Below are 461373 nucleotides of genomic sequence, written 5' to 3'. Positions count from 1 at the left end.
ACAGATTCTTTTGGAGAAAAGGAGAGTCGGAGACAATGGATATGAAGGATCTGTGTGCAATCGCCCGTCGTGAACGCCAGCAGCATATTCGAACGGTTCTTGCTACGGTGGTGCATGTGGAAGGTCATGCCTATCGCAAGGAAGGAGTCTCCATGATCCTGACAGAAGATGGACGTCATTATGGAACGATCAGTCCCGGCTGTCTGGAAGAGGATTTGTGTGGACGGGTAGTATCTGCATGGAACAGTAGCACTGTGCAGATTATAGATTATGATATGCGTCCGGCAGATGATTTGTCATGGGGAGAAAATATCGGCTGCGGCGGCTGGCTGCAGATCTTGCTGGAGCCGGTACGCGGTGAGCTTGAGAATATTCTCGACATACTTGATCGGCGGCTTGAACAGGGACAAGCGGTCAGGCTGACACGTTCTTTTTCCGCCAACGGGCCACAGGTAGATTATATATTGTCATCGCCTGGCGCAGCAGGGACGGAGATTCAGTTAACCGGTTCGATGGAGGAAATGCCTTCTCCCTCTGCCGATTCCCAGCCGCTGATCCTCGCTCACGATTATGCTGCCGAATATGTACATGCAAATTTTCATCAGCAGGCAAATCATCAGTTTACGTTTATCCGTACTTATCGTCCCAAGCCTCGTCTTGTTCTGATTGGCGCTGGAGATGATAGTCAGCTGGTTAGTTCACTTGCCCAGGCAGCCGGCTTTCACGTAGTTATAGGAGATTGGCGCGGAGCACTCTGCACAACAGAACGTTTTCCGGGCGCCGTCTGTGTAACCGGATTTCCCGGAGAACTCTATACGGCGATATCTCCACAGACCGGCGATTATATTCTGTTGATGAGTCATAATTTCCCCAGAGAACGAGAATGGATTGAGCATATACAGGATTGTCCCTACACTTACCTGGGCATTATGGGCTCTTCTGAACGGACCCGCAGATTATTCGAGGGGCTGCCTCATTACCCTCATGTACATTCGCCTGTAGGGTTATCGATTGGAGCAGATGGACCGGATGAGATTGCAATCAGTATCGCTGCAGAACTGATTGCTGTCAAAAAGGACCGTAAACTATCGGTAAAGGAGGAATTATCTCATGTCTATCGCCGCACTGGTACTGGCAGCCGGTAAAAGCAGCAGAATGGGGAGAGACAAGCTCTCCCTGCCGCTTGCTGCTGTAGCCAAAGGATATACAGCGTCAGACCAAACAGCAGCTTATGGTCGGATGGAAATGCTTCAGGCTCAGCAGCCGTATTCTTATGCGGATATTGAAGACAAGAGGCCGGATAGTCATGGGAAAAGGAAAGCCGTTGTACTTAATTCTGTAACGAGTATAGGTGGACATGTACTGCAAGCTGTATATGCCGAAAAAAGACTGTCCCCTGTCGTGATTGTTCATGCGCCTCATTCTTCATTAGCCTGGCGGCAGGAAGTGCTGCAATGGTGTCAGATGAAGGCGTGGCAGCAAACAGAATGTGTTGATGCAGAGCATGGTATGGCTTATTCTATTCGCTGCGGAATGGAACAGATCAAGCCTTCTTCTGCCGAAGGGGTTATGATTCTGCTGGCCGATCAGCCTTTGATAGATGCGGCGCTGCTGGCGGATCTGATAGATAACTGGCAGCAAAGCGATTTGGCACTGGATTATATGGCGGCTTCGGATGGTCGGAATGTACAGCCGCCGGTTATTTTGGCACGACATATATGGGATAGATTGGACCAATTAACCGGCGATCAGGGAGCGAGGAAGCTAATCCGTCAACCTGATTTGCAAGGACAGATTATATCTTACGTCGAACATTATTTCTGGGATGCAGATACCCCCGATGATCTGGAGCGTATACGCGCTCATATCACACACGCCTTGGAGCTCCAATAAGCCAGGGTGTTTTTTCATTCTCTGTTGAATGTATCGGAAAGTTAGGTATATCAGGGCACTGAATATACCAGCATATAGTGTATAAATCGCTCATACATTTAAAATATATAAAGGATGTTTAGCAAATGATCACATTATGTATAGTTTTCAAAAATCGCTTTATATAAATAATAACTTCATCAAAAATAAATGTTAACTTATATTACATAAAGGTATAAACTGGGATCAGAATTGATGTATTTTCACTAGAAGATAGCTTTTTTTTGGTTTATAAACAAAATAAGGTTAGATTAATTGACGTTATATACTGGATTTATTAATATAACTGAAATTATAATCTGAACGCGGAGGTGACTTTATGAATATGTACCAACATAATTCTTCCTTGTCTACTCCGTTGGTTCCTACGGTCTGGGAGCCGTCCAGTGCAGAAGAAGCTGTTTTCCTGAAACGTCAATATGGCGCTGATGCAGCCTATATAGCTGGCAGTACGCTGCTGCGTACCCAGTGGGAAAATGGGCTACTAAGTATGCCTGAGCATATGATTCGTCTGGATACGATACCTGGATTGAGAGGCATTACAGAGCATAAGCAGCGTATTCAAATCGGAGCATTAACCTCACTGCGCGAATGCGGAAAAAATCAACTGATGCGAATTCATGGCAACACTTGTTATACAGCCTGTTGTCATATTGCTGCTCCTTCAATCCGCAATCAAGGGACGATCGGCGGCAATATTTCTTCAGCTGTAGGAGATATGATCCCTGCACTGCTCGTGCATGATGCCCGCCTGGTCTGGCTGGATCAGGCAAATCATCTAGCTCCTTATGAACAGGAGCTCATAGATTGGCTGGAGCAGGTACGATTGGGAAGACGCAGTCCGGATGCTATTCTACTCGGTATTGTACTGGATAAAGGTGAACCGGATTTCGTATCGATGCATCATGATCAGGAGGAATCTACTTTTGCTTGTAACTCCTTTTCCGAATCATCCTCATGGCGCGAAGTCAGCTTTTACCGCAAGGTCGGACGGCGTGAAGCATTTACTCCTTCACTCGTCACAGTAGCCTTTCGGGCGCTGATGAATCGGGAAGGGACACTGGTCGATGTAAAGATGGCAGCAGGTGGAGGTGCCGGTCTGGCGATGCGTCTGAGCAGATGTGAACATCTGCTGGAAGGCCAAGTCTATGATCCGCAGCAGACAGCGACACTGGCAGCGCAAGTGGAAGAAGAATGGGCAAGCTACAGTGATCCTTTTGCTTCGGAAGCTTATCGTCGGCAAACAGCAGGAAATCTGCTCGCAGCAGGATTGTGGGAGATATTATACCAGGAGATGGAGAGAGGATGACTCTATATGCTGCTGAATCGGGAAAGTAGTGGAGAACGCTGGCGCAAACGACGGGACGGTAAGGAAAAAGTAACCGGCGAACTTCGTTATCTGACAGATATGACGGCGGAAGGCATGCTGTACGGACGGGTTCTGCGCAGCAGTCATCCCCATGCGCATATCCTGTCGCTGGATACGTCGGCAGCCGAAAATTATGAAGGAGTAGTAGCTGTAATTACTCACCGGGATGTACCGGGATTGAATCGATTCGGAATTGCTGTACCGGATCAGCCAGCCTTATGTGAAGATACCGTTCGTTATATCGGCGATGCCATAGCAGCTGTAGCAGCGATTACTCCGGAAATTGCAGCCTATGCCTTATCCCTGATCCATGTGGAATACGAAGTGCTGGAGACTATTACGGATCCGCTGCGGGCCTTGGAAGATAATGCGCCACGTCTGCATCCTCAGGGCAATATACTTCACCGCACCCAGGTCAAGCATGGAGACGCAGGACATGCTCTTCAGAACTGTGCTTATGTTGTCAAAGAAGTCTACAGTACGCCTCGTCAGATGCATGCCTATATGGAGACAGAGGGCGGACTGTTTATTCCTGAACCGGATGGACGCCTCACAGTGTATGCTCCGACCCAGCATGGTTACAAGGATCGGATGCAGATTGCCCGCATTCTGGATTGGGAGGAAGAGCGAATTCGGGTTATTTCCAGTCCGATCGGGGGTTCTTTTGGCGGTAAGGACGAGTTGAATGTACAGCCCTATGGATCGCTGTTGGCTCTGAAAAGCGGTCGCCCGGTCAAAATGCATAATTCGCGCATGGAATCGGTACGTGCAGGACTTAAGCGACATCCGATGAAGATCGAGATGGAGACGGGGATGGACGAGTATGGTCGGCTACAAGCTCATCGGGTACGCATTGTCGCAGATACTGGTGCCTATGCAACGCTGGGTGCACCGGTTCTGAATTTTGCTACAGAGCATTGTATGGGACCTTATCGCTGGGAGCATATCGATATAGAAGGGGTATCCGTCTATACGAATAACGGTGTATCGGGAGAGTTCCGGGGCTTTGGCGGGAATCAGGCAATTTTTGCCATGGAAGGTCAGATGGATCGTTTGGCAGAGCAGATAGGTATGGATCCCTGGGAATTCCGTATGCTCAACCGCCGGTACCCGGATGACCCCGGTCCATTGCAACAGGAGATCTGGAGAACGAATGGACTGGAGCAGGTTATGCAGGCGCTGGCTCAATCCTCGCTCTGGCAGCGCAGGGAAGCGATATCTGTTTTATCTGTTCATGATTCCTTATCAGATGCTTCTTCTTCACCTCCTTGGATCAAGCGGGGAATCGGTGCAGCGCTGGCGATGCATGGAGCAGGACTAGGTTATGGGATCGATGATCCGGCTGGAGGACGATTATCGCTGAATGCATCCGGGCAGATTGAAGCAGCTTTCAGTTATGAGGAATTCGGCCAGGGACTAATCACGACATTGGAGATTATGCTGATCGATCTGTTTCATTGTACCGGTGAAGATATCAGCATCGTGATTGGCGATACGGACCGGGTACCTCATAGCGGTTCAAGTACCGCTTCACGTTCGACGACAATGGCATGGATGGGACTGCAGCGGCTAAAGAGTCCTTTTCTGCAGGCGATTCTTCAAAAGGCGCATGATATAACCGGTATTCCCGTTGATCAGCTGACAACGGGTGAGCAAGGAATCTGGCAGATCACTTGGGAAGATGACGCAGAAATAAGACAGAAGCGTGTAGTATCCTACAGGGAAATCGCTGCAGCAGCGCAGGGAAACGAGTTTGTGTTCGATACCAAATTCTCGTATCCGACGACTCCGGATGAGGTGGTTGGCGGACATTTTCTGTATACCTATGCAGCTGTAGCGGCGGAGGTGGAAGTTAATACGCTGAGCGGTCATGTAAGATTGCTTGATACGTATCATACGGTAGCAGCGGGACCGGTCATCAACCCTATGGGATTTATCGGACAGATCGAAGGCGGCAGTGTGATGGCACTTGGATTTACGTTGACCGAGGATGCAGTAATGGAAGAAGGACATTATATAACCCGCAATATGGATACGTATATGATTCCGGGCATTCAGGATATGCATACCTCTCTGGAAGTCGATGCGATCGAAGAGTTGCCGGATAATGATCCTTTTGGTCCCAGAGGCATTGGAGAAATCGGCTCGGTAGCCCTGGCACCAGCGATTACGGCGGCAATTCGTCAGGCAACCGGCACATGGGTGACACATCTGCCGGTATCCAGGGATCAGCTAATCCGGCGGGCAGGAGTATGGCAGCAGGAAGGAGTGAGTCCGCGATGAAGACGACAAGCATACAGTGGCAGGCAGTAATCAATGGTACAGTCCGGGAGATCGAGATCCCCCCTTCCCGGCGGCTACTGGATATTTTGCGGGAAGATCTGGATCTGACCGGAACCAAAATTTCCTGCGAGATTGGGAGATGTGGTGCCTGTATGGTATTGATTGACGGAGAACCGATGAATTCCTGTCTAATGATGGCTTATCAATGCGAAGGTACCGAGATTACGACTATCGAAGGATTACATGGTGAGACGGAAGACGCTCTTCATCCGATTCAGGAAGCATTTCTAGAGGAAGGCGGATTCCAGTGCGGATACTGTACACCAGGCATGATCATCTCGACCAAAGCGCTGCTGGACCGGCTCCCTCAGCCTGAAGAGCAGGAGATCAAAGAAGGACTGTGCGGTAATCTATGCCGATGTACCGGCTACGGGGGGATTATGCGTGCTGTCGAGAGCGCAGCAGACAAATGTGCTCAGCGCAGCTCACTTATTCCAGCGGTAGATTCCTGAGTGGAATCCGACTATTGCAGAATCAGGATATAGTCGAATAAAATAGCTATTCACAAGCGCAGCCAATCCGGAATTCCAGGTGGCTGCTGTTTGGGTTGCGCAAAATGAAATCAAAAATATAAACCGTACAGCAAAATTCACCGATAATATACAGAAGTGCTAGTCTTGATAGCAGTGACTCCTAGTGGCAAAAAATAGAACTGTAGGTTGAATTGTAATAAGCTGTCTGCACTTGAAAATAGCGTAGCGGCAGAGAATGAAATATTCCTCTCCAATCGGTCTCCGGACGAAATAGTGTTCACTGGCCCCGGTTCGTGTTATCATATAGCTTTGGCGAATAGTGACGGGATGGGATTTGCCGTAAAGGCAGGAAGCAGACATGCTGCTGTCGAATAGTACAGAACAGACTGGGTCTGCTGGATCAAATGACAGCTGCAGCCCATTTTCGGTAAGTAAACGGAAGTCTTCAACCAGACAATAGAACAGACTTGAAGACTCAAGTCTGCTTATAATAGAATGATCGCAGTTCCTGAATACGGTATAGTCAGCGGTGTCCAACCTCGATAAGGTTGGATCATCTGCTGATCAACCCGTCGGACTGCAAATACAGATTATTAGGGGTACAGCAGGATTACATGAACGGATGATTATTAGTCTGCTGCATTAGCGTTGCCTGCATGGGAACCGGCAGCCGAAAGCCGTCATTGGCGTTCTCCCTTACCCGCACAGGATAAAAGGCAACAAGGAGGGGAATCATTGGAACGCGAATATATAGATTCTATGGAACAACTGGCAGATCATTATTTCCCGTCAGGGAATTGGCATATGGTAGAAGGCAAGGGTGGAATGAACAATACAACCATGTTTATTGACCATGCTTCCCGGCGTTATGTATTGCGTCGTTATGAGACACACCGCGAACCGGATAAGGTACGTTATGAACATGAAGTATTATCGGTACTTCCAGAAGTGTTGACAGGACTGGAGATTCCTCAGCCGGTCAAAGATGCCGAAGGCAAGACCATATGCATGTCCAGCAGTGAAGTGCCGGCAGGCGAGCAGGGCAGCGGCAGACTCGCGGCTTTATTTCACTATGTGGACGGCAGCAATCCCGTTCTCGCAACCGAGGATCAGATCTATCGTTTTGGGCAGGCAGCCGGCAAGCTGTCGGCGGCTCTGGCGAAGGTACAGATTGATCTTCACCCGGTATATCCACCCTATTATCGACTGGGACAATCCTATCCGCTCTGCAGTCCGGGACGAATGGAAGCTTTTTGTGCCAATCCACCTGAGGATTTCGCCGAGATCGCCGATACATTGAACCGAATCGGAGAAGGTCTGGGTGAACAGCTCGTACGTATTACCCGGCTCGCTTCACTGCCGCATCAGCTGATTCATGGTGATCTCAATGCCTCGAATATGCTGCAATCGGAAGAGGGAGAGATTACCGCTATTCTGGATTTTGAATTTGTGACCCGTGATCTGCGAGCGATGGAGCCGGCAGTATGCTTGTCGGATATGCTGAGCAGCATGGAATGGACAGAACAGGATGAATTGCGCTGTACGGCTTTTCTCAAAGGGTATGCTTCGGTAATTACATTGACAGAAGCAGAATCGGTTAGATTGCCGCTGCTTATTTTACTGCGTCGTATTGATGTGTTTATGCATTTTTTGAGCCGTTATTTCGAAGGTGTTGATCAGGTAGATGTCGTGATCATGCAGGCGAAGCGTCTGGATGAAGGACTGAACTGGTACAAAAAAAGCGGCCCTCTGCTCAAAGCAGTCAGCCGCCGCATTTTTGGATATGATGTCTGATCCAACCCGGAGTTATTGTAGTACACAAGTGAATTCATCAAGTTGAGAATATTCGACGCAGCCAGCTACGGAATGCCCATCCGCGCTCGCTGCGTTTTTTGTATTTGGGCAGAGAACGATAGACAGCTATCCCCTCGTCAAAAGCACTGCGTGCGGCTTCGGTGCGGCCCAGAGAGCGATCCAGCATTCCCAGCATATAATAGGCACGGCAGGAAGAAGACTGGATGCTGCGGAACTGCTCCAGATAATGCAGTGCTTTTTCCTGATCGGTACCAATAGATTCGGAAGCAAGACGCAGATACGGTTCTCCATATTTAACACGGGAATTCATGGTTAATGCCTTTAAAATATGCTGTTCGCCAATGGCTTGCTGCCCGGTGTACAGCTGACAGGTCCCCAGATCATCCCAATATTCGGCGGAATCTTCATACGCATGACCGATCTGTTCCAGCCATTCGAGCGCTTCGCGATAACGCTTGCGTTCAATCAGAAGCCGAGCCAGCTCGTACCGGGAAGACATATCACTCGGACTGCCGGCAACCTGGCGTCGGAGTTGACGAATACGACTCATGCGCCGCAGCGGACGTACCAGGCTGGGCGAAATACCGACAAATCGGCGATCCAGCAGATAAACAATAAAAAGAATCACGAGCAGAGCCAAAAAAGGATTCCCCAGCAGCCACCATAAAATAGAGAATAGGAAAATTTTGCTCATAACTGGACAACCTCCTATCGGCATTAATTCAGGCTGCTGGCATGCCAGTAGCTGAAAATCAAGATATCAAATACAGAAATTTTTATTGAAAAAATAATCTAATTCCTTCCAAATATTCACTATTCCAGTCTAAATGATGATACAATGATGTTCAAGAAACGCTTTTTATCATAAAATGTTAACGTGAACATTTATCGATATGGAGGAATATTATGACAATCAGCAGACTACAGCCTGGGTTACGACTGGGATTGGCCGGCGAAGATGAACGCCGCAGACAGGTACAGATTCAGCAGCTGCCTATCAAGGTACTACAGATCGGCGAAGGCAACTTTTTGCGCGGATTTGCTGACTGGATGATTCAGGAAAGTATTGCTTCCGGCAAATACCATGGCAGTGTAGTACTGACTCCGCCTACACCAAGAGGTGCAGCCAAACTGGAAAAGATAGCACAGCAGGATGGATTGTATACTCTGGTCGTACGAGGTCTGCAGGATGGACAAAAAGTAGAAAAACGGCAGCTGATCTCCGTATTCAGGGATTATGTAGATCCGTATAGCGAGTGGGAACGCTTTTTGCAGCTGGGTGAACTGGAATCTCTGGATGTAGTCATTTCCAATACAACTGAAGCGGGACTTACCTATACGCCGATGGATTATATTCCCGGAGAGCCGATTGTGAATTTTCCGGCTCGGCTGACCGTGCTGCTGCAGCGAAGGTTTACACATTTTAATGGCGATCCAAAGCGTGGTCTTATGATTCTGCCGTGTGAGCTGATCGAGAATAATGGAGATCTGCTGCAGGAGTACGTACTGCGTTATGGACGTGAGTTTGGTTTCGGAGAAGAGTTCTGCAGCTGGGTAGAGCAGTCACAGCTGTTTTTGAATAATCTGGTAGATCGCATTGTAACCGGTATGCCGGGGGATGAAGAATACGCGAGATTGACGGGCAGCTGGGGATATGAAGATTCATTTCTGACGACAGCAGAGCCGTATCACCTCTGGGCGATTCAGGGAGATCCATCGTTGGATCGTCGTCTGCCGCTGGTACGTGCCGGACTTAATGTACAATGGGTACCTGATCTCAAGCCATTTCGTCAACGCAAAGTGCATATTCTGAATGGTGCACATACACTGATGATGCCGGCGGGACTATTACAGGGCAAGACAACGGTTCGTGAAGTAATGGAGGATGCCGAGCTCGGTGAATGGGTGCGACAGACCGTGGAGCAGGAGATTATCCCGGCGCTGCCTATGCTGCCCGAAGAATTAAAGCGTTATGCTGCCGAGACATTCGAGCGCTTCAATAACCCCTATTTGGAGCATCGTCTGCAGGATATCGCCATGAATAGTATTAGCAAATTCAAGTCTCGTCTGCTGCCTGTATTGAAAGCGTATACAGAAAAAGAAAATCAACTGCCCCAGCAGCTGGTATACGGTCTGGCTGCACTGCTGCGATTATATCAGGTCACAGCAATCGAACAGCCGGATCGTACGCTTACTTTTACTACTCAGCTACCAAACGGAAGCAGAATAGACATTCGTGATAATGCCGAGCAGCTTGAACGACTGGCTAACCACTGGGCAGAGCTGCAGCAGAATGAGTCATCATATCGCCAAGTTGTACAGGCGATACTGGCGGATACCGGTATCTGGACGGAAGATCTGACCGCGATAGAAGAATTGGCAGAAGCAGTAGCATCCCAAATGATACAGATGGAGGCTGATCAGGCATGAATACAATGATGAGAGATCATATTGCCATTCAGCAGCAGGACGATGTAGTCATTGCCCTGCATGATATGGCACCAGGAGATACACTGGTACTCGATAATGGAGATATATTGACCATCATAAATGATATTCCTCGTGGACATAAAGTTGCTGTCCATCCGATTCAACCTGGACAGGATGTAATCAAATATGGCTTTTCTATCGGCAAAGCCACTGTACCGATTACACCTGGCGAATGGATTCACAGTCATAATCTGCATACTGGCTTATCGGGCACCCTAGATTATGAATATCAGCCGGAACTGAACTGGCAGCCGCGGGTTATTCCGGCACATTTGCAGACCTTTGATGGTTATGTACGACCTAATGGAGAAGTAGGGATTCGCAATGAAATATGGATTGTCAATACCGTAGGCTGTATCAACAAGACCTGTGAATTGCTCGCTCGTACCGCTCATTCGGAGATGGCAGGACGTGTAGATGGCGTATATCATTTTCCACATCCATTCGGATGTTCCCAGCTTGGAGACGATCTGGAATATACACGTCAGCTGCTGAGCTCGCTCGTACTGCATCCCAATGCGGCTGGTGTGTTGGTGGTTGGTCTGGGTTGTGAGAATAATCAGATTGAGCAGTTCTCCGCCGGTATACCGGAAGAATATGCTTACAAAATCCGTTATCTTAAAGCCCAGGAAGAAGAGGATGAGCTGGAAGCAGGTATGCAGCATCTGGAAGAGCTGGTAGCACTGGCTGAACAGGAACAGCGTCAACCTCTGCCATTATCCAGACTCAAAATCGGGCTTAAATGCGGTGGTTCTGATGGTCTATCAGGTATTACAGCCAATCCACTCGTTGGTGAGATTGCGGACTGGATCGTCTCGGCAGGTGGTACAGCCATTCTGACTGAAGTACCCGAAATGTTCGGTGCCGAGACTATTCTGATGAATCGTTCGGCGAGTCCCGAGGTATTTGGTCAACTGGTAGAATTGATTAATGGATTCAAGCAATATTTCGTCAATCATGGTCAGAATATTTACGAGAATCCATCACCCGGCAATAAGGCCGGAGGGATTACTACCCTGGAAGAAAAATCACTGGGCTGTACTCAAAAAGGCGGACACTCCCAGGTCGTGGATGTACTGCGTTATGGACAGCGAGTACATCAGCCGGGACTGAATATTGTAGAAGCGCCAGGGAATGACCTAGTATCCGTGACCGCACTCTCGGCTGCCGGTGCCCATATCGTGTTGTTCACAACTGGACGAGGAACTCCATTTGGTGGTCCGGTACCCACAGTCAAGATTGCCACCCAGTCCGAACTGGCGAATCGTAAAAAGCACTGGATCGACTATAATGCCGGTCAGCTGCTGGAAGGACAGTCCATGGAGCAGGTTTCTCTGGATCTGTTAGCCCGTATCGTGGATATTGCTTCCGGACGCTGCCAGACCAATAATGAACAGCGAGGATTCCGCGAAATAGCAATTTTCAAAGATGGTGTCATCCTGTAAACTGGGTATAGCCTATTATTGGATCGTATCTGGATAACCGGATACGGGAAGGAGAAGTGCGATGCCGGTGAAAGCGATGATGAACAGACGTAAGCTGGGAAATACAGGTCTTGAGGTATCTCCGCTAAGTCTGGGAGCAGCTCCTTTGGGTCATGTATTTGGTAATATTGATGAAGATCAGGGCGTCCGAGCTGTTCTGGAAGCTTTTGATCAAGGGATTAATCTGGTGGACACTTCACCCTATTATGGCATAACCCGCTCGGAACAAGTACTGGGACGGGCACTACGTCAAATGCCGAGAGACCGTTATATTCTGTCCACCAAAGCCGGACGCTACAATGACAGGGAATTTGATTTTTCCCGTCAGCGGATTCTGGATAGTGTAGATGAAAGCCTGCAGCGTCTGGGAACGGATTATGCGGATATTCTACTGCTGCACGATATCGAATTTGGTGATTTGAATACGGTTCTGAATGAAGCTATTCCAGCTCTGCAGCAGTTGAAGCAGGAAGGCAAGATACGCTTTTATGGAGTGTCCTGTCTGCCACTGGAAGGATACCGGCGTGTGCTGGAACATACCGATCTGGATGTGATTTTGTCTTATTGTCATTATACGCTGAATGATTCGACATTGACCGATCTGCTGCCTTTGCTGGAAGCAAAAGGAATCGGCATCATCAATGCAGCTCCGGTTGCGATGGGTCTGCTCTCGGACAAAGGACCTGCCGATTGGCATCCTGCTTCTCCAGAGATCAAGCAGCGCTGCCGCGAAGCAGCCGAATTCTGCCGGCAGCAGGGGAGCAGTCTGACACAGCTGGCGATCCAGTATGCAGTCTCCAATGAACATCTGGCAACTACAATTGTAGGAACAGCAAGCACGACAGAGATTGCAGACAATATTCGCTGGGCAGATAAGCCGATCGATTCGGAACTGCTGCAGCAGGTGCTGCGTATTCTGGGACCTGTCCAGGGACAGACATGGCCGAGCGGACACTGGACCCGGGAAGTGCTGGACGGAAGCAGTCCACTGAAGTGGCAAGGGAGTCCTTTTTAATACAGATAGATGGGCTATAGACAGATGGGATGGAATGATCCATTATAGCTATAGAGTCATAAGATCATAGAGTACAGTAACAGAAAATAACGAACGATCCCAAAAAGAACTTTGCCCATTTAAAAAGAGGAAATACGCCATGAATGTAAATAAATGGAGCAGATTCGACAAAAATAGCGATACGCAAATGTTGTAATAAACATTTTACGTATCGCTATTTTCGTGTTACAATAAATTAGGTATCCGATGTAATTATTTTACAGATAAGAGAATGGAACCACGCGCTGGAACCTCAATAGAGGAAGTAACCTGATTATTACTCAGCATGTCCTCTACGTCAAGGTTACCAAGGTCTACAGTCGACGCTTCGGCATTATGATTGAGGAGGAACAGGAACTTATGACCGTCTTTGACGCGGCATCCTGCTTCTACACCTGCAGGCGTATCCAGAACCGGCTGAATTCCTTTTTGGTCACAGAGATGCTTCATAAGTCCAGCGATGAATGTCTCTTCACCATCCGAAGCGATATACCATGCTTCACCTTTGCCGAAGGCATTACGGGTAAGTACGGGCATTCCCTGGTAAAAGTCTTCGCCGTAATGAGCGAGCACTTCGGCGCCTTCGGTATGCAGCAGATCGCACAGCATGCCGCATTGGTAGTCACCGCTCAGCTCACCGAGTGCGCTGTTCATTACGATCCGGTTATTCATCGAAGGCAGCAGGGCATCGATTTCTTCGACCCAGATGCCAAGCAGCTTGCGCAGTTCTCCCGGATATCCACCAAGCGAGACCAGATCGGACTCGCCTACGATTCCGCTGAAGAAAGTGGTAACGAAAGTGCCACCGCTGCTGGTGAATTGTTCCAACTTCTCGGCTAACCCCGGTTTGACCATATACAGGACAGGGGCGAGGATAATATCGTAATGACTGAATTCCGAGTCGACACTAATAATATCGACCTGTACATTACGATCGTAAAAGGCTTTGTAATACTTATGAATCTGTTCGACATACTTTAGGGCAATCGTCGGTCCGCTGGATTTCTCCACCGCCCACCAGTTGTCCCAGTCGAACAAAATAGCTACGCGGGCTTCGACCCGTGAATCCAGCAATTGGTCACCAAGCTGCTGCAGCTCATGCCCGAGTTCGCTGACTTCGCGGAACACACGGGTATCTGTATGACCGACGTGTTCAATGACTGCGCCATGGAATTTCTCACAGGCGCCTGCCGAACGACGAAGCTGGAAAAACATAACTGTATCTGCACCATGAGCGACCGCCTGGTAACTCCAAAGACGCATTACACCCGGTCGTTTCAATGAATTATACGCTTGCCAGTTTTGCTGGCTTGGTGTCTGTTCCATCAGCATGAATGGTTCGCCATTTTTGATTCCGCGCATCAGATCATGTGCCAGCGCCGTGAAGCTCACCGGCGTATCCAGACCCGGATAATTGTCCCAGGAGACAATATCCATATATTTGGCCCATTTAAAATAATCCAGCGGCTTGTAAAAGCCCATCAGGTTGGTGGTGATCAGAGCGTCCGGAATGACAGAGCGTACCGCATCGTATTCCAGACGATAGCATTCCAGCATACTGTCTGAATTGAAACGGGAGTAGTCGAGCGAGATTCCCTGGAAGCTGGAGCTGTTTTCTCCCCATTCTTCACTGCGGTTATCCGGGAGTACAATTTCATCCCAATCGTAGAAAGTATGACCCCAGAATCCCGTATTCCAGGCTGTATTGACAGCATTCAGTGTACCGTAACGCTGCTTCAGCCAGACGCGGAAAGCTTTCTCGCAGTTGTCGCAGTAGCAATCACCGCCGTATTCGTTGGAGATATGCCAGACCAGAATCGCAGGATGATCCTTGTAGCGTTCTGCCAGACGACGGGCAATCTCAACCGAATATTTGCGGTACGTCGGACTGTTGGGACAGGAGTTATGACGTCCGCCGAATTTGCGTTTGCGTCCGTCCTTATCTGTTCGCAGAATATCGGGATAACGCGTCGCCATCCAGGCCGGATGGGCAGCTGTGCTTGTTGCGAGACAGGTATAGATACCGTTTTCATAAAGGCTGTCGATTAATTCATCCAGCCATTCGAACTGATATGTAACTTCGTCCGGCTGATTGCGTGCCCAGGAGAAAACATTCAGGGTTGTAATATCAATGCCGGCCTGCTTGAACATGCCGAGGTCTTCCTGATGTGTCTGCTTATCCCACTGCTCAGGGTTATAATCTCCACCGTAGAAGATTTTTGGAAGTTTGCTGCTAATCAATGCTGTCACTCCTTATATAAGAATAACTCTATACTAAATCATAATAACTCCTTGTAAAATATAAGATAAAACATGTATAGTATAAAAATATGGATATAGGATGTGAAAGTATCATGTACGTAACCAACCCGCACCGCCGCTTTTTTACAGAGCTCAAAGACCTTCAGCTTCCTATTCATATGGAGAGTATCGGAGAGAATCCGGATCAGGAATATATCGAACGTCCGGACGGCTATCCATGTTATCACTGGCTTCAGACGGTACATGGAGAAGGCGAATTTACATTTGGCGGTGCCCGTTATTTGCTTAAACCCGGATCGGGCGTACTGCTGGCTCCACGGGATGCCCATAGCTATCGTCCGGTAAGCAGTGTGTGGGAGACTCTTTATCTTACATTTGGTGGACCGCAATCGCTGGGACTGCTGTCTACGTTTGGGTTGTCGCATTCGGCGTATTATGAATGGGATCGGGATTGTGATCTGGAGACATTTTCCGGCAATATGCTGGGCAGTATCCGTAGTAACCGTGATTTGTCAGGGCTGGATACCAGTGCAGATCTGTACCGTTTTCTGACTCTGCTCAAAAAGCATGGACGTATTAACAACCTGCCGTCCTTGTCTCATACTGTAGAGCGACTGGCGCCATTGATGAGCTTTATGGAAGCACATTATGACGATCCGAATATCGGGCTGGAAGATATGGCGATTCAGGTAGGGGTAAGTGCCCGCCACCTGAATACATTATTCCGACAGACATTCGGGATGACAGCTTATGCTTATTTTATTCTGCTTCGTCTGCGCAAAGCCAAGGAATTGATGACCTTGTATCCGCGTATGACAATCAAGGAAGTATCCGGTCAAGTCGGATTCCGCGATTCCAGTCATTTTGTGGCTACATTCCGCCGTCTGGAAGGAGTAACTCCTGAACAATTTCGTAATCTTTATTAAAATGTGCGTTTGCTGATCATTAGTCATGCACATTTTGATTGAAACTATTTTGTTAAGCGCTTACAATATTAACGCTTGAAAAGGAGAACAGAATGATGGATGATGCCTGCATTATCCATCATTCTCGTTGTCAGGATTATGTTGTTCAAGCATACATATACCGGAGTGGAGGAAAAATAAATGGATAAAATATGGATTGCTGATCCTGCTATAGTGGATGACCAGGGAGAACGGCCTTATATGGTACCGTATCTGTTGCCGGATGCACGCAGTGCAGTGATTGTGCTACCGGGTGGAGGTTATGAATTCCGGGCAGATCATGAAGGTGCTCCTGTCGCAGAATGGTTGAATGAAAATGGTATTTCTGCATTTGTGCTGCATTATCGTCTTTCCCCGCGCCAACGCCGGACTCCGCTGGAAGATGGACAGAGCGCTATTCGCCATGTCCGGGCCAATGCTGCAGAATATGGAATTGATCCTTCGCGTATCGGGATTCTGGGTTTCTCTGCAGGCGGACATCTGGCTGCGATGACGGGAACTGTATTTGAAGAGAAGGAGACCGAGCTGTTAAATGGCCTCAAACGTGACATCAGCTCACGACCCGATCTGATGGTACTCTGTTATCCGGTTATTACGATGGACAGCTTTGGACATGAAGGGTCCCGTTTATCTCTGCTGGGTGATCAGGCAACAATCGAGCTGGTAACCGGCAGCAGCGCAGAGAAGCAGGTGTCCGCTATGACACCGCCCGCCTTTATCTGGCATACCGCTGATGATGATGCCGTTCCGGTACAGAACAGCCTACGTATGGCGCTGGCTCTTGAAGAACATCGAGTTCCTTTTGAACTGCGTGTATATGAGAGCGGCGGCCATGGACAAGGGCTTGCGCTGGACCATCCGGTTATGGGAAACTGGACCAGAGATTGTATATCCTGGCTTCACCGTCAGGGCTGGTAATCATTCGCTTCATAGATAGAGATTATAGATAAAGAGGAGATGGCAGAGATGAAAATGGATAAAAACAGCACCCTGTTGATGATTGGCGATTCGGTAACCGATTGCGGCCGGGGACGTCCTGTAGGTCAGAATGGTACGCTTGGAGACGGTTATGTGTCGCTTGTGGATGCACTTTTGCAAGCGGTTTATCCGGACTATGCACTCCGGGTACTGAATACGGGTATTAGCGGTAATACGGTTCTGGATCTGGAATCACGCTGGGAGCAGGATGTGTTTGCCCATACACCTGACTGGGTATCTATTATGATCGGAATCAACGATGTTTGGCGTCAGTTTGACAATCCGACCGAGCCTCATATTCATGTCTATCTGGAAGAGTATGAGCAGACACTCCGCAAGTTGGTTGAACAGACACTGCCAAAAGTAAAAGGCATCGTTCTGATGACGCCTTATTATATGTGCACGACACCCGAAGATCCGATGAGAGCAACGATGGATGTATACGGTGCAGTCGTAAAACGCATTGCTGAAGAACACGGGACCTCATTTGTGGATACACAGGCAGCGTTTGATCATATCAGTCAGTACATATATCCAGCCAGTCTGTCTCATGGCTGGGATCATGTTCATCCAAATACAAAGGGACATATGGTGCTGGCACGCGCATTCCTGCAGGGAATCGGATATGATTGGAGCCGTTCTCCGATACAGTCCTAAAAATATACCACATGGAGGAACAATCATGGAGCAGTACAAGGCAGAACTAATCATTGATGCCAGAGCCAAATTGGGCGAAGGCCCAAGCTGGGATGCAGAGCAGCAGCACTTGCTATGGGTAGATATCGAAGGCTATCAGCTGCATATCTATAATCCGGTTACCGGAGAAGATCGTACGGTGAATGTAGAAGAACATATCGGTGCTGTTGTACCGCATACCGATACTGAGGTACTTGGTGCACTGTTCAGTGGCTTTTACCGGATTCAGCTGTCTGATGGCAGTAAGACATTGATTCATGATCCGGAGGAAGGGCGTCCTGGCAACCGTTTTAATGATGGCAAATGTGATCCGTCCGGTCGTTTTCTAGCAGGCACAATGAGCCTGAACGGAGAGGAGAAACAGGGAGCCTTGTACAGCATGGATACAGAAGGTCATGTACGTCTGCTGCTCGGTGAAGTGTCTACCTCCAACGGGTTAGCATGGAGCAGTGATCATCGTACGCTATATTATATTGATACGCCAACCTGCCAGATTACTGCTTTTGACTATGATCTGGAAGAAGGATCGATAGAGAATGGACGTGTAGTAGCGGAACTGGATGATAGCGATGGTTATCCGGATGGAATGACAATTGATGTAGAGGGAATGCTATGGGTCGCCCGCTGGGGTGGCAGCCGTGTAACGCGCATTGATCCATCTACAGGACAGGTCATTGGTGAAGTACATGTGCCGGCCAAATGTGTCACTGCCTGCACGTTTGGCGGAGCCGAACTGGATGAGTTATACATTACAACAGCGCGCGAAGATGATGAAGCAGCTGATTCTCCAGCAGGAGGCGTATTCATGGTTCGTCCGGGAGTGAAGGGCATAGCAGCCTACGCCTTCAATCAGGGGAAAGCTGTGAATTGGCCGACTACGTGATATAATTTGAACGAAGCGCCTATCTGCATCCGAGTTTTGCAGATACGAGTAATAATTGTATAACAGCGCCGCAGATTCCGTATACCGGGATGCTGCGGTTTCTGTTTATGTATCTGTCTATATTATGCTGTGTAGCATAATATAGATCATAACATCGAAATCATGTGGAGGACCAAATCATGAAACTGGTATTGGAAGATTGCGAACAGTCTTTGACGACACAAGATCTGCAGGATCTGGAAGAACAGCTGGGCCGTCCGCTGCCTGACTCATTTAAACAGTATTATTTACAATATAATGGTGGGTTTCTGCCTGAAGATGGGGAAGGAAATGCATTAATTGTAGGCGGGTTTGATTCGATTCGATATGGTGAGTTGCCGGCTGAGAAGCTTTATGCAGATTTGCTGGAGTCCTTTGCCGAGCTGGAACTTTTATTTCCATTTGCCTATGACCAGGGTGGAAACTGTTTTTTATTATCACTCAAACCGTCGACGGATTATGGGCGGATCTATATATGGTTAATGGATCTACAGGAACTGGCTTTTGTTATTGATTCCTTTGATGATTTTCTGATTTATTTGCAGTCTTGATTAGGAGATACAATAATGGATAAAAGAAGACTGTAATATGACAATATTCTGTTACTTTTTATCCGACTAATCCCATCTATTTTATTATAAAATTAGATAGGATTGAAGAAAAGAACGGTATATGATGAGCATAGATAACAGTCTGAAGTGGGATAGGAAGGATGAAAAAGATGACCAATAAACGAATCGATCTATTTATCCGTAATGAAAAAGAAGCACAATTGGCAGCTTGGGCGGATCGTCTGGCTGTACAATTTGCTAAGCGTGCAGCCAAACATGATGAGGAAGGTTCATTTCCTTTTGAGAATTTCCAGGAATTAAAAGATGCTGGTTATGCCAAATTGACAGTCGCCAAGAAATATGGCGGAGAAGAGTTGGGACTGTATGAGTGGCTGCTTGTACAGGAGCGGATTGCCAGAGGAGACGGATCTACTGCACTTAGTGCTGGCTGGCATGGCGGTATGATGCTTCATTTCCGTGAGTCGGACGGTTGGCCGGAGCCGACCTTTTCCGAATTTTGCCGGGATGTGGTTGCTCACGGCAATATGATTAATAAATTTGCCAGTGAACGGGGTACGGGGAGTCCGACACGGGGCGGTCGTCCGCAGACAACAGCTGTACGTGCAGAGGGAGGCTGGCTGCTAAGCGGACGGAAAACCTACAGTACTTTGAGCCCTATGCTGACTGATTTTATTGTCAGCGCAGGTATTGAAAATCAGCCGGAAATCGGCGATTTCCTGGTACGTTCACGTGAGGGAGTTACCATTGAGGAGACATGGAATACAATGGGAATGAGAGCAACCGGCAGTCATGATGTGATTCTGGATCAGGTATTTGTACCGGATCGTCAGGTGCTGTCAATCCATCTTCCTGGGACCTCCAAATCGGAACGGGATGATGGGGATGGATGGCTGCTGCATATTCCGGCCTGCTATCTTGGTATTGCTTATGCAGCTCGTGATTTTGCACTGGAATTTGCGGCCCATTACACCCCTAATAGTCTGAATGAGCCCATTGCTACACTGCCGCATATTCGTCAATGGATCGGACAAATGGAGAGCGAACTGCGACTCGCGCGAACACTAATGTACGATGTGGCAGACCGCTGGGATCGTGAACCCGAGCAGCGCAAGCACATGCGGCCCGATTTTGGGATGGTCAAGTACAATGCTGTGCATCTGGCAAATGAAGTAGTGGACAAAGCGATGAAAATTGTGGGCGGAGCAGCTTTGTCAAAAAATCTGCCGCTGGAGCGATTGTACCGTGATGTACGCGCTGGTCTTCATAATCCGCCGATGGAGGATGCGGTGCTGCAGACATTGGCACGTACAGCACTGGATGAGCTATCATAATGTCAGTAGTTTTGATGAGTACACTTTGTTAATGGAGGTCCCATGCTGAGCATAACCGAAATCAAGCAAAAACTGGACGACAAGTTTATTCCTCTACAGGATATCGTTGATGGTCTGCGGCTCATTGAACGCAAACAAGATATCACTGCGCAAGTTCGGCGCCTGGAACAACAACTTGGTATGAATCTGCCTGCCGATTTTGCAGATTTTATCTGTAGGTATGATCTGGATCATTTTGGGTTGTGTAATGTTACTTTTGGTACAGAGAACGATTATGTAGAATGGATTCTGCATATTAACACAACGACCGGATTTGATCGTTGGTGGAGTGGTTTAGCGCGTCCGGCAGCACTGATCTGCATTGCTCAATCTGATCCGTATACATTGCTACTGGATCTACAGACGAGCGAAGTGTATGCGATGACCAGCGAGACAGCCGATGGAGAATGGCAGCGTGCTGCCAATCATTTTGTGCTGTTGATTCAGGGTTTGGGAACCGCTTATCTGGAATCGGTATCTCCTGAACAATTAGTACAGGCAACCGGATCAGAGACACTGGAGTTCTGGGAGTGGGCTGTTTATTAAGACACTGAATTTGTGAATGCTTCAGTACGGGTGCAGAATTGTCTGACATAAAGGGTTTATACGGATATTTTTAAAATAGTATAATGCAATGCAGCGTATATAGTCATTCATATACAGCAAGTTAGAGGCAGCACAAAATCCCCCAGTATGTATTTCTTGGGGCATTTTGTGCTGTTCCCAAATTCGGATTCATACATGTACTGCATGCAGAACACAGGCATCTGTAACGCTATCCGCAGACAGGTTATTATGCACGTATGTCCAGACTTTTACCCAGATTCGGATGCGGAGCTTGCTGGAGCATTTGAGCCATTTGTTGACCTTGCTGTTCCATCATATCTTTTGACAAAGACATAACCTGGATTCCGGCAGCCTGAGCGACAGAAGCCTGACTCATTGCCATTGACAAAGCAGGGATATCCATGGATGCTTCCTCCTTTCCTGCCTAGGACAGGGCATAGGATGTTTATCGGCACATGACTATACAATAATTAATACTATTACTAAATCAGATCTTGTTTTGGATAATCATCAATTTTAATTGATCCTTTAGGTGAATATAAGGTTATTTTCAGGTGTGCTGGTTAAGATATATACATACCCCTTTTGAAAAATAGATTTTACGTAGACCCTGTCTTCCGAGATAGGGTTATTTTTTTATGATCTTATTTACATAAATAACGGAATGAATTTACATATAATGGTTTAAAATTGAAATGAAATATTTTAAACTAATCTCGATTTTATTTTTACCAATAAAATGGAAGCGAGATGATGGGATGAAAAAACTATGGATAACAGTCACAATGCTGGTAATGATGATGACATTGCCAGTACTGCTTCAGAGCGAAGCAAAAGTACATAAGGTGTATGCAGCAGCAGCTTACGATTATACGCTGAATTTTCCTTCTGATCGTTATCCTGAAACGGCAGACCATATCCGCGATGCAATTGCAGAAGGTCATTCGGCTGTGTGTACAATTGATCGTGCAGGTGCAAAAGATCGTCGTGAAGATTCATTGCGAGGCGTACCTACCAAATCCGGCTATGATCGTGATGAATGGCCAATGGCAATGTGTCTGGAAGGTGGTACGGGTGCAGATATTCGTTATATCAGCCCTTCGGATAACCGCGGAGCAGGCTCGTGGGTAGGGAACAGGCTCGAAGATTATCCTAATGGAACCAGAGTGCAATTCATCGTTAATTAAAAACTATCCAAAGTAAAATAAAAACACCTCCATTGAAGTAAGCTTCTTTATGAGAAGAGTACTTTTCCGGAGGTGTTTTATTTGAATTTAACTGCTGGATAAATGCACACTGCTTGAGGATAAATATCCATCAGCAGCTCTATATATTTCAGCTCCAGTGTATCGCGTATTTCTGAACATTAGGACTGTGTGCTGTCTGTCTGCTGATTCCATCTAGGTGGTTTGACCCGCAGAGCGAGCAGGAAGCAGACACACAATACAACGGCAGCCAGGACATAAGGATAGTTAATATCCAGATCGAACAGTGCGCCTGCTACAACAGGACCAGCAATATTCCCGAGGCTTGTATAGGCCGAGTTCAGTCCCGCAATATAGCCCTGTTCATCCCCTGCATTCTGCGACAGCTGTGTACCGATAGCCGGACGCAGAATATCCATGGCCAGAAATACCGCAAATGTAACAACAAAAATCAGGAAATACGTGTGTACGAGCAGCGTAAGCGAGATAAATATTGCTGAAGCGATCAGACAAATTACGATCAGACGCTGTCCACCGAACCGGTTGATCATCCAGCCAAATATGGTCGCCTGTACGACAGCACCGGCGATAGAACCAAATGTAATAATAATCGCAATATCACGCGCGGTGAAGCCGAATTTGTGATCCACAAACAGTGAGAAGACCGTCTCGTAATTCGCCAGTCCGAATGAAGCGACGAATACGATAACCAGACTCAGAAAATAGGGTTTGCGATATGATTCCATCAATTGACGAATCAGGCTGGTCTGAGGGCCCGCATTTTGCGCGCTGGTCAGTTGAGCACGGCGCTCCGGACTCAATGATTCCGGCAGCAAAATGAGTGTTGCTACAGCAGCGATCAATCCGGCAATAGCGGCTGCATAAAAAGGTACACGTATACCATATTCAGCTAGCAGTCCGCCAATTCCCGGTCCAATAATAAAGCCGGTTGTAATCGCGGCATTGATAAATCCCATCCCCGCACCACGTTCTTCATTGGACGTAATATCAGCAGCGTATGCCATAACGGATGGCATAATGAGTGCCGCCCCTAGCCCGCCGATCATCCGTGATACAAACAGCAGACCTGGCGCATTCGCAATAGCAAACAGCCATTCCGAGATAGCGAATATCACCATCCCGGCAATAATCAGCTTCTTGCGGCCGACCCGGTCAGAGAGACGACCGGTAAAAGGAGAGAAGATCAGCTGGCTAATTGAGAATGCCGCAACCATCAAGCCCAGTATACTGCCTCCGATATGCAGTTCGTTCATGTAGGTGGGCATGATCGGAATAACCAGCCCAATCCCGGTAAACACAAGAAAAATATTAAACATGAGCAGCAGAAGAGCTGCCCGGTTACGAAATAAGAGTGCCATTATATCCTCCACAATACCATGTATTAATTTTCATATACTGAACATTCGGTCTGTATTTATAGATAACGATTAAACTCACGAAATCAGGTGTTGAATATCTGTTATACCTTTTGGGCAATACCATGCAAAAATGTCCGGATAGCAAATTGATAGCTGGTCAGCATGGTTTCGATCGAAGCATTGCGGGACATCTGACTGAGACCTACCAGAATACTTTCGAGCACCATTGCTTTTTCTTTTACATCGCCTGCAGCGAATTCGCCGGTATCAATGCCTTCCTGAATCAGCCGCTGGTTAAACTGCAGATGCTCTGTCATCATACTGCTCATTCTTTCTTCCACTTCACTTTTTTGCTCATCATTACTGAAGAACTCGTCGGCTGCACGGGTGAGCGGATGATTCAATTCTTCCTGTATAATCTGCTCGGCCAACCCGAATAGTTTATCGGTAACCGTAGCATAGGAAGATTGTTTTTCCTGCCATTTATCGAGCCAGTCACGATCCCATTCATTTAATAGGTAGAGAAAAAGCCCTTCCTTGCTTTTGAAATGATAATAAATGTTGCCTTTACTGCTGCCTGTAGCGGCAACAATATCTTCAATGGAAGTTGCCTTGTATCCCTTTTGCACGAACAGGCCTCGGGCCGCTTCACTTATTTTTTTGCGGGTCAATTCACTCTGGGCCTGCTTTTTATTCATCATACCACCTCGATACTGAACGTTTGTTCAGTATTGTAGCAAATCTCGCTATAACAAAGCAAGAGGATTGATCGATGATTTTGAAAAAGGGTTATGATATGATACGATAGCGTCGTAATTTACTGGACAAAACGCTTGCGGATAAGGAATTCCTGCTGCTTGCTGTTGGGTCCGATGCTAAATCAGAGAACGGGTGAATAAATAGATGAGAGTAATATCAGGCAGTGCCAAAGGCAGACCGCTCAAAGCAGTTCCCGGCAACGGAACACGTCCTACAACGGATAAAGTCAAAGAATCCATGTTCAGTATTATCGGTCCTTATTTTGACGGAGGGATGGTTCTGGATCTGTTCGCCGGTACAGGCGGACTTGGTATCGAAGCGCTCAGTCGCGGTATGGAACATGGCATATTTATTGATATGGAATACAAGAGCATCGAAGTTATCAAAGGTAATCTGCAAGCGGCTGGATTCAGTGATCAGGCAGAGGTGTACCGTAACGATGCCGGACGTGCACTCAAAGTACTGGCCAAAAAAGAATCGGCTTTTGATCTGGTCTTCCTGGATCCACCGTACCGGATGAAAAATGGGATAGAGCTGATGACCGAAATGCATGAACGGCAGCTGCTGAATCATGGAGCAACCATCGTGCTGGAGTTTGAATCCAAACATCGTTATCCACAGGAATTTGATCATTTCAAGGGACTTCGTCAGGCTGTATATGGCGAGACGACTATACAGGTATACCAGTACGAACCAGAAGAGGAACAGGGAGGTCCAGAGCATGAATAATGAAACGTACAAAAAACGTGTAGCAGTGTATCCCGGAAGCTTTGACCCGGTGACTATGGGACATCTGGACATTATTCAGCGTGCTGCCCGGCAGTTTGATACATTGATCGTATCCGTGCTGAATAATCTAAGTAAAAAGCCGCTGTTCAGCGTAGAAGAGCGTGTAGCCCAGCTGAAGGAAGTTACAGCTGATCTGCCCAATGTAGAGATTGACAGCTTCCGTGATCTGCTGGCTAATTATATCCGTGAACGTGAAGCTCAGGTCATCGTACGGGGGATTCGTTCGGTGACAGACTTTGAATACGAGCTGCAAATGGCTTCCATTAATCGCGAACTCAATCCGGATGCAGAGACCATCTTCATGATGACCAATCCGCGCTACTCTTACCTGAGTTCAAGTATGGTCAAAGAGATTGCCCGTTTTAACGGCAATGTGTCGGACTTTGTACCACCGGTAATTGAACAGCAGCTTCAGCGCAAGTTCCTGTCGGCTGATCTTCACTAAAGCAGTCATCTGGAGTGGAATTGCATGGATGGACATGGGATAATATAAGGAAACAGATCGAATGCTCATACGCCTACTGGGCATCAGTGTATCAGATATCAAAGGAGAGAAACCCATGTCCGGCCCAAATCTTCGCCAGCCGCTGTCTTCAAAACGGTCTTGGCTTTATTTAGTATGTTTTATTATTTTCGTATACGTGCTTGTCTATATGCCTACGCCTTATGTGATTAATGCACCCGGCAGTGCAGACGAGCTGAAGCCGATGGTAACGGTGAGTGGTGGGGACCCTACGGAAAAAGGGACCTTTATGATGACTACCGTAGCTGTGAGTTATGCCAATATGGCTATGCTGATTGGAAGCGTATTTGATGATAACGAAGAGATCGGTCCCAAGCCGGCCCAGTCGGACCGCAAGGAATACGAGGCAGAGCAGCTTTATTATATGAACAGTTCCCAATCCAGTGCAGTAGCTGCTGCCTATCACCAGGCAGGGATTGCTTATTCGATTGAGCCACAATATGTATTTGTGATCAATGTACCGGAAGGCAACACACAGATCCACGGTGGAGATCGCTTTGTTACACTGGATGGTCAACCGATCGATTCTTTTGAACAATTGGAGAAATTACTGAACAGGAAAAAAGCCGGCGATACAGTCAATGTTGCTTTCGATCGTGCCGGGACGACGGTGAAGCAGCAGATTACACTACGGAGCTTCAAAGATGCCAGTGGCAAATCACGTGTCGGTTTTGGTGTATCGATTGGCGAAGTACAAAAAGTCGCACCGACTAATCCGGCGCATGAAGTTCATTTTGCCAGTACAAGTATTGGCGGGCCTTCGGCAGGTCTCATGTTCACACTGGAGATCTATAATCAGTTGACCAAGGGGGATTTGACCAAAGGATACCGGATTGCAGGTACAGGCACTATTGATGTCAAAGGAAATGTAGGGATTATTGGAGGCGTACAGCATAAAGTGGTAGCCGCCCAGGCCAAAGGAGCCGAGATGTTTTTTGTTCCTCAGGGCAATTACGCAGAAGCACAGAAGCAACTGCAAAAGATGCACTCCACCATAAAGCTGATTCCGGTCAGTACACTGGATGATGCACTGCAGGAATTGAACAAGCTACCAGTCAAAAGCTGAGTCAGGCCCAATAAATGTTACTGCGTTATGCGTAATTAGCATAACTTGATGCATCATTGCAGCAACCTGATATATGAAGACAGCCAGTCGGTTCTCACTAAATATACTGTATGATCATAGCAAAAAGCACCGTCACAAGAGGATGGTGCTTTTTGCTATACTTTTGCATTGTTTTTACTATATCGATGTATCTTTTAATATTGTTGGTGTCCGTTTTGCGGTACTTCTATATCTATGGCCAACATGAATGCGTGCAGACAGATTACATTCTGATTGGTGCACGATAATAATCGGAATAAAGCTGCTTTATATCCTGCGCAGCGAAAGCCGAAGCCTGTATCACTGTTGCACGGATATCAGCTTCCATATGGGGATGATCGGTATCGGCAGGGCGTGTGATAACAGGAAGCGTGGAGGTTTTCTTCATTAATTTGAGCAGCTGCCTGCCATTCTCGGTAAATCCCAGTACACGCAAATAACCAGGACCCTGCTGCAGCGACTCCTCTGTAAGCTCTGTACGTCTGTGACCAAGCAGCAGATGGGCGATGAGCCGCTGCAATCGTGCATAGGTATAGCGTCTCGTTTTCAGACTGGCGAGCAGCCCGGTCACCGAACACTCTTCCAAAGAGGTCAATTTGGACAACAGCCTGTGTTCCAGTCCTTCATTCATATCATAATACTCGGCCAGTTGATCAGGCGTAGAGGTAGAGAGAATCTGTAGCAGCGGCTGCCAGAGTGCATTGACATGAACCGGACCGCGTCCGGATTCGATTTCACTGGCAATAATATGCATGACCTGTTCCGACATATAGGCAGCAGCCTGCTCGGGTTCTTCCATCAGGAGCCTGCGTATCGCTGTCGCACTGGCAATCTGTTCATGAACAGGATGCAGATCGTGGTAATGGGACTTCTCCCGCTGGATAGTGCCCGCTATAATGGAACTTTTCAGCCGCCGTAGCGCAATTAGATACTGGAGTCCCAGCGTATTATTAGGCTCCTGCAGCAGAGCAGCAGTCCGAGGTGCGATATATCCTGTACTGCCTGCAGCCTGACTGAGCGCTGCAGGATAGCTTAGCCCTTGTTTGAGATGCTCCTGCAGTTGCAGTCTGAATTCGGGTGTCTCATCGGTTAGAAGGTCAGCCAGCGTACTCAGATCAGACAGTGAACCGACTTCGCTGCCAAAAACCAGCTGATCGACGATTCCGGTTGCGTTCAGCAGGGAGACGGCTCCATAGGCGAACCATTCTGCCGGCTGCACTACATAGACCGACGGCAGCTCTATTACCAGATCGCATCCCGAACGCAGCGCCATTTCAGCCCTGGCCCATTTGCTAAAAGCTGCCGGTTCCCCGCGCTGGGTAAATCCGCCGCTCATAACAGCGATGACCGCGTCACAGCCTGTTTGCTCACGCGTTTTATGTATATGCAGTAGATGTCCGTTATGCAGCGGATTATATTCTACAATAATGCCTGCAACTTTCATAAATACTCTCCTCATTTCGGTAAAAATATGGTAAAATAAACGGTATGCGCAATTTATAATTGTAAGTATAAACGATAAGTTTACGATATCATTATACTGAATTAATAAATCATACGTTGACAAAAAGAGTCATTAATCGGTATAATAATTTTTGTTTGTTTGGAGTGATAATGATGCAATTCCAATTTAGAAAAATGGCGCAGAGCGATCAGCCTATAGAGTTTCATCAGACACTTGATTCCGGCTTTGTAAAAAGCGGACGTAACGATATCCTGTCAGCTTCACCTTTACATGTGGATGTAAAAGCGAAGTACAGAGTAGATCAGGCTGTTGATGTGAACGGAACGTTGAAGCTTGACTTACAGATGGCGTGTGCACGCTGTTTGAGACCTGTAGATCTGCATCTTGATGTAGCGATACAGGAAGAAATCAGACACGGCGCAGAACCGGAGAACGTAGCCGAGGAAGATGATTCAGTATACGTGAATAGCGATACTGTTGAACTTCAACCTTATCTGGAAGAAGCTGCTTTAATGGATTTGCCGGCGTCAGTTCTATGCAAGGATGATTGCAAAGGACTGTGCCCGACATGTGGAGTCAACCTGAACGAACAGGATTGTGATTGCGATAACCGGCCGATTGATCCTAGGCTGGCAGGACTTAAGGATTTTTTCAAATGATTTGATAACTCTGTTTTCAGAGTGTTAAATGGCATTCAACTAGATTAAGGAGGTGGGAACGATGGCAGTACCTCAACGGAGAACTTCCAAAACACGTCGTGACAAACGTCGTACACACTTTAAATTGGCAGTACCAGGTATGGTAAAATGCGAAAACTGCGGAGAAATGAAATTATCTCACCGCGTGTGCAAAGTGTGCGGAACTTACAAGCAAAGAGAGATTGTACAACAATAGTCTTTCACAAAAGTAGTGCTTCATCACTTGATGAAGTGCTACTTTTTTGTTTGCTTAGGGAATTCCTGGCAGGAATATCGGGGACATAATAGCAGAGAGTATGCTGCAAATCAGCTGTCAGTCCTTGCTATACAAGGGTTTGACGAAGAAGATAGGACTGCCTCTTTCTTTTTGCGGAAATATGCTTTATACTACATTCTTAGTACCAGGTTCTAAAACAAAACCAACAGGTTTACATATAGCTTTATAAGAGAAGGATGACATTATTCGAATGTCATTATGGATTGAAGCAACAGCGAACAAGGGAGGTGTGTGGCCATCGAACGTTTGCCCAAAAGGCAGCGGCAGCAGCGGCTTGTCAAAATGATTGATGATAACCCATTTGTTACGGATCAGGAACTGACCCGGCAGCTCAAAGTCAGTATTCAGACGATTCGTCTGGATCGGATGGAGCTGGGGATTCCCGAACTGCGCGAGCGGATGAAGCTGATGGCTGAGCGTTCCTACGATCAGGTCAAATCACTGCCGCTGGATGAAGTCATTGGGGAAGTTGTTGATTTGCAGCTGGACAAGAGTGGTATTTCGATTTTTGAGATTCGTGAGGAGCATGTATTCTCGCGTAACCATATTGCCCGGGGCCACCACATTTTTGCCCAGGCCAACTCGCTGGCTGTCGCTGTAATCAATGATGCGATAGCTCTTACAGCTTCAGCGGATTTGCGTTTTGTACGTCCGGTGAATCTGGGAGAGAAATGTATTGCCAAAGCCTATGTACAGTCCGGTGCAGCCCGCAAAGGCAAAGCCAGAGTGGAAGTGCTGACCTATGTAGGCGAGGAAATGGTATTCCAGGGGAACTTTGTGATTTACCGGTCAGACGGGGAAGAACACGATGAAGGAGGACTTGATCATGCGAATCGCGATTGATGCGATGGGGGGAGATCATGCTCCAGACAGCAATGTCTTAGGCGGATTACAGGCAGCAAAAGAGTGGAAGGATACAGAAATCATCCTGGTGGGTGATGAACAGCGGATGCGACCGCTGCTGTCCGAGATCCCTTCCAATCTACGTATTGTACATGCATCCGAAGTGATTGAACCGGATGATGAGCCGGTCAAATCCGTACGGCGCAAAAAGGATGCTTCGATGGTAGTCGCAGGCCGGATGGTCAAGAATAACGAAGCTGATGCGATGATTTCTGCTGGAAATACCGGAGCACTCATGACAACAGGATTGCTCGTGGTTGGACGGATGCCGGGTATCGAGCGACCGGCACTTGCACCGATGATTCCAACAATCGATGGTCATGGTGTACTGGCTCTGGATCTGGGAGCGAATATGGATGCCAAGCCCGAGCATCTGGCGCAGTATGCGCTGATGGGCAGCATCTATCGCGAAAAGGTTCAGGGAGTAGCCAATCCTCGTATTGGTCTGCTGAATGTCGGCACCGAAGCCCAAAAAGGCAACGAGCTGACCAAAGAGGCGTTTCCCCTGCTGGAAGCACTGCCGATCAACTTTGTAGGTAATGTAGAAGCGCGGGATATTCTAAATGGTGTATGCGACGTCCTCGTATGTGATGGATTTGCAGGCAATATACTGCTCAAGTCCATGGAAGGAACCGCGTCGGCGATTTTTTCCCTGCTAAAGGATAGCTTTACCAGATCACTCAAGAACAAGCTTGCAGCAGCCGTGCTCATGCCCGAGCTGCGCGGCCTTAAGGATACGCTGGATTACAAGGAACACGGTGGTGCACCGCTGCTCGGACTCAACGGCCTGGTTGTGAAAAGCCATGGTTCATCCGATGCGGGAGCGATCAAGAACGCGGTACGTCAGGCAAGAGTAGCTGTTAGCAGCGGCCTGGTTGCCAACATTTCCAAAGAAGTTATACAATAGGTTTTTGTTGAATTGTCATTTGCACGGTTTTGCAGATTCTATCCATCATGGAAATTAGCGAGAAAAGAGTGACATATATGAGCGTTGTGCCTATCGGAATTATCGGAACAGGAAAATATGTTCCTGAAAAAATATTAACCAATGCAGATCTTGAGAAAATGGTCGAGACCAATGACGAATGGATCGTCAGCCGTACAGGTATCCGTGAGCGTCATATCGCTGCTCCGGATCAAGCGACTTCAGATCTGGCTTACGAAGCTGCTATCAAAGCGATTGCTTCTGCAGGTATCACCGCTGAAGATCTGGATCTGATCGTTATTGCAACGATTACACCGGATATGTCTTTCCCATCCACTGCCTGCATTTTGCAGGAGAAGCTGGGCGCCAAGAAAGCGGCAGCTTTTGACCTGTCTGCTGCTTGTTCCGGATTCGTATATTCTCTGGCAGCTGCGACAAGTATGCTGCAGATGGGCATGTACAAAAATGCACTGATTATCGGTGCAGATACATTGTCCCGTATTACAGACTATACCGATCGTAATACATGTGTACTGTTCGGAGATGGAGCCGGCGCAGTAGTGATCGGTGAAGTTGGCGAAGGACGCGGCTTCAAATCCTTTGATCTCGGTGCTGAAGGTGCCGGCGGCGAACTGCTCAAACTGCCAGCTGGTGGTTCCAGAACACCGGCATCTGCAGATACCCTGGAAGCCAAACAGCACTTTATCCAGATGAGTGGCCGCGAAGTATTCAAATTCGCAGTGCGTGTTATGGGAACAGCGACTGAGGAAGTACTGCGCAAAGCAGAAATCTCCAAAGATGATATCGATCTGTTTATTCCCCATCAGGCGAATATCCGTATTATCCAGTCTGCGATGGAACGTCTGAATCTGAGCGAAGACCGTGTTATGGTCAACGTACAGAACTATGCCAACACCTCTGCAGCCTCTATTCCGCTGGCATTGGTAGAAGCTGTAGAACAGGGACGAATCAAAGAAGGCGACCGCGTTGTAATGGTCGGTTTTGGCGGTGGATTGACATGGGGAGCATCCGTACTGGTATGGTAACGGGTGATCATGTTAGTATTAGAACTGCATGAGCATGACAGCAAATGAATGATCAAATATAATTGACGGATTTCAGGAGGTTATTTCGAATGGGTAAAATCGCATTTGTGTTTCCCGGACAGGGAGCACAAAAAGCAGGCATGGCCAAAGATGTATATGATGCAATGCCGGAAGCGGCAGTGTATTTCAACAAGGCTGATGAAGTGCTTGGTTTTCCTATCAGTACACTCGCTTTTGAAGGTCCGGAAGAAGAACTCAAACAGACTGCCAATACGCAGCCTGCACTGCTGACAGCCAGCATTACGCTATTGGAAGCACTCAAGGCTCGCAATATCCAGGCAGACTATGTCGCAGGACACAGCCTGGGTGAGTACAGTGCGCTTGTGGCAGCTGGAGCATTATCCTTTGAGGATGCGGTAGCGATTGTCCGCGCCCGCGGACAATTTATGGAACAGGCTGTACCGGCAGGTCAGGGGGCAATGGCAGCTGTACTGGGTGCAGAACGCGAAGCGCTGACAACACTGTGTGCGGAGATTACAGCAGCTGGTCATGCGGTAGAGCTGGCCAACGTCAACTGTCCGGGACAGATCGTGGTATCGGGTTCCCGGGAAGGCGTCGATGCTGTTGCCAGCCGGGTCAAGGAAATTGGCGGCAAGCGTGCGATTGCACTGGAAGTGAGTGGACCTTTCCATTCTTCCATGATGAAGCCTGCGGCCGAACGTCTCGGCGAGCGCCTGCAGGAGGTACAAATTCAGGATGCAAAAGTTCCGGTTGTAGCTAATGTGACGGCCAGCCAGGTCACTGCGGGAGATGATATCCGTACCCTGCTGGTAGAACAGGTATACTCTCCTGTATTATGGGAAGATAGTGTACGTTACCTTATTAACGAAGGTGTAGATACATTTATCGAGATTGGACCAGGCAATGTACTGACCGGCCTGATCAAAAAGATCGATAAAAATGTACGACTCATCAATGTCAACAGCCTGGAAAGTCTGGAAGCTATTGAAGTTGACGCCTGATACAGGCTTAACTTGATAACCACTCAGCATCTATTATGAATGGTACCTGAAGAGGGAGGAATGGTTGGAAATGAGTAAACCGCTTCAAGGGCAAGTTGCACTGGTTACAGGAGCATCCCGTGGTATTGGACGCAGTATTGCGCTTGCGCTGGCTGCTGCCGGTGCCGATGTAGCTGTCAACTATGCAGGCAGTGAGTCTGCTGCCCAGGAGACTGTAAGCCAGATCGAAGCCATGGGTGTGAAAGCTATTGCTATTCAGGCCAATGTCGGTAAGACCGATGAGGCAGAAGCCATGGTCAAGCAGGTCAATGATTCTTTTGGCAGACTGGATATTCTGATCAACAATGCAGGGATTACGCGTGATAATCTGATCATGCGTATGAAAGAAGAAGAATTTGATCAGGTCATCGAAACCAATCTCAAAGGCGTATTCAACTGTCTCAAAGCAGTAACACGTCCAATGATGAAGCAGCGTTATGGCCGGATCGTCAATATTTCTTCTGTAGTGGGTGTACAGGGTAATCCTGGACAAGCTAACTATGTGGCAGCCAAAGCAGGAGTGATTGGTCTGACCAAATCTGCGGCCCGTGAGCTCGCTTCGCGCGGAATCACTGTTAACTGTGTAGCACCAGGCTTCATCGCTACGGATATGACAGATGAACTAAACGAAGATCAGCGTGCCGGCATTCTGAACACCATTCCTCTGGGACGGCTCGGTCAACCGGAAGAGATTGCTCAAGTAGTATCTTTCCTGGTCTCGCCTGCTGCTTCCTATATGACGGGTCAGACCCTTCATGTAGACGGCGGAATGTACATGTAATATATAGGGCATTCTTACAGATGCTTATATAGATTTTTATCTACAATTTTCGTATAATACTTGGAAGAGGAGGTGAACCGGATGTCTGATGTTTTGGAGCGTGTAAAACGCATCGTTATCGACCGTTTAGGCGCTGACGAGGCTGATATTAAACTTGAATCTTCTTTCAAAGATGACCTTGGCGCAGATTCCCTCGATGTGGTGGAACTCGTTATGGAATTGGAAGATGAATTTGACCTGGAAATTTCTGATGAAGACGCGGAGAAAATTACGACCGTAGGTGAAGTTGTGAACTACATACAATCTCATACCTAAGGATCATAAGTCCCGTTACCTGCGATATACTGCAGGTCGGGACTTCTCCACATTTTTGGCGTCTATCGGAGTGAATACAAAATATACACATGCAGTCGATATGAGGTGAATGTGTTTGAAGCATAGAGTGGTAATTACAGGCCTTGGAGTCATGACAGCTCTGGGCAAAGACAAAGATACATTTTGGAATAATTTGATGGCCGGCAAGTCCGGTATTACACCGATTCAAGGATTTGATGTGAGTGACTATCCTACGAAAATCGCCGCACAGGTTCATGATTTTAACCCGGAAGAATATATGGAACGCAAAGATGCGCGCAAGCTCGATCGTTTCGTACAATTTGCAGTAGCTGCTACAGCCGAAGCGCTCAAAGACAGCAAGCTGAATGTGCGTGAAGATGCAGATCCTGAACGTGTCGGCGTTATTATTGGTTCCGGTATTGGTGGTCTGGGGACGTTTGAAGATCAGCACAGCATTTTGCTGGAAAAAGGTCCAAAACGCATCAGTCCATTTTTCATCCCGATGATGATTGCGAATATGGCTTCCGGCCATGTGTCCATCATTCATGGAGCGAAAGGACCCAACGTAGCACCTGTCACCGCTTGTGCGAGCGGCAGTCACGCTATCGGGGATGCTTTCAAATTTATTCAAAGTGGCGAAGCAGACGTTATGATTACCGGCGGAGCGGAAGCGACGATTCGTCCTACCGGACTCGCAGGATTCTGTTCGATGCGCGCCATGTCTACACGCAATGATGATCCGACTGCAGCCAGCCGCCCGTTCGATACCGGACGTGACGGATTTGTAATGGGCGAAGGTTCGGGCATACTGATTCTGGAATCTCTGGAACATGCGCAAAAACGCGGTGCTCACATTTATGCAGAGGTTATTGGTTATGGCCTGAGTGCAGATGCTTTCCACATGACAGAACCCGATCCGGATGGACCGGCACGCTGCATGAAGATGGCGATCCGTACCGCAGGTATCCAACCGGAAGATATTGATTATATCAATGCTCATGGTACATCTACACCTGTAGGCGACAAGTCCGAGACTCGTGCGATCAAAATGGCACTGGGCGAGCATGCAGCGAATATTGCTGTCAGCTCCACCAAATCCATGACGGGTCATCTGCTTGGAGCAGCGGGCGGCGTGGAAGCGCTGATCTGTGCATTGTCCCTGCAAAACCAAATTATTGCGCCAACGATCAATCTGCATGATCAAGATCCGGAATGTGATCTGGATTATGTACCGAATGAACCACGTCAGGCCAATTTGAATGTAGTAATGTCCAACTCTTTTGGATTCGGGGGACATAATGCCTCGATCATCCTGAAGAAATTTGAAGCGTAAGGAGTCAGTTTCTTGAACGGAGATGTGAAACAGCTACAGCAACAAATTCAAATTCAGTTTCATAACCGCCAGCTGCTCAAACAGGCGTTCACACATGCGTCTTATGTGAACGAACATCGCTTCAGTCAGCATCAGGATAATGAACGTCTGGAGTTTTTGGGTGACGCGGTTTTGGAGTTGACGGTGTCGGAGTATCTGTACAATGAATATCCCGAACGTCCGGAAGGTGAACTCACCAAGCTGCGTGCAGCTATAGTCTGTGAGCCTTCACTCGTGAAGTTTGCGGAATCGCTTGATTTTGGACGTTATGTTCTGCTCGGCAAAGGAGAAGAACTGACAGGCGGACGTCAGCGTCCGGCATTGCTCGCAGATGTATTTGAATCTTTTATAGGAGCGTTGTACCTGGATCAAGGCCTGGATGCCGTAAAATCTTTCCTGGATAAGTATGTATTCTCAAGCATATCGCCCGGTGGCCAGTTCCAGATGATGGACTTCAAAACGGAACTGCAGGAACTTACCCAGCATCATAATATGGGCGTTTTGGAGTACCGTATCGTCGAGGAAAAAGGTCCTGCCCATGAGCGGGAGTTTGTCTCGGAAGTATATATGGGAGAAGAGAGCCTTGGCCAGGGATCAGGCCGCTCCAAAAAAGAAGCGGAACAACGCGCGGCATCTGCTGCACTGAACCGGTTGAAGCTGAAATAACATTCTCTTTTCTGACAATTACAGGACAAACAAAGAGCAAAGAGCAGTCATAGCCCCCTTGAGGAGTACAAGAGGCACGACCGCTTTTTGCTCTTTTTCCATTGATGAAGTAGCAGGTAATTATGCTACAATAGCAGTAGAGGTGAACACGAACTATGTTCCTGAAAAGAATTGAATTATCCGGTTTTAAATCATTTGCCGACAAGACGGAAATGGAGTTTGTTAAAGGCATTACAGCCGTCGTTGGACCTAATGGCAGCGGCAAAAGCAATATCTCTGACGGGATTCGCTGGGTACTGGGTGAACAGAGTGCCAAATCTCTGCGCGGTGGCAAAATGGAAGACATTATCTTCGCGGGCAGTGACTCGCGCAAGGCAGTCAGCTATTCTGAAGTATCACTCACACTAGATAATGAAGACCAGGCACTGCCGCTTGATTTTAATGAAGTGACAGTGACTCGCCGCGTTCATCGCAGTGGAGACAGCGAATATCTGATCAACAAGCAGACCTGTCGTCTTAAGGATATTACCGAGCTATTTATGGATACCGGTATCGGTAAGGAAGCCTATTCGATTATTGGACAAGGGCGAATCGAGGAGATACTCAGTACCCGTTCGGAAGACCGTCGGGGTATTTTTGAGGAAGCTTCCGGTATTGTCAAATACAAGTCCCGCAAAAAGGATGCTGTCCGCAAGCTGGATGATACGGAGCAGAATCTGCTGCGTATTTTTGACCTGGTGCACGAACTGGAAGATCAGATCGGACCACTCAAAGAGCAATCAGCCAAAGCGCTGCATTACAAAGAACTCAAGGAAGCACTGAAACATAAAGAGATATCGCTCTATGTACACGAGATCGAACGCATTCATACGGCATGGAGTCTGGCAGGAGACAAGCTTAAGGAACTGGAAAAGGTTCAAGAAGCACTGGCAGCCGTAGTCGCTGGTCATGATGCCAAGCTGGAAAATGAACGCGGTGCCCTCCGTGAAGCAGAGCAGGCTGTCGAGCGGTTGCAAGAGCTGCTGCTGCAGTACAGCGAACAGGCAGAGAAAGCAGAGGGAATGGGCGAACTGCTCAAGGAGCGTCGCCAGAATCTGGAGAACAATCGCAGACAGCTGGGAGCGGCACTGGAGCGTAGTGAAGAGCGTACCAGTCAGCGTACCGGCGAGACCGAACAGCTTCAGACACGGCTAACTGAGCTGAATGAACAGCTGTCCAGTCTACAGCAGACACTCACTCGTGAAGAAGAACGGCTAACCGGTATTAATGGAGGTATTCAACAGAACCAGGAAGAGAGCCTCAAAGGTGATCTGCTCGAGCTCATGAATACAATGGCACAGACACGTAACGAAATCCGTTATGCTGATCAACAGACCGAAGCTACGCAGCGTCGTATGGTACGGGCAGAGAGCGAATCCGGCAAATGGCGTGACGAGAAAAAACGTCTGGAAGAAAGTAAAAGTACATTGACTTCAGTCATGGATAAGCTAGCCAAGGAAATTGCCAAAGTCAGAACGGATTATATCCAGCAGAGTGAGCAGCTGCATGCCCTGCAGAAGTCCGGTGAAGAAATGCAGACGTCTATCCGCAAATGGGAGCAGCGCCGCGAAGCACTTATTTCCCGGCGTGATACGATGCAGGAAATGCAGGAAGACTTTGAAGGCTTTATGTTAGGTGTCAAAGAAGTGCTTAAAGCCTCCCGCAATAATCAGCTGCCCGGTGTACATGGTGCAGTTGCAGAGTTGATTCGGGTGCCTGAGCATCTGGAGCAGGCAATGGAAACTGCACTGGGCGCCTCTGTTCAGCATGTGGTTATGGAGAATGAAGAAACGTCCCGCCGTGCGATTGCTTTCTTGAAGCAGCGTCAGCTGGGACGTGCAACGTTCCTGCCGCTTAATGTTATCCGTCCTCGTCGTATTCAGGACAGTGACAAGCGTCTGGCCGAGAGTGCCGAAGGCTTCGTAGGTATCGGGGCTGAACTGGTTGGCTATGATGAACAGTATGCCTCTATTGTCGGCAGTCTGATCGGTAGTGTCGTTATTGCCGAGACGCTGGAACAGGCGAACCTTATAGCCGCGAAGCTAAGTTACCGCTACCGTGTGGTTACACTCGAAGGTGATGTAGTCAATGCCGGTGGTTCCATGACAGGCGGAAGCCAGCATAAGAAAAACACTAATTTGCTGGGACGCAAGCGCCAGCTGGATCAGCTGGGTGAACAGATTATCGAGAGTGAAGCACAGATCAAGCGCCTGCAACAGGAGATTCAGCAGATGCGTCAGCAGCTGCAGGATACGGAGACCAGACTGGATCAGCTACGTTCTGCAGGCGATCGCAAACGTACGGAAGAACAGCAGGCCGCCGGCGAACTAAAACAGCTGGAGCATGAATTCCGTCATGTGAATGAGCAATATGAACTGTATGGTCAAGAGAAGACGACGTATAACGAAGAACTTGCTGCTATCGCCAAATCGCGCAAAGAATCCGAACAGAAACTTGCTGAACTACAGAAGCAGGAGCAGAAAATCCAGGCGGATATTCAAGCGGCCGAGCAGGCACGCAAATCGAATGAGTCGGTAAAAGAAGAGCTTCAGGAGAAAGTGACTGATCTCAAAATTCGTGAAGGTAAACTCAGCCAGGAAATTTTCTCGCTGGAAGAGCAAATGTCTCGTACCCAGGAAGAATCTCAGGATTACGGACGTGAGCTGGAAAGCAATCGTGAGCAGTTGTCTTCTATTGATAAGGATCTGGAGAAAAATAGCCGCGAACAGCAGCGCCAGCAGGAAGATCTTGTTCGTCTGCGTCGCAAGCGTACCGAGACGAGCGAAGAGCTGGAACTCAAACGTGCGGAACGAACCAGACTGCAGCAGAAGTTGGATCAGGAAGAAAACAAAACCCGTGAACAGCGTAATGAGCTCAAGACCATAGAGGATGAGCTGCGCAAAACAGAGATCCAGGTCAATCGTCTTGACGTAGAGCTGGAGAATATTCTGTCCAAGCTGCAAACCGATTACGAATTGACTTATGAAATGGCCAAGCAACGTTATGAACTGCCTGAAGATGTGCAGAATACGGAGCAGGAAGTACGCGGTCTGAAATCGCAGATTACTGCATTGGGCGATGTGAATCTGGGTGCCATTGAGGAATATCAGCGTGTAAACGAGCGCTACGAATTCCTGTCCGAGCAGCAAAATGATCTGATCGAAGCCAAAACAGCCTTGTATCAAGTCATCAAGGAAATGGATGATGAAATGTCCAAGCGTTTCAAGCATACGTTCGAAGCGATTCGTGGTCAATTCGGCACTGTATTTGCCAAGCTGTTTGGTGGAGGCCGTGCAGATCTGGTACTGGCTGATCCGGAGCGGATGCTGGAGACAGGGATTGATATTGTAGCCCAGCCCCCGGGCAAAAAGCTGCAAAACCTGCAGCTATTATCCGGCGGAGAGCGTGCATTGACAGCTATGGCCCTGCTGTTTGCCATTTTGCAGGTCAAGCCGGTTCCATTCTGTGTACTGGATGAGGTAGAAGCAGCGCTGGATGAAGCCAATGTAGTGCGTTTCGCCCAGTATCTGCGCGAATTTTCCGGTCAGACCCAGTTTATCGTGGTTACTCACCGTAAAGGTACCATGGAAGAAGCCGATGTATTGTACGGTGTCACTATGGAAGAAGGCGGAGTATCCAAGCTCGTCTCTGTTCGTCTTGATGATGTAGACGAAGCGGATATTGCTTGACAACAGGCTTGCCAGTATTCAGCGGGCGATATAGGCACATATAAGGTGAAAGTAAAATAAAACGATACAGAGACAGATATCGTGAAAGTGGCAACATTACATGGAATCCAGTCTTTTCATCATACTCACTCCTATTTATCAATCATAATTTGAACAAAGCATATACCAATGGAGGCATTCTATGAGCTTTTTTAAGAAACTAAAAGAGAGTATTTCCCAAAAAACAGAAACAGTCACCAAGCAATTCCGTGACGGTCTGGAAAAAACACGTAAAGGGTTCGTCGAGAAAGTATCTGATCTGGTCATCCGTCGCAAAAAAATCGATGAAGAGTTCTACGAAGAGCTGGAAGAGATTCTGATTGGTGCGGATGTTGGTGTCAATACAGTTATGACACTTATTGATGATTTGCGCGCTGAAGTCAAGAAAAGACGAATCGAAGATGCAGCTGACCTGCAACCGGTATTGTCCGAGAAATTGACTGAGCTGCTGCGTGGAGATGAGAATCCGGGACTTAATATGAGCACCGATGATATTACAGTCATCCTGTTTGTCGGCGTAAATGGTGTAGGTAAAACAACTACAATCGGCAAAATGGCACATCGCTTTAAGCAGGAAGGCAAAAAAGTCATGCTTGCTGCCGGTGATACATTCCGTGCGGGTGCTATTGAGCAGCTGGAAGTATGGGGACAGCGTGCAGGTGTTGAAGTAATCAAACAGCAGTCCGGTTCAGATCCGGCAGCGGTTATGTATGATGCAGTTCGTGCAGCCAAGCAGCGCGGAGTAGACGTACTGCTGTGTGATACAGCTGGACGTCTGCAGAACAAAACCAATCTGATGGAAGAATTGAACAAAATTTTCCGTGTAATTCAGCGCGAGATTCCTGATGCTCCTCATGAAGTACTGATGGTACTGGATGCAACAACAGGTCAGAATGCCCTGAGTCAGGCAAAACTGTTCGGCGAGAAGAGTGGAGTGACAGGACTGGTACTGACCAAGCTGGATGGTACAGCCAAAGGCGGTATTGTCGTTGCGATCCGTCAGGAACTGAATCTGCCGGTTAAATTTATCGGTCTTGGCGAGAAAATTGACGATCTGCAGCCGTTTGACAGTGAGCAGTTCGTTCATGCTCTGTTCGCTGGCTTGATTCAGGCGGAAGAAGAGGCCGAGCAGGCTGAAGCAGACCAACAATAACACTGCAGGTATTAAGGATATGCCGTCTTGGTAAGGCGCCCGGGTGGAATGTCAGGGCAAATAGGTTTACAATGAAGAGAGTATCTACAATTCGGATCAACATTATAGAGTAGCTCTGGCTTGGATTAGGATATGGCTGGAAAACAGACAACACAGAATTCCCATAGAGACAGATAAAGAGGATTGGATACGGAAACGAAGAGAGGAAGTGAATTATGGCGGATACGTACACTTACACACGCAGGGAAGAAGTGGCCAATGCGGTCACTCATGGAATCGGTGCGGTTCTCAGCATCGCTGCGCTCGCCATACTGATTACATTTGCCAGCCTGAAAGGAACGCCATGGCATATCGTGAGCTTCACGATCTATGGAATTACCATGCTGCTGCTGTATATCAGTTCAACACTCGTGCACGGTTTCAAAGACGGAAAAGCCAAAGATTTATTCGAAATCTTCGACCATTCAGCCATTTATCTGTTTATAGCGGGAACATATACTCCATTTATGCTGCTCGCTGTCAAAGGGACACTCGGATGGAGCATTTTCGGAGTAGTATGGGCAATAGCCCTGTTCGGCTGTGCGTTCAAAGCTTACTTTGTCAAACGATTCCTGTTCATGTCGACTATTTTTTATCTATTAATGGGGTGGCTCATTGTCATCGCCTGGGGACCACTTACGGCATCACTTGCGTCGGGAGGCATGGCACTGCTTATTACTGGAGGACTTATGTACACGCTGGGCACCGTATTTTATGTATGGCGCGGATTTCCTTTTCATCATGCTGTATGGCATCTATTTGTACTGGCAGGCAGCATTCTTCATTTCTTTGCAGTATTGTTCTACCTGCTGCCGCTTCGTTAAAAGTAGTATTTATGAAAGTAGGAATTGGATTTTTTTAACCCTTCTTACTCTGCTTACAGCACCCAAAATACAATGAATGATATGATCCAAAATCCCGCTCATTTCAGCGGGATTTTTTTATGAATAAATGTTAAGGTAAAATGCTTGACATCTCATTTCATTTTCGATATGATATAAAACGTTGATGTGCTGTAAAGTGTTTTTCCTTGACGGAGGGAGTGTCCCGGATGAGTCAGGAGAATCGGCTCGAAAAAACGAACCGGATTAATTTACTTTTTGATTTTTATGAACTGCTGCTGACCGAAAAACAGCAAATGTTTCTCAAATATTATTTCCATGATGACTATTCTCTTGGTGAGATTGCAGCCGAGTTCAATATTAGCCGTCAGGCCGTATACGAGCACATTAAGCGTGCGGAACAGGTTCTGGAAATGTACGAACAAAAGCTTGGACTAATGGACAAGCATTATCAGCGGGCTAAAGAACTGGAGAAGCTCAAAACTGCGCTTCATCAGAGTGGACTGGATGAGCATCATCAAGCAGAAGCGCTTGAGATCATGGATCATCTGGAAAGCATCGACCGACTGTAAACCGGATTAGCAACGATACATTCGCAGGACCGGATTAGTACTACATAACCGGATGCGGTATACTATATAAATGTACGAATGTAACAAAATACAGCAGACGACATGGATTCTGCTGTCGATACAGCTTATCGAAGAATGAAATGAAAGCGAGGTGAGGACACATGGCATTTGAAGGATTGACGACACGGCTGCAAAATGTATTCAGCAAACTTCGTGGTAAAGGTAAAGTATCCGATGAAGATGTAGCTGAAGCAATGCGTGAAGTACGACTGGCTCTTCTGGAGGCAGACGTTAACTTCAAAGTCGTTAAGGAATTCATTTCCAAAGTCAAAGAAAAAGCAGTCGGCAAAGAAGTTATGGAAAGCTTCACGCCGGGCATGGTCATCATCGATATCGTAAACAGAGAACTGACTGAACTGATGGGTGGTACGCAGTCCAAGCTGGCCAAGGCAACCAAGCCACCAACCGTAATTATGATGGTGGGTCTCCAGGGTGCTGGTAAAACAACCACTTCCGGGAAGCTGGCACGGATGCTGCAAAAGCAAAATCATCGTCCACTCCTGGTAGCCGGTGATATTTATCGCCCGGCTGCGATCAAGCAGTTGCAGGTTCTTGGTGAACAGATCAATGTTCCCGTCTTCTCGATGGGTGATCAGACAAGTCCTGTAGAGATTGCACGTCAAGCGATGCAGGAAGCGAAGACCAACAACAATGATTATGTAATTATTGATACCGCAGGTCGTCTTCATATTGATGAGACGCTGATGGACGAGCTTCGCCAGATTCATGAATTAACCAATCCCGATGAAGTACTGCTGGTTGTTGATGCAATGACTGGTCAGGATGCTGTCAACGTGGCTGAGAACTTCAATAATCAGCTCCAGCTAACAGGTGTAGTACTAACCAAGCTGGATGGCGACACTCGCGGTGGTGCTGCATTGTCTGTCAAAGCAGTAACCGGATGTCCGATCAAATTTGCTACACTGGGTGAAAAGCTGGATGCATTGGAAGTGTTCCATCCGGAACGTATGGCATCCCGTATCCTCGGTATGGGCGACATGCTCTCCCTGATCGAGAAAGCCCAGCTGAATATCGACGAGGACAAGGCGAAAGAAATGGAGCGCAAAATGCGCAATGCCGAGTTCACGTTCGAAGATTTCTTGGAGCAGATGGATCAGGTCAAAAAACTCGGTCCGCTGGATCAGATTATGGATATGCTGCCTGGCATGGGCAAAATGAAACAAACACAGAACCTGCAGGTCGATGACAAACAGGTAGGCCGGATCGAAGCGATTGTTCATTCGATGACGGTGCAGGAGAAACAGCATCCGGAAGTAATTAATCACAGCCGGCGCAAGCGGATTGCAGCAGGTAGCGGAACATCCGTAGCCGAAGTAAATCGTCTGATCAAGCAATTTGATGAGATGCGTCGCATGATGAAGCAGTTCTCGGATATGATGGACCCGAAAAGCGCCAAAGGCGGCAAGAACAAAATGATGAAACAAATGCAAAAGCTGAGCAAGGGTGGCGGAGGCATGAAGTTCCCATTCCGTTAAAACGGATGGAACTGTATTCATCATAAAGAAACAGTATATTATTGATTTTAGCAGCCTGGCTGTTGAATAGAAGTGTGAATTATTTGAAGGAGGTGAATTCTCTTGGCAGTACGCATTCGTCTGAAACGTATCGGTGCTCACAAAGCGCCTTTCTACCGTATCGTTGTTTCCGATTCCCGTTCTCCTCGTGATGGACGTTTTATCGAAGAAATCGGTACTTACAACCCAGTTGCAGAGCCATCTGTAACTAAAATTGATGAAGAAAAAGCTTTGAAATGGCTTCAAAACGGAGCGCAAGCTTCTGACACTGTTCGCAACTTGCTTAGCAAAGCGGGCGTGATGAAAAAATTTCACGAGCTTAAACACCAAAAATAATAGCTGACAGCGGCTGGTTTAACCAGCAGGGCACATGGAGGGTCAACGATGGAACAATTAGTAATGGTTATTGCTAAGGCTCTGGTAGATCATCCGGAAGATGTGTCGGTAAACGTGGTGGAGAAGGATAACTTGATCGTATATGAACTTAGCGTCCATCCGGACGATGCCGGTAAAGTTATCGGCAAGCAGGGACGTATCGCCAAGGCCCTTCGCACCGTTGTTACCTCTGCAGCAGTTAAGACACATAAACGGGTTACCGTTGATATAATGTCTTAAAAATATACGAAAAAGGGTTAGGAGGAATCCTAGCCTTTTTTCGTACATTTTTTGCAATAATGAAGACATAGAGACACGAATAAGCTGTAGTTCTATCTGCATCAGGCAGGTTATAATAACAACAATATCTTGGTAAGCGCAAAGGAGAACGAAATGTCAGAACAATGGTTAATGGTAGGCAAAATTGTAAACACACACGGAATTCGCGGAGAACTCAAAATATATCCGAATACGGATTTCCCAGAAGTACGTTTTGCAGTGGGTAACAAACTGCAAATGATCAATGAAGAAACAGGTGCCAGTCAGCAGGTCGAAGTACAAACCTCCCGTCTGCAAAAAAATATGTATGTCATCCGCTTCAAAGGATTTGGAAATATTAATGAAGTGGAAAAATATAAAGGCTGGGTACTCAAAGTATCCAAAAACGATACGGTAGATCTGGAAGAAGACGAGTACTATTTCCATGAGATTATCGGATGTGAAGTTATCACTGACGAAGGGCAGTCACTGGGCGTAATTATCGAAATTCTGACTCCTGGGGCGAATGATGTATGGGTAGTGAAGCCGGCGAAAGGCAAAGATATTTTGATTCCTTATATTCATGATGTCGTGCTGGATATTAATGTAGAAGACAAGAAGATCACTATTCATGTGATGGAAGGTTTGCTGGAATGATGAAGATCGACGTACTGACTTTATTCCCTGAAATGTTCACCGGGGTATTCGGTTCCAGTATCCTTGGTAAAGCGGCAGACAAAGGCATAGTGGAGCTGAATGCAGTTAATTTTCGCAAATATTCCACGAGCAAGCATGGCACAGTTGACGACACCCCCTATGGTGGCGGAGGCGGCATGGTATTGAAGCCCGATCCAATCTTTGCGGCGGTAGAAGATCTGCTGTCCTCCTCGCAGCTATATTCCGAAGAGTCTCTGGAGCATCAGACAGAGGTACCCGTGGCCATTGATAGCCAGGTCTCTTCGTCTGTACAACCACGAATTATCCTGATGTGTCCACAGGGGGAGACATTCAACCAGCAAAAAGCAGAAGAATTGTCACGTGAGCAGCATCTGATCTTTATTTGTGGACATTATGAAGGCTACGATGAGCGCATACGGGAGCATCTCGTTACCGATGAACTCTCTATTGGTGATTATGTACTGACAGGTGGCGAAATACCGGCTATGACTGTTGTAGACAGTGTAGTGCGTCTGCTACCGGGCGTACTGGGCAACGAGAACAGTGCCGTAACCGATTCGTTCAGTACGGGGCTGCTCGAATATCCCCATTACACGCGCCCGGCCGAATTTCGCGGGATGAAGGTGCCTGATGTTTTGTTATCGGGTCATCATGCCAATGTAGAGAAATGGCGGCGTGAACAGTCTCTGCTGCGTACCCTGGAGCGCCGTCCCGATCTATTGGAACAAGCAGAGTTGACACAGGCAGAGCGCCGCTGGCTTGCATTGCAAGAAAGTCAGTCCAAAACAGCAGAATAACGAATTGCATTTAATCCTATGATTGGTAGCAAGGCTGGTGCAGTCATGAACATACTTCAAAAGGTCGATTTTTCATGGGAAATGGAAAGCTGTAGTGATCCGCTTTTTTGTTACGATGAACATGGATTGAAAATATCGTTTATGGTCTTTTTGGGAGAAGACATAAGAAAGTCGGATATTGCTAAATGGCTTTCTGCATATAATCTGCAGGATGAGTTACAAATCCCTGATAAGCAATATAATGATTCGGGTTATCGTATAGCGGAGTTTAAATTTTTGAGTTTTGACTCCATGTATTGTACCGACAAAAAATCTGGGCTCGCTGCCCATAAGGATATTGCCGATGATCCTCCTGCTGTCTATCTGGAAGTAAATAAGGAGAATAAGAAACTGGGATATGTCTTTGTGGGACATGATCTACTTGTGTCGGTTCAAGCCCAGACATACTACATCGATATTTATTCTTTACAATAAACAAAATGCTTTTATAATATATTGTCTTCCGGTAGCAGCTATTGCCGAAGTTAATGCGGTAATCCCACTGGCAAGGTTATAAGGATAGGAGTCTGGAAAATGTCGAGTTCGAATGAGGTAACCGGTAATCCAACTGGATGGGTACAGCAGCTAGGCAGTGATCTACGCAGTCAAGGGTATGCGTCTGTACTGCGTCTGGATTTCAGTGATCAGGATGCTGACAAAATTATCGGTCAATTACTACCCGAGTTCAAATATTTGCTTTACATTAACGCCGATGAACGCAAAAAGTATTTTATTGCCGATTACGCAGGTCGTAATACCGTTATCAAGCTGCTGGAGCGAATGGTGGATAACAAAAAGAGTGCCCGCCTGAATGTACAGGAGCATGATCGGATCGGTTATAATCGTTACAGTGACGAGATTCAGCGTCTGGATGAGCTGAAAAAGATGCTGCTGCAGGAACGTTTTGGCTGAGTGTAAAATAAAGCTGACGATCCTTTAAAAAAGTATTGTCAGCAGTCATGAAAATATGGTATGATTCGAATGTTGTGTGAATCTGGTGGTCCTCTGCAGACAATGATGAGAAGACAAAAGGTCTTCCTGAGTCGCAAGAACATCTGTGTGGAAGGAGGGAGTCATAGATGAATATCATTCAGGCGATTACTCAAGATCAACTGCGCAAGGATATTCCTAATTTCCGTGCTGGTGATACTTTGAAAGTACACGTTAAGGTAATTGAGGGAACCCGCGAACGCGTTCAGTTGTTCGAAGGTGTAGTAATTAAACGTCAAGGTGGAGGCATCAGTGAGACTTTTACAGTTCGTAAAATCTCTTACGGTGTAGGTGTGGAAAGAACTTTCCCAGTAAACTCTCCTAAAATTGATAAACTCGAAGTGGCTCGCCGTGGTAAAGTGCGTCGTGCGAAGCTGTACTATCTTCGTGAACTGCGCGGTAAAGCAGCGAGAATTAAAGAATTGCGCCGTTAATCCTTACAGAGAATACGGTAGAGAAGGGCTTGGTCATACAAGCCCTTTTCTTTGTTTTTACAGTATATTTACAGCTTGATTATAAGGAAGTTACCATTCCGCCAGACCGTCTTGAACAAGCGATTTTGCAGAAATGCAGACCTCTTCCATGTTCCAACGATATTGCTTGCGCATTAGGATATTCGTTATTGCATTGGTAGTTGTACTGTGTTTGTTGTGCAAATTGCAAAAAGACGGCAGACGGGATTTTTTGTATCATTTTCAAAGGCTGCCTGGCTAACATGCAAAAACAGGAGTAATGCTTGACAAATAGCTTATTTCAAAATTTGGTTTTTGCAAAATTGTGTGTAAAATAGATAGAGGATATCGTATAGGTACTTGGTAACAACATCCGGGAATTTCCCTGTATGTTACCGGATGGTACATATACAAAGCGCCAATTCAACCAGGAAAGAAGGCATATCTATGGAGCAAGACTCAAAACAAAACAACAATCAAGCGGAAGCAGCATCGTCTGCTGACGTTCAGGAACCAACAATTGGAGGCAGTACTTCCGAGACAGCGGCCGTTCCTCCCAAAAAGAAGAGCGAAGCCAAAGAATGGATCAAGGCGATCGTTGTAGCCCTGCTGCTGGTGATCGTGATCCGCTGGTTCCTGTTTGAGCCTTTTATTGTGGATGGGCCTTCGATGCAGCCTAATTTCCATACCGGCGAACGGGTTATTGTCAATAAGATTCTGTATGACATTCGCGATCCAAAGCCGGGTGAAGTTGTCGTACTCAAAGTTCCGTCCCAGCACCGTGACTTTATCAAACGGGTAATCGCTGTTGGCGGTGATACTGTCAAGGTTGAAGGAGATACATTGACAGTGAACGGAAAAGTGATGAGCGAGCCCTATATTCAGGCTGCCATCGATAATGCACATGCCCAGGGAAGCGATTATAACATCAATAACTTCCCGACCGAACAGCTACCTGACGGCAAAGTGCCGGCTGGTTATGTATTCGTAATGGGTGACAACCGCTCTAACAGTCAGGACAGCCGCATGATCGGTTATGTACCGCTGGGAGACATTATTGGACGTGCTGACGTGATCTTCTGGCCGCTGAGTAACGCGGAATGGATCGATCAAGATGCACCAACTGCACAAAATTAATTTACGAAGTTAGGGGGAAAACCTGTGACCATTCAATGGTTTCCCGGACATATGACAAGAGCAAGACGCCAGATCGAGGACAAGCTTAAGCTGATCGATATGGTTATTGAGCTGGTGGATGCGCGTCTGCCGCTATCCAGCCGCAACCCGATGATTGACGAGATTTTGCAGGGCAAGCCGAGAATGATTATTTTGAATAAGGCAGATTTGGCCGATCCGGCAATAACCTCGTTATGGGTAGAGTATTTTAAAAAGCAGGGTCACGAGGTATTGCCTCTTGATGCAGCCAGTGGATATGGAATCAAGGAAATTCCTGAACGTTCCAAGATGCTACTCAAAGAAAAACGTGATAAACGTGCCGCCAAAGGGATGAATCAGCGTCCTATGCGCGGCTTGATCGTTGGTATTCCAAACGTAGGGAAATCAACGCTGATCAACCGGCTTGCTGGTAAAAGTATTGCTGCTACCGGTGATCGTCCAGGTGTAACCAAAGGTCAGCAGTGGATCAAAATCGGTACGGAGATGGAACTTCTCGATACACCAGGGATTTTGTGGCCCAAGTTCGAAGATCAGACAGTTGGTTATCGTCTCGCAGTAACAGGGGCAATCCGTGAAGAGATCCTTAATGTGGAGGATGTAGCTTATTACGGCATGAAGTATATTTGCGAATATTACTGGAAAAATATCGCAGAACGCTTTGAACTGTCAGAGCCGCCACAGGATCTGGATAATCCGAATGATATCGTGGAAATTATGGAAGAAATTGGCCGTAAGCGTGGCTGTTTGATGAGTGGCGGACGTGTTGATCTGGAGAAAGCATCCAAAGTCATCTTGCGGGAATTCCGTGCCGGAAAATTGGGCCGTATCTCCATGGAGACTCCATAAATGAATGGAGGACAAAGCCATGTCTGAACTGTTAAACTATGAGCACGAATGCTGGTCAGCGGGCTATGAACATATTGCCGGTGTCGATGAAGTAGGCCGGGGATGTCTGTTTGGTGATGTGGTAGCTGCAGCTGTTATTATGCCCAAGGAACTGATCATCGAGGGCGTAAATGATTCCAAAAAGCTTACCGACAAGAAGAGAGAGCAGCTCTATACACAGATTATGGAGCAGGCGCTTGCTGTAGGGGTAGGTCATGTCAGTGCAGCTATTATTGATGAGATTAATATCAGGCAGGCAGCAAGACTCGCTATGAAAATGGCATTGGAGCAGCTCGCATTGAGTCCCGATTATATTCTGGTGGATGCAGAAACGGTAGATATGCCGATTCCCCAGCAGAGTATTATCAAAGGGGATGCGAATAGCCACAGTATTGCAGCAGCTTCCATCATTGCAAAGGTGACACGCGATCGCTTGTGTGCCGGGGAATGGGAAGAGCAGTATCCGGGTTATGGAATTGCAGGCCACAAAGGATATGCGACCAAGCTGCATCGGGAACGTATTCTTGAACTCGGGGTTACGCCGCTGCATCGTCGCAGTTTTTTGGGTAACTTACTGTTGGAACAGCCAACTCTTTTTTAATGATTTGAACTTCACATCAGGAAACAGTTGATTTACTGCTGTGAATCGGTTACGATGTTGCATATATTATTGCAGACACGGCTAGGGAAGAACCCGAATCTTTTATAGAGATCGGGTTCTTTTTGTATATATCTTTATATAGGATAATGACTTATCAGAATACCGAATTAAGCCGATAAATATAATACAGAAGAGCGGTCCGGAGCGTATATACATAACACCAGCGGATGATCTTCAATGTTATATTAAAAATATTGACAGGAGGCCAGATAATGAATATCGGATCACTATTCCGTGGAATGATGGGTGATGTTAAGCCCGGGGAAGCCAAGCAAATGGAATTAAAGGAAGGTCAGGTGGTCCGTGGAGTAGTTAGCAGTGTATCGGATGACGGACAGGAAGCCGTGATTCAGATTCAAGGTGTCAAAGTACGTGCCAAACTGGAGACACCGCTGCAGCAGGGAGAAACGACTATGTTGCAGGTTCAGCCTCCAGGTAAAGATGGGATGCCTGTTCTCAAGCCTGTAGCAGGAACGCAGACTGCACCATTACCTGCCGCATCCATGGGTGAATTGCTGGAATCATTCAGCCTTCCGGATACCAAGGATAATCGGGCGATGATTAACCAGATGCGCACTTCAGGTATTCCTTTAACCGCTGATAACGTAAAAAATATACAGACATCACTCGCTCAAAAACCTGCTTCTGTGCCGGTAGGCGAGTGGGTACAGGCTGCCGCTGTAGCCGTACAAAAAGGACTGCCGGTTACCGGTCAAAGCATCGCAGGTCTGCATCAGGCTCTTTTTGGTCCGCCTCTGCATGAAATGCTGGGCAATATGGAGCAGCTGCTTCAATCTGCCGAAAGTCAGCTCAAAGGTGGAACTCTTCCACAGGCTTTAACAGGCAATGGACCAGCAGCTAATCCAGCTTCGACTCCAAGCGGAGCAGCGCCTTCGTCTGTTTCCCAGTCGACTGCATCCAATAATGCAGGTACAAACAGTGCACCAACGGGATTGGGTACTCAGACAGCAGCCCAGGCTTCAAATGCAGGTAATCCAACGGCTGTGCTACTGAATAAACTTCAAAATGTATTGCAGCAGATCAATAGTCTGGTACCTCAGACTGTAGAGCAAGATATGCCTTTACAGAATGCGGCTGCAAGTACACAGACAGCACTATCAGAGGGAAAAGCAGAGATAGTTCCTCAGACATCTGCTGTTACTCAGAATAAAGCAGAGCCAGAAGTGCCCGGCACCCATACCGGTACTATGCCAACCCAAGCGACTTCGACACAGCCCAAACTCCAGACTGCTCCATGGGTAGGTCAGATTCTGAAATTGCTTGGAGCAGAATATGAACAACAAACTGTACGGGCAGCACTCACATTAACTGCCGGAGCTACAGCAGCTTCTACAGAATCCCAGGGAGGAGCATCACTCTCTTCCAATATGCCTGCGAATGCTGCGCAGCTGGGACGTTCACCCTTGCCAGTAAATACGGGCTCACCTATTCCAGGTACTATGGGGAATGCAGCAGCTCCTTTGCCAACCGGTACTACATCTGCCAATGTTCAATCGCCGATCCCAACAGCTCCAACTATTCCGGAGTTGCCGGATGCTCCGACAGCACCCCAATCGCCAACTGTGAATAGTCCGTCTGTACCAGCAGCTCCAACATCTGCCCAGCATTCCCATACTATGCATGTACAAGATCGTACGTTGTTAGCGAGCGATATTACACAGCCGGATGCTTCGCAAATTGCACAGCCTGCTATCCAGTCTGCTGAAGATACACTTGCCAAGGCGCAGGATACACTCAAAGGTCTATTGCTGCAGCTGGCAGCAGCGGATGATGTGCCACCAGTACTCAAGGATGCTGCCCAGCAGTTGGTTCAGCAGCTCACCGGTCAGCAGTTGCTGCTTAATACGGATCGTACGGCTCCTTTTGCCCAGGTGACTATGTTTGTACCTTTCAATGGACCTGATGGGCAGGAGACGGCTTCCGTACAGATTCAATCGCGCAGAGGAGCCAAAGGAGAGCTTGATGCCTCAAATTGTCGTCTTTGGTTTGATCTGGATATGAAAATGCTGGGTCCCACCTTACTGGATGTACATGTTGTCGACAAAATTGTTACGCTTAAAGTGCATAATGATCTGGAGCAACTTGCCCCATTAATAGAAAGTAAGAAGCAGGAAGTAGCCGATGCTATTGGCTCACTGGGATATCAACTGTTATCTCTACAGTTTGCAGGTCTGCCTGTACGATCGGCTGGAGAAGCTAATGGTATGACAGCTCCAGGTTCGGGTCTGCTGGATCAGTATGCGCCGCCTGAATACAAAGGGGTGGATATGAAAATATGAATAATCCCAAAGACAATTCGTTTGTAGGCAAGCGTGCTGTTGCCCTGAAATATGATCCATCTCAAGGCGAAGCTCCTATTGTCGTTGCCAAAGGACGGGGACGAGTAGCCGAGACTATTCTGGAAAAAGCTCAGGAAGCCGGCGTAGCGATTCAGGAAGATGCTGCACTGGTTGAAGTATTATCCAAGCTTGATCTCGATCAGCAAATTCCGGGAGAACTGTACGATCTGGTTGCCGAAATACTGACTTTTATTTACCGGGCCGACAAGAATTTAATGTCCGGTCTCGATATCTGGTGATTGCAATGAATAAATCGGATTTACCGGTTAACGATACAAAATCTATGATGCCACATATTGCCCATAACAAATCTATGGATGAACCACAGGATGACAGGAAGTTCAAAGGCAGAATTGCAGAAGATACAGCTGCTTATTATCTGGATCAGCAAGGTTACGAGATCCTTACCAGAAACTGGCGCTGTCGCAGTGGAGAACTGGATATTATTGCTGCCATAGATGGTATGATTATAATTGTGGAAGTACGTAGCCGCAGCGGAGTAACACATGGCACTGCGGCGGAGTCGGTGGATTGGCGCAAGCAGCGGCAAATACGCGAAACTGCTGAAGTATATGCACACTGTACACATCAGTACCACCAACGATTTCGTTATGATGTTATTAGTATCCAGATGAATTCGGCTTACCAGGTAACCGAGCTGGAACACATTATCCAGGCTTTTTGAAGAATCGGTATAAATTAGGTTTGTTGGGGTAACCTACAATATCCGCTCACAATAGAATGAAGATAGAGTATCAAGTGGTATCATATAGAGGTAATCAATCATAAAATCAAGTACAAAATGAGGAAGCACCCATTTGTAATACATTTCTGCAAATTGACAGAGAAACGTATACAGAAAGGGTGTTTTTTGTTATGTATGGCAAATTATTCAGTGCCTGTCTTCAGGGTATTCATGGCGTGATGGTAGAAGTAGAGACAGACCTTTCCAATGGTTTGCCGATGGTATCGATTATTGGCTTGCCGGATTCTGCAATCAGAGAGTCGGTCGAACGGGTAAGGTCAGCGATCAAGAATTGTGGATTCACTTTTCCGTCTCAGCGGGTCACTATCAATCTGGCACCAGCTGACCTGAGAAAGGAAGGTTCGGCTTTTGATCTGGCGATTGCGATGGGAATACTTGCTACGAGTGATCAGATTATTTTTCCGGGACAGGATAAAATGCTGCTTATCGGTGAGCTTGCCCTGGATGGTGCACTTCGTCCTGTACCTGGTGTTCTGTCTATGGTAGACGCTGCACGGCAGCATGGATTGACCTCCGTCATTCTGCCTGCAGATAATGCCTTGGAAGCATCACTTGTAGAGGGTATACGTGTATACGGGATCAAACATATGAATGAGCTCTTTAGTGAGCTGCACCATCAGCATTCAGACAAGCCTGATATGCGGACAGGAGTGGAGACATTTAAAATGGGTGTCCCTGGACAACCACCGATACAGGTCAGAAAAGTAACACAACAGGTTTCAAGCCAGAATACTGTAATGGATTATGAAATATCTTCCAATTCTCCATCCATGATGGATATGAAATCAGAAGATACAAAAACTGGACATGCTGATATTTCTGTAACTGCCGGGAGAGCAGAGACAATTGAAGATACTACAGAATCTGCTTCCATAGATTCTTCCATAATGCAGAATTCAGAATTAACCTTACCGCGAAAAGAATCAAAAAAGCACTCTACAGAGAAGTATTCTGCAGAATTACCGATACCGATCAAGAAATCCGATCCACGTAAACTGGTCGATCTGGAACCTCTATTGCTGAGTCGTTCTCATATGGAACAGCTTCGTCAGTCTACAGCGCTTACTCATGAAGATTATGCTGATGTATTCGGCCAGCAGCATGTCAAACGTGCGCTTATGATTGCGGCTTCGGGAATGCATAATATTCTGCTGCTTGGTCCTCCCGGGACAGGTAAAACGATGTTAATCAAGCGTCTGCCTACCATTTTGCCTGCATTAACCGAAGAGGAAGCTCTGGAAGTTACCAAAATATTAAGTGTCGCTGGCAGGTTCAAGGACAGTACCACAGGTTTGGTGACTACCCGTCCTTTTCGTTCTCCTCATCACAGTATTACTGTTCCCGGTCTGATAGGTGGAAGCAGTATCCCCAAACCGGGTGAAGTAAGTCTGGCTCATCAGGGGATATTGTTCCTTGATGAACTGCCTGAGTTCCCGAGAGCCGTACTTGAAGTGCTGCGGCAGCCACTGGAAGATCATGAAGTGCAGATTAGCCGTGCCAGAGCGGTATTTACTTTTCCGGCGAATTTTCTGCTTGCAGGTTCTATGAATCCATGTCCATGCGGTTATCTGGGAAGTCAGCACCCCGTACACCAATGTACATGTAGCGATGCTCAGATTGCCCGCTACCGTGCCAAAATATCCGGGCCACTGCTGGACCGGATTGATCTGCAGATCGAAGTGCCGCGTCCTAGCGAGCGCGACTGGCAGCAGTCTGAAGGTTTTCAGCCAGATGGTTATGATTCGGCCAGTATGAGAGCCATTGTACATCGGACTCATGAACGCCAGCTGAAACGATATGCTGGCCTCGGGATTCAGTGGAACAGTCAGTTATCCGGACGCTGGCTGCGAGAACATACTCATCTGGCTGCTGATGCAAATTTGTTGCTGGAAGCTGCTTTTGAACAGCTGGGAATGAGTATGCGTGCAAGAGACCGGGTGCTCAAGCTTGCCCGCACGATTGCAGATTTGGAAGAAAAAGAACAAATTGAAGCGGTACATATTGCAGAAGCGATACAATATCGGCAATTGGATCGAAAAGTCTAGTATCTTTGATAGAGTATATTAAATAAAGCTGGATGAATGCAGTTGGCGGAATTCACTGCATATCCGTTATCCAGTAATTCTGAAGGAGATACTGCTACTACTCTACAATATTTTGCTGCAAAAATTCCAGGAAATCTGCCTGCATCGAACCCAATGGTAAAATAACTTTATTGATTAGAAAGCGCCAGTGCTGTCCTCCAGCATCAAATGACCATGTCGAAGAAAGTCCGAGGCTCGGGTTATACTTCTGATTGAGTACATCTGCTGTGGCGAATTCAAATACAGCGGCTGTTTTGGATGTAAATAGAGTAAGAAAAATAATAACAAGTTTGTTGGTATTAAGTAGCAATACCGCCTGATTGGTTACAGAGGCGAGACTTTGCGATTTGGCATAACAAATAACCATATCAGGCTGCCAATATGGTTCAGCCGGAGTATTCACTAACTTTTTGTTAATAAAGAGCATTATCAAAACCCTTTCTATTTGGTTGTCGAATGTTTAATATAAAACATACTAGAAAGAAGGAGGTAATTCAATGCAGTCTAATAAAGCAGAACGTCTGAAAAATGCACGTATTCCCAATAAACCCTTACTGGATGAGGAGCTGCAGCGCCGTCTGCCACCAGGTCAGACACTTACCGACAGTTTTCCGATTCTGCATGAAGGCAAGGTGCCTGAATATGATCTGAGTCAATGGAATCTGCGAATTTTCGGAGAGGTGGAAGAGGAACATACTTTTTCATTTGAACAGCTTCAGGCGATGCCAATTACCCGTACCGTAAGCGATATTCACTGTGTAACGCGCTGGTCCAAATTTGATACGCCATGGGAAGGGGTGCGATTCTCTGATCTGGTTCAACAGTTGAAGATCAAGCCGGAAGCACAGTATGTCATGATTCATGCTGATCCGGATTACGAGACCAATGTAGCGCTGGAAGAACTTATGAAAGATGATGTATTGCTTGCCTGGAATTATGATGGCAAACCTCTTACTGCCAAGCATGGATGGCCACTGCGTCTGATTGTGCCGCAATTTTATTTCTGGAAAAGTGCAAAATGGATTCGCGGGATTGAATTTATGAAAGAGGATCGGAGAGGATTCTGGGAGAATCACGGATTCCATAATATAGCTGATCCTTTCAAAGAGGAACGTTTTTCTTCGGATGAATATGAGATGCCGGAAGACGAATGGAAGTATTGCGAAGCAGACTGAATTTCCATTTTTATGAAACTGATCTTTGTTTGTTCCGTATACGGTCATATATCCTTTTATTATAATTCTTATGATTATCGAGAAAGGAATGAGTGATATGGAATTATTTTGGCTTATTGTTTTTATGATAGCAGTCTGTGCTCCTCTCATATGGAATAAAATTGCGATTGGCAAACGGATTCATCATGAAGAGCAAAAAGCAGGGCGTGACCTTACCCATGAAATCAATCCTTTTACCGGCGGACGAGATTGACAATTGATTTTTGCATGGTCGTCGGGTTAATAAAATGCAGCAAGGTTTTCAGAACTACAGTATGAGGAGGAGAGCAACGTGGAAATTGTTGTGCATATCCTGTCTGGCTTGGCCAAAGCTGCAAATGCTCTGTATATTATGGCGATCGGTAGACGCATTCATGCAGAGGAAAAAGAGACCGGGCGTGATTTGACCTATGAGATCAATCCTTTTACGGGCAGTCGAAAATCGTGAACTCGGTAGATCAGCACATTACTAAAGAGGAAAAGCATAAAGAGGCATATTCCAACATAAAGTATATAGGACAGGCAGTACGCATTTTGCATGTATACAACAAAAAGACTGACGCGATTGTGCGCCAGTCTTTTTGATGTATACATATACAGTTGTCCTAATTTTGTTACAAGCTTTTAACAGCTTTGGATAGCTTGTCATCCAGAGTTCCTTTGTCCACATTACCATCATTCAGGTCCGGGTTAAACCAGTAGATTACCAGTACGTTTCCATTGGTATACTCGGTCTTTTTGAAAGGAATACCATTTTGCTGTGTTTTCAGATCGTCCAGGCCTTTTTGCAGATCAGCTTCGGATTTGAAAACATAGATCGATACAGGTTCGGTTTTTTTCGGATCTTTGGTGGTTACATAACGATCAGGTTTTACATCATTTAATACCCATTTACCAGCGGCATCTGGTTCGGCTACCAGATCAATACCCTGTTTTTTGATAGCAGCAGCTACTTCTTTTGTAGTCATGTCAGCAGCAGGCGTTTTACTGGCAGAATCAGTAGAACTATCAGATTCTGTCGTTTTGTTATCCATTGTTGCGTTGTCCTTTGTATCCGTAGCAGCTGTTCCCTGCTCGTCAGTTGCTTTGTTATCGGTAGCAGTGGTGTCTGTAGTACCTTGTTCGGTCGTAGTAGTCGATCCCGTAGTAGGTGCTGGTGCAGATTCATTTGCTTTGGAACAGCCGGTCGCTGCAACGACAGTAATTGCGAGTAAGAGTGTAGTGACTTTCAGTTTCATAATTGACCTCCTGTTGTAGTGATGATGTGTTAGGATTATTCATTCTCTGCAAGTGCAAATAAGATAATCACAAATAATGAAAGGTGCAAAGCAATTATCATTATAACCATACATACACCGAGAGACAACTTTTGACACGTAGCTTACATGGAGATCACTTTTGGTACAGTTCTTTTTAATAGCGCAAAATGCGGATGCAACAGTAATGTATTCGGTATCATAAACATCGGAAATTAATCTAAAGAAATATCATTTATATGGATTAATTTGATTTCACTTTAGATAATCTCAAAAAAAAGAAGCAGCCGGGGAAGCTGCTTCTTACATCATTATATTTATATAAGCCATTCAAATTAGAAGTCTTTCCTTAGGGGAAAAGAAAGCTCCAAAAAGGAAAAATCTATTACAGAACGTTAATTTCCACAGCAATATTACCGCGTGTTGCACGGGAATAAGGGCATACATTGTGTGCTTCTTCAGCCAGTTTGGAAGCTGTATCGCGGTCGATACCTTTGACCAGAACATCCAGACGTACTGCCAGTGCGAATCCGCCATCTTCTGCTTTACCAAAGCTTACTGTACCAGTAACCTGGGTTCCTTCATGTTTTACTTTTTGCATACGGGCTACCATATTCAGTGCGCTATCAAAGCAAGCAGAATATCCGGCTGCAAACAGCTGCTCGGGATTAGTACCGGCACCACCAGCGCCGCCCATTTCTTTTGGAGTGGCAATGTCAAGACGCAGTTCAGGACTGGAGGACTCAACATAACCTTGTCTTCCACCGATTGCTGTTACAGAAGTCTCATACATTTTTTGTTGGATATTTAACATATCAATTACCACCTTTTTCGTTATTTTATTTTACAAAATTAAATTTACCACAATTAATATAAAAAGTAAAATGTTTTTCGTAATAATAATGTCAGGCAATTAAATTTGTGATAGAATAGTGTTTAAGCATTAAATAAAATCCAGTATTCATAGTGCGTCTGACGGGTTATTAGTATATAAAAATCCGGAACACATGCAAGAATACTCATTATATAAAAGCAGGTGATTATAGAATGGACACTCAATCTCAGGAATATCCGCATCCCCAGCTTAAGCTGGACAATCAGCTTTGCTTTGCGATTTATGCTTCTTCCCGTGAGATGACCAAAATGTACCAGCCGCTGCTGGACCATCTTGGTCTTACGTATTCACAGTATCTTGTTATGCTCGTTCTGTGGGAACAGCAGGAATGCACAGTGAAAGAATTGGGTAATGCACTTTATCTCGATTCCGGTACGCTTACCCCACTGCTCAAACGTCTTGAAGCAGCTGGTCTTATTATTCGCAAGCGTTCTACAGAAGATGAACGTAAAGTTCATATTACATTGACCGAAGCGGGTTGGAGCTTGCAGCAACAAGCAGTATCGATTCCCGATGATATCAAAGAAAGAACGTGTATTAACACGGATAAACTGGATGAACTGCTGCTGGAGTTCAAACAGCTGCTACAAAATATTCACCAAGCCAATGTAAATGGTGCAGCGAACAAAAAATAATCCTTTTTCTTTATATGTAAATAAAGGATGGCAAGTATATGTAATGTACGGTTCTAAAATCCCTTTTAGCAGAAATTGCTAAAAGGGATTTTTATTTTTTTACTTTGTTAACGCATACATGATATATTAAGCATAGGCAATTACTTCCTTATGAGTTTCTCCATATCGTGGATTAAAATGGTAAAATTTTTAAGGAAAGCGTTTTAAAAACATGTTACAATAGCAAAGGTTATTGATTTGCCGGGCAATATGACCGGAATGCATTCATGTCGATAGGAGGATTTACCAGATGAATATCCATGAATATCAGGGAAAACAATTACTTAAACAGTATGGAGTGGCAGTGCCCGAGGGCAAAGTAGCCTTTACGGTGGAAGAAGCCGTAGAAGCAGCACAATCTCTAGGTAGCACAGTATGTGTAGTCAAAGCACAGATCCACGCTGGCGGTAGAGGTAAAGCCGGAGGCGTTAAAGTAGCCAAAAGCGTAGATGAAGTTCGTACGTATGCGCAGGAACTACTGGGTAAAGTACTGGTTACCCACCAGACAGGTCCGGAAGGCAAAGAAATCAAACGTCTCTTGATCGAAGAAGGCTGTGATATTCAAAAAGAATATTACATAGGGGTAGTTATCGACCGTGCTACAGGTAAAGTGGTCATAATGGCTTCTGAAGAAGGCGGAACAGAGATCGAAGAAGTAGCAGAGAAAACACCGGAAAAAATCTTCCGTGAAGCGGTTGATCCTGCTGTAGGTCTGCAAGCTTTCCAGGCCCGCAAACTTGCTTATGCTATTAACATTCCTACTAAGCTGGTGAACAAAGCAGCTCAATTTATGTTGTCCTTGTACAAAGCATTTGTTGAGAAAGACTGCTCGATTGCTGAGATCAACCCATTGGTTGTGACAGGCGATGGACAGGTTATGGCTTTGGATGCCAAGCTGAACTTTGATTCCAACGCATTGTTCCGTCATCCGGAAATTCTAGAACTGCGTGATCTGGAAGAAGAAGATGAAAAAGAGATTGAAGCTTCCAAATACGACCTGAGTTATATCGCTCTGGACGGCAATATCGGCTGTATGGTCAATGGTGCCGGTCTGGCGATGGCAACGATGGATATTATTAAATACTACGGCGGCGAACCCGCCAACTTCCTGGACGTAGGGGGCGGTGCAACAACCGAGAAGGTTACTGAAGCCTTCAAAATCATCCTGTCCGATCCAAACGTAAAAGGAATCTTCATTAATATATTCGGCGGAATTATGCGCTGTGATGTTATTGCCAACGGTGTGGTTGAAGCTGCCAAGCAAATTGGGCTGGACCGTCCACTCGTGGTGAGACTCGAAGGTACGAACGTTGATCTCGGCAAGCAGATTCTGGCTGAATCGGGATTGAACATCGTAGCTGCTGACTCCATGGCAGATGGAGCGCAAAAGATCGTAGCGCTGGTATAAAACAACACCAGTACCTAAATTAAGTGATAGGAGCTGTGACTGGACAATGAGTATTCTTGTAGATAAGCACACAAAAGTGATCACTCAAGGTATCACCGGTTCAACGGGATTATTTCACACCAAAGGTGCCCTGGATTATGGCACTCAAATGGTTGGCGGAGTAACACCAGGCAAGGGTGGAACCAATGTGGATATTACACTGGAAGACGGTTCCACAGTGAGTTTGCCGGTATTTAACACGGTTGTTGAAGCCAAGGAGAAAACAGGCGCTACAGCGAGTGTTATCTACGTTCCACCGGCATTTGCGGCCGATTCCATCATGGAAGCAGTCGATGCGGATCTTGATCTCGTTATCTGTATTACAGAAGGTATTCCTGTACTCGATATGGTCAAAGTTGCCCGTTATATGGAAGGTAAAAAGACCGTATTGATCGGACCTAACTGCCCGGGTGTTATTACACCAGGCGAATGTAAAATTGGTATTATGCCAGGTTACATTCACAAGCCGGGTTATGTAGGGGTTGTATCACGCAGTGGTACACTGACGTATGAAGCCGTACATCAGTTGTCTACACGCGGTATTGGTCAGTCTTCCGCTGTAGGTATTGGTGGTGACCCTGTCAAAGGTTCCGAATTCATCGACATTCTCAAAATGTTCAATGAAGATCCGGATACCCGCGCGGTGATCATGATCGGAGAAATCGGCGGTACGGCAGAAGAAGAAGCGGCAGAGTGGATTCAGGCAAATATGACTAAACCTGTCGTTGGCTTTATAGGTGGTGCTACTGCGCCTCCAGGGAAACGTATGGGTCATGCGGGTGCTATCATTTCCGGTGGTAAAGGTACAGCTGCCGAGAAAATTGCCAAGCTGGAATCCTGCGGTGTCAAAGTTGCTCCAACGCCATCCGAAATGGGCTCTACACTGGTAGAAGTACTGGAAGAGCGCGGTTTGTTGAGCGAATGCACAACTCACTAATCCAATGAATACTGTCCATTACAACGGCTATTGAACAGGGATAGACTTCTGTCTTTCTTTTCATTATAATAGCAGTAATTGGATATCGTTCGTGACAGGGTAAGCAACCTCTGAATCTCTATATAGAGACAGGGGTTGCTTCTTTGCGTTATCCGGGAGATATGAGAGTAAACGCTTGCAATATTAAATAACATACGATTAAATGGAGTAGATGGTCACGTCTGTCTCCTGACAGAGGAGAATGGGAACAAATGTTGGATGAACGTTCTGTACTGATAGGATTACACGAGGCAGCCGGTATTGGCTGGAAAAGAATCTATGATATACTACAGCAACATGCGGATCTGCGCGAACTGCCGGATTGGGATGCCGGACGCTGGCGGAGATTGGGCATGCCGGATAAGGTTGCACAGTCGCTTCCTGCCCAATTGCAGGAGGAATATGTGCGTGAGCGATTATCACTTTACCATGAGAAGGGAATAACGATTATAACTATTATGGATGAGGCGTATCCCATATTAATGAAGGAAATCGCTCAACCACCCTGGGTACTATATACGATAGGCAGACAAGAATTACTTTCTTCGTTTTGTATAGGTATGGTAGGTACCCGAGTGCCAACTGCCTACGGTCGCAAAGTTGCAGAGCTGCTGGCTGGAGATATGGCAGAACGCGGAATAACCGTAGTAAGTGGTATGGCCAGAGGAATTGATAGTGTATGTCATGAAGCAGTGCTCCAAAAGCACGGTCATACAATTGCAGTACTCGGCACAGGCATTAATGTTATTTATCCGCCAGAGAATCGTTCGCTGTATCATACCATTGCCGAACGTGGATTGATTATATCCGAATATCCGATTGGGACGCGATCGTCTCCCGGCTTGTTTCCGCAGCGTAATCGTATTATTGCCGGTCTGTCCCACGGCTCTGTAGTCGTTGAAGCAGATGTACGCAGCGGATCGTTAATTACTGCAGATTATGCGATGGACAGCAATAGGGATGTTTTCGCAGTACCGGGACCCGTGACTTCTCCTAAGAGTCAAGGTACACTGGCCTTGCTCAAACAAGGAGCTATTCTGGTAACCGAAGCCAATGATATTACAAAAGAATATGATTCAATTCTTTTGAATTGGTGTGATAAACCATACAAAAAGGAAGAAAATGGACATCCTGACACAGTTCCTGAACCCTCTTCAACAGCATTGTCAGATATTTCTTATTTGACAGAAGATGAAAAAACGATATACCTTATATTGGAGCAGGGAGATGCAAACATCGATGAACTTCAAGTACAATCGAAGTTTGATTTTGGACTTTTGCATACGGTTCTGTTATCTTTAATCATAAAAAAACAGATCGGTCAACGCTCTGGTGCAATATACACCTTAATATAAAACGAATTATAGATAGAATAACAGAAAGGGGGACGAACCTGATGGCAGATTCACTAGTGATTGTAGAATCACCAGCAAAAGCGAAGACAATCGGTAAATACCTGGGCAGCAAATTTATTGTCAAAGCGTCAATGGGTCACGTCCGCGACCTGCCGAAAAGTCAGATCGGTGTAGATGTGGAGAACGATTTTGATCCCAAGTATATTACGATTCGTGGTAAAGGTTCCGTTCTAAAAGAATTAAAAGATGCACGAAAAAAAGTGAAAAAAGTCTATCTGGCGGCTGACCCGGATCGCGAAGGAGAAGCAATCGCCTGGCATTTGGCTCACGCACTGGATGTGCAAGAAGGCGAAATGTGCCGCGTTGTATTTAATGAGATTACCAAGCAGGCGGTCAAGGATGCTTTCAAAACACCACGTCAGATTAATATGGACCTTGTAAATGCTCAACAGGCGAGACGTATATTGGATCGTCTGGTAGGATACAAAATCAGTCCTCTATTATGGAAGAAAGTTAAAAAGGGACTGTCTGCCGGACGTGTACAATCGGTAGCTGTAAAAATTATTATTGACCGTGAGAACGAGATTTCGGAGTTTACACCGGAAGAATACTGGAGCATTACCGCTCAGCTTACGATCAACGGTACTACTTTTGAAGCGAAATTCAACCAGTTAAATGGTGAGAAAAAAGAGCTTCATAGTGAAGATGACGTGAATGAAGTGCTGGCAGCAATTGCTGATGCGGCATTTGAAGTAACTGAGATCAAAGAACGCGAACGTTTGCGCCATCCGGCAGCTCCATTTACAACCTCATCCCTGCAGCAGGAAGCTGCACGCAAATTGAACTTCCGCGCAGCCAAGACGATGTCTGTGGCTCAGCAGTTATATGAAGGAATTGATCTTGGCAAAGAAGGTACAGTTGGTTTGATCACCTATATGCGTACAGATTCCACACGTATTGCTGTTTCTGCTCAGGAAGAGATTCGTGAATATATCACTGGCCGCTACGGTGCCGATTTTATTCCCGAAGAACCCCGTCAATATACCAAAAAGAATGCCAATGCTCAGGATGCCCACGAAGCGATCCGTCCTACCTCTGCGGTACGCGATCCCGAATCGGTGAAAGAATATATGAGCCGTGATCAGTTCCGTCTGTACAAGCTGGTGTGGGAACGCTTTGCGGCGAGTCAGATGGCTTCGGCAGTACTGGATACTTTATCGGTTGATGTGACAGCGGGGCCGGCGAATTTCCGTGCAGCGGGTTCCAAGGTACGCTTCCCCGGCTTTATGAAGGTATATGTGGAAGGTAATGACGATGGCAAAGAAGAAGGCGAAAAGTTCTTGCCACCACTGGCCAAAGGCGACAAGCTGCAAAAGGAAGCTGTTGAACCCAAGCAGCATTTCACCCAGCCACCGCCTCGTTATACAGAAGCTCGTCTCGTAAAAACACTGGAAGAACTGGGTATTGGACGTCCGAGTACCTATGCTCCTACACTGGAGACAATTCAGAAGCGCGGATATGTAGCGATTGAAGAGAAAAAGTTCATGCCGACTGAGCTGGGCGAACTTATTATTGAACAAATGGAAGAATTTTTCCCTGAAATTCTGGATCCCGAATTTACGGCACATATGGAGCAGGATCTTGACCATGTGGGAGAAGGACAGGAAGATTGGGTGCAGGTACTTCATGATTTCTACCAGTCCTTTGAGAAGCGTCTTGAAGTAGCGGAAGAAGAAATGAAGGAAATTGAGATTGAAGACGAAGTATCAGATGAGATTTGTGACAAATGTGGTCGGCATATGGTATACAAACTGGGCCGATTTGGCAAGTTTCTGGCTTGTTCAGGATTCCCGGATTGTCGGAATACCAAACCGATTATCAAAGATATCGGCGTACCTTGTCCAACCTGTCATGAAGGTCATGTCGTAGAACGCCGCAGTAAAAAAGGTCGTGTGTTCTATGGTTGTGATCGTTATCCGGAGTGCGATTTTGTATCCTGGGATCGTCCTTCTCTCAAACCATGTCCTGTATGCAACTCGATGATGGTAGAGAAACGGAACAAACAGGGCGTCAAATTGCAATGTACAAAATGTGACCATACCGAAATGGTTGAAGAAAATGATAACGAAGCAGTCGAACTCGATTAATAAGCTTGATTGCTGCGTAACAGAAATATCGTATGCTGCTGCTAATCATACTGTCTGCTCTGCAGGCATTAGAATTTGGCGGCAGTTTAGCGTATACTAATAGATAGTAAGCTTTAAATAAATGATGAAGAATCATATCTTTGTTTCTGTTATTTTCCGAATAGGAATTATACTTTTCGTTTATTTACAGCAGTAATATGCAGGAGGTTTTGAATAGTGTCAGAATTTCAAAAGGTAACCGTGATCGGTGCAGGACTAGCAGGTAGCGAGGCTGCATGGCAGATTGCCAGTCAGGGTATACCGGTAACATTATATGAAATGCGTCCAGTCGTAAAAACACCGGCGCACCATACTAACCAGTTTGCAGAATTGGTGTGCAGTAACTCACTGCGATCCAACACACTTGCAAATGCGGTTGGTGTTATGAAAGAAGAAATGCGTATGCTGAACTCTCTTGTTATCGGTTCGGCAGATCGTAATGCTGTGCCGGCTGGCGGTGCATTGGCAGTAGACCGTGATGGATTCTCAGGAGAGATTACATCTACTTTGCATAATCATCCACTGGTAACCGTATTGAATGAAGAAGTACAGGAGATTCCAACAGATGGTATTGTCGTAATTGCGACAGGCCCTTTAACATCTCCTGCACTTTCCCAGCAGATTCAGTCTCTTCTGGGCGAAGAATACTTCTACTTCTATGATGCAGCAGCACCCATTATCGAAAAAGATTCGATTGACATGAGCAAAGTATATCTGGCTTCCCGTTACGATAAAGGAGAAGCAGCTTATCTAAACTGTCCAATGAATGAAGAAGAATTTAATGCATTCTACGAAGCATTGGTAGGCGCAGAGACAGCTCAGCTCAAAGAGTTTGAAAAAGAGATTTATTTTGAAGGCTGTATGCCTATAGAGATTATGATGAGACGTGGTAAGCAGACGGCTTTGTTCGGCCCTATGAAGCCTGTAGGACTGGTTAATCCGCATACAGGAGAACTTCCTTACGCTGTTGTACAACTGCGTCAGGATAATGCAGCAGGTACGCTCTACAACATGGTAGGATTCCAGACGCATTTGAAATGGGGAGAGCAGCGCCGGGTATTTTCCATGATTCCAGGTTTGGAAAATGCAGAATTTGTTCGTTATGGTGTAATGCATCGTAATACCTTTATTAACTCTCCGCGTCTGCTGGAGCCAACCTACCAACTGAAAAGTCAGCCGCGTATCTTCTTTGCGGGTCAAATGACTGGAGTAGAAGGCTATGTCGAATCTGCAGCATCCGGTATGATTGCGGGAATGAATGCAGCCCGTCTGGCCAAAGGTGAAGAATTGATTCAACTGCCGCAAGAAAGCACATTGGGCAGTATGGCATATTATATTACGCATGCTGATCCCGATCACTTCCAGCCTATGAATGCCAATTTTGGTCTTCTGCCAAAGCCGGAAAAGAAAATCCGTAACAAAAAAGAGAAAAATGAAATGCTTGCCCAGCAGGCGCTGGATAGTATCAGACAATTTTTCCAGCTGGAAGAAACAGTGCAAGAACAAGAACCGACTCCAGCAGAATAAATGAATAGCTGAAGATCCTGTTAAGAGCATGATGGATGCTTTTAACATGAATACAGTCTGTTGTATTCATGTGCTACAGACCAAGTCAGCCTTACAGTCAGAAAATATGGACAAACAATGAACAGGAGGGGAAACGATGGATCTCTCATTTCACGCAACGACCATATGTGCTGTACGTCACAATGGGAAAGCTGCAATTGCCGGTGATGGACAGGTGACTTTTGGACAAAATGTAATTATGAAACAGCATGCCAAGAAAATTCGCCGCCTTTATCGTGGTCAGGTACTTGCTGGATTCGCAGGTTCGGTTGCGGATGCAATTACACTATTTGAGAAGTTTGAAGCCAAGCTGGAGGAGCATCATGGCAATCTTCAGCGTGCGGCAGTCGAGCTTGCCAAGGAGTGGCGTTCCGATCGTGTGCTTCGCAAACTGGAAGCGCTGCTGATCGTTATGGATAAAAGCGGTATTCTGCTTATTTCTGGTGGCGGCGAAATTATCGAGCCGGACGATGATGTGATTGCGATTGGTTCCGGCGGCAATTTTGCTTTGTCGGCAGCACGCGCGCTCAAGCGTCATGCCAAGGATCTTGAAGCCAAGGATATCGTTGAAGCTTCCCTGAACATTGCTGCCGAGATCTGTGTATATACCAACAATAATATCATCGTAGAAGAATTGTGAGCCTGGCCGGTGCGGTCCGTACTCTACTTGCAGGGGCGGTACGCGCCGGTTTTTGTTTCTGAATTTATGGATACGGAGGGAACAAGATGAATAATGATCATAATGCATTGACACCGAGACAGATTGTGGCTGAATTGGATAAGTATATTGTCGGACAGAAAAAGGCTAAAAAGTCTGTAGCTGTCGCACTTCGTAATCGTTATCGCCGCAGCCTGTTGGAGGAAGACGTACAGGATGAGATTGTACCCAAAAATATTCTGATGATTGGTCCTACTGGTGTAGGTAAAACAGAAATTGCCCGCAGACTTGCCAAGCTGGTACATGCACCATTTATCAAAGTGGAGGCTACCAAGTTTACGGAGGTCGGTTATGTAGGGCGTGACGTGGAATCCATGGTACGTGATCTGGTAGAGACAGCGATCCGTATGGTGAAGCTCGAACGCACCGAACAAGTGAAAGACAAAGCCGAAGAAGCAGCCAATGAACGTATTGTACGTATATTGGTTCCATCGGCCAGCAAATCCAAAATGCAGCGCAATCCTTTTGAAATGCTGTTTGGAGGCAATAATAATCAGCCGGAAGAGCCAGTGGAACATCATACCGATGATTCCTCTATTCAGGAGAAGCGTCGTCAGGTACGGTTTGAACTTTTGTCGGGTAAGCTTGAAGAGCAAATTATTGAGGTGGAAGTGGAAGACAGCACACCTAATATGATGGATATGTTCATGGGTCAAGGTAATGATCAAATGGGCATGAATATGCAGGAGATGCTAGGAAGCTTTTTACCAAAGCGGATGAAAAAGCGCAAACTGCCGATCAAGGAAGCACGTAAAGTACTGACGCAACAGGAAGCTAATAAGCTGCTGGATATGGATGATGTTACCCAGGAATCGCTGCGCCGTGCAGAGCAGACCGGAATCATTTTTATTGACGAGATTGATAAAGTCGCTAGTGCCGGCCGTGGATCGGGTCCTGATGTATCCAGAGAAGGCGTACAGCGCGATATCCTGCCAATTGTAGAGGGTTCCACTGTAATGACCAAATATGGGGCTGTCAAAACCGATTATATCCTGTTTATGGCTGCCGGAGCTTTCCATACGGCCAAACCTTCTGATCTGATTCCTGAGCTCCAAGGACGTTTCCCGATCCGGGTAGAACTGGAGAGTCTAACGCTTGAAGACTTTGTCAGCATTTTAAAAGAACCCAAAAATGCTCTGACCCAGCAGTATACTCATCTGCTGCGTTCCGAGAACATTGAATTGGAGTTTGCCGAAGGGGCTATCGAGGAGATTGCCGGTATTGCAGCTACAGTCAATCAGAATACCGAGAATATTGGAGCACGTCGTTTGCATACCATTATGGAGAAACTGCTTGAAGATCTTTCATTTGAGGCTCCTGAATTGACGCTGGAACAGTTTGTTATCACACCGCAGTATGTACAGGAGAAACTGAAGGATATTGCTCAGGATCGGGATTTAAGCCAGTATATTCTCTGATTTGTCTATTATCCTTATTAAAATCAGCCAATAGATGGACGTCTAGGAATAGGCTGGAATAATAATACCGTTTTTTAGGAAAAAGGTGGGGGGCTTGTTTTACAAGTTCAACGCCTTTTTCCTATGTTTTCATAAGTGCGAAAATTGTATGATGAATATAACAAAAACAACTACACGATTACAAAAGGTAATCCGATATAACAATGAGTGCGTATCAAATGGTAATAAGGAAATAGGGATAGCATTTTTACAAAGTTTACGTTATGATAATTGCATTTGCGTAAATGCGCAAATGGCCTCATAAAAACCAGAACTGAGAACGTTCAGATTAGCAAAAGTCGAACTTTTTCCAGAAAATAGAAGTGTTCGCTACTTTGATCGCCATAAATCAGCTACTAGTAAGTAATCCGCACTAGGCTATAGGGTACATGAATTATGACTGATAATGGAAAAATCAAGATTTAAAGCCATTTTTTCAGGACGAAACTACTGTCCTGGGTATCATCCTTCCTCCAATACTATAGTCAAAATCATTGATTAAAATTACCATTAAAATGCATTAAACCCAACTAATTGATACTAATATCTGCTATAATTGTCATAATACTTATATTAATTGGCAAAAATTATTTAAAAATTGACAAAATACGAGCACATACGCTAAAAGATAGTCCTTTATTCTCATTGTGTTATAATCGGTTCTCTAGGAAACTTATGGTATTAAATCATTAGGAAATATGACGCAGAAATGTAGTAAACCAAACGATAAAATGCAACGTTTGTCGAATGAAGGTACGAAATGAAAAAATATGAGATTGAATTTCATATTTCAGAATATAATTACAGACTGAAAGAGGTGACGTGAGTGAATTTGCTGAATGATGTGGGATTTCGCAGATTGGAAGGTGCTATTAATGCTTCTAACCTGAGACAACAAGTAATCACCAACAACATTGCCAATGCAGATACACCTTACTTCAAACGTTCCGACGTTTCTTTTGAAAACATGCTCCAAGCACAGATGGATGGAACAGACGGATCTATCCATGGTACAACTACCAATCCCCGTCATTTCCAAATCGGCTCTACCGGCGATGTTCCTCAGGCCATGATTACCTCGGATAACAGCACAGTGATGAATAACAATCTTAACAACGTAGATATGGATTCCGAAATGACCAGCCTGGCTGAAAATCAGCTTCGCTATAGTGCTTACCTCGAACAAGTTAATCACCAGATCAAAATGATGCGTACTGCAATACAGGGCGGAGGAGCGTAATCATGAAAATTAGCAACAGTTTTGATATCAGTGCTTCAGCACTAACAGCTCAGCGGCTGCGGATGGACGTCGTATCCTCCAATATCGCGAATGCCGAGACGACAAGAGCCAAGATCGAGAATGGCGAAGCGGTTCCTTACCGTCGTAAAGAAGTCGTACTTTCCACAAACAAGCCAGGTTTTGCGGATGCATTGAATTCGGCAATGAACGGCAATAATGGTGTGAATGGTGTAAAAGCGGTAGCGATTCAGGAAGATAAAGAACCATTTAAACTTGTATTCAACCCAACACATCCGGATGCTGACAAAAACGGATATGTGAAAATGCCAAATGTCGATACTCTAAAAGAAATGGTGGACATGATATCAGCTTCGCGTTCATATGAAGCTAACGTAACCGCATTAAATGCCTCAAAGGCAATGATTACCAAGGCTTTACAAATTGGTAAATAATGAGTGAAAAATTGGAAGGAGGGGTAATTAATGATAGAAAACACAATGTTTAATGGAATGTCCGCTGCTTCACCGCTGCAAATGACCTCGGGAGCTGCACAGGTACAGGAAACGCCGGGACAGGCTATGGAACAGTTTGGTTCTTACCTGCAGGATGCAATTAGCCAGGTGGGAGCACAAGAACAACAAGTACACAAAATGAATGACCAGTTTCTGGTAGGTAAAATCGATGTCGATCAAATGATGATCGCTTCAGAGAAGTCAATGCTCAGTCTGCAGTTGACGGCTCAGGTTCGAAATAAAGCGATTGAAGCTTACCAAGAAATCATGCGTACACAGTTATAAGATGGTTGATATGTTTCATAGCAAAGTTTCGAATGGGGTGACGTTGTGAATGAGAGAGTTGCCCAGTATAGAGATAAAATTGTCCAATACTGGAGAAAATTCAACAAAAACCAGAAAATACTACTGTTATCAACCTTGGCCTTTATCATCATTGCGATTGTAGTACTAACGATACAGTTTTCCAAAACAGAGTACGAGGTAGCTTTTCAGGACCTGGATGCTGCGGATTCCGCGGCAGTTATGGAATACTTGACTGGACAAGGGATACCGTATCAGTTAAGCCAGGACGGCAAAAGTATTTCCGTACCAACTGAAAGTGCAGCCCAGGCAAAAGTTGCCGTAGGGTCTCAGGGACTGATCGAGAACGGTTCGATCGGTTTCAGTGAATTTAACACAAGTTCTTCCGCTATCGGTATGACGGATAATGAATTCAACGTAAAATACAACAATGCTTTAAACGGTGAAGTATCTCAACTGCTTCGCAATATGAACGGTGTTGAAAATGCCAAAGTGTTGATTAATCTTCCTGAAGAAAGCCTCTTTGCTGCTACAGAAGATCAGGATACAGCTACAGCATCTGTAGTGATGCAGTTTAAACCGGGAGTCCGCCTTACACAGGAAGCGATTGACGGTTATTTTAACCTTGTAAGTACAGCAGTACCCCGTCTTCCAATTGAAAATATTACAATTACCAATGGTACAGATGGTAGTGAACTGGTCTCCACAGTCAAAGGTGGCAGAGTAGGTAATCTGATCGGTGCAGTGCAGGACAATATGGCTTTACAAAAGAAATACGAGTCTGACGTAGAGAATAACGTAAGACAATTCTTGGCCAGACTGGTAGGACCTGAACGGGTCAATGTTCTTGTAAATTCCACATTGAACTTCGATCAGAAAACATCCAAAGAAGACCTTGTAGAACCTGTAGATGAAGAAAACATGAAGGGCATCGAGATCAGCGCCCAAGAAATCCAGGAATCCTACACAGGTACAAGCACTCCTGACAGCGGCGTAGCCGGAACAGGCAGTACTGATACTCCAACTTATCCAGGTGGATCTTCCGCCGGTAATAACGAATCCGAAAAATCTCAAAGTACCACTAATTATGAAGTTAACCGGATTCATAATGAAATTGCAGACAGCCCTTATCATGTACAAGATCTTGCGATTACTGTAGCAATTGAGCCTAATCCTAATTTGGATGTTACTGCACAAGAGGATTTGAATAAACGAATTCAAACTATGTTGGAAAGTATAGTAAGAGCTTCACTTGCAGAGAATGGAGTCAACTATCCAGCTAACGATGCCATTCTTACAGCCAAAGTAAATGTTATTTCACAAGCATTTGCTACTAATGAAACAACAGATGAAGGATTCTTCGCTTCCAACATGAACTGGATCATCGGTGCAGCAGCAGCTCTGGTACTGGGTATTATCGGATTTATCATTTATCGTCGTCGTAAACAGCAGCAGCTGGCTGAAGAAATGGGAGAAGATATTATGCTTCCTCCAGTTACAGAACTTCCTTCTATTAGTTTGGATAACTTGACCAATGATAGTCAGGTACGCAAACAGCTCGAATCACTGGCGAAAAAGAAACCGGACGAATTCGTAAACCTGCTGCGTACATGGCTCGCTGACGAATAAGAGGTGAACGGGATTGGCAAAGGGGACAGCTCCACTGAGCGGACGGCAAAAGGCAGCCATTTTATTGGTTGCCCTGGGTCCCGAAGTATCTGCTCAAATATTTAAACACCTACGTGATGAAGAGATTGAACAGCTTACATTGGAAATCGCCAATGTGCGTAAAGTAGACAGTAGCGATAAAGACACCATTATTTCCGAGTTCCACCAGATTTGTCTGGCACAGGAATACATTTCCCAGGGCGGTATTAATTACGCCAAGGAAATCCTGGAAAAAGCACTCGGTGAAAATAAAGCACTCGAAGTTATTAATCGTCTGACAGCTACTCTTCAGGTTCGACCTTTCGACTTTGCTCGCAAGGCAGATCCAAGTCAGATTCTAAACTTTATCCAGAATGAGAATCCACAGACGATTGCACTTGTATTATCTTATTTGCAATTTGAGCAGGCAGCTTCGATTCTGTCTTCGCTTCCACAGGAAAAACAAGCTGAAGTTGCACGCAGAGTCGCCGTTATGGATAGTACTTCACCAGAAATCATCGCCCAGATCGAACGTGTATTGGAGCAGAAACTTTCTTCTACAGTGACGCAGGATTATACAAATGCAGGTGGTATCGAATCGATCGTACAGATTCTGAATGGTGTCGATCGTGGTACAGAAAGAACCATTCTCGATTCCCTGGAAATTCAAGATCCGGAATTGGCAGAAGAAATCAAAAAGCGGATGTTCGTTTTCGAAGATATTGTCAATGTGGACAACCGTTCGATTCAACGTATTATTCGCGATCTGGAAAACGCAGATCTACAACTGGCGCTCAAAGTGGCCAGCGAAGAAGTACGCGAAGCTGTATTTGGAAATATGTCCAAACGTATGGCTGATACATTCAAGGAAGAAATGGAATTTATGGGTCCTGTACGTTTGAAAGATGTAGAGGAAGCACAAAGTCGTATCGTAGGAATTATCCGTAGACTAGAAGAATCCGGAGAAATCATCATAGCTCGTGGCGGAGGAGATGATATCATTGTCTAATTTGATAAAATCATCCCAGTATATTCCGGTTGAAATTCTCAAAAAACTGGATCTGAACAAAGAACATTTCAGACCTATGGATCTGGCGGCTGGTTCTCATCAGCAGGTTCCGCATATTGTATATGACCAGCCGCGGATCGATGAACAAACCGTTTTACTAAAAGAACAAATGCTTGCAGATGCTCGTGAATTTGCAGAACGTCAGGTACGGGAAGCTGCCGAAGAGGCAGAGCGTATCCTTCAGAATGCTCAGGAAATGATTGCCTCCTGGTGGGATGAACGGCGTGAGCAGGACGAGCATCTTATAGAAGCAGTAAAGGCTCAAGCGTTCCAGGAAGGCTATGAGGAAGGACAGCAACGTGCAGAGACTGAGATGCAACAGCGCGTTAATGAAATGATGCAAGAAGCTCAGATCGTGTTGTCTCAAGCATACGAAGCCAAAGAACAAATTATTCAGGAAGCAGAACCATTCCTTGTAAATCTTAGCTGTGGAATTGCTGAAAAAGTAATTGATCGAGAACTGGCTGATCAGCAGGAACTGGTCCTTTCGCTCATTAAAAAGACACTTGCCCGCAAGCGGGAACAAGGACTTATCACACTTTGTGTGAACCCGTCCCAATTCGACTTTATTCATACGGCAAGAGAAGAACTGGTCCTGGCTATCGATTCACAGGCTGAACTTCAGATTCTTCCGGATGCTACTGTTCGTGACCGTGGCTGTGTAATCCGCTCTGCATTTGGTAGTGTGGATGCTCGCGTAGATACCCAGCTGGCAGAGCTGAAAAAAGAACTTCTTCGTTTGGCACTTCACGATGAAGAGCGGGGGAATACAAATGTCTGATCTGAATGCTGGTCGTTATCTGGAATATATAAAACAGCTTGATCCGGTCCGGATCAATGGCAAAGTAACACAGGTTATCGGACTGATGGTAGAATCCGAAGGACCTGATGCCAGCATCGGAGAGTTATGTTACATCTATCCTACCAAGGGAGCCGATCCTCTTCGGGCTGAAGTAGTCGGTTTCCGGGATAACAAAGTTTTACTAATGCCTTTGGGAGAGCTTCAGTCTATCGGACCAGGGTGTGATGTGGTCGGTACCGGCAAGCCGCTGACCGTACAGGTAGGCTCTGAATTGCTTGGAAAAGTACTGGACGGTCTTGGACAACCTTTGGATGGCTCACTCCTTCCGGCACGCATGACTCACTATTCTACCTTTAATACGCCGCCTAACCCGATGACTCGGCCAAGAGTCCAGGATCCAATGAGCGTGGGTGTACGCGCCATTGATGGACTGCTAACGATTGGCAAGGGACAACGGGTAGGTATCTTCGCTGGTTCGGGTGTTGGTAAAAGTACGCTGATGGGCATGATTGCCCGGAATACCGAAGCTGACGTCAACGTTATTGCTCTTATTGGAGAGCGCGGACGTGAGGTACGTGACTTTATTGAGCGGGATCTGGGTCCCGAAGGATTGCAGCGTTCTGTTGTTATTGTAGCGACCTCCGATCAACCGGCACTTATCCGGCTCAAGGGAGCCCTGATTGCTACTACTATAGCCGAATATTTCAGGGATCGTGGTATGAATGTGATGTTTATGATGGATTCGGTTACCCGGTATGCGATGGCTCAGCGTGAGATTGGTCTTGCTGTAGGCGAACCGCCTGCAATGCGCGGTTATACGCCTTCCGTATTTGCCGGATTGCCCAAGCTGCTGGAGCGTGCAGGTACAGGCCCTAATGGTTCTATTACAGCATTTTATACTGTACTGGTAGACGGGGATGATATGAATGAGCCTATAGCGGATGCCGTACGTGGTATTCTGGATGGTCATATCGTACTGAATCGTGCAATTGCCAACAAGGGACAATTTCCAGCCATCGATGTACTTGCCAGTATTAGCCGGGTAATGAAAGATATCGTAACTGAAGATCAGACAGATGCAGCCAATAATATGAAGCGTCTGATGTCTATATATAAAGAATCCGAAGATTTAATTAATATTGGTGCCTACCAGAGGGGCTCCAGTCCGGATATTGATGAAGCCATCGAACGGATCAAGGATGTCTGGAATTTTACGAAACAAAAGGTGCATGAGAAAACGACACTGAGTGATGCGCAAGAGCAGATGATTTCCGAATTTGTGAGGAGCTGATGAGTAATGAATTTCCAGTATAACTTTCAAAAGGTTGTAGATATCAAATCAAGTGCTAAAAACCAGGCAGAATGGCTTTTGTCGACAGCATTGGGTGAGTTGCAGGCACAGGAACAATCACTGGATCAGTTACTGGAAGATCAGAACCGTACACTGGAAGCGATCAATCAAGCGATTGAACAGTGTGCTCCTATATCGGATTTACAGGATATGCAGCGTTATATTGCATATCTGGATCAATGCGTTGCCAAAAAAATAGCGGATGTTCATCGTGCACAAGTTGATGTTGAACACAAAAAGCTTCATTTAACCGAGAAAATGGTCGATGAAAAAGTATGGCTTCAAGCCAAAGACAAAGCAAAAGCAAAATTCATGCAGGAACATATGCTGCGTGAGCAAAATGCACTGGATGAGATGGCGACTGTACGATTTGCAATGCAATCGAGATAGAACGCCCTCTGAGCCATCAAGGCAGCACCCGAACACTGAGAATGTAAACGGTTTACTTTATCAGTAAAAGGGAATAATGAAGGATGTTTTTGCTCAAGGAGGATTACCGTGGCGAAGAAAAATCTGGATTTGGATACCGATATGGAAAAGGAGTCCGGTGGACTTGGAAGGTTGCTTTTTATCGCTACTCCAATTCTGTTTACCCTCGTATTAGTAGGCGCAATCGTAATGCTGTTCAATACAAATTTGCGGGCTAGCATGTTTCAGACACTGGACAAAATTCCTATAGTGAAAAATTGGGTCCCATCTGCCGATAAAGGTAATAGCACAGATGTGGCATCCAATCAAAATGAAAGTAATGCAGCAACTGTCGACCAATTAAAGCAGCAGCTGGATGAATCCAAAAAAGCACAAGCTACACAGGCAGCAGAGCTTAAGAAGCTGCAAGATCAAATGAAAACCCAGACTCCGGGAACTGCCGGAGCGACAACAGGCACGGCAACAAATGGTACAGCAACTACACCTGCAGCTGGTACAGCACCAACGGGTACGACCAACACCGTGACTACACCAACAGAGCAGGATAAGCAGTTGAAAAATCTGGCGAATGTCTATTCCGATATGAGTGCTTCCAAAGCAGCAGCAATTATGCAGAATATGACTACAGATGAACAGGTACTAATCTTCAGTAAAATGAATTCACAGGATCAGGCTAGCATTTTGCAGAAAATGGATCCCAAAGTTGCAGCAGATACGTCGCTTGCTTTGAAAAATGCAACTTCAGCAAGTTTGGCTGCTCTGCAGACCAAAACCGGTAGTGCACAAAATGCGAAAGCACCAGCCGGTTCCAAGCTGGATAATGAAGCACTTGCACAAACATTTACAACAATGCCGGCCAATAGCGCTGCATCCTTGCTTCTCCAAACAGCTAAAGTAAGTCAGAGTAAAGTACTACAGGTTCTGAATACAATGGACGATTCAACAAGAGCCAGTGTGCTATCGGCAATGTCTACCGAAGATCCAACAGGAACTGCACAGATTCTCAATCGGTTAATGGCGAATTAACCTCACTAGGAGGTATCGGAATCATTTCCTATTCTATCGAAAACAGTCATAAGCAGGAAGTCCTTCTTATTAAAATTTGCTCTCCTGGAGGTGATAATATATGAGTATGATACTTCAAAACACAACAACAACCACAACAGCAGCAACAGCTAAGACACCGGGAGCAGCTTCGGCTGCAGGAACAACGGGTGCGACAGGGGCAGGATTCAATCAGGCACTGACGTACGTTATGGGTTCCGCGGGTACAGCAGGTACAGCTGCAAATGTCACTACTGCCGGTCAGGTTTCTGCAGGAATTATTGGTTCTGCTGCTTCGCTACTGGAGATGCTTCAACAAGTCATTTCCGGTGAGCAAGACAACACAGGAGGGACGCAGGGAGAGCAAGTTGAGAAAGTCGGCAAATTAATGGAAGATCTGCTTGGGAAGCTGGAAGATATGGATGCTTCTATTGTTAATGATCCTGCTCTAATGCAATCACTACAGGCATGGCTGGTTCAGGTTCAACAGGTATTATCCGGAGACGGTGAATCACAGCAGCAAGGAACAGAAGGTGGGGAACCGGTAGTCACTGGCCAACAGACAGCTCAGCAGCCATTGACAGCTGCACTGCCAGCCATTGCACAGCAGCCCGAGACACTGCGTTTTGCAGTAGCAGATGCGGTATCACAGGTCGTTGACAAACTGCAGACGGTTCAGAGTGGAAGTCAGCAGGCAGATCCGAAGCTGGAACAACTGCTAAATAATCTTCAGAACGTATTGCAGCAATCCGGTGAATCGACAATGGGTCAATCGGGTAGCGGGCAAGGTGGTAATCAGCAACAGCAGTCCAATAATCCGTTTCAGACTATAGCTGTACAGGATACAACAGCAGCAGCCAGTACGACTATAGCACAGACCGAAAATACAGCTGAGAGTGTAGAGCCGGTTACCAGTCAGACACAGCATCAGGAACCCATTATCGTAACAGCTGGACAGCTGGCTATGAAAGCAGATGCCGCTCCACTGACAACGACTGCACCACCACCTACAATGAATGCTCAGAACTTTTCTCAGGAAATGGGCAAATTCATCGTAAGCAAATTTGATGTTCAGCAATTAAACGGTGTATCCGAAGCCAAAATCATCTTGAATCCTGAACATCTGGGACAGGTTGATGTGAAGATCACCATTCAGGATGGACAGCTGATGGCTCAATTCATTACTGAAAAACATGGAGCCAAAGATATGTTGGAGCAGCAAATGGCACAGCTTCGTTCAGCGCTTCAGGCACAGGGACTTCAAGTCGAAAAACTCGAAGTTACTCAAAGTTCTTCGATGCAATCCGATATGTATAATGGAGGGCAAGGATTCCAGTCAGGTTCGGATCAACAACAATCGGGTCGTCGTTCCAAATCCAAAGAAGAACAAAATGGTGATGCTGTTCTTGCAGCAGAACTTGGTAATGAACTAAACGAATGGCGTGAAGAGCGAGTGAACATGCGAGGTGCCAACAGAACGCCTTACGGCAGCACTTACGTAGCAAAAGCATAATTAGGAAATAGAGGTGAATGTTTTGCCGAATTTGATTTCCACATCGAACACATGGCCCAATTATTCTGCAAGTAATGTAAAAACGGCCGCAGCTACACAAAAGTCCGAATTGGGACAAGATCAGTTTATGGCTCTGCTGGTTGCTCAATTAAAAAACCAGGATCCTATGTCACCAATGGACAATTCACAGTTTATCGCTCAGATGGCTCAATTCTCCTCACTGACACAATTAACAAAAATCGGAGAAAAGCTTGATAATTTGAAGGGATCTGTCGATACATCATTAGGGGCTTCTTCAGAACTGATTGGCAAGAAGGTCACCTGGTTGAATGAAAAAACAGACAGCAAGACAGGCGAGAAGACATCCACTTACGAAACAGGCGTTGTAGAAGGTATCGTAATGAAAGGTGGAGTACAGTACGCACAGGTAGGCGCAGACGCAGTTCCACTCACTTTGATTGCCAAAGTAGAGCCAGCGACCGCCAAAGCAGCTGAAACAAAACCTGCAGCAAGTACCGCAGCAGATACGGCTGCAGCTACACCGGACTCTACGACACCAGCCAGTACAACAGCACCTACGGCAACTGAAAGCCCAATTACAGTACCTGCTAGCGAGAGCAACACAGATACTACATCTTCAAATGATACACCTGCACAACCGGCAGCCGCTGCGGAAGAAACAACCAGCACTGCACAGCCAGCTGCAGAACAAGCACCGTCAGTACCTGCTTCATCTACAACGGATGCGGAAAGTAGTGCCACTGAAGAAAGTACTACAGCAGCAGATTCAGAGGCTGCAGTGTCATGAGCGGCCCGATCCAGGTAGGCCAGCTGTATCCGTCCAATATCAATTCCGGATTGCTAGGACGCAGCAAGAATACCACATCAGGTTCCAAACCCAATGAATTTCAAAACATTCTTGATCAGAACCTGCTAAAGTTCAGCAATCACGCCTCCAAACGTCTGGAACAAAGAGGAATTGAATTCAGCAAGGAACAAATGAACAGCTTGAATCAGGCTATTGATAAAGCTGCTGCTAAAGGCTCCAAAGATTCCCTGATCTTGATGCAAAACAATGTCGCTCTTATCGTCAATGTGCCTAATAGGACCGTTGTTACCGCCATGGATGGCAACTCAATGAAAGATAATGTATTTACTCAAATTGATAGTGCTGTAATTATCTAATTCTCTGGCCGGACCAGTAATGGAGAGCCAGGAGACTGCCGACCGACTGACGCAGTCTCAACCATCACATTATGTATTCATTAGGAGGAAATATTAATGTTAAGATCCATGTATTCCGGCGTGTCAGGTATGAAAGGTTTTCAAACTAAACTGGACGTCATCGGTAACAACATCGCAAACGTAAATACAACAGGTTTTAAAAGCTCCCGTGTTATGTTCCAGGATATCCTTAGCCAGACAACCAAAGGCGTAACGGCTCCAACAGAAGGCGAGAGCGGCGGTGTGAATGCTCAACAGGTAGGTCTGGGTGTGAAAACTTCCTCCATTGATACTCTTCATCTGGCTGGTAGTGCACAGACTACGAATAACCCGACAGACCTGCGTATCGATGGCGATGGATTCTTCGCAATCAAGCTTTCTGCAGATCAAGAAGTTCCTTACCTCACACGTGCCGGTGACTTCCATGTGGATGCTTCCCGTCAGTTGGTTACTTCGGATGGTGCATTTGTAGTCGATAATGGTGGAGCTCCAATTCAGATCGATGAAGGTGCGGTATCATTCAGTATCCAGAACAATGGTACTTTGCTGTATACGATGGCTGATGGAACAACTGCTGCTGGTCCTCAGCTGGGAGTTGCAAAAGTAATAAACCCGGGTGGTCTAGAGAAAATTGGTGGAAGTTTGTACCGTGTAACTCCTAACGCCAATCCAGATGGCACGATTGAACTGGTAAATGCTGCAGATCCAGCGAATGGTACAGGCGCGATCGTAGCAGGTCAGCTGGAAATGTCCAACGTCGATCTGACAGGTGAATTTACCGAGATGATCGTTGCACAGCGTGGTTTCCAGGCGAACTCCCGTATCATTACAACTTCTGATGAAATTCTGCAGGAAGTTGTAAACCTGAAACGATAATCTAGACAGCTAGAGGGAGGAATAATATCTTCTCCCTCTTCTTAAATAGCAAGTAACATTCAAGGAGGGGTAATATGATCCCTGTCACGCGGCTTAACGGTTCCCCCATGTGGGTTAATGCCCTGCTAATTGAAATGGTGGAAGAAACGCCTGATACCTACATCACATTAATTACAGGTAAGCGTATGATTGTATTGGAAAAGGCGGCAAAAGTGACGAGTCTGGTTCAAGAATACAACAAAAGTATAGGCACACTTACTGGAACAATTAAGGTGCAGCATATGGAGGAATTGGAATGAAAAAGTTACTACCCTGGATAATCAGCGGGGTATTGGCACTGGGTTTGATTGGTGTTGTCGCATTTTTCCTGATGGGAAATGTTTTTGGGGACAAAAAACCAACGACTGCTGCCGAAGCCGCGGCGGCCGAGAAAGCCAAGTTGGAGAGTATGACAGCAACCGAGATTGCCGCTGTATCATCAGACATCACAGATATGACTACCAACCTGGCAGATCCTTCTTATGTAGTAAAAATCAGCTTCTCGTTTCAACTGGCTGATGAAGAAGCCAAAGCAGGGTTTGATCTGATCAAAGATCTCAAAATCAAGCCGATTATTGTCAGAACACTGGCAGATACCAATCCGGATGAGCTCAACAGTGCCAAAGGCATTGACCAGTTGGATGCCAAACTGCTTAAATTGATCAACAGTGCATTGCCTGCCGAAGGTGGCAAGCTGATCGACGTACAAGTATCCGACCGCATCGTAAGTTCCATTTAATAGAGAAAGCTGGAATCAACCTAATCTTAACAATAAATCAATTTACAATCGTAAGGGGGTGAGATTATGGTAGATGTATTATCCCAAGGAGAGATAGATGCCCTTTTAGCGGCACTTTCTTCCGGGGAAATGGATGCGGAGGAACTTAAAAAGGAAGATACTCAGAAAAAGGTCAGAGTATACGATTTTAAACGGGCTGTCCGTTTTTCAAAAGATCATATCCGGAGCTTGACCCGGATTCATGAGAATTTTGCGCGTTACCTGACTACTTATTTCTCGGCACAGCTTCGTACTTTTGTACAGATTAGCGTCGTTCAGGTTGAGCAGCTTCCTTATGATGAATTTATACGTTCTATTCCCAAAATGACGATTTTGAATATTTTTGAAGCGGAGCCCTTGGAAGGCCGGATGGTACTGGAAGTTCATCCGAATATTGCTTTTGCCATGCTGGATCGCCTGCTTGGTGGCACAGGGGCAGCACCTTCCAAAATCAACGCACTGACTGAGATTGAGACAACGATCATCGAGCGTGTGTTCAGTCGAACGTTCGAGAGCCTGCAGGAAGCGTGGAAGACTGTTATTGATCTGTCACCACGTATGGAAGCGCTGGAGACTAACCCGCAATTTATGTCACTGGTATCTCCCAATGAGACAATTGCCCTGATCTCGCTAAGTACTAAAATTGGCGATACGACAGGGATGATTAACCTCTGTATTCCGCACGTAGTTATTGAACCTGTAATGCCGAAGCTGTCGGCACATCACTGGTTCGTTTCTCAGAAAAAAGAACCGGCACCTGAAGAAGTAGCAGCGCTGGAGCACCGTGTGAACCGTGCGCAACTGCCAATCATTGCCGAACTGGGCGATTCCCGATTATCGATTCAAGAGTTTTTGAGTTTGTCGGTAGGAGATGTTATCTCGCTCAATAAGCCAGTACATGATTCACTATCCATAAAAGTAGGCAATCAGCTCAAATTTATAGGAAGCCCGGGTATGGTAAGAGACCGGGTAGCCGTTCAGATTGACGAGATCGTCAGTGAAGGAGTGGAAGAAGTTGACGAGTAAAGATTATTTGTCACAGGAAGAGATTGACGCTTTGCTCAAGCAGTCGTCCGGTGATGATGACAGCGCAGCATCCGGAACGGCGGGTAAGAGTGTAGATGATTTTCTGACTCCGCTGGAACAGGATGCCCTTGGAGAAATCGGGAATATTACATTTGGTAGTGCAGCGACTGCGTTATCTACCCTGCTGGGACAAAAAGTTGATATTACGACTCCTCAGGTAGGTATTATAACCCGTACTGAATTTGAAAATGAATTTCCTAAGCCGCATGTAGCGGTTCACGTAGAGTATGTGGATGGATTCCAGGGAATCAATTCCCTTGTTATCCAGACACGGGATGCTCAGGTGATCGCGGACTTGATGCTCGGAGGTGAAGGCCATCCAAAGGACGAAGAGTTGAATGAAATTCATGTCAGCGCCGTACAGGAAGCCATGAACCAGATGATGGGTTCATCTGCAACTTCGATGTCCACCATCTTCAACCGTTTTGTTAATATCTCACCACCAGGAATTGATATCCTGGACGTAAGCAATGATCAAGGTGTCAGCATGCTGCCAGCCGAAGAGACACTCATCAAAATCTCTTTCCGCTTACTGATAGGGGATTTGATTGATTCCACTATTATGCAGCTGATCACTGTAGAATTTGCTAAGTATATGGTAGATATTCTGATCAATGGTGGAGAAGAAGCAGCACCTGAGCAACCTGCTGCAAGTGCACCAGCGGCTCCCGTAGCGCCTCCACAGGCAGCAGCACCGCAGGCAGCAATGCCTCCGCAACAAGCTCCTGAACAGCCTGCAGCGCCTCCTATGATGCCGCCGCAGGGAATGCCAGCTTACGGTCAACAACCACCGTATGGCATGCCAGATCAGCCGTATCCGCAGTATCCTCCATATCCGTATCCTCCGGGTTACGGTATGCCGCCTCAGCCATATCCGCAGGCACCACAGCATTATGGCGCACCGGCAGGCAGAGAGGTTAATGTCCAACCTGTTCAATTTGCTAACTTCGGCGCAGGAGCAGCTCCTAACCTGGATGAAAATAATTTGAACTTATTGATGGACATTCCACTCAAAGTCACCGTAGAATTAGGAAGGACCCAACGGCAAATTAAGGATATACTCGAATTGTCCCAGGGAGCCATTATCGAACTGGACAAATTGGCAGGGGAACCAGTAGACATTCTGGTTAACAACAAATTGATCGCCAAAGGCGAAGTTGTTGTTATTGATGAAAACTTTGGTGTCCGTGTCACAGATATCGTAAGCCAGTGGGACCGAATTCAAAAAATACAATAATGATCACTCAGGGAGGATTTTAAATCAATGGCAAACCGAATTCTTATCGTGGATGATGCAGCTTTTATGAGAATGATGATCCGGGATATTTTAACTAAAAATGGTTACGAAGTTGTAGGAGAAGCGCAAGACGGAGCACAGGCAGTAGAGAAATTCAAAGAACTTCGTCCAGACCTCGTTACTATGGACATCACAATGCCTGAAATGGATGGCATTGCTGCACTGAAAGAAATCAAAAAAATGGATGGCGGAGCTAAAGTAATCATGTGCTCGGCGATGGGTCAGCAGGCTATGGTTATTGATGCTATTCAAGCAGGAGCCAAAGATTTCATCGTAAAACCTTTCCAGGCTGATCGTGTTATTGAAGCGATTAGCAAAACGCTCGGAGTATAGGAGAATATTCCCATGTCAGGTTCAGCAGCCACAATGGGAGGAACAGGCGATTATATCCTAAACCTAGTTTGGGTTATAATCGTCTTGGCTGTAATAATAGGCCTAATCATTTTACTGCTCCGGTTCCTGGGCAGGAAAAATCAAACCTGGTTGTCCCGCCGTGCCATCCGCACTATAGGCGGGGTAGCTATGGGCCCAAACAAGTCGTTACAGGTGATTGAAATTGGCAACAGCGTCTATCTAATTGGTGTAGGAGAAGATATCACTCTTGTAGATAAAATCTCTGATCCTGAAGAGGCAGAACTGATTATAAGCTCTTTTCAATCCGAATCGGTGGATCAGAACAATATTCTGACTCCGCTAATCTCCAAACTCAGCAACCGTTTCCGTCCTAAGTCTTCCGTGCAGGAAGAAGAAATTGGTGATACGGATGCTTTCCAGAAAGTGTTTGAAAGCAAACTGCGCCAGATTCCGAATCGCCGGCAGAAGATGGAAGAACTGCTGAAAGAGGAAGATTCTACAGATCGGTCGAGGGATTCATGAAAAAAAAGCTGATATTAACCTTTATGATGCTTTTTCTAGTTAGCTTCTTATCGGTTCACCCCATATTTGCTGCAACAGCTGATCCGATACCGAATATTGATATTCAGATCGGAAATAATGATAACGCAGCAGATGGCCCGGCGACCAGCTCGCTGTCTATTTTGCTTTTGATTACACTCATCAGCATCGCGCCATCTTTTCTGGTATTAATGACCAGTTTTACACGTATTGTGATTGTGCTCAGCTTTGTCCGGACTTCATTAGGGACTAACCAGATGCCTCCCAATCAGGTACTGGTAGGGCTGGCTTTATTTTTAACTATCTTTATTATGTCGCCTACTTTATCTCAGATGAACCAGACGGCATTGCAACCTTATCTAAAAGGCGATATTAGTCAGACACAGGCTTTAAGTGCAGCAGAAAAGCCAATCAAAGAGTTCATGTTCAAGCATACGAGAGAAAAGGATTTACTGCTTTTCCTAGAATACACCGGTACAGCCAAACCCAAAAATGTAGAGGATATTCCGCTTACGGTTATGGTTCCTTCTTATGCAATCAGTGAATTGAAAACTGCTTTCCAGATGGGCTTTATGGTCTTTATACCGTTTCTTGTCATCGACATCGTAGTTGCGAGTGTTCTGATGGCCATGGGTATGATGATGCTACCACCTGTAATGATTTCACTTCCTTTCAAAATTTTACTATTCGTACTGGTCGATGGCTGGTATCTCATCGTCAAATCGCTATTGATTAGTTTTAATTAGTGCAGCACCCAAACACCTGATTAAGGGAGGTAAATCATGAGTTCGGAGTTTATCATCGGTATGGCAGGACAAGCGGTATACACCGTTTTAAAAATCAGTGCACCGATGCTTATTCTGGGACTTGTAGTGGGTCTGATCGTCAGTATTTTTCAGGCCACTACCCAGATCCAGGAGCAAACTCTTGCCTTTGTACCTAAAATCGTAGCTGTAATGCTCGCACTGCTGTTATTTGGTCCATGGATATTAACAGTTATGGTTGATTACACTGGCGATATCCTGGGCAATCTATACAAATACATTGGTTAGGCTGATTGCTTATGGAGACACTGCTACAAAGTTTTCCTGTTTTTTTGCTTGTTTTTTGTCGAATGACCGCTTTTTTTGTAATATCACCTATTTTTTCATCCAGAAGCGTACCTAACACCTTTAAGATAGGCATCGCTTTTTTTATCTCACTTTTGATTTATCTGATCAAAGGAACATCGGTAACTATACCGGAAGAAGCCGGATTATATGTACTGCTGGTGCTTCGTGAAGTTATGATCGGTTTGTTGCTCGGCTATGTCGCTTATCTGATGTTTACGGTTATCCAGATGGCCGGTTCATTTATCGATATTCAGACAGGGTTTGGTATTGCCAGCGTATTTGATCCTTTGACTGGAGCTTCTGCTCCGATGATCGGTAACTTCAAATACATGTTTGCCATCCTGCTATTTCTGAGTATGAATGGTCATCATTATCTGATTCAATCCGTATTGTACAGCTATGACTGGATACCGCTGGATGCAGAGATCATGAGCAAAATGACGAATGGATCGATCAGTGAGTTTTTGATTCGTACATTCAGTAACTCGTTTATGATTGCTTTTCAGATGGCCGCACCTATCGTAGTAGCCATGTTCCTGACAGATGTGGGACTTGGATTTCTGGCACGAAGTGCTCCACAGTTCAATATTTTTGTCATTGGCGTACCTGTCAAAATCATTATTGGTTTGATCATGCTGATGCTGCTGACGCCAAGTTTTGCTTTTATATTTGAACACTTGTTTGGACAGTTGTTTCAGGCGATGCAATCTTTACTAAAAGTAATGGGTACAGCACCACCATCCAAGTAGACTTCGAAGAAAGGAGGCTGTCCATTGGCATTCAGGTTACGTATGAATCTGCAGTTGTTCTCCGGTGAGAAAACAGAGGAGGCAACGCCCCAGAAACGCAGGGAGACCCGTAAAAAAGGGCAGGTTGCAAAAAGTATGGATATACCAGGATCAGCAATCATGCTGGGTGGGATATTCTGCTTGCTTATGTTTAATGACTTTTATATGAAACGTATTACCTGGCTGTTTACGGATGCCTTCATTCATCGGCTGTCTACCGATGTAACGATTGCCAACATTATGCAGATGTTGGGCCAATATGCCATACAGATTTTACTACTGTTGGCTCCGGTCTTCGGCATTGTGGTGGTATTAGCATTAGCGACGAGTTATGCGCAGGTAGGCTTTCTGCTTACAGGAGAGCCGATCATGCCCAAGTTTAGCAAGCTGGATCCTATTAAAGGTTTTAAAAATATTGTTTCTATCCGCTCATTAGTGGAATTTGTTAAATCAGTACTAAAAATGAGTGTGATTGGATATCTGGTGTATACCACTCTGAATGGAGCGCTCCATGAGATTTCCAAAACAGCGTATATGTCTGTTGAAGCGATTCTTCATTTTGCAGGCGGGCTGACAGTCAATCTTGGAATCAAAGTAGGCGTGGCTCTATTTATACTCGCTATCTTTGATTACATGTATCAGCGATACGAGCATAACAAAGGAATTCGGATGTCCAAGCAGGATATCAAGGATGAATACAAAAAGTCGGAAGGGGATCCGTTAATAAAAGGTAAAATCCGTGAAAGGCAGCGCCGTATGGCGATGCAACGGATGATGCAAGAAGTTCCTAATGCCGATGTTATCATTACCAACCCTACTCACTTTGCAGTAGCCCTGAAATATGACAATTCACAAATGGCTGCACCACAAGTAATCGCAAAAGGGCAGGATCATATGGCATTACGAATTAGAGAAGTCGCCAAACAAAATCGTGTAGTGATTATGGAAAATAAACCACTGGCACGAGCATTGTTTGCAAGAACTGAAATTGGTGAGTCCATACCCGCAGATTTGTTCCAGGCTGTAGCGGAAGTTCTCGCTTATGTATACAAAGTCAGAGGTAAAACAAAGTAAGGGATCGGAGGGCTGAATAACATTGAAGAAAAAAGACCTGGTTGTCCTTGTAGGCGTTATTGGAATTATTATGATGATGATTCTTCCGATCCCGGCATGGCTGCTCGACGTATTACTCATCGTAAATATCTCACTGGCAATGATTATTTTGCTGATTGCGATGAATACCAAGGAAGCGCTGGAATTTTCCATATTCCCTGCAATGCTGTTGATTACAACATTATTCCGCCTGGCGCTTAATATATCTACAACCAAATTGATCCTCGGACAAGGTGAAGCAGGGTCGGTTGTTGCCACATTCGGCAGCTGGGTAGCTGGTGGACAGATAGCAGTAGGTTTCATTGTCTTCCTGATTCTGGTTATTGTTCAATTTATCGTTATTACTAAAGGTTCGGAACGGGTAGCAGAGGTAGGAGCTCGTTTTACACTCGATGCAATGCCCGGTAAGCAGATGAGTATCGATGCGGATTTGAACGCAGGTCTGATCAACGAACAACAAGCCAGAGAACGACGCAGCAAAATTGAACGTGAAGCCGATTTCTATGGTGCAATGGATGGTGCGAGTAAGTTCGTTAAAGGGGATGCTATTGCAGGTATTATTATCCTCCTGATCAACTTGATTGGTGGATTTATTATTGGGATAGCGATTCATGGAATGGCATTCGCTGATGCTCTTTCGACGTATTCCATATTGACGATCGGTGATGGTCTGGTAAGTCAGATTCCGGCGCTTCTTATTTCTACAGCAGCAGGTCTGATCGTTACCCGTGCATCTTCCGAAGGCAATCTGGCTGATGATATTACCAAGCAGCTGTTTTCCTATCCAACTTTGCTCTATATTGTAGCGGGCGTTATTACGCTGCTGGGTTTATTTACACCTATTCACTTCCTCACGACTTTCCCGCTGGCGATTCTGCTGTTTATTGCAGCGCGCCGTATGCAGGCAAATCTCACTCAGAAGATGGTGGAAGCCGAACAACACGAAGAAGAACAGCAGATCGAAGAAGTGCGCAGTCCGGAAAGTGTAATCAATCTGCTGCAGATCGATCCAATCGAATTCGAATTTGGTTATGGATTGATTCCGCTGGCAGATACACAGCAGGGCGGAGATTTGCTGGATCGGATTATTATGATTCGTCGTCAATGCGCACTGGAACTGGGTCTTGTGGTCCCTGTTATTCGTATTCGCGATAATATCCAGTTGAAACCAAATGAATATGTAATCAAAATTAAAGGGAATATTGTAGGCGGTGGTGAATTATTACTAAACCACTACCTGGCCATGAGTCCTGGTTTTGATGATGATTCCATTACGGGTATAGAGACTTTAGAACCAGCATTCGGTCTGCCTGCTCTATGGATTGATGAATTGACCAAAGACCGTGCCGAATTATCGGGCTATACGGTAGTCGATCCACCTTCGGTGGTAGCTACGCATCTGACCGAGCTGATTAAAAAGCATTCCCACGAATTGCTGGGACGTCAGGAGACACGCTCTCTGGTCGACAATCTGCGTGAGAATTACCCTGTATTGGTAGATGAACTTATTCCTTCTGTACTATCTGTAGGTGATGTACAGAAAGTATTGGTTAAATTATTAAAAGAGAAAATATCCATTCGCGACATGGTAACCATTTTTGAGACATTAGCAGATTATGGAGCTTACACCAAAGATCCGGATGTATTGACCGAATATGTACGCCAATCTCTGTCACGTCAGATTACACAGCAGTTTACAAGCCAAGGCGAGACACTGCGCGTGATTACGGTCGGTCCTAACCTGGAAAAGAAAATTGCAGAAAGTGTGCAGCAATCCGAGCAAGGTACCTATCTTGCACTGGACCCTGTATCTACGCAATCGATGTATCAGAAGATTAACGAGCAGGTTAACCGTCTGCTCCAAATGGGACAACAGCCTGTTGTGCTGACTTCACCGGCAATACGTATGTATCTGCGACAGTTGATTGAACGTACCATGCAGGATATACCCGTTTTATCCTATAGCGAACTGGAACCGAATGTTGAAATTCAGAGTGTCGGGGTGGTGAACTTATGAGAGTAAAACGCTATATCGTTGATACGATGCCGGACGCCATGCTGAAAATACGCACAGATCTGGGCAGTGACGCCGTTATACTGAGCACCAAGGAACTGAAAACCGGCGGATTTCTGGGCATGTTCCAAAAAAAGAAAATCGAAGTTATCGCAGCAGTAGAAAAAGAACAGGTCCAGGAAGCACCCAAAGCGCAGCCTGAACCTGTTGTCACAGCGGCTACTCCTGTTCCCAAAAAAGCCGTTCCGGATGCTTATCGTAAGTCTAGCCAGGCTTTTGCAGAATCTATGCGTCAGGCACTTGCAGCGGATCAACCGGCGGCTGTATCTTCTGCACCGGCAGCGGTATCTCCACTGCCGGAAGAAGAACCTTTTGTACCTGAAGTGGATCGTGCAAGATTGCAGCACGTCCAGGCACCAGCAGCTACGGTAGCAAGTCCCCTATCCGATCCGGCAGATCAGATGTCCGAGCAGCGTCTCTTTGAAGAACTGCGACAGATGAAGCAGATGATGGCCGATCTGACACGGGACAAGGAAAGAGCTGAACTGCCGGAGTCACTTCATAATCTTATGAACCAGCTTAAATCCCAGGGCATTGAACAACCATTGCTGGATCAATGGATGGACCGCATTGTAGAGCAGTCTGCCAATCTGGAGTCTATGACAGCCAGTGAAGCCAAATTGGCAGCAAAAGCACAAATTGAGCAATTTACCGACTCACGAATTGGTGGCGGTATTGCTGCAGAGACCCGTATCGTGTATATTGCTGGTCCAACCGGGGTAGGAAAGACGACTACCATCGCCAAGCTTGCTGCCGAGCAGTTATTCAAATACAAACGCAAAGTAGGATTTATCACGTCCGATACGTATCGTATATCGGCTGTAGAACAGCTAAGAACCTATGCTTCCATCCTTGGTGTACCGCTTGAGGTAGCTCAATCACCAGGAGACTTGCAGCGTGCTTTGCAGCGTCTATCCGAATGTGATCTGATTCTGATGGATACGGCTGGGCGCAATTACAGAAATGAGCTGCTGGTATCTGAACTGCAAAGCCTTCTGGCTCCGCTGGAACAAAGTGAGACGTATCTGGTGCTGGCACTGACATCCAAAACGGAAGATATGCGCACAATTACTGATCATTTCAGCAAGTACCCACTGGATAAAGTGATTTTTACCAAGGCTGATGAGACAGGAAGTTATGGTGCGCTGTTTAACTTGTTGCAAGATCATCCGCTGCGTCTGTCCTATATGACCAATGGACAGAATGTGCCGGATGATCTGCTTATGCCAAGTCCTGATTTTCTGGCAAATCTGTTATTGGGAGAAATCTTGCCATGATGGACCAGGCCCAATCGTTAAGAAACCTGATGTCTGCCAAAGCCAAAGCTCTTGAAGCTCCTGAACGCGGTGCGAAAAACGCTAAGTTTGTTGCCGTGACGAGTGGGAAGGGCGGTGTGGGAAAGTCGAATTTCACATTGAATTTCGCACTTGCCCTGCAGCGCCTTGGACGTAAAGTTCTTGTATTCGATGCAGATATAGGAATGGCAAATATCGATGTTTTGATGGGCGTGCGTTCGCAATACAATCTCTCGCATCTTTTAAGCGGGGAAAAACAGATTGATGAAATTATTGAAAAAGGTGCAGGTTCACTGCCTTATATTGCTGGTGGATCGGGCTTAAATTCATTATTTTCGCTCTCTGAGAAAGATTTAGTTTACTTTACTACTCAAATTCAAAAAATTGCTGCCGATATGGATTATATCCTGTTTGATACAGGAGCGGGACTTTCGAAGGAAACTTTGCAGTTTATTATGTCGGCTGATGAATGTATTGTAGTCACGACTCCGGAGCCAACAGCGATCACCGATGCTTATGCGCTGATCAAAGTAGTCTACGGTATGGAAGAGAGTACAAACTTCAAATTGGTAGTCAATCGGGCAGAGAGTCAAAAGGAAGCGGTGCAAACCTCCGACAAAATCAGGCTGGTTACCAGCCGCTTTCTGAATCTCGAAATTCCAATGCTGGGATTTGTAAGTGATGATGCTCATGTCAGCCAGTCGGTCAAAAAGCAGGTTCCCTTTTCAATCCATGCTCCTGGATGTCACGCTTCGAGGGACATTCAAAACCTGGCGATGCAATATGTGGTTTCACCGGATGCACATCAGGAAGGAAGCTTAACAGGAATCAAAGGATTTATACAGAAGTGGATGCGGCGTACTAAATGATTCTGTAGGGACAGAGGTGCTATCACTATGGCAACTTATAAAGTACTGGTTGTAGACGACTCCCCGTTCATGCGAAAAATTATTTCTGACTTGATTGAGGCTGACGCTACTTTCCAGGTAATTGACACAGCAAATAACGGATTAGAAGCTACCCAGAAAGTTATGGAGCTTAAACCCGATGTAGTTACAATGGATGTTGAAATGCCCGAAATGAATGGTTTGGAAGCGCTGAAAGTGATTATGGCTCAGCGTCCGGTTCCGGTCATTATGCTGTCGGGCATTAATGAGCAAGGAATGCGAGAGACAATCATGGCGCTGGAGAATGGTGCCTTTGACTTTATCCGTAAACCTTCAGTCAGTAATTCCCAGGATATCGAAGAAGTGGGACAACAGCTGCTCAGACAGCTCAATACAGCTGTACATGTATTGGAAAGACGCCGCAAACGGGCGGAACAGAAAACCATGGCGGCTGACGCTGCTCCGTCGCCATCCCTGCCGGAAGTTGAGAAGAAACGTGAAGAGAGCATTACTCCTTCTTCTTCTTCTCAGGCAGCGCCTCATCCTAATAAATCGTCTATCGAGGATTCTTCCCGGCGTCCTCAACCTGGGATTCTTAATCCACCGCCTGCCGGCAAATCTGCACCACCGCTTAATAACCGGTTAGCTCGGCCTGGACGTAATGAAGATCTTGGTCCAACCAGACCAGCTGTGCCTCCAAAATCAACGGAGTCACGGTCTACCGCAGCGAGCCCACTTAAGCCTGCTGAACCGAAAGTACCAAAAACGCCAGGGGCACCAATAAATCCGTTGTCGCGTAAAGAGCCTGAGAAGCCTTCCGTTCCATCTTCGCCTGCTTCTGCTCCTTCGGGTCCTGTTGCAGGTAAAACTTCCCACACAGACGCTCCTGCGGCTTCTATTGGCAAACTGGTGGCTGTAGGCTGCTCAACTGGTGGACCTAGAGCATTAAAAAGCTTTCTTGAGAAGATTCCAGCAAATTTCCCGGCTCCTATCGTGATCGTGCAGCATATGCCGCCGAACTTCACACGTTCTCTTGCTCAGCGACTAAACAGCCTGAGCCAGATTACTGTAGTAGAAGCCGAACATGGAATGCCGCTTCAACCAGGAACAGCTTATATTGCGCCAGGAGGTTATCATATGACAGTATCCCGTAGTCAGGGCGGCTATCGTATCCAACTTTCGCAGGAACCTCCGCGCAATGGGCATCGTCCTTCTGTGGATACTCTTTTTGCCTCAATCCGTCCATTCTCCGATCTTCAGCGTTACGCTGTCATTATGACGGGAATGGGAAGCGATGGCGCAAAGGAAATGAAAAATTTATACGACAGTGGAGTAATCCCTACCTTCGCAGAAAACGAAGATACCTGTGTCGTGTACGGAATGCCGAGATCGGCTGTAGAGCTTGGATGTGTAAACCACCTCCTGCCATTACCTGAAATTGCGCCTAAACTTGTACAAATCGTTAAATAGCTTATAACAAGCATTATGTTACTTTATGGAGGAGGTGTCTCACGATGGACATGAATCAATATTTATCCATGTTTATTGATGAGTCGAACGATCATCTGCAGTCATTGAATGAAAAAATGCTGGAACTAGAAAGCAACCCTACAGACCTGGGTATTGTACAGGTTATTTTCCGCTCAGCGCATACGCTGAAGGGGATGGCTGCTACAATGGGATTTGAAGATCTGGCGGCGTTGACGCACCAGATGGAAAACGTACTGGATCTGGTACGTAACGAAAAGCTCGCTATGCAGGAATTTATCTTTGATACCCTGTTCAAAGGACTGGATGCCCTCGAATCGATGGTACAGGACATTACACAGGGCGGAGAAGGTAAAGCAGACGTTACTGCCATTGTGGAATCACTACAGGCAATCGTACGCGGAGATATTCCTGCAGCCGGCGCACCGGCAGCGGCCGCAACGGCTCCTGCTGCAGCACCAGCTGCTTCAGCGAATATTGCTGTTAAAGACAGCAAAGGCATTCAGCTGGATGAATTCCAGCAATCGGTTATTGAACAATCCATGGCAGAAGGCCATCAGGCATTGTATATGGAAGTAGCCATTCGTGAAGATTGTCAGCTCAAAGCAGTTCGTGCCTATATGGTGTTCGATCTGTTGGAACGTTACGGTGACGTTATCAAATCCGAACCTTCCACTCAGGATATTGAGCAGGATAAATTCGAACGCAGTTTCTCTCTGTATTATGTTACGCAAAAAGACCCAGCTGAGCTGGAACCGATGGTAACGAGCATTTCCGAAATAGAAAGTGTGAATGTAACACGCCTGGATGCACAATCCCTCAAAGAGATGTCTGCTGCACCGGCAGTAGAGCCTGAAGCAACTGAAGCTGCGGCTCCTGTAGCACAAACGCCAGCAGCAGCTCCAACGCCTGCTCCAGCTGCGCCAAAAGCGGCTCCCGCAGCGGCTCCAAAGGCAGCTAAAGCACCGGCACCAGCACCATCACGTACGATTCGTGTCGATATCGACCGTCTGGATGTACTGATGAATCTGTTCAGCGAACTGTTGATTGACCGTGTTCGGTTGGAACAGCTGGCAAGTGAAGTGAAAGTTCCGGCACTCACCGATACTGTAGAGCATATGGGACGTGTAAGCACGGATCTGCAAAATATCGTCCTCAAACTACGGATGGTACCGGTAGATACAGTATTCAACCGCTTCCCTCGTATGGTACGCGACCTTGCTAAATCGCTTGATAAGAAGCTGGATCTGATCATCATCGGCTCCGAAACCGAGCTGGATCGTACGGTTATTGACGAGATTGGCGACCCGCTCGTTCACTTGCTTCGCAACTCGGTAGACCATGGTGTAGAACCGGTAGCCGATCGTATAGCAGCTGGCAAGGAAGAGACAGGTACAGTCAAACTGAGTGCATTCCATAGCGGTAACCATGTATTCATCGAGATCGAGGATGATGGCCGTGGTATCAATCGTGAGAATGTTCTCAACAAAGCAATCAAAAATGGCATTGTATCACAGGATGTAGCTAACACCATGAAGGACGAGGAAGTGTATCAACTTCTGTTTGCTCCAGGTTTCAGTACGGCTGAGGTTATCTCTGACGTATCGGGACGCGGTGTTGGTCTGGATGTAGTTAAATCCAAAATCACCTCTCTGGGTGGCCATGTTATGGTTACTTCCGAACTTGGAAAAGGGACGAAGTTCTCTGTACAGCTGCCACTGACACTGTCCATCATTTCGGCAATGCTGATCCGTGTCGGATCGGAAAAATATGCGATTCCACTGACTTCAATTGTGGAAACCGGCATCATCAAAGCGAAGCAGGTACGTGATCTGCATGGCAGTCAGCTGATTCCTTATCGCGATACGCATATCCCGCTTCTGTCCCTCAGCCGTGTATTTGAAGTTCCTGACTTCGATGAGCGTGAAGAGGAAGAAACCGAGATTGTGGTTATCCGAAAAGGTGACAAACTGGCAGCTATTGCAGTAGAGAACTTCATCGGCCAGAACGAAATCGTTCTGAAAAGTCTGGGAAGTTACCTGCCGGAAACACGCGGCATCTCCGGTGCAACTATCTTGGGAGACGGCCAGGTTGCTTTGATTATTGATCCGAATGCATTTATCAAATAATGCAGCCCATTATTGAGGAGGATTTACCCATGGATGAATTAAAAGTTATCGTTTTCAAACTAGCAACAGAAGAATACGGCATTGAAGTGGATAAAGTACAGACCATTGAGCGTATGATGCCGATTACCCGCGTTCCAAAAACACTTGGTTTTGTCAAAGGGGTAATCAACCTGCGCGGTGTGGTAATTCCGGTTATTGATCTGCGTGGTCGTTTTAACCTGCCAGGTCAAGAATATAATGATCAGACACGTATCATCATTGTTGAAGTAGAGAAAATGCAAGTCGGCTTTATCGTCGATTCCGCAAATGATGTAGTAGATATCAAACGCAGCAGCATTGAAAAACCGCCTGAAGTAGTAGGCGGCGTCAAAGCCAGATATCTGGATGGTGTAGCAAAGCTTGATGAAGAACGGCTGCTGGTTATGCTCAATCTTGCGGAAGTGCTGGACAAGACCGAAGTTGTTCAGCTAGAAAGCATCGAGGACTAATATGGACCTGTTCAAAAAGCTTGAGGGGTTCAAGATGGATGTGCTCAAAGAAGTTGGGAATATCGGGGCAGGGAATGCAGCCACTGCCCTCTCCCAACTTCTGGACAAGCCTATCGATATGGCTGTACCCAAAGTGCAGATTCTTCCTTTCGAACAGATCGCCGAGAAGGTGGGTGGTCCCGAACAAATCGTTCTGGCTATCTTTTTCCGGGTCGAAGGAGAAGCACCGGGTAACCTGTTTTTCGTTCTTACTCCGGAAGCAGGCAAAGGTCTATTGAAGCGTTTGGCGGGCATTGAAGCCAGCGATGAAGAATTTTTTACGGAAATGGAGCAGTCAGCACTCGCAGAAATTGGTAATATATTAGCAGGATCTTATTTATCTTCCCTCGCTGATTTTACCGGTCTGTCCATGAGCCCTACCGTTCCGGGACTGTCAATGGATATGGCAGGTGCTATTCTGAATTACGGACTTCTCCAGTTCGGTCAAATGGGCGATGATGCTCTGCTGATCGATACCACATTCCTGGAAGGGAATGAAGAAGTAGAGGGACAGTTTTTCCTGATTCCGGATCCCGAATCATTTGATAAAATATTTAAATCGTTAGGAGTTCCGCTCCAAGATGATTGAAGAACAAAATGTCGTCAAAGTAGGTATGGCCGATTTGAACGTCGTGAAGACATCCGGAGTTATTCGAACGACGGGATTAGGGTCGTGTGTTGGCCTTACGCTGTATGACAAAAATGTTCAACTGGCTGGTATGGCCCACGTCATGCTGCCTTCTTCTGATATCGCACGCGAAGGGCAGCTTAATATTGCGAAGTATGCAGATACGGCATTGCCGGAACTGCTGAAAAGAATGACGGATATGGGGGCTATACGCTCACGTCTGGTCGCCAAAATGGCTGGCGGAGCACAGATGTTTACTTTTTCAAGTGGTGGTGATCACATGCGTATTGGTCCTCGCAATGTGGAAGCCTGTAAATTATTTTTAAAAGAATATAATATTCCCTTACTTGCCGAGGATACAGGCGCGAACTACGGACGTACCATCGAAATGAATTGTATTACGGGTATGTTGTCGATTCGCAGTGTACAAATGGGTAAGAAGGAAATATAGGGTATGGCAGGGAATATTAAACTTAACCTCTGGTTTGGGATAATAGGGTTTGTTATTACCTTCCTTGTCTCTTTTGGAAATAATTTATGGACCACAAGTCTCTTTAGAGGAATATTAGGATTTATAGTGTGGTTCCTGCTGGCATTCGTACTGCGCTTTATTCTGGGGATTCTAGCGAATCCCGCAGGCGCAGTACCGAAAATGCCGAACGGGGACGAAGTACCAACTCAACAGGAGCTTTCTCAGGACGATCAGGACAGAGGAAGCCATTTTGATGTTGTGACACCTGATCAGGACAACGAGTTGCATGATTTGCTGACACCGAAGCCAGCAGATTCAGGGCAGAAGGACGAATTTGCTCCTCTCAACCCTCCCAAACTGGTTTCAACCAAGCAACAAGATCCAGAGGAACTGGCGAAGGCTGTACGCCATCTGACACAAAAGTAAGGAGGGTGAAAGCAATTGAGCGAGCAAAAAGGAAGTCATCTTAACCACATCGAATTATGGATCCAATGGAAAGAACATGGCGATGTAGAAGCCAAAAAAAGATTGATCGAAAACCACCTTGGTACTGTTGAATATGTCTCAAGCCGCCTTGCTATCGGTCTCCCCAAAAATGTATCCAAAGATGACCTGATGAGTAACGGGGTTATGGGATTAATTGATGCCATCGAGAAATTTGATTATAAACGCGGTCTGCAATTCGAGACGTATGCGTCCTGGCGGGTAAGAGGCGCTATTTTGGACGGATTAAGACAAGGGGACTGGGTTCCTCGTTCTGTACGTGAAAAAGCCCGCAAAATTGAAGATGCCTATCAACAACTGGAACAAAAGTATATGCGCTCTGTCTCTGATGCAGAAATCAGCGATTATCTTGATGTAAGTGAACGTGAATTCCAGACCATGCTGCAGGATGTCGCGGTTATGACCATCACTTCACTGGAAGATCCTATCCGGGAAGAAGAATCAGAAACACGGATGTCTCTGATTGTGGATGAAAAAGCCAAAAATCCGGATCGTTCTGTCAATGATTTTGTACTGAAAGATCTGCTGATGAAAGGGATCGAGAAGCTTACAGAAAAAGAAAGAACGGTTGTGTCACTACTTTATTATGAAGACCTGTCACTTAGTGAAATCGCAGAAGTTATGTCACTGTCTCCATCACGGATCTCGCAATTGCATTCCAAGGCAATTCTTCGTCTCCGCGGAGCTCTTGACAAACAAAGAGGTCTGTTAATGCAAGATATGTGAACGCCGCTATAAGCAGGAAAGGGGAATATGGCGTGACCTCTCAACTATTGCTGGACGAATACATGAAGCTTAGCTTTTCAAATGACAAGTCTATAGCTTATCTGGAACTTACGAAACACGATGAACAGTTTGAATGTACTGCTGAACAACTGGAGGGATTTTTGCGTACACAGGGAGTGACCTACGGTATACGTATGGAGGAACTGCAAAAGATTGCCCTTCAGCCGGAACAATATGAATCAGAAGCTATCGCAGTAGCCTTTGGAATAAAACCGGTTAACGGGATCGACGGCAAAATTCAATACAATGTATCACTGGACTCCAATCCAAGAAGACCACTTGAAACAGAAGATGGAAAAGTGGACTACAAAGAAATTATACGACTTAATAATGCAATGAAGGGGCAACTGATCGCCGAGAAGGTCGATCCACAGCCCGGTGAGCCTGGCGTAGATGTCAACGGCGAGCCCATTCCGTACAAGCCCGGCAAAGAAGCGCGCTTCAAGATCGGCAAAAATATTGTACTGAATCCCGAACAGACTGCCATGTATGCGGCGATTGACGGAATGATTTCACGCACAGATAACGGCAAAATCAATGTATTTCCCGTTTACGAAGTCAATGGGGATATTGATTACCATACAGGCAATATTGATTTTGTGGGAACCGTTGTAATTCGCGGTAATGTACTTTCCAATTTCCGGGTAAAAGCATCTGGAGATATCCGTGTAATAGGCGGAGTGGAAGGTGCTGAACTGGAAGCCGGCGGTTCTATCGAAATTACAGGCGGCATTATCGGTTACCATAAAGGACTCATCAAAGCTGCAGTCGATGTGAAAACCGGTTTTATCCAGGACGGCCACGTACAGGCTGGAGAATCGGTTATTGTTTCCCAGAGTATTATGCACTCCCAGGTACAAGCGGGGAACAGCATATTCTGTAACGGCCCCAAAGGTCTTGTAGTAGGTGGACATCTGCAGGCAGGCGAAATTATTGTGGCTCGCACGATCGGTAATACTGCCTACACCGTAACTGAACTGGAAGTAGGTGTACTGCCCGAACTGCGCAACCAACTTGTTACTTTGAGAAATGAGCTCAAAACGCATATGGAGAACCTTGATAAAACCGAGAAAGCACTGAATTTGCTGGATCAATTGGCAGCAGTGGGACAGCTTGGTGCGGATAAAATGGCACTACGTATCAAATTGTCGGCAACCAAAAAAAGTCAGCTGCGTGAGCGTGATGAGAACAAGGACAACATTCTCAATATTGAGAGAACACTGGAGCAGTCTGCTAATGCAAAAATTGAGGTTGTTCATACGATTTATGGAGGATCCAAGCTGGTCATTGGCCGTTATACCAAGTATATTAAAGATACGGCACAGCGCGTTCACTTCATTTTCGAAAATGGAGACATCGCAATGCTGTCCAATCACTAATTAAATTGTGAGGGCAGGTGTACGTCATGGGAATGAGAGCTGTAGAATTACAAATTGCTGTACCTCGTACAAGTGATGCAGGAAAGATTCAACAGGAGCATCTTATACGTCCGGCTCTGGAGCAGTCGATGCTTTCGGATCAGATGAAAGAGCAGGCAGACCGTGCACGTACACGAAGCGATGGAGTCAAGGAGTCTTCCTCCGCCTCTATTCATGATGGTCATTCCGATGAGCATCATGCTTCTGGCAGACATCATGAGCAGGAAGAGGCAGCCATTCAGGAACCTGCTCCTGCAGAACATCCATACAAGGGTAAACATATCGACCTGTCCTTTTAAAGACAGGTTTTGTTTGCCATTCCAAGACATAATTATTAGGGTGAGTAAATATGGGCGAGTTTCCGCCGTGGGTATACATTGTTATCATAGGGGCTATTGCCGTTGTATACGGTATTATGATTCCCAAAAAAGGTAATGCTAAAACAACAGACACAGCCGTATCCGCCACCGTGGAGAAAGTCGAAGATACGCTGGAACACTATATGACCGAGATCGAAAAAGAAAACGAAGAAATTATTGACCTGGTCTCCCAGATCAAACAGGAATCTACAGCCAAGCAGCTTGCTCTTCAGGAGCAGGTAAGCGAGATGAGACAGCGTCTAATGGAATTGGAGCAGAAGACGTCTATCGTCCCTGTACAGCCGGTTTATCAGCCTGTCCCTTTAATTCCTGCCGGTATAGAGATGGCAGCCGCACCTGCGGAAATGAAAGGGTTTAATCAGCAGGGAGAGGCGCTGCGCCAATCGGCTGCCCGTATGATGCAGGAACAGGTAGCAGCCTCTCCTGTAGAAGCGGAAGAACCACCTACCGAAAAAATTCAGGATCGTTATCCCGAACTGTTCAAGCTGCATGAGAGCGGGAAGTCTGTTGACACCATTGCCAAAGCGGTTGGTTTACAGCGTGGAGAGATACTGCTGATTCTACAGCTGGCCAAACAGGAGGAACAATCGTGATCAAAAACCGCTCTTTTATTATTGGAATAGGAATAGGCATTATTGTAGGAGCAATCCTGCTTCAGTTAATGAATATCGGCAAAGGCCAGACGATGATGAATGGAGCACAGCTCACCCCTGAGCAGCTTCAGGAGGCCGCACAGGCACAGAATATGCAGGTATTCAGCTCCGATCAAAAAGTATACACGAGTGAGCAGTGGAAGCAGCTGCAGGCTGAGGAAGCGGCCAAAAAAGAAGCTCAAAAAGGAAACAAAGCATCGTCCACCAAAGAGCCTACAGCACCAACCAGTCCGCAGCAGCCAAAGGCGGCGACCAATGAATCGACGAGTCAACCCAAGCAGCCTGCCAGCACCAGCAGTGATAAAACACAGTCATCTAAATCACCCTCATCTCCTGAATCTCCCAATGTAAGTTTTACAATTAATCCTGGCGAGAATCTCAATGATGTAGCTTTCTCTCTCAAAAAAGAAGGGTTAATCAACAGTCAAAGTGAGTTTATTAACAAAGCTTCGGAACGCAAAGCCAATACCAAGCTGCAGGTAGGTACCTTCGAGATCGGAACCAAGCAGGATTATAACGATATCATTAGTATTATTACAGGACAGCCATCTTCATGAGACGTTGCGAAAAGCAGCAGGAAGATGGCTGTTTTTCTATTTGTAAAATATAGTATCAATATTAAGTGTTGCACATTAGCTGAGCGTTATGATATATTAATTGGTGGTGTTAAAACACACGCTTTTTGATTTCAGGCAAAGGTGCTTTTCAATGAAAAGTCTTGCCGAAAGTGGACGAAAGCGGAGGCACACAAAAAAACCAAATCTTAGGAGGAAACACAAATGGCAGTTATTTCCATGAAACAGCTTTTGGAAGCTGGCGTACATTTCGGACACCAGACTCGTCGCTGGAACCCAAAAATGGATCGTTACATCTTTACAGAAAGAAACGGAATTTACATCATCGACCTGCAAAAAACAGTTAAAAAGGTTGATGAAGCTTACAACTTCGTAAAATCCGTAGCAGCTGACGGCGGTACTGTACTGTTCGTTGGTACTAAAAAACAAGCTCAAGATTCCGTTAAGGAAGAAGCTGAGCGCGCAGGTCAATTCTACATCAACCAACGTTGGTTGGGTGGTACACTGACTAACTTCGAAACGATCCAAAAACGTATCAACCGTCTGAAAGAACTGGAAAAATGGGAAGAAGACGGTACTTTCGAAGTACTGCCTAAAAAAGAAGTAATCTTGCTTCGCAAAGAGAAAGATCGTCTGGAGAAATTCCTGGGCGGTATCAAAAACATGAGAGGCCTGCCTAGTGCCCTGTTCATCATCGATCCTCGTAAAGAGCGTATTGCTGTTGCAGAAGCTCGCAAACTGGGTATACCAATCGTAGGTATCGTTGATACTAACTGTGATCCGGACGAAATCGACTATGTAATTCCAGGTAACGATGACGCGATTCGCGCGGTTAAATTGCTGACTGGAAAAATGGCTGATGCGGTTATCGAAGCTAACCAAGGCGAGCAAACTACTGCATAATTAGCTGATCACGCATTAACATTGCAATGAAGATTGCGTAAAAATAAAAGGGTGGTTGGTAGGTGTATAGCCTTTCACTGCCCTTTTTTTAAGATATCAGAGGAATTGCAAATTCAATTTCCTGATGAAATATGGTAAGCTTCTACTGGGTGTATCCCGGTAAAGGATACCAGGGTGAAAAACGATTAGCACCTATATGGTACTGATCGGATGGATGTTACTTAAATACTCAATTATATGGAGGTCACAATAATGGCAGTTAGTGCAAGCGCAGTAAAAGAGCTTCGTGAAAAAACAGGCGCAGGTATGCTGGATTGTAAGAAAGCACTGGAAGAAACAGGCGGCGACATCGCAAAAGCGGTAGACGTACTTCGTGAAAAAGGTCTGTCTGCAGCAGCAAACAAAGCTGGCCGTGCAGCAACTGAAGGTACTGTTGAATCCTACATCCACGCTGGCGGACGTATCGGCGTACTGGTAGAAATCAACTGCGAAACTGACTTCGTAGGTAAAACAGATCAATTCAAATCTTTCGCTCGCGACATCGCTATGCAAATCGCAGCAGCTAACCCGCTGTATGTTCGTCGTGAAGAAGTTCCTGCTGAAGCGATCGAAAAAGAAAAAGAAATCCTGAAAGCACAAGCTCTGAACGAAGGCAAGCCTGAGAAAATCGTTGAAAAAATGGTTGAAGGCCGCATCAACAAGTACTATGAAGAGTACTGCCTGCTGGAGCAATCTTTCGTTAAAGATCCAGACAAAACAATCAACCAACTGCTGAACGAAAAAATCAGCACAATTGGTGAAAATATCTCTATCCGTCGTTTTGCCCGTTTCGAACTGGGTGAAGGCCTGGAGAAAAAAGAAGACAACTTTGTTGAAGAAGTTATGGCACAGGTTAACCGCTAATCCGAATTCATCTCGGGTTGCATCACCGGAAAACGATTCAGTAATAACAAACAAGGAGGGGACACAGACTGTGTTCCTTCTTTTGTAAGATCGTTTAATTACGGCAGCCTAGAAGTGGAACCGGAACAGATCAAAAGACATCCTATAGCCGGTTATACCGCTATCAGAACTAAATTCGCAAAGTGGAGGGTATGAATTTGAATAAGCCTGTATTTAAAAGAGTGGTCTTGAAGGTCAGTGGTGAGTCGCTGTCAGGTATGACGGGTTACGGCATTGAAGCAGAGATGATTTCTTCGATCGCAGATCAGATCAAGGAAGTTGTTGAATTGGGCGTGGAGGTAGCAGTAGTATGCGGCGGTGGTAATATCTGGCGCGGTATTGCAGGCAGTGCAAATGGAATCGACCGTGCAACGGCAGATTACATGGGTATGCTGGCTACTGTAATGAACTCGCTGGCTCTGCAGGATGCACTGGAGCAAATCAATGTTCCGACACGTGTACAGACATCGATCGCAATGCAGCAGATCGCTGAGCCATATATCCGCAGAAGAGCAATCCGTCATCTGGAAAAAGGACGTGTCGTTATCTTCGCAGCCGGAACAGGTAATCCATTCTTCTCCACAGATACAACAGCAGCACTGCGTGCAGCTGAGATCGAAGCAGAAGTTATTTTGATGGCTAAAAATAAAGTCGATGGTGTGTACTCGGCAGATCCATTCAAGGACCCGACCGCTGTCAAATTCGAACAGCTTACATACATGGAAGTGCTGAATCAGAATCTGGGTGTTATGGATTCGACAGCGTCTTCTCTGTGTATGGATAATAATATCCCGCTAATTGTATTCGCTATTACAGAACAGGGAAATATCAAACGAGTCGTACTCGGTGAGAAGATCGGTACGGTTGTTAAAGGGAGTGTAGATTAATGCCTCAATCGGTTAAAAAAAGCGCAGAAGATCGTATGCAAAAAGCGATTCAAGCTCTGAGCCGTGACCTCGCTACACTGCGCGCCGGACGCGCAACACCATCCATTCTGGATCGTGTACAGGTAGAATATTATGGTTCCATGACGCCTCTGAATCAATTGGCCAATATCAGTACACCGGATTCCCGTACACTGCTGATTCAGCCGTGGGACAAATCCTCTTTGTCCGATATTGAACGTGCTATCATGAAATCGGATCTCGGATTGACTCCAGCCAACGATGGTAACATCATTCGTCTGTCTATTCCGGCACTCACTGAAGAGCGTCGTGCAGAACTGGTGAAGCTGACCAAAAAGTTCGGTGAAGAGTCCAAAGTGGCTATCCGCAATATTCGCCGCGATGCGAATGATGATATCAAAAAGCTGGAAAAAACGGATATTTCCGAAGATGAATCCCATGGTCATCAGGAAGATGTACAAAAACTGACAGACCGCTTCATCAAAGAAGTTGACAATGTACTGGCTGCGAAAGAAAAAGAGATTATGGAAGTGTAAGAGACTGGCGACCCCTCCGAACTGGTGGGGTTTGTCTCTTTTCACTACTGGCATGGAGGAAAAGTGATGTTCAAGCGTGTTCGCTCGTGGTGGGAAAAAGAAGAGCAACAAAGTTCCGGCGAACTTTCGCAGGAGAATATTCCACAGCATATTGCCATTATTATGGATGGAAATGGACGCTGGGCGAAAAGTTTAGGTATGCCGCGTGTCATCGGGCATCAAAACGGAATGAAAGCTGTAAAGCGGGCCACCATTGCTGCAGATGAACTTGGAGTCAAATATTTGACCATGTATGCTTTCTCAACAGAAAACTGGAAAAGACCCAGGGAAGAAGTGGATTTTCTGATGAAACTTCCTGGGGAATTTGTAGCTACAGAGCTTGAAGAACTGGTTGAGAAAAATGTACAGGTCCGATTAATGGGTGATAAAAGCGTACTGCCTTCCTTTACACTGGAACCGTTGGAAAAAGCAATCCGCGATACTGCACACAATACAGGGCTAGTATTGACCTTTGCCATGAATTATGGCAGCCGGATTGAAATTACAGAAGGTGTAAAAAAGATGGTAGAAGCTGTCCAAAACGGTACGATGTCCATGGAAGACATCAATCCCGATACATTTGGCACCGTACTACAATCGTCAAGTCTGCCCGATCCTGATCTGTTGATCCGTACCAGTGGAGAACTTCGGCTGAGCAATTTTATGCTCTGGCAGCTGGCTTACAGTGAATTATGGTTTACACCGATTTACTGGCCGGAATTTGGCAAAGAACATATGATTGAAGCAGTAGCAGAATATCAGCGCAGAATACGGAGGTATGGCGGTCTCTAGAAGTACCGGCGAACGTTCTGTATGTTGTTCGGATGGAGGATGGATTGTGAAAGAGCGGATAATCACTGGTATCATAGCTGCAGCCGTATATGTCAGCTTTTGCCTGCTTGGAGGCTATGCTTACCAGGGCTTGATACTGGCAATGGCTCTAATTGGATATTATGAATTTGTAACCATGACAAAGGCGGCTCCATTCGGAGCACCGGCGGTGATCGGCTACATTAGTGTCGCGTATATGCTCTTTCCCTGGACACTAATGAATCTGACACCGCCATTGTCCGTTGATCACAGTATTTGGATTGCAATGCTATTATTGCTGTCTATCACTGTGATATCCAAGAATAATCTGGATATTAAACAAATGGCACTTCTGTTCATTGGAGCCTTTTATATAGGTACAGGGTTTGCTTATATTGCATACACACGTCAGGCACCGGATGGTCATGGCTTATACTGGACATTTGTACTGCTGGCCTCCATCTGGGCGAGTGATATTGGCGCATATTTTACAGGGAAAGCGCTGGGCAAACGCAAGCTATGGCCTTCAATCAGCCCCAACAAAACTATAGAAGGTGCTATTGGCGGAATATGCTGGGCGATTATAGTTGCTATTGTCTTTTCATTAATGTCGCCAACATTATTCCCGCTATGGATTGCTGTTTTGATTGGTGTAGCAGCATCTATTGTAGGGCAGATGGGGGATCTGATTCAGTCTGCATACAAACGCATTTATGGAATCAAGGATTCAGGCAAAATATTACCTGGACACGGTGGTATTCTGGATCGTTGTGACAGCTGGCTGATGGTGTTTCCATTTGTGCACATTTTGATGCTATTACCTTATTAATAGACAAGGAGAACGATTAATGCAGTTCTCCTTCTTTTGCTTGGAGATTTCCATTCGTATGCGTATGTACTTGGAAATCGCTAAGCTTCCTTATAAAAATATTTAATTATAATAAATCAGGATAGTTAAGCCTGCACTGAACATGCTGGCACTCAAGCAAATGAAGAGCAGACGGAGGACACAATGAAAAAGATAGCAATTCTCGGATCAACCGGTTCTATTGGTACCCAGACGCTGGATGTAGTACGTGCCCATCCGGAAGCCTTTCAGGTAGAAGGGATAGCAGCAGGTACGAATGTGGATTTGGTTGTGCAGCAGGCAAATGAATTTCAGCCACGAATCGTCTCTGTAGCAAACAAAGAGCTGGCAGAACAGATTCGTCATCAGCTGCCTGTAGGAACGCAGGTACATTATGGAGAGCAAGGTCTGATCGAAGTGGCTGCAGGTACGGAAGCACATACAGTTGTTACTGCGGTAATGGGCAGTATGGGGCTGCCTTCTACGCTGGCAGCGATCGAGGCAGGCAAAACGATTGGTCTGGCTAACAAAGAAACCCTCGTTACAGCAGGGCATCTTGTGACGGAACGTGCGCGTCAAAAAGGTGTGCAGCTGCTGCCTATTGATAGTGAGCATTCGGCTCTTTTTCAGTCTTTAAATGGAGAGCCTCGTGAACGGATCGCCCAGCTGACACTAACCGCATCAGGCGGTTCGTTTCGTGATCGTACCCGCGCAGAGCTGCATGGAGTAACCGTTGCCGATGCACTCAAACATCCCAACTGGTCGATGGGAGCCAAAATCACTATCGATTCTGCCAGTATGGCCAACAAAGGGCTGGAGGTCATAGAAGCCCACTGGTTATTTGATATGCCTTATGATCAGATTTCGGTAGTGCTGCATCCCGAGAGCATTATTCATTCGTTTGTGGAATTTGTGGATACGAGTATTATTGCGCAGCTCGGTAACCCGGATATGAGGGTACCGATTCAGTACGCTTTAACTTACCCGGATCGTCAGAATTCGCCATCGTCTCGTCTATCTCTTGCCCAGGTAGGGCAGTTAAACTTTAGAGAAATGGATTATGAGCGGTTTCCTTGTCTGCGAATGGCGTTTGAAGCAGGACGTCTTGGCGGAACAGCGCCAACTGTATTCAATGCCGCAAATGAAGTAGCTGTCGCACGTTTCCTTAAAGGAGAGATCGCATTCCTGACTATAGAGGATATTATTGCAGATGCACTGGAACATCATCAGACAACAGCGAATCCAGAGCTCGAAGTTATACAAAGTGTAGATCAAGAAACACGCGCACAGGCGATGGCTTTTTCCGAAAGAAAGTAATCTTCAGTCAAGTCGCTGAGTCTTATTCAGCAGCGGGGTAGGAACACGAATGAAGCCTCGTTGCAGCTGCTGGCGTTTTTTACTGCAGATAGGCTCTATGCATAAAGCTGAGTATTCCGGGTAGATGGAATAACTCGGGTTGCAATTACCAATTAAAGTAATTTGTCACATTGTCTTCGCCAGCTATGCTTGTATATAGCCTTACAGAAATGATAATCTAATAGTAAGACCTTCGGTCGCAAGCATAAAAGGAGGATTTGGCAATTTGGAGACACTTCAACGAATTATTATGATTGTACTCATGTTTTTTACGATCGTGACTGTGCATGAGTGGGGACACTATTTCTTTGCCAAACGTGCCGGTGTACTGGTACGGGAATTTGCGATAGGATTTGGCCCCAAGCTTTTTTCATATAAAAGAAATGAAACGGTATTTACGCTTCGTCTGCTGCCATTTGGTGGGTATGCCCGTATGGCGGGTGAAGATCCCGAGCTGGCAGAGATTCAGCCGGGTCAGACCATCGCGGTACGTACATCGGATAACGTGGTCAAGATTATTTTTGTAGATCAGCTGGACAACCGCAAAAATGTCATCCGCGGAGAAGTGCAGTCAATTGATCTGGTTGATGATCTGAAGATCGTAATGGATGTGGATGGCGAAGTCCAGACTTTTGCAGTTCATCCGCAGGCGATGATGATGGCAAGAGGGCAGGAGATTCAGATTGCACCACGCAATCGTCACTTTAACAGTGCTTCGGTTGGACAGCGTGCATTGTCTATTTTTGCAGGTCCTGCCATGAACTTTATTCTGGCTATCGTACTCTGTCTGATCTATGTGCGTATGGTTGGTGTACCGGTAGAAAATCCAAAGGGTATAGAACTTACTCAGGTCATGAGTGATGGAGCAGCTGCTGAGGCAGGTTTGCAAAAAGGTGATCTGGTAGAAAAGATCAATGGTGCTTCCGTGGGCGCAGATCCACAGACGCTGGTCAAATTGGTGCAAGATTCTCCAAATAAGCCGATGCAGTGGATTATTGATCGTGATGGTCAGGAACAGACTATCACTGTGACTCCAAGACCCGATGCAAGCAATGTAGGTAAAATTGGTGTTCGCCCTAATGTAGAGACGCGTAGTGCGACGATTGGGGAAACATTCAAGTATGCCGGACAATCTTTTGTAGACATGAGTAAAATTATATTGGAGAGTCTCAAGAAGTTGATCTTCGGACAGTTTCATCTGGATCAGCTTGCAGGCCCGGTGGGTACAATTCAAGCTACCAATGAAGTGGCCAAGCTGGGACTGGAAGAGATGATCCGCTGGACAGCTATTATTAGTATCAACTTGGGAATTTTCAATCTGCTTCCGATTCCTGCACTGGATGGCAGTCGTCTGATTTTCATTTTTGTAGAATGGATTCGCCGCAAACCGCTGGAACCTAGCAAGGAAGGTCTTGTACATGTCGTTGGATTCGCTATGCTGTTCCTGCTAATGATTGCAGTAACCTACAACGATATTGTGAGACTGATCCGTGGTTAATGGCAAAGAGGCAGCAAGCAGAACAATTTGTGAAATGACTTGTTAATTTAACAGGTTCAGGATACTATTTGTTTGATGGTTTATGGATCAGGCAAATGCAGCATCCATATAAGCAGCAGAGAGAAGCAGAAGAGTCGAACAGAAATGCAGCTGTACGCTTTGAAGCCCTTCAGGCGGATTGCATTTCATCACTCTTGTGCTTCTTTGTCTGAAAGGGTTCAACAAGTTCTGCCAATCGTGCTACAATAGATGAAAATACGTTGGTGAACACTGCCCAAACATAGTCGATACAGACTGTGTTTGGACAGCCGAACAGCCTGCTCATTTAAATACTGGTTACTTACAGGAGGATATCCATTTTTATGTCGAACGAAAAGCAGGATAAACAATTTGTAACAGAAATCACTCCACAGAATGAAGATTTCTCGCGTTGGTATATCGACGTGATCAAAAAAGCCGATCTGATGGATTATTCTCCGGTTCGCGGATGTATCGTATTCCGTCCGGACGGTTATGAAATCTGGGAACATATTCAGCAGGATCTGGATCGCCGTTTCAAAGAAACCGGTCATCGTAACGCATACTTCCCGCTCTTTATTCCAGAGAGCTTTTTTGAAAAAGAAAAAGAACACGTTGAAGGATTTAACCCGGAGCTGCCTTGGGTAACCGAAGCGGGTGGCGATCCACTCGAAGAACGTCTGGCGATTCGTCCAACTTCCGAGACGATGTTCGGTCACATGTATTCCAAATGGATTCAGTCCTATCGCGATCTGCCTGTACTGATCAACCAGTGGGCAAACGTAGTACGCTGGGAAAAACGTACACTGCCATTCCTGCGTACAAGTGAATTCCTGTGGCAGGAAGGTCATACTGCTCACGAAACTCAGGAAGAAGCCATGGAAGAAACAATGCGTATGCTGGATGTATACACCGAGTTTGTTCAGGATTTCCTGGCAATCCCGGTAATCAAAGGACAAAAGAGCCCGTCCGAGAAGTTTGCAGGTGCCAAAGCTACATACTCCATCGAAGCGATGATGAAGGATGGACGTGCGGTACAAGCGGGAACTTCCCACTACATGGGTACCAATTTTGCCGAAGCATTTGATATTCAGTTCCTGAGCCGTGAAAATACACAGGAATATGCACATACCACTTCGTGGGGTGTAAGTACCCGTCTGATCGGTGCACTGATCATGGTGCACGGAGATGATCGTGGTCTGGCACTGCCGCCAAAAGTAGCGCCAAAACAGGTAATGATTATTCCGATCGGACCTCCTAAAACGCGCGAGCTGGTTGTTGGTCGTGCCGATGAGTTGTTTGCTGAACTGAAAAAAGCAGGAGTACGCGTAGGCATTGATGATCGTGCCGATGTACGTCCAGGCTGGAAGTTCAACGAATATGAAATGCGCGGTATTCCGGTACGTCTGGAAGTAGGTCCTCGCGATATCGAAAATGGTGTATGTGTACTCGTATCCCGTATTACCGGCGAGAAGAAACAAGTGCCTCTGGAAAACATCGTTGCAGAAGTACAAGCGATGCTGGAGCAGGTTCAGCAGGAAATGTATACTCGTGCCCTGGCATTCCGTGAAGAGAACATGCATGTGATCGACACGCTGGACGAGATGAAAGCAATTATGGAAGAAAAACGCGGATTCTTTATCGCAGGTTGGGATGGTACGGAAGAAACAGAGCGTAAAGTCAAAGAAGAGACAGGCGCAACGATCCGTAATATTCCTTTCCAACTGGATGTACAAAAAGAAAAATGTCTGGTAACCGGACAACCTGCCAAACATACTGTTGTGTTTGCACGCGCTTATTAATTACTGGCTTTTTTTTGAGAGATGCAAGTTGTCTCTATATACAAATTGACAAGATCGTCAGTAATAGCGACAGAACGTCAGCAGTTCTGCATTTAATCAATAGTGCAGCAAATTATTATTCAATTTAATCCGAAATATATCGTATGCCTGGTGGTTATATGCAAACCAGTTATACAGAAGCATTAGATCAAGCAGGCAAGCTTCCGGAGAGCGGAGTAGACGTCAGTCTGGCACCGACTTTAACGGGAGCTTGCCACTTTTTTGAAGGGGGACCTCATGAGCGTGAGCGCTAGCGGAGAGAAAAGACAACGTTTCGAGCTGTTGATGAAGCAGGCGCAGGTGCCTGCTGGATTGATGGAGCCCTATTTTGCAGATGGAGCAATTGAGCAGGTGGAGATTAGCCGCAGCAACAAGGAATGGAAGCTCATCATTACCAAAGAGACGCTTATTCCTTCACCAACCTATCGTACGTTCTGCAAACATATTCAGGACAAAATGAGCCATATTGCCAAAATCCGTTTCCTGTTCCGATATAATGATCATATTGATCATGTACAGATTGTGGAAGAATACTGGAGCTTGTTCCTGGAGTGGGTACAGCGACAGATTCCATCGGTTAATGGCTGGATGACCCGTGCCAAATTTTCATTGGATGGGGATGTACTGACACTGACCATGACTGATCAAATGGCACTCGAACTGGCCAAGAAAAAGCAGATTGATCAGGCAATTGCAAGATTTTATGAAGATTACTTCGGTCTGCAGCTGCGTATCAAAGTGGAAGTAGGCGAGAATACTACCGAAGCGGTACAGGCTTTCCATGAACAGCGTCGTCAGGAAGAGCTGCAGGAGATTGAAAGACTGATGACCAGCATGGAGTCCGAGCTGGAAGAAGAAGTCGATGAAGATGGAGAACCGGTACGTCTCCAGGTTGGTTATGAGATCAAAGACCCGGCGGTTCCGCTGCAGGATCTTCAGGATGAGGAGAAAAAGGTTACGGTTCAAGGAACCATTTTTGGACTGGAAAGCAAGGAACTGCGTAATGGCAGCACCCTGTTTACATTCTTCCTGACCGACTTCACCGATTCCCTGCAGATGAAGATGTTTGCCAAAAATAAAGAAGATCTTAAAATCATGAGCCTGCTGGCGAATGGTAAATGGGTTAAGGCACGTGGGCGTGTGGAATATGACCGGTTTATGCAAATTCCCGAACTCGCAATGATTCCTTCCGATCTGAATGAGATCAAAGCTCCTCCGGGACGCAAAGATGATGCAGAAGAAAAGCGGGTAGAGTTTCATTTGCATACGACGATGAGTACGATGGATGCCGTAACACCAATTGACCAGTATGTAAAAACCGCTGCTGCCTGGGGACACTCGGCAATTGCAGTTACCGATCATGGTGGTGTACAGTGCTATCCGGAAGCCTACAAAGCATCCAAAAAACACGGTATCAAAGTGCTATATGGACTGGAAGCCAATGTAATCAATGACTCGGTTGCTATTGTACTGGAGCCGCAGCCTATTGAACTCAAGGATGCTACGTATATTGTATTCGATATTGAGACCACCGGTTTGTCGATTACACAGAACAAGATTATCGAGATCGCTGCAGTTAAAATGCAGGATGGCAAGGAACTGGATCGTTATGCGACATTTGTAGATCCACATGAACGTATTCCTTACAATATCCAGCAGCTGACCAATATTACCGATGAGATGGTTCGGGGTGCTCCCGAGATTGATCAGGTAATTCGCGACTTTGTTGCTTTTGCCGGAGATCATATTCTGGTTGCGCACAACGCACGATTCGATATTGGCTTTATTCAGGCTACACTCAAAAATCATGATCTGCCGGAAATGAAAAACCCGGTACTTGATACACTGGAACTCGCAAGATTGATTCATCCGAAATTGAAAAACCACCGTCTGAATACGTTGGCGGATAAATATAAAGTTTCTCTGGAAAGTCATCACCGTGCGATAGATGATACGATTGCCCTGGGCGGTGTGCTGTTTGGCCTCCTCAAAGATGCAGAACAGGAACGGCGTCTGACCCGCCTCGATCGTCTGAATGAGTTTGTCGGTCAGGATCTGTCCAATGCGCGACCGTTCCACTGTACGATCTATGCTCTTAATGAAAAAGGTAAAAAGAATCTGTTCAAGCTGATTTCGCTGTCGCATACTGAATATTTCAAACGTGTACCGCGTATTCCCAAGTCTGTACTGACCGAATACCGGGAAGGCATACTCGTCATGTCCGGCTGCGAAAAAGGCGAATTTTTCGAAGCTGTACTGAACAAAACAGTAGAAGAAGCCGAAGAAGTTGCGCAATTCTACGATGTACTGGAAATTCAGCCGATGACCATGTATATGCATCTGGTAGATAAAGGACTGGTAGGAAGTCCAAAAGAGATTGAAACGGCACTGACCAAAGTATGTGAAATGGGTGAACGTCTGAACAAACCGGTTGTCGCTACAGGTAATGTACATTATCTGGAACCACGGCAGAAGCTGTTCCGCGATATTACCATTAACGGTATTACCGGCTTTAGCCCGCTCAAGGATCAACGCAAGCCAGATGCTCATTTGCGTACAACCAGCGAGATGCTGGAAGAGTTTACTTTCCTTGGTGAAGACAAAGCTTACGAAGTGGTCGTAACCAATACTCAGGCGTTGGCCGAGCGCTTCGAAGATTTCCCGTTATTCCCTGACAAGCTGTTTACACCACTGCTTGATGGTGCAGATGAAGAAATACGTAATACCTGCTATGAGACAGCCAAATCGATATACGGCGAAGATCTGCCGGAAGTCGTAATTGCCCGTCTGGAAAAGGAACTGGAGCCGATTATCAAATACGGATTCTCTGCCAACTATCTGATTTCCGAGAAGCTGGTTAAGAAGTCCAACCAGGATGGTTATCTGGTAGGTTCACGGGGATCGGTAGGTTCATCGGTAGTCGCTACATTCCTCGGGATTTCTGAAGTTAATCCACTGCCTGCACACTATATTTGCATCAATTCGGAATGTCGGCATAGCGAGTGGTTCCTCGATGGTAGTGTACCGAGTGGATTCGACCTTCCCGAGAAAGATTGCCCACAGTGTGGAGGCAAACTCAAAGGAGAAGGACAGGATATCCCGTTCGAGACATTTCTGGGTTTTAAAGGGGACAAGGTTCCCGATATTGACTTGAACTTCTCCGGTGATTATCAGCCCAAAGCGCATAATTACACGAAAGTACTATTTGGAGAAGAAAATGTATTCCGCGCCGGAACGATTGGTACGGTCGCTGAGAAAACAGCTTACGGATTTGCCAAAAAGTATGAAGAATTGCATCAGAAAAAGTGGCGCGGAGCAGAGTTGAACCGACTGGCTTCCGGCTGTACCGGCGTTAAGCGCAGTACGGGTCAGCATCCCGGCGGTATTGTTGTTGTACCGGACTATATTGATGTAGAAGATGTTACACCGGTGCAATACCCGGCAGATGATGTAAATGCCGAGTGGAAAACAACACATTTTGACTATCATGCGTTTGAGGCGAATTTGCTCAAACTGGATATTCTGGGACATGATGATCCGACGATGATGAGGATGCTGCAGGATCTGACCGGGGTAGACCCGACAACGATCCCAATGAATGATCCCAAGGTTATGAGCATGTTCAACTCTACAGAAGCGCTGGGAGTATCTCCGCAGCAGCTGCGCAGCCCGGTAGCGACATATGGCGTGCCGGAGATGGGTACCAAGTTCGTACGTCAGATGCTTGTTGAATCACAGCCATCTTCTTTTGCCGATTTGCTGCAGATTTCCGGTCTGTCTCACGGAACGGGTGTCTGGCTCGGCAATGCACAGGAACTGATCAAGAATAATACATGTACAATCAAGACCGTTATCGGTTGTCGTGATGATATTATGCTCTTCCTGATTTATAAAGCGGGCATGGATGCCGGTCTGGCCTTCAAAATTACGGAGAGTGTACGTAAAGGTAAAGGTCTGTCCCCGGAATGGATCGATGAAATGAAGAAATGCAAAGTACCACAGTGGTATATTGATTCTTGTCTGAAAATCCAGTACATGTTCCCGAAAGCCCACGCCTCTGCCTATGTTATCTCCGCAGTGCGTACGGCTTACTTCAAACTGTATTATCCGATTGAATACTATGCGACCTACTTTACGGTACGTGTAGAAGATTTTGATGTTGATCTTTGTTGTAAAGGATACGAAGCCATCTATCGCAAGATTGAAGAGATTGAGCAAATGGGCTTCCAGGCACCGCCAAAAGAAAAAAACATGCTGCCGGCACTGGAAATGGCACTTGAAATGACAGCACGGGGATTCTCGTTCAAACCGATCGACTTGTATCGTTCGGATGCGACTTCCTTTATCGTGGATGACAAAAGTCTGCTTCCACCATTCTCTGCTGTGCAGGGCATTGGTGATAACGCAGCACGTAATATTGCGGCATCCCGTGAGCATGGCGAATTCCTGTCGATTGAGGATTTCCAGCAGAAATCCAAAGCAACCAAGACGATTGTCGAGCTGATGACTCAGATGGGCTGCTTCCGTGGTCTGCCTGAAAGCAACCAGCTGTCCCTTTTTTAGTAGACGTAAGGGTGCCAAATGTGGTCAAGGCGTTTCACTTGTCACTAATGCAGGATTATGATATAATTTTAGGGAGCTAAGAAAGAAATAACCGTCCTGTAAAGAGTGGGGAAACCCACTCTTTACTGTTTGGTATGAGGTTGTTGAATTCAGGTATACGGTATAGCCTATGGAAAAGATCGAACCGAAAGATTTTTATTTGGTTCGATTTTCTTTAAGATGCAGCAGTTATACGCCATTCGGCAGCGCTCATTTGAATAAAGGATTCTAAAGGCGATGGAGGGTTGGATTGTTTGAGTACACCAAAGATTAAAACGACCGTCGAGGAAATGGTACAGCCATTTTTGGAGGAACATGGGTTTGAGCTGGTCGATGTGGAATATGTAAAAGAAGGTAAGAACTTTTTTCTGCGCGTATTTGTAGACAAAGAAGGCGGCATCGATATCGATGATTGCGGCCGGGTTAGTGAGTATTTGAGTGAGAAGCTGGATGCCAATGATCCGATCAAAGATCCTTACTTTCTGGAAGTTTCCTCACCGGGAGCTGAACGTCCTCTCAAAAAAGAGTCGGATGTTCTCAAAGCAGTAGGAAAAGATGTATTTGTAACAACATATGAACCAGTAGATGGATCAAAGGAATTTGAAGGACGGTTGCTCTCATTCGATAATGATGACATGCTCATTGAAGCGGGCAAGAAACGTTACACTATTCCATATGAAAAAGTAGCCAGCGCCAGACTGGCAATCATTTTTTAAAACGGTAGTTTTTTGAAAGGGGGATCTTGAAAGCCATGAGTATGGATTTTATTGAAGCAATGAATGAGCTGGAACGCGAAAAGGGGATCAGCAAGGATATTCTATTCGAAGCGATCGAAGCAGCGCTTATTTCCAGTTACAAGCGCAATTTCAACACTGCGCAAAACGTGCGGGTCGATATGAACCGCAACACCGGGGCGATCAAAGTCTTTGCCCGTAAAATGGTCGTAGAAGAAGTACTGGATGAGCGTACAGAGATTTCGGTTGCTTCCGCTCGTGAGATTAACCCGCACTTCCAACTGGAAGATGTAGCCGAGATCGAAGTCACTCCACGTGATTTCGGGCGTATTGCTGCGCAAACGGCGAAACAGGTTGTTACACAGCGTATCCGTGAAGCTGAACGCGGGCTCATTTATAACGCTTTTATTGATAAAGAAGAAGATATCGTTACCGGTATTGTACAGCGTCAGGATGCACGCAACATCTACGTGGATCTGGGTAAAGTAGAAGCTGTACTGCCTTTAACCGAATTGATGCCGAATGAGAAGTTCAACATGAACGAGCGCATCAAAGCCTACATCACCAAAGTGGAAAACACAACCAAAGGACCTCAGATCATACTTTCACGTACACATCCGGGTCTGCTCAAGCGTCTGTTTGAGCTGGAAGTGCCGGAAATTTTTGATGGCGTAGTAGAGATCCGCTCGGTGGCTCGTGAAGCCGGCTTCCGTTCCAAAATTGCGGTTTACTCTCGCAATGCAGAAGTTGATCCGGTCGGTTCATGCGTAGGACCTCGCGGAATACGTGTACAGACTATCGTCGGTGAACTGCGCGGTGAGAAAATCGATATCGTTCGTTATTCGGAGAGCGTGGAAGAATATGTGGCCAATGCACTCAGTCCTTCCAAAGTACTCGAGGTTCAAGTGTTCGAGGAAGAGAAAATGGCTCGTGTGATTGTGCCGGATTACCAGCTGTCCCTGGCGATCGGTATCAAAGGTCAGAATGCGCGTCTTGCTGCCAAACTGACTGGCTGGAAAATCGACATCAAGAGCGAGACTCAGGCAGAAGAGGAATTCGGCCGTCCGAGAGAAATGGGCGAAGAAATGCATCAGGATTCCGTATCGGTGGACTAACCTTTCCCATTACTTGCAGAATTGGACTCTTACAGGCCGCTGTTTGCCAGGGCCGTTCTGATGTGTGTGCACGATGGCAATCGGGAGAGTTCATAAGTTTGAAGGGGGATGGTATAATTGAAAACCAAAAAGATACCGCTGCGCAAATGTGTGGCTTGCCAGCAAATGATGCCCAAGAAAACACTGGTGCGCATTGTTCGTACACCGGAAGAAACGGTAGAGATTGATTTGACCGGTAAAAAATCAGGTCGTGGCGCGTATGTATGCGGCAATATGGCCTGCTTTCAGCTGGCACAGAAGAGTCGTGCGTTTGATCGCGCACTCAAAGTGCCGGTAAGTCCGGAAATATATGAACGGCTTGCCAGCGAATTTAGCAGCGTAGAAAGCAATTTTAGTTCAGTGCAGGAGAGAGACGCTAATGAATAACGAATTATCCCTACTCGGTCTTGCAATGCGGGCTGGTAAAGTATTATCCGGGGACGAACTCGTTCTCAAAGCGATTCGTTCCGGCGACGCTTCACTTGTTGTACTGGCGGGTGATGCCTCAGCCAACACGCAAAAGAAATTCCGTGATAAGTGCAGTAGTTACCATATCCCGCTGTTGATCGGCTATGATCGTGATCAGTTGGGAACAAGCATCGGAAAGGATGGCCGTGTCGTGCTGGCATTAACCGACAACGGGTTCGCCAAGCTTCTCCGCAAACGAATAGGGGATTCGTCGGAGGTGGAATATATTGAGCACACAGGAGCAGAAGGATAAACTGAGAGTTTATGAATATGCGAAATCTCTCAATATGAGCAGCAAAGAAATCATTACGATCTTGAAAAAGCTGAATGTACCGGTCAACAATCATATGAGCGTTATGGAAAATGACGCTGTTACCAAAGTCGAAGGTTTTTTTAAAAATATCAAGTCCAATGCAGAGCAACAAGGCAATGGACAGTCAACCATAGCGGACGCTTCTTCGACGTCACGCGAAAAAAATAGACAGGAAAAGCAGGTAGGTATGGATATAAAAAATCAGAACAACTCAACCAACGGGAATACTAGGTCCCAAAGCGGTACAAGCAGTAACCGCTCTAACTCGTCGTCCAGTCAACAAGGTAATCGTAGTGCACAAGGCGGATCTTCATCCGGCCAACAGGGCAACCGCAGCTCCCAGGGTGGATCCTCCACGGGTCAACAGGGTAACCGCAGTAACAGCAATAGCCAGGGTGGCAATCGTCAGCCTAGCAGTGCAGCTTCCCGCCCTCAATCGAGTTCCCAGAATCGTCAGCCTTCCGGTCAAGTAAGAACTGCACAGAGCAGTGATGCTTCCGGCAACCGTAACAGCGGTGGCACAGGTTCAGCTTCCAACTCTGGTGGTAATCGTGGCGGCAACAGCGGCGGTAACCGTAACAACAATAACCGTGGTGGTAGCGGTGGCGGTGGTGGCCGTTTCGATAACAATCGTGGTGGCGGTGGTAACCGTAATGGTCGTGGGGGCAAAGGCCGTGGCGGACGTAACCAAAACTACAATCAGCCTCCACGCGAGAAAATCGATAACACGCCTAAGAAAATCATCGTTCGCGGTGAGATGACAGTAGGCGAGACAGCCAAACTGCTGCACAAAGATGCTTCCGAAGTTATCAAAAAGCTGATTAGCAGCGGCGTTATGGCTACAATCAACCAGGAGCTTGATCTGGATACTATCCAGCTGCTTGCTGATGATTATGGCGTAGAAGTAGAAGTGAAGATCGCAGTGGAAGATGATCGCTTCGAGACAGTGGAAGAAGTCGATGATGAAGCAGATCTGAAAGCACGTCCACCGGTCGTAACCATCATGGGTCACGTCGATCATGGTAAAACCACATTGCTGGATGCTATTCGTTCCACGAACGTAACAGGCGGCGAAGCAGGTGGTATTACTCAACATATCGGCGCATACCAGGTAGAAATTAACAAGAAAAAAATTACGTTCCTGGATACACCTGGTCACGAAGCATTTACTGCTATGCGTGCTCGTGGTGCACAGGTAACTGACATTACAATCATCGTGGTTGCAGCAGATGACGGCGTTATGCCACAGACGGTAGAAGCAATCAACCATGCCAAAGCGGCAGGTCTGCCAATTATCGTTGCTGTCAACAAAATCGATAAGCCGGGTGCGAATCCGGATAAAGTAAAACAGGAGCTCACCGAGTATGAACTCGTACCGGAAGAGTGGGGTGGAGACACCATCTTCGTTAACTTGTCTGCGAAGCAGCGTACAGGTCTCGAAGAACTGCTGGAAATGATTCTGCTGATCGCTGAAGTGAACGACTACAAAGCGAACCCGGACAAACGTGCCCGTGGTGCAGTTATCGAAGCCGAGCTGGATAAAGGACGCGGTCCGGTAGCTCGTATTCTGGTACAGAATGGTACTCTCAAAGTCGGAGACGCTTTTGTTGCAGGTAACTGTTTCGGACGTATCCGTGCGATGGTAAATGATAAAGGACGCCGCCTCAAAGAAGCTGGTCCTTCTACACCCGTAGAAATTACCGGTCTGACAGAAGTACCGCAAGCGGGCGATCCATTTATGGTATTCGAAGACGAGCGCAAAGCACGTTCGATTGCCGACAAGCGTGCAATTACACATCGTCAATCCGAGCTGGGCGCGAATACGCGTGTAACGCTGGATGATCTGTTCCAACATATCAAAGACGGTGAAATCAAAGATCTGAATGTCATCATCAAAGGTGACGTACAGGGTTCCGTGGAAGCTCTCAAAGGCTCTCTGGAAAAAATCGAGGTGGAAGGCGTTCGCGTCAAGATTATCCACCGCGGCGTAGGTGCAATTAACGAATCCGATATTATCCTGGCCGCAGCTTCGAATGCGATCGTTATCGGCTTTAACGTACGTCCTGATGTACAAGCGAAACAAACCGCTGATCAGGAACAGGTAGATATCCGTCTGCATCGCGTTATCTACAATGCTATTGAAGAAATTGAGCAGGCTATGAAAGGTATGCTCGATCCGGAATACAAAGAAGTTGTTATTGGACATGCAGAAGTCCGCAGCACATTCAAAATCAGCAGAGTTGGTACGATTGCAGGTTGTATGGTTACTTCCGGCAAAATCACTCGATCTGCCGAAACCCGCCTGATCCGCGACGGTATCGTTATCTTCGAGGGCAAGATCGATTCCCTCAAACGTTACAAAGATGACGCCAAAGAAGTGGCACAAGGTTACGAATGTGGTATTACGCTGGACGGCTACAATGATCTCAAAGAAGGCGACGTAATTGAAGCCTTTATCATGGAAGCTGTAGAGCGCTAATCGCGAGGTGAAAAGAAATGGCTAAGATTAGAACAGGACGTGTAGGCGAGCAGATCAAAAAAGAGCTGAGCCTGCTGATCCAAAATGAACTCAAAGATCCGCGTATCGGTTTTGTGACCGTTACAGGTGTAGATGTTACCAATGATCTCTCCCAGGCTGAGGTATACCTCAGCGTACTGGGTGATGATGAACAAAAACAAGGTTCTCTGAAAGGAATCGAAAAAGCATCCGGGTTCCTGCGCTCCGAAATCGGCAAGCGTATCCGGTTGCGTCATACACCGGAACTGATTTTCAAGTTTGATGAGTCCATTGCCTATGGCAACCGGATTGACCAGCTAATTAATCAGATCCACCGTGATGAAGATTCTTCCAAAGAGTAACTTCAAAGGAGACGGCAATGCAAACCTATGAACAAGCGCTTCTGGATGCGAAAGCATTCGTTGAGAAGCACGATGATTTTCTGGTGGTTTCGCATGTTCAGCCGGACGGAGACGCAGTCAGTTCCACTGTAGCAGTGGGCTGGCTTCTGTCTTGTCTGGGCAAAAAATTCACACTGGTAAATGAAGGTCCGATCCCGAAGCGTATGAGCTATCTTACACTGTCGGATCAGATTATCAACCAGCTGTCTGATGGCGGACAACGTGAATATCAGAACATAATCTGCGTCGACTGTGCAGACTTTAAGCGAGTAGGCATGGTAAAGGAATGGATGGCAGAATCCGCCGCTATTCTGAACATAGATCATCATCCGACCAATGACGGATATGGCACAGTTAATGTGATCAAGCCCGATGCTGCGGCTACAGCTGAAGTACTTTATGACTGGATTAACTGCTTTGATGTAGAATGGACCACTGCGGCAGCAGAGGCCATTTATACAGGCCTGCTGACAGATACGGGCGGATTCCGCTATTCTAGTACTTCTCCCAAAGTAATGGAGATTTCTTCCCGATTGCTGGAATTGGGAGTGAACGGTCCAGAACTGGCAGAGACGCTGCTGGAAGAAGTGACATTGGCTCAGGTCAAAGTACTTGCACTTGCTTTGTCTACCCTGGAACTGACTGCAGACGGCAAAATTGCCTATGTGCATGTTACGCCAGAGCATATGGTTATGTCAGGGGCAGAGAACGAGGATCTGGAAGGAATCGTTAACTTCATGCGCAACATACAGGGTGTAGAAGTCGGTATCTTTTTCAAAGTGATCAACGATAATGCGGTAAAAGCAAGTATGCGTTCTGCCGGCAAAGTGGATGTAGCCGCGATTGCCCAACATTTTGACGGTGGTGGACATATCAAGGCAGCAGGATGCCGGCTTGAAGGCAGTCTGGATGAAGTTATAGAAAAAGTAGTGCAGCGGGTGAAGGAGTCCTTATGAATCAGTTTGACGGAGTACTGGCGGTACACAAGCCGGCAGGATTTACCTCCCATGATGTAGTTGCCAAAGTCCGCCGTCTGGTGAGTATGAAGCGTATCGGTCATACCGGTACACTTGATCCAGCTGTTACCGGTGTGCTGCCGCTATGTCTGGGACGTTCTACACGTATTGTGGAATATTTGCAGGGAATGCCCAAAGAGTATGAGGCGACTCTGCGCTTTGGTATTGCTACCGATACGGAGGATCTCACAGGTGAGATTACCGAGCAGGTGGACGAAGTACAATTGACAGAGCAACAGGTGCACGAGGCGCTGCAGAGCATGATCGGGACTATATCTCAAGTGCCACCTATGTATTCTGCTGTCAAAGTGGACGGCAAGCGTCTGTATGAGCTAGCGCGTGAAGGAAAGACGATTGAACGCAAGGCACGTGAAGTGACCATTTACAGTTTGGAAATGACAGGCTGGAAGCCGGGTATCCATCCGGAAGTATCGTTCCGTGTACTGTGTTCCAAAGGTACCTATATCCGCACACTTTGTGTGGACGTGGGGCGTGCACTGCATGTTCCTTCCACGATGGTACAGCTGGTGCGTACACAGTCGGCAGGAATTCGTCTGGAGCAGTGTTTGACTTTTGAACAGATCGAAGAGCTTGTGCAGAACGGTGAATTGGAGCAGCATCTTATCCCCGCGGATCAGGCCATGTCCGAGCTGCCTTCATTTACAGTTGATGAAGAAGTATACCGTTCAACACTGCAGGGCAAAAAGATCGATAAGCGTCATATTCATCCTGTAGAAGATTCTTCGGTATCTGGCACTCCTCCAGCTAACCTGCCTGAACAGAATGATATGAGCTTGTTCAAGCTATATGGCCCGGAGCAGATTTTTATCGGAATTTTCCGTGAAGATGAACAGACAGGACAAATTGTGCCTGTAAAGGTATTTTTGCCTGCCTAGTGTGAAGCTATCTTCATGAGTTACAATACAGGCAGCAGAGCTGAAATGAACTAATTGCGGAAATGCAGGTGATATCATAGTGAATATCGTAAGGTTATCCTATCCCTGGGCAGAGGGCAGCAGACCTCATGCAGACCACAGCCAGATCATGGCGATCGGTCAGTTTGATGGATTGCATCTTGGACATACGAGTGTGATTGAACACGGAATCCGTCTGGCCAGAAGCCTTGGCATAGCAGCCTCGGTCATGACTTTCAATCCCAATCCCAAAGAAATTCTGGGCAAAGGAGATTATGAAGGTTATCTGACGCCTCTGTCCATCAAGGAAGAGATTTTACGTAACATGGGTGTGGATACACTGTATGTTGCTCAATTCAATCATGCTTTCTCGACGGTAACACCGGAGCAATTCTACTATGAAATGCTGCGTCCTCTCAAAGTGCATACGGCAGTAGTCGGTTTTGATTTCCATTTTGGTCACAAAGGTGCAGGTACTCCCGAGCTTCTGCGGGAGCTGGGACAGGAATCCATGCAAGTGGATACGGTGCCTGCTTTTCAGCTGGAAGGAACCAAAGTCAGCAGTACAGCGATTCGCCGTGCGCTTCGTGAAGGGGATGCTGCCTTGGCAGCCCGTCTGCTGGGCCGTCCCTACCAGATCCGTGGAACCGTTATTGATGGCGACAAGCGCGGGCGGACGATCGGATTCCCTACCGCCAATCTGGATTTAAGCGAAAAGTATGTTGTACCCAAATCAGGTGTGTATGCCGTAAGGGTAATGGCAGAAGGCGCATGGCGTGCTGGTGTCATGAATATTGGCTACAAGCCTACATTCCAGACCGGAGAGACACGTCCTAGCTTTGAAGCACATATTTTCGATTATCAGGGAGACCTGTATGGTCAGCAGCTGGCTGCAGAACTGATTGACTATATCCGTCCGGAGCAAAAGTTTGGTTCGATTGACGAACTGGTTACCCAGATCAGACTGGATGCCGAAGAAGCCAGAAGACGATTGATCTGATTTCTTTGCACTTATCCGTAATAAATTTAGAGTACAACATTGATATTCCCGATCAGGTTGTGCTATACTGATTAACGTTGCTGTTTCAAGTAAACATCCAACGCAACCTTAGCTTGGTTATTCGAGTCTCACCGCCGATAACGAGGCTAGTGGTTATTATTATGAAAATTCTAAGGAGGTGAATAGGATGGCATTAACTCAAGAACGTAAACAACAGCTGATCGAAGAGTACAGAACTCACGAGTCCGATACAGGATCTCCAGAGGTACAAGTCGCTATCCTGACTGAAAACATCGTTAACCTGCAGGATCATTTCCGCAGCCACAAAAAGGATCATCATTCCCGTCGTGGTCTTCTGAAAATGGTAGGTCAACGTCGTAAGCTTCTGGCTTACCTCAAGAAAACCGATGTTAGACGTTACAGCGCGCTGATCGAAAGACTCGGCCTTCGTCGCTAAAACTAAAGCAATTCCAAAGCAGCCTGGTTGTTCAGCCGTATGGTCTTTTCGGAGCCAACGGCAACGACCGGGTTGCTTTTTGTAAGTACACATATTTTTGAAGTTATGGATTATCATTTCCGGCAGGGAATTTGGATTTGATTATAGAATAGTGATGATGACCTAAAAAGGAGGAATTTCATGGAACAGCGAGTTGAAATGCAGCTCGGAGGCAGAACTCTGATACTGGAAACCGGCCGTTTGGCCAAACAGGCTAACGCAGCCGTAATGGTACGCTACGGTGACACATCGGTACTGTGTACAGTAACAGCCTCCTCTGAACCCAAAGATCTGGACTTTTTCCCGTTAACAGTCAACTACGAGGAAAAATTGTACGCTGTAGGTAAGATTCCAGGTGGATTTATCAAGCGTGAAGGCAGACCGAGCGAGAAAGCTATTCTGGCAAGCCGTCTGACAGACCGTCCGATTCGTCCATTGTTCCCGGAAGGCTTCCGTAATGATGTACAGGTAGCCAACTACGTAATGAGCGTAGAACAGGATTGTGAGCCTCAGATCGCTGCAATGATCGGTACTTCCGCAGCACTCAGCATTTCGGATGTTCCGTTTGACGGACCGATTGGTGGCGTGGCTGTAGGTCGTGTAGATGGCGAATTCGTCGTTAACCCTACACTGGCACAACAGGAAGTAAGCGAAATGTATCTGGTAGTAGCCGGTACCAAAGACGCAATCATGATGGTAGAAGCCGAAGCTAATGAGCTGCCGGAAGATATCATGCTGGAAGCGATCATGTTTGGTCACAGCGAAATCCAGAATATTATTGCAACTATCGAAGAGCTGGTTAAAGTTGCCGGTAAACCGAAAATGGCAGTAAAACTGCATACGGTAGACAGTGATGCCAATACTGCTGTTCGTGAATATGCATCTGCACGTCTGGTTGATGCGCTGAAAATTGCCGAAAAACAGGCACGTCAGGAAGCGATCGACAAAGTAAACGACGAAGCTGTAGCTCATTTTGAAGAGCTGTATGCCGAGACTCCTGATCTGATGGATGATGTGAAGGAAATCCTTCATGATATCGTCAAAGAAGAAGTACGTCGTTTGATTACCCATGACAAAGTACGTCCGGATGGACGTCGTCTGGAAGAAATTCGTCCAATCGAATGTGATGTAAAAATGCTGCCTAGAACGCACGGTTCCGGTCTGTTCACACGTGGACAAACACAGGTACTGAGCATTTGTACACTGGGTGCACTGGGCGATGTACAGATTCTGGATGGTATTGCACCGGAAGAATCCAAACGCTTTATGCATCATTACAATTTCCCGCCGTTCAGCGTAGGGGAAGCACGTCCACTTCGTCCGCCGGGCCGCCGCGAAATCGGTCATGGTGCACTGGGTGAACGCGCATTGTCCAAAGTGATTCCTTCCGAAAAAGAATTCCCTTATACGATTCGCGTAGTATCCGAAGTTCTGGAATCCAACGGTTCTACTTCTCAGGCAAGCATCTGTGCCAGCACACTGGCTATGATGGATGCAGGTGTACCGATCAAAGCTCCAGTAGCGGGTATTGCAATGGGTCTGATCAAAGATCAGGATCATGTATCTATTCTGAGCGATATTCAAGGTATGGAAGATCACCTCGGCGATATGGACTTCAAAGTAGCCGGTACAGCTGAAGGCGTAACTGCTATTCAGATGGATATCAAAATCAACGGTATCGATCGTGCGATCCTGTCCGAAGCATTGTCACAGGCACGTGAAGGACGACTGCATATCCTTGGCAAAATGAATGAGATCATGGACAAGCCAAGAACAAGCCTGTCTGCGTATGCTCCAAAAATCGTTATTATCAATATCAATCCGGATAAAATCCGTGACGTTATTGGACCCGGTGGTAAAGTTATCAACAAAATCATCGATGAAACTGGCGTGAAAATTGATATCGAGCAGGATGGTCGCGTCTTTATCGGTTCGTCCGATGAAGAAATGATCCAGAAAGCACAAACCATGATCGAAAATCTGGTTCGTGAAGTGAAAGTAGGCGAGACGTACCTGGGTAAAGTAAAACGAATCGAGAAGTTTGGCGCATTCGTAGAGATTCTTCCGGGTAAAGATGGTCTGGTACACATTTCACAGCTCTCTACAGAGCGTGTAGCCAAAGTGGAAGACGTTATTGCCATTGGAGATATGATTACCGTTAAAGTTACGGAAATCGATAACCAGGGCCGTGTGAACCTGTCTCGCAAAGTATTGCTGACAGCAGAAACATCCGAAAAAACGAATTCCTAATCCATTCCTTTATACAACGCATCTTCATAGCATTAACCAAAAGAGCCAGAAATTCTTCTGTCTCTTTTTTTCATTCCATCATGTTGAGTCAATACTCATATTCTGTTAGGATAGGAATGCATTTATGAAACGGGAGGTCCGCCTATGGAACGGGTACAACTGAATAATGGTCTTCGAATAGTTATGGAAAAAATGCCTACTTTCCGTTCTGTCACATTTGGGATCTGGATCAAAACCGGATCACGCAATGAAAGTCTGGTGACAAATGGAATTTCGCATTTTATTGAACATATGTTGTTCAAAGGCACCAAGCGTTACGACGCCAAACGGATTGCCGAGATTTTCGATGGTATCGGCGGTAATGTAAATGCCTTTACCAGTAAGGAATATACTTGTTTTTATGCCAAAGTGCTTGATGAACATCTGGAGATTGCACTGGATATTTTATCCGATATGTTTTTCGATTCCCTACTGGACCCTGATGAACTGGCCAAAGAGAAAAACGTCATCTTGGAGGAAATCTCCATGTATGAGGATGATCCCGACGATCTGGTGCATGACCTGGTCACGATGGCTTCCTATGGCAATCATCCACTGGCCTATCCGATCCTCGGCACAGAAGAACGTCTGAAACCAATGGGGCCGGAACAGCTGCGTTTGTTTATGAAAGATCGCTATACGGTCGAAAATACGGTGATCAGCATTGCCGGTAATATCGATGATAGTGTTGTTCCACTGCTGGAAAAGTATTTTGGTGATTTTGATGTACATGGACCGGAGCCGATTGTAACAGCACCTGTTTTTAAAGGAGAAGTTATTTTCCGCAAGAAAAAAACGGAGCAAAATCATATCTGTATGAACTTCCCTGGTGGTAAAATAGATGATCCGAGATATTATGCCATGGTACTGCTCAACAATGCACTCGGTGGAGGTATGAGCTCCAGACTGTTCCAGGAAATCCGGGAAAAGCGTGGACTGGCCTACTCGGTATATTCTTATTATACGGCTCATGCTGATAGTGGCTTGTTTACCATCTATGCAGGTACAGCACCGAAGCAGACCGGAGATGTGTTTGAACTGACTCATGCGCTGTTACAGGATCTCAAGCAAAATGGTCTTACAGCAGAAGAACTGGAGCAGGGCAAACAGCAGCTCAAAGGCAGTCTGATTCTCAGTCTAGAGAGCACCAGCAGTATTATGAACCGTCTCGGCAAAAACGAGATTATGCTGCAAAAGCATAATACCGTAGACGAGACAATCCGCTATATCGAAGAAGTGACGATGGAAGATATTCGTTCAGTCATTGACGATATGTTCGCTGAACCGTATGCTCTGGCAATGGTTGGCGGATCGGATAAAAGCATTGCACATGTAAGGAGAGATGAACTTGTCCATTAAAGTAGAAATCAAAACCCTTCCTGGAAGCGAAGGATTGGAACTTCCACGGAGAATGTCGGAACTTGCTTCCGGTTATGATCTGTATGCATCGGTTACCGAACCGATGACATTGGAACCCGGCACACGTGCCCTGGTACCTACCGGAATCGCGCTGGCAATGCCAGCCGGATTGGAAGCACAAATCCGCCCTCGAAGCGGACTCGCCTTCAAACATGGCATTACCTGCCTGAATACACCCGGAACCATCGATGCAGATTATCGCGGAGAGATCAAGGTATTGCTGATTAATCTGGGGCAGGAACCGTTTGTGATCAATCGCGGCGAGCGAATTGCACAGATGGTATTCCAGACCGTACCTGATACCGACCTGATTCAGGTAGAAGAATTATCGGAGACTGTACGTGGAGCAGGCGGTTTCGGACATACAGGAACGAAGTAATACTTTATTGTGTTAAATTCATTTTTGCGAAACAGTTGAAAGATATAACAGGGAATGATATCATTTCTACAATTATTGCAGGATACTGAAATCATATTCCGGTGCAAGCCGGCCAGGGTCTGCGGTGGTCTGTAAAAGACCGCCGTTTGTGTATTTGATCAGGTCTTGTTGTACATAGACTCTGGAATACCAAAGGGGAGAGAGATGCTAGATGTCTAATCAATTCTTTAATGTAGCTGTCGTTGGTGCGACAGGAGCAGTAGGACAACAAATCGTAAGATTGCTTGAAGAGCGGGATTTCCCGGTGAAGACACTGAAGCTGCTGTCTTCCGCACGTTCTGCCGGTAAAAAGGTTACTTTTAAAGGCCAGGAAGTGACTGTGGAAGAAGCTACCCCTGACAGTTTTGTGGGTGTGGATATCGCTTTGTTCAGTGCGGGCGGTGATATCAGCAAGGCACTGGCTCCACATGCTGTTCGTCATGGCGCAGTATGTATCGATAATACGAATGCCTATCGTATGGACCCGGATACGCCTCTGATCGTGCCGGAAGTCAATGCCGATCGTATCGCTGATCACAAGGGAATTATCGCTAATCCGAACTGTTCTACTATTCAGATGGTGGCTGCACTGAAGCCGCTCTATGATCGTTATGGTATCGAACGCATTATTGCGTCTACCTACCAGGCGGTATCCGGAGCAGGCAACCAGGCTATTGAAGAATTGAAACGTCAAAGCAAATCGGTACTGGATAACGAAACCGTAGAACCGGATATTCTGCCAGTTGGTTCGTTGCCGGTTAAACACCAGATTGCATTTAATGCGATCCCGCAGATTGATAAATTTCAGGATAACGGCTATACACTGGAAGAAATGAAAATGGTACGGGAAACCAAGAAGATCATGGAGGACGAATCGATCAAAGTAACAACGACATGTGTACGCATTCCTGTCGTATATGGTCATTCCGAATCCGTCTTTGTAGAACTCAAACAAGACTTTGATCTGGACGAAGTAAAGCAGCTGCTCCAGAATGCGCCGGGTGTTACTCTTGTGGATGATCCATCCAATCAGGCGTATCCGCTGGCTACCGAAGCCGCAGGCAAAAACGATGTGTTTGTCGGTCGTCTGCGCCGCGATCTGGGAGATGAACGCGGTCTGAATATGTGGATTGTATCCGATAACCTTCTCAAAGGCGCAGCATGGAATGCTGTACAAATCGCCGAGATCATTGCAGCAAAAACAGCAGCAGTTAGCAGCTAACGGAGGCATATTGTCATTATGGCAACTTTAATGCAAAAACAAAATATACTGGTACAAAAGTTTGGCGGTACATCGCTCTCCACTCCTGAAGCGAGAGAGCATGTGCTGCGTCATATCAGACGAGAGCTTGCCAAGCAGGTCAAGCTTGTCGTTGTCGTATCCGCGATGGGACGCAGCGGCGATCCTTATGCAACAGATACGTTATTGGATAGTACAGCGTTAAACGGCAGTATTCCATCAGCCAGAGAACGTGATCTGTTGATGGGCTGTGGAGAGATTATATCTGCGGTTACCCTGAGCGGCATGCTGTCCAGCGAAGGCATACCTGCTGTAGCTCTTACAGGAGCGCAGGCCGGCTTTATTACAGATGATAATTTTGGCAATGCCCGCATTCTGGCAGTGCGTCCGGATCGGGTACTGCGCGAGCTGGAAGCCGGCAAAGTAGTTATTGTGACCGGTTTTCAGGGGCAAAGTGAATTGGGAGATATGACTACTCTCGGACGCGGAGGCAGCGATACATCCGCTACAGCGCTTGGTGCTGCACTGCATGCCGATATGGTAGATATTTATACAGATGTAAACGGCATTTTGACCGCTGATCCACGTATTGTGGAAGACGCCAAGCCGCTTACTTATGTGAGTTATACAGAAATCTGCAATATGGCTCATCAGGGTGCCAAGGTTATTCATCCGCGTGCTGTGGAAATTGCAATGCAGGCACAGGTACCTGTACGTGTCCGTTCCACATTTGCAGAAGGAGAAGGCACGCTGGTTACCCAACCGGAACAGTTTGTAGATTCACCTGGTGGTGTCGTAGACCGTTTCGTAACCGGGATTACCTATGTAAATAATGTGACCCAGATTACCGTAGGACAGCAGGAAGGCATTGATCAGCTGCAGCTCAAAGTATTTCAGTCCATGGCTGAAAACCGGATTAGCGTAGACTTTATTAATGTTACCCCTTATGGTGCGGTATATACCGTGTTCGACAATGAAGCGCAGCGTGCGCAGGCTGTACTGGAAGAGATGAATCTTCGTCCTTCGATCTTGTCCGGCTGTGCCAAAGTATCTGTTGTCGGAGGCGGGATTAACGGAGTGCCAGGCATTATGGCCCGGATTGTTGCAGCACTTAGTGAACAGAATATATCTATTCTGCAATCAGCAGATTCCAATACTACCATATGGGTGCTGGTAAAAAAGGAAGATATGGTGCAGGCCGTAAGAGCGCTGCATAATCAGTTCCAGCTGCATGTCTGATGGGCGCAGGCCCTCTATCGAAGGAGGAAGTTTAGTGGTGGATTTTGGAAGATTAATGACGGCAATGATTACTCCTTTTAATGATCAGGATGAGATCGACTGGGAAGCGACAGGCCGGCTAATAGATTATTTGATCAATGAACAAAAGTCGGAATCGCTCGTCGTATGTGGAACAACCGGTGAATCACCAACACTCAGCGACGAAGAGAAGCTGGAGATGTTTGATTTTGCTGTCAAGCATGCAGCGGGTCGCTGCAAGATCATTGCAGGAACCGGTAGTAACAATACCAAACACTCTATTCATCTGACACAGGAAGCAGCCAAGCTGGGTGTAGATGGTGTACTGCTTGTGGTACCTTATTACAACAAGCCTAGCCAGGCAGGTCTGTATGCCCATTTCAAAGCAATTGCCGAAGCGACAGAGCTGCCGGTTATTCTTTACAATGTACCGGGACGCAGCGTAGTCAGTCTGTCAGCAGCAACGACACTGAAACTGGCAGAAATCCATAATATCGTTGGAACCAAGGAATGTGCCACGATCGAGCAGGTTACACATATTACAGGACATGCTCCTGAAGGATTCCGGGTATATTCCGGTGATGATGCAACATGCTTTGCTGCGATTGCAGTAGGTGCTTATGGTGTTATCAGTGTAGCCAGCCATGTAGCTGGTGACGAGATGGCCGAGATGATTCAGGCACATCTGCAGGGAGACTATCAAAAGGCAGCTCATATCAATCAAAAACTGCTGCCTTTGTTCCAGGGATTATTTGCTTGCCCGGATCCATTGCCTAACCCGGCTGCAGTGAAATATGCGATGTTCCAAAGAGGATATGGCAATGGTAATGTACGTCTGCCTTTGCTGGCACCATCTGCTGCTGAACGTGAATTTATCGATGCGTTGCTGTAATTTAGTAGGCAAGGGGTGAGATGACCCTTCCAATAGATTCAGCAGCAGTATTGAATACAGTAATTATGGCCGTCTGGAAACAGGCGGCTATTTTTATGCAAATAAACGGATAGAATCCGTACAGAACTTCCTTGATAAGAAAAGGAACCCTGTCTTGGAGAACGGAAATTCCTTGCTACAAAAGGATTTTACATACGCTGTAATAACATCCAATAAACTTGACTTGTGTTTTTGTTTTTTAATCATGTATAATATTCTCAAGTGACTGGGTGCGGTATAAAGTAATAGAGTTTGCTGATAGAATTCTTTGTCAGGCAGAGCGTTCGGTAAAATCGGCAAACCATGCAAGAAAATGAAACTTTCGGATGATGGTTTCTTGCATATTCAATTGGCGGAACAGCCAGTTTATATTGTCATAGCCAACATTTTCGGTTAGTTTTGCCAAATAACGTATGTATAAGTGTATCATTTTTTGTTTATAAATATTAAAACGACGTCCAACATTCATAGGAGGTATAGATTACATTGTCCAAAAAAACAAACAACGAAAAACTGACGATCTTTGCGCTGGGCGGCGTCGGTGAAATTGGTAAAAACATGTATGTTGTCCAGTATGGAAATGATATTGTCGTAATAGACTCCGGTCTCAAATTCCCGGAAGAAGATATGTTGGGTATTGATATCGTTATACCAGACATTTCTTATCTGACAGAGAACCGTGACAAAGTTCGCGGTATCCTTTTAACACACGGTCACGAAGATCATATTGGCGGATTGCCGTATGTACTGAAACATCTGAATGTGCCTGTATACGGTACCAAATTAACTATCGGTCTGGTAGAGAACAAATTGAAAGAAGCTAACCTTCTTGGCGAAACCAAACGGATTCTGATTAATGAAGATTCGGAAGTGAAGCTGGGCAGCACCCTGACAGCTACGTTCTTCCGTACCAATCACAGTATTCCGGATTCTGTCGGTATCTGCCTGGCTACCCCGGAAGGAAACGTTGTACACACAGGTGACTTCAAATTCGATCATACTCCGGTCAATGATGAGTTTGCCAATCTGCAGCGCATGGCTGAAATCGGAAGCAAAGGCGTTCTGGCGCTTCTGTCCGACAGTACCAATGCTGACAGACCAGGATACACGCCTTCCGAGAAAAACGTAGGGATTGTAATGGAAGATATCTTCCGCAAAGCTTCACAGCGTGTAGTTGTAGCTACATTTGCATCCAACGTACACCGTATTCAACAGGTTATCAATGCAGCAGCAGCTACAGGCCGTAAAGTTACCGTTATCGGACGCAGTATGGTTAACGTAGTAGGCATTGCCGAAGATCTGGGTTATCTGGAGATTCCGGATGGAATGCTGATTGAGCCTGAAGAAGTAAATAAAATGGCAGCGGACCGTGTTGTTATCCTGTCCACTGGCAGCCAGGGCGAGCCGATGTCAGCGCTGACACGCATGGCCCGTTCCACACATCGCAAAGTAGATATCCTGCCTGGAGATACCGTTATTATTGCGGCTACACCAGTACCGGGTAATGAAAAATATATCGGCCGTACGATCGATGAGCTGTTCCGTCTTGGTGCTAACGTATTTTACAGCGGTGCTAACCCGGGCGTTCACGTATCCGGTCACGGTTCCCAGGAAGAGCTCAAACTGATGCTTAACCTGATGAAACCAAAATTCTTCCTGCCGATTCACGGTGAATACCGTATGCAGCGCAGACATGCTCTGCTGGGCGAATCCGTTGGTGTAGATCCTAATAACATCTTTATCGTAGATATTGGTGATGTAGTAGAGATCCATGGTGGCTCTGCACGCAAAGCCGGTAAAGTTACTTCCGGTAACGTACTGATCGATGGTCTGGGTGTAGGTGATGTAGGTAATATCGTACTGCGTGACCGCAAACTGCTGTCTCAGGATGGCATCCTGGTCGTTGTAGTTACACTGAGCAAGCAGAACGGCCAGATCGTATCCGGTCCGGATATCATCTCCCGCGGATTTGTATATGTACGTGAATCCGAAGGACTACTGGATGAAGCGAACCGCATCGTAACCAGCACACTGCAGCGTCTGATGAGTGAAAATGTAAATGAGTGGGCTTCCCTGAAGACTAGCGTAAAAGACGCACTGGGCCGCTTCCTGTATGAGCAAACACGCCGTAGACCTATGATTCTGCCAATCATCATGGAAGTTTAATCACATGTTAAATAAGCATAACGAGTAAGAGGCAACCAGTCGCCCCTGCTCCTCGCATGGTATATTGGACGGTCCCATGCGAGGACAGGGGTTTTGTCATGTCCAAAATCAAAAATCTAAAGTTTTATTGCAATTTGGATGAACGAAAAATGAATGAAACCAGATCATAATGTTATGAGAATCCGGTAGTAAATATACCGGTACAAAGGAGCCCTATACCGGGTAGAGTATGATATAATAATGCATTGGAGGTGGTGACAGGTGGCTAAGACCAAAACGGCCGATAAACCTAAAACAACACAAAAATCAACCCGCAAATTGCCGCCATCCACTGCGCGCAAAACAACCAAAACTACGCAGACGACAAGGCGCAAAACAACAAGCCGTAAACGTAAACCCAAGGCTCCCGCACTGAGCCTGTTAAAATATGAAATTTACGGAATCATTCTCATTACGATATCGGTCATTGCTTTATCCCGTCAGGCAGCTGTCGGACATTTTCTATATTACATAACGTCATTTATTCTGGGGAAAATGTATTTTGTACTTCCTCTGGCGGGAGCCTATATCGGATTAATGACCATGCTGCGGCAGCGCTGGGCACAGGGATGGAACAGTCGATGGAGCGGGCTGGTTATGCTTGTATGTACATTGACGCTATGGAGTGTACTCCTTTATGTACCAGAGGATCAGCTACTCTCACTACCAGCCCGGCAGGCGGCGGGAGGTTATGTTGGTGCTGTGCAGATGTGGCTGTTCATGATGCTGTTTGGTGTGATCGGCACCAAATTAATCGCCGGAGTTATGCTGGTGATCAGCTTGATGCTAATTACTCAGCTGTCTGTGGTCGATTTACTGGAACGTATTCGTATGTATGGAGCCAAAGCAGGAACAGCTGTACAGTCGCAATGGAACGCTTCTCGTGAAGCTCTCGCCGAACAGCGTCGTGAACGCGAACTAGCAGAAGCAGCAGAGCTGGAATCCTATGATGAATCGGAAGAAGAGTATGCTGACGAGGAAGATCATCCTCCTAAGAAAAAAGGATTATTCGCATGGGGACGCAAATCGGTTTCTGAGCCTGATCCAATCGAAGAGGAAGAAACTGTAGTTGGAAATGTACCTGATCATCTAAAAGAAACTATAAAAGCATATACAGCTGCCGAGCATGTTGGCAAGACAGCAGCAACTTCTTCGGTAAAAGACACACAGCAGGTCTCTGCAGTACAGGATGAAGAGGATCTGTGGGATAATGCTCAGATGGAGCCCGACCTACAGTCTGATTCTGCAACACGTGAGAAGCCTCTGATTATCAGGGACTTTTTTGAGCAAATTCGTTCTGAACGCTCCGGAGATAAGCCGGAAGATGATGGAGCAGAACCTCTGTCTTCATCAAGTGAATCCAATCCAGATTACAGTCTCGATCATTCTGCATCCTCACCCGATTCGGCTGTACTGTCAGCAGATATGGGAGCAGCCAGTTTTCCGAACAGCAGGATGGCTTCAGGGACAGATTTGAATGATAAGAGTATCGCTGAAGGGCTTACGGCTGAAGCGAAGGAACAAACAGAAAGTGGTACCGTGGAAAACAAGGATTTTGAAGCACAAGAAGTAATACCTGTTCCTGCACCGCCACCACCGAAACCTTATAAGCTGCCGCCTTTCCAGCTGCTTGCTATGCCCAAAAATATTGCCAGTGCCAGCGATCAGAATGATTACATGGTAATCGCCCGCAAGTTGGAGACTACACTGGAGAGCTTTGGCGTAAGAGCAAAAGTATTGGAAGTGGTCCGTGGACCTGCGGTTACACGTTATGAGATTCAGCCGGATGTAGGCGTCAAGGTAAGCCGGATTGTAGGTCTGACAGATGATATTGCACTGGCTCTGGCAGCCAAGGATATCCGTATGGAAGCGCCAATTCCGGGCAAATCCGCTATTGGTATTGAAGTGCCAAATAATGAAGTCTCTATGGTCACAATGCGTGAAGTTATGGAGACCCAGATTTTCAAAGAATCTGAAGCTAAATTGTCAATTGCATTTGGACGCGATATTGCTGGACAGACCATTGTCGGTAATCTGGCCAAAATGCCCCATCTGCTGGTAGCTGGTGCTACAGGGTCAGGAAAATCAGTATGTATTAACGGGATTATCACGAGTATTCTATACAAAGCCAAGCCGGATGAAGTGAAATTCCTGATGGTCGATCCCAAAATGGTCGAACTTAATATCTATAATGGTATTCCGCATCTGCTTGCACCGGTCGTTACCGATCCGCGCCGCGCTTCACTCGCGTTGAAGAAAATAGTAGTGGAAATGGAAAAACGGTATGATCTTTTTTCCAAATCGGGCACGCGCAATATGGAAGGTTATAACAATCTGATGAAAGATAATCCCGATGCGATTCTGCCGTATATTGTTGTTATTGTCGATGAACTTGCAGACTTGATGATGGTTGCAGCAGGAGATGTGGAGGATGCGATTGCCCGTCTGGCCCAGATGGCACGGGCAGCCGGAATTCATCTGATTATTGCTACCCAGCGTCCTTCGGTAGATGTTATTACAGGGGTAATCAAAGCCAATATTCCGTCCCGGATTGCTTTTGGAGTTTCTTCCCAGATTGACTCCCGGACGATTCTGGATATGGGTGGAGCTGAGAAATTGCTGGGCAGAGGCGATATGTTATTCATGCCTGTTGGTTCTTCCAAGCCGGTACGTGTACAGGGAGCCTTTATGTCGGATCAGGAAGTTGAGACGATTGTAGAATACTGCCGCAGTCAGGGTGAAGCCCAGTATAATGATGATATCGTTCCGGAAATTGACGATACTGCTGCTGCAATGGATGAACAGAAGGATGAACTTTATGATCAAGCGATGCAGATTGTAATCGAAGCCAAGCAGGCCTCGGTGTCGCTTCTGCAGCGCCGGATGCGTGTCGGTTATACACGTGCTGCACGTCTGATCGATTCATTGGAAGCCCATGGTGTAGTTGGTCCATACGAGGGAAGCAAACCGCGTGAAGTGCTTATTTCGCCGGAACAGTATCATCAGATCAATACCGGTAGCTAATACACCAATGAAATATAGCAGAAGTAACTAAAGCTAATAAAAAGCCGCTTGTCCACCATTATTTATGGACATGCGGCTTTTTTATTAAGTGTCTCTTATATTGTACTAAATAGATAATGCATCAAACTAATCTAATGCAGTTAGGTAGCCTGCTTATAAGAGTTATATAACATAAAAAGCCCCTCTTCCAATACGATAGAAGAGGGGCTTGTAGTAGATCGATCAATCGTTCAATAACTATACAGCTTCTTATTCATTGTAAATCTTATTCGTATCTTTGAATAACCGAACTGCGGTTGGAGCTGTCATACACAAAACCGTAGATGTCAAAGCCCAGATTACCATAAGCTTTGTCGATATCGCTGGCAATGCTATTCAGCACATTACGCGTCTGGTAGGAAGAAAGCGAATTCCAATCCGATTTGTTCACATAAACGCGGAATACTACAGATTCATCATCCGAATTGGAAACTTCAAGACTCAGCTTGATGCCTTGATAAGTGCCAAAGCTATCATTTAGCTGTTTTTGCAGATCAGTAAGATTAACAGTAGAACCCAATACTACTGTACCGCTGCTGTTCGTTTTGAAAGTAATCAGCGTTTTGGAGTTTTTGTTGACTACATTTCCCGTAATATTCGCACTATCATAAGATCTGTTGTCTCTAATATCATCAGCAATACCCTGTAGAAGCTTATTGCGATTAGAAGTGGACGTATCGTTCCAGGAATTTTCATTCACTGTAATAGTAACTTTGACTTTGCTGGAACTACCGCTCAGATCGATATCGGCACCTGTACCTTTGTAATCACCATATTCGCTATTAAGGTCTTTTTCCAGTCGGGTCATCGTTGTACTGCTGGAACCACCCTTATCATCGATTTCATCGTTCAGTTTTTCATTTTCTTTTTTGAGCGTAGCAATTTGATTATTCAGATCGGTAATAGACGCATCTTTGGCAGTGATTTGAGAATTGGCAGTAGTCAGCTGGGTCTGCAGACTCTGAATTTGTGCATTCAGTGAATCTACAGTCGTTTGTGGGATAGCTGGAGTATTATCCGCTACACTTACAATTTTGTTTGTATTATCCCAGGTTACTTTTTTGTCAAAGGCGTCTCCCATCATCCGCAGAGGGATGTATGTAGTTCCGTTGACCATAAATGGTTCATACGCTGGGTCAATTGCTACTTCCTTGCTGTTGTACATAACCTTGATATTGTTATAGGCAGCCTTCAGCTGTTGTGTAGCCTGCGAAGCATAGGTGCTATTGGCAAAAATGCTTCCGGAAATAGCAAGAGCAGACACAGTGGCAATAATCACGGGTTTTTTTTTGAGTTTCATGTTTGTTCATCTAACTCCTTCTGTTGTGAATTTGGATAGGCCTTCCCTCGTCTGGTTATCCTATGTATATAGACGCGGTGATTTCATAAATAGTTTCGTGCGATTTCCCCAGAGCACTAATTTTGTAATAATGAAGGCCTATGTATACCAGAGTCTCGATTTTAACATAAAAAGCCCGGGTAACAAAATGAGCTTGCAAGTATAGGTTCAAATTCAGACCGGGGTCATAGATTATTCAAATCTTTTCCGGTACAGAAGACTTAGAGGAACAAGAGGCAGGAAAGGATACGGTTTGCTTCTTGCAATTGGGGTAGTATAAAATAGTAAGTACGACAGTTTCATCAATTTTGCTCGATAAAGGGGTTTTGACGTTGAATACTACAGGATTTGAACGCGGTGAAATCAATGGAATCCGTGTGCATGTCATGCCGACAACACGCTTTAAAACATTTGCGGTATCCCTCTATATGGGTGTACCACTTGCAGAAGATACAGTAACACCTACAGCGCTGATTCCGTTTATATTGCGCAGAGGAACAGAGACCTATCCAGAGACAACCAGTTTCCGTGAAGCACTGGAGAATATGTATGGAGCAGGTTTTGGATTTGATGTATATAAAAAAGGCGATTACCAGATGGTACAGCTGCGTATGGATACAATCAATGATTCATTTGTAGCTTCGGACGAACCACTGCTGTCACGTTCACTGGCTTTTCTGGGAGAGACTGTTACGCGTCCTGTACTGGAAAATAATCGTTTCCGTGATAAATATGTTCAAGCTGAACGTGAAAATGTACGCAAGCGCATGGAAGCGGTCATTGATGACAAAATACGATATGCAGCAGAGCGCTGTATTCAGGAAATGTGCAAAGACGAACCATATCGTTTAAGTGCACTTGGCAAAATGGATGTACTTGATCAGCTGGATGGTGCCAGCATCTATGAACAGTATCAGCAATGGCTCTCTAACAGCAGCATGGATCTGTATATCGTAGGAGATACTACATTGGATGAAGTCATGCAGCTGGTCAGCCGGCATTTCCAGGTGAACCGTTCTGCTCCAGTCATGTATACACCGGCAGTACCGCGTCCGGCTGCTCCCGAAGTACGACAGGTCGTAGAGGAAATGGCAGTTAGTCAGGGGAAACTGAATATGGGTCTGCGCACGCCGATTACGTATAGCGATGAGCGTTATGCCGCTGCGCTTGTAGCCAATGGAGTTCTGGGCGGATTCCCGCATTCCAAGCTGTTTATGAATGTACGTGAAAAAGAAAGCCTCGCTTATTATGTAGGTTCACGCTTTGATCCGTACAAAGGCATTACAACTATCCAATCCGGTATTGAATTACAGAATTTTGATAAAGCGCTGGAAATTATTCGTCAGCAGCTTGACAATCTGCAGGCTGGTGATATTAGTGAATCCGAGATTTCACAAACCAAGGCACTGATCCGCAATGATCTGCTGGAATCGAGAGACTCGGCGTACCAGATGATCGCTTATGACTTTAACGGATTGTTCTCTGATAAGGAACGCAGTGTGGATGAATTGCTTACAGCGATCGAGCACATTACTGCAGACGAGATTCAGGCAGCTTCCAGTGTACTCCAACTGGATACCATTTACTTTTTGACAGGGCAGAAGGAGGCGTAACTATAATGGAAAGTATTCGTTATGACCGTTTACAGGAAACACTGTACCATGAGAAGTTGGATAATGGACTTGAAATATATGTGCTTCCCAAAGAAGGATTCCAGAAAACCTATGCTACTTTTGCAACGCGTTATGGTTCTGTCGATAACCATTTCCAGGTAGAAGGACAAGAAGAAATACAGGTACCGGATGGTATAGCTCACTTTTTGGAACATAAAATGTTCGAAGAGCCGGATGGTGTGGATGTATTCTCCAAGTTCTCCGCCAAGGGAGCATCGGCCAATGCGTTTACCAGCTTCGATCAAACGGTATATTTGTTTTCCGCTACGGAACAAATCGAAGACAATCTCAATACTCTGCTAGATTACGTGCAGAATCCATACTTTACCAAAGAGAATGTGGATAAAGAAAAAGGAATTATCGGTCAGGAAATCCAGATGTATAATGATAATCCTGACTGGCGTGTCTATTACGGACTGATTGAAGCGATGTACCAGAAACATCCGGTTCGTATTGATATTGCCGGTACCATTGAATCGATCAGCGAGATTACCAAAGATACGCTATACAGCTGCTACAATACCTTTTACCATCCATCTAATATGATGCTGTTTGTAGTAGGAGGTGTGAATCCGGAGCAGGTGATTGAACAGGTACGTCGTAACCAGGCCGCCAAAAATTATGAGCCTCAAGGTCAGATTAACCGCTACTTCGAACAAGAGCCAGCAGCAGTCGGGGAGAAATGGAAAGAAATCAAGCTTCCCGTATCCCAGCCCAAATTCCTCATGGGTTTCAAGGAAACAGCAGACGGTCTTACCGGAGAAGCATTACAGCGCAAAAATTTGGTGACCAAGCTAATGCTGGATCTGCTGCTCGGTAACAGCACGGCTTTGTATCAACAGCTATATGATGAAGATTTGATCTCGGACGACTTTGGCTATGATTATACCGGTACATCGGAATATGCCTACTCCATGATTGGCGGCGATACACGTGATCCCAAACTGCTTGTACAGCGCCTGCAGGAAGAGATCGGTAAAATAGTCGAAACCGGCTTTAGCCAAGAAGCGTTTGATCGCTCTTTGCGCAAGCGTATCGGTAATTATCTGCGTCTGCTAAACTCGCCGGAAAGTATTGCTCATGAATTTACCCGTAATCGGTTTAAAGATAGTGATTTCTTTGCTATACTTCTGATTTATGAATCTCTTACTCTGGAAGATGTCAACCAGCGTCTGCGCGATCATATGAATTGGGATCAACTGGCAGTATCAGTAGTTGTTAGTCCATGAGTGAAGAGCGTATAGGAGACCGCAAATTATTTTCCGAAATGACAGTACTTGTCACTGGAGCCAGTCGGGGAATAGGGGCAGCCATAGCGAAAAGATTTGCGATGGCTGGTATGAATGTGGTGGTTCATTACCGCCACTCCCATGAACAGGCCAATGAAGTAGCCCGGAGCTGCCTGGAATACGGCGTCCGGGTGCTTACCATATCTGCTGATCTGCGCAGCCGCGAGAATATCCGCCGTATGCAGGAGAAGCTGGAATTGCATAATATGCAGCCGGATATTCTGGTTAATAACGCAGGGATATCCCACTATGGTATGCTGGCTGATATGAGTGACGAAGAATTTGACGAAGTAATTTCTACTAACCTCAAGGCTGTGTTCCTGTGCTCACAAACCTTTATGCCGTATATGATTCGTCAGCAGTATGGACGTATTATTAATGTATCAAGTATATGGGGAATGACAGGAGCTTCGTGTGAAGTACTGTATTCAGCGAGCAAAGGCGGCGTGAACGCCTTCACCAAAGCGCTTGCGAAGGAGCTGGCTCCATCCGGTGTTACAGTTAATGCTATTGCACCTGGAGCAGTGAGGACTGAAATGATTGCTCATTTGCAGCAGGATGAATTGCAAATGCTGGAGGAAGATATCCCGGCTGGACGTATTGCAGAGCCGGACGAGATTGCCTCCATGGTGTACTTTTTGTCATTACCCGAGTCCGGTTATATGACCGGGCAGATCGTCAGTCCCAATGGAGGCTGGCTGACCTGAACAATTGTGCTGCTGAGTAACCTATTTATACAGAGAAGCTTCTAGCTTATTGCATAGAGGCTTCTATGCGTTATTAACAGTAATCTACAGGTTGAGAACAGGCATTCGCATTCCAAAGTTGTTACCTTTCGCGGCTTGCCTTTCTATATCATTTTATATATCATTAACGTGTTAAGGACTTGAAACTGACAGCAGTATGCGATTCGATGGAAGCGACTGCTTTTCATGTATAAATGAACAAATGTATTGTACTGGCACGGATTTATTAATCTGATATACATCGCCCGCAGATAATGAAGAGATTCATTACAGGAACGGGAAGAAAGGTTCGAGGTGAACGTGGAATTAAAACAATGGTATTTGGAATACAGGATACATAAAAACCGTCCTGGGTTGCTTGGGGATGTGGCGTCTTTGCTCGGCATGCTCAATGTGAATATTCGCACGATTAATGGTGTGGAGGGCAAAACCAGAGGGATGCTGCTGGAATCGGATGATGATGAGAAAATTGTATTGCTTGGCGATATGCTGGCCAAAGTAACCAATATTACAATTACTGCTTTGCGTCAACCCAAATTGGTCGATATTCTGGCGGTTCGTCATGGCCGTTATATCGAACGTGACTCCGATGACAAGAAAACATTCCGATTTACAAGAGAAGAGCTTGGTTTACTTGTGGACTTTTTGGGTGAAATATTCAAGCGTGAAGGTAACCAGATTATCGGTCTGCGCGGAATGCCGCGTGTAGGTAAAACAGAGTCCATTATTGCAGGTAGCGTATGCGCCATGAAACGCTGGACATTCGTATCCTCGACGCTGCTGAGACAGACAGTGCGTAGCCAGCTGTCCGAGGAAGAAATGAATGATGCCAATGTATTTATTATTGATGGCATCGTCAGTACTATTCGTTCCAATGAGCGCCATCATGAACTGCTGCAAAATATTATGCAGATGCAGAGTACCAAGGTTATTGAGCATCCGGATATTTTTGTCAGAGAGTCGGATTACGACTACAGCGATTTTGATATTATTATTGAACTGCGTAACAATCCGGATGAAGAGATCGTCTATGATAAATTCACCGAAAGTTATACGGACGATATTTAATAGCTACAAAACAATCTAATCAGGAGGTAATAGTATGTCAGATCTGGGTCGCCAATTAAGAGACGCCCGCCTTGCTAGAGGTTTATCGCTCGATGATGTACAGGAAATGACAAAAATACGCAAGCGCTATTTGGAAGCCATCGAAGCGGGTGATTTCAAGGTGCTCCCGGGCAGTTTCTATGTACGGGCTTTTATCAAGACCTATGCAGAGGCTGTAGGGTTAAATGCAGATGAATTATTACAAGAACATCAGGATGCAGTACCGGAGGCAGAACCGGAACCGGTCATGGAGCCTGTAGTGCAGCAGCGCCGATCGGCTAGACGTACTGCTTCAACAGGCCGCAGCGGTAAATGGCTGTCGACTGTATTGATGTGGGCTTTTCCGATTCTGATTATCGTACTGGTATGGATCTTTGTTATCAAGCAAAACGGTGCACCCGATATTGCCGATAATACGACTCCGCCAAAGCAGGAACAACCAACCGCAACGACGCCTAACACAACAACACCGCCGTCGCAAAATACAGGCCAGCAGCAACCAAGTGACACTACGGGTACTGAACAGCAGCCATCTGGCACAGGAACCGAGCAGACACCTGGAGGTACTGAATCGACAGATGGTACAACGGAGACAGGCACGGAGACGGCAGAGGGTACAACTACCGATACTTCTGCCAACCCGGTAATTACCGAAGCTGGCAAAGAAGGCCGTAATACCATTTTCAATGTCAATTATACGGGTACAACGCCATTGAAAGTAAATATCGAAGCAACAGGTCAAAGCTGGCTGGAAGTCTACAAATCAGCAGATACCAGTGGAGAGCGCCTGTTCTATGATAATACTCAGAGTGGGCAGAGCCTGTCTTATGATCTGACAGACAGCAGTTTGTTTATCAAATCCGGTAATTCTCCGGCAACCAAGATTACGATCAATGGCCAGACAATTACAGATGGCAAAGCGACGTCTCGTATTGTATTGAAATGGGTTAAGGAAGATGCAGCTGCAGGTACTTCTACTGAAGGAACAGACAGTACTGGCACAACAGATACTACCGAGGGAACAGATAGTACGGATGCGACCTCAACGACTGATACGACAGATTCTTCAACAGACGGCAACTGATTTTGTCATCAAAGGATATCCGCTGTTCTGTTATGTGAACAGTGGATATCCTTTTCCCATGGGATAGCCCAAATCGGTATGAAAATAGCAGAAATGGTTTAATATGAATCAGGTCTTCTTTTGAACAGGATGACTCTGACAAGGATTAGACTTGCCGCAGAATTTCACCTATAATTTAATGAATAAAGAGGGGGAGACAACATGGCTTCAGAAAGTTCATTTGATATTGTATCCAAACTAGATATGCAGGAGATGACTAATGCCATTAATCAAACGGAAAAGGAATTGGCAAGCCGTTATGATTTTAAGGGCAGTAAAAGTAAATTGACCCTGGAAAAAGATACCCTTGTACTGATCTCTGATGACGAGTACAAACTGGGAGCACTAATTGAAATTTTACAGGCTAAAATGATAAAGCGGGGATTACCTGTTAAAAATATTGAATATGGCTCCATTGAATCTGCCTCACTGGGAACCGTACGTCAGCGTCTCAAACTAAAACAGGGACTAGATCAGGACAATGCCAGAAAAATAAACATTCTGATCCGTGATTCCAAACTTAAAGTGAAAAGCCAGATTCAGGGAGAACAGCTGCGTGTAACCGGCAAGAGCAGAGATGATCTGCAAGCTGTTATTCAGCTGCTGCGCAAAGCGGATTTATCATTGGATTTGCAATTTACCAATATGAAATAAAGTGGCATGTAACTTAGCGTTACAGAGCTGATGGAGGCTGCAAGTTATATGAAAAACAAGACGGGATCAGATGCAGTTACATATCAGCCACTGAATAATCAGGCTGTAATCAGTATAGGAGGTGCGCTGTGAATCTGCCGAATCGCATAACACTTGCCCGAATCTGTCTGGTACCGGTCATGATGCTGTTTTTGCTTATTGATTTTCCTTTCGGTGAACAGGTAATCCGCATTGGAAGCACATTTCAACTGAGTTATAATGACCTGATTGCCGCATTGATCTTTATTATCGCTGCGAGTACGGATGGCATTGACGGACATATTGCGCGTAGTCGCAATCTGGTAACCAATCTAGGCAAGTTGCTCGACCCTCTGGCGGATAAACTTCTTGTATCTGCTGCGCTTATATCGCTGGTCTCTTTGGATAAATGTGCAGCCTGGATGGCAATTATTATTATTTTCCGTGAATTTGCAATTACCGGTCTGCGTCAGATTGCTCTGCTCGAAGGTGCGGTAGTGGCAGCCAGTAACTGGGGGAAAGCCAAGACGATTACCCAGATTGTTGCAATCGTAGCACTGATGATTAATAATTTCCCGTTTGCACTTTTGGGAATTCCTTTTGATCAGATTGCGATCTGGGCAGCTACACTGATTACATTGTATTCAGGTGTGGATTATTTCATCAAAAACAAACATCTGATTCATCTGTCCAATTCATAAAGAATGTTTCTATATGTAAAAAATGGGTGATATATAAAGAGCGGCAATAGGGGATTCTCTATTGCCGTTTTCTGTGGATACAGCCATTTGGCAGAGCCTATTAATTAGTAAAATCAAGCTATTTTATCAGACATATCTATTACACTGTATAGGATAACAAGGGGGAGACAAAACGATGAAATCAGTAAAAGCGGAAATTATAGCAGTAGGTACGGAGCTGCTGCTCGGACAGATTACCAATACCAATGCACGCTATTTATCACAGCAATTGTCTTACCTCGGCATAGATGTATATTATCAGACCGTTGTTGGCGATAACCTGAATCGCTTGAAACAGGCGATCGAATTGGCTAGCAGTCGGGCTGATGTGATTTTGTTCTCGGGTGGCATCGGGCCCACACAAGATGATCTTACCAAGGACGCATTGGGAGAAGTGCTTGGCCGATCCCAGCATATCTATCCGGAAGCAATGAAGAAAGTCGAATCATTTTTTGAAGGTCGCGATAAGCCCATGACAGAAAACAATCGTCGTCAGGCGATTATTCTGGAAGGTAGTGATCCGCTTGATAATGAAGTTGGACTTGCTGTTGGTATTGCTGTATCTCAGGAAGACAAGCATTATATTGTGCTGCCAGGTCCACCGAAAGAACTGCAGCCGATGTTTGAGAACCAGGCCAGACCATGGCTTGCAAAAAATGTGTTGTCGGATGAGCAGCCGATTTATTCCAAAATGCTCAAGTTTGCAGGAATCGGAGAATCGGCACTGGAAGATGGATTGCTGGATCTGATCACTGCTCAGACCGATCCGACTATTGCTCCTTATGCCAAAGAAGGCGAAGTCACTATTCGTCTTACTACCAAGGCCGATTCGGAAAAAGAAGCCAGTATAAAGCTTAAAAATATGGAAGCAGAAATCCGTAAACGTCTTCCAGACCATATGTATGCTGATCAGGATATTACGATTGAAGAACAGATCCTGCTTATGATGACAGGTATGGGATTGAGCCTGGCAGCTGCTGAGAGCTGTACAGGCGGTCTGATTATGGAGAACCTTACCCGTATTCCGGGCAGTGCACTGGTATTTATGGGGGGCGTAGTCAGTTACTCCAACGAGATGAAGGAGAAGCTGCTGAATGTCCCTCATGAACTCTTGGAAGGCGAGAATGCTCCAGGAGCGGTTAGTGAAGAAGTGGCAGAAGTAATGGCTGACGAAGCCCGTAAATTGCTGGATACGGATTTTGCCGTGTCTGTGACAGGGGTAGCCGGACCCGGTGCTTCAGAGCGTAAACCGGTAGGTCTGGTCTATGTAGGATTGGCCGAACGTAATCGTCCAACACAAGTATTCCAATTGAATCTAAAAGGAAATCGCGAAGCGATCCGCATTCGCTCGGCGAAGAGCATTATGTACCGCCTCTGGCTACGTCTGAAGGAGCTTCAAGAAGAGCAGATCGCTCAAAATCAGTAAGAGTCAGAATAATTATGGACCTCTGTGAACATCAGCAAAATGGATGGGTCCATTAGTTGCAGACCTATAATCGAATGTGTTATGATCAGCTCAGACGGAAGAACCGCAGCAATCAGATTGCTGCGGTTTTTTTCATTTTGAAGCAGGAAGAACCGCCAAAACAGGTAAATTTGTAGTGTTAAATTAATTTACAAAAATTGGTAATGTTCGATTGGAGGCGTATAAAAAGACGAATATATGTTCGAAAAAAGCTTGGCAAATGTTGAAAAATGGAGTATAATTAGACTATAAACATTAGAAGGATGTGAGCTGATTGTCAGATCGTCGTGCTGCGCTGGATATGGCGCTTCGTCAAATAGAGAAACAATTCGGTAAGGGTTCTGTTATGAAACTTGGAGAATCCACGCATATGCAAGTTGAAGTTATACCTAGTGGATCGATTGCTTTGGATATTGCTCTGGGAACAGGCGGTATGCCAAGAGGTCGTATCGTTGAAATATATGGACCTGAATCTTCAGGTAAAACTACTGTAGCACTACACGCGATTGCGGAAGTTCAAAAAGCAGGCGGACAAGCAGCATTTATTGATGCTGAGCATGCTTTGGATCCTCAATATGCGAAAAATCTGGGCGTTAACATTGATGAACTGTTATTGTCGCAACCAGATACAGGTGAACAAGGCCTTGAGATCGCTGAAGCTCTGGTACGCAGTGGCGCTGTTGATATTATCGTTATCGACTCCGTAGCCGCACTGGTACCAAAAGCAGAGATCGAAGGGGAGATGGGTGATTCCCACGTAGGTCTGCAAGCACGTCTGATGTCTCAGGCGCTGCGCAAACTTTCTGGTGCGATCAGCAAATCCAAAACAATCACGATCTTCATTAACCAGCTTCGTGAAAAAGTAGGCGTTATGTTCGGTAACCCGGAAACAACTCCTGGTGGACGCGCACTTAAATTCTATTCTACAGTACGTCTGGATGTGCGTCGTATTGAAGCCATCAAAAACGGTAACGATGTAGTCGGTAACCGTACGCGTATCAAAGTAGTTAAAAATAAAGTAGCTCCTCCTTTCAAACAAGCTGAGATTGATATCATGTACGGTGAAGGTATCTCCAGAGAAGGTAGCTTGATTGATATCGCTACTGAAAAAGATATCATTAACAAAAGTGGTGCATGGTATTCTTACGAAGGCGAACGTATGGGTCAAGGTAGAGAGAATGCAAAACAATTCCTCAAAGAAAATAAACAGATTGCGTTGGTTATTGAAAACAAAATCCGTGAGCTGAGCAACTTGACTACAGTAGTTGAAGAGCCAAGTTCAGAAGATAAAAAGAAAGAAGAACTGGAAGAGCAAGAGTTGTTCACAGAAGCAACTGAATAATCCAGTCTAATACAGACCTTTAAAAAGCGCCTGGAACGTGAGAATACGTGCAGGCGCTTTTCTCTATGATCAGGCATTAAATAAGTACCCAAAAGATAAACAACATTGAAGTAAAAAGGAGAACTTATGAATCGATTTCGATCCTATCGCAAGCCGAATAACAAAACTGCCTCCTCTCATGAGGAAGATTTTGAGTTAGAAGAAGAATTTGAGGAGAAAGCTGGGCAGCTTGATGATTTTCCTTCCGGCGAATCATTGGAAATCAGTGAAGTAGAGCAGCTTACGCGTCCACGTTATCATTATCGTTTATTTTTTGGTGATCTAAAGTTGAGAGTACATGAAGACGTAATGATCAAATATCGGATGTTAAAAGGTTCTTCCTTTACCAAAGAAGAACTGGAAGAAATTATGGAGGCTAACGAACGTCAATCTGCCTATGCTTCTTCTATTAATCTGCTGAGTTTTCGTTCACGTACCCGTACCGAGATCATGCGTAAGCTGCGCGAAAAAGAATTCCATCCACATGTTATTGAAGTAACCCTGGAGCGGCTGGAGCAGGAGAAGCTAATTGATGATGGCGTCTACGCACAGCAGTGGGCTAATCAGCGCGTGCGAAGTCAGAAGAAAGGGAAAGTATGGATTCGTCAGGAACTTCGTCAGAAAGGCGTAGAACCTCAGCATATTGAAGAAGCGCTGGGCAATATTGATGAAGATGAGGAGCTGTCAGGAGCTACCCAATTAGCTGAGAAAAAATGGAGAAGCACCTCCGGTGGGATGCTGGACAAAAAAAGAAAAACGATGGCTTTTCTGATGAGACGTGGATATTCGTCGGATGTGGTACGTAAAGCGCTGGCTGCTGTACAAAATGAAGAACACGAAGAAGAAGATATATAATAAAATGGTCTTTAACTTCATAAGCAAGCAACAAGGCAAAAAAGTCAGTCGCTAAAAGGGATAACAGCTTCATGTTGTTATCCTATTGTTACTTTTACGGGCCCATATATGTGTGTATTCGATTGCTTCTGTATCAAGCTCTCAAAGAGAGAGCTGTCAATTGCTTGACAATGTCTTTTGGCAAATAATAAAATGGATGTATGCAGTTTGTCATTTTTACGTCATTTTTGGAATCGTTAGACGATGAATGAGGTAAAGAATGCTTACTGTGATCATGATTGTATGAATAATTAAGATGTTTTATCTCCCTTGAAGAGGGAATTGGCACATGTACCCGCATGAGCAATGGACGTATTTAAAGGGATGAAGCATTGCATTACCCATCAAAATGGTAATTCCCAAGGAATACCTTGGAGGAATCAGCGAGGAGGTGAACAGAATGGGTTATCTCTGGGTCATAATTCTCGTTGTTGCCGCATTATTCTTTGGGTTCGGGATCGGATATTTTATTCGCAAATCTCTTGCAGAAGCTAAAATTTCCAGTGCTGAGACTGCTGCTGCGCAGATCGTAGAGAATGCGAAGAAAGAAGCAGAAGCACTGAAAAAAGAAACAGTTCTGGAAGCAAAAGATGAAATACACAAATTCAGAGCTGAAGCTGAAAAAGACATTCGTGAGCGTCGGAATGAAAATCAACGCCTGGAAAGACGATTGTTGCAAAAAGAAGAGTCGCTGGATAAAAAGCTGGAATCACTGGAACGCAAAGAAGAACAAGTGGCCAACAAAGAGAAACGTATCGAAGAGACACAGCAGCAAATCGAACAACTCTACACCAGTCAGGTATCGGAACTGGAACGTATCTCCAATCTGACTATGGAAGATGCACGCAGCATCATCCTGAGCAATGTAGAACAGGAAGTGCGCCATGAAACCGCGCAAATGATCAAAGATATCGAACAACAGGCTAAAAATGAAGCGGATAAACGCTCTCGTGAAATCATCACACTCGCTATTCAGCGTTGTGCAGCTGATCATGTAGCGGAGACTACCGTTTCTGTAGTCACCTTGCCTAATGAAGAAATGAAGGGTAGAATCATCGGACGTGAAGGACGTAATATCCGTGCGCTGGAGACGTTAACAGGTATCGACCTGATTATCGACGACACGCCGGAAGCTGTTATCCTGTCTGGTTTTGACCCGATTCGCCGTGAGATTGCTCGTACTGCCCTGGAGAAACTGGTGGCTGACGGACGTATTCACCCGGCACGTATCGAGGAAATGGTAGATAAAGCACGCCGTGAGGTAGACGAGCGTATCCGTGAATACGGAGAGCAGTCCACCTTTGAAGTAGGTGTACACGGATTGCATCCGGATCTGATCAAAATTCTGGGACGCCTCAAGTTCCGTACAAGTTATGGTCAGAATGTACTCAAACACTCCATGGAGGTCGCTTATCTTACCGGCCTGATGGCTGCCGAGCTTGGACAGGATATCACACTGGCCAAGCGTGCGGGTCTGCTGCATGATATCGGTAAAGCACTGGATCATGAAGTAGAAGGTTCACACGTTGAAATCGGCGTGGAACTGGCTAAAAAATACAAAGAGCATCCTGTTGTTATCAACAGTATTGCTTCTCACCATGGTGATACGGAAGCTACTTCCATTATTGCGATGCTCGTTGGTGCAGCAGATGCATTGTCCGCCGCAAGACCAGGGGCGCGTCGTGAGACACTGGAAACGTATATCCGTCGTCTGGAAAAACTCGAAGAAATCTCCGAGTCTTTCGATGGAGTCGAAAAATCCTATGCGATTCAGGCCGGACGCGAAATTCGCGTTATGGTACAACCGGATAAGATTGACGATGCGGAAAGCTTCCGCTTGGCACGTGACATTACCAAAACGATTGAAAATGAACTGGATTATCCAGGGCATATCAAAGTCACTGTAATCCGTGAGACACGGGCGGTTGACTACGCAAAATAAAGAGTGATGCGAAAAGTGACCTGTCTGCAGGTCACTTTTTGCTTTAATGGACGGAGGAATTATCATTAAAGTTATTTTTATTGGAGATATTGTTGGCAGTACGGGACGTAAAGCGATTAAAGAGAGTCTTCCACGGTTAAAATCAAAGTATACCCCGGATATCATTATTGCGAATGCGGAGAACTCTGCGTCAGGACGCGGTCTGACCCGCAAGATTGCAAATGAATTATTTGCATTGGGAATTCATGGTATTACGATGGGGAATCATACATGGGATAATAGGGAAATCTTCGAGTTCATCGATGATGAAGCTCGTATGGTTCGCCCGGCTAACTTTCCACCGGATACGCCTGGACGTGGATACACTATCATTAAAGTTGGCAGCAAACAGCTGGCTATTGTGAATCTGCAAGGACGTACATTCCTTCCGGCAATCGATTGCCCTTTCCGCAAGGCTGACGAGATTATGGATGAGTTAAAAGGAAAAACCAATGCGATTCTGGTCGATTTTCACGCGGAAGCTACGTCCGAGAAAATTGCTATGGGCTGGCATCTGGAAGGCAGAGCTTCCATGGTAGTTGGAACCCATACGCATGTGCAGAGTAATGATGATACTATTCTGCCCGGCGGTACCGCCTATCAGACAGACGTAGGTATGGTAGGGTCCTATGAGGGTGTACTCGGTATGGAAAAAGAGGCTGTACTGTACAAGTTCCAGACACAGCTGCCAGCACGATTCCAGGTGTGTGAAGGAAAGTGGCATTTCCATGCGGTGTTCGTCGAAATTGACGATCAGACGGGCCGAGCCAAGCGTATTGAAAAGATCCGTATGTATGAAGATCAGTGGTATATGGATTAACCGCTTGAGTTGTTGAGAACTTTCTTTCTTTTCGGAAACGAAAGTTTGGAAAAGAAGGAATTTGAAGCATATCCTCGAATACTAACTAGACGCAATCTCGATCATTTTTGAAGCTAAGCCATCATTCATTCCTAGGGGAGGTACTTATCATGGAAGTATTAAAAGTGTCAGCAAAATCCAACCCCAACTCAGTCGCAGGAGCCCTGGCAGGAGTGTTGCGTGAACGCGGCGCTGCAGAGCTTCAAGCGATCGGAGCGGGTGCACTGAATCAAGCGATCAAAGCTGTAGCTATTGCCCGAGGATTTGTAGCACCAAGCGGAGTGGATCTGATTTGTATTCCAGCCTTTACCGATATTGTGATTGATGGAGAAGACAGAACAGCCATGAAATTGATTGTAGAGCCTAGATAATCGGAATGATTCATATGACTTCTGGATATGAGCCTTATGAAATGGATTAATATTCAGTATGCTGTAGACCTGGTTGCTTTTCATGAAAGCACCGGGTCTTTTTGCTGAGTTGGTTTTCATTTTCATAGTAAAAGATGTATAATGTATTCGTGTGCATTTTACAAATGCCAATGTACGTGTAATTTGTTACAAAGCACAAATGTAAATCAATATAAGGAGTGAATTGTAAATGAGTAAAATCGTAAATGTTGGTGTATCTGCGCGTCATATTCACCTGTCCCAAGAGCATGTAGAAATTCTGTTCGGTGCTGGTTACCAGCTGACTGAATTCAAACCGCTGTCCCAGCCAGGCCAGTTTGCTTCCAACGAAACTGTTGAAGTAGTAGGTTCCAAAGGTTCTTTCCCTAAAGTGCGTATTCTTGGACCAGCACGTTCGGCAACACAGCTAGAGATTTCCCTGACTGATTCTTTTGCTATTGGTGTTAAAGCACCTGTGCGCGAATCCGGCAATATCGAAGGTACACCAGGCATCCTGATCAAAGGACCAGCTGGTGAAGTTGAAATTCAGGAAGGTGTTATCGTGGCAGCACGTCACATTCATTTCCATACATCCGATGCTGAAAAATGGGGCATCAAAGATCAGCAAAAACTGAGTGTTCGTCTGTCTGGCGAGCGCGGTATGGTACTGGAAAACGTAATTGCACGTGTATCCGATTCTTTTGCCCTGGATATGCATATCGATACAGATGAAGCTAATGCTGCAGGTGCACGCACTGGCGACACTGCCGAAATCCTCGACTAAAATGATTTTAGCTAACTATACATGTAGAATGTGTAGTTGTACTATAGCAATCTCCAAAAGCAGCAGTTCGATTTATGAACTGCTGTTTTTTTACAATTTGGATTAGAAAAGCAAAGTGCTGGTTCTGAATTCTATCAGCTGAAGAAAAATCGCTGATTTATTTCCAGACTAGTAATATAACTCGGCTTTTTGTAAGATGAAATCAAATACGGCTGTTATAATACATATAAATTATCGTTACACCATATAGAAGAGTCAGGAGGTTGGGTAGATGAATTATCGTATCAAAGTTACCTTGCTGCTATCCATTCTGATGAGTTATATACCGGTTCAAGGGCAGGCAGACGCCGCAGCCCCTCTAAATGAGAGTCGATTATTTCAAAAGCTGGATCAGCTGCATAGCGAACAGATGATTATCGTCACCGCGAGCCGTCAAAGCTCTACGGCAGGCAGACTGTATCTATATGAGAAGCAGACCGATGGCTGGCATCATCAAATCGGACCGATCCCGGTCGTATTGGGTCAAAATGGACTTGGTAAAACGAAAGAAGGCGATGGGAAAACTCCTATTGGTACGTATACACTCGGTACGGCTTTTGGCAGCAGCTCTCTACCACCTGACGGGCTGAAGACCGATTACCGGACAGCAGGTGCAGATGACTACTGGATTGATGCATCGAAGTCTCCAGATTATAACAGCTGGGTTGCTTATGAAGGGAATCCTGATGATCGTTGGTCTTCTTTTGAACGATTGAATAATCCACTATACAAACATGCCATGGTGATCAACTATAATACCGATCCGGTCGTACCTGGTAAAGGCAGTGCCATTTTCATGCATATCTGGCGTGCAGCAGATAAACCGACAGAAGGATGTATTGCCATGTCGGAGTCAAACCTGCTGCGGGTGCTTACTGCTATAGATCCCGATAAGTTACCGAAAATCCGTATAGCAGTAGGAAACCAGATCTACTGAGGGCACTCATTGCCAAGCTGCCCCCGGGTTCATTATAGACGGACAACTTGCTCCGATCATACGAATGATTCCTTGCTTTTTATAATGATACGGCCATGCTATAATTACAGTTAGTGCTTTTTTGTTTATGTCTGCAACAATCGATTAACATCCTTGATATTAGTCAGGCTGTGTTGAATGAGCGATAACATTTCATTTAGCATACTGCCTGTACACTCAGGAAATGTTCATGGTGGGGGAGTGACAGCATAGCATGTCAAAGCAAACAAAAGATTATTCCCAATATTTCGACTTCTCGGATGCCAAAGTCATCTCCGAAGATGAACATGGCAAAAAAATCCGCATTCGCGGACGCGAGATTCATATTATTTCCGAGCCCAATCAGCGCGAAGAGAAAAAGCGTGGCAAGCAGGAGACTCAGGTCATGTATGAAAATGCGGTTCCTGAGGAGCTTCGACAAATTGGTCTGGGCAAACACTATCTGGTCTATACATTTGGCTGTCAGATGAACGAGCATGATTCGGAGACCATCAAAGGTATGCTGGAACAAATGGGCTATCAGGCGACCGAGAGTCGTGAAGAAGCGGATATCATTCTGCTGAACACCTGTGCCATTCGCGAAAATGCGGAAGATCGTGTATTTGGCGAACTGGGTCACCTCAAAACCCTTAAGCTGGAGCGTCCGGGCTTGCTGCTGGGGGTATGCGGATGCATGGCGCAGGAAGAAGGTGTAGTCAACCGGATTATGCAAAAGCATAATTTTGTTGATATGATCTTCGGTACCCATAATATTCATCGTCTGCCGCAGCTGGTCCAAGGCGCACTGTTTAGCAAAGAAATGGTCGTTGAAGTATGGTCCAAAGAAGGCGACATCGTCGAGAATCTGCCGAAAAAACGTCAGGGTATGCGCGGCTGGGTAAATATTATGTATGGCTGCGACAAATTTTGTACGTACTGTATTGTTCCATATACCCGGGGCAAAGAGCGCAGCCGTCTGCCGCAGGATGTTATTGCGGAAGTACGCGAGCTGGCCCGTCAGGGATTCAAGGAAATTACACTGCTTGGCCAGAACGTTAATGCCTATGGCAAGGATCTGGAAGGCATGAATTATACGTTTGGCGATCTAATGGAGGATATCTCCAAAATCGATATTCCGCGTGTGAGATTCACTACGTCACACCCGCGCGATTTTGATGATCGTCTGATTGAAGTGCTGGCTCAGGGTGGTAATCTGGTAGAGCATATTCATCTGCCGGTTCAATCAGGCAGTACTGAAGTGCTCAAACGAATGAGCCGCAAATATACGCGTGAGCGTTATCTGGAGCTGGCACACAAAATCTATACCTCTATTCCGAATGCGGTGCTGACAACCGATATTATTGTTGGATTCCCGGGAGAGACCGATGAGCAGTTTGAAGAAACGTTGTCTCTGGTACGTGAAGTAGGCTTTGATTCTGCCTATACATTTATCTATTCTCCTCGTGAAGGCACACCAGCGGCCGGAATGGAAGACAATGTACCGATGGAAGTGAAAAAGGAACGTCTGCAGCGTCTCAACAGCACGATCAAGGAATACAGCCGTATCGGCAGTGAAAAGTTCCTCGGTCAGGTTGTAGAAGTGCTTGTAGAGGGTGCCAGCAAAAATAACGATCAGGTGCTGGCAGGACGTACCCGTACGAACAAGCTTGTTCACTTTGAAGGTTCAGAGGACCTGATTGGCGAATTTGTGCATGTACAGATTACCGATTCCAAATCGTTTTATATTAAAGGCGAGCTAGTCGCCGAGCCTGCAGCTATCGGCTGATCGACAGGCAGGAAAGGAGACTTGAACCGATGGAACACGAACATCATCATGAACAGGATTCAGCGGTCTCAAATATACCGGGTATGGACACCTCCGGGCTCTATATTCGTGAAGATATTATCGCCAAAACCCGTGAATTGTCAGATCTGATTGGCGGAAGTGAAGAGGTAGTTCATTTTCGAAAAGCAGAACAAATGATTCAGTCCCATGAACGGGTGCAGAATCTGATCAAGACGATCAAGAAGAAACAAAAAGAGATTGTAGCTTTTGAATCGCTCCGCAACGAAAAGATGGTTGCCAAGATCGAAGCGGAAATAACTGCTCTGCAGCAGGAGATGGATGATATACCACTGGTATCCGATTTTCAGGAAAGCCAGGTGGAAATTAACGATCTGCTGCAAATGGTAGTCTCCGCGATCTATGATACGGTATCCGAGAAAATCAATGTCGAGAGCGGCAAAGATTCACCTCCTTCGTCATGCGGCGATTAATACACTACCTGAGACGCGGAGCTTATGCCGCGTCTTTTTTATTCGTTCAGCTCAGCCCTACTAGACATTCTGCGCCATTGTATTGATAAAAGGTATATCCATTACACAGAAAGAAGTGACCTGATTATGGAATCCTCCAATTATTCTAGCGGTGCTTTATCCATTCGTCTCAGGCAAGCGGACGAGCCATTGCCGCTTCCTCTTCTTTTGATAGGTAATCGGGCTTATGGATCTGTAGAACGGTATGCCGAGTACTGCCGTTGGTGGCTGGCAGAGTATGAGAACCGGATAATAGGTATATGTGGTATCCTCCAGCGAAGTACAGAAGAGTGGGAGATTGTGAACATGGCGGTCTCTCCGGAGTATTCACATCAAGAAATCGGCGGTCAGCTGCTGATAGAAGTACTGGATGCCCTGAGAGCTGCGGACGCCGGCAAAGTGACAGCAGGTGTTCGCAGTTCCTGTGTAGATATGCTGGCTTTTTATCAAGAACATGGATTCCGGATGGTGGCCGTGGAACAGGATTATTTTGCCGGATTGGATCAGCAGCATGTGGGGAATAAGGTCTGCAGCTGTGATCGAATCATGATGGAGCGTGTGTGGCCGGATGCTGTGAAGCAGCGGAGACCTGTAGTCATGTCTCATTTTCATGCGAGTGTATCGATACGTATTGCCCAGATTCGCGACGCTGGTCCATTGCTGCGCATGAAGAAGCGGCTGGATCAACAGACTACCTATATGCTGCTGGAACCAGGCGAGCGAATGATGAATGAAGCAGAGCAGAGGGATATGATTCGTTATGCTCTTCGAAGCGCTAATTCCAATATTTTTCTGGCAGAACGGGATGGACAGATTATTGGCTATCTGGAAGCGATGGGCGGCAAAGTGTCCCGCAATCGACATAGCGCTTACGTTGTAATAGGCGTACTACAGGAATATGCCAACCGTGGAATTGGAAGACGATTATTCCAGACCATGTTGCAATGGGCACAGGATCGGGAGCTGCACCGTATTGAACTAACCGTACAATCTGCCAACGAGCGTGGCATTCATCTATATCGTTCTCTTGGTTTTCGTATGGAAGGAATTCAAAAAAATGCATTACTGGTAGACGATCAATATGTGGATCTCATTCAGATGGGGCTACTATTGTAGAATATTATTTTATGTAAAACATGTACCAAGACTGCTATGTAGCAGTGAAATCCATTTATATCAGCTTCAATAATGGGGCGTTGATAAAATCACTATGGAACTAACAGGAGGAACGCCCGATGACACAGTGGGATGAAGTATTGAAAGCAAGTGAACAGATGTACTGGGGGCTGCTTGGCTGCCGATTGATCAAAAGTGAATTGGATCATATTACGATAGGACTGACAGCAACGTCACGTCACCTGAACCATATGCATATTGTTCATGGTGGTGTGCTGATGTCCATGATGGATCAGGCGATGGGAATGATGTCAATGGCACTGCAGGATGGACAACCTTGTGTAACTACCAATATGAATACACATTTTGTACAGGCCATGACCGAAGGTGAACTGCTGGCTGAAGCTCGCGTTATTCACCATGCCGGACGCACAGTTACGCTACAGGCTGAAGTGAAGGATGGCAATGGCGTGACTGGTGCTATTTCTACAGCTACTTTTATTGCAACTCGTCAGAAGTAAAATGGATCAGCAAATAAACGTTGACCTGCTTTCTACAATGAGTCATAATGATATTATCAAAAAGATAAAATGAACAGTGGTGATGAAAATGACCGATAACAGCAAGCAGCATATGTACGATGTCAAAAAGTACCGTACGCCCGATGGAGCGCCTGCCGATATTGTTATGTTTACACTGACCAAAAAAGAACGGAAAACATTTACCAAGACGCTTCCACTGCGGGAACTTAAGGTCATGCTAATCCGCCGCCGTTCCTGGCCATTTGCCGGAAAATGGGCATTGCCTGGCGGATTCTCAAGAGATACCGAATCCTTGTTTGAGACCGCCCAGCGCGAACTCAAGGAAGAGACCGGTGTTGATGCAGATGCGCGTCATCTGGAATATCTGGGTGTGTATAGCAAGCCTGGACGAGATCCACGCGGCTGGATTATCTCTCATGCCTTTTTTGCATTAGTGGAAGAAGAAATTCTCGAAAAACGGCAGGCTGCCGACGATGCAGAAGAAGTGGGATTGTTTACCATTGAAGAAGCATTGGAGCAGCTGGAACTGGGTTTTGACCATCGCGATATTATCCAGGATGCCTATCACCGGATTCAGGAGCAGATGCTTAGTACAGTAATAGCCAAGAAGTTTCTGCCACCAGAATTTACGCTGAGCGAATTGTATCAGGTAATCAAAGCAGTCGTGCCTGATTTTGAAGAACCGAACTTTATTCGCAAGATTACTTCGACACGAAGCCGTAAGGGTATTATTGAAGAGGTTCGTGATGAGCAGGGAAATCCGCTCAGCTCCAACCAGTATTCCCAGCGTCCGGCTCAGCTGTACCGGTTCACGGGGCTGATGCCGCGTTTGTCCATTTATTCCTGATCACTCACCGTGCTGTATATAAGCCGGTTGAATCCCAAAGGAGGCCTATCTGATGAAAGCCTTGATTGTAATTGATTACACAAATGATTTTGTGGATGGCAAGCTGCCTGTAGGACAGCCGGGTATTGATATAGAGCCAAAGATCGTAGAGCTGACGGAACAGTTCGTGAGAGAGGGCGAATGGGTAGTCATGGCAGTAGATCTGCATGACGAGAATGATTCATACCATCCCGAATCTTCTCTGTTCCCACCGCACAATATTCGGGGAACAACAGGACGCGATTTGTACGGACGCCTCAAGCAGGTGTATGAGCAGCATCAACAGCAGATCTATTGGATGGACAAAACGCGGTACAGCGCTTTTGCAGGGACGGATCTGGAAATGCAGCTGCGTCAGCGAAAGATTACCGAATTGCATCTGATTGGTGTCTGCACGGATATTTGCGTCCTGCATACGGCAGTGGATGCTTATAACCGCGGTTTTCAGATTACTGTGCATGAAGATGCAGTAGCAAGCTTCAATGCAGCCGGTCATGAATGGGCACTTGGACATTTTAAAGGTACGCTTGGAGCAAATGTGGTTAAAAGTTAATCATGCCGGTTATTGCCCAATATGTGCAAGTATTCACATATTGGGCAATAGGGCAGGTATAACAAAAATGAGGTGAATGAACTGATGAAACAGCTGGGACTTGCTTTACATACGGATAAATATCAGATCAATATGATGTATGCGCACTGGATTAACGGAACTCATACGAAAAAGGCAGTATTTGAAGCCTATTTCCGCAAGCTTCCGTTTGGCAATGGATATGCCGTTTTTGCCGGTCTGGAGCGGATCGTTAACTATATCAATAATCTGACTTTCCATGAAGATGAAATTGCGTTTCTGGCAGAACAGGAAGAAGAGTATGACACCCGTTTCCTGGATGAACTGCGTCAGTTCCGTTTTCACGGCAGCATATCTGCAATGAAAGAAGGAGCCATTGTTTTCGCAGATGAGCCTTTGATTCGGGTGGAAGGAACTATTCTGGAAGCACAGCTTGTTGAGACGGCGTTGCTGAACTTTATGAACTATCAGACGCTGATCGCAACCAAAGCTTCCCGCATCAAGCAGGTGGCCGGAGATGATATTCTGCTGGAATTCGGTACACGGCGAGCGCAGGAGGCTGACGCGGCAATCTGGGGCGCGAGAGCAGCATATATTGCCGGCTTCCATGGTACATCCAATGTATTGGCTGGTGCCAAATTTGGTATTCCTGCCAAAGGAACGCATGCGCACTCCTGGGTACAAAGTTTCGGCAATGAACAGGAAGCTTTTGACCGTTATGCGGCTGCACTGCCGGATGGCGTAACATTGCTGGTGGATACATTTGATACACTGGGCAGTGGAGTACCTCATGCGATCAAAACAGCCAAGGAGCTGGAAGCTCGTGGCAAAAAAATGAGTGCGATACGTCTCGACAGTGGTGACTTATCCTATCTGTCGATCCAGGCGCGTAAAATGCTGGATGATGCCGGACTCTCCTATGTCAAAATTGTCGCTTCTAATGATCTGGATGAGAATACAATTCTGGATCTCAAAGCACAGGGCGCACAAATTGATACCTGGGGTGTAGGGACACAGCTGATTACAGCTTCGGATCAGCCGTCACTTGGCGGCGTATACAAGTTGGTAGAGTGTGATATTGACGGTAAAATGCAGCCGGTGATCAAAATCTCGGCCAATCCCGAGAAAGTAACAACACCAGGCAGCAAAGATGTATACCGGATTATCAGTACAGGCAGCGGCAAGGCTATCGCCGATTACATCTGCTTCCCGGATGAGGATGAGCCGCGTGAAGGCAAACGCCTCAAGCTATTTAACCCACTGCATCCTTATATTCGTAAATATGTATCGGATTATCAAGCGATCCCGATGCTGGAACCGGTATTCGTTGAGGGCAAGCAAGTCTATGAGCTGCCATCTCTGGATGAAATCAGAGACTATCACCGTTCCCAACTGGAACAGTTCTGGCCGGAATATCTGCGCAAGCTGAATCCGGAGATCTATCGTGTAAATATCAGTCCCAAAGCCTGGGAAATGAAACAGAAACTGATTGCCGAGCATCTACCACCGGAAGAAGCCTGAGCAGAAGCAGACAAGTAGGTATCATGCCTATTACTGGATAACTCGGTATGCAAACGGATGATAGTGTAAAAAAAGATCTGGCATATGCATCACTCCGTAGTACATTGTCTATTTCTTGCTGTTACCTTAATCACGTATCCAGATTATTGACAAAACCTGTTTCTCGAAAGAGGAGCAGGTTTTTCTATTTGAAGTATGATGATAATCGTTCACTTGCATCCTCTAATTAAAAGATCTGACTGGGCAGAAAAAGCAGCATTCAATGGCAAAGCTATGTCTGTATAAAGAAATTTTCCCAATTGAAGCTCTATTGAAGTACTGTGCGAAACAAATTGTATTTTGTATTAGAGAGACCTATTTTGGTTAAAGTACTCAAAGAGCGTACGTATGCATCATACTCATATAATCAGCTACTTGCTGCTCGATAAGCATTTCTGCGAATCCCGAATTTCGGTATGTTAACAGATTATATTGCAATAACAGTAGATTCTGTAGCAAGATAATTGACGTCTGGATCAAGCAACTATATTGGTATATGAGAAAGATTATAGGCACAGAGCAGAACATGAGCTACACTGCTTGGTAGATGTAAGTACAACAGAGAGGATGGATCAGGATGGAACAGACATTTCGCGCATATGTATTGGAGAAACAAGGAGAAGAAGTAACAGGCTCGGTTCAGCAGCTGACTGCTGATCAGCTCCCAGAAGGTACCGTTACAGTCAAAGTAGCCTATTCCGATGTTAACTATAAAGATGGACTTGCCAGTCGGGCAGATGGCAAAGTCGTGAATCAATATCCATTTGTACCGGGCATTGATCTGTCGGGAGAAGTCGTGGAGTCTTCGGACAGCACATTTCAACCTGGAGACCAAGTGCTGTGTACCGGCTATAAGCTGGGTGTAAGCCACTATGGCGGTTACAGTGAATATGCCAGAGTCCCTGCAGAGTGGCTGGTTAAGCTTCCAGCAGGCCTAAGTGCAGAAGAAGCGATGATGATCGGTACAGCAGGGTTTACCGCTGCCATGTCTGTGGATGCGCTCGTGCAAGGAGGCGTACAGCCGCAAGATGGTCCTATCCTCGTAACCGGTGCGACCGGTGGAGTAGGGACGATGGCTGTATCCATTCTAAGCCGGTTAGGTTATGAAGTGCATGCTTCCAGTGGCAAGGCCGAGCAGAGCGATTGGCTGCAGAAGCTGGGAGCCAGTCAGGTAATAGCAAGACAGGATACCGAACAGCCTGTCAAAGGAGCGCTTGGTAAAACAGCCTGGGCAGGAATTATTGATCCTACCGGCGGAGCTGCACTTGGTGAACGGCTCAAGATAGTTAAATATCGCGGGGTTGTTGCTGTATCCGGTAATACGGCAGGCGTGAAATTTGAGAGTAGTGTATTTCCATTTATCCTGCGGGGTGTGCAATTAATCGGAATTGATTCGGTATTTTGTCCAGTAGATATTCGTCAGCGTATCTGGAATCATCTGGCAGGAGACTGGAAGCCCGATACGGCACTGCAGCAGGGAGTCACTGTATACGATATGGAAGAGATTCCCCAGGCGCTCGCAACCGTACTGGCAGGTCAGGCAGTAGGCAGACAATTGATTCGTATTCATGATCAACCGGAAGCGTAATACTATTTGTATACAAGGATAGCAGGACTTAATAATATGATTTTACACTGAATATCCATATCGTTAGTGCATTTTGTTTGGACAATGTACAGGTGTTCATAATGATCAATTCGTATCAAAATACCAAAGCTATTGATGTATAACAAAACAGATAGGTGGATGTACAGCTACCCGATCATCGGTATAAACACTAATCATTCCGATGACCGGGTAGTGAATACATGCTTTCCTATCTGTTTTTGTGATTCAATCCTTTATTTGCTTGATAATTCTGATTATATTGCTTGAAATGTGCAATTTACTTTTTGTAAATCTCCCGCATCACATGACCCAGTTCCGGCAAAATGATTCGCTCCATAGCGAGTTTGACCGCACCGCGTGAACCTGGCATGGAGAAGACGGCAGTACGTCCTATAGTTCCGGCAATGGCTCGGCTTAGAATAGCGGCGGAACCGATATCCTCAGCAAAACTCAAATAGCGGAAAATCTCGCCGAATCCCGGCAGCTCTTTGGTTAGCAGGCTTTGTACTGCTTCATAGGTTACATCGCGCGGAGCAATACCAGTACCGCCTGTCAGTAGAATCGCTTCAACCTCTTCACGTTCGGCATGATTATGCAGCAGCTCACGAATCTCCTGATAATCATCCTGGACAATCCGGTAATCCACCACCTGATAGCCGTGTTCTGTCAGCAGATGTTGAAGCAGCTGACCGCCTGTATCCGTCTCGGGAGTACGTGTATCGGAGACGGTAATTACCATACATTTAACAGTATCCGGGGCTTCTGCCCGGTGTTCATCTACAGATCGCATAAGTGGATCAGCTCCTTTATTTGGATCATATAACATTCTCCTATGAAATGGATATATGGATAGATAAGTACGGAAAAACTGGCTGCCAAACAGCTCTTTTATTTTATCATATCCAACCTGTTTACCGCATGGTTGTACAATTGTCGAGAATTTGTATAGGTTTTGCCAATATCCATAAGAGAAGCAATCTTTCAGCTAGCCCATTCTAGATACCAAATAAGCAGATGTATTCAATTGCAGGTTATTTGCTTTATAATATTTATCAGCTGTTTATTTCAAGACTGCATCTTATGATTAATTAGGGCAGCTGATATATAGCAGAACAAGAATAATGTATCCCATGATGACTATAAGTTACCTTGATAAGGATATAACAGAGTATAAGGATAAGCTTATTATCCAATTAATGGAGGTTGACGATGACAACACCTGTATATATTTTATCCGGATTTTTGGGTAGCGGTAAGACGACATTATTGCAGCAAATGCTGCAAACCTGGCGTGATGAAGGCAAGACGCCAGCGGTAATCATGAATGAGATTGGTGATGTGAATCTGGATGGTATGATGCTAGACCAGGATATAGCAATGGCTGAACTGCTGAGCGGATGTATCTGCTGTTCGAACCGGGTGGATCTGGGACTGGAACTGTATAATCTAATGCAGAATGAACAGCCGGATATGATCGTGATCGAAGCTTCCGGTGTTGCGAACCCTATTGAGATTCTCGATGCGGTTACCGAGATTGCTCTCTATAATCCATTAGAGCTGCGCAATCTGATTACAGTAGTGGATACTGCCCATCTATGGCAGCTATACCAAGATCAACAGGGCAAGACGTATCGACTCATGCAGGAACAGATTCGGTCGGCATCCCTGCTTATTCTTAACAAAAGTGATCTGGTTAGTCCCGAGCAGCTGGAGCAGGTACAGCATATTGTACGTGGCTGGAATGTGTATGCTCCTGTTCATGTCGCTGTACGCTGTGAGGTGGATCGTTCGTATTACGGGCAGGAAGGCGCTTCGCTTAGCAGTGAACAGCGTGCAGACACTGTTACTGAACATGATGTACAAAACTGCGCAGTATGCAATTCTTCAGAATCGGCAGATTCAACAGATCATGACACAATAAAAGGGGAAAAGGGGCATATGCATCATTCCCATGAACATGTAATGGTCTATACGCATTATTTCCAGAATCCGATCAATAGTGAAGAATTTGAAAAGATCATCGCGCAGCTGCCAACCGAAGTATATCGTGCCAAAGGGATCCTGACGTTCAGTGATACTTCAAGCCGTTTCTTGTTCCAATATGCCTATCGCCAGATGGATTTTATGAAAACCATACCACAAAAACCCATCCCGGATGTTGCCGTATTTATTGGAGAATACTTTGATAAGCAACAAATACAGGAACAATTGCTGACACTGGAGCGTCAAGCTGCGGAATCCTGATTATACCTTCGTTTCAATTTTGCCTGTCCCGGGGTAATAGTTCAATAACCAAACGCTGAGGCCGGACAACGGCGCCTAAATAAGCTGGCTTACACCACGTTTACCAAAATAGAACTACTCGGGAGGCTATTATTATGTCAACACCACAACAATATCATTCGTATATCGAGGCATGTGTAGAAGCAATGAATGCCTGCAATATTTCCTATATTTCCAACCTCAAGGAATATGATCTGGAGAAGCTGTGTGATTGCATTCGTATCAATCGGGATTGTGCAGAGATCTGCTCCTTTACAGCGCAGGCATTGAGTCAGGGAAGTATCTTCGCTGCCGAAATCGCCGAAGTATGTGCCAAAGCTTGTGAAGCATGCATCGACGAATGTCAGAAGCATCCACAGACACATTGTCAGGAATGTGTGCAGGCATGCCGTCGCTGTGCTCAAATGTGCAGAGAACTGATGGAGATGAAAGTTCCTGTATAAATGAACAGAGCTGTCTACATAGGTGTGTGTGTTTTCTGAGAGACAGCACCTCAATGATACAACTAGAATATTGATTCTTTTTCCTTCTGATTCCAATCGCTTGGTCCTGAGATTTACTGGATGGAGTAGACAGGACAGAAGCTCAATATTTGTATATAATTTGAATATTAAAAGCTGCTATCCCCATAGATAGTAGCTTTTGTATGTAAAAAGCCAAGTAAATACAATCGAAAATGAAGTAGAGAAACAACACGGGAAACAAGCTATTGGAGAGTTGGATAAAATAAAAGTATCTTTTGGCGGGTCATCAACTAATGGTAATCCATCTAAAATTCAAAAATCGATTTCAAAAAAAGAATTGCAAAAAAAGGTTGCTTGTCTGCAGGTTGCCCGATATAATACTGCTAACTTGCATATCATTATGCTGAATAGTTATTTCACCAAATTACATAAAAGTCTATGAACAGGAGAGTAGGTACAGTCTACATTCTTCAAGCGAGCCGGGATGGTGGGAGCCGGTAGAATGCCTTTGCTGAAGCGCACCTGTGAGATGATCCGCCCAAAGCAGCAGTATGCCATAGAGCAAAATGCTGTGCATAGGCGAATCCGGTCCGACACCGTTATCGTATTCGAGTGACAATCCGGGATCTGATGGATAATTATCCGTATGATGCCGATTGTACCAAGAGTGGTACCGCGGGAACAGCAATCGATGCTCTCGTCTCTTAAGCTTTGGCTTGAGGGACGGGAGTTTTTTGATATGTACAAGATTAAAGGGAGTGGACAAAGGATGAGTACAGTAGGATTGTTTATTGAAGAAGCCTCACAAATGTTGCAAAAGGTTACCGATATCGATACAACCGAGCTGACCCGGCTGCTGGAGACACCCCCATCGGTGGCAATGGGAGATTTGGCTTTTCCATGTTTTACCCTGGCCAAATCCTGGCGCCGCGCTCCGCAGCAGATTGCTGACGAATTATGCAGTCGGATCAGTGAACTGCCGGACTATGCACATATCCATGTATCGGCTGCCGGCGCATACATGAATATGCATTGGGATCGTACACAGTGTAGTACAACACTGCTGGAACAGATTAGTAAAGAGCAGCATTATCAGCTTCAGACCGGTAAAGGGCAACGTATTATTATCGATATGTCCTCACCCAATATCGCGAAGCCGTTTGGAGTCGGGCATCTGCGTTCTACGGTGATCGGCGCCGCCCTATATCGCATCTATCATGCTGCCGGATATGAGCCGGTACGTGTCAATCATATTGGCGACTGGGGAACCCAGTTTGGTAAGCAGATTACTGCGCATTTGCGGTGGAGCGATCCGGTACAGATGGAGCAGAATCCGATCGGGGAAGCACTTCGTGTATACATCAAATTCCATGATGAGGCAGCAGAGCATCCGGAGCTGGAGGATGAAGCACGGGACTGGTTCCGCAAGCTTGAGAATGGCGATGCCCAGGCGCTGGAATTATGGCGTTATTTTGTAGATGTGAGTATGGCTTCACTGAATCGGATGTATGAGCGCCTTGGTGTGGAATTTGATGCTGTACTGGGTGAGAGCTTTTATAATGATAAAATGCCTGCAGTCGTGGATCGGTTGCGCGAGCTGAATCTGCTGGAAGAAAGTGATGGAGCCTTGGTAGTTCGTCTGGATGAGCAGGATATGCCTCCCTGCCTGATTATCAAATCCGATGGTACAACTATCTACCCGACTCGTGATCTGGCGACAGCTATTTACCGCAAGGAAGTGATGGAGGGCGATCGTCTCGTCTATGTCGTCGGTGGAGAGCAGACGCTGCATTTTCGTCAGGTGTTTGCTGTACTGCGCAAAATGGGCTTTGATTGGGCAGAAGATTGCATACATGTGCCATTTGGTCTGATGAAAGTAAATGGCAAAAAAATGTCTACACGCAAAGGGAAAGTTGTATTTCTGGAAGAAGTGCTGGATGAGGCAGTGCAGCAGGCAGCACGTATTATCGAGGAGAAAAATCCTGATTTGCCGAATAAGGAAGAAGTTGCCCGGCAGGTCGGCGTAGGTGCTATCATTTTTAATGATCTCAAAAACAATCGTCAAAATGAAATTGATTTCTCGCTGGAAGAAGCCGTGAGCTTCGAAGGAGAGACCGGACCTTATGTACAGTATGCCTATGCCCGGATTCAAAGTATTCTGCGACGTGCTGCGCAAAATGCGCCGACTACCGAACTGACGGCAGATGCAGTCACAGATCCGTCACTGGATCAGGTCGACTCCGAAGCTGTCGTGGAAGAACCATCCGGTTGGACGGATAGTGCCTGGGAGCTGCTCTGTCATCTTGCCAGTTATGACAGTGAACTGGAACGGGCAGTTCGTCTGCATGAGCCATCGATCATGGCCAGATATGCACTTCAGACTGCGAGATTGTTCAATCAATTTTATAGTCATAATCGTATTCTGGATGGTTCGCCTGCCTGGCGTGAACAGCGTCTGGAACTTAGCCGCCGGACAGGAGAGTATCTGGCTCGATTAATGGAATTGCTCGGTATGAAAGCTCCACAGCAAATGTAAGACTTGAAGAGATACGCAACCATTTGGTCCTGCCCTGCGTCTGTGATAGTGAAGGTTCGCCGGCAAATAGGTTTTCCCGGTATATCAAAGACTAACCTGATTATCTATATGATGGAGGGATTACAATGTGGAATTCGAAAAAGAAAGCAGCAGCATTGCTGGCATTATCCTGTGCACTTGCAGGCAGTGGAGTAGCTGCAGCAGCATTCTCTGATGTGCAAGGTTCCAATAACCAGTCGATCGTCAGTTCTTTGCAGGAAAAAGGAATTATTAATGGGGTGACAGCTACCCAGTTCAAGCCCAATCAGCAGTTGACCCAGCCACAGGCGATTCAGATGCTGGTGAATGCATTTGATATGAAAGGTCCCGAGACTGCTTCCGGACAAGTATGGTATACACAAGCCGTAGCAGCTGCTCGTGCCAATGGTCTATCTATTCCGGCCAATCTCAAAGCTTCCGAGCCTGTAACCCGTGAACAGTTCGCGATCTGGCTGCATCAGGCAATTGATAAGACCGGACAGTATCCAGCCACTATGATGATGGTTGTTTTCCAAGACCAGAAAAGCATTAGTAAAGAAGCTTCCAATGCGATTCAGAATCTGGTGAATATGAATGTGATACCACGCAGTTCTGTAGGGCAGGAATTCAAGCCCAAAGCAGCTATTACACGCATGGATGCCGCTACCTGGGTATACAGTGCAGTTGAAATGGTAGAGCGTCATAAGCAATTACAATCGGGTGACGATACTAGCACTTCACCACAACCATCGGAAGGTGAACAAATGGGGACTACTCCTGAAATGGGCATCAGCAGCACAGCAGATGGCAAACAAAAAGTTACGCTGCATGTCGAACTGCCAAATCCCGGTTACAATCTGAAGATTGATAATGTTAAACTGACTGACGACAAGCGGGCAATCATCAGCTATTCCCTGCAACAGCCAGAGCCGGGGATGATGTATCCACAGGTGATTACCGAAGGAACCGCTGCAACTATTATTCCAGCAGGTTATACACCTGAACTGGCCAAATAAGAAGCAGTCGATAAAGAAATAGAGATAATCCAATATGGTGAGCATCACAAAAAAACCTTGAAGAGCCATTATGCTCCTCAAGGTTTTTTGTGATGCTCATATTACGAATAGAACGTATAATTCATTGATTCTCTTTTTTTTAATCTATTAGCCTGGTCATAACAAACATAGCAAAAATGATACAGAAGTAAAATCAATAACAAAGATACGTCGAACGAATACTACTTTTTCACATCTACTTCTACAGTAGGTTCGGTAACTTTGTCGGTCTCATAGAGATTGGAACTTACTTTGAGCCAGTCGAATAGATGGGTAACCAGCACTTTGAGTACAGCATAGCCAGGTACAGCCAGCAGGATACCAATCACACCAAACAGATTACCTGATGTCAAAATAACGAAAATGATCGTAATCGGATGAATTTTGAGTGATTTACCCATAATCTGCGGAGAAATCAGTTTGCCTTCAATCAATTGCACGATCGTCCAGACTGCGACCATTTTGAGCAGCATGATAGGCGAAGTGACCAGCGCTACAATCAATGCGGGTGTAATGGCGATAGCTGGACCAAGATAAGGCACAATACTCGTAAAGGAAGCGATAACCGCCAGAATCAATGCGTAATCCATGCCGATAATATTGTAGCCAATATACAGCAGAATACCGATACAGAAGCTGACGATAATCTGTCCACGAATATAAGAGCTTATCTGATGATTCATTTCGGACATGACTTTAGATGTCTGATCACGTAGTCCTATAGGAATGAACTTCAGAATATACCGAGGCAGGTTATGGCCGTCCTTGAGCAGATAAAACAGAATAAATGGCACGGTCACGATCGAGACGATAACTTCTGTCAATGTTCCGAGGAAACCGCCAATCCCCGAGAATGTATGGATAAATCCGCTCACGCCGCTCCCGGCAATAGCTGCCCAGCGTTCTGACAGGGACTGAGCCAGTTCATTTGGATTAATGTTGGTAGATTGTTGCAGCTGTTGGAACACATCGCCGCCTAGCCAGTACTGAATCTGATATACAGTCTTGTCGTACAACGTTGGAATACTGATAATGAGTTCTTGTATTTGCTTCTGAATCACAGGAATTACAAGACTAACAATCAGCACCAGAATGCCGATAATAAGAATGTATAGCATAATAATGGAATAAATGCGTTTTATTTTGTATTTTTCCAGCAAATTCACGATGGGATTAAGCAAATAAAATAGAATGCCGCTGAGAATAATAGGCAAAATGACAGTCTTTACAAGTACAATAAGCGGCGTAAACACATACGGGATTTTGGATAATACAAAAATATTCAGTGAAATGAGCAGTAGTACGAATAAAAAGATAACAAAGCGATTGTTCAGAAAAAATAATTTGAATCGCTCGCTCCAGATTCTGGTGCGTTCCATGTGCAATTTCATCTCCTTTAACTTGAGTTGCTATTTAAATAATCTGGATTGGTATAGTACTTAGCATAGCTTCCGCAGAGGAAGAGAGCAAGCAGGCAACTTCGTAAAACATTAGATTAGGATATATACGAACAAAAGGAAAAGCAGCTTCACTATGAAAATAGTTCTTTAGGCCTTGATTTGAGTATGAGTCTATGACTTTTATCATAACAAGTAATTTATCTTTTTGCTAAAATTTAAATTAATAAGTATTTAATGAATATGGTAATAATTACAAGATAGATTGAATTTTCGCCTATTCAGCATTTATTCCAACTTATAATTACTCAAATTCTGAAGCTATGAGGTGCAGTATGAAATTATCACTGGGTTCGAAGCTGGTCGCAAGCTTTATTGCAGTCTCTATCATTACTTACGGTACAAGCGCTTTCTTTATTTTTTATCTGAAGTCGTTTCTGGCATCAACAATGAGCGATTGGCTCTATGTATCGATTATTTTGCTGCTCGGCATTACTTGGAGCGGTATACTTGGTTATATTATTTCCCGTCTGCTGACCCGCCCGATTGTTAATCTGTCGCGTGCTGCAGAGCGTGTATCGGCAGGGGATCTGACAGTCGATATTCCGGAACGACGTGAAGAAGACGAGATCAAAGTTCTCAATGATGCTTTCCGCATGATGGTAACGAATATCAAGGATATCATTAACGATATTGCGCACAGTACAAGTACCACATCACAGAATGCCGATTATCTGACGGGATCGATCAATGAAGCTACCCAGCAGATCGAATCTCTGTCTACTATTGCTGACGAAATCTACAAAGGGGTCCAGCAGCAGCGCAAGTCTACTGAGACGTCGCTGCAGACAGCCGAGCAGATGCTTGGTTCTTTTCAGGAGATGCGCGATAAGTCTTCCCATATGATGAATCTATCAGGGACGATGGAGAAGTCTGTGCATTCCACCCAGCATATCTTTGCCTCGCTTAAAGAAGGCATGAGTACGTTATCCGAATCCCAGGCCCAAGCAGAAAATACGATTCGTCTGCTGGATAATCAGGCTTCCGATATTGGGGCAGTTACCGGTACAGTCAAAGGACTGGCAGAGCAGACTCATCTGCTGGCACTAAATGCTTCAATAGAAGCAGCGCATGCGGGTGAGCATGGAGCAGGGTTTGCCGTCGTGGCTACAGAGATTCGCAAGCTCGCCGAACAAAGTAATGATTCGGCGCAGCGTATTCACTCCCTGATCGGTGCTGTACAGACACAGATTCATGACACCGTGCAGTTGATTCACAGCCAGAATGAGCTTGTACGCCAGGAATCTACGCATACCATGCAAGTAGAAGAGACGTTGCAGCAATTTGCCGGCGTGGTCGATGAGTTGATGTCCGAGGTGCAGCAGATGGAGGGCTCCATTTCCAAGCAGACCGATCGGGTCGAATTGACCTACCAGAACGTCAACACAATCCGTGAAATGGCAGATCGTTTCTATGAAGGAGCCAAACAGATCTCCACAGCTACTCATGAAGAGACAGCTATTATGGAAGAGATCTCTTCTTCTTCGGAGGAGCTCAGCACGATGACGAATCGATTGCTGCAAAAGACCAAAGTATTCACTGCCTGACGCTCCGAACAAATGACAGACTGTTGATGCAAGCTGTAGAGTCAGTGGTGGTTATAGAAGGATCTCTATGGCAATCCTGTTATTATTAGTGTGTATATTGGTATCTGCATAAAGTGAAAAGACCTGAAATCCCTCATGGGGTCTCAGGTCTTTTTTGTATATCATCTAAGTTGGATGAACAGCAGCCAGTCTATTACACGTAACTAGGATGCTATATTCTGGTAAATAAAATGTTACATAATTGTTCCATCACACTTATGAGATTAAATAGTACGACCAGCCAATCCTGCAGGAACAGGAGCTTCATCCGTTGCAGGACGTAATCCATTCTCCGGAATACTGCTGGAGCTGCTGCCTGTCTGCATATGGTACATCTGACGATATCGTCCATCAATCTCCATCAGTTCATCATGCGAACCTCGTTCCACAATCTCTCCGCGGTGCAATACGAGAATCTGGTCGGCACTGCGAATCGTAGACAGGCGATGGGCGACGATAAAGGTCGTACGGCCTTTTTTGAGAACTTCCAGTGCGGATTGAATCAACGCCTCAGTCTCGGTATCAATATTGGCGGTAGCTTCATCCAGGATCAGGATCGCTGGATCATAAGCGAGCGCACGGGCAAAGGAGATCAGCTGACGTTGTCCTGCAGACAGTGTGCTTCCTTTTTCTACGACAGGTTCATCAAAACCTTTGGGCAGATCGGATAGGATCTTGTCAGCTCCAACTTCGCATAATGCACGTTCTACCCGTTCACGACTGATCTTCTCATTATCAAGACTGACATTGGAAGCAATCGTACCAGTGAACAGATAAGGGTCCTGCAAAACGATACCCATATGCTGCCGTATCCACTGTTTGGGCAGATCACGTACATTTTGTCCATCGATCGTAATGGTTCCCTGCTGCGGATCATAGAACCGGAACAGCAGATTGATAATGGAGCTTTTCCCTGAGCCGGTATGACCAACGAGAGCAATCGTCTGACCCTGTTTGGCTTCGAAATTGATATCTTTTAGAACGGGAGTCACTTTATAGGCAAAAGTAACATTTTTGAACTGAACATTTCCTTTGTAGCGTGGCATAGAGCCATCAGTGACCTGCTCGCCTTTTTCATCCATCAGCTCAAATACGCGTCCGGCGGATACCATGGACAGATCCAGTGAAGCCAGCTGATTGACGATACCGGTCATTGGTTGGAATAGGCGACCCAGTACATCGACAAAGGCATACAGCACACCAAGCGAGATCGCACTATCCAATCCGCCAAGTGCTGCCGAACCGAAATACCATAGTACCAAGGCAAATGTCAGGTTACGCAGTACATTGACCAGATTATGAGACGTCAGGGAGTTGAGACGTAGCATTTTGTTCTGATAGAACAGATAATCATTGTTCAGCTGCTCGAACTCTTCCTGGGTTTGCTTTTGTTTGCGGAAAATACGAATGATCGACATTCCCTGAATGGATTCATTGATGATCGCGTTGATCTCGCTCAGCCGGGAACGGATTACCGTATTATACTTGGTCGCTACCCGGCGATACAGATAGATCCAGCCGATCAGCAGCGGAACCAGGAACAGACAGATCAGTCCCAGCCGGAAGTCCAGAATGAACATAGCTACATAGACACCGAGCATATAGACAGCACCAGAGCTAAAGTTGGATAATACCGCTACAAACAGATCTTTGACTGCTTCGGTATCATTGGTTACGCGGGATACGACTTTACCTGCAGGCAAATTATCGAAAAAAGGTACTGGCAGCCGCTGAATATGAGCATACAGATCAAGACGCAGCTCCTGAATAACCTTGTTGGCTGATGATTGCAGCCAGTAAGTTTTTCCGAATTCCGTAATAATGGTAATCAGCAAGAAGATAAAGTAAAGACCGATCAATTTGTAAATACTCGGCAGCTCTGGTTGGTAGAAGCCGAATAGCTCTCCAGCAGATAGCGGAACTGCCGGATAGAAAGCTTCATGGCCCTGTGCATCACGTATAGTCAGCGTACCGTCGGCATAACTTTTCTCACCGGCGGTATTGTCCATCGGACCTTCAATAAAGTAGAAGGTAGGACCACTTTGCACGACATGAGCTTCGGTACCACGAGCTTCACCGACTGCCCAGAAACCTTCACGTTTATAATATTTGCCGTTATATTCGGCGGTATGTTCACCGGCAGTCGTCTCATAAAACGGCTGCTCAATCGCAAACATATGATTATCAATAATATTTTTGGCGATAAAAGGGCCGGCCAGTTCGGCGCCTACACCAATCACCAGCATGATTAATGCGACGATAAACGTCTTTTTGGCTCGCAGTGCATAGCGGTACAGCCGTTTGGTAATCGTTTTGTTATCCAGCTTTGTCATCGGCTGTTCATAATCTTGTATCTCCAATTAAGACACCTCCCCATCCAGGGAATTCGCCACCTGCTGCCGTTCGTACTGCTCACGGTACCAGCCACCTGCTTTGAGAAGCTCGGTATGGGTTCCCTCTTCAATAATTTTGCCCCGATCCAGAACCACAATATGATCGGCGTGTTCTATAGCAGACAGACGATGTGTCGCGATTAGCGTTGTTTTGCCTGTACGTTTGGTACGGATATTTTCTATAATGCGTGCTTCGGTACGCGCATCGACAGCCGAGAGTGCATCATCCAGAATCAGAATCTCGGGTTCGGCGATAAAGGCACGAGCCAGGGAGACACGCTGTTTCTGACCGCCTGACAGGGCTACACCACGTTCACCGACAATGGTCTCCAGACCATCCGGGAATGTGTGCAGATCCGTATCAAAGGCTGCTGTATGAATAGCATTCATAATTTCTTCGTCACTGGCATCTGATTTGCCAAAGCGAATATTATTGCGTACACTCCGGGAGAACAGAATTTGTTCCTGCGGAACATAACCCAGCCAGCTGTGCAGCTGATCTTTGGCAATATCCTGAATCGGTACACCACTGATGGACAGCTCACCGCTGCCAGCCGGGTATTCATGCAGTAGCTGCTTGAGCAGAGTAGACTTGCCGCTGCCTGTACGTCCGACTACGCCGAGTGTCTCTCCGGCACGAATCTTAAGCGAGACATGCTGAAGATTATCTACAGTAGAGGTAGGGTAGCGGAATGTAATATCATTAAACTCAATCATTTGCGGATGCTTAACTACTACCGGTGAAGGAATATCCTGAACATCCGGCTGGACAGCCAGCGTCTCATTTACCCGATCGAGAGACGCATTACCACGCTGCATAATATTGATTAATTCACCAATAGCAAACATCGGCCAGATCATCATCCCGAGATAAATATTAAATGAAACCAGATCACCGAGTGTCAGCTCATTGTGGAACACCAGATAGATACCGAATCCAAGACCGATAATATAACTAAGTCCGACAAACAGACGAATCGTCGGTTCGAATAATCCATCTACCATCGCTACAGCGAGATTTTTGCGATAAACGTCATTGGTAATACGCTCAAACCGTTTCTCATCCTGACGTTCCTGTACATAAGCACGGATAACACGTACACCGGCGATTGATTCCAGAACCTGATCATTCATATCACCAAAAGCATCTTGTGCCAGTGTGTACCGTGCATGTACTACCTTGCCGTAAATAGCCATGGCAATAGCAATAAATGGAAGTGGCAAAATAGCAGCGAGTGTCAGTTTCCAGCTAATCAGAATGCCCATCGCCAGCAATACAGTCAACAGGTAAACGGTGGAATCAGTCAATGTCAGCATACCGAATCCGACTGTCATTGCAACTGAACGAAGATCATTGGTCGCCCGTGCCATCAGATCACCTGTGCGGCTCCGTTCAAAAAATGGTGGAGTCATACGCAGCAGATGTGCCATAAAACGGGTCCGCAGCAGCCGTTCAACCAAGTTCGAGCCACCGAATAGACTATGCATCCATACATAAGTAACTCCATAAATAACAATCAATGTGCCTACAATAGCCGATGAATAGTAAATCAATGACTGATAGGTAATTGAGCCACTGGAAATCCGATCAATGGCATCTCCCAGCAGTTTGGGCGGAATCAGCTCCAGTACTCCGACACCCGCAAGCATTAGAATACCGATAATATAACGCTTACGTTCCCGGTGGAAAAACCAGCCCAGATTTTTTAAAACAGCGAACATGCCATCACTACCTTTCCGATGCATATCTTATATGCATAATAGGATCTAGCTAATCAAACTGAAAATCTACAGCGAAATTAACGCTCATGTTGTCTGGACCAGAGAAGAAGCCACAAAAAAGGAGACACGTATGTGCAAATGCACATAACATGTCTCCTTGTAAATGTCATATGACGCACGGTTGCGAACAACCGGTGCAGTAATGATAACTGTTATGGATACTTCTCAAGTGTAATGGATAGAAATTCATTACCTCAAAAGGTGCCCACCTGCCGGGTTGTTCCATTTTTTAGTTGTGTATTCAGATCGCTGGCATAGCCCTGGTTATGTACAATCGTGAGTTTACGCATGGAATTCACCCTTTCTTCATAATGTAGTGGCAGATGGTAATAAATTCTAATTATCCTTCGCCTGTGTCTGATTGTATCACTGCATTTTTGAGCATGTCAACGTAAAACTTGCAATTTACTTAAAAATTTGCTGAATATGAATGTTTTCTTGTCGAATAAAGTCAACAAAGTTTACATAATAGAAAAAAGAAAATAGAAATCATCAAAGAGAACCAAATTCATAAATGATTTACCATCTGCACATGACCGTGTATACGTGTAACATGTTATAATACGGAAAGAGTCAGGGTAATGATTATGAGGCAGCAGTCGTGCAGGAATAACAATTACTTTGAATAATGTTCGCATGATCGTTTATTTGTATGGATGCAAACTTAATGAAAGGTGGAATAAATAATGAGTATCGCCGTATCGGATGAAGCCGCACGCTGGTATAAAAAGGAATTGGATTTACAAGAGGGAGATGCGCTACGCTTTTATGCCCGTTACAGCAGCAATAGCGATATCCATCCAGGATTCTCGCTCGGTATTTCCGTGGAGCCGCCGATCAGTCCAGGACTGGAACAGAAGACAGAAGGTATCCAATTTTATATGGAAGCTCAGGATCTGTGGTACCTCAACGGATATAAGCTCAATGTAGAATATATGGATAATGAAGATGATATTCGTTACGCCTACATTCCGGAATCTTGAATATTTTTTATCTCATATGAAAACAACAAAAGTCCCTGTTATCTTCGTGATAACAGGGACTTTTTGTGTCTAGACTGTAGAAGTGCCTTCCAGTGCATAAGAGAAGTCTTCAATATCATAGACCTGAACAGGTATTTTGGCTTCGATCATCCGATGGATCATCTCAAATTGATCTGTCAGCAGAGGAACTTCTTTGCGCAGTGCAGACAGAATCAATTCGGTCTCGATCGGATCGAAGGATTCACCGTAATAGGCATTATCCATCGCATTAACCACCGATAGCTGCACATGATCGGTGAACAGAATAGATGAACTCACTGCCCAGGGCATCTGCAGACAACGCTGGATTTTCTTTTTGTTCAGGGGTTCTTCCAGATAATCAATCAGCGCCTTGATGCGCTCGCGGACTTCACGTTCTTCCACCGAATCGTTCATCAGCGGTTCCTGGCTCTCCGCAAATTCATACAGCTCCATAATGGATGTGTAGGGAACAATATAGTTGACCGGCTTATCCGGATGAAGTAATTGACCGTAGATTGCGATCATAATCGCTTCTATGACAAAAGCTTGGGGCATGGATCTAATCCTCCTGGCGATGCATACGTGTACACATAGTTGTCAGCCTTGAATGTCAAAGCTGTATTGGCAGTATACCATATCCTGCCCGTTACAATAAATGCGAACTTGCAAAAATATCGTAACCCGGCCAGCTGATCTTTATCATCAAAGATCATCACGCAGACTCTGACGGTCAAAAGACAGAATTTCTAATAAGCAATACGATAGCAGCGATCACTCACAATCGAGCAGCATATCTTGCAGATGACCCAGCTTGAATCGGATTAATTCCGTCTGAATCGTATTGATTATCTGTTCGCGATTCCACTGCAATCGTATATCGGCTTCCCATTTATCTGAGCCGCCAAAGCGGTTTTGAGCAGCTGCAGGCCATCTGGCAATAATGGAGCGATAGGATTGTATTTGCGCTTCAGCCTGTTCCTCTTTGCTACACCATAAAGATAATAGAACAGCATCTGTCATTGCTTGAACTGGATAATCGTTAGCATTGACAATTGTGCTGTTATACAGCTCTTCAATGATAGTACAAGTTAGTGGCTGCGCAAAAGCAGCGGGGCACTGTACACGAAACTTCGAGACAATCGTATCCAGCTCATTGGTATGCCTTACAAAACGGATCGAATCCTCAACGTCTTTGGAATTGGTCAGAGCTACCTGAGCAGTCAGCGATACGACCGGGAAGGAAGTCATGAGGGAATGTGTATGAAATACCGGGACATACCCTTCTCCTCCATATACAGGCTTCAGATATATTCCTAACAAAATTGGGCCGTGGCGTTTGATAAAATGCAGCGGACGATACAGCTTATAGGTATAAAGGATAGTCTGCCAATCGAACTGGATCTTTTTTTTGGCTGCGGCAGTCAGTTTTTTCATGGATACACCTCACGAGGAGAGTTTAGGATTTTCCGATTAATAAGGACAGCAAGCCTGCAGCAATCAACGGACCGACTGGCACTCCCTTGAAAAAGGCAACTCCGATCAGTGTTCCGATCAGCAGTCCGGCGACTACAGTCGGCTGATTGGTCATAAGGATTGTACCGCGTCCACCCAGATAAGCAACGAACAATCCAATACCGATAGCAAGGAGTGATTTCCAGCTTACAAAGGAAGCCAGGATCGTATCCATAGAGATTTTACCACTTGCGAGTGGAGTCATAACCCCGATAGTCAGAATAATGATACCAATGGTCAATCCGTATTTTTCCAGCCACGGGAAAGCCTGATTCCATCCAAGTACACGAATCAGCAGCAGCACGAGCATAGCGATTGTAACAGTAGTATTTTTCCCGACAATGCCAAGTCCCGCCATTACAAGCAGGATCAGGGAAGGCATATCGATAGCGCCCATTAGTCATCACTCCTTTTTGGAAATATTTTAGAAATACACGATTGTAAACGAATGATCATTTAGAAGCAGACCAGATGAAAACAATCCGCAGATTTGGTATTACCTTTTATACAGAGCCAATAACAGGATCTTCGGGATAAAGTAGAGGATTCCCGGAATGAAGCAAAAATGTCCGCCGGAATCCAGCGGACAGAATAGAAAATAGAAATGTATAGCAGAAGTACAGTACAGCCAATGGTATTACGAATAAAACAGATTTAGCCAGATGTATGCGTTAAAGCATCAGCAATATGTCTGGCAATCATTGCTCCGTGACGACGCCCGGTCTCGATAAAGACCTCATTGGCGTTGCGTCCGGAAGCAATAACGCCGGCTACATACAGTCCTGGAATATTGGTCTCCATCGTCTCGGGATCAAAACGCGGCTTGTCCATATCTTCACTCATGGTTACACCCATAGATGTAATCAGTTTACGGTCCGGGCGGAATCCGGTCATTGCAAGCACAAAGTCATTGCCCAGCATCTCGGTATGACCATCTTCGGTATTGGTGATCTCTACTTCGGTCTCGGTGATATGGGTGACACAGGAATTCAGATGCAGCTTGATTTTGCCTTTGGTCACGAGGCCTTCAAAGATAGGGCGAACCCAGGATTTGATATTAGCGGATAGATCGCCGCCGCGGTACATCATATCGACTTTGGCACCGACGCGTACAATTTCCAGTGCAGCATCGACAGCGGAATTACTGCCGCCAATAATGGCTACCCGCATGCCGGTATATGGATGCGCTTCACGGAAGTAATGAGTAACTTTATCCAGATCTTCTCCAGGGATACCCAGATAGTTCGGATGGTCAAAATAACCGGTGGCAATAATTACACGACGAGCTTGGTGGGTATGTTCTTCGCCCTGGCGATTAACGGTTTGCAGGGAAAAAGTACCGTCTTCATGACGCTTAATACCGGTAGCTTCTGTGTACGGCTGTACATTGATATTATAGTGCTCTGCTGCTCGTCGGTAATAAGCCAGTGCTTCGTGGCGAAACGGCTTCTCATTCGGAGAAGGGAAAGGCAGATTACCAATTTCCAGCAGCTCGGCAGTACTAAAAAATTGCATATTGGTCGGATACAGATAGATCGAATGAACCACATTGTACTTTTCGATGATAAGGGTGTTCAGACCGAGGCGTTCGCACTCAATAGCAGCGGATAGGCCGCAGGGTCCTGCACCTACAATAATGACATCTTGCATGTTACGATCAGACTCCTTTCTGAATTCAAATCCTGCTCTATATAGTATTAGAGCGATTCATGTCTGTATAAGGATTACAGAATATAGGGAAATCAAAGATGCTGTACGGACAGCATTCAGCCGATAAAATAGGACCATATACCATCCTACTGCAATCTGTCTATAAATTCTAGCTTGCTGTGGGTGAACAGAACCAATTTATCGTGAAATATCATTATTTTGTAAAAAAGTGAATCATTCTTTGTAAAATGCGGTATAGTTATTGTAAGAGGAGAAAAGTTAGCAACTTTCTCTGAAGCTTCATTGTAAACGTTTTCTGACACTGTCCCTGATATCCCATTCAAGGGAAGGAGAGACGATTATGTCTATTCTGGAAAGGTTCAAAACAAGAAGCAAAACTTCGTGCATGCCTTCAGTGCATGTAACAATGAACGAACTTCGTACAGCGGTATTACAATATGAGAGAGAAATGAGCGGAATTAACCGCACCGCATTGATGCAGGAAGATGGAAGCCTGGATCTATCGAGACTCACTCGTTATCTGGGAGGTCGCAGCGATCAGAAGTTTTATCTGTCGCGTGAGACGTTTGAGATCTTCGAAGAAGAAGAGCGTCATATTCCATATCATCTGGATCAGGTGCAGGGAGCCATTGATGATTATGTTCAGGAAAACGGCAAACTGCCGGTGATTGAGGATTCGGCGCATTTTGAAGTAGACTGCCGCAAGCTGTATCAGCAGCGCTATCTGCACGAAATTCCCGATTTCCCCATGTATATTACCGATCAGGAAATGATGGTAACGCACCGCGAACCAGCTATTCTGCCGGAAAGTAAAGAACATACAGACAAATCATACGTGCTGCTCTAGATAATTTATTGCTTCTTTTCTAATTTAGAAACCATTTATATTTATAATGGACCCGTTTGCAGCCGCAGACGGGTTTTTGGTACTGTCTGCAAACAAGAATACATGTAATCAAGAAATGAAATGCAGATTGCATACTTTCCTAATGAAATGAATCGTAGAGTTGTGCCAAGAAACGAAGAAAAACATGTACAATTAATATGAAATATAATTATTTTCTATACAGGAAACAGATATACTATACAGAATAGGGCGGAAAGGCTGTGATTCAATGTATACGCATAATCGCTTACTAAGCTTTGTACTGCTGGAGGATGTCCCGTTTGAACACATATTGACCAGGGTAGCTGCAGCTTTTCAGATTAATCTGTCTTATGAAGATTATAAAGGCCGTTATATCGCCAAGGCCTATTTGCCGGGTTATCATCTGGAAGTTGTGGATAGAGTGGATCGCTTGAGTGAAATGCTATGCGATGAATATCATGTGCTACATATTCGGATTGATTCAGATGACTATTTTAACTGTGCATTTGAGCAGCAGATCAAGCAAATTCTGAAGAATGGTAATATAAGATGGCAAAGACATGTATGGGCTCCTTATCCATTGCCTGAGAAGTGTCTATAATAGGATGCGATTGAATCGCCTCAGATACAATACATATAAAAAGGGGTTTTTATGATGGCAGAACAGGCTGTTAAAGCAGTTATTTTTGATTTGGATAATACATTAATGGATCGGGATTATACCTTTCGTGCCTTTTCCCAATTATTAATAAAAGAATATCTGGGACATATTCAGGATGAGGAGAAGTTACGTGATATTCTGGGATATATGCGAATTGCCGATGCAGATGGCTACCGGGAAAAACGAGGATTTTTCGAAGAATTGGTAGAGCGTCTCCCATGGTCACAGAAGCCTGATGTGGATACGCTGTACAGCTACTATAAGGAACACTATATGAAGGAAGCTTCCTTGATGAAATATGCGATCGAAGCGATCCAATCCTGCCGCGCCCAGGGATACAAGCTGGGTATGCTGACCAATGGACTGCACGAGATTCAATATGGCAAAGTGCTGCAACTGGGATTGGAACCTTATTTTGACGTTATCCTGACATCCGGAGAAGTCGGCATCAAAAAGCCGGAGCGTCGTATTTACGAAATTATGCTGGAGCAACTGGGAACAAGTGGTGAAGAGACTGTATTTGTCGGCGATCATCCTGTAAATGATATCTGGGGAGCAGCCCAAGTAGGAATGCGAGGCATTTTCCTCAAACGGAGCTTTGATTGGGATCAGACCCTTGGCATGAAGCCATGGAGAACGATAGATGAACTGAACGAGCTGGAGAGAATATGGGGAGATTTGTAGCGCATAGATCTAGCAAATAGGAAGATCATTTGTTAGATGAGATGACTACGGAAGAATGGAAGCTATTTCTAAATATACTTCTCTACAAGCCGCCGAAGTTCTGGTACATTTGTATAATAGCTACATAATAAGAATGCATTAAGAGAGGAAGAGAAACATGGGGATTTTTGATGGATGGCTCGGTAATGCATCGACAGTTAATTTGAGTGAGGCACAGCAGGAATATGCTTCAATTATGGCACCGGGAGAACAGATTGAGAGAGCATATAAGCTGGTACGCGATATGTTTATTTTCACAAATAAACGCTTGATCCTGGTTGATAAGCAAGGGATTACCGGAAAAAAGACGGAGTACCATTCCATCCCGTACAAGAGCATTTCCCATTATTCTGTGGAAACGGCGGGTCATTTTGATCTGGATGCCGAGCTATGTATCTATATCTCCAGCAGCACGGTACCGATCAAAAAAATATTTAACAAGAACGTAAATATCTATGAAGTTCAAAGTGTACTGTCCTATTATATTCTGGGATAACCGTATATACATGCCGTTCCTGTTGCCTCGATGGGTGCTGTAACGCTACATTATTCACAAAACGTCCGAATCCCTTTTATTTAAGAGGATCCGGACGTTTTATTTTTGAAATATAACAGGCTGTATCTTGATTTATGATTCTTCAGCTTGTCCGGTTAGTTCCAAAGCGTTGTACAGCATTACTGCTGCTTCGGCACGTGTAATGGGTTCACTGGGCCGGAAATTATTCTTTTCATCCAGCGAAGCAATCCCGCTATCGATAACCTGCTCCAAAATTTGTTGTTCGGAAGAAGGAAGAGCGTTCGCATCATGGATAGTTATCGATTGATCAGTTAGAGCACCGGTGCTGCCTCCGGATTCATGAATATCCGGATCTACCTGTTCTACACCCTGCCAGAGTAAAGTAGCAAACTGACCGCGTGTCATGACGGAAGAGGCATCCACGTCTGCATTCAGTTGCAGTCCATTCAGATGAGCAATCATCATATCTGTGCTATACCAGGCCTGATCGTCTACAGAAGTGTAATAATCACTGGCTTTGGGTGCTTTGATGAAGCGCATATTATCAATATTAAGATGGAGTCCTTTAACCAGCGCAGCGACTCCTTGTGCAGTAGTCAGTGCAGCGTCCGGCTGGAATTCGGTATCGGTTATTCCGCTGAGAATATTATGATTTTGCAAATAATTGATCTCCTCTCGTCCTGTAGTGTGATCCAGATCGTCAAAAGCAAAAGCAGATACTGGTGAAGCGAGCAGCAGAGTGCTTACCAGTCCAAGCAGCCATTTACGTTTGAACATAAAAAATCACTCCATTCTCGGTCATAGACTGACTAGAAAGAGACAAAACTGACATTACCTATGTATTACCCGAAGCCTTCAAATCTGAATAGAGAATCAGATTTTTTTGATTTTTATGGACGTAGGGTATAAGTTATATAAGAGGGTGCTGGATCTATTGCCTGTTTACAGGTTGGACAGGTGTTGGTGAAATTCAGCGCTGTCCTGCGATTCAGGCACTATATTATGTAACATGAACTGGAGGAGACAAACGATGGAACATCAAAATCAACGCCTGCTGGTATTTGCAGGTTCTTATGCAGAAGCAGCCAATCCGGGTGTATACGTATATGCTTTTAATGAAGAGACTGGTGAATTAACACCAACCGATTCCTTTACTGGACTTCAAAATCCTACATTTTTGAATGTAGATGCCAAAGCCAAACGCCTGTATGCACTTGGAGAAACAGCATCCGAGACAGGTCCAAAAGGTAAGGGAGGCGAAGCCGCTTCTTTTGTTATTCAACCGGAGCAGGGCAAGATTGAACTGCTGAATCGTGTGAATACTATCGATGGTCCACCATGTCATATCCAGCGCTCGGAAGACAGTCGTTATCTGACTATGGTGAGCTACCATGGCGGCATGGTCGGTCTGATCGCTCTGGAGCAGGATGGAAGCGTCGGTGAACTGCTGGATGTACATCAGCATGAAGGACACAGTGTTGATCCTCAGAATCAGGATCGTCCGCATCCACACTCCACATTTTTTGATCCAGCTGGTAAATATCTGATTGTACAGGATCTGGGATTGGATCGCGTGCGTACATATGCGCTCAAAGCAGATTCCAATGAGCTGGAATTCACGGTAGATACGGCATCTACACCGGGTGCAGGTCCTCGTCATCTGGTATTCCATCCGAATGGTCAGTACGCCTTTGTAATCAATGAACTGAATTCTACTGTTACTTCTTATCAATATGAAGCAACTACAGGTACTCTGAACGAAGTCCAGACTATTTCTACGCTCCCAGAAGGATTTGAAGGCTTCAATGGCTGTGCGGAGATTGCTATCTCGGAAGACGGAAAGTATCTGTACGGTTCCAACCGTGGGCATGACAGTATCGTGCAGTATGAAGTGGATGCTTCTACAGGCGCGCTTACACTGGTACAGCATGTATCGACAGAAGGCGGACATCCAAGACACTTCTCTATTCTGCCAGGCGGCAAGTATCTGCTGGCAGCCAATCGTGATGGTAATAACATCGTGGTATTCAGTATCGATCAGACTACAGGCCAGCTGACATACACGGGTAAAAGTGTCGAAGTATCCAAGCCTGTCTGCGTCTGGGGCGCTTATTTCTAAAACAAGTCCAGGTATTCATTCGATCATACGGATTATAAGATGGACGTCTGCATGAAGCATATAAACTACACCTGAGCAGATGAATATTCTCATACGTGTAAATTAACTAGGTAACCGAATTACAAGTAAATGAAAAATGAAGTCATCTGTACTATGGGTGACTTCATTTTTTTGTATCAAAAGCAGTTGTACAGAATATAGAATGTATGAATAGTGGGAGATCAGAGAGTTACATATATTGATCCAGACTTATCAGTCTGCTGCATGAATGAGAATTGAATACAAGTTCCTGTTTCAATTTGGCTCACAGAGGTAAAATTACAGTAATACGGTTCACCGGTTACGCCGGTACTTCACAGCAAACCGAATCCGCAAAGGAGATGGAGAATATGACAGAACCGCGCAAAAATGATAAGGTACAGGAACAGGCAGGCAAACGGGATAATCCCGAGCAGTATCCGACGGAAAACGAAAGCCTGTTTGATCGATTCAAATCGGAACAAACGGTAGATTCCCTGCCCATTGAAGATATAAAGCTGGAACAGCAGGAGGAGAAGGACGGCGAGCATATCAAACGTTCTTCATCCAGCCAGAATGCTTTTCCGGAAGGCGAATCGGAAGATGATTCCGATATTGTCCGCTAAGCTGGGCAATAATTATAATAACGTAAACGTATAGGAATGAGTTGGAACCGTACTATCATCACAGCAATCAACCATGAGCAGACGATTACTTACAAACTGGGTCAGTCACATGACAGCATCATAAAAGGGAGCAGCTCTGTATTTTATACAGCGGCTGGTCCTTTTTCAAGGTTTGGCAACGTCGGAAAGGTGCGAACAGATGGCATTTGGAATTAACAGAAAACAATTAATACAGTGGAAACGCAGCGTAGAAGCTGGAGAAATCGCTTTTTTGACTCATTACTGGCTGGATGAGCGCTTTCCCGGCATAAAGACCGTTACCAAAGTAGGATGTGCAGATCTTGGCAAATTGGAAAAATGGTGTCGCTCCTATGGTCTTAATCCTGCTTATATTCATTATCGCGAGAAATATCCGCATTTTGACCTGCTTGGAAGAGAACAAGTGCGTATATTAAAAGCGGAAGGGCTACAGGAACAGATTGAACATTTTCAGCTGGAATAAGCATCCGGAACGCGCTATCAAAGGCGTTACCGAAAATAACGATTCGACAAAATAACAAAAAAATTTTAAAAGTGGTTGAAATCGTTTACAAGCAGATATATAATAGCGTTGTAGAAACGTTTCGACAAAAGAGTGTAAATAACTCTTAAACAGACAATCCATTTTAAAAATGTAAAATTATTGAATTTCGGCTTTAAAATTCGATTTTAAGCGATTTTTTATCGAAAAATCAAATGATATCAATGCAATCGTGTAAGGTATCATGGATTTTTATTTTCAAAAAATGAATAGTTTTCGCTCTTTTATCGAAACGTTTCGATATTTCGCAAAACTACAGAGGTGAGCAGATGGGAGCAACGATCAAAGACGTAGCTGCGTTGGCAGGCGTTGCAGTATCGACTGCATCGTATGCACTAAATGGTATTGGCAGAGTCAGCAGCAAAACCCGCAACAAGGTCATCGAAGCTGCCAAGCAGCTGAATTATCAAAAAAATGGAATTGCATCTGATCTGAAGCGTTCCAAGACAAACACGATTGCCCTGCTGCTCAGCGACCTGTCAGGTCCGTATTATTCCAGCCTGATCAAGGGCGTGCAGGAAGTCAGCCTGAATAATGGCTATGATCTGATTGCCTGCAGTTCGATCGGAGGCGATTCATCCACAGCCGTCAAATTCATTAAAGAAAAGCGTGTAGATGGAGCGATTATCCTCGCTCATAATATTCCCGATCGTACGATTCTGGATTCTGCACGTGAAGGCTTTCCGATCGTTATGCTGGACAGGCGGCTGGAACATGAGAGTGTCTGTTATGTAGAGGCAGATCATGAGAAAGGCGGTACGCTGGCAACCAACTATCTGATTGAGTCGGGACATCGCCAGATTGCCTTTGTATCCGGGCCTGCCAGCAGCAAGCACAATAATGATCGCTATAACGGATTTGTGCGGGCGATGAATCAGCATGGATTGACGATTGAACCGCGCTGGAACCTGGTCGGCAACTTTACGGAAGAAGGCGGATATCGCGCGGTCAAGCTAATGCTGGCGCAAGGCAATCTGCCGGAGGCTGTATTTTTTGCCAATGATGAGATGGCGCTGGGTGGAATTACGGCACTCTATGAAGCAGGTCTGCGAGTGCCGGAAGATATCTCGGTTGTTGGATTTGACGATATTGTTCAGGCACGATTTTTGAACCCCGCGCTGACCACGGTAAGACAGCCGGATTATGAAGTAGGCGCACTGGCGGTTCACCTGATTTTCCAGATTCTCAAAGGTGAGTCGGTAGCGCAGCATTATACACTAGACACTGAACTCGTTATTCGTGGAACAGTCAGAACAAATCAAAAATGAGGTGTGCTTGATGAAAAAAATGTGGAAACCCCTGTTGGCATGCGTATTGATCTTTTCTTTTGTATTGGCAGGCTGCGGTGGCAAGGATGAAGCAGCAACTACTTCGGATGGCAAACGAATCCTGAAAGTATGGGGGATGGGCGCCGAAGGAACAGCACTTGCCAAAATGGTGCCTGATTTTGAAGCCAAAAACCCTGACATTACCGTACAGGTACAGGCGATCCCTTGGGGAAATGCCCATGACAAACTGCTGACAGCCGTTGCTTCCCAGAGCGGTCCGGATGTAGTGCAAATGGGGATGAGCTGGATTCCGGAATTTGCGGAAGCCGGGGCGCTGCAAGATCTGTCCTCCTACACAGAAAAGTATCCGAATCTGAAAGCGGATAACTACTTTGAAGGTTCCCGCACCAAAATGACTTATAATGACAAACTGGTCGGCGTACCATGGTACATCGATACCCGCGTATTGTTCTACCGCAAAGATTTGCTCAAACAGGTTGGCTACAACGAAGCACCCAAAACCTGGGCTGAGCTCAAAGATGCGGCAACCAAGCTGACTGCACGCGGCAAAGGCAATTACGGTATTTTGCTGGACAGCAAAGATCAGTTGTTTACACTTCCATTTGCTTGGGAAAACGGCAGCGAAGTGATCGACAGCAATAATCAGGCACTGCTTAATCAGAAACCTTATGTAGAAACGATTCAGTATCTAAGCAGCTTCTTCAAAGAAGGTATTGCTCCGACACAGAGCGATATGCAGCTGATTCCTTCTTTTGGTGAAGGAATTCTGCCGATGTTTATCAGTGGTCCTTGGTCTGTAAACCAGGTCAAAACCGAACTGCCTGAACTGAAAAGCGATCAGTGGGGCACAGCTGTTATTCCTGCCAAAGAAGAAGGCGGAGAAAGCATGTCGGTACTCGGCGGATCGAATATGTCCGTATTCAGCAGTGCCAAAAATACAGAAGATGCTGTCAAATTTATCTCTTATCTGAATGAGCCGGATGTACAGGTAAAATGGTATGAACTGACACAGGATCTCCCATCCACTACCAAAGCATGGGAAAACAAAGTATTCAAAGATAATCCTAATATTCAGACTTTCCGTACTCAAATGGATACTTCCCGTTCCATTCCATCTGTAAAAGAGTGGGAGACAGTGGCCAAACAGATCAGTGATGCTTTTGATCAGATCGTTGTTGGCGGAACCGATATCCAGACGCAGCTGGATCAATTGAATGAGCAGGCCAATTCTACCTTGCAAAGCGGCAGCTAAATTCAAAAGCGGTTGTTCTATGCATCTACTTACAATCAATACGTAACCATGAACCGGTTTACCGTGCAAAGACGCTGTTCGTTGTCCCCTATCCGTTATCCGGACTTGTCTTTGCTTCTCTTTTATACAAAAAAAACTAAAGAGGTGCCAAATGGCTAAACTATGGAAATCCATGATCGCATGTATGCTTGTATTCTCGATTGTACTGGCTGGGTGTAGTGGTCAAGATAAAGCGACCACAGCGGATGGAAAACGGATTTTGAAAATATGGGGCATGGGCGGCGAAGGCGGATCTTTGCCGGATATGGTTGCGGCATTTGAAAAAGCAAATCCCGATATCGATGTACAGGTTCAGCAGATTCCATGGGGATCTGCGCATGATAAACTGCTGACTGCGGTCGCTTCCAAAAGCGGTCCGGATGTTATCCAGATGGGGATGACCTGGATTCCGGAGTTCGCCAATGCAGGCGCACTGATGGATCTGACTCCATATGTGGAGCAGTATCCGAATCTCAAGCCGGAGAATTTCTTCGAAGGTGCAAGAGAAACGATGAAATTCAACGACCAGATGATCAGCGTGCCATGGTATATGGAGACACGCGTACTCTATTATCGTACCGACCTGCTCAAGGAAGTCGGTTATAATGAACCGCCGAAAACATGGGCAGAATTGAAAGACGCTGCGACCAAATTGGCTGCACGTGGCAATGGTAATTACGGTATTCTGCTTGATAACCAGGATGCAGCGTTTACGCTTCCATTTGCCTGGGAAAATGGCAGTGAAGTCATCAGCAATAATCAGGCTCAGTTCAATCAGCCTCCTTATATAGAAGCCGTCAAATATTTGACTAGCTTCTACAAAGAAGGACTGGCACCGACACAGAGTGATATGCAACTGCTTCCTGCTTTTGGTCAGGGCATGGTTCCTATGTTCTTTAGTGGTCCATGGTCGATTAACCAGATTCACGAGACGGCACCGCAGATCGATGGTAAATGGTCGACTGCACTGATCCCTGCCAAAGAAGAAGGCGGCAAAAGTGCTTCCGTACTCGGCGGTTCCAACTGGAGTGTATTCAGTAGTGCTGTAAATAAAGATGATGCTGTGAAATTCATTTCCTTTATGAGTGATCCTGCCAACCAGGTGAAATACTATGAATTGTCCAAAGATCTGCCTTCTACATTGAAAGCATGGGAAGACAAAGCATTCAGCAGCAACGAACAAATCAAAACATTCCGTGAGCAAATGGAAACATCCCGTACTTCACCATTCGTCAAGTCCTGGGAAGCAATCGGCAGCTTGATCAAAGATTCGCTGCAGCAGATCAATATCGGTGGTGCCGATGTGCAGAAACAAATGGAAGAACTGACTACACAAGCAAATGAATTGTTAAAAGACTAATGATGAAGTAGTAAAAATGCTTCCGTAAAGGAGGGAACAGAGATGCAGAAGGCCTGGCAATCGTTGGCCAAGCACAGATATCCCTATCTGTTTATTGCGCCAACACTAATTATTCTATTTATCTTTTCATTTATCCCGATTCTGGTCGCCGTATTTATCAGTTTTACAAATATGGACTTGGCCGGACTGGCTAACTGGTCCAATATCAAGTTTAACGGTACAGACAACTTTGTTCAGCTATTTGGCGATGCGGTGTTCCGCAAGTCAATGTTTAACACGCTGATCTATGTTGTGGTCGGTGTACCTCTGGTTGTCCTCCTGTCGATGGCGATTGCCATCCTGATTAACCAGGGTACCAGCTGGCTGTTCAAAACGTTCCGTGTTATTTACTACATGCCTTCTATTACAAATATCGTCGCTGTAGCGGTTATCTGGGGATATCTGTACAATTCCCAATACGGTCTTATCAATCAGATGCTGGGATTTTTCGGATTTGATCCGGTCCGCTGGTTACAGGGTCCGACGATTGCCAAGTTCTCCCTGATTATTATGGCAGTATGGAAAGCAATAGGTCTGAATATGATCATCTTCCTGGCTGCATTGCAGGGAATTCCGCGTACGTATTATGAAGCAGCACAGATTGACGGAGCCAGCCGCTGGCAGCAGCTGACCAAAATTACGGTACCGCTGCTTGGATTTGCGACTTTCTTCGTCTCGATCACGACCCTGATTGGCTGGATTCAGTTCTTCGAGGAACCGCTCGTTATGACCAAGGGCGATCCATTGAATGGAACAACATCCATGGCCTTGTTTATTTACAATACAGGCTTCCAGCGCAGTGACTTCGGTTATGCAGCAGCAGGTTCGATTGTATTGTTCGCGATCATCATTGTTGTAACGATTATTCAATTCAAAGTACGCAAAAAAGACAGCGATGTGGAGTATTAATGATCCGTACAGCCTGAGCTGACGCCGGATTGAACTGTGAAAGGAGGTTCCGCAATGGATATTCAAGTGAGACCCATTTACAAAACGGTCGTTATCGCACTATTGGTTATTGGTGCAGTAGCGATGTGTATACCATTCATATGGATGATTCTGTCGTCCTTCAAACCGGAGAGTGAGGTTACATCACTAACGCCTTCTTTCTGGCCGCAGGAACCGACGATGCGTAACTTTACCCGTCTGTTTACCGAGATGAACTTCCTGCAGTATCTGAAAAATACACTGGTTATCGTATTTTTCTCTTTTATTGGATTGTTTTTGAATGCAGCAGCAGGCTATGCCTTTGCCAAATTCAATTTCCCCGGTAAAAATGTGTTGTACTATCTGGTACTGGGAACCATGATGATTCCTTCCCAGGTAACCATGATTCCGGTTTACCTGATCCTGAATGAAATGCATCTGACTAATACAATGGCAGGGATTGTACTGCCGGGTATGGTTAACGCCTTTGGTATTTTCCTGTTCCGTCAGTTTATGACTTCGATCCCGAATGATCTGATTGAAGCTTCACGTCTGGATGGAGCGGGAGAGATTCGTACTTTCTTCCAGCTCGTCATTCCAATTGCCAAGCCGATCTTTGCGGTACAGGGTATTCTGACCTTTATCGGCGGCTGGAACAGCTTCCTGTGGCCACTGATTGTAGCCAATGACGAGAGTCTGTATACTTTGTCAGTTGGTCTGTCCTTGCTGAAAGGTCAATATGGCGGAGACTTTGCAATTCAAATGGCCGGAGCATCCTTTATGGTTATTCCGATTCTGATTATCTTTATTTTTGCACAGCGTCATATTATTGAAGGTTATACGATTTCTGGTATGAAATAAAAACCAACCTGCTGCTCTTCAGATGTTAGTTCGTTATTACTTCTGCATGGCAGTAAGGTGTAAGTTACAGATGCTGCCCGGTTATTCCATTTTGCATATGGGTGAGGATCACCGGGCAGAACCTTAGAGACAAATACGATTACACTACGGAGGGATTCATCATGTCTACTGTACACAATCAATCCACAACGCAGCAAAATCAGCTTTTCCAAAATGAATATGGATATTTCACTGAAAATGGTCGGGAGTATGTGATCACGAACCCGCGTACACCTCGTCCATGGAGTAATATTATAAGTAATGGAGACTATTCCTTTATGGTATCCCAGGCAGGTGGCGGGGCTTCCTGGCGGGGCAATGCTGGTCAGAACCGGATTACACGACTTTTCCAGGATGTGATCAAGGATTCATGGGGCAAATTCATCTATCTGCGTGATCGCAGTTCCGGCAAGTTCTGGTCTGCTGCATGGAAACCAGTGATGGCTGAATTTGAACATTATGAAGTACGTCATGGTATTGGATATAGCGTATTCACCCAGCAGGTAGATGGAATTCGTAGCGAATTGACCGTATTCGTAGCACCGGATGCTCCACTGGAAATTATGCAGTTAAAAATTACCAATAACAGCGGACAGACGCGTGAACTGGATGCGACTACTTATTTTGAATGGGCACCGGGATTTGCACCGGATGAGCACCGCGAATTCCACAAAATCTTTATGAATTCGGAATATCGTGAAGACCTTAATGCTATTCAACTGGAAAAATACTTATGGGGATTCCCCGATGAAAAAGGACGCAGCAATAATGTGAGCTGGCCGTATACTGCTTTCCACGCTGCCAGTGAGCAGCCATCTTCCTACGATGCGGATAAGGAATCTTTTATCGGCATGTACGGTGAAGAAGCGCGTCCACAGGCTATGCAGGACCAGGAGCTGGCAGGACATACCGGACGTTTTGGAGATGCGGCAGCGTCTCTGCGTGTTGCTGTCAAACTGGAGCCGGGAGCTTCTCATACAGTAGTATTCACGATTGGAGCTGCGGAACACGAGAAGGAAGACGCTGCAGCATTGATTCGCGAATATACGAGCGTGGAAGCCGCCGAGCGTACACTCGCACGCGTACACGAATTTTGGAGCGAATTGATCGATACCGAAGAGATTCAGACACCGGACCCGGCGATGAATATTATGACCAATGTATGGCTCAAGTATCAATCCATTTCTTGTCGCCTATGGGGTAAGACCGCTTATTATCAAGTGAGCGCAGGATACGGGTTCCGTGATCAGCTGCAGGATTCCCAGATTTTCCTGACGAACAAACCGGAGCTAATGCGCAAGCAGATTCTGATGCATGCTTCCCAGCAGTTCCAGGAAGGCGATGTGCTGCACTGGTGGTTCACAATCCGTGGAGGCGGACCGCGTACTCGTTGTTCCGATGACCTGTTATGGCTTCCGTTCATCATGGATTCTTACCTGAAAGAAACCCAGGATTATCAGATTCTGGACGAAATCACTCCATTCCTCGACGGTGGAGAAGCGACCGTATACGAGCACTGCAAGCGTGCTATCGAGAAATCATTCCTGCGTTTCAGTCCACGCGGCGTACCATTGATGGGCGAGCATGACTGGAATGATGGCCTGAGCGCAATCGGTTATGACTGGAAAGGTGAGAGCTTCTGGGTAGGTGAGTTCCTGTATATGATCCTTGGCAGCTTTGCACCGGTGGCACAGCGCCGCGGAGACCAGGCATTTGCTGACAAAATGATCGAAGTACAGGGCAGCCTCAAGCAGACTTTGAATGAATATGGCTGGGATGGCGAATGGTATCTACAGGCGACAACTGATGATGGCCTTAAAGTAGGCTCCAAGGAAAATGAAGAGGGACAGATTTTCCTGAATCCGCAAATCTGGGCAGTTATTTCCGGAGTAGCCGATGAAGAACGCGGTCAGCAGGCGATGGCTAGTGTCAGCAAGCATCTGCTGCGCGATTACGGCTCCTTGCTGTTGTATCCGGCTTATACCAAAGTACGCCGTGATATCGGCTACATTACCCGCTATGCACCGGGTCTGCGCGAGAATGGCGGTGTCTATACTCATGCCGCTACATGGGCAGTATGGGCCTATACACTGGCTGGTCAACCCGAGAAAGCATACGAAGCCTATAGCAAAATCTGCCCACCTAACCGTTCGGATGATCCAAATGGTTATGTAGGCGAGCCTTATGTAACGCCAGGTAACTCCGATGGTCCCATTTCGCCTAATTATGGCCGCGGTGGCTGGACCTGGTACACCGGCTCTTCCCAATGGTTGCAGCGTATGGCGACCAACTGGATTCTGGGTGTTCGCGCAGAACACGAAGGTCTGCTGGTCGATCCGAGCATTCCATCCGAATGGCCGGAGTTCAGCTACCGTCGTAATTTCCGCGGAGCAACCTATCTGATTCATGTAGACAATGCAGCAGGCGTATCCCGTGGCGTGAAGTCAATTACAGTAGATGGCAAAGAAATTGAAGGCAATATTCTGCCTGACTTCCAGGATGGCAAAAAGCATGAAGTGAAAGTTATCATGGGCTAAGTCATTCTACAAAATAGAATATAAAATTATAAAAGAGCATCGCTGCTATTGTTTCCTGCAGCGATGCTCTTTGGTTTAGATTTATTTTCCGAGAAAAAGGATAAGGATACTGCTGCGAGTACAATACTGCCCTGCTGATCCTGCAGCTTTATTGGTCTGGTTCTGAGGCTGAATGAAGTGGATTGATCTGGTTCATTTGTACAAAATTCTGATGAGCTATTAAACAAAATCGGTTTTCAATTTATAATATTAAAATTATTACAAAATCCAAATACAGAAGGCCTAAAGGAGAAGGAACCATGACCTGGCATATCAAGCATTTTAATGAGCTGAATACAAAAGAGTTATATCAAATTCTAAAAGAGCGTACCGATATTTTTGTGGTCGAACAAAATTGTCCTTATCCTGAAGTGGATGGCAGGGATGTAGACTGCTACCATCTGTTCAAGTTGGAGAATGAGCAGATTGCAGCCTATGCACGTCTGCTGCCGCCGGGAGTGGCTTATCCACAGGCTTCGATTGGTCGGGTGATTGTACCATCGATTCACCGTGGCAAAGGGTATGCCGGTGAGTTATTTGCACGTGCCGTGGATTTTATCCAGCAGGAGTTGAATGAAGTGGAAATCAAAATCCAGGCGCAGGAGTATCTATGCCGCTTTTACGGTGCATATGGATTTAAGCCGATTTCCGAGTCCTATCTGGAAGACGGCATCCCGCATGTGGATATGCTGCTAAAAGAGCGCAGAGTACAGCAGCAGGTCTGAATATATCAATTCGCTTGTAGTGTACATGATAATTGCTTAGCTGGATCACTCTCTGTTGTATCCAGCTAAGCGAGTGTATCGTGCAGAAACGACATTTATTAATCCCACCAAAAATACCAGGCTGTTGAATGCTTCAAATGACTTGCTAGACTGCGGATAGTAGCTGTAGACTCCTCTGCCTGATAGACACGATCGCTGCAAAAGGCAAAATGTTCTCTTGCCAGCAATTCAGCCACGTGGTTATCTGCAGGTGGAAGAGTCAGCTTCAATTCCCAGGTATCATGAGAAACAATAGCAGGTATAGCTCCATAATGGTCATACCAGTATTTGAACACCGCTACCTGTTCTTCAGGAGGTGGACAATCATTAAATCCTCCCATAGGTACCCAGGCCGCCAGCTCCCAGGCTGCCATAGTCGGAATACGCGCGATAATAATCTCGGAATACGGTACTGTTCCATTCAGATAACTATACAGCTCATGCTCTGCTACTGCAGGAATGAAATCTCCATATAAATCAGAATGTTCATCATCAAACTCATCTTCGTCTGCAATGCTGTCTTTCCAGCGCTGTTCAAGTAATTGAGGAACATGGATCTGCATAGCATCCTTGATTACCTGTTGACGAAAATAATGGATACGATCAGGTGAAGGTTCATCTTCGATTTCTTCGAGAACATATTCAAACATTTCTGCCAGAACATTACTGACTACAATAATAAGAGGAATAAATCCGTCCTGCTTACCCTGTTTACTCATCCGTTCATAGGCTTCCACAATAAATGCTCCATCGTTGGTATTTTCAAATAATTCATATTCACAATCTAGATAATCCAATATGTACTGACAATCATTCGTCATAGTTATTCTCCTTTGATCAATTCATAACTACTATAAGATTGATCATTTTGAATGATATTTTCTTCATTGTAAACCTAGCTGCAAAAGGAACACGATTTTTGTATTTATGACAGTTCCAACAAGCAAAAGACACAAATTCTTCGTACCTGACACAAAACAGTCAAAAGCAATACGATATTGTAAATAATCATCGGATCGTTTGGCTGGTTAGATTTGGACAAAATAGATAAAAATTAAAATTGGAAATCTATACCTGACTATTGTAGAATGGGAATTGTAAAGCGGATCACAGTTCGAATAAGGGGGCATGAACAGCTAAGTATTACTTCAAATGATGCTCAATGTCATGGACAAACTCTTGCTAGACGATTTGCTAAAATCGCATTTTTTTGATTAGTAGTCATATTCGGCTTTAATCAGGCTAAAAAACCTGAATTATTCTTTACACATGACAAAGAAAACGTTTTCTTAACTCAGCATCGCTTATCCTCCCTGATAGTCCCATTTTAGACTATTTTGTGATTAATCAGATAGAGGTATAATTGAAAGTGTTGCAATTCCGTCACAAAAATATTCACAAAAAATTCAAGACGGAGGGAATCCTCGATGACAATCGACGAATCGAACAGACCATCATTATGGCAATCCTATTACGGGCCCAATCTGGGGTACGTACAGGAGCAGTATGAAAAGTACAAACAAGATCCTAATTCGGTTGATGAGGGATACCGCGCATTATTCGAACAACACGGGGAACCTGTAGCGCCTGCCGCAGCTTCTGGCCAGGCAGCAGACAATGGTACTAGTACCCCGGGCAAAGTAGACACTAATTTACTAAAGAAAGCGGTTGCAGCGGAACGATTAGTTTGGAATATCCGTACATACGGACATTTGGCAGCAGATATCGACCCGCTTGGACTGAGTACTCCGTCAGATGTACGTCTGCTTGATCCGCAGGAGTATGGATTAGGACAACGTGATCTGGCTCAGCTTCCTGCATCTCTCATCTGGGAAAATGCACCGGAAGAAGCTCGTGATGGATGGGAAGCCATTCAGATCCTGCGTCAAAAGTATACGGGTCCAATCGCTTACGAATTCTCCCATGTACATGATGAGAAAGAGCGCAACTGGCTGAATCGCCAGGTAGAGACCAACTCTTCTTCCCAGGCACTGAGTGATGAAGAGAAATTGGAATTGCTGCATCGCCTCGTAGAAGTAGAACAGTTCGAGGAGTTCTTGCACAAGACATTTGTAGGACAGAAACGTTTCTCAATCGAAGGTAACGATGCACTCGTACCGATGCTGGATACGATTATACGCATTGCTGCACGCGGTGGTGCAAGGCACGTACTGATGGGTATGGCTCACCGTGGCCGTCTGAATGTACTGGCACACGTACTGAACAAGCCTTATGGCAAAATTTTCTCCGAGTTCCAGCATTCACCGAATAAAGATATGATGCCGTCGGAAGGTTCTATGGGCATTAACTTTGGCTGGACCGGCGACGTTAAATACCATCTGGGTGCTCGTTATTCGATGACCGAGGAAGGGCAGAGCTTTGAGACTCGCCTGACGCTGGCGAATAACCCGAGTCACCTGGAATATGTCAATCCTGTAGTTGAAGGCTTCACACGTGCAGCACAGGATGACCGCAGTGAAAAAGGATACCCGCGTCAAGACAAGGATAAGGCGGCAGCGATCATTATGCACGGCGATGCTGCATTTGCCGGTGAAGGTATTGTAGCGGAGACGCTAAACTTCAACCAGCTGCCTGGCTTCCAGAATGGCGGCACAATCCATATTATTGTCAATAACCGTCTGGGCTTCACCACAGACAGCAAAGACTCCCGCTCCACACATTATGCGAGTGACCTGGCCAAAGGCTATGAGATCCCGGTAGTGCATGTGAATGCGGATGATCCGGAAGCTTGTCTGCGTGCAGCAGAAATGGCGATGCAATATCGTAATCTGTTCAAAAAGGATTTCCTGATCGATCTGATCGGTTATCGCAGATACGGACATAATGAAGCGGATGACCCGGAAACGACTCAACCGCTGATGTATGGCAAAGTCAAAAATCATACGCGTGTCGCATCCCTCTACGGCAAAAAGCTGGCAGAGCGCGGAGTAGCAGACAGTCAACAGTATGAAAAATATAAAAATGAAGTACAGGATAGCCTGAAAGCTATCTATGAAGAAGTGAAAAACGATGACAGTCAGCAAGCATTTGGTCCAATGAATCCTGCTGGCGAAGGTGCTGCCAAAGCGTCTACCCAGACAGCGGTACCAGCTGATCTGCTCATGAAGATCAATCAGGGCCTGCTGACATGGCCGGAGAACTTTAGCGTGTATCCGAAGCTGCAGCGTATTCTGGAGCGTCGTACCAATGCACTGGCTCCGGATGGCAAAGTGGACTGGGGTCATGCCGAGACATTGGCGTTCGCTACCATTCTTGCGGAAGGCAAGCCAATCCGGATTACCGGACAGGATGCGGAACGTGCGACTTTTGCTCATCGTAACCTGGTGCTGCATGATGCCAAGACCGGTGAAGAGTTCTGTCCGCTGCATCGCCTGCCGGAAGCCAAAGCATCCTTTGCTGTGCATAACAGTCCATTATCCGAAGCAGCTGTAATCGGATTCGAATATGGTTACAATGTACATGCACCGGAGACACTAGTAATTTGGGAAGCCCAATACGGTGACTTTGTGAATGCTGGACAGGTACTGATCGACCAGTTTATCTCTGCCGGACGCAGCAAATGGACACAAAAGTCCAGTCTGATGATGCTGCTGCCGCATGGTTATGAAGGTATGGGACCAGAACACTCCAGTGCACGTCCGGAGCGTTTCCTGCAGCTGGCAGGCGAAAATAACTTCACTGTAGCCAATCTGACATCTGCTTCGCAGTATTTCCATCTATTGCGTCGTCAGGCACTCAGCACCGAGACCGAAGAAGCTCGTCCGCTCGTTGTGATGGCACCGAAGAGTCTGATTCGTAACCCTCGTGTAGCTTCTGCAGCGACAGAGCTGAGCGAAGGAAGCTTCAAGCTGGTCGTTGAACAGCAGGGTCTGGGTGACAAAAAAGAAGCAGTAGAGCGTGTTATTCTGTGTACGGGTAAAGTGGCAGTTGACCTGGAAGAAGCACTGGACAAGGAGAAGGACACCGACTTCTCCTGGCTGCATATTATCCGTGTGGAGCAGCTCTATCCATTCCCGAAAGAAGAAATTTCCAACATCCTATCCGGTTTTACCAACCTGCAAGAAGTCATCTGGGTACAGGAAGAGCCGAAAAATATGGGTTACTGGACATATATGGATTCCAGACTCCGTGAAGTGGCGCCTGCTGGCAGCCACGTGAGTTATATCGGTCGTCCGGAACGTTCCAGCCCGGCAAGTGGTTATCAGCATGTTCACGCTATCGAACAACAGCGCATACTAACATCAGCACTCAAACCAAATTCGTTGAAAAACATATCCCTGGGGAGGTAACCAGCTGTGAGCGAAATTAAAGTACCTGAAATGGGCGAGTCTATTACTGAAGGAACCGTATCGAAATGGGTAGTCAAAGAAGGAGATACTGTTAGTCAGGGTGATGTTCTGCTGGAACTGGAAACCGATAAGGTCAATCTGGAAATCAGCGCCGAAGAGGATGGAGTCATCGAATCCATTACCAAACAGGAAGGCGAGACCGTTCAGGTCGGCGAATCAGTTGGTGTGATCAGTGCAGGAGGCGGTGCCAAAGTACAGCCAAGCGCAGAGGCAGCTCCGGAAGCGCCACCTGCTCAAGAGACTGCTCCTTCATCCCAGCCTGCACAAGCGAATGAACAGGCTCGTGAATCCAAAACGGACCTGGCAGCTGCCGTAGCAGCAAGCAAGCCTGATAATGGCGATACAATCGCTACACCGGCTGCACGCAAATTGGCTCGTGAGCGTGGGATTGATCTGAATAGTGTACAGGGCAATGATCCTATGGGTCGCGTGAAGCATGACGACGTGCGCAAGCATGAAGACAAGCCAACCAACCTGGGTGCTGCACCGACCAAAACAGGAGGCTCTTCTGCGCCAGCAGCCAAATCTGCTCCGGAAAGCAATCCGTTAAAACCGGCTGATCGTGTACCTATGTCCCGTCGTCGTCGTACAATCGCCAATCGTCTGGTAGAAGCACAGCACAATGCAGCGATGCTGACTACTTTCAACGAAGTGGATATGACAGCGATTCTGGATGTACGCAAACGTCGCAAAGACAAATTCAAAGAGAAGCATGATGTAGGCCTTGGCTTTATGTCCTTCTTTACCAAAGCCGTTGTCGGCGCGCTCAAAACGTATCCAATGGTCAATGCGGAGATTGATGGCGACGATGTTATCATGAAGCATTACTATGATATCGGTATTGCCGTATCTGCCAAAGAAGGTCTAGTTGTACCGGTAGTACGCGATGCCGATCGTCTGGGCTTTGCCGGTATCGAGAAAGAAATTGCCAGCCTGGCATCCAAAGCACGCAGCAATACACTGTCCCTGGCTGAACTGCAGGGCGGTACATTCACTATCACGAATGGCGGCGTATTTGGTTCCCTGCTGTCGACACCAATCCTGAATGCTCCACAGGTAGGTATCCTGGGCATGCACAAAATCCAGCTGCGTCCAGTGGCAATCGATGCAGAACGTATGGAAAACCGTCCGATGATGTATATCGCCCTTTCCTACGATCATCGTATTATCGATGGTAGCGAAGCAGTAAGCTTCCTGGTCAAAGTAAAAGAATTGCTGGAAGATCCGGAAACCCTGCTGATCGAAGGTTAATACCTACAATTAAGTATATTTACAGAAAAAGCCTAGCCAATGTGGCAAGGCTTTTTCTTTGTGCTGGCTTGAATTTGGTATATGAAAAGAAATACCTAAACAGCATACTGCCAAAAGAAATACAACTAAAAAGGTACCCTCCAAGGGTACCTTTTTAGCTTCAAACGATTAAAATGGAATGGAGGTCATATCGATTAGTTTTCGTGTTTTTTCTCTTGAGCAGGAGGCTGTGTACGTTTGGTACGAGATAGCTCTCTAGCATCAGCATTCAATACTTTTAACAGGCTTATAGCCATCATTATAATGACCAGAGAGAAGGGCAGTGCAGCAATAATCATCGTATTTTGAAGAGCCTGCAGGCCACCGGAATATAGTAGCACCAACGCAATAGCTGTAAGCAGCAACCCCCATACTATTTTCAAAGTATTATTCGGGTTCTGATCACCGTTGGTTGTCATCATAGCAAGTACAAATGTACCTGAATCGGCTGAGGTAATAAAGAAGATGGCAATCAGGCCGATTGCTACAACCGAAATCGCTGTGCCCCAGGGAAACGTTGAGAGCATTCCAAACAAGGATTCCTGAGTAGCCAGTGCTGAGATAATCTTGGTGCCGCTGCGTTCGATCGAAATAGCAGAACCGCCAAATACAGAGAACCAGAGGAAGCTGATCAGCGAGGGTGCCAGCAGTACATAAGTAACAAATTCACGAATCGTACGTCCTTTGGATACCCGGGCAATAAATATCCCTACAAATGGAGACCAGGCAATCCACCAAGCCCAGTAAAAGATAGTCCATACATTGATCCAATGACGATTCTCCGAATTTAATGGAGCCAGACGGAAACTCATATTCACAAAGTTTTGCAAATATTTGCCCAGTGTATCGGTGAATAGATTCAATGTAAATAACGTAGGTCCGAATATAAATACAATCAAAAATACAACAGCGGCGAGCAGCATATTGGCATTGCTGAGGATTTTGATTCCTTTATCCAGTCCGCTTAATGCTGACATCATAAACAGTACGGTAACCGCCAGAATGATAATGAACTGACTAATCATATTCGAAGGAATACCGAACAGATAGGATAATCCGCCATTAATCTGCACAGCGCCAAAACCGAGAGAAGTAGCGACTCCCATAACGGTAGCAAGTACAGCAATTACATCAATAGCTTTGCCAAGAGGGCCTGATGCATGACGACCAATAACCGGCTTCAATGTGGAGCTGATCAATCCGGTCTCACCGCGTCGGAACATAAAGTAGGCAAGGCACAAACCAACCAGACCATAAACTGCCCAGGCGTGAATACCCCAGTGGAAAAAAGTATACTGCATGGCATCACGTACAGCCTGATCACTTCCGGTCTCTCCGGTGGGTGAACTGAGAGCAAAGTGACTGATTGGCTCAGCGGTTCCATAGAATACCAGTCCGATTCCCACCCCGGCACTGAACAGCATAGCGACCCAGGTTGGCCGGGAAAATTCCGGTTGATCATCCGGCTTGCCCAGCTTGATTTTACCTGCTGGGCTAACCAGCAGATAAATACAGATAGCGACGAAGGCCGTCACAATAATCAGGTAATACCAGCCAAAGGTATCCGTGATAAAGGATTCGGTATTACCGGTAGCAGTCTCAAATGCTTTGGGAGCGATCACTCCTATCACAACCAGCATCAGCAGAATAGCTGCTGATATATAAAATACACTTGATGCTTTTTTCATAAATTCATTAACAACTCCCATCTTTGATGTGCTCGCAGAGGGTATTTTAATTTGCGAGTTAGTTAAACAGTCTTTAAAAATCACAAAATTCCAGTGTGTGTTATTGATCTGATTCATTCTCAAAAGTTCTACAATATCAAGTCGATCTAGCATACAAATACATTGCAATGCACCTGTTAGGTGCAGTAGCGGTCTTCATTATAGCGAAACCCTAAAAACAATGCAAAAATGAAATTGTATAAATGATATAATGTAAGCGATACCAATACGGGTGTAAGAAGAAACTTAAAATTTTAAAATTATATTTCTTTACATCGAAGTATGGATAAATTCTGCAAAGAAATTATGTATTACTGTTCCTTTTTTTGAATTAATAAGTCAAGTTTATGCAAAATTTCATCGTCTTTTTTTAGTTTGCGACGCAGATTGATATCAATTCCAATGACACTGATGCATATTATTAGCAGAATTAGTATGATGAGGAGTTTCATTTATTCATTCCTTTCTGTAAAGATCAAGTTCATAAGACTTACGGAGGGAGGGGAGGATGGCTTGCTGGCATAGCGTGTAGTTGCAATCAATTCCTATAATACTCTACCCACGATTGCAGACAAAGTAAACAGACAGATGTAAATAATGAGTAAGATAGCAAAAGAGCATCTATATTTCGTTAAACTACAGAAAACAGGTATAATGTAAATAAAAGTATATTATACGAGGAGGAGTACATAATGATCATTGAAGAACGTGCTTATCATATCAAAGGACTGGACTATATTATTCGCTCTGCCAAAACCGAAGATGCCGCTACAATGTCAGAAGTACGACTTCAAATCGATGGAGAAACCGAGAATCTGGATCGCAGAAGAGGAGAGGCTTTTCTCGAACCGGAAGCATTTGAACAATTGATTCGCAACGACTCCGAGAAGGAGACCAATCTGTTTTTGGTAGCAGAGACAGCCAATCAAATTGTAGGATTCTCCAGATGCGAAGGCAGTCCATTAAGCCGACTGGCGCATAAGGTAGAGTTCGGTGTAGGTGTACTGCGGGATTACTGGGGACATGGCATCGGCAAGCATCTGCTCGAACAATCCATTTCCTGGTCAGATGCAACAGGTATCCAGAAGATGACGCTGAATGTATTGGAAACCAACGTGAATGCGATTGAATTATACAAAAAGGCCGGATTTGAAATTGAAGGCGTATTGAAACGCGATCGCCTGCTGGCAGACGGAAATTATTATAATACTATCGTCATGGGACGATTTAGAGTGTAATTTAGTTTGATGTTTTGCTACTATTTATCGGCTGATCGAGGTCACAAAAGAATAATAATAAATATCATGCCAGTTGCCGTCTAACCTTGGACGCGACTGGCTTTTTGCTGCATATACATATAATTACGTATCCAAGCAAGACAGTAAGGAAGATTAAACTTTAAAAAGGATGGGTATATTGAATTTACGGAAGTACAACATAATTATACAGAAACGGATCATCATCCGGCGTACAGAACAGAAGAGTCATGGACCAGTTGCAAAAGAACAGCTTGTTCATGAACGGATCGTATCGGCCTACAACAGCATTATATTTTGCAGCCGCACAGCCAGACTCCTTCTACATAGCGTACGGGAAATAAAAAGGAGTGGGGTACTATGCAACAAGGGAATAACGATGCCGCCAGTCAAAAGGCATTCCTTCGCAAGATTGTTCTTATTTCCACATTGGGTGGATTATTGTTTGGTTATGATACCGGAGTGATCAATGGTGCGCTGCCGTTTATGTCTGCACCGGACCAGCTTAATCTGACTTCTTTTACACAGGGACTGGTTACCAGCTCATTGCTGCTTGGTGCAGCTTTTGGTGCTGTACTGGGTGGACGATTGTCCGATGCGATTGGACGTCGCCGCAGTATTAAATATCTGGCCGTACTGTTTTTCTTTGCTACTATAGGAGCAGCATTATCCCCGAGTGTACCGGTAATGGTCGCTTGTCGCTTTATTCTGGGACTTGCTGTCGGCGGCGCTTCGGTTACTGTGCCTTCCTATTTGGCCGAGATCTCACCAGCCAATCAGCGCGGCGGTATTGTTACGCGTAACGAGCTGATGATTGTCAGCGGTCAGCTGCTTGCTTTTATTTTTAACGCTATTCTGGGTACCACAATGGGTGACAATACCCATATCTGGCGTTATATGCTGTCTATTGCTTCTATTCCTGCGATCTTCCTGTTTATCGGTATGTTCCGTGTACCAGAAAGTCCTCGCTGGCTCGTCACACAGGATGAAAATAAACGCGCATTTCGTATTCTCAAAAGAATGCGCAGCGAGAAACAAGCGATTCGTGAGATTAAAGAGATTACAGCTAATACAGAAGTGGAAGAAGAAACGGAAAGAGCCGGCTTCAAAGACATGGCGATTCCGTGGATTCGCCGTATTGTACTGATCGGTATTGGTATCGGTGTCGTTCAACAGATTACCGGAGTGAACTCGATTATGTACTATGGTACCGAGATTCTCAAGCAGTCTGGCTTTGGTACCAATGCTGCATTGATTGGTAATATCGCGAATGGTGTAATTTCTGTAGCAGCTACTTTCTTCGGCATGTGGGTAGTAGGTAAAGTAGGACGTCGTCCGATGCTGATCACCGGCCTTGCTGGTACGACCAGTGCGCTGCTGCTGATCGCAATTCTCTCGAATATGTTAATAGGTACTGCTGCTCTGCCTTATGTGATTTTGGGATTGACCGTGACATTCCTGGCATTCCAGCAGGGTGCGGTATCACCTGTTACCTGGCTGATGCTATCCGAAGTATTCCCGCTCAAATTACGCGGATTCGGTATGGGAGTAAGTGTATTCTGCAGCTGGATGGTTAACTTTGCTGTAGGACTGTTATTCCCGGTATTATCCGGAGCATTCGGTTTGTCTGCTACGTTCTACATTTTCGTAGTGCTGGGAATTCTGGCTATTGCTTTTGCTGCCAAATTCTTGCCGGAAACCCGTGGTCTTACACTGGAACAGGTAGAAGAGAAAATTCGCAGCTTTGGCAAAAAACGTGTAAAAGCAGCACCAGAGGCTACTGTTAAATAATAGAATGTATCTCCATATTCAGCATAAATAATAAGAGAAGAAGAAAGATTCTGCATACGCTGCAGAGTCTTTTTTCTTCTATATAGTAAAGATTAGATAAAAAGTGAGAAGGGTATACAAAGGATATGCTTCTCATAAATGACATATGGTCATTGCCGCTTGTAAAATCAGGCGATTGTCATACATAGGCATCGCTGCAGCAGATCATGATCAAGAGAGAAGTAAGCCTCTAATGACGAAAGGAGCAGATCAACAAATGAGACAGCAGACACGAATCGGTACAACCGAACTAATGGTAACTCCAATTGGACTCGGTACCAACAAAGTCGGAGGACATAATCTGTTTCCGAACCTGAAAGATGAGGAAGGCAAAGATATTGTAAGACGTGCATTAGAGCTAGGTATCGACTTTCTGGATACTGCCTATATTTATGGACCGGAACGATCGGAAGAACTGATCGGCGAAGTATTGCAGGAGACTGGTCAGCGTGAAAATGTCGTTATCGCTACCAAAGGTGCTCATCGTATTCAGGGAGAAAAAACAGTATTCGATAATTCGCCAGCTTTCCTGCGGCAATCGGTAGAAGATAGCCTCAAACGGCTGCAGACGGATTATATTGATCTGTACTATATCCATTTCCCGGATAAGGATACCCCCAAGGATGAAGCGGTTGGTGAACTGAAGAAACTTAAAAATGAAGGCAAGATCCGTGCGATCGGTGTATCCAACTTCTCACTGGAACAGCTTCAAGAAGCGAACCGACATGGCGACGTAGATGTACTGCAATCCAATTACAATCTACTGGAACGTGAAGTAGAGCAGGAATTTTTCCCTTATCTGCTGGAAAATAAAATCTCCTTTGTTCCTTATTTCCCACTGGCTTCTGGATTGCTGGGCGGTAAATATACCAAAGACACACCATTAAGCGATAGTCAGAAGAAAAAGCCGCTGTTCCAGGACGGCAATTATGAACAGAATCTGGATAAAATCGACCAGCTGCGTAGTATTGCGGAAGAAGTAAATTCTGCAGTTGCCAACGTAGCGCTCGCATGGTATCTTACACGCGGCTGTATTGATGTAGTCATCCCGGGTACCAAGAATCCGCAGCAGCTGGAAGACAACCTGAAAACGCTGGATATTCATCTATCCGAAGAACAGATCAAGCGGATTGATCAGATATTTGCAATCTAAGCCCAAATAAGATGTTCAACATCTGTTTAACATCAAAAGAGAGCAGTAACAGCAGATTATATAAAGCAGAACGTATCCTAAATAGGCTATAAGATGGGTGCAGAAGCTATAATAGAAAGCACCATCACAAAAAAAGGCAGAGAAGAATCATCTTCCTGTCTTTTTTTGATTCATTTTTACAATTTAATTGGTGTTTATTTATAAGGTATAAAAAATTAACACATGAAAAATTCAAATAAATAATCTCGATTTTGGCATACTAATTTCGAATTGCATCATACAAATCGTTATAATGGGAAGAAGAAACGGAACCTACATGTATTGTGTTCCGAAGCCAAGGAGCGATCATTACGATGATTGGAAAACACAACTCCCGTCAATCCAAAAACCATCCTACTTTTGTCGCCCTTCACGGCAGGCGTATCTTGTATCTCTTAACAGGTATACTAACAATGCTGCTGGGTCTAGCATCGCGGCGTTATGCAGCTATGCTGCCGAACTGGCTGGCTGTTCATGCGGGTGACGCGCTATGGGCAGCGATGATTTACTGGGGATTACGATTGCTGAGCTGGCCACGATCTTGTGTATTCGCAGCTATAGGTGCGTTATTATTCAGCTATCTTATTGAATTCAGCCAGTTATATCAGGCTGAGTGGATCAACTCTATCCGTCATACAACACTGGGAGCATTGATTCTCGGAAAAGGATTTCTGGTGGCAGATCTGCTGCGGTATACAGCCGGTATCCTGATAGCGATAGCACTGGATGTGCTGATCGTTCGATTCAGCTTATCTACCAAAATCATACATAGACAGGAGAGATAAAATGGCTTCATTTCTGCCTGACAAAAAAGAAAATAATAGTTCTTTCCCGGATTCCAATAAGCAAGACCAGGTAAACAATATTGCAGAAAATCCGCCGATATCCCTTAAACAGGAACTGGAAGGAGAATCGGATTCCTTTATCCTGAAGCTGCGTGTGGATCTGCGCTGGGAGCCAGGTCATGCACTAACCTTGTTGACTGCTCTGTATTCCTATATTTATTCTACGACAGGAGCAGATAGCTTGGATCGTCAGACAGCAGGAGAGATGTGGCAGCTGATTCAATTTATCCAAAATTGGTCCTCTCATCCAAGCTTTCGGGGTGGTAATCCATATCCTGATGAATATTACAATGGCGTTTATGAAATTTTGTTTTGGCTGGGTGACTGGTATTTTACCGGTGAATGTCCATTTACCGAACCCGAAGCCATGCTCGAAGAAATTCAGCATCTGCAGCAGATACTGACAGATTAAGTTCGTATTATGACGTATTGGGGTCTAATCTATATTCTGCAGGTGAAGATGTGGCAGCAATGCATCAATCAGTAGAGTGCTTGGCTAGTGTCAATGACAGTGATAGTGCTAGATTACTTGTACTATATCCTGTATAGCTGCTGTATATAGCATATTGTCTGAATATATCAGTATCTGATCACGACGGAAATCGCTGTAAGCCAGATCAAGCAATTGATGATTTGCCCCCTGCAATCGTATGGATGTTTTGCCTGTGAGACGACCTGGTTGTTCGCGTTTCTTGAAGAAAAGCTGGTTGCTGTCGTTGTAACCGCCTCGGAACAGAAAATGATAGCCATCTGTACAAAAACCTGAAGAGCCGGAAATCTGTGGATTGATCCATTCCAGCTGTGGATTTGCTGTTCCACCTGTAATATGACCCAGCATAAAGTCTGTATAATAATAAAACCAAATGTCTTCATCACTAACCACATTTAGTGCGTAACAATCCATAATATCCGCCTGATCATTGGTATATAACCGGTTTCCCTGTGCATCCCAGGCGAGCAGGCCTGCCTGACCAACTGGTGGATTCCAGCCGTAATTTCCAAAAATACCTTCATCAAAATAACCGGTCCAAATCGTACCTTCAGAAGTCACCTGTACATGCTCGATACCATCACCAAGCAGGAAGTCATGGAGAACATGACCATATCTATCACAGACTCTGGCATTTAGATCATAGCGGTTATGACCATAATAATGACAGCGTGCACCAACAAGCAGCAATTGATCCTGTAAAGGCTGTATCTCATGGTAATGAAATGACTGATTGGTCAGTACGACTTCATGAATTTGTCCTTCGTCTATAATCAGTATTTTGTATGTCCGTGGTGCATTTAGAGAAGCTTGCACAAACATACCCTTGATTCTGTCGGGGATCCGGTCGATCAGCAATACAAATATACGCTGATCCGGACCAAGTCGAACAGACTGTATTGTATACCCTTCGATATAACCAGTAAGATCAATTGTTGGTTGTAGTTGCACCTTAATATTCGTTTTCGACATGATAAACCTCCTGTTTAATGCAGAATGCAAAATATAAACCAGTCCAATCAAAGCTTGTCTGCTTAGTATGGTGCCGTTAGCATAAAATCACCAGGGCACAAGTATGGCGACAGTAAGCTTTGTTGAGCAGGAAGCATTCACTACATACATCCGATAAACGCAGGGAGGGAAGCAGAAGTAGAAAATAAGGACGATCTGTTTTGGATAAAGCGAAACATCATACAGCTATTGTCAGGCATTCATTGTGGAATGAAAATAAAAAAGGAGGGACTACAAATGGATTCCGTAGCAGTACAGAAAATTATGGAGGCGATCGAAAAAGGTAAAATGAGGGGATACGAACAGATTATTGCGGGTTCACCAACAGATAAAAATCCAACCGGTGAACCCGCTAATCTGATTCAATATGCTTTACAAAAAAGAGGAGATATATATGTTGCTTATTTTTTCATGATTGCCGTTGACCGAATGCATCTATATGAAGATGAAGCGATCGAACAATCGGTTTCTTTTGACGAACGGAGTCAGGCGATCGACTTTTTGATTACCCGGGGAGCGAAGATCGAGCGGTTTGCTCCTTTTCGAGGACAGCAACCATTCTAATCGGACAGCTTAACGGGACTGTATATCCTGCCAGAGCTGGCTGTTTAGATATTGCTCCTGCTCGGTTACATCTTCACCAAACCAATCTGGCGCCTGATACGCATGGAATTCATCTTCGCTGTCGAATTCGATCTCGATCGTCATCAATCCTTGCTGAACCGTATTATGGTAGATATCCATATCATAGGTACGACCGTCCAGCAGCACTTTATGACGTGTTTTCTTGAGCGGAGTGACCTGCAGACGTTCCGTCAACTGCTCATACATCTCCTTGCCAATCTGGAATTCTGTCTCGTCGCGCGAGATGCCGCGTCCGGCTTTGTGAGTCATGGTAAATGTCTCTTCGCCATTACTCAGCAGCCGGCGTACACGCAAGGACTCACTTTCCGTAGAAGCGAGATACGTCTGGTCGATCTCCTGGGTACGTGTAATATGGAGATTGTCCGGATAGCTGGTGAGCAGATATTTACGTTCGATTTCCTGTGCCATAATAAGCCTCCTGAATAATAGGGTCAGTCATTATTTCGTAGACGAAGCAGAGATGCTCGGATCAATGTCGTCTGTTTGCAATAGGGCTTGATTTACTTTTATAATACTATAGAATGATTCGAATGCCGAATTATGAAGTGGAATGGTCTTATATGGCTAGACCAGATATAGAATAAACCAATGAGCACGATCGTTTTAGAGGCAGGTTATTCATTGCTATACCATACATATAATGAGGTGACGTTATGAAGCTGGCAGAAGCACTGATTTTGCGTTCTGATTTGCAAAAACGTTTTGAACAGGTCAAATACCGCCTGAACAACAACTCCAAAATACAGGAAGGGGAACAACCTTCCGAACAGCCTGCAGATTTATTAAAGGAAATGGATCAGCTATTGGGCCAGTTGGGACTCCTGATTCAGCAGATTAACCGGACCAATAATACGGTCATGCTGGACGATACACGCACACTCGCGGATGCGCTGGTAGACCGTGATATATTGTCCATGCGTCGCAAAGCACTGGCTGATCTAGCCCAGTCGGCGAGTATACGGCAGGATCGATTCACACGTACGGAGGTTCGTTTTATATCTACTGTAAATGTAGCCGAACTGCAGCGTGAAGCAGATCAGCTCGCCAAAACCCACCGTGAACTGGATACACGCATTCAGGAACTGAACTGGCTTACCTCATTATTTGACTGATTGGTTGTCGTAGAGTAGCCCAGGCTCAGTAAAGACATTTCCTACAAAATAAAAACAGGATTCCTGCAAGCAGGTAATTGCCGTATAAAGTGAGCACAAGCCGCCAACTGGTTAAGTTGGAAGTGGTAGGGGTGAGGGGCCACCCCGTGAGGTTCGAATCCTCATATCACCAATATGCCTTGTACCGTTACATGTGTACACCTTACACATACACTTTACTACCACGTGCTGGTTATCCGGTTGATGAGGGCGGGTCAGGGGATTTGCAGGATTCTGTTAAAATTAGAGATTTCCCACAGATTAGTGTACAATAAACAAGCAGTCTATTGAGAATGATTATCAGGGAGGAACACTCATGTCTATATCTGAAAGTATCCGTAACCGCCGTTCAGTCGGTAAAGTCAAACCTGATCCTATCGCACGTGAACAGATCGAACAAATTCTGGAAGCAGGCATCTGGGCACCCAATCACCGTCTGACCGAGCCGTGGAAGTTCTTTGTGCTTGAAGGGGATGGCCGTTACAAACTGGGCGATGCGCTCGTTAATGTAGCACGTGCTGAAGGAGCAGACGAAGCCAAAGCAGCTTCTGCCCGTGACAAAGTAGAACGTGCTCCGGTCATCATCGCTGTAGCGGTAGAGCCGGTTGATAATTCCAAAGTGATCGAGCTGGAAGAATACGGAGCTGTTTTTGCAGCGATTCAGAACATGCTGTTGGAGATTCACGAGCTAGGACTGGGTGCAGTATGGAGAAGCGGCGAGCCGTGTTACCATGCCGAGATGAACAAAGCATTCGGATTGAGCGAGAAGGGCAAAATGCTGGGCTTTATCTATCTGGGAGTGCCTGAGCGCACCGATCTGACAAGCAAACGTACACCATTCGCCGAGAAAACCGAATGGATCAGTGAGTATACCAAATAATCAGATCGTGCATTTCAAAAGCTATAACAATTGCGGTACAGTCTAGTCGCAAATACAGGCATTAATAAACAGTCCTTCCATATCCGCTGCCGAGATCGGCAGACGTTATCATGGTACAGGACTGTTTTTGATTACTTGCTACTATTATTATATGAGATGGGTTACTTTGATTGGTCAATAAGGCCACAGATAAAGTTCCACAGAAAGATCCAATAAATCCAGGATATATTACATATACATAGAGGAATAAAAAGATATAAAGGAGGTTGTTTCCTTGCTGCGTCTACCGGTATGTCCAAAATGTGGTCATTCCTGCTCATGGAAAGAAGCATTTAAAATGACATTTACAGGGTCTAATGCACTCTGCCCCCGTTGTAAAAGCGAAATATACTTTACATGGGCTACAATTATTGTAAATGCAATTCTGGGTTCGACTCTTCCACTGCTTATTATGTTTGGGATGAGCGGGGCAGGACAGCCGCTGGGAAGGATCATAGGGTTTGCAGGTGTTTATTTTACTGTCTATCTACTGCTTATGCCTTATATCAGCACGTATAAGCCGAACAAATAACTGTAATCCCAAAATGGAAAAAAACCGGAGCTTCTTACCAGTAATGAAAAGTAAGGTAATATAAATAAACTCATAAAAAAGACGGAGCTTGGTTCCTTATAGTTTTACACAGCTACATAGTTTTACAGAATGTAGACGTTCTATTTGTTACCCTTCATCCTGCCTACTATTTTACCAACAGGAGATGATCTCAATATGAAACTACCGACTTGCCCTAACTGCCAGCACCGATTCACATGGAGAGAAGCTTATCATGCTGCAGCCAAGACCAAGCGTTTTACCTATTGTCCGAACTGTCAGACTACCTTATATCCGACAGCCAATTCGCTTACCAAATCAGCGCTTGTCCTTGCCATTTTGCAGCTTGTGCTCATTATCCTTTTACCCAGTATGGATGTATCGATTGGTATAGCCATACTGGTACTGGCGATCTATCTGGTTGTATTTGTATTATATTTGCCATTTGGTTACCGGTATAAAGAGTACGAAGATTCATTGTTCAAACTATAAACTTTAAAATAGCTGAATTCTGGGAATTATGTCTATCCATAGAGGGTGAAATGGAGATAACCTGCATAATTCCCCGAATAATAGTTAACCGGAGCTCTGGTTTGTGGTAAGATGGGACACGACCATAAATCAATGAAACGGAGAAATTCACAACATGACTGAAAAACCGCGTTCCCAGAAGGGGAACTTTTCTTCCCAAAAGCCATCCAGGTCTTCACACCCGGAGGCACCAAAACATCGTTCGGACCGTCCATCCTCCCCGGCAAACTCTGCCAATACCCGTTCATCCAGACCAAGCTCGCCATCCTTGCCGATCGACAGCAAGCCCAATTCCCGTCAGAACGGCAAACAAGGCGGATTTGGATCTTCGACTGCATCGCGTTCAGGCAGCACATCATCCAGCTTCAAAGGTAACAACAGCTCAAAACCGCCGTATGTTAAAAAGCAGAATAATGCGCCTGTCAAAACGACAAGTCGGGATAATGCAGAAGAATTGCGTAATGGGGACAGCATTATCGTAACGATCAAACGACTCGGAATCAACGGTGAAGGTGTAGGCTATTATCGCCGTAAAGCAGTCTTTGTTGATGGAGCACTGCCTAATGAAGTAGTTAAGGCACAGGTAACCGAGACTCGGCCCAAATTCATTAAAGCAACTATTACCGAGATTGAGAAAAGATCTCCGCAGCGTGTAGAGCCGCCATGTCCGGTGTTCCATATTTGCGGCGGCTGCCAGATCCAGCATATCTCCTACGAAGGACAGCTGCAGGCCAAAACAGATATTGTACATGAAGCTTTCAGCCGCTATGCAGGTCTGGAAAAGGTGAAGATCAAGTCTATGCTCGGTATGGAGCATCCATGGGCTTACCGTAACAAAGCCCAGCCTCAGCTGGGACGCGATCAGGATCAGAATGTAATCGCTGGTCTGTATGAGATTAACAGTCATGATATCGTCGATATTAGTGGCTGTCCGATTCAGCATCCAGCTATCAATAATGCAATCGAGATTGTTAAATCTGCATTGGAAGATCTGCAGATTCCGCTTCACAAGGATAATGGTTCACGGGATGGCGTACGTACGATTGTCGTTCGTTATGGATTCCAATCCAATCATCTGCAGATTACGCTGGTAACGACCAGCCGTCAGCTGCCTCGCCAGGACGAGCTAATCCAGGCGTTGCGTCTGTCTGTACCGGATGTAACCAGCATCGCTATCAATGTGAATCCAAAGAAAACGTCGCTTGTCTTTGGGGAGCATACGGTAACCCTGTGGGGGCAGGATACCATGCTCGAATCACTGGGTGATCTGGAATTCGCCCTGTCACCAAGAGCGTTCTTCCAGCTGAATCCACAGCAGACCGTCAAGCTGTATGAATCGGTTCGTGCGGCTGCTGGACTCACCGGCAAAGAGCTGGTTGTTGATGCTTACTGCGGGACTGGTACAATCGGTCTGTGGCTCGCACCGTATGCCAGAGAAGTGCGCGGCATCGAGATGATCGCAGAAGCCGTTGATGATGCGAACAAAAATGCTTATCACAACAACCGCGATAATGCTAGCTTCTACGTCGGCAAAGCCGAAGAGCTGCTGCCACGCTGGGTGAAAAAGGGCATGAGCCCCGATGTAATCATCGCCGATCCACCGCGTACCGGTCTGGAACAGCAGTTCCTGGAGACAGTGCTGAAGACCAAGCCGAAGCGGTTTGTATATGTATCTTGTAATCCGTCTACACTGGCCAAAGACTGCAAAGTACTGCTGGATGGAGGATATGAGATCCAGTGGGTACAGCCTATCGATATGTTCCCGCAGACGAGTCATGTCGAAGCGGTAACACTGTTGGTACGTAAAGACGCTTAATTTTAATTCAAATGAAAAAAAGCCAAAAGAGGATGAACCTTTTTTGGCTTTTTGATTTGTTTTATGCAAGAATGCTCATTATCTTTGCGAAGTAGAAAAACTTCCTAGTGACACGGAAGCAGCTTTTTCCTATTCCGATAATAATCTCGACTATAGCATCAATTTAGATCCATCTACTCATCGTATTATTTTTTCAAGTTACGAGAAAACAAATGTGAAAACGGATGGTACCAATTTCTCTTCGTTGGTAGCTTCAAAAAACTTGAAATATCTCGCAGGTTATTCCATGCTTCAGCAACAAGATGATATTCCAAATGTGTATTTGTATGATAAGAAAGGGAAATTAATTCTTAAAAAACCGCTCGCTAACGAGAAGGAAGCTGTAGAAAATATTCTTGTCACAGATAGTGGATCGATTGTATATACTACTAATACCAATAAGCTGGTTGTTGTAGATCAAAAAGGCAACATACGTGCTAACGTACAACTAGAGAGTCTCAAGTACCAACCTGACGACAAAATCCGTTTAGATGAAAATAACCATCTTCATTATTTAGACCAAGTATATAGTCTGCAAGGAGAAAAAATAGCCGATTTCGATATATACGCTAACTATTATTACAACAAGTCGAAAGGAAATCTGTTTGCACACAAAGTCGGAGATGACGGCACTACACAAATAAGCCGCTACACGATCAATAATTAAATGCAGAATCTATAAGGCAGAAAAAGACCTTTTTATTTGAGAAGGTCTTTTTCTAATGAGCATAGGGGCTATTACAATTTTCTACACTTGCTAAATAAATCACTTATAATGGAACATGTAGCTTCATTGTAGTCATTAGAGTTGCTTGTTTTATCGAAAAATAAGCAGGATTATAAAATAAAAAGTTGTTCAATTTCAAGGGTTAAGTTTTCACTTAATGCTTTTCACATAAATATTTTTAGAGCATCTTATATCCTTATAGATCTATTCAACACTAAATGGAGGATTACATTGAAAAACATTACAGCAGTATTAACCGCATTCTTTGCAGCTATTCTAATCTTCACTAGCACAACCGCGCACGCTGAAGGATTGAGCGTCACGAAGCAGTACAGCTACAAGCTGCCAAGAGGCATGGTGTTGAAGTCTGCAGAGTATTCTCCAGATGGACATATGTACCTGGCAGTTACCGATAGTAAAAGCAATGTTTCCCTGATCGCTGTGAATGCCAAAGGCAAGAAGGTCTGGAGCAAACCGATCGGGAACACGGTAGAAACTGGGTTGTGGGCAGATGAAAAAGACAATGTTTACTATAGTTACGTGCCGTGGGTTGGGAATAACACAATTATTATCAAAAGGAACAAATCAGGAAAAGTCTTATGGCAAAAAAAAATTGATTTTTCTTCGAACTTAAACAAAATAGGCGATTATTTAGTATTGAACGGATCGTACAACATAGTAATGCTAGATTTGAACGGGAAGAAAGTAAAGTCTGTTAGTAGTAATAGCATTATGACATTGACCTCTTCCTCTTACAATGTGAACTACGTAGATGCCTCTACACAAGACATCCAAAATACAATCTTAGCAAACAGCCAAGTCGTTAAAATAAAAGATTCAACTCTTTTTGACGTCATCGCCTCCCCGAATCTCAATTACCTGGCAGCGTATAATCTGTCTGAAGGTGTGAATGACGAACCAGATGTGTATTTTTATAACAATAATGGAAAATTAATCTACAAAAAACAAGTAAAGCAAAATTTTGTGGAAATCATAGATATGTATGTCACAGATAAGGGCGAAGTGGTATATACGACTTCACAGGAGGATCTTGTTGTATTAGATCGCGAAGGAAATGTAAAAGCATCGACGAAATTGGAGACAAAAAAATACCAAGAAGATGTTAGGATCCGCCCGGATGATAACAATCAGATCCACTACCTGGATAAAGTCTACAACCTCTCCGCAGAGAAGATTGCTGATTTCGGTATTGATGCTACTTACTACTACGCTAAACCAAACGGTAACCTGTTTACGTGCACGATCGAGAACGACAAAAGCACTACGCTTGCGTACTACACGCTAAATAAGTAACTATGATGGATAAATAAAACGGCAAAAAAAGACCTTTCTAAATAGAAAGGTTTTTTTACCGTTTTATTTTATATGCACCATAACCTTGGCTCCATATTGCTAATGAATTTCCTGATTAGTGTGCGAAGCCTTCTGAAACTGTCGTAGGAGTTGTACAGGCAAAAAAACATACTCGAACTAGGTTCAACCATTTCTCTATTTGATTTTTATAAAAAATGAGATGGTAAATCTTAATAAAAAGGAGCAATGCATTAAGAAGGAGTACAAAAAGGAAACAGATCCGTACAGCAGGTCTGTTTATATATATATTTGCTTCATGGTTTTCATCTGATATAATGTCTACTGGAAGAGCCAGCAAATGCAAAGGCAATTCTAACCGGCTTCAATACCTACCATAAAATAATGGGCATTTGATATCGATCTAGCGATAAACGGCTGTTATTTTGATTCTTATAATGTGCAATAAGACAGCTGGAAGTGAATACTACGTTGTGACCAATAACACATTAGCGGAAGATATAGTGGCTTATCCTGCAATACTTCGTTATATGAGTGACCTAATTATATCGTACAAAGAAACCAAGCACTGATCGAATATGGCTACCGATCAGTGCTTGATCTTTATCAGAAACCCCTCATCTTTCCATAAGGGTAATGAACGCCAATAGTCTTAAATAAAGCCGTTCTAACGCTCTCATGTAGCCTACATAAAGAGATAGCAAAGAAGATTCTCCATCTATCTAAAAGCAACTCAACAGAAGAGTAAGAATGAGACGTAAGGAAGGGGTGGTCACATCTATATTTGGTTATTTATCATCGACGCTGTTTTTGTATACGCACTCTTATTTTGGAGCAAGCTGTTCTATTGGTTGACAGAAGGAAATATCCCTTGGCTGCTACTTATCCTTTCACTCCTAATCATCCTGTCACTACCAATTATCACTCATCGCGTTATATTTCTAAAAAATAAAGATAGAGTAGGCAAGCTATTCCTTTTCAGCACAGCATGCATCCTTATTTTTCTAATGGATCCGTTCGTTTTACCGCTTTATAAAACCTGGGCAGATGAATATACAATGCAGTTATCTTTTTTGCTATTAAAACAGGATCATCCCTGATATAAATACGTTTGCAAAACAGCTCACTTGCTTGCTTTAATCATACATTAATGGATAAGGAGAAATAGTGATTCCTTTTCAATTTACTTCTTGTGGACTATTTAAAGAAGGATATGCTGAGGTTTCCCTAGACCATGATATGTACGGATTTATCGATAAAACAGGTGAGTTTGTTATCCCTCCAACATACTATCAGCTGAAGAATTTTAACGAAGGGTTGGCAGCTTTCCGTCTTAAAACAGCTGATAAGTGGAGATTCATTAATCCCGATAATAAGGTGATAATTAAAACAAAATTTCAGAGTGTAAATGACTTTAGCGAAGGCATATCAGCCGTAAAGCTAAAAGACAGTTACGGATATATTGATAAACAAGGGAAGTGGATTGTGAAGAACATTTTCTCCACTGCAGACTCCTTCTCTAATGGACTGGGCCTTGTCACGTACAAAGGGGGGGGATATTTGAATAGAAGTGATGTATGGGTATACAAGCCCCACAATTTCAATCGATAACCGGAAAGCCCCAGCCTCAAACGACAAAATTGATCCATGCACTTGGTTTGGAGTCATCCGAGATCGGGATTGTAGAGAGTAAGAAGCTTCCCTCAGATAGTACGGAAACAGCCGATCTGTGGGTGGAAATGATTGAAGAAGAGCTTTATCTTCTCTCACAAAATAAAACGCCCGTTTCCAAGCTACGTATGACTACACCCAACCAACAAAAGGCAGTGCCGCAAGTGGAGACACTTATTCAGCGTATTTTTATGCCGCCTCTGGAAGGTACATATCCATTATCCGATCGTATCGAGTTGATTTATGGTTCTCTCTTTGATATGAATACATTTCAAAAGGGGTTGTGAGATACATTGTAACCCCTTTTAATAGCATACAAATACTTAAGTATAATTTTTGATAAAATTACTAATAAACTCTTTACTTATAAATGGCGATAAGACAGTACATAACTGTTATTAAAATAAATGTACGGCTATGAACTGGTAAGATCGCTTGGCAATCAAAAAGAAACTCTCCCCGCTATTGCCCAATCTGTGGTACGCTTATCGAATACCCAAGAACGAAGGAGTTTACTATCTAATGAGCGAAAGCAACACATTGAACGATATACAGAACGGCAGCAGTACCCCCGCATCTACTAATCAACCAAGCTTCAGCGACTATACCCTCAGTGAAGAAATTACCCGTGCCCTGGACACCCTAGGCTATCATCAACCGACGCCTGTACAACAGCAGGTTATTCCACAAGCATTATCCCGCAGCGACATTACCGTCAAATCACAGACCGGCAGCGGTAAAACGGCAGCTTATGGTATTCCATTATGCGAAATGGTGGAGTGGGAAGAGAGTCGTCCACAGGCGCTGATCCTGACACCGACACGCGAGCTCGCGGATCAGGTAAAAGAAGATATTATGAATATCGGTCGCTTCAAGCGGATCAAGGCAGCAGCGATCTACGGCAAGCAGCCCTTTGACCGCCAACGGCGTGAACTGACCCAGCGTAACCATGTGATTGTTGGTACACCGGGTCGGGTGATGGATCATATCGAGAAAGATACGATTGATCTGGAACGTATTCAATATCTGGTCATCGATGAAGCGGACGAGATGCTCAGTATGGGATTTATTGAGCAGCTGGAGAAAATTATTCGCGAGCTGCCGACCGAACGGATGACTATGCTGTTCTCTGCTACACTGCCAAAAGATGTAGAAAAGCTCTGTCACCGCTATATGAATCAGCCGGTGGATATCGAGATTGGATCGGCTTCGGACAAGCGCCAGACCCAGATCCAGCATAAATTATATACAGTCAGCGAGAAAGCAAAGCCTTCTTTACTGCAAAAAGTCACGATCACCGAGAATCCGGACAGCTGTATTATTTTCTGCCGTACCCAGGTGAATGTGGATGCAGTAGCCACACAGCTGGAAAGTCTAGGCTATCCAGCGAGCAAAATCCATGGTGGTATGGAACAGGATGACCGCAATCGTGTCATGAATGAATTCCGTGCGGGTCAGTTCCGCTATCTGGTTGCTACCGATGTAGCGGCGAGAGGAATTGATATTAACCGGATTACGCATGTCATCAACTACGATCTGCCGATGGAAAAAGAAAGCTATGTCCATCGTACCGGACGTACAGGACGCGCGGGACAGAGTGGTACGGCTATTACCTTTGCAACGCCGTATGAAGATAAATTCCTGAATGCCATCCAGAATTATATTGGGTTCGAAATTCCGCGCGCAGAGGAACCTTCTGCATTCGCCGTCTCGGAAGCACGGGATGCCTTTGAACGTAAATTGCATGATCGTCCTGCACCGAAAAAGAGCAAAGGCGAAGAGCTGAATGCCAATATCCTCAAGCTGTATTTTAACGGCGGCAAAAAGAAAAAGCTGCGTGCTGTCGATTTTGTAGGTACCATCGCCCGGATCGAAGGCGTAACTGCCGATGATATCGGAATTATCAGCATTCAGGAGACCGTTACTTATGTAGATATTCTGAATGGAAAAGGTCCGCTTGTGATGAAAGCAATGCAGAATACAACGATCAAAGGCAAACAGCTGAAAGTGCAAAAAGCCAGAACGTAAATTATATAGCTGAATTGTACGGATGCAATCAGAGTGAATACAAGCAATACGTATATTTGCAGAAGGCATGGACAATAGTCCATGCCTTCTGAATTATGAAATAAAACGTTTATTTCAGCTATGCAAATTCATTATAATAAGTGATAGATACAAATAAGCAAATAAACCAAAGAGCTCTGCTACTATAGCAGAACCCTTTAGTTGAAGACGTATTTTCAGCGATTGTGTTGAACACATCTAAACTACTATTTTAACAATAGTAGGAGTTGCGAATAGTTAGATGGCAACCTATTGAGTTACTGTGCCGGTTGCTCAACCGGTTTCTGGTCTGTCGTCGCTCCCTGCTCGGCAGGCGATTCGCCGGGTGGTGTATTATTCGCGGGGGTGCCGCTGGAGCATGCAACAAGTGCAGCGAGAGAAGCAGTAGACAACAGAATTCCCATTGCTCTGAACATTTTCATAAGATCACCTTTTTCTGAATAGGATGTTATATATTGGAGAGATAGCTAAACATCATACAGTCTATACCTAAAGTTCCGTCAAATAAAATGTACCCTATTCAGAGGAGTATCTAATCATATATAACGATTACCGGATTATTGTGTATCCATAGATTCTAACGAAAGCAGGAACGTACTGTATGGGACAAAGAGCTAATTTAGTTATTGTACATAACAACGATTACGAACTGTATTACAATCACTGGTGTGCGAGCTCCATGCCTGAAAAGGTATTCTGGGGCCCTATTCATACCATGCAGTTTATCGAAAGTCAGGAAAAAGTGAGCAAGACAGAATGGCTGAATGATATCTGGGCAGAAGGTGGAGTCGTCATGGATCTGGATCGACAATACCTGCTTTTTTACGGTGGTGAAGATATGATTTATGATATTCAGCTTCGCCAGCTATTTATACAATTGATGCATAAGGTATGGACAGGATGGCAAGTAGAATGGGCAGAAGAAGGCATTTTGGATATGGCCAATTATGTGGGTGTTTCGCCGGAATGTGTATTAAGTTCCCGCCAAGACACAGAGCTTCGCCTGCTCGAGCCAATTGCGTCTGGCAATTTTGTGGACGGTGTAGCCAGCATCCAATTTGGCGAGGACGAACTATTACTATTTCCTCTTGGTATAGATTTCAAAGAGTATTTGTATTCCGGTTCTGAGATAATTGAACATATTGATAAAACACAGGGTTACAGCAAGATAATATGGAAGGACTGGGCATACCAAGATGAGATTCCTAGCAGCGGATTCCATGTTGATAAAGTCAGCCGAACTTTGCAATTCTGGCATGCAGAAGCGATTCCCAATATTCTTGCTATTGTGAAAGAGTGTTGGCCAGGCTGGAATATTTCGCGATTTGCCAATCACTATGATTCGCAGGTTGCTGCGGCAAAAGGCAGACTTGTTATTTTAGAGAGAGACACTGCTACCTTGCTGGAAGAATTAATAAAGAACTTGCTGAGGGAACCCAACAATCCGGTTCAACATGCAATTTCTATTGCTGAACTATTGGGTGAGAGCGGAAAAGAAGTTCAAGTGAACCCGGATATCTTCAGTCATACCGGCTACCACTTATCTCTGGAAGAAAAACGCACTATTCTTGCTTATGCTCTTAGAAGTTATAGTGATTGCCAGGACGGCAGTTGATCTCTCGGGATACTGATATGTCAGCGTTATATGGGGTAGAGATTATTTATAAACATGGGATCAAGACAATGATATGCAGATTTTGATTCTCGGTGATAAAGTTGTCTATGTAGGCGGGTTTGATGGATTGGATGCATGGCAGGACAATCTGGATGAGTGGAGCAATTATGTCACCGGCTATAGATTGTAGCCATACATCTGCAATCATTGGTTAAAGTAGCTATTCCATGTGCTGAGAATTACCATCTTTAAACCAGAACTATTCCGTATCGTACTTCTTCATTCATAATCTGGAAGCCAGCCGACTCGTACAGGGACAGTGCCGAATGATTATCGGTCAGTACAGTCAGGCTGGCTTTTTCGAGTGAATGACTCTGCAGATACTTGAGTCCTTCCACCAGTAAATAGCGGGCAATGCCACGTCTGCGCCATGGTTCACGCACCCAGACATCCTCAATTATTCCTTCGTCTTCTTCCTGCCAGGCCATCAGTCCGCCGATCATGGTCTGATACTCTCTTACCACCATGGCGGTCCACAGAGGTTGCTTTTTATTCTCTGCGAGTTTGTTGCTGCCAATAGGAGCTTCCGGCCAGATCTCGGCATCTATGTTCAGATATTGCTGTTCCTCTGCAGTTGTTGCCATTTTCCAATAATCGAACTGTAATTCTGAAGGCAGTGTCAGCCCAGGGAGAGGCTGGAGCAGATTCCTTTCCATATGAAAGAGGCTTTGCAGATAGGAGTAGCCTTTATCTTTGAAAAAGGAAATATTGGCAGTCTCGGACGAATGATTGCCGATACACAGCATGGTCTCATGAGTCGTCGACAGTGTTTTTTGGAGTTCGATGGCTCTGCTTAGCAGGGGCTGGTAAAGAGCTTCCAATAGGGCTGTATCCACCTCCCGTTCCGGAACCGTTTTGATATTTATATAGATAGTATGTTTGTACTCTTCGGGCTGTTGCGGGTGGATCGTACTGGTTACTTCGATTTGGCCTTTGCCAATCATCCGATTATTCTCAAAAGCACAGTATACGTTGTGCCAGTTTGGCGGTTCACCAACCCACCAGAAAACAGCGTTATCTCTGGCTGTTACTGCCTGATATAGATCACCCAGTAAAGGCATGTCCGATTCTTCAAAGCTGCGTATAGTGTACTCGGGTGATATTGATTTCATATGAATACATCTTCCTTTCGAATAAGCTTAGAGAATAGTGTTACTGATAGTTCTCATAAAACCATTTTGATTGGCAGTATCTACTAATTTGCGGATCGCTTCATTAGCCGTTTCACTAAACAAATACCATTTATCTTGATTTGCATCATAAATCAGGGATGGTGGATAATCTTTTAGCATTTCCTGCGGAAAATCACCGACCAGAGAATAGGTATCGTAGCGAAGCTGATTGTCTCCCTTGTCGTCGAGGAATTGGTATTCAGAATTTTTGTAGTAGGCACCCAGCGTATCGATCATATATTGCCAGGAATAGTTGTCGGGTTCAGTTACCTCTTTGCCTTTGTATTTCAGCATAATATCATAAATAGCCTGGTTATAAGCATCGCCTTTGATCTGCTGTACGATACCACCCATAGTCATATGATATTCCTGCTGCAGTGCCTTGATTGGAACACCATTAATACGCAGGGAAGGAGAATCAATAGTAACTCTGACCTTATCGTAATTGACCTTACTGCCAAATGCCTCAGAGACAAAACGAAGAGGAACAAATATCAAATTATTTTTTATGTAAGGGCTGGTATCCATTGATATAACTTTCCCATTCTTCTGGGCTACTTTGCTATCTGGTTTCAAAGTGATTGTGCTATTGCGGTTAGTCAGTGTGACTCCATAGGTGGACCATTGTACCGTAGCTGCCAGATTTTCACTGATAGTCCGCAGGGGTACCATGACATGACCATTTTTAACTTCCGGATAGGCTGCGGTTCTGATGTTCACTCCATCAATTTGAATCTGTCTGGCAGCTGCGCAGGTTGTAGAAAAAGAAAGTCCCAGACAAGCCGCGACCAGGATTCCACTTATTACTTTTTTCATTGTTTGAGCTCCTTTGGTAGGGTTTGAAATAAATATAGAGTAGCACCGCATATTTACCTCTTATTGAATATCGTATACATCATACTGTGGGTGAAGATAACAAGCGATTGGGCAACTCATTATTAAGACGTAATTTACATAAATTTGTTGCTGTGTATGGATATGTTATTACGAAATAGACGGCGAATGAAGAATAATTGCAATTGTATTCTAAAGCACGATCCATATTCATCAATGTAATGGTCATAACTGGTTGTAATGATCAAGCAAGCGGTGAATCCGGTCACGGATCATTTTCTTCAATGTATCTGGCTGGACAGACTGAATATGCTGACCATAGCGAATAAAATAATCCGTAATAAAATCTTCTTCACCTGGATGGTAAAAACCATGAATCACCGTCTCTTCATCTATCTCCAGATGCATCGACGGATAATGTTCTTTGTCAAAAATATCCCTGGCCTGGGCCGTAATCGTTACTTCAAACGGAACGCTGTGGTCGGATTGCTGTCTGTCACTATATTGCTGCAACAGATCATCCAGCGGCATAGTGGGTAACGAGGAATGCTCCTCTATAGTATGAATACGGTCACAGCGAAATACTTTGTATTGCTGCTGATCCAGATCCATTCCGGCTGCATACCATTGTCCGAACCGTGCTGAGATCCGGACAAATTGGACCGTATAAGTTTTATGCTGCTGGCCTCGTGAATAGCTGATTTGACAGATACTCTCATGCAAAATGCTTTTAAGAATCCGATCGAGATAAGGGCTCGCGTGGGGATGAGGATAACTTTCCAGCTGCAATACTTTTTTCATATTATGAATCTGTTCGATCTGAGTCGGAGACAGGCAATTCTCGAACTTCTCATTCAACCGATTCCCACTAAGATGAAAGGGTGTGGATTGATAGGCTTCCAGTGTCAGCATCGCAAAATACAAGGCATATACCTCGTCCATAGTGAAGATCATCGGGGAGAGCAGCCGATTTTTGAGGATTCCGTATCGTCCATGCCGACCATGTTCGGCGTAAAGAGGCATACCCAGCTGTTCAAGAGAATGGATATCGCGCAGAGCTGTACTTTTGGAAATATGGTAAGTCTTCATCAGATCACTCAGATTGAAAAATTCCCGTCCATTCAGATAGCGAATCATATCATTGAGCCGTTCCGATTTTTTCATAAAATCCTCTCCTTTAAAGGTGTCATTATTTGAACCCTTTTCATAGGATAATGAGTTTGAGAGCAGATATCAATGATCTGTCCGAATATTAAAATGGAGGCGGTACAAGATGAGTATGACACTGGAAATTGCCATTTTCTTGTCCATGAACGGAAAAGCCAAGGAAGCGATCGGCTTTTACAAAAAGCATCTCGGTGCAGAAGAGCTGATGCGGGTCACCTATCAGCAGATGGCGAAGCGTGACAGCTCGATCCAGCTGACAGAGGATAACAAGGATTATATCTCTCATTCCGTACTGCGGATCGGTAGCGCTAAGCTGATGATTGCCGAAGAGACGATGGACCCTCGCGAGAAGTACCATCCAGGCAATCATATCTCGCTGTGTATTCAGAGCGCGGATCTCACAGAGATCCGGCAGTTTTACAGCAATCTGATCAGTGATGAGCGAGTAAGAATTATTTTGCCTTTGTCGGATATTGTATTCAGCGAAGCGTATGGTATTATAGAAGATCCGTTCGGTGTACAGCTGCAGTTGATGTACGATAAGCGGCTTGGATGACGAATAAGAATAAAAGTATATTGTTTGAAAAATGATATGAAGTGGATCGGATGAATAACAAAGGAGAAAATGTAAATTCTGCGCCAATGAAAGGAGAAACAACTGTGATACTCATCATCGCCTGGTTGATTATCGGGCTACTTGCCTACTTTTTCATGTATACATTCATCAAGCTGCTGAATTCCCAAACCGATAATTTTAACACTGCCGGCTGTAGCCTGTTGTTTGCGGCGCTGGTGGTTGCTATCCTCATACTCAACTCCATGTCCTGATCAAGACAAAACACGGATGACCTGTCCGTGTTTTTTGTTTGCATATAAGCGTTAAGCATAGGATCAACAATTATCTCAAAATCTCAAAATCTCAAAATCTTATCGACAAACCTGTTCAGCCAGATATACGACCAACTTATGAGAACGCAAACAGAGATTTAAATACTTTATATAAAGTTTGACTATGTGAGCTAATTCAATTATAGTCTAATTTAACAAATGTCTAATTAGATGATTGTTAAATTAATCAAGAGAGGAGAATGGAACATGCAGCTGGATAAAGTAGTAGCCTATCATAAAGCGCTTGCCGACCCTACGCGTATCAAAATGCTTATTCTGCTAGCCGAAGGAGAGCTAAACGGTCAGGCGCTAGCAGAAAAATTGCATGTAACACCAGCCACGATTACTCATCATGCTACCAAGTTAAGAGAAGCCAGTCTTATCAACGAGCGCCGGGACAAAAATACAATTTATTTCTCGTTAGACAATTATTTCATCAAAAATAACGCACTCGCAGCAGTCAGGCTCATCTATCGAACTGTAGAAGGAGGACAACTCGTTATGGATGACAATCAGAAAAATATGGCGGCTTCTATTATCAGGAACTTTATCGGCAAAGATGGTCGATTGAAAAGTATTCCGGCTCAGCTCAAGAAAAAGCTGATTGTACTGGAACATCTGGTATCGCAGCTGGAACCGGGACGCAAATATGAGGAAAAAGAGATCAATGAATTTATCAAATCTTTTCATGAAGATTTTGCAACGATCCGCCGCGAGTTTATTATGCATCAGTTCATGTCGAGAGAAGATCAGGTATACGAACTGAATCCGCCGGAGATGTGGGCGAGATGGGAGCAGCTGGCATAGACTGTGGAGGTAAAGCAAAGCCAAATCTTAAGCAAACAGCGAATGGTATAACTCATTCAAATACAATATACCTGTATCCAAGTTATCATCCTATGCAGGAAAATTTTCTTCTAATATGGAATTCTGTATAGGATACATACAAGCTTGTACAAGCAGCAATTGCAGATAGACATGTAGTATCAATTACAAATGCAGAGGGGAATATATATGAAAAAATTCGTCCAAATCGCCTGTATATCCTCATTGGCAGCAGCCGTATGCCTGACAGGAGCAGGATATGATTCAGGTACAGCAGCAGCGGCTAACTCCTATTTTCATGCGCCTGTCACTGTGAACAAGCAGACGTCGACAGACCGACTGAAGCTGACCGCAGGCCCTGTAACAGTGAACGCTTATACAGGTGCCGCAAAGGATTATCGCGGTAATCCTTATATTAACAAACTGCATATCACTGATGGGAAGATACAATACGATATAGCGCTGCAAGAATCTACTGCATCGCTGGACTCGATATCCGTATCGCCCTCCGGCAAATTTATTGCGGTCAAGACTCGGCTGGAAGGAGGCAGCCAGCTTCTGCTGGTGAACCTTAAACAGCAAAAACATATCATTATTAATCATATTGCCGGTCATATGAAGAATGTAGAAAGTATGTATACCTATAGCTGGTCGCCTACCGGAGATCAACTGGCATTTGCCTATGGAGATTCGTCCATTGGGCGGATTGCCATTTATAATGCATCTTCTGGTAAAATAATCGATGTGCCGAGAGAAACCAGTATTATTTCGACCACAGCCGTATTATGGAATTCGCAGGGGACTGTACTGGATCATATAAGCGAATATCCATCGAATCATTTCGGGCTATACCGATATACGATAAACACGAAAAAAGTAAAAATGATAAAGTCATTAACAATAAAGCAAATGCAAGAGCTAAGCTTCTGACAAGTTGAAATTAACAATCGAAGCCGTCTTCATTAAATATCCGGTACTGGATAATAGATTCTGAATAACACATACTACTAACAGAACGCAGAGTATAGAATACAAAACGTCAAAAGACCACCATTTATCCGAATGTGGATATATGGTGGTCTTTATTTATATGATTCTGTGTAATTGACTGCTGTCATTGAAGTAACCTGCTGCTATCTATCAACTAAACAGTGGCTAGGCATATCTGTTGGATTAACCCATTAAGACTGATCCGGCGCCTGCGTCAGATCTACTGTCTCGTTCAGACCCGGCTCGGATCTGGGATCGGAGTTTTTGACGACGGCTTTTTTGAGCAAATGAGTGACCATCTTGGCAGCGCTGCCGCTTTCCCAGTATTCGGCAGTCTCTGTATGAATCCGGATGAGTACCAGGTTGGGATCGTCATAGGATACATCCAGAATTTTCTCATACATCTTGTTCCACATTTCCTTTTTGCGCTCCAGATCATTAACGAATTCAGCAGTCCCGCTGATCGATACATAGGATTTGCCAGCATAGGCTACATTGACACGCGGATCGGCCAGCAGCTCCGTATATTTGGAAGTATCCTTTTTGGTCAGAAACCACAGATCTCCATCAAATTCGATATCCTGGGTCTGCATTGGGCGAGACACCAGACGTTCTCCAGAAATAGTGGTCAGCATCGCTGTCTCAATATCTTTGATCAGTTCACGGACCGTTTCGACGGCTTCGGCATGAGTAACAGGTTCGGACATGATATTTTCCACCTTTCATCAAGCGGTTAGTCTTCCAGCAGAACTGGAAATAAATAAAGACGGTAATGGTAAGTATTAAACATAGTGCTCTATGGATAAACGGAAGCAGCACTACAGGATGTGTCTGCCTTTTAATAATTTATTCATATTCACCATTTATAATACGGACACAGGTTGGATCTGTCAGAAAATATATCCCGTGCGGTATTCATGGCATTGGTATTTCACTTCGTATTTCTCATCACACTACCGCAAAGGAGTTTTTACATGCAGAGAGTTATCCAGAATGCAATTTACGGTATACTCGCCGTGTTTATGGCGCTGTTTATCGGTTCGTCCTTATTTTTGAGAGCGGAATATAATTATGCAGTGTACAGTGACAAGCCTATTCTGCAGCAGCAGCATCTGCTTATTCTGGTACTGCTCGTGATCGTATTGCTTATTGCCAGTCTGGTATTATACAGATTATGTCTGCAATTGAACCGCTATCGTCCGCAGCTTGTTATTCCGGTCATACTGGGGATTTCATTGGCGATCCAGCTTGCTATTATCTTCCTGCTGCCGCGTCTGCCAACCGATGATTCACAAACAGTTGTATCGCTGGCAATGCAGATGCTAAACCAGGGGGATTATTCTACTTTCCAGTCCGGTGGATATCTGTATATGTTTCCTTTTAACTTCTCTACCGTGCTCTATATCAAGGCACTGCTATGGATGTTCCCGGACAATTATCTGGTTCTGAAAATATTCAATATTCTGTTCACACTGGTCACGACACTCATGATCTATCTGATCTATAAGCAGCTGAATGACCGTTCTACTAGCAGAGATTATGGAGTGCTGGTATTTGCTGCCACCTATATTCCGGCGCTACTGATGAGCAACTTTATCTACAACGATATTATTGCGACTACGCTGCTGACGGCTGCTCTATATACAGTTATCCGGTTTGTAAAAACACGGTTGATTCGTTATATCGTACTGGCAGCTATTCTGCTGGCACTTGGTAATTACTTTAGAAGTATCGGAATCATTTTCCTGATTGCTTCTGTCATCTATATTCTCTTGAACTGGCAACGGATCGGCTGGAGACGATTGCTGATCTCGCTCGGGCTGATGGCAGTGCTGTTTAATGTACCGGGTTGGACACAGAATGCAGCTTTGCAGGCATCAGGTGTAGTCAGTCAACCGACCAGTACCAATTCCGCCCCTGTCTATATGTGGCTGAATATGGGAATGAATCAAAGTACATTCGGATTCTGGGACAATATGGTTAGCTATACTATTTACCAGCGTGAAGCAGGTTACAACAAGGCAGCAAGCATTCCGCTGTTCCAGCAGGCGATTCAGGACAAAGTGACAAGCATGACACCTGGTGAACTGGCAGAACTGTATTACAAAAAGCTGATCTGGACCTGGACCGAAGGGACTTACCAGGTCGAGCGCTATGGTATTGGCAATGAACGATCTGCAGGTGGCGGCATGGGATTTGTCATGGGAGGATACAGCTATTCAACCGCAATTACACAGCTATTCGCTGGAGATTCGGTCTATCGAAGCGGTCTGATGTGGATATTGTATGCGATCAACTTCCTGATGTTCATATTTATACTGGTAAGGCTCATAGGAGCGATTCGCAGAAAACGGTATGACGAAGTATCGCTGGTGCTGGTGATTCTCGGATTTATTGGATTCTATCTGCTCTGGGAGATCAAGTCCCGTTATATTTATCCGGTCTATCCGCTGCTTATCATCCTGTCTTATATGGGCTTCAAGGATGTCTATGACTGCCTATCTCGATATATCCCATTTCTCGGAAAGGGTGATTAATTCATGCGAAGTAAAAAATATGTATGGTGCTGGTTGGCAATGCTGTTATCTGGTGCTATGTTATTGGGTGGATGTGATGTAATTACGTCCCAGAATATTACCGCTAATGGCGGGTCTGGTATGAATGGGAATGGAGGCGGAATGGGCATGAATGGCGGCCCAGGCCGAAGTGGTGGTTCTATGCGCGGCATGATGAATGCGGATGTAATTGGCAAAGTAATATCTGTTAGCGGAAATACACTCCATATCGAGCTGATGGAGCAAAGTCACAGCGATGGCCAACCTCAAGCCCGTACAGGATCAACCGATACCGATACACCAGCTGTACAAGGTTCGCCTGCTGACCATTCATCTTCTTCTGCTCCAACTACAGGCAGTAATCTTCCATCAGATAGCAGTAACAGTCCGGGTACGGATCATACCAATGCCGGTAATTCTCAGCAGCCACCAGGCAATGAAGGAACAAATCTGAACAGTACCGGCGAGAAGAGAGCGCTCCAAGTCAGCGAAGAGGTACAAATCTCCGAAGGACCCGGTATGATGCCGCAGATCAATGCCGACCCATCGTCTGCATCTACAGCCGATCCGGCCACTGCGGCTAATCGTTCCAAGCTCCAACTGTCCGACCTCCAAGCAGGCGAGACGGTCATGATCTGGTACAAGGATAATACCGAGACGGTAGAACGGATCACAGTCATGTAGCTCGTTTTGGATAGTATTCGGTATCTGTTTATCTGCTTAGTGAAATGAGATGAATAGGAACAGCAATAGAGTGCCCACTCATCAAAAGAAATGATTGCATCGCAAACAAACAGGAACGTCTGATATGAATCAGCGTTCCTGTTTGTTATTTCCATGTATAGTTTATCCTCTATGACTGACTGGAACTGCATTTAGCCGGAAGCCGAAGAAGAAGCGGCTGCACCTGCTGTTACAGCAGCAATCATTGCAGTCTGCTGGGCAATAATAATATTCGTAATATTGGTAGTCAGATTCGACGTAAGTACATCCTGACGAGCTTCATCGATATTACGGGAGGCGACCAGTGCCGCCGTATAAAGTAGCCGTTGCTCTTTGTTGAGCGACCAGCGGGTAAATCCTTTTTGTTCATGTAAATAGGCATATACTTCAGCAATATCATCAATCATCACCTTTGGATCCGCGGGTAGTAGCGCCAATACGCCAAGAGAAGATAGAGTATACTGCTTGTCCATGCGCAAGTCCCGATCCTTCAGTAATTCTCGCAGCAGCAGAAGGCGATCCAACGTATCGCGGTTCTCACCGCCAAGCACCAATACTTGTGTCAGTGACTGGAGACTATTGCTGTTGCGGAATTCTGGCTTCAGCGATAAATGCAGCTGCTCCATACGCTCGACTCCAACCACCGGATCGATATCCGACAAACCCAGCATCGCAGCGAAAATATAATCATCCCGATTGGTCAAGAACCGATGATGCTGCTTCATGCCTTCATAAAAGGCCTTCATTCGTTCTATCGTATGTATATGCTGATTCGGCGCAGTATTGGCAGCTATTTCATAAGCGGCAATCACCAGATACTCGGACGCTTTGAATCCATCCTGTTTGAGCTGCTCATAGACAGATAATGTACGCTGCAGCTGCGTTTCCTGATCTCCGTGCAGTGAAAGCATAGATGAGATAGCGATCGCAGCCATGTTGCGGAACATCGAGAAGCGGCTGGTATTTTCCTTGAGCATATTATAACTATTACGGATCGCTTCAGCAGGAGCCTCTTTGCCTTCAAGTGCATACAACAGAGCGGCTAGTCGGGTAACATTGACATTTTGCCATGGGAATTCTTTTTTGATATTTTGCATATTTGCAGTTAGTAATTCAAGCCTGATCTGATCTTGTGGATTCATGGTTTGCACCCCTTTATGGTAAACTAAAGATAGATTGGAGCCTTGAACTAATTTTACCATACTATGGAGTAGGAAGCTGCCTGCAGGAAAAAGAGGACGAGTGTACCGTAAGACGGAGGCAGCCAGTTCAGGTTATTGAATTAGCAAATGTACGGTTACGCAGGACTACTTTATTGAAAAGGAGCTTCCTTATGAAATCCGAAAATAGAGATCAACAGCAGCTTGTTCAGACAGAGAGCCATGAAGTGGCATCGTTCAACAGCGTAACGGAACATTACCATACAATTATGGGTGTTCCTCGTCAGCCGGCAGAGATGTCCAGCATCCCTGCACCTATACGCTGGTTTGGTTATTTGGGATTTGGAGGAATTCTGGTAGGAGCGGCTACGATGCTTATTGTTGCTCTTTTTCATTAAAATACAAACAAGAAAACAAGAGATGTATTAAAGCGCTTTATCTATATTGTCACAATTTGTTCACAATGTCCGCTTGTCATGGACATTGTGTTTTTGTTTTGCTTTTGAATTATTCTGATGTAAATAAAGAGCTGTTTCTAATACAACGTACATGATGAGAGACATATATCTACCATATGAGAAACGTGAATAATCCCAAATTACATATAAAATAAATGCATGATTAACAGAATGGGAGAAGGGTCTATTTAGGATGCAAAAAAAGTAATTGTCCACGAAGAGTAGACACTGTTTTCTCCGACAAGGCAAACAATGCTTTCACTTGTGATCCGTCCTATTGAAATTACATAATATGTTACATTACAATGTGGCAATGCGATTCTGTATTACATAAATGTATTTGTAATTCAGGCTGTACTCAAGCACGGTAAAGGGGCGTTTTTCTTTGGAAGCCAAACAATTGAACAGAGGACTAAAAGCAAGACATATTGAATTGATTGCGCTTGGGGGGACGATTGGTGTAGGGCTGTTTATGGGGTCGGCGAGTACGATTCAGTGGGCAGGACCTTCCGTATTGCTGGCTTACTTGCTGGCAGGAATTATTATGTTATTCGTTATGCGGATGATGGGGGAAATGCTGATTATGGAACCGGTCACCGGTTCATTTGCAACCTTTGCCCATAAATATATTAGTCCGTTGGCTGGATTTGTTACGGCTTGGAGCTACTGGTTCCTGTGGATAACAGTCGGAATGGCGGAAGTGACCGCTATCGGTATCTATGTAGGATATTGGTTCCCGGATATTCCGCAGTGGCTGCCGGCTCTGGCAGGTGTAGGCATTATTGCAGCAGCGAATCTGGCGGCGGTCAAGTTCTATGGAGAATTTGAATTCTGGTTTGCGATGATCAAGGTGGTAGCCATTGTATGCATGCTGATTCTGGGCACGGGAATGATATTCTTTAGACTTGGGAATGGCGGCGAGCCGATCGGATTATCGAATCTGTACAGTCACGGCGGCTTCTTTGCTGGCGGGCTCAAAGGATTCCTGTTTGCGCTCTGTATTGTTACGGCAGCTTATCAGGGGATCGAGATGGTGGGCATTACAGCCGGTGAAGCCGAGAATCCCAAAGAAACGCTGCGCAAATCCATTAAAAATATTATCTGGCGAATCCTGATCTTCTATGCAGGTGCTATTTTCATTATTGTAACGATCTATCCATGGAATGAAGTAGGGCAAAATGGCAGCCCGTTTGTACTTACATTTGCCAAAGTTGGTATCGTCGCAGCAGCTGGAATTATTAACTTTGTCGTGCTGACAGCTGCGATGTCTGGCTGCAATAGCGGTATTTATAGTGCAGGACGAATGTTGTATACACTGGCACAGAATGGTCAGGCTCCGAAGTTCTTTGGTAAAGTATCCAAAAGCGGCGTACCGCGCAACAGTATTCTGACGACTATTGCACTGCTGCTGATCGGCGTATTATTCAACTATCTATTCCCGGATTCCAAGCTGTTCCTCTATATCTACAGCGCCAGTATTCTGCCGGGCATGATACCATGGTTCGCCATGGCGTTCAGCCAATTCCGCTTCCGCAAGCAGTGGAAAGAGCAGATGCAGGATCATCATTTCAAATCGCTCTTTTTCCCGGTGAGCAACTATATCGTAATTATTTTCCTGTCACTGGTACTGGTGGGAATGTGGTTTAACCCGGATACCAACTTGTCGCTGATTGTAGGAGCAGTATTTATCGGTATCGTGATTATAGGATATTATGTATTTGGAATTGGCAAACGACAGATAGGCTGAACAGGTAGCTTGTGGTACATTAGAAGACAGGAGAGCTGCGATACATAAGCTCTGCGTTTCTATTCAGGCATCACAGCCAATTTGCCATAAGGAGCCAATATGAATAACTACAAATTAACTATCCAATACGACGGTGACCGCTACAAGGGATGGCAACGTCTGGGCGATAGTGATCACACTATACAGGGCAAGATCGAGAAAGCCATCTCTGTACTGACCGGAGAAGAGATTGAGATTGTCGGCTCCAGCCGTACAGATGCGGGTGTGCATGCACTTATGCAGGTTGCCAATTTCAAGACTCGTCAGGACCTGACAGAAGAGCGCATTATGAGCTTTTTGAATCATTATCTGCCACCGGATATCAGTATTATCCAGGTAGAGCAGGTCGATGAGCAGTTCCATGCCCGCTTTCATGCGACAGACAAGACCTATCTGTACAAAGTATGGAATCGCGCGTACAGCCATCCATTTATGCGTAAATACAGCATGCATGTCGTCAAGCCGCTGGATATTGAGCGCATGCGCCAGGGAGCCGCTCATTTTATCGGCGAGCATGATTTTACTGCTTATGCAAATGCCAAGTCGAAGAAAAAAGATTCGGTTCGCACGATCCATGCGCTGGATATACAGGAGAAAGACGGCTTTATCGAATTTCGGGTAAGTGGCAATGGGTTCTTGTATAATATGGTTCGCAAAATGGTCGGTACGCTGATTGCAGTAGGTCTTGGAGAAAAGAAAGCAGAAGAAATCCCTGGTATCATTCTGTCTAAGGAACGCCTGCAAACTGGCGGAATGGCAGAAGCTGAAGGTTTGTATCTGGAAGAGATTCGTTTCAAGCAGCAAAAATAATAGGCAAAAACCGCAGATGCTTATTCTGCGGTTTTTTTGTGGAATGAATCAGCATGCAATATTACTCTGTCCAGTCCACCAGTTGGCTGAAATAATGTACACCATCCATATTTACATCGTCTTTTCCATACGCATCCAGGAATATATCATGATATTGCTCGGTATCCAGATTGTATTGGAGCGTCCATAATCCCCAGTAAATATCATAATTACGATCTCCGATACCACCATAGCCGGTATCGATAAATCCGCGCAAATGGTAGTTCTCCATAATCACATTGGGAAGACAGTAATCTCCATGAATAATCACATTATCGACTGGCACATAGGTGAGCTCTTCCAGTAGAGAAGCGGGGATACCGCTATCTAGTGCTTCCTGCCGGATCTCTGCACTTCTGCTGGGATAGGGACATCCGGTCAGGGGCAGCTCATGCAGCCTGCGCAGATGGTGGCCAAATGCAGCAGCCAGCTGCTCGGGATCGTTGATGTGATCAGGATCCACACCGTCTGTACCCTGAACCGCTGCAGTTAATAGATAATCATGAGTATCATCACCTGTATATTCCATTACACGTGGAGCCATCTGATGAGCATGCAGAAATTCAGTCATGCGATATTCCCGTTCCAGTGTTCCTTTGGCACTAATTTTGAGGAATAAAGAAGGCGTACCATCAATAAAAAGCGTTCTGGCATTCTCGGAAGAACTGCTATCGTAAATAGGAGCGTCGTTCATATAGGATTGCAAGGATATAGGAAGCTGGCTGGCATCGTATGTAATCAGTGTTTTTCTCATTGATATGGATCTCCTTTAAAAGAGTCGTAGGGTGTAAGTAATAAGATCTAATACTATAAAAGAATACAATTCGGACAGGGCAAGAGGAAGATTATTCATCGTTATTTTTGGTATACCGCATAGGATACTTGTAGGCATCGCGCCACTCGTTCTGGGCAAAATGACGATGGCAATCCGAAATGCCAAGTTCAGTTCTGCTTCGGAAGCATCGGGATAAAAAGTCTATACAATGCGCTCCAGCAACTCGCCTACTTTGTCGGCCATAATACGAGGGGGATAGGGCATGCCATTTTTTAGCCACCATTCAACGATCCCTACATAACCATTAGCGACAAACTGCACAACGATTTCTTCGTTTTGACCATGGTTTTTACCCATGGTAATATCCACATCATTTCGGAATTCCTCGATATTAAACTGGAGAAACCGGCTGCGGAAATAGATAGCACCTTCACTGGCGAGCATCGTGGAAAAGAATTTGTAGTTGCTTTCAAAATACTCCATGCAATGAATGGTTGATTCGATAAAATCCATATCGGCAGCAGAATCGCAAAAGTTTCCCAGATTTTGAATATGCTCTTCCATGATCTTGTCGAGCAGGTCGAATTTATCCATATAATGCAAATAAATAGTACCCCGGTTCACATTGGCGCGATCGGCAATATCTTGAATACTGATATTGTCGAAGCTTTTTTCGCCCATTAGTTCAATCAGCGCATGTTTGATAGCCGTTTGGCTTTTGGTTATTCTTCGGTCTACTTTATTCATCGCTTATTCACCCGTCCTTTCAAAAGATAATTAACAATTTTGCACAATTTGTTGATTATCCAACAAATTGATTCCATTTAACTATTGTGGATCATGGACTGTTATATATAATTATTAACAGATGTTGATTAATCAATCAATGATGATTATCAGCTGCATAATAAGATAAATGCACAGGAGGTTTTATTCATGGTTACAGCCAAAGTAAGAGCAGTCGATGGGGCAGATCAGCCGTTCCACGCAACGACAATTGAGCGTCGTGATCTGGATACTCAGGACGTATTGATCGAGATTAAATTTGCAGGCATTTGCCATTCCGATATTCATACTGCACGTGGAGAATGGGGTCCTGTTAATTATCCACTCGTTCCGGGACATGAGATTGCCGGTATCGTAACCGCTGTCGGTTCCGAAGTTAGCAAGTACAAAATTGGTGATCGTGTCGGTGTTGGTTGCATGGTCGATTCCTGTCGCGAATGCGCTAATTGCAAAAAAGGCGAAGAGCAATACTGCCATAAAGGCAATGTGCCTACGTACGCTGGTGTGGACAAATACGGCCAACCTACCCAGGGTGGTTATGCTTCCCATATCGTCGTAACCGAAGATTTTGTACTGGGGATCCCGGACAATATTAGTCTGGAACATGCTGCTCCACTGCTATGCGCAGGTATCACTACGTATTCACCACTGCGTACATGGAATGCAGGCCCCGGCAAAAAGGTAGCCGTAGTCGGACTGGGCGGACTCGGTCATATGGCAGTCAAGATTGCTCATGCCATGGGTTCAGAAGTGACGGTACTGTCCCAATCCTTGAGCAAAAAAGAAGATGGACTGAAATTCGGTGCTGATCATTATTATGCGACCAGCAATCCGGAGACTTTCCAGAACCTGGCAGGTCAATTTGATCTGATCATCAACACAGTCAGTGCCAAGATTGATCTGGATGCCTATATCTCGTTGCTGGCGCTAGATGGTACGATTGTCAATGTCGGAGCTCCTGCCGAGCCATTGTCGATCAATGTATTCTCACTGATCAGTCAGCGTCGTTCCTTTGCCGGATCGATGATTGGCGGCATTCGGGAAACACAGGAAATGCTGGACTTCTGTGCCGAGCATAATATTGTTCCTGAGATCGAGATTATTTCTGCTGATCAGATCGACGAAGCATATACGCGTGTACTGGCTTCCGATGTACGCTATCGCTTTGTTATTGATACCAGCACACTGTAAAATTAGGCTGAAGCTTATGTCCTGTATGACAGGGCATGCCATATGCAGCAATTATATAGTACAGAAGCAAGCGGGGCTCCTATCACAGGAGTCCTGCTTTTTTTTTATGAGGATTGTTGAGGAAATCTGTTATTAGCTGGAGTCAGCATCTCGTTTTGCAGATGCAATACTTCATAAAAGTATGAGATTCAATAATAGCATTTGCTCTGCCTGATAATTATATATGCATGAAAAGAGTTGAGTTCTCTGATTCATGAGTCATCCTTATATTTTCGTAAAAATATTTTGGATATACATCATCCCAAAGCGATTCGTGAGTAACAAATGGGTGTAATAAATCTCAAATTTGATTTACCAACTAAGCTAAGGCCTCAGGCCCAAAAGGGAGCGAATAAATCATGAATGAAAATCGCAATGTAGATGTGGATAAAAGAGAGGTACGGGTAGAGCGTAGATCCGACTCCGGCATGGTAGCATCGACATTTATCAAATATGCAGCTTATATCATTATTCTTGGTCTAGTACTGTGGTTCCTGATCAAATATATTCTGCCTATGTTTTGATGGACAGTGATGGATAAACCGTTTCGCTGATTGGAATAAGCGAGCGACCATTGCTCTAGCTAATCTATATTTTGTAATGTAAAAGCCTTCTGGACAGGATACCGGAAGGCTTTTTTGAGTGGTAATAATACACGTGCTACAATAAAGACATTGAAATACAAAGGAGTGTACATATGCATATTTCCGAACAATATATCCGTGCTTTTCCAGAGTATGAAGAGGTCTTTGCAGAAGATATTGAGCGGCATCGGCGGCATTTTTTACCAATTTGTTCGATTAACCTGAAGTGCCTTTTCCCGGAAAAGGATCAGTGGGTTCATTTTGTATCCGTTAAGGAAATCTATGAAGGCACGGTAGGTCAAATGACGTCTGCGTTTCATACGGAATGGACACAGGAAGATTCGATTGCTTTTGATGTAGTAGATGGCAAGTACCGATTTGCGGGAGATTGGAATTACTTCCTGATCGAACAGGAAGAGCAGGTGAATGCCGAGTATGAACAACTCAAAGCAGCTGGTGACAAGCAATATCTCAAGCTAAAAAAAGTGAAAAATCAGATAGATTCTCTAAAAACGGTCTATGAGGAAAATGAGCAGGACTATGAAGCGAGAAAACAATTCTACAAACAGGAGCAAAAAGTTCATCCTTATTCATCCGATGAGCCGATGAAATCGGTGCAGGAAGTAATGGAATCCTGGCAATCCTATCAGGAGAAAGGTTGGGGGATCACTTATCCTGAAATTAACGGATTGCTGGAAGACCTGGATTTGCGTTCCGAACAAATGCAGAAGATCTTTCAGGAACGTGGTGATTCGGAGGAAGAATACCGTACTTTTGAATCTACTAATCTGCTGTCTGTGCCGCATCGTCCGGATGGCAGCGTGTTTCCGTATATTGGAGCGCTCACCGGTTATTATTTTCAGGCTTATGGATCGGATTGGATGTATCTGTTCTATGATGAATCTCTGCAAACTGCAGTCATCTGTCTGGAATATACCTGATCAATCCACAGGATAAAAAGCAATAATCAAAATACCGGATCCAACTGCCTGCATACTCAGGTAGGCTGGATCCGGTATTCCTTATAGTTATCGTACTATATTATTAAATCGGCTGGTCTATGTAAACTGCATATTATAGCTGTAGATACGTTCTAGTTTTGCTCCATTTTCTCAATTTTGCGGTAATCGCGCCATATCCGCCCAACGACCAGAAACAAAGGCACCAGTAAAAAAAGCTGTAAAGGTGATTGCCACCAAAAAGCCAGAAAAATCAGACATGCAGCGATAGGAATTCCAACGCCCAGCACGATATTCGAATGCCGGATTCCGCGTTTATCCAATTTGCCAATCAGATAACGTGCGGCAAAAATAGCAATCAGTGCATATACAATAATAACGATAGAGAAAATAACAAAACCAGTGAGCAGGTACATAGGCAGTATCCCCTTTTCATAATAATGAACACAAATGAATGACTGTGAAATGTACGTATTAACGATAAACTTCAACCATTCCCCGATATAAATTATTACGGTAATACGTAACCAAGATTGGCAATAGGTCAGTCTCAATATCCAATAAATCCCATATGCTTCTATCGTAACATAAACAAAACAGGAATACATCTTCGCAGGCAACATCATTGTATGCGTTCTCACTAAATGCCCAATACACTGACAATCCACATCTTTGTACCAAAATGCACAACGTTCCGTTTAACAAAGTGTCATGACGGTTACATAAAAAGAGTTGAGAGATTTTATAATTGATGCTATTCAAAGTAACTTATTCACACCATTCAGAGGAGGAATTATATCATGGCCGATCAATACACAATGCAGGATCCAACTACACAGTATCCGAAAGCTGGACCGGAGTTTCAACAGCAGCAGCCGGAACCGGGAATTCAGAAAGACATGACTCCTGTTCCTGATTCGGGAGAAAAGAGTTACCGCGGTACAGGTCGTCTGACCGGACGCAAGGCTGTCGTAACGGGGGCAGATAGTGGTATCGGACGTGCAGCAGCTATCGCTTATGCTCGTGAAGGAGCAGATGTTGTATTATCCTATCTGCCAGAAGAAGAAGCTGATGCACAGGAAGTGGTCAAGCTGATTGAAGAAGCAGGACGCAAAGCCGTTACTGTACCGGGAGATCTCAAAGATGAGCAGTACTGTGTACAACTCATCGAGACCGCTGTCAAAGAACTTGGCGGTATTGATATTCTGGCAAACGTTGCCGGCAAACAGCAGTTTGTTCCGGAAATCGCTGATCTAACAACAGAACAATTCGATCATACATTTAAAACCAATGTCTATTCCCTGTTCTGGCTGTGCAAAGCTGCAATCAAGCATATGAAGCCAGGCAGCAGTATTATTAATACATCCTCGATTCAGGCCTATAATCCTTCACCAATCCTGTTGGATTATGCTACAACCAAGTCTGCAATCAATACATTCAGCAAAGCACTGGCTCAACAGGTTGCCGAGAAAGGCATCCGCGTCAATGTCGTAGCTCCGGGTCCAGTATGGACACCGCTACAAATTGTGGGTGGACAGCCAGAAGAAGCGCTTAAAGACTTTGGTTCCCAGACACCGCTTGGTCGTCCGGGTCAACCGATGGAAATGGCTCCAGCTTACGTATTCCTGGCCAGTCAGGAATCCAGTTATGTAAGTGGCGAGACACTCAATGCCAACGGTGGTACACCAACTCCGTAAGCAGCTAGTATAACAAGTATACGATATTATAATGTTTTCATATTAGAAGCCCTTCCCAATTATCGGGAAGGGCTTTTTGGATACATCTGATTATATTCTGCTCTACTACATAACAAGACATAATTGAGTCTGTATGAGAGCTACTTTATTCCATAGAACACGAAGAATCCTGATACAGATGAACAATTGCAGCTGCCTGCTTCCTGATACGCTGACGCAGCTCTTCGGGAAATAGCACTACTATTTCGTTACTATAGCTCAGCAGCATACAGCAGGCATGCTCCAGCGTAGCAAATTGGATATTCGTCTCACACCAATCCGGTTGATCGGTGCAAGGCTGAATGGTACCCGTCTGAATATATCTTTCCTTTGTCAGCCGGGTCAGGGTTGCAGTTCGTACACGAACCCTAGCATTATAGCGGGGAAGATTATTTTTAAACTGGCGTGTGGATTGCTCCCAGTAATCCGGTAAACTGAAATCGGCTGGAGGGGAGAACCCTGCTTCCTGTATTATCGCTTCTATAATTCTGGATACCCGGTAAGTACGCGGTTCGTGGTATTCATCATCTGTATGAGCGATCATATACCAGACCGAACGTTTGGCTACCAGCCCCAGCGGACACAATAGACGATCCCAAATTTCTTCATCACGTTGATAGCGGATATGCAGCTTTTTCTCGGAAAATACGGCCTCCTGAATAGTTAGAAGCTGTGGTGAAGATTGATCGGCTTCATACCATCCGGCACCATCCATATGAATTTTGGAGCGGATGATTTGAGCTGTCTGTAATGCATTGGAAGGCATAACAGCGAGCAGTTTTTGCAAAGCATCATCGAAATGCTGCTGAATACCCAGATCGGCCAGCAGTTGAGGGTGGGAAGACAGCAGCAGAGAGCCCAGTTCTTCCGGCTTGATGCCTGTTAATGAAGTCCGATAGCCGTCAGTTAATCGCCAGCCACCCTGACTGCCTCGCTCCGCATATATCGGTATTCCGGATGCGCTGAGTGCATCCATATCGCGGACGATGGTGCGTACCGACACTTCCAGCTTTTGGGCGAGTTCACGAGTTGTTATTTTACCCTCATTTTGAATCAATAACAGGATGCGCAGCAGTCGATCTGCTCTCATAATTACCCTTCCTTTCAGGATGAGTTTTAATTCTTTATATTTTTAATTTCTTTATTATATAAGACACAAGGTGGCATATATAGCAGGTATGATCAAAATATACTTATCACTGTGGAGGAGGAACAATCATGAATACATTCACAACTAATCTGAGAGGTAAAGTAGCTCTGGTAGCCGGAGCTACACGTGGTGCAGGCCGTGGTATTGCTGTAATGCTGGGTGAAGCAGGTGCTACGGTATATTGTACGGGCCGAAGTATACGTGGTCTGCCTTCCGATCTGAATCGCAGCGAGACGATTGAAGACACCGCTGATATGGTAACTGCTCATGGCGGACATGGAATTGCGATACAGGTGGATCATACCGATGAGCAGCAGGTCCAGAAGCTAATGAAGCGCATCATGGATGAGCAGAATGGTCAGCTGGATATTCTGGTGAATGATATCTGGGGCGGAGAGAAGCTAACAGAGTGGGAGACACCGTTCTGGCAGCATTCCCTCGCTAATGGTCTACTGATACAGGATCGTGTATTGAAGACGCATCTGATTACGAGTCACTATGCAGCTGCCTTGATGACGGCACGAGGCTGCGGTATGATCATCGAAGTAACCGATGGCACCGATTATTCTTATCGTGGCAATCTGTATTACAGTCTAGCGAAGATCGCACCGATTCATATGGCGGCCGCTATGGCAGTGGATCTTTGCCCTTATGGAGTGACAACTGTATCTGTAACACCGGGATTCCTGCGTTCCGAGGAAATGCTGGAGCATTATGGTGTAACCGAAGCGAATTGGATGGATGCGGTGCAGGGCGGCAAGCAGCATGCCGAACATTTTAGCGAGTCGGAGACGCCGTATTTTGTCGGCCGGGCTATCACTTCACTGGCGGCTGATCCGGAAGCGTCGAACAGGTCTGGACAGGCATTATCGAGCTGGGGATTATCTGATGTATATGGATTTACCGATGTGGACGGCCGCAGACCACACTGGGGGAATTATGCCGCTGCTCATGGATTAGGGCCAGCCTGATAAAATGAAAAAAGGAGAGTAAACGATGCCTAATATGTATATCATTCGTCATTGTGAAGCACAGGGACAGTCACCGAATGCTGCCCTTACGGAGAAAGGGCGCCGCCAGGCAGAAGCCTTGGCACATCTGGCGGAGATGCAGCAGATCGATATTATTGTAACCAGTCCGTATGAGCGTGCCTATCGTACAATTCAGCCATTGGCTGAGCGGCTTGGTCTGAAGGTAGTAACCGATGAACGATTGATCGAACGTGTACTGTGTGGACAGGATGCACCGCAGTGGCGCGATATGCTTCGACGTACTTATGATGATCCACATCTATGCTATCTGGGTGGCGAATCCACCAGCGCAGCAGCGGCACGTGCGAATCAGGTCGTGAGCGAACTGCTGGAGCAGGGCTATCATGAGCCGGCAATAGTGTCTCACGGTAATCTCATCTCTCTGCTGCTGCGATCCTGGGATGCTACTTATGGATTCGCGGAGTGGGAAGCCATGACCAATCCGGATATTTACAGGGTATCATGGAATACGGATATACCGCTTATTCGAAGGTTGCTGGTTTGATTTACATATATCACTATGCTAAGGTATTGTTGTTACGAAAAATAATCAAGTAATCCATCATATGCAAGGAGGACGTTAACATGAACACAGAATCCTTATTCAAACCTTTTCAAAGTGAGAAGCTGGAATTGAGCAATCGGGTTGTTATGGCACCGATGACACGAGGCTTCTCACCGGGTGGTGTACCTGGACCGGACGTTGCAGAATACTACCGTCTTCGTGCTGCAGGTGGTGTGGGCCTGATTATTACGGAAGGCACAGCAATCAATCATCCATCGGCAGTAAGTGGAGCGAGTATTCCTCTTTTTCATGGTGAAGAAGCACTTGCTGGCTGGCAAAAAGTCGTTGAAGCGGTTCATGAAGCAGGCGGCAAAATAGCACCTCAGATCTGGCATGTAGGCATGGCGCGCAAACCGGGAGACGAACCCAATCCCGAGGTGGCACCGGTTGGACCGTCCGGACTTGACCTGTCAGGTAACAAAGTCAATGAACCGCTGACCGAAGAAGAGATTCAGCAGCTCGTTCAGGCTTATGCACAGGCAGCAGCCGATGCCAAACGGATCGGATTTGATGCGGTAGAGCTGCATGGAGCACATGGCTATCTGCTGGATCAATTTCTCTGGGAGCGTACCAACCAGCGAACCGACCGTTACGGCGGCGATCTGGTAGCACGTACTACATTTGTGGCTGAAGTGGTGAAAGCCTGCCGTGAAGCAGTGGGTCCGGATTATCCGATTATTTTCCGCTACTCCCAATGGAAAATGTCCGATTACAAAGCACGCCTCGCCGAAACGCCTGAACAGCTGGAGCAGCTTCTCCAGCCGCTCGTCGATGCAGGCGTAGACATCTTCCATGCATCGACACGCCGGTTCTGGCTGCCGGAATTTGAGGGCTCTGAGTTGAATCTGGCAGGCTGGACACGCAAGCTCACTGGCAAACCGGCTATCTCCGTCGGCTCGGTGGGTCTGAAATCCGAATTTGCCAACCGTACGGAACAGGTGGAAGAGGATGATCCGGCGGCGCATATCGATCCGCTGCTGCACAAGCTGGAAGATCAGGAATTTGATCTAATCGCTGTAGGTCGTGCACTGATCGGCGATCCGGCCTGGCCAAACAAAGTTCGTGAGAATCGTACGGACGAGATTGAGATGTTCACTCCAGAAGCACTGCAAAAGCTCGTCTAGATAATAATGAGTAGCTAACAGTCTGCATATAGAATTTATAATATCGCGCCTTTGCCGGCAGTCTCCTGCATCCAGGATCAACTGCCGGCAAAGGCGTTTTTGATAAAAATCGTCTCCGACAAGCTGTAATCATAATCAGGTGAGCAGTAATATTACATACAGTAATAGGAGCATCACACAAGTCCGTAGTAACAACAAAAGGGCGATCCACTGTATCCCTTTTAACTGACAGAACAGGTCGACTGGCGTACTCTCTTTGAAGATAATGTTTCGAATAAGCAGGAGAGAGGTAGTGGTAGATGAAGCGTATACAAACGAAATCATAATGTTGTCCACAGCGATCAAGCTGGACTATCAGGAGGTTACATAATGAGCGAACAACAATCCATTGTTACACGATCTACATGGGTCGATCATATCCCCGTATTATGGTCAGAACCGGAAATCAGCCCTTCCCGGCGGCAGCTGATTATCCTGCTGCATCCATTTAATGGTTCCAAAGAAACGATGCAGCCCATGCTGGAAGAATTGGCTGGACTCGGATTTATCGCTGTCAGTCTGGATGCCTGGCAGCATGGTGAACGTAGTCTAAAGGATGAAGAAGATTTATTTGGCAGAGTATTCGGCAATTTCCGGCGTTATATGTGGCCAATTCTGGGACAGACTACCGTAGATACCCTGCGTGTTGTTGATTGGGCCATCCATGAGCTACAGGTCGATCCTTATGTACAAATAGGCGGGTTATCGATGGGTGGCGATATTGCTGTTGCAGCTGCTGGTATTGACAGCCGTATTCACAAGGTAGCGGCAGTCGTTGCCACACCGGACTGGCTGCGTCCCGGTATGGAGGATATCTGTCAGCCCGGTACGCCCGTCCCTGCTGGTGAGCCGGATGCCTATGCGGCTTACTGGTATAACCAGCTGAATCCGCTGACCCATCTGCCTGCCTATAATCACCATCCGGCGATTCATTTTATATGTGGTGAAGAGGACACTCATGTACCGCCGGATGGTGCACTGCGCTTCCAGGCAGAAATGGCGGATATGTATCAGGATCACCGCAACACAGTAGCTGTCACACTGATTCCCAATATGGGACACCGGGAATCAGCCCAATATGATCTCTGGTGGCCGGAATGCCGGGAATGGCTGATCCAGAGTCAGATGCCGGAATAAAAGAGATATATCACAAAATGCCAATGCCGGATTCCTCTAACAGGAAATCCGGCATTGCTGTGCTGACACGTAGCAAATCTATGCGATAATGGAAAGATCATCTGCTGTCCTCTAGGTCAGCAAGTATAATGAACAGAACCAGGGAGACTATCTATGAATAAGACGATTGGCATGCTGGCGCATGTGGATGCAGGCAAGACGACATTTGCCGAGCAGCTTTTATATCATACCCGTAGCATTCGCAGCCGGGGCAGAGTGGATCATCAGGATACTTTTATGGATAACCACGAGATCGAGCGAACACGCGGAATTACCGTATTTGCCGGTCAGGCTGTGATGCAGTATAGAGAATCAGTATATTATTTGCTGGATACACCGGGACATGCCGATTTCTCGGCCGAGATGGAGCGGGCACTGCGCATGATGGATTATGCGGTGGTACTGATAAGTGCAGTCGAGGGTATTGAAGGGCATACAGAGACTATCTGGCAATTGCTGCAGGAATACCAGATCCCGACTTTCTTTTTTATTAATAAAATGGACCGGATCGGTGCAGATGCAGACAGGGTAATGCAGGAGATTCAAGATCTGCTGACACCAGATGCAGCCGACTTTACCCGATACTGGAATCTTGATCAGCATGAACCGGTGAGTGAGGAACTGCAGACTCTGTTGGCAGAGCGGGATGAAGTGCTGCTGAGTGCCTATCTGGATGGTAAAGTGACCGAAGAACAGTGGGAAGCAGCCATGATCCGCATGATTCGTGAAGGCCAACTGTATCCTTGCATGTATGGTTCGGCTCTGCAGGATGAGGGCATTACACGATTTCTGGAGCAGCTGGATCGGCTAACGATCACAGACTACGATGCCGAGCAGCCATTTGCCGGGCAAGTGTACAAGATTGGTCATGATAGCAGCGGAACGAGAGTTACATATATCAAAGCACTACAAGGCACACTCCGTGTACGGGACAATCTGACCTATGCCTCGAGTCTGTCCAGTCAGATGATGGAAGAGAAGATTACCAGCATACGTATCTATAATGGCGAGAAGTATCAATCAGCAGATCATGCTGCCGCTGGTGAACTGTTCGCTGTAACCGGACTGACCGAAGCAGGTCCTCTAACCGGGTTAGGTGATCATACTGGCAATCGTCCATTTCAGCTCATCCCGGCATTGACTTCGCGAGTGAACTATCCGTCTGAACTGCCTATCCGGGACGTACTGCGTATTTTCCGCGAGCTGGAGGCGGAAGATCCATCGCTTGGCGTAACCTGGGAAGAGCAGCTGCAGGAGCTGCATATTCAGGTGATGGGAGCGATCCAACTGGAGATTCTGGAGAAAGTGCTGCTGGATCGCTTTCGGGTACAGGTTACTTTTGAACCGCCGGAGATTCTATACAAGGAAACCATCAGCAATTCGGTAACCGGGTATGGTCATTTTGAACCGCTGCGTCATTATGCTGAAGTCCATCTACAGTTGGAGCCCGGAGCAAGAGGCAGTGGTATTACGTTTCGCAATGCCTGCCATCCGGATCAGCTGGCGGTCGGTTATCAGAATCTGGTCGGCCAGCATGTACTGGAACGTGAACATCATGGTCTTCTGACCGGAGCCGGATTAACTGATACCGTTATTACACTGCTCACCGGCAGGGCGCACAACAAGCATACGAGCGGGGGCGATTTCCGTGAAGCGACGTATCGTGCGATTCGTCAGGGACTGGAGCAGGCCGACAATATCGTGCTGGAGCCGTATTACCAGTTCAAAATCCGCACCGAGCTGGAGCATATGGGGCGTATTATGTCCGATGTGCAACAAGCGCATGGAACCATCGAATCCCCCGAGATGACGGCAACACACTGTCTTCTGACTGGCCGAGTACCGGTAGCGACCTTTATGAACTACAGCGCGGAACTGGCTTCCTTTACCCATGGCAAAGGAATGATCAGCCTGACCTTCGATGGTTACCATCCATGTCATAATCAGCAGGAAGTGATTGAACGTAAGCAGTATCGCAAGGAAGCCGATCCGCTCTATTCTTCTTCTTCGATTTTTTGTGCCAAAGGGCAGGGGTATTCGGTACCCTGGCAGGAAGCCAAAGATCATATGCATGCTTAACAGGTTCAATAACAAGATTTCAAAATTAAGTTTTGGAAAATAAAATTGCTATAAGTGATTAGTGGACTCTGCTGGTGGTAATACAAAGTTAGTATGTATCCAAAAGTCGCAATTCATATCTGACTTTAATATAACCGTCAAAGGAGTGCTTACACATGACAGCCAAACTACAGGGAACAGTCGCACTAATCACAGGAGCAAGCAGCGGAATTGGTGAAGCTACAGCGAAAACGCTCGCTGCACAGGGAGCTGCGGTAGCTATCGTGGCACGCCGCAAAGATCGTCTGGAACAGCTGGCAGCAGAGATTACAGCGAGCGGTGGCAAAGCGCTCGTAATCGAAGCGGATATTACAGATCAAAAACAGGCGGAGCAGGCGGTTACCCGTACAGTCGAGGAGTATGGACGTCTTGATACGGTAGTCAACAATGCCGGCGTTATGCTGCTGGGTCCTGCATCGGATGCGCCGCTGGAAGAATGGGAACGCATGGTATCCATTAATGTAAATGGTCTGCTGTATGTATCTCATGCCGCACTGCCGCATCTGGTAAAAAGCGCCTCGATCTCTGATCGTAAAGTAACCGATCTGATTAATATCAGTTCGGTAGCTGGACGAAAAACGATGGCAGGTGGAGCGGTCTATAATCTGACCAAATTCGGCGTAGCCGCCTTTACCGATGCACTGCGTCAGGAAGTAGCCGGTCAAAGTGTGCGCGTAGCTGCTGTGGAACCGGGGGCAGTAAAGACCGAACTAAGCTCTCATCTGCGGGATGAAGTTCGTGAACAGAGCATGAAGAGTTTCAGTGATATCGAGTTGCTGGAAGCTCAGGATATTGCCGAAGCGATCGAATATATTGTGACTCGTCCACGGCATGTGGCTGTCAATGAAGTGCTGATTCGTCCAACCGATCAAGTGATGTAATTGCCCGATTTGCCAAGCAAATAGGTCACCTGTAAATATAGCAAAAAGAGCAGCACCGCATACCGGTGCTGCTCTTTTGTTATCCTGTATCTATAGTAGCTTCTGGAACGTCCCGGATGTGATATGATAGGATCACCTGTGCATCTGCACATTCCAACGAATCCATAAGAAAGAAGATTGCCATGAACATTACGATTCAGAACCAGAATATAGCCTGCAATGTACAGTATTCCAAACGCAAAAAAGTATCGATCCAGCTCGATCCAAACGGTCTGCTGACCGTGAAAGCACCTAATGGTACACCGGAAGACGCTATTATCCGTCTTGTCGAGCAACATAGCGAGTGGGTGCTGGACAATCTGCGCCGATTAAGCAGCAGGCAGCCAGCACCGGAAGCGAGAGCGTATGAAGACTATGGTACCTTTATGTATCTGGGGCGTGAGCACAAGCTGGAGGAGTTGATTGAGACCACAGATGCCGATGAGGATATGCTGCGTAACCGACTCAAAAAGTTCTATTTTTCCAGCTGTAAAAAAGTGATCAATCAGCGGATTGCCGCCTACCAGCAGCAGCTAAAGGTCAAACCGAAGAGTATTGATATCGTTGAATCGACAACCAAATGGGGCAGCTGCAGCTTTGACAAAAAGCTAACCTTCAACTACCGGCTTGCCATGGCACCTGTCGAGGTTATCGATTACGTTATTGTTCATGAGCTGTGCCACTTGCTGCATATGAATCATGACCGTTCCTTCTGGCGCAAGGTTGGCGGGATTATGCCTGATTACAAAGAAAAAGAAGAGTATCTGGCAAGATACGGTCGATATATGACGCTTTAAATGAAATCATTTACCATAATCAAGGGTAATAACTGTTCGATAAGATAACGCTTACTTCATAAGAATCTGCTGAAACCATCATAACAGAGGAGCTGGATGATATGGATCGGATGAAAGGGAAAGTAGCTATCGTAACAGGAGCAGGTTCGGGGATTGGACGTGCAGCGGCAATCCGCCTGGCTGCCGAAGGAGCTCGGGTCGGATTGATCAACAAAACCGAAGAAGACGTACAGGAGACCAGGAAGATTATAGAGGATGCCGGCGGAGAAGCGCTCGCATTCACAGCCGATATCTCGGTTCCCCAGGAATACAAGCAGGCCCTGGAGCAGATTGCCGAGCAGTGGGGCCAGATCGATACCCTGTTTGCCAATGCTGGTATTCTTGGGGTGGTCGGTCCGATCGAAGCTATTCCGGATGAGGAATGGGACACAACAATGACCAATAATGTCAAAGGTGCTTTTACCAGTGTAAAATATGCAATTCCCTATCTGAAGCAAAATGGTAAAGGCAGTATTGCACTTACCAGCTCGCTCAGCGGTACACGGGTATTTTCCCAGCAGGGTTTTGCGGCTTACAGCACATCCAAGGCTTCGATTGCTGCTTTTGGACAAATGGCTGCTTTTGAATTGGCGCCATACAATATCCGGGTGAATATCGTTGCCCCAGGTACCATCGAGACGAATATCCAGGGTACAGGCAACCAGATGCCGGAAATGAAAGCCATGAAAGTTAAAAAGGTGGAATACCCGGACGGAACGGTTCCTTTACCTGAAGGCAACGGTACATCCGATCAGGTAGCAAATGTTGTATTATTCCTGCTGTCGGACGATTCTGCGCATGTAAGTGGTTCGATCATCTATGTCGATGGCAGTGAGTCATTATTTGTAGGATAAGGAGCGGTACATGAAACTGGAACGTCTAATCTCCATCATCTATAAACTGCTGAATCATGAGATTCTGTCTGCTGCTACGCTGGCTGAAGAGTTTCAGGTATCCCAGCGAACCATTTACCGGGATATTGATGTCATCTGTGCTGCAGGGTTCCCGGTCATTTCCCATCAGGGCACCCATGGTGGCTATGGCATGATGCAGGGATACAAAATGGACAAAAGCCTGCTTGGTTCCTATGATGTGGCTTCTCTGATCACTGTACTGCGCAGTCTGTCTTCTGTATTTCAGGATGAGCGCGTACAATCGACGATTGAGCGGCTGCAGACGATAGAAGCGGAGCATCACCCGCCGAGTCTGAGTGTGGATCTGGAGACCAGGCGTACAGCGCCCCATGTACTTGCCCATTTGCGCACAGCCATTACCCAGCGGCAGGTTGTACAGTTTGATTATATTAATGCAGATAATGTGCGTACGAGCCGTGATATAGAGTCTGTACATCTTTATTTCAAATACGGTAACTGGTATGTATATGGATACTGCCGTAATCGGCAGGAATATCGGGAGTTCCGGTTGTCGCGGATGATGGATGTGGAGTTGACGACAGAGCCTTTTCAGGCCCATCACGAAGTACCTGGAGAAAGCCAGGTTGACTGGTGGAGCAGTATGCCCCGTGAGCTGGAAGAAGTGGTCATCCGGGTACAACCGGAAGCACTGGCCGAAGCACTCGATCAGTTCCAGCAGATGGACAGGGAATTTCATGAAGATGGCAGTATGACGATGCGGATTAGCGTCTACAAGCCTCTCGAAGCTCGCTGGCTCTGTTCGATCTTGCTAAGCTTTGGCAGTGGGGTAGAGGTAATGCAGCCAACTGGGCTGCGCAGCATTCTCAAGGAACAGCTTCAAAAAACACTCCGACTCTATGAAGAAATATGACAGACTGCTGTCATACTTCTTTTTTTATAATGAAGTCAGTTTCCATCCATCTTATATTCAAAGGAGAATGTTATTTATGACCAATCACCCTGTAGAAATGTTTGATTATCATATCTGGGCTACTCGTACGATTCTGGGTAGAATTGCTGAACTTCCGCCTACTGTACTGAGTCAGGAAGTCAACAGTTCCTTCCCGACGATCGCTCATGCACTGTCGCATATGTATGCCGTAGACGAGATGTGGTACAGGATCTTCACAGGTATCGAGATGAGGAAGGCGCTGCAGGACATGATGCCTCTCGCAACCGAGGTGCTGTCTGGCACCGAAGAGTACGCGAGCAGGTTTGATCAATTGTCGGAACGGTATCATGCTGCTTTGCATCAACAGACCGATCTGGAGCAGAGCATGGTGCTGGATAATCCTTATGCTGGTATTCGTGAAGTCCGGTTATCGGAGATTCTGCTGCATGTGGCCAATCACGGAACCTATCATCGCGGCAATATCTCCACGATGTTGCGTCAGTTGGGACATGCATCCACTATGACGGATTATGTATTCTACTGGTATCAGCAGCAACCGAATATCCCGTCTGCCTGATCAGGAGGGCCCAATCGCAGCAGCTTGCCGAACCTCTGCGGCAAGCTGTACATTGAAGGGTAATAGATACTGTTTGCGCGTATTCGCTGCGCAGCGATCCGATTCATAGCGATCTCACAGATCAGAGGAGGCATTATAATGAAAAAGGTAATGAACAAAGCAGAAGACATGGTACTGGAAATGGCCAAAGGCATGGTTCTCGCCCATCCCGAATTGGAACTGATCCCCAAATATAAAGTCATCAAGAAAAAAGAGATTCCACAAGATAAAGTCGTACTGATCAGCGGCGGAGGAAGCGGACATGAACCGGCACATGGAGGTTATATTGGTAAAGGCATGCTTGATGCAGCAGTATGTGGAGATATTTTTGCTTCGCCTTCACAGATACAGGTATATCAGGCGATCAAAGCTACAGCCGGTACCAAGGGCGCCTTGCTGATTATTAAAAATTACAGCGGCGATATGATGAACTTCAAAAATGCAGCCTACCTGTGCGAGGAAGACGGTATTCAGGTCGATTATGTCAAAGTGGACGATGATATTGCCGTAGAAGACAGTCTGTATACGGTCGGACGCCGAGGTGTCGCCGGTACAGTGCTTGTACATAAAATTGCCGGTGCCGCCGCTGAGGAAGGGCGCGATCTGCAAGCAGTCAAAGCTGCCGCCGAAAAGGCTGCTGCCAATGTACGCAGTATTGGCTTTGCTCTAACGTCCTGCACGGTGCCAGCCAAAGGTTCACCTACATTCGAGCTGGGTGAGAACGAAATCGAATATGGCGTTGGTATTCACGGTGAGCCGGGTATCGAGCGTGATGATATGGCTTCAGCGGATGCACTGGCACAGCGCATGGTGCATGATCTCTTGAAGGATATGCAGCTGACCGAAGGATTTGATGGTGAAATCGCTGTTCTGGTCAACGGATTCGGTGCTACGCCGCTGCAGGAGTTATACCTGTTCAATCATGCGGTTACCCGTGAGCTGTCCGAGAAGAATATTTCGATCAATCGCGCCTTTGTCGGGAATTATATGACCAGTATTGATATGGCAGGCATATCGCTGACCTTCATGAAGCTGGATGAGGAGCTGAGAACATTATTGTCCCGGGAAAGTGATACACCGGCATTCAAAGTATCCGGTCCGGTGGAACCTGTGTCCTATACGGAAGCTGCGCAAGAACCGGCAGCAGACCACCCGGTATCCTATAAGGTCGAGACACCTGAAGCGGACGCAGTGATCCAGGGAAATACGCTGAAGCTAAGTAATCTTATTTATCTGATTGATAAGATGAGCGAAGTCATTATCGACAATGAAGTGCCGTTTTGTGACCTGGATTCCCATGCAGGCGATGGAGACTTCGGCATGAGTATTGCCAAGGGATTTCGTCAGTTGAAACGGGAATGGAAAGAGGTTCTGGCGCAGGATCAGCTGACGATAGGCAGTTTCCTTCATGCGTCGTCACTCATTATTATGGAAGCCTGCGGCGGAGCATCCGGTCCGATCTGGGGTTCTGCTTTCCGGGCAGCTGGCAAAGCGGCGGGGGACAAACAGGAAGTGACAGTTGCCGAATTTGCGGAAATGATGCAGGCTGCTGTAGAAGGAATCCAGTCGACCGGCGAGCGTTCGTTTGGACGGGGAGCTGTCGTAGGTGACAAGACGCTGATTGATGCACTGGTACCCTGTGCAGACAGCTGGTCACAAAGTGCACAGTCCGACGATGACATGCATACCGCTTTCCGCAAAGGAGCCGAAGCAGCTGTACACGGTGCGGCCAGTACCAAGGATATCGTAGCCCGTATGGGTCGTGCCGGAACGGTCGGCGAGCGCAGTCTCGGCTATCCGGATGCAGGCGCTCATGCACTTGGCATTATTTTCACGACATTATCGGATAGTCTTCGTTAATATTCATTCCTATCTATTTGTAAAAAGCAGACACCGGTTTGGTGCAGAAGGCTGTGAATGATCCTAGCCTTCTGTAATCTATCCGGTATCTGCTTTTTCCTCGTTTGGGGACAATATCCAGACAAATGCAGCGCAGAGCAGCAAATTTGTGTTTTGAGACGATTTTTGTTGTCAAAAGTCATTTAATTCCTTACGATAATTGTAATAGAAACTTATACTGTTGCGAAAAACATTATGGATCATGTAAATCGGAAAGTAGTATAGGCTTTATTCTGAATACTCCCATTGAGAGGACCGTGTTGAATGAACGATCTGTTCATGGATTTTTTGACGATTCAGCTACCTACCTATTTTTTCCTTTATATGGCGATTACACTGATTTATCGCAACCGGAAAAGCAGAATCAATCGTGTAGCCGCGCTAATGATGATGGCGCTGGTCATGTACTTTTTATTTGAGTATTTAAAAACGTCTTTACTGCCACAGCATCAGATGCAGTTGGTGCTGTACGGAAGTGCACCTGCGCTGTTGATGTTCGTCTGTACACTGGTGCATCTCAGCATTCTGCTGGGCGATTCGGTTACATACAGGTTTCGTAAATGGCTGCCGCTGGTATATGCGTCACCTTATGGATTATGGCTGTACTTTCTCGTCACCTGGGATCATCATCTACTGTATAACGAGCATGTAACCGACGGTCGCAGTCCACTGCACCCAACGTATTTGCTGGTATCGATTACGTTCATTATCGGATATATTTTGCTGTCTGTGCTGCTGCTTGCCTATAGCTGGCTGCGTACCCGAGAGCCACGGCGTAAAGTCATCTATCGCTGGCTGGTGCTTAATGATTTCCAGCTGTTCGGTACATTTGCGTTGATTACCACACTGCTTCAAAGCGGTATAATCGTGACGAGGATATCGATGATCCTGTATTTTATCGGTTATCTGGTGTGGGCGATGCGTCTGCGTCATCTGATTGGCAAATACAATATCATGCCCGATTATCACAAACGCTTTCAGATTCTGTTCGAGTCTGCCCCCAATCCTATTCTAATGCTGGATCTCAAAGGGAATGTGAAAGAAATCAATCCCTGTACACAGCGCTGGTTTGCCGATACTCCGGCAGATCAGATTCCCCAGCACTTTACATTTGCTGATGGACAGTCACTTCAGCAGATGCTGTCTTCCTGTCTGGAGCAGCCGGACAGTGTGACTCATCTGGAGATGCATGTGATCAGGCAGGGACAGAGCCGTCTGGATCTGGTAGCAGGTATTGATCTGATTACCGAGGCGAATGAAGAATTGTTCGTGCTGCATTTGACGGATGTAACTTCGCTCAAGGAAGCCGAGCGTCGTCTCATCCAATCTGAGCAAAATTACAAGTACAGTGCACATCATGATGCACTTACCGGATTATATAACCGGGCAGCAGTGGAGGAACAGCTACAGATCAAAATAGCTGGCGGCGAGCGCTTTGTCTTGGTGATGATCGATATGAATCATTTCAAACCAATCAATGATACGTACGGTCATATAACTGGGGATCAATATTTGCAGTATGTCGCTAGACAGCTGCGTATGCTGGCACAAAAACCGGGGGATGTCGTCGGCCGCATCGGCGGTGACGAGTTTGTCATGCTGCTCGCCTGTCCGGAGCATGTCGATGCAGCCCAGATGGTGCATACCCGACTATCGCTGCTGAACGATAAAGTTTTCCGGCAGGAGGATATGGAAATTCCCGTTTCTTTTGCTGCGGGACTAGGGATTTATCCGGAGGATGCTGCTGATATGATCGGTCTGCTGCGCTATGCGGATCAGCAGATGTATAGTATCAAGCGACAGCAGCATCGAGGTATTCACTTTCGCGTCCATGAGCTGTAGGCTTAGACAATAAGCAATAAGCAATAAGCAATAAGCAATAAGCAATAAGCAATAAGCAATAAGCAATAAGCAATAAGCAATAAGCTATGGGATATCATCCGATCATTAATGCTGCCGTAACGACTACTATAAGCCAACTTCAAATCCTATATGCTCTTCCAAAATGCCAATTATATTCAGCCTGCTGTTCGCAGATACTGAAAATGATTGGCATTTTATTATAAACAGTCCTTTCATAAATAAAATTGCTGGCCTGCGGAACAGCTGCTAATCAAATCGGATACCTCTAGTGGTTATCAGACAGTTTTTCAATACGGATTACTCTTAGCTAGCAGTTACCAACTAGTCTGAGTGTATAAAAGTCTATACATCCGACTGCTTCTAACAAGAATTTGCCACCTTATATGTATTAATTTCAATAACAATATTGACACATGACACCGTGTCACATATAATTCTTTATGTAACTTTTTACAACAAATTATGCCTGCCTACATCTGATGGAATATTCTGCGTACAGCAGCAAACTCTGATCGGCATCATCAACCGGAGGTTGCGGGAGGCAGTGGAGTGAATGTATGCCAACAAAAACCTTTTTTAACCTGCCGGAGGAAAAGCGGCAAAACCTGATGAATGCAGCAATGCGTGAATTTTCCAGGGCTTCGCTGGCGGATGCATCGATTGCGAATATTATCAAGGACGCCTGCATTCCGCGTGGTAGTTTTTATCAGTATTTTGAAGACAAGGCGGATTTGTTTTTTTACATTCTGGAGGAGCACAGCGCCAGCAACCGCGAGCTGATGATGTCTATGGCGGTCAAGCACAAGGGCGATCTGTTTGCCTCATCGGCAGAATTTTTTGAATCGACACTGCACCGGTTTATGCACCACGAACATCGTGATTTCGCACGTAATATTTTCCTCAACATGAATTACAAGATTGAATACAAGCTGATTCTGGATGTGAAAAATCCCACGACCACTGAGCGGATTCGTGACTTCTATCGAAGCTACATGAGTCTGATCAACCGGACAGGACTGAATATCAGGGATGAGAAAGAACTTTTTCATCTGATCAAAATCCTGCGGGCTATTATTATTCAGAACTTTATCCAATTTTTTGCGGGGGAAGCGGATTATGAAGAGGTGCTTCGCAATTTTGCTTTGGAGCTGGATCTGCTAAAAAGAGGTCTTTATGCACCTTCGGGTGATATGTCCGAGTAGCAGGTTGCGTCGATTCATACAAGTACATATTCTTGTAGGCGAGAGTGGATAAGCCGGGAACGATCATATACTGGTGTTAGCTATCTTAAATTCAAGAATTAGCATTTAGGCATGTTGCGTTAACAACTTGTGCGCAGCATGTCTGTAGAAGGACCAAAATTATCTGAACAGCAGAGGTGGAGTAAGTGAGTAGAAAGATTGTTTTATCCATTCTAGTCGTGTTACTGGTTATTAGTGGTGGCACGCTGGTGTACTACTATTGGTATCAAGGCGCACATTATGTGAAAAGTGATGATGCCCGCATTACAGCGGATCAATACAAAGTCATGCCGCAAATCACGGCAGAAATCGATCATATCGATGTAGAAGAAGGCGACGTGCTGACACGCAATGAACCGATCGCCGAGCAAAATGTATCCGGACTGGAGTCCAGCGCGATCAGCAAATCCGTGCTGCGCGCACCTATCGACGGTACCGTCATCAAAGTCTATTCCAAAGAACACGAGATTGCTTCCCCAAGTTCTGCTGTAGCAATCATGGCGGATATGAAAAATCTGTATGTATCCACCAATATTGAAGAAACCGATATCGATCGCATTAAGCCAGGCGAACTTGTGGATATTACACTGGACGCTGCTGGTGATCAAGTGATTCAAGGTAAAGTACGTAAAGTCGGACAAGCATCGAATTCGGTATTCGCCTCGATTGCGGCAACGAATACAAGTGGTAACTTTAACAAAGTCACCCAGCGTATTCCTGTAGAAATTGCGCTCAGCGTACCGAAAGACATGAAGCTCATTCCGGGCAGTAACGTTGAAGTGAAAATTCACACATCCTAAGAAGGAGGGGTCTTTAGTGGCTACTAATGAAATCGCCGCTGCTCCTCCCAGTGATTCACCCAGAGAACGCTGGTTAGCCTTTTTTGCCATTGTACTGGGGGCGTTCGTCGCCATTCTGAATAACAGTCTGATCAACGTGGCGATTCCTCAGCTGACGACAGATCTGGGTTCAACCACGACGAAAATTCAATGGGTTATTACGGGCTATACACTGGCTTCGGGAATCATTGTTCCGATTACGGGATTCATGGAGCAGCGCATCGGATATAAAAAGTTTCTGATCGCAGCGCTCAGTCTTTTTACACTGGGAACTGTATTCTGCATATTTGCCTGGAGCGATACATCGCTGATTGCAGCGCGTATTATTGCCGGTCTGGGCGGCGGCGTTATCATGCCGCTGAGTATGACCATCGTCTACAAAATTATTCCGCGTGAACAGATCGGTATGGCGCTCGGGATCTGGGGGATTGCCGCTATGGCAGCTCCTGCGATCGGACCGACGCTGAGTGGTTATCTGATCGAATGGTTTGACTGGCGCTTCCTGTTTATCGTATGTGTGCCAGTTGCTTTATTTGCTATTCTGATGGTTATCCTGCTGATCAAGGAGCCTCCCAAAGGGGCTATCGTCAAGTTCGATCTGCTGGGATTTTTGCTGGCAGCAACTTGTGCAGGTACACTGCTGTATGCATTATCTAGCGGTTCCAGCGATGGCTGGGACTCTTTCAAAATTGTCGGCCTGTTCTTTATTGCTTTCTGGGCACTGGTATTCTTGATCTTCGTCGAAAGTGGACAGGAGAATCCGGTTATCGACATTTCACTGTTCAAGAACTATAAATTTGCTATTAGTGTTATTACATCAAGTTTTGTCATGATGGGTCTGTATGGCGGTACTTTCCTGTCACCATTGTTCCTGCAAAATATTCAATCGGTATCACCGGTACACACCGGTATTATCCTGCTGCCTCAGGCGATTGCGATGGCGGTTATGATGCCATTTGCAGGTAAACTGTTTGACAAGATCGGTATCGTGCCGATCGGTCTGGTAGGTCTGACACTGACCAGTATTATGACTTACCATCTGCATACCCTGACTCCGCAGACTCCGCATCTGTGGTTGCAAATTGTGCTGATGTTCCGCGGGATGGGAATCGGGATCTGTATGATGCCATTGTCTACCGTCGGTATGAATGCCGTACCACGGGATAAAGTCGGTAAAGCATCAACTGCATCCAATCTGGTGCGTACAATTGCTGGTTCGATGGCGATTGCCATTCTGACCTTCCTGATGCAGAACCGTACAGCGCTGCACAGCCAGCAGATCTCCGAATCGATTACGCCAGATGCGGCGCAGTCTTTCCAGGCGATGCTGGGCAGTTCTTGGACCTCGACCGTATCAGGTCTGATTTCACTGGATGCTTATTCCAGAGGCATCGCGGATACCTTCCTGGTATCATCGATCCCGCTGTTTTGTTCGATTCCGTTTGTATTCCTGTTCATTAGCAGACGCAAAGCGGCCAAGGAAACACTTCAGGAAAGCAAAGTATAATCGGTGTCTCTGCCGGTTGATATTCTAGATAGAAAGAAAGGGAATAACCAATGAAGATTAGAAAATGGGAAGTAACTGCAGGGGCACTGCTGCTCAGTACGGTTGTCCTGTCTGGTTGTGGTAATGCTAGTACTCAGGCAGCCCAGGACATGAACGTGAATGTAAAAGTAGCCCAGGCACAGCAAGGTGTTATCGGACAGGGTGAAATCTATACCGGTACTGTAACGCCATCAGCTACCGTAAATATTATGCCTAAAATTTCCGGCAAAGTATCTACAGTCGCTGTTGATGTAGGTGCAGAAGTTAAAAAAGGACAGGTGCTGCTCAAACTGGAAGATGATGATCTGCGCAATAATCTGGAGATTGCCAAATCCAATGTAGCAGCAGCTGCAGCAGGCGTAAATACAGCCAAGGATTCCCGTGAAACCGGTATGGTCTCGGCGAACTCCGGTGTCGTTAGCTCCAAAAACGGCATTATCTCATCCAAAAGCTCTATCAATCAGGCGCAGGGCAGCATTAACCAGGCGCAGGGTTCTGTGAATCAGGCGCAAACAGCGCTTAAGCAGGCACAGACCGCTGTCTCTACAGCCGGTAATACGATCAAACAAGCTCAAGAAGCACTGACCAATGCCAAGTCTACGCTGACACGTACCCAGTCGCTCGCAAGCAATGGACTGGCTACTCAGGCAGAGCTGGAGCAGGCGCAAGCTGCTGCAGTCAGTGCGCAGACAGTGTATGATAATGCGGTTAATGGCAAAGCCAATGCGGAAGAGCAGCTGTCTGCTGCCCAGAAAGCATTGTCCACTGCCCAAAAAGGATTGTCTACAGCTAAATCTGCTTATGAGAATGCAACCAGCAGCTATGAAAATGCCAATTCCGGTTACAGCAACGCACAGCGTCAGCTGGAAGTCTCCCAAAGCACAGCAGGTATACAAGCCAGCCAGCAAAAGCTGGATCAGGCACAACTGAATGTACAGATTGCCCAGGATTCCCTGGATGATACGGTTGTTAAATCACCAATCAATGGTATTGTTACAACCAAAAATGCTGAAGTAGGCGAGATGGCCGGTCCTTCTGCGTCTTCACTGGTTATCGCGAATCTGAGTACAGTCAATATGCTGATCTATGTTCCGGCTAATGAAATTAACAATATCAAAGCAGGCGATCAGGTACAGGTGCGTGTTGCTTCCTCCAATATCGTAACCAACGGTAAAGTGAAAAATATTAATCCGATGGATGCGAGCGGTAATGGTTATCCGGTTAAAATCACAGTGTCCAATGCAGACGGCAAACTGAAATCCGGTATGCTGGCAGATGTAAGCTTTGTCGGTAAAGATGCCAAACAGGGCATTATTGTACCAAGTAAAGCGATCCAAAAAGACGGTAAAAAAGCCTATGTATATGTTATCAACAAAGACCATGCGGTACGCAAAGAAGTAACCATCGGCAGCGAGTCCGGTTCTCAGACCCTGATTACTAGTGGTCTGAAAGACGGCGAGCAGGTTGTCGAGAATAACCTGGCTCTGATGGGTGACAATACAGCTATAACGATATCGCAATACTAAGTCATATTGCGTATACCATTAAATATTCAGTTGCAAGCAGTTCCCTGATTCAGGGGAGCTGCTTTTTCTGTATGACTATACAAAACCGGAAAAGACGACCGTATATCCATAAGCAGAAACAAGCTGTGTTCTGATCTGAAATAATGGTATCCAAACAGCACACAAATTAAATAGGCCAGCAATTTGGTTACTGGCCCACGATAAACATTCTATGCGATTAGAATAAATTATAAAATACTGCATTAAACACAAAGACCAGTAAAGGAAAGAAAATAAATGATAAAAGAAATAGAAGAGTAAGAGACAGGGTATTAGTTACAAATGCGAAAAAGAAGAGTGGGTTGGTTAATATATAGACAAACTATGCAATAAATCGGGGAAACATCTAATAAAACCGAATTTCAATTCGACTCCATCACCTAAGCAGGAGGATCATGCTATATCAATGCTGGAGCTGAGTATCAGGCTTCACACGTTTGATTGTCCAATAAGGAAAAGTCAGTGCTCCATGATTAGTATGAATAATAAAGAAATTAGGATTATGATGAGCTTCACATGTGCCAATATAGGTCTCACCACTGATTAGATGAATGTTCAGAGGTTCCTGGTTATGAATGGCTTCCTGGATAAATACGTTCACTTTCACATTCTCCTTAGTCTTGAAGTATGGTTGCAATCTGTGGGTTATCACCTTTTACTACAAAAACATCCATGAATATCGTTTGTTACCTTGTTTATTACCCTTTAAAAGATAGAATAAACAGAGTTTATTAACTTTTTACATACAATTTTAAGAATCATTTAAAATTTGGATAATAGAGATCATTCTATGCTTGTATATTATAGTTTTACATATAAATGTAGGACATCAACAAACGATATTGGACAAACAAACATTGCATAATCTATAGTATATAATTAAAATACTTTTAAAAAGTATAATCATAATTAGAAAAGGAGAAAATAAGGGATGACTAAAACCGAAAAAGAAAAAATGATCGCTGGAGAATTATATTCGGCTGCTGATCCGCAATTAAGCCAGGAAAGGGAATACGCTCGCAAAACCGTTCGCTTGTATAATCAGACAACCGAGCAGGAAGTAGAGGACCGTACCCGTTTGCTCAAGGAACTTCTGGGATCAACCGGTGAACATATTAGCATGGAACCGAATATACGGGTAGATTATGGCTATAATATTCATGTGGGTGAGAATTTCTATGCCAATTTTGATTGTACGATTCTGGATGTATGTGAAGTACGAATTGGTAATAATTGCTCTTTGGCTCCGGGAGTACATATTTATACAGCTGCTCATCCCATTCATCCATTAGAACGAATTGCTGGACCGGAATACGGCAAACCTGTAACAATCGGCGATAATGTATGGATTGGCGGACGAGCTATCATTAACCCGGGCATTACGATTGGCAATAATGCAGTTATCGCTTCGGGAGCTGTCGTTACCAAAAATGTACCCGATAATATGATTGTTGGTGGCAATCCGGCACGTATTATCAGAGAGATTGAGCTTTGATTCCTATGTAAATAGAAAAGTACTGTACTCCTTTTTTTATACACCGATTGTACTCATTATAGAGCCCCGGTGAACCGATAATAATTTTAATTAGAGGTATTGAAGGGGCTTTGCCATGAAGAAAGTAACACATCGCGAGATACGCGGAATTCGCCTATCAACATTTATGTGCGGCCTGGCATTTCTGACCTCCTTTGTGATTCTGCTGTCCTGCCTGTTTATCGGCTATACACAGGAACGGCAATCCATTGAGAAGCAAGTGCTGGAGTTAAATGAAATTCACGCCAAAGAATTAAGCCATATTACCGAATCTCTGGTTGCTGCGATGCAGCATTCTCTGGAGGAAAGTGCCAAGTATATTATTGCCCATCCTGCGGAAAATGAGCAGCTGGCTCAAAGCAATCTGGATTATTTTCGTAATTCCAGTAGTTTTTTTAATGCAGTCTTTCTGATCAAGCCGAATAAAACCATAGCTTTCAATTCACCGACGAGCCTGAATCAGGCCGGAACGAAGCTGACTTCACGTATCAGTATCGATGCTTTGGAAGCCAAGCGGCCTACTATTTCCAGTCCTTATATCGGCAAAATCAACCGGACGATCATATTACTGACCCATCCGTTGTTCAACTCTTCCGGTGAGTATCAGGGAATGCTGGCTGGCACGCTGTATTTACAAAAGAAAAACGAGTTAAAGGAATTATTGGGAACGAACAGCAGAAAAACAGACGGTTCCTATTTCTATGTAGTAGATCGTGAAGGAAATATTATATATCATCCGAATCCGTCGATGATTAATACCAATGTACAGCAAAATAAAGTCGTACAGGCACTAATGCAGGGCAAGAGCGGAAAGCAGATTGTTGTAAACTCCAAGAACCGTACGTATCTGGCAGGATATTCAGTAATATCCAATGTAGGATGGGGGATTGTTTTTCAGACACCGATTGAGAATACCAATGTCTATTCCAGCAATCTTGTTCGTTCTACTCTGATCTATCTGGTTCCTGTTATTATTCTGTTTATGCTGTTTATATTCTGGCTCTCCCGCTGGCTGGGCAAACCGCTGTATTTGCTCGCTGCCTATGCACAGAATCTGGCTGCTGGACATCGCGGCAAAAATCGTCCGAAGTTGAATCGGTGGAACTATGAAGCCAGGCAGCTGCATCATGCGATTATGATGCTGGAAGAAGAAACACGTGAAAAGGAAAGACGTCTGCAAAGTGAAGCCAATCAGGATCCGCTTACCGGACTTTTGAATCGTCGTGCACTGCAGTCCATCACCGATAATTGGGTGTATAATCAGTATTCATTTGCAGTTATTATTCTGGATATCGATCATTTCAAGTCGGTTAATGATACGTATGGTCACCCGATAGGAGATGAGGTACTCAAGATGCTGGCCGGCGTACTACGCAGCCAGGTACGAACGGAGGACCTTTGCTTCCGCTATGGTGGGGAGGAATTTGTAATTCTGTTGTATGAAGTGAGCGAGCAGGAAGTGATGGAGATCGCAGAACGGATTCGTCAGACGACTGCTATTTTTCCTACACCTATGGGACCTAAAATCACCATTTCACTTGGTGTTACCCTTTCCCAGGATGGAGAATCAGAAGCGCAGCAGCTGTTCAAGCATGCAGACACAGCGCTTTACCAAGCCAAGGAAAACGGACGGAACCAGACCGTATTTTATTCCTTCTAAAAGAAATAATATATATTTTTTGAAGGAGCCTTCTATTTACGGGAGGCTTCTTTGCCATAATCAAAAAAGAGAGATATTAATCGTAATATTTACAAATTAATAACTCTCTCTTATAATAAGCAGGCATTGCAAGTATCAAGGTACAGTTACGCAGTTGGAGGTTACAGGAAATGAGTCATTTATCAACAACTATACATAAGAGTCCATCGCACAAGGAATATTTACTACTCAGTCTGCCATTGATTGTATCGACGATTACAACACCTCTTCTGGGACTGGTAGATACTGCAGTAGTTGGGCATTTATTTGATCCGGCATATCTGGGAGGAACAGCAATTGGTACATTGATTTTTAATACCATATACTGGCTGTTTGGATTTTTGCGGGTGAGTACATCGGGTTTTGCTGCTCAGGCGAGAGGAAGCGATGATCGGCAGGAGGGTGTAGCAGCTCTGATACGGCCGCTGATGATCGCTCTGGTCATCGGGTTGATCTTTGTCGCACTGCAAATTCCCATTTTGCAGGCATCACTACTGCTCATGCAGCCGGGCCCGGACATTGCTCATTGGGCAGGTGTTTATTTTCATATCCGTATCTGGGGAGCTCCGCTGACTCTGCTCAACTATGTATTGATCGGCTGGCTGATGGGCATGTCTCATATTCGTCAGACACTAATCACACAGATCTCCATGAATGTGGTGAATATGCTGCTGGCGATCTGGTTTACCCAGGGGCTCGGCTGGGGCGTAGCTGGTGTAGCAGCAGCCACTCTGTTCGCTGAAGCACTGGCGCTGGCAGCAGGAGTATATTTTGTCTGGCGTTCTCCTTATATGGATCGTCGTTCAATTCGTCTCAAAGGAATGTTGGCCTGGAGTCAGCTTAAACCGATGTTTCGGGCTAACAGCGATTTGCTTGTGCGAACGATATGCCTGCTTACCATGTTTAATATTTTCACAGCCCGCAGCACATCATTTGGTCCGGAGGTGCTGGCAGCCAATTCGATTTTGCTGCAAATCCATTATATGATGGCGTATTTCTTTGATGGGCTGGCTAATGCAAGTTCGATTTATGCCGGGCAGGCCAGAGGAGCCCGGAGCGGACCGTTATTACGGCGGAGTCTGACGCTGTCCTGGATATGGACAACAGTTACGGCTTTATTACTCACACTTATCTATTTGGCAGGACGTGAACAATTTGTCGCCCTGTTTACAGACAATAGAGCTGTAGTTGATATTGCGCTGCAGTATAATGCCTGGCTGCTGTTATTCCCGCTGACAACGGGTTTTGGACTTGTATTTTATGGGGTGTTTACGGGAACGACGATGACTGCGCCGGTTCGTAATTCGATGCTGCTCTCGGTTGTACTGTTTATAATCAGCTGTCTGGTATTGATACCGATGTATGGTAATCACGGGCTGTGGGCTTGCTTTATACTGTTCGGAATCGGACGTTCGGCATTTCTGCTAATGTATGTACCCAGCTTGGAGAAGCGTATGGCTGCTGAAGGATAGATCAACAGGAGTATCGAATAAATATGTATAAAAATTACGGGATGTTCCATCATTAAAAGCAGTTTTGGACAAAGGCTCCTTTATCTCCGGATAAAAGGAGCCTTTATGTATAGATGAGATTGGCAGTTCGGCTGGATTCCGCGTAAAATGAATTATGAATCATCTGGTAATATTACTGAGTCATAGCTATACGACGCATGTCTTTGGCGGCAAGTTATCTGTTTCATACGAACAGGACGTTCTGACTATTTTGTAGGTGTCATTCGCTATAGACGTTATAATTATGATAATATGGGAACATATGATCCTATACCGAGAGGGGAATACATAACAATGGAAATGATGAAACCACCTGCGGAAGTACTGTATGCCCGAGAATTGCAGGCTCTGCAGCAGGAAGATAAAAACAAACGTCCTCCTCATTGGCTGTTGTCGCCTGTATACATACGTGATTTTATTATTGGACGTGAACAGCCTGCCAAGCTGGATGGAGAGGAAGTGCCTATAACCCGCAAATTCTATGGCAATGATATTCTGATCGAACGTGCTATTGTTACACTTGCCGGCAACCGTGGATTGATGCTGGTTGGAGAACCGGGTACAGCGAAGACTATGCTGAGCGAGCTGTTGTCTGCTGCCATTTCAGGGACGAGTACCAATACCATTCAGGGAACAGCAGGTACAACAGAGGATATGATCAAATATTCCTGGAATTATGCCATGCTGCTTGACAAAGGACCATCCGAACAAGCTCTGGTGCCTTCACCACTGTATCATGGTATGAAAAAGGGCATTATCACCAGGTTTGAGGAGATTACACGCTGTCCATCCGAAGCCCAGGACAGTCTGATCAGTATCATGAGTGATAAAGTTATGAATATCCCCGAGCTGGATGGAGGCGTGTTGTTTGCCAAGCCAGGCTTCAATATTATCGGGACCGCCAATATTCGGGACAAAGGGGTCAATGAGATGAGCAGTGCCCTCAAGCGCCGTTTCAACTTCGAGACGATCCGTCCGATCAGCAATGTCAAATTGGAAGCACGTATTATCGAGGATCAGGCTCGTAATCTACTGGTTCACAGCGGCATTGATATGCCAATTGATCTGGAGATTGTGGAACTGCTGGCAACGACCTTTATGGAGCTGCGCACCGGTCTGACGCGGGAAGGCTACAAAATCGATGTGCCACAGGCTGTTATGAGTACAGCCGAAGCAGTGTCTGTCTATGTGCAGAGCGCCATGACTTCCTACTATTATGAAGACAAAAATGTAACGCTGGACCGCCTCGTACAGAATATGCTCGGTACTGTCGCCAAGGAAAATGAAAAAGATCTGGCTGCGCTCAAAACCTATTTTTCCCGTGTAATCAAAGAACGCGCCCGAGAAGACCAACTGTGGGCTGCCTATTATGAGGAAAAGAAATGGATCGGCTGATAGCGCAGGAAGCAGGAGAGCAGGCGGAGCTGCAGCAGCTTTTTGCGCAGCAGGTATATAACAAACAAGGACAGGTTGTACATTTTCCAATCCGTCATCACAGTCCGGCCTGTTCGTATCATTTGCTCCAGGTGATCCATGACTACGATCCGCAGGTTCTCTTGATTGAAGGACCAATCAGCGGGAATCCGCTCATCCCGATCCTGGCAGATGAGCGTACCGAAGCACCGGTCAGCCTGTACTATACATATGAGACTAACGAAGAAAAGGCTGCTTTTTATTTCCCTCTGCTGGATTACTCACCCGAATATGCAGCTATCCGAAAGGCTGCCCAATTGGGCATTCCGGCACAGTTTATTGATCTGAATTATCGCCCACAGCCAAAGGAACAGGTCATTGAACCGGCGACAGAAGAGCCCATGGAAAAGGATCGGGTATCCTATCAGGATGAGAAGCTGCTCACCGGATCTTCTTTTATCAACCGACTTTGCCGCAGACTAAACTGCCGCAGCTTTGATGAGTTGTGGGAAAAAATGTTCGAACTGGGAGCGACACAGAAGAGTACCGAAGACTTTATGCGCGGTGTATTTGTATACTGCTCTCTGTCACGCTTTTGCTATTCACAGGAAGAGCTTGAACGAGAAGGTACCCTTGCTCGTGAACAGCATATGAGAGAGCGAATTGATGAAGCGAAAGAACAGTACGAGCGCATATTGGTTATAACGGGTGGATTCCATACGTATGGACTGCTGGACCAACCAGCGGGCAGCCAGATTGCTGAAGTACCGCGTAGGGTTCAATCGGCTGATTACCGGGAGCAAATCTATCCGATGGTGTATACATTTGAAGAGGCTGACCGACTAAATGGCTATGCAAGCGGGATGCCCTATGTGGGCTATTATGCAGAGATCTGGACACTGCTGCAAAAGAAAAATAAAGCCACCGCTTATGAGCAGACTGCTATCCAAATGCTCTCCCGTCTAATGCGCGTACTGCGCAAACAGCAGGAGGAAGTCTCTACCAGTGATGCGATTGAGGCCTATGGCATGATGCAGGGACTTGCCGTTCTGCGCAGCAAACCGGAGAGCGGTGTCTATGAGCTACTGGACAGTGTGGTCTCTTCCTTTGTCAAAGGCGAGCATAACCTGGCTTCGGACCAGCCGCTGCAGGAATTATCCCGTCTACTGACAGGTAACCGAATCGGAACGGTGGCTCCGAATACATTTACCGTACCGATTGTAGAAGATTTCAGGCGGCTTGCCAACGAATGTAAATTGCAGATCGGCACTACCGGAAGGCACAAAAAAGTGCTGGATCTATATTCCAAACCGCTGCATCGTCAGACCAGTCGATTGCTGCATTGCATGGTATTTCTGGGAACCGAATTTGGCACACTTGAATCCGGACCGGACTGGGTTACTTATCGGGATGTGAATCTGATGCGGGAGACGTGGAGCTATACATATTCTTCCTATACCGAAGCACGTCTGATTGAGAATTCTATTCATGGTGGGACGATTCGCGAAGCGGCAGCCCAGCGGGCAGAAGACGGAATCAAGCAGCTACCGGCACATCATAGTGAAGAAGCAGCGAATTGGCTGCTACGAGTGCTGCTCATGGGACTGGAAGACAGTGCCGACCGGTTATTCGAACAGGTAGGCCGGACGCTGCGACAGGATGGAAGTTTCCTGTCACTATCACGTACAGTGGAGATTCTGGAACGAATTTATGAACATCGAAGACTGCTGGGATTGTATCGGGATAAAGTGCTGCTCGAATTGCTGCAGGAAGCCTATCACAATACCCTAGCCAAAATCACAGGGCTGCAGCATGTACATCAGGACGAACAACCGAAGGTTATACAAGCACTCAAACAGCTGTATATGCTCGCCGAATCCGGACGGGGAACATTCGCTGCAGAGCCGCTCGTGGATCGTTTGTCCGAGCTGCTATCCGTGCCTGAGTTGCCGCCAGGACTGGAAGGCGTATGCATAGCAATTTTGTCACGGATCGACGGGCGAGATCCTGCCGAGATTACCCTGCGTGCCCGGGCATATATGCAGGGGACACCGGAGCAGATGATGCATACAGCAGCTTATTTGCAGGGGGTATTCGCTGCTGCGAGAGATGTGCTCCTGTATGACAGTACGCTGATTGGCGATCTGAATACACTACTTTCCCGGCTGCCACATGAAGACTTCCTGCGGATGATTCCGGAGCTGAGGCTGGCGTTTACCTTTTTCACACCGACGGAGATCGACCGGATTGCAGAAAGCGTTGGCAGTCTGTTCGAAGCAGTAGCTGGATCGTTATCCGAACCTGCAGTAGACGAAAAAGTATTGCAGCAGTCTGCAGCATTGGATCATGCTATTCGAGAGGAGCTAAGCCGATGGAGACTGATTTGAACAAGCAGCCTGATGAGACGCTTGAAGATCGGCAAGTACTGAATCGATGGCGTCTGCTGCTTGGGCCATCTGCTGAATCATCACTGAATGAGAGCGGATGTTATAACCCGGCGCAATTTGAATATAAGGAAATGGATGAAGTACTGGGCTATCTGTATGATCGGGAGTATGGTGCGGATCAGGGATACCGGGAACGGGGTGGAGGCAGAGGTGCCTCACAGTTGACGGTTCCCCGCTGGCTAAGTCAGGTACGCAAGCTGTTCCCTCAGGAAACAGTCGAGATTCTGGAAAAGCAGGCGCTGGACCGTTACGGACTCAATGAACTGCTGCGCGATAAAAAAGTACTGGAATCCATGGAGCCCAATATGAATCTGCTGCGAAATATTATGCAGTTCAAAGGCAAAATGAAAGGTGAAGTGCTGCAGAGTGCCAAAAAGATTGTCCGGCAGGTCGTAGAAGACCTGCGACGACAGCTGGAAAATGATGCAAAAGCCAGTATTATGGGCAGACGCAGTCGCTACACCAGCAGTCGTTCCCGCTCCTTGCGGAATCTGAATTTCAAAAAAACGATTGCCAGAAACCTCAAAAACTATGATAAGCGCAACAAACGCTTTGTAGTGGATCGCCTATATTTTGATGGTAATATTCAGCCTCATAACCGCTGGAATATTATTATTGCTGTCGACGAGAGTGGTAGTATGATGAATTCAGTCATCTACAGCTCGGTAATGGCGAGTATTTTTTATCGTCTGAATGCGCTCAAGACGCATCTGTTTATTTTTGATACCGAAGTAGTGGATCTGACGAATCGACTGGAAGATCCGGTCGATCTGCTGATGAGTGTTCAGCTGGGCGGTGGTACGCATATTGCCAAAGCTCTGCGTTATGGGGAGAGTCTCATTGAGAATCCATCGCGGACCATCTTTATTCTCGTGAGTGATCTGGAAGAAGGCTATGGAGCAGAGCCGATGTACCGGGCAAGTCGTGATATTATCGATGCAGGCTGCCGGATGCTGGTGCTGACGGCGCTTGATTTTGAAGGAAGTGCTGTCTACGATCAGCGTGCGGCGCGGAGGCTTGCCGATATGGGCGCCCATGTAGCAGCGATTACACCGAATCAACTCGCCGATTGGATCGGGAAAATTATTACCTGATTCCATTTCTATTCATACACATACCGATACATGATCAAAGGAGGAATTACCATGTTAATCAATGAATCAACAGATCCATTGCTGGCCAGGTTCGCAGAGGCCTGCTCGAAGGAATATTCTCTTGCTGTAGACCGCAAACAGTCTATTCTCGAGTATATCAGCGGACAGACCGACGAGCTGCCGGATATGCTGCAAAATTCCAACAGCTATGGATATCGTACAATGGAATTGCTGGAGAAAATGGGCAAAAAAGAACGGGGAGATTCTTTTTATCGAGCGGCAGCTGTAGTGATTCTTACAAGCAGTCAATGGCAGCAGCGGTACTATATGGACCCGTTCAGTCTGTGTATGGAAGAATATATTCATCCGACCAGCCTGAGCGCCAAAGGCAGCGATGCAGTACATAGAAGGAAGCAAGGACTGGAAGCGCTCCGTATGCTGCATAAATATGTGGGCAGCGATATCATCGAAGGAGTGATCCAGCGGCAAATGAAGCAGGCAGCTCTGAACAGAAGGTCCCCTTCCAAAGGGGAGAACATGATTGGCAGGCTGGATACAATTGTCCAGCTACTGGAACTGATGAAGCTGTACAGCGAATTGGAACCCGAATTTGTAAATACGATGGCTGATGAGCTTCCACCACTACTGCAGGCGGTGCTGACAGACAATGAAGAACAGCTCAGACTGGAGTTAAAGCGGATTGTAGAGCCTATGGCACTCGGCAAAATGCCAATGAATGATTATCTGTCCGCTCTGGATCTGGAACCTTCCTTTTTGGAAAATCAGCAGATGGAGCTTCGCAAAAATGCTTTTGATGGTCTTGTTATACCTGAAGAGAACAATCTCAGCCGCGAACAGTTTTATCAGGGAATAATCCAGGTACATGCAGCCTTTTTCTACGTATTGAACAGCCGTGGAGGCAAAACCCAGCTGTTGAACGATCCAGGTACCCAAGGCAGGCTGTTGCTGGAAGCGGTTCGGCATCTATATACCGTTCTGCCGATCGAAGTAGGCTATTATCTGACCTCACTGGAGAGACGTTCTACCGATATGCAGATGTTTGAAGGGATCGTGCCCCTGGAAGAACCATACAATCTGATTATGACAGTACAGCGCGAATTGAACAGCTATATGCCGGCATGGAATACTATCCGAACCGATATTGTTGCTGAGCCGGATCGTACACGCCGTGCGATGGAGATCGCCAGACAACCCGTAGTCAAAGCGATCATGTACAAAATTCTGACAGAGCAGCATATGATTGATTTGGAAGATAGCTATCTGGAACAGCTGGTTCTGGATGTGCTGGCGGATAAAGTCTACAGTTATACCGCAGGACGCAAGCTCGGGCGTTATCTGGCAGGGGAATTTGGACTGGAGAGCATGATCAATGATCAACAGGTAAGCTCCATCTGGAACGGAACAGGTCATAATCCCAAGGATCGCGTACTAATAACAGCAGTCACTTTGCTGCCGGTAGAATCCGATCTATTCCGCAGGTTTATCATTATTGCCTGTCAAGCGGAGTGGATGCTGAGTTCGTTATCCTTGCTGTATCGTTCTCCGTTCTTTGATGGACAGCGAGTGCTGGAAGTATATGAGAATGATTCACAGATAGATACCCAGAATATGCTGAAAAACATGCTGATGCTAAATGGATACAGCAATTATTATTATATTTCTATTCCGGATGAAATCTATACCGAGCTTGTACGAAGCCATATACCAGAGAGTCTCCTATATTACAACGAGCTGCCTACCGACGGCAGAGCGGCTGTACTGGAGACTGTATTCGCAGAACGTGAGCAGCTAAGCCCGGATCAATTGTCCGAAGCGATCCGGCTTGGTCTGGCGGATTCGTCCAAACGGATCAATGCCTTATCACGTGCGGAATTCTCCCGTTCGGCTGATTATGAGTTGTATATGAATATTTACCGGAAAGAGAAAAAAGTAGGTATCAAAGAAATGGTACTGGATGCACTGCGCAGCAGCGACCATGCCAAGCAAGCTTATACCGAATTGTTGGAGCGGGAGAAGTCGGATACTTTCCGTACGCTCATTCAAGTATTTATGGATACACTTGGACAGACTCCTGAACAGGCGCATACTGCGCTGGCTGCTACAGGCGATGCCAAAAAGCGCAGCCGTCTGGACTGGCTGCCAATCGAGCGCTTGCCACAGCTGCAGCATAGGGATGGACATCCGCTTAATGATGAAATCAAGCGTTATATGCTGCTTCAGTCTCTGGATTATACGGCAGCACCGAATGAACAACTCCAGGAAATCAAGCAGTACGCGACGGCTGCATCGCTGGCCGACTTTGCGCTGGAACTGGTACAGGTATGGATTCAGCATGGAGCAGCAGCCAAAGAAAAATGGATATTGTATCTGGCTTCCCTATATGGGGATCGCCGTCTGAGTGATCTGCTCAGTCATCAGGTCAAAGAGTGGACCGAAAGTAGCCGGGGCGCAATAGCAGCCGAAGCTGTCAAAGTTATGGCTTATATAAATGATGTATCCGCACTGATGTTGATTGATCGTCTATCCCGTACGATCAAGAATCGTCAGGTGAAGAATGCAGCTACCGAAGCGCTGCAGCTGGCCGCAGAGAATATGAATCTGACAGCGGAACAGCTGGCTGACCGACTGATCACTACGCTTGGTTTTGATGAAAATGGTCAGCAGAAGCTTAGTTACGGCGAGCGTTCCTTTACAGTCAAGGTAAACAGTGATCTGCAGCTGACCGTAATCAACGAAGAAAATGGCAAAATGGTCAAAAGCCTGCCTGCACCTGCCCAAAAAGATGATCCTGAGCAAGCCAAGCAGTCCAAAGCACGATTCACCCAGCTCAAAAAAGACCTCAAAACCATGGTCACTCTGCAAGCGCAGCGTCTGGAAGAATCTCTCTCCAAACGTCGTCTGTGGACGCAGGGTGAATGGTCGGATCTATTTGTGAATAATATCATTATGCGCCAATTTGCTGCCGGGTTGATCTGGGGCATCTATGAAAATGGACAGCTAACCGAGACATTCCGCTATATGGACGACGGTACATTTAATACAGTAGATGAAGAAGAGTACGAACTGCAGCAGGGTGCCATGATTGGTCTGGTTCATCCACTGGAAATGACAACACAGCAGATTACAGACTGGAAAAGCCAACTGGAAGATTACGAGATCAGCCAGCCATTTACCCAGTTGGAGCGCCAAATCTATATCGTGGAAGAAGAACAACAGCAGCTCAAGGAGTGGGCGGGATTACCGGAGGATGAATTCTCTCCGACCGCTTTCCCGAAAGCACTGGAAAAGTACGGCTGGTACAAAGGGATGGCCGAAGATGGAGGCGTGTATTCCGATCTGTACAAGGATTATGATGATCTGGTAGCCCAGCTGCATTTTAGTGGTACCAGCATTACCTATTATGAAGGTATGGAAGATATTACGCTGGAGGCACTCAGTTTCTATAAGCAAAACGGTCGAAGCCGCTATCATTATTATGATCCGACCCAGGCCAGACAGCTAGGCAAAATCCCGAGCCGGGTGTTCAGTGAGACGGTATACGATATTTTACGCGCTGCCGGACAAGTGGATTGAATCAGCATGATTATCCATGAATAACCTGTATCATCTGCCAGAAAGATCGGCAAATAGGAGAAAGGAGGGTAGGCATGCAGCCATTTCCCGTACGATTCCGTCAGTTTATCCATGAATGTACCGAAGATTATCTAATTCGATATGCCAATAAAGGCTTGTATAATCGTGCGCTCAAAGATATGGAGAAAGGCATCACCGCTGAATATACATGGACCGGGCAGGAACAGGTACAATGTATCCTGAGTGATGGAACGGTATGTACGCTGGTTGATACATTGGATCAGTCTGCATGCAGCTGTCCTTCCGATAAAATCTGCCGTCATATTCTGTTGGGTATTCTATACGCGCAGCGTCATTCGACTCCGGTCATGCAAGAAGAAGAGCAGACAGAAGATCGTGAACAAGAGCAGCACTCTCCAGACTTTTCCAACGAATCGGGTCAATCGGAAGCAGAGTTTAAATGGATGATGGAGATTCCTTTGGGTGAGCTGCTTCGGCCTTATACAACTGTACAGCTTGCCGAGATGGATTTCAGACTCAGTATCAAGGAAACGATTCATGTTACTACAGATACGCTGCTAACCGTAAGCATGGAATCCCAGCAGATCGAGGTTTCTTTTACCCGTGAGCCGGATCTGAGCAAAGCACTCTGTAATGTACGCGATAATGCCAGCCGTATAGCTCTATATAAGTTGGAAGCTATTCTGCGTTATCGTGCGCTGAAGGGTCTGGAAGAACAGCAGTTGCTGGAAGAATCGAGTTATAGCGTACCGACTTCTTCCAGTGTCATGACAGAATGCCGTAAACTGCTGACAGATATCAGTCATACTGGACTGGCGAGATTGCCGCAGACCGTGATTGCGCGTCTGGAGACACTCGCTATTACCGCACGAAGCGAAGAATTTCCGAATTTGGAACGTACACTTCGCAGTATCCGGGGAGAACTGGAGCTTTTCTTTGCGCGTCATATCCGTTTTGATATGAATGCATTGATGAACAGATTAACCGAAACGTATCTAATGCTGGAAGTCTGGGAACAGGAGCTGACTGCCAGTCAGCGTGCCCAGCTGGTTGGCAGCTTCCGTAGTCGTTATTACGAACGTGCACAGCTGCAATTGTACGCACTGGGTGCCGAGCCATGGGAGACCCGGTCGGGTTACAGAGGAATCACTTATTATCTGTACTGTCCTGAAGACGGGGAAATGTATACGTACACAGATGCCAGACCTGTCTATTACGAAGGCAATACATTTCGGTATGATGCTCAATACACTGGGCGTTCTCCATGGCGAGCAAGTCTGTCCATGAAGCAGCTGGCTGCAGGCCAGTGGAATTTTCGTCATATCCGAATCAATCGGGATCGACGTATATCTGCAGCTGAGAGCACCAAGATTGATATGGTTGAGCGAGTGCCGGTTGAACAGATAGATTTTGGCCATTATCGAGTGGAAGATCCGGAATTTATCCACAAGCAGACCGAGGTGGTTTTATTTGGAGAAAAGAAACCTCGTATACTATTACTGACGCTAACGTCGGTTCAACATACGGTATTTGATCCTTCTTCGCAGCAACTGCTGATCCATGCTACGTTGCAATCGGGTCATCAGGTGACGCTGGTCATTCCATATCATCAGGAATGGCAGCAGACGATTCGCAAGCTGGAAAAGACGAATCCCGATCAGATGTCCAGAGATATGACAGTGCTCGTGCGTGCCGATGGACAGTATCTGTATCCGATCAGTTTCCTCAAGGGCACATCCATACGACATCTGAAGCTGGATGAATAACAGAACAAATGAAAAGGATGTGGCTTCATGCAGGAAATCCGGCAGATGACCGATACGGTTCAGGATTGGCTGAATGGAATGATGCTGCGCGGTCTGAACCAGCTGTCTCCCGGTGATCTGAATCAGCTTCGTGCTTATGCAGAACGAGCAGCACAGCTGCATATGGATGAGCTCTGCCGTCTGCTTAACCAACTGGCGGATACCGGACAGGCTGCATTGCTGGGTAGTGAAGATCGGACCATTATTTCAGACTATTTCCGTCTATCAGCTTATATCCAGATGGCGAGCGCTTCTCTGGCCGAATAATAAAGCATCGATACGCTAACTAGTTGAAGCGAATGAAATTACTTATACCCTGAATGCTGTGAAAGCATAATAAATGCATAAAATGCACCCTTTAATGGAGATTAGAAAACCTTGATAGGTACACTAATCGACATCAGGGGTGCATTTTTATATTTACGTATAGACAGATACTTGAGTATTCCAACAATGGTTACTTATCGGCATTCTGTTCATAGCGCGCCAACGCCCGCGTCGCGGTTTCATGCATGCGCCGTTTTAGATGATCGCCCTGGATCACACGAACACGCTTGCCGAGAAAGCGAAGACGATTCAGCACATACTCACTTTCATTACCGGCAAAGTTCAGATGAATGTAATACGTCTGTTCTTCCGCTACAAACTCTACCCGTTTGTCAAAGCAGGAAAAGGCATGCAAAATACGTGTCAATTCCATATTGTACATGGGTAGCAACTGGATAACTGCTTCCTGACGCTCTACACTGCAAATCTCCTGCATACGCTGGCAAATCGGTTCATACTGATCTTCCGGCAGCACCATTTCGACTACAGACTGGATATGAATTAGCCTTGTTGTCATCGCTGCTCGGGTACGAAGATTATACCAGAGCAGATACCATTCGCGTCGTGCCATCGAGAATTCCAGCTTCCATGGCACCCCGTATTGGGTAGGAATCAGCTGTCCATGCTTGTTCAGTCGCTGGATCTCCATAGCCTGACGGCGGCGCATAATAAGGCGCAGTGGACGCAGCAGAGGAGAATAGGTCTGGCCATCTGCGGAACCCGCCTTTTCTATTAAGGCTTGCTGCAGCTGAGGGATTTCTTCTTCGAGCAGGCAATCTCCAATTTTATGTAAAGTCTGTGGATCAAGTGCATGGAGCGCAGCAGGCTGCTCCAGCATCATTTTCAGCCAGGCTCTTTCTTGAGATGTCAGCGTATAGGTAGCTGTTTCTTCCAGACGTGATGCCAGCTGGTAGCTGAATATCTTCTCAAATAGATTCATAATCGCTCATCAATTCCTTCCATTCCTCGATCAGGGAGTTCCGCAGAGCAGCAGGCTCCAGCACTTCGCAGCTCGAACCGAAGCTTCGCAGCCAGGGACGGATCTCAGTATATCCATTAACCTTGATCTCATAAATAAAGCTGCGTGAATCTTCCTCTATGATCTCTCCCCATTGCCCTTGCATACGTACACGTTCCTGGATAAAGTCATTTTGGGGCAGCGCTGGCTTGAAAAAGCGTGCCCGTACTGTGAATGTTCTGCCTGTATCCACAAGCCAACTATAGCGGGTATGTTCATCCAGCTTGGCGGTATGTTGTTCACATAGCAGTGTATCGGCTTCTTCTTCAGCCGTAATGTCGACGATACCATCCATGCGGTATTTGACGATCCGCCCGCCCGGTGTAGTACCAAGCAGATACCACCTGCCATACTGATGATCGTACACTACACGCAGCGGCAGCATGTGCTGCCGACGGGGCTCACTATCCTGGGTAAACAGCGGATTGGTATTCTGCGCTGTGTAACTGCGCTTGCGGCTGGGAGAGTAATACTGAAAAGAAATAAATCGGTGCTCACGGATCAGACGTAGCAGGGTATACAGATGGGCTTCATCGAGAATACGTGCATCATAATGATAACGGTAGCTGAACGGCTCCAGCCATTCTTCCTGCCAGCTGTCATCAGAAGATTCAGACGTTGCTGCTTTGAGCGCTTTTTTGAGATTGTCGCGCAGCAGATAACCTTGAACAGATGGAATCTGTGTATTTGCCATAATATCCACAAATTCATACAGTTCGATTAGTTCCTCTCTCGTCAGACATTCGGTCAGATCATTATTCAGCCGGTAACGGTAAGGGCGACCGCCAGGCTCCCGGCAAATCACGCCGATTTCTTCCAGATAACGCAGATCGGAACGGATCGTCTTCTCATCCGGTGGAGCAGCATGACTGTCCATTAGCTGCTCATCGCATATATCGAGCAATGCTGCAGCGGTCATCGACTCTTGCTTGAGCGCCGTCAGGATGATCGGCAGCCGGCGGCTCTCGGATTCTTTCATCGATTTGGCCCGGTACAGGAACAGCAGCACCGGTTCTGCCGAATCTGCATAGTTATACCGGAACAGATCTGCAAAGTCGGCATCGCCGTTGACTTCTTTCAATCGGCGAATGGTTTTATCAAATGTATGTACAGATATACCGAGTCTACCGGCAAACTGCTGCCGATCATAATTGCCCCCGGTCAGCGCCAATAGACGCAGGAACTGGATTTCTTTATCAAAGCTTTCTTTGGCCATGGTATAGTCTACCTCCATCAATCTACAATCCATCTGGATCGTCTCTATCTCCAGACGTAATTCCTCGCAAAATGTTTTCTTATTGTATCAAAACGATTTCTTTTTACAAACTGTCTTTGTGAAGAAAATGATCTAACTATTTCTCGATTCTTCAAAGTCGCCATACTTTTGCCCTGTTCGTTCATGTATGAAAATGAGAAGATAAGTACATCAAAGGGAACACAACAGCCAACATCCATCGGTCAAACATTGCAAAAGCCGATTGTCTGGTTGTCACGGTAATCCCCATACCCGAGGCGCCTGAAAGGGTTACTTCGACTGTTAATCGACAGGTCGCCGGTTCGAGTCCGGCTTCCGCCGTTCATGGCGGAATAGCTCAGTAGGTAGAGCGGTATAAAACCTTTTCACTTTAATTTCCTCGGGTATGTTTTATTATCATTCATCCGCGTCATAATTTGAGAAGTAGAAGTAGAAGTAGAAGTAGAAGTAGAAGTAGAAGTAGAAGTAGAAGTAGAAGTAGAAGTAGAAGTAGAAGTAGAAGTAGAAGTAGAAGTAGAAGTAGAAGTAGAAGTAGAAGTAGAAGTAGAAGTAGAAGTAGAAGTAGAAGTAGAAGTAGAAGTAGAAGTAGAAGTAGAAGTAGAAAATACACACCTATATAAAAGATCCTACTCAAAATAAGCACTTATCAGCTTAAATTAAAAGCAAGTACAGAGCTCCACTAAACACTTAGCACACAACGATAAATAAAACAGCCAAAAACCAGCTTCTAATCAAACCAGCTTAATTAGCAACCTAAACAAATAAGCTCCAACCGAAGTATTGAGCTCCATATTAGCAAGACCCTATTCATAAATAGTTGGATAAATCTTATGTATATCAGCAGCAAAAAATCAAACATGTTTACTGCAATCTGGAGCTGCTGTACAACCATTAAGCTGTGGAGATAAGCAACAGAGGCAGTCCGCACTGAGCGTAGGAAAGAGAATTCTGCCAATGACCGACATTTAAGAAGGGAGTGGCAGAATCTCTTTCCGGAGCGGTGCCTCCAATACACAGCTTCAACGCCAACACCAACACCAAAACTCAAACGCAGCTTCAACATCAATGGCAGCTGTGCCAGCACAACTACTCACATCAATACCCGATCCGAGGCGCCCGAAAAGGTTACTTCGCCTGTCGCCGGTTCGACTCCGGCTTCCGTTATGTGCTGCGGAATAGCTCAGTGGTAGAGCAGCCCTTTTCTTCTTTTCCCCGGATCGTACATATCAATAGCACATATAATATCTTTCTCCCCAAAATTGTAAAATACATACCAAGCACAAGGAGGACCTCATCATGAGTCATGCCAAAAAACTATTCGGCAGCGGAATCGCTGTAACTACCAACAAAGAAGGGTTTGTCGCCTATAACCGCAGTATTGAAGAGGAATACCTTCAACTGCTGCTAACCAATACATTTAGCAATACCTTCTATGCGAACAGCCAGGAATTACTCGCCGAAGCCCAATCGATTCACCAGGGTATGGTAGAATTGAACCCTGAATTTATGGCCAAAGCGCTGGTATTTGCACGTAATGAAGGCTTTATGCGATTACAGCCGCTGTATGGTCTGGCTGTACTGTCAGGTGCCCATCCGGATCTGTTTGCTTCTATTTTTCAGCAGGTGGTTCGGATCCCATCCGATCTGGCCGATTTTCTGACTATTTTGCGAGGGATGCGCCGGGGCCAGGGAGGACGAGCGGTTAAGCGTCAGGTTGCCTTGTTCCTCGGTCGAATTACCGAATACTGGGCGATGAAATATAACGGTCGTGGACGCGGATTCAGTCTGGGCGATGCGATCGCTACTGCACATCCCAAGCCTACTACTCTTCGGCAGCAGGCGCTTTACCGCTATCTGCGTGGTCAGAAGACAAATCTGGCGCTGCTTCCACAGATTGAAGCGCTGGAAAAGCTCAAAAATGCTACCGATGACAATGAACGCATTCGCTTGATTCAGGAAGGAAAACTGCCTTATGAAGTCGTAACAAGTGCTATCTCGCCAACACGTGGAATCTGGCAAACGCTAATGAAGGAAATGCCTACTTTTGCCCTGCTGCGCCATCTGAATACACTTGATCGACATGGTGTATTCAGCCGCAAAAAGAATCTAAAATATATACAGGAGCGTCTGACAGATGCCGAAGCACTGCGCAAAGCCAAAATTCTGCCTTTTCGCTTTGCCAAAGCTTTTGCAGAAGTGAACCATCCCGATCTGCGAGACACACTTCGTGAAGCTGTAGATTTAAGCTTTGACAATTTACCGGATGTGCCGGGACGTACTGCTATATTTCTTGATATTTCCGGATCGATGACTGGTGAGTATTTGCAGACCGGATCCATTTTTGCTCTGGCTTTATATAAAAAGACAGACGGCAACTCATTATTCTGGCTGTTCGATACACTGGTGGAAGACGCCAAGCCTTCGCGCCGAGATAGTATCATGAGTCAGGCAGAGCGCATCAAGGCACGCGGAGGAACTAATACAGGTGCACCGGTACGTCGCCTGATCGAGCAGGGGGAGAGTGTGGATCAGATCATTATGATCACCGATGAGCAGCAAAATACCGGTAGTCCTTTTTACCAGGAACTTGTAGAATATCGCCGCAAAATCAATCCGCATGCCAAAGCTTTTATTGTGGACATTGCGCCTTATCAGAGCAGTATGGTGCCCCCGGATGACAGCAATACGTTTTATATTTATGGCTGGAGTGATACGGTACTTTCTTTTATCGCTCAATCGGTACAGGGATATCAGGGAATGGTACAGCATGTCGAAGCGACGCTGCTGGAAGATCAACCATTCAAGAATGAAGATTAACAAAATTGGCAACTGGGCAGAATAACATAAGGGACACAAAGTCAAACAGTGTATATCCAAGTCACAAAGCATATATCCAAGCTACACAAAAAAGACTGCCCGAAATGAGGCAGTCTTTTTGCTATTCTTGCTTCTGTTAATATATCTGTTACTAAAAAGATATTTACTGGGCAGCTGTACCTGTTACTGTACTGCCGCTCTTGGTAATAGTGTAATTAATAATTGCGCCGCTCCAGAAATGGAATTTCAGGTTTACCTGACCATCCTTGGTTTCGTTGAAGAACGCAGGCTGTAGTTTGATAGTATTCCCACTGTATACTGGTGAGAAAGTGGTTTCGAATTCTTTGAAGGAGGTCCAGTTTTGTGGACCTGCGTTACCGCCAGAAGCATAGGTTGCTTCCATAGTCGCCAATTGATCACCATTAAAGGCAGTCGGAATACTGAACGAGCTGGTAGATCCCTGGGCATTGCTCAGTTTTGGCGTGTCATACACGATAACATTGAATTTCCAGTTGGCACCTTTGCTGAATTTAGCAGTGATCGTAGCATTTACGCCGAATTTGCCCGAAGTAGTCAACTTGGTCAGCTGGCTGGCTTTGATGGTCAATATATTGCCACTGAGTGTATAATCTGTACCCGATTGCAGCGTAGTACTGCCGACACTCAAAGAAGATAATTGATTGCCATTCAGATTTAGCGTAATTTTCTTGTCCTGAATAGTCGTTCCTTTTTTGATATAAATGAGGTCACTATCCGCATTGGAAGAACGTCCGGTCCAGCTGGTTTTGATTACATTAAACAGATCCGGATCGGACCAGGTGTAGTTGGTACGGCTGAAATGCTGTCCGTTATCCCACAGCACGGTAGCGATCTTTTTCTGTTTCAGGTAATATCCGAGGAATTCGAAAAATTTAAGCTTTTCGCCCTGTTCGATCACGCCGGTATTTTTATCGAATCCAAGGAGACCGTATTCACCGAGAATAACCGGAATGCCTTTAGCCGTAAAGGTATTGTAGACGTTATCAAATGTAGTCGTAATATCTTTTTGTACTTCTTCATTAAATTTGGTATATCCTGCAATATTCACACTGAATGGCCAGAACCCATAATAGTGAACGGTTGCGATCAGATTGGAGTCATTCAGCTTGCTCATCGTGTTGTACAGTGCTGTCATGCGTTCCTGTGAAGGAGTTGCCTCCAGCGTGGACAATACCAGAGGACGTGTCGCATTCTGACCACCGGATGCTCTTAGAATTTTGTGGAAAGAGACATTAAGCTCATCTAGCATCTGCTGCTGTTTGCCTTCGTCTGTTGTACCACCATCCGTAAAGCGTGGTTCGTTGACACTCTCAAACATCAGCTTGTTCGAGCTGTTCTTGAAGCGGTCGGCGATTTGTTTCCATACCGCATTGTAGCGTGCCAGTACGGTATCATGCTGGGTCTCCATTTTGCTGATCCAGAGCCAGGAATCATGATGTACATTGATCATTACGTACAGATTCTCGTTCAGCGCCCAGTTGACGACTTCTTCCACACGACTTAGATAAGCCGGATCGATCGTATAATTCGGCGCTGCACCAATATGTGTATCCCAGGTTACCGGAATTCGGATACTTTTGTAGCCCTGTGCCGCAATTTGCTTGATTAGTGTCTGAGTGACACGAGGGTTGCCCCAGGAAGTCTCATCTGCGCCTGTAGCATCCAGAGTATTGCCCAGATTCCAGCCGGGCTGCATCGCATCAACATAAGATTGCATATTCGTCGCAGCGGCAGCTTTGGGCTGTACTGCTTCTTCCGTACTTGCTGCCGAAGCGGCAGAGGGAATCAGTGAGAGGAGCAGAGCAGCAGCCATCGTCAGAGATAGCAGCGATTTGTACTTTCGTTTGATCATTACATTCTCCCTTTCAATACAAGATGGTTGAATCGTTTTGTTTGAAAGCGCTTTCTGATTTATAAATTATCATAGTGCTTATTTAAATAACACCTGAATAATTGCAGATAAATTCATATGGAAATTAGTGATTTTCTAATAAAAAGATAATAGTATAATATATGGGAAATAAATGATGAGATTTAATGGAACTATACGAATTTATTTATGCGATCGCAGAGTTTGGGATTATTTTATTTTAATGTGAAATGGCTATTTCCTTCTTTATTTCATACTTGCTCTATCAGTTCGATCAGCTATTTGATCAAAAATGACGAACAGGATAAGGACCGAGAATTTTAAATATAAAGTAAGTGCAAACAAGCCCGAAACCGAATTTTGGGCTTGTTTGCATTCACTGAATACCGTTTTTGAATAGCTTTTTTGTCAGATTCACTTCGCAAAAGCGGATTCTACATACGATAGTTATTATACTTTTGGGTACGACCCATTAACAGCGTATAGAGCAGCAGGGCAGCCAGCGATACTGCACCCAGGATCACGAGTACGGTCCGAAATGGCAGTGCTTCGGTCATGGCAGCTGTATACGTAATACCGATCGAGGCTGCTACATTGATCATCAGGTTATAAAATCCGATCGCAGTACCGGCTTTCTCCACAGGAATCGAGCTGACACAGGAATCCAGCAGAGGCGCATACATAAGCGCAAATGATCCGGCGAAGATCATCATCGACAGAACATAGATAATCGGCGAGCTGAACGGCAGCAGACCGGGAAGGGCTACGCTAACTGCAATCAGAAGCAGTGCCAGCGATACCGCCTGCCGATTGGACAGCTTTTTGGCAATTCCGCCTGAGAGTGCGCCGACAATAACAGCAGTGATGTAACCCGGTACGAGCAGAAGGGAGATTTTGTCGAGCTCCAGTCCGTATACTTTTTGCATCAGGAATGGGAATAGGAAAATATAACCGAGCTGTACCGAATACATAATGAATACGATAACCAGAATAGAGATAAACCGGCGATTGCGGAAAAATTCAATACCGATAAATGCTCGCTTGCTGCGGCTGATATAGGCTAGGAACAGTCCGGCAGCGGCAGCGAACAGAATCAGATACATCCAGTTGAAGTCCGAGATGTAGAGCATCACCGCTGTAGCAATCGAAGCGATTAGAATCAGCCCGGCAAAATCGATGCGACTGCGGCTAGACTGCTCATTCGGCAGGAATTTCAGAATAAACGGCAGCAGCAGGATGGAGACCAGAGGAATCAGGAAGAGTGCGGACCAGTTCAGATAGGTCGAGATATAACCGCCGGCAAGCGCGCCGATAACAAGCGACAGCGAGTAGCTGCTTGTGCTGAGACCAAGAAACAATTTCTGTTCACTGCGTGGCAGATATTTCGTGACATAAATAACATACAATGTCTCCGCCGAAGCCAGTCCTGCAGTCTGGATCACACGTGCAAGCAGAACCAGCGGGAAAGAATGCCGGAACACATAACCGATAACCGAACCGATACAGATGAGTACTATACCGGTTACAAGCAGCTTTTTGATACTGACCGTATCAGCCAGCGTCGCATATACAACCGCTCCAATCCCGATGATCAGTCCGGCCAGTGTAGCCTGCCAACTGACAGTTGTCATTGACAGATGAAGATCCTGTGCGATCGCCACAGAGACCAGCTTGAACGAATTATCGATAACTAATGCAAAAAGGAAAAAGAGCAGAATAACAGGCACAGCCTGTTTAAGACGGCGTGCTTCTGCTGCTGAATATACATTCAGCTCCGGCTCGACAGCATTTCCGGCTGTGGGGATATCTGCAGCAGAAAGTTCACTACTGTTGATAACGCTCTCATTTGTACCCTGTTGTATCGTCTGGGTTTTATTCATCAACGTAATCTCCTTTTCGTATAACTGCCTGTACTAAGCCAGCTTCAGCGCAATTTCCATCATCTGTGTAAAGGTATTCTGACGCTCTTCGGGCGTTGTGGCTTCTTCACGGAAAATGTGGTCGCTGATCGTCAAAATCGAAAGCGCATTCACTCCGGCTCGTGCTGCATTCATATACAATCCTGCCGTTTCCATCTCTGCGCAGAGGATACCCATATCACTCCATCTGTGCAGCGCCGTCGGATCTTCGTTATAGAAAATATCGCTCGACAGCACGTTGCCAATATGTACCTTTTGTCCTTGACGGTCTGCGGTTTGCTTGGCTTTCTCCAGCAGATCGAACGAAGCGGTGATCGAATAATAACCTGGTAAATTATACTGCTTGGCATAGTTCGAATCGGTCGATGCCCCAATAGCGAATACGATATCATACAAGTTCAGCTTATCCTGAATAGCACCGGCTGAACCAATGCGAATCAGATTCTTCACACCAAAGACATGAATCAGCTCCCAGGAATACAGACTCATGCTCGGAACACCCATTCCTGTGCCCATAACCGAAATACGCTTTCCGTTATACGTACCGGTATATCCGAGCATACCGCGTACCCGATTAAATTCGACTACGTCTTCCAGATACGTATCAGCGATAAACTGCGCTCGTAGCGGATCACCAGGCAGCAGAATGGTCTCTGCGATTTCGGCACCTTGTGGTTTGATATGAGGAGTTTCGGTGAAAAAGTTACGTCCGTTATCCATATTACTCATTTTATTCACTCCATTATTTGATTTTTATATACAAATTTTATACTTGTATATAAACTTGTATAATTTGTATAGACATAAAGTATCACATTTCATTGGACGCAACAACCTCTTTTTTCTAAGCAAGGATAGACATATCAAAAAGACGCTTTCCGCTAAGGGAAAACGTCTTTGGTCACTTTATACATTTGGTCTGAACTTTTTATCTGCTGGCTCGAATCTGGATAGAGCTGTATTGTCGCGGAATATAATATTTGTTATACAAGGCAGGATACTGCTCATTGACATATACGCTCTCCAGCAGCAGATCGCAGCCTTCGCCAATATCCATCTTGTATTTATGTACAGACACCGGCGCAGCACTTGCGCGCTTCACTTCAATCAGCGACGAAGCAGCTTGCTCGTAGACGCCATGTTCCAGCGTATCGAGCAGCAACGGCTCGTTTTGCAGATCCATACCAAGCTCAGATACCGCCTCAATCGCCAGAAAGGTAAACGCATAAGCTACGATTTGTTCATCGCTCCAATACCAGCGTTCAGCTGCTACTACAGCTGCTGCTCGGCGTCCAAGCACCTCCTGGGTGTAGTCGCTCTCCAGATCCAGCCGAAACTTCAATTCTACCCGATCAATGGTTTCGGTATGGCATTTATACAGGGGATTACCCAGCTTTTCCAACCCTAGACTGACATCCCGGTGTGTAGTTCCGGTTACAAAATTGCCTTTACCATGAAAGCTTTTGACCAGACCGTCATCCTGCAGAAGTGCCAATGCCTGACGCAGCGTCATCCGGCTAACCTCAAAACGCTTGGCAAGCTCGGGTTCTGAAGGCAGTCGACTGCCTGGCGGCAGGGTTCCGTTCATAATTTGTTTGAACAGCTCATCATATACCGAAATATACAGTGGCCGTTTGCCTCTTGAGAGATTATCCGTATTTGACCCCATTGTTTCCTCCATCCGCATCTCCGCACCAAAGTCTGTCACACCAACACTATGGAAGCTGCCCAATGTGACGGTTTCGTTTCTTTCCGTACACGTATGATCTGCTTCTTACGCTCATTATAGCATGAACACTTAGACCCTCAAGAGTCATGATCTTTTGATTAACTTTCATTATTTTAAATTTGATTTATGACAGTCTTCACAGCGTGTGCTACACTATCGGAAATACATACTTGGGAGGAATATGCGATGATCACCTGTTATCTCAAATACATAATCGATCCTTACAAAGTCCCTGAATTCGAACGTTATGCCAAACTGTGGATCCCACTGGTCAATCGACTGGGCGGTATGCACCACGGTTATTTTCTTCCTCATGAAGGCGCCAATAATATCGCGTATGCTTTGTTCAGTTTCCCCAGCCTGGCAGAGTATGAGCTGTACCGCCGCAGAATGGAGATTGATGAAGAGTGTCAGGCTGCTTATGCCTACGCTAATGAGACACGCTGCATTATCAGTTATGAGCGCAGCTTCATGCGGCCGGTACTGGAATAGCACTGTTCTAAAGTCTAATGAAATTAGCATTATGATGGTATCCATCCTAAATAGGACATGCAGAATAATAACAGGATACATAGAGGAGGGTGATACGATGAGCATTATCAATGTGGAAGGAGCGATTTATCGCGCAGATCAGTGGCTGATCATTCGCCGAAGTCTGCAAGAAGAGCATGCTGGCGGTACACTGGCACTGGTCGGTGGCAAACTGGAGTCTGACGAACAGGGAACCGATCAGCTGGAAGAAGCCCTTTATCGTGAAATAGAGGAGGAAGTGGGCATCCGGATTGTACCGAATCCGCAGTATCTATACAATTCGGTATTCAGGACGGATGCCGGCCACACAGTACTTAATATCGTATTTTTGTGTGAATATGCAGAGGGACGGGCGCATAGCAAAAGCGCCGCAGAAGTAGATGCTGTCTACTGGATGACGAGTGAAGAACTGCTTCGTGACCCGTCTGCACCGCCATGGACCAGGGAAAGTATACGCCGTGCCGAGGCAGCACGACAGCAGTTGGTATCGAACCAATCGCTGTAAGCAGAAGAGGACGATACTTAGAGGAAGAGTGCCATCAGTTCTTCATCGTAATACGTCTGGCCGATTTTGAGGGCACGCCAGTCCTTGCCATAAGCTTCAAATCCGAGTGCCTGATACAGCCGTTTGGCGGGCTCATTATGTGCCATAACCGACAGGTAAATCTGCTCGATAGTTCCTGCACTGCGTGCTGTTCGGATTGCCTGCTGCATGAGCTCCTTGCCAATTCCTGAGCCCCGGTGGGACGGTTTTACATACATAGCCATGATATTGGCACGATGCTGCAGCTTGGGCTTGCGTTCGTAGACAAGGGTTACCGAACCAATCAATTCGGATTCATGCCATGCTCCGAGTGTCGTGGAGTCTGTACCAGTGAGCCGTCTATGAAATCGCTCCAATGGAAAATCTTTTTCTTCCTCATAACTGGAAGCAAATGCTTCAGGGTACTGCTCCAGTGCCTCTAACCGCAGCTGTCGATAAGCTTCGGCATGACGGGCATCCAGAATTTCAATATTCATTATTGGCCTCCTGACGGGTAGGTAAATATGTACTATGGTCTATTATATCTCGTTATCGGTCCAGGTAACAAACACTTATCCTGCAATATTCTGTTAAAAATCAGTGAACTTGGCATAGGATCAGCAGATAATGCTAATCACGACCTGCAAAGATAATCAAGGAGGAAGACCATGTTCTCTCTGGAAAGACGCAATCAGATCCTGGAGCTGCTGCGACGCGACGGCAGAGTGCTTGCCAAGGATCTTGCAGAAATATTCGGTGTTTCGATTGATTCCATACGACGCGATTTGACTGCGATGGAAGAGGAACATCTACTTAAACGTACACATGGAGGAGCCATTCCGCTGTCTCATATGCGTACCATTTCCCAGTCGGTTCAGCTTCAGCGGATACATAATGATGAGAGCAGCCGCCAACATGCTATTGCACGGCTTGCCGCATCTTGCATCCAGGAAGGTCAGACCGTGTTTCTGGGCGGCTCTTCTCTGCACAAGCTCATGCTATTATATCTTCCGTTCCAGTTGCCGTTTACTGTAGTAACCAACTCGCTGTATATAGCAGAGGGACTACAGCAAATAAACTGGATCAGTACTTATCTATTAGGAGGACAAATGACTGCATCCGGCATGATGACAGATACGCTGGCTGTTGAATGGATGAGGCAGTTCTCGCCAGATCTTAATTTTGCTGTTGTTGAGGGTGTATCTGTTAATGGACTGAGTACGTCTCGTCCGGAAGAGGCCGTTTTTCAGCGGGCGGTTATGGAGCAATCCCGTCAAACGATTTGTCTGATAGAACATACGGGTATGGGTAAAGATTGCTTTACACGTGTTGCTTCTCTTCACCGGATAGATCTGCTCATTACCGATGAACAAGCGTCACCGGAGGAAATCAACCATCTGCAGACAACCTCTTCTATCCAGATACGGCTGGCAGAAGAACGATCCGGTACAGGCTAACCGATCAGCGAATGATGGTTGAAATGATTCGTTGATATAAAAATCCCCTGCGCGTATTTCATGGCACAGGGGATTTTCGCAGTTACAGATAGCCGTATAGAAGAAAGGACGGTTTAGAAGATACCGGCTTTTTGGGAAGTCGCCTTGATTCCACTTGGATCATTGACTACTGTGTTACCAAAGCTGGTCAGGCTGCCATTTGGACCGGTTGCCAGATCCAGATAATTCAGGTTGGTACTGTTGCCATACCAGGACCAGGCGAGCCAGCCAATGCCTTTTTCCTGTCCATATCTCATAATGGCGTATTCATCTACATCACCATTCGTATGATAACCTCCAAATTCACCGATGATTACTGGAAGTCCCTTGTTCAATACACCATCAATATTGGCTTTGACAGTAGCGGCATCCTTGCCTGCATACTCGTACATATGAATCGAGAATACTGTATTTCGCTGTGAATCGGCGGCGAATACACTTTGTCCATAATCGACGATCGATTGTGGGTATTGTCCCCAGCCGGCTGCATCGACGATCAAGGTGTTTTTGATGCCTGCATTTCTGAGCTTGGGAATTGCCTGCTTGTAACCGTCTGCCCAGGCACTACCATTCCATGTGCCATACCATTCATTGGCAATATTGACGATCACCCGGTCTTCTTTGCCGATCAGGGCATCCTTGATACTGATCCAGTAATTCACGGCAGCATCCAGCGAGTTATAGTCGTCTTTGCCTGTAGCATCATGGACTTCAAGTACAGCAACCATTTTATTCTGGTTGACGAGGGAAATAATATTTTTAACCGAATTCACATCATCTTTGGTGTACTGCATCCCATTGGACAGGACGATGCGAACCGTGTTGGCTCCAGTACGTGCGATAGCAGGAATCGCCGTGTTTAAATCATTTTTGTACCAGGTATGTGCATGGTTAATACCTCGCATGGCAAAAGGCTTACCGGTGGAATCGTACAATTTGGTACCGCTTACATAAAATCCTGTTGCAGCTGACGCTTTCGGTGCAAAACTGTTCATTCCATAGATAGCCAGAATCATGACAAGCGCAGACAGTAACCCTTTGCACAACAGCTTTTTCATACAACAACCTCCAGATTTTTTTTATTTTAACCAGCGATTCCGGCGCAATTGCTTGAACAGGCTGGAGCCAGCCGGAACCGCATGGGCTAAAATTGTACAGATGATCATTGGCGCATGGTCTGCCGAATCCAGCACGACAGAATGTAATAAAGAAATTACAAATGGGATCAACGTACATAGTGATTCTTTACGTCATATCCTTTACGGAATCCCGATATATGATATTGCCCGGTACAAGTACTCTTCCAAAGTTTGTATGCGGGTCACGTATCTTTTTGAGAATGGAATCGACAGCCGTATAGGCCATTTTGTTGATATTGACTTCAATCGTTGTCAGATGCGGCTCTGACAGTGTGGCATAGATATCATTATCAAAGCCGACGATCGAACAATCCTGCGGTACCTGGTATCCTTCGGTGCGAAGCTGCTGCAGAAGCAGATGCGCAACCTGATCACAATTGCATACAAAAGCCGTAGGCAGGGGAGAAGGAAGTTCCAGATCGACGAATGTACCTTGTTCATCGCGGTCACTCAGTATCCATTCCTGGCGCAGAGGCAGATGATGTTCGAGCAGCGATTTGTAATAGCCGAGGAACCGGTCCTGAATACTGCTGGTCGAATACAGATTGCCAACATAGGCGATATCACGGTGTCCCTGGCGGATCAGATAGTTGGTCAGCTCATATGCACCGTAAAAGTTATCCGTAATAATGGAGTCAATCTCGGCATGCTCATCATAAAAGTCGAGAAACATTTTGGGCTGCTCGATCTGCTCGATCACCTCGATATATTCTTTGCTGACCTGTCCGAGCAATATAAAGCCATCGACTTTTTGCTCATGATAGATGCGCGGCAGATTCAGCTGCTCCTCATCTTCACGACTCAGAATATGCAGAATACCATAATAATTATGCTGCTGAAGCGCGACCGCAATCTCCTGGTACAGGCGCAGGTAAAAGGTCTGAGAGGTGCCGGTAAATCGTTCGGGAATAATAACACCCAGATTATAAGTAAGTCCTTCACGCATCGATTTGGCTACCGTATTCATGCGATAGCCCATCTCCCAGGCGGCCAGCTTGATCTTTTCCTTGAGTTCATCGCTGACACCGTCTTTATCATTAAGCGCTTTGGAGACGGTAACACTGCTGACACCCATTTTGAGTGCAATGTCACGCATCGTAATATTTTTATTCATCATTTCTCTCCCGGCCTCTCTTGTAAATGAATACTGTTTGTTCCGACAAAAGTCGTTATTGTAAACACAGTATACAGTTTTACTGTAGAGTAATAAAGAAATCGAGGGCCGGAAATGAAAAGCCGCATAAGTTAAAGGGATGCCAGCAGGCGCTCATTCTCTTCGATCAACGTAGAACGCTGAAGTGCACAATCCAGAGAACGAAGCGGATCTGCAGGTGTATTGAATGCATAATCGGTGAGCTTTTCCAGGGTAGTAACCGCTACATGGATACGTGTATCACTGGAAGCATAATAAATGTACACTTCACCCTGCTCATTAACGACGGCACCGTTGCAGAAAATAACATTGGATACATCACCCACACGTTCATCGTCATAAGGGGCGATAAACAGGCCACCCGGCTTGGCAATCACAACGGAAGGGTCTTCCAGGCTGGTGACAAACACATACAGTACATATCGTAGACCAGCTGCTGTGTTGCGGACGCCATGAGCAATATGCAACCAGCCACGGTCGGTCTTGATCGGCGCAGGCCCCTGACCATTTTTGGCTTCATAGACGGTGTGGTAGCGGCGCTCATCCATAACAGTCTCGATATCAATCACCGGATTCAGAATATCATCACATAATCCAAAAGCGATGCCGCCACCGGAACCGGTAGAAATAAAGCCGTCCTGTGGTCGTGTATAGAATCCATATTTACCATTTACAAATTCCGGATGCAGAACCACATTGCGCTGCTGCGGAGAAGAGGTGCGAATATTGGGCAGACGTTCCCAGGACTTAAGATCACGAGTACGAACGAGTCCTGCCTGCGCCACTGCACTGGATGTATCATTGGCAGGTGCATCCGGATCTTTTTGCTCCGAGCAGTAGATGCCATAGATCCAGCCGTCTTCATGCTTGACCAGACGCATATCATACATATTCGTCTCGGCAGGATCTATATCGTCCCAGGTCAGCGGCTTGCCTGTAAACCGGAACCCGTCTATACCGTTATCGCTTTCGGCCAGGGCGAAAAAGGATTTGCGATCCAGACCTTCTGTACGGACGACCAGAATATATTTGCCTTCATGATAGATCGCTCCCGGATTCAGTGCGGCATTGATGCCCAGACGTTCCATAAAATGCGGATTGCGCTGTGCATCCAGATCAAATCGCCAGTGTACCGGCACATGATGACGGGTGAGTACAGGATAGAGATAACGGTCATAGATCCCGTTATAGAAGGCTGTATTTTTCTCGTTGCGTCGGTTCAGTAATTGTTCCTGTTCGGCTGCGAGTGCTGCATATTGTTCATGGATCATCGTTTAATTCATCCTCTCGGTAATTTCGATACAAAAACGGCTGTTATGATACGGACATTTCCACATACCGGCTACTTCACGCTGTCCCGGTTCTCCCTGATCGCCAGCAGACCAGAACCATTCCCCGCCTGGACGCGGATCGATAATATGATCTTTGATATAGGCCCACAATCTATCGACCAACTGAAGAAATGTTTCATCACCGGTACGCTGGTATGCATTATAAAATCCAACAATAGCCTCGGCTTGTACCCACCAGATCCGGGAAGTGTCGATATGATCGTCTTCCTGTTCATTCATCAGTGAACCATCCGGCTGGATAGCTACTTCGGCAACACGGTAGGCCATATCGGTAACCATCTTTTGATAGACGGGATCGGTATTCCCGATCACCTGCAAGGCATCATCGATGAGCCAGCTGGCCTCGATATCATGCCCAAATGAAGTGAGATTGAGCAGGGAGTTCCACTGGTTATCAAAAAACACATTCAGTCTGCGCTGTTGTGGATCATACATACGGTCATGCAGAATCAGCAGCAGATTATCCAATGACTGGCGTACCTGCTCATCCGGCCATATCCGGTACAGATTCGTATAGGCTTCCAATACGTGGATATGCGTATTCATCGTAATATCAGCGATTACGCCATTTTCGCTCAGCATTTCATTGGGCTGTTCTTGCCAGAAACGGTCAAATTCCTCGCGATATGCGCCGATTAGGCGATTGTAACCGGTGTGTTCCAACCATTGGAATAGACGGATACACAGTTGAAGTGCATCTTCGTCATCGGTTGCCCGGTAATATTCACTGCATGCATAAATAGCAAAAGCCTGATTGTAGACATGCTTGCGTGTATCCAGCGGATTACCCTGGTAATCAACCGCCCAGTAAATTCCCTCATGTTCATGGTCGTACAATGGACCACACAGAAACTGGTACGCATGTCTCGCATGTTCGGCATATTGTGATTCTCCGGTGATCCGGTAAGCAGCAGCAAAAGACCAGAGAAGCCGTGCTGCAGCAATTCCACCTTTGGGTTGATCGGTAGAGACATTCAGATCATAGCCAACCTCGCCGTAATAACCTCCATACTGTTCATCCTTGAGATTCATCCAGAAAGGCAGGATATGTTCCAGCCATTCCTGACGAATCTCTTTTTGTAATATTTTCACATCGGCACCATCCCAATTATAACTTTATCGATAACCTTATGTGAACACTATAATGACTAACAAAAGCAAATGTCAATTGAAAAATATAGAAGTGAAAGCTAGTTATTTAGAAAGAGAGATCAAAATAACGATTGACTAGAAAGCGCTCACAATATAGAATGCGTATGTAACCTAATCGATAAGGTTAAATAAAGTTACGGAATAAAGGAAGGGGATTGGAATGAAGAAGCGTAGATGGTTTTCCAGCTTCGTAGCGTCATTGCTGGTAGTTTCACTGTTGGGAGGCTGTTCCAAAGGCAGCTCGGACAATAGCGACCCAAATAAAATTGAAGGCGATATTACCGTGATTACGCAGCGTACAGATATTGTGGATACGGTATTCCAAGATTATGCCAAAGAATTCAACAAGATTTATCCTGACGTTAAAGTAAATTTCGAAGCCTTATCCGACTATGAAGGACAGATCAAAGTACGAATGAGTACAGAAGATTATGGAGATGTACTGCTCATTCCAACCAGTATTCCTATCAAGGATATCCCTGATTTCTTCGAACCTCTCGGTTCTTATGATGAACTGAAGCAAAAATACACCGGGATTGAAGAACGTATGGTGGACAATAACATTTACGGTATCCCTGTAGCGATCACCTATTCGGGAATTATCTATAACAAACAGGTATTCAAACAGGCGGGCATCAATAAAGTTCCGCAAACAACAGAACAATTCCAACAGGCGCTACAACAGATCAAGGACAAGACACAAGCAGTTCCGCTGTATACCAACTATGCTGCCGGTTGGCCGCTCACCCAGTGGGAAGCGGATCTTCCAACGGTAGCCGGCGATCCGGATTATGTGAATATTGCACAGCCCAACTCGGACGATAACTTTGTAGCGGGACAGCCGCATTACGAATTGTACAAAGTACTGTATGATGCAGCCAAAGCCGGACTTATAGAGAAAGACCCGACAACAACCGACTGGGAAAGTTCCAAAGCCGATTTGGCTAATGGCAAAATCGGTACGATGGTGCTGGGTTCATGGGCTATTGACCAGATCAAGGGCGTAGCTTCCAATCCTGACGATATTGGCTTCATGCCATTCCCGACCAATGCTGCCAAAGTCGTTGTACCGCTGGCGGCAGACTATAATATCGGCATCAATGTGAACAGTGAGAACAAACCGGCTGCCAAAGCATGGGTGGACTGGTTTATCAATAAATCGAATTATTCTGTAGAGCAAGCCGGAAGTATCAGTCCAGTCAAAGGCTCCGAACTGCCAGCTGTTCTCAAAGAATATGAGAAAGAGGGCGTAAGCTTTGAGACACTGACTCCAGGCAAAGCGGGTCAGGAAGGATTAGTGGACAAAATCGATAAAGAAGCCGAAATCGGACTGTGGCAGCCTGATTTCAAAAAGCGGATTATCGAAGCAGCGATTGGCAACAAAAATGAGTCATACGATGACATTATGAAACAATTGAATGACGCATGGATCAAAGCGAGAGCAGCCGTCGCTGAGAAGTAATCTGTGATGCGGACGGGAGGACAGAGAGGGCTCTGTTCTCTTCCCGAACCGCTGCAGGAAGACGGCATGGTTTTGGTATCTGAGCGAAGCTGGAGGTAAAGGATGTTCAAACTTTCCAATTACAACTATTCAACCCAACGGAAAATCATTATCGCCGCTTTTTCGGCAATTCCGATGATTCTACTGATTACATTTTCCTATCTGCCTGTGTTCAATATGTTCAAATACAGCTTTACCGACTGGAATGGCTACAGTAAGCATATGGATTATGTGGGTTTTCAGAATTATAAACGTATTTTTAGCGAACCCGAGTATTTTACCGTGTTCAAAGTCAGCTTGTATTACTTTTTTGCCACGTTTGTACAGATGGGACTGGCGCTTTATTTTGCGACTATTCTCAGTTTCAGTACCCGGTTCAAAAACTTTTTTAAAGGGGTGCTGTTTTTCCCTTATATGCTGAACGGGGTAGCGATCGGCTTTATTTTTCTATTTTTCTTCCGTCCGGATGGCACACTGGATACCTTGCTAAATGCACTTGGACTCGGTCATTACATACAGCTGTGGCTGGGCAATCCGAATATTATCAACTACTCGCTCGCCGGTGCTTCCGTATGGCGGTATATGGGCTTCAACTTTATTATTTTCCTCGGTGCAATCTCGTCGATTGACCGCGATGTGTACGAAGCGGCCGATATTGACGGTGCCAATCGCTGGCATCAATTCCGCCATATTATTTTGCCGAGTATCGGCAAGATTGTGCAGCTGAATATTATTCTTGCTGTAAGCGGAGCTATCAGTGCTTTTGATATTCCTTATATTATGGTAGGCGGCTCGAACGGTAGTGAGACATTTGTTATTCAGACAATCGATTTGGCCTTTAAATACAGCAAGCTGGGATTAGCATCGGCCATGGCGGTAATCCTGCTGTTTATTGTTGTGATCGTTACCGCTGCACAGCGCATGCTGGTGAAGGAGGAGAAGTAAGCTGTGTATAGACTCAAATATTCGGCAATGTCCACATTCAAATACGCCACGCTGATTATTGGCGCGATCATTGCCCTGCTGCCCATCCTGGTTGTATTTTTTGCTTCATTCAAAACCAAACAGGAGTATGCAGTTACCAGTCCGCTACTGCCTCCGGAGAACTGGCTGAACTTTGCCAATTACACCAAGGCTTTTGTCGATGGCAAAATGCTGCTCGGGTTTGCCAATACGACCTTTATTCTGGTGATCTCGATTGTCGGGGCGACGCTGACTGGTTCAATGATTGCTTTTGTACTCAATCGCTTTCAGTTTAGAGGCAGTAAGCTGATCATGGGTGCCTTTCTGCTGGCGACACTCATTCCGAGTGTGACGACCCAGGTAGCTACGTTCCAGATTGTCAATGCACTGGATCTGGTCAACACGCACTGGGCAGCCATTATCCTGTATCTGGGTACCGATATTATCGCCGTATATATTTTCCTGCAGTTTCTGGAATCGATTGCTCCGGCACTGGATGAATCGGCAATGCTGGATGGAGCATCATACTTTACGATTTACTGGAAAATTATTCTGCCGCTGCTCAAGCCGGCGATTGTCACGGTTATCATTGTCAAAGGGATCAATATTTACAATGACTTTTATATTCCGTTCCTGTACATGCCCAAGTCCGGGCTTCAGGTTATATCCACTGCCTTGTTCAAATTCAAAGGACCATATGGCTCGCAGTGGGAAGTCATCTGTGCAGGTATTATGATCGCAATCATCCCGACGCTGATCATTTTCCTGATTCTGCAAAAGTATATTTACAATGGATTCACCAATGGATCGGTGAAATAAAAATTGTTTTATGAATATACAGCAATTTTACTAGTTTGTTAGCTATTTCCTATTCTCAGCATAACCTTTCCCAAATTCAAAAACGCAAAACCCAAAAAGAGAAAATGGAGGAGATTAATCATGACTGATATTCAAAACAAGACTGTAACTACGGTGAAAATTATTGGCGATTCGCTGGCTGCAATGCCTTGGCAGGATAAGCCGGAAGGCTACGAGTTCCCGGTATGGCGTCATACGGCGAATCCAGTGATCGACCGTAATCCGGTCAAAGGGATCGCACGTATTTTTAACAGTGCTGTTGTTCCTTATGAGGGACGGTTCGTAGGCATATTCCGTGCGGAAACGGTGAACGGACGCCCGCATCTGCATCTGGGCTGGAGTGACGATGGTCTGGACTGGCAGATTGAAGAAGAGCGCATTGAATTCCAGGATGAAGCAGGAGAGCCGTTTCAACCGAACTATGCCTATGACCCGCGCCTCGTCAAAGTAGAAGATACTTATTACATTATCTGGTGTACCGATTTTTATGGAGCGGCGATAGGATTTGCCAGCACCCAGGATTTCAAATCCTTTACCCGCCTGGAGAATCCATTCCTGCCGTTCAACCGTAATGGCGTGTTGTTCCCTCGTAAAGTAAACGGCAATTTCCTTATGCTATCCCGTCCAAGTGATAGCGGGCATACTCCATTTGGTGATGTATTTGTTAGTGAAAGTCCCGATCTGATCTACTGGGGCAAGCATCGTCATGTGATGAGCAAAGGTGGCCAGGGCTGGTGGCAATCGGTCAAAATCGGCGGCGGGCCTGCGCCGATCGAGACCAGTGAAGGCTGGCTGATGTTCTACCACGGCGTGACCGGTACATGTAACGGACTTGTGTATAGCATGGGCGCTGTTATTCTCGACAAAGACGAGCCATCCCGTGTGAAATATCGCGCTTCGACCTTTGTACTGACACCGGAAGAATGGTATGAAGAACGTGGATTTGTTGCCAATGTTATTTTCCCGTGTGCGACACTGCATGATGCCGACACCGGACGAATCGCTATTTATTATGGAGCAGCGGATACGTATGTGGGTGTGGCTTATACAACAGTGGAAGAGATCGTCGGTTATGTGATTGAGCATTATGAAGAGATTGCAGATGACCAAGAGATTGGCCGCATGTAATCGGGTCTTGTCATAACTGGATTCAGTGCGAGGGCAGATTATCATTATGGGCAAGAAAGGAATGCATGCATGAACTACATCAAGGGATTTACCTATGGCTGGATGAGCGGACGCGGCAGCTTTCGTTCACCTGAAGCCAGAGAATCACTGCGCTTGATGCAAGAGCGTACTGGCAGCACTACAGTTATTTTTGCATTGGCAGCATTGCAGGATACGCCCCATTCTACAAAGGTGGATTATCGCGGGGAGCATATCGTCGAGGATGATGAACTGATCGCCATGCTCGATTACGCCCGTTCTCTCGGACTCAAGCTGATCATGAAGCCGACCGTGAACTGTCGTAATGGCACCTGGCGGGCGCATATCAACTTTTTTGATGAGGATGTACCTTGTGAACCCAAGTGGCACGAATGGTTTGCCAGTTATACCGACTATCAGCGTCATTATGCCCGGATTGCCGAGCAAACAGGCTGCGAGATGATGATTGTCGGCTGTGAAATGGTGCAGACCGAGCGACGTTCAGCAGAGTGGCGGCAGCTGATAGCGGATGTACGTCAGGACTACGCCGGTCTGATCACGTACAACACGGACAAATATCAGGAAAATAATGTGAAATGGTGGGACGCAGTCGACGTCATTTCGTCCAGCGGCTATTATCCGATCAATGATTGGGATCATCAGCTGGATCGGATTGAATCTGTTATACGTCCTTATAACAAACCATTTTTCTTTGCGGAGGCAGGCTGTCCCAGCCGTAGTGGTTCGGCGATGATCCCCAATGACTGGGAATGGGCAGGCACAGTGAATCCAGGAGAACAGGCGGACTATTATACGGCTATGTTCAATGCCTGCAAGACTCGCCCATGGGTAAGCGGTTTTGGATTATGGGACTGGAGTGCCGCCTTGTATAAGGAAGAGGAAGCCTTGAATCATGATGGATACAGCGTATACGGCAAGCCCGCCGAGCACGTCATCCGGGAGTTCTATACTTCACTGCCGAACGACGTGCAGAATAACACTGTAAAGTAATACTGCAGCATAAGTGGAAAAGGGGAGAGCAGATGGCAGTAGATATATCTTTGGAGCAGTTAAAAGACTACATGGGCAGCAGTCCAAGACCGGCGGATTTTGATGAATACTGGGCAAGGGGACTCGCCGAATTGGATCAGCAGTCGCTGGAGTATGAGCTGGTACCGGCTGAATTTCATTCGCCGGTAGCGCAGTGTTATCATTTGTATTTTACAGGGATCGGTGGAGCTAGAATACATTGCAAGCTGGTACAGCCGACAGATGCCGCATCACACCCTGCAGGTCCGGGGCTGGTCATGTTCCATGGGTATGCTTGTGATAGTGGAGACTGGTTTGACAAAATTGGCTATGCTGCTCACGGATTTACCGTACTCGCGATGGATTGCCGGGGGCAGGGCGGATGGTCGGAGGATGCGCTGACCGTCAAGGGCTCGACGATTCGTGGACATTTTATTCGCGGTATAGATGATCCCGATCCGGACAAATTGTATTTCCGTAATGTATTCCTCGATACCGTTCAGACTGCACGTATTCTGATGTCTCTCGAGGGAGTCGATCCCGAGCGGATCGCTGCCCATGGATTATCCCAGGGTGGAGCGCTTACTGTAGCCTGTGCTGCACTGGAACCGCGTGTGAAGATCGCTGTTCCGGTCTATCCATTTCTGTCAGACTATAAGCAGGCGAGTCAGCTGGATCCAACGAATTCCGCTTATGAAGAACTGGTCTATTATTTCCGGTTCTTCGATCCTCATCATCAGCGAGAGGATGAGATTTTTGGGAAATTGGGCTATATTGATATCCAGAATCTGGCGCCGCGTATCCAGGCAGATGTACTATGGGTAACCGGGCTTGCAGATATTATTTGTCCGCCATCCACCCAGTTTGCAGCCTATAACAAGATTACTTCACCCAAGGAAATGCTGCTTTATCATGAATATGGACATGAATATTTGCCGGCTCTTTCTGACCGCACTTTACAGAAGCTGATGCAGCTGAACTTATAATTTTCTGTCGATCACCTTGCATGTAATGATATTTCATTGTATAAAAATGTAACGGATAATAATAACCGGACCTTCTCGGAGGCTCCGGTTATTATTGTATTTCAGACTGTGATCGGTAAGTAGATATTGCAGTACCGGGAGACGGTCACGGTCGGAGCAGATCGTTCCTGACCGATTATGAAGGAGTAACGAATAACGATGATATTGTTAAATGCCAGACAGCAGGATATTTTGCAGCTTCTGTTGAATCATTCGGGTCAGTTTATCCAGATCCAGAATGTTGCAGATCAGCTGCACTGCTCGGAGAAGACGGTTCGTAATGATTGCAAGATTATTGAACAGTATATAGCGGATTATCCAACTGCAGCGCTGATTCGAAGACCAGGGGCAGGCATCAGTCTGAGCGCATCCGGAGAAGGAGTTCATGCGATGATTGCGCAGCTGCAGACCATACAGCCAACCTCAATCATCGTTCCCGACAAAGAGCGTATCGTACAGATCGCTTACAGCCTGCTGATGAGTACAGAAGCGATAACCGCACAGGAACTGGCGGATACTTTTTATGTCAGCCGTAACATGATTCGCAGTGATCTGGATCTGATTGCCGACTGGCTGAAGCCCTTTCATCTGCAGGTGGTCACCCGGCAGCGGATCGGTATGATAATTGCTGGAGAAGAGCGTCACAAACGACTGGCGCTGGTACGGCTGAATCGGCTGGCGGATAACGGTGAGCCTGCAGGCAAATGGCTCAAAAGCCAGTTCGCTGCTCACGAAGTGGATACTGTCTATCATGAGTTGGAAGCGTTATGCCGGCGACAGCAACTCGATTTTACAGATGAGACATTCGATAGTCTGGTCATTCACATTTTGCTGATCAGCCGTCGCATTAAGCTAGGCCAACCGATCATGGTGACCGGACATGAGATGGAAGAAATCCAACAGAAGCGTGAGTATGAATGGGCGAGTGAACTGACGGCTGCGCTGGGTAGACCATTTGCGCTGGCTTTTCCCGAAATGGAGAAGTGTTATCTGGCACTGCATCTGCTGGGCGGCAAGCTACGTTACAAGCCGGACAGGGTCACCGAACCAGCAGGCGAAAATAGGGAAGAACTGCCTGTCCTTATAGTGGATCAGCTGGTTCGAACGATGTGCAGTCTGAATCTGATTGATTTTACCAGGGATGAGACGCTGATCAGCGGACTGCATGTACATTTGCGAACCACGCTGAATCGCCTTCAGTACGGGCTGCCGGTGACTAATCCGATGCTGCATGAGATCAAGAAAATGTATCCTTATATGTTCGATATGATGGTATCGGCTGTAGATGAGATTAACCGGGAATATGGACTGGTCATTCCGGAAGAAGAAATGGCCTATCTGACGCTGCATTTTCAGGCAGCTGTAGAAAGGCTTAATCACAGCAGCCGGAAGCATAAACAGGTAGTGATTGTATGTCATATGGGGATCGGAATGTCCCAGCTGCTCTCTTCCCGGATCGAACGTAAATTCTATGCAGTGCATGTAGTGGGCTGCATTGGGCTGACCGAGCTGGATGATTTCCTTCGTCAGCATCAGGTAGATATGATTATCTCGACGATTGAGCTTCCGCCGGTGCCTGTTCCCTATATCGTGATTTCTCCGCTGCTGGAAGCCGGAGAAGAGAAGAAGCTGGAGCGGTTTATCCAGAAGTCAGAGCAGACCCAGTCAGAAAAGCCACAGGAATCCATACTGCTCAAATATACGACACCTTTTCTGGTTCTGCTTCAGCAGCAGGTGGAGCATCCCTATGAAATTATTGAACGTCTCGGTCAGCTGCTGCATCAAAAAGGATTTGTCACTGCAGACTATATGCACAGTGCCATTGTCCGCGAAAAGATGTCTGCGACAACGATAGGTATGGGTGTTGCCATTCCGCATGGCAGTCCGCAGCATATTATCCAATCGGCGATTGCTATCGCAACTTTGCAGCAACCGCTGCGCTGGGGCAATGAGTACGTATCGCTGGTATTTATGCTGGCTGTGCAAAATGATAATCAGCAGGAGACACGGCTTCTTTTCCGGGAGCTGTCAGGGATCAGCGAGAATTCGCTGCTTGTTCAGCGTTTGCGAGAACAAAAGGATGTAATGACCTTCCTGAGTGGATTTTGATTTATTTTCAAGAACCGCTCTCAAAATTACAATTGACGAAAAAAGAGTCCATCGGTATAATTCTTTTTATTCGTAATAATTACTATTAGTTAACAAGCCTGACGAATATGGATTCAGAAATACAGAGCAAGTGATAGTTGCTCTTTCTGATTCTGTACTGGTTAATACATTGGATCTAAAAGGGCTACTGATCACAGCCCTTTTATTTTCTGCTTTTGAAAGATAGCCGTATTTCCAATATGGGATCAGTTAGTGATCACCAGTATGCAATTCAAGGTTGGTAGGAAGGATGAACAAAGGAATTCATCTGCTTATTCACAAATCGTAATAATTACGAAATAAAACAAACAGCCCCTCAGGAAAAATGGTTTTTCCGTACTGTTAAGCTGTCTAAACCAAAGGAGTCTATTCATGAAAAAATATCTAATTACTGCACTGATGCTTGTTATGGTCCTGGTGGTGTCTGCCTGCAGTTCGTCTCCCCAAGTGAATGAGAAGAATACTGATTCTACCACAGCATCATCAGAGACTTCAGCTACCAGACCCAAGCTAGAGATCAAAGCGAGCTTTTATCCTATGTATGAATTTACCCGGCAGGTGGCAGGTGACCGAGCCAATGTGGATATTCTCATACCGGCCAATGTAGAACCGCATGAATGGGAGCCTACTGCTCAGGATATTGCGGAGATTACGAACGCAGATCTGCTCGTGTATAATGGCGCGGGTATGGAAGGATGGGTGGATCAGATTCTATCCAGTACCACAGGCAGCAAACTGGCTGTAGTTGAAGCGAGTAAAGGGTTACAAATTATGGATGGAATAGCTGAGGAAGAAGGCAGCGAAGGAGAACATGAAGAAGGACATGCAGATCATGACAGTCATGACCATGGTGATCTGGATCCCCACGTATGGTTGTCTCCAGCGCTCGCCATTCAGGAAGTGCGCAATATCCAGCAGGAACTGTCCAGATTATCTCCGGATGACGCAACTGTTTTTGAAGCCAATGCCAATGCGTATATCGCACAATTGGAGAAGCTAGATCAGGAGTTTAGACAAGGTTTGAAAAATACCAAGCGCAAAGATTTTATTACACAGCATGCGGCATTTGGATATTTGGCCAGAGAGTACGGTTTGACACAGGTTCCGATTGCCGGACTCGCACCCGATCAGGAACCATCTGCCAAGAAAATGAGCGAGATTGTCAATTTTGCCAAAACGCATCATGTCAAAACGATCTTTTTTGAAACGCTGGTTTCTTCCAGCTTCGCGGATACAATTGCCAGTGAGATTGGAGCCAAGTCGGCTGTATTGGATCCTCTGGAAGGAATCACCGATCAAGAAAAAGCTCAGAATGTCAACTATTTAAGCATTATGCGCAACAATCTGGCTGCTCTACAAAAAGCATTAAACGAATAAGTGAAAGATGTTCAGCTGCACAGCAGATCGCTGCTCGTTGATAAATAAAATTCCTTTTACCGCATCTTCCTGTCTCTTCCGGTAAAAGGTTGAACATTTAACATCCATCCTCCGGTTTATAATACATGTAAGCGTTACAACAATGGAGGATGATACACATGAAATTATTGGCAATTACTTCATGTCCTAATGGAATTGCACATACGTATATGGCAGCAGAAAATCTGCAAAAGGCAGCGGATCAGCTAGGCGTAAAGATGAAAGTAGAGACGCAGGGTTCAATTGGTGTCGAGAATGAATTTACCGAACAGGAGATACGTGAAGCCGATGGCATTATTATCGCAGCGGATAAAACGGTCAACACCTCCCGATTCGGTGGCAAACGGCTGCTGGTAGTCGGTGTACAAGATGGCATCCGCAAACCGCAGGAGTTGATCAAGCGATTTAGCGAAGGCGAAGTCCCGGTTCATCAGGTTACAAAAGGCTCTGCATCGTCAGGCAAGCAAGAACGCCAGGATAAGCAGAATCCGATCTATCGCCATCTGATGAGCGGAGTTTCCTACATGATTCCTTTTATCGTGGTGGGTGGTCTGCTGATTGCGATTGCACTGACGCTGGGTGGACAGAAGACACCCGGTGGACTGGTTATTCCCGATGGATCATTCTGGAAAACAATTGAGCAGATTGGAGCTGCCTCCTTTACCTTTATGGTACCGATACTCGCCGGATTTATTGCTTACAGTATTGCGGACCGGCCGGGTATTGCACCTGGTGTAATCGGTGGTTATATCGCAGCAACGGGAAGCTTTTATCATAGTGAATCGGGAGCCGGATTTATCGGCGGGATTGTAGCTGGTTTCCTGGCAGGTTATGTAGCGCTGGGTATCAAAAAGCTCAAAGTTCCACGTGCCCTTCAGCCGATTATGCCAATTATTATTATTCCGATTCTGTCATCACTTGTAGTCGGATTGGTATTTGTGTTCTTGATCGGTGCGCCGATTGCCCATGTTTTTGAAGTGTTGACTGTATGGCTGGCGAGTATGCAGGGAACCAGTTCGGTGCTGCTGGCACTGATTCTGGGAGCGATGATTTCCTTTGATATGGGTGGACCGGTGAATAAAGTAGCCTTTTTGTTCGGTTCTGCGATGATCGCGGAAGGCAACTATGAGATTATGGGCCCGATTGCAGTAGCAATCTGTATTCCGCCAATCAGTATGGGATTGGCTACATTTATCGCCAAGCACAAGTTCCGTCCGGCAGAACGCGAAGCTGGCAAAGCGGCATTTACGATGGGATTGTTCGGTATTACCGAAGGGGCGATTCCATTTGCGGCTCAAGATCCACTGCGCGTTATTCCAAGTATTATGGTCGGCTCCATGACCGGGTCGGTGATTGCCATGCTAGGTCATGTAGGAGACCGCGTAGCCCATGGTGGTCCGATCGTTGCAGTTCTGGGTGCAGTAGATCATGTGCTCATGTTCTTCATCGCCGTAATTGTCGGCGCCGTCGTTGCTGCACTGCTCATTACACTACTGAAGCGAAATGTGCCGCTCGATGAACAGATGGATAGCGAAGGTGGACTGGACAATCAAAGAACAACTGCTGCACCAGCAGCGAGCATGGCTTCATCTTCTGTAAATAGTCCGTCATCTGCTCATTCCGCTGGATCGGTGGTACCGACAGATTCTGTATCAGCAGCGGATAAAGCCGAGGCGATCCGAATGGAACAGTTGACTGATATTATGGATATGGATCTGATTGAACTGAATTTGCAGGGAGAGACCCGGGATCAGATCATCGATGAAATGATTGATATTCTTGATCAGCAGGGCAAACTGACTTCTACAGCCGAGTTCAAGCAAGCCATTCTGGAGCGTGAGCAGGAGAGTACTACCGGTATCGGGATGAATATAGCGATTCCGCATGGCAAGTCGCAGGCCGTTCAGCGTCCGGCAGTCGTATTCGGTCTGAAGCGCGATGGTGTAGACTGGCATAGCATGGATGGTACGGCTGCACGACTGATTTTCATGATTGCCGTTCCACGCAACAGTCAGGGCAATGCCCATCTCAAAGTACTGCAAATGCTGTCCCGCAAGCTAATGGATGAGCAGTATCGCAATCAGCTGCTGCAGGTAAGCAACCGTGAAGAGGCTTATCAACTGCTCGAACAGATCCGTTAATTTGAAAAACAGGAGCCAAGCAATACCTGATATTCTATCCAAAAGGATCTTCAAAATATCGGTTTCTGCCAACTTCTATTTTCATACAATTGAAGTTGGCAGACAAAGCCGCAACTAAAAAAGCAAATCAGCACACAGTATATGCTGTGCTGATTTGCTTTTTTGATTAATATGATCTTTATTCAAAGAGAGCCTGTGATCTCTTCCAATTCTCCATAATGCTCGGCCAGCCAGTTCATCTCCAGGGCGAATCGCTGCGGGGGACCGCTTTCCACATCCATCTCTGATCGAATCCACCAGACACTCTCCATATACCAGAGCGCCTGCAAGGATACACCCAGCTTTTCCTTATACAGAGGATGAACTTCACGGTAACCTTGCATAAAGACAGAAGCCCGACTGTAATCCAGCTCCCCATTCCAGATACAGGACAGAATAGCCCGCGCAATATCCAGCTGCGGATAATCATAATTCAGCCGATCATAGTCCAGTATCGCAGCGACTTTATCCGGATAGAACAGAAGGTTGTCTGTCCACAGATCACGATGAGCCCACCCTGGACGAAGATGATGCAGAATATCCGTATTCATTAACACAGTGGCCTGGCGCTGCTGCTCGACCAGTGGTAAACAGGCTTGCTGTTCTTCTGCTTGCAATTGAGCATATAGTCGGTCCCAATGCTGCAAGCGCTGTTCACGTGTAGGCGGCTGGAATAGAGGAGAGGCTGATACAGGCAAAGAGCCATCATTCAACCGAAGATGCATCTGTCCGGTCAGTCGCCCCAGATCATATAGCTGATCTCCATTCACCGTGCCAGGTGATACTATGTCACCTTCACAATATTCCATAACAAGAAACCGTTCTCCCAGATGGGAAGTATGCCAGATGGTATGATCATCAGTAATCAATTTTGGTGCAGGAATACCATCATGATACAGACGAATCTGCTGGGCAAAAGCCCGATTCAGCACAGCAGGATCATAGTCCCTGAAGCGTTCACAATTATACTGCTTGATCAGATAGGTTTCCGTATCGGTATGTATTTTCCATTTCAGATTCAGCCAGCCGCGATGTATAGGGGAGATCGACTGAATGTGCCAGCCCAGCCGTTGTACACAAGCATCAATAATATCGTTCAAAATTTGATCTTCCTGATAGATGGTATCCATGGGCTTATCCTCCCCGGTTCATATTATGCCATTGCTGGGCATCGCTTATTATATTCTGGCAATGATCTGCTTTGGCTTGCTGGTAAGCGGCCGGATCATGGGGAAACTGATCTGCCAGCCGCCGCTTGAGTTCTCCATATTGCAGTGCTTGCTGCGGATGATGAATCAGATAATCCCGGAACAGCAGATGCTGGATAGTCTGTGGATGAGCGGGTTCATAGATGTGTAGATGATGCGTGCGCTGATCGTCTCCTTTGGTAAAGTATTCTCTTCCGGCAATTCCATTTTCCCCGCGTGGTTTATAACCAGCACGAATCAATGGTTCATAATAGAGTGGAACATCATCAATCTGCCGGACCAGCAGCAGAATATCGATAATGGGTTTGGCGTAACCTATTGCAGGTACCGAAGTACTGCCGATATGGTGCATAGCAAGTAGCTGGTCTGTAAAAATTGCCTGTAAAATAGTGGATTCTGCTTCATATCTTGTGCTCCACTCCGGTGTCCACGCTTTTACCTGAACCTGACGCATAAGAATGCTCCTTTCTATATTTGATTATGAAGCTACGATCCACAGGATTACCCAAATAGCAGGGGAGAATAGAGCCATCTGGACATATGAATTTATGGTTCCATTCTATCTGTACTATTCTCAGCATCCTTTCCATATATTGTATCAGTGCTGTAGGACAGATCAAAGGCAACAATCTATTCAAAAAGAACCTGTCTCATCTATAGTTTGCTGGAAATCTGGTATGAAGCTATTTAAAATCCAGCTTAAAGGCAATTAGAACTTTATCTATAGTTTTATATGTACCTATAGATTTCTTTTGCATCTCTGCAGCCGATCAGCTATTCTTTTTATATCGACAAATTTGTATGTCTATAAAAGGAGGTGTCTGCATTCATGTGTCCTCGTACCAAAGAACAAAATGAGAATATACGTATGCAGCGCAGAGAGCAGATTCTGGATGTTGCTGCACGTTCCTATTTTCGGACCGGTGGCAGCTTCGATATTCGCGATGTAGCTCGTGAGGCAGAGCTTGGTTACGGCACAGTCTATCATTATTATCCCAATCGTCATTTGCTGATAGAGGATGTGCTGGACAGCGGATTTGAGCGATGCGCACATGTGCTGACAGAGTGGATCCATACCACAGGTGATTATGCGGATCAGGAGCAGCTGTTATCATACTGCAAATCACTGCTTCAGCTCTGGCAGTCGGACGCTCGCGCCTATCTCGTCTACAAAATGGCGTCGGAATATTATGCAGGGCTGACAGAGCAAGAGTGTTATTCAGCCCGGCAGCGATTCATGGAGCAATTATATATCCCCCTTCAATCAATTACACAGTGCAGCGATGATAGCCTCCGCTATATGCTGGCTGTATTGGTCGGCTGCTGTGGTCTGCACTATTACACGGATAATTCCAGTCCCGATACGGATCGAATCGCCCAATTGGCTATGCAAGCTATTATAAAGGAGTTCTGATACGAGCATGATTATCTTAAAAAGCAAACACGAAATCGAAGCGATCCGCAAAGCCTGTCAGGTGGTAGCTGAATGTCATCGCACTATCGCACCGATGATCCAACCGGGTATTACTACGAATGAGATTGAACGCATCTTTGAAGAAATCATGCTAAAACACGGTGCCAAACCTTACCAAAAAGGCTACAAGGGGTACCAGTATGCTACCTGTGCTTCTGTAAATGATGTCATCGCACATGGATTCCCTGACAACAAGCCTCTTCAAGAAGGAGACATCGTGACGATCGATACCGTAGCAGAACTGGGCGGCTGGCTGGGTGATTCAGCCTGGAGCTATGCAGTTGGACCCATATCGCCCACTGCCGAGAAACTGATGCGTGTCACCAAAGAATGCCTTGATCTGGGAATCGAACAGGCAAAGTCCGGTAATCGACTGGGTGATATAACCAGTACGGTTCAGCAGCATGCCGAATCAAACGGCTTTGGCGTAGTACGCGATCTTCTCGCTCATGGTATTGGTCAGAATCTGCATGAGGAGCCTACGTATATGCATGTTGGCAAACCCGGCAAAGGTGTACGTCTCAAAGAAGGTATGGTATTTACGATCGAGCCCATGATCACGGAAGGTACCTATCATATGACAATTGATCCGGATGGCTGGACAGCACGGACGCTCGATCGCAAACTTGCCGCGCAGTATGAACATACAATTGCCATTACAGCAGAGGGACCACAAATTCTGACTGAATAATAGTAGAAACGGTCAGCCAAATCCCATTTTCGATGAACTTTGCATGCAGGTCAGACAAATATAATGATATTGAGGCTTTATTCTGTTAATGATGTAATTAGTGATCATAGGGAATAGCATGCCATTCCCGCAGACTGTCTGCATTATTATAGTCACTGGCGATCTTCCAGCTTCCATTTTCATTTTGCATGATCAGCTTGCCGCCCAGAGGGATGGACTCATTTTGCTTGTTGAGATGGAAATCGAGCCGGTAAGACAGCCGGATAATCTGATCTGTATTGGAAACGGTACGTGAACGGATAGTAATTTCTTTTGGAGTGATAGAGGTTTTTTCCTGAATCGCGATTTGCAAAGGAAAGCCTACAGACTGCTCGGTGCGAATCCATTCGTAATATTCGGAAGTCAGCAGCGGTTTAAGCTTTTGCTGAACCCGTTTTAGCTGCTTGGTTTCGTCCTTTTTATCGTAGATATTATCAACCGTATACTGGGTTTTCAGATAGTTGGCGGCTGCTTTCATGGCATCCTGCATCTGGATATTATCCAGTCCCAGGGTAGTATCGGCAGAAGGAGCGGATTGATCGGTATGAGATGCCTGGGCAGAGCTGGCTTTGGACGATGGGCCGGTATCTGTACAGCCGAGCAGCATCGTGGTGAGCAGAGAGAGGCTAAGCAGGGTAGGGATGAATTTGGACATGGCGTACTCCTTTCATCATAGGGAGATGGCGGCTCGAACAGCCGGTTATCAGGTTGGTGAATGGATGAGCCGCTGGTCTTCTCTGCAGCTAAGGATATAAGTGGATGTAGAGTAGATATACTGCGTGATCAGGAGGACACTTTATGGCCCGGAAGGAAGTAAAATAGTTACTGTTCATTACATACCCCATACACCGATTAAGAAAAGGGATACACTCGTAAACATGAAAAAATGTAACTATTTAGTGGCTAAAGCAATAGGCAGATGAAGAATGTACTACCGAGCAGATGCCGCATTCAGCTGACTGATCGATACAGCGCGAGTACAGCTATAAAGTAGTACAGCTGCCTTTATAGAACAGAAAAGATCATCTTGACGCAAAAATAGAGTATTACATGACAGAGTAGTTATATAAACCAGGCTGCTCGATACCGAAGGAGAATATGATTGTGCAGGTGCTTTTTCATCAGGTAACACCTCATGCGGATATAACCGTCTACGAGACAGATCGACTTTACGGGGAAAAAGGGCATTTCCGTGTCCTGCAGTTCGCTAATGCCGATGTACAGGGAGCCCTTGATCTGAATAATCCAGAGCGAATTGTTTTTGAATATCCACGAGCTATTATTCATTTGCTCGAACATCATCTGGGCGATCTGCAACATATTTTTATGATTGGCCAGGGGATCGGTACACTGAGTCGTTATTTTGCCGATCGCCATATTCAGGTGGCAGAGCTAAACCGTACGGTAGCGGAACTGAGTATAGAGTATTTTGGGTGTGCACGTGATCCACTCTGGATTGGGGATGGCAGGGAACTGCTGGAGAGGCAGCCAGATGATCAGTATGATAGTGTGATTGTCGATGCATTCGATGAATCGGGGACACCGAATCAGCTGGTGTCGCTGGAGTTTTTCACATTGGTACAGCATAAGCTGCATGAACAGGGAGCACTGATCATGAATCTGATCGGCAGGGGAACCCATGATACACGTATTCATGCTATCTATACGACGATATGCGAAGTATTTCCTCATGTGCACTGTTTCCAGCTGCCGGTCGAGAAGAACAGTGATGTACGCAATATTATTATGATGGGTAGTCAGACACCGATCCAGTACCAATCCCGTCAGCTCGCCGGATTTACAGAGGAACAACCTGATTATGCTTATGTGATTCGGGACGAATATTGATTATTAGCGGGAAAGTATGTATCACATAGCTACCGCTGATTCTATGTACCTGTGTGGATAGAATAACTCGGTATATTAAGATACCTGTTCATCTATACCGATGGTTTATCTGCTTATCGTTGATTCTATGTTTATTTATAAATACCAAATAAAAAGCACGCTGCTGCAGACATCAACTAGATGACTGCGCAGCGTGCTTTTTTATTAAGGGTTATAGTAATCAAGGCTGATGCTATGCGAATACATACTCAGTTAATTATATAAAGCATAACCTCACTAAGGCTAACTCTACTAAATCCAAGTGCAGCAGGTATACCTGTAATTATTTAACTATACCTTATATGATCCGGGATTAACCGATATATCTGGATTACACGCCTACCTTGGTTTCCTGGCCAAGCTGGCGACGGATATCCTGAGCGGCTTCTACCATCAGTTTCAGTGCGGCGACTGTCTCCGGATGAGCACGTGTTTTCAGACCGCAGTCCGGATTAATCCAGAACAGCTTCGGATCCAGGACGCGCAGGGCACGTTCGATCAGCTGTACCATTTCTTCTTTGCCTGGTACGCGCGGGCTGTGGATATCGTATACGCCAAGACCGATTCCTTTGTCATAACCATGCACTTCAAAGGAAGAGATCAGTTCGCCATGACTGCGTGAAGTCTCGATTGAGATAACATCGGCATCCATCGCTTTGATCGCGTCGATAATATCATGGAATTCCGAATAGCACATATGCGTATGGATTTGCGTTGTTTCCTTGACCGCAGCAGTAGAGAGGCGGAACGAACCCACTGCCCAATCCAGATATTCCTGCCATTTGGAGCGTTTGAGTGGCAGACCTTCACGCAGTGCCGGCTCATCGACCTGAATCATCTCGATACCAGCCGCTTCCAGTGCCAGAATTTCGTCGGAAATGGCACGGGCAATCTGGTACGATACCTGACTGCGAGGGATATCATCACGAACAAATGACCAGTTGAGGATGGTAACCGGACCTGTCAACATGCCTTTGACCGGCTTGGAAGTGAGAGACTGCGCATATTTGGTTTCTTTGACCGTCATTGGCTCGACGAAGTTCACATTGCCATAGATAATTGGTGGTTTGACGCAGCGTGATCCATAGGACTGTACCCATCCATTTTTGGTAAAAGCAAATCCATCCAGCTGTTCACCGAAGAATTCCACCATATCCGTACGTTCGAATTCACCATGCACCAGTACATCCAGTCCTAGTTCTTCCTGAATCTGAATCCACTCACGGATCTCCTGCTGGATAAATTGCTCGTATTGCTCTGGCGTCCATTCCCCGGTGCGCCAGAGGCGGCGGGCACGACGAACCTCAACGGTTTGTGGGAAGCTGCCGATTGTTGTAGTTGGCAGAACAGGCAGTTTCCATTTCTCATCATGAAGGCTGCGACGCTCTTCAAAAGGAACATTACGCGTATCATTTTCATTGGCTGCCTGATCCGGGTGCTGCGGGGAACGCCAGTCCGAGCCTGCCAGCTGGGATACTGCTTTGCGGCTCTGATCCAGTTCGCTTTGCACCGCAGCGCCGCCGATATTCGCTGCACGGGTCAGCAGTGCCAGCTCAGCCAGCTTCTCATCTGCAAAAGCAAGCGCACTTTGCAGGACAGGCTCCAGTGCCGTCTCATGACGGGAAGTAACCGGTACAAATTGCAGACTGCAAGAAGGCTGCAGCAGAATACGGTCACGAGAAACGGTCTGGGCGATCACATTGATCAGTCCAAGCTTTTCTTCCAGATTGGAGCGCCATACATTGCGTCCATCGATCAGGCCGACACCAATCACTTTGTCTTCCGGGAAGCCCCAGTCATCAAGAGCATTGAGATTCTGCTCCAGACCATAGACAAAGTCCAGACCAATGCCCTGCACAGGCAGATCGATCAGCTTGCCGAATCCATCGACGCCTTCAAAATAGGTTTGCAGAAGCAGATTACTGTTGCCGGAAGCTTTATTGAGCTGTGTATAGGCTTCTTGCACAAGTGTCCATTCGTCAGCGGATACGTCCAATGCCAGTGAAGGCTCATCGATCTGTATCCAATTGGCTCCAGCCTGGTTCAGTTCACTGAGTACCTGGGCGTACAGCGGTACCAGCTTGTTCAGCCAGCCGGCGAATTCGCTGCTGTCATAACCTTTGGATAATTTGAGGAATGTATAAGGTCCGAGCAGAACCGGCTTGCCTTCCAATCCAAGTTCCTGCTTGGCTTCCAGATATAACTTCAGTACACGGTTCTCGGTCAGTTGAGGAGTCAGATCATTCAGTTCGGGTACGATGTAATGATAATTGGTGTTGAACCATTTGGTCATTTCACCAGCTGCAGCATCTTTGGTACCACGAGCGATACCAAAGTACTGTTCTAACGACACTTCGCCGCCGGTATAGCCAAAGCGGGAAGGTACCAGGCCGAACGTGACAGCTGTATCGAGCACATGATCATAATACGAGAAATCGCCGACCGGAATCAGATCCACACCCGCTTGCTGCTGCTTGCGCAGATGATCCAGACGCAGACTTTTCATCGTGTCAAGGAATGTCGCTTTGTCGCTCTTGCCACTCCAGTAACTTTCCAGTGTCTTCTTCCATTCACGTTGTTCACCGAGGCGCGGGTAACCGAGGTTGCTACTAAGTACTCTTGGCATATTCATTTCCTCCCAGATATGGATTGCGATGCTATCGCTTAAGTTGTTTTTCATATTACAGCATTATAGAGCAGCGTGGTTATACGTTTTGGCTATACCATATAATGGCATGGAGCTATACCGGACAGATCGAGAAAGTGTATTACTTTGGAAAACGAAGGGTTCAATGATAAGATAAAAGAGGTGCAGCAGGTGGTTTAGTACATAGTATTCAATAGGATATATTATTATTTTCTGCTGCTCCTTGCTGCTGTGCAGTATGCATTCTGTAATAAAAAAGGATGCCCGGGCTGAAATGAAGAGTAAAGGAGAGTCGTTCAACCTGTTCATAGCCTTGAGACCGCTGCACATGCATAGACCTATAGAAGTGAAAGGGGATTGTTATGAGTTTTTTGTATTTTTTCTGGGGATTTCTGGTCCAGTGGTTGCTGCGTATAGTAACAGAAGGCCTGAGCAGTGCTAGCCTGGTTAGTGGATGGGTCGATTCTGTACCGCTGATTATCGGTTATATCATCATCATTATCGGATTCGTGCGCATTCAACCGTTCCAGCCGTTGATGGGCAGAGGAAAATGGGGAGCTGTCGCGCTGATTCTACTATCTCTGATCCAGATGGTGCTTCCGGTGACACCGGCAACGGCATTCTGGGGAAGTCTGCTGACGGTGCCTGTTGCTGCAGCTCAGTTGTATATGGCGTATTACCTGTGTCTCGGTATCCAGCAGATTGCGCAGCAGCAACTGCAGCCTAATTTGAAGCAATCTGCTTATCGCCGCTGGAGAATGTACTTGTACTGTGAAGTAACACTGGTACTTTCATTCGTATGCAGTCTGTTCGCCGATGCCGAACAAGCCAATATCTGGGCGACCGTTTCTGCCATACTTGCTATAATCTATGTCATTCTTAACCTTGTCGTTTATCTTCTGATGCTTTCTCTGACCTGGAAAGCACATAAGCAACTGGAGCTTCCTTCAGCGCAATCACAGCATTAAGAGAACATTGTAAAAGTAAGTGAAAAATGTAGAGAGTATAGCTCATATCATGATTGTTATCTATGGGTATAAATATAACAATTAAGGGAGGATACAAAGATGAATCCCATGATGCAGGCAATCACGGACCAACTTTCTCCCCTGTCTCATATCGAAATAGAAAATAATAAAGTGCTGAGCGATATCGTTCATCAGTCCCGTCAGCTAGTTCCTTATCACAATAATGGTACAGTGTTTTACGAGGAACTATATGATCTGTCACTGGAAAAAGAGCATCTCATTATTTTTGGTCATGATATGAGCGGATATTTTTTTATGAATTTGCAGCTTATGTATATAGGTTACCTGCATCCCGAAGATAATCAGTACAAGAAGACTTTTTGTAACTCGCAAATCGAACATTTTGTGCATTTTCATCGTTCGTTTATTGATATGGTTCTGAGAAAAATTAAATTTCCGAATGCGGAAAACAGCGACGATATGCTGGAGATGCTTGAAAAGATGTATTATACGCTGGATCGGCAGGCTATGGAGAATGAAGAGCATTTCTGGCCGGTACGATTATATGAAGTTTCCGAAGGATTTTTCCCACTGGATACTGCACGTCTGGAATTTTACAAATCCCTGTATGGGCAGTCCTGATAAGTGGAATATGAATAAGGATAATCCTGATTATTCAGAATTAAAGCTGCATATTGCAGGTGCTTTTGAGTAGCGTCATTAATCATTACAGGAGGTCGAGCATAATGAAGAATGTACTTGTTATTGGAGGTACCCGATTTTTCGGTAGAGATCTTGTGGAATTGTTGCTGGACAAAGGAGTACAAGTAACCCTGCTCACACGTGGGCAAACCGAAGATTCCTTTGGAGATCGAGTACAGCGGCTGACGGCTGACCGGACCGATGTTAAGGCATTGCAGCATGCTGTAGGCAACCGCACATTCGATGTGGTATACGATAATATCTGTTATAATGCGCGCGAAGCAATGGAAGCCTGCTCTGTATTCAGCGGCCGGGCAGGACGTTATATCGTAACGTCGTCGCTGTCTGTCTATGAGTTTGGAGAACAAGTACTGCTGGAAGAGCAGGTGGATACATTCCATCATCCAATTGATTCGAATCCGGAAGCCAAGCCGGATTATGCAGAAGGCAAGCGCCAGGTAGAAGCTGTATTTTTCCAGCAGGCTGATTTTCCGGTAGCTGCTGTACGATTCCCGATTGTGCTGGGTCCCAATGACTATACCAAACGCCTTCATTTTCATGTTGGACGAGTACAGCGTGGCGAAGTGATCGGTATATCCAATCTGGCAGCCCGTATGAACTTTATCCACGAGCAGGAAGCGGCAGATTTTCTGTACTGGCTGGGAATGTCTTCCGAATTGACAGGACCGGTAAATGCCCGTTCGGATGGAGAAATCACCCTGTTGGAGCTCATCACCTTGATCGAGCAGGAGACCGGCTGTAAAGCTATCGTACGCAGCAAGACCGAAGAGAGCGAACAATCGCCATTTGGCGTACCTTCTTCCTGGATCATGGACACGTCCAAAGCTTACCGTGCCGGATTCCGGTTCCGCCAACTGTCCGAATGGCTGCCGGTTCTGATCAGCGGGATTGCTGCTGAGGAGAGAGGCGATCGGTAAATAATGAAAATAGCTATCCAGCTGCCGATTAACTGCGCATCTACCAGCGGCAGCTGAAGATCATATCGTCTTGAGAATAAAGGAGAACAAGTACAATGAGAAAATCAAATCTAAATCTGGAGCTGTTTGCAGCGGATATACCACTGGTCGATGGGATAATCGAATCGATTACACTGCTGCCTGATCAGGCAAAAGTCTATTTCAGAACAGAGAATGGAGCTGCTGCCGTCTTTATATTTGAACAAACAGCAGGTGTTTGGGAGAAGCGTGCTGCCGGTCAGGAGATTGGTGGTATGATCACGCAGCCGATTCACCTTGTACAGCCGCATATTCGTGAATCGCTGCTGGCCGATATAGAGACTGGCGAACTCGATCAGGAGACGCTGGATAGCCTATCGGTCTATTCTTTTCTGAATAGCTGGAGTGAACAACCGCTACTGGAGATTGCTGCCATAGAAATGAAGATCGATAAATAAAACATCCATATCATCAAACGATGTGAATCAAGGAATAGGGAATGAAGTGAAACTTTGCTGCGTATAGAGCAAGGAAGGGTGTTGGGTTTGTGAATGAGGAACTCGTAACTTCATATGAAGAAAGATTACGTAAAGCAATGATCGAAGGCGATATTGATAACCTTGATCAGCTTATCGACAAACAGCTGGTATTTGTCAACCATTTTGGACAGGCCTTATCCAAGAAAGACGAAGTGGGCAATAATGAATTGAAAGTTATATCGGGGCATTGCAGTTTGGTTCAATAATGGAACGATACAGCGACAATGGAGTAAACTATTAAATGCGACATTTTTAGGGTTGATTATAAGCAAAAAAGTAGTGGCTATCGAGGATGCAATTAGCAGAACCCTAAAACGGACAAAAATAGGGTATATTGGTTTGAAAAGATGCATTGTCAAACAATCTGCTATTCAAACACCCTATTTTTGTCCGATTTCAATAAAACTTGATTTTCATTGGCTAACCAAATAATGACGAAAATGCTCTATAAATTAGCCGACATTAAATTCTAAAGGCACTCCACGTAACAGATAAATCATTTAATTCATACTAAAACAGCGTATTCTCTCTATCAAGAAAAGAGTACGCTGTTTGTATTGCAAATTATTATTGACTTGAAAATCTCGCATGGGTTCGGCAATAGCTTTTAATTATTTGCGTTTGCTGTTTGTTGTACCTGCTCCCCGCGATAGACCTCAATCGTATAATCCGCAAAAAACTTTTTCTGAATAAACTGCTGAAAATAGGCTCCGGTCATCCGGTGCGGATCAGTTGCATCTTCCTCAATAATATCGATATCCTTATCCTTCACACTTGCCTTGAGCCCAGACAGTTCAGCTTGCAGCTCCTCTGCTGATAACTGCTGGATATAGTCGCTTACTTTGACAGAAAGTGCTTTGTAATAGTTCTCCGCTTCCATTACTTTTTGTTTTTGTGCAGATTTCTCCTCTTGCAATCGTTCCTGTTCTGCCTGCAGACCGGTCTTGGGCGTGCGGTAATCATGCTTCAGGGCAGCCATCGTATAGGCAGGAATATCTTTGACCTTGCCACGGAGTACATCCTGTCGTACTTTGTCCAGATTCTCCATAATATAGTCTCTGCTATATTCAGCCAGAATAGGTTGTATCGCCGGTTGTTTGAGCCCAAACTCATACTTTAACAAACTGCTCAGCTGCTGGGAGGTATTCGGCTGGGCAATTGCTGCTGTTTCCCTGTTTGGAAGCAGAGTCGTTTTTTTGTCGGGTGTTTTGGAAGTGATAGTGAATTTGACTTCGCTTACCTTGCGCCCTGATTTGATCTCGGTATAGTCGATTTTGATATCCGTATGCTTGTTGATCTCTTCCTGGGCTTTGACAATTACACGCTTTTTAAAATCCGAATAGACTGGATATTGGTCTTCCACACCGAGCAGTTCTTTGAGCCGCTGAATAGTAAATGTCCGCGTACCGATACGCTCATACTGTTTGAGCAGTTCATAGATCCGCATCGCGTAGGCACTTTTCAGCTTGATAATATCCTGCAGCCGATAGGTGGTAAATTTCTCTTTGAGCTGCAGAAGATAAGGCTTGAGCTTGGGAGAGAATTCCACCTCAATCATGCCTTCTCCGGGAAAATATTCTGCCGAAGCGAGCCAGGTAACCTGCAGATTATCATGTACATAAAAAGGCTGGGACATCAGGCTGTATGTATAATCTTTGATCTGCTGATATACATTTTTATTTTTCACACCAATCAATTTGGCGAAGTCGCTAATTTTGAAGCGATAAGGTTTGAATTCTTCATCATTGGGAGAGATGGTACTGATAAGTACAAAAATAATACGCAATTCCACAACACCCAGATTAAGAGGGGTCTCAATTAAATTATTCGATTTGGTAACCAGACTGTTTTTCCGCATATAAGCCTCCGTATCTGAATCATAGGCTCATTATAAAGCAAGCCGAAGGATAAAAACAGGGAAAAGCTTCGCCACAGCCCTTTGTGATGTTTTCTCTTGTTTTATAAACATAGTTTTAATAGATTTTAAATCTTTTGCTTGTTTTCGGCTGGCTATATTCCTTGTGGTATAAGGGATGACAGACGCTTTAACGGACAATAATAGGGTATACTGCGACGTTTTTAGGGTCAAATATGGACATTTAAAGGGTAAAGTGTGGACAGAAAAAGGGTTGCTAATCAGACAAAAATAGGGCGAATCAGGACAAAATCAGGGTGAACAAAGACATTTCTAGGGTAAAAGAGACCAAAATAGGGTGTCTTTTTGTAGCTCCTGTCGTTCTGCCCTATTTTTGTCTTATTAATCGTTCTGAACAGTCTGAATCAGGAGTAATTATGGCTAAAATCATAAATAGATGAACCGAAACCACAATTTTTATAATTGAAACAGCTTCTGACCCTATTTTTGTCCGATTTCATATATACATAACTTGTAGCTTCTTTATCCGTATATAGCGGAATTTCCATATGATAAATATTGAATATAAAATTTATGTTTGCCATTAGTAACATGCGGGTAACAATACAGAGGCACCATTAAACGGTAATGTACTAACTTATTGTTATCTTTACGGTATGAATAATGATCTACTCGTACGCTTACTACAAGGAGGAACTACCTATGACACTCGTACAATCCAAATTTGCTAAATGGAACAAACAATTTATCGCAGGTGAATGGACCGAAGGTACTTCGGATAAAACAATCAAAAATATAAATCCATATAATAGTGAGCTGCTCGTCGAAATGAAAGCTTCCAGTCAGGAAGATCTGGATCGTGCTTATCAGACAGCCTACAAAGCAGGTAAAGAGTGGGCCAAAGCACCACTTGGCGTCCGCGCACAGGTGATCTACAAAGCGCTGGCACAAATGGATGAACGCAAAGAAGAAATCATAGAACTTTTGATCGCCGAGGCAGGTAGCACACGGATCAAAGCTGAACGTGAATGGGCAGCGGCGCGACGTATTATGGAAGAATCCGCTTCTTTCCCATACCGGATGAAAGGCGATATTATGGGCTCTGATATTCCGGGCAAAGAGAATCGTGTAGTTCGCGAAGCCAAAGGCGTAGTCGGCATGATCGGTCCATGGAACTTCCCGCTGCATCTGTGTATGCGTACAGTAGCTCCTGCACTGGCACTTGGTAATGGTGTAGTAATCAAACCGGCTTCCGATACGCCAATTACAGCAGGATTACTGATCGCCGATATTTTCGACCAGGCAGGACTTCCCAAAGGTGTGCTCAGCGTCGTAAGCGGCAGCGGTAGTGAGATCGGCGATGCTTTTGTCGCGCATCCTATTCCCAAAATCATTTCCTTTACCGGTTCTACAGAGGTGGGTAAAGGGATCGGCAAGCTGGCTGGCGAGAACCTGAAGGAAGTAGCACTGGAGCTTGGCGGAGATAATGCGATGATCGTACTGGATGATGCGGATATTGATCGTGCCGTAGAAGCAGCTGTATTCGGCAAGTTTTTCCACCAGGGACAGATCTGCATGGCACTGAATCGCATTATCGTTGATGATTCCATCTATGATACGTTTACAGACAAATTTGTTGCCAAAGTCAAAACTCTGCCATTTGGTGACCCTTCCGATCCGAAGACTATTGTAGGCCCGCTAATTCATGAAAAAGAAGCAGAGCGTCTGCTAGGTGTCGTGGAAGAAGCTCAAAAAGCCGGAGCCAAGCTGCTGTATGGCGGCAAAGCGAACGGTAGTGTGCTTGAACCTACTGTACTGAGTGAAGTGACAGGCGACAATCCTGCAGCTCAGAAAGAACTGTTTGGTCCTGTAGCGCTGCTGATTCGTGCCAAAGGAGAAGAAGATGCTCTGCGCATTATGAACAGCAGTGAATATGGACTAAGTGGTTCAGTATTTACTACCAATCTCGAACGCGGCTATCAGGTTGCACAGCAGATGGAGACAGGAATGATTCATGTTAATGACCAGTCTGTTAACGATGAAGCCCATGTTATGTTCGGCGGTGAGAAGGCTTCAGGAGTAGGTCGTTTTGGTGGTGAATGGGCGATTGAGAAATTTACCCGTACCCGCTGGATTAGCATTCAGCATCAATACCGTGATTTCTTCTAAGCAGATATAAAACTGCTGTACAGCAGTCTGTAAATATTGCAGCTATTGCTTGCTTTAATCTAGTTTGACTACAAGAATCAACTAAAAGACCTATCCTTTCACTATAGAAGGGATAGGTCTTTTATGGGTAAATAGAAAATAAATTTAAGAGCTGTTATTATACCCTCTGCCAGCAAAATAGGTTCTAATCAACAGCTTCACTAAATAAAAGGAAAATGACAAATAGTTACAAAAGTTTCACCAAATAAATACATCCAAATAGTGTAAATTGCAGTTTAGAGGTCGCGTGAAAAGGTTATTAATGGATACCGGAACATTTACAACGACGATATCAGGCTATACCTTTCCGGCGACTTGAAAGGGAGTGAGCAGGCATGTCAATAGATCGTTTTATATTGGAGAAACTGGGCCGGAATGCCGACGAACATACGCGTACGAACCTGCTACGTCTGTTCATCATTCGCATTCGCAGAGCGGAAAAGATGGAAGCCGGTAAAAACAGACAATATGTCAGCTAGTGATCATGTACTGCTGCAATCATTATCATCTAAATATCATACTCACTATATATGTTTAATCTAGCGATACATGACTGGTGTATAAATGCATGAGATCCTATAGCCCACCGTATTCCATACCAAAAAACATCCGGCTCCTCTGAATGAGGAAGACCGGATGTTTTTGTTATACTATGGGTTGTTTACTTGGCAGCTTGAGTATATTCGCATTCTGCCTGCTGCTCCCCGGGTTGTACCCAGGCTTGAGACCAATCCTGAATACCACGGATGACAGTTTCCAATGCCAATCCTTTTTGGGTCAGTTCATATTCGATACGTACAGGAGTCTCCGGATAGACATGACGAACAACCATTCCTTCATGCTCCAGATCTTTGAGACGTTCGGATAAAAGACGACCGCTTACAGGAAGTGATGATTGAATTGAGCAAAAGCGTTGAGGACCATTCAGCAACTGATAAATAATAAGACCATTCCAACGTTTACTTAAAATCTGCATCCCTTTTTCAAATCGGGGACAAAGCATTGATGTATCCATCTATATCACCTCTTTTATTTAACCTATTATAGCACATAATATATATTTGATACAGACTAACCTTTTGGTAATATAATAACTTTATACATCTTTATTATGAAATGCTACTAAATTACTTAAAGTTAATTTGTTATCAATTTATTATTATACAATACAGTAACATTACTTATATCTTCGTATTTATAACATTAGACGTGAAAAGACCGGATTCCTGCTGGATAGATAAGGATCAGCAGAAATCCGGTCTATGTATTTATCCTGTTAAAAACAGAAAGGGCCATTCAGAAAATCGATTTCCGGTTCCCAGGCCCGTCCAAGCTTCTGTTCATGATCGTCTGATTAGTGATCATCTTCATTATGTCTGTAATTGGTTTTAGTAAAGTGATAATGCTAAAGTATCACTTTCACGGTAAGTATGCAAAATCGCTTCCGATCCGATAACTTCAATACTAATCACAGTATCCAGACAGTTTTTAATCATCTTTTTGCCGTTAATCACTTTATTTTCAATGGTTCTGCGTAATAGTCTGAGAAGTTTGGAAACTGGCTGTGTATTATCGGCGTTAAAGTAAACCGGAACGATTTTGCTTTCTAACAGAATTGTCGTTTTCACTATTAATCACCTCATCTATTTATAAGTCATTCCTAGTTAACGGCAAGTGATCATAAGTCTATCATTCGGGAAAATAGATATAGTATTCCGTTAACTTGAGTTTATTGTAATCGCCTTTCCTTAAAGAAAACTTAAAGGAACCTGATATTCACCTAAAACATCCATGGAAATAACCTTCCAGGACACATATTTATCAATTAATTGTACGATTCAGTGCAAGTTAGTAATCATTTGTTCATAATACAGTGATAAGGTATAGAAAAATGAGATTATTATTTAAACTATAATTGACAAAATTAAGTCTATAGTGCTACATTTAAATGGGCACAAAGAACCTTTAAATGCTATTATATAAACATGATTACCCTTTTATATAGATATAAAAGCTTACATGTCAATATTGAAGGGAGAAGACCTGCCATATGTTCGCCTTTAACTCATTTAATGAGAGAACGTTGACACTGACAGACAAAGAGATGTTTTTTCTGGCTGGTATTCTGGGTTTTGATCGGATTCTGGGAAAAGAAAACCCTTTTTCGATACAGAATAGTGGAGTGTTAACGACCAATTGGAAGCAGGTAGCGGTATCGCTGCTGCAAAAGGGATGTTTAAGTGCAGAGCAGTTTGAAGCTCTGGTGACTCAGACGTCAGCTGGTGAGCACCCATTTACAGGTATTTATAAGCGTGGATGCTGTCTGCGTTACCAGTACAAAACAGAGTCAGGCAAGCAGCTATATGATAGCCATACCTATTTTAGCAGTGATGGAGTCATTGAGATCAGGCAAGCTGAAGACCTCCCGGGATATTATACGCTCAGACCAATGGGTACATTGACGGAGGCGTGCAGCCTTGTTATGGAAAAGATGAATCTGAATACGTATCCGGCCAATGAGATGCCGGCACTGACTTTTTCCGGTCAATGGTTTGATGACTATATACGGAACAAGCAGACTCATCGTAATCGCCAATTAACTAATCAGCTGAGTGAAATGACTGGAGATCTGGAAGGGTCCCGACTGTTCGCCGGTGTATTGTCGGAGAATCGGTTATATGCAGAAGTTCAATTCTCCTACTGGGATGAAGAGAACTGGCAACGCAAAGGCGCTATTCTGCTGGCTGATGATGATACCAACTGGATTGTACGACGCAGTAATCAGGATGAAGAAGACTGGATGATTGCGGTACCGGCAGACAAGGTTCATTTTCGTCAGATGCTGCTCGATTGGGTACAACAGCCCGAATCGGTTTAAGGCTTTATCCAGATGCAGAGTTGATGGGCTAAAACAGACAGTTACCAAAAAAGTTTCGTCGTGCATCATGATTCATCTTCGCGATTGTCAGAACGTTCATATCAGAAGTCAAATAAGACCGGACAGGATTTTAGGCTGTCCGGTTTTGTCATTTCTCTCCTACATCTGTATATAAATATATATTAAGGTGATTCCTTATTGGTCGTATGTGGGTAATTGTTGTGGCAAGCTAATTAGCAAGTGGCCAACAACACATGTGAGGGAGTGAATAATATGGAATCCACAGTTCAATCTAACCGTTTTGAGGGCAAGACGGCACTGGTTACCGGTGGCGGCTCCGGTATTGGCAAGGCTACAGCATTAAAGTTTGCTGCACAGGGAGCTAATGTCATTATCTGTGACTTGTCACCAGAACGAATCCGGGAGACCGAAGAAGAGATTAAGGCGATCCGCGCCGATGCCGTGCTCGCTTTTGAGATAGATATTGCAAATGAAGAACAAGTTAAACATGCTATTGAGAAAGGTGCAGAGCATTTCGGTGGATTGCATGTTGTTTTTGCCAATGCAGGAATCAACGGTGCTTTAGCTCCGATCGAGGAAATCAGTTACGAAGATTGGCAGCGTACGATCAATACCAATTTGGGTGGTACTTTCCTGACTGTAAAGTATGCGCTTCCTTTTTTGAAAAAAGATGGTGGCAGTATTGTTATTACTAGTTCCATTAATGGTAATACTACCTTTGCAAGCTTTGGAATGTCGGCCTATAGCTCTTCCAAAGCTGCGCAGGTTGCTTTTACCAAGATGGCAGCACTCGAACTGGCTCAATTCAAGGTACGTGTGAATGTAATTTGCCCAGGAGCCATCTCGACTAATATTGATCAGAGTACTGAACGTAATGAAACGGTTGAAAAAATTGCCATTCCTATCGAATTCCCGAATGGTCGTCAGCCATTGGCTGGTCAATCGGGTTCGGCAGACAATGTAGCTGATCTGGTTACGTTCTTGTCTTCTGGCGAAGCTTGTCATATTACAGGTGCCCAGATTGTTATTGATGGTGCGGAATCTCTGCTCTGTTAACTAGCTACCAAGCAAATAAGGCATTCTCAACAGCCTGGCTGCGTCCTTTTTACAGGAACGCAGCCTTTTTATGTGTTCACAGCAAAAACTTAAGCGGCTTATCAGCTTCAGGATTCAATGGAGTGTGTGACCTTTCAATTCCATAACGTGCCGAACTTGCCAAAAAATAAGGAATTGATTAACCTGAATATCAAACGAAATTGCAGGCGCTTACATTTGAACTTTGATTCGCCTGTATACATAAGGAGCATGTGTCATGAAACTTCATAATAAAACCATCCTTGTCACAGGGGTGTCTGGGACGCTTGGTGACAAGGTTGCCACCAGGTGTCTAGCAGAAGGCGCGCAGGTTAAAGGTCTGATCCGCAATGAGCAACAGATTTCGATCTGTGAGAATCTTGGCATCGAGGCGGTCGTCGGCGATCTAAATGATCGCGGGACACTTGAACAAGCAATGCAAAACGTGCAATTTGTTATTCATGCTGCCGCTTATCTGGGGGATGATCGACAGCTCGCCGAAGCAGCAAATATCAAAGGGGTTCAAACACTGGTTGATGCCGCTCTTATGGCTGGTGTCGAACGCTTCGTTCATATCTCGACTGTATCTGTTTATGGTCATTTCGATGAGGCTGTTGAACTGGAAGAATCCAGTGAGTTGTCGTTTGGTCATTCCGAGATCTATCTCTCTACCAAATGTGAATCCGAACGGATCGTCAGACAGGCAGAAGAAAAGGGATTGAATGTAGTTGTCTTGCGTCCCGGATTGATCTCTTCCGAGCATCATTCCCATTGGGGCGATCAATTGGTGAAGCAGTTGGCCGAAGCTGAGAAAGTAGACTGGATTCACCCCGAAGATATGGCGCCATGGGTACATGCCGAAAACGTAGCCGAAATGTGTATATTGGCTGCAGTCCATCCGTCAGCCGTCGGTCAGGTCTACCATGCGGTAGACGGTAACTATCCGGAGAGTCAATTTAGACTACGTATTCTTCAAGCGCTGAAGCAACAGCCTATCATTCCTGAGGGCAAGCCGATTCTCACCATCTACAAGACTGGGAAAATTGCCGACCAGCTGGGCTACCGACCGATCCGCACCTTTGAAGACACTCTTACTGCATTGGAGGAACAAGCTCGTCTACTAAGTCTCCGCGTTTCTGAATAGACAAGGAAGCAGATTTGATTTCTTTTTTAAAGCAATATAAACAGTGCGTCCTATTAGGAACGCTGCAGCTGCCGAGCAATTCTCGGTGGCTTTTCTTTTTGTACATTTAATTGAATACAACATCGCTTAATACTTTATCAAATAAATGGTTTTCATGAATGAAAGCTGTTTGTATGCTGGATTCAAGTCGAGAGAAACAACCAAACTATGAATTTTCTTTTCTATACGAAGATCTCTTTTCTATATATTATTGCTGCATAAAATGGATCATTAGATTGAGTGCTTGTTCATTAGCGAACTCGTTTCAATAGAAAGGATCATGTATAATTAAAAGTGAAATACGCAGACTATTATTACGTTAAAAGGATAGGAATATTGCTGTAGATAAGTGAACACAGCCCATTTAGAGTGAATAGTTTTGATAGATTATGCAGACAAGATGGATACATTATTCTGGGACGATGATCACAAGTACACCAGACATGAATCCCATTTCAAAATAAACAGGAATTTCAAATCGATAATAGGGAACTGCCGAAAGGAGAGGAAGATATGTTATCCTGGCTAGCGGATCAAATGATTGAAGAAGCTATGCAAAAAGGAGAATTCGATGATCTGCCTGGCAAAGGCAAACCGCTGGAACTGGAAGATCTGTCTCATGTACCCGAAGAACTACGAGCTGCCTATAAAATTATGAAAAATGCCAATATTATGCCGGAAGAATTGACTCTCCGTCAGGAAATGTTGACATTAACCGATCTTATTGCAGCCTGTCAGCATGATGGAGAGCGTCAGGAACTTCGCAGACGGCTGGATGAGAAGACGCTTCGTCTAAATATGCTCACAGCCCAAAATGGATGGACAAACAATCCCTCTTATGGACGCTATGAGCATAAAATCCGTAAACGTCTTACCGGTATGTAAGTATGCAGCTTTTTGCAATAAAATGGTGCAGCTCCTCTTTATTTGTCTAAATTGTTGACCGGAAAGGAAATACTATGTCAAACGAATCTGTACGATTACCGGTGGATGAACTAATCCCCGATTTGAAAAAGGCGCTGGCGCATTCCGGCACTGCTGTATTAACTGCAGAACCGGGTGCCGGCAAGACTACACGGCTGCCGCTGGCGCTGCGACATGAATCCTGGCTGAACGGTCGGCGTATTATTATGCTAGAGCCGAGAAGGCTGGCAGCCATATCTGCTGCCCGTTATATGGCTGCAGCGCTGGGAGAGCGTGTAGGAGAAACGGTAGGTTACCGGGTTGCCATGGATACTCGTGTAGGTCCGCAGACCATCATTGAAGTGGTAACAGAAGGCGTACTGACACGGATGCTCCAGCATGATCCATCACTGGAACAGGCAGGATTGATTATTCTGGATGAATTTCATGAGCGGAATTTGCATGCCGATCTTGGACTTGCTTTTGTACTGGAGAGCAGGTCTCTTTTGCGTGAAGATCTGAGAGTACTCGTTATGTCTGCTACGATGGATCCCGAGCCGGTAGCTGGATTACTCGGTGGTGCCACTATATTATCCAGTGCTGGCAGAAGTTATCCTGTTGAGACTTATTATGAAGAGGGCGAGTCGGTATATACATTATATCGCCGCTCTTCGGGACGAATAGAGCAGAAGCTGGCGGCAGTGATCCTCAAGACTTTGCACCGACATGAGGGGCATGCACTTGTCTTCCTCCCGGGAGTAAGAGAGATTCGGCGTGTACAGGATGAGCTGCTGACGAGCAGTGATCCGCTGCTGCGTCAGATGGATATTGTTATGCTGCATGGTGGATTGAAGCCCGAACAGCAAGATCTGGCAGTTAAGGCAGGTCCAGCTGATCGTCGCAAAGTTGTGCTGGCTACATCACTGGCCGAATCCAGCGTTACAGTGGATGGAGTCAATATTGTGATAGACAGTGGATTAATGCGCACACGTCTATTCTCTGCACGTACAGGTATGGAGCGAATGGAGACGCTGCAAGTATCTATTGATGCTGCTGACCAGCGCCGGGGCCGGGCTGGACGGCAACGGCCGGGAGTATGTTACAGAATGTGGAGCCAGGAAGAGCATCAGCGTCTGGCAGACTCTCGGACTCCAGAGATTCTGCAGAGTGATCTGGCTCCGCTGGCACTGGAAGTAGCTTCCTGGGGAACAACAGTACAAGAGTTGAGCTGGCTGGACCAACCGCCAGCTGCATCCTATAATCATGCGGTAGAGCTGCTTAAGCAGCTGGAAGCTCTCGAACAGAATGGACGCATTACCGATCACGGACGTCGAATAGCCCAAATGGGTACCCATCCACGTCTTGGTCATATGATTCTAAAAGCTGCCGAATGGAATATGGAGCGCGAAGCCTGTGATGTAGCCGCGCTGCTGCAGGAAAAAGATATTCTGTCTCCAACTGCAGCAGGTATTGATTTGGCTCACCGGATCGAAGCCCTACAGGGAAAAGGTAGTTATACGGCTGATCGTCATCTAGTAGAGCGAATCAAAGAATGGGCAGGCCGTTTTTATAAACAGCTGAGTCAGTTGCAGCAGGAAAATCAACTTCACAAGGCGGGAGCCGCCAGAATAGAGGATAGAAATAATACATCTGAAGGCACCGAGTACAAACCCGGCGATGACTGGCTTGGTGCCTTGATATCCCTCGCCTATCCGGATCGAATCGCCAAAGGAAGAGGAGACGGCAAATTTCTGCTGCGGATAGGCCGTGGAGCTCATATTCCAGCCTATCGTGGCCGGACAGAATATTTATCTACTACTGCTTATCTGGTAGCTGCCGAGCTGGACGATAACGGTAGTGAAAGCCGGATTTTATTGGCAGCAGGTATCCGTGAACAGACGATCCGTCATATTCATGCTAACCAGATCCAGATGATTCGGGAAGTTACTTATGATGCTGAACGGGAATCGGTATCTGCCCGCAAAATAACAAAACTGGGTGCGATCGAGCTGCAGGCTGTCAATGATCCATCACCTTCTGCTGAAGATGTACAGCAAGCGCTGCTGAATGCAATTCGGGAAAAGGGTCTTGGAGCGCTTCAGTGGTCACGCGCTGCGCTCCAGCTGCGTCAGCGAATGGATTGTATGCACCGGGTTGATCCGGATTATCCGTCGGTTGATGAGCAGCAGCTCCTCAATGAAGCAGACGAGTGGCTAATGCCTTATTTGCAGGGAATGCGCCGTCTTTCTGAAGCAAGAAAGCTCAATCCGGCTGAACTACTTGCCAACCGACTCTCCTGGGACCAAAAGCAGCGAATGGATCAGCAGGTACCTACCCATATTCAGGTGCCAAGTGGAAGCCGTATTCCTATCGATTATACCGATCCGGAGCGTCCTTCCATTGCTGTACGTCTGCAGGAGATGTTCGGCTGTGCAAGTACACCACTGATTGGGGGAAGCGTTCCGCTGACAATCCAGCTTCTATCGCCAGCAAGTCGTCCGGTTCAGGTAACCAATGATCTGGAGAGCTTTTGGAAAGAGGCATATTTTGAGGTGAAAAAAGATCTCAAAGGACGTTATCCGAAGCATTACTGGCCGGATCAGCCACTGGAAGCCCAAGCAACCAATCGGGCCAAACCGCGTCAATAAGCAGTTATCATTATGTTCTGACGTTTGAACGAATCTCTGCACGGGTAAGTATATGCAGGACCACATGTACAACAATGTACCAAATCTTGAAAGTTACAACATCTTCACGAAGGCTTGTAGAAAGCCAACCATAGGGAGGTAACAATCATGGACAAGAAAATTGTGGGTGTATTCGAAACGGAACGCGAAGCATCTAAAGCGATAGAAGATCTGAAAGCCCAAGGATTCACTACAGACGAAATTTCGGTGATTACCAAGGATAAAGAAGATATGCGTGCCATTACGGACGAGACCGATACGAAAGCACCGGAAGGTGTGGCTGCCGGTGCTACTACAGGCGGTATTCTCGGCGGTACAGCAGGTCTGCTCGCCGGACTGGGCGCACTGGCTATTCCGGGAATTGGACCGATTCTGGCGGCCGGCCCTATTGCAGCGACGATTACCGGCGCAGCTGTAGGTGCAGGTGCAGGTGGACTGGTAGGCGGTTTGGTCGGAATGGGTATTCCAGAAGACGAAGCCAATGAATATGAAGGCTACGTAAATGAAGGTAAAATTTTGGTGCTCGTAGATGAAGATGATCGTTATGATCATGCTTACGGTGTATTCCGGAACAATCGTTCACTGAACGAATCCAGATATCGTACCCGTGATGACGGACAAACGATCGGTTCTACAACAGCGGGAACCACAACAACCAACCAAAGAGAAACACGTACCGAAGATGATCCGAATGCGTCGGAAGTTCGCAGCGATGTTACTCCAAAAGATACCAATAATGACAGTCAGGGTTCGGATAACAAACTGACTTCTTACTCCAATGGCGGATACGGCGTATAAATACAGTCGTATGACCCATGCAGATCTTACCAGTAAATACACCAGAATATACAGCAAATTGGACAGATGAATAATCCGTCTCCTGCAAACATGACGCTTTAAACAGGCTCATCTTCGGTAGAATACTGCCGGAGATGGGCTTTTCGTCATATTTCTGCAGGTTTCGCTATAATCTTTGAGTAGGTTTTGCGGATTAGGTTATAAATGCCCTATCCGATTTGCGGGATTGACGTTATACTGGCAGTGGAAGGTGCTATGCTTTCCAAAATTATGAATGGGGAGGTAATACTGATGCAAGCTCAGCTAATGTTTAATCATCAGACGTCAGGCTCGATCAAAGACAAGAAAAAGACGCGCCGTCAATGGATTAAAAAATTGCGCAATGAACTGCGTATGCCAGGTTCATCTACGCAGGCACCTAAACAGGGCGCTCAAATTCCGGCACCGCCAGCGATGTCAAATGCAGGCACATGGAATGATGAAACTATTATGATGTGTAAATAATCATGCAGTCGTTATGATGATCGGGAGAGCAGTATGATACAAAAACAAAGACTTGGAGAAATTGAGATTCTGCGTGGCATGGCTTTTGCCGCCGTTGTGCTGCAGCACTCGATCGCTCATTACTCCGTCGTGCCTGAAGTGACGGCGGGAGATGGTGTCAGACTCACATTGATGCTATTAGCGGCCAAATTTGCGGTACCGGCCTTTATCTTTATTACTGGGCTGGTGCTTTTTTATAACTATGACGGGGTGATATCCTACAGCTCTTTTATCCGCAAACGGTTTAAAGATATTATTGTGCCCTATTTATTATGGTCACTACTTTATGCCGGGCTGAATGGAACCTATGCCAGACCGGTTATAGAATGGCTGCCGGATGTTACCCGGTACTGGTATACTGGCAAGTCCAGCTACCATCTATGGTATATTGTCATGATTATACCAATGTATCTGCTGTTTCCTTTTCTGCGTACGATTGTACGAAAAGCGGTACAGTGGACGAGTCAACGGCAATATGCGTTATGGCTACTGCCTTTGATCCTGTTTGCGGGTTATGAGCTGATTTTGTTTTTACGGCCTTGGCTATCGGAATTGGCGGAAGCTTGGCAAATCCCGGTATTGACTCCGTACTTTACTACGTATGCAGACCGGAATATTGTGTACTATCTGTATTATTTCTTTTTGGGAGCGTTAGCCGGTCTACATATTAATAGTTTCCTGGGTATGCTGCAACGGGTCAAATTCCCGGTAATGCTGCTATGCGGGTTATTTGTACTGTATTATACAGGCATGGTTACCGGTGGATTTCCAGCAGACGCCTCTTACGGCAGACGATTTATTGGACTTACGCTACTGCAGCCGTTAATGGCTATATTTCTGACGGCATCTGTGCTGTTGGTATATCAGCTGGCGCTCAGTATTACGCGGTCGGAGAGCAGTAGGCATCGTCAATGGTGGATCATAATCAGCCGGTATTCCTATGGTGGTTATCTGGCACATGCCCTGATGCTCAGAATTACGTATGGAGTAGACGATTGGATCATGGCGGGATGGGATGTAACTGTGCGGACCCTTATTACGGCTCTTATTACTCTGGGGCTGTCCATACTACTCACCTATCTGCTATCGCGTATCCCTTACGGTGCATGGCTCACTGGAATTCCATACCGGAAAGTTCCCAAATCAACCTAGATGGATCAAAGACCTGTTCGCTGATGAACAGGTCTTTTTGTTACCTTTACTTAACTTTTCAAAGTAGTGAAAGTTTCATATAATAGAACAAGTGGAATAATTTGTTCCACTGCGATAAATGTACAGGCAACTATGGAAAGGAGCAGAGTGATATGGCATTTATGATCGCCCAGCGCGCCTTTATCAAATTATATCTGATTACGATGGTGGAAGAGCACCGTGGCTATGGCTACGAGATGCTGGAGAACATGAAGGAACGCTTCAAATCATTCGGCTATTCTCCACCACAAAGCGAAATTTATCGTGCACTGCATGAACTGGTGCATGAAGGCGTTTTTTATCGGACCAAGCAGTTAAAAGGGAATGATCCGAAGGTTGATTTTCAGGAAATTGTTATTTATCATTTTACAGACGATGGCCGTGAAAAAGCCAAACTCTACAAAAAGCAGGTCAAAACCGATCTTGATCGTTGTATAGGGATGCTGACCAAAGCGGAAGCGGATAACTATAACTGACAAGCTGCATGGTAATTAAGCTGTGCGGCCGATAGACTGCCTATTGTCCCTGCAGGGATTGCGTCGATAATCTACAGAAGCGAAGCAATTGCTGCAGAGCTTGATGGCAGTAGATAAATGAATACAGATTTTTGGAGAGTCAAATGGTGCAGACAGGTGTATTGCTCTATATTATAGAAGAAATCTAATCTTCAGCAGAAATCGGGGATCGGGTTTCGTTCAGGATGGACGTATATCCGGCAAGCAGGCAGACCGAATCTGAAGCGAAGGGAAGGAATACAGCCATGACTGAACGTAAATTAAAGTGGGGAATCATCAGCACTGCGGAAATTGCTGTAAGCGCTATTATACCTGCTCTCAAAGAATCACATCGCAATGAAATACTGGCGATCTCCAGTCGTGACGCAGAAGTTGCCAAACATGTAGCGGCGCACTGCGAAATTCCCAGATCGTATGGCAGTTACGAGGCATTGCTGACAGATCCTGATATTGATGCAGTTTATATTCCACTGCCCAATCATCTGCACAAAGAATGGACAATCAGAGCGGCAGAAGCAGGCAAGCATGTATTATGCGAAAAGCCTGCTGCGCTTGATGCAGCAGATGCTGCCGAGATGGTTGACCGCTGTCGCAAAGCAGGTGTTACATTTGCTGAGGGATTTATGTACCGTTATCATCCCAAGCATAATCGGGTGAGGGAAATTATTCAATCCGGAGAAATTGGTGTACTACGCAGTATGCATGGGCGTTTTACTTCAAGCAATGCAGATGATCTGGATAATGTACGGTACCAGCGGGCTATGGGTGGAGGCTCGTTATATGATCTGGGAGTCTATCCGGTATCTGCAGCCCGTATGTACTTTGGGGCTGAGCCTACAGCGGTAACCGTACATGCCATGTTCTCGGCCAAGCATGATCATGTGGATATGATGGCTTCGGGATTAATGGAATTTCCGGATGCAAGATCGGCTACTTTTGAATGCGGGATGTGGGCGTATTCGAGCTGTGCGCTGGAGATCATTGGGACCAAGGGAAGAATCAAGCTGCCTTATGCATTTCGTCGTGATGATATTCATGGAGAACCGCAGATTACTATCTATACCGATGAAGGCAAACGAGAAGAGTATATTGAACCTGCTAATCATTTTGCACTTCAAATGGATGCTTTTGCTGCTTCCGTGCTCGATGGAACGCCATTACCCTACAGTCCCGAAGATGCGGTGCGCAATACCAGAGTCATTGCTGCCTGTCTGGAATCGGCACGCAAAGGTGAAAAAGTTCGTATTGTCTAAGCGCAGTCCGCGATATAGTAGCAGAAGAAAGGTCACAGGATCAAGTTAGATTCAGGTCCTGTATTGCCTTTGGCGAATAAGCAAAATTATGCTACACTCATTAATAGTTGGTTTATTTATTAATTAGTAAATGAAAATATTAACAATGCTTGCAGTTGCATAGACGGAGTATCCATTACATATCGAATTCTCTGTCTATGTCATTTTGATTTGACCACAAAGGAGACTTTCATTATGTCCAATCATTCCAGTGCTTATGAACAATCTTATCAGGGAGAACCTGCTGTGTGGCTGAAATATGGTCCTTATGAAGCAGCTGTGCTACCAGGAGTAGGAGCAAATCTGATTGCTTATCGCGATACGGTCAAAGGATATAATTTCCTGCGCGAGCCTAAAGAGGCTGAAATGGAAGAGTTCCGCTCCAGTCCCGGCACGCATGGTATTCCGGTACTGTTCCCGCCAAACCGTTATGAAGACGGTACATTTACATGGAACGGCCGCAGATACAGCTTCCCTATTAATGAAGAAGCAACCAATAATCATCTGCATGGCTTCCTGCATACGATTGTATGGGATGTGGTGTCCTATGATGCGAATGAGTATTACAGTACTGTCTGTCTGAGCGTGAGTATTGATGATTCCCATCCAGTCTATCAATACTGGCCGCACCAGTTCACGGTAAAATTGCAGTACACGTTGTCGGAAGATGGACTGCAGCAGCAGGTGACCGTACGTAATGAAGGCAATGATCCGATGCCGATGATGCTGGCATTCCATACAGCGATCAATGCACCATTTGCACCGGAAAGTACTGCAGACGATGTGACGTTCCGCGCTACCTATGGAGAGCGCCGTCAGATGACCGAGCGTATGCTGCCTACAGGTGAGTTTCAGCCGCTGTCTTCTTGGGAAGAGCAGCTCAAAGCAGAAGGTGCCAATCCTTATGGCGAAGTGATGGACAACCACTATACTGCTGTTCCTCAAAATGGACGCAACTATGCCGAGATTATCGACAATCGTCTTGGGGAGAAGCTGGTCTATGATGTAGGTACAGGTTACAAACACTGGATGATCTGGAATAGCGAAGCTTCAGGTACATTCCTCTGTCCCGAGCCGCAGACCAATCTGGTCAATGCACCGAATGTAGATTTGCCGGATGAAGAAAAAGGATTCTTCAGCCTGAAGCAGGGAGAGATCTGGGAAGAAACATCCAGACTGTATCTGATCCAGAAGTGATTAAGCGTGTAGTTATAGACTGTATCTGATTCAAAGTGATTTAGCGCGTAGTTATTTTTGGCTACAAATATTCATCCAAGCAAGTCAATAAGCTGTAAATCCACAGCATGAGCAGGCACGATGCATACTACGGGTTAATAATCTGTAGAAGCATTGTGTCTGTTTGTTTTGAGTAAAGTGTGATCGATCCACAAGAAGTTTGATGCGCCAGATCGTAATAATTTTGGATAAACATATTGACAATGCTGACATACGAGGAGTAAAGTAAGTCAGGTGGTATTCGTAACGGTTACGATAAGAACGAAAGGAGGGCTAATCTTGTTATTGGCTTCCATGCAGGATATAGTGTTTGGCTATGACCGGGAACCGGTGGTTAATCGGTTGTCGATGGAAATATATAGTAATGAATTTATGGCACTTAGCGGACCCAATGGTGCTGCGAAAACAACATCGTTGAAGTTGCTGCTCGGTATATTGAAGCCCTGGAGCGGACGGGTACAGATTAACCGTAATGACAAAGGCAAACGTCCGGTAATCGGTTATGTGCCTCAGCAGGTTGCATCATTTAATAGTGGATTCCCGAGTACGGTATTTGAGTTGGTACGTTCCGGCTGTTATATGAGATTGGGCCTGTTCAAGCGATTTGGTGATAAACAGGAAGCACTGGTGCGTTCCTCGCTCGAAGCAGTAGGTATGTGGGAACTGCGCGATCGCAAAATCGGTGAACTGTCCGGTGGGCAGAAACAGCGTGTATGTATTGCACGTGCACTGGCACAGGAGCCTGATGTACTGATTCTGGATGAGCCGACAACCGGGATGGATCTGGAGAGTCGCAAAGGATTCTACGAATTGATGCGTCATCATGTAAAACAACATGGACGTACAGTAGTAATGGTAACCCATGGGCTGGAAGAAGCAGAGCCTTATCTGGATCGTATGATCCGTCTGGAACGAGAGGAGGGTGGAGGATGGGCATGTTTGACTACGAGTTCATGCAGCGCGCGTTTTGGGCCGGAGGAATGATTGCTGTCATCGCTCCGCTGCTCGGTATTTATCTGGTTCTGCGCAGGCAGATTCTGATGGCAGATACGCTGTCTCATGTCTCGCTGGCAGGTGTAGCGATCGGGGCTATTCTGGGCATTAATCCTTCGGTGGGAGGATTTGTAATTGCGGTTGCCGGTGCGCTGGTTATAGAGCGACTGCGGCAGAATTTCCGTGGTTATGGGGAAGTATCTATTGCTGTTATTATGACCGGTGGTCTGGCACTGGCACTGGTGCTGATGAGTATGGATTCCGGGCTGAATCGTAGCTTCAGTTCCTATCTGTTTGGCTCGATTGTAGCAGTGAGCACGACCCAGCTGTGGATTATTGGTACGGTGTTCCTGCTGGTACTGATTTATTGGGCAGTGATGAGACGGCCACTGTACAATATTACGTTTGATGAAGAGACTGCGCAGATTGGCGGTACGCATGTACGCTGGTTATCCCAGACTTTCTCGGTACTGACCGGGATGACTGTAGCAGCAGCCATGCCGATTGTCGGCGTGCTGCTCGTATCGGCACTGATGGCACTGCCTGCGGCTCTTGCTCTTCGTTTTGCCAGAGGATTCACTTCCGCGCTAATCATGGCGGTTAGCATTGGTCTGATCGGCATGTTCGGCGGACTGACCACTTCTTATTATGTCAACACGCCTCCGGGAGCAACGGTAGCACTGCTGCTGCTGGCTTTCCTGCTGATAGGTATGGGAGTTCAGCGCATCGTATATCGCATTCGCCGGGACAAAGACCCTGGCTATGTCGTTGATGTGGATAGCCGTCGTTTCTGGCAACGTCAGAGCCGCAGCTCCCAGAAAAGCAATGTCAAAACAGAAGTATTGAACAAAAACTAATATAACCACTTAATAGGGATATCCATTGTACTGAATATCATCAAGCAAGCAGTCATCAACGAGTATGAATCTTTTGCAAATATAGATAAAGATCATGTTTGGGTACAGTAGATGGAGTGGGGAGGAGAAGTACTGAAATGAAATGGAACAAGCGTAATTGGTTGTCATTGCCTGCGGTGGTCGTATTGGGAATGAGCACAGTGCTCGCAGGATGTGGAAACAGCAGTCCGTCTGCAACAGGTACAACTGCCGGCGAAGGCAGTACGGACAAGCTTCATATTGTAACCAGTTTCTATCCTATGCAGGAATTCACTTCCAAAGTTGCCGGCGATCTGGCAGATGTACAGGTACTGATTCCACCTGGAACCGAACCGCATGACTGGGAGCCTACTCCGCAGGATATTGCCAAAATTACCGATGCCGATATGCTCGTCTACAATGGTGCCGGTCTTGAATCGTGGATGACTCAGGTGCAGGATGCTGTGGGTACCAATGGACCGAAAATGGTAGAAGCCAGCAAAGGTATACAAGTGATGGATGGGTACCATGAAGAGGAAGAGCACGAAGGCGAAGAAGCTCATGCTGCAGAAGAAGGCCATGATCACGATCATGGCGGTTTTGATCCGCATGTATGGCTGTCTCCGCAGCAGGCACAGACCGAGGTTCGTAATATCGAGTCTTCACTGAGTGAACTGGCACCGGATCATGCTGCAGATTTCAAGAAAAATGCAGATGCCTATCTGGCAGAATTGCAAAAGCTCGATACCGATTACAAGACGGACCTGTCCAATACCAAACGTAAAGACTTTATTACCCAGCATACCGCATTTGGTTATCTGGCACGTGATTATGGTCTGACCCAGGTCGGTATAAGCGGACTGTCTCCGGAAGAAGAGCCTACAGCTGCCAAGATGGCAGAAGTAGTTGATTTTGCCAAGAGTAATAATGTGAAAACCATCTTCTTCGAAACGCTGGTATCTTCCAAAGTAGCCGACACCATTGCGAATGAAGTAGGTGCACAAACAGCTGTACTGAATCCGTTAGAAGGATTGACCAGTGAACAGGAAGCAGCTGGAGAGAATTATATTTCAGTTATGCGTGAAAATCTGGCGGCTCTGACAAAAGCGCTCAACGAATAATTTGGATCATCCGGCAGTTGGCTGCAAGGCAGCTTCGGATCTTTGTAAAGCATCCTTACCACCAAGGTAATGGATGCTTTTTTATATCCCTTTTTGTATAAATGAATAGAAACTGCAATATATATTGTATACATACTTTTGTTATGACAACGATTGACTTTGTAAATAAGTTCATATAAAATAGTAAGTAAGAACTGACGGGTTTTATGAGTACCGTCAGGTTTTATGGGGTATATTAGAAAATAGGAGATGCACGATTATGGTAGAGGACCGAAAGAAAACGATCCTGTATGCAGGAAGCCAGTTATTCGCAGAAAAAGGCTATTTTGCAACAACTGTTCAGGATATTGCCGAGCAGTGCAATATGTCCAAGGCTTCCATTTATAAATTATTTCAGTCCAAAGAAGACATATTGCTTCAGATCGTAAGCACGCTGCACGAAGAGATTGTACAGGCAAGCAGTACGCTTCATTTTGAAGATAACGTGCCGCCGCGGGAACAGCTGGTTCAGAAACTGGTTGTTCAGTTGCGTGAATTTATAGTCAGACACAACTTTTTTATTAACCTGAACCAAAATGTGCCGATGGAATTGGGAAGTCAGATACGAAATGTGATGCTGAACTTCAAACGAACGATGATCAGCTGGCAAAAGGAAGCTCTTGTCCAGGCATTTGGTACCGAAATCGAACCGATTGTATGGGATTTGGCGGTAGCTATGCAGGGGATGCTGAGAGAGTTTGTCTTTTTGTCCCATGTAGATCGCAAAACCAAGCTCGACCTGGAAGCACTGGCTGCCTTTATTGTAGAGAGCATGGAAGCGGTGATCCATCAGCGTATGGGCAAGGAACCGGTCGTTAATACGGAGCTGGCTACCCATCTGAATCTGTATGATCCCGAGGTCGGACGCAAATATTTTGGTGAAAGTGAGTGGCGCAAATCGGTACGCGAGCTAACCCTGGCTGTACATCAGCGTTCACCGGAGCATATACGTGCCGATCTGCTGGCAGCCGTAGAGCGGCTGGATGTCGAACGCCGCAAAAAAGTACCACAGGCATTCATGATGGATGCACTGATCGCCTATCTTCGGCAGCGTGAAGAATTGAGTGAAGAGGTCTCCTATCTTCAACATGTCTATTTTGCAAATTGGGAGGAAGAGAAACATGGGTAATGCTGTAGCACAACAGCCACAACCAAAAGTGAATATCAAGCTCATTGTCGGCATTATGCTGGCAGGTGCGTTTGTGGCGATACTGAACCAGACACTACTGGTGACGGCGCTGCCGCATATTATGAAGGATCTGAATATTGATGCCACAGCTGCACAATGGCTTACGACGATTTTTATGCTGGTGAACGGGATTATGATTCCGGTCACTGCTTATTTGATTGACAAATTTAATACACGAGCTTTGTTTATTACTTCGATTGGATTATTTGCACTGGGTACGCTGATTGCGGCCATATCGCCCAACTTCGGCACCTTGCTCGTTGGACGGGTCGTACAGGCTGCCGGAGCGGGGATTATTATGCCGCTAATGCAGACCGTATTTCTGGTTATTTTCCCCAAAGAAAGCCGCGGGGCAGCCATGGGGATGATTGGTCTGGTCATTTCGTTCGCACCAGCGATTGGTCCGACATTATCCGGCTGGATTGTGGATACCTTCTCCTGGCGCGATCTGTTTTACATTATTCTGCCGATTGCCCTGATCGATCTGGTGATCGCTATCTTTGCTCTCAAAAATGTAGGGCAGCTGCGTGATCCCAAACTGGATGTCCCTTCGGTTATTCTGTCTACACTTGGATTTGGTGGACTGCTATACGGATTTAGTACGGCTTCCAAAGGCTGGGCAGATCCGGTGGTCATTGTTACGATCGCTGTCGGTGTCGTCAGTCTGATTCTGTTTGTGACACGCCAGTTCAAGCTGAAGCAGCCGCTGCTGGAGTTCCGTGTATTCCAGAATCGACTGTTTACCATTTCGATGATTATTACAGTGATTGTATTTACGGCGATGATCGGTGCATCGACACTGCTGCCGCTGTATATTCAAAATGCACGTCATCTGACAGCCATGCAGTCCGGTCTGATCGTTCTGCCGGGTGCCATACTAATGGGGATTATGTCACCCATTACAGGGCGAATCTTTGATAAATTCGGTGCCAAGCGTATTGGGATTATCGGTCTGTTGATGCTGACGATTGGTACGATTCCATTCGCTTTCCTGACAGACCAGACGCCGGTTCCATTTATCGTAATTATGTTCGCCCTGCGGATGTTCGGTCTATCGATGGTGATGATGCCGGTAACAACAGCCGGTCTGAATCAGCTGCCGGTGCATCTATTGTCACACGCATCGGCGATGAACAATACCCTCCGTCAGGTAGGGGGATCGATCGGTACAGCGGTATTAATCACCATTTATACGAATGCTTCGATCTCGGCGACTTCTGCTGGTCAGGGAGCAGATCTGTCACTGATACACGGTACGAATATGGCGTTCCTGGTCGCTTCGGCACTGTCGGTACTGGCGCTGATCATGATGTTCTTCCTCAAAGAACCACCGCGCGCAGATGCAAGACCCAAAGAGCAGGCTGCCGAAGCTTCTGGCAAACATGCCAAGCCTGCATCCCAGTCCTGAATGTAAATAAATTGTATGCAGGTATACACAATAATGTATGACATCAGGTCTTGTTAGTTAAAGGAATGAACCCCTTTGCTGACAGACCTGTTTTTGTATGAAAATGAAAAATTTGTACCTGCTTAAGTGCTCCAAATTGCTTTATTTTATAAAAATAAATATATGTATTAAAATAACTTGTGAAAAATATAATTGTTTACTATAATATATATTGTTACTTTTAATAATAGCTTTTGAGCAGTAGAAAAGCTTCATCCATTACACATATTAGATAGGAGAGAGAAACCTTGAATCCAAAATATAATGCTTTGTTTGAACCATTTACACTGAATGATGGTATTCAGCTGAAAAACCGTCTGGTGCTGGCACCGATGACTCACTCTTCTTCCAACCCGGATGAGACTGTATCTGATGCAGAACTGGAATACTATGCAAGCCGTACAGCAGGTGTAGGTCTGGCAATTACTGCAGTTGCACACGTAACTCCGGGTGGTAAAGGATTTGCCAACCAGTTCCGTGCTGTAGGCGAAGAGTTCACTCCAGGACTGACACGTCTGGCTGAAACACTGAAAAAGAATGGTGCCAAAGCAGTACTGCAGATTTTCCATGCAGGTCGTCTGGCTCCAGCTGAGCTGGTAGATGGCGACGTAACTGCACCAAGCGCAGTGCCAAGCGAGCGCGGTGACGGTGGTCAGGGTCCTACTCCACGTGAGCTGACTGGCCAGGAAATCGAAGATATTATCAAAGATTTCGGTAAAGCAACAGCAAATGCTATTGCGGCAGGCTTTGACGGCGTGGAAATCCACGGCGCTAATGGCTACCTGATTCAGCAGTTCTTCTCCCCGCACTCCAACCGTCGTGAAGACAAATGGGGCGGCGATGTGCATCAGCGTCTGGCATTCCCACTGGCCGTTGTAGATGAAGTTCAGCGTGTTGTCAAAGAACAAGCGAAAGGTCCATTCATCGTTGGCTATCGCTTCTCGCCAGAAGAACCGGAAACTCCGGGAATCACAATGGCAGATACTCTGGTACTGATCGATGCACTGGCTGACAAAAACCTCAGCTATCTTCACACTTCCCTGATGGAGTATACTTCTGTACCACGTCGTGGTGTAGAAGATACACGCTCCCGTCTGGAAATCATCCAGGAACGTGTAGGTGCCAAAGTTCCGGTAATCGGTGTAGGCTCCGTGAAAACACCTGATGATGCAGCAGCGGTACTGGCAACAGGTGCTCCACTGGTAGCATTGGGCCGTCAGCTGATTGTAGATCCAACATGGGTTGAAAAAGTAGAATCCGGTCGCGAAGACGAGATTCTGTACACTATTAGCAAAAACGATCAAAAAGCGCTGATACTGCCAGATCCACTCTGGAATATGGTTATTAATATTCCAGGCTGGTTCCCTATCGTAGAAGCACAAGAATCTGCGAAGTAATATGCATTGAATTTAACACCCCGGCATGTACGCAGACGCGGAAGCCGGGGTGTTTTACATAATGCTGTTGATACAGCAGATATTCCGTCCGAACGTAGGTGACTTATACACGTATACGCGTGCTGAAATGGATATAAAAAGAGGGATATGATGTCATTGTCCGGTAATGAACGAATGAAGCAGAAACTGGCTTACAGTCAAATCAAAAAATATGCAAATCAGCTGGAAGGTGTATCAGGGGTAATGATTATGGATCGTCAATCTGTCGATACGGCCTGGCATGAACAGATGCTGCGTAGTATTTACAGCTATACGCATCGACCTGTACCTACAGCAGTACTGCCTTATCCGGCAGATGCGGATTTTGCCCATATTTGGGTCAAAAGCCAGCTGCAGGAGGCAGGGGTGAACAAGGTCATTCAAGCGGTAGATCCTGCATTTTGGCTGAGTATGACTATTACCGATAAGGACCTTTTTCTAAAAGGATTATGGGAATATCAGGGGAACCGGGATATGACATTGATCCTGTTCCGTCCGGATCGGTTGATTGTGTTCAGTGATAATGAATATGAACTGGAATATTACCATATTGCTGCAGACCAGAAATTGTCGAATACAGGTGATAATCCATCGAAGCAGGTTCCAAAACTGGAAGAATAGATACGCAAAACGGAAAATGCTATAGTAATGTGAACTTCGAATATACGCTATTCCATATAAAACAGCCTGTAGATGCTGCCTTCGGCATCATACAGGCTGTTCGTGCATTATCTTGTAATTAGCTGATCAATCATATTACAACTTGTCCTCAATCCTGTTGTGAATACGTATGACCTGCTGCATCTACATAGACGGACTTAATGAGTGTACGTTTATAAGGCGCGCCAGTGGCTGTTTTACCTTCAACGTCTGTTGTGATTACATAGTTGGAAGCTTGTCCGGAATCAGGAACGGGAAGGCTTTCCTCCACGCTGTTAGCGGACAGGGAACGATGACTTTCGGCTGCTGGAGCTATTCGTTTGCCTTGGGCATCATAATATTCGACTTTGGAAGTAAGTGTCGTCTGCTCGGTATCCAGTCCGTGCGTATTGATGGTCATATCCAGCGATTGACCAGAGAAAGAAGCATTCATATGCGCTTTCTCTGTGCCTGGTGCATAGATTGCAGTCATCAGATAGGCTCCTGATTGATGGCTGACCGCCTGAACCTGCCATTCACCGGCTTCCGGATTCTTTAGCTCAGTCACTTGATGGTAAGCACCTTTGAAGATTTCTTCATCACGGTCTGTGCTGATTTGTACATGACGTACTTTGCCCTGAGGAGAGATCAGACGAAGCTCGTCGATCGGCTGGTTGGTAATCCAGTCCAGAGTGATGGATTTTACATGGTCTTCTACAGTCAGGGTCTCGGTGGCAGTACCCTTATATTCGCCGCCGCGTACATAGTATTGTCCATAATTGGTTGAAGCGGCACTTCCGGCAGCTGTTGATTGCAGGGAAGGCTGGGAAGAAGCGGCCAGACCGGAGCCGGACATATCGACAGTCGGTAAACTTGAGGATGGGGAAGCATATACATCGCCGTAGACGCTGGAACCTACCGAAGCACTGGATAATGCAGCCGCGCGGACACCAGCATTGCCGATGTAGGATTTGAACAGATCAAAAGTGTAGGAACCGGTGCGTACAGTAGCATGATTCCATGGACCCATCTGAATAAGCGTACTATTCGGACGCAGTGCACTCTCGGTCGTAACTACGCCGTCATTGCTGCCAAATAGAGCCAGATAGGCGCCGCCAAAGGTATAGGAGGATTTGCCGGAACCGGACCACTTGTTACCGCTGAGTGTATAAAAAGGCACTTTGTTAACATCGGGGTCTTTGGCCATCTCCGATCGGAAATAGGTCATATTGGAAGTCTGAAGAGAATTGGTACCCGGACTCTGCGAACCAACCAGATCTGCCAGCCATCCAGCCCAGCTGCTGTATGCCAGATCCGCCAGCTGTGAGCCGTGATGAGGGGTACTGAGTGTAATCACGCGATTCACATACGGATAGGCATTATAGCGAACCAGAGCGGATTCGGTATCCACGCCACCCTTACTGTGGGCGACGATAACAATTTTTTTGCCAAAGTACTGACTGATTTCCTTGATCTTGGCGGCGAGCAGTTCGCCGTCTTTCCACATATCTTCCGGTGTACCGGAAATATCATACATATTGATAAAAGCTGTCTGATAACCATTATTGTAGGCGTATTCGTACATATCATTATTCTCGTACCAGACTTTGGCCTGGCTGGTCAGACCATGTACAAACAAAATAACAGGTTTGTCGGCAGAACCATTGGCAGGCGTCTGTCCTGCTGCCCAGGCTCCTGGTGAAGCAGCTACAGCCGGAGTAGCAGGAGCCATAAAGGCCTGAGATGGAAAAGCGGATAGTGCCAGTCCGGTAGCAAGTGTACAGACCAGCAGTTTACGTTGAATAGACATGATATTCCTCCTTGATATGTAATAATTGGAAATATTTTTCCCTTTCCTAATGTAGTAGGCGAGTATTAAAGCTGTTACTTATTTATGTATTTGTTTTGTTTGGCTATAGAGGAAGAATGAATTAAATTTTAACAATTTGAAAATAATGTGAGGTAAATTTCCACGATTTGAGTATAATAAAAATCGTGACTACAATTATGTAGCTGTCTGTACCTCAGCGTGAAAAATACAAAGGGGAACTGCTATCGATAATGGATCTGGATAATAAGACAATAGAGACGTGGATTCGATCAGCAGACATAAGCAGCTAAAAGTATGTTCAAAAAAGTACAAGCGAAACAGAAAGAAGGGGTTAATCACATGAGCAAGATGGAATTACTCCAGAATCCCAAACAGCGCAAGCTGCTGTTCAGTGCGGGATTTAGCTGGATGTTCGATGCAATGGAAGTCGGTATGATTTCCTTTATCGCAGCGGCGCTGGCCAAAAGCTGGAGTCTCAGTCCACAGGAGATTGGGTACCTTACCAGTATTAACTCGGTAGGGATGGCAGTCGGCGCAGTGGCTGCCGGATATCTGGCAGACCGATATGGCCGCAAATCGATTCTGCTGTGGACACTGCTAATCTTCTCGATAGCAAGCGGACTCTCCGCACTCGCTACAGGATTTGGCATGTTGCTGCTGCTTCGCTTCATTGCGGGATTCGGTCTGGGCGGAGAGCTGCCGGTAGCGTCGACACTCGTATCGGAGTCGGTCGCTGTCAAGGATCGGGGACGCGCAGTAGTATTGCTCGAGAGCTTCTGGGCATTTGGCTGGATTATCTCGGCGGTAGTTGCTTATTTTGTCATCGCACGTTATGGATGGCAGTGGGGATTCGTAATTGGAGCGATACCGGCTCTGTATGCGCTGTATCTTCGTCGTGCAATCGATGATTCACCACGCTTTATCAAAGACGGTGCTGGTCGCCAGGCTTCTTTTGGCAGTGGTCTTCGGGAAATATGGAGCAGTCCGCATCGTCGCACCACACTGATGGCTTGGATTCTCTGGTTTACTGTCGTATTTTCTTATTACGGTATGTTCCTCTGGCTACCATCGGTAATGGGGCTCAAAGGATTTACACTGATCAAAAGTTTTGAGTATGTGCTGATTATGACAATCGCGCAGCTGCCAGGCTACTTTACCGCAGCGTATTTTATCGAGAAATTCGGCCGCAAGTTCGTATTGGTCGTCTATCTGGTACTGACGGCGGTAAGTGCAATCTGGTTTGGTTATGCAACCAGCGAACTGTCATTGATTCTGGCAGGTGTGTGTTTGTCATTCTTCAACCTGGGTGCATGGGGCGGATTGTATGCCTATACACCGGAGCTCTATCCGACACGGGTACGTTCGACCGGTACGGGTATGGCTGCAGGATTTGGACGGATTGGCGGCGTGATCGCACCATTTATAGTCGGTATGCTCGTAGGAGACGGTATACCAGTGAGTACAATTTTCACGATTTTCTTCGTGGCAATTCTGATTGGAGCAGCAGCTGTGCTATTCCTAGGCAAGGAAACCAAAGGGCTGGAGCTGGAATAACTGGCTGATTCTATTGCAGATGACTTATAATGGAGATTCGGGTAACTGGACAGTAACCTAATCGTCATTATGGAGGAATCAAGCAATGAATAGTTCATTTTTGTCAGGTACGGATCTGCTGCTCACTTACGAGGAGATTCGCATGGTCAAATCCCGCTATTGCCGGTTGATTGATACCAAGCAGTGGGAAGCACTCAAGGACGTATTTGCCCCGGATGCAGTCGCGGACTTCAGCACGGAAGGCAACCCGATTCCGGTACTGGAAGGACGCGATACGATTGTACGGGTATTCGAGGATCTGGTAGATCCGGCGGTGACGGTGCACCAGGTACATAGTGCGGATATCGAATTACTATCGGCAACAGAAGCCAGAGTGTTGTCCCCGATGGAGGATTATGTGACTTTTCCGGAAGGCAGCGCGCATAAGTCATTTCATGGATATGGATATTATCATGAGACTTTTATACAACTTGAAGGACGTTGGTATATCAAGCATACCCGTCTGGAGCGTCTGCGCCTGGATATTTTGTAAACCGATAGATTAGGGAAAGTTATAGAGGATTGGGATTAGCATAGTGCCGCAAGTCCAGTTAAGATGGATCAAGCTGGTCATAGGATTTGCATGCTACCCGGCAGTCTGCCGATTTCGAACTGTTGATCCAAATCTATCAAAAAACGCTGCGGCTTATGGGCTGCAGCGTTTTTGGCATATTTATGTATAAAAAAACCTATACAACGATGCGGCTAATATAGTTATTTAATCGCTGAACAGTTCACGAAGCAGAGGCTTCGGATTTTCCAGAAAACGCCGGGTAATCTGGTAATGATCGGTATCCTGGTAATTGATTCGCTGTAGCTGATCCTCATCAAAACTGATAATATCGGCTTCCGGATAGCCCATTAGAATCGGAGAATGCGTGGCAATAATAAACTGGCAGCGCGGTGTGAGATCATGAATGATCCGCATCAGAGACAGCTGACGGGCAGGAGAGAGCGCTGCCTCCGGCTCATCCAGCAGATAGATAGCGGATTCCCTTGTACTCATGAACTTATGCTTGAACAAATTAAGGAAAGATTCTCCATGTGACTGCTGATGTAGTGATTTGCCACCGTAATACTTATAGTTGTTCATATCCATCTCGTCAATATGATTGGCAAATTGATAAAAAGATTCTGCCCGCAGAAAAAATCCGTCGGTCAATTTGGGCAGCCAGGAGAGACGAACATGGTCACCGAGCGCCGCTTCAGAGGACTGAACTTCATAACTGTTATGACGTGAACCGCCGGCTGTATGAAATCCGCACTGGTAAGCTACCGCTTCCAGCAGTGTTGATTTGCCCGAACCATTCTCCCCAACGAAAAAAGTAACCGGACTGCGAACCTCCAGCATATCCATACGCTGAATCAGCGGTAGAGAAAAGGGATAAACAGTGTAATCATCGATGTTTTCTTTGAGCAGGGTAATCCTTCGCAAATACATAATACTCCACCTCTCGTTATTGAAATACGTCTATATTGTAAGACAGCCTACTGCCCGATATTCTTACCAAGAGATTTGCACAGAAGTCATAATTCTGGAATAGGCCCAGTATAAAGGAGGGCAAAAACAAAAGCAAAATGCGGTTTCATATCATCTTCATTCACAAATTAGACAAATTTATGAAATCGGTTCACTTTTTGATTGAAAAGTGTTTTATAATGAGTGGGAGCAGGTAAAAAAAGGTAATATGTCCTTATGCCGGGCGTATGTTTTGTTTTCCTGTGTCATGAAGAATACAGATTCAGCAAACTTATACTTTCTTGAAAGGCGGAAGATCTTATGGCAGATGAGAACAAGAAGCAACCGCAATCGAATGATCAAGAAGAAAATGTAACGCTGACTAACCGGCAGGGACACCCTGTCACTGATAATCAAAATGTAAGAACTGTAGGGAACCGGGGTCCTGTTACACTGGAGAACTACAATTTTCTCGAGAAAATAACACACTTCGACCGTGAGCGTGTGCCTGAACGTGTTGTTCATGCCCGTGGAGCGGGAGCGCATGGCGTATTCGAAGCTTATGGAACTGTAGGCGATGAGCCTGTATCCAAATATACCCGCGCCAAACTATTTCAGGAAAAAGGTAAAATCACGCCGGTATTCGTACGTTTCTCCAGCGTTATTCATGGAGGTCATTCTCCGGAGACACTGCGTGATCCGCGCGGATTTGCAACCAAATTCTATACTGAAGATGGCAACTGGGATCTGGTCGGTAACAACCTGAAAATTTTCTTTATCCGTGATCCGCTCAAATTCCCGGATATGGTACATGCCTTTAAGCCGGACCCGATTACAAATGTACAGGATATGGAGCGCTTCCTGGATTTTGTAGCGAATAGTCCGGAGGCTACACATATGATTACTTTCCTGTTCTCCCCATGGGGGATTCCGGCGAATTACCGGATGATGCAGGGATCGGGTGTTAATACGTACAAATGGGTGAATGCCGAAGGGCAAGCGGTATTGGTCAAGTACCACTGGGAACCACTGCAGGGTATTCGCAACCTCAAGCAGGAGGAAGCCAATCAGATTCAGGGGCTCGACTTTAACCACGCGACTGTTGATCTGTATGATGCGATCGAGCGTGGAGAGTATCCGGAATGGGAGCTGTGTGTACAGATCATGAGCGATGATTATCATCCAGAGCTGGATTTTGATCCACTCGATGATACAAAGCTGTGGCCGGAAGATCAATTCCCGTTCCTCAAAGTAGGCAAAATGACGCTCAACCGCAATCCGGAAGATTACTTCAACGAAGTGGAGCAGGCAGCCTTCGGTACAGGTGTACTGGTAGACGGACTGGACTTCTCGGATGATAAAATGCTGCAGGGTCGCACATTCTCCTATTCGGATACCCAGCGTCACCGTATCGGAGCGAACTATCAGCAGCTGCCGATCAATGCACCTAAATCGAGAGTGGCAACCAACCATTCCGGAGGCCAGATGCGTTATCAGACGGATCGTGCGCCGGGTCAGAACCCGCATGTGAATTATGAGCCGTCTTCACTGGGTGGTCTGCAGGAAGCGCCAAAAGCAGGCAAGGATCACGAACCGGAATATTATAATACCCGTCTGATGCGTCAGAAAATCGACCGTCCGAATGACTTTGCGCAGGCTGGCGAGACGTATCGTAACTTTGAAGATTGGGAGCGCGATGAACTGATCAGCAACCTGGGCGGCAATCTGGCCCAGTGTAATGAAGTGATTCAGGAGAAAGTACTCGCCAATATTACAGAAGCCGATGCTGATTATGGAAAGCGTGTCAGAGAAATGATGGAAAAAGTAAAGGCTGACCCGGAAAAAGGAAAGCCAATGCATCGTGCCCATATGGCTGCCAAAAAAGCCGAAGAAAAAGGACACGAGGCCGATCCATACTGATAAACCATTCATTAGGTGGACAATGATTGAATATTCAGATTAATAGCAAATCCCCATATGGTGCATCCTGAACAGGATCATTAGTATGGGGATTTTTTGTGCGGTCTATCCTCTATACAGTCACATTCAGCCATGGATACAGTGCACTTGTAAATGAGTGACACAACGATCATCCTGACTACTTGCAGAAGTTCTGCAATGAGAATCTGCAGGCACGTTTGATTACGGCTGTAATTCGTTTAAATAAATGTCATAGCGATCCTTATACGATAAGTACTATACATTCTAATATGAAGGCGGCGATTATAATGAAAATCATCATTACACAGGAAGAAGCAGTACAAAAAGGAATCTGGAATGAAGTTATGCAGATGTTCGGTGTACAGAATGAAGATGAGACTTATCCGCAAGAGCAGTACATTTTGACAGAAGAACAGGCGCGCAAACTTCAGATCATTTAAGGGAATATCCTAATGTAATACATTCTCGTGCAGGAATTTTAATACTTTAATATAACTGAATGTAATCCATATAAGAGCAAGAGACATCATTTACAAGAAACCTACGAATAAACGGAAGGTACTTGTAAATGATGTCTCTTTTTTGTAGTTCCACTAATATCGACAACAATCGTCATCAAATCTACACGTTCTTTTTGAAACCAAATGTATTTTAAAGGGTAAAAATCAGTAGGGATAACCAGTTGTTATACGATATAAAAAGATATACATAACGACTGGTACAGATACACGCCTTATCGTACATGCAGCAAACGGAAGAACAGATTAGAGACAGTTCTTCACATTTTGAGGATAGGAGTGGTGTGAATGGAATTCTATCAGACAAGTACAGAAGAAGCGCTACAAAAGGTAGATACGACCGAGAAAGGATTGACTTCGGAGCAAGCCCGGCAGCGTCTGGAACGTGATGGGTACAATGAACTCAAGGGCAAAGAACGTACGCCTACCTGGAAGCTGATTGTGGAAAATCTGCGGGACCCGATGGTGGTTGTTTTGTTGATTGCCTCGATTGTACAGATCGTGCTCGGGCATGTGGTTGAAGCGGGAATTATTATTTTCGTACTGATCCTGAATGCGATTATCAGTGTAGTACAGACACGCAAAGCAGAGAGCTCGATTGAAGCATTGCGACAGATGTCCGCCCCGGAAGCCAAGGTACTGCGTGACGGTACGCGCAAATCACTGCCTGCCCGTGAACTGGTTGCTGGTGATATTATTCAGCTGGACGCCGGAGATTTTGTACCGGCAGATGCGCGGCTGCTGACATCAGAGAGTCTCAAGGTAGATGAAGGCATGCTGACCGGTGAATCGGAAGCAGTCGAAAAACATGTTCAGGTAATCGAGGAAGAGTCACCGATTGGAGATCGCAAAAATATGGTATTCAGTGGTGCGCTAATTGTATACGGTCGCGGTACAGCGGTTATTACGGGTACCGGGCTAAATACCGAGATCGGCAAGATTGCCGGCTTGATCGAGAGTGCCGAATCCAAGCAGACACCGCTGCAGCGCAAACTGGAGAGCTTTAGCAAAAAGCTTGGTGTGTTCATTTTACTGCTCTGTATTCTGATCTTTGCAGTAGAAGCTGCTCGTATCTGGTTCTCTACAGATACAGTAGATACGACCGCTGCGATTCTGGAAGCGCTGATGTTCGCAGTTGCTGTAGCAGTGGCCGCCATACCGGAAGCTTTGTCTTCTATTGTCACGATCGTATTATCTGCCGGAACGAACAAAATGGCCCGACAGCATGCAATTATCCGCCGCCTGCCTGCCGTGGAATCACTCGGCTCCACCAGTGTAATCTGTACGGACAAAACCGGTACACTGACCCAGAACAAGATGACCGTTGTCGATTATTACTTGCCGGATGGTAGCCGCGATGACTTCCCGGACAATCCGGCAGAATGGTCGGAGGGAGAGCGCAAGCTGGTTCATATTGCCGTACTCTGCAACGACTCCAATATTGATGAAGAAGGCAAGGAGATGGGCGATCCTACCGAGGTTGCATTGATCGCATTCAGCAAAAAAAAGAATAAAAAGTATACCGAGATCCGCGATAGCTTTCCACGGGAAGCGGAGATTCCTTTTGACTCTGACCGTAAGCTGATGTCTACTGTGCATACTTTTGATCATCAGAAAATGCTGCTGACCAAGGGCGGACCGGATGTACTCATCAGCCGCTGTACCCAGGTACTCCTGGGCGAACAGGTCGTTCCGCTGGATGAAGAGATTCGCCAGCGCCTCTATGAAGCAAACGAGGACTTTTCCAGTCGGGCACTTCGTGTACTCGCTTATGGATATAAGGTGATCCCCGATAATCAGATGACTGTCGGTATAGAAGACGAGCAGGAGCTGATCCTGGTAGGATTGACAGCGATGATCGACCCACCGCGTGAAGCGGTCTATGGTTCGATCGAACAATCCAAACGTGCTGGTATTCGTACCATTATGATTACCGGTGACCATAAAACGACCGCTCAGGCGATTGGCCGTGATATCGGACTGATGGATGAGAATGATATTGCAGTGACCGGTCAGGAACTGGACAAAATGTCGGATGAAGAGCTGGACCGCAATCTGGAAAATATATCGGTCTATGCCCGGGTATCACCGGAGAACAAGATTCGTATCGTACGTGCCTGGCAGAAAAAAGGCAAGATCACCGCAATGACCGGCGATGGCGTAAACGATGCACCTGCGCTCAAGCAGGCAGATATCGGAGTTGCCATGGGCAGCGGAACCGATGTAGCCAAGGATTCGGCAGCGATGATTCTGACGGATGATAACTTTGTCTCGATTGTCAATGCAGTCAGTGTTGGCCGGACCGTATTCGATAATATCAAAAAGTCGATCGCCTATCTGTTTGCAGGCAATCTGGGTGCGATTATCGCGATTATTTTTGCGCTTATTATGGATTGGGTAAATCCGTTCACAGCGATTCAACTGCTATTTATCAATCTAGCGAATGATTCGCTGCCGGCCATCTCACTGGGGATGGAAAAAGAAGAGCCAGGTGTTATGGATCGCAAGCCGCGTGATATCAATGAAGGACTGTTTGCCGGCGGTACGCTGAGAGCCGTTATTACACGGGGAATTATGATTGGTGCAGCAGTTATACTATCCCAGTATATTGGATTGCAGCATTCGCCGGAGATGAGTGTAGCGATGGCCTTTACAACGCTGATCCTGGCACGTACCTTGCAGACCTTTGCTGCTCGTTCCAATGTACAGAGCGCCATAGAAGCAGGATTGTTCAGCAATAAATATGTAATCGGTTCGGTCGTATTATGTTTTGGTCTATATGGTATTACTCTGCTACCGGGTGTACGCGGAATCTTCTCGATTCCGGATAGTTTTGGCTTACAGGAGTGGGCGATTGCTACCGGCCTTGCTGCAGCAGCGCTGGTATTGATGGAATTGGAAAAACTAATCCGTCGTGCCACATCGGGAGACAACAGTGCGCAACCGCACAGATCAGCTTGAATATAAACTGTGTTACAGCCTGAAGGGTAACTATCAATATTGCAGGTATAGCCAAAAAGCGTGTATGACGAAGGATAAACGTCATACACGCTTTTGCATATGTTTTATCGACTATGCCAAAATTGAACGTTTCGCTTAATATAGGCTAATCGTAATGGTGTAGAGAGTAGATTTGTTTATAGGTATTATATCCGCATAATAAAAAGGCAGCACCGATGATTGCGATCGGTACTGCCTGCTTGTATGCATGTATCAAGTTCCTTTAGCGATCCAATACTAATATGGATTACTTGTCGGAATCTTTTTTGTCTTTATCATCGCCGCCCGAGGCAACTGGAGACGGTTTGGATGCCCAATCGTCTGCCTGAGTTTCAGGATTTGCACCTTGTTCCTTCTTGTGCTTCTCCATTAGTGTATCTTCTGAATTTGGATTTTCCATTTTGTTGTCTTCTGTCATGATGCTCTCCTCCTCAGTGAATAATTCACTTTATTTTGTTTAGTATGCTCTGTTCTTCATTACCCGATTGGACAAAAGGGAAACAGGCTAATAGCGAAAAGGTCATATAAACGAATGTAAACAATAGATACAAATGATCTTCAAATGAATATGAAAATAAGGGGTTGACATTATTTTGAAATAAACTTATTATTATCTCATGATTAATAATCTTTAAATTAAGATTTATTATTTAAGGGAAAAGGGGCGGATAAATAATGAACAGATCAACAGCAGGTATTCACCACATTACGGCAATTGTAGGACATCCTCAGGAGAATGTTGATTTTTACGCAGGTGTGCTTGGTTTGCGGATGGTAAAACAAACGGTAAATTTTGACGATCCAGGAACGTATCACTTTTACTTTGGCGATGAAGCCGGTCATCCAGGCACGATTATTACTTTTTTCCCTTGGGCAGGCGCACAGCAGGGTGTGATCGGTGATGGTCAAGTAGGTGTCACTACTTATGTTGTACCGGAGCACGCACTGTCTTTCTGGAAAGCACGTTTGCAGCAATTTCATATTTCGTATCGTGAAGTGGAACGCTTTGGTGAGCAATATTTGACATTTGACGATCCGCACGGTCTGCATCTGGAGATTGTAGAACGCAGCGCCGGTACGAATAGTCAATGGAGCTTTGGCGGCGTAACGACTGAGGTAGCGATCAAAGGATTTGGTGGCGCGACGCTATTTTCCTCTCGTCCTGACCAGACGGCACAGCTGTTGGAACAGGTAATGGGATTGGAACTGATTGCACAGGAAGGCGATTATACGCGTTATCGTTCGACGGCTGATATCGGCAATATTATTGATTTGAAAATGACGACTGGTGTACGCGGCGAAATGGGTGTCGGTACGGTTCACCACATTGCCTGGCGCGCAGTGGATGACAGCGATCAATTGAATTGGCAAAATGAGTTGCATGATCTCGGATACGGCGTAACGGCAGTACGTGACCGCAATTATTTTAACGCCATTTATTTCCGGGAGCATGGAGAGATTCTGTTCGAGATTGCTACCGATCCACCGGGGTTTGTACATGACGAATCGCCAGAAACACTGGGTACCGAATTGAAGCTGCCGGAGCAATATGAACAGCATCGTGCCAAACTGGAACAGATTTTGCTGCCTTTTGAAGTACGGGAGCTGGATCATCATGAATGATTAGGCGCAAACGATAAATGAATAGCATCCAAGCATTTTATAAAAACAGTCGTCACTTATTTTGAGACGACTGTTTTTTTATATGGAGAAGTGATTTTTTAGGTGAATTAAAGAATTTTTATTTATTTAGTATTGGTTAAGCGTTATCAATTTTAAATTTATTTTTGTTTATTTTTGTTTTATATATTTTCAAATAAAAACAGAAGTGATATACTGCAAACAAAGAAACTGCTTTTGGCATCATGTTCCAGAAATATAGTTGGATTCAATGTAACAAATTCAAATAATTTTTTGACGGGCAGCGAATCGCTGGAATATACATAGCGGCACTGCCACGAATACGCAGATCAATGGAGGATGAAGAATGATACCTAATCAATGGAATGTACAGCAGGCGGATGCTATTCATGAAGGTGTGGACAAGCTCGTATACCGTTCCAACCTGATCGGTTCGGATCGCCGTGTATGCAACTGGGGTGGCGGTAATACTTCTACCAAAGGAACGGTACGCGATTTTCGCGGTCGTGAGATTGAAGTCATGTATGTCAAAGGAAGCGGCTCTGATCTCGCATCCATGAAGGCGCAGCATTTTACCGGACTGCGTATGGAGGATATTCGTCCACTGTTTGAGCGTGATGAGATGCCGGACGAAGAGATGGTAGCTTACCTGGCTAACTGCATGATCGATGCCAAAGCGCCGCGGCCTTCTATTGAGACATTGTTGCATGCTTTTCTCCCGTTCAAACATGTGGATCATACACATCCGGATGCGATTATCAGCCTCTGTTGCGCCGATAACGGTAAACAGATTGCCAGCGAAATTTTTGGTGACAAGTTCGTGTGGGTACCTTATATCCGTCCTGGCTTTACCCTTTCCAAAATGATTGCACAGGGTGTACTGGATCATCCGGGTGCCGAACTGGTGCTGATGGAGAAGCATGGTCTGGTCACATGGGGAGAGACGCAGGAAGAATGTTACAACAAAACGATCGAGATTATTAATCAGGCTGCCGAATATATTGCCCGCAAAGCGGAAGAAAAACCGGCATTTGGCGGTGCCAGAGTAGAATCTCTTCCATCAGAAGAGCGCAGACAGCTGATTGCAGGCATTATGCCGGCAGTACGCGGTGCAGTCAGTGACAGCAAGCGAATGATTCTGACGTTTGACGATGCAGACGATGTAATGGAGTTTGTAAATGGAGAGGATGCCGCACGATTATCCCAGGTGGGAGCTGCCTGCCCGGATCATCTGGTACATACCAAAATGACGCCGCTGTTCATCGACTGGACACCATCGGCAGGAGATGCAGAAGGTCTGAAGCACGCAGTTATTCAAGGCATCCATGCGTACAAGGAGCAGTATGAGGCCTACTTTGAACGTAATCGCAACGAAGGCGATATCATGTTCGAACCGGCACCCCGTGTTATTCTGATTCCCGGCATTGGGATGATCAATACCGGCAAGAGTCATGCCATGTCGCTGGTGAGCGGCGCATTGTATCACCGAGCAATTGCTGTGATGGGCGGTGCTACTGCACTGGGACAATTCGTGTCACTCAGCGAATCGGAATCATACAATGTGGAATACTGGCCGCTGGAGCTGTACAAGCTGACTCTGGCACCTGCCGAAGCAGAATTCTCCCGTCAGGTGGCACTGATCACCGGTGGAGCAGGTGGAATCGGCAGTGCAACAGCCCGTCGTCTGGTTCAGGAAGGTGCTCATGTCGTATTGGCCGACCTCAATCTGGAGGGAGCACAAAAAGTAGCAGATGAGATCAATGAACAATATGGAGCAAATCGGGCACTGGCTGTCCAGATGGATGTGACCAAAGAAACAATGGTCAAGGATGCCTATTCCGAAGTAGCACTGGCCTACGGCGGCGTTGATATTATCGTAAATAATGCTGGTCTGGCGACTTCCAGTCCATTTGACGAGACGTCGCTTAAAGAATGGGAACTGAACATGAATGTACTGGGAACCGGTTATTTCCTCGTCGCCCGTGAAGCTTTTAAAATCATGAAAGATCAGGAAATCGGCGGCAGTATGGTATTTATCGGCTCCAAAAACTCCGTCTATGCCGGCAAAAATGTAACCGCCTACAGTTCTGCCAAAGCACTCGAAGCTCATCTGGCCCGCTGTATTGCAACCGAAGGCGGCGAATTTGGGATCCGTGTTAACACCATTCTCCCTGATGCCATTCTGCAGGGGTCGGCAATCTGGAACTCCAACTGGCGTAACGAACGTGCAGCTGCCTATGGTATCGAACCCGATCAGCTGGAAGATCATTACCGCAAACGGACAACACTGCTCGTGAATATTTATCCGGATGATATCGCTGAAGGAGTAGCTTACTTTGCTTCTTCCAAAGCGGCCAAAACAACAGGTTGTATGCTGACGATTGATGGTGGCGTACCGGCAGCATTTACCAGATAATGTTAGAATGAACAGATAGCATAATCAGGGCAAAACTTATGGAGGAGGATACAGGATGACAGACAAGGCCTATGCTTTATTCGAGGAACAGCAGCAGAACAGGGGAATGGATCTGGAGTTAATCAAATCCCGTTTGAAAGCGCTACAAATTGAGACGCCGTCTTGGGGATATGGTGATTCCGGTACCCGCTTCAAAGTATTCCAGAAAGAAGGCGTTCCGCGCGATCCATTCGAGAAACTGGAAGATGCTGCGCAGGTGCACAAAGTCACTGGTCTGTGTCCATCGGTAGCGATCCATATTCCTTGGGATAAAGTGGAAGATTATGGCAAGCTGCGCAGCCACGCGGAAAGCCTCAATCTGAAGATCGGCGCGATCAATCCGAACATGTTCCAGGAAGAAGAATACATGCTCGGCGGCGTTACCAACAGCGATCCTGCTATTCGCCGCAAAACAACGGATCATCTGCTGGAATGTATCGATGTAGCCAAAGAAACCGGTTCGCGTGATCTGAGTCTATGGTTCGCCGATGGTACCAATTATCCCGGACAAGGCAGTATCCGCAAGCGCAAAAATTGGATGCTGGAAGCACTTGGCGAGATGTATCGTGCGATGACACCGGAGATGCGTATGCTGATCGAATACAAGGCGTTTGAGCCGGCCTTTTACCATACGGATATTGCCGACTGGGGGATGGCATACAATTACGCAGTCAAGCTGGGCGAGCAGGCACATGTGCTGGTCGATACCGGTCATCATCTGCCGGGAGCAAACGTGGAGCATATCGTCTCTTATCTGATCGATGAAGGCCGCCTGGGCGGATTCCACTTTAATAGTTATAAATATGCGGATGATGATCTGATCGTCGGCTCAATCAATCCGTATGAGCTATTCCTGATCTTCTATCAGATTCTGGATGCGGCAGAGAGCGGGGAAGACCGTCTTGTGCAGGCGGTGAACAATATCGCCTATATGATTGACCAGTCGCATAATATCGAAATGAAAATTCCGGCAATGATCCGCTCGGTACTGAATGTACAGACCCAGTATGCCAAAGCGCTGCTGATCAATCATGATGAAGTCGCGGAAGCCCAGGCGAATAATGATGTACTGGGCGCAGAAGATGCCGTGCGTCGTGCATTTGAATTCGATGTGACTCCGCTGCTGCATGCCGTGCGCGAAGAACAGGGACTGCCGCTTGATCCGATGAAAGCGTACCTGTCAGACAGCTACGGACAATCGATTCTGGCGAGAGGCAAAGGTGGTGCCAGCTGGTGACCATCCTTGCCTATGATCTTGGAGCAGGCAGCGGCAGAGCGATTATCGGCAGACTGAATGATAACCGGATCGTGACACAGGAGATTCACCGGTTCAGCAATGATCCGGTGAAGGTGGGAGATCGCCTCTACTGGGATATACTGCGCCTGTATCATGAGATCCAGCAGGGACTGATCATCGCGAAGCAGGAACGAATGCTGCCCGAAAGTATCGGTATCGACTCCTGGGCAGTTGATTTTGGATTGATTGGACGTACGGGTGAGCTGCTTGCGAACCCGTCCCATTATCGGGATTGGCATACCCATGGCGTGATGGAACAGATGCAGCAAGAATTCGGAGCAGAACAGATTTTTGAATCGACCGGCATTCAGTTTTTGAGCTTTAATACATTGTATCAACTGGCGGCCATGCGCCGGGCAGGTTCTCCGGTGCTCAAGGAGGCAGAGCGTTTTCTGATGATTCCGGATCTGCTGCGGTATTTTATGACCGGTGAGATGATCAATGAATTTACCAATGCAACAACGACCCAGATGTATAATTCAAGGCAGCAGGATTGGGATCGCAAGCTACTGTCGCATATCGGGATTCCTTCATCCTGGTTCGGCAGACCGGTACAGCCCGGAGCTCCCGCAGGGAATCTCCGATCTTCCCTAATGGTGGATCTGGGGCTGCCTGCAATTCCGGTTACGGCTGTGGCAGAGCATGATACGGCTTCGGCAGTAGTCGCTGTTCCGGCATTATCGGATTCATTTGCCTACTTGAGCTGTGGGACCTGGTCGCTAATGGGTACGGAAGTATCCGAACCGGTCATTACCGAGCAGGCAAGAGAACTGAACTTTACCAATGAAGGCGGCGCCTATGGTACCTATCGGCTGCTCAAAAATATTATGGGACTATGGATTTTTCAGGAATACAAGCGGGAGTGCGAGCGTGACGGTCATCATGCTTCCTACAGCGAATGGATTCAGCATACAGCAGGTTCGGAGCCATTTCTTTCCTTTATCGATCCGGATGATACACTGTTCTTGCATGCAGGTGATATGCGCTCCCGGGTGCGTCAATATTGCCGCCAGACTGGACAGCAGCTGCCGGATACGTATGGTGCGGTAGCCCGCTGCATTTTTGAGAGTCTGGTATTAAAATATCGTTATGTACTGGAGCAGACCGAACAGCTGTCAGGCAAGCAGTTCGACGGGCTGCATATGGTCGGTGGAGGAATCCAGAACCGTCTGTTATGCCAGTGGACAGCCAATGCACTCGGACGCCCGGTATGGGCAGGACCGGCAGAGGGAAGCGCGATTGGCAATTTAGCGGTACAATGGATAGCACAGGGGACATTTAGCGATATCCGGGAAGCCCGGGCGGTTATCCGAGATTCCTTTCCGGTGGATGTATATGAACCGCAGGAGAGTGAAGCGTGGGAAGATGCCTACGGACGCTTCCTGAGATTGACGGCGATTCCCGTACAATAACGATTCGGAGTTGAGGACATTATGTTAGTCGCGGAACGGTATGACATGATTGTAAAGCTGGTGAATGAGAAAGGCAGTATGCGGGTGACGGAGCTGAGTGAGCGCTGCCAGGTCACCGAAGAGACGATTCGCCGCGATCTGGACCGGCTGGAGCGGCAGGGGCTGCTGAAACGGTCGCACGGCGGCGCAGTCAGTGTCAAGGATGAACAGCCGGAGACCCCATTCTCGGAGCGCGAGATTATGCACACCGAAGAGAAACGGCGCATTGCCGAAGAAGCGGTGAGGCTGATTCAGCCGCAGGACCGGATTCTGCTGGATGCCAGTACGACAGCATGGTATATGGCAGCGAGTCTGCCGGATATTCCGCTGACCGTACTGACCAATTCGATTCGTGTAGCGACCCAGCTCAGCACCAGAGAGAAGATTGAAGTCATCTCGACCGGCGGCCAGCTGGTTTCCCGCTCACTATCCTTTGTCGGTCCGCTGGCAGAGCGTTCACTGGATACGTACTATGTGAACAAGCTGTTTCTATCCTGCAAAGGTCTTCATCTGGACCGTGGTATCAGCGAATCCAATGAACTGCAGGCGCGGGTCAAGCAAAAGATGGTCGGTATGGCTGATCAGGTCATTCTACTGGCCGATGCCAGCAAATTCGGTGTACAGGCTTTTGCCCATGTGATGGATCTTGGCGAGGTCGATCATCTGATCACCGATACCCGACTTCCCCAGGAAACCATCCGCCAGCTGGAAGAACGTGAACTCCAGATGACCATCGTCTAAGCGAGTGTTATGGAAATTTGATAAAATAAGCAAAATTATTTAATGCTCACAGTCCAAGCCGCTTCGATAGCAAATACAAGCACAGAGCGGATTTTTGGATTTTGCATATCATGCAATCGGAATAAATGTACCATATTAGCATCACGACCGAAGCACAAAATGAAAAGATGGCAGCCGGGTTTCCTGCATACTGCCATCTTTTGTGTATTATGGAGCGAAAAGAGGTGCAGCATGAAAGTATCATTGTTCATTACTTGTCTGAGCGATGCCATCTATCCCCGTGTAGGAGAAGCCATGGTTCGTCTGCTGGCTGCACATGGCGTACAGCTGGATTTTCCACCGGTACAGACCTGCTGCGGACAACCTTCGTATAATAGCGGCTATTGGGAAGAAACACGAACCGCTGCCAAAACGATTTTGAAAGCGTTTGAATCGAGCGATTTTGTCGTCTCACCATCCGGTTCCTGTACCTATATGGTGCATCACTATCCGGAACTGTTCAAAGATGATCCCTACTGGCTGAAGCTTGCCCATGAACTGGAAGCCAAGACGTATGAATTTACCCAGTTTCTTGTTCAAGTGCTGGGAATCACCGATGTGGGGGCACATTTTCCGTATAAAGTTACCTATCACCCATCCTGTCATGGCAGCCGCCTGCTTGGGGTCAAGGAAGAGCCGATCGCGCTGCTGTCGCAGGTACGCGGGCTGGAGCTGGTGCCTTTGCCTTTTGCCGAAGATTGCTGTGGGTTCGGAGGGACATTTGCCGTGAAGATGTCCGATATCTCGGGTGCGATGGTGGAAGAGAAGGTAGATCATATCAAGGAAACGGAAGCACAGGTACTGGTCGGACTGGATATGGCCTGCCTGATGAATATTGCCGGTAATCTGCGCCATCGGGGTGAACAGGTACGGGTTATGCATCTGGCAGAGCTGCTGTATGAAGGGGTGGGGGTATCATGAATCCGGCACAATCCACACAGGGCACCGTCAAGGAAAGAGCCGGCGTCGCACTGAATAATGACTTTCTGCGTAATGCTGTCAAGTTCACGACCGAGCGGCTACGCAGCGGCAAGCAGGCTGCATCGGCAGAGCATGGCAACTGGGAAGAGTGGCGGGAACGCGGTCGGCAGATTCGTCTGCATACCATCGCCCATCTGGATTATTATCTGAATCTTTTTGTAGACAATGCCCGCAAAAACGGTGTACATGTACATTTTGCTCCGGATACAGCGGCAGCGACCGATATCGTCATGACAATTGCCCGGAATAAGCAGGCCGAATCGGTGGTCAAGTCCAAATCGATGGTATCTGAAGAGCTGCATATCAACCGTGCACTGGAGCTGGCAGGGATCGAGACGATTGAGAGTGATCTGGGAGAATACATTATCCAGCTTGCCGGTGAAGGACCATCACATATCGTAATTCCCGCGATCCACAAAAACCGCTATCAGATCGCTGAGCTGCTGTCAGAGGATGCCGGGGAAGAGCTACCGCCGGATACGACCATTCTGGCGGGTTATGTGCGGCGCAAGCTGCGCGAGAAGTTTCTTGGAGCGGATATCGGAATGACCGGATGCAACTTTGCGATTGCAGAGACCGGATCAATGGTGCTTTTTGAAAATGAAGGCAATGCCCGTATGGTAACAACACTGCCGAAGACCCAGATTACTTTGATGGGCATGGAGCGTATTATTCCGTCGTGGGAAGATCTGGAGGTTATGGCGACACTGCTGCCAAGGTCTGCTACCGGTCAGCGTCTGACCATGTATATGTCCGGTATCACTGGCCCGAAACGTACTGCCGACGGGGATGGTCCGGAAGAAATGCATATTATTATCGTAGATAATGGACGCTCGGAGCAGCTGGGCGATCCTGAGTTCCAGGAATTGCTCAATTGTATCCGCTGCGGTGCCTGTCTAAATGTATGTCCGGTCTACCGGCATATTGGCGGTCACTCGTACGGCGGTACGTACAGCGGCCCGATCGGTGCGGTGCTGACACCGGCTCTGAACCGCAATGTCGCGGAATGGGATGATATCGCCAATGCATCCAGTCTGTGCGGTGCCTGCTCGGAAGCCTGTCCGGTCAAGATTCCGCTGCACGATATGCTGGTCTACCTACGCCGCCGCAAAGTGGAACGAGGACACGGCAACCGCTGGGAAGCGCTCGGCATGAAGGGATTTGCTGTGCTGATGGCTAATTCCAAACGGCTGAATCTGGCACTCAAAATGGGACGTATTGCCCAAAAACCGGTTGTTCACAACAAAGGAATCACACTGAAAATTGGTCCGCTGAAAGGTTGGAATACGTATCGTGTGACTTCGCCCATGGCGGATCATTCTTTCCGTGAGAATTGGCAGGAGCTGTCGGAAGATACACGCCGGACGGCTCCTCCGATGAACGCAGAGACCAGGGACCGGATGGAGCAGATTCTTCGTCAGCGCCGGGCCAGCGGTATACAGGGAGGTCATCATGAGTAATTCACAATCTACACCTGATTGGCTGAATAAGCTGGAAGAGCAGTCCCGTATCAGCCAGCAAGCCTTTATAGACAATATCTCGACCCGGCTCCGCCGTCCGCGTATGACGGAAGCGCCGGATCATCCGTACCGTGGAACACCGGCGTTATGGAGTGAATTTGAGTGGGATGCGCAGCAGCGGATTGACAAGTTCACGACCCATTTTCAGGAGGTGGGCGGTCATGTGGTTCGGCTGCAGACCATGGAGCAAGCAGCGGGATTTATTGCCGATCATGCTGTACAGATGAATGCCCGTTATCTCATTCGTCAGCAGCAGCCTGAACTGGCAGAACTGCGCCTGGAAGAACGACTGCCGGATGTACAGATTTCCAGCTGGAATAGTGACCCGGATGAAGCCTGGAAAGCCCGGGCAGCGGAGGCCGATATCGGCGTGGTTATGGCAGACGGTGCGGCTGCCTATACCGGCACCGTGATGGTTACTTCGACTCCGCATCAGGGTCGCTCGGTCAGCCTGCTGCCGACCGTATGTATCGTAATTCTGCCGGTGGATCGTCTGTATACCCGACTCGGAGAGCTACTGATTCCGATGGACGAGATTGGACGAGAGCATCTGCCTGCCGGTATGCATTTTATCTCCGGCCCCAGCCGTTCGTCGGATATTGAGAATGATCTGACTATAGGGGTACATGGTCCGGGTATTATTTATACACTGCTGGTTGGATAGAATTTTATTCGGTAGCGTCGTAATTCCGAGATCCTAATTACGTTCTTGTACTCACAAAATGTACCCACAAAAGCGCCCTTCTGCGAATTGGAAAGTCCGCAGAAGGGCGCTTTTATGGATTGGCTTGTATTTTAGCTATTTATTGTTCAGCTGTACTTGGATCGTTATTTTCATCATTATCTGACAGCTTATCCTGAATATACTTGCGCAGTAACGTCTCGTCTACGCCCAGTACAGCGGCGCCATGGATCGTTTCTTCCTTCAGTAGAGGGGTAGGAGGAATCTGCAGTTTCTCGATATTGCCGACATTCACATCCATGCCGAGTCCAGCCAGTTTGAGCATCGTGGAGGCAGACATATTGGTCTGGATATAAGGAGCGGTTGCTTTGAGAATACTTGGCAGATTGACGATAGAAGTAGAGCTTTGCATTTTGGCAGCCAGTGCAGCGAGGAACTTGCGCTGCCGTTCAGTACGTGTAAAGTCCGACGTGGCATCATGCCGGAATCTTACATACTGCAGAGCATGGGTACCATCCAGTGTCTGGTAGCCTTTTTTGAGATTAATATCGTAACGGTGTCCATCGCCGCCATCGGTATAATGCATATCTTTCTCTACATCAATATCTACACCATCGACTTGATCAACCAGCGCTTTGAAGCCTTCAAAGTCGATAGTAACGTAACTGTTGATCGGAACACCAAGCAGCTGGCCCACTGTCTCCATAGCGAGTGGAGCACCTCCATACGAATAGGCAGCATTGATTCGGCTGCGTCCATGTCCGGGAATATTTACGTACGTATCCCGCATAATGGACATCAGATAGGCTTTTTTGCTGACTGGGTCAACTGTAGCGACCATCATGGAGTCCGACCGTCCATTGCTATCCACCTCCCGTGAATCGGTACCAAGCAGCAGAATATGAACAGGGTCTTTGCCATCCCATTCAGGTAGTCGGAAAGTTGTCTCCTGGGCATCTGCGCCGGCCGGATCAGCAGGATCTACCGAGATGGTATTCGCAAATTGAACAACAGAATATGTATAGTAACCAGCAATACCCCCACCGGTAAGCAGCAACAGCAGCAGTATCCATTTCCATTGTCGAAGCAGCTTGTATAACAAATGATCAACTCCCTGGTAATAATAAATAGTAATAATCGCCCCATACATCTGACATTTTGGAGGGATTATTAGGTTGTTTCTGCATATAACAGAAGTTTCTCCTGCAATAATAACCTTATAAATCATAATTATTTAAAATCATTTTGTCAATTTTAAAGAATATAAACTTAATATATGAATGATTAAAATGATTAATATATTCGTTAAGTTGGTCATTTTATCTTTTTAGTTACATAATGAAAACGAGTTATTTAGCGATCATTATCGCATAAGGATTAATAAAAACCCATTAATATAACAGTTCATAAAAAATAATCGGATCAATCGTTAATTCATTATGCGCTGGGCAGGATGTTATCTACAGCGTGATCCAAGCTGTAAATAGCAGCAGCCGCTTCTTCGTAACCAGAAGAAGCGGCTGCTGCTATTTACGATAGTTTTATCTTCGTCGATTATTTGAGCGGCTGATGAACAGCGGTCGGTATAGCCTGCTTGGACTGTCGGATATCGATCCATTTTTTGATGCATAAAATAGCCAGGCTCATCACCACAAGCGAAGCGCCGGTCAGTATAAATGCCGGTATCACACCCGACGCAGTAACGAGGATACCACCCAGTAGTGGTCCGGCGACCGAACTGGCAGATGTCAGACTGTTAACTGTACCGAACACACGACCGGTCATATGTACAGGCGTCTGCTCCTGCAGCATAATCTGGAAAGGAATAAAGGTAAATCCCGCGCCTATACCTGCGAGTAAAAAAGAAGACGTCAGGATAAACGTCGTATGCCATCCCGCATGCAGCATACCGGTAAAAGGACCGGCGAGCCCAAATACGATACCCATCAATGCAGCGCCCAGGCTCATCTGCAGCAAATGGGAGCTTTTGATTCGAGCACAGAGCAGGGCAGCGAGTAATGTACCTACACCACTCGCGGTAATACACCAGCCGAGTAGATCCTCGTTAATATTTGGAATCTGGCGCAGCAGAATAATCGTTTGCGAATCTGCCAGCTGAAGCACCAGCAGCACCAGACAGAGCAACAGAGTCCCATAGGCAATAACAGGGATACGGATCAGATAACGAAGCCCGGCAGCCGTATCCGAGAGAAAAGAACGCTGTCGTTCCTGTGTTCGGACTGTATCCTCTTCATCGACTGTATCGAACAGGGCATGACCCGGCAGAGCAAGCAGGATAATTCCCGATAGGAGGAAGGTAAAGGCATCGATCACAAAGCACCAATGAATACCAACAGCAGCCAACAGCAGTCCTCCGAGAGCCGGTCCGGCGATTTTGCTACCTTGTTCAATAAAGGAACTGATTGAGACCGCCTGCTGCAGATGCTCCTGCGGCACAACTTCCTTGATCTTGCCACTCTTGGCTGGCGAGAACAGTACGTCGAACAATCCTTTGAGGACGAGAATAATATACACCTGCCACAGCTGATCGGCAAAAATAAGACCGAATACAAGCCCTGCGCGCAGTACATCCGAGATAATCATCAGCCATTTACGATTCAGCCGATCGGCGAGTGCCCCGGCAAAAGGCCCCCCAAGCAGCATCGGTACAACCGCACACAGGGTTACCCATGTAATCTGCATGGGTGTAGCCTGCCATTTGATACCGACCAGTGTCAATAGAGCAAGCAGATGCAGCCAGTCGCCCAGATTGGAAATCAATTGCGCAGTAATAAGTGTCCGGTAAGCCCGGTTGCGCAGCAGTGAAGCTACTGTTGGATCATTACCGGGAGATCGATGGGTTTCCACAAAGTATCCTCCTTTTCCTTAAATCAAATAAAGTATGTATATATGTATCATAAGGAGAGAAAAGTATAACTTCCTCCGCCTATAGGATGATTTACAGAACGTCCCAGGTATGGAAAACAGATATGTGAATCTTTTGTAAATGGCATTGCTCTGTATAGTTGTCAGCAGGTAAAAAATACGTTATACTTCTAAATAGTAATTATTACGATTAAATAAAAGGAAGTGTATAAATATGGCCAAAAAGTCTAAAGTGATCCGTCAGCAGCAGCGTGAAGCGCTGGTAGCCAAATATGCAGAGAAACGTCGTCAACTCAAAGAAGCAGGGGATTATGAAGCACTAAGCAAACTGCCACGAGATTCTTCACCGACACGTCTGCACAGTCGTTGTCAGATTACGGGTCGACCTAGAGGATACCTGAGCAAATTCAAAATGTCACGGATCATGTTCCGTGAGCTGGCTCACAAAGGGCAAATCCCGGGTGTAACCAAATCCAGCTGGTAATTAGCGCAAATAGTGTCTATCCGCAACTCCTATGCTCATACAGCAGGGAAAGAATAACTTTCCCTGCTTCGGCTCGGAATATAAACGATCGGTACTTTTTAACTATTGTAAGCGCTATATAAAATGCTATACTGGCTATTAGAAGAAGGGTTGTTACTGGTTATGCAGGCGAAACCTGATTCGGCAGTGAACGTGCAGCGTTGCATGGTTCACTGCTGGATCAGGTTTTTTTATGGGCAAAATGGATTCCTGGAACAGGACATGCTCTTTGCATACAGGTTATAACCATATAACTTTTATGATTATCGCATTGACAGGAGGAAGGTCTATAATGAAGAAAAACAGATGGTTTACAGGTATCATCATACTTATACTGTTGTTTAGTATGGCAGGAACAGCAGGTGCAGCTACAGGAGGTGATTCGGATATGTATGCCTATTCATCCCATACCAAGCAGCATACGGTGCAGGGATGGTATAACGGGATTCAGACAGGCGGTGGTAATGTGCTGGCATGGCTTGGTATTCCTTATGCTCAGGCGCCGGTGGATGAATTAAGATGGCGCGCGCCGCAGCCGCTAGCAGCTTCGCCGGAACAATCCCATGATGCGACCCAGCTGCCACCTGTATGTATGCAGCTATCGAGTGGTCAGGTTACCGGAAGCGAAGACTGTCTGTATCTGAATATATACCGTCCTCATCAGAGTACAGATAATCTGCCCGTACTGGTCTTTCTGCATGGGGGAGGTAATGTTACCGGCAGCGGAGCTTCACTGGAAGCCCAATCGCTGGCAACAAGTACCAACTCGGTTGTCGTGACGATTAATTATCGGCTTGGTCTGCTGGGATGGATGAATAATCCGGCAATTCACACCGGTCGTGCCGCCGAAGATTCGGGTAACTTTGCGCTGCTAGATCAGATTCAGGCTCTCCAATGGGTGCAGCAGAATATTCACAGCTTTGGCGGCGATGCGCATAATGTGACTCTTGCAGGCCAATCAGCAGGTGCCCGCGATGTACTCGCACTGACTATTTCACCGCTTGCCAAAGGATTGTTTGCCAAAGTTATGCCACTTAGTGGAGGCATGACCACTTCGACACCGGCTGAAGGTGAAGCTTATTCCAACCGCAAATTGGCTAACGTGCTGGTATCTGCTGGCAAAGTGTCTACCGAAGAGGAAGGCATACAGTATTTGCAACAGACCGATGCGTTGGAGCTTCAGAAGACGCTGCGTTCCCTGGATGGCAAACTGCTGGTCAAGGCAGTAGGAAGTGTCATGATTCGTATGTCCGAATTCCCGCATCTATTCGCAGATGGTCATGTACTGCCTACAGAAGGATTCGATATTATCGGCAAAGGCAATTACAACCGTGTACCGATGCTAATTGGCAGTATGGAGAATGAATTTAATGGATTTGCAGCTTATGATCCTGTATTTATGAGCAGCTTTACCAAGAATACATGGGATAAAGCTACAGAAAAGCAGTTCTGGCAGGCGACCGCTTATGGCAGCAAGCTGTATTCATCCTTTAATGCCGACCAGGTGGCTGACAAATACAGCCAGGACAAAAACGCGAGCAATATCTATGCCTACCGTTTTGCCTGGGGTAACAGTGTGAATGATCTGAAGGCACCCGCCAAATATGTAGCTGCTACGCATGGGGTTGATCTGGATTTCCTGAGTGGCAATTTTGCCGGTAGCAGCTTTGCCGCCATGTTCCCGAAGCAATTTTATAAATCAGATAATGCAGCTGGGCGTATCCAGTTAATGCATCACTATCGCGCTTATATCAAGAGTTTTCTTTATAACGGCACTACAGGCAGCGGGGAACAGTTGAAATGGCCAACCTGGCAGCAATCCGGTCAGCTGATACGCTTTGATGCTACCAATACCAAGGTACAGTTGCGCTTGATCAAAGGTACACCGGATTATAATGCGCTGCAAAAGCAGGTCCGTTCCTCGCTGACAGCAGAAGCTTCTGCAATCGTATGGGACAAAGTACTGAAAGGACGCTTTTTCATTCAGCCGCAATACTGACTTAATCCGTCAACAGAAGGTAGAGATCAATAGCAGTCGTTTATGTGTGGCTACTGTTCATGTATAGCTACTATAATGATGTGCTCCAAGAACACAATGACAATCAGAACACTAAAAATTGCAATAGACCAATAAAGGTACAGTAAATGCTATAGGACAAACGTAAAAAGCCGCCGTATCTCCGGATAGTCAATCCCTAAGATACGGCGGCTTCATGCTATTTTTTGTAGGCTTTGTAGTATTTGTTCATATGGCTGACGACAATGCACTCCCGTGAGCTGTGCTTGCGCATCTTGTAGATCGGGGCTTCCACTTTTAGCACATTGCTATCGCCGTTTTGATAGCTTGTATCAATCAGTGTATTACCTTCTTCCACTTCATCAAAACTGCTGATGTTCCGCTGTACCCGACCTAGTCGTGGACCCACCTTGGTGCTGCTGACAGGCTGCTGCATAATAATACGGTACGTGTTATTACGGAAATGAACAATCGGGTATTCCCATGAAGAAGAGGAACCCGTCTGCTCCTGGGCTTCTGCTGGTTTAGGAACATCGGCTTCGATTACAGGCTCCGCATACGCGGACGGAATACCTGCAGAGCCAGCCAGAAGAGTGATAAATAGCAAAATATACGCTTTCATGATGACTCCTTTCGCTTGATGCTGCAAATCATTTATAATAGTCGTCATATCTCTGGAAGTTGAGAATCCATCCTCTATCATAATACAGAACAGCTATCGGTTTCAAAAGTAGACACCCATTTAGTAATATTATACACCAAAAAATGTATATATGCAGTTTATAATTTGGATGAACGAGTGAAAGACAATAGCAAATAGGATAGATCTAACGATATAAATGCGCAGTAATGTACGAAAAAGGAGCATCAGCTACTCACAGATTTTGGCAATCATTTGATAATATACAGTGTTATTCAATTCTAAATAGAATTATCAAATTACTTATTCGCGTCTATTCTTCTGAATCCCCAGCACTCTGATTATAATTAAAATAAAAGCGGCCAGTGCAAATAGAATGCCACACCAGAATAGATGATCCATCCCCAGATGAGTAATAAACAGACCGCTGATTGCCGTACCCACAGTAATACCAAGATTGGAAAAGGATACAAACAGACTATTCCCCAGTTCAGGTGCTTCGCCTGATTCCATCATAAGCCAGGTTTGGCTGACGACCAATCCACCGGAATGAATAATGCCCCAGACCAGAATGAGTATAATCATCATTTTCCAATCGTATCCCCAATTATGTATTAGCAAAAATATCAGAATCAGCAATACAGGAAAGGCAAGCACGGTTCGTAATCTGTTTTTTTGCAAAAGCTCGCCGAATCCAAAATTACCTGCGATCATAACCACTCCGAACACCATCAGCATTACACTGATCCATACATGGCTCATATGAGTAACCTGTGTCAGATATTCGGAAAAATAGCTGTATACCGAAAACATCGCTGCGAAAATAAAGACAACAGCCAGGATATTCAGCCATAACCGGGGACTTCGCAAAATGCGTAGTTGTGCGCCGTAAGAGATCTTTTGACTCACGGGAAGGGAAGGCAGTCCAATCAGCATCCCCACCAGCGCAATCAAGCTAACCAGTGCAGCAAACCCAAAAGCTGCTTCGAGGGATAGTCTGGCAGCCAGATAAGATGTCAGAGGCACGCCAAAAGCAAAACCTGCAGTAATACCGGCAAATACCTGTGTTACAGCACGTGTGCTCTTTTCGGGCGAAACCAGCTGTGCTGCAGTTACAAGGGCAATCGAGAAAAAAACAGGATGAAAAAGAGCCGGCAAAATTCGGAAAGCAAGCATAATTTCAAAATGTTCGGTATAGGCATAGACCAGATTGGAGAGAGCAAACATCAATACAGTGAAAAGCAGAACCTTTTTGCGGTTGAGGCCCGAAGCAAGCAGGGTAAGAAAAGGCCCAGAAATAGCAACCACCAGCGCGAATATACTAACAAGCCCTCCAGCCTGTGCGGTAAAGATCTGGAACTTCTCGGTAATTTGAGGAAGCACACCTACAATCCCCATTTCGGTAGTTATAATGCCAAATACCCCAAGCGCCAGCCACAAAATAGAAAAAGAATTAGTTTTAGTCATCGGTATATCGACTCCATTTTCAGATTTATTCTACGTACAAAACGATAACTATAATTAATTGTATATACATATCTGTATAAATAGATATATTTAATTAAAATGTATTCATATCTAGATATGTAGATGCATAAGATCGAAAACCTCCTTTTTTAAAGTTCATCGCGAATGTATTTATAAAACTCCTGAATCGTCTGTTCATTACGACGGTAATATGTCCATTTGCCGATTCGTTCAGATTCAAGCAGCCGGGCTTGCTGCATCGAAGCCAGATAGCTGGAGATTACAGATTGCGCCAGTCCGGACTTCTTCTGAATATCGGCTACACATACACCGGTTTTCAGGCTGATTCCCTCACGTACGTAAGCACTGGGATCAAAATATTCTTCGGGATGTTTGAGCCATACCATGATTTGCCGACGGGTGTCATTTGCCAGAGCTTTGTAAATAAGTGCAGGTTCCATACTCATCATTATATCTATTTTTGTAGATTTGTAAAATGAATAGATAGCAGCTCACCAACTGGATAATAGTCGAAATGGCTAATGCCTGTGCCCATCCATTATAATGGAAAGTATCCCACTCATTTCATTCATAAGATTGCATAACACAGAATATGGGGTAATCCATAAAGAATGAACAAGACAGGAGTGATGCAGCGTGAATCAGAGTATGACGACAGTCAATCGCAAAGACAAAACCGAGCAGTGGAAAAGCGTGTTAAATGATTTATACGATAAATTCCAGGATCACGGACAGCAGGCAGTCAAGGACTATGACGATGAAGCGATTCACCAGGCCCGGGTCAACTGCCGCAAGCTGATGACCTTGATGCGCATTTTGGACCCGGAACAGCAGACCGGTCTATTACCCGTATTCAAAAAAGCCCAGAAGCGTCTTGGTAAAGTGCGTGATGCGGATGTATTGATCGATGCATTCAAAGACCGACGCAAGCAGTCCAAGGACGAGGGGCTTGGCGACGAAGCCGATCTGCTCAAAGCGGCTATCGAGGAACATAAGGAACAGCGACAATTCTACCGCAAAAAGTTGGTCAAAAAACTACCCAAACTTCAGGGCAAAAAGCTCAAGCGGCAGTGGAAAGACTTTATGGACAATCAGCTGCCCACTCTGGCTATCCAGGCCGATGTGAACCGGATGATGAGAGAACTGGAGATCGCTTATGATCAGAAAAAGCAGATCTATCGCCAGACAGCCAAAGCGGAAGGAATCGAAGCCGCCGAGACCCTGGATGCACTGCACAAAGTACGTATTGCTGCCAAAGAGCTGCGTTATACAGCGGAAGCTGCGGAATTTGCCCTCAACTCCAAATTCCGCGATCACGAAGAAACATACAAAAAAATCCAGAAAGAGCTGGGAACCATTAATGACACCCATGTATGGATCGAATCGCTGGAAGAACTGGATGCCAAGGAAATGGGCGTGGATGAAGAAGTACGCACCCGTTTTGTAGACAAACTGCGTGCCGAGATGATCGCGGCCATTCAAGAGCAGCAGCGCGTTATTTAAAGAGTGAATATACCGAATCTGACAGAAGTGGCTTTATCCAATAAGCTTGTAGCTGCTAAAAAAAGGTAGGAACTGGGTAATATGTAGAATGTGACTACAACCCTTAGATGCAGCAGTGTACTTTCTACAAAAGGAGCGATTACGATGTCCAAATCATCCAAGAACTGGTTTCTTGCCAAAGGCGATTCCATCAATTTGAAAGATATTGATCCCGGCTATACCGGTGATTACACATCCAAAGAAGATACCGAATCCGAAAAAGCCAAGCTTACCGAAACATTTGAAAAACTGCAGCCCAAGCTGTTCGCAAACGGCAAAAAGTCGGTATTGTTTGTTTTTCAAGGCATGGATTGCAGCGGCAAAGATGGCGTGATCAACAAAGTGTTCTCCATTTCCAACCCGGCTGGCATTCATATTCACAGCTTTAAGGCACCGACCACAGAGGAACGCAATCATGATTATCTGTGGCGTGCCCATCAGCATGTCGCCGGTTATGGATATATCAGTGCCTTTAACCGCTCATATTATGAAGATGTGCTGATCACAAGAGTACATGGACAGATCGATGATGCTACCGCCAAGCAGCGTTTCAAGCAGATTAACCATTTTGAGAAGATGCTGGAAGAAAACGGCGTACGTGTCGTCAAAATTTTCCTGCATATCTCCAAGGAATTCCAGCTCAAAAAGCTGATTGACCGTGTAGAGAAACCGCATAAGAACTGGAAGTTTGATGAAGGTGATCTGCAGGAACGCAAGTATTGGGATGATTACCAGAAATGTTATGAAGATGTATTCAAGCATTGTGCAACCGATGATCATCCATGGCATATTATCCCGGCGGATAACCGCTGGTACCGTGATCTGGCCGTCCTGCAGATTGTGGTACGGACGCTGCAGAAGATGGATCTGTCTTATCCGGACCCGATTCCCGAACTTCAGGAGCATTTGCCGGATATGTATGCCGAACTGAAAAAGCTTAAAAAGAAATAATATGACGTGAGATTAGGATGGCGATCCCTGCAATATTGCAAAAGCGGTGGATCGCCATTTACTATGATCCCAACTCGCTTTTACATAATAAGCAAGTTCATTTATGTCTATGGATAAAGAGGTATGTTGAATAGTCTGTATAGTACATTGGACCAGTGAGGAGACAACTGATGAGTAAAGGAAGAAAGATTATCGTAACCGGTGGAGCGATTATTCGTGACGATCATAACCGTATTCTGTGGCAGAAGCGCGGAGATTCCCATGATTGGGGATTGCCGGGGGGCGGTATGAAACCGGGTGAGACGATTGAAGAGACGATGATTCGTGAGGTCAGAGAAGAGACCGGGCTGGATGTGATCGGCAGTCATTTCTATGCGGTATATACCGGTGAACGGCTTGAATATACGTATCCCAGCGGTGATGATGTTGTATTCGTTATGTTTATTTTTGATATCCAGGTCGATCTGACTGATAAGCTGGAAGACGATGGAGTAACACTGAAATACAATGATCCCGATGGTGAATCCAGTACACTGCTTTTTTGCAGTATTGATGATATGCAACTGGAGCAGGTCAATCAGGCGCAGCGTCCGCTGATTGAAGATTTGCGCAATGACCGGCAGGGTGATATTTTGCGCAGCTAATGTACTGCATTTTATGGATCGAACCAGAATAGCATTCTATCCACAACAAAGAAGGTGAACGCATTGCTCGCTAAATGGATTAACCGTATACCGAGAGACTGGCTGGTGTGGATGTATCGTCATATGCCGCTGGAACGTTTCAAAAATTGGGCGGTTCGTCGTTCCCAGCATCATTTCCTGATTGCGGTACTGGGCGTATTTACCAATGAACAGGGAGAGATATTACTGCTGCGGCATTCGTATCGTGAACAGGAGCCCTGGGGAATCCCCGGCGGATGGATGGAGCTGGAGCAGCCCGAACATGGATTAAAGCGTGAAATAAGGGAAGAGACTGGACTGGAAGTACATATTGATCGTCTGGAAAAAGCGATTCAGCGCAGTAATCCCAACTGTGTAGATCTGATCTTCAGTGGAGAAGTGCGGGGAGGAACGTTCACATCCAGCAGCGAAATTACAGATATTATGTACTGCCGGGCAGGGGAGTGGCCGCAAGGCTTACCAAAGTCCCAGCAGATGATTATTCAGGGTATTCTGGATCGCCGTCAATTACGGACCCAGACAGCCGAAGAGATGGGGAGAATCTAAAATGGGTGTATATCAAGTACATATCGGGCGTCTGCTCGCAGGATTGCGTCAACCGGAAGGTCTGGGACGGTATTATGTCTCTGCACCGCAAGGAATCTGGATCACGGACGACTTGGAAGGGATTCAGGGTACGCATTGGAGCATGCAGGCAGTCGAAGATCTGCTATATGAAGCGTGTTCGGAGATCATTACGGCCTTTGCACAATCCGATTCCAATCAGCAGGTCTATACATGTATTATCGAAGCAGACAATACGAATGGCAATTATCTGCTCTATCTGAATACACTGCATGATCTGGAGCAGACCACCGCCTATTATGACAACTATTATCAGGAAAAGTATGCAGAAAATCATAACGAATCCTATCAACGTTCTGTAGAGCAGATTCGTCAATCAATCAAGTATGCCACTGGCGATTATCCCGAGATGATCGATGATTTCGGAGAAGCTCTGGAAAAGCCGCTGGATCTGTATCGTGAGATCAATGAACAGTTGTGGGAAGAGGACGAAGCAGGATCTCTGCCGGTACTCGATACATTTACCCGCGAACAGCTGAAGCAGGAAGATGCCGATTCAATTCAGATCATGGACCAGTCAATCCATGATGGCGGATTGACCCGTATTGCTTTACAAGTCTTGGAACGTCTGCAGCCAGTACTTCAGCAGCTGGATCAGACGTCTGACTTTATCGCTTATGTACAGTCACCGGATGGAGAAGGTGGCGACTATCTGACTTTCAGTACATTGATTCGCCAAACCGTTCCCTTGGAGCAGTTGTATCGGGTTATGCCACAGGAGCAGCAGGGTGATGAACAATTCGATGACCTGTTCCAGCAGTATGCAGTCCAGCCGCCACAGGAACAATTCGAGTATTGGACTGAACAGATTCGCCGGAACCGCTGGAATACCGACAAGAGTGTGATCAGCAAATACGGCAAAACCGATTTTCATGCTTATGCTGCGCTGCTCGCAGCCGGTTCGGAGATTCAACCTTTCGTTCAGCAAGCCCTCGATACGATAACTGAAAAAGACGAAGATCTCGCCTCCATGTACCGAATGCTGCTGCAGGATCTGCAATAGTATCGGTTATAAAGAACAGACAGATAGTAAGCTCCTAGTTTTGTTTTAGCTGGGAGCTTTTGCTATGGCGTACTGTTCGAACAGTTACTAGACAGTGCAAGCTATTTCAAATTACACAGCTATTTGTTACCTCTGCAGGATAGCAGCTGTTAATAAGAGTCATCGCGGCTGACTGCTGGAGAAGATGCCGTCTGCACAGCGGGATTAACAGCTATACCCGCGCGATGATAAGCATCCTGCAAAATAGTCAATGCTGATCGTACGCCAATGCCGAATCGATCGCAGCCAGCTTCTTTCATGGCGAGAAGAGTGTCCAGATCCCGAATACCGCCAGCTGCCTTGATAAGAGCAGTATCACCGATTACAGATTTGATCAGCCGAATCGTATCTACTGTCGTCGGACGCGGACCCCAGCCGGTCCCTGTTTTTACAAAAGCAGCACCTGCCCGAACGATCAACTCGCTGCCTATACGGATCTCATCATCGGTCAAGTAGGCAATCTCCAGGATCGCTTTGACCGGTACGTGTTCAGCAGCAGCAACTACAGCGGCAATATCCTGTATAACCAGTTCGTTATTTCCTGACTTCAGTGCTCCTACATTGATGACCATATCCAGTTCTTTGCAGCCGATATCCAGCATTTCCTTCGCCGTGTGTACTTTCATGGAAGTGGTATCCGCACCCGATGGAAATCCCACCACTCCGGTAACCACAGTATCCGGTACATTCACTAGCTGACGAATCACATATTCTGTCATATAGGGCATTGGACTGGCACAGATACAATGATACCTTTTTACAATATCAATCATCTGATCGACTTCGTCTACTGTCACATCTGTACGTACTGCGCTCACATCCATCATTCGTCCGATATGGGCATAATCGATTATGGATTTCACTATGATTGTACCTCCATTATAGAAAGATGATTATCTTTATCTGATGTGGCTTACTATAAACCCTGGAATTATAAAATTCAAGAAATAATTAAGGGTTATCTGCTATTTTCTTTATTTATGAGGATGATTGGTGAAGACAATATCATCAGGAAGATACTAAAACCTTTACTCTGTATGAAAGCGCTTGACAAAAGGTAATTATCTTTATATATTCGAAGCAATATAGAGTGGTATCAAGGCAGCGGCAGATCAAAAGTGAGTTTTTTGTTTGGCACAGATATATCAGTATATGATAATCAAAATTGACCTGTGGAAGGTGACAGCCATGCCGAATATTATAGCTTATGATCTGGGTACCGGAGGGGTCAAAGCTTCGTTGTATAACGAAAGGCTGCAGACGATTGCGCGGTCATTTGTGGAATACGAGACTTTTTATCCGCATCCGGGTTGGCATGAACAGCGGCCCGATGACTGGTGGAGCGGGATTCGTGAGACAACCCGGCAGCTGCTGACAGTATCAGGGGTAGATGCAGCAACGATTGACTGTATTAGTCTATCGGGACATAGTCTGGTGAGTGTTCCGGTCAGCAGACAGGATGGGTGTCTGCAGGAATATGTACCGATCTGGTCAGACCGGCGTGCGGAGGAAGAAGCAGAGCATTTTTTCCGGCTTGTCGATGAGCAGGAATGGTATATGAAGACCGGCAATGGGTTTCCGGCAGGTTGTTATCCATTGTTCAAATTAATGTGGCTGAACAAGAACGAGCCGGACCTATTTGCCCGTATCGATAAAGTGCTTGGTTCCAAAGATTATATCAATTACCGGCTGACCGGACAGATGGCTACAGATCACTCTTATGCTTCGGGGACGGGAGCTTACGACTTGCACAGTGGACAACTGGTAGAGGAACTTCTGCAAGCGGCGGGGTTATCTGGTGATTTATTTCCGGAGATTGTTCCTTCGCATCAGATGATCGGACAGGTAACTGTAGAAGCAGCAGCATATACGGGACTAAAAGCAGGTACACCGGTCGCCTGCGGAGGGGTGGACAATGCCTGCATGGCACTCGGCGCAGTGGGCGCAAAAGAAGGACAGGTATATATGTCACTTGGGTCATCCAGCTGGATTCCGGTCAATTCCAGCCAACCGGTACTGGATGCAGATACACGACCTTACGTATTTGCTCATATTGCTGAGGGCATGTATACCAGTGCTTATTCCATTTTTGCAGGTGGCAGCTCGCTGCGCTGGGTGAGGGATACCTTATGTACAGAACTGAAGGATCAGGTAGGTGCCTATGAGCAGATGAATCAGTGGGCGGCGGATGTGCCGGTCGGCGCCAACGGTATTATTTTCAATCCCAGTCTGGCGGGTGGCAGTTCCCAGGATCATAGTGTGCATATCCGTGGAGGGTATACAGGATTGCATCTCGGAACGACGCGTGCCGATCTGATCCGAGCTGCCATGGAAGGAATTGCGATGAATCTACGACTGTCACTGGATCTTCTGCAGCAGCATACCCGGGTAGCCCACCGTATGCTGATCTGCGGCGGAGGCAGCAAAAGCCCGCTGTGGATGCAGATGTTTGCCGATATTTTTGATATGGATATGATCAAGACTAATATTGATCAGGATGCGGCTTCGCTCGGAGCTGCCGCAATCGCTGCCCGGACAGCAGGCTGGTGGACGGATTACAGTGTTATAGAGACGCTTCATACTGTGGAAAATACATTTGCCCCAGACCCTCTTCGCCGTGAGCAGTATCGCCAGCTATTGCCGGTATTTCGGCATGTGAACCAAATTGCTGCAGAGCTGGGAGATTATATGCATCGACATCCTATTTCACTGGAAAACGATACAAACCACAGCACCGAATATTCGACCCGTCAATCATACCCAAAGTGAATCATTCAAAGGAGTGAACGGATATGAAGGATAATCTGTACGATACAACGTTCCGTCTGGATGGGAAAACCGCTATCATCACAGGAGCGGCATCCGGAATCGGTCTGGCAACTGCACAGTTATTTGCCGAAAAAGGAGCTGCTGTGGCACTGCTGGATCTTCATCTGGACCAGGCACAGCGAGCGGCGGAAGGACTGGAGTACGGCGCAGCTTTTGAAGTCAATGTAGCAGACAGTGAATCGGTACGCAAAGCAATAGCCCAGGTCAAAGAGAAATTCGGCAGTATGGATATTCTCGTGAACAGTGCAGGGATCGGACCGGTAGAATGGGCAGAAGATTATCCCGAAGCTGAGTGGCACCGGACAATGGAAGTGAATATGAATGGAATGTTCTTTATGTCCCAGCAGGTCGGGAGGGAGATGATTGCAGCGCAGCAGGGTGGCAAAATTATCAGCCTTGCTTCGCAGGCAGGAATTGTGGCTATTGATCGACATGTCGCCTACAGCGCGAGCAAGGCTGCGGTCATTTCCATTACCCGATCCCTTGCCCATGAATGGGGCAAGCATAATATTCAGGTCAATGCGATTTCACCAACAGCCACGTATACACCACTGATTGCCGGTTACTGGGAAGGCGAAATCAAGGAGGAAGCGATTCGTAATACGCCTGCCGGGCGATTTGCCGAACCCGGAGAAATCGCTGCAGCTGCATTGTTCCTCGCCAGCGGCTCCGCGAATATGATCAATGGGGCGAATCTGGTAGTGGATGGAGGTTATACGATTCATTAATATAATCGGGCGGATGAGAGAGGTTTAAGCTCTGCCTTCCAGATAGACGCTATACTCGTATTTGTCGGCGACCAGCTTGATAATGCTGTATTCGAATGGACCCTGCTCGATATGGCTGATCCGTTTGCTGCATAGCAGTGGAGAACCGAGCGGAATCTGTAGAATTTGGGATTCGGTAAAATCAGCTGCTACAGCGGACAGGCGCTCCCATGCATGCAGCAGAATAATATGATACGTCTGTTCCAGGAACGTATACAGACTGTTAAATCGGTTCACATGCTGTTCCAGACCAGGCACATAATTGGCACGCAGATAATTATTCATCAAGGCAATCGGTCGATCATCGGCATATTGTACCCGCTGAACCAGATATACCTTGCTGCCAGGGGGGAGCATAAGCGCATCAGCTACATGCTCCGGTGGCGTAATCCATTCGATCGACATTCCGCGTGTGGTCACTTTATAACCTTTGGAAGTCAGTGTCTCGGTAATGGAAGTCAGATGGTTCAGCCGCTGGGTCGTGGAGGTATCGAGAATCTCGGTACCTTTTCCCTGTGTCTTTTTCAGGAAGCCTTCGTTGCCCAGTAGTTCGACAGCTTTGCGGATCGTAGTTCGGCTGACCGAGAAGCGCTGCTCCAGTTCCGATTCAGTCGGCAAAAGCGTGCCGGGTGCATAATGTCCTTCTTTAATATCTTGTTTGAGCTGGGTATATACTTTGCGATAAGCCGGAATATCATTCATGGTAAGCTCCTCTAATCGTACTGGCATAGTCACAAAGCTGCCGTCAAAAATCCTACACGGCAGCTGTTGCTGTCTATAAGTGATCATGCCACAAAACACATACGGCTTCAACCAAAGATCATTATGTTTATGAATAGCTGTATAAATATAGTAAATGTCAAAAGGGTTCTATATATGGATAACAAAACAAATTTCAGCATTATTTTTAATTGTAACGATCTATAGGTATGATAATCCTTTTATGAATTACTGTTAAAGTTGCATAAGATGAGATAAATAGTAATAGGTAATAATACATCATAAAATAGCTCTATTCCGAAGCTTAACCACGATTCAATAGGTTACGCTGGGAATAGAGCTACTTTATATACTGAATTTAATTCTGTAGTTAAAATTAAAACCAAAGCATTTCCAAAATAGATGAGCGAATATGGATTACCATTTCAGACTGACTACTGATTTGCCAGGCACCGTATAATTCAAAGCCTGTCCGTTCCATTGGATTTTGGCTGTTTTTGCAGTGTTCTGGGAGTTATACAGCACGATGACTTTAGAGCCATCCGGATTTTTGAAAGCGACACTCTGCATATCGGCGAACGTATTGGAATCGATTCGATATGCACCGGAGCTTACAAATTTGCTGAAATGTCCGAGCAGATAGTATTGCTTGGTATAGGTTACTTTGTCTTCCGGATTACTGGAGCTGTTGTCGGAGTTCTGCACGGTTACCATACCTTTGTTGGTATTGTTGTCTCCGATCACACTTGGGCCATCTTTTTGGTCCAGAGCTGCATTCCAGAGAATAATCGACTTGGACCAGTTGCGGGTCATGCCAATAAATTCATTGATCATATTATCGAATCCCTGGGTAGTTCCGTTGACCGGATCATTCCAAGTACCAAACCCGCCTTCGGTGAACCAGATATCCTTGTCCGGATGGGCGTTATGCATATTGGTCATGGCTGTAAAGTCGCCGCCATAATGATGGAAGGCACTGCCGGCGACATATTGCGATTTTCCATTATTTTTGAGTGCCTGGATAACCGTATTTGGGAAATTCCAGTTATCATAGTTATGGTCATACGTGATGATTTTGGTGTTCAGACCCGCTTTATTCAGAGCAGGTCCGAGATAATCGCCGATCATGCCAATCTGATCCTGTTCATTCATGAGCATGCCCGGATAACGTCCCGGCTCGAACAACGGTTCATTTTGCGGAGTAACCGCATAGATTGGAATACCCTGTGCCTGATAAGCCTGTATGAACTTGACGAAGTAATTGGCGTATACCGGATAATTCTCGGCTTTCAGCTTGCCGGTACCGTTTTTGTCATTGGTAGTGTACTTCATCCAGGCTGGAGCACTCCAGGGCGAAGCGATAAATTTGATATTCGGATTTTTGGCAAGAGCGGACTTGATCATGGGAATAATATAGGGTTGATCTCTGGAAATACTGAATTGATTCAATGCCGTATCACCGGCGGTATCGTCATACGTATACGTACTCCAGGCAAAATCACTCGCACCCATCGGCTGGCGCAGCATGCTCATATGAATACCCGATAGACCAAACAGATTATCCATGACCTCATTGCGCTTGGCGCTGCTGAGCTTGTAATTAAGCAGCCAGGCTGCAGAATCGGTCATCGATACGCCAAATCCATCCATTTGCTGATAGGTTTTGCCTTCATTTACGTTAAAGGTATAGTCAGCATTGTCCGAAGCTGTACTAAATGCACGATCACTTTGCCGGGTAAGTCTTGTATCTGTACGCAGGCCTACATTGGGTTCACTGTTTGGATCGGCTGTAGTGAGCCAGACTTGTGCTTTTTCGTTGGCAGCATAAGCGGAAGGGGCAAGAGAGACGAGCGGAGTTATTACAAGGGAGCTGAGCAGGGCGAACTGGATGCCCTTTTTGAACATGGACATAATACAACACCTCTCCTTCATTTATGTAAACGTTATCAATAATACAGGGAATAAAGTATCAATAGAGCAGTAGTTTTACAATACAATATGAAGGAGCAGGTAGAAATGCACCGGCGATACGTAGAAATGCCTACATCTACCCGAACAGGAGCTTTCCCAACATTCTGAACACATGCACAAAAAACAGGCAGAGCTTATCGCCCTGCCTGTCCTGGTTTGCTTTATTTTGTACTTAATGTATAAACAGCACGCTCGGTGTTCAGTTGTACACGCGAATCGCTGATTTCATCAATACGCAGATCATGGGTAATGATCTCATAGGTATCACGAGGTACCTGTACTTCTTCGCCGTCGGCATTCTGGGTTACTCCTTCGCCGCGCAGCAGCAGAGCACTTTCCAGGTAATCGTCGATTTCATTGTCTTCATTTCTTTCGTCAATATCCGACAGGGTAAAATGGACAATATCGGTATCATCCAGCTCTTTTTTCTCAATAATAATTGTATTATCCTTTTGTTTGTTCAACCAATCCTTGAGGGTTTGAATATCATTCGTTTCTGTCATGGGTATCCATCCTTTACTGGTTTGTGAGTTGGTTTGATGAGTAATAAGCAGAAACAACTTCGCTTATAAACGATTTGGAGCATTTGTGAATAATAGAAAATCCATGAACCGGGATTTTCCGGCACGATGAGCTCTACCTTTAATAGGCAGGTATCTGTGCAGGGACATCTCTATAAATAATCAATTACCCTGCCTGACGAATTCATAATCGCTGCAGCATATGAAAATGCATGAACAGGCAAAATTGTGGGTCTTTTACCGCATTTACAGTAGGCAGAGGATCATCCATACTTTAGTTAGCTGTGCCGAGACTGGCTCTAAAAGCTCTTCTGTACAGTGTTATCATCCAACAACTTCATTTTCAAATACAAAAGCTCATACACATAGACAAGAGCGGGTCCGGAAGCACCGGACGGATAAGGAGGAGAATGAATGAATGATGGACACAACAGGCAAGTGCGTGAAATGAATTACCAGATCGTTGCGCTGCATATGATGCGGTGGAATCCGATGAATCTGCGGGAATGGTGTCTTCCTGACGAATACAGCATCGAAATCGAGCATATTATCAAAGTACTGCCACATGTTCACTCATCCGATGAACTCGGAGAACAACTGTACTGGATTATGCAAAAATATTTTGGTGTCTACGCAGACTGTACGGTGCAGGAATGTGCAAAAGTGGCAGTTGCTATCTATGCGGATATTCAGGAACATCAGCAGCGTCCACAGCCGATTGCGGCATTCCAATTTTATGACGATCAACTCATCTTTGGTACATACCCAAATCGATTATATAAAAAGTAAAATGAATAAGGATCAACGTAGTCGAATCGATGGGTTGCAGAGCCCGATTATTGATGATGATCCAAAAGGTGTGTAATACTTCATACCTCTACAGGCGTCAGCTGCTGAATACTTCCACATTTCACAGGAAGATATCCGGTTAGCAGACGCTTTTTTGGTGTATACATATTTTGGAATTTATTTTCTGGAATGAGGTGCATACCATGAGAATCTCTTATAACACAGAGACGCTTTTTGAAGGCAGGGATATTCTGGATGTGATGCAGGTATTACATGCTCATGATCTAAATATTATTGAATTCTGGTCATGGGAAGACAAAGATTTGCAAGCGATTAACCGGTTGCGTCAGGAGCTGGGGATGGAAGTGGCTTCGATCGTCGTCAAGCTGGCTACCATGCTGGAACCGGATAAACGTGAAGACGCGGTAGAGAGTATTCGCCGCTCTGCCGAAGCAGCATGTTCCTTGAATTGTTCACGAATGGTTCATACGGTTGGCTTTGTCAAAGAAGGCATGAGCCGGGAGGAGATGCAGCAGAGCCTGATCGATGGGCTCCAAGCCGCTATTCCGGCGCTGGAGGAATTTGGCGTCACTACATGTATTGAGCCGCTCAATACGATAACAGACAAAGAGCTTAGTGGTTATTATCTTAATACCTCTCAGGAGGCATTCGATATTGTAACGGAAGTAAATCATCCGCTGGTCAAAGTCTGCTACGATATGTACCATGTGCAGGTGATGGAAGGCAATGTACTGCCGCGCCTGCAAAATAATATTCGTCATGTCGGCCATATTCAGGGTGCAGGAGCACCGGGACGTCATGAGCTATTTATTAGCGAGCTGAATTATGATTATGTATTCGACGCAATCAAGCAGATGGATTATGACGGTTATGTAGGTATTGAGTATTTTCCGATTCATGATCCGATCGATGATCTAGTTCGAATCAAGGAGAAATTTCATACCGGTTAAAGATGGATAGGGCATAGATCATGATTGGATTTGTGCGTGGAGGATGTTATACAACCTTTTCTAAATCGATTAGATTAAAACATTATTCGTTTTATTCTATATTACTTTAAAAAAATGATTTCGCAGGAGTGTGGGGGGAATGTTCGTATAAATTCCTTTAAAAAGAAAATAAATCTCTTTTAGTTGCTTTGTCATGCATAAAATACGAACAATAAATAAAATAACCACTTGACCATACGTGTATTTTTCGGTAATATACCACTGTAGACCAGCGAAACTGCTTGGTAATACAGTAGTTTTTACTTTATAAACGTACATTAAAAGTTGAATTATATTTATTATTCGTATATCCCCGGAAATAAGGTTTGGGGGTCTCTACAAGGAACCGCAAATTCCTGGCTACGAATAGGATGCTTTGGCATACCTGTTCGCAAGCCGGGGATTTTTTTGTGCGTTTAAGACAGCCGGATCTGGATGAACATACTGGACATGTAATACAAAGACATATTTTACTTATTAATCAATCTGCAAGGATCAAGCCGTATAATCCATGGAACAGACTTGGCGTGGATGATCCGATAACAGCTCATCAGGAGGATATTATGACGACAACATATGATTGTATCGTAGTAGGTGCAGGACCCGCAGGAATCTTTGCTTGTTATGAACTGACACGGATTGCCCCGGACTGGAAAGTCCTTTTGATTGATAAAGGTCATGATATTTATCGCCGTAACTGTCCGATTATGCAGGAGAAAATCCAGTTTTGTCCTCCGCCGGCAGGTAAAAAGGATTTTGCCGGATGTCTCCCCGCTTGTTCGGTAACTGCCGGGTTTGGAGGAGCAGGAGCGTACAGCGATGGCAAATTTAATATCACGACAGAGTTTGGTGGCTGGTTGACTGATTATCTCTCCCCATCCAAAGTGGAAGATCTGATCCGGTATGTAGATTCTATTAATCTGGAGCATGGTGCCACCGAATCGATCACCGACCCGACGACAGACGTTATCCGTGATATTGAACAGCGTGGTTACGCTTCGGGATTGAAGCTGCTGCGTGCACAGGTACGTCATCTTGGTACCGAGCAGAATCTGGAGATTCTGAAGTCTATTTATGAATATCTGAATACACGTATTGATATGGTCTACAAAGCGGAAGTGGAGGATATTCTGACAATCAAGGAAGAAGGCAAGCACCGGATCACCGGTATTGTCACCAAAAAAGGCGAGACCTACGAATCAGCCAATGTGATGATCGCTCCGGGACGTGACGGTTCTGCATGGCTCACCGAAATTCTCAAAAAGCGCCGCCTGAAAATGTACAATAACCAGGTGGACGTAGGAGTACGGGTGGAAACCTCGGATGTGGTGATGCAGGAGATTAACAAGCATTTGTATGAAGGTAAATTTATCTATAACACCTCGGTCGGTACACGGGTGCGGACATTCTGCAGCAATCCATCCGGTCATGTAGTTGTCGAAAATCATAGCGGGGTTATGGCAGCCAATGGTCATTCTTTCAAAGATCCAGCCCTCGGTTCCCGCAATACCAACTTTGCCCTGCTCGTATCACACAAATTTACTGAACCGTTCGATAAGCCCAATGAATATGCCCGTGAGATCTGCCGTCGTGCGAATGATTTGTCCAGTGGAGGTGTCATCGTGCAGAAGTTCGGCGATATTCTGCGTGGACGTCGCTCTACAGCAGATCGTATCAAGGAAGGATTCCTCGAACCAACGCTGAAGGAAGCTGTACCGGGTGATCTGGGGCTGGTGCTTCCCTATAATACAATGAAAAGTCTGATCGAAATGGTACAGGCGCTGGAAGGAGTAACACCGGGTATTGCCTCGGAACATACTCTTTTCTATGGAGTGGAAGCCAAATTCTATTCTGCACGTCCCAAGCTGGATGAGAATCTGGAGACCGAGATCGATGGACTGTACTGCGGCGGAGATGGTGCAGGGGTAACACGCGGACTGGCTCAAGCGGGAGCCGCTGGTGTCTGGATCGCCCGCAGCATGTTCACCAAGACAGGTAGCAGCAGCCGGGTACCGGCAACTGTAGTTTGAATATAGCAGTGAATACTGTAAACGCAGTACGCTAGGTTGCTATGATAGGAGCTGCAAATTAACTGGTACTGATTTGGATTGCAATGTAGTAAGCTCTACTATTGTAAATGAACTGGAAATCCTAACAAGAAAATCAAATATGAAAAAGCTGCCGTAGGCGTTCCGGCAGCTTTTTTGTATATCCAAATTATACGATTATGGAAGTAGTATACATGGCAGCAGAATATTCAGATGAAAACAACTTACAGGTGGAAATGAAGTGATAATACATCATGGGCAAGGGCATACAGGGCAATGTACAATCTCTGAAAGTATATTATCGAGTATGATCCTGTAGTCAAGCTTGCTGCTTGGTCTATCTACTCTCACTTCTGCTGTATCCAGTCGAACATCGCTGTTATTGCCTGTTTGTGCACATCTTCCGGCATATGATGACCGTAATCTTCGTAAATTTGTACATCGTACTCTTTATCCAGTTCCTGCAGCCGCTGAATCATATTCTCGGCATGGCTGTAGTCTACCTGCAGATCCTGCCGTCCATGAATAACTAACACCGGACAGTGAATCTGCTCTGCCAGAGCAACCGGTGAGCGCGCTTCGTATCGCTCGGGATATTTGCCGGTTGATCCCCCAATTACCCGCTTGAGCATCCTACGCAGATCGATTCGTTCCTCATAGGTGCGGGCAAGATCGGATACGCCGCCCCATAGAATCAGCCGGCTCAAAGGCGGTTCGGTGGATCGTACCGCTGCCTGGGCTGCATTGACCGATCCGCGGGAGAATCCCATGATCGATATCCGCTGCTCATCCACAAAGGGAAGCTGATTCAGCCAGCGAATACCGGACAGTACATCCTCTACATCGCCTCCGCCAAACTCATCACGCCCTTCGCCGCCTTCGGCTCCGCGGTAACAGGGAGCGAATACAATATGACCATGCTGGGCAAACCGCTCCAGCCAATCCATCCGAACACTGCCTACCCGGCCAATACCACCCCGACAGTAGACAAATACCGGATATTGTCCCTCTACGATCGGTTTAGTCGCAGGATGCAAAGGACACGCAATTGGTAGGACCTCCAGAGTGGAAGTCTTGTAAAAAGAATTTAGCCAATCGGTGAGTTGTTCAGTAGAGGCTATTACGCCATAAGGCAGCGCCAAATAACCTTTTACCTGATAATTGTCAGACATATAACTGATTTGATAGATCATGGATTTGCACCACCTTGAAGAATAATTTGATTATAGTTGAAGTTATTTATTATTTTGGAACTAAAGATGTTTAAGATATTCTTGCATAAGACTAATACAGAAAGATATGACCATGTCATTAAGCTTTATCAGGAACTTGTATATAGGATGGATAACGGAGTCTCTGATCTCCATATATCTGCGACTTGCTCGACAGGCTGGATACTAATCGATAAAATGTCTTATAAAGTGTACCATATTCAGCTTCGGACGGAAGGGATGAGTGCGATGGAATGGACGATACACCCGCTCGGTGATTCAGCTGTACTAATCGAATTCGGTCAGGAGATTCACGGCGATATACTTGGCAGAATTCAGACTGCTGCACATCAGATCGAACAGGACCCTTTTCCCGGCTGGATCGAATGCATTCCTTCTTATACAACGCTGGCAGTGTATTACGATCTGGCAGTTCTATCATTAATAAACCGTTCTGGCAATACTGGTATATATGAGACAGTCTGTCAGCTGATCGAACAGCGGCTGCTAATGGCATTGACACAGGAAAAGAAACAGCAGACCAGAGTAGTAGATATTCCGGTCTGCTATGGCGGTGAATATGGACCGGATCTGCAGCTGGTAGCAGATCGTAATGGATTGACCACGGATCAGGTAATTCAGATTCATGCGAGCGGCGATTATACGGTATATGCGATTGGATTTGCTCCCGGATTCCCATATATGGGCGGTATGTCTCCGCAGATTGCTGCACCACGCAAACAGACTCCAAGACTGACTATTCCTGCCGGATCGGTAGGTATTGCCGGTGAACAGACAGGTATTTATCCACTGGATACACCGGGCGGCTGGCAACTGATCGGCCGCGCACCTGTACGATTATTTGATCCGAAGCAAGCACCTCCTGCACTGCTGCAGAGTGGAAATAAGGTACGTTTCTTCCCAATTCCAGCAGAAGAGTATATTCGGTTAGGACAGCAGGCTTCTAACGTACGATCCCAAGCAGATGAGGAGGGAGGACGCCGATGAGTATTATCGTAGAGAAGCCGGGATTACTAACGACGATTCAGGATACGGGACGAACAGGATATGGCAAAGATGGAGTCAGTATAACAGGTGCGATGGATCGCCCGGCGCATATGATCGCCAACTGGCTCGTCGGTAATACCGGACAAGAACCGACACTGGAAATAACTTTATCGGGGTTTGCTGTGGAATTCACAGCCGATTGCTGGATTGCGGTAACCGGTGGACAGCTGACTCCGGTAGTGAATGGACAGCTACTGCCGATGTGGCGACCCGTATATGTACGCAAGGGAAGCCGTTTGTCTTTTAAAAAGGTAGAGTCCGGCTGTCGTGCCTATCTGGCAGTTGCTGGTGGATGGCAGGTTCCATCTGTTATGGGCAGCGCCAGTACTTATCTGCGGGCAGGAATTGGTGGCCAAAATGGCAGAGCACTGCGCGAAGGAGATATCTTATCTACCTCATCAGGACAGTTGATGCCGCCGAAATTATCCATTGAGCCGGACCGTATGATTTCTCTGCATACGGTGTCCTGGCAGGTAAGTTCGCTGTTACTGCCGTCACAGACAGGCAAGCCGGTCATCCGGATTATTCCCGGTCGGGAGTGGGGAGATTTCTCGACTGCAAGTCAGCAATCTCTGCTCGAAGAGAATTACAGGGTCACACCGCAATCGGACCGTATGGGGTACCGATTGTCCGGCAGCGTACTTGAACTAAAATCTGCCCGGGACTATCTCTCGGAAGCTGTCGCTCACGGTACAATCCAGGTTCCGGCAGATGGGCAACCCATTATACTGATGGCGGACCGCCAGACACTGGGCGGTTATGCCAAAATAGCGCAGGTCATTTCGTTGGATCTTCCGGTCATGGCACAGCTTGCACCGGGCGATTATGTTCGTTTTGAGATGGTATCGATTGGGGAAGCCCAGCAATGGTATGGAACATGGGTACGAGAGTTACGCGTACTGCGGAGAATGATTGAGCAAAAGTTAAAAGATCTTCATTCATGATAAAACAGGAGGAGAGAACATGCGCCAGGTGGATTTGAATTGTGATATGGGCGAGAGTTACGGCGTGTATACTCTGGGAGCAGATGAACTCATGTATGGAAGTATTACCTCTGCCAATATTGCGTGTGGATTCCATGCCGGCGATCCTTCAGTAATGCGTTCAGCGGTACGTCAGGCGATAGCCCATGGTGTGAAAATCGGTGCCCATCCAGGTCTGCCTGACCGCATGGGATTTGGCCGTCGCAACATGGAGGTAAGTCCGGATGAAGTATACGATATGGTCACGTACCAGATAGGCGCGCTGCAGGCATTTGTCCACCAAGAGGGCAGTCAGCTGCATCATGTCAAACCACATGGTGCGCTCTACAATATGGCAGCGGTCTCCCCGGCACTCGCTGATGCGATTGCGCATGCCGTCTACGCTATAGATTCGCGGTTGATTCTGTATGGACTAGCTGGAAGCGAATTGATTGCAGCTGGTCAGCGGATAGGTATGCAGGTAGCGAATGAAGTATTTGCCGACCGGACCTATCAACCGGATGGTACACTTACGCTGCGTTCTGCTGATGGGGCACTGATCACCGATTCGCAGCTGGCTGTCAGGCAGGTACTGCAGATGGTTATGGAGCAGCAAGTGATGTCGGCTACAGGGACGATCGTTCCTATTGAGGCAGATACCATTTGTCTGCACGGTGATGGAGTTCATGCCGTAACCTTTGCCAGAGAACTGCGAGAGCAGCTGGAGCAGCACCATATTATTGTACAGGCGGTATCCGCCAATCTATAAATCGGAGACTACATCATAATGACATTACATAAAAGTGCCCTGATCCAGCTGATTCTGTCGATGGCTATTTTTGGCTCGGTCGGCTTTTTCTCGGGATTGTCAGGGCTGTCAGCCATAGAGCTGGTATTTATCCGGTGCGTCTGTGCCGTGATTCTGATCGGTTGTGTCTGGTGGTTCAGTGGCATGTATCGTACAGAAGTATGGGAGCGTCGGGAAGTGATAATGGTGCTGCTCTGCGGGGCTACGCTGCTGCTCAACTGGGTGTTTCTATTCAAGTCCTTTGAGCTGACTTCGGTAACGGTGGCGATCTCACTGTATCATCTGGCTCCGGTGATTGCCATGATTCTTGGCAGCATCATTTTTCGCGAGAAGATGACATGGCTGGGATTAGGAGCGATCCTGCTTTGTTTTGCCGGTACCTTGTTAATTGTAGGAGTTGGTCAAAGCAGCGGAGGATTTCAGCTAACTGGTGCGATTTACGCGATGATTGCTGCTTTTTTCTATGCGGCTACCATGCTGCTTGGCAAAAGTATTCGTACACTAAGTGTATATGCGACTACCTTTATTCAAATGCTGCTCAGTATGATTTTGCTACTGCCGTTCGTATCGTGGACTTCCTATACAGGGCTGGACGGAATGAACTGGACCTATTCCATTATTACCGGAGTTGTTCATACCGGTATCGTATATTTACTGTTTTATAACAGTGTACGTTATTTGCCAACCCGGATCATCTCGGCACTCGTGTTTGTCGATCCGGCCGTTGCGATTCTACTCGATGTGCTGCTGACCGGCTTTCGACCGAATGGATGGCAGTGGAGCGGAATTATGCTGATCTTTGCCGGAATGTACTATATTATAAGACCGCAGGCGAAGAACTGATCATAGAGACATTTTTGGATGGCGATAGGTATTGGATAATCGATCAGCAAATAAAGGATACAGCTGGTAATCATCCACAGACTCATTTGGACCAGACACCAACATAAGCCGGTCACCAACATAGACTAGACATCAATATAGACCTACAGGTCGGGAAAAGAGGAACATCGTTGTTACAACCGCAATCAAATACAGATTCTATGAGCTATTCCAATCGTGAATTTACTGGCGAGCCAACCTTTGGTGAGGAGCCGTCAGGTTATATATATACCTATGCCTGCCATGAAGATGAAGAGGAGCTTTGCACTTTGGAGCTCCGCTGTTTGCTGGAACAGCAACCCGAACCTCTTTATGTAGAGAGTAATAGGGCTATCCCCCCGGAGCGCAGCCCGTTTATTCATTATCGGCTGGACATCCAGTGCGAGGCAGCCAATCTGGAACAGCTGGAGCAGATCGTGAAGCAGCTGGATACGAATGATCAGACATTCAAGCTGATCTGTCTGGATGCAGCACAGACCTTTACCTATGAGGAGAAAAGGCAGCTGGAACGCCGAATCGGTATGCATATTGTCGGCAAAGCGCAGATGAAGCAGCCGCAGCAGCTGATCGGAATGGCATATGCAGGTGGTCGCTGGGTTGCCGGGTCTTGTTATTCCTCCGAACCCGTCTGGCTGCATCACAATGACAAGCCGCGTCATTATTCCACTGCTCTCAGTACCCGCGTCGCCCGGGCAGCGGTAAATATTGCGGTACCTGATCCGGCTGCTTCACTGATTGATCCATGCTGCGGCATCGGTACCGTATTAATCGAAGCTTTATCCATGGGCATTACAGTGACAGGATATGATCTTAATCCGCTGGCGGTGCAGGGAGCGAGAGAGAATCTGGCTTTTTATGATATGCCTGATATTGTCCGGCTGGCAGATCTGCGGGAGCTAAAGGGTCGTTATGACGCGCTGATACTCGATCTGCCGTATAATCTATGCTCGGTACTGAATGAACAGGAGCGTCTGGATATGCTGGTATCTGCTGCCCGACTGGCGGGAAGAGTGCTTATTATTTCTACCGAAGCCATTGATTCCTCTATTCGTGCAGCAGGTATGCAGATCCATGAAGTCTGTCATATTCGCAAAGGCCATTTCACACGTTATCTGTGGCTATGTGAATCTGCTGTATAGTTAATGGTGTGATAAAAAGCAATCTGTATACAAATGTCAGTAGAACAGGTTGCTCTGCAGCTTATGATCTCTCTCGATGCTTTTATACTCAGGATTCAGGCAGCCAATCACAATATTTATTCAACCATTGGATAAAAAATCTATTCATCTGTTGTGAAATTTAGTAACATAGACGTAGCCGGGGATTCCGAGACTATCGATAGAGAGGTGCACATTTATGAAATTTAGCGAATTTAAATATGAACGTCCGGATCTGGATGTTTTGAAAAAGGATTTTGATCAGTTGTTGGAGCAGTTTAATCAGGCATCCAGCTTTGAAGAGCAGGATCAGGCGATGGCACAGATCAACAAAATGTTCAACAGTTTCTCCACACAGGCACAGCTCGTCTCGGTACGTCATTCCATTAACACCAATGATGAGTTTTACAAGACTGAACAAGAGTATATGGATGAGATTGGACCGGTATTCCAGGAATACATAGACAGTTATTACAAAGCACTGGTGAATTCCAGCTTCCGCAGCGAACTGGAGACCAAATGGGGACATCAGCTGTTCGCTTCTGCCGAACTGACACTGAAAACATTCCATCCCGACATCATTGCAGATCTTCAGCAGGAAAATAAACTGACTACAGCATACAGTCAGCTGATTGCTTCTGCCAAAATCATGTTCGAAGGCGAAGAGCGTACGCTGACCCAGCTGACTCCATTCGAGCAGTCCAAAGATCGCGATATGCGTCAGCGTGCAGGCGAAGCGCGTTATGGATTTATGGCGGAGAACAGCGAAGAGCTGGATCGCATCTATGATGAACTGGTCAAAGTCCGTACGACGATTGCCCGCAAACTGGGATATAACAGCTTTACCGAGCTGGCGTATGCACGTATGGGACGTACCGATTATGGTCCCGAGCAGGTCGAAGCATTCCGCAAGCAAGTACAGGAGTATATCGTACCAGCAGCATCGCGCCTCAAAGATCGTCAGCGTGCCCGTCTCGGTGTAGATCGCCTGTCCTATTTTGACCAAAGTTACAGCTTCCCGACTGGCAACCCGACACCCAAGGGCGATGCCGACTTTATTATCAATAATGGTGCTAAAATGTACTCCGAGCTGTCTCCGGAAATTGATCAATTCTACAAATTCCTGCAGGATAATGAACTGATGGATCTGCTCAGCAAAAAAGGCAAGATGGGCGGAGGATACTGTACTTTCCTGAATGATTACCAGAGCCCGTTTATTTTTGCGAACTTTAACGGAACATCGGGCGATATTGATGTACTGACCCATGAAATGGGTCACGCGTTCCAGGTGTATCAGAGCCGTCACTTTGAAGTGCCGGAATATATCTGGCCGACTTATGAAGCCGCAGAGATTCATTCCATGAGCATGGAGTTCTTTACATGGCCGTGGATGGAACTGTTCTTCCAGGAAGATACCGACAAGTACAAATTCGATCATCTGTCCGGTGGACTGCTGTTTATTCCTTATGGCGTAGCAGTCGATGAGTTCCAGCATATGATTTATAACAATCCGGAACTGACTCCGGCCGAGCGTAAAGATGCTTGGAAAGCGGTCGAAGAGAAATACTTGCCATTCTGGGATCAGAGCGACAATCTCTATCTGCAAAGCGGTGGCTACTGGCAAAAGCAGGGTCATATCTATGAAGCGCCATTCTACTATATCGATTACACGCTGGCACAAATCTGTGCGTTCCAGTTCTGGAAGCGAATGAATGAAGATCAACCAGCTGCATGGGCCGACTATGTAAACCTGTGCCGTCAGGGCGGTAGCAAGTCCTTTACCGGGCTGGTAGAAGTAGCAGGACTGATCTCGCCTTTCGAGGATGGCTGTGTAGCATCTGTAATTGGTGATATCGAGAACTGGCTCAACAGCATCGACGATAGCAAACTGTAATTTAATGTACTTGGATGAATCGGGACAGATTCAGTTTTGGTTACCAACTGGTCTGACAGCAAGATTCACTTCACCAAGTACTGGTAAATAGGTAGTAGCAAGAGCCTGATTGTTCTGCTCTCTGTATCTCATCATATTTCATTTTTGATACTATATGATGTTACAAACAACCTGTCACTGAACCCGAAGATTCGGATAAGTTCGACGACAGGTTGTTTGCTGTGTAGACTGTTTATTGGGTATTGTTCTAATTCCCTCTCTTAAACTTGCAGATATGGTGGTCAGAGGCTATTTTAAACTTAGAGCTATCCAAAGCTGAGGAATAACTGGGTATATTATATAGAAGTATAGAGAGAAGGTGGACTATGGGCTACGAGAAGCAAGACGGTACACTTCAACAAATTCATATTCCCGCAGAGCTGGATATCTATTTCCCGCTTCCGGCAGAAGGGGAAAATCTGACAGAATATCTTGAACGATTTTTCTCGCATAATGAAGAGCCAGATACCTGGACACACTGTCGTAAAGTAGCAGAGCAGGCTGTGCAGCTGGCCGAGCATTATCAGCTGGATTCCCACATTGCTTGTCTGTGCGGCTGGCTGCATGATATATCCACTGTCATTCCGGATCAGCACAAGTTGGTGCTGGCTGCCCATTATGGTATTGCTATTTTACCGGAAGAACGGCAGGTTCCGCATTTGCTGCATCAGCAGCTGTCCAGCCGGATCGCCGAGATTGTATTTGGCCTGCATGCACCCGAATTGCACAGTGCAATCCGCTGCCATACTACACTCAAAGAAGATATGGAGCCGATGGATCAGCTGCTGTTTGTCGCAGACAAGCTGTCCTGGCAAGCAAGCGATGCCGCGCCTTATATTGATCGTATGAGGGAAGCGGTACACTATTCACTGGAAGAAGCCGTACAGGTGTATCTAGCGTACGTTTGGGGAGAGAAGAACCGTATCCCTGTACTGCATCCATGGCTGATTGCAGCCCGAATGACTGTACAAAGCCGTCAGTATCTGCGTACTCTTCCTGCATTATCCACCGATATTCACTGGGGGCCAGTTACAGCTCGCTTTCAGGTATGGAGTGATGTGGTAAGACTGGATTCAGCACTCATCAGCAATGTCTCTATTGTACCGATGGTTGGAGATCAATTTGTCATGATTCAGCTGACAGACGGACGCTGGGAACTGCCGGGAGGAACGCTGGAAAAAGATGAGCCTTATCTGGATGCGCTGCAGCGTGAAGTAGAAGAGGAAATGGGCGGAACTCTGCTGGATTACCGTGTATTTGGATATTTTGATTGCCGATCTTCTGCAGAGCATCCTTATCGTCCATATATTTCACATCCACGTTTTATTCGTCTTGCCGGATATGGTCAGGTAAAGTTGGGTGGCGCACCGCTCAATCCACCAGATGGAGAGCAGGTCGCCCGAGTCGATGTGGTCGAAATTGAAGAAGCTGTCGATCGTTTCCAGCGTAGTGGACGCAGCGATCTGGCTGACTTTTACCGAATGGGATATTACTGCTGGCATCAGCAAAGCGGAGTCCCGGATGAACGATGATACCAGAGATAACAAAGCTTCGATTCGTCAGGCACGTCAGGATGACGCAGCCGGAATTGCCAATGTACATGTCCGCAGCTGGCAGACCACATATGCGGGTATCATGGCGCCATTATTTCTGCGTAACCTGTCTATAACGCAGCGGCAGGAAGCCTGGGCAGCCAACCTCAATGCAGCTGAAGAAGATCGTTATGTACTCGTGCTGGAGCAGGAAGAGACTATTGTCGGATTTGTGAGCGCGGGAGCGAGTCGGCAGACAGTGAATCATCCCCGGTACGATGCCGAGTTCTATGCCTTGTATTTACTGCAATCTGCACAGGGACAAGGTTATGGCCGTGAGCTGCTTCGGCGAATGGCGGCCTGTTTACAAAGGGATGGCTATCAGTCGGCTATGGTCGAAGCGTTAAAAGAAAATCCGGCAATTCAATTCTATCGTCATCTAGGAGCAGAGCCACTGGCCGAGCGAACGATCAAAGTAGGCGGTACATTGCATAAGGAAGTGACACTGGGCTGGCAGGATCTGAGCATGCTGGTCTAATGGATGGTCAAGGCCAGCATAACAGTGAACTGGATTGGGAGGGGATGCACCGTGGGAATACGAACTACCTGTCTGTGTCTGATCCAGCGGGATGGATATTACTTGCTTCAGGAAACTCAGCTGGCAAGCAGTGGACGAATCATGTACCGTCCTGTAGGAGGAACGATGGAGCCGGGAGAGTCCAGCCTTCAGACCGTGATTCGGGAAGTAAGAGAAGAGATCGGAGCTGATCTGATAGATCCATAGCTCCTTTATATTATTGAAAATCATTACGAAGTGCCGATTCATGAAGCTGCCGAGCAGAGTCATGAGGCAGCTGGGGATAATGATATCAGAGTAGCCTCTGGAGATAATTCTATCAAAGCAAATGAATTATGTTTTATCTATACCGCTGAAATGGCAGATGAGTCACTCTATGAGCAATCCCGGATTATCGGAACCGAAGGAGAGCAGACCTACACTGCTGTCTGGAAATCTCTTCAGGAGATCCAGAACATGGCATCTGCCTTTTTGGTGCCATCGAATCTATTGGAATTGCTGCTTGCAGAACAAGAGGGCAAGCCATATATTTCCCCACTGCATCATAGGATTCGGTACACAGAGCAGTAAGACGAGAAAGGATAGTATATTGAGAACAAAACAAGATTACGTCGAACCAAAAAGAAAATGGCTTTCCGAGGGTATACCTGTCTTTTGGAAAATAGTGCTGCTGACCGGTTATACTCTGCTGCTGCTGTACTGGATGTTTTTCGGATTTGGACGCAGCTATCATCCGGAAGCGCCTTATCGGTATAACTGGGTTCCTTTTCAAACTATTATCGATTTTGCATTATTAAAAGTAGGCAGTCCGCTGGATATGCTGATTAACCTGCTCGGCAATATAGGCGTATTCATGCCTTTTGGATTGCTGATTCCATGGATTTGGCCTGTCGAGGTTCGGCATTTTCTTATAGGATTTGTATGCTGTATTTTTGTAGTGGAAGTGATTCAGATGCTGTCCCGGCGGGGCACATTTGATGTAGATGATATTTGGCTCAATACGCTGGGTGCATGGATCGGTTATATGCTGTGGCGTGGGATTCAGCGGATTCGTTATCGCAGATAGCTGCCGGACTATGGCAATAATAAGACCCCTATTTTTCTCATAGCTGCCTAGGCGAAGAGAAAAATAGGGGTTTACCATTTTATAGATATGTTTATGGATTTTTAGATAATCGTAGAGGATTGCTGAAATACATAGAAATACTGTTATGTGACCTTCTTCTGATAGCTGAAAAGAACTTTTATTTCGTCATACATCCGCATTGTTATGGAGGTTATGCAGCAGCTTCTGCCAATTTCGGAGCAGGTGGTTTTCGGAACATAAAGTAATACAGCATCGAAGAAGCTACATACAATACACCGGTAATGCTAAAGGTGATCGCATACCCCCAATATGTTCCATAGCTGGTGACCAGATACGATTGTACCGGCCCCATCGTCGCCCAGCCTAGCATGAATACCGTCTGCATCAGCGAGTTGGCGATGCTGCGCCGCTTGTCGGAGACACGATCCACCATGATCGACGATTGCAATGGATTGGCTGCGTTCATCAAAGCCTGCCGGAACAGGAAGCTAATGGAGGCAACGAGCAGTACGTTGGTAAATCCGGTCAGCAGCAGAAACGGAAGCGACAGCATCTGGAAAGCGACTACAGCGCGTACGGTGCCGATCCGAGCAGCCAGCGCCGGACCGAGCAGCATGGAGATGATCGTCATCAACTGACCGAGTGAGATCAATATACTCATAGAGGTCAGAGAGACATCAAATCGATTGGTAAAATACAAATTCAAATAAGGAACGACCAGTCCGGAGCCCAATCCGGTCAGCAGTTGTGCCAGCATGAAGCGGCTGATAAACTTCATATCGGAAGAACGTTCCTGCTTTGCAGAATGAGATACACCTTTGGCAGGAATCGCAGAAGATTGCTGAAGAGTAGCTGCTGAATCCGAAGTAGCTGGAGCCGTTATAGATGTTGGTGCGGTAGAGATTGCAACAGTTGGCGTGGTGGAAGCCGGTACATCAGCAGCCACAGAAACGAGCGGTGCCGGAGAAGACGCGTCAGCAGCTCCAGCGTTATTATCTTTATCGCTAGGGGGAGTATGATCTGCTGCCGATTGTTTGTCGGCAGAGACTGCTGGATGAACAGGCTTCACTTTCTGCGATTCTCCCGACTTTTCCATGACAAAGATCATCGGTATAAAAGCCAGCAGGGTCGCTACACTGCCTGTTACGAGTACCAGCTGCAGACTGGATACATAGCTCAATCCCGCCGAATGAAGCGTATCTGCAAGTATCCCGCCACCGGTATTGCCGATAACCTGCGCAGCCAGCACGAGTGAAGAATAGAAGCTGAACATGCGCAGTCTCTGGGAACGGGATACATTTTCTGCGAGAAAAGGGATCGCCATTACCTGAAAAATCGCTGCAAAAATTCCCGAACAGACGGCCAATATCAGCAGAGCATCATTTTGCATGGCAAAAGAGCGCCCGATAAAGAAAATTCCGCTTAACAAAGCACCCAGTGCCAGCAGTTTTTTGCGGCTGAACCGATCCCCAAGCAGACCGACGGGAATAAACAAGATAGCGGTTGCAAGTGATTGGATACTAATAATGCGCCCATTCATTGCATCCGGGTATCCCAGACCCTGTATGTATAGATTATAGAGAACACTGAACATGCCGTTACCTATCTGGTAAAGCAGATTCGCCCAGAAAAAAAGCCGCACATTCCGCGGCCAGTCCCGTACTTCTGTCAGAAATGATAAGATCGCACGCAAACGGAACTCCTCCTGTCCTGTAAAAAAAGCCGACCAGCTCATTGTATCATCAATGCCAATGATTATGAAATGAAATGCCATGTTGATTATTGGTATGTTCGAACAGACGATTACAATGCAGCAGCCAGCGTCATGAACGCTGGCTGCTGCTCCATATCCAAGCCGAAGAATTCAAAACTTCATAACATTTCAGGTTAATCCAGTGTCTGCACAATGCTGCCCTGTCCGGACTTCACGCTCACAATGGCTGAAGCACCATTGACAAGTGTCAGCTGGGGAGGAATATGACCGATATCTACGCCATAAACTACCGGAATCTCCAGATCGTCAAATACCTGATGCAGTGCGTCAGTCAGTTCAAAATTACCCAATGCAGAATATCCGGCAGGTCTGCCGATCAGTATGCCCCTGGCATGACGGAACCAGCCAGCCTGATTCATTTGCCAGAGGTGACGGTAGATATCTCCTGCATTCATTTCACAGCTTTCCAGATACCAGATCACACCATCTGTAGCTCCATACTGTTCAATAAATGAAGGTACTGGCGCCCAGTCGGTGCCGATCAGGATCGTGAGCACATCCATGCAACCACCTATCAGTCGACCGGAGAACTCCAAAGAGAGATCAGACTCTTCTTCCTTGCCCAGAATATGCCAGTATGTTGGCGTCTCCAGATTTAATCCGTCACGACTGGGATCACTTACAGTCTGGTAATGACTGGAAGACTGCTGCTCGATCGTCTGTCCGGCGAGCGCTGTCAATACTTCCTGCCACTTTGTAGTTGTCGGGTCATTGGTGCCTGATATATCAACTGCGCCAGGACCATGAGCCGAGGCATAACCCGTCTGTAGCGTATAAGCAAAAGTCAGCGTACTGATATCGGAGAAACCGAGAATCCACTTGGGTGGAAGCTGGCGAATACGATCCCAATCCAGCAGTGGTAGCAGCTCCATCAGGAACTCTCCACCCCATGGCGGGATAATCGCCTGTATCTGCTCATCCAACAGGAATTGCTGCAGTTCGGCAGCGCGCTTCGCTTTGGGAAGACTGACACATTTGTCATTGGTCCATATGCTCTCGCCCAGTATCACTTCATATCCGGCTTGTTCGAGTTGATCACGTGTCCGGTGCAGCAGATGATGATATTGGGGATTAACGCCGCTGGACGGAGCGATAATCGCAATCCGGTCTCCTTTGCGTAGTGGAGCAGGGTAGATAATCTGGGATGATGGGTAGCTGAACCCGTTATTTCCAGCTGAATAACGATCCGGGATGTATTCCATATGATGTGGAGCCTCCTCAAGGGCAATATTTTATAACAGACGATAGGTCGCAAAAGGCTCACTGTAGCGGAAAGGCTTGCTTAAACGCTCCAGCTCTGCCATGACATCATCGCTCAGTACCAGTTCAATGCTGTTCAAATTGTTATTCAGCTGTTCTACCGATGTGGCTCCGGCAATAATACTGGAGACGGCGGGTTGTCTCATCAGCCAGGCCAGGGATAGCACAGCCGGATCGATGGACAACGAACGGGCACACCAGCTGATACCGTCAGCAAGTCCGATTCGCTCTCCGGTCAACAGTCGATTAAAGGAAGGGTCTTTGTCCGCACGCGAACCTGCGGGCGCTTCGTCTTCCTGCGAATATTTGCCGGTCAGTATTCCTCCAGCCAGTGGGAAGTAAGGGATAATCCCGACGCCTTGATCCTGACAAAGCGGCATTAGTTCCTGTTCCGGTGTACGATCAGCCAGCGAGTAGGACGTCTGGATCGATACAAATCGCTCCAGCTTGAGCTGATCACTGATTCCGAGCGCCTTCATGAGCTCCCAGGCTGCATAATTGGAAGCGCCGATATAGCGTACCTTGCCGGACTGAACCATATGTTCGAGTGTACGAAGTGTCTCGTCGAGCGGCGTATAGGGATCAAATGTATGAATCTGGTACAGATCCACATAGTCGGTCTGCAAGCGTTTGAGACTGTCTTCCAGTTCACGCTGCAGATGGTAGCGTGAGGAGCCTCGTTGATTCGGCTCATCTCCGCGTGGCAGCCCCGCTTTGGTGGCAAGAATCACCTCATGCCGTTTGCCGTTTTTGAGCCCTTCGCCGATAATCCGCTCGGAAGCGGTACCTGCATAGATATTGGCAGTATCGATAAAGTTAATGCCGCTGTCAATCGCAGCATGCAGAATTTGAATCGATGTTTTTTTGTCGGCACGCTTGCCGAAGGAATTGGTGCCCAGTCCGAGCAGGGACACCTGCATACCACTGCGTCCCAGATACTGATATTTCATCATATTTATTAAGTGCTCCCTTCACATTGAAGTCGATAGATGTTATTCTGCTGCCTCTGCAGGCATGGTGGTGAAAGGACCGGTAAGACGGATCGAGTACCGATCGCCCGGTTCCGGACGTACTTCGACACTGGTATTGAAAAATTCGCTGAGTCGCTGTGAATCCAGCATATCCGCTGTAGAGCCGGCAGCGAATATTTGACCATCACGCAGCAGCATCGTTTTGTTAAAGCAAGGCATGATCTCTTCGATATGATGCGTAACATATAGCAGGGTAGGAGCATTTTGTCCGGTTGCGATACTTTGTACCCGCTGAAGCAGCTGATCTCTCGCAAAAATATCCAGACCCGTGCAGGGCTCATCGAGAATTAGCAGATCTGGTGAAGCCATCAATGCACGGGCAATTAGTATACGCTGACGTTCTCCCTGGGATAACGTATCGTAAGTACGTCCGACCAGCCGCTCGGCATCCAGCTGCTGCATCAGCTGCAAAGCCTGTTCGCGATCATGATCCTCAATCTGGGTATAGATGCCGATCGAGGCAAATTTACCGCTCAACACAATATTCTCTGCCGTATCGCGTCCGTGCAGCCGCTGCTGCAGAGAAGTGCTGACCCAGCCGATCCGCTTGCGATGTTCACGCAGATCCACTTCGCCGAATTTCTCACCGAGTACACTGATGGTACCGGTAGTTGGCCATATGTAGCCGTTGATCATATTGAGCAGAGTGGTCTTGCCGGAGCCATTGAGTCCAAGCAGACACCAGTGCTCACCCAGCTGCACCTGCCAGGAAATATCATTAATAATTGTACTCTGTTCGCGCCGCCAGCTGGCATGATGGATATCAATAATCAAGATGTTCACTCCTTTGGATCAATAAAGGGTTAAGCGGCTCGTTGAAAGCGCTGCTGTGGATATTATGGAAATTATAGCATTATTATAGGGTGCTCTAGTAGAAGGAAGACTTTTTTTGATAAGAGAATGTCTGTAAATCACCTCTAAATTATGTCTAATTGTCGCAAGAGATCACGAAAAAATGGAATAGGATCAAAAAGAGTTTTCCAATGTGCTGTTATTTGCTATATGAAGTCCGTTTGACATGAAGTAATCATAAAATGTAAATTATACATAAGTATCTAATATTTAGTTAAATATAATGGAAGGAGCTTAGATCATTACATAGATTCATAAATCAGACAATTTATTAATAAATAGAAAGTAGGATTATTAATTATGGAGAAACCCACTACCAGACCTAATCCCCAAAGTCCAAAAAAGAACAAAAAAGCGTATATTTACACAGGTATAACGCTGGCCGTAGTTATCGTACTCATCTTGTCTCTGACATCATATTTTAAAGTGGAGAAGCATTCCGTACCTCCAATACCAGTAGCATCTGCAGTAGTATCCGACCAGCCTGTGCAAGAAAAACCGAAGCTTTTGCTTTCACCTGTTGGAAGAGGAGAAGGAACAAACGATATGATGTTCCGACATGAGACGTCTGTCCCTCTTTTGAAAAAGGATAAGTCTGATGCGCAACCTCAATCTACCAGAACGATATTTGTAGAACGCTTTTCAGGTACTCAGATGTCACAGCCTTTTCAAGTGCCGGAAGGTTATGGATTTGTGAAGATATGGGTAAAAAATGAAGGAAAGCAGCGTATGACCATCTCTCTCTCCAAAGATTCACCGACCGGTGAGCTGATTCCTGACAGTATTATTAGTATCGGAGGCGGCAGCAGCTGGTCTATTTATAAAACAACGCCTTGGGAGCCCGGTAATTATTATGTAAACTTTACTTCCGGAGGCTCACCACTCAAAGGGATCACTGTGGCGCGTGTTGGTGCAAGGTTGGCTGAATTGAATTCCTGATTGTTACCGGGTATACGTGTTTATTTTTGTTTCACGATGTTCAGAATGAGAATGTATTCTGCAAATGAGATATATACTCCTTGTATAACAAGAGGCTGTCTTTTCTAACTTGGAAAAGACAGCCTTTTTCTATTCACATCATTGAATGATGAGGGGAAACTTTACTGCATATCCATCAATTTTCTATAAAATTGGAGGTAAGTCCATTTAAAAGGATGCCAGCTCTAGAGCAAATTGATGAGTAACGAATCAACTTTTCACACTGCTTAAAATAAGCTATGCTTAAAAGAATTGGAGAAAAGTGCCGAAAGATGGAGGAACGCTTAATATGATGACACCCGAAGAAGTGATTGCCTACAACTTTAAAGGAATGGAAGGCAGTTTTATCCATGATCTGCATGAGCAGAACTACTTTAATCCATCCAGCTTCAAAGCTTATGTGCAAGCGATTACCCAGCTGACACCAGCGGCCACAGACACTGTCCTGGATCGCACGCTGATGGATCAGGTGTTTTTTACATACAGCTATATTTTGAAGAGTATCATGTGGCATTTTGATATGAATGATCAGTCGGTTATTGAGAATCTACCGGAGAAGCAGCTGGTGGAATATGTGGACCGGCTGGAAAAAGTCGTGCGCCAGTTTATTCGTGGTGGGGATGCCTCATAGCATCTTTATAATGTGTTGGCGGGCAGAGAAGTATCTTAACATGCAGGAATGTCTAGAATGACAGAACATTCCGTAGAATTACCAAGCTTAAAACTCGTACAAAGCTAGCAGCCTGAAGCATAGAAAGGAAGAATACGGATATGAATAATCAACCCAGTAAAATAAAGGTACCATCGGTCAAAGGTGGCATTATCGGACTATTTATAGCAGATGCAGTTGGTGTCCCTTATGAATTCATGAGCCGAAAGGAGATCGCTGCTCGTCCAGCCGTGGATATGATCGGTTATGGTACTCATCATCAGCCGCCAGGCACATGGTCGGATGACAGTACAATGACGCTTTGTCTGCTGTACAGCCTCGTCATGCATCCGCAGCTGGATACAGATGATCTGGGACGACGATTTATCCAGTGGTACCGTCAGGGATTATGGACAGCCCATGATGAATTGTTTGATATCGGGATTGCTACTCGGCAGGCCATTACACGTATGGAGAGCAGCGTTGTTCCTTATGAAGAGTCTGGTGGGGAAGATGAATACAGTAATGGCAACGGCTCACTGATGCGTATTCTGCCGCTGGTGTATCGACTGGCGAATATGAGTAGAGCCAAGCGATATGAATGGATAAGAAGAGTATCTTCGCTAACCCATCGTCACCCAGTATCGATTCTGGCAGGGGTAATTTATGTAGAGTTTGGAGTACAGATTCTCTCTGCTGCACCCGGTCAGAGTCTGCGGGACAGCTATCTGGCGATGTGCGAGATAATCCGCACACACTATAGCGATCACGCGGAATACAACCGGTTTGCACGTATTGTGCAGGGAGATCTGGATCAGCTGCAGATAGATGAGATTGCTTCCAGCGGCTATGTACTGCATACCCTGGAAGCGAGTATCTGGACACTGCTACATACTGATCAATACCGGACAGCCGTACTGACTGCAGTCAATCTGGGTGAAGATACCGATACAACGGCAGCGGTAACCGGAGGCTTGGCAGGTCTGTATTACGGTTATGAAGCGATACCCGCAGAGTGGCGCCGTCAACTGGCACGATTGGAAGATGTGGAAGCAATCTGTGAGCGCTTTGATCAGATGATCCAGAGTCTGTCTGCGGAGACAGAGGAGAAGCATTCCCATGAATGAAAATATATGGGGAAGCCGTACATGGGTCGGTAAAGTGGTTGTGCTGGCAGCTTTGCTCATAGGCACCTTTTTTTGTGTCTGGATGGGACAGCATATCCGGGATTATACCGGTCGATCGCTGTAACGTTTTTTGAACTGGGATATTTTTCTGGCATGGGTACCTGTTGTACTGGCGCTACTACTGGATGCAATGATGTCTATTTACAGACAGCGCCGGATGTTCTGGCCTATGAAGATCGTCACAGGAGTGCTGGTGGTCGTATGGCTGCTATTTTATCCTAATTCGGCCTACCTGGTAACGGATATGATTCATCCGTTTGTTCACTACAAGCCAACCGGGCGTTTTGTGCATGATTTGGAATTCTGGTACCATCTGTTTCTGTTTGTGACGGCTGCTGTGGTAGGACTGGGGTTGGGAACGTATTCGCTATCTTCTCTGCAGCTACTTGTTGCAGAGCGCTACGGGACTGTGCGTTCATGGGTGTTTGCATGTATTGTGCTGGTGCTCAGCAGTATCGGTATTTATATTGGACGATTTGTGCGCTGGAACAGCTGGGACGTGTTTACGGATCCGCACAAGATCTGGAGTGATGTGATCCGTATTATTGGTGATCCGGCAGAACTGCATTTTATGCTTGTATTCAGCGGTATGATGCTGGTGATCAGTCTGGTAGGTTATCTGATCATGCGCGGCGGTATGTTCAGGTTGCAGCGGAGAGGCTACCGCTGATGAGATAAAGGAGTGCGATGAACGTGTACCGCTATAATTTATTTACCAAAATGATTATTCTGCTTGTTGTGATGTTGGTACCGATTATTATCCTCTATACGTACTCCAATCAGACGACGACGCATGTACTTCGGCAGGAGCTGAATCAGTCCAATATGAATCAGCTCAGCTTTTTTCAGAATCAGGTGAATACGAATATTGAGCTGCTGTCTTCCTGGCCGAATCTGCTGATTCATGATCCGGATGTGGTTAGCTTTAACGATATGTATTTACGCAATGGCTATCTGGATCTGGACTCGATTAATCTGGTCAAGCGAATCCAGAGCAAACTGGCTATTCAGGAAAGTTCGTCCAACTGGAGAGCACATCTGTCTATTTATTCACCATCTCTGCAGCGGTTGGTGACTGATAGTGATGCAGCTTCCGTCGATCCGTCATCGGCTTCCCGGGATTTTCATTCCGGCTGGCAGGTGACACGTGTGCCGGATACGTTATCTTCTGCGCCGGCACAATTTGTGTTTTCCTGGACATCGATTTCGCCGTATAATGCAGCAGTGGATTCAGCCGATATCAGCACGGTTATCAAAGTCGAATTTGATAGCGGTAACATTCAGGATATGCTGGATAAATTCAAAAGTGATGGACGCCGTGATCCCTTTTATTACAATCCCGGATTGGGCACAATCTATAACCGTTCTGCGGATCACCGGTTAACGGATGCGCTGATCACTGCGATGCATCAGCAGCCGCTTGGAGAAATTGAGAGTCGTACAGTCGATGTGAATGGGCAATCCTATATGGTCAATGCAGTCCGCTCGGAAGTGACAGGCTGGTATATGATTGACTATATTCCGCTTAATGATATTTTAAAGCCGATTCAGGATTCCAATCGGCTGTTTTATCTGTCGGTAATTATACTGCTGCTGATGAGTTTTATTGCTGCTTATCTGCTGTATGCGCAGGTACAGGTACCTATGCGCCAGCTGATTGTAGGATTCACCCGACTCAAGCAGGAAGATTATTCGGTACGGATCAAGCCCAGAGGACGCAATGAATTTGCTTATTTATCGGATCGGTTCAACTCCATGGTCTCCCAGATCCAGACGCTATTTGAGCATGTGTATCTGGAGAAGATTCATTTGCGGGAAGCCCGGCTCAAGCAGCTGCAATCCCAGATTAATCCGCATTTCTTTTATAACTGCTTTTCCTTTATTACCAGCATGGCCAAGCTGAATAATCAGCAGGCTGTGATCGCCATGTCCCAGAATTTGTCGCAGTATTACCGCTATACCACCCGACAGGAACGCGATCTGGTTCCGCTGGCCGAAGAGATGGACTTTGTATCCAATTATCTAGCGATCCAGCAGATGCGAATGGCACGTCTAAAATATGAGATTGAACTTGAAGATGAACTGCAGCGCGTACCTATCCCGCCGCTGATGATTCAGCCGCTGGTAGAGAATGCCGTGATTCACGGGATTGAACGTTATTCATCGGCAGGACAGATCCGGATTACCGGATACAGGGATGGAGAGGACTGGCTACTCTCCGTAGAAGATGATGGTAAAGGCATGGAACCCGAAGCCATGCAGCAGCTACAGCTTAGTCTGGAAGAACCACTGGGTGAAGAAATGGGCTGTGGACTATGGAATGTGCATCAGCGCATGCAGCTTCGTTTTGGAGAGAATGCAGGTGTTATTTTGTCAGCTTCTCCGCTGGGAGGTCTGCAGGTCACGCTGCGCTGGCAAAGCGAGCAGGCGGCTGCTCCATCTTGAGCGACCATAGCCGCAGGATATTATAGAAATCAGGGAAGTGAACAGAATGGTCAATATTTTACTGGTAGATGACGAATCGTATGTGACAGAGAGTCTGGCGCTTACGATTCCATGGGAACAACTTCATATTCAGCAGGTCTATCGTGCCGATTCGGTTGATCAGGCACTGGAACTTATGAATCAGCATGAGATCGATATTGTAGTAACAGACATCCGTATGCCGGATCGTGACGGTCTGGAGCTACTGGGTGAGATATCACACCAATGGCCGGAGGTACGCACCATGGTGCTGACCGGACATTCGGATTTTGAATATGCGCAAAAAGCGATCCGTCTCAAAGCGGGCGATTATATCCTTAAGCCAGTAGATGATGAGCAGTTTATCAAAAGTGTCCATATTGCTGTTCAGGCATTGGAGGAAGAGCGGGGGCAGCTTGATCGTTATAATCAGCTCTCCTATCGCCGCCAATCTGAACTGGAGCTGCTGCGCGAAGGGTTATTAAGTGATCTGATGCTTGGTCGTGAACCGGGTGAACGTGAACTGCTGAATCGTCTGGGAAATTATGAAGTTATGCTGCGACCTGGAGATGCGGTACGAATGCTGTTTGTTCCTGCCAGTCCATCCCTGCGCGGAATGGAAGAAAGCGAAGCCCGGCTTCTGGAGTATGCGGCAGCCAATATTGCCGCTGAAGTACTTGATCAGCAGCGTCCGCTATGGTCTGGCAGAGCGCCGCATAACGGACTGATTATGCTGTGGAGAAATGACGAACAAGAGACCCGGCAGGATGAGCAACTGCTGGAATCGTTCGTGGATAATGTCAATCGCTACCTGAAGCTGCAGCTGAATGTGTATATCAGTGAAACGATTGTTTTCCCGGATGGACTCGCTTCTGCCTATCGGCAGCTGCTGCGCTTTGCGCAAGGATCATCGGCATCTGCTGAATCCCGTATTCACTATGTGCAGCCGCAGCATTATACACTGGAACGTCCTACGATCAATAAATATATGGAACCGCTATATCGTCCACCTACCTTGATCCATCTGCTGGAATCCGGTCAGTGGGATACCGCGCGGGAGAAGCTAAACGGTGTACTGGATTCACTGGAATCTCTGCCGCTGACGCATGAACAGCTGTACGAAGTATATCTGGCAGTCAGCAATGCGCTGGTCTACATGGCTCATCATCATGGACATATGCTGTTGGCCAACGACTCCGGCGGACTTGATCCTTTTGCAGCGCAGCATATTACCGGATCACTGGAACGATTGCGTAGCTGGTGTATGGATGTACTGACCCGGATGGAAGGACAACGCAGTTCGTCGGTAGAACCAAGTCGCAGCCGGATCGTCAAGCAGGTACAGGAGATTGTAGCCAGTCATCTGGCACAGGATGTATCCGTCAAAAGTATTGCCGATCGCGTATTTCTGCATCCGGTCTATCTGTCCAAAATCTACAAAGCAGAGACCGGTGAAGGTCTGGGTGATTATATTATTCGCATCCGTATGGAAAAAGCCCTGTATCTACTCAAGCATACCAATCACAAAATCTATGAAATTACGGCTGAACTGGGTTATCAGAATCCGCAATATTTCAGCAAATTATTCAAAAAGCACTATGGCATGACCCCGAATGAATTCAGGGACAGGTAATTGCTTGCAAAAGGTGCAGGAATGTTAATTTCGTGACATAGGATATGTGTGCTCTCCCACTTATAATAAAAATATGAAAAGCAAGTCACTCGAACAATACGATCAATACCAGCAAGGTCCAAGTTAAAGGGGGAGCAACATGGGAATTAAAAAAACCGCTGCGGTTTTGCTGACAACAGTACTCACCGCAGCCACACTTGCCGCATGTGGAGGCGGTGCCGGAAGCAACAGCAATTCCGCATCGGCCACTACTGAAAACGCATACAAGGAAAAATACGATCCACCGGTAACCATCAGTACGGTATGGGGAATTGACCCTTCACTCAAATTCAAAAATGGTGAATCGGCTGAAAATAACGTAGCAACCAAGTGGGCGAAAGACAAATTCGGGATCGATATCAAATCACTCTGGTCTGTAACGGATACCAACGGAGCATTTGCTACCAAAATGCGCCTGTCCATGTCGTCCGGTCAGGATATGCCGGATGTGGTAACGATCGGCGATACGGATGCCCAGCTGGCACAGGATCTGATCGATTCCGGAATCTACAGCGAAGTCGGTCCACTGTTTGACAAATATGCATCAGATACCTGGAAAGCGGCTATGGCCGAAGATCCAAATGTCTGGAATCCTTATATCCGTGAAGGCAAAAAAATGGGTATTCCGGTTCTCGATTACGCGTATAACCATGATTATGTACTGTGGATCCGCCAGGACTGGCTGGATAAGCTGAACATGAAAGCACCAACAACGATGGATGAACTGGAAAAAGTCATGGACGCTTTCAAAACCAAAAACCCGGATGGACTGTCTCCGGACAAAGTGATCCCACTGAGTATCGGCTTCAAAAACTCCATGAATACATGGATGGGTGATCCGTCCTGGATCTTCGGTGCCTATGGTACGCTTCCACAGCAGTGGAACAAATCCGCTGACGGTACACTGCAATACGGTTCGATTCAGCCAGGCATGAAACAAGGATTGAGCAAGATCAAGGAATGGTTCGACAAAGGCTATATTCCAAAAGAAGCTGCGCTATGGGATGAGAACAAAACATCCGAACCGGCAGTAGCAGGGACAGCAGGTATTCTCCCAGGACCTTACTGGATGAGCGGATGGCCACTGCAGGACACCGTGAAAAATGCACCGGGCGCAGTATGGAAGCCGATCGCTATCCCTGCAGGACCGGATGGCAAAGCAATGCGTCACGGTACAGCAACAACCAATGGTGTTACTCTGATCAACAAAAATATGAAAAATCCAGAAGCTTTCTTTACCTATCAGAACTATATGTTTGATCATCTGGCGAATCCGAAGGCAGACAGCGAGTTCGACAACGGTCTGTTCAAAGGTTATGACTATGATCTGGATGCATCCGGCAAAGTAATGCCGATCGACAAAATTCCCGGCGGCTATGTGAACAGCGTACGTTATCTGCTGGTTCGTGATGGAGCGCGTATTCCGAACGCACAGATGGATGCCCTGCTCAAACTGGCTGATGGCGCGAAGCCGGAGACCCGTCTGGAACGCGATATTGCCAATAACTATGGTCCATTAACACCGGAAGCAGCCAAAGTGCTAATGTCTCAAAAGGACAGTTCCTATCCAAATATGTTTACCGGTCCGACTACACAAAGCATGAAGACCAAAATGGATTATCTGAACAAAATCGAAAGTCAGGCTTTCAATGAAATCATCTATGGCAAGTCTCCAGTCGATTCCTTTGATACGTTTGTACAGACCTGGAAATCTTCCGGCGGTGACGATGTAACCAAAGAAGTCAACGACTGGTACAGCAGTATCCAAAAATAAACCAGCTGTCAGGCGGACACATCAATATACGGGAGGATAACGACCTGGCTTACCGGGTCGTTATTTTCTTGGCTGATTACATGTCGCCAGACCTGTCATAGGAGGAAAGTAATGAAAACACTTCGTAAAACATGGCCTTTTCACGTCATGCTGCTACCATCCATGATCTTTCTGCTGCTATTCAGCTATATACCGATGGGCGGTATCGTTATGGCTTTTCAGGATTACAAAGCATGGCGCGGCTTTACCGGATCGGAATGGGTAGGGCTGGAGAACTTCCGTTATCTGTTTGAACGTCAGGACAGTATACAGGTGATCTGGAATACGCTGATTATTGCTGTACTGAAATTAATTTTTAACCTGTTTGTTCCTTTTGTGTTTGCTCTGCTGCTCAATGAAATCCGCAAAGTACGCCTGCAGCGCACCATTCAGACGATGGTTTATCTGCCGCATTTTCTGTCCTGGGTTATTCTGGGCGGAATTCTGATTGACCTGCTGGCAACGGATGGATTTGTGAACCGTATTCTGTCTAGCTTCGGCGTACAGCCGATTTTCTTCCTCGGAGATAATGACTGGTTCCGCTTTACTGTTATCGTCTCGGATGTATGGAAAGAGTTTGGATACAATACGATCATTTTCCTGGCTGCTCTGGCAGGCATTAACCCTGCACTGTACGAAGCTGCCGAGATGGATGGAGCTTCCCGCTTCCGCCAGACCCTGCATATTACGATTCCGTCGATCGTTCCGATCGCTGCAGTTGTCGGTACACTGGCGCTGGGTAACGTACTGAATGCCGGCTTTGATCAGATCTTCAATCTGTACAATCCGCTGGTCTATGAAAAAGGCGACATTATCGATACCTTTGTCTATCGTACAGCTATCCTGAATGGCGAAATGGGCTTTGGTACAGCAATCGGGTTGTTCAAATCCGTGATCAGTATGGTACTGATTCTGCTGTCTTACCGTGCTGCCTACAAATGGGCCAACTATCGCATTTTCTAATGACAGGCCAGGGAAAAGAGGGGAACTATGTATTATAAAACAACCGGTTACCGTATATTTAATGTATTCAATATCGCACTGCTGATTTTTCTGTCAATCGCCTGTGTGATACCGCTCGTGCACGTACTGGCGGTATCCTTCAGTGCCAAAGCGGCAGCCGACGCGAATCTGGTTGGTCTCTGGCCGGTACAATTTTCGCTGGAAGCCTATAAGAAAACAATGTTCAATCCAATCTTCCTGCATTCCATCTGGATCTCGGTACTGCGTACTGTGATTGGTACCGCGATTACACTGATGCTGACATTCCTGGCCGCGTATCCGCTGTCCAAGGAAGAGTCCGCTTTTAAAGGGCGTACGATCTACTCCTGGCTGTTTGTATTCAGCATGGTGTTCACAGGCGGTCTGGTTCCGTTCTATATCGTGATTCAGAAGCTGGGTCTGATCGATTCCTTCTGGGTACTTGTACTACCAGGCGCAGTCAACACGTTTCTTGTTATTCTAATGATGAACTTCTTCCGCGGAATTCCCAAAGAGCTGGAAGAAGCTGCTTTTATCGATGGTGCTGGTCCATTCCGCACCCTGTTTACGATGTATCTGCCAATCTCGATGCCGTCGATTGCAACAATTACTTTGTTCAGCATGGTGTTCCACTGGAACTCCTGGTTTGACGGATTGCTGTATCTTAACAACTCCAGTCAGTTTCCACTGGCGACTTTCCTGCAGACGGTTATCATCCAGCAGGATATGAGTTCCATGAGCGCGAGTCCGCAAGAGATGGATCTGATCTCGCAGACAACTGTTAAAGCCGCCCAGATCTTTATCGGCGCAGCGCCTATTCTGATCGTATATCCGTTCTTGCAGAAGTTCTTTGTCAAAGGAATGACGCTGGGTTCGGTAAAAGAGTAAGCCCATTTTGAATAACAGAGGAGACTGGCTATGAACCCGATTAATACAACTACTGTTACACCATCCTGGACACAGATGCTGCATGGAGCAGATTATAATCCCGAGCAGTGGAGACATCGTCCGGATATTTTGGAAGAAGATATTCGCTTGATGAAGCTGGCGAAATGCAATGTGATGTCTGTCGGCATTTTCTCCTGGGTATCCCTGGAACCGGAAGAAGGGGTATACACTTTTGAATGGCTGGATGAAGTGCTGGATCGGTTTGCAGCAAATGGTATATCTGCGCTGCTGGCTACACCGAGTGGAGCGCGTCCGGCATGGATGTCTGCCAAATACCCGGAAGTACTGCGGGTAGAAGCGAATCGTGTACGCAATCTTCATGGATTCCGTCATAATCACTGCTTTACTTCGCCCGTCTATCGGGAAAAGGTAACCGGCATGAATACGCTGCTGGCAGAGCGCTACAGCAATCATCCAGCAGTAATCGGTTGGCATATTTCCAATGAGTATGGCGGCGAATGTCACTGCGATTATTGCCAGGAAGCTTTCCGTAACTGGGTGAAACAAAAGTACGGTACGCTGGAGCAGCTAAATCTGGCCTGGTGGACCACATTCTGGAGTCATACTTACACCGACTGGTCCCAGGTAGAGTCTCCGGCTCCGCATGGAGAGACACAGGTGCATGGCATGAATCTGGACTGGCGCCGTTTTGTAACCGATCATACCGTGGATTTCTGTCGTCACGAGATCGAGCCGCTTCGTCATGCCGAGCGTCTGCTGCCGGTAACGACGAACTTTATGGAGTTTTTCGAAGGATTAAATTATTGGAAATTCGCTGATATTCTCGATATTCTCTCCTGGGATAGCTACCCGACATGGCATGATCATGAAGGAGACACCATGCAGGCAGCTAAAATTGCCATGATGCATGATATTGTCCGCTCGATTAAACAGCAGCCGTTCCTGTTGATGGAGAGCACACCAAGTCTGACCAACTGGCAGCCGATTAGCAAAAATAAACGTCCGGGTATGCACCTGCTGTCTTCACTGCAGGCAGTAGCACACGGATCGGATTCGGTACAGTATTTCCAGTGGCGCAAAAGCCAGGGCTCCAGTGAAAAGCTGCATGGCGCGGTCGTAGATCATGCCGGTCATGAGCACACCCGTGTATTCCGCGATGTACAGGATGTGGGGACAGCACTGGAACAACTGCAACGTATCCGCGGCAGCCAGGTACAAGCTGAAGTTGCGGTCATTTTCGACTGGGAGAATCGCTGGGCAGTCAAGGACAGCCAGGGCCCCCGTAATACAGGGATTGGTTATGAAGAGACCGTACTGAACTTCTACCGTGCGTTCTGGGAGCGCGGCATTGCGGTGGATGTTATTGATATGGAGCAGGATCTCTCCAAGTATAAAGTGGTCGCGGCACCGATGCTGTATATGGTTCGTGAGGGCGTTGGCGAGCGATTCGAGAAATTTGTGGAAGCTGGCGGTACGCTGATCAGCAGCTACTGGTCGGGTATCGTCAATGAGAATGATCTCTGCTTCCTCGGCGGGTTCCCGGGTCCACTGCGTAGTGTACTGGGCATCTGGTCCGAAGAAATCGACGGCCTGCATATTAATGATCGGAACCGTATTGTTGCGAATAATTCGAATGAGCTGGGCTTGCAGGGCGAATATGAAGTGCAGGATCTGTGTGATCTGATCCATCTGGAGAATGCCCAGGCACTGGCTGTATATGGCGATGATTTCTACGCAGGTCGTCCGGCAGTAACGGTGAATCATTACGGCAATGGTGAAGCATATTATGTCGCGGCCCGCACCAAAGATCATTTCCTGAGCGATCTGATCGAAAGTATCACACTACGTGCAGACGTGAAGCGCACACTGGCTGCGAAGCTGCCGCAAGACGTGACAGCCCATGCACGAGTACAGGGTGAAGACGAATTTGTATTTGTACAGAACTATAGTGATGAAGTGAAATCGCTGCAGCTGGATGACAATGACTATCAGGATCTGCTGAACGCAGAAACGCTGGCTCCGGGCAATACACTGGAACTGCAGCCATTTGGTATCCGCATCCTCCAAAGACAGCTGTAACCTAAGAGAAAATATATCGTTGTATGATGACACGGCGCGTATTCTATACAGCCTTACAGTCCGAGCGGCTGCTTCCGAATCAATCAAGATTCGGAAGCAGCCTTTTTTATTATATCCGTCTTTGAAAGCTACTTTTGGAAGCAATCTGAAGTTTGTTATTAAAAGAAAAGGAAAGCATGCGCGGTAGTAAAGTATGATCTGTTTAGGTGATATAAAAACAGCGTATTCCCTGAATACAGAGATACGCTGTTTTTAAAAAATATCTAATTACAGTATCATTTATTTGCTATTGCTCCTGAATTCTGTTTATAAGAAACCGAAAAGTGACTTAATTCAAAAATGCATCCAGGGAAATAGTGACTTTCCCTTTGGAATCAAATGCTCCTTTGGTATATGCATACCAGGTACCATACGATTCGGGTTCCCAGTAGAATACACCGAGTCCCTTGCCGCCAGATACAGAGCGTGTCTTGGTAAGAATATCCGTCAGAAACGCTTTGGATGTAGCAGGATCGGAGGCATCCATACCCACTTCACAGACCATAACTTCTTTGCCATAGCGTGCGACCATATCATTCATATTGGTCAACGTCTGCTGATTGCGTGTCTGCCAATTGCTCTTGTCCGGATACAGCGACATTCCGATCACATCATATTTGGCACCATTTGCCTTGAGCCCATCGAACATCCAGCGGAACAGGGAATTATCGTAGCCGTTGGACAGGTGAATAATAACCTTGGTACCGGCGTTTACTTTTTTGACAGCATCATAACCGGAGTTGATCAGATCGGCAAAGTTTTTCATGTTTTTGGAAGCCCGACCTTCTTCCCAGAGCATGCCATCATTGGTCTCGTTGCCTACCTGTACCCACTCTGGTGTAACGCCCTGCGCTTTGAGAGCAGCCAATACATCATACGTATGGTCATAGACTGACTTTTTCAGACCATTAATATCCTGACTGTTCCAGGCAGCAGGTTTGGATTGCTGACCGGGATCGGCCCATTTATCACTGTAATGGAAATCGATCATTATACGGAAACCCATATTTTTGGCACGTACAGCCTGCTTGATCACATCGGCTTTGTTGGAGAAATTAATCGCCGGATTCACCCATACCCGTAGGCGGATGGAGTTGATTCCATGATCTTTCAGAATTTGCAGCGCGTCTTGTTTATTGCCGGCATCATTGTAAAAGGCCCAGTTATAATGTTCCATTTCCGATAACCAGCCTACATCGGCACCTTTGGCAAACGCAGAGGCAGCGTCGGCAGTAGGATTGATTTGGGCACAACCACTGCTTATACCACTCATCAAAGTAAATCCAAGTACCAGTGCGGAAGCGCGCTTGATTATTCTTTTGACAGATATCATATAATGAACCCTCTCCCATCATGAATGTATGCGTTTACAAAATAATCGGTTCTTCGCGAAGGAACATGCTTCATTGTAGCCTGGATTATAGCTGAAACGTACCTGCAAAAAATCAACATTTAAGCACTTTTGATAACTTTGTGACATCGTAATGTTCGATCTGTTCGGGAGCAAAGTGGATCATTAGAAAGGAAGCCGTGCTCATACATAAAAACAGTGAATAGAAGACAGAGGCCTCTATGAAGAATACACTTGAATACCTTGTAAATAACATGTGTAATACCCAAGCGAAATGTGCAAAAGTTTACAAGCCCCAATAATCTGATTATCATAATAAAAGATATACATAATGCATTATGATGTCCGCTCTATGCCGTTCGGACATTAATGCAATGCAGGAACACAGCCTATTTATTATACAAGCGGAAAGGAGAGGATGAGGTTTCTGTCGAAACAGTAGAGCATACGATTCGGGCTGATCAGGAAATATTCGCTGCTGAAACAGTCACGACATCAATAATTCAGCACGATTTTCCGATAAAGAAAGTGAACTGCATTGTAGCTGTATATCACCGGCTCAGCCGGTATTCACATATAGTCGGAAGACAAGGACACACAATTACTACTTACTGACGCGGGAATTGAGGGGACAATCAGTACCGGTCAGGGAATGGCAGGGGATCTATGAAAAAAGCAAATGTATGGATGTTGGGAATGTTCATGCTGCTGTTTATGCTGATTGCACCATCCATGGGTCATGCTGCAGAACAGACGCATATCAACTTTAACGGACAGGAGCTGACGTTGCCCGCAGATGGACAGGTCACGACTGTCAAAGGCTCGGTAATGGTACCGCTGCGTGTAGTGGTGGAACAGCTTGGTTACAAAGTAACCTGGTCCAACGCAACGCAGACAGCAACAATCAAGCAGGGCAGCAATACCCTGCAGCTTACAGCCGACAGTTATTCGGCACTCGTTAATGACAAATCGGTAGATCTGGAAGCGGCACCGTCTGTGCATAATGGCACCACATTGGTACCACTGCGATTTATTAGCGAGAATACAGGCACGACCGTGAAATGGGATAATGCGGTCAAGACTGTCTATCTGACAACAGCACCTGCTGCGACAGCTTCGACTGGCAAGGATACAGCTGCGCCTCAGCAGGAGGACGTAGCCAAAGTTAATGCTATCAGTTTCAGTGACGATCGTTTGACGATTACCGTCGATGGCAGCGTCGCTCCCAAATACAGCTCATTGAATAATCCGGATCGAATTGTACTGGATCTGCCCAAAACATCATTTTCCAGTACGTTCCTTAAGGGACAGCAGCCAAGCGTAGGAGCGATTGGTAAAGTAGACGTTACCGGTTATCCTGATGTAGCGGGAATACGCTATTCTCTATTCAGCAGTTCTCCATCTACGGTACGCATTGTGCTTGATCTGAACAGTGCCCAGCAGTATAAGGTGATCAACAACCAAAAGGGAATTGTTATGGTTGAGCTGGATGGTGCATTGAATCCTGCAACACCGCCTGCCGGAACAGATACTACCCCAACAGGAGCAGACAATGGAGCGGTATCCACAGATCCTGCTGATAATGAACCATCGCAGTCTGTACCGCCTACATCAACATCCGGTCCCGGTAAAGATGGCAAAATGCTCGTCGTTATTGATGCAGGACATGGCGGCAAAGACCCGGGTGCTCCGAGTATCCAGCAGCGCAAAGAAAAAGATTTCACACTTGCAGTTGTGTTGAAAATCCAGACGCTGCTCCAGCAGGAACCGAATATTGACTTTGTACTAACACGCAGTGATGACACCTATCCAACACTGCAGGGACGTGTTAAAACGGCAAATGATCTGAATGCTGATCTGTTTGTGTCTATTCACGGCAACAGTACTTCTTCGGCAGTATCACCAAGCGGGACCGAAATTTATTATACCCGCAAAGACAGTGCCGCTTTTGCGAAAGTCATTCATGATCATGTTGTGAGTGCACTCGGGCTGCCGGATCGTGGTATCCATACCAAGAGTCTGCATGTAACCAGAGAAACCAACATGCCGGCTGTACTGATTGAAGCAGGATACCTGAGCAGCACAACCGACGAGGCACTGATGTATACAGATGAGTTCCAACAGAAGCTGGCTCAGGCAGTTGTAGATGGCATGAAGGAATACCTGGGAGTGGAATAATTAGTACAAAAGTTACTTGAATATAATTTTTATGGTCGACAGAACCTGATTCAATATGGTATAAATGTGGTAAGCAACTATGATGAAAATATGACGAAGCTGTCATTTTGTTCATTCCAACATAGGCTTGCCACATTTTTTTGTTACTTTTCATTGACCAATACATAACTCCACGAGCATACAACATAGAGAGAATTTCCCGAGGAGGACATCCATGAAACGAAATATCATCACTCTACTGACTGCCGCTGTATTGTTAACATCAACTCCACAAGTAACGAGCGCAGCAGTAACATCTGTACCGGTCGGCAAAATCAACCTTCCCGTCAACTTCCGTTCGGGCCCTACCACTGATAGTGACGTGTATAGCACACTGCAGCCAGGGACTAGCATCAAGATTCTGCGTGAGGTCAACAGCCACTGGTTACGTGTCAAAGTAGGCGTGAAAACAGGCTATGTATCTGCCGGTTATGTGGATTACAAACCAAGCTCGAATTCTTCCAATACTAGCAAAGACACAACCAATAGCAGTACCACTACGATTGTGACAGCGTCGTCTGCCTATACGAAAAGTTCGGATAGCGCTTCCACATCCAATGTAACCGTCTCAGCAGAGACCACTTCTGCTCCCGCTGCAGTAGCTCCTTCCTCGGTACCCAATGAGCCGGGTACAGGCGTAGTCGAGAAAGGTGTTAATTTCCGCGCACAGCCAGTGACAGGCAGCCCTGTACTGCGCATACTGCCAGTTGGAGAAAGCTTTACTGCACTGGCACAACCAAATGCAGCCTGGGTTAAAATCAAGGACAAAGATGGCGTAACAGGCTATGTCTCTACAGATTATGTATCCTATACCCTTCCGCCTTCTGAGACTGCAGTATTAAATGAAGTACCTGCACAGACGATTGATGAAGTGGAAGATCTTCCTTACAATCCGCCTCAACCTGCTGTAACTATGCCTTCACTGGCAACAGGTTCACCGCTGGATGAAGCTTCTGCAGATCGTATTATTGCCAGCGCATTGGCTCTACAAGGAGTGACTCATTACGGATTTGGTAAAAATGAGGCACCTACATTGTTTGATTGTTCTTCCTTTACCCGTTACATCTATGGGCTGGAAGGTATTGATCTGGCTTGGGGAACAAGATACCAAAAAGATGTAGGGATTGAAGTTGAACGCGGCCAGTGGCAAAAAGGAGATTTACTCTTCTTCTCCGGTGGGGACCCAAGCGTGATTACGCATGTGGGTATTTATGCAGGAGATAATAAGCTGATTCATAACAGCCCGAGCCTGGATGGAATTGCCATTTCCAATCTGGATCTCAATTACTGGGTGGATCATTATGTGACTGCGCGCCGTATTCTTCGTTAATCGGTTTAACTTTTCTTATTCAAAGCTTGTCTGACGCCGGGTAAATACCGGCGGGACGGGCTTTTTTTGATCTTTACAGAATTTGATTGAAGGCAGAATATCTTTTATAGTGGAGGTAGCCGGGAGATAGAGGAAATATTATCCGATGCTATATGCCTAACATTGCGAATAAACGTTAAAAAACATATGTTTGTATGGTATGCTAGATTTAATTACTATAATGTAGCTTACTGAGTCACTGATCCGCTCTGACTTAGCCGAATTTAACTTAATGATACCCACTTCAGGGAGGCAGCATGAATATAGATCCTAAAGCACCAGCGATTGACTGGGAATATGTAGTACAAAATCTGAAATCTTCAGTGACCATTGCAGATGCAAGAAAACCCGAATTTCCGCTTGTATTTGTCAATGGTCATTTTACGGATTTGACAGGATATACCCGTGAAGAAGCGATAGGCTATAACTGCCGCTTTTTACAGGGACCTGATACAGACCCGCAGGCAGTGCAGCGATTTCGCGATGCGCTTGCCAACAAAGAATCGGCTACCATCGAGATTCTGAATTACACCAAGCTGGGTGTACCGTTCTGGAACGAAGTAAATCTGGACCCTATTTTTGATCAGAATGGGGAATGCCATTACTTTGTAGGTATCCAGTTTGATATTACCAAGCGTAAACAGGCAGAGCAGCAGGTAATCCGCGCCAAGGAACAGGCTGAAATGGCCAATTTGGCGAAAAGCCGCTTTCTGGCCAATATGAGTCATGAGATTCGTACGCCGCTCAATGGTATTATCGGGATGACCGAGCTGATCCTGCTTAACGAAGTGGAGCAGGATTTGCGTGATAATATGAAAATTGTTCAGAACAGTGCAGAGACATTATTGATGCTTATCAATGATATTCTTGATTTTTCCAAAGCGGAAGCAGGCAAGATGAACCTGGAAAATATCGAATATAATCTGCATGAGTTAATGGATATGACTATCAAGGCTCATCGTCCATTAACCATGGAGAAACAGATCAATCTGAATCTGCGTATCAGCTATACTGTTCCGCAAAAGGTATGCGGCGATCCACACCGACTGAAGCAGGTGCTCAATAACCTGATCGGTAATGCGGTAAAGTTTACGCGCGAAGGTTCAGTGGATGTATCGGTTAATGGAATCGAGATGGATGAAGACACGATGAAACTACACTTCAAAGTCAAAGATAGCGGTATTGGTATTGCAGAAAAGGACCGTGACAAGTTGTTTAAGAGCTTCAGTCAAGTAGACGATTCCCAGAGCCGTGAGTTTGGCGGAACCGGTCTTGGACTGGTTATTAGTCAACAGATTGTGGAGCTAATGAATGGCGAGATCACTGTAAAAAGTGAACAGGGTAAAGGAAGCACATTTGAATTTGTGATTCCGGTAAATCTGCCTGAAGCTCGCCCTGAGCATATGGAAGAACCGGAAATTTCCGGAGCAATCGAAGAGATGCAGCAGCAAAAGGCAGATGCTGCTTATACATTGGCCCAGTCTAAGCAGAATCTAAATGCGGAAGCAGGCACATTGCGTATTCTCCTGGCAGATGATGACCGAATCAGTTGTCTGATTACGGCGCGCATGCTCAACAAGCTCGGATACTACGTCGATACAGTAGATAATGGTCTGGAAGCGATCCATCTACTGGAAGCGGACAGCTCCTATGATATGGTATTAATGGATATGCAGATGCCGGTAATGGATGGATTAGAATCTACATATGCCATTCGTCATTCCGGCAAGATTCAGAACCGGAATATTCCGATTATTGCTATCACAGCGAATGCCTTTAAGGATGATCAGGCTCAGGTCATTGCAGCAGGCATGAATGGGGCATTGTCCAAGCCGGTTCAGATGGAACGACTGGCTGAATTATGTCGCCAGCTGGAAGAACAGAAAAAGCAGAATAAAGCCTGAATACAGGTTGTACAGGTGCTGCTGGCATGAATACCGGTAACCCTGCGGAATTGAATATGCCAAATAAGCCGTCACGATAATAAGTGACGGCTTATTTTTAATGAAAATAGATAGGAATAGGCAATCGATGACGCCCTTCAAGTTACATACGATGCTGGTACATATATGCAGCACAAAACGAATCAGTCTTCCATGGTAGACAGGTCACCTGTCGGCAGTTCCAGCTCCCACGCTTTGAGTACCCTGCGCATAATTTTACCGCTACGGGTTTTGGGCAGCTTGTCCTTGAATTCAATCTCCCTTGGAGCGGCATGAGCCGATAACCCTTCCTTGACGAAGCAGGTAATTTCCTGTTTGAGCTCATCCGAAGCCGTAAAGCCTTCACGCAGGGAAATAAAAGCTTTGATAACTTCACCGCGTACAGGGTCTGGCTTACCGATAACGCCAGCCTCGGCGACTGCAGGATGCTCGACCAGTTTGCTTTCTACTTCAAAAGGACCGACCCGCTCACCAGAAGTATTAATAACATCATCAATCCGTCCCTGGAACCAGAAGTACCCATCTTCATCCATATAAGCTGAATCTCCGGAAATATACCATCCTGGAATACGTACATATTCTTCGTATTTGGCAGGATTGTTCCAAATTTTGCGCATCATGGACGGCCAGGGCGTCTTGATGGCCAGATTGCCCATTCGTAGCGGCGGCAGCTCATTTCCCTGATCATCGACAATAGCGGCCTCAATACCCGGCAGAGGACGTCCCATAGAGCCTGGACGGATATCCATTCTAGGATAGTTGCAGATCAGCTGGGCACCTGTTTCTGTCATCCACCAGGTATCATGGATACGTTGCTGATAGACCCGGTAGCCCCAGCGAATAACTTCGGGATTCAGCGGCTCGCCTACGCTGAGTACATGACGCAGGGAAGACAGATCATACTGTTCGACCGCTTCATCGCCAGCACCCATTAACATTCGGAATGCAGTAGGGGCGCTATACCATACAGTGACTTTGTAACGCTGAATCGTCTCATACCAATCTTGAGGACTGAAGCGTCCGCCACGAATAACATTGGTTGCTCCATTCAGCCAGGGTGCAAAGATGCCGTAGGAGGTACCTGTCACCCAGCCTGGATCGGCTGTACACCAGTAGATATCATCCAGCTGTAGATCCAGTACGATCCGGCCGGTATATTCATGCTGCAGCATCGCTTGATGAACATGATAGACACCTTTGGGTTTCCCGGTAGAGCCGGAAGTATAGTGAAGGATCAGACCGTCTTCCGGATCCACCCATTCGATTTCCGTTTCATCCGAAGCGGATTCCATCGCTGTGGAGAAATGAATTTGGCCATCCTGCAGCTCGGACTCTTCTCCATATACGATGATATGTTTCAGCTCCGGCAGTTCGGCAGCAGGAATGCGTCCGACCAGCTTGGGGGTCGTCACAATCGCTACAGCGCCGCTGTCCAGGAGACGATCGCGTACAGCGGTTTCCATAAATGCTTCGAATAATGGACCGGCAATTGCACCTATTTTGATAATGCCTAGCAGCGTAAAATATAATTCCGGTGTCCGCGGCATGAAAATAAACACACGGTCGCCTTTGCCAATCCCTAATTCACGCAGCATATTGGCTGCCTTGTTGGATTGCTGGCGCAGCTGCTCAAATGTATAGGACTCGTCGCGCTGCGGATCGCTGTAATGAAGAGCAACTTTGTCTTTCAATTCCGAGGTGGCATGGCGGTCAATGGCTTCATGAGCCAGATTAACTTTACCACTTTCATACCAGCTGAATCTTTTCTCTACATCTGCCCAGTCAAATTGTTTGCGGGCTTCTTCATAATCCATCATATTGGCCTGAGTGGCTTCTACAGCAATGACTTCCAGCGTATCTTTTCCCATTAGTACCCTCCAAGTGAATAAGATATTAAGTTTCATTTACCATATATAGCGCTTACAAAATAAGATACTACCTTTTCACAAAATGTTCAAATTATCTTTCATTATCAAAAAAGGAATCATATGCCAAACAAATATCTTTCACATGCATTTTTTGGAAAATTATATATAATCTAAGAAAGCGTTATCAACTTGTTTGGGAAAGGAAACCGGTATGAATCATTTGAAAATCAGACAAGAGGAAATACTTCATACAGAGAATGGCTCCTTGGTGTTGGAAGGTCCTGTGCCGCCGGAGCAGATTCAGACCTGCCGGATGCATGCCGAACTCGATGCTTTCCGGCGGCCAGCGGAGCAAAAGGAAGCATTGATCGAAATCGCCGGTCTGCCGGAGGGGCGCATTATTATGGCTACGGATAAAGACCAGATTGTCGGTTATGTCACTTTTCATTATCCCGATGAATATGAACGTTGGTCAGAAGGTAATATGGAGGATCTGGTCGAACTCGGCGCCGTCGAGATCGCCAATGAGTATCGTGGTCTCGGCCTTGCCAAAAAGCTGATTCAGCTCGCTTTTCGGGAACAGCAGCTCGATAATATGATCGTATTCACAACTGAATATTACTGGCATTGGGATCTGGAGAATACAGGTCTCAGCGTATGGGATTACCGCAAAATGATGGAGAAGCTAATGAAGAATGTAGATATGGTCTGGTTTGCTACCGATGATCCGGAGATCTGTTCCCATCCGGCGAATTGTCTGATGGTACGAGTCGGCAAAAAGGTGCCTCAGGCCTCGGTGGAAGCTTTTGACCGGATTCGTTTTCATCAGCGTTTTATGTACTAGATCGAAAGCAGCTACACAGAAGAGAGGAGTGAAGGTGATGAATGATGCTGTCTATGTACACCATCCCGATAGTTTAAAGTATATATTTCATCAGGGACATCCGTTTGATCAGCGCAGGCTGGTATTAACCATGGAACTACTGCAGCAGACCGGTGCGCTACCGGCTTCCAGCATCCTGACACCGGATCAGCCTCTCGATGAGCATTTACTGCAGCAGATTCATATTCCCGGTTATATTGAAGCGGTCAAGCAGCTGAGTGTTTCTTCACCATCTGCCGAAGCTCTGCAAAATGCAGCTCAGTATGGTCTGGATCATGGAGACAATCCTTATTTTCCAGGTATGCATGAGAGTGCAGCAGCTATTGCAGCGGGCTCTGTGTATGCCGCTGATCTGGTTATGAGCGGCCAATATCGTCATGCGCTTCATATGGGCGGAGGACTTCACCATGCCATGCCGCAGAAAAGCGCGGGTTTTTGTGTCTATAACGATGCAGCGCTGGCGATTACCCATCTGCGTCAGCAGTATGGGGCGCGGGTGCTCTATATTGATACCGATGTGCATCATGGAGATGGAGTGGAGATGTGCTTTTATACCGATCCGCATGTATTCACATATTCGATTCACGAGACAGGCAAATATTTGTTTCCGGGTACAGGGCTGGTCGAGGAACGAGGAGCAGGCGAAGGATTCGGGTTCACATTGAATGTCCCGGTAGAGCCCTATACGGAAGATGCTTCCTGGCTGGAATGTTTCGAGGCGACGCTATCTCAAGTGATGGAACGGGCAAAGCCAGATATTATTATCAGTCAGCATGGATGCGATGCTCATGCGCTCGATCCGCTATCCCATATTCACTGCTCCATGGAGATTTATCGGCAGATGCCCCGCATGATTCATGAGGCTGCTCATACCTGGTGCGAAGGACGCTGGGTAGCGCTCGGTGGAGGCGGGTATGACATTTGGCGTGTTGTACCAAGAGCATGGTCGCTCGTATGGCTGGAGATGAGCAATCATCCTCTCCTGGAGCAGATCGCGAGAGAACCACTGCTGTCCCTGCCAGACTCCTGGCTTAAGCAATGGCAGGGAGAAAGTCCTGTCGAACTCCCGACGACCTGGATGGATGATGTACAGCGCTGGCAAGAAATGCCGCGTAGAGAAGAAATCACCCGCCAAAATCGTTATATCAGCGAGCTTGCGGCTTCCTATTTAAGATAGAAAATATAAAATTTGTGAACTGATTATTAAAATCCTTTTGTAAAAAAGTGGCGACAACTGATTTTTCGGGTATATAAGCAGTGCCGGGAAGACAGGCAGCAACAAAAAAGGAAAATAGATGAAGAAATGTACAAATGCGTTTTGAATTTGAAGGTTAATGCTGCCTCGATGTAGAAATATACCATAGCATCATTATTATTAGGGCTATTGAATCATTTCTTTGTATCTATGATTTGCCTGCCGTTCTCGAAAGGAAGAGATGCCTATGTGTTATATCCTGCTACCGGCAGAGATTTACCCGGACCGTTACTGGTTCAAGTACAGTTTCCACGATTCACCGGATCACCTGAATTTCAAGAAGGGTACGGTGCAAAAAGATTGGGCCAAATCCCCCAAGTTTCATCTTCAGGGAGAAGTGGATCTTGGAAGGCTGCTTCATTTTGACTGGTTTATGACAGATGGGCCGGATCTGATTGGCCCGCGTCTGGCGGCGTTGATCCGCAAGTATGCACCCAGGGATGTACAGCTGATTGATGCAGAGGTGACCGTTAATGGCGAACCACTCAAAGGATTCCAGGTTCCCAACATCACCAGCGTAATCAACTGCCTGGATATGGAGGAGTCGGTATATGTGCCGCTGCTTCCAGGCATACATGGCAGCCCGCCGCATTTGATTTCGGTGGCTTTCCGGCCTGACGCGCTTCAGGGGCACGGTCTGGTCCGCTCCAATGAAGATATCAGTCTGATCGTGGCTTCGGCTGAATTTGTGGAAGCATGCCGTGCAGAGAGTATTACGGGTATCCGTTTTCAGGAGAATCTGTAAGCTATCCAGCTGTAACGGACAGCAGTTGCGATCCGATGCGTCACGAGGAAGTCTCCCCTTTATTAAGCGGTAATGATCTGGCTCAAATGCAATTCAGTATTAGTCTCTCAGCGTTATCGTATTTCAGGTAAAGAATATGACAACTCATACCAAGGAGGCTTTCCCATGAGTAAAAAAGAAGTAGTGGCTATGCTGCTTGCCGGAGGACAAGGCAAGAGACTGAAAGATTTGACCAAATCACTGGCAAAGCCAGCCGTCTATTTTGGCGGAACGTATCGGATTATTGACTTCCCGCTCAGCAACTGTGCCAATTCCTGCATTGATACTGTAGGTGTTCTGACACAATATGAGCCGACACTCCTGCATGCGTACATAGGAGTCGGTAACGACTGGGATATGGATCGCAAAAATGGTGGGGTATTCGTACTGCCACCGCATGAACGCCAGGAAGGCAGCAGCTGGTATCAGGGTACAGCGGATGCAATCTACCGCAATCTCAAGTTCGTAGAGAGCTTTGATCCCGAGCATGTGCTGATTCTGTCAGGTGACCATATCTACAAAATGGATTATCAAAAAATGATTGATTATCATAAAGCAAAAAATGCAGACTGCACCATCTCTGTCGTAAATGTAACGCTGGAAGAAGCCAGCCGTTTCGGTATGCTGAATACCCACGATGACCTCAAAATCTATGAATTCGATGAAAAACCAAAGAACCCGAAAAGCACACTGGCCTCTATGGGTGTCTATCTGTTTAAATGGGATGTGCTCAAATCCTATCTGATCAAGGATGAGCAAGATCCCGCTTCCTCTTATGACTTTGGTAAAGACCTGATTCCATTACTGCTTGGCGATAACAAAACCTTATACGCTTATCCATTCGAAGGATACTGGCGCGATGTAGGTACAATCGAGAGCTTGTGGGAAGCGAACATGGATATGCTGTCCGAAGCACCGGAGCTGGATTTGAATGATCCGAACTGGAGAATCTTCACACGCAGTCCGAATCAGCCAGCCGCTTATATTGCACCTTCGGCAGTCGTTCAGGATAGTATTGTCAATGAAGGGTGCATCGTTCACGGTGAAGTAAAACACTCGGTTCTCTTCTTCAATGTTGAAGTCGGGGAAGGCAGTGTCATTACGGATTCCGTGATTATGCCAGGCGTCAAAATCGGCAAGAATGTACGTATTCACAAAGCGATTGTCAATGAAGACATGGTGCTGGAAGATGGAGCACAGATCGGTGTGGAACGTACGGATGAAAAGGAAATCATGCTCGTAACCAACGAATCATAATATAGAGGACGGTGACTGCAATGAAAGGATTTGTAGGCGTTATTAATCTCGATCATGAACTGGATCAATTGAAGGAATTAACTTATTTCCGCTGCGGCGCGGCAGTTCCGTTTGCTGGCCGTTACCGTTTGATTGACTTTGCATTGTCCAACATGATGTACGCAGGGGCACAGGATATCTCGCTGTTTGTCCGCCGCAAATACCGTTCTCTAATGGATCATCTGGGAGAAGGCAGACCTTGGGATCTGGACCGCAAACGTGGTGGACTCTTCATTCTTCCACCAGACTGGCATGATCCGACCGATACATCGACAGGTGATCTGCAGCATATCCATAATAATATGGATTTCTTCCATCGCAGTACCGGTGACATTATTATTCATACCGGTACCCAGCATGTGAACAAGATTGATTATAAGGACGTCTATGCCTATCACCTGGAAAAAGGTGCGGATGTAACTGTCATTTACAAAAAAGTGGACCAGCTTATGCCTGAGCATAGTGCCTGCCGCCGGATCGAAGTGGATGAGAGTGGATTTGTTACCGATATCCATCAGGAATTGGATCATAACAATATTTACCTCGAAGCATTCATTATGAGCAAGGATCTATACCTGGAGCAGGTGAATTACTGCATTGCCCATGGCAAAAGTTATTTCTTCCGCGATGCCATTCAGAACAATCCGAATCATCTGAAAATAGCCGGTTATGAATACACAGGCTATAATGCCGTCATTAACTCGGTAGAGAGCTATTATAAAAATAGTATGGATCTGCTCTGCCCGGACAATTATCATCAGCTGTTCCGCGAGAATCCGGTTCAGACCAAGATCAAATATGAAGCTCCAGCCAAGTATCTGGAATCGGCGCAGGTGCATAATTCCCTCGTAGCGAACGGCTGCGTAATTGGCGGCGAAGTGGACAATAGTATTCTGTTCCGCGGCGTTAAAGTTGAAAAGGGCGCCAAAGTCATCAACTCGATCATCCTGCAAAAATGCACGATTGAGTCTGGAGCAGTGCTGGAAAATGTGATTCTCGACAAGGATGTACAAATCACTCACGATCGTACCTTGATCGGTGATGTAAAACATCCTTATGTAACCGCCAAAAGTACTTCTCTGTAAACGCTGATGCTAATCTGACTGCAGGAGGAATACACTTTTGTTTAAAAACAAAGAAGAATTTAAACAGATCTTTCAGAACAATGTTGTCTCCAAGCTGGGGAAGCCGCTGGACGAAGTGTCCAATGAAGATGTCTATACGATTCTGAGCCGGATGCTGCGCGAGTTTGCAGGCCGGGAATGGGCAGCTACGAACCGTGAGCTGCGCCAGGACCAGGAAAAGCAGGTGTATTACCTGTCGCTTGAATTCCTGATTGGTCGTCTGCTTGGTAACAATCTGCTGAATATGGGCATGCTGAAGACGGTCAAGGAAGGTCTGGAAGATCTGGGTATATCACTCGGGGATATAGAAGAGGAAGAAGCAGATGCAGGTCTTGGCAACGGCGGTCTCGGTCGCCTGGCTGCCTGCTTCCTCGATTCTCTGGCTTCGCTGGGATATGCAGGTCATGGCTGCGGAATACGTTATCAATACGGATTGTTTGAGCAGAAAATTGTCGATGGCAACCAGGTGGAACTGCCGGATGATTGGCTGCAAAAGGGATTTGAATGGGAAGTCCGTCGCGCTGATCGCAAAGTGGAAGTACGCTTCGGGGGTCAGGTTGAGACTCGCGAAGAAGATGGCGAGCTGTACTTTTCGACGCGTGATTATGAAGCGGTCTGGGCAGTGCCTTATGATGTGCCGGTAATTGGTTACAAAGGCAGCAATCCAGACTATCATATCAATACACTGCGACTGTGGAGTGCAGAGCCGGTACGCGAGATGGCCAACCGCAATATGGCGAACGGTGGCAACTATTACAATTACCTGAACTACAACCGCTCGGTCGAATCGATCTCAGAGTTCCTGTATCCGGATGATAGCCATTACGAAGGTCGTCTGCTGCGTCTGAAGCAGCAGTACTTCCTCTGTTCTGCCGGTCTGCAGAGTATTCTGCGCACGTATGATAAGCTCAATCTGAGCTATGATCATCTGCCGGATCAGATTGCGATCCATATTAATGATACGCATCCGACACTGGTTATTCCGGAACTGATGCGGATCCTGATGGATGAAAAGGGCTATGGATGGGATGCGGCTTGGGATATTACATGTCGTACCGTTTCCTATACCAATCATACGATTCTGAGTGAAGCACTGGAGAGATGGCCGGCACAGATGATCCGCGAATTGATGCCGCGTGTGTATATGATCATTGAAGAGATCAATACCCGTTTCTGCAAAATGTTAATGGATAAGTATCCTGATGATCCGGATCGTGTCGCACATATGGCGATCGTCTATGATGATCAGGTCAAAATGGCTCATCTGGCGATTGCCGGCAGTCACAGTATTAACGGAGTTGCTGCGCTGCACACGGATATCCTCAAAGAGCGGGAAATGCGTAATTTTTATGAGCTGTATCCGCAGCGTTTTAATAATAAAACAAACGGAATTACCCATCGTCGCTGGCTGATGCATGCCAATCCCGAACTATGTGATCTGATCAGTGACTCGATTGGCAGTCGCTGGATCACTCATCCACAGGAACTGGTCGGCATTCTCAAATATAGCGAAGACGCCGGATTCCAGGAAAAAGCTGCTGCAATCAAACAGCATAACAAGCAGCGTCTGGCTTCTTATATCGAACAAAAGTATGGAACGGTTGTGAATACCGAATCCATCTTCGATGTTCAGGTGAAGCGTCTGCATGCGTACAAGCGTCAATTCCTGAATATTCTGCATGTTATGTATCTGTACAATCAGCTCAAATCAATGCCGTCCCATGATATGGTGCCGCGTACCTTTATATTTGGAGCCAAAGCGGCACCAGGCTATTATCTGGCAAAAAGCACGATCAAGCTGATTAATACGGTAGCCAATGTAGTGAATAACGATCCGGATGTGAAGGACAAGCTGAATGTCTTTTTCCTGGAAAATTATTCGGTATCACTGGCAGAGAAGATCATTCCGGCAGCCGATGTCAGTGAACAGATCTCTACAGCGAGTAAGGAAGCTTCCGGTACAGGGAATATGAAGCTGATGATGAACGGAGCACTGACGATCGGTACGATGGATGGTGCGAATGTAGAGATGTATGAAATGCTGGGAGATGCCAATATGTTCATTTTCGGTCTGACAGCGGATCAGGTAATGAACTATTACCAGCATGGAGGCTACAACGCACGGGATATCTACAACAGCGATCCACGGATCAAGGAAGTGGTCGATCAACTGGTCACTCCGGGTCCGTTTGCCCAGAATTCCTATGAGTTTGACTCCTTGTATCGCTCGCTGCTGGATGGCAATGACGAGTACTTCATGCTCAAGGATTTCGATTCCTATGCCGAATCGCATGTACAGATCGAAGCAGCCTACCGCAATCAGAAAGACTGGCTGAAACGATCGATTCATAATATCGCCCACTCCGGCAAATTCTCCAGTGATCGCACGATTGGACAATATGCGTCCGAGATCTGGAAGATTCATCCGGTGAACAAGTAAATTAAAACAACCCTCTCACACTGCATAAAAATAGCAGGAGAGAGGGTTATTTTATGTACAAGCTGCTGGTCAATGGTCGAGAATAAGAAATAACAAAATATACTTAAAAGGTGGATGTTCTTTTGAATAATTCCCGTACAACCATACTCCTTGCCGGAGCCACCGGAGATCTCGGTGAACGCATTACCAAAGCTCTTATTGAGCAAGGAGCACGAGTCAAAACGATTGTCCGTCCCACTACATCAGCGAGCAAGTTGGAGCATCTGCGCCAGCTGGGTGCAGTGCCTGTTCCGATTGATTACAATGATGCGGCAGCGCTACGAGAAGCCTGCGCGGATGTCTTCTGTGTAGTCTCCGTACTGAATGGACTACGCGATGTGATCATCGATACCCAGACGCTGCTGTTGAATGCAGCTGTTCAGGCAGGAGTTCCCCGGTTTATCCCATCCGATTACTCTATGGACTATCGTCATTTGCCGGAAGGGTCCAATCGAAATCTGAACTTGCGCCGTGAATTTATGAAACGGCTGGACGAAGCGCCGATCAAAGCGACTTCCATCTTGAATGGAGCATTTGGCGAACTGTTGACCGGCATGGTGCCCATTGTACTTTTCCGCTATAAACGCATCTTATATTGGGAAAATGCAGATCAGCTCATGGATTTCACTACCAAGGATAATGTAGCTGCCTATACGGCGCGAGCTGCTCTGGATCAGGATACGCCGCGCTTTCTTCATATTGCTGGCGATCAGGTGAGTGCCAGCCAATTGGTAGCCATTATGAGCGAGATCAGCGGTCAGCATTATCGTCTGCTTCGAGCAGGAGGCCATAAGCGTCTGGAGTTTCTGACAGGAGTAGCACGCCGTTTTGACAGGAAGAAGCAGGATGCTTTTCCGGCCTGGCAGGGTATGCAGTATATGAATGGTATGTTCACTGGTGCCGGCAAGCTGCAGCAGATAGATAATGATCGTTATTCGGACATTCACTGGACTACTGCCAAGCAGATTTTATCCGAGACGATCCATAATTAACTTCCTTGTTTGTCTCGTTTAAGTCAAGCCATCTGATGGGCTATCAGTGCTGCGCGTTCACCGCCTGTCGGATTTTTACGATACTGCTTGGGTGTGATGCCTACGTATTTTTTGAATATCTTGGTGAAATAGCTTTGATCATGAAACTGCAGCATTGCTGCAATCTCTGCCAGCGAGTGAGCGGAGAGACCAATCAGCCGCTTGGCCTCCTCGATTCGGGCCTGTTGAATATACATAACAGGAGATACCCCGGTCTCACGTCGGAATACTTGTGACAGATAGTCGGCATTGAGCTGGGCAGCGGCTGCCAGCTGATGCAGATGAATCGGTTCATACAGATGATTGAAAATATAATTCCGGCAAATATTAATCTCTTCCGAATACCGCTTCCGCTGACCTTCCAGTACACGATCAACAAAGTCGGTATGGCATTTTTGCAGAGCAATTTTCACTTCGGCAGGTGTCTGGCATTCTTCAATCGCCTGAATATGAAGGTCGCTGAGCGTGTAGGCAATCTCAGCATTAACTCCGCCATCCATAGCAGCACGGGTAGCGAGTGTGATAGAGCAGATTGCCAGATTTTTCTCGCTGCGCAGCAGGCTTTTTTTGGATAATACGCCCAGTTTTTCTGTAGGAAATCCCAGTTCCCATTTTACGAGGTCTTCCTTGCGTCCCTCACGGATGTACTGCAGGAAGACCTTTTCCATTTCCGGATTCTGATGATAGGAAGTCTGAGAATGCTGTTCGTAATTGTCATAGGGGGAAGGCGGTTCATCCGGAACAGCAGGCAGATCGCTGGGGACAATGTCGATATACAGGGTATGCTGGATAACTTCAGCGATATCGAGCTGAACCTGATACAGCATATAATGGATCATGACAGCAGCATTGTAGATTCGTTCCTTGGAAATCAGGGGTACCCGCCGATAAAATTCCAGTACATTATCCTGCTGGCGAAAAGTCAGATGGTAATCGCGAATAATGCCTTTGACCAATTCTTCCGGCACGATCGCATGAAAAAAGGGACCGGCAACGAGCGTGCCCTGACGCACATTATTATGGTGAAGCGGAATCATCAGATACTGCTCCAGAAAATTGGTGGCTTTGACCGCCGGATAATCATCCGGTATTTGTGCTGTCAGTAAATCAAGACCCTGCAGTTTATCTGTATACAGCGGGTTAAAAGGCTGGATCGGATATTCGTCAATCATTTCTCCGTTTATATCCATAATATACATAGGCATGTGATATTCCACATACAACATCTTCATCATAAAACGAAGTAGACTGAGAAACTCGGTATTCATTGTTGATTCCCTCCGTATCTCTTTTGAGTAAGCAGCTCTATGTGCAATTATCGTGATTTTACCAAAAATTAAAGAATAATACCATAAATGCATGGCGAATAAGCCTACATTATAGATAAGCTTATTACATTATCCAGACAATACCGATTTATTATAACCATGAGCAAACGGAAGGTTTGAATAATAATTCAACTGTTACTTTATGGTTACACCGTCTGGTCCAACTTATTATGATACAGGGGATGGGATACGATTATGACTATTCAAAAATCCAATATACATGCAGAACTGTCTGCACTGGTTGCTCCATATCGCAAACAGGATGTAACGCCACGCAGTGATGAGAATATCCGGGAATCTGCCGAGCAGCTGCTTAATGAGATGACCCTGGCTGAGAAAATTGGTCAAATGAGTCAGTGCGCCGATTCCGAATTCGCTTTTGGCGGTGAGATCGAAGCGGATCCGACCGAACTGCTTGTCCGTGAAGGACGTGTAGGCTCTATCCTGGGCGCATTTAACAGCCGTCGTACTTTTGATTTGCAAAAAATGGCTGTAGAACAGTCCCGACTGCGTATTCCGCTGATGTTTAATGCCGACGTTATTCATGGGTACCAGACGATTTTCCCTATTCCGCTGGCTTGGGCGTGCAGCTGGGATCTTGAGGAGATCAAGCGTGCCTGCATGATTGCAGCCAAAGAAGCAACAGCATCGGGTATTACGTATAACCATGCGCCTATGGTGGATATTAGCCGTGATGCCCGCTGGGGTCGTGTCATGGAGGGTGCAGGCGAAGATCCATATCTGGGTTCATTGATCGCACGTGCCCAGGTTGAAGGATTCCAGGGAGACAGTCTGTTCAGTGAAGAGACATTGATTGCCTGCCTGAAGCATTTTATTGGTTACGGCGCCTCCGAAGCAGGACGTGATTACAATACAGTCGATATGTCGGAATGGACGCTGCGCAATGTGTATTTGCCTCCATTCAAGGCAGGTCTGGAAGCAGGTTCTGCTTCGGTCATGAATGCTTTTAACTTTTATAATGGTATTCCTGTTGCGGGTAACAAGTTTATCCTGCATGATCTGCTGCGTGAAGAACTCGGATTCGATGGGATGCTGATTTCCGATTATGGAGCAGTGGATGAGATTTATATTCATGGAGCCGCTCGTGATCGCAAAGATGCAGCCCGTCAGTCTCTGGAAGCAACCATGGATATCGAGATGGTCACACAGCTGTATGAGAACTACCTGCCACAATTAATTGAAGAAGGCAAAGTACAAGAAGCGCAGATTGATGCGGCAGTACGCCGGATTCTGATTTATAAATACAAAATTGGTATCATGGATGATCCATTCCGTTATATCCGTCCGGAAAAAGAAGAAGAGTATCACTTCCATGCCGATCATCTGCAGGCCAGTCGGGAACTTGCACGCAAGTCGATTGTTTTGCTCAAAAATCAGGATCAGATCCTGCCTTTGCAGACTGAAGCAGCAGCGGCCGGCACACAGAAAATCGCCGTTATCGGACCATTCGCCGATAGCAAGGACATGCTGGGTACATGGCAGTTCTCCCGTTACAAGGAAGAAACGGTGACACTGCTGGAAGGATTAACAGCCAAAGGAATCGATGAAGACCATCTACTGTATGCCGAAGGCAGCGGTGTGAATGATCCGATAGAGGGCGGCATTGAGCAAGCTGTTCGCGCTGCAGAAGCGGCAGACATCGTGCTGCTGGCGCTGGGTGAGCATAGCGAAATGTCCGGAGAAGCAGCATCCCGTATGGATATCTCTATTCCTGCTGTTCAGCAGCAGCTGGCCGAAGCCGTCGTTGCGGTAGGGAAACCGGTCGTACTCGTACTGACCAATGGTCGTCCACTGGTACTCGACTGGTATGAACAAAATGTAGATGCGATTGTAGAGACATGGTTCCTCGGCTCTCAGGCAGGACATGCCATTGCAGATGTACTGACTGGCGACTATAATCCGACCGGCAAGCTGACCATGAGCTTTCCCAAACATCTCGGCCAGTCTCCGATTTACTACAATCGATTTAATACAGGTCGTCCATTGACTGCAGAGAACCAGGAGGAGAAATACATTTCCAAATATCTCGATGGTCCCAATGATCCGCTATATCCATTTGGGTACGGACTGAGCTACACCGAGTTCAGCTATTCCAATCTGCAGCTCGATCATCAGCAGATGAAGAGTGGAGAGCATATTACGGTGACTGCAACAGTGACCAATACGGGTAGCATGGCTGGAGAGGAAATCGCCCAGATGTATATTCAGGATCTGTACGGAACGACTGTCCGACCGGTCAGAGAATTAAAAGGCTACCGGAAAGTGCAGCTGGCGCCGCAAGAATCGGCGCAAATCGAATTTGTGATCACCGAGCAGGATTTGGAATACTGCAACGCCAGATTGGAATGGACAGCCGAAGAAGGTGAATTTAAAGTCTATGTCGGCACACATTCTGGCAGTACGCTGGAGCAGACTTTTGAACTAATTAAATAATATTTTTCGACAATTTGTGTAAAAATACTCATTACCGGGTAATATCTTTCTATACAAATAACTATAATTCCGTACAGGAGAAAAGGCTTACAAATGTGGTTGTCATTTTTTGTCGCCTATGTTAGTATGAATGTATAGAAACCAAAACACGGATTGTTACTGAGAAATCAGGCAAAACCGAAACTGACGAGCATGTCATTTTTGGTTTTGCCTTTTTAAGTATTTTTATAAAAAAAGGTGATGAGAATGAAAATATCGCAGGTTCTGAATAACAATGTCGTCACCGTTGTAGATCCTGGCAAACAGGAATTGGTCGTCATGGGCCGGGGGATCGGATTCAAGAAACATCCGGATGACCTTATCGATGAAGCGAAAATTGAAAAGGTATTCAAGCTGGAGAGTCAGGAAGTGTCGGATAAGTTAATGACCTTGTTGTCGGATATTCCGATTGAATACATGGAATGCTCGGATGAGATTATCCAGTATGCGCAGACTGTATTAGGCAGTAAGCTGCATGACAGCATTTATATTTCGCTGACAGACCATATTCATTTTGCTATTGAACGGCATCGGCAGGGATTGGAAATCAAGAATGCTTTACTATGGGAAATTAAAAAGTTATATCGTAAGGAATATTTTATTGGTACCAAAGCGTTGCAGATGATTGAGGACAAGCTCGGTGTGTCGCTTCCCGAAGATGAAGGTGGATTCATTGCTTTGCATTTTGTGAATTCCCAGTTGAACGGACAGATGAGCGAGACAGTCAGCATGACCAATATTGTCAAAGATGTACTTCGCATTGTTACCCGGCATTTTGTAATCGAGCTGGATGAAGAATCGCTTAACTATTTCCGTTTCCTGACCCATCTCAAGTTTTTCGCGCAGCGAGTAGTGAGCGGTGCAGCGAGTGATCAGGGTGACAGTCCACTGCACGATATGGTAAAGTCGCAGTATCCTCAGGCATATGCCTGTGCACTGAAAATTCAGGATTATACCCGCAAGATTCATCAACGCGATCTCTCCAATGAAGAGCTGCTTTATCTGACTATTCATATCGAGAGAGTTACCAAAAAAGAAAATGTAGAACAAGCATAGCAGTTACAGAGCAGCAGACAAGCAACCATCATAAGCATCCATACAATGGTATTCAGCAAGATGAAAGCGCGTAATTAGCTAGTACAACATAATACCCGGCAGGGATTGTTACTTTTGGTAGGCAAAACCTAAATGTCGTTGAATGATACATACCACCAGCTTACAGGCTGCCGCGGTTCATTCATCCACATTTAGGTTTTTTTATATGCACAACCATACAATAAATAACTGTTGTTCCATTTAAAAGGAGTGTCTGACATGGATAAAGCGAAAGTGGCAAAAGACGTATTGCAGCTGGTCGGAGGGGAAGAAAATATCGATCAGGTTACACACTGTATGACCCGGCTTCGGTTCAATCTGCATGATGATAACAAAGCAGATAAAGCCAAACTGGAGAAAACCCCGGGTGTTATGGGCGTTATGAAAAATGGAGGACAGTTCCAGGTTATTATCGGTAATGATGTGGCTGCTGTCTACAAAGAATTATCCGGCGCGATGTCCGGTGGCAAACGTATGGAAGCCAGCAGTGATCGGCCGAAAAAGAAACGCAATCCGGTAAGCGCATTATTTGACTTTATTTCCGGTATGTTCACCCCGATTCTGCCAGCAATCACCGGTGCAGGTATGATCAAAGGGATTATCGCAATTCTGGTCGCTGTAGGCTGGATGTCCGACAAGAGTTCTACTTATATTATTCTGTCTGCGATTGGTGATGGTGCCTTTTACTTCCTGCCGATTATCCTGGCAGTGAGTGCGGCCCGCAAGCTTGGCAGTAATATGTATATTGGTGCAGCGCTTGGTGCAGCCATTATGCACCCGACGATTACAGCACTGCTTGCACCGGGAGATACAGTATCGTTTGCAGGCCTGCCTGTTCTGGCAGCCACATATTCATCGACCGTTATTCCGATCGTTATCGCCATTTGGATTGCTTCCTATGTAGAGAAAGCAATTGATCGTATTACGCATTCTTCTGTTAAATTGCTGATTGTACCTACTGTAACACTGCTAATTATGGTACCGCTCACATTGATCGCTGTTGGACCACTCGGTTCCCTGATCGGTAATGGACTATCTGGTGGTATTACATGGTTGTTTGATAATGTATCTGTACTGGCAAGTATTCTGATTGGTGGAACAATGTCTCTGCTGATCATTACCGGTATGCACTATGCACTGACACCAATCGTTATTGGTTCTATTACAACACTTGGGTATGATTTTATTATTCCGCTTATGTTTGCAGCCAATCTGGGACAAGCAGGGGCAGCACTGGGAGTAGGTCTGCGCGGGAAGAATAAACAGCTAAAATCGCTTGGCTACTCGACAGGTTTGACGGCCGTGATGGGGATTACCGAGCCAGCAATGTACGGGGTCAACATGAAGTTCAAAAAGCCGTTTATCGCTGCACTGATCGGTGGTGCCGTAGGTGGCGCATTTATGGGAATCATGCACGTCAAATCCTATGTTATTACAGGTCTGGTCGGTCTGCCTAGTATCGCAGCCTTTATCAGTCCACAGATTAGTACACTGGTCTATGCATTGATTGGTGGGGTTATTGCCTTGGTAGTTGCAGCAGCAGTAACCTACTTTATGGGAATCAAGGAAGACAGCGAAGAAGATGCTGAGGCTGAAGCTGTCACAGAAGAAATTGCAACTCCTGCAGCAGCAAATACCAGCGCTGTAGCCGCTACTCTGATTGACCATGAATCCCAGCAGGCTGCAGTGATTCCTGCACAGATCATGAGTCCGCTAAGTGGCGAAGTGAAGCCGCTGAGTGAAGTTCCCGATCCGGCATTTGCTCAAGAGATTATGGGTAAAGGTGTAGCGATTGAGCCTTCCGAGGGCCGTGTGGTCGCTCCGGTCAATGGTACGGTCTTCTCCGTATCGAAGAGCGGTCATGCTATTGGTCTGGTCAGCGAGGAAGGTACCGAGATGCTGATCCATATCGGTATTGACACCGTGAAGCTGAAAGGCAAACACTTTACACCGCATGCCCAGGCAGGTCAGGAAGTGAAGATCGGTGATCTGCTGATGGAATTCGATCTGGAAGCTGTTCGTGCCGATGGCTATGAGACCATTACACCAGTGATCGTAACCAATATTCAAAATTATAATAATTTGGAGCCTGCTGGTAATACAGCAACACAAGCAGGAGAGTTGCTCTACAAACTGAACTAAATAAACAGCAGAGAAAAGACGGAAGAGTTGCAGGAATGCTGCAATCTTCCGTCTTTTTTATTCGATATGCACTTTACATCACGGGTCGTAGCCAGGCTATAATCCTTGAGACAGAGACAGAGACAGAGACAGAGACAGAGACAGAGACAGAGACAGAGACAGAGACAGAGACAGAGACAGAGACAGAGACAGAGACAGAGACAGAGACAGAGACAGAGACAGAGACAGAGACAGAGACAGAGACAGAGACAGAGACAGAGACAGAGACAGAGACAGAGACAGAGACAGAGACAGAGACAGAGACAGAGACAGAGACAGAGACAGAGAGCATCTATGTGCATGTGACAAGTATTTTCATCAATGACGGGAGGTTGTTTATGACTGTTATGATCAGATGTGGAGACATTCAACTGGATCAATCACCAATGAAAAAACAAAAGCCTGATCAGCGCGACTGCCGTACAATGGACAGCAGTCGTGCTGGTCAGGCTTTTCGGATTGCAATGGATCAAGAAAGCAATAATGGAGGAGATTGATCTTGTAGCCATCAGCGGATGAAGATAAAGCAGTCGCCTATAGATCTCCACTGAATGTTTTGATAAGAATAACCCCGCCCCAGACAATAGCAATACCAAGCACCGCATAGAGCCGATCTTTAACAGATGGATTCAAGATTCCTAACTCCTTTGTACAAGTAAAATAAGGCCTGACGTATTGCTCAGGACACTACCACATTGTACCAGATTCAATAAATGATTCAAGGGAATACCGACAAAAAAGCAACCTTTCTCCATTTATGGTGGAAAGGTTGCTTTTAGGGGTGAATCGCTTACAAAGAACGCTTACAAATAGCGTTTACATTTTTGGTGAAGCGACCATGTTGGTTTTGCTGTTTGGCTGAACTGCACCGACCGGACTACGACGCTTCTTGTCATTGGAGAGACCGAAGATCGAGATAATCGTGATAACCAGTACAATTGCACTCAGGAAGTAATACGTATTCTGGAATCCAATATTGGTATACATGTTACCGGCAATACTGGAGAAAATTACGATCGCTGCCTGCTTGGCAAAGTTAAATGCGAGCAGATAAATGGTAGCGGATAGTCTCACATCGAATACACCGGTGATGTATTTGAAAATGGATACGAGCAGCAGCGGCATTTCCACAGCAGCGATCAGACGCAGCAGAGAAAGGGAAATGGTATCGGTTGCAACAGCGCTTCCAAAGATACGGACAAAGGTCAGAATACCAAACAGGATCAGGCCGTTTTTCGCACCAATTTTGTTAATAATCCATGGCATGAAGATCATCAGTACAGCTTCGATTGCTGTCTGCAGGGAGACCAGCTCACTAAAACGCTGTGTACCAATTGCTGTAGTTGGGAAGAACTGGTTGTAATAGTTCGGGAATTGCTGGTCAAATACATCATAGACGCTGGCTGTACCCACAATCAGCAGAGCCAGGAACCAGAAATTACGCAATTTGAAGATCGAGAATACCCGTTCCTTGGTAATCTCACCACCGTCAGCCGGATCAGCAGCTGCAGCAGCCGAAGAAGATGTATCCACTTTGGCTGTACGCAGCAGAATACCCAGCACAGCAGCCGAAGCCGAAGCAAACCAGAAAATGCTGATCGGATTGGCCAGGTACATCATACCACCAATCAATGTAGCTGTAGCACCTGCGATAGAACCGAACAGACGCACACGTCCATACTCGATCGAACTGGCACGGCTGGCACGCTCGATATACGCTTCAACAACCCCTACACCACCCTGGAACACGGCACTGAGGTAAATACCACCAACAATAGCACCTACCCAGATATTGAATTGCAGGATCGGAATAAATACCCAGGTGAAGAAAGGACCCATCAACAGGGCTGCACAAACTACAAACCAGAACAGATTTTTCCGGAAGCCCAGCTTATCGGAAATGACGCCGAAGAACGGCTGGTAACAAAGAGCGATCAGTGAGATCGCCGAGAAGACCAGACCGGTGTGTCCAGCATCGAGGCCGGCTTGTTCCTTCAGCCAGATCGGCAGGAAGGCCAGTACAACCGCCCAGATTAAGAAGTAGAAGAAGAAAAGACCGCCAAAATTCCAGAAATTCCATTTAGGTAATTTCATGATGTAAACCTCCTATCCAATATGAAGCATTGTCTCTATTTGTGTATGATATTTAGGCGTTGCAGCAAATCACAGTATGATTTCTGTTTATAGGATCAGGAGTGAACGAATCCTTCGTCCGGTACCGGCTTGCCAAAGTTTGGTGTGCCATCTTCATTCCATTCGATCAGTTGGGCACGGGTATGACGGTTAGGATCGTGCAGCGGATCACCTTTGATCTCTGTGTAGTTACGGGCATGATAGATCAATACATCATGCTGATCATCCTCTGAGCGAGTGAAGCTGTTATGACCCGGACCGTATTGTCCATTTTCCGGAGCGCTGCGGAATACTGGTTTGTCCGATTTGTGCCAAGAATTGATATCCAGCAGATCGCTGTTCTCATCGGCACTCAGCAGACCCATGCAGTAGTTGATGTCGGTAGCGCTTGCAGAGTAAGTAATGAAGATCTTGCCGTTCTTTTTAAGTACAGCCGGTCCTTCGTTAACGAGGAAGCCGATAACTTCCCATTCCAGTTCCGGTTTGGTCAGCATAATTTGTGGACCTTTGAGTGTCCAAGGATTTTCCATTTCGGAAATGTACAGATTGGAGTTGCCCGGGATATCATAATCACGTTGTGCCCATACATAGTACAGCTTGTCATTGTGCTGGAATGTAGTAGCATCGAGTGCAAAAGATTCCCATTCGGTAATAACCTGTCCTTTTTCTACCCATTCGCCTTCCAATGGATTGGCAGCATCGGTCTCGATGACATACATGCGGTGGGTAAATGTATCATTTACCGGATGATCTACATCTGCAGCAGCAAAGTAGATGTACCATTTACCGTGAATATAATGAATTTCCGGTGCCCAGATCAGCTGGCTCATTGGACCATGGTCATGCTTGCGCCATACAGTTACCGCTTCTGCATCTCCGAGACCCTGGATCGTAGCAGAGCGACGAATCTCCAAGCGATCATACGTAGGTACGGATGCTGTAAAGTAGTAGTAACCGTCCGTGTGTTTGTATACCCATGGATCAGCACGCTGTTCGACGATCGGATTTTTAAATGTTTGAGATGAATTCATGTTTTCCACTCCTTTTTCAAATTAAACCATTCTATAATATTCAGGTAACGCTTACATGAAGATTATAAAATAATGTACGTACAAGTTACCTTAACAAAAATGTTAATAATAAATAAGTACATACATAACTTGATTAAATCCTAGCACTTTTTTTTAAAGAAAGCAATATTGAATCCATAATGTTGTAGGACAAGCTTTATAAAAAGACATCATTTCGTTGATGTTGTACGTACATTTGATATAAAAAATAAATAATTAAACAAATATGGTGATCTGGTCGATATAAGTTATAAATGCATATGCATAAGCCAGAAATACATTCAAGGAGCCAACCAATATGAAAATCGAACTTATTGTCTTTTATGTGGCGAGTCAGCCTTATGCGATTAACTTTAATGAAATTGACGAGATTCAGCCCGCCAAAAAAGGAACACCATTACCATTTGCAGAAGACTGGCATGAAGGATTGATCACAGTTCGTGGTTCCCTTTATCCACTTGTAAATCTGCGCAAGCTGCTCGCCGTGTCTTACGACAGTCCCAAAGAAACCGACAAAATGATTCTGCTGCGTCGTTCCCGTGTAGCTCTGCTGGTCGATGAACTGGATAATACCGCTATTATTGATGAATCCGATCTTCGCGAGAATCCGGAAGTAAACAGCCGTGATATTCTGCCGAATGCTTTTGAATCCAATGGCAATATCGTACCGATCGTGAATGTCGAAATTCTGCTGTCCTATACACGTAACTCTTACGTATAATCATCTGTCATTCGCTTAAGCATAAAGTTGCAAAGCTCTGTCTGATTTCAGACAGGGCTTTTTGTTGTAGGGAATATATACTTAATAGCTGTTTAAATACTTTGGCAAAGATAAAAGATAGAGGGCGGTACAGCATCCGTAGTATTTCTTTAATCAAATAAAGACTTGCTTTTAAAATGATGAAGATTCATCCAATCATGGGCGTATATTTGATAGGTATTTATTCAGGATAGCAGTGTTCGCATGACAAAATGCTGTCGTATGACGTATACTAAAAGAATTGTCTCGTTAATAGTACAGTTACTAAGGTTATTTCGAAGTGTGTCAAAAGAGGATAGCCAACTGTATAGAGCATGAAAAGAACGCACAGAATAGAACTGGAACGACAGAGAGGATTTTTAAAGATGAAATGGTATCATGCAATCAAAAGCCAACATGCAAAATCTCGGAGCATTAACCAATTGGCAGTACTGGCATTGGGAAGTGCCCTGCTGCTCAGTGCTTGCTCATCAGGCCAAGCTTCTGACGCAAAAAGTAACGGCGCAGCTGCCGGACAGGAAAATGCAGTATCGGAAACAATCCAAAATAACTCATCTAAAGCACACAGCTCTGACTTATCGCCAGCATCTGCTGCTGTGAGTCCTGCTAATATTGATTATGTGTTTACTTCCCAGGGACAAGATGGAGAGCAGCTGGTCCTAAAAGAGATTAATAATGCGCAGCAATCTATTGATCTTGCAATGTACAACTTATCGCGTGGTTCGATTGTCAAAGCTCTGGCCAAAGCCTCAGAGCGCGGCGTACAGGTGCGAATTATCAGCGACCAGTCCAAAGTAAACCTGGATGATCTGCAGCGATTAGTAGATGCAAATGTGCCGATCAGAATTAATACGTTTGAAGGTAAAATGCATGAGAAATTGATGCTGGTAGACGGAAAAACAGCGCTTGTGGGTTCTTTTAACTATACCCGTGCTTCGAGTGAAGAGAATGACGAGGTGCTGCTGGCAATTCATGATGTAGCATTAACGAGTCAATGGAATGAAATTTTCACAAAAATGTGGGGAGATCAAGAGCGTTACCGGAATTGGCAGGGAAATTGATCTAATAGGTATTTGATAAAACAACTACAAAAAATAGCAAACTATCAACGTTTACAAGGCTGTCCTGCTGAGGGCAGCCTTGTTCTTTTTATGCGCAAATATAAGAGAGCAATACAGGCTTTATTTATGATAAAATACGAAATAATCTTTAGCTAGCACATTGTATTTTGGAAAAGGGTCATAGTCGGTACATAATAGCGAAGGAGTGTGGAATATGCGCGTGGAAGATGTATTCGGATATTTGCCGGTATTGGAGACGGAGCGGCTGTTGCTGCGTCCGGTAACGAAGGAAGATCGGGAAGATATGTACGAGTATGGGTCAGATTCGGAGCTCACGCGTTATGTGACCTGGCATACGTATCAGTCCATCGATGATGCGGATGCTTTTATTGAACATCTGCTGGGTCTGTATGCCGAAGGACAAGTGGCTCCCTGGGCTATTCAGGATAAAGAGTCAGGGCGAATGATTGGAACCGCAGGGTATGTCAATTGGGATATCCGGCAATTTCGTGCAGAAATAGGTTATGCGCTGGCACGTCCTTACTGGAATCGGGGGTATATGACTGAAGCGATGAATGCTATTCTGCAATTTGGTCGTGAGCACATGAAGTTAATGCGAATTGAAGCACGCTGCATGCCGGAAAATATCGGTTCTGGTCGCGTACTGGAGAAGCTGGGTATGCAGTACGAAGGTCTTTTGCGCAAACATCTGTATGCCAAAGGCAGATTCCATGATGTTAAACTGTATGCTGGCATAACACATGATTAAGCATCATTTTATAAATAAGCCGATCCTGTTTTTTGCTCCATCTTCCGTGCTTCGGCATGGTTGATGGGCAATTTATCCGTTGGCAGGAAGGTAAATACAGGAATGCCATTATAGAGCTTCTGGGTCTATGTATGGAAACTTCGCATCGAATTGAACAGATCTATATGCAATATGCAGCGGGTCATTCTTTGCGATTATATGGGTGGGTTCAGGCAGATCAACTGGTGGGAATTATGGGTATCCATGTTCATAGTGACGTTTTGCACGAAATTACTCATCTGGCAGTCATGCTGGATCATCAGCAGGCGGGAATTGGTAGACAAATGATACAGACCTATCACAGCGAACATTCATCAATTCAGCTATTTGCCGAAACGGATAGGGAGGCAGTTGGATTTTATCGACAGAGTGGATTTGCCATTTACAGTCTGGGAGAGAGATATCTTGGTGTCGAGCGATTTCGCTGTGTGCGGTCTGTAGATAGTTAAGGCTGGCATGCATTCTTTTGAAGACAGGAGTGTAGAATATGTTATCTGATCCGTCCACTTCATCCTCGCAGTTCTCGTTGACCTCGTCTGCACCGGAGGTCAAGCTGGAATTCTATCATCCGGGGCATCTGGAAGCGCTGATGAAGTTTGAGCTACCTACAGAACAACATCGTTTTACTGCGCTGCCGGTGGAAGTGCTTGAACGAGCTTTGACCGATCCTGACCGTTATCCGGTAGTTATTACTGCTGCCGGAGAAGCGGTGGGGTTCTTTATTTTACATATCGGTACCGGTATTCTATCCTACCAATCCTATACCAGTACACCTGTCCCGGAACTCATGCTCCTTCGGGCGTTATTAATCGATTATTCCCGGCAGGGGCGCGGGTATGCGGGTCAGGCGATGCGTCAGCTGCCAGATTGGGTGGGGCAGCATTTTCCGGAGATTCGAGAGCTCGTTCTGGCAGTAAATGTGAAAAATGAACCGGCACAGCAGCTGTATAGCCGCTATGGATTTATAGATCAGGGAATGCGGCGGCAAGGTATTGTCGGGCTGCAGTGGATCATGCATTATTTTTTATAATTTGATAGGGTGAGGAGATATTGATCATGACAATGACTATCCAGTTTGAGCCGGTGCAGGAGCAGCATTTGCCGGCTGTTTTATCTATTTATAATTATTATGTGTTGAATACAACCATATCTTTTCATACCGAACCGCTAACGTTGGAGCAGATGCGTGCACAGCTGATAAATGTCCCTTCCCATTACAAATCCTATATTATCCGCAATGAAGAATCATTCGCAGAGATTGCAGGTTATATACTCTTGACCCCGCATAAAAGCAAGCAGGCCTATGATACGACAGCGGAAGTAACCATCTATCTTCATCCGGATCAGACAGGTAAGGGTCTGGGCAGTCAAGCACTGCATTTTTTGGAAAAAGTCGCTGCTGAAAGTGGATTCCATGTACTGGTTGCTACCGTATGTACAGAAAATGTGAACAGTATTCGTTTGTTCGAGCGTAACGGGTATGAGAAGTGTGCCCATTTCCGTCAGATTGGGCGCAAATTTGATCGCTGGCTTGATATTGCCAGCTACCAGAAAATCATGAAAGAATAAAAGGGTAGACGATAGAGGAGGCTTCATATGTCAGGCATTTTAATCGTGGAAGACGAACATAAAATATCCAGGCTGCTGCAGATTGAACTGGAAGCAGAAGGGTATGAAGTATCCCAGGCTTATAATGGTGCCCAAGCCTGGGATATGTACCAGGAAGACAGTTGGGATCTAGTTCTGCTGGATGTGATGCTGCCGGAGATGAGTGGAATCGAGATCCTGCGTCGTATTCGTACTAGTGATCCGGCGACGATGGTCATTTTATTGACAGCCAAGGATTCTGTGGAAGACAAAGTATCCGGACTTGATCTGGGAGCCAATGATTATGTGACCAAGCCTTTTCAGATTGAAGAGCTGCTGGCACGTGTTCGGGCTGCACTGCGCCTGCGTGAACAACAGCAAGCAGCGGCAGTGACGGAAAATGATGGATGGCTTGCTGCGGGAGAACTTCGCTTGAATGAAGGCACCCGTGAAGTAGAGCGGGCTGGTCATTCGATCGAACTCACCCCAAGGGAGTTTGACCTGCTGGCTTATTTGCTGCGCAATCAGCGTCAGGTGCTAAACCGGGATCAGATTCTGGCTGGAGTCTGGGGCTATGATTACTATGGGGACACCAATGTAGTGGATGTATACATACGCTATGTACGCAAAAAGGTAGACGAGGGATACGACCGTGAACTGATTCATACCGTTCGCGGTGTCGGGTATGTACTCCGGGATAACGGATGAAGCTGCGTACCAAGATCCATCTGTATTCATCTGTACTGTTTGCCCTGTTATTTCTAACTACGAATCTGATTGTCTATATTGTATTCAGCACCATGACACTCCAGCAGCAGCAGAGCCGTGTAGAGTCACAGACGAACAAGACTGCGGATAACATGCGCCAGTCATCGGTAGATACGCCAGCTGCCGATCTGCTGCGGGCTTATGTTCCGATAGAAGGAATGATTCGAATGGTCCGTGAGACAGGCAGTAATACACTGCTTGTGACTTCAGCAGATCAGCAGCAGCTGGCTCAGCGTCCTGTAAAATATATGGAAGAACGTACAGCAGAGATTATCACCTATGAGCAGCAGCGTTATGTATTTGTGTCTGTACCTGTTATCTGGAACGATGGACAGGTCGTAGATATTCAGATCACTGAGAGTCTGCGCCAGACTGAGGAATACCTGCGCGCCCTGCGAATCGTACTGCTAATCGTCACAGGGCTGGCGATGATTCCGGTATTTCTGTCGGGTCATGTACTCGGCCGGATTATTATTCGTCCGATTGCTGCCATTACCGCTACGATGCGTGATATTCGTCGAAGCGGTCAGTTTCAGCGATTAACGATGCCACCAGCATCCAGTGATGAGCTCTACGAGATGAGCGCAACGTTCAATAGCATGATGGATCTGCTGGAAAGCAACTATGACAAGCAAAAGCAGTTTGTCTCTAACGCCTCACACGAGCTGCGTACGCCGCTGACCATTATCGAGAGTTATGCAAGTCTGCTCAAACGCCGCGGTAGGGATCGTCCTGATCTATTTGAAGAATCGGTAGAAGCAATCCATTCCGAAGCTATCCGTATGAAGGAGATGACCGAACAGCTGTTGATGCTGGCAAGACATGAGGAACAGTGGAATTTAACACTGGAGCCTGTTAACCTGCTGGAACAGGCACAGCAGCTGGTCAGAGAGTTTGATACGGCTTATCATCGCCGGATCGAGATGCGGCTAGATCCAGAGCTGGAGAAGCAGCCAGAACTTCTCGTAATACAGACCGATGCAGGCAAGCTGCGTCAGATGATGTTTATTTTGCTGGATAACGCACGCAAATATAGCAGTGACGATATAATTATTGAATTGACAGTGGAACATTTACTACCTCCGTCAGGATCTGCAGGCAAAACTCAGAATACAGCAGCGATCCCGTCCAATCGATGTATCAAAATTATTGATCACGGAATTGGTATACCGGCAGCAGATCTGGATAAAGTGTTCGACCGATTTTATCGGGTGGATGAAGCAAGGGTTCGCCAGGATACCGGTGGTTCTGGACTTGGTCTGACACTGGCTCGCCGAATCGCAGAAGCTCTAGGTGCTTCGATACGTCTAGAGAGCACTGCCGGACAAGGTACAAGTGCTATTCTTTCTTTGCCGGAAACTTCTGCTCCCCTGCCTTCTTTCTCAGCGAATTCTAATTGAGCCCTCGTATACTGGAATAAAGTAGATACGATTGTGTCTGCCATGGATTCATAGTGGTCATGCCACAGTGATGTTCCGAATCCATGAAATCGTAGAGCCATATAAAAGGGGGAGGAACAGATATGATTAAACGTCGCTGGTGGCTTACAGGAGGTGTGGCAGCATGCGTTATTATATTGTGTGTAGGTGTTCTGATCTGGAGAACATGGCTTCAGACTTCACCGACGCTTACTGTAGAAGAAGTGAATCAGCGTGTACTGGCAGAATATCCGGGAGAGATTACCCGTTTGATTCAGCAGGGAGATACGTATAATATCCGGTTGCAGTCGAAGCAGGGCATCTATGATATGGTACTGGGTGCACAAAATGGGGATATTCAGTCGATCAAACGTATAGAAGACACAGCAGCAAGTAGCAGTTCCAAAGATAATCATCCGTCCAAAACCACGATTACAGACAATAGTCCGTCTTCCTCGTCGCCGAATACGGAGTCTTCTGTCCAACAACAGAACCCATCCGCTTCATCATCAGCTGGTGTATCTGGCAATCCATCATCAGCAAAACAATCGACTCCAACCAATGAACCGCAAAATGATAAATCATCCGGATCTCCAACCGTATCTCCATCAGGTGTGATTAGTGCAGAAAAGGCAGAACGAATCGCACTTCAACAGGTAAATGGAACAGTTGATGATACCGAATATGAACATGGCGATAAGCAGGGCCAGCGTTATTATCTGGTAGAAATTGATACAGCCGATGATCGTGAAGCGACGGTGCAGATCAATGCTATTTCTGGTGAAGTCATGTCTGTCACCTGGGATGATGCCGACGAATCGGAGTCCTAATTTCATCTTGTTCATGCATCCTGCCTGCAAGGGCTTCTCATCAAATTCTAATCTTGCTGTAATCTTCGTCTCATTCGGGGACTTTATAGTATAAGCATACCCGATAAACAGCACAGCATATGAGGAGGAGTTACTTATGATGAACAAAAAAGTTGGAATTAGTGTACTTACAGCAGCTATTACTCTGGGAACAGCGGGCAGCGTCTTCGCAGCTACAAGCGGGAGCACAGCAACCAGCCAGAGCAATCTGAACAATGTCATCGGTATTCAAAAAGCAGAAGCCATTGCTCTGCAAAAAGTATCCGGTGGTACAGTAGAAAGTATCGAACTGGATCGTGAACGAGGCCAACTCTACTATGAAGTGGATGTGGATCGTCCGCAGGCAGCTGATGTAGATGTGCATATCAACGCATTGAACGGTAAAGTTATTCGTACCGTTACCGATGATAATGACGATAACGAAGCGACCAACCGTGACCAGCAAAACGTAAATACGGCCAATCTGAAAGTGAAAACCAATGAACAGGCTGCACAAATTGCCAAAGCCCAGGTGAGCGGTACCGTTACTGGTATTGAACGTGATGAAGAAGATGGCCGGATTCAATATGAAGTGGATCTGCGTATTACAGGTGGCGAAGCTACTGTAGAGATTGATGCAGCTACCGGCAAAGTCACCACAGTCGATAAAGACTTTGATAATGACGATGATGATAACGACAACGATTAATACCAATTGGAATAAAGTAAGAAGAGAAAGTGCTTATGCAGTGATTCATATCTGCTGAACAGACAGAGACCGGCTGAAAATGGTAGAATACTATCATTTTTGACCGGTCTTTTTGCTGCTTTCTCCTCTGTCTCTGAGGGGGTTGGCAGGCTATAATCAATTCCACCATTTGAATCTTCATCCACATTATGTGAAAATATATGATTAAGAAGGTAAGAAATTAATTAATAAATAGATAAAGCAATATCAAAAAAAAGAGAAAAGCTGCAGTACGTACCAAAAGGAGAGGAAAAAATCATGCATAAAATTAGCAGACAAAAAACAATTGAAGGCACTACGGTTCCTGGTTTTATCAGTAATGGGGAATACATGTATATCAATGTGCATATTTTTGAAGATGGTATGGTTAACTGCTGGGAATTAGTCGATATGCAGGGATTATCACAGAAAATAGAGTTGGGTTGGCTGACAGCTTCCGTACCGGAACGCGAATCGATTATGGTATTTGATCTGGGAAGCTTTCGTGTATTGCAGGGGAAATGGAATTATGATCAAGAAGGTTACTATGAACGCATTGTGAATGTATTGCACGATTTGAACCCTTCTATGACCAACATTTACAAAATGACACTGGAAGAGAAAATGAAAATGGAACAGCGCCGAATTATCCCATTGGCTGAACCGCAAGACTTTTATATACCGTCCGAGGATGAGTACACACCTGTGCATGGCGATGGCAGTTTTATCTTTATGCGTCGCGAACAGAAGAATTACCTGGTTTATTTGACAGTTTATCAGGATGGACGAATCAAATGTGAAAGTACTGTGTTTGAGGAGACTTTTCATATTCATGAGCTGCATGATTTATTTATGGAAGGAGTATTTTTTACGGAGATTCATACACCGCTGCGTGTTGTGTTTGATCATCTGGGTGAAGCAGATATCATAAGTCATGGATATTCGGTCAATATTGAGCAGAAGTATGACCAGCTGCAGGCTATTTATAGACGTTTAAATGAGAAAAAAACAGACAGCAGGAATTAGACGCGTTATCGGGCCTTATCCAAAATTAAAATATATAGATGTCTAGTGTCCCTCTACGGCAAATACCCCCATCTGCAGTGCAGATGAGGGAATAGTACGAGATTCAAATTATTTCAGTGAATGATGTTCAAGCAAATCGTGACGATTGCGCAGTTCCAGATGGAAGCGGATGCTTTCCAAGAGCCGCGGGTTATGTTCCTGCTCGGCTTCTTCCATACGTACTTCTTTGATAGAATCGGAACTGCATAGAAATTGGGTCATCCACAGGGATAGATCAGTATCCTTTTTCATGATGTAACCCTCCTCAATATAGAGTATAAGCATTAACCAGACCTTTTGATCAATAATAAACGAAAATGATAACTGCAGATTCGGCTAAGCCTGCTTGCCTGATCTGTATACCTATTGTATCGTCCTTTGTTTAATAAAATGTGATGTTCACCTTAAAATTACATTAAATTCAGAAAATTATACATACGCTTAAGAGAAAGAGCGTACAGGCAAAATAGCTTAATCCACAATATAATAAAAAAAGCCGTGTCTCCTACACTGTCCATAAGCTGGATAAGGTAGGGAACATGGCTTGTTTGTGTACTTATAGTACGTTTGATGCATCAAAATTATAGGGAACGCTGGCAAGTAAACCGAATTAATCGCGCGGAGGCGAGAACATGGAAGATTGACGCAGAATCAGACGATGCGGCACAATATGACGTTGATGAGCTGGTTTATCGGGATCCTTGTCCTGGATAGCCTGAATGAGCGCCTGCGAAGCACTGTATCCCAGATGATAAATACCGATATCCACACTGCTCAGTGGAGGCGTAGATAGCTCGGACAGTGCGATATTGTTGAAGCTGACGATTGCGATATCTTCGGGGGACGCGGTAACCGAGTTCATGCAGACCGCGCAGAATGCCAAAGCTGACAATATCATCGACAACAACGAGTGCAGTCGGACGTTCCGGCAGATTCATGAAAAAGGACATCGCCCGATATCCGCTTTCCTGCAGGAACTCACCCTCGACGATCCAATCCTTGTGAAATTCGAGGTTGGCTTCCTGAAGCGCCATTTTGAAACCCTGCATCCGGTCGAGTGATACGACCAGCTCCGGCGGGCCACTGACAAAGCCAATACGCTGATGACCCATCTGAATCAGGTGTCGGGTAGCATCGGCAGCAGCCTGTACATTGTCTGTATCAACGGAAATAATATTATGATGCTGCTCACTGCGTCCAACGAGAACAGCAGGGAATTGATTGCGGCTCAGAAACTCAACAACCGGATCATTTTTGCGGGAGTAGAGCAGGATTGCTCCATCAATCCGTCCACCGTACACCAGACGCGACACTGCCTCGACTTCTTCCTGCTCACTGGAGCCGGAACTCAGGACCACATCATAGCCGCTGCGATTGGCTTGAGCGACAATACCGCGGATCAGTTCCATGAAAAAGGTGTTCAGGAATAATTCTTCTGCAGGCTTGGGCAGAATAACACCCAGACTGTGGGTTGTTTTGGATACGAGGCTTTTGGCCATAATATTGGGGTGATAGCCCATTTCCAGCATAATGGCTTTAACTTTTTCGGAAGTGGCATGGCTGATTCGCGGATGATTCGATAGTACGCGCGAAACGGTGGAAGGAGATACGCCCGCCTTTTTGGCGACATCTTTGATCGTAACTGACATATGTACCTCCAGGATTAAAATTTATGATCAGACAGAATCAATCTGCCCAACAAAGCAAATAATAAGCAATACCCTTAACTTCAGCGGCAAGCACGCCGTACTGGTCAGGAGAATGAATCCGCCAAGCGGAAATACAGAAGTAAATAAGCATGAATCAATAGAATAGATTTCGTCTAACCGATGTGTATCTATGGTAATCGAAATCGCGTCATCATGTAAACTGTAAAATTAACAGAGCAGGCAGTAGTTGTAAAATTCCAATAAAATGCATGAGAAGAAGAAATATTAAGCATACTCTATATAATGTATCATAAATGGCTGAAAATAGCCTAAAATCATCTGTGCAAACGTTTTAACTAATAAAAGATTTGAGTTATGATGAATTTGCTTAATAAAGCGCTTTCTAAAAGCAATATGTAGTAAATTACAGATTGCAGTACATAGATACAGCTGAATAAGGGGAGAAACGCTGTAACTTGAACAAACGTTTGCACATACATAGTATTATTATGCACACCGGCAGGCACTTTCCTGGGCTGTAGCCAGACAGGCAGCCAAACGGAACCGTATTATTATTTGCATAATCCTCTTATGAACAGTGCATCAGAAAGCGCTCACAAGCTAATACGGAGCGGAAGGATGAAGAAGATATGTCACGTAAACGGAACTGGGGAATATTAAGCTCTATTCTGATCATGATGCTGCTGGTATCGGCATGTGGAGGACCAAGTGGTACAGGAGCAGGACAGACAGCTGATCCTGCCGCTGGCGCTGGAGAAGAAATGCAGGAGATGAAACCCGAAGATGGTGCCAAGCTGACAGTATGGGATAGTGGAGACCAGAAAGCATTTATCGAAGAAGCAGCCAAAGCATTCAAAGAAAAATATAATGTTGATGTTACTTTTGCCGAGTTGGGACCGGATAAATCGATGGTACAGATGGTCACAGACGGCCCGGCAGGCGTAGGCGCTGACGTATTTGCAGGTGTACATGACCAGATTGGTCAGGGTGTATCTGCAGGTGTACTGATGCCAAATGACTGGTTTGAGGAAGATACACGCGGTCGCAACAGCGAGCTGGCAGTGAAGGCGCTGACCTACGAGAATATCTTGTATGGATATCCCAAATCCGTAGAAACTACAGCTGTTTTTTACAATAAGGATCTGATCAAGGAAGTACCGCAGGATTGGAAAGGTGTAGTAGATTTTGCTAATACATTCAATGATACCAAGGCCAACAAGTTCGCGATTATGTGGGAAGTCGGTAATGGCTACTACGTATTCCCGTTCCTGGGTGGATATGGTGCCTACCTGTTCGGTAAAGAAGGTACGGATGCAACAGATATTGGTATGAACAATGAGCAGGCGGTAGAGGGTGCCAAATTCATCCAAAGCCTGAATAAAATTCTGCCGCTCAAAACATCCGATATTAATGCAGATATCAAGAAATCCCTGTTCACTTCCAACAAGCTGGCTATGAATATCAGCGGACCGTGGGATACAGGTTCACTGAAAGAATCGGTGAAAAACCTGGGTGTAGGTATGTATCCTAATCTGCCTAATGGCAAGCCAATGACGCCATTCTCGGGTGTCAAAGCCTACTTTGTTAATGCATATACCAAATATCCAAATGCATCCAAAATGTTCGCAGACTTTATTACTTCGGAAGAATGGCAAGTCAAGAACTTTGAAATGAACGGTGCACTTCCAGCGAATACCAAAGCTGCTGCGAGCGAAACGGTACAGAGCGATCCGATTGCATCTGTATTCCTGAAGCAGTTCGATAATTCCGTTCCGATGCCATCGATTCCTGCTACTGCTCAATTCTGGTCACCGATGGAAGCAGCGATGTCCTCGATC

General features: G+C 46.0%; 415 protein-coding genes, 1 tRNA gene, 1 pseudogene, 1 riboswitch and 1 other annotated feature (1 of these 419 running past the window's edge). Of the genes and pseudogenes, 341 read left to right on the top strand and 76 right to left on the bottom strand.

The window, feature by feature from the left end:
* The first annotated feature begins 35 nt into the window (after positions 1–35).
* The 6 genes from WH46_RS20320 to WH46_RS20295 all read left to right on the top strand — a co-directional run bounded on the left by WH46_RS20320 (position 36) and on the right by WH46_RS20295 (position 7911).
* Positions 36–1145: an XdhC family protein gene (locus WH46_RS20320; protein WP_046228072.1), complete on the top strand. Its 1110-nt coding sequence runs from the start codon at positions 36–38 to the stop codon at positions 1143–1145.
* Positions 1111–1893, top strand: a complete 783-nt coding sequence (locus WH46_RS23575; protein ID WP_052714311.1) for a nucleotidyltransferase family protein — start codon at positions 1111–1113, stop codon at positions 1891–1893. The genes WH46_RS20320 and WH46_RS23575 overlap by 35 nt, the downstream gene beginning before the upstream one ends.
* Positions 1894–2251: 358 nt before the next feature.
* Positions 2252–3241 (top strand): FAD binding domain-containing protein, encoded by a 990-nt coding sequence (locus WH46_RS20310; protein ID WP_017813604.1) that lies wholly within the window; start codon positions 2252–2254, stop codon positions 3239–3241.
* Positions 3242–3247: 6 nt separating this feature from the next.
* Positions 3248–5584: a xanthine dehydrogenase subunit D gene (gene pucD / locus WH46_RS20305; RefSeq protein WP_017813605.1), complete on the top strand. Its 2337-nt coding sequence runs from the start codon at positions 3248–3250 to the stop codon at positions 5582–5584.
* Positions 5581–6096, top strand: coding sequence for a (2Fe-2S)-binding protein (locus WH46_RS20300; protein ID WP_017813606.1), 516 nt, complete (start codon positions 5581–5583; stop codon positions 6094–6096). The genes pucD and WH46_RS20300 overlap by 4 nt, the downstream gene beginning before the upstream one ends.
* A gap of 756 nt (positions 6097–6852) precedes the next feature.
* Complete coding sequence (locus tag WH46_RS20295) at positions 6853–7911, top strand: phosphotransferase (RefSeq protein WP_017813607.1); 1059 nt, start codon at positions 6853–6855, stop codon at positions 7909–7911.
* A gap of 37 nt (positions 7912–7948) precedes the next feature.
* Here the strand turns inward: WH46_RS20295 and WH46_RS20290 are convergent, their stop codons facing one another.
* Positions 7949–8626 (bottom strand): tetratricopeptide repeat protein, encoded by a 678-nt coding sequence (locus WH46_RS20290; RefSeq protein ID WP_017813608.1) that lies wholly within the window; start codon positions 8624–8626, stop codon positions 7949–7951.
* Between the two features lie 212 nt (positions 8627–8838).
* Between WH46_RS20290 and WH46_RS20285 the strand changes: the two genes are divergently transcribed.
* The 3 genes from WH46_RS20285 to WH46_RS20275 all read left to right on the top strand — a co-directional run bounded on the left by WH46_RS20285 (position 8839) and on the right by WH46_RS20275 (position 12921).
* Positions 8839–10362, top strand: a complete 1524-nt coding sequence (locus tag WH46_RS20285) for a tagaturonate reductase (RefSeq protein ID WP_046228071.1) — start codon at positions 8839–8841, stop codon at positions 10360–10362.
* Positions 10359–11867, top strand: coding sequence for a UxaA family hydrolase (locus WH46_RS20280; RefSeq protein ID WP_017813610.1), 1509 nt, complete (start codon positions 10359–10361; stop codon positions 11865–11867). Before WH46_RS20285 ends, WH46_RS20280 begins: the two co-directional genes overlap by 4 nt.
* 61 nt (positions 11868–11928) lie before the next feature.
* Positions 11929–12921 carry an aldo/keto reductase gene (locus WH46_RS20275; protein WP_069202848.1) on the top strand — a complete coding sequence of 331 codons (993 nt, stop codon included), beginning with the start codon at positions 11929–11931 and terminating at the stop codon, positions 12919–12921.
* A gap of 252 nt (positions 12922–13173) precedes the next feature.
* Here WH46_RS20275 and WH46_RS20270 read toward each other — a convergent pair whose 3' ends face one another.
* On the bottom strand, positions 13174–15201 hold the full coding sequence (locus WH46_RS20270; RefSeq protein ID WP_046228070.1) for a beta-galactosidase: 2028 nt from the start codon (positions 15199–15201) through the stop codon (positions 13174–13176).
* Between the two features lie 113 nt (positions 15202–15314).
* Between WH46_RS20270 and WH46_RS20265 the strand changes: the two genes are divergently transcribed.
* The 7 genes from WH46_RS20265 to WH46_RS20235 all read left to right on the top strand — a co-directional run bounded on the left by WH46_RS20265 (position 15315) and on the right by WH46_RS20235 (position 21271).
* On the top strand, positions 15315–16148 hold the full coding sequence (locus tag WH46_RS20265) for an AraC family transcriptional regulator (RefSeq protein WP_017813613.1): 834 nt from the start codon (positions 15315–15317) through the stop codon (positions 16146–16148).
* Positions 16149–16328: 180 nt separating this feature from the next.
* A complete protein-coding gene (locus tag WH46_RS20260; RefSeq protein WP_017813614.1) occupies positions 16329–17105 on the top strand; it encodes an alpha/beta hydrolase in 777 nt (258 codons plus the stop codon).
* Between the two features lie 48 nt (positions 17106–17153).
* Positions 17154–17822 carry an SGNH/GDSL hydrolase family protein gene (locus tag WH46_RS20255; RefSeq protein WP_046228069.1) on the top strand — a complete coding sequence of 223 codons (669 nt, stop codon included), beginning with the start codon at positions 17154–17156 and terminating at the stop codon, positions 17820–17822.
* Positions 17823–17847: 25 nt separating this feature from the next.
* Positions 17848–18744, top strand: a complete 897-nt coding sequence (locus tag WH46_RS20250) for an SMP-30/gluconolactonase/LRE family protein (RefSeq protein WP_046228068.1) — start codon at positions 17848–17850, stop codon at positions 18742–18744.
* A 179-nt stretch (positions 18745–18923) separates the two neighbouring features.
* Positions 18924–19334, top strand: coding sequence for an SMI1/KNR4 family protein (locus WH46_RS20245; RefSeq protein WP_046228067.1), 411 nt, complete (start codon positions 18924–18926; stop codon positions 19332–19334).
* Positions 19335–19504: 170 nt separating this feature from the next.
* Entirely contained in the window at positions 19505–20686 is a 1182-nt protein-coding gene (locus WH46_RS20240; protein WP_156172319.1) for an acyl-CoA dehydrogenase family protein, read from the top strand.
* Positions 20687–20728: 42 nt separating this feature from the next.
* Positions 20729–21271, top strand: coding sequence for an SMI1/KNR4 family protein (locus WH46_RS20235; RefSeq protein ID WP_017813619.1), 543 nt, complete (start codon positions 20729–20731; stop codon positions 21269–21271).
* Positions 21272–21518: 247 nt separating this feature from the next.
* On the opposite strand, the gene WH46_RS23710 is transcribed toward WH46_RS20235, so the two are convergent.
* The gene (locus WH46_RS23710; RefSeq protein WP_017813620.1) at positions 21519–21695 is read right to left on the bottom strand and encodes a YjfB family protein; all 177 of its coding nucleotides are present in this window, start codon (positions 21693–21695) and stop codon (positions 21519–21521) included.
* 394 nt (positions 21696–22089) lie between these two features.
* On the opposite strand from WH46_RS23710, the gene WH46_RS20230 reads away from it, so the two are divergent.
* Positions 22090–22479 carry a NucA/NucB deoxyribonuclease domain-containing protein gene (locus WH46_RS20230; RefSeq protein WP_407944424.1) on the top strand — a complete coding sequence of 130 codons (390 nt, stop codon included), beginning with the start codon at positions 22090–22092 and terminating at the stop codon, positions 22477–22479.
* A 179-nt stretch (positions 22480–22658) separates the two neighbouring features.
* Here WH46_RS20230 and WH46_RS20225 read toward each other — a convergent pair whose 3' ends face one another.
* Together WH46_RS20225 and WH46_RS20220 are read right to left on the bottom strand one after the other, a co-directional pair.
* Positions 22659–23876 carry an MFS transporter gene (locus WH46_RS20225; RefSeq protein ID WP_046228065.1) on the bottom strand — a complete coding sequence of 406 codons (1218 nt, stop codon included), beginning with the start codon at positions 23874–23876 and terminating at the stop codon, positions 22659–22661.
* Between the two features lie 101 nt (positions 23877–23977).
* Positions 23978–24574 carry a TetR/AcrR family transcriptional regulator gene (locus WH46_RS20220; protein ID WP_046228064.1) on the bottom strand — a complete coding sequence of 199 codons (597 nt, stop codon included), beginning with the start codon at positions 24572–24574 and terminating at the stop codon, positions 23978–23980.
* A 205-nt stretch (positions 24575–24779) separates the two neighbouring features.
* Here WH46_RS20220 and rsmD point away from each other — a divergent pair, with 205 nt between their 5' ends.
* The 3 genes from rsmD (at position 24780) to WH46_RS20205 (ending at position 27013) form a co-directional block, all read left to right on the top strand.
* Positions 24780–25364, top strand: coding sequence for a 16S rRNA (guanine(966)-N(2))-methyltransferase RsmD (gene rsmD, locus WH46_RS20215; protein ID WP_017813624.1), 585 nt, complete (start codon positions 24780–24782; stop codon positions 25362–25364).
* Positions 25357–25869 carry a pantetheine-phosphate adenylyltransferase gene (gene coaD / locus WH46_RS20210; RefSeq protein ID WP_046228063.1) on the top strand — a complete coding sequence of 171 codons (513 nt, stop codon included), beginning with the start codon at positions 25357–25359 and terminating at the stop codon, positions 25867–25869. The genes rsmD and coaD overlap by 8 nt, the downstream gene beginning before the upstream one ends.
* Before the next feature lie 115 nt (positions 25870–25984).
* Positions 25985–27013 (top strand): YlbL family protein, encoded by a 1029-nt coding sequence (locus WH46_RS20205; RefSeq protein ID WP_046228062.1) that lies wholly within the window; start codon positions 25985–25987, stop codon positions 27011–27013.
* 262 nt (positions 27014–27275) lie between these two features.
* Here WH46_RS20205 and WH46_RS20200 read toward each other — a convergent pair whose 3' ends face one another.
* Positions 27276–28496 carry a nucleotidyltransferase gene (locus tag WH46_RS20200; RefSeq protein WP_046228061.1) on the bottom strand — a complete coding sequence of 407 codons (1221 nt, stop codon included), beginning with the start codon at positions 28494–28496 and terminating at the stop codon, positions 27276–27278.
* A 170-nt stretch (positions 28497–28666) separates the two neighbouring features.
* On the opposite strand from WH46_RS20200, the gene WH46_RS20195 reads away from it, so the two are divergent.
* The 29 genes from WH46_RS20195 to WH46_RS20060 all read left to right on the top strand — a co-directional run bounded on the left by WH46_RS20195 (position 28667) and on the right by WH46_RS20060 (position 56032).
* The gene (locus WH46_RS20195; RefSeq protein WP_231584385.1) at positions 28667–29176 is read left to right on the top strand and encodes a YceD family protein; all 510 of its coding nucleotides are present in this window, start codon (positions 28667–28669) and stop codon (positions 29174–29176) included.
* Positions 29177–29237: 61 nt separating this feature from the next.
* Positions 29238–29411, top strand: a complete 174-nt coding sequence (rpmF, locus tag WH46_RS23930; RefSeq protein ID WP_081604133.1) for a 50S ribosomal protein L32 — start codon at positions 29238–29240, stop codon at positions 29409–29411.
* Positions 29412–29738: 327 nt separating this feature from the next.
* Positions 29739–30335 (top strand): transcription factor FapR, encoded by a 597-nt coding sequence (fapR, locus tag WH46_RS20190; RefSeq protein WP_026136224.1) that lies wholly within the window; start codon positions 29739–29741, stop codon positions 30333–30335.
* Positions 30319–31302 (top strand): phosphate acyltransferase PlsX, encoded by a 984-nt coding sequence (gene plsX / locus WH46_RS20185; protein ID WP_017813630.1) that lies wholly within the window; start codon positions 30319–30321, stop codon positions 31300–31302. The genes fapR and plsX overlap by 17 nt, the downstream gene beginning before the upstream one ends.
* 77 nt (positions 31303–31379) lie before the next feature.
* On the top strand, positions 31380–32366 hold the full coding sequence (locus WH46_RS20180; protein WP_046228060.1) for a beta-ketoacyl-ACP synthase III: 987 nt from the start codon (positions 31380–31382) through the stop codon (positions 32364–32366).
* Positions 32367–32455: 89 nt separating this feature from the next.
* Entirely contained in the window at positions 32456–33388 is a 933-nt protein-coding gene (gene fabD, locus WH46_RS20175) for an ACP S-malonyltransferase (protein WP_046228059.1), read from the top strand.
* Between the two features lie 70 nt (positions 33389–33458).
* Complete coding sequence (fabG, locus tag WH46_RS20170) at positions 33459–34208, top strand: 3-oxoacyl-[acyl-carrier-protein] reductase (RefSeq protein ID WP_017813633.1); 750 nt, start codon at positions 33459–33461, stop codon at positions 34206–34208.
* Positions 34209–34289: 81 nt separating this feature from the next.
* On the top strand, positions 34290–34523 hold the full coding sequence (acpP, locus tag WH46_RS20165; protein WP_017813634.1) for an acyl carrier protein: 234 nt from the start codon (positions 34290–34292) through the stop codon (positions 34521–34523).
* Positions 34524–34638: 115 nt separating this feature from the next.
* Positions 34639–35877 (top strand): beta-ketoacyl-ACP synthase II, encoded by a 1239-nt coding sequence (gene fabF, locus WH46_RS20160; protein ID WP_026136225.1) that lies wholly within the window; start codon positions 34639–34641, stop codon positions 35875–35877.
* 12 nt (positions 35878–35889) lie between these two features.
* Positions 35890–36582, top strand: coding sequence for a ribonuclease III (rnc, locus tag WH46_RS20155; RefSeq protein WP_017813636.1), 693 nt, complete (start codon positions 35890–35892; stop codon positions 36580–36582).
* A gap of 155 nt (positions 36583–36737) precedes the next feature.
* Positions 36738–40310 carry a chromosome segregation protein SMC gene (gene smc / locus WH46_RS20150; protein ID WP_046228058.1) on the top strand — a complete coding sequence of 1191 codons (3573 nt, stop codon included), beginning with the start codon at positions 36738–36740 and terminating at the stop codon, positions 40308–40310.
* Between the two features lie 181 nt (positions 40311–40491).
* Positions 40492–41502, top strand: a complete 1011-nt coding sequence (gene ftsY / locus WH46_RS20145; protein ID WP_017813638.1) for a signal recognition particle-docking protein FtsY — start codon at positions 40492–40494, stop codon at positions 41500–41502.
* A 215-nt stretch (positions 41503–41717) separates the two neighbouring features.
* On the top strand, positions 41718–42365 hold the full coding sequence (gene trhA, locus WH46_RS20140; protein ID WP_046228057.1) for a PAQR family membrane homeostasis protein TrhA: 648 nt from the start codon (positions 41718–41720) through the stop codon (positions 42363–42365).
* A gap of 227 nt (positions 42366–42592) precedes the next feature.
* Positions 42593–42955 carry a YlxM family DNA-binding protein gene (gene ylxM / locus WH46_RS20135; RefSeq protein ID WP_017813640.1) on the top strand — a complete coding sequence of 121 codons (363 nt, stop codon included), beginning with the start codon at positions 42593–42595 and terminating at the stop codon, positions 42953–42955.
* Positions 42956–43116: 161 nt separating this feature from the next.
* Positions 43117–44511 carry a signal recognition particle protein gene (gene ffh, locus WH46_RS20130; RefSeq protein WP_017813641.1) on the top strand — a complete coding sequence of 465 codons (1395 nt, stop codon included), beginning with the start codon at positions 43117–43119 and terminating at the stop codon, positions 44509–44511.
* Between the two features lie 102 nt (positions 44512–44613).
* On the top strand, positions 44614–44886 hold the full coding sequence (rpsP, locus tag WH46_RS20125) for a 30S ribosomal protein S16 (RefSeq protein WP_017813642.1): 273 nt from the start codon (positions 44614–44616) through the stop codon (positions 44884–44886).
* Between the two features lie 48 nt (positions 44887–44934).
* Positions 44935–45165 carry a KH domain-containing protein gene (locus WH46_RS20120; protein WP_017813643.1) on the top strand — a complete coding sequence of 77 codons (231 nt, stop codon included), beginning with the start codon at positions 44935–44937 and terminating at the stop codon, positions 45163–45165.
* A 153-nt stretch (positions 45166–45318) separates the two neighbouring features.
* A complete protein-coding gene (gene rimM / locus WH46_RS20115) occupies positions 45319–45840 on the top strand; it encodes a ribosome maturation factor RimM (RefSeq protein ID WP_046228056.1) in 522 nt (173 codons plus the stop codon).
* Positions 45840–46658, top strand: coding sequence for a tRNA (guanosine(37)-N1)-methyltransferase TrmD (trmD, locus tag WH46_RS20110; RefSeq protein ID WP_046228136.1), 819 nt, complete (start codon positions 45840–45842; stop codon positions 46656–46658). Before rimM ends, trmD begins: the two co-directional genes overlap by 1 nt.
* 45 nt (positions 46659–46703) lie before the next feature.
* A complete protein-coding gene (locus WH46_RS20105) occupies positions 46704–47132 on the top strand; it encodes a hypothetical protein (protein ID WP_046228135.1) in 429 nt (142 codons plus the stop codon).
* A gap of 99 nt (positions 47133–47231) precedes the next feature.
* Positions 47232–47609, top strand: a complete 378-nt coding sequence (locus WH46_RS20100; RefSeq protein ID WP_017813647.1) for a hypothetical protein — start codon at positions 47232–47234, stop codon at positions 47607–47609.
* Between the two features lie 167 nt (positions 47610–47776).
* On the top strand, positions 47777–48121 hold the full coding sequence (gene rplS, locus WH46_RS20095; protein WP_017813648.1) for a 50S ribosomal protein L19: 345 nt from the start codon (positions 47777–47779) through the stop codon (positions 48119–48121).
* Positions 48122–48586: 465 nt separating this feature from the next.
* The gene (gene lepB, locus WH46_RS20090) at positions 48587–49276 is read left to right on the top strand and encodes a signal peptidase I (protein ID WP_017813649.1); all 690 of its coding nucleotides are present in this window, start codon (positions 48587–48589) and stop codon (positions 49274–49276) included.
* A gap of 24 nt (positions 49277–49300) precedes the next feature.
* Positions 49301–50161 carry a ribosome biogenesis GTPase YlqF gene (ylqF, locus tag WH46_RS20085; protein WP_046228055.1) on the top strand — a complete coding sequence of 287 codons (861 nt, stop codon included), beginning with the start codon at positions 49301–49303 and terminating at the stop codon, positions 50159–50161.
* Between the two features lie 19 nt (positions 50162–50180).
* A complete protein-coding gene (locus tag WH46_RS20080; RefSeq protein WP_046228054.1) occupies positions 50181–50801 on the top strand; it encodes a ribonuclease HII in 621 nt (206 codons plus the stop codon).
* A gap of 272 nt (positions 50802–51073) precedes the next feature.
* On the top strand, positions 51074–53161 hold the full coding sequence (locus WH46_RS20075) for a hypothetical protein (protein WP_046228053.1): 2088 nt from the start codon (positions 51074–51076) through the stop codon (positions 53159–53161).
* Positions 53158–53460: an EscU/YscU/HrcU family type III secretion system export apparatus switch protein gene (locus WH46_RS20070; RefSeq protein ID WP_017813653.1), complete on the top strand. Its 303-nt coding sequence runs from the start codon at positions 53158–53160 to the stop codon at positions 53458–53460. The genes WH46_RS20075 and WH46_RS20070 overlap by 4 nt, the downstream gene beginning before the upstream one ends.
* Before the next feature lie 5 nt (positions 53461–53465).
* A complete protein-coding gene (locus tag WH46_RS20065; protein WP_017813654.1) occupies positions 53466–53906 on the top strand; it encodes a YraN family protein in 441 nt (146 codons plus the stop codon).
* A gap of 191 nt (positions 53907–54097) precedes the next feature.
* Positions 54098–56032, top strand: coding sequence for a YifB family Mg chelatase-like AAA ATPase (locus tag WH46_RS20060; RefSeq protein WP_046228052.1), 1935 nt, complete (start codon positions 54098–54100; stop codon positions 56030–56032).
* A 97-nt stretch (positions 56033–56129) separates the two neighbouring features.
* On the opposite strand, the gene WH46_RS20055 is transcribed toward WH46_RS20060, so the two are convergent.
* A complete protein-coding gene (locus WH46_RS20055) occupies positions 56130–56498 on the bottom strand; it encodes a hypothetical protein (RefSeq protein WP_046228051.1) in 369 nt (122 codons plus the stop codon).
* Positions 56499–56568: 70 nt separating this feature from the next.
* Here WH46_RS20055 and WH46_RS20050 point away from each other — a divergent pair, with 70 nt between their 5' ends.
* The 3 genes from WH46_RS20050 (at position 56569) to WH46_RS24300 (ending at position 57733) form a co-directional block, all read left to right on the top strand.
* Positions 56569–57246 carry a sulfite oxidase-like oxidoreductase gene (locus WH46_RS20050; RefSeq protein WP_046228050.1) on the top strand — a complete coding sequence of 226 codons (678 nt, stop codon included), beginning with the start codon at positions 56569–56571 and terminating at the stop codon, positions 57244–57246.
* Between the two features lie 97 nt (positions 57247–57343).
* Complete coding sequence (locus tag WH46_RS24305) at positions 57344–57499, top strand: hypothetical protein (RefSeq protein WP_017813658.1); 156 nt, start codon at positions 57344–57346, stop codon at positions 57497–57499.
* Positions 57500–57577: 78 nt separating this feature from the next.
* Positions 57578–57733 carry a hypothetical protein gene (locus tag WH46_RS24300; protein ID WP_017813659.1) on the top strand — a complete coding sequence of 52 codons (156 nt, stop codon included), beginning with the start codon at positions 57578–57580 and terminating at the stop codon, positions 57731–57733.
* 166 nt (positions 57734–57899) lie between these two features.
* Here WH46_RS24300 and WH46_RS20040 read toward each other — a convergent pair whose 3' ends face one another.
* Together WH46_RS20040 and WH46_RS20035 are read right to left on the bottom strand one after the other, a co-directional pair.
* Complete coding sequence (locus WH46_RS20040; protein WP_046228049.1) at positions 57900–58523, bottom strand: hypothetical protein; 624 nt, start codon at positions 58521–58523, stop codon at positions 57900–57902.
* Between the two features lie 403 nt (positions 58524–58926).
* Positions 58927–59355 carry an organic hydroperoxide resistance protein gene (locus WH46_RS20035; protein ID WP_017813661.1) on the bottom strand — a complete coding sequence of 143 codons (429 nt, stop codon included), beginning with the start codon at positions 59353–59355 and terminating at the stop codon, positions 58927–58929.
* Positions 59356–59588: 233 nt separating this feature from the next.
* Between WH46_RS20035 and WH46_RS20030 the strand changes: the two genes are divergently transcribed.
* The 74 genes from WH46_RS20030 (at position 59589) to WH46_RS19670 (ending at position 138821) form a co-directional block, all read left to right on the top strand.
* A complete protein-coding gene (locus WH46_RS20030; protein WP_046228048.1) occupies positions 59589–60071 on the top strand; it encodes a MarR family winged helix-turn-helix transcriptional regulator in 483 nt (160 codons plus the stop codon).
* Between the two features lie 289 nt (positions 60072–60360).
* Positions 60361–61518, top strand: a complete 1158-nt coding sequence (sucC, locus tag WH46_RS20025; RefSeq protein WP_046228047.1) for an ADP-forming succinate--CoA ligase subunit beta — start codon at positions 60361–60363, stop codon at positions 61516–61518.
* A gap of 46 nt (positions 61519–61564) precedes the next feature.
* Positions 61565–62494, top strand: coding sequence for a succinate--CoA ligase subunit alpha (gene sucD / locus WH46_RS20020; protein WP_017813664.1), 930 nt, complete (start codon positions 61565–61567; stop codon positions 62492–62494).
* Positions 62495–62745: 251 nt separating this feature from the next.
* Positions 62746–63888, top strand: coding sequence for a DNA-processing protein DprA (dprA, locus tag WH46_RS20015; RefSeq protein WP_046228046.1), 1143 nt, complete (start codon positions 62746–62748; stop codon positions 63886–63888).
* Positions 63889–63929: 41 nt separating this feature from the next.
* Positions 63930–66035 carry a type I DNA topoisomerase gene (topA, locus tag WH46_RS20010; RefSeq protein ID WP_046228045.1) on the top strand — a complete coding sequence of 702 codons (2106 nt, stop codon included), beginning with the start codon at positions 63930–63932 and terminating at the stop codon, positions 66033–66035.
* Positions 66036–66251: 216 nt separating this feature from the next.
* The gene (gene trmFO, locus WH46_RS20005; protein ID WP_046228044.1) at positions 66252–67601 is read left to right on the top strand and encodes an FADH(2)-oxidizing methylenetetrahydrofolate--tRNA-(uracil(54)-C(5))-methyltransferase TrmFO; all 1350 of its coding nucleotides are present in this window, start codon (positions 66252–66254) and stop codon (positions 67599–67601) included.
* A 136-nt stretch (positions 67602–67737) separates the two neighbouring features.
* Entirely contained in the window at positions 67738–68280 is a 543-nt protein-coding gene (gene hslV / locus WH46_RS20000) for an ATP-dependent protease subunit HslV (RefSeq protein WP_017813668.1), read from the top strand.
* A gap of 86 nt (positions 68281–68366) precedes the next feature.
* Complete coding sequence (hslU, locus tag WH46_RS19995; protein WP_046228043.1) at positions 68367–69776, top strand: ATP-dependent protease ATPase subunit HslU; 1410 nt, start codon at positions 68367–68369, stop codon at positions 69774–69776.
* An 865-nt stretch (positions 69777–70641) separates the two neighbouring features.
* Positions 70642–71055, top strand: coding sequence for a flagellar basal body rod protein FlgB (gene flgB, locus WH46_RS19990; protein WP_017813670.1), 414 nt, complete (start codon positions 70642–70644; stop codon positions 71053–71055).
* A gap of 2 nt (positions 71056–71057) precedes the next feature.
* Complete coding sequence (flgC, locus tag WH46_RS19985; protein ID WP_046228042.1) at positions 71058–71507, top strand: flagellar basal body rod protein FlgC; 450 nt, start codon at positions 71058–71060, stop codon at positions 71505–71507.
* 30 nt (positions 71508–71537) lie between these two features.
* Positions 71538–71852: a flagellar hook-basal body complex protein FliE gene (fliE, locus tag WH46_RS19980; protein ID WP_017813672.1), complete on the top strand. Its 315-nt coding sequence runs from the start codon at positions 71538–71540 to the stop codon at positions 71850–71852.
* A 45-nt stretch (positions 71853–71897) separates the two neighbouring features.
* Positions 71898–73499 carry a flagellar basal-body MS-ring/collar protein FliF gene (gene fliF, locus WH46_RS19975; RefSeq protein WP_046228041.1) on the top strand — a complete coding sequence of 534 codons (1602 nt, stop codon included), beginning with the start codon at positions 71898–71900 and terminating at the stop codon, positions 73497–73499.
* A gap of 13 nt (positions 73500–73512) precedes the next feature.
* On the top strand, positions 73513–74526 hold the full coding sequence (gene fliG / locus WH46_RS19970; RefSeq protein WP_017813674.1) for a flagellar motor switch protein FliG: 1014 nt from the start codon (positions 73513–73515) through the stop codon (positions 74524–74526).
* A complete protein-coding gene (locus WH46_RS19965; RefSeq protein ID WP_017813675.1) occupies positions 74519–75367 on the top strand; it encodes a FliH/SctL family protein in 849 nt (282 codons plus the stop codon). Before fliG ends, WH46_RS19965 begins: the two co-directional genes overlap by 8 nt.
* Complete coding sequence (fliI, locus tag WH46_RS19960; protein ID WP_046228040.1) at positions 75360–76679, top strand: flagellar protein export ATPase FliI; 1320 nt, start codon at positions 75360–75362, stop codon at positions 76677–76679. The genes WH46_RS19965 and fliI overlap by 8 nt, the downstream gene beginning before the upstream one ends.
* Before the next feature lie 6 nt (positions 76680–76685).
* On the top strand, positions 76686–77129 hold the full coding sequence (gene fliJ, locus WH46_RS19955) for a flagellar export protein FliJ (RefSeq protein WP_017813677.1): 444 nt from the start codon (positions 76686–76688) through the stop codon (positions 77127–77129).
* 108 nt (positions 77130–77237) lie between these two features.
* Positions 77238–78194, top strand: coding sequence for a MotE family protein (locus tag WH46_RS19950; protein ID WP_046228039.1), 957 nt, complete (start codon positions 77238–77240; stop codon positions 78192–78194).
* A 100-nt stretch (positions 78195–78294) separates the two neighbouring features.
* The gene (locus tag WH46_RS19945) at positions 78295–79725 is read left to right on the top strand and encodes a flagellar hook-length control protein FliK (protein ID WP_046228038.1); all 1431 of its coding nucleotides are present in this window, start codon (positions 78295–78297) and stop codon (positions 79723–79725) included.
* 22 nt (positions 79726–79747) lie between these two features.
* Positions 79748–80533, top strand: a complete 786-nt coding sequence (locus WH46_RS19940) for a flagellar hook capping FlgD N-terminal domain-containing protein (protein ID WP_052714309.1) — start codon at positions 79748–79750, stop codon at positions 80531–80533.
* Entirely contained in the window at positions 80530–80910 is a 381-nt protein-coding gene (locus tag WH46_RS19935) for a TIGR02530 family flagellar biosynthesis protein (protein WP_017813681.1), read from the top strand. The genes WH46_RS19940 and WH46_RS19935 overlap by 4 nt, the downstream gene beginning before the upstream one ends.
* A 96-nt stretch (positions 80911–81006) precedes the next feature.
* Positions 81007–81825, top strand: a complete 819-nt coding sequence (gene flgG / locus WH46_RS19930) for a flagellar basal body rod protein FlgG (RefSeq protein WP_017813682.1) — start codon at positions 81007–81009, stop codon at positions 81823–81825.
* A gap of 74 nt (positions 81826–81899) precedes the next feature.
* On the top strand, positions 81900–82124 hold the full coding sequence (locus WH46_RS19925) for a flagellar FlbD family protein (RefSeq protein WP_017813683.1): 225 nt from the start codon (positions 81900–81902) through the stop codon (positions 82122–82124).
* A complete protein-coding gene (locus tag WH46_RS19920) occupies positions 82121–82603 on the top strand; it encodes a flagellar basal body-associated FliL family protein (protein WP_017813684.1) in 483 nt (160 codons plus the stop codon). Before WH46_RS19925 ends, WH46_RS19920 begins: the two co-directional genes overlap by 4 nt.
* Positions 82604–82669: 66 nt before the next feature.
* Complete coding sequence (gene fliM, locus WH46_RS19915) at positions 82670–83668, top strand: flagellar motor switch protein FliM (RefSeq protein WP_017813685.1); 999 nt, start codon at positions 82670–82672, stop codon at positions 83666–83668.
* Positions 83658–84965 carry a flagellar motor switch phosphatase FliY gene (gene fliY, locus WH46_RS19910; protein ID WP_017813686.1) on the top strand — a complete coding sequence of 436 codons (1308 nt, stop codon included), beginning with the start codon at positions 83658–83660 and terminating at the stop codon, positions 84963–84965. The genes fliM and fliY overlap by 11 nt, the downstream gene beginning before the upstream one ends.
* A 27-nt stretch (positions 84966–84992) precedes the next feature.
* Positions 84993–85358 (top strand): response regulator, encoded by a 366-nt coding sequence (locus WH46_RS19905; RefSeq protein WP_017813687.1) that lies wholly within the window; start codon positions 84993–84995, stop codon positions 85356–85358.
* Positions 85359–85391: 33 nt separating this feature from the next.
* Positions 85392–85901, top strand: a complete 510-nt coding sequence (locus tag WH46_RS19900) for a flagellar biosynthetic protein FliO (RefSeq protein WP_231584390.1) — start codon at positions 85392–85394, stop codon at positions 85899–85901.
* Positions 85898–86665, top strand: a complete 768-nt coding sequence (gene fliP / locus WH46_RS19895) for a flagellar type III secretion system pore protein FliP (RefSeq protein ID WP_017813689.1) — start codon at positions 85898–85900, stop codon at positions 86663–86665. Before WH46_RS19900 ends, fliP begins: the two co-directional genes overlap by 4 nt.
* 36 nt (positions 86666–86701) lie before the next feature.
* On the top strand, positions 86702–86971 hold the full coding sequence (gene fliQ, locus WH46_RS19890; protein WP_017813690.1) for a flagellar biosynthesis protein FliQ: 270 nt from the start codon (positions 86702–86704) through the stop codon (positions 86969–86971).
* Positions 86972–86982: 11 nt separating this feature from the next.
* Positions 86983–87780: a flagellar biosynthetic protein FliR gene (gene fliR, locus WH46_RS19885; protein ID WP_026136229.1), complete on the top strand. Its 798-nt coding sequence runs from the start codon at positions 86983–86985 to the stop codon at positions 87778–87780.
* A gap of 42 nt (positions 87781–87822) precedes the next feature.
* Positions 87823–88893, top strand: a complete 1071-nt coding sequence (gene flhB / locus WH46_RS19880; protein WP_046228133.1) for a flagellar biosynthesis protein FlhB — start codon at positions 87823–87825, stop codon at positions 88891–88893.
* A 22-nt stretch (positions 88894–88915) separates the two neighbouring features.
* Positions 88916–90949 (top strand): flagellar biosynthesis protein FlhA, encoded by a 2034-nt coding sequence (gene flhA, locus WH46_RS19875; RefSeq protein WP_017813693.1) that lies wholly within the window; start codon positions 88916–88918, stop codon positions 90947–90949.
* Positions 90946–92283 carry a flagellar biosynthesis GTPase FlhF gene (gene flhF, locus WH46_RS19870; protein WP_046228036.1) on the top strand — a complete coding sequence of 446 codons (1338 nt, stop codon included), beginning with the start codon at positions 90946–90948 and terminating at the stop codon, positions 92281–92283. The genes flhA and flhF overlap by 4 nt, the downstream gene beginning before the upstream one ends.
* The gene (locus tag WH46_RS19865) at positions 92280–93170 is read left to right on the top strand and encodes a MinD/ParA family protein (RefSeq protein ID WP_017813695.1); all 891 of its coding nucleotides are present in this window, start codon (positions 92280–92282) and stop codon (positions 93168–93170) included. The genes flhF and WH46_RS19865 overlap by 4 nt, the downstream gene beginning before the upstream one ends.
* Before the next feature lie 27 nt (positions 93171–93197).
* Positions 93198–94658, top strand: coding sequence for a protein-glutamate methylesterase/protein-glutamine glutaminase (locus WH46_RS19860; RefSeq protein ID WP_046228035.1), 1461 nt, complete (start codon positions 93198–93200; stop codon positions 94656–94658).
* A gap of 44 nt (positions 94659–94702) precedes the next feature.
* Positions 94703–96805, top strand: a complete 2103-nt coding sequence (locus tag WH46_RS19855) for a chemotaxis protein CheA (protein WP_046228034.1) — start codon at positions 94703–94705, stop codon at positions 96803–96805.
* A 29-nt stretch (positions 96806–96834) separates the two neighbouring features.
* Positions 96835–97293, top strand: a complete 459-nt coding sequence (locus WH46_RS19850) for a chemotaxis protein CheW (protein ID WP_017813698.1) — start codon at positions 96835–96837, stop codon at positions 97291–97293.
* A gap of 1 nt (position 97294) precedes the next feature.
* Positions 97295–97921 (top strand): chemotaxis protein CheC, encoded by a 627-nt coding sequence (locus WH46_RS19845; RefSeq protein WP_026136230.1) that lies wholly within the window; start codon positions 97295–97297, stop codon positions 97919–97921.
* Positions 97914–98411 (top strand): chemotaxis protein CheD, encoded by a 498-nt coding sequence (locus WH46_RS19840; protein WP_017813700.1) that lies wholly within the window; start codon positions 97914–97916, stop codon positions 98409–98411. The genes WH46_RS19845 and WH46_RS19840 overlap by 8 nt, the downstream gene beginning before the upstream one ends.
* Positions 98412–98414: 3 nt before the next feature.
* Positions 98415–98858 (top strand): hypothetical protein, encoded by a 444-nt coding sequence (locus WH46_RS19835; RefSeq protein ID WP_017813701.1) that lies wholly within the window; start codon positions 98415–98417, stop codon positions 98856–98858.
* Positions 98859–98873: 15 nt separating this feature from the next.
* Positions 98874–99662, top strand: a complete 789-nt coding sequence (locus WH46_RS19830; RefSeq protein WP_017813702.1) for a FliA/WhiG family RNA polymerase sigma factor — start codon at positions 98874–98876, stop codon at positions 99660–99662.
* A 32-nt stretch (positions 99663–99694) separates the two neighbouring features.
* Positions 99695–101101, top strand: a complete 1407-nt coding sequence (locus WH46_RS19825; protein WP_407944422.1) for a DUF342 domain-containing protein — start codon at positions 99695–99697, stop codon at positions 101099–101101.
* A gap of 26 nt (positions 101102–101127) precedes the next feature.
* The gene (locus WH46_RS19820; RefSeq protein ID WP_046228033.1) at positions 101128–101439 is read left to right on the top strand and encodes a hypothetical protein; all 312 of its coding nucleotides are present in this window, start codon (positions 101128–101130) and stop codon (positions 101437–101439) included.
* 50 nt (positions 101440–101489) lie between these two features.
* Positions 101490–102113, top strand: coding sequence for a hypothetical protein (locus WH46_RS19815; protein ID WP_046228032.1), 624 nt, complete (start codon positions 101490–101492; stop codon positions 102111–102113).
* Entirely contained in the window at positions 102110–102730 is a 621-nt protein-coding gene (locus WH46_RS19810; protein ID WP_046228031.1) for a hypothetical protein, read from the top strand. The genes WH46_RS19815 and WH46_RS19810 overlap by 4 nt, the downstream gene beginning before the upstream one ends.
* A 222-nt stretch (positions 102731–102952) precedes the next feature.
* Entirely contained in the window at positions 102953–103651 is a 699-nt protein-coding gene (gene rpsB / locus WH46_RS19805; RefSeq protein WP_017813707.1) for a 30S ribosomal protein S2, read from the top strand.
* A gap of 252 nt (positions 103652–103903) precedes the next feature.
* Positions 103904–104554: a translation elongation factor Ts gene (gene tsf, locus WH46_RS19800; protein WP_017813708.1), complete on the top strand. Its 651-nt coding sequence runs from the start codon at positions 103904–103906 to the stop codon at positions 104552–104554.
* Positions 104555–104751: 197 nt separating this feature from the next.
* Entirely contained in the window at positions 104752–105480 is a 729-nt protein-coding gene (gene pyrH, locus WH46_RS19795; RefSeq protein WP_017813709.1) for a UMP kinase, read from the top strand.
* Positions 105480–106034 carry a ribosome recycling factor gene (frr, locus tag WH46_RS19790; RefSeq protein ID WP_017813710.1) on the top strand — a complete coding sequence of 185 codons (555 nt, stop codon included), beginning with the start codon at positions 105480–105482 and terminating at the stop codon, positions 106032–106034. The genes pyrH and frr overlap by 1 nt, the downstream gene beginning before the upstream one ends.
* A gap of 66 nt (positions 106035–106100) precedes the next feature.
* Entirely contained in the window at positions 106101–106865 is a 765-nt protein-coding gene (locus tag WH46_RS19785; RefSeq protein ID WP_046228030.1) for an isoprenyl transferase, read from the top strand.
* Between the two features lie 46 nt (positions 106866–106911).
* Positions 106912–107712: a phosphatidate cytidylyltransferase gene (locus WH46_RS19780; protein WP_046228029.1), complete on the top strand. Its 801-nt coding sequence runs from the start codon at positions 106912–106914 to the stop codon at positions 107710–107712.
* A gap of 183 nt (positions 107713–107895) precedes the next feature.
* The gene (locus tag WH46_RS19775) at positions 107896–109047 is read left to right on the top strand and encodes a 1-deoxy-D-xylulose-5-phosphate reductoisomerase (protein ID WP_046228028.1); all 1152 of its coding nucleotides are present in this window, start codon (positions 107896–107898) and stop codon (positions 109045–109047) included.
* 265 nt (positions 109048–109312) lie between these two features.
* The gene (gene rseP, locus WH46_RS19770) at positions 109313–110584 is read left to right on the top strand and encodes an RIP metalloprotease RseP (protein WP_046228027.1); all 1272 of its coding nucleotides are present in this window, start codon (positions 109313–109315) and stop codon (positions 110582–110584) included.
* A gap of 362 nt (positions 110585–110946) precedes the next feature.
* Positions 110947–112404, top strand: a complete 1458-nt coding sequence (gene proS, locus WH46_RS19765; protein ID WP_017813715.1) for a proline--tRNA ligase — start codon at positions 110947–110949, stop codon at positions 112402–112404.
* Positions 112405–112562: 158 nt separating this feature from the next.
* Positions 112563–112697, top strand: a complete 135-nt coding sequence (locus tag WH46_RS24530; protein WP_269430649.1) for a hypothetical protein — start codon at positions 112563–112565, stop codon at positions 112695–112697.
* Positions 112681–117006 (top strand): PolC-type DNA polymerase III, encoded by a 4326-nt coding sequence (locus WH46_RS19760; RefSeq protein WP_046228026.1) that lies wholly within the window; start codon positions 112681–112683, stop codon positions 117004–117006. The genes WH46_RS24530 and WH46_RS19760 overlap by 17 nt, the downstream gene beginning before the upstream one ends.
* Positions 117007–117299: 293 nt before the next feature.
* Positions 117300–117761, top strand: a complete 462-nt coding sequence (rimP, locus tag WH46_RS19755; RefSeq protein WP_017813717.1) for a ribosome maturation factor RimP — start codon at positions 117300–117302, stop codon at positions 117759–117761.
* A 35-nt stretch (positions 117762–117796) separates the two neighbouring features.
* Positions 117797–118894: a transcription termination factor NusA gene (gene nusA / locus WH46_RS19750; protein ID WP_017813718.1), complete on the top strand. Its 1098-nt coding sequence runs from the start codon at positions 117797–117799 to the stop codon at positions 118892–118894.
* A 117-nt stretch (positions 118895–119011) separates the two neighbouring features.
* Positions 119012–119320 carry an RNase P modulator RnpM gene (gene rnpM / locus WH46_RS19745; RefSeq protein ID WP_017813719.1) on the top strand — a complete coding sequence of 103 codons (309 nt, stop codon included), beginning with the start codon at positions 119012–119014 and terminating at the stop codon, positions 119318–119320.
* Positions 119313–119654, top strand: coding sequence for a YlxQ family RNA-binding protein (locus WH46_RS19740; RefSeq protein WP_017813720.1), 342 nt, complete (start codon positions 119313–119315; stop codon positions 119652–119654). The genes rnpM and WH46_RS19740 overlap by 8 nt, the downstream gene beginning before the upstream one ends.
* Positions 119629–122193: a translation initiation factor IF-2 gene (gene infB / locus WH46_RS19735; RefSeq protein WP_046228025.1), complete on the top strand. Its 2565-nt coding sequence runs from the start codon at positions 119629–119631 to the stop codon at positions 122191–122193. Before WH46_RS19740 ends, infB begins: the two co-directional genes overlap by 26 nt.
* A gap of 17 nt (positions 122194–122210) precedes the next feature.
* On the top strand, positions 122211–122573 hold the full coding sequence (gene rbfA / locus WH46_RS19730; RefSeq protein WP_017813722.1) for a 30S ribosome-binding factor RbfA: 363 nt from the start codon (positions 122211–122213) through the stop codon (positions 122571–122573).
* A gap of 17 nt (positions 122574–122590) precedes the next feature.
* The gene (locus WH46_RS19725) at positions 122591–123568 is read left to right on the top strand and encodes a DHH family phosphoesterase (RefSeq protein ID WP_046228024.1); all 978 of its coding nucleotides are present in this window, start codon (positions 122591–122593) and stop codon (positions 123566–123568) included.
* Positions 123565–124524: a tRNA pseudouridine(55) synthase TruB gene (gene truB, locus WH46_RS19720; protein ID WP_046228023.1), complete on the top strand. Its 960-nt coding sequence runs from the start codon at positions 123565–123567 to the stop codon at positions 124522–124524. Before WH46_RS19725 ends, truB begins: the two co-directional genes overlap by 4 nt.
* A 79-nt stretch (positions 124525–124603) precedes the next feature.
* A complete protein-coding gene (locus WH46_RS19715; RefSeq protein WP_017813725.1) occupies positions 124604–125542 on the top strand; it encodes a bifunctional riboflavin kinase/FAD synthetase in 939 nt (312 codons plus the stop codon).
* A gap of 187 nt (positions 125543–125729) precedes the next feature.
* Positions 125730–125999, top strand: a complete 270-nt coding sequence (gene rpsO, locus WH46_RS19710; protein WP_017813726.1) for a 30S ribosomal protein S15 — start codon at positions 125730–125732, stop codon at positions 125997–125999.
* A gap of 180 nt (positions 126000–126179) precedes the next feature.
* Positions 126180–128288 carry a polyribonucleotide nucleotidyltransferase gene (gene pnp, locus WH46_RS19705; RefSeq protein ID WP_017813727.1) on the top strand — a complete coding sequence of 703 codons (2109 nt, stop codon included), beginning with the start codon at positions 126180–126182 and terminating at the stop codon, positions 128286–128288.
* A 144-nt stretch (positions 128289–128432) separates the two neighbouring features.
* Positions 128433–129686, top strand: a complete 1254-nt coding sequence (locus tag WH46_RS19700) for a M16 family metallopeptidase (RefSeq protein ID WP_046228022.1) — start codon at positions 128433–128435, stop codon at positions 129684–129686.
* Positions 129670–130125, top strand: a complete 456-nt coding sequence (dut, locus tag WH46_RS19695; protein ID WP_036629987.1) for a dUTP diphosphatase — start codon at positions 129670–129672, stop codon at positions 130123–130125. The genes WH46_RS19700 and dut overlap by 17 nt, the downstream gene beginning before the upstream one ends.
* A gap of 211 nt (positions 130126–130336) precedes the next feature.
* On the top strand, positions 130337–131386 hold the full coding sequence (locus WH46_RS19690) for an aspartate-semialdehyde dehydrogenase (protein WP_046228021.1): 1050 nt from the start codon (positions 130337–130339) through the stop codon (positions 131384–131386).
* A gap of 18 nt (positions 131387–131404) precedes the next feature.
* Positions 131405–132643, top strand: coding sequence for an aspartate kinase (gene dapG / locus WH46_RS19685; protein ID WP_017813731.1), 1239 nt, complete (start codon positions 131405–131407; stop codon positions 132641–132643).
* A gap of 34 nt (positions 132644–132677) precedes the next feature.
* Positions 132678–133553: a 4-hydroxy-tetrahydrodipicolinate synthase gene (gene dapA, locus WH46_RS19680; protein ID WP_017813732.1), complete on the top strand. Its 876-nt coding sequence runs from the start codon at positions 132678–132680 to the stop codon at positions 133551–133553.
* 525 nt (positions 133554–134078) lie between these two features.
* Complete coding sequence (locus WH46_RS19675) at positions 134079–135758, top strand: ribonuclease J (RefSeq protein WP_017813733.1); 1680 nt, start codon at positions 134079–134081, stop codon at positions 135756–135758.
* 261 nt (positions 135759–136019) lie between these two features.
* A complete protein-coding gene (locus WH46_RS19670; protein WP_407944421.1) occupies positions 136020–138821 on the top strand; it encodes an FtsK/SpoIIIE family DNA translocase in 2802 nt (933 codons plus the stop codon).
* Positions 138822–139086: 265 nt separating this feature from the next.
* On the opposite strand, the gene WH46_RS19665 is transcribed toward WH46_RS19670, so the two are convergent.
* Complete coding sequence (locus WH46_RS19665; protein WP_017813735.1) at positions 139087–140160, bottom strand: stalk domain-containing protein; 1074 nt, start codon at positions 140158–140160, stop codon at positions 139087–139089.
* A gap of 371 nt (positions 140161–140531) precedes the next feature.
* Here WH46_RS19665 and yfmF point away from each other — a divergent pair, with 371 nt between their 5' ends.
* The 23 genes from yfmF (at position 140532) to WH46_RS19550 (ending at position 164875) form a co-directional block, all read left to right on the top strand.
* Positions 140532–141812: an EF-P 5-aminopentanol modification-associated protein YfmF gene (gene yfmF / locus WH46_RS19660; RefSeq protein WP_197088296.1), complete on the top strand. Its 1281-nt coding sequence runs from the start codon at positions 140532–140534 to the stop codon at positions 141810–141812.
* A gap of 5 nt (positions 141813–141817) precedes the next feature.
* Positions 141818–143101, top strand: coding sequence for an EF-P 5-aminopentanol modification-associated protein YfmH (yfmH, locus tag WH46_RS19655; RefSeq protein WP_046228020.1), 1284 nt, complete (start codon positions 141818–141820; stop codon positions 143099–143101).
* A complete protein-coding gene (ymfI, locus tag WH46_RS19650) occupies positions 143098–143868 on the top strand; it encodes an elongation factor P 5-aminopentanone reductase (protein ID WP_026136232.1) in 771 nt (256 codons plus the stop codon). The genes yfmH and ymfI overlap by 4 nt, the downstream gene beginning before the upstream one ends.
* Positions 143869–144207: 339 nt before the next feature.
* Positions 144208–144975 carry a DUF3388 domain-containing protein gene (locus WH46_RS19645; RefSeq protein WP_026136233.1) on the top strand — a complete coding sequence of 256 codons (768 nt, stop codon included), beginning with the start codon at positions 144208–144210 and terminating at the stop codon, positions 144973–144975.
* Between the two features lie 34 nt (positions 144976–145009).
* Positions 145010–146098, top strand: a complete 1089-nt coding sequence (locus tag WH46_RS19640) for a helix-turn-helix domain-containing protein (protein ID WP_046228019.1) — start codon at positions 145010–145012, stop codon at positions 146096–146098.
* A gap of 201 nt (positions 146099–146299) precedes the next feature.
* Entirely contained in the window at positions 146300–146791 is a 492-nt protein-coding gene (locus WH46_RS19635; protein ID WP_046228018.1) for a YajQ family cyclic di-GMP-binding protein, read from the top strand.
* A gap of 128 nt (positions 146792–146919) precedes the next feature.
* Positions 146920–147510 carry a CDP-diacylglycerol--glycerol-3-phosphate 3-phosphatidyltransferase gene (gene pgsA / locus WH46_RS19630; protein WP_017813742.1) on the top strand — a complete coding sequence of 197 codons (591 nt, stop codon included), beginning with the start codon at positions 146920–146922 and terminating at the stop codon, positions 147508–147510.
* Between the two features lie 175 nt (positions 147511–147685).
* The gene (locus tag WH46_RS19625; protein WP_046228017.1) at positions 147686–148975 is read left to right on the top strand and encodes a competence/damage-inducible protein A; all 1290 of its coding nucleotides are present in this window, start codon (positions 147686–147688) and stop codon (positions 148973–148975) included.
* 313 nt (positions 148976–149288) lie between these two features.
* Positions 149289–150356 carry a recombinase RecA gene (gene recA / locus WH46_RS19620; protein ID WP_046228016.1) on the top strand — a complete coding sequence of 356 codons (1068 nt, stop codon included), beginning with the start codon at positions 149289–149291 and terminating at the stop codon, positions 150354–150356.
* A 126-nt stretch (positions 150357–150482) separates the two neighbouring features.
* Positions 150483–151250 carry a regulatory protein RecX gene (locus WH46_RS19615; RefSeq protein ID WP_052714308.1) on the top strand — a complete coding sequence of 256 codons (768 nt, stop codon included), beginning with the start codon at positions 150483–150485 and terminating at the stop codon, positions 151248–151250.
* A 439-nt stretch (positions 151251–151689) separates the two neighbouring features.
* Positions 151690–153231 (top strand): ribonuclease Y, encoded by a 1542-nt coding sequence (gene rny / locus WH46_RS19610; protein WP_017813746.1) that lies wholly within the window; start codon positions 151690–151692, stop codon positions 153229–153231.
* A gap of 46 nt (positions 153232–153277) precedes the next feature.
* Positions 153278–154090: a TIGR00282 family metallophosphoesterase gene (locus WH46_RS19605; RefSeq protein ID WP_046228015.1), complete on the top strand. Its 813-nt coding sequence runs from the start codon at positions 153278–153280 to the stop codon at positions 154088–154090.
* A gap of 149 nt (positions 154091–154239) precedes the next feature.
* Positions 154240–154500, top strand: a complete 261-nt coding sequence (locus WH46_RS19600; RefSeq protein WP_017813748.1) for a stage V sporulation protein S — start codon at positions 154240–154242, stop codon at positions 154498–154500.
* Positions 154501–154729: 229 nt separating this feature from the next.
* Positions 154730–155302 carry a phosphate propanoyltransferase gene (gene pduL, locus WH46_RS19595; RefSeq protein ID WP_017813749.1) on the top strand — a complete coding sequence of 191 codons (573 nt, stop codon included), beginning with the start codon at positions 154730–154732 and terminating at the stop codon, positions 155300–155302.
* 271 nt (positions 155303–155573) lie between these two features.
* Positions 155574–156278: a L,D-transpeptidase family protein gene (locus WH46_RS19590; protein WP_231584384.1), complete on the top strand. Its 705-nt coding sequence runs from the start codon at positions 155574–155576 to the stop codon at positions 156276–156278.
* A 253-nt stretch (positions 156279–156531) separates the two neighbouring features.
* On the top strand, positions 156532–158082 hold the full coding sequence (miaB, locus tag WH46_RS19585; RefSeq protein WP_046228014.1) for a tRNA (N6-isopentenyl adenosine(37)-C2)-methylthiotransferase MiaB: 1551 nt from the start codon (positions 156532–156534) through the stop codon (positions 158080–158082).
* 83 nt (positions 158083–158165) lie between these two features.
* A complete protein-coding gene (locus tag WH46_RS19580; RefSeq protein WP_152425954.1) occupies positions 158166–158573 on the top strand; it encodes a YlbF/YmcA family competence regulator in 408 nt (135 codons plus the stop codon).
* Positions 158574–158699: 126 nt separating this feature from the next.
* Positions 158700–159728: a GNAT family N-acetyltransferase gene (locus tag WH46_RS23925; protein ID WP_197088295.1), complete on the top strand. Its 1029-nt coding sequence runs from the start codon at positions 158700–158702 to the stop codon at positions 159726–159728.
* Positions 159729–159847: 119 nt separating this feature from the next.
* Positions 159848–160249: a PaaI family thioesterase gene (locus WH46_RS19570; protein WP_046228013.1), complete on the top strand. Its 402-nt coding sequence runs from the start codon at positions 159848–159850 to the stop codon at positions 160247–160249.
* Positions 160250–160337: 88 nt separating this feature from the next.
* Positions 160338–161117, top strand: a complete 780-nt coding sequence (locus WH46_RS19565) for an NUDIX domain-containing protein (protein WP_017814948.1) — start codon at positions 160338–160340, stop codon at positions 161115–161117.
* A gap of 52 nt (positions 161118–161169) precedes the next feature.
* Positions 161170–161709 carry a cysteine hydrolase family protein gene (locus WH46_RS19560; RefSeq protein ID WP_017814949.1) on the top strand — a complete coding sequence of 180 codons (540 nt, stop codon included), beginning with the start codon at positions 161170–161172 and terminating at the stop codon, positions 161707–161709.
* 84 nt (positions 161710–161793) lie between these two features.
* Positions 161794–163248: a nicotinate phosphoribosyltransferase gene (locus WH46_RS19555; protein WP_046228012.1), complete on the top strand. Its 1455-nt coding sequence runs from the start codon at positions 161794–161796 to the stop codon at positions 163246–163248.
* 616 nt (positions 163249–163864) lie between these two features.
* Positions 163865–164875 carry an acrylyl-CoA reductase family protein gene (locus WH46_RS19550; protein WP_046228011.1) on the top strand — a complete coding sequence of 337 codons (1011 nt, stop codon included), beginning with the start codon at positions 163865–163867 and terminating at the stop codon, positions 164873–164875.
* Positions 164876–165173: 298 nt separating this feature from the next.
* Here the strand turns inward: WH46_RS19550 and WH46_RS19545 are convergent, their stop codons facing one another.
* The gene (locus WH46_RS19545; RefSeq protein ID WP_017814952.1) at positions 165174–165686 is read right to left on the bottom strand and encodes a MogA/MoaB family molybdenum cofactor biosynthesis protein; all 513 of its coding nucleotides are present in this window, start codon (positions 165684–165686) and stop codon (positions 165174–165176) included.
* A 419-nt stretch (positions 165687–166105) separates the two neighbouring features.
* Here WH46_RS19545 and WH46_RS19540 point away from each other — a divergent pair, with 419 nt between their 5' ends.
* The 4 genes from WH46_RS19540 (at position 166106) to WH46_RS19525 (ending at position 171213) form a co-directional block, all read left to right on the top strand.
* Positions 166106–167140, top strand: coding sequence for a CobW family GTP-binding protein (locus tag WH46_RS19540; protein WP_046228010.1), 1035 nt, complete (start codon positions 166106–166108; stop codon positions 167138–167140).
* Between the two features lie 134 nt (positions 167141–167274).
* Positions 167275–167622, top strand: coding sequence for a four-helix bundle copper-binding protein (locus WH46_RS19535; RefSeq protein WP_046228009.1), 348 nt, complete (start codon positions 167275–167277; stop codon positions 167620–167622).
* Positions 167623–168072: 450 nt separating this feature from the next.
* Positions 168073–168351: a binding site (T-box leader), on the top strand.
* Positions 168352–168412: 61 nt separating this feature from the next.
* A complete protein-coding gene (argS, locus tag WH46_RS19530) occupies positions 168413–170179 on the top strand; it encodes an arginine--tRNA ligase (RefSeq protein WP_082208464.1) in 1767 nt (588 codons plus the stop codon).
* Between the two features lie 125 nt (positions 170180–170304).
* Complete coding sequence (locus WH46_RS19525; protein ID WP_046228008.1) at positions 170305–171213, top strand: S-layer homology domain-containing protein; 909 nt, start codon at positions 170305–170307, stop codon at positions 171211–171213.
* A 221-nt stretch (positions 171214–171434) separates the two neighbouring features.
* Here the strand turns inward: WH46_RS19525 and WH46_RS19520 are convergent, their stop codons facing one another.
* Positions 171435–172631, bottom strand: a complete 1197-nt coding sequence (locus tag WH46_RS19520; protein WP_046228007.1) for an AI-2E family transporter — start codon at positions 172629–172631, stop codon at positions 171435–171437.
* Between the two features lie 353 nt (positions 172632–172984).
* Between WH46_RS19520 and WH46_RS19515 the strand changes: the two genes are divergently transcribed.
* A complete protein-coding gene (locus WH46_RS19515; protein WP_017814958.1) occupies positions 172985–174256 on the top strand; it encodes a methyl-accepting chemotaxis protein in 1272 nt (423 codons plus the stop codon).
* Positions 174257–174519: 263 nt separating this feature from the next.
* On the opposite strand, the gene WH46_RS19510 is transcribed toward WH46_RS19515, so the two are convergent.
* Both WH46_RS19510 and WH46_RS19505 read right to left on the bottom strand, forming a co-directional pair.
* Positions 174520–176628 carry an ABC transporter ATP-binding protein gene (locus WH46_RS19510; RefSeq protein ID WP_046228124.1) on the bottom strand — a complete coding sequence of 703 codons (2109 nt, stop codon included), beginning with the start codon at positions 176626–176628 and terminating at the stop codon, positions 174520–174522.
* Positions 176629–176655: 27 nt separating this feature from the next.
* A complete protein-coding gene (locus WH46_RS19505; protein ID WP_046228006.1) occupies positions 176656–178410 on the bottom strand; it encodes an ABC transporter ATP-binding protein in 1755 nt (584 codons plus the stop codon).
* Between the two features lie 746 nt (positions 178411–179156).
* On the opposite strand from WH46_RS19505, the gene WH46_RS19500 reads away from it, so the two are divergent.
* Entirely contained in the window at positions 179157–179453 is a 297-nt protein-coding gene (locus WH46_RS19500; protein WP_017814961.1) for a HesB/YadR/YfhF family protein, read from the top strand.
* 69 nt (positions 179454–179522) lie between these two features.
* Here the strand turns inward: WH46_RS19500 and WH46_RS19495 are convergent, their stop codons facing one another.
* From WH46_RS19495 to WH46_RS19480, 4 genes are all read right to left on the bottom strand, one after another.
* Positions 179523–180029: a hypothetical protein gene (locus WH46_RS19495; RefSeq protein ID WP_017814962.1), complete on the bottom strand. Its 507-nt coding sequence runs from the start codon at positions 180027–180029 to the stop codon at positions 179523–179525.
* Between the two features lie 216 nt (positions 180030–180245).
* The gene (locus WH46_RS19490; RefSeq protein ID WP_046228005.1) at positions 180246–180908 is read right to left on the bottom strand and encodes a hypothetical protein; all 663 of its coding nucleotides are present in this window, start codon (positions 180906–180908) and stop codon (positions 180246–180248) included.
* Positions 180909–180930: 22 nt separating this feature from the next.
* Entirely contained in the window at positions 180931–181374 is a 444-nt protein-coding gene (locus WH46_RS19485; RefSeq protein WP_046228123.1) for a DUF441 domain-containing protein, read from the bottom strand.
* A 266-nt stretch (positions 181375–181640) separates the two neighbouring features.
* Entirely contained in the window at positions 181641–182636 is a 996-nt protein-coding gene (locus WH46_RS19480) for a YpdA family putative bacillithiol disulfide reductase (RefSeq protein WP_046228004.1), read from the bottom strand.
* Between the two features lie 361 nt (positions 182637–182997).
* Here WH46_RS19480 and WH46_RS19475 point away from each other — a divergent pair, with 361 nt between their 5' ends.
* The 4 genes from WH46_RS19475 to WH46_RS19460 all read left to right on the top strand — a co-directional run bounded on the left by WH46_RS19475 (position 182998) and on the right by WH46_RS19460 (position 185405).
* A complete protein-coding gene (locus WH46_RS19475) occupies positions 182998–183504 on the top strand; it encodes a DUF3939 domain-containing protein (RefSeq protein ID WP_017814965.1) in 507 nt (168 codons plus the stop codon).
* A gap of 268 nt (positions 183505–183772) precedes the next feature.
* On the top strand, positions 183773–184126 hold the full coding sequence (locus tag WH46_RS19470) for a hypothetical protein (RefSeq protein WP_046228003.1): 354 nt from the start codon (positions 183773–183775) through the stop codon (positions 184124–184126).
* A gap of 51 nt (positions 184127–184177) precedes the next feature.
* A complete protein-coding gene (locus WH46_RS19465) occupies positions 184178–184870 on the top strand; it encodes an HAD family hydrolase (RefSeq protein ID WP_231584383.1) in 693 nt (230 codons plus the stop codon).
* Positions 184871–185027: 157 nt separating this feature from the next.
* Entirely contained in the window at positions 185028–185405 is a 378-nt protein-coding gene (locus WH46_RS19460) for a PH domain-containing protein (protein ID WP_046228001.1), read from the top strand.
* A gap of 132 nt (positions 185406–185537) precedes the next feature.
* Here the strand turns inward: WH46_RS19460 and WH46_RS19455 are convergent, their stop codons facing one another.
* A complete protein-coding gene (locus WH46_RS19455) occupies positions 185538–186203 on the bottom strand; it encodes an S-layer homology domain-containing protein (RefSeq protein WP_046228000.1) in 666 nt (221 codons plus the stop codon).
* 253 nt (positions 186204–186456) lie between these two features.
* Between WH46_RS19455 and WH46_RS19450 the strand changes: the two genes are divergently transcribed.
* From WH46_RS19450 to WH46_RS19405, 10 genes are all read left to right on the top strand, one after another.
* Positions 186457–187545: a lactonase family protein gene (locus WH46_RS19450; protein ID WP_046227999.1), complete on the top strand. Its 1089-nt coding sequence runs from the start codon at positions 186457–186459 to the stop codon at positions 187543–187545.
* Between the two features lie 389 nt (positions 187546–187934).
* On the top strand, positions 187935–188189 hold the full coding sequence (locus WH46_RS19445; RefSeq protein ID WP_017814971.1) for a hypothetical protein: 255 nt from the start codon (positions 187935–187937) through the stop codon (positions 188187–188189).
* Positions 188190–188388: 199 nt separating this feature from the next.
* Positions 188389–188691 (top strand): hypothetical protein, encoded by a 303-nt coding sequence (locus WH46_RS19440; protein WP_046227998.1) that lies wholly within the window; start codon positions 188389–188391, stop codon positions 188689–188691.
* A gap of 347 nt (positions 188692–189038) precedes the next feature.
* A complete protein-coding gene (locus WH46_RS19435; RefSeq protein WP_017814973.1) occupies positions 189039–190037 on the top strand; it encodes a LacI family DNA-binding transcriptional regulator in 999 nt (332 codons plus the stop codon).
* Between the two features lie 10 nt (positions 190038–190047).
* On the top strand, positions 190048–191310 hold the full coding sequence (locus WH46_RS19430; protein ID WP_046227997.1) for a sugar ABC transporter substrate-binding protein: 1263 nt from the start codon (positions 190048–190050) through the stop codon (positions 191308–191310).
* Between the two features lie 151 nt (positions 191311–191461).
* Positions 191462–192709 carry a sugar ABC transporter substrate-binding protein gene (locus WH46_RS19425; RefSeq protein ID WP_046227996.1) on the top strand — a complete coding sequence of 416 codons (1248 nt, stop codon included), beginning with the start codon at positions 191462–191464 and terminating at the stop codon, positions 192707–192709.
* 42 nt (positions 192710–192751) lie between these two features.
* Positions 192752–193657 carry a carbohydrate ABC transporter permease gene (locus WH46_RS19420; protein WP_046227995.1) on the top strand — a complete coding sequence of 302 codons (906 nt, stop codon included), beginning with the start codon at positions 192752–192754 and terminating at the stop codon, positions 193655–193657.
* 54 nt (positions 193658–193711) lie between these two features.
* Positions 193712–194536 (top strand): carbohydrate ABC transporter permease, encoded by an 825-nt coding sequence (locus WH46_RS19415; protein WP_046227994.1) that lies wholly within the window; start codon positions 193712–193714, stop codon positions 194534–194536.
* Between the two features lie 161 nt (positions 194537–194697).
* Positions 194698–197112, top strand: a complete 2415-nt coding sequence (locus WH46_RS19410; protein ID WP_017814978.1) for a glycoside hydrolase family 94 protein — start codon at positions 194698–194700, stop codon at positions 197110–197112.
* Between the two features lie 299 nt (positions 197113–197411).
* Positions 197412–197876, top strand: coding sequence for a GNAT family N-acetyltransferase (locus WH46_RS19405; protein WP_046227993.1), 465 nt, complete (start codon positions 197412–197414; stop codon positions 197874–197876).
* 98 nt (positions 197877–197974) lie between these two features.
* On the opposite strand, the gene WH46_RS19400 is transcribed toward WH46_RS19405, so the two are convergent.
* Positions 197975–198736, bottom strand: a complete 762-nt coding sequence (locus tag WH46_RS19400; RefSeq protein WP_046227992.1) for a DUF4253 domain-containing protein — start codon at positions 198734–198736, stop codon at positions 197975–197977.
* Between the two features lie 606 nt (positions 198737–199342).
* Between WH46_RS19400 and WH46_RS19395 the strand changes: the two genes are divergently transcribed.
* Together WH46_RS19395 and odhB are read left to right on the top strand one after the other, a co-directional pair.
* Positions 199343–202225: a 2-oxoglutarate dehydrogenase E1 component gene (locus WH46_RS19395; protein ID WP_046227991.1), complete on the top strand. Its 2883-nt coding sequence runs from the start codon at positions 199343–199345 to the stop codon at positions 202223–202225.
* A gap of 6 nt (positions 202226–202231) precedes the next feature.
* Positions 202232–203536 carry a 2-oxoglutarate dehydrogenase complex dihydrolipoyllysine-residue succinyltransferase gene (gene odhB, locus WH46_RS19390; protein ID WP_046227990.1) on the top strand — a complete coding sequence of 435 codons (1305 nt, stop codon included), beginning with the start codon at positions 202232–202234 and terminating at the stop codon, positions 203534–203536.
* 194 nt (positions 203537–203730) lie between these two features.
* Here odhB and WH46_RS19385 read toward each other — a convergent pair whose 3' ends face one another.
* The gene (locus tag WH46_RS19385) at positions 203731–205263 is read right to left on the bottom strand and encodes a glycine betaine uptake BCCT transporter (RefSeq protein WP_046227989.1); all 1533 of its coding nucleotides are present in this window, start codon (positions 205261–205263) and stop codon (positions 203731–203733) included.
* A 731-nt stretch (positions 205264–205994) separates the two neighbouring features.
* Here WH46_RS19385 and WH46_RS19380 point away from each other — a divergent pair.
* The 5 genes from WH46_RS19380 to WH46_RS19360 all read left to right on the top strand — a co-directional run bounded on the left by WH46_RS19380 (position 205995) and on the right by WH46_RS19360 (position 210837).
* On the top strand, positions 205995–206540 hold the full coding sequence (locus tag WH46_RS19380; RefSeq protein ID WP_046227988.1) for a GNAT family N-acetyltransferase: 546 nt from the start codon (positions 205995–205997) through the stop codon (positions 206538–206540).
* 378 nt (positions 206541–206918) lie between these two features.
* Entirely contained in the window at positions 206919–208349 is a 1431-nt protein-coding gene (locus WH46_RS19375; protein WP_046227987.1) for a sugar porter family MFS transporter, read from the top strand.
* Between the two features lie 256 nt (positions 208350–208605).
* Positions 208606–209541 (top strand): aldo/keto reductase, encoded by a 936-nt coding sequence (locus WH46_RS19370; RefSeq protein WP_046227986.1) that lies wholly within the window; start codon positions 208606–208608, stop codon positions 209539–209541.
* Positions 209542–209894: 353 nt separating this feature from the next.
* Positions 209895–210365 carry a ribosomal maturation YjgA family protein gene (locus WH46_RS19365; RefSeq protein WP_082208463.1) on the top strand — a complete coding sequence of 157 codons (471 nt, stop codon included), beginning with the start codon at positions 209895–209897 and terminating at the stop codon, positions 210363–210365.
* A gap of 1 nt (position 210366) precedes the next feature.
* Positions 210367–210837 (top strand): hypothetical protein, encoded by a 471-nt coding sequence (locus WH46_RS19360; protein WP_046227985.1) that lies wholly within the window; start codon positions 210367–210369, stop codon positions 210835–210837.
* Between the two features lie 108 nt (positions 210838–210945).
* On the opposite strand, the gene WH46_RS19355 is transcribed toward WH46_RS19360, so the two are convergent.
* Positions 210946–211887, bottom strand: a complete 942-nt coding sequence (locus WH46_RS19355; RefSeq protein WP_046227984.1) for a hypothetical protein — start codon at positions 211885–211887, stop codon at positions 210946–210948.
* A gap of 276 nt (positions 211888–212163) precedes the next feature.
* On the opposite strand from WH46_RS19355, the gene WH46_RS19350 reads away from it, so the two are divergent.
* Positions 212164–212490: a hypothetical protein gene (locus WH46_RS19350; RefSeq protein WP_046227983.1), complete on the top strand. Its 327-nt coding sequence runs from the start codon at positions 212164–212166 to the stop codon at positions 212488–212490.
* Between the two features lie 9 nt (positions 212491–212499).
* On the opposite strand, the gene WH46_RS19345 is transcribed toward WH46_RS19350, so the two are convergent.
* The gene (locus WH46_RS19345; protein ID WP_046227982.1) at positions 212500–212979 is read right to left on the bottom strand and encodes a CYTH domain-containing protein; all 480 of its coding nucleotides are present in this window, start codon (positions 212977–212979) and stop codon (positions 212500–212502) included.
* Between the two features lie 245 nt (positions 212980–213224).
* Between WH46_RS19345 and WH46_RS19340 the strand changes: the two genes are divergently transcribed.
* The 10 genes from WH46_RS19340 to WH46_RS19295 all read left to right on the top strand — a co-directional run bounded on the left by WH46_RS19340 (position 213225) and on the right by WH46_RS19295 (position 223335).
* Entirely contained in the window at positions 213225–213683 is a 459-nt protein-coding gene (locus tag WH46_RS19340) for a DIP1984 family protein (RefSeq protein WP_046227981.1), read from the top strand.
* A 355-nt stretch (positions 213684–214038) separates the two neighbouring features.
* Entirely contained in the window at positions 214039–214602 is a 564-nt protein-coding gene (locus WH46_RS19335) for a nitroreductase family protein (protein WP_017814994.1), read from the top strand.
* A gap of 274 nt (positions 214603–214876) precedes the next feature.
* Positions 214877–215173: a TIGR04104 family putative zinc finger protein gene (locus WH46_RS24615; RefSeq protein ID WP_046227980.1), complete on the top strand. Its 297-nt coding sequence runs from the start codon at positions 214877–214879 to the stop codon at positions 215171–215173.
* Positions 215174–215368: 195 nt separating this feature from the next.
* Complete coding sequence (locus tag WH46_RS19325; RefSeq protein ID WP_046227979.1) at positions 215369–215683, top strand: TIGR04104 family putative zinc finger protein; 315 nt, start codon at positions 215369–215371, stop codon at positions 215681–215683.
* Positions 215684–215837: 154 nt separating this feature from the next.
* Positions 215838–217538, top strand: a complete 1701-nt coding sequence (rlmD, locus tag WH46_RS19320) for a 23S rRNA (uracil(1939)-C(5))-methyltransferase RlmD (protein ID WP_046227978.1) — start codon at positions 215838–215840, stop codon at positions 217536–217538.
* 214 nt (positions 217539–217752) lie between these two features.
* The gene (locus WH46_RS19315; RefSeq protein ID WP_156172318.1) at positions 217753–218244 is read left to right on the top strand and encodes a hypothetical protein; all 492 of its coding nucleotides are present in this window, start codon (positions 217753–217755) and stop codon (positions 218242–218244) included.
* 291 nt (positions 218245–218535) lie between these two features.
* Positions 218536–219618: a hypothetical protein gene (locus WH46_RS19310; protein ID WP_046227976.1), complete on the top strand. Its 1083-nt coding sequence runs from the start codon at positions 218536–218538 to the stop codon at positions 219616–219618.
* 1185 nt (positions 219619–220803) lie between these two features.
* Positions 220804–221247 (top strand): WG repeat-containing protein, encoded by a 444-nt coding sequence (locus tag WH46_RS19305; RefSeq protein WP_052714306.1) that lies wholly within the window; start codon positions 220804–220806, stop codon positions 221245–221247.
* The gene (locus WH46_RS19300; RefSeq protein ID WP_046227975.1) at positions 221214–221594 is read left to right on the top strand and encodes a hypothetical protein; all 381 of its coding nucleotides are present in this window, start codon (positions 221214–221216) and stop codon (positions 221592–221594) included. Before WH46_RS19305 ends, WH46_RS19300 begins: the two co-directional genes overlap by 34 nt.
* Before the next feature lie 235 nt (positions 221595–221829).
* Positions 221830–223335, top strand: coding sequence for a DEAD/DEAH box helicase (locus WH46_RS19295; RefSeq protein ID WP_046227974.1), 1506 nt, complete (start codon positions 221830–221832; stop codon positions 223333–223335).
* A gap of 296 nt (positions 223336–223631) precedes the next feature.
* Here the strand turns inward: WH46_RS19295 and WH46_RS24165 are convergent, their stop codons facing one another.
* Positions 223632–223796: a hypothetical protein gene (locus WH46_RS24165; protein WP_156172317.1), complete on the bottom strand. Its 165-nt coding sequence runs from the start codon at positions 223794–223796 to the stop codon at positions 223632–223634.
* A 179-nt stretch (positions 223797–223975) separates the two neighbouring features.
* Between WH46_RS24165 and WH46_RS19290 the strand changes: the two genes are divergently transcribed.
* Positions 223976–224989 (top strand): hypothetical protein, encoded by a 1014-nt coding sequence (locus tag WH46_RS19290; RefSeq protein WP_046227973.1) that lies wholly within the window; start codon positions 223976–223978, stop codon positions 224987–224989.
* 248 nt (positions 224990–225237) lie between these two features.
* Here WH46_RS19290 and WH46_RS19285 read toward each other — a convergent pair whose 3' ends face one another.
* The 3 genes from WH46_RS19285 to WH46_RS19275 form a co-directional block, all read right to left on the bottom strand.
* Positions 225238–226161, bottom strand: a complete 924-nt coding sequence (locus WH46_RS19285) for a GNAT family N-acetyltransferase (protein WP_046227972.1) — start codon at positions 226159–226161, stop codon at positions 225238–225240.
* A 27-nt stretch (positions 226162–226188) separates the two neighbouring features.
* Positions 226189–227037, bottom strand: a complete 849-nt coding sequence (locus WH46_RS19280; protein ID WP_046227971.1) for a copper amine oxidase N-terminal domain-containing protein — start codon at positions 227035–227037, stop codon at positions 226189–226191.
* A 243-nt stretch (positions 227038–227280) separates the two neighbouring features.
* On the bottom strand, positions 227281–228219 hold the full coding sequence (locus WH46_RS19275; protein WP_046227970.1) for a helix-turn-helix transcriptional regulator: 939 nt from the start codon (positions 228217–228219) through the stop codon (positions 227281–227283).
* Between the two features lie 115 nt (positions 228220–228334).
* Between WH46_RS19275 and WH46_RS19270 the strand changes: the two genes are divergently transcribed.
* The 4 genes from WH46_RS19270 to WH46_RS23565 all read left to right on the top strand — a co-directional run bounded on the left by WH46_RS19270 (position 228335) and on the right by WH46_RS23565 (position 230865).
* Positions 228335–228778 (top strand): VOC family protein, encoded by a 444-nt coding sequence (locus WH46_RS19270; RefSeq protein WP_026136369.1) that lies wholly within the window; start codon positions 228335–228337, stop codon positions 228776–228778.
* Between the two features lie 104 nt (positions 228779–228882).
* Positions 228883–229050: a hypothetical protein gene (locus tag WH46_RS24160; RefSeq protein WP_017815014.1), complete on the top strand. Its 168-nt coding sequence runs from the start codon at positions 228883–228885 to the stop codon at positions 229048–229050.
* A 267-nt stretch (positions 229051–229317) separates the two neighbouring features.
* Positions 229318–229917 (top strand): DUF2087 domain-containing protein, encoded by a 600-nt coding sequence (locus WH46_RS19265; protein ID WP_046227969.1) that lies wholly within the window; start codon positions 229318–229320, stop codon positions 229915–229917.
* Between the two features lie 207 nt (positions 229918–230124).
* On the top strand, positions 230125–230865 hold the full coding sequence (locus WH46_RS23565; RefSeq protein WP_052714305.1) for a hypothetical protein: 741 nt from the start codon (positions 230125–230127) through the stop codon (positions 230863–230865).
* Between the two features lie 251 nt (positions 230866–231116).
* On the opposite strand, the gene WH46_RS19255 is transcribed toward WH46_RS23565, so the two are convergent.
* A complete protein-coding gene (locus WH46_RS19255) occupies positions 231117–231632 on the bottom strand; it encodes a pyridoxamine 5'-phosphate oxidase family protein (RefSeq protein ID WP_156172316.1) in 516 nt (171 codons plus the stop codon).
* Positions 231633–231899: 267 nt separating this feature from the next.
* Between WH46_RS19255 and WH46_RS19250 the strand changes: the two genes are divergently transcribed.
* Positions 231900–233462, top strand: a complete 1563-nt coding sequence (locus WH46_RS19250) for an ArnT family glycosyltransferase (RefSeq protein ID WP_046227967.1) — start codon at positions 231900–231902, stop codon at positions 233460–233462.
* Between the two features lie 3 nt (positions 233463–233465).
* Complete coding sequence (locus WH46_RS19245; protein WP_046227966.1) at positions 233466–234164, top strand: hypothetical protein; 699 nt, start codon at positions 233466–233468, stop codon at positions 234162–234164.
* Positions 234165–234355: 191 nt separating this feature from the next.
* Here WH46_RS19245 and WH46_RS19240 read toward each other — a convergent pair whose 3' ends face one another.
* Positions 234356–235345 carry a DUF4003 family protein gene (locus WH46_RS19240; RefSeq protein ID WP_046227965.1) on the bottom strand — a complete coding sequence of 330 codons (990 nt, stop codon included), beginning with the start codon at positions 235343–235345 and terminating at the stop codon, positions 234356–234358.
* Between the two features lie 191 nt (positions 235346–235536).
* On the opposite strand from WH46_RS19240, the gene WH46_RS19235 reads away from it, so the two are divergent.
* The 3 genes from WH46_RS19235 (at position 235537) to truA (ending at position 238417) form a co-directional block, all read left to right on the top strand.
* The gene (locus tag WH46_RS19235) at positions 235537–235761 is read left to right on the top strand and encodes a hypothetical protein (protein WP_046227964.1); all 225 of its coding nucleotides are present in this window, start codon (positions 235537–235539) and stop codon (positions 235759–235761) included.
* A 445-nt stretch (positions 235762–236206) separates the two neighbouring features.
* Complete coding sequence (locus WH46_RS19230) at positions 236207–237568, top strand: amino acid permease (RefSeq protein WP_046227963.1); 1362 nt, start codon at positions 236207–236209, stop codon at positions 237566–237568.
* Positions 237569–237667: 99 nt separating this feature from the next.
* On the top strand, positions 237668–238417 hold the full coding sequence (gene truA, locus WH46_RS19225; RefSeq protein WP_017815023.1) for a tRNA pseudouridine(38-40) synthase TruA: 750 nt from the start codon (positions 237668–237670) through the stop codon (positions 238415–238417).
* 61 nt (positions 238418–238478) lie between these two features.
* Here truA and WH46_RS19220 read toward each other — a convergent pair whose 3' ends face one another.
* Positions 238479–239210 carry an aminoglycoside 3'-phosphotransferase gene (locus tag WH46_RS19220; protein WP_046227962.1) on the bottom strand — a complete coding sequence of 244 codons (732 nt, stop codon included), beginning with the start codon at positions 239208–239210 and terminating at the stop codon, positions 238479–238481.
* 222 nt (positions 239211–239432) lie between these two features.
* A complete protein-coding gene (locus WH46_RS19215) occupies positions 239433–239978 on the bottom strand; it encodes a TetR/AcrR family transcriptional regulator (protein ID WP_017815026.1) in 546 nt (181 codons plus the stop codon).
* A 189-nt stretch (positions 239979–240167) separates the two neighbouring features.
* Here WH46_RS19215 and WH46_RS19210 point away from each other — a divergent pair, with 189 nt between their 5' ends.
* The 3 genes from WH46_RS19210 to WH46_RS19205 all read left to right on the top strand — a co-directional run bounded on the left by WH46_RS19210 (position 240168) and on the right by WH46_RS19205 (position 242772).
* Positions 240168–241208 carry an NAD(P)-dependent alcohol dehydrogenase gene (locus WH46_RS19210; RefSeq protein ID WP_046227961.1) on the top strand — a complete coding sequence of 347 codons (1041 nt, stop codon included), beginning with the start codon at positions 240168–240170 and terminating at the stop codon, positions 241206–241208.
* 398 nt (positions 241209–241606) lie between these two features.
* The gene (locus WH46_RS24295; protein WP_017815028.1) at positions 241607–241771 is read left to right on the top strand and encodes a hypothetical protein; all 165 of its coding nucleotides are present in this window, start codon (positions 241607–241609) and stop codon (positions 241769–241771) included.
* A gap of 173 nt (positions 241772–241944) precedes the next feature.
* Positions 241945–242772, top strand: a complete 828-nt coding sequence (locus WH46_RS19205; RefSeq protein WP_046227960.1) for a hypothetical protein — start codon at positions 241945–241947, stop codon at positions 242770–242772.
* A gap of 152 nt (positions 242773–242924) precedes the next feature.
* On the opposite strand, the gene WH46_RS19200 is transcribed toward WH46_RS19205, so the two are convergent.
* Positions 242925–243206 (bottom strand): hypothetical protein, encoded by a 282-nt coding sequence (locus WH46_RS19200; protein WP_017815030.1) that lies wholly within the window; start codon positions 243204–243206, stop codon positions 242925–242927.
* Positions 243207–243590: 384 nt separating this feature from the next.
* Here WH46_RS19200 and WH46_RS19195 point away from each other — a divergent pair, with 384 nt between their 5' ends.
* Positions 243591–244487: an SDR family oxidoreductase gene (locus tag WH46_RS19195; RefSeq protein ID WP_017815031.1), complete on the top strand. Its 897-nt coding sequence runs from the start codon at positions 243591–243593 to the stop codon at positions 244485–244487.
* 145 nt (positions 244488–244632) lie between these two features.
* Here WH46_RS19195 and WH46_RS19190 read toward each other — a convergent pair whose 3' ends face one another.
* Complete coding sequence (locus tag WH46_RS19190; RefSeq protein WP_046227959.1) at positions 244633–245616, bottom strand: helix-turn-helix transcriptional regulator; 984 nt, start codon at positions 245614–245616, stop codon at positions 244633–244635.
* 128 nt (positions 245617–245744) lie between these two features.
* Between WH46_RS19190 and WH46_RS19185 the strand changes: the two genes are divergently transcribed.
* The 16 genes from WH46_RS19185 (at position 245745) to WH46_RS19110 (ending at position 264821) form a co-directional block, all read left to right on the top strand.
* On the top strand, positions 245745–246647 hold the full coding sequence (locus WH46_RS19185; protein WP_046227958.1) for an SDR family oxidoreductase: 903 nt from the start codon (positions 245745–245747) through the stop codon (positions 246645–246647).
* Positions 246648–246672: 25 nt separating this feature from the next.
* Positions 246673–247212 (top strand): histidine phosphatase family protein, encoded by a 540-nt coding sequence (locus WH46_RS19180; RefSeq protein ID WP_046227957.1) that lies wholly within the window; start codon positions 246673–246675, stop codon positions 247210–247212.
* 80 nt (positions 247213–247292) lie between these two features.
* Entirely contained in the window at positions 247293–248396 is a 1104-nt protein-coding gene (locus WH46_RS19175) for an NADH:flavin oxidoreductase (RefSeq protein ID WP_046227956.1), read from the top strand.
* Positions 248397–248765: 369 nt separating this feature from the next.
* The gene (locus tag WH46_RS19170) at positions 248766–249572 is read left to right on the top strand and encodes an alpha/beta hydrolase (protein ID WP_046227955.1); all 807 of its coding nucleotides are present in this window, start codon (positions 248766–248768) and stop codon (positions 249570–249572) included.
* A 153-nt stretch (positions 249573–249725) separates the two neighbouring features.
* Positions 249726–251690, top strand: coding sequence for a GTP-binding protein (locus tag WH46_RS19165; RefSeq protein ID WP_046227954.1), 1965 nt, complete (start codon positions 249726–249728; stop codon positions 251688–251690).
* Between the two features lie 155 nt (positions 251691–251845).
* Positions 251846–252610, top strand: coding sequence for an SDR family NAD(P)-dependent oxidoreductase (locus tag WH46_RS19160; protein ID WP_046227953.1), 765 nt, complete (start codon positions 251846–251848; stop codon positions 252608–252610).
* Positions 252611–252792: 182 nt separating this feature from the next.
* Positions 252793–253446 (top strand): M48 family metallopeptidase, encoded by a 654-nt coding sequence (locus WH46_RS19155; protein ID WP_046227952.1) that lies wholly within the window; start codon positions 252793–252795, stop codon positions 253444–253446.
* A gap of 101 nt (positions 253447–253547) precedes the next feature.
* Positions 253548–254339, top strand: a complete 792-nt coding sequence (locus WH46_RS19150) for an SDR family NAD(P)-dependent oxidoreductase (RefSeq protein WP_046227951.1) — start codon at positions 253548–253550, stop codon at positions 254337–254339.
* A 10-nt stretch (positions 254340–254349) separates the two neighbouring features.
* Positions 254350–255270 (top strand): helix-turn-helix transcriptional regulator, encoded by a 921-nt coding sequence (locus tag WH46_RS19145; protein ID WP_046227950.1) that lies wholly within the window; start codon positions 254350–254352, stop codon positions 255268–255270.
* A 76-nt stretch (positions 255271–255346) separates the two neighbouring features.
* The gene (locus WH46_RS19140; RefSeq protein ID WP_046227949.1) at positions 255347–255868 is read left to right on the top strand and encodes a DinB family protein; all 522 of its coding nucleotides are present in this window, start codon (positions 255347–255349) and stop codon (positions 255866–255868) included.
* A gap of 138 nt (positions 255869–256006) precedes the next feature.
* Positions 256007–257767 (top strand): dihydroxyacetone kinase subunit DhaK, encoded by a 1761-nt coding sequence (dhaK, locus tag WH46_RS23700; protein ID WP_046227948.1) that lies wholly within the window; start codon positions 256007–256009, stop codon positions 257765–257767.
* 303 nt (positions 257768–258070) lie between these two features.
* Positions 258071–259648 (top strand): sensor domain-containing diguanylate cyclase, encoded by a 1578-nt coding sequence (locus tag WH46_RS19130; RefSeq protein WP_046227947.1) that lies wholly within the window; start codon positions 258071–258073, stop codon positions 259646–259648.
* A gap of 578 nt (positions 259649–260226) precedes the next feature.
* The gene (locus tag WH46_RS19125; RefSeq protein ID WP_017813086.1) at positions 260227–260871 is read left to right on the top strand and encodes a TetR/AcrR family transcriptional regulator; all 645 of its coding nucleotides are present in this window, start codon (positions 260227–260229) and stop codon (positions 260869–260871) included.
* Between the two features lie 185 nt (positions 260872–261056).
* Entirely contained in the window at positions 261057–261710 is a 654-nt protein-coding gene (locus tag WH46_RS19120; protein WP_026136166.1) for an HlyD family secretion protein, read from the top strand.
* Positions 261711–261726: 16 nt separating this feature from the next.
* On the top strand, positions 261727–263256 hold the full coding sequence (locus tag WH46_RS19115; protein WP_017813088.1) for a DHA2 family efflux MFS transporter permease subunit: 1530 nt from the start codon (positions 261727–261729) through the stop codon (positions 263254–263256).
* A gap of 50 nt (positions 263257–263306) precedes the next feature.
* Positions 263307–264821 carry an efflux RND transporter periplasmic adaptor subunit gene (locus WH46_RS19110; RefSeq protein ID WP_046227946.1) on the top strand — a complete coding sequence of 505 codons (1515 nt, stop codon included), beginning with the start codon at positions 263307–263309 and terminating at the stop codon, positions 264819–264821.
* Between the two features lie 442 nt (positions 264822–265263).
* On the opposite strand, the gene WH46_RS19105 is transcribed toward WH46_RS19110, so the two are convergent.
* Positions 265264–265461: a hypothetical protein gene (locus tag WH46_RS19105; RefSeq protein ID WP_017813090.1), complete on the bottom strand. Its 198-nt coding sequence runs from the start codon at positions 265459–265461 to the stop codon at positions 265264–265266.
* 330 nt (positions 265462–265791) lie between these two features.
* Between WH46_RS19105 and WH46_RS19100 the strand changes: the two genes are divergently transcribed.
* From WH46_RS19100 to WH46_RS19060, 9 genes are all read left to right on the top strand, one after another.
* Positions 265792–266355 carry a sugar O-acetyltransferase gene (locus WH46_RS19100; RefSeq protein WP_046227945.1) on the top strand — a complete coding sequence of 188 codons (564 nt, stop codon included), beginning with the start codon at positions 265792–265794 and terminating at the stop codon, positions 266353–266355.
* A gap of 115 nt (positions 266356–266470) precedes the next feature.
* On the top strand, positions 266471–268054 hold the full coding sequence (locus tag WH46_RS19095) for a sensor domain-containing diguanylate cyclase (protein ID WP_046227944.1): 1584 nt from the start codon (positions 266471–266473) through the stop codon (positions 268052–268054).
* Between the two features lie 170 nt (positions 268055–268224).
* Positions 268225–269565 carry an MATE family efflux transporter gene (locus WH46_RS19090; RefSeq protein ID WP_046227943.1) on the top strand — a complete coding sequence of 447 codons (1341 nt, stop codon included), beginning with the start codon at positions 268225–268227 and terminating at the stop codon, positions 269563–269565.
* 333 nt (positions 269566–269898) lie between these two features.
* Complete coding sequence (locus tag WH46_RS19085) at positions 269899–270999, top strand: ATP-binding protein (RefSeq protein WP_017813094.1); 1101 nt, start codon at positions 269899–269901, stop codon at positions 270997–270999.
* The gene (locus tag WH46_RS19080) at positions 270987–273404 is read left to right on the top strand and encodes a DUF5682 family protein (protein ID WP_046227942.1); all 2418 of its coding nucleotides are present in this window, start codon (positions 270987–270989) and stop codon (positions 273402–273404) included. Before WH46_RS19085 ends, WH46_RS19080 begins: the two co-directional genes overlap by 13 nt.
* Entirely contained in the window at positions 273389–274558 is a 1170-nt protein-coding gene (locus tag WH46_RS19075) for a VWA domain-containing protein (RefSeq protein ID WP_046227941.1), read from the top strand. The genes WH46_RS19080 and WH46_RS19075 overlap by 16 nt, the downstream gene beginning before the upstream one ends.
* Before the next feature lie 51 nt (positions 274559–274609).
* The gene (locus tag WH46_RS19070) at positions 274610–278152 is read left to right on the top strand and encodes a DUF4132 domain-containing protein (protein ID WP_046227940.1); all 3543 of its coding nucleotides are present in this window, start codon (positions 274610–274612) and stop codon (positions 278150–278152) included.
* A gap of 74 nt (positions 278153–278226) precedes the next feature.
* Entirely contained in the window at positions 278227–279939 is a 1713-nt protein-coding gene (locus WH46_RS19065) for a hypothetical protein (protein ID WP_046227939.1), read from the top strand.
* A gap of 27 nt (positions 279940–279966) precedes the next feature.
* The gene (locus tag WH46_RS19060; RefSeq protein ID WP_046227938.1) at positions 279967–280245 is read left to right on the top strand and encodes a hypothetical protein; all 279 of its coding nucleotides are present in this window, start codon (positions 279967–279969) and stop codon (positions 280243–280245) included.
* A 190-nt stretch (positions 280246–280435) separates the two neighbouring features.
* On the opposite strand, the gene WH46_RS19055 is transcribed toward WH46_RS19060, so the two are convergent.
* Both WH46_RS19055 and WH46_RS19050 read right to left on the bottom strand, forming a co-directional pair.
* Entirely contained in the window at positions 280436–281245 is an 810-nt protein-coding gene (locus tag WH46_RS19055) for a WYL domain-containing protein (protein WP_046227937.1), read from the bottom strand.
* Complete coding sequence (locus WH46_RS19050) at positions 281232–282539, bottom strand: helix-turn-helix transcriptional regulator (protein ID WP_046227936.1); 1308 nt, start codon at positions 282537–282539, stop codon at positions 281232–281234. The genes WH46_RS19055 and WH46_RS19050 overlap by 14 nt, the downstream gene beginning before the upstream one ends.
* Before the next feature lie 295 nt (positions 282540–282834).
* Between WH46_RS19050 and WH46_RS24155 the strand changes: the two genes are divergently transcribed.
* A tRNA-OTHER gene (locus tag WH46_RS24155) sits at positions 282835–282899 on the top strand.
* A 975-nt stretch (positions 282900–283874) separates the two neighbouring features.
* Positions 283875–285395, top strand: a complete 1521-nt coding sequence (locus tag WH46_RS19045) for a TROVE domain-containing protein (RefSeq protein WP_046227935.1) — start codon at positions 283875–283877, stop codon at positions 285393–285395.
* Positions 285396–285558: 163 nt separating this feature from the next.
* On the opposite strand, the gene WH46_RS19040 is transcribed toward WH46_RS19045, so the two are convergent.
* The 4 genes from WH46_RS19040 to WH46_RS19025 form a co-directional block, all read right to left on the bottom strand.
* Positions 285559–287286 carry a cellulase family glycosylhydrolase gene (locus tag WH46_RS19040; protein WP_046227934.1) on the bottom strand — a complete coding sequence of 576 codons (1728 nt, stop codon included), beginning with the start codon at positions 287284–287286 and terminating at the stop codon, positions 285559–285561.
* A gap of 452 nt (positions 287287–287738) precedes the next feature.
* Positions 287739–289184 (bottom strand): MFS transporter, encoded by a 1446-nt coding sequence (locus WH46_RS19035; protein WP_156172314.1) that lies wholly within the window; start codon positions 289182–289184, stop codon positions 287739–287741.
* A 33-nt stretch (positions 289185–289217) separates the two neighbouring features.
* Positions 289218–289952, bottom strand: a complete 735-nt coding sequence (deoD, locus tag WH46_RS19030) for a purine-nucleoside phosphorylase (protein WP_082208460.1) — start codon at positions 289950–289952, stop codon at positions 289218–289220.
* 199 nt (positions 289953–290151) lie between these two features.
* The gene (locus WH46_RS19025) at positions 290152–290892 is read right to left on the bottom strand and encodes a GntR family transcriptional regulator (RefSeq protein ID WP_017813106.1); all 741 of its coding nucleotides are present in this window, start codon (positions 290890–290892) and stop codon (positions 290152–290154) included.
* A 246-nt stretch (positions 290893–291138) separates the two neighbouring features.
* Between WH46_RS19025 and WH46_RS19020 the strand changes: the two genes are divergently transcribed.
* Together WH46_RS19020 and WH46_RS19015 are read left to right on the top strand one after the other, a co-directional pair.
* Entirely contained in the window at positions 291139–291444 is a 306-nt protein-coding gene (locus tag WH46_RS19020; protein ID WP_017813107.1) for an NIPSNAP family protein, read from the top strand.
* Between the two features lie 97 nt (positions 291445–291541).
* Complete coding sequence (locus WH46_RS19015; RefSeq protein ID WP_046227933.1) at positions 291542–291988, top strand: NUDIX hydrolase; 447 nt, start codon at positions 291542–291544, stop codon at positions 291986–291988.
* A 17-nt stretch (positions 291989–292005) separates the two neighbouring features.
* Here the strand turns inward: WH46_RS19015 and WH46_RS19010 are convergent, their stop codons facing one another.
* On the bottom strand, positions 292006–292503 hold the full coding sequence (locus tag WH46_RS19010) for a GNAT family N-acetyltransferase (protein ID WP_046227932.1): 498 nt from the start codon (positions 292501–292503) through the stop codon (positions 292006–292008).
* A gap of 171 nt (positions 292504–292674) precedes the next feature.
* Here WH46_RS19010 and WH46_RS19005 point away from each other — a divergent pair, with 171 nt between their 5' ends.
* A complete protein-coding gene (locus WH46_RS19005; RefSeq protein WP_017813110.1) occupies positions 292675–293463 on the top strand; it encodes a DeoR/GlpR family DNA-binding transcription regulator in 789 nt (262 codons plus the stop codon).
* A gap of 113 nt (positions 293464–293576) precedes the next feature.
* Here WH46_RS19005 and WH46_RS19000 read toward each other — a convergent pair whose 3' ends face one another.
* The 4 genes from WH46_RS19000 to WH46_RS18985 all read right to left on the bottom strand — a co-directional run bounded on the left by WH46_RS19000 (position 293577) and on the right by WH46_RS18985 (position 298238).
* Positions 293577–294560: a glycoside hydrolase family 5 protein gene (locus WH46_RS19000; RefSeq protein WP_046227931.1), complete on the bottom strand. Its 984-nt coding sequence runs from the start codon at positions 294558–294560 to the stop codon at positions 293577–293579.
* A 187-nt stretch (positions 294561–294747) separates the two neighbouring features.
* The gene (locus tag WH46_RS18995; RefSeq protein ID WP_017813112.1) at positions 294748–295755 is read right to left on the bottom strand and encodes a substrate-binding domain-containing protein; all 1008 of its coding nucleotides are present in this window, start codon (positions 295753–295755) and stop codon (positions 294748–294750) included.
* Between the two features lie 131 nt (positions 295756–295886).
* Positions 295887–297065, bottom strand: a complete 1179-nt coding sequence (locus WH46_RS18990) for a glycoside hydrolase family 130 protein (protein WP_046227930.1) — start codon at positions 297063–297065, stop codon at positions 295887–295889.
* A gap of 3 nt (positions 297066–297068) precedes the next feature.
* Entirely contained in the window at positions 297069–298238 is a 1170-nt protein-coding gene (locus tag WH46_RS18985) for an AGE family epimerase/isomerase (protein WP_082208459.1), read from the bottom strand.
* Between the two features lie 220 nt (positions 298239–298458).
* Here WH46_RS18985 and WH46_RS18980 point away from each other — a divergent pair, with 220 nt between their 5' ends.
* The 9 genes from WH46_RS18980 (at position 298459) to WH46_RS18940 (ending at position 310525) form a co-directional block, all read left to right on the top strand.
* Positions 298459–299760 carry an ABC transporter substrate-binding protein gene (locus WH46_RS18980; RefSeq protein WP_046227929.1) on the top strand — a complete coding sequence of 434 codons (1302 nt, stop codon included), beginning with the start codon at positions 298459–298461 and terminating at the stop codon, positions 299758–299760.
* A gap of 102 nt (positions 299761–299862) precedes the next feature.
* A complete protein-coding gene (locus tag WH46_RS18975) occupies positions 299863–300744 on the top strand; it encodes a carbohydrate ABC transporter permease (protein ID WP_046227928.1) in 882 nt (293 codons plus the stop codon).
* Between the two features lie 27 nt (positions 300745–300771).
* Positions 300772–301581, top strand: coding sequence for a carbohydrate ABC transporter permease (locus WH46_RS18970; RefSeq protein WP_407944423.1), 810 nt, complete (start codon positions 300772–300774; stop codon positions 301579–301581).
* A 120-nt stretch (positions 301582–301701) separates the two neighbouring features.
* Positions 301702–302748 carry a glycoside hydrolase family 130 protein gene (locus WH46_RS18965; RefSeq protein ID WP_046227927.1) on the top strand — a complete coding sequence of 349 codons (1047 nt, stop codon included), beginning with the start codon at positions 301702–301704 and terminating at the stop codon, positions 302746–302748.
* 69 nt (positions 302749–302817) lie between these two features.
* Positions 302818–303777, top strand: a complete 960-nt coding sequence (locus WH46_RS18960) for a glycoside hydrolase family 113 (RefSeq protein WP_046227926.1) — start codon at positions 302818–302820, stop codon at positions 303775–303777.
* 32 nt (positions 303778–303809) lie between these two features.
* The gene (locus WH46_RS18955) at positions 303810–304781 is read left to right on the top strand and encodes an acetylxylan esterase (RefSeq protein WP_046227925.1); all 972 of its coding nucleotides are present in this window, start codon (positions 303810–303812) and stop codon (positions 304779–304781) included.
* A 198-nt stretch (positions 304782–304979) separates the two neighbouring features.
* Positions 304980–306929, top strand: coding sequence for a BglG family transcription antiterminator (locus WH46_RS18950; RefSeq protein ID WP_046227924.1), 1950 nt, complete (start codon positions 304980–304982; stop codon positions 306927–306929).
* A gap of 411 nt (positions 306930–307340) precedes the next feature.
* Positions 307341–308345, top strand: a complete 1005-nt coding sequence (locus WH46_RS18945; RefSeq protein WP_046227923.1) for a metal ABC transporter substrate-binding protein — start codon at positions 307341–307343, stop codon at positions 308343–308345.
* A 158-nt stretch (positions 308346–308503) separates the two neighbouring features.
* The gene (locus tag WH46_RS18940; protein ID WP_046227922.1) at positions 308504–310525 is read left to right on the top strand and encodes a PTS fructose transporter subunit IIABC; all 2022 of its coding nucleotides are present in this window, start codon (positions 308504–308506) and stop codon (positions 310523–310525) included.
* A 182-nt stretch (positions 310526–310707) separates the two neighbouring features.
* Here the strand turns inward: WH46_RS18940 and WH46_RS18935 are convergent, their stop codons facing one another.
* On the bottom strand, positions 310708–311694 hold the full coding sequence (locus WH46_RS18935; protein ID WP_046227921.1) for a phosphotransferase: 987 nt from the start codon (positions 311692–311694) through the stop codon (positions 310708–310710).
* A gap of 4 nt (positions 311695–311698) precedes the next feature.
* Positions 311699–312226, bottom strand: coding sequence for a GrpB family protein (locus WH46_RS18930; RefSeq protein ID WP_046227920.1), 528 nt, complete (start codon positions 312224–312226; stop codon positions 311699–311701).
* 375 nt (positions 312227–312601) lie between these two features.
* Here WH46_RS18930 and WH46_RS18925 point away from each other — a divergent pair, with 375 nt between their 5' ends.
* On the top strand, positions 312602–313186 hold the full coding sequence (locus WH46_RS18925; RefSeq protein ID WP_046227919.1) for a TetR/AcrR family transcriptional regulator: 585 nt from the start codon (positions 312602–312604) through the stop codon (positions 313184–313186).
* Between the two features lie 7 nt (positions 313187–313193).
* The gene (map, locus tag WH46_RS18920; protein WP_046227918.1) at positions 313194–313937 is read left to right on the top strand and encodes a type I methionyl aminopeptidase; all 744 of its coding nucleotides are present in this window, start codon (positions 313194–313196) and stop codon (positions 313935–313937) included.
* A gap of 97 nt (positions 313938–314034) precedes the next feature.
* On the opposite strand, the gene WH46_RS18915 is transcribed toward map, so the two are convergent.
* Positions 314035–314631, bottom strand: coding sequence for a hypothetical protein (locus WH46_RS18915; protein WP_017813128.1), 597 nt, complete (start codon positions 314629–314631; stop codon positions 314035–314037).
* A 443-nt stretch (positions 314632–315074) separates the two neighbouring features.
* Here WH46_RS18915 and WH46_RS18910 point away from each other — a divergent pair, with 443 nt between their 5' ends.
* Positions 315075–315824, top strand: a complete 750-nt coding sequence (locus tag WH46_RS18910; RefSeq protein ID WP_407944420.1) for a spermidine synthase — start codon at positions 315075–315077, stop codon at positions 315822–315824.
* 370 nt (positions 315825–316194) lie between these two features.
* On the opposite strand, the gene metE is transcribed toward WH46_RS18910, so the two are convergent.
* Entirely contained in the window at positions 316195–318489 is a 2295-nt protein-coding gene (gene metE / locus WH46_RS18905) for a 5-methyltetrahydropteroyltriglutamate--homocysteine S-methyltransferase (RefSeq protein WP_046227916.1), read from the bottom strand.
* A gap of 383 nt (positions 318490–318872) precedes the next feature.
* Here metE and WH46_RS18900 point away from each other — a divergent pair, with 383 nt between their 5' ends.
* The 5 genes from WH46_RS18900 to WH46_RS18880 all read left to right on the top strand — a co-directional run bounded on the left by WH46_RS18900 (position 318873) and on the right by WH46_RS18880 (position 321881).
* Positions 318873–319478, top strand: a complete 606-nt coding sequence (locus tag WH46_RS18900; RefSeq protein WP_046227915.1) for a hypothetical protein — start codon at positions 318873–318875, stop codon at positions 319476–319478.
* Between the two features lie 99 nt (positions 319479–319577).
* The gene (locus WH46_RS18895) at positions 319578–320120 is read left to right on the top strand and encodes an SUKH-4 family immunity protein (protein WP_046227914.1); all 543 of its coding nucleotides are present in this window, start codon (positions 319578–319580) and stop codon (positions 320118–320120) included.
* 104 nt (positions 320121–320224) lie between these two features.
* The gene (locus tag WH46_RS18890; protein WP_046227913.1) at positions 320225–321118 is read left to right on the top strand and encodes an NAD-dependent epimerase/dehydratase family protein; all 894 of its coding nucleotides are present in this window, start codon (positions 320225–320227) and stop codon (positions 321116–321118) included.
* Positions 321119–321213: 95 nt separating this feature from the next.
* Positions 321214–321594, top strand: a complete 381-nt coding sequence (locus WH46_RS18885) for a hypothetical protein (RefSeq protein ID WP_046227912.1) — start codon at positions 321214–321216, stop codon at positions 321592–321594.
* An 89-nt stretch (positions 321595–321683) separates the two neighbouring features.
* The gene (locus tag WH46_RS18880) at positions 321684–321881 is read left to right on the top strand and encodes a nuclear transport factor 2 family protein (protein ID WP_052714304.1); all 198 of its coding nucleotides are present in this window, start codon (positions 321684–321686) and stop codon (positions 321879–321881) included.
* A gap of 401 nt (positions 321882–322282) precedes the next feature.
* On the opposite strand, the gene WH46_RS23555 is transcribed toward WH46_RS18880, so the two are convergent.
* Entirely contained in the window at positions 322283–323533 is a 1251-nt protein-coding gene (locus tag WH46_RS23555) for a replication initiation protein (RefSeq protein ID WP_052714303.1), read from the bottom strand.
* Between the two features lie 720 nt (positions 323534–324253).
* Here WH46_RS23555 and WH46_RS18870 point away from each other — a divergent pair.
* On the top strand, positions 324254–325720 hold the full coding sequence (locus tag WH46_RS18870; protein ID WP_046227911.1) for an aldehyde dehydrogenase family protein: 1467 nt from the start codon (positions 324254–324256) through the stop codon (positions 325718–325720).
* 374 nt (positions 325721–326094) lie between these two features.
* Positions 326095–326238: a hypothetical protein gene (locus tag WH46_RS24290; RefSeq protein ID WP_017813138.1), complete on the top strand. Its 144-nt coding sequence runs from the start codon at positions 326095–326097 to the stop codon at positions 326236–326238.
* 182 nt (positions 326239–326420) lie between these two features.
* Here WH46_RS24290 and WH46_RS18865 read toward each other — a convergent pair whose 3' ends face one another.
* Positions 326421–326774, bottom strand: coding sequence for a winged helix-turn-helix transcriptional regulator (locus WH46_RS18865; protein ID WP_017813139.1), 354 nt, complete (start codon positions 326772–326774; stop codon positions 326421–326423).
* A 373-nt stretch (positions 326775–327147) separates the two neighbouring features.
* Entirely contained in the window at positions 327148–327387 is a 240-nt protein-coding gene (locus WH46_RS18860) for a hypothetical protein (protein ID WP_017813140.1), read from the bottom strand.
* 422 nt (positions 327388–327809) lie between these two features.
* Between WH46_RS18860 and WH46_RS18855 the strand changes: the two genes are divergently transcribed.
* The 18 genes from WH46_RS18855 (at position 327810) to WH46_RS18770 (ending at position 347801) form a co-directional block, all read left to right on the top strand.
* Positions 327810–328637, top strand: a complete 828-nt coding sequence (locus WH46_RS18855) for a hypothetical protein (protein WP_017813141.1) — start codon at positions 327810–327812, stop codon at positions 328635–328637.
* Positions 328638–328910: 273 nt separating this feature from the next.
* Complete coding sequence (locus tag WH46_RS18850) at positions 328911–329714, top strand: SDR family oxidoreductase (RefSeq protein ID WP_017813142.1); 804 nt, start codon at positions 328911–328913, stop codon at positions 329712–329714.
* A 256-nt stretch (positions 329715–329970) separates the two neighbouring features.
* Positions 329971–330876, top strand: a complete 906-nt coding sequence (locus WH46_RS18845) for an NAD-dependent epimerase/dehydratase family protein (RefSeq protein ID WP_046227910.1) — start codon at positions 329971–329973, stop codon at positions 330874–330876.
* 552 nt (positions 330877–331428) lie between these two features.
* On the top strand, positions 331429–331800 hold the full coding sequence (locus WH46_RS18840; RefSeq protein ID WP_017813144.1) for a DnaJ family domain-containing protein: 372 nt from the start codon (positions 331429–331431) through the stop codon (positions 331798–331800).
* A 74-nt stretch (positions 331801–331874) separates the two neighbouring features.
* A complete protein-coding gene (gene hrpB / locus WH46_RS18835; RefSeq protein ID WP_046227909.1) occupies positions 331875–334466 on the top strand; it encodes an ATP-dependent helicase HrpB in 2592 nt (863 codons plus the stop codon).
* A gap of 147 nt (positions 334467–334613) precedes the next feature.
* Positions 334614–335303 carry a general stress protein gene (locus tag WH46_RS18830; RefSeq protein WP_017813146.1) on the top strand — a complete coding sequence of 230 codons (690 nt, stop codon included), beginning with the start codon at positions 334614–334616 and terminating at the stop codon, positions 335301–335303.
* Between the two features lie 291 nt (positions 335304–335594).
* A complete protein-coding gene (locus tag WH46_RS18825; RefSeq protein WP_156172313.1) occupies positions 335595–335807 on the top strand; it encodes a hypothetical protein in 213 nt (70 codons plus the stop codon).
* Between the two features lie 33 nt (positions 335808–335840).
* On the top strand, positions 335841–336998 hold the full coding sequence (locus WH46_RS18820) for an acyltransferase (protein WP_046227907.1): 1158 nt from the start codon (positions 335841–335843) through the stop codon (positions 336996–336998).
* A 152-nt stretch (positions 336999–337150) separates the two neighbouring features.
* The gene (locus tag WH46_RS18815; RefSeq protein ID WP_017813149.1) at positions 337151–337513 is read left to right on the top strand and encodes a replication termination protein; all 363 of its coding nucleotides are present in this window, start codon (positions 337151–337153) and stop codon (positions 337511–337513) included.
* A 284-nt stretch (positions 337514–337797) separates the two neighbouring features.
* A complete protein-coding gene (locus WH46_RS18810; protein WP_017813150.1) occupies positions 337798–338805 on the top strand; it encodes a Gfo/Idh/MocA family protein in 1008 nt (335 codons plus the stop codon).
* Between the two features lie 234 nt (positions 338806–339039).
* Complete coding sequence (locus WH46_RS18805; protein WP_017813151.1) at positions 339040–340041, top strand: aldose 1-epimerase; 1002 nt, start codon at positions 339040–339042, stop codon at positions 340039–340041.
* Positions 340042–340359: 318 nt separating this feature from the next.
* Entirely contained in the window at positions 340360–341064 is a 705-nt protein-coding gene (locus WH46_RS18800; RefSeq protein ID WP_017813152.1) for a metal ABC transporter ATP-binding protein, read from the top strand.
* Positions 341010–341930 (top strand): metal ABC transporter permease, encoded by a 921-nt coding sequence (locus tag WH46_RS18795; RefSeq protein ID WP_017813153.1) that lies wholly within the window; start codon positions 341010–341012, stop codon positions 341928–341930. The genes WH46_RS18800 and WH46_RS18795 overlap by 55 nt, the downstream gene beginning before the upstream one ends.
* 137 nt (positions 341931–342067) lie before the next feature.
* The gene (locus tag WH46_RS18790; protein ID WP_046227906.1) at positions 342068–343069 is read left to right on the top strand and encodes a metal ABC transporter substrate-binding protein; all 1002 of its coding nucleotides are present in this window, start codon (positions 342068–342070) and stop codon (positions 343067–343069) included.
* Between the two features lie 259 nt (positions 343070–343328).
* Positions 343329–344237, top strand: a complete 909-nt coding sequence (locus WH46_RS18785) for a TetR/AcrR family transcriptional regulator (RefSeq protein ID WP_046227905.1) — start codon at positions 343329–343331, stop codon at positions 344235–344237.
* A complete protein-coding gene (locus WH46_RS18780) occupies positions 344230–345705 on the top strand; it encodes an MDR family MFS transporter (RefSeq protein WP_046227904.1) in 1476 nt (491 codons plus the stop codon). The genes WH46_RS18785 and WH46_RS18780 overlap by 8 nt, the downstream gene beginning before the upstream one ends.
* A gap of 287 nt (positions 345706–345992) precedes the next feature.
* Positions 345993–347141 (top strand): NADH-dependent flavin oxidoreductase, encoded by a 1149-nt coding sequence (locus WH46_RS18775; RefSeq protein WP_017813157.1) that lies wholly within the window; start codon positions 345993–345995, stop codon positions 347139–347141.
* 147 nt (positions 347142–347288) lie between these two features.
* Positions 347289–347801 (top strand): hypothetical protein, encoded by a 513-nt coding sequence (locus WH46_RS18770; RefSeq protein ID WP_156172312.1) that lies wholly within the window; start codon positions 347289–347291, stop codon positions 347799–347801.
* 148 nt (positions 347802–347949) lie between these two features.
* Here WH46_RS18770 and WH46_RS18765 read toward each other — a convergent pair whose 3' ends face one another.
* Positions 347950–349629: an esterase/lipase family protein gene (locus WH46_RS18765; protein WP_046227902.1), complete on the bottom strand. Its 1680-nt coding sequence runs from the start codon at positions 349627–349629 to the stop codon at positions 347950–347952.
* Positions 349630–349989: 360 nt separating this feature from the next.
* Between WH46_RS18765 and WH46_RS18760 the strand changes: the two genes are divergently transcribed.
* Together WH46_RS18760 and WH46_RS18755 are read left to right on the top strand one after the other, a co-directional pair.
* Positions 349990–351204: an MFS transporter gene (locus WH46_RS18760; RefSeq protein ID WP_046227901.1), complete on the top strand. Its 1215-nt coding sequence runs from the start codon at positions 349990–349992 to the stop codon at positions 351202–351204.
* 85 nt (positions 351205–351289) lie between these two features.
* On the top strand, positions 351290–351736 hold the full coding sequence (locus WH46_RS18755) for a nuclear transport factor 2 family protein (RefSeq protein ID WP_046227900.1): 447 nt from the start codon (positions 351290–351292) through the stop codon (positions 351734–351736).
* A 225-nt stretch (positions 351737–351961) separates the two neighbouring features.
* On the opposite strand, the gene WH46_RS18750 is transcribed toward WH46_RS18755, so the two are convergent.
* Complete coding sequence (locus WH46_RS18750) at positions 351962–352684, bottom strand: AAA family ATPase (RefSeq protein WP_046227899.1); 723 nt, start codon at positions 352682–352684, stop codon at positions 351962–351964.
* Positions 352685–353023: 339 nt separating this feature from the next.
* Here WH46_RS18750 and WH46_RS18745 point away from each other — a divergent pair, with 339 nt between their 5' ends.
* The 3 genes from WH46_RS18745 (at position 353024) to WH46_RS18740 (ending at position 358122) form a co-directional block, all read left to right on the top strand.
* Complete coding sequence (locus WH46_RS18745; RefSeq protein WP_046227898.1) at positions 353024–354622, top strand: catalase; 1599 nt, start codon at positions 353024–353026, stop codon at positions 354620–354622.
* 308 nt (positions 354623–354930) lie between these two features.
* Entirely contained in the window at positions 354931–355083 is a 153-nt protein-coding gene (locus WH46_RS24285; protein ID WP_017813164.1) for a hypothetical protein, read from the top strand.
* A gap of 366 nt (positions 355084–355449) precedes the next feature.
* The gene (locus tag WH46_RS18740) at positions 355450–358122 is read left to right on the top strand and encodes a cation-translocating P-type ATPase (protein ID WP_046227897.1); all 2673 of its coding nucleotides are present in this window, start codon (positions 355450–355452) and stop codon (positions 358120–358122) included.
* A gap of 286 nt (positions 358123–358408) precedes the next feature.
* Here the strand turns inward: WH46_RS18740 and WH46_RS24280 are convergent, their stop codons facing one another.
* Positions 358409–358579 (bottom strand): hypothetical protein, encoded by a 171-nt coding sequence (locus tag WH46_RS24280; protein ID WP_197088293.1) that lies wholly within the window; start codon positions 358577–358579, stop codon positions 358409–358411.
* A gap of 257 nt (positions 358580–358836) precedes the next feature.
* On the opposite strand from WH46_RS24280, the gene WH46_RS18735 reads away from it, so the two are divergent.
* The 8 genes from WH46_RS18735 (at position 358837) to WH46_RS18700 (ending at position 368950) form a co-directional block, all read left to right on the top strand.
* Positions 358837–359784, top strand: a complete 948-nt coding sequence (locus tag WH46_RS18735; RefSeq protein WP_046227896.1) for a ring-cleaving dioxygenase — start codon at positions 358837–358839, stop codon at positions 359782–359784.
* Between the two features lie 364 nt (positions 359785–360148).
* Positions 360149–362218 carry a bifunctional rhamnulose-1-phosphate aldolase/short-chain dehydrogenase gene (locus tag WH46_RS18730; protein WP_046227895.1) on the top strand — a complete coding sequence of 690 codons (2070 nt, stop codon included), beginning with the start codon at positions 360149–360151 and terminating at the stop codon, positions 362216–362218.
* 55 nt (positions 362219–362273) lie between these two features.
* The gene (gene rhaI / locus WH46_RS18725; RefSeq protein WP_046227894.1) at positions 362274–363494 is read left to right on the top strand and encodes an L-rhamnose isomerase; all 1221 of its coding nucleotides are present in this window, start codon (positions 362274–362276) and stop codon (positions 363492–363494) included.
* Positions 363491–364966 carry a rhamnulokinase gene (locus WH46_RS18720; RefSeq protein WP_046227893.1) on the top strand — a complete coding sequence of 492 codons (1476 nt, stop codon included), beginning with the start codon at positions 363491–363493 and terminating at the stop codon, positions 364964–364966. The genes rhaI and WH46_RS18720 overlap by 4 nt, the downstream gene beginning before the upstream one ends.
* 21 nt (positions 364967–364987) lie before the next feature.
* Entirely contained in the window at positions 364988–365746 is a 759-nt protein-coding gene (locus WH46_RS18715) for a DeoR/GlpR family DNA-binding transcription regulator (protein WP_046227892.1), read from the top strand.
* A gap of 231 nt (positions 365747–365977) precedes the next feature.
* Complete coding sequence (locus WH46_RS18710; RefSeq protein ID WP_046227891.1) at positions 365978–366706, top strand: (Fe-S)-binding protein; 729 nt, start codon at positions 365978–365980, stop codon at positions 366704–366706.
* Positions 366703–368226, top strand: coding sequence for a LutB/LldF family L-lactate oxidation iron-sulfur protein (locus WH46_RS18705; RefSeq protein ID WP_046227890.1), 1524 nt, complete (start codon positions 366703–366705; stop codon positions 368224–368226). Before WH46_RS18710 ends, WH46_RS18705 begins: the two co-directional genes overlap by 4 nt.
* Positions 368219–368950, top strand: coding sequence for a LutC/YkgG family protein (locus tag WH46_RS18700; RefSeq protein ID WP_046227889.1), 732 nt, complete (start codon positions 368219–368221; stop codon positions 368948–368950). Before WH46_RS18705 ends, WH46_RS18700 begins: the two co-directional genes overlap by 8 nt.
* 139 nt (positions 368951–369089) lie before the next feature.
* On the opposite strand, the gene WH46_RS18695 is transcribed toward WH46_RS18700, so the two are convergent.
* Together WH46_RS18695 and WH46_RS18690 are read right to left on the bottom strand one after the other, a co-directional pair.
* On the bottom strand, positions 369090–370070 hold the full coding sequence (locus WH46_RS18695; RefSeq protein ID WP_197088292.1) for an LCP family protein: 981 nt from the start codon (positions 370068–370070) through the stop codon (positions 369090–369092).
* A 452-nt stretch (positions 370071–370522) separates the two neighbouring features.
* Positions 370523–371836, bottom strand: coding sequence for an MFS transporter (locus tag WH46_RS18690; protein WP_046227888.1), 1314 nt, complete (start codon positions 371834–371836; stop codon positions 370523–370525).
* Between the two features lie 232 nt (positions 371837–372068).
* Between WH46_RS18690 and rpsN the strand changes: the two genes are divergently transcribed.
* Both rpsN and WH46_RS18680 read left to right on the top strand, forming a co-directional pair.
* Positions 372069–372338, top strand: coding sequence for a 30S ribosomal protein S14 (gene rpsN / locus WH46_RS18685; RefSeq protein WP_046227887.1), 270 nt, complete (start codon positions 372069–372071; stop codon positions 372336–372338).
* A 331-nt stretch (positions 372339–372669) separates the two neighbouring features.
* Entirely contained in the window at positions 372670–374376 is a 1707-nt protein-coding gene (locus WH46_RS18680) for a carboxylesterase family protein (RefSeq protein ID WP_046227886.1), read from the top strand.
* A gap of 217 nt (positions 374377–374593) precedes the next feature.
* Here WH46_RS18680 and WH46_RS18675 read toward each other — a convergent pair whose 3' ends face one another.
* The 3 genes from WH46_RS18675 to WH46_RS18665 all read right to left on the bottom strand — a co-directional run bounded on the left by WH46_RS18675 (position 374594) and on the right by WH46_RS18665 (position 376962).
* Entirely contained in the window at positions 374594–375016 is a 423-nt protein-coding gene (locus WH46_RS18675) for a hypothetical protein (protein ID WP_017813179.1), read from the bottom strand.
* A gap of 321 nt (positions 375017–375337) precedes the next feature.
* On the bottom strand, positions 375338–376501 hold the full coding sequence (locus tag WH46_RS18670; RefSeq protein ID WP_046227885.1) for an MFS transporter: 1164 nt from the start codon (positions 376499–376501) through the stop codon (positions 375338–375340).
* A 149-nt stretch (positions 376502–376650) separates the two neighbouring features.
* On the bottom strand, positions 376651–376962 hold the full coding sequence (locus tag WH46_RS18665) for an ArsR/SmtB family transcription factor (RefSeq protein ID WP_026136173.1): 312 nt from the start codon (positions 376960–376962) through the stop codon (positions 376651–376653).
* Between the two features lie 196 nt (positions 376963–377158).
* Between WH46_RS18665 and WH46_RS18660 the strand changes: the two genes are divergently transcribed.
* The 5 genes from WH46_RS18660 (at position 377159) to WH46_RS18640 (ending at position 381325) form a co-directional block, all read left to right on the top strand.
* Entirely contained in the window at positions 377159–378025 is an 867-nt protein-coding gene (locus tag WH46_RS18660) for a CHAD domain-containing protein (RefSeq protein ID WP_046227884.1), read from the top strand.
* A gap of 144 nt (positions 378026–378169) precedes the next feature.
* A complete protein-coding gene (locus tag WH46_RS18655; RefSeq protein ID WP_017813183.1) occupies positions 378170–379015 on the top strand; it encodes a PPK2 family polyphosphate kinase in 846 nt (281 codons plus the stop codon).
* A gap of 170 nt (positions 379016–379185) precedes the next feature.
* Positions 379186–379659: an NUDIX domain-containing protein gene (locus WH46_RS18650; protein ID WP_046227883.1), complete on the top strand. Its 474-nt coding sequence runs from the start codon at positions 379186–379188 to the stop codon at positions 379657–379659.
* A gap of 54 nt (positions 379660–379713) precedes the next feature.
* Positions 379714–380244 carry an NUDIX hydrolase gene (locus tag WH46_RS18645; RefSeq protein WP_231584382.1) on the top strand — a complete coding sequence of 177 codons (531 nt, stop codon included), beginning with the start codon at positions 379714–379716 and terminating at the stop codon, positions 380242–380244.
* Position 380245: 1 nt separating this feature from the next.
* Complete coding sequence (locus tag WH46_RS18640) at positions 380246–381325, top strand: hypothetical protein (protein WP_046227881.1); 1080 nt, start codon at positions 380246–380248, stop codon at positions 381323–381325.
* A 149-nt stretch (positions 381326–381474) separates the two neighbouring features.
* On the opposite strand, the gene deoC is transcribed toward WH46_RS18640, so the two are convergent.
* Entirely contained in the window at positions 381475–382227 is a 753-nt protein-coding gene (deoC, locus tag WH46_RS18635; RefSeq protein WP_046227880.1) for a deoxyribose-phosphate aldolase, read from the bottom strand.
* A 325-nt stretch (positions 382228–382552) separates the two neighbouring features.
* Between deoC and WH46_RS18630 the strand changes: the two genes are divergently transcribed.
* Positions 382553–384133 carry a xylulokinase gene (locus WH46_RS18630; RefSeq protein ID WP_046228114.1) on the top strand — a complete coding sequence of 527 codons (1581 nt, stop codon included), beginning with the start codon at positions 382553–382555 and terminating at the stop codon, positions 384131–384133.
* 23 nt (positions 384134–384156) lie between these two features.
* Positions 384157–384921 (top strand): GolD/DthD family dehydrogenase, encoded by a 765-nt coding sequence (locus tag WH46_RS18625; RefSeq protein WP_017813189.1) that lies wholly within the window; start codon positions 384157–384159, stop codon positions 384919–384921.
* Between the two features lie 24 nt (positions 384922–384945).
* Here WH46_RS18625 and WH46_RS18620 read toward each other — a convergent pair whose 3' ends face one another.
* The 3 genes from WH46_RS18620 to WH46_RS18610 form a co-directional block, all read right to left on the bottom strand.
* The gene (locus WH46_RS18620) at positions 384946–385662 is read right to left on the bottom strand and encodes a GntR family transcriptional regulator (RefSeq protein WP_046227879.1); all 717 of its coding nucleotides are present in this window, start codon (positions 385660–385662) and stop codon (positions 384946–384948) included.
* A gap of 435 nt (positions 385663–386097) precedes the next feature.
* Entirely contained in the window at positions 386098–387591 is a 1494-nt protein-coding gene (locus WH46_RS18615; RefSeq protein WP_046227878.1) for a glycoside hydrolase family 30 protein, read from the bottom strand.
* Between the two features lie 221 nt (positions 387592–387812).
* Positions 387813–388154 (bottom strand): protein YmzB, encoded by a 342-nt coding sequence (locus WH46_RS18610; RefSeq protein ID WP_046227877.1) that lies wholly within the window; start codon positions 388152–388154, stop codon positions 387813–387815.
* A gap of 432 nt (positions 388155–388586) precedes the next feature.
* Between WH46_RS18610 and WH46_RS18605 the strand changes: the two genes are divergently transcribed.
* The 3 genes from WH46_RS18605 (at position 388587) to WH46_RS18595 (ending at position 392001) form a co-directional block, all read left to right on the top strand.
* Positions 388587–388961 (top strand): hypothetical protein, encoded by a 375-nt coding sequence (locus WH46_RS18605; RefSeq protein WP_046227876.1) that lies wholly within the window; start codon positions 388587–388589, stop codon positions 388959–388961.
* A 203-nt stretch (positions 388962–389164) separates the two neighbouring features.
* Positions 389165–389932 carry a TIM barrel protein gene (locus tag WH46_RS18600; RefSeq protein ID WP_046227875.1) on the top strand — a complete coding sequence of 256 codons (768 nt, stop codon included), beginning with the start codon at positions 389165–389167 and terminating at the stop codon, positions 389930–389932.
* Between the two features lie 322 nt (positions 389933–390254).
* Positions 390255–390354: riboswitch (purine riboswitch) on the top strand.
* A gap of 180 nt (positions 390355–390534) precedes the next feature.
* A complete protein-coding gene (locus tag WH46_RS18595) occupies positions 390535–392001 on the top strand; it encodes an NAD(P)/FAD-dependent oxidoreductase (protein WP_017813195.1) in 1467 nt (488 codons plus the stop codon).
* 365 nt (positions 392002–392366) lie between these two features.
* Here the strand turns inward: WH46_RS18595 and WH46_RS18590 are convergent, their stop codons facing one another.
* A complete protein-coding gene (locus WH46_RS18590; RefSeq protein ID WP_046227874.1) occupies positions 392367–393212 on the bottom strand; it encodes an alpha/beta hydrolase family protein in 846 nt (281 codons plus the stop codon).
* Positions 393213–393479: 267 nt separating this feature from the next.
* Here WH46_RS18590 and pxpB point away from each other — a divergent pair, with 267 nt between their 5' ends.
* The 11 genes from pxpB (at position 393480) to WH46_RS23910 (ending at position 403215) form a co-directional block, all read left to right on the top strand.
* Positions 393480–394238: a 5-oxoprolinase subunit PxpB gene (pxpB, locus tag WH46_RS18585; RefSeq protein WP_052714313.1), complete on the top strand. Its 759-nt coding sequence runs from the start codon at positions 393480–393482 to the stop codon at positions 394236–394238.
* Positions 394235–395242: a 5-oxoprolinase subunit C family protein gene (locus WH46_RS18580; RefSeq protein WP_046227873.1), complete on the top strand. Its 1008-nt coding sequence runs from the start codon at positions 394235–394237 to the stop codon at positions 395240–395242. Before pxpB ends, WH46_RS18580 begins: the two co-directional genes overlap by 4 nt.
* Positions 395243–395261: 19 nt before the next feature.
* Positions 395262–396029 carry a LamB/YcsF family protein gene (locus WH46_RS18575; protein ID WP_046227872.1) on the top strand — a complete coding sequence of 256 codons (768 nt, stop codon included), beginning with the start codon at positions 395262–395264 and terminating at the stop codon, positions 396027–396029.
* 18 nt (positions 396030–396047) lie between these two features.
* A complete protein-coding gene (locus tag WH46_RS18570; protein WP_046227871.1) occupies positions 396048–396911 on the top strand; it encodes a DMT family transporter in 864 nt (287 codons plus the stop codon).
* Between the two features lie 200 nt (positions 396912–397111).
* A complete protein-coding gene (locus tag WH46_RS18565) occupies positions 397112–398089 on the top strand; it encodes a TRM11 family SAM-dependent methyltransferase (protein ID WP_046228112.1) in 978 nt (325 codons plus the stop codon).
* A gap of 217 nt (positions 398090–398306) precedes the next feature.
* A complete protein-coding gene (locus tag WH46_RS18560) occupies positions 398307–400001 on the top strand; it encodes a M3 family oligoendopeptidase (protein WP_017813202.1) in 1695 nt (564 codons plus the stop codon).
* Positions 400002–400366: 365 nt separating this feature from the next.
* A complete protein-coding gene (gene yqeK, locus WH46_RS23915) occupies positions 400367–401572 on the top strand; it encodes a bis(5'-nucleosyl)-tetraphosphatase (symmetrical) YqeK (protein WP_082208456.1) in 1206 nt (401 codons plus the stop codon).
* Entirely contained in the window at positions 401562–402110 is a 549-nt protein-coding gene (locus tag WH46_RS18545) for a GNAT family N-acetyltransferase (RefSeq protein ID WP_046227870.1), read from the top strand. The genes yqeK and WH46_RS18545 overlap by 11 nt, the downstream gene beginning before the upstream one ends.
* A gap of 51 nt (positions 402111–402161) precedes the next feature.
* Positions 402162–402356, top strand: a complete 195-nt coding sequence (locus tag WH46_RS18540) for an NUDIX domain-containing protein (RefSeq protein ID WP_046227869.1) — start codon at positions 402162–402164, stop codon at positions 402354–402356.
* A gap of 30 nt (positions 402357–402386) precedes the next feature.
* Complete coding sequence (locus tag WH46_RS24445) at positions 402387–402719, top strand: NUDIX hydrolase (protein ID WP_046227868.1); 333 nt, start codon at positions 402387–402389, stop codon at positions 402717–402719.
* Positions 402720–402738: 19 nt separating this feature from the next.
* Positions 402739–403215: a VanZ family protein gene (locus tag WH46_RS23910; RefSeq protein WP_231584381.1), complete on the top strand. Its 477-nt coding sequence runs from the start codon at positions 402739–402741 to the stop codon at positions 403213–403215.
* A gap of 211 nt (positions 403216–403426) precedes the next feature.
* On the opposite strand, the gene WH46_RS18525 is transcribed toward WH46_RS23910, so the two are convergent.
* The 4 genes from WH46_RS18525 to WH46_RS18510 form a co-directional block, all read right to left on the bottom strand.
* A complete protein-coding gene (locus WH46_RS18525; protein WP_046227867.1) occupies positions 403427–404929 on the bottom strand; it encodes an MFS transporter in 1503 nt (500 codons plus the stop codon).
* 194 nt (positions 404930–405123) lie between these two features.
* A complete protein-coding gene (locus WH46_RS18520; protein WP_046227866.1) occupies positions 405124–406212 on the bottom strand; it encodes a S66 family peptidase in 1089 nt (362 codons plus the stop codon).
* 30 nt (positions 406213–406242) lie between these two features.
* Positions 406243–407220: an aldo/keto reductase gene (locus tag WH46_RS18515; protein WP_046228108.1), complete on the bottom strand. Its 978-nt coding sequence runs from the start codon at positions 407218–407220 to the stop codon at positions 406243–406245.
* A gap of 42 nt (positions 407221–407262) precedes the next feature.
* Entirely contained in the window at positions 407263–408075 is an 813-nt protein-coding gene (locus WH46_RS18510; protein WP_156172310.1) for an ABC transporter ATP-binding protein, read from the bottom strand.
* 378 nt (positions 408076–408453) lie between these two features.
* On the opposite strand from WH46_RS18510, the gene WH46_RS24145 reads away from it, so the two are divergent.
* From WH46_RS24145 to WH46_RS18460, 11 genes are all read left to right on the top strand, one after another.
* Positions 408454–409092, top strand: coding sequence for a hypothetical protein (locus tag WH46_RS24145; protein WP_156172309.1), 639 nt, complete (start codon positions 408454–408456; stop codon positions 409090–409092).
* Positions 409093–409420: 328 nt separating this feature from the next.
* Positions 409421–409762 carry a hypothetical protein gene (locus WH46_RS18500; RefSeq protein ID WP_046227865.1) on the top strand — a complete coding sequence of 114 codons (342 nt, stop codon included), beginning with the start codon at positions 409421–409423 and terminating at the stop codon, positions 409760–409762.
* Positions 409763–409902: 140 nt separating this feature from the next.
* Complete coding sequence (locus WH46_RS18495; RefSeq protein WP_046227864.1) at positions 409903–410907, top strand: ADP-ribosylglycohydrolase family protein; 1005 nt, start codon at positions 409903–409905, stop codon at positions 410905–410907.
* Complete coding sequence (locus WH46_RS24525; RefSeq protein WP_269430640.1) at positions 410900–411031, top strand: hypothetical protein; 132 nt, start codon at positions 410900–410902, stop codon at positions 411029–411031. Before WH46_RS18495 ends, WH46_RS24525 begins: the two co-directional genes overlap by 8 nt.
* Before the next feature lie 6 nt (positions 411032–411037).
* Positions 411038–411637 (top strand): DUF1361 domain-containing protein, encoded by a 600-nt coding sequence (locus WH46_RS18490; RefSeq protein WP_052714302.1) that lies wholly within the window; start codon positions 411038–411040, stop codon positions 411635–411637.
* 23 nt (positions 411638–411660) lie between these two features.
* Positions 411661–413412 (top strand): sensor histidine kinase, encoded by a 1752-nt coding sequence (locus tag WH46_RS18485; RefSeq protein WP_046227863.1) that lies wholly within the window; start codon positions 411661–411663, stop codon positions 413410–413412.
* A 46-nt stretch (positions 413413–413458) separates the two neighbouring features.
* Positions 413459–415063: a response regulator gene (locus WH46_RS18480; RefSeq protein ID WP_046227862.1), complete on the top strand. Its 1605-nt coding sequence runs from the start codon at positions 413459–413461 to the stop codon at positions 415061–415063.
* Between the two features lie 139 nt (positions 415064–415202).
* Positions 415203–416876, top strand: coding sequence for a type 2 periplasmic-binding domain-containing protein (locus WH46_RS18475; RefSeq protein WP_046227861.1), 1674 nt, complete (start codon positions 415203–415205; stop codon positions 416874–416876).
* Positions 416877–416987: 111 nt separating this feature from the next.
* Positions 416988–417878 (top strand): ABC transporter permease, encoded by an 891-nt coding sequence (locus tag WH46_RS18470; RefSeq protein ID WP_046227860.1) that lies wholly within the window; start codon positions 416988–416990, stop codon positions 417876–417878.
* Positions 417879–417905: 27 nt separating this feature from the next.
* Entirely contained in the window at positions 417906–418784 is an 879-nt protein-coding gene (locus WH46_RS18465; protein ID WP_017813219.1) for a carbohydrate ABC transporter permease, read from the top strand.
* Between the two features lie 30 nt (positions 418785–418814).
* Positions 418815–420884 carry a beta-galactosidase gene (locus tag WH46_RS18460; RefSeq protein ID WP_046227859.1) on the top strand — a complete coding sequence of 690 codons (2070 nt, stop codon included), beginning with the start codon at positions 418815–418817 and terminating at the stop codon, positions 420882–420884.
* A gap of 328 nt (positions 420885–421212) precedes the next feature.
* Here the strand turns inward: WH46_RS18460 and WH46_RS18455 are convergent, their stop codons facing one another.
* A complete protein-coding gene (locus WH46_RS18455) occupies positions 421213–422256 on the bottom strand; it encodes a glycoside hydrolase family 53 protein (RefSeq protein WP_052714301.1) in 1044 nt (347 codons plus the stop codon).
* A 684-nt stretch (positions 422257–422940) separates the two neighbouring features.
* Here WH46_RS18455 and WH46_RS18450 point away from each other — a divergent pair.
* From WH46_RS18450 to WH46_RS18440, 3 genes are all read left to right on the top strand, one after another.
* The gene (locus tag WH46_RS18450) at positions 422941–424452 is read left to right on the top strand and encodes an N-acetylmuramoyl-L-alanine amidase family protein (protein ID WP_017813222.1); all 1512 of its coding nucleotides are present in this window, start codon (positions 422941–422943) and stop codon (positions 424450–424452) included.
* A 214-nt stretch (positions 424453–424666) separates the two neighbouring features.
* A complete protein-coding gene (locus tag WH46_RS23550; protein WP_052714300.1) occupies positions 424667–425821 on the top strand; it encodes a C40 family peptidase in 1155 nt (384 codons plus the stop codon).
* Positions 425822–426117: 296 nt separating this feature from the next.
* The gene (locus tag WH46_RS18440; protein ID WP_052714299.1) at positions 426118–427764 is read left to right on the top strand and encodes an ATP-binding protein; all 1647 of its coding nucleotides are present in this window, start codon (positions 426118–426120) and stop codon (positions 427762–427764) included.
* A gap of 182 nt (positions 427765–427946) precedes the next feature.
* On the opposite strand, the gene acsA is transcribed toward WH46_RS18440, so the two are convergent.
* The gene (acsA, locus tag WH46_RS18435) at positions 427947–429671 is read right to left on the bottom strand and encodes an acetate--CoA ligase (protein WP_046227858.1); all 1725 of its coding nucleotides are present in this window, start codon (positions 429669–429671) and stop codon (positions 427947–427949) included.
* 211 nt (positions 429672–429882) lie between these two features.
* Here acsA and WH46_RS18430 point away from each other — a divergent pair, with 211 nt between their 5' ends.
* The 7 genes from WH46_RS18430 to WH46_RS18400 all read left to right on the top strand — a co-directional run bounded on the left by WH46_RS18430 (position 429883) and on the right by WH46_RS18400 (position 438484).
* Positions 429883–430515, top strand: a complete 633-nt coding sequence (locus WH46_RS18430; RefSeq protein ID WP_046227857.1) for a GNAT family N-acetyltransferase — start codon at positions 429883–429885, stop codon at positions 430513–430515.
* Between the two features lie 37 nt (positions 430516–430552).
* Positions 430553–431731 (top strand): acetoin utilization protein AcuC, encoded by a 1179-nt coding sequence (locus WH46_RS18425; protein WP_046227856.1) that lies wholly within the window; start codon positions 430553–430555, stop codon positions 431729–431731.
* A 265-nt stretch (positions 431732–431996) separates the two neighbouring features.
* Positions 431997–432554, top strand: a complete 558-nt coding sequence (locus WH46_RS18420; RefSeq protein WP_046227855.1) for an imm11 family protein — start codon at positions 431997–431999, stop codon at positions 432552–432554.
* Positions 432555–432719: 165 nt separating this feature from the next.
* Positions 432720–433850: a glucose-1-phosphate adenylyltransferase gene (locus WH46_RS18415; RefSeq protein ID WP_046227854.1), complete on the top strand. Its 1131-nt coding sequence runs from the start codon at positions 432720–432722 to the stop codon at positions 433848–433850.
* Between the two features lie 20 nt (positions 433851–433870).
* On the top strand, positions 433871–434974 hold the full coding sequence (gene glgD / locus WH46_RS18410) for a glucose-1-phosphate adenylyltransferase subunit GlgD (protein ID WP_046227853.1): 1104 nt from the start codon (positions 433871–433873) through the stop codon (positions 434972–434974).
* Between the two features lie 37 nt (positions 434975–435011).
* Positions 435012–437453, top strand: a complete 2442-nt coding sequence (locus WH46_RS18405; protein ID WP_046227852.1) for a glycogen/starch/alpha-glucan phosphorylase — start codon at positions 435012–435014, stop codon at positions 437451–437453.
* Positions 437454–437575: 122 nt separating this feature from the next.
* Entirely contained in the window at positions 437576–438484 is a 909-nt protein-coding gene (locus tag WH46_RS18400; RefSeq protein WP_046227851.1) for an NmrA family NAD(P)-binding protein, read from the top strand.
* A gap of 23 nt (positions 438485–438507) precedes the next feature.
* On the opposite strand, the gene WH46_RS18395 is transcribed toward WH46_RS18400, so the two are convergent.
* The gene (locus WH46_RS18395; RefSeq protein WP_046227850.1) at positions 438508–439791 is read right to left on the bottom strand and encodes a helix-turn-helix domain-containing protein; all 1284 of its coding nucleotides are present in this window, start codon (positions 439789–439791) and stop codon (positions 438508–438510) included.
* Between the two features lie 255 nt (positions 439792–440046).
* Between WH46_RS18395 and WH46_RS18390 the strand changes: the two genes are divergently transcribed.
* The 4 genes from WH46_RS18390 (at position 440047) to WH46_RS24140 (ending at position 446117) form a co-directional block, all read left to right on the top strand.
* A complete protein-coding gene (locus tag WH46_RS18390) occupies positions 440047–442305 on the top strand; it encodes a glycoside hydrolase family 3 N-terminal domain-containing protein (RefSeq protein WP_052714298.1) in 2259 nt (752 codons plus the stop codon).
* Between the two features lie 246 nt (positions 442306–442551).
* Complete coding sequence (gene licT / locus WH46_RS18385) at positions 442552–443400, top strand: BglG family transcription antiterminator LicT (RefSeq protein WP_017813236.1); 849 nt, start codon at positions 442552–442554, stop codon at positions 443398–443400.
* Between the two features lie 258 nt (positions 443401–443658).
* Positions 443659–445581 carry a beta-glucoside-specific PTS transporter subunit IIABC gene (locus WH46_RS18380; RefSeq protein WP_046227849.1) on the top strand — a complete coding sequence of 641 codons (1923 nt, stop codon included), beginning with the start codon at positions 443659–443661 and terminating at the stop codon, positions 445579–445581.
* A 35-nt stretch (positions 445582–445616) separates the two neighbouring features.
* Positions 445617–446117 (top strand): hypothetical protein, encoded by a 501-nt coding sequence (locus WH46_RS24140; RefSeq protein ID WP_046227848.1) that lies wholly within the window; start codon positions 445617–445619, stop codon positions 446115–446117.
* A 319-nt stretch (positions 446118–446436) separates the two neighbouring features.
* Here the strand turns inward: WH46_RS24140 and WH46_RS18370 are convergent, their stop codons facing one another.
* The gene (locus WH46_RS18370) at positions 446437–447714 is read right to left on the bottom strand and encodes an MFS transporter (protein ID WP_046227847.1); all 1278 of its coding nucleotides are present in this window, start codon (positions 447712–447714) and stop codon (positions 446437–446439) included.
* A 95-nt stretch (positions 447715–447809) separates the two neighbouring features.
* A complete protein-coding gene (locus WH46_RS18365) occupies positions 447810–448784 on the bottom strand; it encodes a glycoside hydrolase family 43 protein (protein WP_017813241.1) in 975 nt (324 codons plus the stop codon).
* Between the two features lie 337 nt (positions 448785–449121).
* Here WH46_RS18365 and WH46_RS18360 point away from each other — a divergent pair, with 337 nt between their 5' ends.
* The 11 genes from WH46_RS18360 (at position 449122) to WH46_RS18310 (ending at position 457826) form a co-directional block, all read left to right on the top strand.
* Entirely contained in the window at positions 449122–449544 is a 423-nt protein-coding gene (locus tag WH46_RS18360; protein ID WP_017813242.1) for a chemotaxis protein CheW, read from the top strand.
* A gap of 461 nt (positions 449545–450005) precedes the next feature.
* Positions 450006–450644, top strand: a complete 639-nt coding sequence (locus WH46_RS23545) for a phospholipase D-like domain-containing protein (RefSeq protein ID WP_197088290.1) — start codon at positions 450006–450008, stop codon at positions 450642–450644.
* A gap of 214 nt (positions 450645–450858) precedes the next feature.
* Positions 450859–451413, top strand: coding sequence for a GNAT family N-acetyltransferase (locus tag WH46_RS18350; protein WP_017813244.1), 555 nt, complete (start codon positions 450859–450861; stop codon positions 451411–451413).
* A gap of 56 nt (positions 451414–451469) precedes the next feature.
* The gene (locus WH46_RS18345) at positions 451470–451901 is read left to right on the top strand and encodes a GNAT family N-acetyltransferase (RefSeq protein ID WP_069202850.1); all 432 of its coding nucleotides are present in this window, start codon (positions 451470–451472) and stop codon (positions 451899–451901) included.
* Between the two features lie 38 nt (positions 451902–451939).
* Positions 451940–452482, top strand: coding sequence for a GNAT family N-acetyltransferase (locus tag WH46_RS18340; RefSeq protein ID WP_231584380.1), 543 nt, complete (start codon positions 451940–451942; stop codon positions 452480–452482).
* A 26-nt stretch (positions 452483–452508) separates the two neighbouring features.
* Positions 452509–453021, top strand: a complete 513-nt coding sequence (locus tag WH46_RS18335) for a GNAT family N-acetyltransferase (protein ID WP_046227845.1) — start codon at positions 452509–452511, stop codon at positions 453019–453021.
* Between the two features lie 27 nt (positions 453022–453048).
* Positions 453049–453747, top strand: coding sequence for a response regulator transcription factor (locus WH46_RS18330; protein ID WP_046227844.1), 699 nt, complete (start codon positions 453049–453051; stop codon positions 453745–453747).
* Positions 453744–455207, top strand: coding sequence for a sensor histidine kinase (locus tag WH46_RS18325; RefSeq protein WP_046227843.1), 1464 nt, complete (start codon positions 453744–453746; stop codon positions 455205–455207). The genes WH46_RS18330 and WH46_RS18325 overlap by 4 nt, the downstream gene beginning before the upstream one ends.
* 122 nt (positions 455208–455329) lie before the next feature.
* Positions 455330–456055, top strand: a complete 726-nt coding sequence (locus WH46_RS23540) for a PepSY domain-containing protein (RefSeq protein ID WP_052714296.1) — start codon at positions 455330–455332, stop codon at positions 456053–456055.
* Between the two features lie 136 nt (positions 456056–456191).
* Positions 456192–456782, top strand: coding sequence for a PepSY domain-containing protein (locus WH46_RS18315; protein ID WP_052714295.1), 591 nt, complete (start codon positions 456192–456194; stop codon positions 456780–456782).
* Between the two features lie 297 nt (positions 456783–457079).
* Positions 457080–457826: a DUF7638 domain-containing protein gene (locus WH46_RS18310; RefSeq protein ID WP_052714294.1), complete on the top strand. Its 747-nt coding sequence runs from the start codon at positions 457080–457082 to the stop codon at positions 457824–457826.
* Between the two features lie 108 nt (positions 457827–457934).
* On the opposite strand, the gene WH46_RS18305 is transcribed toward WH46_RS18310, so the two are convergent.
* The gene (locus WH46_RS18305; RefSeq protein WP_017815772.1) at positions 457935–458117 is read right to left on the bottom strand and encodes a hypothetical protein; all 183 of its coding nucleotides are present in this window, start codon (positions 458115–458117) and stop codon (positions 457935–457937) included.
* Between the two features lie 358 nt (positions 458118–458475).
* A pseudogene (locus WH46_RS18300) lies at positions 458476–459514 on the bottom strand (LacI family DNA-binding transcriptional regulator).
* Positions 459515–460164: 650 nt separating this feature from the next.
* Here WH46_RS18300 and WH46_RS18295 point away from each other — a divergent pair.
* On the top strand, positions 460165–461373 hold the 5' portion of the coding sequence (locus WH46_RS18295) for a sugar ABC transporter substrate-binding protein (RefSeq protein ID WP_046227842.1). 81 nt of this gene lie beyond the right edge of the window; only the first 1209 of its 1290 coding nucleotides appear in the window; the start codon lies at positions 460165–460167; its stop codon lies beyond the right edge, outside the window.

Source organism: Paenibacillus dauci (assembly GCF_000971985.1).
Classification (GTDB): Bacteria; Bacillota; Bacilli; order Paenibacillales; family Paenibacillaceae; genus Saccharibacillus; species Saccharibacillus dauci.
This window is presented reverse-complemented; position numbering and strand designations above follow the sequence as displayed.

Bases quoted from the DNA above. Each gene is read 5' to 3' on its own strand.
- WH46_RS20320 (WP_046228072.1), top strand. From the start codon at position 36: ATGGATATGAAGGATCTGTGTGCAATCGCCCGTCGTGAACGCCAGCAG.
- WH46_RS23575 (WP_052714311.1), top strand. From the start codon at position 1,111: ATGTCTATCGCCGCACTGGTACTGGCAGCCGGTAAAAGCAGCAGAATG.
- WH46_RS20310 (WP_017813604.1), top strand. From the start codon at position 2,252: ATGAATATGTACCAACATAATTCTTCCTTGTCTACTCCGTTGGTTCCT.
- pucD (WP_017813605.1), top strand. From the start codon at position 3,248: ATGCTGCTGAATCGGGAAAGTAGTGGAGAACGCTGGCGCAAACGACGG.
- WH46_RS20300 (WP_017813606.1), top strand. From the start codon at position 5,581: ATGAAGACGACAAGCATACAGTGGCAGGCAGTAATCAATGGTACAGTC.
- WH46_RS20290 (WP_017813608.1), bottom strand. From the start codon at position 8,626: ATGAGCAAAATTTTCCTATTCTCTATTTTATGGTGGCTGCTGGGGAAT.
- WH46_RS20285 (WP_046228071.1), top strand. From the start codon at position 8,839: ATGACAATCAGCAGACTACAGCCTGGGTTACGACTGGGATTGGCCGGC.
- WH46_RS20280 (WP_017813610.1), top strand. From the start codon at position 10,359: ATGAATACAATGATGAGAGATCATATTGCCATTCAGCAGCAGGACGAT.
- WH46_RS20275 (WP_069202848.1), top strand. From the start codon at position 11,929: ATGCCGGTGAAAGCGATGATGAACAGACGTAAGCTGGGAAATACAGGT.
- WH46_RS20265 (WP_017813613.1), top strand. From the start codon at position 15,315: ATGTACGTAACCAACCCGCACCGCCGCTTTTTTACAGAGCTCAAAGAC.
- WH46_RS20260 (WP_017813614.1), top strand. From the start codon at position 16,329: ATGGATAAAATATGGATTGCTGATCCTGCTATAGTGGATGACCAGGGA.
- WH46_RS20255 (WP_046228069.1), top strand. From the start codon at position 17,154: ATGAAAATGGATAAAAACAGCACCCTGTTGATGATTGGCGATTCGGTA.
- WH46_RS20250 (WP_046228068.1), top strand. From the start codon at position 17,848: ATGGAGCAGTACAAGGCAGAACTAATCATTGATGCCAGAGCCAAATTG.
- WH46_RS20245 (WP_046228067.1), top strand. From the start codon at position 18,924: ATGAAACTGGTATTGGAAGATTGCGAACAGTCTTTGACGACACAAGAT.
- WH46_RS20240 (WP_156172319.1), top strand. From the start codon at position 19,505: ATGACCAATAAACGAATCGATCTATTTATCCGTAATGAAAAAGAAGCA.
- WH46_RS20235 (WP_017813619.1), top strand. From the start codon at position 20,729: ATGCTGAGCATAACCGAAATCAAGCAAAAACTGGACGACAAGTTTATT.
- WH46_RS23710 (WP_017813620.1), bottom strand. From the start codon at position 21,695: ATGGATATCCCTGCTTTGTCAATGGCAATGAGTCAGGCTTCTGTCGCT.
- WH46_RS20230 (WP_407944424.1), top strand. From the start codon at position 22,090: ATGATGACATTGCCAGTACTGCTTCAGAGCGAAGCAAAAGTACATAAG.
- WH46_RS20225 (WP_046228065.1), bottom strand. From the start codon at position 23,876: ATGGCACTCTTATTTCGTAACCGGGCAGCTCTTCTGCTGCTCATGTTT.
- WH46_RS20220 (WP_046228064.1), bottom strand. From the start codon at position 24,574: ATGAATAAAAAGCAGGCCCAGAGTGAATTGACCCGCAAAAAAATAAGT.
- rsmD (WP_017813624.1), top strand. From the start codon at position 24,780: ATGAGAGTAATATCAGGCAGTGCCAAAGGCAGACCGCTCAAAGCAGTT.
- coaD (WP_046228063.1), top strand. From the start codon at position 25,357: ATGAATAATGAAACGTACAAAAAACGTGTAGCAGTGTATCCCGGAAGC.
- WH46_RS20205 (WP_046228062.1), top strand. From the start codon at position 25,985: ATGTCCGGCCCAAATCTTCGCCAGCCGCTGTCTTCAAAACGGTCTTGG.
- WH46_RS20200 (WP_046228061.1), bottom strand. From the start codon at position 28,496: ATGAAAGTTGCAGGCATTATTGTAGAATATAATCCGCTGCATAACGGA.
- WH46_RS20195 (WP_231584385.1), top strand. From the start codon at position 28,667: ATGATGCAATTCCAATTTAGAAAAATGGCGCAGAGCGATCAGCCTATA.
- rpmF (WP_081604133.1), top strand. From the start codon at position 29,238: ATGGCAGTACCTCAACGGAGAACTTCCAAAACACGTCGTGACAAACGT.
- plsX (WP_017813630.1), top strand. From the start codon at position 30,319: ATGCGAATCGCGATTGATGCGATGGGGGGAGATCATGCTCCAGACAGC.
- WH46_RS20180 (WP_046228060.1), top strand. From the start codon at position 31,380: ATGAGCGTTGTGCCTATCGGAATTATCGGAACAGGAAAATATGTTCCT.
- fabD (WP_046228059.1), top strand. From the start codon at position 32,456: ATGGGTAAAATCGCATTTGTGTTTCCCGGACAGGGAGCACAAAAAGCA.
- fabG (WP_017813633.1), top strand. From the start codon at position 33,459: ATGAGTAAACCGCTTCAAGGGCAAGTTGCACTGGTTACAGGAGCATCC.
- acpP (WP_017813634.1), top strand. From the start codon at position 34,290: ATGTCTGATGTTTTGGAGCGTGTAAAACGCATCGTTATCGACCGTTTA.
- smc (WP_046228058.1), top strand. From the start codon at position 36,738: ATGTTCCTGAAAAGAATTGAATTATCCGGTTTTAAATCATTTGCCGAC.
- ftsY (WP_017813638.1), top strand. From the start codon at position 40,492: ATGAGCTTTTTTAAGAAACTAAAAGAGAGTATTTCCCAAAAAACAGAA.
- trhA (WP_046228057.1), top strand. From the start codon at position 41,718: ATGGCGGATACGTACACTTACACACGCAGGGAAGAAGTGGCCAATGCG.
- ylxM (WP_017813640.1), top strand. From the start codon at position 42,593: ATGAGTCAGGAGAATCGGCTCGAAAAAACGAACCGGATTAATTTACTT.
- ffh (WP_017813641.1), top strand. From the start codon at position 43,117: ATGGCATTTGAAGGATTGACGACACGGCTGCAAAATGTATTCAGCAAA.
- WH46_RS20120 (WP_017813643.1), top strand. From the start codon at position 44,935: ATGGAACAATTAGTAATGGTTATTGCTAAGGCTCTGGTAGATCATCCG.
- rimM (WP_046228056.1), top strand. From the start codon at position 45,319: ATGTCAGAACAATGGTTAATGGTAGGCAAAATTGTAAACACACACGGA.
- trmD (WP_046228136.1), top strand. From the start codon at position 45,840: ATGAAGATCGACGTACTGACTTTATTCCCTGAAATGTTCACCGGGGTA.
- WH46_RS20105 (WP_046228135.1), top strand. From the start codon at position 46,704: ATGAACATACTTCAAAAGGTCGATTTTTCATGGGAAATGGAAAGCTGT.
- WH46_RS20100 (WP_017813647.1), top strand. From the start codon at position 47,232: ATGTCGAGTTCGAATGAGGTAACCGGTAATCCAACTGGATGGGTACAG.
- rplS (WP_017813648.1), top strand. From the start codon at position 47,777: ATGAATATCATTCAGGCGATTACTCAAGATCAACTGCGCAAGGATATT.
- lepB (WP_017813649.1), top strand. From the start codon at position 48,587: ATGGAGCAAGACTCAAAACAAAACAACAATCAAGCGGAAGCAGCATCG.
- WH46_RS20080 (WP_046228054.1), top strand. From the start codon at position 50,181: ATGTCTGAACTGTTAAACTATGAGCACGAATGCTGGTCAGCGGGCTAT.
- WH46_RS20075 (WP_046228053.1), top strand. From the start codon at position 51,074: ATGAATATCGGATCACTATTCCGTGGAATGATGGGTGATGTTAAGCCC.
- WH46_RS20070 (WP_017813653.1), top strand. From the start codon at position 53,158: ATGAATAATCCCAAAGACAATTCGTTTGTAGGCAAGCGTGCTGTTGCC.
- WH46_RS20065 (WP_017813654.1), top strand. From the start codon at position 53,466: ATGAATAAATCGGATTTACCGGTTAACGATACAAAATCTATGATGCCA.
- WH46_RS20060 (WP_046228052.1), top strand. From the start codon at position 54,098: ATGTATGGCAAATTATTCAGTGCCTGTCTTCAGGGTATTCATGGCGTG.
- WH46_RS20055 (WP_046228051.1), bottom strand. From the start codon at position 56,498: ATGCTCTTTATTAACAAAAAGTTAGTGAATACTCCGGCTGAACCATAT.
- WH46_RS20050 (WP_046228050.1), top strand. From the start codon at position 56,569: ATGCAGTCTAATAAAGCAGAACGTCTGAAAAATGCACGTATTCCCAAT.
- WH46_RS24305 (WP_017813658.1), top strand. From the start codon at position 57,344: ATGGAATTATTTTGGCTTATTGTTTTTATGATAGCAGTCTGTGCTCCT.
- WH46_RS20040 (WP_046228049.1), bottom strand. From the start codon at position 58,523: ATGAAACTGAAAGTCACTACACTCTTACTCGCAATTACTGTCGTTGCA.
- WH46_RS20035 (WP_017813661.1), bottom strand. From the start codon at position 59,355: ATGTTAAATATCCAACAAAAAATGTATGAGACTTCTGTAACAGCAATC.
- WH46_RS20030 (WP_046228048.1), top strand. From the start codon at position 59,589: ATGGACACTCAATCTCAGGAATATCCGCATCCCCAGCTTAAGCTGGAC.
- sucC (WP_046228047.1), top strand. From the start codon at position 60,361: ATGAATATCCATGAATATCAGGGAAAACAATTACTTAAACAGTATGGA.
- sucD (WP_017813664.1), top strand. From the start codon at position 61,565: ATGAGTATTCTTGTAGATAAGCACACAAAAGTGATCACTCAAGGTATC.
- dprA (WP_046228046.1), top strand. From the start codon at position 62,746: ATGTTGGATGAACGTTCTGTACTGATAGGATTACACGAGGCAGCCGGT.
- topA (WP_046228045.1), top strand. From the start codon at position 63,930: ATGGCAGATTCACTAGTGATTGTAGAATCACCAGCAAAAGCGAAGACA.
- hslV (WP_017813668.1), top strand. From the start codon at position 67,738: ATGGATCTCTCATTTCACGCAACGACCATATGTGCTGTACGTCACAAT.
- hslU (WP_046228043.1), top strand. From the start codon at position 68,367: ATGAATAATGATCATAATGCATTGACACCGAGACAGATTGTGGCTGAA.
- flgC (WP_046228042.1), top strand. From the start codon at position 71,058: ATGAAAATTAGCAACAGTTTTGATATCAGTGCTTCAGCACTAACAGCT.
- fliE (WP_017813672.1), top strand. From the start codon at position 71,538: ATGATAGAAAACACAATGTTTAATGGAATGTCCGCTGCTTCACCGCTG.
- fliI (WP_046228040.1), top strand. From the start codon at position 75,360: ATGTCTGATCTGAATGCTGGTCGTTATCTGGAATATATAAAACAGCTT.
- fliJ (WP_017813677.1), top strand. From the start codon at position 76,686: ATGAATTTCCAGTATAACTTTCAAAAGGTTGTAGATATCAAATCAAGT.
- WH46_RS19945 (WP_046228038.1), top strand. From the start codon at position 78,295: ATGAGTATGATACTTCAAAACACAACAACAACCACAACAGCAGCAACA.
- WH46_RS19935 (WP_017813681.1), top strand. From the start codon at position 80,530: ATGAGCGGCCCGATCCAGGTAGGCCAGCTGTATCCGTCCAATATCAAT.
- flgG (WP_017813682.1), top strand. From the start codon at position 81,007: ATGTTAAGATCCATGTATTCCGGCGTGTCAGGTATGAAAGGTTTTCAA.
- WH46_RS19925 (WP_017813683.1), top strand. From the start codon at position 81,900: ATGATCCCTGTCACGCGGCTTAACGGTTCCCCCATGTGGGTTAATGCC.
- WH46_RS19920 (WP_017813684.1), top strand. From the start codon at position 82,121: ATGAAAAAGTTACTACCCTGGATAATCAGCGGGGTATTGGCACTGGGT.
- fliM (WP_017813685.1), top strand. From the start codon at position 82,670: ATGGTAGATGTATTATCCCAAGGAGAGATAGATGCCCTTTTAGCGGCA.
- WH46_RS19905 (WP_017813687.1), top strand. From the start codon at position 84,993: ATGGCAAACCGAATTCTTATCGTGGATGATGCAGCTTTTATGAGAATG.
- WH46_RS19900 (WP_231584390.1), top strand. From the start codon at position 85,392: ATGGGAGGAACAGGCGATTATATCCTAAACCTAGTTTGGGTTATAATC.
- fliP (WP_017813689.1), top strand. From the start codon at position 85,898: ATGAAAAAAAAGCTGATATTAACCTTTATGATGCTTTTTCTAGTTAGC.
- fliQ (WP_017813690.1), top strand. From the start codon at position 86,702: ATGAGTTCGGAGTTTATCATCGGTATGGCAGGACAAGCGGTATACACC.
- fliR (WP_026136229.1), top strand. From the start codon at position 86,983: ATGGAGACACTGCTACAAAGTTTTCCTGTTTTTTTGCTTGTTTTTTGT.
- flhB (WP_046228133.1), top strand. From the start codon at position 87,823: ATGAATCTGCAGTTGTTCTCCGGTGAGAAAACAGAGGAGGCAACGCCC.
- flhF (WP_046228036.1), top strand. From the start codon at position 90,946: ATGAGAGTAAAACGCTATATCGTTGATACGATGCCGGACGCCATGCTG.
- WH46_RS19865 (WP_017813695.1), top strand. From the start codon at position 92,280: ATGATGGACCAGGCCCAATCGTTAAGAAACCTGATGTCTGCCAAAGCC.
- WH46_RS19860 (WP_046228035.1), top strand. From the start codon at position 93,198: ATGGCAACTTATAAAGTACTGGTTGTAGACGACTCCCCGTTCATGCGA.
- WH46_RS19855 (WP_046228034.1), top strand. From the start codon at position 94,703: ATGGACATGAATCAATATTTATCCATGTTTATTGATGAGTCGAACGAT.
- WH46_RS19850 (WP_017813698.1), top strand. From the start codon at position 96,835: ATGGATGAATTAAAAGTTATCGTTTTCAAACTAGCAACAGAAGAATAC.
- WH46_RS19845 (WP_026136230.1), top strand. From the start codon at position 97,295: ATGGACCTGTTCAAAAAGCTTGAGGGGTTCAAGATGGATGTGCTCAAA.
- WH46_RS19840 (WP_017813700.1), top strand. From the start codon at position 97,914: ATGATTGAAGAACAAAATGTCGTCAAAGTAGGTATGGCCGATTTGAAC.
- WH46_RS19835 (WP_017813701.1), top strand. From the start codon at position 98,415: ATGGCAGGGAATATTAAACTTAACCTCTGGTTTGGGATAATAGGGTTT.
- WH46_RS19820 (WP_046228033.1), top strand. From the start codon at position 101,128: ATGGGAATGAGAGCTGTAGAATTACAAATTGCTGTACCTCGTACAAGT.
- WH46_RS19815 (WP_046228032.1), top strand. From the start codon at position 101,490: ATGGGCGAGTTTCCGCCGTGGGTATACATTGTTATCATAGGGGCTATT.
- rpsB (WP_017813707.1), top strand. From the start codon at position 102,953: ATGGCAGTTATTTCCATGAAACAGCTTTTGGAAGCTGGCGTACATTTC.
- tsf (WP_017813708.1), top strand. From the start codon at position 103,904: ATGGCAGTTAGTGCAAGCGCAGTAAAAGAGCTTCGTGAAAAAACAGGC.
- frr (WP_017813710.1), top strand. From the start codon at position 105,480: ATGCCTCAATCGGTTAAAAAAAGCGCAGAAGATCGTATGCAAAAAGCG.
- WH46_RS19785 (WP_046228030.1), top strand. From the start codon at position 106,101: ATGTTCAAGCGTGTTCGCTCGTGGTGGGAAAAAGAAGAGCAACAAAGT.
- WH46_RS19775 (WP_046228028.1), top strand. From the start codon at position 107,896: ATGAAAAAGATAGCAATTCTCGGATCAACCGGTTCTATTGGTACCCAG.
- proS (WP_017813715.1), top strand. From the start codon at position 110,947: ATGTCGAACGAAAAGCAGGATAAACAATTTGTAACAGAAATCACTCCA.
- WH46_RS24530 (WP_269430649.1), top strand. From the start codon at position 112,563: ATGCAAACCAGTTATACAGAAGCATTAGATCAAGCAGGCAAGCTTCCG.
- WH46_RS19760 (WP_046228026.1), top strand. From the start codon at position 112,681: ATGAGCGTGAGCGCTAGCGGAGAGAAAAGACAACGTTTCGAGCTGTTG.
- nusA (WP_017813718.1), top strand. From the start codon at position 117,797: ATGAGTATGGATTTTATTGAAGCAATGAATGAGCTGGAACGCGAAAAG.
- WH46_RS19740 (WP_017813720.1), top strand. From the start codon at position 119,313: ATGAATAACGAATTATCCCTACTCGGTCTTGCAATGCGGGCTGGTAAA.
- rbfA (WP_017813722.1), top strand. From the start codon at position 122,211: ATGGCTAAGATTAGAACAGGACGTGTAGGCGAGCAGATCAAAAAAGAG.
- WH46_RS19725 (WP_046228024.1), top strand. From the start codon at position 122,591: ATGCAAACCTATGAACAAGCGCTTCTGGATGCGAAAGCATTCGTTGAG.
- truB (WP_046228023.1), top strand. From the start codon at position 123,565: ATGAATCAGTTTGACGGAGTACTGGCGGTACACAAGCCGGCAGGATTT.
- rpsO (WP_017813726.1), top strand. From the start codon at position 125,730: ATGGCATTAACTCAAGAACGTAAACAACAGCTGATCGAAGAGTACAGA.
- pnp (WP_017813727.1), top strand. From the start codon at position 126,180: ATGGAACAGCGAGTTGAAATGCAGCTCGGAGGCAGAACTCTGATACTG.
- WH46_RS19700 (WP_046228022.1), top strand. From the start codon at position 128,433: ATGGAACGGGTACAACTGAATAATGGTCTTCGAATAGTTATGGAAAAA.
- dut (WP_036629987.1), top strand. From the start codon at position 129,670: ATGAACTTGTCCATTAAAGTAGAAATCAAAACCCTTCCTGGAAGCGAA.
- WH46_RS19690 (WP_046228021.1), top strand. From the start codon at position 130,337: ATGTCTAATCAATTCTTTAATGTAGCTGTCGTTGGTGCGACAGGAGCA.
- dapG (WP_017813731.1), top strand. From the start codon at position 131,405: ATGGCAACTTTAATGCAAAAACAAAATATACTGGTACAAAAGTTTGGC.
- WH46_RS19665 (WP_017813735.1), bottom strand. From the start codon at position 140,160: ATGAAACTCAAAAAAAAACCCGTGATTATTGCCACTGTGTCTGCTCTT.
- yfmH (WP_046228020.1), top strand. From the start codon at position 141,818: ATGGAAAGTATTCGTTATGACCGTTTACAGGAAACACTGTACCATGAG.
- ymfI (WP_026136232.1), top strand. From the start codon at position 143,098: ATGAGTGAAGAGCGTATAGGAGACCGCAAATTATTTTCCGAAATGACA.
- WH46_RS19640 (WP_046228019.1), top strand. From the start codon at position 145,010: ATGTCAGATCTGGGTCGCCAATTAAGAGACGCCCGCCTTGCTAGAGGT.
- WH46_RS19635 (WP_046228018.1), top strand. From the start codon at position 146,300: ATGGCTTCAGAAAGTTCATTTGATATTGTATCCAAACTAGATATGCAG.
- WH46_RS19625 (WP_046228017.1), top strand. From the start codon at position 147,686: ATGAAATCAGTAAAAGCGGAAATTATAGCAGTAGGTACGGAGCTGCTG.
- WH46_RS19615 (WP_052714308.1), top strand. From the start codon at position 150,483: ATGAATCGATTTCGATCCTATCGCAAGCCGAATAACAAAACTGCCTCC.
- rny (WP_017813746.1), top strand. From the start codon at position 151,690: ATGGGTTATCTCTGGGTCATAATTCTCGTTGTTGCCGCATTATTCTTT.
- WH46_RS19605 (WP_046228015.1), top strand. From the start codon at position 153,278: ATGGACGGAGGAATTATCATTAAAGTTATTTTTATTGGAGATATTGTT.
- WH46_RS19600 (WP_017813748.1), top strand. From the start codon at position 154,240: ATGGAAGTATTAAAAGTGTCAGCAAAATCCAACCCCAACTCAGTCGCA.
- pduL (WP_017813749.1), top strand. From the start codon at position 154,730: ATGAGTAAAATCGTAAATGTTGGTGTATCTGCGCGTCATATTCACCTG.
- WH46_RS19590 (WP_231584384.1), top strand. From the start codon at position 155,574: ATGAATTATCGTATCAAAGTTACCTTGCTGCTATCCATTCTGATGAGT.
- miaB (WP_046228014.1), top strand. From the start codon at position 156,532: ATGTCAAAGCAAACAAAAGATTATTCCCAATATTTCGACTTCTCGGAT.
- WH46_RS19580 (WP_152425954.1), top strand. From the start codon at position 158,166: ATGGACACCTCCGGGCTCTATATTCGTGAAGATATTATCGCCAAAACC.
- WH46_RS23925 (WP_197088295.1), top strand. From the start codon at position 158,700: ATGGAATCCTCCAATTATTCTAGCGGTGCTTTATCCATTCGTCTCAGG.
- WH46_RS19570 (WP_046228013.1), top strand. From the start codon at position 159,848: ATGACACAGTGGGATGAAGTATTGAAAGCAAGTGAACAGATGTACTGG.
- WH46_RS19565 (WP_017814948.1), top strand. From the start codon at position 160,338: ATGACCGATAACAGCAAGCAGCATATGTACGATGTCAAAAAGTACCGT.
- WH46_RS19560 (WP_017814949.1), top strand. From the start codon at position 161,170: ATGAAAGCCTTGATTGTAATTGATTACACAAATGATTTTGTGGATGGC.
- WH46_RS19555 (WP_046228012.1), top strand. From the start codon at position 161,794: ATGAAACAGCTGGGACTTGCTTTACATACGGATAAATATCAGATCAAT.
- WH46_RS19550 (WP_046228011.1), top strand. From the start codon at position 163,865: ATGGAACAGACATTTCGCGCATATGTATTGGAGAAACAAGGAGAAGAA.
- WH46_RS19545 (WP_017814952.1), bottom strand. From the start codon at position 165,686: ATGCGATCTGTAGATGAACACCGGGCAGAAGCCCCGGATACTGTTAAA.
- WH46_RS19540 (WP_046228010.1), top strand. From the start codon at position 166,106: ATGACAACACCTGTATATATTTTATCCGGATTTTTGGGTAGCGGTAAG.
- WH46_RS19535 (WP_046228009.1), top strand. From the start codon at position 167,275: ATGTCAACACCACAACAATATCATTCGTATATCGAGGCATGTGTAGAA.
- argS (WP_082208464.1), top strand. From the start codon at position 168,413: ATGAGTACAGTAGGATTGTTTATTGAAGAAGCCTCACAAATGTTGCAA.
- WH46_RS19525 (WP_046228008.1), top strand. From the start codon at position 170,305: ATGTGGAATTCGAAAAAGAAAGCAGCAGCATTGCTGGCATTATCCTGT.
- WH46_RS19520 (WP_046228007.1), bottom strand. From the start codon at position 172,631: ATGGAACGCACCAGAATCTGGAGCGAGCGATTCAAATTATTTTTTCTG.
- WH46_RS19515 (WP_017814958.1), top strand. From the start codon at position 172,985: ATGAAATTATCACTGGGTTCGAAGCTGGTCGCAAGCTTTATTGCAGTC.
- WH46_RS19510 (WP_046228124.1), bottom strand. From the start codon at position 176,628: ATGACAAAGCTGGATAACAAAACGATTACCAAACGGCTGTACCGCTAT.
- WH46_RS19505 (WP_046228006.1), bottom strand. From the start codon at position 178,410: ATGTTCGCTGTTTTAAAAAATCTGGGCTGGTTTTTCCACCGGGAACGT.
- WH46_RS19500 (WP_017814961.1), top strand. From the start codon at position 179,157: ATGAGTATCGCCGTATCGGATGAAGCCGCACGCTGGTATAAAAAGGAA.
- WH46_RS19495 (WP_017814962.1), bottom strand. From the start codon at position 180,029: ATGCCCCAAGCTTTTGTCATAGAAGCGATTATGATCGCAATCTACGGT.
- WH46_RS19490 (WP_046228005.1), bottom strand. From the start codon at position 180,908: ATGAAAAAACTGACTGCCGCAGCCAAAAAAAAGATCCAGTTCGATTGG.
- WH46_RS19480 (WP_046228004.1), bottom strand. From the start codon at position 182,636: ATGCAAGATGTCATTATTGTAGGTGCAGGACCCTGCGGCCTATCCGCT.
- WH46_RS19475 (WP_017814965.1), top strand. From the start codon at position 182,998: ATGTCTATTCTGGAAAGGTTCAAAACAAGAAGCAAAACTTCGTGCATG.
- WH46_RS19470 (WP_046228003.1), top strand. From the start codon at position 183,773: ATGTATACGCATAATCGCTTACTAAGCTTTGTACTGCTGGAGGATGTC.
- WH46_RS19465 (WP_231584383.1), top strand. From the start codon at position 184,178: ATGATGGCAGAACAGGCTGTTAAAGCAGTTATTTTTGATTTGGATAAT.
- WH46_RS19460 (WP_046228001.1), top strand. From the start codon at position 185,028: ATGGGGATTTTTGATGGATGGCTCGGTAATGCATCGACAGTTAATTTG.
- WH46_RS19455 (WP_046228000.1), bottom strand. From the start codon at position 186,203: ATGTTCAAACGTAAATGGCTGCTTGGACTGGTAAGCACTCTGCTGCTC.
- WH46_RS19450 (WP_046227999.1), top strand. From the start codon at position 186,457: ATGGAACATCAAAATCAACGCCTGCTGGTATTTGCAGGTTCTTATGCA.
- WH46_RS19445 (WP_017814971.1), top strand. From the start codon at position 187,935: ATGACAGAACCGCGCAAAAATGATAAGGTACAGGAACAGGCAGGCAAA.
- WH46_RS19440 (WP_046227998.1), top strand. From the start codon at position 188,389: ATGGCATTTGGAATTAACAGAAAACAATTAATACAGTGGAAACGCAGC.
- WH46_RS19435 (WP_017814973.1), top strand. From the start codon at position 189,039: ATGGGAGCAACGATCAAAGACGTAGCTGCGTTGGCAGGCGTTGCAGTA.
- WH46_RS19430 (WP_046227997.1), top strand. From the start codon at position 190,048: ATGAAAAAAATGTGGAAACCCCTGTTGGCATGCGTATTGATCTTTTCT.
- WH46_RS19425 (WP_046227996.1), top strand. From the start codon at position 191,462: ATGGCTAAACTATGGAAATCCATGATCGCATGTATGCTTGTATTCTCG.
- WH46_RS19420 (WP_046227995.1), top strand. From the start codon at position 192,752: ATGCAGAAGGCCTGGCAATCGTTGGCCAAGCACAGATATCCCTATCTG.
- WH46_RS19415 (WP_046227994.1), top strand. From the start codon at position 193,712: ATGGATATTCAAGTGAGACCCATTTACAAAACGGTCGTTATCGCACTA.
- WH46_RS19410 (WP_017814978.1), top strand. From the start codon at position 194,698: ATGTCTACTGTACACAATCAATCCACAACGCAGCAAAATCAGCTTTTC.
- WH46_RS19405 (WP_046227993.1), top strand. From the start codon at position 197,412: ATGACCTGGCATATCAAGCATTTTAATGAGCTGAATACAAAAGAGTTA.
- WH46_RS19400 (WP_046227992.1), bottom strand. From the start codon at position 198,736: ATGACGAATGATTGTCAGTACATATTGGATTATCTAGATTGTGAATAT.
- WH46_RS19395 (WP_046227991.1), top strand. From the start codon at position 199,343: ATGACAATCGACGAATCGAACAGACCATCATTATGGCAATCCTATTAC.
- WH46_RS19385 (WP_046227989.1), bottom strand. From the start codon at position 205,263: ATGAAAAAAGCATCAAGTGTATTTTATATATCAGCAGCTATTCTGCTG.
- WH46_RS19380 (WP_046227988.1), top strand. From the start codon at position 205,995: ATGATCATTGAAGAACGTGCTTATCATATCAAAGGACTGGACTATATT.
- WH46_RS19375 (WP_046227987.1), top strand. From the start codon at position 206,919: ATGCAACAAGGGAATAACGATGCCGCCAGTCAAAAGGCATTCCTTCGC.
- WH46_RS19370 (WP_046227986.1), top strand. From the start codon at position 208,606: ATGAGACAGCAGACACGAATCGGTACAACCGAACTAATGGTAACTCCA.
- WH46_RS19365 (WP_082208463.1), top strand. From the start codon at position 209,895: ATGATTGGAAAACACAACTCCCGTCAATCCAAAAACCATCCTACTTTT.
- WH46_RS19360 (WP_046227985.1), top strand. From the start codon at position 210,367: ATGGCTTCATTTCTGCCTGACAAAAAAGAAAATAATAGTTCTTTCCCG.
- WH46_RS19355 (WP_046227984.1), bottom strand. From the start codon at position 211,887: ATGTCGAAAACGAATATTAAGGTGCAACTACAACCAACAATTGATCTT.
- WH46_RS19350 (WP_046227983.1), top strand. From the start codon at position 212,164: ATGGATTCCGTAGCAGTACAGAAAATTATGGAGGCGATCGAAAAAGGT.
- WH46_RS19345 (WP_046227982.1), bottom strand. From the start codon at position 212,979: ATGGCACAGGAAATCGAACGTAAATATCTGCTCACCAGCTATCCGGAC.
- WH46_RS19340 (WP_046227981.1), top strand. From the start codon at position 213,225: ATGAAGCTGGCAGAAGCACTGATTTTGCGTTCTGATTTGCAAAAACGT.
- WH46_RS19335 (WP_017814994.1), top strand. From the start codon at position 214,039: ATGTCTATATCTGAAAGTATCCGTAACCGCCGTTCAGTCGGTAAAGTC.
- WH46_RS19325 (WP_046227979.1), top strand. From the start codon at position 215,369: ATGAAACTACCGACTTGCCCTAACTGCCAGCACCGATTCACATGGAGA.
- rlmD (WP_046227978.1), top strand. From the start codon at position 215,838: ATGACTGAAAAACCGCGTTCCCAGAAGGGGAACTTTTCTTCCCAAAAG.
- WH46_RS19300 (WP_046227975.1), top strand. From the start codon at position 221,214: ATGGGTATACAAGCCCCACAATTTCAATCGATAACCGGAAAGCCCCAG.
- WH46_RS19295 (WP_046227974.1), top strand. From the start codon at position 221,830: ATGAGCGAAAGCAACACATTGAACGATATACAGAACGGCAGCAGTACC.
- WH46_RS24165 (WP_156172317.1), bottom strand. From the start codon at position 223,796: ATGAAAATGTTCAGAGCAATGGGAATTCTGTTGTCTACTGCTTCTCTC.
- WH46_RS19290 (WP_046227973.1), top strand. From the start codon at position 223,976: ATGGGACAAAGAGCTAATTTAGTTATTGTACATAACAACGATTACGAA.
- WH46_RS19285 (WP_046227972.1), bottom strand. From the start codon at position 226,161: ATGAAATCAATATCACCCGAGTACACTATACGCAGCTTTGAAGAATCG.
- WH46_RS19280 (WP_046227971.1), bottom strand. From the start codon at position 227,037: ATGAAAAAAGTAATAAGTGGAATCCTGGTCGCGGCTTGTCTGGGACTT.
- WH46_RS19275 (WP_046227970.1), bottom strand. From the start codon at position 228,219: ATGAAAAAATCGGAACGGCTCAATGATATGATTCGCTATCTGAATGGA.
- WH46_RS19270 (WP_026136369.1), top strand. From the start codon at position 228,335: ATGACACTGGAAATTGCCATTTTCTTGTCCATGAACGGAAAAGCCAAG.
- WH46_RS19265 (WP_046227969.1), top strand. From the start codon at position 229,318: ATGCAGCTGGATAAAGTAGTAGCCTATCATAAAGCGCTTGCCGACCCT.
- WH46_RS23565 (WP_052714305.1), top strand. From the start codon at position 230,125: ATGAAAAAATTCGTCCAAATCGCCTGTATATCCTCATTGGCAGCAGCC.
- WH46_RS19255 (WP_156172316.1), bottom strand. From the start codon at position 231,632: ATGTCCGAACCTGTTACTCATGCCGAAGCCGTCGAAACGGTCCGTGAA.
- WH46_RS19250 (WP_046227967.1), top strand. From the start codon at position 231,900: ATGCAGAGAGTTATCCAGAATGCAATTTACGGTATACTCGCCGTGTTT.
- WH46_RS19245 (WP_046227966.1), top strand. From the start codon at position 233,466: ATGCGAAGTAAAAAATATGTATGGTGCTGGTTGGCAATGCTGTTATCT.
- WH46_RS19240 (WP_046227965.1), bottom strand. From the start codon at position 235,345: ATGAATCCACAAGATCAGATCAGGCTTGAATTACTAACTGCAAATATG.
- WH46_RS19235 (WP_046227964.1), top strand. From the start codon at position 235,537: ATGAAATCCGAAAATAGAGATCAACAGCAGCTTGTTCAGACAGAGAGC.
- truA (WP_017815023.1), top strand. From the start codon at position 237,668: ATGAATAACTACAAATTAACTATCCAATACGACGGTGACCGCTACAAG.
- WH46_RS19220 (WP_046227962.1), bottom strand. From the start codon at position 239,210: ATGAGAAAAACACTGATTACATACGATGCCAGCCAGCTTCCTATATCC.
- WH46_RS19215 (WP_017815026.1), bottom strand. From the start codon at position 239,978: ATGAATAAAGTAGACCGAAGAATAACCAAAAGCCAAACGGCTATCAAA.
- WH46_RS19210 (WP_046227961.1), top strand. From the start codon at position 240,168: ATGGTTACAGCCAAAGTAAGAGCAGTCGATGGGGCAGATCAGCCGTTC.
- WH46_RS24295 (WP_017815028.1), top strand. From the start codon at position 241,607: ATGAATGAAAATCGCAATGTAGATGTGGATAAAAGAGAGGTACGGGTA.
- WH46_RS19205 (WP_046227960.1), top strand. From the start codon at position 241,945: ATGCATATTTCCGAACAATATATCCGTGCTTTTCCAGAGTATGAAGAG.
- WH46_RS19200 (WP_017815030.1), bottom strand. From the start codon at position 243,206: ATGTACCTGCTCACTGGTTTTGTTATTTTCTCTATCGTTATTATTGTA.
- WH46_RS19195 (WP_017815031.1), top strand. From the start codon at position 243,591: ATGGCCGATCAATACACAATGCAGGATCCAACTACACAGTATCCGAAA.
- WH46_RS19190 (WP_046227959.1), bottom strand. From the start codon at position 245,616: ATGAGAGCAGATCGACTGCTGCGCATCCTGTTATTGATTCAAAATGAG.
- WH46_RS19185 (WP_046227958.1), top strand. From the start codon at position 245,745: ATGAATACATTCACAACTAATCTGAGAGGTAAAGTAGCTCTGGTAGCC.
- WH46_RS19180 (WP_046227957.1), top strand. From the start codon at position 246,673: ATGCCTAATATGTATATCATTCGTCATTGTGAAGCACAGGGACAGTCA.
- WH46_RS19175 (WP_046227956.1), top strand. From the start codon at position 247,293: ATGAACACAGAATCCTTATTCAAACCTTTTCAAAGTGAGAAGCTGGAA.
- WH46_RS19170 (WP_046227955.1), top strand. From the start codon at position 248,766: ATGAGCGAACAACAATCCATTGTTACACGATCTACATGGGTCGATCAT.
- WH46_RS19165 (WP_046227954.1), top strand. From the start codon at position 249,726: ATGAATAAGACGATTGGCATGCTGGCGCATGTGGATGCAGGCAAGACG.
- WH46_RS19160 (WP_046227953.1), top strand. From the start codon at position 251,846: ATGACAGCCAAACTACAGGGAACAGTCGCACTAATCACAGGAGCAAGC.
- WH46_RS19155 (WP_046227952.1), top strand. From the start codon at position 252,793: ATGAACATTACGATTCAGAACCAGAATATAGCCTGCAATGTACAGTAT.
- WH46_RS19150 (WP_046227951.1), top strand. From the start codon at position 253,548: ATGGATCGGATGAAAGGGAAAGTAGCTATCGTAACAGGAGCAGGTTCG.
- WH46_RS19145 (WP_046227950.1), top strand. From the start codon at position 254,350: ATGAAACTGGAACGTCTAATCTCCATCATCTATAAACTGCTGAATCAT.
- WH46_RS19140 (WP_046227949.1), top strand. From the start codon at position 255,347: ATGACCAATCACCCTGTAGAAATGTTTGATTATCATATCTGGGCTACT.
- dhaK (WP_046227948.1), top strand. From the start codon at position 256,007: ATGAAAAAGGTAATGAACAAAGCAGAAGACATGGTACTGGAAATGGCC.
- WH46_RS19130 (WP_046227947.1), top strand. From the start codon at position 258,071: ATGAACGATCTGTTCATGGATTTTTTGACGATTCAGCTACCTACCTAT.
- WH46_RS19125 (WP_017813086.1), top strand. From the start codon at position 260,227: ATGCCAACAAAAACCTTTTTTAACCTGCCGGAGGAAAAGCGGCAAAAC.
- WH46_RS19110 (WP_046227946.1), top strand. From the start codon at position 263,307: ATGAAGATTAGAAAATGGGAAGTAACTGCAGGGGCACTGCTGCTCAGT.
- WH46_RS19100 (WP_046227945.1), top strand. From the start codon at position 265,792: ATGACTAAAACCGAAAAAGAAAAAATGATCGCTGGAGAATTATATTCG.
- WH46_RS19095 (WP_046227944.1), top strand. From the start codon at position 266,471: ATGAAGAAAGTAACACATCGCGAGATACGCGGAATTCGCCTATCAACA.
- WH46_RS19090 (WP_046227943.1), top strand. From the start codon at position 268,225: ATGAGTCATTTATCAACAACTATACATAAGAGTCCATCGCACAAGGAA.
- WH46_RS19085 (WP_017813094.1), top strand. From the start codon at position 269,899: ATGGAAATGATGAAACCACCTGCGGAAGTACTGTATGCCCGAGAATTG.
- WH46_RS19080 (WP_046227942.1), top strand. From the start codon at position 270,987: ATGGATCGGCTGATAGCGCAGGAAGCAGGAGAGCAGGCGGAGCTGCAG.
- WH46_RS19075 (WP_046227941.1), top strand. From the start codon at position 273,389: ATGGAGACTGATTTGAACAAGCAGCCTGATGAGACGCTTGAAGATCGG.
- WH46_RS19070 (WP_046227940.1), top strand. From the start codon at position 274,610: ATGTTAATCAATGAATCAACAGATCCATTGCTGGCCAGGTTCGCAGAG.
- WH46_RS19065 (WP_046227939.1), top strand. From the start codon at position 278,227: ATGCAGCCATTTCCCGTACGATTCCGTCAGTTTATCCATGAATGTACC.
- WH46_RS19060 (WP_046227938.1), top strand. From the start codon at position 279,967: ATGCAGGAAATCCGGCAGATGACCGATACGGTTCAGGATTGGCTGAAT.
- WH46_RS19055 (WP_046227937.1), bottom strand. From the start codon at position 281,245: ATGAATCTATTTGAGAAGATATTCAGCTACCAGCTGGCATCACGTCTG.
- WH46_RS19050 (WP_046227936.1), bottom strand. From the start codon at position 282,539: ATGGCCAAAGAAAGCTTTGATAAAGAAATCCAGTTCCTGCGTCTATTG.
- WH46_RS19045 (WP_046227935.1), top strand. From the start codon at position 283,875: ATGAGTCATGCCAAAAAACTATTCGGCAGCGGAATCGCTGTAACTACC.
- WH46_RS19040 (WP_046227934.1), bottom strand. From the start codon at position 287,286: ATGATCAAACGAAAGTACAAATCGCTGCTATCTCTGACGATGGCTGCT.
- WH46_RS19035 (WP_156172314.1), bottom strand. From the start codon at position 289,184: ATGAATAAAACCCAGACGATACAACAGGGTACAAATGAGAGCGTTATC.
- deoD (WP_082208460.1), bottom strand. From the start codon at position 289,952: ATGAGTAATATGGATAACGGACGTAACTTTTTCACCGAAACTCCTCAT.
- WH46_RS19025 (WP_017813106.1), bottom strand. From the start codon at position 290,892: ATGGGGTCAAATACGGATAATCTCTCAAGAGGCAAACGGCCACTGTAT.
- WH46_RS19020 (WP_017813107.1), top strand. From the start codon at position 291,139: ATGATCACCTGTTATCTCAAATACATAATCGATCCTTACAAAGTCCCT.
- WH46_RS19015 (WP_046227933.1), top strand. From the start codon at position 291,542: ATGAGCATTATCAATGTGGAAGGAGCGATTTATCGCGCAGATCAGTGG.
- WH46_RS19010 (WP_046227932.1), bottom strand. From the start codon at position 292,503: ATGAATATTGAAATTCTGGATGCCCGTCATGCCGAAGCTTATCGACAG.
- WH46_RS19005 (WP_017813110.1), top strand. From the start codon at position 292,675: ATGTTCTCTCTGGAAAGACGCAATCAGATCCTGGAGCTGCTGCGACGC.
- WH46_RS19000 (WP_046227931.1), bottom strand. From the start codon at position 294,560: ATGAAAAAGCTGTTGTGCAAAGGGTTACTGTCTGCGCTTGTCATGATT.
- WH46_RS18995 (WP_017813112.1), bottom strand. From the start codon at position 295,755: ATGAATAAAAATATTACGATGCGTGACATTGCACTCAAAATGGGTGTC.
- WH46_RS18990 (WP_046227930.1), bottom strand. From the start codon at position 297,065: ATGATCCATGAACAATATGCAGCACTCGCAGCCGAACAGGAACAATTA.
- WH46_RS18980 (WP_046227929.1), top strand. From the start codon at position 298,459: ATGAAGAAGCGTAGATGGTTTTCCAGCTTCGTAGCGTCATTGCTGGTA.
- WH46_RS18975 (WP_046227928.1), top strand. From the start codon at position 299,863: ATGTTCAAACTTTCCAATTACAACTATTCAACCCAACGGAAAATCATT.
- WH46_RS18970 (WP_407944423.1), top strand. From the start codon at position 300,772: ATGTCCACATTCAAATACGCCACGCTGATTATTGGCGCGATCATTGCC.
- WH46_RS18965 (WP_046227927.1), top strand. From the start codon at position 301,702: ATGACTGATATTCAAAACAAGACTGTAACTACGGTGAAAATTATTGGC.
- WH46_RS18960 (WP_046227926.1), top strand. From the start codon at position 302,818: ATGAACTACATCAAGGGATTTACCTATGGCTGGATGAGCGGACGCGGC.
- WH46_RS18955 (WP_046227925.1), top strand. From the start codon at position 303,810: ATGGCAGTAGATATATCTTTGGAGCAGTTAAAAGACTACATGGGCAGC.
- WH46_RS18950 (WP_046227924.1), top strand. From the start codon at position 304,980: ATGATATTGTTAAATGCCAGACAGCAGGATATTTTGCAGCTTCTGTTG.
- WH46_RS18945 (WP_046227923.1), top strand. From the start codon at position 307,341: ATGAAAAAATATCTAATTACTGCACTGATGCTTGTTATGGTCCTGGTG.
- WH46_RS18940 (WP_046227922.1), top strand. From the start codon at position 308,504: ATGAAATTATTGGCAATTACTTCATGTCCTAATGGAATTGCACATACG.
- WH46_RS18935 (WP_046227921.1), bottom strand. From the start codon at position 311,694: ATGGATACCATCTATCAGGAAGATCAAATTTTGAACGATATTATTGAT.
- WH46_RS18930 (WP_046227920.1), bottom strand. From the start codon at position 312,226: ATGCGTCAGGTTCAGGTAAAAGCGTGGACACCGGAGTGGAGCACAAGA.
- WH46_RS18925 (WP_046227919.1), top strand. From the start codon at position 312,602: ATGTGTCCTCGTACCAAAGAACAAAATGAGAATATACGTATGCAGCGC.
- map (WP_046227918.1), top strand. From the start codon at position 313,194: ATGATTATCTTAAAAAGCAAACACGAAATCGAAGCGATCCGCAAAGCC.
- WH46_RS18915 (WP_017813128.1), bottom strand. From the start codon at position 314,631: ATGTCCAAATTCATCCCTACCCTGCTTAGCCTCTCTCTGCTCACCACG.
- WH46_RS18910 (WP_407944420.1), top strand. From the start codon at position 315,075: ATGATTGTGCAGGTGCTTTTTCATCAGGTAACACCTCATGCGGATATA.
- metE (WP_046227916.1), bottom strand. From the start codon at position 318,489: ATGCCAAGAGTACTTAGTAGCAACCTCGGTTACCCGCGCCTCGGTGAA.
- WH46_RS18900 (WP_046227915.1), top strand. From the start codon at position 318,873: ATGAGTTTTTTGTATTTTTTCTGGGGATTTCTGGTCCAGTGGTTGCTG.
- WH46_RS18895 (WP_046227914.1), top strand. From the start codon at position 319,578: ATGAATCCCATGATGCAGGCAATCACGGACCAACTTTCTCCCCTGTCT.
- WH46_RS18890 (WP_046227913.1), top strand. From the start codon at position 320,225: ATGAAGAATGTACTTGTTATTGGAGGTACCCGATTTTTCGGTAGAGAT.
- WH46_RS18885 (WP_046227912.1), top strand. From the start codon at position 321,214: ATGAGAAAATCAAATCTAAATCTGGAGCTGTTTGCAGCGGATATACCA.
- WH46_RS23555 (WP_052714303.1), bottom strand. From the start codon at position 323,533: ATGCGGAAAAACAGTCTGGTTACCAAATCGAATAATTTAATTGAGACC.
- WH46_RS18870 (WP_046227911.1), top strand. From the start codon at position 324,254: ATGACACTCGTACAATCCAAATTTGCTAAATGGAACAAACAATTTATC.
- WH46_RS24290 (WP_017813138.1), top strand. From the start codon at position 326,095: ATGTCAATAGATCGTTTTATATTGGAGAAACTGGGCCGGAATGCCGAC.
- WH46_RS18865 (WP_017813139.1), bottom strand. From the start codon at position 326,774: ATGGATACATCAATGCTTTGTCCCCGATTTGAAAAAGGGATGCAGATT.
- WH46_RS18855 (WP_017813141.1), top strand. From the start codon at position 327,810: ATGTTCGCCTTTAACTCATTTAATGAGAGAACGTTGACACTGACAGAC.
- WH46_RS18850 (WP_017813142.1), top strand. From the start codon at position 328,911: ATGGAATCCACAGTTCAATCTAACCGTTTTGAGGGCAAGACGGCACTG.
- WH46_RS18845 (WP_046227910.1), top strand. From the start codon at position 329,971: ATGAAACTTCATAATAAAACCATCCTTGTCACAGGGGTGTCTGGGACG.
- WH46_RS18840 (WP_017813144.1), top strand. From the start codon at position 331,429: ATGTTATCCTGGCTAGCGGATCAAATGATTGAAGAAGCTATGCAAAAA.
- hrpB (WP_046227909.1), top strand. From the start codon at position 331,875: ATGTCAAACGAATCTGTACGATTACCGGTGGATGAACTAATCCCCGAT.
- WH46_RS18830 (WP_017813146.1), top strand. From the start codon at position 334,614: ATGGACAAGAAAATTGTGGGTGTATTCGAAACGGAACGCGAAGCATCT.
- WH46_RS18825 (WP_156172313.1), top strand. From the start codon at position 335,595: ATGCAAGCTCAGCTAATGTTTAATCATCAGACGTCAGGCTCGATCAAA.
- WH46_RS18820 (WP_046227907.1), top strand. From the start codon at position 335,841: ATGATACAAAAACAAAGACTTGGAGAAATTGAGATTCTGCGTGGCATG.
- WH46_RS18815 (WP_017813149.1), top strand. From the start codon at position 337,151: ATGGCATTTATGATCGCCCAGCGCGCCTTTATCAAATTATATCTGATT.
- WH46_RS18810 (WP_017813150.1), top strand. From the start codon at position 337,798: ATGACTGAACGTAAATTAAAGTGGGGAATCATCAGCACTGCGGAAATT.
- WH46_RS18805 (WP_017813151.1), top strand. From the start codon at position 339,040: ATGTCCAATCATTCCAGTGCTTATGAACAATCTTATCAGGGAGAACCT.
- WH46_RS18795 (WP_017813153.1), top strand. From the start codon at position 341,010: ATGGGCATGTTTGACTACGAGTTCATGCAGCGCGCGTTTTGGGCCGGA.
- WH46_RS18790 (WP_046227906.1), top strand. From the start codon at position 342,068: ATGAAATGGAACAAGCGTAATTGGTTGTCATTGCCTGCGGTGGTCGTA.
- WH46_RS18785 (WP_046227905.1), top strand. From the start codon at position 343,329: ATGGTAGAGGACCGAAAGAAAACGATCCTGTATGCAGGAAGCCAGTTA.
- WH46_RS18780 (WP_046227904.1), top strand. From the start codon at position 344,230: ATGGGTAATGCTGTAGCACAACAGCCACAACCAAAAGTGAATATCAAG.
- WH46_RS18770 (WP_156172312.1), top strand. From the start codon at position 347,289: ATGATGTCATTGTCCGGTAATGAACGAATGAAGCAGAAACTGGCTTAC.
- WH46_RS18765 (WP_046227902.1), bottom strand. From the start codon at position 349,629: ATGTCTATTCAACGTAAACTGCTGGTCTGTACACTTGCTACCGGACTG.
- WH46_RS18760 (WP_046227901.1), top strand. From the start codon at position 349,990: ATGAGCAAGATGGAATTACTCCAGAATCCCAAACAGCGCAAGCTGCTG.
- WH46_RS18755 (WP_046227900.1), top strand. From the start codon at position 351,290: ATGAATAGTTCATTTTTGTCAGGTACGGATCTGCTGCTCACTTACGAG.
- WH46_RS18750 (WP_046227899.1), bottom strand. From the start codon at position 352,684: ATGTATTTGCGAAGGATTACCCTGCTCAAAGAAAACATCGATGATTAC.
- WH46_RS18745 (WP_046227898.1), top strand. From the start codon at position 353,024: ATGGCAGATGAGAACAAGAAGCAACCGCAATCGAATGATCAAGAAGAA.
- WH46_RS24285 (WP_017813164.1), top strand. From the start codon at position 354,931: ATGAAAATCATCATTACACAGGAAGAAGCAGTACAAAAAGGAATCTGG.
- WH46_RS18740 (WP_046227897.1), top strand. From the start codon at position 355,450: ATGGAATTCTATCAGACAAGTACAGAAGAAGCGCTACAAAAGGTAGAT.
- WH46_RS24280 (WP_197088293.1), bottom strand. From the start codon at position 358,579: ATGACAGAAGACAACAAAATGGAAAATCCAAATTCAGAAGATACACTA.
- WH46_RS18735 (WP_046227896.1), top strand. From the start codon at position 358,837: ATGAACAGATCAACAGCAGGTATTCACCACATTACGGCAATTGTAGGA.
- WH46_RS18730 (WP_046227895.1), top strand. From the start codon at position 360,149: ATGATACCTAATCAATGGAATGTACAGCAGGCGGATGCTATTCATGAA.
- rhaI (WP_046227894.1), top strand. From the start codon at position 362,274: ATGACAGACAAGGCCTATGCTTTATTCGAGGAACAGCAGCAGAACAGG.
- WH46_RS18715 (WP_046227892.1), top strand. From the start codon at position 364,988: ATGTTAGTCGCGGAACGGTATGACATGATTGTAAAGCTGGTGAATGAG.
- WH46_RS18710 (WP_046227891.1), top strand. From the start codon at position 365,978: ATGAAAGTATCATTGTTCATTACTTGTCTGAGCGATGCCATCTATCCC.
- WH46_RS18705 (WP_046227890.1), top strand. From the start codon at position 366,703: ATGAATCCGGCACAATCCACACAGGGCACCGTCAAGGAAAGAGCCGGC.
- WH46_RS18700 (WP_046227889.1), top strand. From the start codon at position 368,219: ATGAGTAATTCACAATCTACACCTGATTGGCTGAATAAGCTGGAAGAG.
- rpsN (WP_046227887.1), top strand. From the start codon at position 372,069: ATGGCCAAAAAGTCTAAAGTGATCCGTCAGCAGCAGCGTGAAGCGCTG.
- WH46_RS18680 (WP_046227886.1), top strand. From the start codon at position 372,670: ATGAAGAAAAACAGATGGTTTACAGGTATCATCATACTTATACTGTTG.
- WH46_RS18675 (WP_017813179.1), bottom strand. From the start codon at position 375,016: ATGAAAGCGTATATTTTGCTATTTATCACTCTTCTGGCTGGCTCTGCA.
- WH46_RS18670 (WP_046227885.1), bottom strand. From the start codon at position 376,501: ATGACTAAAACTAATTCTTTTTCTATTTTGTGGCTGGCGCTTGGGGTA.
- WH46_RS18665 (WP_026136173.1), bottom strand. From the start codon at position 376,962: ATGGAACCTGCACTTATTTACAAAGCTCTGGCAAATGACACCCGTCGG.
- WH46_RS18655 (WP_017813183.1), top strand. From the start codon at position 378,170: ATGTCCAAATCATCCAAGAACTGGTTTCTTGCCAAAGGCGATTCCATC.
- WH46_RS18650 (WP_046227883.1), top strand. From the start codon at position 379,186: ATGAGTAAAGGAAGAAAGATTATCGTAACCGGTGGAGCGATTATTCGT.
- WH46_RS18640 (WP_046227881.1), top strand. From the start codon at position 380,246: ATGGGTGTATATCAAGTACATATCGGGCGTCTGCTCGCAGGATTGCGT.
- WH46_RS18630 (WP_046228114.1), top strand. From the start codon at position 382,553: ATGCCGAATATTATAGCTTATGATCTGGGTACCGGAGGGGTCAAAGCT.
- WH46_RS18625 (WP_017813189.1), top strand. From the start codon at position 384,157: ATGAAGGATAATCTGTACGATACAACGTTCCGTCTGGATGGGAAAACC.
- WH46_RS18620 (WP_046227879.1), bottom strand. From the start codon at position 385,662: ATGAATGATATTCCGGCTTATCGCAAAGTATATACCCAGCTCAAACAA.
- WH46_RS18615 (WP_046227878.1), bottom strand. From the start codon at position 387,591: ATGTCCATGTTCAAAAAGGGCATCCAGTTCGCCCTGCTCAGCTCCCTT.
- WH46_RS18610 (WP_046227877.1), bottom strand. From the start codon at position 388,154: ATGACAGAAACGAATGATATTCAAACCCTCAAGGATTGGTTGAACAAA.
- WH46_RS18605 (WP_046227876.1), top strand. From the start codon at position 388,587: ATGAATGATGGACACAACAGGCAAGTGCGTGAAATGAATTACCAGATC.
- WH46_RS18600 (WP_046227875.1), top strand. From the start codon at position 389,165: ATGAGAATCTCTTATAACACAGAGACGCTTTTTGAAGGCAGGGATATT.
- WH46_RS18595 (WP_017813195.1), top strand. From the start codon at position 390,535: ATGACGACAACATATGATTGTATCGTAGTAGGTGCAGGACCCGCAGGA.
- WH46_RS18590 (WP_046227874.1), bottom strand. From the start codon at position 393,212: ATGATCTATCAAATCAGTTATATGTCTGACAATTATCAGGTAAAAGGT.
- pxpB (WP_052714313.1), top strand. From the start codon at position 393,480: ATGGAATGGACGATACACCCGCTCGGTGATTCAGCTGTACTAATCGAA.
- WH46_RS18580 (WP_046227873.1), top strand. From the start codon at position 394,235: ATGAGTATTATCGTAGAGAAGCCGGGATTACTAACGACGATTCAGGAT.
- WH46_RS18575 (WP_046227872.1), top strand. From the start codon at position 395,262: ATGCGCCAGGTGGATTTGAATTGTGATATGGGCGAGAGTTACGGCGTG.
- WH46_RS18570 (WP_046227871.1), top strand. From the start codon at position 396,048: ATGACATTACATAAAAGTGCCCTGATCCAGCTGATTCTGTCGATGGCT.
- WH46_RS18565 (WP_046228112.1), top strand. From the start codon at position 397,112: ATGAGCTATTCCAATCGTGAATTTACTGGCGAGCCAACCTTTGGTGAG.
- WH46_RS18560 (WP_017813202.1), top strand. From the start codon at position 398,307: ATGAAATTTAGCGAATTTAAATATGAACGTCCGGATCTGGATGTTTTG.
- yqeK (WP_082208456.1), top strand. From the start codon at position 400,367: ATGGGCTACGAGAAGCAAGACGGTACACTTCAACAAATTCATATTCCC.
- WH46_RS18545 (WP_046227870.1), top strand. From the start codon at position 401,562: ATGAACGATGATACCAGAGATAACAAAGCTTCGATTCGTCAGGCACGT.
- WH46_RS18520 (WP_046227866.1), bottom strand. From the start codon at position 406,212: ATGGAATACATCCCGGATCGTTATTCAGCTGGAAATAACGGGTTCAGC.
- WH46_RS18515 (WP_046228108.1), bottom strand. From the start codon at position 407,220: ATGAAATATCAGTATCTGGGACGCAGTGGTATGCAGGTGTCCCTGCTC.
- WH46_RS24145 (WP_156172309.1), top strand. From the start codon at position 408,454: ATGGAGAAACCCACTACCAGACCTAATCCCCAAAGTCCAAAAAAGAAC.
- WH46_RS18500 (WP_046227865.1), top strand. From the start codon at position 409,421: ATGATGACACCCGAAGAAGTGATTGCCTACAACTTTAAAGGAATGGAA.
- WH46_RS18495 (WP_046227864.1), top strand. From the start codon at position 409,903: ATGAATAATCAACCCAGTAAAATAAAGGTACCATCGGTCAAAGGTGGC.
- WH46_RS24525 (WP_269430640.1), top strand. From the start codon at position 410,900: ATGAATGAAAATATATGGGGAAGCCGTACATGGGTCGGTAAAGTGGTT.
- WH46_RS18480 (WP_046227862.1), top strand. From the start codon at position 413,459: ATGGTCAATATTTTACTGGTAGATGACGAATCGTATGTGACAGAGAGT.
- WH46_RS18475 (WP_046227861.1), top strand. From the start codon at position 415,203: ATGGGAATTAAAAAAACCGCTGCGGTTTTGCTGACAACAGTACTCACC.
- WH46_RS18470 (WP_046227860.1), top strand. From the start codon at position 416,988: ATGAAAACACTTCGTAAAACATGGCCTTTTCACGTCATGCTGCTACCA.
- WH46_RS18465 (WP_017813219.1), top strand. From the start codon at position 417,906: ATGTATTATAAAACAACCGGTTACCGTATATTTAATGTATTCAATATC.
- WH46_RS18460 (WP_046227859.1), top strand. From the start codon at position 418,815: ATGAACCCGATTAATACAACTACTGTTACACCATCCTGGACACAGATG.
- WH46_RS18455 (WP_052714301.1), bottom strand. From the start codon at position 422,256: ATGATATCTGTCAAAAGAATAATCAAGCGCGCTTCCGCACTGGTACTT.
- WH46_RS18450 (WP_017813222.1), top strand. From the start codon at position 422,941: ATGAAAAAAGCAAATGTATGGATGTTGGGAATGTTCATGCTGCTGTTT.
- WH46_RS23550 (WP_052714300.1), top strand. From the start codon at position 424,667: ATGAAACGAAATATCATCACTCTACTGACTGCCGCTGTATTGTTAACA.
- WH46_RS18440 (WP_052714299.1), top strand. From the start codon at position 426,118: ATGAATATAGATCCTAAAGCACCAGCGATTGACTGGGAATATGTAGTA.
- acsA (WP_046227858.1), bottom strand. From the start codon at position 429,671: ATGGGAAAAGATACGCTGGAAGTCATTGCTGTAGAAGCCACTCAGGCC.
- WH46_RS18430 (WP_046227857.1), top strand. From the start codon at position 429,883: ATGAATCATTTGAAAATCAGACAAGAGGAAATACTTCATACAGAGAAT.
- WH46_RS18425 (WP_046227856.1), top strand. From the start codon at position 430,553: ATGAATGATGCTGTCTATGTACACCATCCCGATAGTTTAAAGTATATA.
- WH46_RS18420 (WP_046227855.1), top strand. From the start codon at position 431,997: ATGTGTTATATCCTGCTACCGGCAGAGATTTACCCGGACCGTTACTGG.
- WH46_RS18415 (WP_046227854.1), top strand. From the start codon at position 432,720: ATGAGTAAAAAAGAAGTAGTGGCTATGCTGCTTGCCGGAGGACAAGGC.
- glgD (WP_046227853.1), top strand. From the start codon at position 433,871: ATGAAAGGATTTGTAGGCGTTATTAATCTCGATCATGAACTGGATCAA.
- WH46_RS18395 (WP_046227850.1), bottom strand. From the start codon at position 439,791: ATGAATACCGAGTTTCTCAGTCTACTTCGTTTTATGATGAAGATGTTG.
- WH46_RS18390 (WP_052714298.1), top strand. From the start codon at position 440,047: ATGACTATTCAAAAATCCAATATACATGCAGAACTGTCTGCACTGGTT.
- licT (WP_017813236.1), top strand. From the start codon at position 442,552: ATGAAAATATCGCAGGTTCTGAATAACAATGTCGTCACCGTTGTAGAT.
- WH46_RS18380 (WP_046227849.1), top strand. From the start codon at position 443,659: ATGGATAAAGCGAAAGTGGCAAAAGACGTATTGCAGCTGGTCGGAGGG.
- WH46_RS24140 (WP_046227848.1), top strand. From the start codon at position 445,617: ATGCTGCAATCTTCCGTCTTTTTTATTCGATATGCACTTTACATCACG.
- WH46_RS18370 (WP_046227847.1), bottom strand. From the start codon at position 447,714: ATGAAATTACCTAAATGGAATTTCTGGAATTTTGGCGGTCTTTTCTTC.
- WH46_RS18365 (WP_017813241.1), bottom strand. From the start codon at position 448,784: ATGAATTCATCTCAAACATTTAAAAATCCGATCGTCGAACAGCGTGCT.
- WH46_RS18360 (WP_017813242.1), top strand. From the start codon at position 449,122: ATGAAAATCGAACTTATTGTCTTTTATGTGGCGAGTCAGCCTTATGCG.
- WH46_RS18350 (WP_017813244.1), top strand. From the start codon at position 450,859: ATGCGCGTGGAAGATGTATTCGGATATTTGCCGGTATTGGAGACGGAG.
- WH46_RS18345 (WP_069202850.1), top strand. From the start codon at position 451,470: ATGGTTGATGGGCAATTTATCCGTTGGCAGGAAGGTAAATACAGGAAT.
- WH46_RS18340 (WP_231584380.1), top strand. From the start codon at position 451,940: ATGTTATCTGATCCGTCCACTTCATCCTCGCAGTTCTCGTTGACCTCG.
- WH46_RS18335 (WP_046227845.1), top strand. From the start codon at position 452,509: ATGACAATGACTATCCAGTTTGAGCCGGTGCAGGAGCAGCATTTGCCG.
- WH46_RS18330 (WP_046227844.1), top strand. From the start codon at position 453,049: ATGTCAGGCATTTTAATCGTGGAAGACGAACATAAAATATCCAGGCTG.
- WH46_RS18325 (WP_046227843.1), top strand. From the start codon at position 453,744: ATGAAGCTGCGTACCAAGATCCATCTGTATTCATCTGTACTGTTTGCC.
- WH46_RS23540 (WP_052714296.1), top strand. From the start codon at position 455,330: ATGATTAAACGTCGCTGGTGGCTTACAGGAGGTGTGGCAGCATGCGTT.
- WH46_RS18315 (WP_052714295.1), top strand. From the start codon at position 456,192: ATGATGAACAAAAAAGTTGGAATTAGTGTACTTACAGCAGCTATTACT.
- WH46_RS18310 (WP_052714294.1), top strand. From the start codon at position 457,080: ATGCATAAAATTAGCAGACAAAAAACAATTGAAGGCACTACGGTTCCT.
- WH46_RS18305 (WP_017815772.1), bottom strand. From the start codon at position 458,117: ATGAAAAAGGATACTGATCTATCCCTGTGGATGACCCAATTTCTATGC.